The organism is Melghirimyces algeriensis, from assembly GCF_900182565.1.
Classification (GTDB): Bacteria; Bacillota; Bacilli; order Thermoactinomycetales; family DSM-45169; genus Melghirimyces; species Melghirimyces algeriensis.
Window position 1 is genome coordinate 115,344 of sequence record NZ_FXTI01000002.1, and the last position, 358,622, is coordinate 473,965.

Annotated in this window: 358 protein-coding genes, 9 tRNA genes, 1 other RNA gene, 7 pseudogenes, 1 CRISPR repeat array, 2 riboswitches and 4 other annotated features (1 of these 382 only partly in view); of the genes and pseudogenes, 80 read left to right on the forward strand and 295 right to left on the reverse strand. The window is 47.2% G+C overall.

All coding sequences use genetic code 11. The features are described from left to right. Both FN782_RS03605 and FN782_RS03610 read right to left on the reverse strand, forming a co-directional pair. Positions 1-865, reverse strand: partial view of a SepM family pheromone-processing serine protease gene (locus FN782_RS03605; RefSeq protein WP_142504420.1) — the 5' portion only. It extends 182 nt beyond the left edge of the window; the window shows 865 of its 1,047 coding nt (coding positions 1-865); the start codon lies at positions 863-865; the stop codon falls past the left edge of the window. 19 nt (positions 866-884) lie between these two features. Beyond that, positions 885-1,658, reverse strand: coding sequence for a patatin-like phospholipase family protein (locus FN782_RS03610; protein ID WP_142504421.1), 774 nt, complete (start codon positions 1,656-1,658; stop codon positions 885-887). 114 nt (positions 1,659-1,772) lie between these two features. On the opposite strand from FN782_RS03610, the gene ylbJ reads away from it, so the two are divergent. Further along, a complete protein-coding gene (ylbJ, locus tag FN782_RS03615) occupies positions 1,773-3,023 on the forward strand; it encodes a sporulation integral membrane protein YlbJ (protein WP_142504422.1) in 1,251 nt (416 codons plus the stop codon). Here ylbJ and FN782_RS03620 read toward each other — a convergent pair. The 11 genes from FN782_RS03620 to FN782_RS03670 all read right to left on the reverse strand — a co-directional run bounded on the left by FN782_RS03620 (position 3,020) and on the right by FN782_RS03670 (position 13,119). Next, on the reverse strand, positions 3,020-3,247 hold the full coding sequence (locus tag FN782_RS03620) for a hypothetical protein (protein ID WP_142504423.1): 228 nt from the start codon (positions 3,245-3,247) through the stop codon (positions 3,020-3,022). The genes ylbJ and FN782_RS03620 overlap by 4 nt on opposite strands. A gap of 92 nt (positions 3,248-3,339) precedes the next feature. Beyond that, positions 3,340-3,822 (reverse strand): pantetheine-phosphate adenylyltransferase, encoded by a 483-nt coding sequence (gene coaD / locus FN782_RS03625; protein ID WP_142504424.1) that lies wholly within the window; start codon positions 3,820-3,822, stop codon positions 3,340-3,342. 5 nt (positions 3,823-3,827) lie between these two features. Then, positions 3,828-4,397 carry a 16S rRNA (guanine(966)-N(2))-methyltransferase RsmD gene (gene rsmD, locus FN782_RS03630; protein WP_142504425.1) on the reverse strand — a complete coding sequence of 190 codons (570 nt, stop codon included), beginning with the start codon at positions 4,395-4,397 and terminating at the stop codon, positions 3,828-3,830. Between the two features lie 308 nt (positions 4,398-4,705). After that, complete coding sequence (locus tag FN782_RS03635; RefSeq protein WP_142504426.1) at positions 4,706-5,290, reverse strand: hypothetical protein; 585 nt, start codon at positions 5,288-5,290, stop codon at positions 4,706-4,708. Between the two features lie 114 nt (positions 5,291-5,404). Beyond that, positions 5,405-5,719, reverse strand: coding sequence for a hypothetical protein (locus FN782_RS03640; RefSeq protein ID WP_142504427.1), 315 nt, complete (start codon positions 5,717-5,719; stop codon positions 5,405-5,407). Positions 5,720-6,266: 547 nt separating this feature from the next. Continuing rightward, positions 6,267-8,306: an ATP-dependent DNA helicase RecG gene (gene recG, locus FN782_RS03645; RefSeq protein ID WP_142504428.1), complete on the reverse strand. Its 2,040-nt coding sequence runs from the start codon at positions 8,304-8,306 to the stop codon at positions 6,267-6,269. Positions 8,307-8,309: 3 nt separating this feature from the next. Beyond that, on the reverse strand, positions 8,310-9,197 hold the full coding sequence (gene sdaAA, locus FN782_RS03650; protein ID WP_142504429.1) for an L-serine ammonia-lyase, iron-sulfur-dependent, subunit alpha: 888 nt from the start codon (positions 9,195-9,197) through the stop codon (positions 8,310-8,312). A gap of 285 nt (positions 9,198-9,482) precedes the next feature. Next, complete coding sequence (gene sdaAB / locus FN782_RS03655; protein ID WP_142504430.1) at positions 9,483-10,139, reverse strand: L-serine ammonia-lyase, iron-sulfur-dependent subunit beta; 657 nt, start codon at positions 10,137-10,139, stop codon at positions 9,483-9,485. A 42-nt stretch (positions 10,140-10,181) separates the two neighbouring features. Further along, positions 10,182-11,039 carry a DegV family protein gene (locus tag FN782_RS03660; protein ID WP_142504431.1) on the reverse strand — a complete coding sequence of 286 codons (858 nt, stop codon included), beginning with the start codon at positions 11,037-11,039 and terminating at the stop codon, positions 10,182-10,184. A 22-nt stretch (positions 11,040-11,061) separates the two neighbouring features. Then, a complete protein-coding gene (locus tag FN782_RS03665) occupies positions 11,062-12,744 on the reverse strand; it encodes a DAK2 domain-containing protein (protein ID WP_142504432.1) in 1,683 nt (560 codons plus the stop codon). 9 nt (positions 12,745-12,753) lie between these two features. Further along, positions 12,754-13,119, reverse strand: a complete 366-nt coding sequence (locus FN782_RS03670; RefSeq protein ID WP_142504433.1) for an Asp23/Gls24 family envelope stress response protein — start codon at positions 13,117-13,119, stop codon at positions 12,754-12,756. Positions 13,120-13,461: 342 nt separating this feature from the next. On the opposite strand from FN782_RS03670, the gene rpmB reads away from it, so the two are divergent. Continuing rightward, the gene (rpmB, locus tag FN782_RS03675) at positions 13,462-13,650 is read left to right on the forward strand and encodes a 50S ribosomal protein L28 (protein ID WP_142504434.1); all 189 of its coding nucleotides are present in this window, start codon (positions 13,462-13,464) and stop codon (positions 13,648-13,650) included. 149 nt (positions 13,651-13,799) lie between these two features. Continuing rightward, positions 13,800-13,979: a hypothetical protein gene (locus FN782_RS16645; RefSeq protein ID WP_185956060.1), complete on the forward strand. Its 180-nt coding sequence runs from the start codon at positions 13,800-13,802 to the stop codon at positions 13,977-13,979. On the opposite strand, the gene spoVM is transcribed toward FN782_RS16645, so the two are convergent. From spoVM to FN782_RS03715, 8 genes are all read right to left on the reverse strand, one after another. Continuing rightward, positions 13,954-14,037 (reverse strand): stage V sporulation protein SpoVM, encoded by an 84-nt coding sequence (gene spoVM / locus FN782_RS17420; protein WP_142504750.1) that lies wholly within the window; start codon positions 14,035-14,037, stop codon positions 13,954-13,956. The genes FN782_RS16645 and spoVM overlap by 26 nt on opposite strands. A gap of 110 nt (positions 14,038-14,147) precedes the next feature. Beyond that, the gene (locus FN782_RS17110) at positions 14,148-14,852 is read right to left on the reverse strand and encodes a thiamine diphosphokinase (protein ID WP_142504435.1); all 705 of its coding nucleotides are present in this window, start codon (positions 14,850-14,852) and stop codon (positions 14,148-14,150) included. Further along, positions 14,806-15,471 (reverse strand): ribulose-phosphate 3-epimerase, encoded by a 666-nt coding sequence (rpe, locus tag FN782_RS03690; protein WP_142504436.1) that lies wholly within the window; start codon positions 15,469-15,471, stop codon positions 14,806-14,808. Before rpe ends, FN782_RS17110 begins: the two co-directional genes overlap by 47 nt. A gap of 3 nt (positions 15,472-15,474) precedes the next feature. Then, positions 15,475-16,350, reverse strand: coding sequence for a ribosome small subunit-dependent GTPase A (rsgA, locus tag FN782_RS03695; protein WP_142504437.1), 876 nt, complete (start codon positions 16,348-16,350; stop codon positions 15,475-15,477). A 92-nt stretch (positions 16,351-16,442) separates the two neighbouring features. Further along, positions 16,443-18,038 carry a Stk1 family PASTA domain-containing Ser/Thr kinase gene (gene pknB, locus FN782_RS03700; RefSeq protein ID WP_425462681.1) on the reverse strand — a complete coding sequence of 532 codons (1,596 nt, stop codon included), beginning with the start codon at positions 18,036-18,038 and terminating at the stop codon, positions 16,443-16,445. 32 nt (positions 18,039-18,070) lie between these two features. Next, positions 18,071-18,823, reverse strand: coding sequence for a Stp1/IreP family PP2C-type Ser/Thr phosphatase (locus FN782_RS03705; RefSeq protein WP_142504439.1), 753 nt, complete (start codon positions 18,821-18,823; stop codon positions 18,071-18,073). Between the two features lie 79 nt (positions 18,824-18,902). Beyond that, complete coding sequence (rlmN, locus tag FN782_RS03710; RefSeq protein WP_142504440.1) at positions 18,903-19,958, reverse strand: dual-specificity RNA methyltransferase RlmN; 1,056 nt, start codon at positions 19,956-19,958, stop codon at positions 18,903-18,905. Between the two features lie 156 nt (positions 19,959-20,114). Further along, complete coding sequence (locus FN782_RS03715) at positions 20,115-21,533, reverse strand: FMN-binding glutamate synthase family protein (protein WP_142504441.1); 1,419 nt, start codon at positions 21,531-21,533, stop codon at positions 20,115-20,117. 126 nt (positions 21,534-21,659) lie between these two features. On the opposite strand from FN782_RS03715, the gene FN782_RS03720 reads away from it, so the two are divergent. After that, positions 21,660-23,033 carry an FMN-binding glutamate synthase family protein gene (locus tag FN782_RS03720; protein WP_142504442.1) on the forward strand — a complete coding sequence of 458 codons (1,374 nt, stop codon included), beginning with the start codon at positions 21,660-21,662 and terminating at the stop codon, positions 23,031-23,033. Between the two features lie 29 nt (positions 23,034-23,062). On the opposite strand, the gene FN782_RS03725 is transcribed toward FN782_RS03720, so the two are convergent. From FN782_RS03725 to FN782_RS03785, 13 genes are all read right to left on the reverse strand, one after another. Further along, positions 23,063-24,190 carry a Ger(x)C family spore germination protein gene (locus FN782_RS03725; RefSeq protein WP_142504443.1) on the reverse strand — a complete coding sequence of 376 codons (1,128 nt, stop codon included), beginning with the start codon at positions 24,188-24,190 and terminating at the stop codon, positions 23,063-23,065. After that, on the reverse strand, positions 24,171-25,331 hold the full coding sequence (locus tag FN782_RS03730) for a GerAB/ArcD/ProY family transporter (protein WP_142504444.1): 1,161 nt from the start codon (positions 25,329-25,331) through the stop codon (positions 24,171-24,173). Before FN782_RS03730 ends, FN782_RS03725 begins: the two co-directional genes overlap by 20 nt. Before the next feature lie 3 nt (positions 25,332-25,334). After that, positions 25,335-26,894, reverse strand: coding sequence for a spore germination protein (locus FN782_RS03735; RefSeq protein WP_246064833.1), 1,560 nt, complete (start codon positions 26,892-26,894; stop codon positions 25,335-25,337). Positions 26,895-27,006: 112 nt separating this feature from the next. Next, entirely contained in the window at positions 27,007-27,774 is a 768-nt protein-coding gene (locus FN782_RS03740; RefSeq protein WP_185956012.1) for a GAF domain-containing protein, read from the reverse strand. Positions 27,775-27,873: 99 nt separating this feature from the next. Further along, positions 27,874-29,241, reverse strand: a complete 1,368-nt coding sequence (gene rsmB / locus FN782_RS03745; RefSeq protein ID WP_142504446.1) for a 16S rRNA (cytosine(967)-C(5))-methyltransferase RsmB — start codon at positions 29,239-29,241, stop codon at positions 27,874-27,876. Then, entirely contained in the window at positions 29,241-30,161 is a 921-nt protein-coding gene (gene fmt / locus FN782_RS03750; protein ID WP_246064848.1) for a methionyl-tRNA formyltransferase, read from the reverse strand. Before fmt ends, rsmB begins: the two co-directional genes overlap by 1 nt. A 31-nt stretch (positions 30,162-30,192) precedes the next feature. Then, on the reverse strand, positions 30,193-30,666 hold the full coding sequence (gene def / locus FN782_RS03755) for a peptide deformylase (protein ID WP_142504752.1): 474 nt from the start codon (positions 30,664-30,666) through the stop codon (positions 30,193-30,195). A gap of 16 nt (positions 30,667-30,682) precedes the next feature. Continuing rightward, positions 30,683-33,139, reverse strand: a complete 2,457-nt coding sequence (priA, locus tag FN782_RS03760; protein ID WP_142504448.1) for a primosomal protein N' — start codon at positions 33,137-33,139, stop codon at positions 30,683-30,685. Continuing rightward, positions 33,132-34,328 carry a bifunctional phosphopantothenoylcysteine decarboxylase/phosphopantothenate--cysteine ligase CoaBC gene (coaBC, locus tag FN782_RS03765; RefSeq protein WP_142504449.1) on the reverse strand — a complete coding sequence of 399 codons (1,197 nt, stop codon included), beginning with the start codon at positions 34,326-34,328 and terminating at the stop codon, positions 33,132-33,134. The genes priA and coaBC overlap by 8 nt, the downstream gene beginning before the upstream one ends. 44 nt (positions 34,329-34,372) lie before the next feature. Beyond that, the gene (gene rpoZ / locus FN782_RS03770; protein ID WP_142504450.1) at positions 34,373-34,588 is read right to left on the reverse strand and encodes a DNA-directed RNA polymerase subunit omega; all 216 of its coding nucleotides are present in this window, start codon (positions 34,586-34,588) and stop codon (positions 34,373-34,375) included. A 2-nt stretch (positions 34,589-34,590) separates the two neighbouring features. Next, a complete protein-coding gene (gmk, locus tag FN782_RS03775) occupies positions 34,591-35,214 on the reverse strand; it encodes a guanylate kinase (protein ID WP_142504451.1) in 624 nt (207 codons plus the stop codon). A 12-nt stretch (positions 35,215-35,226) separates the two neighbouring features. Continuing rightward, a complete protein-coding gene (gene remA, locus FN782_RS03780; RefSeq protein ID WP_142504452.1) occupies positions 35,227-35,493 on the reverse strand; it encodes an extracellular matrix/biofilm regulator RemA in 267 nt (88 codons plus the stop codon). A 64-nt stretch (positions 35,494-35,557) separates the two neighbouring features. After that, entirely contained in the window at positions 35,558-36,439 is an 882-nt protein-coding gene (locus FN782_RS03785; protein ID WP_185956013.1) for a YicC/YloC family endoribonuclease, read from the reverse strand. Between the two features lie 140 nt (positions 36,440-36,579). On the opposite strand from FN782_RS03785, the gene FN782_RS03790 reads away from it, so the two are divergent. The 4 genes and pseudogenes from FN782_RS03790 (at position 36,580) to FN782_RS03805 (ending at position 39,591) form a co-directional block, all read left to right on the forward strand. Beyond that, complete coding sequence (locus FN782_RS03790) at positions 36,580-38,244, forward strand: putative polysaccharide biosynthesis protein (RefSeq protein ID WP_185956014.1); 1,665 nt, start codon at positions 36,580-36,582, stop codon at positions 38,242-38,244. Positions 38,245-38,325: 81 nt separating this feature from the next. Then, the gene (locus FN782_RS17425) at positions 38,326-38,493 is read left to right on the forward strand and encodes a MerR family DNA-binding transcriptional regulator (RefSeq protein WP_142504455.1); all 168 of its coding nucleotides are present in this window, start codon (positions 38,326-38,328) and stop codon (positions 38,491-38,493) included. After that, positions 38,490-38,732 carry a MerR family transcriptional regulator gene (locus FN782_RS03800; RefSeq protein WP_185956015.1) on the forward strand — a complete coding sequence of 81 codons (243 nt, stop codon included), beginning with the start codon at positions 38,490-38,492 and terminating at the stop codon, positions 38,730-38,732. Before FN782_RS17425 ends, FN782_RS03800 begins: the two co-directional genes overlap by 4 nt. Beyond that, positions 38,719-39,591, forward strand: a pseudogene (locus FN782_RS03805) (DMT family transporter). The gene FN782_RS03800 and the pseudogene FN782_RS03805 overlap by 14 nt, the downstream one beginning before the upstream one ends. A 92-nt stretch (positions 39,592-39,683) precedes the next feature. On the opposite strand, the gene FN782_RS03810 reads toward FN782_RS03805, so the two are convergent. The 5 genes from FN782_RS03810 to FN782_RS03830 form a co-directional block, all read right to left on the reverse strand. Further along, positions 39,684-41,309 carry a glycerol-3-phosphate dehydrogenase/oxidase gene (locus FN782_RS03810; RefSeq protein ID WP_142504457.1) on the reverse strand — a complete coding sequence of 542 codons (1,626 nt, stop codon included), beginning with the start codon at positions 41,307-41,309 and terminating at the stop codon, positions 39,684-39,686. A 17-nt stretch (positions 41,310-41,326) separates the two neighbouring features. After that, complete coding sequence (locus FN782_RS03815; protein ID WP_142504458.1) at positions 41,327-41,908, reverse strand: glycerol-3-phosphate responsive antiterminator; 582 nt, start codon at positions 41,906-41,908, stop codon at positions 41,327-41,329. A 159-nt stretch (positions 41,909-42,067) separates the two neighbouring features. Next, entirely contained in the window at positions 42,068-43,558 is a 1,491-nt protein-coding gene (gene glpK / locus FN782_RS03820) for a glycerol kinase GlpK (RefSeq protein WP_246064849.1), read from the reverse strand. A 65-nt stretch (positions 43,559-43,623) separates the two neighbouring features. Next, complete coding sequence (locus FN782_RS03825; protein ID WP_142504460.1) at positions 43,624-44,451, reverse strand: MIP/aquaporin family protein; 828 nt, start codon at positions 44,449-44,451, stop codon at positions 43,624-43,626. A gap of 275 nt (positions 44,452-44,726) precedes the next feature. Continuing rightward, positions 44,727-46,079: a glucose-6-phosphate isomerase gene (locus FN782_RS03830; protein WP_142504461.1), complete on the reverse strand. Its 1,353-nt coding sequence runs from the start codon at positions 46,077-46,079 to the stop codon at positions 44,727-44,729. Positions 46,080-46,290: 211 nt separating this feature from the next. Here FN782_RS03830 and FN782_RS03835 point away from each other — a divergent pair, with 211 nt between their 5' ends. The 4 genes from FN782_RS03835 to cshA all read left to right on the forward strand — a co-directional run bounded on the left by FN782_RS03835 (position 46,291) and on the right by cshA (position 49,424). Then, positions 46,291-47,022 (forward strand): 5'-methylthioadenosine/adenosylhomocysteine nucleosidase, encoded by a 732-nt coding sequence (locus tag FN782_RS03835; RefSeq protein ID WP_142504462.1) that lies wholly within the window; start codon positions 46,291-46,293, stop codon positions 47,020-47,022. Between the two features lie 14 nt (positions 47,023-47,036). Further along, complete coding sequence (locus tag FN782_RS03840; protein ID WP_142504463.1) at positions 47,037-47,561, forward strand: S-ribosylhomocysteine lyase; 525 nt, start codon at positions 47,037-47,039, stop codon at positions 47,559-47,561. An 85-nt stretch (positions 47,562-47,646) separates the two neighbouring features. After that, a complete protein-coding gene (locus FN782_RS03845) occupies positions 47,647-47,907 on the forward strand; it encodes a hypothetical protein (protein WP_142504464.1) in 261 nt (86 codons plus the stop codon). Between the two features lie 119 nt (positions 47,908-48,026). Then, entirely contained in the window at positions 48,027-49,424 is a 1,398-nt protein-coding gene (gene cshA / locus FN782_RS03850; RefSeq protein WP_142504465.1) for a degradosome RNA helicase CshA, read from the forward strand. A gap of 60 nt (positions 49,425-49,484) precedes the next feature. On the opposite strand, the gene ilvA is transcribed toward cshA, so the two are convergent. From ilvA to FN782_RS03865, 3 genes are all read right to left on the reverse strand, one after another. Next, on the reverse strand, positions 49,485-50,777 hold the full coding sequence (ilvA, locus tag FN782_RS03855) for a threonine ammonia-lyase IlvA (protein WP_142504466.1): 1,293 nt from the start codon (positions 50,775-50,777) through the stop codon (positions 49,485-49,487). Positions 50,778-50,866: 89 nt separating this feature from the next. Then, positions 50,867-51,703 carry a diaminopimelate epimerase gene (gene dapF, locus FN782_RS03860; protein WP_142504753.1) on the reverse strand — a complete coding sequence of 279 codons (837 nt, stop codon included), beginning with the start codon at positions 51,701-51,703 and terminating at the stop codon, positions 50,867-50,869. A gap of 152 nt (positions 51,704-51,855) precedes the next feature. Beyond that, complete coding sequence (locus tag FN782_RS03865; protein ID WP_425462677.1) at positions 51,856-54,615, reverse strand: calcium-translocating P-type ATPase, SERCA-type; 2,760 nt, start codon at positions 54,613-54,615, stop codon at positions 51,856-51,858. 172 nt (positions 54,616-54,787) lie between these two features. Between FN782_RS03865 and FN782_RS03870 the strand changes: the two genes are divergently transcribed. Next, a complete protein-coding gene (locus FN782_RS03870; RefSeq protein WP_142504467.1) occupies positions 54,788-56,518 on the forward strand; it encodes an Rqc2 family fibronectin-binding protein in 1,731 nt (576 codons plus the stop codon). Positions 56,519-56,610: 92 nt separating this feature from the next. On the opposite strand, the gene FN782_RS03875 is transcribed toward FN782_RS03870, so the two are convergent. The 3 genes from FN782_RS03875 to FN782_RS03880 form a co-directional block, all read right to left on the reverse strand. Further along, the gene (locus FN782_RS03875) at positions 56,611-57,528 is read right to left on the reverse strand and encodes a polysaccharide deacetylase family protein (protein ID WP_185956016.1); all 918 of its coding nucleotides are present in this window, start codon (positions 57,526-57,528) and stop codon (positions 56,611-56,613) included. 572 nt (positions 57,529-58,100) lie between these two features. Continuing rightward, positions 58,101-58,235 (reverse strand): glycine zipper domain-containing protein, encoded by a 135-nt coding sequence (locus FN782_RS17245; RefSeq protein ID WP_281285909.1) that lies wholly within the window; start codon positions 58,233-58,235, stop codon positions 58,101-58,103. Positions 58,236-58,287: 52 nt separating this feature from the next. After that, on the reverse strand, positions 58,288-58,665 hold the full coding sequence (locus FN782_RS03880; protein ID WP_142504469.1) for a winged helix-turn-helix transcriptional regulator: 378 nt from the start codon (positions 58,663-58,665) through the stop codon (positions 58,288-58,290). Between the two features lie 144 nt (positions 58,666-58,809). Here FN782_RS03880 and FN782_RS03885 point away from each other — a divergent pair, with 144 nt between their 5' ends. Continuing rightward, positions 58,810-59,490: an NAD(P)H-dependent oxidoreductase gene (locus tag FN782_RS03885; RefSeq protein ID WP_142504470.1), complete on the forward strand. Its 681-nt coding sequence runs from the start codon at positions 58,810-58,812 to the stop codon at positions 59,488-59,490. 56 nt (positions 59,491-59,546) lie between these two features. On the opposite strand, the gene FN782_RS03890 is transcribed toward FN782_RS03885, so the two are convergent. From FN782_RS03890 to FN782_RS04005, 24 genes and pseudogenes are all read right to left on the reverse strand, one after another. Beyond that, complete coding sequence (locus FN782_RS03890; RefSeq protein WP_142504471.1) at positions 59,547-59,954, reverse strand: hypothetical protein; 408 nt, start codon at positions 59,952-59,954, stop codon at positions 59,547-59,549. A 147-nt stretch (positions 59,955-60,101) separates the two neighbouring features. After that, on the reverse strand, positions 60,102-60,692 hold the full coding sequence (gene pyrE / locus FN782_RS03895; RefSeq protein ID WP_142504472.1) for an orotate phosphoribosyltransferase: 591 nt from the start codon (positions 60,690-60,692) through the stop codon (positions 60,102-60,104). Further along, entirely contained in the window at positions 60,692-61,429 is a 738-nt protein-coding gene (pyrF, locus tag FN782_RS03900; protein WP_342778347.1) for an orotidine-5'-phosphate decarboxylase, read from the reverse strand. The genes pyrE and pyrF overlap by 1 nt, the downstream gene beginning before the upstream one ends. Continuing rightward, entirely contained in the window at positions 61,426-64,644 is a 3,219-nt protein-coding gene (gene carB / locus FN782_RS03905; RefSeq protein WP_142504473.1) for a carbamoyl-phosphate synthase large subunit, read from the reverse strand. The genes pyrF and carB overlap by 4 nt, the downstream gene beginning before the upstream one ends. After that, positions 64,637-65,734: a glutamine-hydrolyzing carbamoyl-phosphate synthase small subunit gene (gene carA, locus FN782_RS03910; protein WP_142504474.1), complete on the reverse strand. Its 1,098-nt coding sequence runs from the start codon at positions 65,732-65,734 to the stop codon at positions 64,637-64,639. The genes carB and carA overlap by 8 nt, the downstream gene beginning before the upstream one ends. A 40-nt stretch (positions 65,735-65,774) precedes the next feature. Then, entirely contained in the window at positions 65,775-67,058 is a 1,284-nt protein-coding gene (locus FN782_RS03915; protein ID WP_142504475.1) for a dihydroorotase, read from the reverse strand. 1 nt (position 67,059) lies between these two features. Further along, a complete protein-coding gene (locus FN782_RS03920) occupies positions 67,060-67,980 on the reverse strand; it encodes an aspartate carbamoyltransferase catalytic subunit (protein WP_142504476.1) in 921 nt (306 codons plus the stop codon). Positions 67,981-68,137: 157 nt separating this feature from the next. Then, positions 68,138-69,490, reverse strand: coding sequence for a solute carrier family 23 protein (locus FN782_RS03925; protein WP_142504756.1), 1,353 nt, complete (start codon positions 69,488-69,490; stop codon positions 68,138-68,140). Between the two features lie 148 nt (positions 69,491-69,638). Next, the gene (gene pyrR, locus FN782_RS03930; protein WP_142504477.1) at positions 69,639-70,169 is read right to left on the reverse strand and encodes a bifunctional pyr operon transcriptional regulator/uracil phosphoribosyltransferase PyrR; all 531 of its coding nucleotides are present in this window, start codon (positions 70,167-70,169) and stop codon (positions 69,639-69,641) included. Between the two features lie 188 nt (positions 70,170-70,357). Beyond that, positions 70,358-71,290 carry an RluA family pseudouridine synthase gene (locus FN782_RS03935; protein WP_142504478.1) on the reverse strand — a complete coding sequence of 311 codons (933 nt, stop codon included), beginning with the start codon at positions 71,288-71,290 and terminating at the stop codon, positions 70,358-70,360. Beyond that, positions 71,287-71,775, reverse strand: coding sequence for a signal peptidase II (lspA, locus tag FN782_RS03940; RefSeq protein ID WP_142504479.1), 489 nt, complete (start codon positions 71,773-71,775; stop codon positions 71,287-71,289). Before lspA ends, FN782_RS03935 begins: the two co-directional genes overlap by 4 nt. A gap of 121 nt (positions 71,776-71,896) precedes the next feature. Then, the gene (locus FN782_RS03945; RefSeq protein ID WP_142504480.1) at positions 71,897-72,589 is read right to left on the reverse strand and encodes a TraR/DksA C4-type zinc finger protein; all 693 of its coding nucleotides are present in this window, start codon (positions 72,587-72,589) and stop codon (positions 71,897-71,899) included. Between the two features lie 16 nt (positions 72,590-72,605). Continuing rightward, positions 72,606-72,932, reverse strand: coding sequence for a DUF5665 domain-containing protein (locus FN782_RS03950; protein ID WP_142504481.1), 327 nt, complete (start codon positions 72,930-72,932; stop codon positions 72,606-72,608). Positions 72,933-73,205: 273 nt separating this feature from the next. Continuing rightward, a complete protein-coding gene (gene ileS, locus FN782_RS03955) occupies positions 73,206-75,977 on the reverse strand; it encodes an isoleucine--tRNA ligase (RefSeq protein ID WP_142504482.1) in 2,772 nt (923 codons plus the stop codon). 51 nt (positions 75,978-76,028) lie between these two features. Continuing rightward, positions 76,029-76,255, reverse strand: a binding site (T-box leader). 503 nt (positions 76,256-76,758) lie between these two features. Further along, a pseudogene (locus tag FN782_RS17430) lies at positions 76,759-77,217 on the reverse strand (DivIVA domain-containing protein); the annotation flags it as partial. After that, positions 77,191-77,364: pseudogene (locus FN782_RS03965) on the reverse strand (DivIVA domain-containing protein); the annotation flags it as partial. The pseudogenes FN782_RS03965 and FN782_RS17430, both read right to left, overlap by 27 nt. A gap of 145 nt (positions 77,365-77,509) precedes the next feature. Next, positions 77,510-78,289: a YlmH family RNA-binding protein gene (locus tag FN782_RS03970; RefSeq protein ID WP_185956018.1), complete on the reverse strand. Its 780-nt coding sequence runs from the start codon at positions 78,287-78,289 to the stop codon at positions 77,510-77,512. Then, a complete protein-coding gene (locus tag FN782_RS03975) occupies positions 78,289-78,558 on the reverse strand; it encodes a YggT family protein (protein ID WP_142504484.1) in 270 nt (89 codons plus the stop codon). Before FN782_RS03975 ends, FN782_RS03970 begins: the two co-directional genes overlap by 1 nt. Positions 78,559-78,562: 4 nt before the next feature. Beyond that, the gene (locus FN782_RS03980) at positions 78,563-78,976 is read right to left on the reverse strand and encodes a cell division protein SepF (protein WP_342778360.1); all 414 of its coding nucleotides are present in this window, start codon (positions 78,974-78,976) and stop codon (positions 78,563-78,565) included. 60 nt (positions 78,977-79,036) lie between these two features. Next, positions 79,037-79,744 (reverse strand): YggS family pyridoxal phosphate-dependent enzyme, encoded by a 708-nt coding sequence (locus tag FN782_RS03985; protein WP_342778348.1) that lies wholly within the window; start codon positions 79,742-79,744, stop codon positions 79,037-79,039. Next, a complete protein-coding gene (pgeF, locus tag FN782_RS03990; protein ID WP_185956019.1) occupies positions 79,741-80,565 on the reverse strand; it encodes a peptidoglycan editing factor PgeF in 825 nt (274 codons plus the stop codon). The genes FN782_RS03985 and pgeF overlap by 4 nt, the downstream gene beginning before the upstream one ends. Positions 80,566-80,622: 57 nt before the next feature. After that, positions 80,623-80,928, reverse strand: coding sequence for a YlmC/YmxH family sporulation protein (locus tag FN782_RS03995; protein ID WP_142504487.1), 306 nt, complete (start codon positions 80,926-80,928; stop codon positions 80,623-80,625). Between the two features lie 159 nt (positions 80,929-81,087). Beyond that, positions 81,088-81,867: an RNA polymerase sporulation sigma factor SigG gene (sigG, locus tag FN782_RS04000; RefSeq protein ID WP_142504488.1), complete on the reverse strand. Its 780-nt coding sequence runs from the start codon at positions 81,865-81,867 to the stop codon at positions 81,088-81,090. A gap of 278 nt (positions 81,868-82,145) precedes the next feature. After that, positions 82,146-82,337, reverse strand: a complete 192-nt coding sequence (locus FN782_RS04005; protein WP_185956020.1) for a hypothetical protein — start codon at positions 82,335-82,337, stop codon at positions 82,146-82,148. A gap of 136 nt (positions 82,338-82,473) precedes the next feature. On the opposite strand from FN782_RS04005, the gene FN782_RS04010 reads away from it, so the two are divergent. Next, a complete protein-coding gene (locus tag FN782_RS04010) occupies positions 82,474-83,280 on the forward strand; it encodes a MerR family transcriptional regulator (protein ID WP_142504490.1) in 807 nt (268 codons plus the stop codon). Positions 83,281-83,297: 17 nt separating this feature from the next. On the opposite strand, the gene sigE is transcribed toward FN782_RS04010, so the two are convergent. The 27 genes from sigE to FN782_RS04145 all read right to left on the reverse strand — a co-directional run bounded on the left by sigE (position 83,298) and on the right by FN782_RS04145 (position 115,056). Then, entirely contained in the window at positions 83,298-84,020 is a 723-nt protein-coding gene (gene sigE, locus FN782_RS04015) for an RNA polymerase sporulation sigma factor SigE (protein ID WP_142504491.1), read from the reverse strand. A gap of 62 nt (positions 84,021-84,082) precedes the next feature. Beyond that, the gene (gene spoIIGA / locus FN782_RS04020; protein WP_142504492.1) at positions 84,083-84,991 is read right to left on the reverse strand and encodes a sigma-E processing peptidase SpoIIGA; all 909 of its coding nucleotides are present in this window, start codon (positions 84,989-84,991) and stop codon (positions 84,083-84,085) included. Positions 84,992-85,156: 165 nt separating this feature from the next. Next, complete coding sequence (gene ftsZ, locus FN782_RS04025; protein ID WP_142504493.1) at positions 85,157-86,260, reverse strand: cell division protein FtsZ; 1,104 nt, start codon at positions 86,258-86,260, stop codon at positions 85,157-85,159. 35 nt (positions 86,261-86,295) lie between these two features. After that, positions 86,296-87,537 (reverse strand): cell division protein FtsA, encoded by a 1,242-nt coding sequence (gene ftsA / locus FN782_RS04030; RefSeq protein WP_142504759.1) that lies wholly within the window; start codon positions 87,535-87,537, stop codon positions 86,296-86,298. Positions 87,538-87,685: 148 nt separating this feature from the next. Continuing rightward, positions 87,686-88,438, reverse strand: a complete 753-nt coding sequence (locus tag FN782_RS04035) for a cell division protein FtsQ/DivIB (RefSeq protein ID WP_185956021.1) — start codon at positions 88,436-88,438, stop codon at positions 87,686-87,688. Between the two features lie 143 nt (positions 88,439-88,581). Beyond that, a complete protein-coding gene (gene murA / locus FN782_RS04040) occupies positions 88,582-89,853 on the reverse strand; it encodes a UDP-N-acetylglucosamine 1-carboxyvinyltransferase (RefSeq protein ID WP_142504495.1) in 1,272 nt (423 codons plus the stop codon). Positions 89,854-89,867: 14 nt separating this feature from the next. Then, positions 89,868-90,776 (reverse strand): UDP-N-acetylmuramate dehydrogenase, encoded by a 909-nt coding sequence (murB, locus tag FN782_RS04045; RefSeq protein WP_142504496.1) that lies wholly within the window; start codon positions 90,774-90,776, stop codon positions 89,868-89,870. A gap of 114 nt (positions 90,777-90,890) precedes the next feature. Further along, complete coding sequence (gene murG / locus FN782_RS04050; protein ID WP_142504497.1) at positions 90,891-92,006, reverse strand: undecaprenyldiphospho-muramoylpentapeptide beta-N-acetylglucosaminyltransferase; 1,116 nt, start codon at positions 92,004-92,006, stop codon at positions 90,891-90,893. A 36-nt stretch (positions 92,007-92,042) separates the two neighbouring features. Then, a complete protein-coding gene (gene spoVE, locus FN782_RS04055) occupies positions 92,043-93,140 on the reverse strand; it encodes a stage V sporulation protein E (protein ID WP_142504498.1) in 1,098 nt (365 codons plus the stop codon). A gap of 39 nt (positions 93,141-93,179) precedes the next feature. Then, complete coding sequence (murD, locus tag FN782_RS04060; protein WP_142504499.1) at positions 93,180-94,550, reverse strand: UDP-N-acetylmuramoyl-L-alanine--D-glutamate ligase; 1,371 nt, start codon at positions 94,548-94,550, stop codon at positions 93,180-93,182. Beyond that, positions 94,547-95,548: a phospho-N-acetylmuramoyl-pentapeptide-transferase gene (mraY, locus tag FN782_RS04065; protein ID WP_142504500.1), complete on the reverse strand. Its 1,002-nt coding sequence runs from the start codon at positions 95,546-95,548 to the stop codon at positions 94,547-94,549. Before mraY ends, murD begins: the two co-directional genes overlap by 4 nt. Next, positions 95,548-96,939 carry a UDP-N-acetylmuramoyl-tripeptide--D-alanyl-D-alanine ligase gene (locus tag FN782_RS04070; RefSeq protein WP_142504501.1) on the reverse strand — a complete coding sequence of 464 codons (1,392 nt, stop codon included), beginning with the start codon at positions 96,937-96,939 and terminating at the stop codon, positions 95,548-95,550. Before FN782_RS04070 ends, mraY begins: the two co-directional genes overlap by 1 nt. A gap of 6 nt (positions 96,940-96,945) precedes the next feature. Then, positions 96,946-98,430 (reverse strand): UDP-N-acetylmuramoyl-L-alanyl-D-glutamate--2,6-diaminopimelate ligase, encoded by a 1,485-nt coding sequence (locus FN782_RS04075; protein ID WP_142504760.1) that lies wholly within the window; start codon positions 98,428-98,430, stop codon positions 96,946-96,948. Between the two features lie 189 nt (positions 98,431-98,619). Further along, positions 98,620-100,551 carry a stage V sporulation protein D gene (locus FN782_RS04080; RefSeq protein ID WP_246064834.1) on the reverse strand — a complete coding sequence of 644 codons (1,932 nt, stop codon included), beginning with the start codon at positions 100,549-100,551 and terminating at the stop codon, positions 98,620-98,622. 107 nt (positions 100,552-100,658) lie between these two features. After that, positions 100,659-102,788 carry a penicillin-binding transpeptidase domain-containing protein gene (locus tag FN782_RS04085; RefSeq protein ID WP_142504503.1) on the reverse strand — a complete coding sequence of 710 codons (2,130 nt, stop codon included), beginning with the start codon at positions 102,786-102,788 and terminating at the stop codon, positions 100,659-100,661. A 9-nt stretch (positions 102,789-102,797) separates the two neighbouring features. Beyond that, complete coding sequence (gene ftsL2 / locus FN782_RS04090) at positions 102,798-103,199, reverse strand: cell division protein FtsL (RefSeq protein ID WP_142504504.1); 402 nt, start codon at positions 103,197-103,199, stop codon at positions 102,798-102,800. Between the two features lies 1 nt (position 103,200). Beyond that, positions 103,201-104,148, reverse strand: coding sequence for a 16S rRNA (cytosine(1402)-N(4))-methyltransferase RsmH (gene rsmH / locus FN782_RS04095; RefSeq protein ID WP_142504505.1), 948 nt, complete (start codon positions 104,146-104,148; stop codon positions 103,201-103,203). Between the two features lie 27 nt (positions 104,149-104,175). Continuing rightward, the gene (gene mraZ / locus FN782_RS04100; RefSeq protein WP_142504506.1) at positions 104,176-104,613 is read right to left on the reverse strand and encodes a division/cell wall cluster transcriptional repressor MraZ; all 438 of its coding nucleotides are present in this window, start codon (positions 104,611-104,613) and stop codon (positions 104,176-104,178) included. Between the two features lie 142 nt (positions 104,614-104,755). Next, positions 104,756-106,015: an adenosylhomocysteinase gene (locus FN782_RS04105; RefSeq protein ID WP_142504507.1), complete on the reverse strand. Its 1,260-nt coding sequence runs from the start codon at positions 106,013-106,015 to the stop codon at positions 104,756-104,758. Between the two features lie 47 nt (positions 106,016-106,062). Further along, entirely contained in the window at positions 106,063-107,691 is a 1,629-nt protein-coding gene (gene bshC / locus FN782_RS04110) for a bacillithiol biosynthesis cysteine-adding enzyme BshC (RefSeq protein WP_142504508.1), read from the reverse strand. A 68-nt stretch (positions 107,692-107,759) separates the two neighbouring features. Then, entirely contained in the window at positions 107,760-109,157 is a 1,398-nt protein-coding gene (locus FN782_RS04115) for an MFS transporter (protein WP_142504509.1), read from the reverse strand. Continuing rightward, the gene (locus tag FN782_RS04120) at positions 109,118-110,146 is read right to left on the reverse strand and encodes a ketopantoate reductase family protein (protein ID WP_142504510.1); all 1,029 of its coding nucleotides are present in this window, start codon (positions 110,144-110,146) and stop codon (positions 109,118-109,120) included. The genes FN782_RS04115 and FN782_RS04120 overlap by 40 nt, the downstream gene beginning before the upstream one ends. Positions 110,147-110,215: 69 nt before the next feature. Then, positions 110,216-111,751, reverse strand: coding sequence for an acyl-CoA carboxylase subunit beta (locus FN782_RS04125; RefSeq protein WP_142504511.1), 1,536 nt, complete (start codon positions 111,749-111,751; stop codon positions 110,216-110,218). Between the two features lie 22 nt (positions 111,752-111,773). Next, on the reverse strand, positions 111,774-112,550 hold the full coding sequence (locus tag FN782_RS04130) for an enoyl-CoA hydratase (RefSeq protein WP_246064835.1): 777 nt from the start codon (positions 112,548-112,550) through the stop codon (positions 111,774-111,776). Next, a complete protein-coding gene (locus FN782_RS04135) occupies positions 112,547-113,458 on the reverse strand; it encodes a hydroxymethylglutaryl-CoA lyase (protein ID WP_142504513.1) in 912 nt (303 codons plus the stop codon). Before FN782_RS04135 ends, FN782_RS04130 begins: the two co-directional genes overlap by 4 nt. A gap of 33 nt (positions 113,459-113,491) precedes the next feature. Continuing rightward, the gene (locus FN782_RS04140) at positions 113,492-113,707 is read right to left on the reverse strand and encodes an acetyl-CoA carboxylase biotin carboxyl carrier protein subunit (protein WP_142504514.1); all 216 of its coding nucleotides are present in this window, start codon (positions 113,705-113,707) and stop codon (positions 113,492-113,494) included. 5 nt (positions 113,708-113,712) lie between these two features. Then, positions 113,713-115,056 carry an acetyl-CoA carboxylase biotin carboxylase subunit gene (locus FN782_RS04145; protein ID WP_142504761.1) on the reverse strand — a complete coding sequence of 448 codons (1,344 nt, stop codon included), beginning with the start codon at positions 115,054-115,056 and terminating at the stop codon, positions 113,713-113,715. Positions 115,057-115,333: 277 nt separating this feature from the next. Between FN782_RS04145 and FN782_RS04150 the strand changes: the two genes are divergently transcribed. Beyond that, positions 115,334-115,804: an N-acetyltransferase gene (locus tag FN782_RS04150; protein WP_142504515.1), complete on the forward strand. Its 471-nt coding sequence runs from the start codon at positions 115,334-115,336 to the stop codon at positions 115,802-115,804. Between the two features lie 58 nt (positions 115,805-115,862). On the opposite strand, the gene FN782_RS04155 is transcribed toward FN782_RS04150, so the two are convergent. Together FN782_RS04155 and FN782_RS04160 are read right to left on the reverse strand one after the other, a co-directional pair. Beyond that, positions 115,863-116,480 carry an RsfA family transcriptional regulator gene (locus FN782_RS04155; RefSeq protein ID WP_142504516.1) on the reverse strand — a complete coding sequence of 206 codons (618 nt, stop codon included), beginning with the start codon at positions 116,478-116,480 and terminating at the stop codon, positions 115,863-115,865. A gap of 164 nt (positions 116,481-116,644) precedes the next feature. Further along, positions 116,645-117,406, reverse strand: a complete 762-nt coding sequence (locus FN782_RS04160) for an enoyl-CoA hydratase/isomerase family protein (protein WP_142504517.1) — start codon at positions 117,404-117,406, stop codon at positions 116,645-116,647. A 262-nt stretch (positions 117,407-117,668) separates the two neighbouring features. Between FN782_RS04160 and FN782_RS04165 the strand changes: the two genes are divergently transcribed. The 6 genes from FN782_RS04165 to bioC all read left to right on the forward strand — a co-directional run bounded on the left by FN782_RS04165 (position 117,669) and on the right by bioC (position 122,851). Next, positions 117,669-117,896, forward strand: a complete 228-nt coding sequence (locus tag FN782_RS04165) for a DUF2626 family protein (RefSeq protein ID WP_142504518.1) — start codon at positions 117,669-117,671, stop codon at positions 117,894-117,896. Positions 117,897-118,092: 196 nt separating this feature from the next. After that, positions 118,093-119,421: an adenosylmethionine--8-amino-7-oxononanoate transaminase gene (bioA, locus tag FN782_RS04170; protein ID WP_142504762.1), complete on the forward strand. Its 1,329-nt coding sequence runs from the start codon at positions 118,093-118,095 to the stop codon at positions 119,419-119,421. Next, the gene (gene bioD / locus FN782_RS04175; protein WP_142504519.1) at positions 119,418-120,179 is read left to right on the forward strand and encodes a dethiobiotin synthase; all 762 of its coding nucleotides are present in this window, start codon (positions 119,418-119,420) and stop codon (positions 120,177-120,179) included. Before bioA ends, bioD begins: the two co-directional genes overlap by 4 nt. Then, positions 120,142-121,323 (forward strand): 8-amino-7-oxononanoate synthase, encoded by a 1,182-nt coding sequence (bioF, locus tag FN782_RS04180; RefSeq protein ID WP_142504520.1) that lies wholly within the window; start codon positions 120,142-120,144, stop codon positions 121,321-121,323. The genes bioD and bioF overlap by 38 nt, the downstream gene beginning before the upstream one ends. Beyond that, positions 121,324-122,055, forward strand: coding sequence for an alpha/beta fold hydrolase (locus FN782_RS04185; protein ID WP_142504521.1), 732 nt, complete (start codon positions 121,324-121,326; stop codon positions 122,053-122,055). Then, the gene (bioC, locus tag FN782_RS04190; protein ID WP_185956022.1) at positions 122,045-122,851 is read left to right on the forward strand and encodes a malonyl-ACP O-methyltransferase BioC; all 807 of its coding nucleotides are present in this window, start codon (positions 122,045-122,047) and stop codon (positions 122,849-122,851) included. The genes FN782_RS04185 and bioC overlap by 11 nt, the downstream gene beginning before the upstream one ends. A 456-nt stretch (positions 122,852-123,307) precedes the next feature. On the opposite strand, the gene FN782_RS04195 is transcribed toward bioC, so the two are convergent. The 8 genes from FN782_RS04195 to FN782_RS04230 form a co-directional block, all read right to left on the reverse strand. Next, the gene (locus FN782_RS04195) at positions 123,308-124,585 is read right to left on the reverse strand and encodes an MFS transporter (protein ID WP_142504523.1); all 1,278 of its coding nucleotides are present in this window, start codon (positions 124,583-124,585) and stop codon (positions 123,308-123,310) included. A gap of 306 nt (positions 124,586-124,891) precedes the next feature. Then, on the reverse strand, positions 124,892-126,061 hold the full coding sequence (locus FN782_RS04200; protein WP_142504524.1) for a class I SAM-dependent methyltransferase: 1,170 nt from the start codon (positions 126,059-126,061) through the stop codon (positions 124,892-124,894). Between the two features lie 2 nt (positions 126,062-126,063). Then, positions 126,064-126,993 carry a cysteine synthase A gene (cysK, locus tag FN782_RS04205; protein WP_142504763.1) on the reverse strand — a complete coding sequence of 310 codons (930 nt, stop codon included), beginning with the start codon at positions 126,991-126,993 and terminating at the stop codon, positions 126,064-126,066. Positions 126,994-127,007: 14 nt separating this feature from the next. After that, positions 127,008-127,331, reverse strand: a complete 324-nt coding sequence (locus FN782_RS04210) for a rhodanese-like domain-containing protein (protein ID WP_142504525.1) — start codon at positions 127,329-127,331, stop codon at positions 127,008-127,010. A gap of 75 nt (positions 127,332-127,406) precedes the next feature. Continuing rightward, entirely contained in the window at positions 127,407-127,937 is a 531-nt protein-coding gene (resA, locus tag FN782_RS04215; RefSeq protein ID WP_142504526.1) for a thiol-disulfide oxidoreductase ResA, read from the reverse strand. Positions 127,938-128,011: 74 nt separating this feature from the next. After that, complete coding sequence (locus FN782_RS04220; protein WP_142504527.1) at positions 128,012-128,725, reverse strand: cytochrome c biogenesis CcdA family protein; 714 nt, start codon at positions 128,723-128,725, stop codon at positions 128,012-128,014. A gap of 31 nt (positions 128,726-128,756) precedes the next feature. Continuing rightward, positions 128,757-129,359, reverse strand: coding sequence for a TlpA family protein disulfide reductase (locus tag FN782_RS04225; protein ID WP_142504528.1), 603 nt, complete (start codon positions 129,357-129,359; stop codon positions 128,757-128,759). A 73-nt stretch (positions 129,360-129,432) separates the two neighbouring features. Beyond that, positions 129,433-130,158, reverse strand: coding sequence for a prolipoprotein diacylglyceryl transferase (locus FN782_RS04230; RefSeq protein ID WP_142504529.1), 726 nt, complete (start codon positions 130,156-130,158; stop codon positions 129,433-129,435). A 248-nt stretch (positions 130,159-130,406) separates the two neighbouring features. Here FN782_RS04230 and FN782_RS04235 point away from each other — a divergent pair, with 248 nt between their 5' ends. Together FN782_RS04235 and FN782_RS04240 are read left to right on the forward strand one after the other, a co-directional pair. Continuing rightward, on the forward strand, positions 130,407-131,294 hold the full coding sequence (locus tag FN782_RS04235; RefSeq protein ID WP_246064836.1) for a polysaccharide deacetylase family protein: 888 nt from the start codon (positions 130,407-130,409) through the stop codon (positions 131,292-131,294). A gap of 46 nt (positions 131,295-131,340) precedes the next feature. After that, the gene (locus tag FN782_RS04240) at positions 131,341-131,919 is read left to right on the forward strand and encodes a TVP38/TMEM64 family protein (RefSeq protein ID WP_185956023.1); all 579 of its coding nucleotides are present in this window, start codon (positions 131,341-131,343) and stop codon (positions 131,917-131,919) included. 40 nt (positions 131,920-131,959) lie between these two features. Here FN782_RS04240 and copZ read toward each other — a convergent pair whose 3' ends face one another. The 14 genes from copZ to FN782_RS04310 form a co-directional block, all read right to left on the reverse strand. Continuing rightward, complete coding sequence (gene copZ / locus FN782_RS04245) at positions 131,960-132,166, reverse strand: copper chaperone CopZ (RefSeq protein ID WP_142504531.1); 207 nt, start codon at positions 132,164-132,166, stop codon at positions 131,960-131,962. Positions 132,167-132,184: 18 nt separating this feature from the next. Continuing rightward, positions 132,185-134,587, reverse strand: a complete 2,403-nt coding sequence (locus tag FN782_RS04250) for a heavy metal translocating P-type ATPase (protein WP_142504532.1) — start codon at positions 134,585-134,587, stop codon at positions 132,185-132,187. Between the two features lie 13 nt (positions 134,588-134,600). Next, the gene (locus FN782_RS04255; protein WP_246064837.1) at positions 134,601-134,864 is read right to left on the reverse strand and encodes a metal-sensitive transcriptional regulator; all 264 of its coding nucleotides are present in this window, start codon (positions 134,862-134,864) and stop codon (positions 134,601-134,603) included. A 196-nt stretch (positions 134,865-135,060) separates the two neighbouring features. After that, positions 135,061-135,666 carry a pentapeptide repeat-containing protein gene (locus FN782_RS04260; RefSeq protein ID WP_142504534.1) on the reverse strand — a complete coding sequence of 202 codons (606 nt, stop codon included), beginning with the start codon at positions 135,664-135,666 and terminating at the stop codon, positions 135,061-135,063. Between the two features lie 31 nt (positions 135,667-135,697). Then, entirely contained in the window at positions 135,698-136,195 is a 498-nt protein-coding gene (locus tag FN782_RS04265) for a GNAT family N-acetyltransferase (RefSeq protein ID WP_142504535.1), read from the reverse strand. Between the two features lie 105 nt (positions 136,196-136,300). Beyond that, the gene (locus FN782_RS04270; protein WP_142504536.1) at positions 136,301-137,218 is read right to left on the reverse strand and encodes a peptidoglycan recognition protein family protein; all 918 of its coding nucleotides are present in this window, start codon (positions 137,216-137,218) and stop codon (positions 136,301-136,303) included. Next, positions 137,215-137,457: a hypothetical protein gene (locus FN782_RS04275; protein WP_142504537.1), complete on the reverse strand. Its 243-nt coding sequence runs from the start codon at positions 137,455-137,457 to the stop codon at positions 137,215-137,217. The genes FN782_RS04270 and FN782_RS04275 overlap by 4 nt, the downstream gene beginning before the upstream one ends. A gap of 18 nt (positions 137,458-137,475) precedes the next feature. Continuing rightward, positions 137,476-139,992, reverse strand: coding sequence for a glycosyl hydrolase family 18 protein (locus FN782_RS04280; RefSeq protein WP_221930157.1), 2,517 nt, complete (start codon positions 139,990-139,992; stop codon positions 137,476-137,478). After that, positions 139,989-140,633 carry a hypothetical protein gene (locus FN782_RS04285; RefSeq protein ID WP_142504538.1) on the reverse strand — a complete coding sequence of 215 codons (645 nt, stop codon included), beginning with the start codon at positions 140,631-140,633 and terminating at the stop codon, positions 139,989-139,991. Before FN782_RS04285 ends, FN782_RS04280 begins: the two co-directional genes overlap by 4 nt. 5 nt (positions 140,634-140,638) lie before the next feature. Further along, positions 140,639-140,836 (reverse strand): hypothetical protein, encoded by a 198-nt coding sequence (locus FN782_RS04290; protein ID WP_142504539.1) that lies wholly within the window; start codon positions 140,834-140,836, stop codon positions 140,639-140,641. A 59-nt stretch (positions 140,837-140,895) separates the two neighbouring features. Then, positions 140,896-142,374, reverse strand: coding sequence for a phage tail spike protein (locus FN782_RS04295; RefSeq protein ID WP_142504540.1), 1,479 nt, complete (start codon positions 142,372-142,374; stop codon positions 140,896-140,898). Between the two features lie 6 nt (positions 142,375-142,380). Further along, positions 142,381-143,331, reverse strand: coding sequence for a hypothetical protein (locus tag FN782_RS04300; RefSeq protein WP_142504541.1), 951 nt, complete (start codon positions 143,329-143,331; stop codon positions 142,381-142,383). 89 nt (positions 143,332-143,420) lie between these two features. After that, positions 143,421-144,182 (reverse strand): distal tail protein Dit, encoded by a 762-nt coding sequence (locus FN782_RS04305; protein WP_142504542.1) that lies wholly within the window; start codon positions 144,180-144,182, stop codon positions 143,421-143,423. Further along, positions 144,182-145,897, reverse strand: coding sequence for a phage tail protein (locus FN782_RS04310; protein WP_142504543.1), 1,716 nt, complete (start codon positions 145,895-145,897; stop codon positions 144,182-144,184). The genes FN782_RS04305 and FN782_RS04310 overlap by 1 nt, the downstream gene beginning before the upstream one ends. 139 nt (positions 145,898-146,036) lie before the next feature. Here FN782_RS04310 and FN782_RS04315 point away from each other — a divergent pair, with 139 nt between their 5' ends. The 3 genes from FN782_RS04315 to FN782_RS16655 all read left to right on the forward strand — a co-directional run bounded on the left by FN782_RS04315 (position 146,037) and on the right by FN782_RS16655 (position 147,498). Beyond that, the gene (locus FN782_RS04315) at positions 146,037-146,345 is read left to right on the forward strand and encodes a hypothetical protein (RefSeq protein WP_142504544.1); all 309 of its coding nucleotides are present in this window, start codon (positions 146,037-146,039) and stop codon (positions 146,343-146,345) included. Positions 146,346-146,968: 623 nt separating this feature from the next. After that, entirely contained in the window at positions 146,969-147,280 is a 312-nt protein-coding gene (locus tag FN782_RS04325) for a hypothetical protein (protein WP_142504546.1), read from the forward strand. A 56-nt stretch (positions 147,281-147,336) separates the two neighbouring features. Continuing rightward, the gene (locus tag FN782_RS16655) at positions 147,337-147,498 is read left to right on the forward strand and encodes a hypothetical protein (protein WP_185956024.1); all 162 of its coding nucleotides are present in this window, start codon (positions 147,337-147,339) and stop codon (positions 147,496-147,498) included. A gap of 272 nt (positions 147,499-147,770) precedes the next feature. Here the strand turns inward: FN782_RS16655 and FN782_RS04330 are convergent, their stop codons facing one another. The 5 genes from FN782_RS04330 to FN782_RS04350 form a co-directional block, all read right to left on the reverse strand. Further along, on the reverse strand, positions 147,771-147,986 hold the full coding sequence (locus FN782_RS04330; RefSeq protein ID WP_425462678.1) for a hypothetical protein: 216 nt from the start codon (positions 147,984-147,986) through the stop codon (positions 147,771-147,773). A 38-nt stretch (positions 147,987-148,024) separates the two neighbouring features. Next, positions 148,025-148,372 (reverse strand): gene transfer agent family protein, encoded by a 348-nt coding sequence (locus tag FN782_RS04335; RefSeq protein ID WP_142504548.1) that lies wholly within the window; start codon positions 148,370-148,372, stop codon positions 148,025-148,027. Positions 148,373-148,470: 98 nt separating this feature from the next. Next, on the reverse strand, positions 148,471-148,911 hold the full coding sequence (locus FN782_RS04340) for a phage tail tube protein (RefSeq protein WP_142504549.1): 441 nt from the start codon (positions 148,909-148,911) through the stop codon (positions 148,471-148,473). Positions 148,912-148,948: 37 nt separating this feature from the next. Further along, complete coding sequence (gp17, locus tag FN782_RS04345; RefSeq protein ID WP_185956025.1) at positions 148,949-149,416, reverse strand: tail completion protein gp17; 468 nt, start codon at positions 149,414-149,416, stop codon at positions 148,949-148,951. 20 nt (positions 149,417-149,436) lie between these two features. After that, a complete protein-coding gene (locus FN782_RS04350) occupies positions 149,437-149,970 on the reverse strand; it encodes a sigma factor-like helix-turn-helix DNA-binding protein (protein WP_142504551.1) in 534 nt (177 codons plus the stop codon). A gap of 289 nt (positions 149,971-150,259) precedes the next feature. Here FN782_RS04350 and FN782_RS04355 point away from each other — a divergent pair, with 289 nt between their 5' ends. Then, complete coding sequence (locus FN782_RS04355) at positions 150,260-150,853, forward strand: TetR/AcrR family transcriptional regulator (RefSeq protein WP_142504552.1); 594 nt, start codon at positions 150,260-150,262, stop codon at positions 150,851-150,853. 65 nt (positions 150,854-150,918) lie between these two features. Beyond that, complete coding sequence (locus FN782_RS04360) at positions 150,919-151,494, forward strand: HD domain-containing protein (protein WP_185956026.1); 576 nt, start codon at positions 150,919-150,921, stop codon at positions 151,492-151,494. Between the two features lie 43 nt (positions 151,495-151,537). On the opposite strand, the gene FN782_RS04365 is transcribed toward FN782_RS04360, so the two are convergent. Beyond that, entirely contained in the window at positions 151,538-152,182 is a 645-nt protein-coding gene (locus FN782_RS04365) for an MBL fold metallo-hydrolase (protein WP_142504554.1), read from the reverse strand. Positions 152,183-152,336: 154 nt separating this feature from the next. Between FN782_RS04365 and FN782_RS04370 the strand changes: the two genes are divergently transcribed. After that, entirely contained in the window at positions 152,337-152,906 is a 570-nt protein-coding gene (locus FN782_RS04370) for a YhcN/YlaJ family sporulation lipoprotein (protein ID WP_142504555.1), read from the forward strand. A 40-nt stretch (positions 152,907-152,946) separates the two neighbouring features. Here FN782_RS04370 and FN782_RS04375 read toward each other — a convergent pair whose 3' ends face one another. After that, positions 152,947-153,402, reverse strand: a complete 456-nt coding sequence (locus FN782_RS04375) for a nitroreductase/quinone reductase family protein (RefSeq protein WP_142504556.1) — start codon at positions 153,400-153,402, stop codon at positions 152,947-152,949. A 132-nt stretch (positions 153,403-153,534) separates the two neighbouring features. Here FN782_RS04375 and FN782_RS04380 point away from each other — a divergent pair, with 132 nt between their 5' ends. Next, entirely contained in the window at positions 153,535-153,711 is a 177-nt protein-coding gene (locus FN782_RS04380; RefSeq protein ID WP_142504557.1) for a DUF2197 domain-containing protein, read from the forward strand. Positions 153,712-153,713: 2 nt separating this feature from the next. On the opposite strand, the gene FN782_RS04385 is transcribed toward FN782_RS04380, so the two are convergent. The 7 genes from FN782_RS04385 to FN782_RS04415 form a co-directional block, all read right to left on the reverse strand. Continuing rightward, positions 153,714-154,013 carry a hypothetical protein gene (locus tag FN782_RS04385; RefSeq protein ID WP_142504558.1) on the reverse strand — a complete coding sequence of 100 codons (300 nt, stop codon included), beginning with the start codon at positions 154,011-154,013 and terminating at the stop codon, positions 153,714-153,716. Between the two features lie 47 nt (positions 154,014-154,060). Further along, complete coding sequence (locus FN782_RS04390; protein ID WP_142504559.1) at positions 154,061-154,342, reverse strand: YlaH-like family protein; 282 nt, start codon at positions 154,340-154,342, stop codon at positions 154,061-154,063. A gap of 16 nt (positions 154,343-154,358) precedes the next feature. Next, positions 154,359-155,204, reverse strand: coding sequence for a deoxyribonuclease IV (locus FN782_RS04395; protein ID WP_142504560.1), 846 nt, complete (start codon positions 155,202-155,204; stop codon positions 154,359-154,361). A 111-nt stretch (positions 155,205-155,315) separates the two neighbouring features. Then, positions 155,316-156,044, reverse strand: coding sequence for a glycerophosphodiester phosphodiesterase (locus tag FN782_RS04400; protein WP_142504561.1), 729 nt, complete (start codon positions 156,042-156,044; stop codon positions 155,316-155,318). Beyond that, a complete protein-coding gene (locus FN782_RS04405; protein ID WP_142504562.1) occupies positions 156,041-156,754 on the reverse strand; it encodes an endonuclease III domain-containing protein in 714 nt (237 codons plus the stop codon). The genes FN782_RS04400 and FN782_RS04405 overlap by 4 nt, the downstream gene beginning before the upstream one ends. Before the next feature lie 72 nt (positions 156,755-156,826). Beyond that, the gene (locus tag FN782_RS04410; protein WP_142504563.1) at positions 156,827-158,320 is read right to left on the reverse strand and encodes a leucyl aminopeptidase; all 1,494 of its coding nucleotides are present in this window, start codon (positions 158,318-158,320) and stop codon (positions 156,827-156,829) included. Positions 158,321-158,473: 153 nt separating this feature from the next. Beyond that, a complete protein-coding gene (locus FN782_RS04415; protein WP_342778350.1) occupies positions 158,474-158,671 on the reverse strand; it encodes a hypothetical protein in 198 nt (65 codons plus the stop codon). Positions 158,672-159,173: 502 nt separating this feature from the next. Here FN782_RS04415 and FN782_RS04420 point away from each other — a divergent pair. Continuing rightward, on the forward strand, positions 159,174-159,806 hold the full coding sequence (locus FN782_RS04420; RefSeq protein WP_142504564.1) for a YktB family protein: 633 nt from the start codon (positions 159,174-159,176) through the stop codon (positions 159,804-159,806). Positions 159,807-160,210: 404 nt separating this feature from the next. Continuing rightward, positions 160,211-161,671: an aminotransferase class I/II-fold pyridoxal phosphate-dependent enzyme gene (locus FN782_RS04425; protein WP_142504565.1), complete on the forward strand. Its 1,461-nt coding sequence runs from the start codon at positions 160,211-160,213 to the stop codon at positions 161,669-161,671. A 60-nt stretch (positions 161,672-161,731) separates the two neighbouring features. On the opposite strand, the gene FN782_RS04430 is transcribed toward FN782_RS04425, so the two are convergent. Next, positions 161,732-161,953: a GapA-binding peptide SR1P gene (locus FN782_RS04430; RefSeq protein ID WP_342778351.1), complete on the reverse strand. Its 222-nt coding sequence runs from the start codon at positions 161,951-161,953 to the stop codon at positions 161,732-161,734. Positions 161,954-162,072: 119 nt separating this feature from the next. Beyond that, on the reverse strand, positions 162,073-162,513 hold the full coding sequence (locus tag FN782_RS04435) for a hypothetical protein (RefSeq protein WP_142504567.1): 441 nt from the start codon (positions 162,511-162,513) through the stop codon (positions 162,073-162,075). A 264-nt stretch (positions 162,514-162,777) separates the two neighbouring features. On the opposite strand from FN782_RS04435, the gene FN782_RS04440 reads away from it, so the two are divergent. Further along, entirely contained in the window at positions 162,778-163,206 is a 429-nt protein-coding gene (locus FN782_RS04440; protein WP_142504767.1) for a DUF1885 family protein, read from the forward strand. A gap of 132 nt (positions 163,207-163,338) precedes the next feature. After that, positions 163,339-164,559: a DNA polymerase IV gene (dinB, locus tag FN782_RS04445; protein ID WP_142504568.1), complete on the forward strand. Its 1,221-nt coding sequence runs from the start codon at positions 163,339-163,341 to the stop codon at positions 164,557-164,559. A gap of 36 nt (positions 164,560-164,595) precedes the next feature. On the opposite strand, the gene FN782_RS04450 is transcribed toward dinB, so the two are convergent. The 4 genes from FN782_RS04450 to FN782_RS04465 form a co-directional block, all read right to left on the reverse strand. Beyond that, positions 164,596-165,132, reverse strand: a complete 537-nt coding sequence (locus FN782_RS04450) for a phosphatase PAP2 family protein (RefSeq protein WP_142504569.1) — start codon at positions 165,130-165,132, stop codon at positions 164,596-164,598. Positions 165,133-165,204: 72 nt separating this feature from the next. Further along, a complete protein-coding gene (locus FN782_RS04455) occupies positions 165,205-166,296 on the reverse strand; it encodes a peptidoglycan DD-metalloendopeptidase family protein (RefSeq protein ID WP_185956027.1) in 1,092 nt (363 codons plus the stop codon). Positions 166,297-166,404: 108 nt separating this feature from the next. Continuing rightward, a tRNA-Val gene (locus FN782_RS04460) sits at positions 166,405-166,479 on the reverse strand. Between the two features lie 223 nt (positions 166,480-166,702). Then, a complete protein-coding gene (locus FN782_RS04465) occupies positions 166,703-167,035 on the reverse strand; it encodes a winged helix-turn-helix transcriptional regulator (RefSeq protein WP_142504571.1) in 333 nt (110 codons plus the stop codon). Positions 167,036-167,157: 122 nt separating this feature from the next. Between FN782_RS04465 and FN782_RS04470 the strand changes: the two genes are divergently transcribed. The 5 genes and pseudogenes from FN782_RS04470 (at position 167,158) to bla (ending at position 170,324) form a co-directional block, all read left to right on the forward strand. After that, positions 167,158-167,568, forward strand: coding sequence for a DoxX family protein (locus tag FN782_RS04470; RefSeq protein WP_142504572.1), 411 nt, complete (start codon positions 167,158-167,160; stop codon positions 167,566-167,568). A gap of 19 nt (positions 167,569-167,587) precedes the next feature. Beyond that, positions 167,588-167,980, forward strand: a pseudogene (locus tag FN782_RS04475) (VOC family protein); the annotation flags it as partial. 232 nt (positions 167,981-168,212) lie between these two features. Beyond that, entirely contained in the window at positions 168,213-168,575 is a 363-nt protein-coding gene (locus FN782_RS04480; protein ID WP_142504574.1) for a YidH family protein, read from the forward strand. A gap of 545 nt (positions 168,576-169,120) precedes the next feature. After that, positions 169,121-169,294: a hypothetical protein gene (locus tag FN782_RS04485; RefSeq protein ID WP_185956028.1), complete on the forward strand. Its 174-nt coding sequence runs from the start codon at positions 169,121-169,123 to the stop codon at positions 169,292-169,294. A 229-nt stretch (positions 169,295-169,523) separates the two neighbouring features. Further along, entirely contained in the window at positions 169,524-170,324 is an 801-nt protein-coding gene (gene bla, locus FN782_RS04490; RefSeq protein WP_246064838.1) for a subclass B1 metallo-beta-lactamase, read from the forward strand. Positions 170,325-170,574: 250 nt separating this feature from the next. Here bla and FN782_RS04495 read toward each other — a convergent pair. From FN782_RS04495 to FN782_RS04520, 7 genes are all read right to left on the reverse strand, one after another. Further along, positions 170,575-170,649: transfer RNA gene (locus FN782_RS04495), tRNA-Val, on the reverse strand. A 14-nt stretch (positions 170,650-170,663) separates the two neighbouring features. Beyond that, a tRNA-Ile gene (locus FN782_RS04500) sits at positions 170,664-170,739 on the reverse strand. A gap of 8 nt (positions 170,740-170,747) precedes the next feature. Further along, positions 170,748-170,824 (reverse strand) — tRNA-Asp (locus tag FN782_RS04505). Between the two features lie 85 nt (positions 170,825-170,909). After that, a tRNA-Asp gene (locus FN782_RS04510) sits at positions 170,910-170,986 on the reverse strand. Between the two features lie 4 nt (positions 170,987-170,990). Further along, a tRNA-Met gene (locus tag FN782_RS04515) sits at positions 170,991-171,066 on the reverse strand. A 76-nt stretch (positions 171,067-171,142) separates the two neighbouring features. After that, on the reverse strand, positions 171,143-171,310 hold the full coding sequence (locus FN782_RS16660; protein WP_185956029.1) for a hypothetical protein: 168 nt from the start codon (positions 171,308-171,310) through the stop codon (positions 171,143-171,145). A gap of 283 nt (positions 171,311-171,593) precedes the next feature. Continuing rightward, complete coding sequence (locus FN782_RS04520; protein ID WP_142504577.1) at positions 171,594-172,118, reverse strand: phosphatidylglycerophosphatase A family protein; 525 nt, start codon at positions 172,116-172,118, stop codon at positions 171,594-171,596. A 249-nt stretch (positions 172,119-172,367) separates the two neighbouring features. Here FN782_RS04520 and FN782_RS04525 point away from each other — a divergent pair, with 249 nt between their 5' ends. Then, positions 172,368-172,883: a YjcG family protein gene (locus tag FN782_RS04525; protein WP_142504578.1), complete on the forward strand. Its 516-nt coding sequence runs from the start codon at positions 172,368-172,370 to the stop codon at positions 172,881-172,883. A gap of 22 nt (positions 172,884-172,905) precedes the next feature. Then, on the forward strand, positions 172,906-173,343 hold the full coding sequence (locus FN782_RS04530) for a GNAT family N-acetyltransferase (protein ID WP_142504579.1): 438 nt from the start codon (positions 172,906-172,908) through the stop codon (positions 173,341-173,343). A gap of 18 nt (positions 173,344-173,361) precedes the next feature. Here the strand turns inward: FN782_RS04530 and FN782_RS04535 are convergent, their stop codons facing one another. The 3 genes from FN782_RS04535 to FN782_RS04545 form a co-directional block, all read right to left on the reverse strand. After that, positions 173,362-174,195, reverse strand: a complete 834-nt coding sequence (locus tag FN782_RS04535; protein ID WP_142504580.1) for a PHP domain-containing protein — start codon at positions 174,193-174,195, stop codon at positions 173,362-173,364. A gap of 666 nt (positions 174,196-174,861) precedes the next feature. After that, positions 174,862-175,074 (reverse strand): hypothetical protein, encoded by a 213-nt coding sequence (locus tag FN782_RS04540; protein WP_142504581.1) that lies wholly within the window; start codon positions 175,072-175,074, stop codon positions 174,862-174,864. Between the two features lie 40 nt (positions 175,075-175,114). Beyond that, on the reverse strand, positions 175,115-175,651 hold the full coding sequence (locus FN782_RS04545; protein WP_185956030.1) for an AAA family ATPase: 537 nt from the start codon (positions 175,649-175,651) through the stop codon (positions 175,115-175,117). A gap of 107 nt (positions 175,652-175,758) precedes the next feature. Here FN782_RS04545 and FN782_RS04550 point away from each other — a divergent pair, with 107 nt between their 5' ends. Further along, positions 175,759-177,120, forward strand: coding sequence for a sodium-dependent transporter (locus tag FN782_RS04550; RefSeq protein WP_142504583.1), 1,362 nt, complete (start codon positions 175,759-175,761; stop codon positions 177,118-177,120). Between the two features lie 27 nt (positions 177,121-177,147). Here FN782_RS04550 and FN782_RS04555 read toward each other — a convergent pair whose 3' ends face one another. From FN782_RS04555 to FN782_RS17115, 3 genes are all read right to left on the reverse strand, one after another. Further along, positions 177,148-178,590: a YecA family protein gene (locus FN782_RS04555; RefSeq protein WP_185956031.1), complete on the reverse strand. Its 1,443-nt coding sequence runs from the start codon at positions 178,588-178,590 to the stop codon at positions 177,148-177,150. A gap of 156 nt (positions 178,591-178,746) precedes the next feature. Continuing rightward, positions 178,747-179,757: a resuscitation-promoting factor gene (locus FN782_RS04560; protein ID WP_142504585.1), complete on the reverse strand. Its 1,011-nt coding sequence runs from the start codon at positions 179,755-179,757 to the stop codon at positions 178,747-178,749. Positions 179,758-180,008: 251 nt separating this feature from the next. Beyond that, positions 180,009-180,992, reverse strand: a complete 984-nt coding sequence (locus FN782_RS17115; protein ID WP_246064839.1) for a VanW family protein — start codon at positions 180,990-180,992, stop codon at positions 180,009-180,011. 360 nt (positions 180,993-181,352) lie between these two features. On the opposite strand from FN782_RS17115, the gene FN782_RS04570 reads away from it, so the two are divergent. Together FN782_RS04570 and FN782_RS04575 are read left to right on the forward strand one after the other, a co-directional pair. Next, positions 181,353-182,675 (forward strand): cytochrome ubiquinol oxidase subunit I, encoded by a 1,323-nt coding sequence (locus tag FN782_RS04570; protein ID WP_142504586.1) that lies wholly within the window; start codon positions 181,353-181,355, stop codon positions 182,673-182,675. A gap of 15 nt (positions 182,676-182,690) precedes the next feature. Further along, positions 182,691-183,707: a cytochrome d ubiquinol oxidase subunit II gene (locus FN782_RS04575; RefSeq protein WP_142504587.1), complete on the forward strand. Its 1,017-nt coding sequence runs from the start codon at positions 182,691-182,693 to the stop codon at positions 183,705-183,707. Positions 183,708-183,744: 37 nt separating this feature from the next. On the opposite strand, the gene FN782_RS04580 is transcribed toward FN782_RS04575, so the two are convergent. From FN782_RS04580 to FN782_RS04605, 7 genes are all read right to left on the reverse strand, one after another. Beyond that, complete coding sequence (locus FN782_RS04580; protein ID WP_142504588.1) at positions 183,745-184,449, reverse strand: gamma-glutamyl-gamma-aminobutyrate hydrolase family protein; 705 nt, start codon at positions 184,447-184,449, stop codon at positions 183,745-183,747. A gap of 130 nt (positions 184,450-184,579) precedes the next feature. Next, complete coding sequence (locus FN782_RS04585; RefSeq protein WP_142504589.1) at positions 184,580-184,807, reverse strand: DUF378 domain-containing protein; 228 nt, start codon at positions 184,805-184,807, stop codon at positions 184,580-184,582. 156 nt (positions 184,808-184,963) lie between these two features. After that, positions 184,964-186,067, reverse strand: coding sequence for a flavodoxin-dependent (E)-4-hydroxy-3-methylbut-2-enyl-diphosphate synthase (gene ispG / locus FN782_RS04590; protein WP_142504590.1), 1,104 nt, complete (start codon positions 186,065-186,067; stop codon positions 184,964-184,966). Positions 186,068-186,174: 107 nt separating this feature from the next. Further along, on the reverse strand, positions 186,175-186,444 hold the full coding sequence (locus tag FN782_RS04595) for a YkuS family protein (RefSeq protein WP_142504591.1): 270 nt from the start codon (positions 186,442-186,444) through the stop codon (positions 186,175-186,177). Continuing rightward, positions 186,441-186,602, reverse strand: a complete 162-nt coding sequence (locus FN782_RS16665; RefSeq protein ID WP_185956032.1) for a hypothetical protein — start codon at positions 186,600-186,602, stop codon at positions 186,441-186,443. The genes FN782_RS04595 and FN782_RS16665 overlap by 4 nt, the downstream gene beginning before the upstream one ends. Further along, positions 186,599-186,805 (reverse strand): YqzE family protein, encoded by a 207-nt coding sequence (locus tag FN782_RS04600; protein ID WP_142504592.1) that lies wholly within the window; start codon positions 186,803-186,805, stop codon positions 186,599-186,601. Before FN782_RS04600 ends, FN782_RS16665 begins: the two co-directional genes overlap by 4 nt. Positions 186,806-186,848: 43 nt before the next feature. Beyond that, the gene (locus FN782_RS04605) at positions 186,849-187,376 is read right to left on the reverse strand and encodes a shikimate kinase (RefSeq protein WP_246064841.1); all 528 of its coding nucleotides are present in this window, start codon (positions 187,374-187,376) and stop codon (positions 186,849-186,851) included. 241 nt (positions 187,377-187,617) lie between these two features. On the opposite strand from FN782_RS04605, the gene FN782_RS04610 reads away from it, so the two are divergent. Then, positions 187,618-188,640: an ABC transporter ATP-binding protein gene (locus FN782_RS04610; protein WP_142504593.1), complete on the forward strand. Its 1,023-nt coding sequence runs from the start codon at positions 187,618-187,620 to the stop codon at positions 188,638-188,640. A gap of 175 nt (positions 188,641-188,815) precedes the next feature. Here the strand turns inward: FN782_RS04610 and FN782_RS04615 are convergent, their stop codons facing one another. Genes FN782_RS04615 through FN782_RS04645 form a run of 7 tightly spaced genes read right to left on the reverse strand, consistent with a single transcriptional unit; the run spans position 188,816 to position 192,943 of the window. Further along, the gene (locus FN782_RS04615) at positions 188,816-189,208 is read right to left on the reverse strand and encodes a hypothetical protein (protein WP_142504594.1); all 393 of its coding nucleotides are present in this window, start codon (positions 189,206-189,208) and stop codon (positions 188,816-188,818) included. Then, positions 189,205-189,729 (reverse strand): hypothetical protein, encoded by a 525-nt coding sequence (locus tag FN782_RS04620; protein ID WP_185956033.1) that lies wholly within the window; start codon positions 189,727-189,729, stop codon positions 189,205-189,207. Before FN782_RS04620 ends, FN782_RS04615 begins: the two co-directional genes overlap by 4 nt. Then, positions 189,666-190,028, reverse strand: a complete 363-nt coding sequence (locus FN782_RS04625; RefSeq protein ID WP_142504596.1) for a type II secretion system protein — start codon at positions 190,026-190,028, stop codon at positions 189,666-189,668. Before FN782_RS04625 ends, FN782_RS04620 begins: the two co-directional genes overlap by 64 nt. Beyond that, entirely contained in the window at positions 190,025-190,477 is a 453-nt protein-coding gene (locus tag FN782_RS04630) for a prepilin-type N-terminal cleavage/methylation domain-containing protein (RefSeq protein WP_142504597.1), read from the reverse strand. Before FN782_RS04630 ends, FN782_RS04625 begins: the two co-directional genes overlap by 4 nt. Then, on the reverse strand, positions 190,467-190,805 hold the full coding sequence (locus FN782_RS04635; protein ID WP_142504598.1) for a competence type IV pilus major pilin ComGC: 339 nt from the start codon (positions 190,803-190,805) through the stop codon (positions 190,467-190,469). The genes FN782_RS04630 and FN782_RS04635 overlap by 11 nt, the downstream gene beginning before the upstream one ends. 16 nt (positions 190,806-190,821) lie before the next feature. Continuing rightward, positions 190,822-191,868: a type II secretion system F family protein gene (locus FN782_RS04640; RefSeq protein ID WP_185956034.1), complete on the reverse strand. Its 1,047-nt coding sequence runs from the start codon at positions 191,866-191,868 to the stop codon at positions 190,822-190,824. Further along, complete coding sequence (locus tag FN782_RS04645) at positions 191,861-192,943, reverse strand: GspE/PulE family protein (RefSeq protein ID WP_142504600.1); 1,083 nt, start codon at positions 192,941-192,943, stop codon at positions 191,861-191,863. Before FN782_RS04645 ends, FN782_RS04640 begins: the two co-directional genes overlap by 8 nt. Positions 192,944-193,101: 158 nt before the next feature. Here FN782_RS04645 and FN782_RS04650 point away from each other — a divergent pair. Together FN782_RS04650 and FN782_RS04655 are read left to right on the forward strand one after the other, a co-directional pair. Next, positions 193,102-193,176 (forward strand) — tRNA-Gln (locus tag FN782_RS04650). Positions 193,177-193,294: 118 nt separating this feature from the next. Further along, positions 193,295-194,125 carry a metallophosphoesterase gene (locus tag FN782_RS04655; protein ID WP_142504601.1) on the forward strand — a complete coding sequence of 277 codons (831 nt, stop codon included), beginning with the start codon at positions 193,295-193,297 and terminating at the stop codon, positions 194,123-194,125. Between the two features lie 28 nt (positions 194,126-194,153). Here the strand turns inward: FN782_RS04655 and FN782_RS04660 are convergent, their stop codons facing one another. The 6 genes from FN782_RS04660 to FN782_RS04685 all read right to left on the reverse strand — a co-directional run bounded on the left by FN782_RS04660 (position 194,154) and on the right by FN782_RS04685 (position 200,848). Next, positions 194,154-195,269, reverse strand: a complete 1,116-nt coding sequence (locus tag FN782_RS04660) for an MGDG synthase family glycosyltransferase (protein ID WP_142504602.1) — start codon at positions 195,267-195,269, stop codon at positions 194,154-194,156. Next, on the reverse strand, positions 195,262-195,852 hold the full coding sequence (locus FN782_RS04665) for a YkoP family protein (protein WP_142504603.1): 591 nt from the start codon (positions 195,850-195,852) through the stop codon (positions 195,262-195,264). The genes FN782_RS04660 and FN782_RS04665 overlap by 8 nt, the downstream gene beginning before the upstream one ends. 114 nt (positions 195,853-195,966) lie before the next feature. Beyond that, positions 195,967-196,632, reverse strand: a complete 666-nt coding sequence (locus FN782_RS04670; protein WP_142504604.1) for a TerC family protein — start codon at positions 196,630-196,632, stop codon at positions 195,967-195,969. A gap of 135 nt (positions 196,633-196,767) precedes the next feature. After that, positions 196,768-198,420 (reverse strand): M20/M25/M40 family metallo-hydrolase, encoded by a 1,653-nt coding sequence (locus tag FN782_RS04675; protein WP_142504605.1) that lies wholly within the window; start codon positions 198,418-198,420, stop codon positions 196,768-196,770. A 71-nt stretch (positions 198,421-198,491) separates the two neighbouring features. Further along, the gene (gene thiI / locus FN782_RS04680) at positions 198,492-199,688 is read right to left on the reverse strand and encodes a tRNA uracil 4-sulfurtransferase ThiI (RefSeq protein ID WP_142504606.1); all 1,197 of its coding nucleotides are present in this window, start codon (positions 199,686-199,688) and stop codon (positions 198,492-198,494) included. Continuing rightward, the gene (locus tag FN782_RS04685; protein ID WP_142504607.1) at positions 199,685-200,848 is read right to left on the reverse strand and encodes a cysteine desulfurase family protein; all 1,164 of its coding nucleotides are present in this window, start codon (positions 200,846-200,848) and stop codon (positions 199,685-199,687) included. The genes thiI and FN782_RS04685 overlap by 4 nt, the downstream gene beginning before the upstream one ends. A 168-nt stretch (positions 200,849-201,016) precedes the next feature. Here FN782_RS04685 and selD point away from each other — a divergent pair, with 168 nt between their 5' ends. Together selD and selA are read left to right on the forward strand one after the other, a co-directional pair. Then, positions 201,017-202,072, forward strand: a complete 1,056-nt coding sequence (selD, locus tag FN782_RS04690; RefSeq protein WP_142504608.1) for a selenide, water dikinase SelD — start codon at positions 201,017-201,019, stop codon at positions 202,070-202,072. Between the two features lie 75 nt (positions 202,073-202,147). Continuing rightward, positions 202,148-203,557, forward strand: a complete 1,410-nt coding sequence (selA, locus tag FN782_RS04695; protein WP_142504609.1) for an L-seryl-tRNA(Sec) selenium transferase — start codon at positions 202,148-202,150, stop codon at positions 203,555-203,557. A 71-nt stretch (positions 203,558-203,628) separates the two neighbouring features. Here the strand turns inward: selA and FN782_RS04700 are convergent, their stop codons facing one another. Then, positions 203,629-204,342: a TetR/AcrR family transcriptional regulator gene (locus FN782_RS04700; protein ID WP_142504610.1), complete on the reverse strand. Its 714-nt coding sequence runs from the start codon at positions 204,340-204,342 to the stop codon at positions 203,629-203,631. A 328-nt stretch (positions 204,343-204,670) separates the two neighbouring features. On the opposite strand from FN782_RS04700, the gene FN782_RS04705 reads away from it, so the two are divergent. Continuing rightward, complete coding sequence (locus FN782_RS04705; protein WP_142504611.1) at positions 204,671-204,865, forward strand: hypothetical protein; 195 nt, start codon at positions 204,671-204,673, stop codon at positions 204,863-204,865. 341 nt (positions 204,866-205,206) lie between these two features. Here FN782_RS04705 and FN782_RS04710 read toward each other — a convergent pair whose 3' ends face one another. From FN782_RS04710 to FN782_RS04720, 3 genes are all read right to left on the reverse strand, one after another. Continuing rightward, positions 205,207-206,382 carry an MFS transporter gene (locus tag FN782_RS04710; protein WP_142504612.1) on the reverse strand — a complete coding sequence of 392 codons (1,176 nt, stop codon included), beginning with the start codon at positions 206,380-206,382 and terminating at the stop codon, positions 205,207-205,209. 93 nt (positions 206,383-206,475) lie between these two features. Continuing rightward, on the reverse strand, positions 206,476-206,904 hold the full coding sequence (gene queF / locus FN782_RS04715; protein WP_142504613.1) for a preQ(1) synthase: 429 nt from the start codon (positions 206,902-206,904) through the stop codon (positions 206,476-206,478). 15 nt (positions 206,905-206,919) lie between these two features. After that, positions 206,920-207,141: a hypothetical protein gene (locus FN782_RS04720; RefSeq protein ID WP_185956035.1), complete on the reverse strand. Its 222-nt coding sequence runs from the start codon at positions 207,139-207,141 to the stop codon at positions 206,920-206,922. 80 nt (positions 207,142-207,221) lie between these two features. On the opposite strand from FN782_RS04720, the gene FN782_RS04725 reads away from it, so the two are divergent. Further along, positions 207,222-207,677, forward strand: coding sequence for an acyl-CoA thioesterase (locus FN782_RS04725; protein WP_142504615.1), 456 nt, complete (start codon positions 207,222-207,224; stop codon positions 207,675-207,677). Positions 207,678-207,743: 66 nt separating this feature from the next. Here FN782_RS04725 and pruA read toward each other — a convergent pair whose 3' ends face one another. Both pruA and FN782_RS04735 read right to left on the reverse strand, forming a co-directional pair. Next, positions 207,744-209,288, reverse strand: a complete 1,545-nt coding sequence (pruA, locus tag FN782_RS04730) for an L-glutamate gamma-semialdehyde dehydrogenase (RefSeq protein ID WP_142504616.1) — start codon at positions 209,286-209,288, stop codon at positions 207,744-207,746. A gap of 282 nt (positions 209,289-209,570) precedes the next feature. Then, positions 209,571-211,178, reverse strand: coding sequence for a hypothetical protein (locus FN782_RS04735; RefSeq protein ID WP_142504617.1), 1,608 nt, complete (start codon positions 211,176-211,178; stop codon positions 209,571-209,573). A 105-nt stretch (positions 211,179-211,283) separates the two neighbouring features. Here FN782_RS04735 and FN782_RS16670 point away from each other — a divergent pair. Together FN782_RS16670 and FN782_RS16675 are read left to right on the forward strand one after the other, a co-directional pair. Continuing rightward, positions 211,284-211,380: transfer RNA gene (locus tag FN782_RS16670), tRNA-Sec, on the forward strand. A 461-nt stretch (positions 211,381-211,841) separates the two neighbouring features. Then, on the forward strand, positions 211,842-212,000 hold the full coding sequence (locus tag FN782_RS16675; protein WP_185956036.1) for a hypothetical protein: 159 nt from the start codon (positions 211,842-211,844) through the stop codon (positions 211,998-212,000). 42 nt (positions 212,001-212,042) lie between these two features. Here FN782_RS16675 and FN782_RS04740 read toward each other — a convergent pair whose 3' ends face one another. The 4 genes from FN782_RS04740 to fadH all read right to left on the reverse strand — a co-directional run bounded on the left by FN782_RS04740 (position 212,043) and on the right by fadH (position 219,953). After that, a complete protein-coding gene (locus tag FN782_RS04740) occupies positions 212,043-213,485 on the reverse strand; it encodes a SulP family inorganic anion transporter (RefSeq protein WP_246064842.1) in 1,443 nt (480 codons plus the stop codon). Between the two features lie 183 nt (positions 213,486-213,668). Further along, complete coding sequence (locus FN782_RS04745; protein WP_185956037.1) at positions 213,669-215,192, reverse strand: class I adenylate-forming enzyme family protein; 1,524 nt, start codon at positions 215,190-215,192, stop codon at positions 213,669-213,671. 163 nt (positions 215,193-215,355) lie between these two features. After that, positions 215,356-218,802 (reverse strand): pyruvate carboxylase, encoded by a 3,447-nt coding sequence (pyc, locus tag FN782_RS04750; protein WP_142504619.1) that lies wholly within the window; start codon positions 218,800-218,802, stop codon positions 215,356-215,358. Positions 218,803-219,185: 383 nt separating this feature from the next. After that, entirely contained in the window at positions 219,186-219,953 is a 768-nt protein-coding gene (gene fadH, locus FN782_RS04755; RefSeq protein WP_142504620.1) for a 2,4-dienoyl-CoA reductase, read from the reverse strand. Between the two features lie 276 nt (positions 219,954-220,229). Here fadH and FN782_RS04760 point away from each other — a divergent pair, with 276 nt between their 5' ends. Continuing rightward, positions 220,230-220,859 (forward strand): CBS domain-containing protein, encoded by a 630-nt coding sequence (locus tag FN782_RS04760; protein WP_142504621.1) that lies wholly within the window; start codon positions 220,230-220,232, stop codon positions 220,857-220,859. Between the two features lie 354 nt (positions 220,860-221,213). Beyond that, positions 221,214-221,465, forward strand: coding sequence for a PGPGW domain-containing protein (locus FN782_RS04765; protein WP_142504622.1), 252 nt, complete (start codon positions 221,214-221,216; stop codon positions 221,463-221,465). Positions 221,466-221,507: 42 nt separating this feature from the next. Here FN782_RS04765 and FN782_RS04770 read toward each other — a convergent pair. Further along, positions 221,508-221,581, reverse strand: a tRNA-Gly gene (locus tag FN782_RS04770). Positions 221,582-221,737: 156 nt separating this feature from the next. Between FN782_RS04770 and selB the strand changes: the two genes are divergently transcribed. Continuing rightward, positions 221,738-223,651 (forward strand): selenocysteine-specific translation elongation factor, encoded by a 1,914-nt coding sequence (gene selB, locus FN782_RS04775; protein ID WP_185956038.1) that lies wholly within the window; start codon positions 221,738-221,740, stop codon positions 223,649-223,651. Positions 223,652-223,670: 19 nt separating this feature from the next. Here the strand turns inward: selB and FN782_RS04780 are convergent, their stop codons facing one another. Further along, positions 223,671-224,291, reverse strand: coding sequence for a DUF4190 domain-containing protein (locus tag FN782_RS04780; protein ID WP_142504624.1), 621 nt, complete (start codon positions 224,289-224,291; stop codon positions 223,671-223,673). A gap of 180 nt (positions 224,292-224,471) precedes the next feature. Here FN782_RS04780 and FN782_RS04785 point away from each other — a divergent pair, with 180 nt between their 5' ends. Next, a complete protein-coding gene (locus FN782_RS04785) occupies positions 224,472-225,056 on the forward strand; it encodes a YqaA family protein (RefSeq protein ID WP_342778355.1) in 585 nt (194 codons plus the stop codon). 291 nt (positions 225,057-225,347) lie between these two features. Here the strand turns inward: FN782_RS04785 and FN782_RS04790 are convergent, their stop codons facing one another. Continuing rightward, the gene (locus FN782_RS04790; RefSeq protein WP_185956039.1) at positions 225,348-226,958 is read right to left on the reverse strand and encodes a peptide ABC transporter substrate-binding protein; all 1,611 of its coding nucleotides are present in this window, start codon (positions 226,956-226,958) and stop codon (positions 225,348-225,350) included. A gap of 117 nt (positions 226,959-227,075) precedes the next feature. Between FN782_RS04790 and FN782_RS04795 the strand changes: the two genes are divergently transcribed. After that, positions 227,076-227,972: a C40 family peptidase gene (locus tag FN782_RS04795; RefSeq protein WP_142504626.1), complete on the forward strand. Its 897-nt coding sequence runs from the start codon at positions 227,076-227,078 to the stop codon at positions 227,970-227,972. Here the strand turns inward: FN782_RS04795 and dacB are convergent. From dacB to FN782_RS04815, 4 genes are all read right to left on the reverse strand, one after another. After that, a complete protein-coding gene (gene dacB, locus FN782_RS04800) occupies positions 227,957-229,291 on the reverse strand; it encodes a D-alanyl-D-alanine carboxypeptidase/D-alanyl-D-alanine endopeptidase (RefSeq protein ID WP_142504627.1) in 1,335 nt (444 codons plus the stop codon). The two genes, FN782_RS04795 and dacB, sit on opposite strands and share 16 nt — an antisense overlap. A 14-nt stretch (positions 229,292-229,305) precedes the next feature. Then, positions 229,306-229,593, reverse strand: a complete 288-nt coding sequence (locus FN782_RS17250) for a DivIVA domain-containing protein (protein WP_142504628.1) — start codon at positions 229,591-229,593, stop codon at positions 229,306-229,308. A 116-nt stretch (positions 229,594-229,709) separates the two neighbouring features. After that, positions 229,710-230,228, reverse strand: coding sequence for a YhcN/YlaJ family sporulation lipoprotein (locus tag FN782_RS04810; protein WP_142504629.1), 519 nt, complete (start codon positions 230,226-230,228; stop codon positions 229,710-229,712). A 108-nt stretch (positions 230,229-230,336) separates the two neighbouring features. Then, on the reverse strand, positions 230,337-231,020 hold the full coding sequence (locus FN782_RS04815) for a zinc metallopeptidase (protein ID WP_142504630.1): 684 nt from the start codon (positions 231,018-231,020) through the stop codon (positions 230,337-230,339). A gap of 667 nt (positions 231,021-231,687) precedes the next feature. Here FN782_RS04815 and FN782_RS04820 point away from each other — a divergent pair. Continuing rightward, the gene (locus FN782_RS04820) at positions 231,688-232,920 is read left to right on the forward strand and encodes a cation:proton antiporter (RefSeq protein ID WP_142504631.1); all 1,233 of its coding nucleotides are present in this window, start codon (positions 231,688-231,690) and stop codon (positions 232,918-232,920) included. Positions 232,921-233,274: 354 nt separating this feature from the next. Here FN782_RS04820 and FN782_RS04825 read toward each other — a convergent pair whose 3' ends face one another. From FN782_RS04825 to rodA, 3 genes are all read right to left on the reverse strand, one after another. Further along, positions 233,275-233,484: a DUF1540 domain-containing protein gene (locus tag FN782_RS04825; protein WP_142504632.1), complete on the reverse strand. Its 210-nt coding sequence runs from the start codon at positions 233,482-233,484 to the stop codon at positions 233,275-233,277. A 57-nt stretch (positions 233,485-233,541) separates the two neighbouring features. Then, positions 233,542-233,814 carry a hypothetical protein gene (locus tag FN782_RS04830; RefSeq protein WP_142504633.1) on the reverse strand — a complete coding sequence of 91 codons (273 nt, stop codon included), beginning with the start codon at positions 233,812-233,814 and terminating at the stop codon, positions 233,542-233,544. A gap of 116 nt (positions 233,815-233,930) precedes the next feature. Next, complete coding sequence (rodA, locus tag FN782_RS04835; protein ID WP_142504634.1) at positions 233,931-235,079, reverse strand: rod shape-determining protein RodA; 1,149 nt, start codon at positions 235,077-235,079, stop codon at positions 233,931-233,933. Between the two features lie 199 nt (positions 235,080-235,278). Here rodA and ftsW point away from each other — a divergent pair, with 199 nt between their 5' ends. Next, the gene (gene ftsW / locus FN782_RS04840; RefSeq protein WP_142504635.1) at positions 235,279-236,370 is read left to right on the forward strand and encodes a putative lipid II flippase FtsW; all 1,092 of its coding nucleotides are present in this window, start codon (positions 235,279-235,281) and stop codon (positions 236,368-236,370) included. Between the two features lie 120 nt (positions 236,371-236,490). Here the strand turns inward: ftsW and FN782_RS04845 are convergent, their stop codons facing one another. From FN782_RS04845 to FN782_RS04890, 10 genes are all read right to left on the reverse strand, one after another. Continuing rightward, complete coding sequence (locus FN782_RS04845) at positions 236,491-237,252, reverse strand: thiazole synthase (RefSeq protein ID WP_142504636.1); 762 nt, start codon at positions 237,250-237,252, stop codon at positions 236,491-236,493. Positions 237,253-237,255: 3 nt separating this feature from the next. Continuing rightward, on the reverse strand, positions 237,256-237,459 hold the full coding sequence (gene thiS, locus FN782_RS04850; protein ID WP_142504637.1) for a sulfur carrier protein ThiS: 204 nt from the start codon (positions 237,457-237,459) through the stop codon (positions 237,256-237,258). Between the two features lie 14 nt (positions 237,460-237,473). Beyond that, a complete protein-coding gene (gene thiO / locus FN782_RS04855) occupies positions 237,474-238,604 on the reverse strand; it encodes a glycine oxidase ThiO (RefSeq protein ID WP_142504638.1) in 1,131 nt (376 codons plus the stop codon). Beyond that, complete coding sequence (locus FN782_RS04860) at positions 238,601-239,218, reverse strand: thiamine phosphate synthase (protein WP_185956040.1); 618 nt, start codon at positions 239,216-239,218, stop codon at positions 238,601-238,603. The genes thiO and FN782_RS04860 overlap by 4 nt, the downstream gene beginning before the upstream one ends. An 86-nt stretch (positions 239,219-239,304) precedes the next feature. After that, a riboswitch (TPP riboswitch) is annotated at positions 239,305-239,407 on the reverse strand. A gap of 156 nt (positions 239,408-239,563) precedes the next feature. Next, positions 239,564-239,863: a 2Fe-2S iron-sulfur cluster-binding protein gene (locus tag FN782_RS04865; protein WP_185956041.1), complete on the reverse strand. Its 300-nt coding sequence runs from the start codon at positions 239,861-239,863 to the stop codon at positions 239,564-239,566. Positions 239,864-239,899: 36 nt separating this feature from the next. Then, entirely contained in the window at positions 239,900-240,382 is a 483-nt protein-coding gene (locus FN782_RS04870; protein ID WP_142504641.1) for a COG2426 family protein, read from the reverse strand. A gap of 101 nt (positions 240,383-240,483) precedes the next feature. Further along, positions 240,484-241,098 carry a DedA family protein gene (locus FN782_RS04875; protein ID WP_142504642.1) on the reverse strand — a complete coding sequence of 205 codons (615 nt, stop codon included), beginning with the start codon at positions 241,096-241,098 and terminating at the stop codon, positions 240,484-240,486. A gap of 185 nt (positions 241,099-241,283) precedes the next feature. Beyond that, the gene (locus FN782_RS04880; protein WP_281285911.1) at positions 241,284-242,378 is read right to left on the reverse strand and encodes an NADH-quinone oxidoreductase subunit D; all 1,095 of its coding nucleotides are present in this window, start codon (positions 242,376-242,378) and stop codon (positions 241,284-241,286) included. Positions 242,379-242,403: 25 nt separating this feature from the next. After that, positions 242,404-243,138 carry a cysteine hydrolase family protein gene (locus FN782_RS04885; RefSeq protein ID WP_142504643.1) on the reverse strand — a complete coding sequence of 245 codons (735 nt, stop codon included), beginning with the start codon at positions 243,136-243,138 and terminating at the stop codon, positions 242,404-242,406. 215 nt (positions 243,139-243,353) lie between these two features. Continuing rightward, a complete protein-coding gene (locus FN782_RS04890; protein WP_142504644.1) occupies positions 243,354-244,421 on the reverse strand; it encodes a M42 family metallopeptidase in 1,068 nt (355 codons plus the stop codon). A 152-nt stretch (positions 244,422-244,573) separates the two neighbouring features. Here FN782_RS04890 and FN782_RS04895 point away from each other — a divergent pair, with 152 nt between their 5' ends. Beyond that, the gene (locus tag FN782_RS04895) at positions 244,574-246,262 is read left to right on the forward strand and encodes a hypothetical protein (RefSeq protein ID WP_142504645.1); all 1,689 of its coding nucleotides are present in this window, start codon (positions 244,574-244,576) and stop codon (positions 246,260-246,262) included. Between the two features lie 343 nt (positions 246,263-246,605). Here the strand turns inward: FN782_RS04895 and FN782_RS04900 are convergent, their stop codons facing one another. The 6 genes from FN782_RS04900 to FN782_RS04925 all read right to left on the reverse strand — a co-directional run bounded on the left by FN782_RS04900 (position 246,606) and on the right by FN782_RS04925 (position 251,033). Next, positions 246,606-246,878 (reverse strand): hypothetical protein, encoded by a 273-nt coding sequence (locus FN782_RS04900; RefSeq protein ID WP_142504646.1) that lies wholly within the window; start codon positions 246,876-246,878, stop codon positions 246,606-246,608. 71 nt (positions 246,879-246,949) lie between these two features. Further along, positions 246,950-247,759, reverse strand: coding sequence for a GDSL-type esterase/lipase family protein (locus FN782_RS04905; RefSeq protein ID WP_142504647.1), 810 nt, complete (start codon positions 247,757-247,759; stop codon positions 246,950-246,952). A 181-nt stretch (positions 247,760-247,940) separates the two neighbouring features. Next, an RNA gene (rnpB, locus tag FN782_RS04910) (RNase P RNA component class A) lies at positions 247,941-248,362 on the reverse strand. Between the two features lie 70 nt (positions 248,363-248,432). After that, positions 248,433-249,539, reverse strand: coding sequence for a Nif3-like dinuclear metal center hexameric protein (locus FN782_RS04915; protein ID WP_142504648.1), 1,107 nt, complete (start codon positions 249,537-249,539; stop codon positions 248,433-248,435). Beyond that, positions 249,515-250,261: a tRNA (adenine(22)-N(1))-methyltransferase gene (locus tag FN782_RS04920; protein ID WP_185956042.1), complete on the reverse strand. Its 747-nt coding sequence runs from the start codon at positions 250,259-250,261 to the stop codon at positions 249,515-249,517. Before FN782_RS04920 ends, FN782_RS04915 begins: the two co-directional genes overlap by 25 nt. A 67-nt stretch (positions 250,262-250,328) precedes the next feature. Next, positions 250,329-251,033, reverse strand: a complete 705-nt coding sequence (locus FN782_RS04925) for an endonuclease/exonuclease/phosphatase family protein (RefSeq protein WP_246064853.1) — start codon at positions 251,031-251,033, stop codon at positions 250,329-250,331. Between the two features lie 347 nt (positions 251,034-251,380). On the opposite strand from FN782_RS04925, the gene FN782_RS17255 reads away from it, so the two are divergent. Next, the gene (locus tag FN782_RS17255) at positions 251,381-251,512 is read left to right on the forward strand and encodes a hypothetical protein (protein ID WP_281285912.1); all 132 of its coding nucleotides are present in this window, start codon (positions 251,381-251,383) and stop codon (positions 251,510-251,512) included. Between the two features lie 78 nt (positions 251,513-251,590). Here the strand turns inward: FN782_RS17255 and FN782_RS04930 are convergent, their stop codons facing one another. From FN782_RS04930 to tnpA, 30 genes and pseudogenes are all read right to left on the reverse strand, one after another. Beyond that, positions 251,591-253,027, reverse strand: coding sequence for a M1 family metallopeptidase (locus FN782_RS04930; RefSeq protein WP_142504651.1), 1,437 nt, complete (start codon positions 253,025-253,027; stop codon positions 251,591-251,593). 94 nt (positions 253,028-253,121) lie between these two features. Beyond that, the gene (gene hppD, locus FN782_RS04935) at positions 253,122-254,243 is read right to left on the reverse strand and encodes a 4-hydroxyphenylpyruvate dioxygenase (protein WP_142504652.1); all 1,122 of its coding nucleotides are present in this window, start codon (positions 254,241-254,243) and stop codon (positions 253,122-253,124) included. A gap of 98 nt (positions 254,244-254,341) precedes the next feature. After that, entirely contained in the window at positions 254,342-255,487 is a 1,146-nt protein-coding gene (locus tag FN782_RS04940; RefSeq protein ID WP_142504653.1) for an acyl-CoA dehydrogenase, read from the reverse strand. Positions 255,488-255,717: 230 nt separating this feature from the next. Then, positions 255,718-256,812, reverse strand: a complete 1,095-nt coding sequence (gene rpoD / locus FN782_RS04945) for an RNA polymerase sigma factor RpoD (protein WP_425462682.1) — start codon at positions 256,810-256,812, stop codon at positions 255,718-255,720. Between the two features lie 56 nt (positions 256,813-256,868). Further along, the gene (gene dnaG / locus FN782_RS04950) at positions 256,869-258,704 is read right to left on the reverse strand and encodes a DNA primase (protein ID WP_142504655.1); all 1,836 of its coding nucleotides are present in this window, start codon (positions 258,702-258,704) and stop codon (positions 256,869-256,871) included. A gap of 388 nt (positions 258,705-259,092) precedes the next feature. After that, positions 259,093-261,744, reverse strand: coding sequence for a pyruvate, phosphate dikinase (gene ppdK, locus FN782_RS04955; protein WP_142504656.1), 2,652 nt, complete (start codon positions 261,742-261,744; stop codon positions 259,093-259,095). Further along, positions 261,741-262,586, reverse strand: a complete 846-nt coding sequence (locus FN782_RS04960; RefSeq protein WP_246064843.1) for a pyruvate, water dikinase regulatory protein — start codon at positions 262,584-262,586, stop codon at positions 261,741-261,743. Before FN782_RS04960 ends, ppdK begins: the two co-directional genes overlap by 4 nt. After that, a complete protein-coding gene (gene ccpN, locus FN782_RS04965; RefSeq protein ID WP_484177357.1) occupies positions 262,586-263,215 on the reverse strand; it encodes a transcriptional regulator CcpN in 630 nt (209 codons plus the stop codon). The genes FN782_RS04960 and ccpN overlap by 1 nt, the downstream gene beginning before the upstream one ends. A 193-nt stretch (positions 263,216-263,408) precedes the next feature. Further along, a complete protein-coding gene (glyS, locus tag FN782_RS04970; RefSeq protein WP_142504658.1) occupies positions 263,409-265,499 on the reverse strand; it encodes a glycine--tRNA ligase subunit beta in 2,091 nt (696 codons plus the stop codon). Further along, the gene (glyQ, locus tag FN782_RS04975) at positions 265,492-266,379 is read right to left on the reverse strand and encodes a glycine--tRNA ligase subunit alpha (protein WP_142504659.1); all 888 of its coding nucleotides are present in this window, start codon (positions 266,377-266,379) and stop codon (positions 265,492-265,494) included. The genes glyS and glyQ overlap by 8 nt, the downstream gene beginning before the upstream one ends. Before the next feature lie 60 nt (positions 266,380-266,439). After that, positions 266,440-266,624, reverse strand: a binding site (T-box leader). 50 nt (positions 266,625-266,674) lie between these two features. Next, positions 266,675-267,427 carry a DNA repair protein RecO gene (gene recO, locus FN782_RS04980; RefSeq protein WP_142504660.1) on the reverse strand — a complete coding sequence of 251 codons (753 nt, stop codon included), beginning with the start codon at positions 267,425-267,427 and terminating at the stop codon, positions 266,675-266,677. Next, the gene (locus FN782_RS04985) at positions 267,427-267,585 is read right to left on the reverse strand and encodes a YqzL family protein (RefSeq protein ID WP_425462679.1); all 159 of its coding nucleotides are present in this window, start codon (positions 267,583-267,585) and stop codon (positions 267,427-267,429) included. Before FN782_RS04985 ends, recO begins: the two co-directional genes overlap by 1 nt. A gap of 91 nt (positions 267,586-267,676) precedes the next feature. Next, the gene (gene era, locus FN782_RS04990; RefSeq protein ID WP_142504661.1) at positions 267,677-268,576 is read right to left on the reverse strand and encodes a GTPase Era; all 900 of its coding nucleotides are present in this window, start codon (positions 268,574-268,576) and stop codon (positions 267,677-267,679) included. After that, positions 268,573-268,971 (reverse strand): cytidine deaminase, encoded by a 399-nt coding sequence (locus FN782_RS04995; RefSeq protein WP_142504662.1) that lies wholly within the window; start codon positions 268,969-268,971, stop codon positions 268,573-268,575. Before FN782_RS04995 ends, era begins: the two co-directional genes overlap by 4 nt. Further along, a complete protein-coding gene (locus FN782_RS05000) occupies positions 268,946-269,638 on the reverse strand; it encodes a DUF502 domain-containing protein (RefSeq protein ID WP_142504663.1) in 693 nt (230 codons plus the stop codon). Before FN782_RS05000 ends, FN782_RS04995 begins: the two co-directional genes overlap by 26 nt. Before the next feature lie 23 nt (positions 269,639-269,661). Next, positions 269,662-270,348 carry a diacylglycerol kinase family protein gene (locus tag FN782_RS05005; protein WP_142504664.1) on the reverse strand — a complete coding sequence of 229 codons (687 nt, stop codon included), beginning with the start codon at positions 270,346-270,348 and terminating at the stop codon, positions 269,662-269,664. A 5-nt stretch (positions 270,349-270,353) separates the two neighbouring features. Then, positions 270,354-270,827: an rRNA maturation RNase YbeY gene (gene ybeY / locus FN782_RS05010; protein ID WP_142504665.1), complete on the reverse strand. Its 474-nt coding sequence runs from the start codon at positions 270,825-270,827 to the stop codon at positions 270,354-270,356. Next, on the reverse strand, positions 270,824-272,965 hold the full coding sequence (locus FN782_RS05015; protein WP_142504666.1) for an HD family phosphohydrolase: 2,142 nt from the start codon (positions 272,963-272,965) through the stop codon (positions 270,824-270,826). Before FN782_RS05015 ends, ybeY begins: the two co-directional genes overlap by 4 nt. A 27-nt stretch (positions 272,966-272,992) precedes the next feature. Continuing rightward, positions 272,993-273,964, reverse strand: coding sequence for a PhoH family protein (locus FN782_RS05020; RefSeq protein ID WP_142504667.1), 972 nt, complete (start codon positions 273,962-273,964; stop codon positions 272,993-272,995). Continuing rightward, a complete protein-coding gene (yqfD, locus tag FN782_RS05025; protein WP_142504668.1) occupies positions 273,961-275,169 on the reverse strand; it encodes a sporulation protein YqfD in 1,209 nt (402 codons plus the stop codon). Before yqfD ends, FN782_RS05020 begins: the two co-directional genes overlap by 4 nt. Before the next feature lie 13 nt (positions 275,170-275,182). Then, positions 275,183-275,461: a sporulation protein YqfC gene (gene yqfC / locus FN782_RS05030; protein ID WP_185956043.1), complete on the reverse strand. Its 279-nt coding sequence runs from the start codon at positions 275,459-275,461 to the stop codon at positions 275,183-275,185. Positions 275,462-275,810: 349 nt separating this feature from the next. Beyond that, positions 275,811-276,017 carry an alpha/beta-type small acid-soluble spore protein gene (locus tag FN782_RS05035; RefSeq protein ID WP_142504670.1) on the reverse strand — a complete coding sequence of 69 codons (207 nt, stop codon included), beginning with the start codon at positions 276,015-276,017 and terminating at the stop codon, positions 275,811-275,813. Positions 276,018-276,142: 125 nt separating this feature from the next. Next, positions 276,143-276,589 carry a hypothetical protein gene (locus tag FN782_RS05040; protein WP_142504671.1) on the reverse strand — a complete coding sequence of 149 codons (447 nt, stop codon included), beginning with the start codon at positions 276,587-276,589 and terminating at the stop codon, positions 276,143-276,145. A 42-nt stretch (positions 276,590-276,631) separates the two neighbouring features. Then, positions 276,632-277,609 carry a flotillin-like protein FloA gene (gene floA / locus FN782_RS05045; RefSeq protein WP_142504672.1) on the reverse strand — a complete coding sequence of 326 codons (978 nt, stop codon included), beginning with the start codon at positions 277,607-277,609 and terminating at the stop codon, positions 276,632-276,634. Positions 277,610-277,644: 35 nt separating this feature from the next. Then, on the reverse strand, positions 277,645-278,982 hold the full coding sequence (locus FN782_RS05050) for an NfeD family protein (RefSeq protein ID WP_142504673.1): 1,338 nt from the start codon (positions 278,980-278,982) through the stop codon (positions 277,645-277,647). 107 nt (positions 278,983-279,089) lie between these two features. Beyond that, positions 279,090-279,530: a GatB/YqeY domain-containing protein gene (locus tag FN782_RS05055; RefSeq protein WP_142504674.1), complete on the reverse strand. Its 441-nt coding sequence runs from the start codon at positions 279,528-279,530 to the stop codon at positions 279,090-279,092. 19 nt (positions 279,531-279,549) lie between these two features. Further along, positions 279,550-279,720, reverse strand: coding sequence for a 30S ribosomal protein S21 (rpsU, locus tag FN782_RS05060; protein WP_142504675.1), 171 nt, complete (start codon positions 279,718-279,720; stop codon positions 279,550-279,552). Between the two features lie 224 nt (positions 279,721-279,944). Then, the gene (locus tag FN782_RS05065) at positions 279,945-280,289 is read right to left on the reverse strand and encodes a histidine triad nucleotide-binding protein (RefSeq protein ID WP_142504676.1); all 345 of its coding nucleotides are present in this window, start codon (positions 280,287-280,289) and stop codon (positions 279,945-279,947) included. A gap of 122 nt (positions 280,290-280,411) precedes the next feature. Next, positions 280,412-281,114 (reverse strand): annotated as a pseudogene (locus tag FN782_RS17125) (RNA-guided endonuclease TnpB family protein); the annotation flags it as partial. After that, positions 281,102-281,497: an IS200/IS605 family transposase gene (gene tnpA, locus FN782_RS05085; protein ID WP_425462680.1), complete on the reverse strand. Its 396-nt coding sequence runs from the start codon at positions 281,495-281,497 to the stop codon at positions 281,102-281,104. The pseudogene FN782_RS17125 and the gene tnpA, both read right to left, overlap by 13 nt. Positions 281,498-282,152: 655 nt before the next feature. Between tnpA and FN782_RS05090 the strand changes: the two genes are divergently transcribed. Beyond that, complete coding sequence (locus FN782_RS05090; protein WP_142504679.1) at positions 282,153-283,139, forward strand: Na/Pi symporter; 987 nt, start codon at positions 282,153-282,155, stop codon at positions 283,137-283,139. Here FN782_RS05090 and deoC read toward each other — a convergent pair. The 16 genes from deoC to gpr all read right to left on the reverse strand — a co-directional run bounded on the left by deoC (position 283,133) and on the right by gpr (position 300,684). Continuing rightward, positions 283,133-283,801 (reverse strand): deoxyribose-phosphate aldolase, encoded by a 669-nt coding sequence (gene deoC, locus FN782_RS05095; RefSeq protein WP_142504680.1) that lies wholly within the window; start codon positions 283,799-283,801, stop codon positions 283,133-283,135. The two genes, FN782_RS05090 and deoC, sit on opposite strands and share 7 nt — an antisense overlap. A 21-nt stretch (positions 283,802-283,822) precedes the next feature. Continuing rightward, positions 283,823-284,242, reverse strand: a complete 420-nt coding sequence (locus FN782_RS05100) for an NUDIX hydrolase (protein WP_142504681.1) — start codon at positions 284,240-284,242, stop codon at positions 283,823-283,825. 143 nt (positions 284,243-284,385) lie between these two features. Next, positions 284,386-284,889, reverse strand: coding sequence for a hypothetical protein (locus tag FN782_RS05105; RefSeq protein WP_142504682.1), 504 nt, complete (start codon positions 284,887-284,889; stop codon positions 284,386-284,388). A 150-nt stretch (positions 284,890-285,039) separates the two neighbouring features. Beyond that, positions 285,040-286,386, reverse strand: coding sequence for a tRNA (N(6)-L-threonylcarbamoyladenosine(37)-C(2))-methylthiotransferase MtaB (gene mtaB, locus FN782_RS05110; protein ID WP_142504683.1), 1,347 nt, complete (start codon positions 286,384-286,386; stop codon positions 285,040-285,042). Continuing rightward, positions 286,383-287,129 carry a 16S rRNA (uracil(1498)-N(3))-methyltransferase gene (locus FN782_RS05115; protein ID WP_142504684.1) on the reverse strand — a complete coding sequence of 249 codons (747 nt, stop codon included), beginning with the start codon at positions 287,127-287,129 and terminating at the stop codon, positions 286,383-286,385. The genes mtaB and FN782_RS05115 overlap by 4 nt, the downstream gene beginning before the upstream one ends. 20 nt (positions 287,130-287,149) lie before the next feature. Beyond that, positions 287,150-288,076 carry a 50S ribosomal protein L11 methyltransferase gene (gene prmA / locus FN782_RS05120; RefSeq protein ID WP_246064854.1) on the reverse strand — a complete coding sequence of 309 codons (927 nt, stop codon included), beginning with the start codon at positions 288,074-288,076 and terminating at the stop codon, positions 287,150-287,152. A gap of 81 nt (positions 288,077-288,157) precedes the next feature. Continuing rightward, positions 288,158-289,291 carry a molecular chaperone DnaJ gene (dnaJ, locus tag FN782_RS05125; protein WP_142504686.1) on the reverse strand — a complete coding sequence of 378 codons (1,134 nt, stop codon included), beginning with the start codon at positions 289,289-289,291 and terminating at the stop codon, positions 288,158-288,160. A 132-nt stretch (positions 289,292-289,423) separates the two neighbouring features. After that, positions 289,424-291,262, reverse strand: coding sequence for a molecular chaperone DnaK (dnaK, locus tag FN782_RS05130; RefSeq protein ID WP_142504687.1), 1,839 nt, complete (start codon positions 291,260-291,262; stop codon positions 289,424-289,426). A 42-nt stretch (positions 291,263-291,304) separates the two neighbouring features. Next, positions 291,305-292,021 (reverse strand): nucleotide exchange factor GrpE, encoded by a 717-nt coding sequence (gene grpE / locus FN782_RS05135; RefSeq protein WP_142504688.1) that lies wholly within the window; start codon positions 292,019-292,021, stop codon positions 291,305-291,307. Between the two features lie 5 nt (positions 292,022-292,026). After that, the gene (locus FN782_RS05140) at positions 292,027-293,583 is read right to left on the reverse strand and encodes a TCP-1/cpn60 chaperonin family protein (protein WP_142504689.1); all 1,557 of its coding nucleotides are present in this window, start codon (positions 293,581-293,583) and stop codon (positions 292,027-292,029) included. Between the two features lie 56 nt (positions 293,584-293,639). Beyond that, positions 293,640-294,665, reverse strand: a complete 1,026-nt coding sequence (hrcA, locus tag FN782_RS05145) for a heat-inducible transcriptional repressor HrcA (protein ID WP_142504690.1) — start codon at positions 294,663-294,665, stop codon at positions 293,640-293,642. Positions 294,666-294,765: 100 nt separating this feature from the next. Beyond that, the gene (gene hemW / locus FN782_RS05150; RefSeq protein WP_142504691.1) at positions 294,766-295,911 is read right to left on the reverse strand and encodes a radical SAM family heme chaperone HemW; all 1,146 of its coding nucleotides are present in this window, start codon (positions 295,909-295,911) and stop codon (positions 294,766-294,768) included. A 71-nt stretch (positions 295,912-295,982) separates the two neighbouring features. Then, a complete protein-coding gene (gene lepA / locus FN782_RS05155; RefSeq protein ID WP_142504692.1) occupies positions 295,983-297,815 on the reverse strand; it encodes a translation elongation factor 4 in 1,833 nt (610 codons plus the stop codon). Positions 297,816-297,908: 93 nt separating this feature from the next. Further along, positions 297,909-298,286 (reverse strand): DUF3679 domain-containing protein, encoded by a 378-nt coding sequence (locus FN782_RS05160; RefSeq protein WP_142504693.1) that lies wholly within the window; start codon positions 298,284-298,286, stop codon positions 297,909-297,911. A gap of 15 nt (positions 298,287-298,301) precedes the next feature. Beyond that, the gene (gene spoIIP / locus FN782_RS05165; RefSeq protein ID WP_142504694.1) at positions 298,302-299,453 is read right to left on the reverse strand and encodes a stage II sporulation protein P; all 1,152 of its coding nucleotides are present in this window, start codon (positions 299,451-299,453) and stop codon (positions 298,302-298,304) included. A 109-nt stretch (positions 299,454-299,562) separates the two neighbouring features. Beyond that, positions 299,563-300,684 carry a GPR endopeptidase gene (gene gpr, locus FN782_RS05170; RefSeq protein ID WP_142504695.1) on the reverse strand — a complete coding sequence of 374 codons (1,122 nt, stop codon included), beginning with the start codon at positions 300,682-300,684 and terminating at the stop codon, positions 299,563-299,565. A 199-nt stretch (positions 300,685-300,883) separates the two neighbouring features. Here gpr and rpsT point away from each other — a divergent pair, with 199 nt between their 5' ends. Beyond that, a complete protein-coding gene (rpsT, locus tag FN782_RS05175; RefSeq protein WP_142504696.1) occupies positions 300,884-301,150 on the forward strand; it encodes a 30S ribosomal protein S20 in 267 nt (88 codons plus the stop codon). Between the two features lie 81 nt (positions 301,151-301,231). Here rpsT and trpS read toward each other — a convergent pair whose 3' ends face one another. Continuing rightward, positions 301,232-302,209: a tryptophan--tRNA ligase gene (gene trpS, locus FN782_RS05180; protein ID WP_142504697.1), complete on the reverse strand. Its 978-nt coding sequence runs from the start codon at positions 302,207-302,209 to the stop codon at positions 301,232-301,234. A gap of 44 nt (positions 302,210-302,253) precedes the next feature. Then, positions 302,254-302,480, reverse strand: a binding site (T-box leader). 56 nt (positions 302,481-302,536) lie between these two features. Further along, entirely contained in the window at positions 302,537-302,842 is a 306-nt protein-coding gene (locus FN782_RS17130; RefSeq protein ID WP_246064856.1) for a hypothetical protein, read from the reverse strand. On the opposite strand from FN782_RS17130, the gene FN782_RS05185 reads away from it, so the two are divergent. Then, a complete protein-coding gene (locus tag FN782_RS05185) occupies positions 302,745-303,179 on the forward strand; it encodes a CcdC family protein (protein WP_246064855.1) in 435 nt (144 codons plus the stop codon). The genes FN782_RS17130 and FN782_RS05185 overlap by 98 nt on opposite strands. 29 nt (positions 303,180-303,208) lie before the next feature. Here FN782_RS05185 and FN782_RS05190 read toward each other — a convergent pair whose 3' ends face one another. The 11 genes from FN782_RS05190 to dcd all read right to left on the reverse strand — a co-directional run bounded on the left by FN782_RS05190 (position 303,209) and on the right by dcd (position 316,429). Next, positions 303,209-304,744, reverse strand: coding sequence for a class I adenylate-forming enzyme family protein (locus FN782_RS05190; RefSeq protein WP_142504699.1), 1,536 nt, complete (start codon positions 304,742-304,744; stop codon positions 303,209-303,211). A gap of 313 nt (positions 304,745-305,057) precedes the next feature. Continuing rightward, the gene (locus FN782_RS05195) at positions 305,058-305,528 is read right to left on the reverse strand and encodes a 2-thiouracil desulfurase family protein (RefSeq protein ID WP_142504700.1); all 471 of its coding nucleotides are present in this window, start codon (positions 305,526-305,528) and stop codon (positions 305,058-305,060) included. Positions 305,529-305,552: 24 nt separating this feature from the next. Continuing rightward, a complete protein-coding gene (holA, locus tag FN782_RS05200) occupies positions 305,553-306,566 on the reverse strand; it encodes a DNA polymerase III subunit delta (protein WP_142504701.1) in 1,014 nt (337 codons plus the stop codon). A gap of 15 nt (positions 306,567-306,581) precedes the next feature. Further along, on the reverse strand, positions 306,582-307,262 hold the full coding sequence (locus tag FN782_RS05205; RefSeq protein ID WP_185956044.1) for an anti-sigma factor family protein: 681 nt from the start codon (positions 307,260-307,262) through the stop codon (positions 306,582-306,584). Beyond that, positions 307,259-307,801 (reverse strand): RNA polymerase sigma factor, encoded by a 543-nt coding sequence (locus tag FN782_RS05210; RefSeq protein ID WP_142504703.1) that lies wholly within the window; start codon positions 307,799-307,801, stop codon positions 307,259-307,261. Before FN782_RS05210 ends, FN782_RS05205 begins: the two co-directional genes overlap by 4 nt. A 251-nt stretch (positions 307,802-308,052) precedes the next feature. Then, a complete protein-coding gene (locus FN782_RS05215) occupies positions 308,053-308,970 on the reverse strand; it encodes a pseudouridine-5'-phosphate glycosidase (protein ID WP_142504777.1) in 918 nt (305 codons plus the stop codon). 138 nt (positions 308,971-309,108) lie between these two features. Next, complete coding sequence (locus FN782_RS05220; RefSeq protein ID WP_142504704.1) at positions 309,109-310,200, reverse strand: carbohydrate kinase; 1,092 nt, start codon at positions 310,198-310,200, stop codon at positions 309,109-309,111. 132 nt (positions 310,201-310,332) lie between these two features. After that, on the reverse strand, positions 310,333-312,729 hold the full coding sequence (locus FN782_RS05225; RefSeq protein WP_185956046.1) for a DNA internalization-related competence protein ComEC/Rec2: 2,397 nt from the start codon (positions 312,727-312,729) through the stop codon (positions 310,333-310,335). A gap of 108 nt (positions 312,730-312,837) precedes the next feature. Beyond that, complete coding sequence (locus tag FN782_RS05230) at positions 312,838-315,165, reverse strand: transglycosylase domain-containing protein (protein WP_142504706.1); 2,328 nt, start codon at positions 315,163-315,165, stop codon at positions 312,838-312,840. Positions 315,166-315,427: 262 nt separating this feature from the next. After that, a complete protein-coding gene (locus tag FN782_RS05235) occupies positions 315,428-315,691 on the reverse strand; it encodes a hypothetical protein (protein ID WP_142504707.1) in 264 nt (87 codons plus the stop codon). Between the two features lie 180 nt (positions 315,692-315,871). Further along, positions 315,872-316,429, reverse strand: a complete 558-nt coding sequence (dcd, locus tag FN782_RS05240) for a dCTP deaminase (protein ID WP_142504708.1) — start codon at positions 316,427-316,429, stop codon at positions 315,872-315,874. A gap of 219 nt (positions 316,430-316,648) precedes the next feature. Between dcd and FN782_RS05245 the strand changes: the two genes are divergently transcribed. Then, entirely contained in the window at positions 316,649-317,047 is a 399-nt protein-coding gene (locus FN782_RS05245; protein ID WP_142504709.1) for a hypothetical protein, read from the forward strand. 333 nt (positions 317,048-317,380) lie between these two features. Here FN782_RS05245 and FN782_RS05250 read toward each other — a convergent pair whose 3' ends face one another. From FN782_RS05250 to FN782_RS05260, 3 genes are read right to left on the reverse strand one after another with little or no spacing between them, the layout of a single operon-like run. Next, entirely contained in the window at positions 317,381-318,538 is a 1,158-nt protein-coding gene (locus FN782_RS05250; RefSeq protein WP_142504710.1) for an aminotransferase class I/II-fold pyridoxal phosphate-dependent enzyme, read from the reverse strand. 5 nt (positions 318,539-318,543) lie between these two features. Beyond that, positions 318,544-319,704 (reverse strand): aminotransferase class I/II-fold pyridoxal phosphate-dependent enzyme, encoded by a 1,161-nt coding sequence (locus tag FN782_RS05255; protein ID WP_142504711.1) that lies wholly within the window; start codon positions 319,702-319,704, stop codon positions 318,544-318,546. A 39-nt stretch (positions 319,705-319,743) separates the two neighbouring features. Further along, positions 319,744-321,051: a homocysteine synthase gene (locus FN782_RS05260; protein WP_142504712.1), complete on the reverse strand. Its 1,308-nt coding sequence runs from the start codon at positions 321,049-321,051 to the stop codon at positions 319,744-319,746. Between the two features lie 75 nt (positions 321,052-321,126). Beyond that, a riboswitch (SAM riboswitch) is annotated at positions 321,127-321,238 on the reverse strand. 240 nt (positions 321,239-321,478) lie between these two features. On the opposite strand from FN782_RS05260, the gene FN782_RS05265 reads away from it, so the two are divergent. Then, positions 321,479-322,672, forward strand: a complete 1,194-nt coding sequence (locus FN782_RS05265) for an ornithine--oxo-acid transaminase (protein ID WP_142504713.1) — start codon at positions 321,479-321,481, stop codon at positions 322,670-322,672. 47 nt (positions 322,673-322,719) lie between these two features. On the opposite strand, the gene FN782_RS05270 is transcribed toward FN782_RS05265, so the two are convergent. After that, positions 322,720-323,370, reverse strand: coding sequence for a helix-hairpin-helix domain-containing protein (locus FN782_RS05270; protein WP_142504714.1), 651 nt, complete (start codon positions 323,368-323,370; stop codon positions 322,720-322,722). A gap of 112 nt (positions 323,371-323,482) precedes the next feature. On the opposite strand from FN782_RS05270, the gene comER reads away from it, so the two are divergent. Then, complete coding sequence (gene comER, locus FN782_RS05275) at positions 323,483-324,319, forward strand: late competence protein ComER (RefSeq protein WP_142504715.1); 837 nt, start codon at positions 323,483-323,485, stop codon at positions 324,317-324,319. Between the two features lie 84 nt (positions 324,320-324,403). Here the strand turns inward: comER and FN782_RS05280 are convergent, their stop codons facing one another. From FN782_RS05280 to FN782_RS05345, 14 genes are all read right to left on the reverse strand, one after another. Further along, a complete protein-coding gene (locus tag FN782_RS05280; RefSeq protein ID WP_185956047.1) occupies positions 324,404-325,264 on the reverse strand; it encodes a MurR/RpiR family transcriptional regulator in 861 nt (286 codons plus the stop codon). An 8-nt stretch (positions 325,265-325,272) separates the two neighbouring features. Continuing rightward, entirely contained in the window at positions 325,273-326,646 is a 1,374-nt protein-coding gene (locus FN782_RS05285) for an aspartate aminotransferase family protein (protein ID WP_142504717.1), read from the reverse strand. Between the two features lie 26 nt (positions 326,647-326,672). Continuing rightward, positions 326,673-327,029, reverse strand: a complete 357-nt coding sequence (locus FN782_RS05290) for a hypothetical protein (protein ID WP_142504718.1) — start codon at positions 327,027-327,029, stop codon at positions 326,673-326,675. 53 nt (positions 327,030-327,082) lie between these two features. Then, complete coding sequence (gene leuS, locus FN782_RS05295; RefSeq protein WP_246064844.1) at positions 327,083-329,548, reverse strand: leucine--tRNA ligase; 2,466 nt, start codon at positions 329,546-329,548, stop codon at positions 327,083-327,085. 56 nt (positions 329,549-329,604) lie between these two features. Further along, positions 329,605-329,831 (reverse strand) — a binding site (T-box leader). Positions 329,832-329,922: 91 nt separating this feature from the next. Then, positions 329,923-330,270 (reverse strand): ribosome silencing factor, encoded by a 348-nt coding sequence (gene rsfS / locus FN782_RS05300; protein ID WP_142504720.1) that lies wholly within the window; start codon positions 330,268-330,270, stop codon positions 329,923-329,925. Next, positions 330,261-330,851, reverse strand: a complete 591-nt coding sequence (gene yqeK / locus FN782_RS05305; protein WP_142504721.1) for a bis(5'-nucleosyl)-tetraphosphatase (symmetrical) YqeK — start codon at positions 330,849-330,851, stop codon at positions 330,261-330,263. Before yqeK ends, rsfS begins: the two co-directional genes overlap by 10 nt. Then, the gene (locus FN782_RS05310; protein ID WP_142504722.1) at positions 330,841-331,449 is read right to left on the reverse strand and encodes a nicotinate-nucleotide adenylyltransferase; all 609 of its coding nucleotides are present in this window, start codon (positions 331,447-331,449) and stop codon (positions 330,841-330,843) included. Before FN782_RS05310 ends, yqeK begins: the two co-directional genes overlap by 11 nt. 13 nt (positions 331,450-331,462) lie before the next feature. Further along, positions 331,463-332,305 (reverse strand): shikimate dehydrogenase, encoded by an 843-nt coding sequence (locus FN782_RS05315; protein ID WP_185956048.1) that lies wholly within the window; start codon positions 332,303-332,305, stop codon positions 331,463-331,465. Between the two features lie 23 nt (positions 332,306-332,328). After that, positions 332,329-333,429, reverse strand: coding sequence for a ribosome biogenesis GTPase YqeH (gene yqeH / locus FN782_RS05320; RefSeq protein WP_142504723.1), 1,101 nt, complete (start codon positions 333,427-333,429; stop codon positions 332,329-332,331). Next, positions 333,429-333,950 carry a YqeG family HAD IIIA-type phosphatase gene (locus FN782_RS05325; RefSeq protein WP_142504724.1) on the reverse strand — a complete coding sequence of 174 codons (522 nt, stop codon included), beginning with the start codon at positions 333,948-333,950 and terminating at the stop codon, positions 333,429-333,431. The genes yqeH and FN782_RS05325 overlap by 1 nt, the downstream gene beginning before the upstream one ends. 146 nt (positions 333,951-334,096) lie before the next feature. Further along, the gene (locus FN782_RS05330) at positions 334,097-334,282 is read right to left on the reverse strand and encodes a hypothetical protein (protein ID WP_142504725.1); all 186 of its coding nucleotides are present in this window, start codon (positions 334,280-334,282) and stop codon (positions 334,097-334,099) included. 184 nt (positions 334,283-334,466) lie between these two features. Next, positions 334,467-335,249, reverse strand: coding sequence for an HAD family hydrolase (locus tag FN782_RS05335; RefSeq protein ID WP_142504726.1), 783 nt, complete (start codon positions 335,247-335,249; stop codon positions 334,467-334,469). Further along, positions 335,246-336,016: a DeoR/GlpR family DNA-binding transcription regulator gene (locus FN782_RS05340; protein ID WP_142504727.1), complete on the reverse strand. Its 771-nt coding sequence runs from the start codon at positions 336,014-336,016 to the stop codon at positions 335,246-335,248. The genes FN782_RS05335 and FN782_RS05340 overlap by 4 nt, the downstream gene beginning before the upstream one ends. A 367-nt stretch (positions 336,017-336,383) precedes the next feature. Next, on the reverse strand, positions 336,384-337,181 hold the full coding sequence (locus FN782_RS05345) for a DUF4397 domain-containing protein (RefSeq protein ID WP_185956049.1): 798 nt from the start codon (positions 337,179-337,181) through the stop codon (positions 336,384-336,386). Between the two features lie 275 nt (positions 337,182-337,456). On the opposite strand from FN782_RS05345, the gene FN782_RS16680 reads away from it, so the two are divergent. Next, the gene (locus tag FN782_RS16680; protein ID WP_185956050.1) at positions 337,457-337,606 is read left to right on the forward strand and encodes a hypothetical protein; all 150 of its coding nucleotides are present in this window, start codon (positions 337,457-337,459) and stop codon (positions 337,604-337,606) included. A gap of 237 nt (positions 337,607-337,843) precedes the next feature. Here FN782_RS16680 and odhB read toward each other — a convergent pair whose 3' ends face one another. The 4 genes from odhB to FN782_RS05365 all read right to left on the reverse strand — a co-directional run bounded on the left by odhB (position 337,844) and on the right by FN782_RS05365 (position 344,252). Continuing rightward, positions 337,844-339,088, reverse strand: coding sequence for a 2-oxoglutarate dehydrogenase complex dihydrolipoyllysine-residue succinyltransferase (odhB, locus tag FN782_RS05350; protein WP_142504729.1), 1,245 nt, complete (start codon positions 339,086-339,088; stop codon positions 337,844-337,846). Further along, positions 339,081-341,978, reverse strand: coding sequence for a 2-oxoglutarate dehydrogenase E1 component (locus tag FN782_RS05355; RefSeq protein ID WP_142504730.1), 2,898 nt, complete (start codon positions 341,976-341,978; stop codon positions 339,081-339,083). Before FN782_RS05355 ends, odhB begins: the two co-directional genes overlap by 8 nt. A 658-nt stretch (positions 341,979-342,636) precedes the next feature. Next, a complete protein-coding gene (locus tag FN782_RS05360) occupies positions 342,637-343,662 on the reverse strand; it encodes an anthranilate phosphoribosyltransferase (protein ID WP_185956051.1) in 1,026 nt (341 codons plus the stop codon). Further along, positions 343,662-344,252, reverse strand: a complete 591-nt coding sequence (locus tag FN782_RS05365) for an ANTAR domain-containing response regulator (RefSeq protein WP_142504732.1) — start codon at positions 344,250-344,252, stop codon at positions 343,662-343,664. The genes FN782_RS05360 and FN782_RS05365 overlap by 1 nt, the downstream gene beginning before the upstream one ends. Positions 344,253-344,583: 331 nt before the next feature. Between FN782_RS05365 and FN782_RS05370 the strand changes: the two genes are divergently transcribed. The 5 genes and pseudogenes from FN782_RS05370 to cobA all read left to right on the forward strand — a co-directional run bounded on the left by FN782_RS05370 (position 344,584) and on the right by cobA (position 351,586). Beyond that, positions 344,584-345,807: a nitrate/nitrite transporter gene (locus tag FN782_RS05370; RefSeq protein ID WP_142504779.1), complete on the forward strand. Its 1,224-nt coding sequence runs from the start codon at positions 344,584-344,586 to the stop codon at positions 345,805-345,807. A 28-nt stretch (positions 345,808-345,835) separates the two neighbouring features. Continuing rightward, a pseudogene (locus tag FN782_RS05375) lies at positions 345,836-347,893 on the forward strand (molybdopterin oxidoreductase family protein); the annotation flags it as partial. 75 nt (positions 347,894-347,968) lie between these two features. After that, a complete protein-coding gene (gene nirB / locus FN782_RS05380; RefSeq protein ID WP_142504780.1) occupies positions 347,969-350,401 on the forward strand; it encodes a nitrite reductase large subunit NirB in 2,433 nt (810 codons plus the stop codon). A gap of 22 nt (positions 350,402-350,423) precedes the next feature. Further along, complete coding sequence (gene nirD / locus FN782_RS05385; RefSeq protein WP_142504733.1) at positions 350,424-350,756, forward strand: nitrite reductase small subunit NirD; 333 nt, start codon at positions 350,424-350,426, stop codon at positions 350,754-350,756. Positions 350,757-350,782: 26 nt separating this feature from the next. After that, a complete protein-coding gene (gene cobA / locus FN782_RS05390; protein ID WP_142504734.1) occupies positions 350,783-351,586 on the forward strand; it encodes a uroporphyrinogen-III C-methyltransferase in 804 nt (267 codons plus the stop codon). Positions 351,587-351,882: 296 nt separating this feature from the next. On the opposite strand, the gene FN782_RS16685 is transcribed toward cobA, so the two are convergent. Further along, the gene (locus FN782_RS16685; RefSeq protein WP_185956052.1) at positions 351,883-352,053 is read right to left on the reverse strand and encodes a hypothetical protein; all 171 of its coding nucleotides are present in this window, start codon (positions 352,051-352,053) and stop codon (positions 351,883-351,885) included. Positions 352,054-352,149: 96 nt separating this feature from the next. On the opposite strand from FN782_RS16685, the gene FN782_RS05395 reads away from it, so the two are divergent. Together FN782_RS05395 and FN782_RS05400 are read left to right on the forward strand one after the other, a co-directional pair. Further along, positions 352,150-352,338, forward strand: a complete 189-nt coding sequence (locus tag FN782_RS05395; protein ID WP_142504735.1) for a hypothetical protein — start codon at positions 352,150-352,152, stop codon at positions 352,336-352,338. Positions 352,339-352,343: 5 nt separating this feature from the next. Further along, positions 352,344-352,562: a hypothetical protein gene (locus FN782_RS05400; protein ID WP_142504736.1), complete on the forward strand. Its 219-nt coding sequence runs from the start codon at positions 352,344-352,346 to the stop codon at positions 352,560-352,562. Between the two features lie 77 nt (positions 352,563-352,639). Here the strand turns inward: FN782_RS05400 and FN782_RS05405 are convergent, their stop codons facing one another. The 3 genes from FN782_RS05405 to FN782_RS05415 all read right to left on the reverse strand — a co-directional run bounded on the left by FN782_RS05405 (position 352,640) and on the right by FN782_RS05415 (position 354,705). Continuing rightward, a complete protein-coding gene (locus FN782_RS05405; RefSeq protein WP_142504737.1) occupies positions 352,640-353,218 on the reverse strand; it encodes a spore coat protein in 579 nt (192 codons plus the stop codon). 134 nt (positions 353,219-353,352) lie between these two features. After that, positions 353,353-353,589: a hypothetical protein gene (locus FN782_RS05410; protein ID WP_142504738.1), complete on the reverse strand. Its 237-nt coding sequence runs from the start codon at positions 353,587-353,589 to the stop codon at positions 353,353-353,355. 195 nt (positions 353,590-353,784) lie between these two features. Then, complete coding sequence (locus tag FN782_RS05415) at positions 353,785-354,705, reverse strand: thermonuclease family protein (protein WP_142504739.1); 921 nt, start codon at positions 354,703-354,705, stop codon at positions 353,785-353,787. A gap of 285 nt (positions 354,706-354,990) precedes the next feature. On the opposite strand from FN782_RS05415, the gene FN782_RS05420 reads away from it, so the two are divergent. After that, a complete protein-coding gene (locus FN782_RS05420) occupies positions 354,991-355,839 on the forward strand; it encodes a cupin domain-containing protein (protein WP_246064845.1) in 849 nt (282 codons plus the stop codon). 287 nt (positions 355,840-356,126) lie between these two features. Then, positions 356,127-356,612: a CRISPR direct-repeat array (repeat unit 30 nt; unit sequence GTTTGTATCGTACCTATAAGGAATTGAAAC). Positions 356,613-356,895: 283 nt separating this feature from the next. Here FN782_RS05420 and FN782_RS05425 read toward each other — a convergent pair. Next, a pseudogene (locus tag FN782_RS05425) lies at positions 356,896-357,177 on the reverse strand (sigma factor-like helix-turn-helix DNA-binding protein); the annotation flags it as partial. A 194-nt stretch (positions 357,178-357,371) separates the two neighbouring features. On the opposite strand from FN782_RS05425, the gene FN782_RS05430 reads away from it, so the two are divergent. Both FN782_RS05430 and FN782_RS05435 read left to right on the forward strand, forming a co-directional pair. After that, complete coding sequence (locus FN782_RS05430; protein WP_185956053.1) at positions 357,372-357,860, forward strand: hypothetical protein; 489 nt, start codon at positions 357,372-357,374, stop codon at positions 357,858-357,860. A gap of 159 nt (positions 357,861-358,019) precedes the next feature. Next, positions 358,020-358,367, forward strand: a complete 348-nt coding sequence (locus FN782_RS05435) for a type II toxin-antitoxin system HicB family antitoxin (RefSeq protein WP_246064846.1) — start codon at positions 358,020-358,022, stop codon at positions 358,365-358,367. Positions 358,368-358,622 lie beyond the last annotated feature (255 nt).

Here is a 358,622-nt window from a genome sequence, read left to right on the forward strand (position 1 = left end):
CCGCTGCAACAATTTTATGTTGAATCCCGCCAATTTGTCCCACTTGCCCTTCGGGTGTAATCGTTCCTGTTCCCGCTACCCGATAACCGTTCGTCAAATCATGTTCCACCAACTGATTGATAATCTCCAATGTAAACATCAGACCGGCAGAGGGTCCCCCAACATCATCCGCATGAATGGTAACCTTGGGAGTTGTTTTCACCTTTCTTTCCGTCATCGGTTCAATCCCGATCCCCGGACGATCTCCATTCAATTTCCCTAATTTGATCCTTTTGGTCAAGACCTTCCCGTCCCGTTTCACTTGTAATGTCACCCGGTCCGCAATGTTCTTTTTGCCCAGGTATGTAAGCAAATCCTCAGTCGTCTTTACGTTTTTTCCATCCACTCTTATGATCAGATCTCCACTTTTCAACACATTTGTAGCCGGCATTTTCTGCAAGACCCGGAACACCCTCACTCCCAGAAGACGTTCTTTTGCGGAGTGTCCGGTCTCATGAAATGCAGCCAGAATCGCTTTTTGCTGAGAGATTTCCATAATTTTCTTCTGCCTTTTCCGGTAATCCTCCGGATCTTCACCCTCAATCAGTACATTCTTCTTGGGAACCAGCTCATAGCGGGAATCAAATTGAGAGAGCAATACTCCAAGAACATTTCCCTTTCCCATGTATATGGTGGTCATCAAAAATGCTCCCTTTTCTTCGGCTTGCGCCCCTTGTACGCGGACCATGGGACGCACCTCCATCGCAGATCCTGGTTGCATCACATAATACGGCACCGGAACAACAAACAGAATCAACAGCAATAAAATCACAACCATCCCTGTAACAATCCAGGGTCTTTGATACCATTGTTTGCTTTTGTTCATCAGGTTTATGCCTCCCTGATTACTTAATCAGACCTTTTATGCGATCCAGTTGGACAAGAGCCGCTTCCTCTCCACGACGGATACACTCCGCCACATCGGTAAAAGCGGTTGAGCTGATGTCTGTCAAGTCCGGTTGGATCAGTATATCCGCCCTCAACAACCGTTGATTTAAGATTTCCCGTTCCATCACACTTAAAGTCTGTGTGATGACATCAAAAATATTTTTGATTCGGACGGAAGTGGCTCCGGGAACCACATCCACCGCGATAATGACATCTGCATCCATTTCCTGAACAACGGAAATGGGAATTCGATCAATCACCCCACCATCCACCAATGTTCGTCCCTTCCAGTATACAGGCTCAAATATTCCCGGAATCGAAATGCTTGCCCGCACTGCAAAACTTACCGGACCGGTCCGGAACACAACGCGCTCTCTTTTGGTCAGGTCTGTCGCTACCACCGCCATCGGTAAGGAGAGGTCCTCCAAGTTTTTATCATGGGTCAACAAGCGAATCAGTTCTTTCACCTTTTTGCCTGTAATAAATCCCCGTCGGGGAATAGTTGGGTCCAACCACACATTTCGTTTCAGATGAACCGCCAGACTCTCAATCATATCCAGATCGTGCCCATGGGCGTAAATGGCACCAACCAGACTGCCGATGCTGCTTCCGGCAATACAATCGATGGGAATCCCCTCCCGCTTCAGCACCTTCAACACACCGATGTGAGCCATCCCTCTGGCTCCACCGGAACCCAATGCCAACCCCACTTTTTTTGATGATCTGGACATTCAATTTCCCCCTCTTTATACAACCTGTTTATTCATATATAAGACAGGCGGTCTATTTTGCTCGATTGTTACGTAGACATGTTATCAAAGCCAGCAGATAACGGGAGGATTTCAATGGAGCCGATCAACTCTTCCTTTCGTAGCCGTTTTCACTCCTTATCCCTGGGGATGGTCGCATTATTTCTGGTAATATCCATTATTTTATTTCCGGAACAGGCATTTCAATCTTCACTAAAGGGACTCAAAGTTTGGTGGGATGTTGTTTTTCCGGCTCTACTTCCCTTTTTTATCGCATCAGAAATCATGATGGGTTTTGGTGTTGTTCATTTTTTGGGGGTCTTGTTGGAACCGTTGATGCGCCCACTCTTCCGCGTTCCAGGAGCAGGTGCTTTCGTGATGGCGATGGGTCTGGCATCAGGATACCCGATTGGAGCAAAATTAACAGCCCGTTTGCGTGAACAGGAGCTGATCACCCGGACAGAAGGGGAGCGTCTGGTTTCTTTCACCAATACAGCGGACCCTTTATTTATGTTTGGAGCAGTTGCAGTAGGTTTTTTCCACGATGCCACATTGGGAATCATCATTGCCATCGCTCACTATATATCCAGCCTGATTGTCGCTTTTATGATGCGATTTCATGAACCTCACGGACCGGCTACCCCACCGCCGGAACCGGACCCAACCTTTGTCCTGTTTCGTGCCTTTCGTGAAATGCACCATGCCCGGTTGAAAGACGGACGCAATTTTGGACAACTGATGGGCGAAGCTATCCATTCCTCTATTCAAACACTCCTGTTGATCGGAGGCTTTCTCATTATGTTTTCCGTATTGATTGAGGTTTTAAAACAAGCCGGAATCACCGAACTGTTTTCTTCTGTAATCGGTGGGCTTCTCACTCTTGTTCAGTTTCCATCCGAATTATCGGGGTCTATCATTGCTGGTGTATTTGAAATCACCTTAGGGGCACAGGCAGCCAGCCAATTGCCAAATTCCATTCATATGGCCTACAAAATCGCTATTGTCGGAGCAGTTACCGCATGGAGCGGTTTCTCCGTACATGCACAGGTTGCAAGTATTCTAAGCAAAACCGATATCCGTTACACTCCATATTGCCTAGCACGCATACTCCATGGAATCATCGCCTGTTGGATCACTCTTCTGCTTTGGAATCCAGTCGGAGACTATATTCAATCCAACAGTACCTCCGTACCTGCATTTTTTCAGGAATATCCAGTTACCGGTTGGGACAGCATAGCAAAACAAATCTCATTTTTTGGATGGAAAATGGTAAGTATTGTTTTGATCCTGGTTCTTTTAAGTATCTTTATACGTTTCATCCACCAAATACGAACAAAACAGTTTTAAATGATTCGATCAAGAATAACCCGATGTTTTTCATCGGGTGAATTCATGACAAATTGGGGGAGGGGAGATTTCCGTCTCCGCACCTCTTTCCTCCAGCAAAGAAGCGGAATGGTCCGTTCCATCCCCTCCGACCTCAACCAGCGGACAAGAGGGAAAAGCAGGTGTCCGCTAAACGGTTGGTACCTCCGGAGATTCCGCTGAGTCGTCGGAAAAGGACGCTCCACCGGAAATCTCCCTCTTTTTTAATATTACCTTTGTCAGCAGTCTCACCCGATGTTCTCATCGGGTTCACCTTGCTTTACAGCTATCAAAAGAATCAATGAAATCCATATTTCCGTGAAAGGGCGTCCACCACCAAATCCGGGACAAGTCCTGTGATGTCCCCTCCACCGGATGCCACCTCTTTGACGATACCGGAACTCAGAAAAGAGTATTGGTTATTGGTCATCATAAACAACGTTTCCACCTGTTCATCCAGTTTACGCATCATGGACGCAAACTGAAGTTCATATTCAAAATCGGTCACAGCACGAAGCCCTCGAATAATCACATTCGCTTTTTTTTCATGTACATAATCAATCAACAGACCATTAAAACTGTCCACTTCCACATTGTCCATATCCACAGTCACTTCCTGGATCAGCCGCTTTCTTTCCTCTACAGAAAAAAGCGGTTGCTTTTGGGCATTATGTAGGACAGCGACCACTACTTGATCAAATACCCTGGCCCCTCTTTTCACAATATCCAGATGACCATTCGTAATGGGATCAAAACTCCCTGGATAAATAGCAAGTGTCATCCATTTCACCCCTCAAGCTCATGCGGATCATTGCTGTAAAGATCAATAGTAGTATCTCCGTAAGACAAACTGCGAATTCGAACCAATCCCCCATAGTCCGGATTCAATTGGGTATTTACCCCGTGCTCGGCCACAACCATGCCTCTAGGCTCCAGCAATCCGTTTTCCGAAATGAAGGTCAGTACATCCGGAAGGAGCTTCTCCTGATATGGAGGATCAAGAAATATGAGACGAAATAATTCCGTTCTTCGCTTCAATGATCGGAGCACGGAACGGGCATCCCTGCGGTAAACTTCAGACTGTTCTTCCATTCCTGCCATTTTAATATTTTGTTTGATCGTTTTCACACTGGCCTGTGAACGATCGACAAAAATTGCTTGATCCGCTCCACGGCTTAAAGCTTCCAATCCCAGAGAGCCTGTCCCTGCAAACAGATCCAACACCTTTCCTCCATCAAAATAAGGTCCGATAATCTGAAACAGTGATTCCTTCACCCGATCCGTCGTCGGTCGAACAGAAAGTCCGGAAACAGATCGCAGCCGAATCCCCTTACTTTTACCGGCAATAATTCTCATATTGACACCTGCCGTCATATAGTAAACACATTTATCCTATCACAAAAGGGCTTTTCCACCAAAAAACAATCAGCGGATGTATATTTTATCCCTCAAAGGTAAAGATAGGTATGACAGCGTCGGGAGACGCTGTCATACCACGGAGAAGACTTACGTTTCCCCATAAGCTCTTCCTCCGGTTTCTCCTCTCCCATTCAGGATCCGACCATGTTCGGATCCCATGAACCTGCGGATTGATCCGCAGGTCCTTTTTTTCCAAAATAAAACCTGCGGGCTCTCCGCAGGGAAAACAATATACCAATGATGGCTCATCTCCTTCTTTTCGTCCGATAACGCTTCCGACGACGACTGGAGCTTTTCACTGTATCTGTTTCATCAAACATATTGGGAAGTTCTTCCCAATCGTGAGACCGCGATCTCTTTGGACGGGAATCCTTCTCTCCCGGTTCCTCCCACGGGTCCATCTCCTGTCTGGAACCCCTCTTTTCTTCCCTCCTGTCGTCCCGGTTGCGTGGCGGTCTTTCCCATGGCGGTATTTCTTCTTCCGGTGCTTCTCCCCAATCCATCATCGGTCCGTCCCACCAGTCTTCTGGGTGTGGCTCACGGTTCCGTTGGATTTGTTTTTCCCGCTTTTTTCTCATCGGAGGACTTTCATCCATCGGAGGGGGTGGTCCAAAGGGAGCATCCAATCCGAAGTCGTCAAACCCTTCCGGTCTTTCACGCTCCTCTTGGTCTCGACGCTTATATTCAGGATTCTGAGGGGGGCCCGGAGGATAAGAGGGAGATTGTTGCGGCAATCGTTGTTCCAATTGTTCCATCTTATCTTTCAACCATGCCCAACGTTTCGCATTCTGCGTTTTGGAAATGAGCACCCGGCTTGAACGTTTCTTCACGCAGTTACTCCTCCTTTCATAGACTGACAGCCTGGAATGCAATACACTACACCATATGTTCCCGCCTCCTGCCCGCTCCCGGCAAATGCCCATCCGCTCGCCTAAATCCTTTTATCAGAAGACCATCCGCTTTAACATACGGGATTCCCCAACGGTGATCACACCTTCATACACCATGAGATCCAGCAGGCGACTGGAAAATTCCTTGTATTGAGATGATTGTTTCAACCGTTTGACCTCTTCAGGTGTAAACAACCGTTCTCTTAATGTGGTCAAAAAATGAATGAGATCCATGGTTCCTTTGGTTCGACGGATACGTTTCGCCTCAGCCACATATCTGACAATTCGGTCCACCGTAACAGCTCTTCTTCCCAAAATTCGGTTTACATTCTTGCAAAGCTCCCGATAGAAACGCTTTTTTTCGCTCAAACCCTGCACCTCCTTACCTCTGCCCTTATACTATGCACGGATCGATAAAAGGTCCTTATGCAAAATCGACAAAAGAAGACTATTTTTTTATTTTTCTATGTATTTACAAAATTATATTTTTTTGTTATATTAGTCTCAGGCCAACTGCCCATTTATACAGGACATCCTATTCACCTTTAAGGGTTTTTGATACTTTTATTTTATGTGAAGCAATAAATTGAAAAGAACTCCTCCCAACCCATTGCCGACTCACACCTCAAACCTTAACAGCTAAGTTGGCTGATCCTTGTCGGAGTTTGGTTGGAAAGGAGAGTGTTCGAACATGGAAAGATGGATTCTCGTTTTCTCTGCAGTCGTACGAATGTTCGAAACTCTGATGCAGCTCTCACAGCGTTATGGTCAAAAGTCCAAAAGAAAAAAACGAAAAAAGAGCCCTTACCTGTAGGCAGCAGGGCTTCTATCATCCATCCAAAACCCGGCGGTTCATCCTCCGGGTTTTCGCAGTCACAACATCAATATATGTCTTGAGTCCATTTTTAAAACTTGTTTAATCAAAATTGGACGGATCTTTTTCAAGTTGATCCAAATAGCGCCGTAAAATATGGTATTCCGGAGTATCCAAGGAAGCATTTAACACTTGAGCAGCATCGGTCCGTGCCACTTCCAATACCTTATAATCTTCCACCAAGTCAGCAACGCGAAACTCAGGTGCTCCACTCTGTTTGACACCAAAGAAATCCCCTGGACCTCTCAATTCCAAATCCTGTCTGGCAATTTCAAAACCATCCATTGTCTCACACATCACGCGCATCCGTTCCACTCCCGTCTCCGAACGGGGCTCAGCCACCAGAATACAAGTCGCCTCTCCGCCACCTCTACCCACTCGACCTCGCAATTGGTGCAACTGAGCCAACCCAAATCGATCTGCATCATAGATCACCATCACAGTTGCGTTAGGCACATTGACCCCCACTTCCACAACCGTTGTGGAGACTAACACCTGTATTTCACCGGCAGCAAAACGGCGCATCACCTCATCCTTCTCAGGAGGGGTCATACGTCCGTGAAGAAGACCAATACGGATGGGTGCCAACTGTTCAGTAATTTCCGCAAAAACAGATTGTGCATTTTGCAGATCGGACTTCTCCGACTCTTCAATCAAAGGGCAAATAATATAAGCCTGCTGGCTCTTATGACATGCTTTTTCAATGAAACCCGTCACACGCGGCCAAACATCCTTTTTTACCCAATAGGTATTTACCGGTTGCCGTCCAGCAGGCATCTCATCAATGACCGAGACATCCATATCTCCATACAATGTAATCGCAAGCGTCCTTGGAATGGGAGTAGCCGTCATATGAAGAACATCTGGCATCTCTCCCTTTTCCCGCAATGTATGGCGTTGTCGAACACCAAAGCGGTGCTGTTCATCGGTAATGACGAGTCCAAGCGTTCGATAGGCCACATCTTCCTGAATCAGGGCGTGTGTTCCTACAATGACATCCGCCAAGCCCATCTGGATTCGGGAAAGCGCATCCCGCTTTTCTTTCGCCTTCATGCCACCCGTTAACAGCTCCAGATTCATCCCGGCAGGGGAAAGGAGTTCATGAAGAGAACGGAGATGCTGTTCTGCCAGGATTTCTGTCGGCACCATCAAGGCTCCTTGGTAACCACTCAGCCAATTGGCATATAAAACAATGGCGGCCACAACGGTTTTACCAGATCCCACATCCCCCTGTAACAGCCGATTCATCCGACTGTTCTCTTCCATGTCCCCCAATATTTCCTCCACGACACGACGTTGTGCTGAAGTGAGAGGAAAAGGTAGATGATCAATAAATGTTTCCACTTTTTCCCGCTCAAACCGATGAACAGTTCCCTGTTCAGCCAACTTTTTCTGTTTCCGGTGCCATAGCAGTCGCAGTTCGTAGAGAAACAGCTCCTCATAAACCATCCGTCGACGCGCTTGCTTTCCCTCTTCCCTGTTTTTAGGAAAATGAAGAAGGTACATGGCCTTTGCCCGGTCCAACAACCGGTAGCGGGTCAGAAATTCCTGCGGCAAGACTTCATTGATTTCCCGTCCGAAAGCGGCAAACGCTTGATATATGGTCTTCCTCAACCATGAGACAGTAATGGAGGAGGTGACAGAATAGACAGGTTCCAAGCGGTTAATGAGGCTTTTCCCTTGTTTACCAAACCATGTTCGATCTGCGGTCAATTGCAACCGATGGGCATCCCACTTCCCAGCGACAAAAACCGTTTCCCCCGGTTTGATCTTTTTCTTCAGATACGCTTGATTATACCAAACCACATTTACATAAACCCCGTTTACATTCACCTTTACGATCAAACGGGACTTTTTTTTTCCATACCAACGGATACTCGGCACACCATGAACGGTTCCCTGAAACGTTACCTTTTCATCGTGAACCGCTTCACTCACATCAAGTACTTGAAAATCATTGTACCGGTATGGGAAATATCCAAGAAGATCCGCCACCGTATCAATACCCAATTGATGAAGATCTTCTGCCTTTTTCTTTCCCACTCCCGGAACCTGCGTGACTGAGGTACGATGTAGATCCATATTTTACTCGGCAGACTTTCCAAATATCCGGCGTTCCAGCGAACGGCCGGTTTGAGTCGCCGCCAATCCTCCCAATGCAGTTTCTTTTAAGCTGACGGGCATATCACGACCGATTCGAAACATCGCTTCAATAACCTCATCGGTGGGAATGACACTCTTCACTCCAGCCATCGCCATATCCGCCGCTACCATGGCAATCGCTCCACCCATCGCATTTCTCTTGACACAGGGAGCTTCAACCAATCCGGCAACCGGATCACAAACCAATCCAAGCATGTTTTTCAAAGCAATCGCAACCGCTTCAGCGGACTGAGAAGGCGTACCACCCGCCATTTCCACAACCGCTGCTGCACTCATGGCCGTCGCTGATCCAACTTCCGCCTGGCATCCTCCCGCTGCTCCGGAAATAAAGGCATTATTGGCGATACAATAACCGATTGCTCCACTGACAAACAAAGCCCTTACCATTGTCTCCCGATCAGAACCCAGTCGGTCCGCTGCGGTAAACACGCAACCGGGCAGGATACCACAGGCGCCTGCCGTCGGCGTGGCTACAATGGTTCCCATCGCAGCATTCACTTCTGAGACGGACATTGAGCGGGAAACCGCATCCAACACTTCCGCACCGGACAAGAGCACATTGGATTCTTTGATATAGTTTCGGATCTTTTGTGCATCACCGCCAGACAAGCCGCTTTGCGATTTGATTTCTTCCTGCAATCCTTTCTGAATGGCTTTTTCCATAATGTCAAGGTTTTCTTCCATCTGTTTAAAGACTTCATCACGTGACTTGTCAAATGTCTCCATCTCTTTTTGAATCATCACATCCGAAATGGATAAACCTTCTGACTCAGCCAATTCCACCAATTCTGCCACAGAACGAAAATTCATCCTATCGACTCCCTTTCTCACGATGATTTATTTTAACAGCGGGGAGCTCTTTCAATGGTTTCTCCAGACAAGCTCTTCAGCAACATGTTTATACAGTTTTCCCTAATCGAGGCGTTTTCCTGTCTATGAAAAATGCATTCATTCAAGAAAGCGCTTAACTCTTCTCAAGCTCATTTTAACATAACCACCGCCCTCACATGAGTTTACGGGTAAAAAAGCCGCCAACTTCGCAGGTAAAACCGTTGAAGTGGCGGCTTTTTGTTCATCTGTCACTTTTTTTGGAAATTACAAAGCTGTAACTCCGGTAATATCGGGAAGCTGGGTCAGCTCTTCCAAAAGTTCCGCATTCATTGACTGATCGGTCTCAATGATCATTAATGCCTCCGAGCCTTTTTCTTTCCGGGAAACTTGCATATAGCCAATGTTGATTCGCTGGTCGGCTAAAACGGATGCCACTTTGGCCACTGCACCGTACCGGTCATGGTGTGTCACCAACAAAGCCGGGGAGTTGCCGGAAAGCTTCAATTCAAATCCGTTCAACTCCACAATCTCCATTTTTCCTCCACCGATGGAGATTCCAACCACTTCGATCTCCCCAGCATCGTCTTCCAAATGGATGCGGGCTGTATTGGGATGATCCGGAACCTCCTCCGACTCAATAAATGTAACGTCCATTCCTTCATCCCGTGCAATTTCCAAAGAACGGACAATCCGTTCATCATGGGTATCAAAGTCAAGAATTCCACCGATTATGGCAATATCCGTTCCATGACCTCGATAGGTTTTGGCAAAAGATCCATAGAATGTCACGGTGACACGCTTGGGCTTGCGCCCAAACAATGAACGGGCTGCCCGTCCGATTCTGGCTGCACCGGCAGTATGCGAACTGGAAGGTCCAATCATCACTGGACCGATAATATCAAAAACAGAGCGATATTTCATAAGCTCCCCCCTTGTCACAACCGTCCGGTATAATCCCTATAGCTAAGGCTGTACCGGAACAGCCACAACAGCAATGGTTCCGGGACCTGTATGGGCTCCGATCACCGGCCCGATATGAGTAAATTGCACATCCTCAAACCCAAAGGTCTCTCTTAAACGATCTGCCCATTTCTCCGCTTCTTCCCGGTTATCCGTATACATCACAGCGGCCTTTTCAAGCCCTTCTGGCATTTTCTCTTTCAATATATTAAAAATCCGGGCTGTTGCCTTGTTCTTTCCACGAACCTTTTCAACCGCATATACCTCCCCATCATTATTGATAGAAAGAATGGGTTTAATATTTAATAATGACCCGACCACAGCAGAAGCTTTTCCAATTCGTCCGCCTTTTTGAAGGTAATCCAAGGTATCGACAAGGAAATATACCTCTTTGCTTTCCATGACCCGACGGGCGACAGCCACACATTCATCCATTGATTTCCCCTCTTGCGCCGCCTGAGCCGCTGCCACAACAATGGTTCCAATCGCATAAGAGGCGGTTTTGGAATCCAGCACGGTCACATTGATTTCGCCTTCCACCATGGACTTTGCCAAAGTCGCCGATTGATAGGTTCCGCTGAAAGCGGAAGAAAGATGAATGGACAAAATTTCTGTACTTCCATTCTCCATCGCTTCACGGTAAGCCTCAACAAAATCACTCGGAGAAGGTTGAGAGGTCGTCGGCATCTGGTCAATTTCTTTGAGCCGACTATAAAATTCAGAGGAACTAATATTCACGCCATCCAGATAAGATTCACTCGCCAGATGCACTTTCAAAGGGACAACCGAGATTCCAAGTTCCTTGACAAGATCCTTGGGAATGTCAGCCGTGCTGTCTGTAATCACCTGAACTTTAGCCATCGGTGCACCCCCGTGCGATAATTTACTCTACTGAGAAAAGAAAATAGTAAAGTGGCTGTCCGCCATCATGAACTTCTACTTCCACATCGGGATATTTCTCATCCAAAAAGCGGGTCAATGCCTCCACCTGCTCTTGAGCAACATCTTCTCCATAGATCAGAGTAACCATGTCTGCATCCGCTTCCAGCATCTCGGATAGCAACTCACAGGACGTCGGGATCAAGTCCTTCCCGCTTGTTATTATTTTTCCATCCTTAATTCCCAGAAAATCTCCCTCTGCAATCTCTTTTCCATGGTAACTGGAATCCCGGACGGCATAGGTTACTTCACCGGATTGTACAGCCTCAGCACCTTTTAGCATCCGATCCCGATTCACGTTGGATTCTTCCTCAGGATTGAAGGAAAGTAAAGCCGCCAAGCCTTGGGGAATGGTTCGCGTGGGCAACACAGTGATTGGAGTATCCACCAGTTCCACGACTTGTTCCGCCGTCAAAATAATGTTTTTATTATTGGGAAGTACAAATACATGGCTGGCACGAATTTGCTTTACCGCTTGTATCAACTCTTCGGTGCTGGGATTCATCGTCTGACCACCCTGGATTACCACATCGACTCCCAAACTCTCGAAAATGTCGGCAACTCCATCACCGGTAGCCACAGCCACAATTCCGTAGGGTTTGGGTTCCGTCGGCTCTTGCTGGGGTGACTCCTTTTCCATAATGGACGAATGTTGTTCCCGCATATTTTCGATTTTAATGCGGGTCAATTCTCCATACTGCTGACCATAGGTCAGTGTCTCACCGGGATGCTCTGCATGAATGTGCACTTTCACCAAATCATCATCAGCAACCACCAGCAGTGAATCACCGTGCTTTTCCAGCTCTTTGCGAAAGCGCTCTTCCTGAAAGGTTTTTTTGCCCGGTTGCGTGGAATCCAATTTGACAATAAACTCCGTACAGTAACCGTATTCAATATCACCTGTTTCAAAGTGAGCCTGAGCTGTCTGACTATAAGTCCTCTCTTCCAGACGTTCCAAGTCGGAAGAAGCTTGAACAGGTTCTGTGATCGAGTAGGAAATATTCTCTCCGGAGAGAGCGGCCAAAAAACCTTCGTAAATCAATACAAGACCTTGCCCGCCTGCATCCACTACATTCGCCTGAGCCAAAACAGGCAATTGTTCAGGTGTACGGCTCAGTGCAGCCCGTGCTTCCTCCAAAACCGCCTGCATCCACTCAACAAGCGTTTCGTTTTGTACAGATAAAGGAACCGCCTTTTCCGCTGCCTCCCTAGCCACAGTTAGAACCGTTCCTTCCACGGGTTTGATCACCGCTTGGTAGGCTGTCTCTACCCCTCGCTTCAATCCTTCAGCAAACTGTCGGGCAGTTAGACTCGCCTTGTCAGCCACTGCTTTTCCAAAACCGCGGAAAAGTTGGGACAGGATCACACCTGAGTTTCCCCTCGCTCCCATCAGAAGGCCCTTGGAAAGCGCTTCCGCCAGTTCCCCTACATGAGCGCTGGAAACCGCTTTTCTCTCCATTTCCTTCACTCCGGAAGCCAGAGTCAGGTTCATATTGGTACCCGTGTCGCCGTCTGGGACAGGAAAAACATTCAAGGCGTTTACCTTCTCCACAGAGCGATCCAACCGGTCCGCCCCCGCTCGAATCATACTCAAAAATGTCTGTGAATCGATCTCTTGTACCAACAGTGATCCTCCTTACTCTTCGCTTACCAAACGGACACCTTGAACAAACATATTCACACGGCTAACCTTCAACCCCACCAGCTGATCCAGAGTGTACTTCACTTTAGACTGTACATTGTGGGCCACGACGGAAATCTTTGTACCATATCCCACAATGATATGCATATCGATCTCCACTCCATGCTCCGTGTTGCGAACCTCAATGCCCTTACTCCAGTTTTCTCTGCCAAGGAGTTCAGAAATCCCGTCTTTCAGTTGACTCCGGGAAGCCATTCCCACCAAGCCATAACAATCCATGGCCGCAACACCGGCAATGGTTGCAATGGCTTCGTTGGATACTTCAATTTGTCCATACTGGGTCGAAACATCTAGAGTCATATTATTCCTCCCCAAAAGGGTATCCGTTCAGGATCCATTTTTTAAAATTTTCCTTTGTTTTCAGGCATGTTATGATCTAGTTAGTTTTAAGAGTTTCCGCTCTTTGTCTCAAGTATACTGTCAGCCTTTGACTGGAGCAAGGGGTAGATCCGGCAAGGTAGAGGTTTGTACGTCTGCCTGTCTCCCAAAAACAGATACACTCATCATACTGAAGACATCCTTTTGTTGCAAGGAAATAGCCCTTGTGCTAAAATGGTGAAGTATTTTGTTGCAGGAAGAACCTGTTCAACCTTCCTGACGGATGTGAAATGCGTTTCCCAAAAAGGGGAGGAGGTGGGCAACATGGCACGTCGTTGCTATATCACCGGAAAAGAGGGTCATGCCGGCAATAAGGTCAGCCACTCCAACCGGAAAACCCGTCGCAAATGGGGCGCCAACGTTCAGAAAGTACGGATTCTGGTCGATGGCAAACCAAAGCGTGTTTATGTAAGCACGAAAGCTCTCAAATCGGGGAAAGTAACCCGCGCCTGACGGAATGCGGTTTTTTTTCACGAAAAGCACCCTCTGAGGGGTGCTTTTTTTCAAATACAAAGTCGGCCGCTTATAGCAGCCAACCTAACCCTTTTGTCCGATATATCCTAATAAGACACAGATGACGCCACTGTTTCGGACAAACAAAAATGGAACGCTTCAGTGATCCTGTGATGGAAGCTGGAAAAGAAAAGAAGATGGATGGTTGGCAACCTTTATGCATCCATATCGGTTTAATCACTTTGCAATTTTCCACAAAACGCAACACACAGATAACCAACCAACATCAGCACAATTTCAGCTTTATTTTTGGCGTTGCCAGACGCTGAATAGGGCTTTAACGATCCCGCCGAGGAACTTTGGAAGTTTAACGGTGTAAAATCGCACCCCGATTCCTCCTTCACCCTGTTGATTCCAAAGCAACGTAGCACCCTGTCACTTATATATATTCTATAAAGATGCGATTGTGCCTAGAACTTGAATCGGAGAAGACAGGATCAGTCCATACTTTCCACCACTAACAGCTTCCCGGAAGACGCACGAATCTTTGCCGGGGAAGCTACAATTTCATTGCTGATCCCCACGGGGTCCTTCCGTAACAGTGTGGCACCGTTTAAAGGATACCGAAATCCCTCCAAATCAATCCCCTCTACACAATCACTCAGGGGCAAAAGGGAAACATAGCGAAACATTCCGGAAGTGATTTCCATCTCCCCACTTCGTCCTCCGCAGTAAAGGGTCAAGCGGTTTTTCGCATTGCGGATGACTCCCTTGACACCGGCAGACTCAATTTTCTCCAGGAGAAAAACATTGGCAAGGGCATGATCAAAACGGGAGCCTCCCAGTGCCCCCAGAATCAGGATTTCCTCCGCTTTCTCCGCCAATGCCTGTTCCACAGCATACTGTGTATCCGTCCAATCTTTTTCCGCTGGAAGTCGCCTTACTTTAATCCTGTTTTCTTCCAATCGATCCGGAAGATCTGCTCTGACCGTATCAAAATCCCCCACTGCCCAATGAAAAGGTACATGGTTTTTTCGCAAGGAAACAATTCCACCATCTACACCCACTACCCGGTCTTCCGGACGAATTTCCTTCAGTTCATCAGCGCTGAGATCTCCTCCCGCGACAATCACCCAACGATTCATTTTTCCCACTTCAGACAGCGCCCTCTTCTGCCCCGGAGCGGATGGACTGAATGGCATGCCTGCGATCCGATTGACCAAACACAGCCGATCCAGCAACAAAAACGGTCGCTCCAGCCTTTGCGGTCTCTTCCGCCGTTTTTGGATTGATTCCCCCATCCACCTGCAGTTCCACATGGCTGAGACCTCTTGCATCCAGCATGGAACGCATCTTCTGAATCTTATCCAACACACCGGGGATAAACGCCTGTCCACCAAATCCCGGATTGACTGTCATCAACAAAACGAGATCCAGATCTGACAGGATGGGCTGTAAAATCTCTGCCGGAGTGGCCGGGTTCAAAACCACACCTGCCCGGACGCCATGCTCCTTGATCAGATGAACCGTGCGATGCAGATGCGGACAGGTCTCCTGATGAACGGAAATCCAGTCTGCGCCTGCTTTTGCAAAATCGGAAATATAGCGATCCGGATCTTCAATCATCAGATGAACATCCAGTGGAAGCCGGGTTCGGGGTCGAAGCGCTTCCACAATCAAGGGACCAATCGTAATATTGGGAACAAAACGGCCATCCATGACATCGACATGAATCCAATCCGCTCCAGCTCGCTCTACCTCCTGAACCTCTTCAGCTAAACGCCCAAAGTCGGCAGAGAGAATGGAAGGTGCGATTTTCATTTCTCAATACCTCCGCTGCTCTTTGATTTCCTCCAAAAACTGCAGGTAATGACGATACCGTGTTTGATGGATCTCACCCTGCTTCAGTGCAGTCCTCACCCGGCAATGGGGTTCCCTTTGGTGTAAACATCCGCGGAACTTGCACTCCGGTGCCAGAGAGGCAATTTCCGGAAAACAATTGCCCAATTCCGTCTCTTCCATCACTCCAAAGGATAACTGGCTGAATCCCGGCGTATCCGCCACCTGACCTCCCTCCGGAAGATCCAGAATCTCCACGTGGCGGGTGGTATGACGACCCCGTCCCAGTTTTCGGCTCACTTCCCCGGTCTTTAATTCAAGCGTAGGAAGGATACCATTTAACAGAGAGGATTTGCCCACCCCGGACGGTCCGGCAAATACAGACAATCGATCCTTCAGCGCTTCCTTCAACGCTTTGATCCCCTCTCCGGTAGGAGCACTGGTGGTAAGGATGGGATAATCCGTCCCGCTGTACACCTGATAAATGGCGTCTGCTTCCGCAGGGTCTTCCAGAAGATCCTGCTTTGTCAAGCAGATGAGAATCTCCATTCCTTCCCGCTCCGCATGAACCAAAAACCGATCCAAAAGCTCCAGCTGAATCCTAGGCTCTCGAAAGGAAGCCACCACCACCGCCTGATCCACATTGGCCATCGGTGGACGAATCAACGCATTCTTCCGCGGATGGAGATCCGTCACCCACCCTTCGCCAGGTTCGGTTTCCTCATAGGTGACCCAGTCCCCGACCAAGGGAGACCACTTCTTTTTTTTAAACAGCCCGCGCGCCCGACATTGAACATCCCCCTGGGGCGTTCGGACATAATAAAAGCCACTGACTGCACGTACAATCTGCCCTTCCGGCATACCGTTCCTCCTTTAACGTGAATAAAAAGCAATGAGAACGAAGCCGCTGCCTCGTTCTCATTATGATCCAAAACATGGATCAGGATCAACTCTCAGGGAGCGATCCACACCTTTAGGGTTCCCCCAACTGGCAAATATTCTCCCGCTTTCGGCTCAGAGTCAATTCCCTTTCCTGATGGAATCCCTGATTCCTTTTTCTCATAAGAAATTTCGGGTGTGTAGTTATATTGCTCTCTTAAACGACCTCTAATTCTAGATTCCCATACATTTTTCACTTCAAACACTTGGAACATTTCCGGATTCTGATACAACACCACTGTGGTCTCTTTGGGATTCACTGTTTCATCAGGACTGGGAGACTGTTTGTACACTTTGTTGCTTCCGTACTCTTTTCCATACTCATTGACGTCTCCCTCTTTCACTTCCACCTTGAATCCCTTTTTTTCCAGCTTCTCTTTGGCTTCCTGCCCATCCTCTCCAATTAACTCCGGCACCTTGACAGAGCTGACTTGCTGCTGCGAGCTGGCTTCCCGGTTACCATCGTTGCTCAGCCAACCCATAATGGCATTAAAGGTGACCAAAGCCAAAGTAAAAATAACGGCCAATGTAAACAGACCAAACAGGACCTTTTGCCACCAGGACATATTGGTCTGGACATTTTCCAGCCAAACCACCGTCCGTTCCAGCATCGTCTTATTCTTGTCCGCCGGAACATTTTTCAGACGCTTTTCCAGGTTGGCCATCGTCTGGTCGCCCACCGCGTTGGTAGGCGTACTCTGATACGATGATGGACTCGGCTTCGCCTCGGTTTCAGGTTTCGTCTCCACCTTCTCCTTGGGATCGGTGCGCAACCGAGGTTCTTCCATGCGATCCTGCTGAAAAATGACATCCAATTCCTCTTTCATATCCCGAATAGACGGATATCGGTCATCCGGGTCCTTTTCCAATGCCCGCATGATCACATGGTGAATGCTTTGCGGTACGTTGGGGTTCAGCTTTGCAGGATCGCGCACGGGCTCCTGCAAGTGCTTCATGGCAATGGAGATGGCTGAATCACCGTCAAAGGGAATTTCTCCCGTGACCATCTCATAGAGGACCACTCCGAGGGAGTAAATGTCCGATTTCGCCCCGATCAGACCGCCTCGGGCCTGTTCCGGAGAAAAATAATGAACGGATCCCATCACTGAACCCGCTTGTGTAATCGTTGAAGATGTAGAGGCGCGGGCAATCCCGAAATCGGTCACTTTCGCCCGGCCATTATAGCTCAGAAGAATATTGTGCGGTTTCACGTCCCGATGAACAATCTGGTTCTCATGGGCATGTGCCAAGGCATCGCAGATCTGAGATGCAATGGAGACAATCTCCTCAGCTGTCAGCGGGCTGTACTGCTGAATATATTCCTTCAATGTGGGGCCTTCAATATACTCCATGACAATATAATGCGTATAATCCTCTTGCCCCACATCATAAACTCCGACCACATTGGGGTGGGACAAGCTGGCGGCAGCCTGGGCTTCCCGGCTGAAGCGACGGATGAACTCCGAATCATTGCTCAGAGATTCATTCAGTACTTTAATGGCGACATAACGGTTTAAAAGAACATCCCGCGCTTTGTAAACGACTGCCATGCCGCCTCCGCCGATTCGGCTGATAATTTCATAACGGCCACCCAATTTCCTTCCTTCCACTGACATCTCACCTCGCTCTCCCATTCAAGCTTCTATTTTTTCTCTCTTATGATTCCGTCATTTTTCACCAAAACAATGGAGATATTATCTGTCCCTCCTGCATCCAATGCTTTTTCCAGCAACTGCTCCGCTTTCTCTCTCAACGAAGCGGGAGAAGTTAAAATTTTACCAATTTGATCCACGGAAACCATGTTGTACAAACCGTCCGAGCACAGCAGAAGGAGATCTTCTTTATACCAGGGACTGACAATCACATCCGCTTCCACTTCTTCGTCGGTCCCAACTGCGCGTACAATCACATTTCGATGGGGATGAACACGGGCTTCTTCCTCGGAAATCTCTCCATGTTGTTTTAAAACATTGACCAAAGAATGATCCTCCGTCAATTGATAGAGACCGTCTTTGTGCAGCAGATAGGCTCGGCTATCCCCAATATGAGCCAACACAACTTCATTCTTTCCCAGAATCGAAGCGATCATCGTGGTCCCCATACCCTTGCATTCCGCTTTTTGTGTTGCCATATTGTAAATTTCATGATTGGCAACCTCAACGGCTTCTTGTATCATTGTTTGCCGTCTGTCTGTTTCCATTTCATGAGAGAGGGCATGAAGCTCCCGCTGCATCACCCGAATCGCTGTGCGACTGGCTGTATCCCCGGCTTGATGACCGCCCATTCCGTCGGCCACGACGGCCATCATAACCCCATGATCCGACTGAAAAAGGCCGACACTGTCTTCATTATGCTCTCGCACCCGCCCTTTATGGGTAAGCCATGCCTTTTCCATTCCGGTGACTCCTTTCCCTATGGGTGTTTCTCTTGCTCAACGCGGGAGAGGATACAGATGGGACCTCTTTTTCAACGTTTCAGGAGGTCTTTTTCTCCTCCGGCGTCATGTGCTTGGCCCGCAGTTGACCACAGGCCGCATCAATGTCACTCCCATGTTCTCTGCGGATGGTGACATGAAGGTGATAGGATTGAAGGATCCGCTGGAACCTGAATATCTGGTTTCTCGGCGTTCGGGTGTAATTCCGTTCGGGTACATGGTTGACGGGGATCAGGTTGATCAGTGAACGGCTCCCCTCCAACAGTTTCCCCAACGCGTGGGCATGTTCCGAACGGTCGTTTTTCCCCCCGATCAGCGCATATTCATAGGTAATCCTTCGTCCTGTATGTTGAATATAATAGGCACAAGCCTCAAGCAGCTCTTCCAGAGGATAACGATAACTGACCGGCATCAACCGTTTCCTCAGCTCCTGGTTCGGTGCATGCAGTGAAATCGCCAGTCCCACCTGCAAACCCTCTTCCGCAAAGCGGTAAATGGAAGGGACAATGCCACTGGTGGACACCGTAATATGACGCTGACCAATATGAAGACCCTTGGGATCATTGATCACCCGCATGAACCGAACCGTGGCATCATAATTTTCAAAGGGCTCTCCAATTCCCATAATCACAACGGAATGCACGCGTTCCTCCATTTGGTCCAAATACCGTTGGGCAGCCACCACTTGGGCGACCACTTCGCCTGCACTCAAATTCCGTTTCAACCCACCCAGTGTGGAAGCGCAAAAGGTGCAACCCACCCGGCAACCCACCTGAGTCGTCACACATACACTGTTTCCATAATTGTTGCGCATAATCACTGTCTCAATCGCATGACCGTCGTAAAGCTGAAACAAGAACTTGACGGTCCCATCCGATGATTGCTGAACAGTGATCACCTTTAAAGGATCCAGTTGAAAAGCGTCAGCTAACCGCTGCCGCAAGCTTTTCGACAGATTGCTCATTTCATCAAAGGAAAGTACCCGTTTTCCATACAGCCAATCCATGATCTGATCGGCTCGAAAGGACGACTCCCCCTCTTTTTTCATCCATTCTTTCCATTCGGAATGGGTTTTCTCATATACAAAAGGCTTCATCACAAAGAAATCCCACCAATAAATAAAGTCAAATCATTCCTCAAAAACTTTTTTCATTATATCAGTAACACACCGGAAAGAAAAGCCATCCAAGGACCTAATGTCGTTAGTTTTTGCATATTTACAGTCTATGTCCGTCTTTGCACATATAGCCGTTTATCGCTTTTTAAAACTCCGGATCGAGGGGTAATGCTGACGCTCATACGCTAAAGGAAGTTTTGTCATCCGGGCCGATTCGGGATCGATGGCAACCAGATCCTGACGGTTCACTTCACGCAACGCTTTTTTCCCCATGCAGGTTACGGCGATTTTCATCTCTTCCACAGATGATTTCAATAGATTCGATAGGTGTTTCGCCGCCAGATCGGCATCCAGTTGATCCGCAAACGCTCCATCCGCCCAAATCAATTGGGAAATGGGTTCCCAAGGCAGGACTTTGGTCACCTGAGTATGTAACGCTCCCAATAAAACCACAGTATCCAGAGCCACGGCATCCGCTCCCAAAGCCATCGCTTTGAGGTAGTCGCCTGGAGAATACAGCCCGCCGGAAGCAATCAGACTGATTCGATGACGGGCATTGTTCTCTTCCAAAAATTGAACCGCTCGCACCAATCCGCGAATCGTCGGCAAACCAAAGTCATCCTGCAAAATGGGAGCGGATTCTTTGACACCCCCCTGGGCTCCGTCAATCGTAATAAAATCCACACCTGCATCTAAAGCGGACTCAATATCTTTTTCAATGTGGGAGGGAATAAGCTTAACTCCGATCGGCACACCACCTGCCACTTCCCGCAGAAAAGATACCAACTCCGGCCATTCCTCAGGATCGTCCATTCCCGGAATACGGGAGTCGATCCTGGTGGATTCACCCGGATTCATCCCTATTTCACGCTTTATGATCCCGGACAGCTTCTCACCTGGAATTTCAAAAGGGGTTCCCGCTGTTGCTCCACTGCCTACTACAATTTCAATCATATCCGCTTGACGAATCCAATCTTCATTGAACGACCATGGAGCCCGGCAGAGCTGGTAAATCAGCTTTTCCGCTTCCTTTCGTTCCTCTTCCAACATGGGAGACTCCCCTGTGTTGGTTGCGGTTCCTTCTTTTGCCGCTCCCTTTGCCAGCGACAGTTTCATTGCTTCACTCAAAACGGGTCCCATTCCCCATCCCCCGACAATCAGAGGAATGTCCAGTCGCAAAGGGCGATTGGCCCTCGGTCCGATCACCGTTTTCGTATCAATGCGAATGGTTTCATGAGTTGGAAATACAGCCAACTGGGCAGGCAGAAACATCACTCTTTCAAAATCAGGCATTTTTTTCGGTGTCCCCATGGACCGCTGAACCGCTGTCGGCTGTTCCGATCGCAGAGCCATTTCCACAATTTTCCCCGCAGTAAACCTTCTTCCTGATGAAGCGATTTCCCACAGGTTTTTGGAATACGCCTGTGTCAAGATCAATTGCAAAGCCTGGCCAAACAATCGCTTCAAGATCGGTCGCATAAACAGAAACAAGATCCCTGAAATCCCCAATACCGCTATGAAGGTCGTTATAAAAGCCATCCAAAATCCGTTCATTGTTCAACCATCCTTTTAAAGGATTCCCAGTCTTATTATGACCTTCACAAAAGTGAATGATGAGTACCCTTTCTGCGGAACGGGGATGTTAATGGTTAAACGTTATTCACTTGAGAGGTGCAGAATATGAATGTATCCTGGTCCCTGGCCGGAGCCTTATCCGCTGTCTTTTTATTCACCTTGGTCACAGCTTTTTCTGCCAGAACACTGATTCAGATCCTGTGGAAAAAAACAATCCGGATCATTGAATCCGATCCATCACCCAAAAATGTGTGGGAACTTGTCTCCCTTGCTTTTCGCATTGATCCGGAAAAAATGGTGGAAAACAATATGCGTGCAGCTGGCGGAGTATTGGTTAAGCGTCCTTTTGGAAGTCCCAAGCGGTTACCAGACTTTGAGGGGTTCACTTTTCTTCCCCGTCAAATGGCGGAATTGCCTTTGCCACAGGATGCAGAAGTGGATACACAGACCACCATCGGTCCCCATGCCCGTCATCCACTCAAACTGGATATTCCTCTGCTGGTCTCCGGGATGGCTCTTGGAATGGCGGTAAGCCAGCGGCTAAAAATCGCTCTCGCCAGAGGAGCCACCCAAGCGGGAACCGCAACCAGCACCGGAGAAGGTCCCTTTCTCCCTGAAGAGCGAAAGGAAGCGGAAAAGTTAATTATCCAATACAGCCGGGCTCCATGGGCAAAAGACCCGGAGATCCTTCAACAGGCGGATATGGTTGAAATCCATATCGGTCAAGGGTCGTCCGGACCAGGTCCCAGTCAGGTTCCTTCCTTCCATTTAAAGGGGCGGGCCATGCAATTAATGGACCTCGCTCCCGGTGGAACAGCAGAAATCAAAAGTCGGATGCCAGGCATCCATCGAAAAAAGGATTGGCGAAAATTGGTGAACGAACTGCGTCAATTGACGGATGGAGTTCCGATTGGAATGAAACTGCTTCCCGGTCGGGTTGAACAGGATTTGGAGATCGCTCTGCATGCAGAAGTGGACTTTATTACCTTGGACGGCGCACAAGCAGGAACCAAAGGAACCGCCCCCATTCTCCAGGATGACCTGGGACTGCCCACCGTGATCGGGCTGTGTCGAGCCGTCGATTTTTTGGAGAAAAAAGGAGTGAAGGATCAGGTAAGTGTGATTGTATCCGGCGGACTGAAAACACCGGGGGATTTTTTGAAAGCATTGGCCCTGGGTGCGGATGCGGTCGCTCTCGGTTCCGCTCTTGTTTTCGCCGCCAGTCACGGTCAGGGAAGCCAGAAACCTCTTCCCTGGGAGCCACCCACTGAGCTGGTATGGTATGATGGAAACCTCTCCCATCAGTTGGATATCGATAAGGCGGCCCGGCATACGTCTCTGTTTTTCCAATCCTGCACGGATGAAATGAAGCTGGCCACCCAGGCTCTGGGAAAAAAAAGTCTGCGGGACGTAAACAAAAAAGATCTTTTGGCCATGGACTCCCTTTCCTCTTCCATCGCTGATGTTCCCCTGATCTAAAAACTCCTGCCAGTGGCAGGAGTTTCAGTTTACTTGGCTTTCAAGCCGATGCGGCGAATGTTGACATGATAGATCACCCGAATATCCGCCTTGGGAAACACCTTTTTCCAATCGATCCTTTTCCATAAATCCGGATGATGTGCACGAATGTGGTTCCCGATTGAAAAGGAATCCACCCCCGTTTTTTGTATATCTTGTATCAATTGTTGTGCACGCTTTTCCATAAAGATGCTAGCGAGACGATTGATCTTTGAATAGATCCCCGGATGATCCAACTCCACCTTTTCACATATCTTTTCTGAAACACTCCCTTCCAACGTGAGATGAATGTTGATTTTGGGAACATCTTTATGCTGTTTCACTTTGATCTCTCTTTTCATTTTTGTCGGGAAAATCACCAAATGCCCTTGATCTCCCCCACATGGGACATCCCATGTTTCCCCGACCATTTCATCCCGAATTCTAAGGAGATTCTCGCTCTCTTTACGCTTAAGAACCTTTACCAAACGGTCTCCCTTCAACAGGGCCAGTCCCACCCACTGGATTTTGTAAGGTTTAACTTCCATATAATTCAGGATCGGCTCCTTCGCTGGATTAGAAATATCCGTAAATAAATCCCCTAGGGAAACATCAGCAAAATGACCGAATCGCACCCCTGCTTCTACCATATCTACCAAATATTCCATCGGAATTTGCGTCAGTTTTGGACTTGTTTTCAGCGCATCCTTGGCCGTTCCTTTTACAACCATTGGCCATTGACGTCGTCGGATTTCCGGTTCCCTTCTCAAAAAATCCAGGAACTCTCCAATCCCTTTCCGGACAACGGATTCACTAAGAATAATCACCCGCGCATGTCCAAAGAAGAGGCGCTGATTCGATTGGTTTTCAATATCTTCCAATGCATCAGACATTGTTTTCCCTTGACCGCTAAACAGTTGAACTGCATTTTGCCCACTTTCACCGCCACCTCCCCCTCCGGAACTAACCACTTTAATGGGAATGGGCATCTGAACACTGACTTCAATCCCGTTGGGATGATCATCCACTCCCAGTGCAATCACTGAAGCCCGTTCTTCTATCTCTCTGGCATCCCAACATCCGGTAACCAACAGGGAGATCAGAAGAATGATGGACAGGCTACGCTGAAGAGGATGCATTTTGATCCCCCTTCTTGTCAGCACGAAGCCGGGTCAGGATGGACAGAATCAAAATGATCACCAGCGTCATCACAATTTCATAGATCCCCGCCAAATCATTCCATCGAAACAACTGTTCCAGATTGGCCGGTCGGTTTGCCACCAGATATCCGAAGGGGAGACTTCCCCATGCCAACCACTTCCGAAACCGTTCCTCCAGGTTGAAGGTGGTTAGCGAAATGTCCACCAATACACCAAACATATTGACCAAGGTGGTAAAGACCGCCACCACCCAGATCCCAATAATGGCGGATTCCAAGCGGGATAATATCTGGCCGGGAACTTCCACCTGCTTAATCAGGTCAAGGGTGGGCCACATCAGGTTCGCCAGTTCAAAGGGACCAAAAATGGAAATGGAAGCTGCAATCGTCACCCAGTAACCCACAATAACCGTTCCAGTGGCCAATATATGAGCCCGCATCGCTTTTTTCGGCTGTTGATAATAGGCCATGTACACAAAAAGGACACTGTACCCTGAATACGAATATGCAGAGGTAAGCATTCCCTGCAGGAATTTCTTCCAATCAGTAACCTGAAACATTGGAAGGAGATTCTCCCAGTCCCCGGCTTCCATCCATGCTGTCAAGATCAACAGCCCAGGGATAAATAAAAACGGCATCAGAAACTCATTAAATCGTGCGATCAGTTCCGGCCGTTGCCCGGCAGCAAAACATGCCGATCCAAGCATTGTTATCATGAAGACTTCCATGGGAGTCTGGGGGAAAACGGCGCTGATGGCCACTTCACTAAAGGTACGGGTGACAATGGCAATCGTTAATAACCAATACCATCCAATTCCTACTAGCAAAGGGATACTCAGCACCTTGCCCAACCATCGTTTCTTTCCAAAGCTCAACAGCTCCGAAGAAAACTGGGCCAGAGTTTTTCCGGGAAATTTTTGCATCAGGCGGGTGATCAAAACGATTTCAACCAGCACAATCAAACCGCCGATCAAAATGGTCCAAATTCCGTCAGGACCTACCTCTTTTGCGATTCCCCTTTGCATACTGATCACCCCCACTCCAATAATGGTGGAGACGATGACCGCATGGCTTTGGTATAGAGATATCGGTTGATCCTGCTCAGGATTCTGTTTATTCATTCGTTACCCATCCTCCCGCTGGTCGTCAACTGGACGAAATATGCTGGGCCTCTTATTCATAAATGGCCAGGGAATCCGAATCAGAGTATCTTTTACATCCTTGATCCGCAAGGGAGCAAAAGGTGCCATATAGGGAACACCGAACGAACGAAGCTTGATCATGTGCAACAGCAATAACAACAAGGCGATCACCAATCCGTAAAGGCCCAGAATGGAAGCGACGATCATCATGGGAAAGCGAAGCAAACGGATGGAAATCGCTGCACTGTAGTTGGGATTGGCATAGGAGCTGATGGTTGTCAGCCCCACTACAATGACCATCAGAGGAGAAACGACCCCTGCAGTTACCGCCGCCTCTCCAATGACCAGAGCTCCCACAATCCCAATCGTGGGACCGATGGGGCCCGGCAATCGAATACTCGCTTCCCGCAGAATTTCCACACTCATCTCCATCATCAGAGCTTCCACAATGGAGGGAAAGGGAACGGTCGACCGACCCGCTGCCAGTGCAATGGCCAACTTGGAAGGGATCATCTCCGGATGAAAGGAGATAAAGGCAATATATAACGCCGGTAACAACAAGGCGATAAAAAAAGCCACCAATCGAAGCAATCGCAAAAAGGTGGCGATCATATAGCGTTCATAATAATCTTCCGGGCTGGAATAAAACTGGGTAAATACCGCTGGAGCGATGAGAACGTGGGGGGTTCCATCTACAAGAATCCCCACTTTTCCTTCCAACAGATGGGCCACCACAGCATCCGGTCGCTCGGTGTTTTGCAACACCGGAAAGGGTGAAAGCGTTGCATCCCCAATCATCTCTTCAATATATCCACTCTCCAGAACGGAGTCGATGCGAATCTCCTGAATGCGTTTTTCAATCTCTTTGACCAACGTATCATCCACGATACCCTGGATAAACATCATCGTAAGGTTGGTTTTTGTCCGTTCTCCCACCTTGAAATCTTTCAGGCGCAAATCGGGATCCTTCAACCGCCGCCGGATCATTCCCGTATTTACCCGAAGCGTTTCCGTCAACCCTTCCCGCGGTCCCCGAACCACCGCCTCGGCTCGCGGGTCCTCCACTCCACGCTTTTCCCATCCTTTTGCTCCGATAATCAATCCTTCACTGTAGCCGTCTACAAACAGAATGGCATCCCCTGATAACAGGGAATCAACCGTTTCCTTTAATTGCGATGACTTTTTTTTCTCTTCTGCTGCAACCAAACTCTCATTGACCATCATCCATAAGTCCGTCTTCGTTTGAAGTTGCTCTCCCCGTGTCATCAGAGGGGCTAAGACAAACTGATCCAGGTTCCGTTTATCCACCAGGCCATCCACACACATTAATACAGCTCGCCGATCAGGTATGTACTGGATCGTAAACCATCGCGTGATCAAGTCAGAGCTATCTCCAAGCACTTTCCCTATAAACTCCACATTTCTTTCAATTTCCATGTGGACAGGCTGATCTCCCACCCGCTTGTCCAATTGTTCCTTGGATCGCTGATCCCACATTTTTTTCTTTTTTCGGCTTCTTCGGCGTTGCCAACCTGTTCTCATTTCATCACCACATGTATTAACGTTTTCATTTCATCCGGATTTTATAACGCATTTTGACAAATTATGGACGAAAAAAAGGACCGGAGGATTCTCCGATCCTTACATGGAAATGTTATGACATCACTCGCTCAGTTTCCTTCTGTTTGGACAGCTCCTTATGTAACAAAGGTGCGAGAATGCTGGCATATGCCATCAAATAAGCCTGTTCATCTTCAGAGTAAGACTTCTCCTCATCTCCGGTTACACTGAGCACACCCAGGATCTGGTCACCCACCCGAATCGGGACACAAATCAGGGAATGATATTTGGACTGGGCTTTCGGATGTTCTTTAAAGTGACTTCCCGGAGTATGAATGGCCCCCGAAGAAAAGATTTCACCCGTTCGATACGTGTGTCCTGCTGCGGAATCCGCGATGGAGAGTTGCAGTTTCCTCATGCCATCCGGACTGTGAGCAGCCGCTTCATGCACTTTCAGCATCCCTTCGTCACCCTTGACAAATATACATACTTTGGGGTTGTTTCCCTTTTTTCCGGACATCGTTGCCAGCACGGCTGAAAGAAAATAATTGTAAATTTTACGTCGGTTGTCTTCAAAACCTTCGCAAGGTTGGAAAAGCAACCTGGAGACTTCCCCTGCCAACGTATGGATGGATTGAATCACGTAGGACTTTTGTTTGCTGTCTTCTCCGACCTCTTCCATCTGTTTTTCCAGTTCTGTCAGTTTGGCATCCGACTGAAGATTGAGACCCAACAGTGAAACGCTGTCTCCATTTTTTACCCGCCACAGCAAAATAGCCGCCAGAACCACTCCAAAGCCAACCAGGGTATAGGCAAGCCACGGTTCCGCATCAATCACTTTAAAAATAAATTCAATATCCATTGATGAATCACCATCTTCAAAGATATCTTTTTTGCTTTCATCAGACGCCAAATGGGTCGTCGACCGGAAAGAACTTTCCGGCCGATCGATCCGGCACGCTCATGGCTTCGCCTTTATCAGTCTCGCGATAAAAAAACCGTCTGTTTCAAAATGATGGGGAAGAATCTGAATCCATCCTTCACCCAAGAGTGCCTTATTCCGAACGGATTCGGGAATTTGTTTCTGAATGGATACATCAAGCTGAAACTCAGGATGTCTGTTCAGAAAATCCATTACCTGTTCCTTATTTTCTCTGGGTTCCAGTGTACAGGTACTGTAAACCAGTACACCTTCCGGCTTGACCAGCTCTGCTGCGCTATCCAGCAACTGTTTTTGCAGGGCAACGAGTTCTTCGATTTCTCCGGAAGCTTTGGCCCATTTAATATCCGGTTTCCGACGAATCACTCCGAGTCCGGAACAGGGGGCATCTAACAAAACCCGATCATAAGGCTCCTCTTCAATGCCGGGAAGCTCTCTTAAATCTGCTTGACGGGGCACCACGATAGAAATCCCCAAGCGTTGACTCTGTTCTTTGATCAACTTCACCTTATGGGGATGAATATCACAGGATAGGAGGGTCCCTTCATTTCCCATCCGCTCCGCCAAATGACCGGTCTTCCCGCCAGGGGCAGCACATCCATCCAGAACGCGTTCTCCCGGCTGAGGATCTACAATGTGGGCAACCAACATGGAACTTTCATCCTGTACCGTATACCAGCCCTCTTGATACAATCTTTCCAGGGCCGGGTTTCCCCCGCCTGATAAGACCAAACCCTGGGGAGAAAGGGGAGACGATTGGGTTTGAATGTGAGGGAACGCTTCCTGGATCAGACGGACAACCGTTTCTCGATCTCCCTTGAGCGGATTCACACGAACGGCCACCCGTGGAGGACGATTGTTGGCTTCCAGAATCGCTTTGGCCACCTTTGGCTGGTAGACCTCAATCAACCGTTGAACCATCCATTCCGGGTGGGAGAAAAAAAGAGCCCATTGATCCGGAGCCTCCAAGGAACCCGTGAAGCGCCATTGTCGGGACTTTCTCTGATAGGAGCGAAGCACACCGTTGACCAGTCCGGAAATCCCTTTATGCCCTCTCTCTTTAGCCATTCGGACACTTTCATGAACGGCTGCGCGCCCTGGAATGCGGTCCAAATAATGCAGTTGATAGACTCCCATCCGCAAAAGGTGTCGCACCCAAGGTTCAAGAGAAGAGATACCGTTTTTCACCAATCTGTTTAAGATCCAATCCAATGTATTTTTTCTTTGAATGGTTCCATAGACTAACTCGGTCGTTAATCCCCGATCCCGTAGAGGAAGCCCGCTCTTCTTTAGAAAGTCGTTTAACATCAGGTTGCTGTATGCCCCTCTTTCCTCCACGGCAATCAAAACATCCAGTGCAACATCCCGTGCTGTTGTTTGCATGGCCATCAGGATTCCCCCAATACGTCACCGGGCTTCAACTTTCTTCCCCGTACAAACTGCTCCGCAGTCATTCGCTTTTTTCCAGCCGGCTGCAACTCCAGAATCTGAAGCCCCCCATCGCTGGTTGCCACAACGACTCCATCATCCTCTACCCGCACTACCGTGCCGGGTTTGGCAGGCTTACCCAAAGGAACTGGCCTTGCCTTCCATACCTTTAACGGCTTTCCGTTCCAAAGCGTATAGGCCACGGGCCAAGGAGAAAGCCCCCGGACCTGATGGAACAGCTCCCAAGAGGTTCGGTTCCAATCCAACTGTTCATCCTCCCGTTTAATATTGGGAGCATACGTGGCTTGTTCATGATCCTGAGGAATGGCCTTCACATCGCCTTGTATCAGTTTGGTCACCGTTTCTGACAACAAGTCGGCACCCAGCTTGGCCAGTTTGTCATGCAACGTGCCCACATGATCCTCTTCATCAATGGGAATGGATTTCCAGGCCAGCATATCCCCGGCATCTAACGCCTCCACCATATACATAATGGTGACTCCGGTTTCCTTTTCCCCTTGAATCAAGGCGTGATGGATGGGTGCCCCGCCCCGATATTTGGGAAGCAAAGAGGCATGGACATTGATACAGCCGAAACGGGGGGCATCCAGTATCTCACGGGGAAGAATCTGACCATAGGCGGCCGTAACAATCAGGTCCGGCTCCATTTCCAACACACGCTGGACATTCTCCGGGTCCTTCAGTCTCTGTGGCTGAAAGACAGGAAGCTCCATTTCCTGGGCAGCCACTTTCACCGGTGGAGGGGTCAGAATGCGTTTTCTTCCCTGGGGCTTGTCCGGTTGCGAAACAACGGAAACCACGTGATAGCCCTCATCAACCAATCTTCTTAAAGAGGGCACCGCAAAATCCGGGGTGCCCATAAAAACAATGCGTATCTGAGATTCCAATGATTTATTCACCCTCTCTCGGCACTTCATATACCCGATCTGCAATGTCGGTAAAGAGAACACCATTTAAGTGATCCACTTCATGTTGCAGAATCCGTGCCAGGTATCCTTCCGCTTCCATTTCAAACGTCTCTCCGTACCGATCCTGAGCTTTCATCCTGACTTTTTCCGCACGGCGAACATCGCCGAGCAACCCCGGAATACTGAGACATCCTTCCGGTGGTGGAGAAAGCTGTTCCCCTTCTTTCTGCACCAATTCAGGATTGACTGCTTCAATCAAGCCATTTCCATCATCCACCACGATCACCCGTTTGGAGATCCCCACTTGTGGTGCCGCCAGCCCCACCCCTGGAGCATCATACATCGTCTCTGCCATATCGTCTAACAACTTGTGAAGTCGATCATTAAACTTGGTAACAGACTTCGCCTTCTCTTTTAAAATAGGATCAGGAACCAATATAATTTTACGAATAGCCAAGAGGCTCAACTCCTTTTTATCCATCCCCATCAATGGGTAATGTAACTCCTTCCCTGTCCATCCCAATCCGAAGATCCGGGTCCTTGAAGCTCGTTTTTAACTGGCGCAAAGCATCGATGAGAATGGTTGGTTCATCCATGTGATGATCATATTTAATCATGATTTGGATACGATAGCGATCTTTGATTCTTGGAACAGGAGCCGGAACGGGTCCTAAAAGCTCCCCTCCCTTTGGAAGCCGGGAGGACAGCATTTTTGCCGATCGCGTACCAGCCTGCATCAGAGCCACCCGGTCCGGATGACTGAAAAGAAGGGTAAACAGACGGTAAAACGGCGGGTAGCGCTGTTGCTTTCGAAGTTTGCACTCCTGCTGGTAAAAAGCATCAGCGTTAAAGTTGGATGCCATTTCGATACTATAATGGCTGGGTGTATAGGATTGGATCACCACCCGTCCCGGCTTTTGATGTCGGCCTGCGCGGCCGCCAACCTGGGTCAATAACTGAAACGTCCGTTCCGCCGCCCGGAAATCAGGAAGGTTTAGCATAGTATCGGCGGCAATCACTCCCACCAAGGTCACCTTTGGAAAATCCAGACCCTTTGCGATCATCTGGGTACCCAGCAATACATCCGCTTTTCCTTCACCAAAAGCTGTAAGAAGGCGCTCGTGGGCACCTTTGCGGCGGGTGGTATCCACATCCATCCGAATCACCCGCAAACCCGGCATCAGTCGGGCAAGTTCCTCCTCTACCCGCTGGGTACCCGTGCCGAAATAACGAATGTATTTGCTGGAGCAGGATGGACATTGGGTCGGGACTCCGCATGCATATCCACAATAATGACAACGCAGGGTTTGGTTGACCCGATGATAGGTCAGTGCAATGTCGCAGTGGGGACATTGTATGGATTCCCCGCATTCCCGGCAGAGAACAAATGTGGAGAATCCCCTGCGATTCAGAAACAAGACAGCCTGTTCACCCTGATCCACGCAGTTTTCCAAGGCCTTTTTCAAGGGCTGACTAAAAATGGACCGATTTCCGGAGCGAAGTTCATTCCGCATATCAACCACATCTACCTGGGGAAAAGGGCGCCCCTGTACGCGTTCTGTCAATTTTGCCCACCGATAGCGACCCAATTGTGCCGAATAATAGCTTTCCAAAGCAGGAGTGGCCGTTCCCATCACCAACACGGCATCATGTTCGACGCATCGCCACCGTGCTACCTCCCGTGCATGGTATCGGGGTTGCTCTTCCTGTTTATAGGAGCTTTCATGTTCTTCATCAATAATGACCAGTCCGAGATGGGGAAAGGGAGCAAAAATCGCTGAACGGGCACCGATCGCCACCTCCACTTCTCCAGACCGGATTTTACGCCATTCATCATACCGTTCTCCATCGGAAAGCGCACTGTGCAAAACGGCCACTTTTTCACCAAAACGCCCTTTGAAACGTTTGACCATCTGAGGCGTCAACGAGATTTCCGGTACAAGGACAATCGCTTGACGACCTGTGTTCAAAACCTCAGTAATAGCTTGCAGATAGATTTCCGTTTTTCCACTCCCTGTTACGCCATGAAGAAGAATGGTTTCATGGCGATATTCCCGAAGGGGGCCCAGAATCGTTTGAAAAGCCTTTTCCTGTTCTGAGGTTAGTGGCAAAGGTACTGTTTTTTCGAAGGAATGCCCCGCAAATGGGTCCCGATATTCCTCTCTCTCCTCTCGATAAAGCAATCCCTTTTCCACCAATCGATCCACTGTGGGCTTTGAGATCCCCAACTGGCTCAATAGCTCCGGCTGAGACACTTCTTTTCCTGTTTTTGCAAAAAAGAGAAGCGCTTCCTTTTGTCGAGCAGCACTCTTGGGGAGCGTTTTTGCAGATTGACGTAATGCATCCACAGATCGATTGGGACCAATCCAGATTCGCCGCTTGCGGGTTGTCCGATCTTTTACGCGTTCTTCCATAACCAACAGCCCCTCATCCACCATTTCCCGAATGAGAGACCGATCCACCCCTTTCAGGGAAAGGGCACGGTTCAGCGTAACTTCCCTGTTTTTTTGCAGCAACCGGACCAGTTCTTCCTCTGCTTCTACAAACAGTTTTTTCATTGCAAAATCAGGGTGAAGACGAAGAATCCGTTGATACTTTCCCTTTAGAACCGCCGGCACCATCGCGTGGAGTACTGTAATCAGAGGGCACAGATAAGCTTGTGACATCCAGCGAGCCAGTTTGACCAACTCTGGTGTGAGAGGAGGAGCGATATCCATCACATCAAGAATCGGTTTCAGGCGACGGGTCGCCGGTTTTTCCGGAAACCCGACTACATATCCCATGATCTTCCTTGGACCAAACGGAACTTTTACCCGGCATCCGATCTCAATCTCAGGAGAAAGCTCTTTTGGAACCAGATAATCAAATGCTTTGTCCGTCCCTTCTGTAGCCACGTCCACGATGATTGACGCGACATGATCATTACCCATTGAACCGCTCTCCGATCAGCCCAACCAATTGTTTAGCGACCTCTCTTTTGCTCATTTTGGGAAGTTGTAACACTTCCCCATCCGCATCATAGATGGTAACAATATTGGTATCCCCTTCAAACCCGGCCCCCTGAAGCGAAACATCATTGGCCACAATCAAATCCAGACCTTTTCGGTGCAACTTGCTTTGTGCATTTTCCGAGAGTTGGTCCGTCTCAGCTGCAAAACCGACCAAGAAATGTCCATTTTTCCGTTTCCCCACTTCCACAGCAATATCCGTGGTTTTTTTCAACTCCAGGGAAAGGCGATCTCCCTTTTTTTTAATCTTTTGATCGGAGACATCAACCGGGGTGTAATCAGCCACTGCCGCTGTTTGAATAATCACATGAGCGGTATCCATTTCCTGCATCACAGCGTGAAACATCTCTTCCGCTGTGTTGACGTTTACGACTCTGACACCGGGCGGTTTCTCCCGATTCACAGGGCCACTGACCAAGACGGTTTCCGCACCCGCTTGAGACATTGCTTCCGCAATGGCATAACCCATCTTTCCTGTGGAACGGTTGCTGAGATATCGGATGGGGTCCAGAAATTCCCTGGTTGGACCAGCGGTAACCAATACCCGTTTTCCGCTGAAATCCGGGAGTGATTCCCCCAACATCTCCTCGACAGCAACCAGGATTTGTTCCGGTTCCTCCATCCGGCCTTTTCCTATATATCCACAAGCCAATTGACCGGATGCAGGCTCAATAAAACGGTAGCCCCATTCCGTCAGTTGCCGGATATTGTTTTGGACAGCCGGATGATTCAACATATTGACATTCATCGCCGGAGCGATCAATACAGGAGCCTTTGTTGCCAGCAACGTGGTACTCAGCATATCATCAGCCAGCCCATGAGCCAGTTTTCCCAAAAAATTGGCTGTGGCCGGGGCAATGACAAACAAGTCCGCATGGTCAGCCAAATCGATGTGAGATACTACGGAGGGATCTTTTTCTTCAAATGTATCCACCATAACCGGATTGCGAGACAGGGTTTGGAATGTTAACGGTGTGACAAAACGCGTGGCTGATTCAGTCATGATCACACGAACGTCCGCACCCCGCTGCGTCAATTGACTGACCAACCCTGCCACCTTAAAAACAGCAATCCCCCCTGTCACCCCTACAACAATTCGTTTTCCCTTCAAGGTTCGTCTCCTCCTTGACAAAAAATAACAACCTGGGCAGGTTGTTATTTTTTATCCCCGCCAGCTCTGGCTTCCATAGGCGGTAACAATTGTTCTTCTGCAATCTCCTCCAGAGCAATGCCCACATATTTGTTGGAGCGGGGCTCCAAAGTGGGTTCCGCTCCGTCCAGCAGTTGACGGGCCCGTTTTGCAGCCAAAATCACCAGTGTATATTTACTGTCCGCCTTCGACATCAAGGTGTCAATCGATGGATAAAGCATCGTCAAATTCCCTCCAGCCAATTGGGATTTTCTTGAAAGATCCGTTCTCTTCTCAGATGCTCCGCTTCCAAGATACAATGGATCTGTTGACATGATTTCGCCACTTTGTCATTTACCACCAAGTAATCATAATAGCGGGCATGCCCCAGCTCTTCACGGGCTGCCTTCATACGGTCTTCCACTGTATCTTTTGATTCGGTCCCCCGTCCCTGAATCCTGGCGCGAAGCTCTTCCATCGATGGGGGAAGCAAAAAGATAAATACCCCTTCCGGAAAAACCTTTTTCACTTGGTAAGCGCCTTGGACCTCGATTTCCAGCAAAACATCATGTCCTTGAGCCAAACGCTCCTCTACAAACGTTCGGGGGGTTCCATAATAGTTGTTTACATATTTTGCCCACTCCAGAAGTTCCCCTTGGTTGATCATCCGTTGAAACGCTTCCTTGGATTTAAAGAAGTAGTTCACCCCTTCCACTTCCCCTTTTCGAGGCGGACGGGTTGTGGCAGACACGGAATAAACCAGTTCTGGAACCTCTTCCTTTAAAGCGGAGCAGACGGTTCCTTTACCAGCTCCTGAAGGACCGGACAAAACAACTAAAAGACCCTTTTTGTTGGTTTGAATGCCCATAATACTCCCTTTCTAGTCCTCTACATCATCGGAAGAATCTTTCGTGGCCAAACGCGTCGCCACCGTCTCCGGCTGTACCGCAGACAAGATGACATGGTCGCTGTCAGTGATAATAACAGCACGAGTCCGTCGTCCATATGTGGCATCAATCAGTGCCCCGCGATCCCGCGCTTCCTGAACAATCCGTTTGATCGGTGCTGAATCCGGACTGACAATGGAAATAATTCGGTTCGCAGAAACGATATTTCCAAAACCGATATTGATCAATTTAATATTCAACCTGAAATCCCCCCTCAAACGAAAAAAGGTCTGTTACATCCACATTCATCTCATTATAACCTGTTTACTCTATATTTTGCACTTGTTCTCTCATTTTTTCCAGCTCACTCTTGCAATGAACAATCCGTTCAGCAATCCATGCATCATTGGCCTTGGAACCGATGGTGTTCACTTCCCGGTTGGATTCCTGAAGAAGAAAGTCAAGCCGTCTGCCTACCGGTTCCCTTTGCTTTAAGGCATCCTTCAACTGGCTGAGATGACTGAACAAGCGGGTCAATTCCTCCTGTATATCCGACTTATCGGCAAAAACAGCAGCTTCCGTCAAAAGACGCTCCGAATCCAGCTCAACGTCACCAAGCAGTTCACGCATGCGTTCCTGCAACTTTTTTTGATATTCTTTTACAACCTGTGGAGACCGCTCCTGGATTTCGATCAAGTAACGCTTTAAGATGCCAATGCGTCGGTCGAGATCCTCCGCCAATGCTTTTCCTTCCCGTTTCCGCATCTCCAGAAGGGAGGAAGCTGCCTGTCTCACGGCTTCAAAAAGTGACTCTTCCAACCGTTGAGGCTCCAAAGTAAGCTCTTCTTCCTTGATCACTTTCGGGTGATTTAAGAGTTCAGATAACGTAAGCTCACCTTTCACCCCCCATTTTTCCTTCAACATTTGGGCCGCCTCCCACAGAGCTTCAACCGCCTTGTCATCCACCGTCAATCTTCGCTGATCCGATTCTTCCCCTTCCACGGTCACTGTAACATCGATTCGTCCACGCTGGATCGATTGGCGGAGGAGCTTTTTCACTTTCTCTTCATGAGATCCCCAACCTGCCGGCAATCGAACCACCATCTCCGAATAACGGTGATTAACCGATCGAATCTCCACAATCACACGGAATCCTTCCGCTTCCGATTCACCTCGACCATATCCCGTCATGCTTCGAATATTCAATGTCTCCATCATCCTCTCATTCTAATGGATTTAAATCCACCCCTCAAGTAAAGAGAATGCCCGCTCTCTCTACTATGCGGATTTAACAGAAACTGATAGAATATAAAAGCGATATATTTAATTCAAAGGGTGTAATGCTTATGTCCGGCAAATCAAAACGTCTCATTAAAGGAACAATCATTTTGAGCATGGCGACACTGATCACGAAAGCTCTCGGACTTATATTCTGGCTTCCATTTCAGAATATTGCCGGAGACCAAGCCATGGGGGTTTACAGACAATCATTTCCCTTCTATTCCATTCTTTTGATGGTAGCGACCGCCGGCGTTCCGATTACCGTGTCCAAATTTGTGGCAGAGCGGGTTTCTGTTGGGGACCACTATGGCGCGAAACGGGTGATGCGGGCAGCTTCTGTCATTCTTTCACTAACAGGATTATGTGCATTCTGTGTTCTTTTTTTTGGTTCCGGTTTCATTTCCGAGGTGATCCTGGACAGCCCCCGAACGGAGAGCTCATTAAAAGTCCTCTCTTTCGCTTTGTTAGTTGTCCCCATCATGGGAGTTACACGCGGATATTTTCAGGGACACCAGGAAATGATCCCCACAGCATCCTCTCAAGTCGTAGAACAAATACTCCGTGTGCTGACGATGGTGATCATTACCTATTGGATGGTTGAAGAGGCGTTCAGTACGGAGATGGTATCTGCCGGTGCCACATTGGGTGCAGTCACTGGAGCCACTGCCGGTTTGCTGGTAATGGGGATCTTTATTATGAAAGATCGCCGAAAGCCATCGGTTCCATCCCACTCTCATCAGGAGGTTGTCAATCAGGAGCCTTTTTTTTCTCTGTCCAAAAAAATCCTGAAATTTGCCATTCCCATATCGATGGGAACGTTGATTCTGCCACTGATCCAATTGATGGATTCAGCGACGGTACCCCGCCTTTTACGCTGGGGACTGGAGGTTTCCACGGTTGAAGCAGAAAAACTGTTCGGGATTTACGGGCGCGGTGAGCCATTTGTCAACTTGATTGCCACCTTTTCTTCAGCGCTCACTCTGGCTCTTATTCCAGCCATTTCCGCGCATATCGCCAAGAAAGAATACGATGCGGTGGAACGCAAAGTTTCCCAGGCCTGGCTCATGACGGTGGTGATCGGCATGCCTTGCGCAGTGGGTCTGGCGATTCTCGCAGAACCGATTACCATTATGATGTATCACAATGAATCCCAGCTTGCTGTGGAAACCAGCTCGGCTGTCCTTGCCACCCTGGCCGTGTCAACCATTTTCAGCACCCTAGCGGTCACCAGTTCGGGAATCCTTCAAGGTCTGGGCTACAATCGACTGCCTGTTCGCCACCTTGGAATAGGGGCGGCCGTAAAAGTCTCCGGCAATTTTATATTTGTCCCTTTCCTCGGTATTACCGGTTCCGCCATTTCCATGGTGTTGGCCTATACGATTGTTTGTTTCTTAAATGTTCGGTCCGTGGTTCGAAACACGGGCGTAAAGGTCCCGTATCGTCGCCTGATCCTCAATCCCATCTTTTGCTCAGGCATTATGAGTGCGGGATTGTTGACATTCCTTTATGGTGCCAATCAATGGTTGGACCCTGGAATGGACCGTTTGTTAAATACCCTTTTGGCGACCGGCCTAATCTTGCCGGGAGCGATCATCTATATCATTGCCTTGTTGCTTTCCAAAACCATTGGCAGAGCCGAAATTCTTCTCCTTCCAAGAGGAGAGCAAATCTGTCACTGGCTGACCCGCCTAAAACTGATTCAGCCCGAAGAAAACTCGATTCCTTCCTGATCCTCACGCCGCCGTCCGGTGGCGTGATCTGTTTTTATGTCAAGGTAGTTTGTCATCGAGTCAACTCTGAGCTGTAACATAATGAAACATTACCTGAAAGGGGGTCCTTTCTTTTTTACCATTGGAGAAGTATCCAAAGTGACAAACCTTTCTCAATACACCCTCCGCCATTACGAAAAAACCGGAATTATTCCTCCCCCCGCACGTAACAGGAATAACCTATCTACACAAAAAGTAATATCCAGTTGATCCGGCTTCTCTCTTCACTGAAGCAAACCGGAATGTCATTAAATGATATCGCTGAGTTTCTAAAGGATGGCTGTATTCTGGAACATGCAGAAGGAAACCTGGATGAACTGAAAGAAATGCTGGAAAAGCGTATCCACCTCTTATCCAATCACTTGATGGATATGCCGATGAAAAGGGAAAAAACTGACCGAAGTGATTCAATTCATTCACTATCGGAGGACCCCAATGATGAATCATAAAATCTATTGGATGCTGTTCGGTTTCTCCTTTTTCACCGGAGCCACCTTTAGTATTCCGTCGCCTTCTTTTCGGCAGCTGATGCTGCCGCCTGGCGCTTCGGTCTGGCTGCTGTCCCCATGTTTGGAGTCCTGATCCGGACTGAACGCGTTCGATGGGAATCACTTCGAGAGAACGTCTATTTTTATCTATTATTGGGTTTTATAGGTATTTTTGTCTTTAATACTTTATTCTTTCTGGGGTTGGCATTTACCTCCCCCATCAACGGGACCTTAATCATGGGGACCAATCCTTTACTGACATTTGACTTGATGGCTCCTAAAGGATTCCATCACCAGACCCCAATGGATGGGGATGATCCTGGCTTTTGCCGGGGTTCTGCTCGTAATTACCCAAGGTTCTTGGGAGTGCGCACCCTTTCCTTCTCTATGGGAGATATCTATATTTTTCTCGGAAATCTCTGCTGGGCCTTGTATGGCGTGTTGGGAAGAAGATTTCTGAAACGCAGCTCTTCGTTGGTTACCCACCACTTACACGATGATCAGCGGGGCTTTTTGCCTAATGGTTGTATCCTTTTTTGTACCCAGCCCCGCATCCATAACCCAAATCCCTATCACTGATTAGGTGTTAACCCCATTTATGGCTGTATTCACCAGTGTTTTGGGATACCTCTACTGGAACAAAGGAATGAAAGAACTGGGCGCAGGAAAAACATCGCTTTTTTTCAACCTGGTACTCGTGGTTGCTATGTTGAGTTCCTTTAACCTGGGTGCACCCTTGACTCTTTTCCAAATGATCGGTACATTCGGTGTCATCTGTGGTATATTGACTGCTTCCGGGTTTTTAGAAAAAACGCTTTAAAATGAGAATATTAGCATTTGCTTATAATCTCGATGTTTCAATGGAAGATAACGAAAACGCAAGCCCGTGATTTCGGGCTTGCGTTTTAATCGTCAGGGATGCGTCCGTTGCATTTCCTGTTGAACGAGCTCTTGTTGTTGCTGTTTTTCTGTCTCGTTCCAGTCCAACAGTTTGGACATGATCTGGATCACTTCATCGATGTTCTCTTCCGCCCGGTGGCGATGAAAATAGAGATCGCCTGTCCGGCGGATCAGAAAGTCATTGGCGGTAACGGTCATTTCTTCCTCTACTGCATATTGCAATTGCGCATGTAACAACTGTTCGGGAGATTGTTCCGCCCGTTCCCAAACGTTTTTCACATGGGAACCGTAGAGGTGGATCAATTCATCCGCACGTTCTTCAGAAAGACCACCCTCTGTTAACTTGCCGATCCATTCCTTGCGGAAGCGGTGAAATCCGTCTCCTCCTCCCAGATCTGCACCACCGCTGATGGAGAGTTGATCCGTTTGACAGGGTGAGAAGGATCTCACTCCCGCCTTTTCCAGACGATGATTGACCAAGTCCACCACCCGCTCCGCCATTTTGCGGAATCCGGTCAATTTTCCTCCGGCAATCGTAATCAGTCCTGTATTGGATTCAAAGATCTCATCTTTTCTGGACAATTCCGAAGGGCTCTTTCCATCCTCATGAATCAGAGGGCGAAGGCCTGCCCAGCCGGACTCTACATCCTCCGGTTTCAACTGGACATCCGGAAAGACGGCGTTCACCCCATCCAGCAAATAGTCCCGATCCTCCACCGTCATCACAGGTGTATCGATGGAATCGTTGTAATTGGTATCCGTCGTTCCAATATAGGTAGTCCGACCCCTGGGAATGGCAAAAACCATTCGCCCGTCCGGTACATCAAAGTAGATCGGCTGTTCAAGGGGGAAACGTTCATAGGGAACCACCAGATGAACGCCTTTTGTCAAGTGAAGACGCTTCCCGGTTAAGGAGCCATCCATCTGACGGAGTTGATCCACCCAGGGACCCGCCGCATTCACAATTTCCCGTGCATAAATATCGTAGGATGTTCCATCGATCCTGTCGTGCACTTTGGCACCAACCACGCGGTTTCCCTCGTACAGGAACGATTCCGCTTCCGCATAGTTGACCGTTTTTGCTCCCCATTGAGCGGCAGTTTTCATCACTTCCAGGGTGAGACGGGCATCATCCGTTCGGTATTCCACATACAGTCCGGACCCTTTCAATCCCTTGCTTGTCAGTAAAGGTTCCTTTTTCAGCGTTTCCTCCCTGGAGAGCATCTTCCTTCGCTCTTCTTTCTTGACACCTGCCAGTTGATCATACAAGTACAGACCAATGGAGGAAGCCAGCTTTCCGTACGTTCCCCCTTCATAGATGGGGAGCATCATCGGCCGGGGCAATACGATATGCGGAGCCCGTTCATAAAGAAGCGCCCGCTCTCGTCCCACTTCCTTCACCAAGTTGATTTCAAACTGTTTCAGATAACGCAGTCCCCCGTGAATCAATTTGGTAGACCGGCTGCTGGTTCCTCCGGCATAATCCTGTTTTTCCACCAAACCGACGGAAAGCCCCCTGGAAGCAGCATCCCAGGCAATCCCCGCCCCGGTGATCCCGCCTCCAATCACCAACAGATCCAGCTGATCGCTTTGCATTTCTTGCAGTAATCCTTTACGGTCCTGAGCAGAAAATCGCATCTTTGAAGCCCCCCTCTCTATATGTTGATTGGAAAGTCAAGATTCCACAGTTTTTCACTGCTGACAGAAACAGCGCTGGCCCCGTTTTGGAACGCATTTTTCACATCGATCGTCCGGCGCAATAAGCCTCCGGCCACAATGGGAATCCCCAGTTTCTCTTTCAGTTCATCAAAAACCCAGGAGGAAACCACGCCAGGCATCACTTCCACTGCATCCGCCTTGGATTGTTTCAGGAGTTGTTTGCCCGTTTCCACAGACATGGTATCCGGAATAAACAGACGTTGAATCACAAACAAGCCTTCTTCCTTGGCAAAGCGCACCAGGTGGGTTCGGGTAGAGAGTACTCCATCCGGCTGTATCTCTTTTTTGATATATTTTATGGCCGCCCGATCATTGCCAAATCCCTGGGCCAAATCCACATGAAGATACACCTGTTTTCCTGTTTCACGCACAGATTTCACTGTTCGGGCCAGGGTATTGATTTCTCCGAACAAAAGAAAACTGACTTCCGGTTTGGAATCCTTTAAACGTCTCAGATCTCTTTCATTCCGCAGCGCAGCGATCACCGGATGCTTGCGGATTCCCGCTTGAAAATCCATCGGTCCCACGACTCCCCTCTAAAAAATGCAAAAAGAGTCCCCACGCGGAAAACAACTGTTGTCCGGGTGAGGGACTCTCCTTTTATCTCCGGTCCCAACGCACAAAAGTAATCGATTGTCATCTTCTATTGTATACCGAAATCGCTTTCCAGAAAAGCCTTATATCGTAACTTTTGTCTGGGTCATCGTCCGTCGAACGGCATCCTGCCATCCTTTGTACAACGCATCGCTGTCCGCTTTTTTCATCTGTGGATGATAGTCGGCATCCACCACCCGGTTCTGTTCAATCGCCTCTTTATCCTGCCAGTATCCGACAGCCAATCCTGCCAGATACGCGGCACCCAGTGCGGTCGTCTCATGCACCACCGGCCGTTTCACAGGAACACCCAACAGATCGGACTGGAACTGCATCAAAAAGTTATTCAGGGCGGCACCGCCATCTACATTTAACTGCTGAAGTTCCATTCCAGCGTCCTGTTTCATCGCTTCCAAAACATCCTTGGTTTGATACGCCAGGGATTCCAAGGCCGCCCGTGCAAAATGGTCCCGACCCGTCCCCCGTGTCAGACCAAAAATGGCTCCACGCGCTTCCATATCCCAGTAAGGAGCACCCAGGCCAACAAAAGCCGGAACCAGGTAAACCCCTTCATTTGACTCCAATCGTTTGGCGCTCTCTTCCGAATCGGATGCCTTTTCCAGTATTTGCAGCCCATCACGCAACCATTGAATGGCCGCACCAGCCACAAAGATACTTCCTTCCAAGGCATACTCCACTTTTCCATCCATTCCCCATGCAATCGTGGTCAACAGCCCATGGGAAGAATGGACCGCACGTTCCCCCGTGTTCATCAGCATAAAGCATCCGGTACCATAGGTGTTTTTCGCCATACCCGGTGAGAAGCAAGCCTGCCCGAATAAAGCAGCCTGTTGATCTCCTGCCACACCGGCAATGGGAACGCGGTGACCCAGGAATGCATTTTCTTCCGTCCATCCGTAGACGGTACTGGAAGGTTTCACTTCCGGAAGCATCTTGCGCGGGACATCCAATACCTGAAGAAGATCATCGTCCCAATCCAGTTCATGGATATTATACATCAAGGTCCGGGAAGCATTGGTATAGTCTGTCACATGAACGGTTCCCCCGGTCAGCTTCCAAATGAGCCAGGTGTCAATCGTACCGAACAGAAGATCTCCTCTCTCCGCTTTTTCCCTAGCTCCATCTACGTGATCCAATATCCATTTTACCTTTGTACCGGAAAAATAGGCGTCTACGACCAAACCCGTCTTTTTTCGGAACAGATCCTCCAATCCCTGTTGCTTTAACTCTTCACAGATTTCTGCCGTCTGGCGGCTTTGCCACACAATCGCATGATAGATCGGTTTCCCCGTATGTTTGTCCCAGACGACTGCGGTTTCCCGTTGATTGGTGATTCCGATTCCTGCTACCTGTTCCGGCTTGATTCCGCTTTCTTTGAAGACGCCCTCCAACACATTTTGGGCGGATTGCCAGATCTCTTCCGCATCATGCTCTACCCAGCCCGGTTGGGGATATAGCTGAGTAAACTCCTGTTGCGACACCCCCTTGATTTGCCCCTGATGATCAAAAAGCATGGCACGAGTGCTGGTAGTGCCCTGGTCAATCGCCAACATATATTTTTCTTCGCTCACAACGCTTCCTCCCCTTCCATTCCAATCATTTTTATGTTCATCCATTGTTATGCTTCGATGGAACGTTGTTCCTTCGCATCTTTTGCCTGAGGCTCCTTTGCCTGAAGATAGGGACGAACCATCCGGTCATAGATGAGACCTCCCAACAAACCACCAATGATCGGTCCTGCAATCGGAACCCAAAAATAACTTTCCGGAGCGGGAAGGGCAACCGATTCCCACCCAGCCATCCAAGCAAACAACTTGGGACCAAAATCCCTCGCGGGGTTGAGAGCAAAGCCGGTCAGGCTTCCAAACGAACCACCGATCATGGCAACCGTCAACCCAATAACAGCAGGTCCCAGGTTGTGTAGAGCCGGCAATTGAGGATTCCGGTCATCCACCACAGCGAGGATTACAATCAACAGCAATGCCGTGATACAGGCTTCCACCAGAAAGGCATCAATGTTGGAGAGAAAAGAAGCCGGGTAAGTGGAAAAGACACCCGCTGTTTGAACACTTTCCTCCGCTCCTCTCGCAATCCCTTCTGCCTTTTCAAAGGTGGAAAAGGCCCCGCGGTACAACCAATACACCAAAGCCGCACCGGAAAAAGCTCCCGCCACTTGCGCCACAATAAAAGGAATCACATTTTTCCAGGGAAAGTCACGAAAGACAGCCATGGTAATCGTTACAGCCGGATTAATATGAGTTCCTGAAACAGAGCCTGTGACATAGATTGCCATGGTTACAGCCAATCCCCAAACCAAGGATAGCTCCCACTGACCAAACTCCGCGCCGTTCAAAACCATTTGTGCCACGGTTCCACACCCGACAAAAATAAGGATCAACGTGCCCAGAAACTCGGAAAGACACTCTCCCCACAACGTTCTGTTCATAATCCTCCTCCTTATTCCGTTTTTCACAAAAAGATTGAGATAACTGCGAAAAAAGGTCGTACTACACCCATGGTCAGAGCCACATTGATGGCATCATGATTGGTGCAGTACGACCTCTCCAGTTCTCCGGTCGTTTGACAGCGCTTTCAAAAAATATTATAAACCAGCTGACCTTATATTGGCAAGAGATCACAACAAGTTTATAACGTTCGTTGCAAATGGGCAAGAAACAGCGGTTCAGCTTTCATGCCGAACCGCTGTAGAGCCCCACTTCTTTACTTCTCCAAACGCCTTCGAAGGTTCTTCCCTTCCTCTTCAAATCCCGGCTTGCCCAAAAGGGCAAACATATTCTTTTTGTACGCTTCCACGCCCGGCTGATCAAAGGGGTTGACTCCCATCAGATAACCACTGATCCCACATGCTTTTTCAAAGAAATAAACCATTTCTCCAAAGGTATAGGCACTGATCTCAGGAACCTTGACAACGAGATTGGGAACTCCGCCATCTGTGTGAGCGAGCAAGGTCCCCTCAAACGCTTTTTGATTCACTTCATCCATCGTACGTCCCGACAAATAATTGAGTCCATCCAGGTTATCCGCATTTTCTTGGATGGTGATTTTCTTATGCGATCGATTGACGAGAATCACCGTCTCAAAAAGGTCCCGACGGCCTTCTTGGATATATTGTCCCATGGAGTGCAAATCAGTGGTAAAGTGGACCGAAGCAGGATAGATTCCTTTTTGGTCTTTTCCTTCACTTTCACCAAAAAGTTGCTTCCACCACTCTGAAAAATATTGAAGAGAAGGCTTATAGTTCACCAAGAGCTCCACGGTCTTCCCTTTCCGATAAAGAAGATTTCGCACCGCCGCATACTGGTACGCTTCATTTTCCAGGTCCGGTTGACGGTATCTCCCGCTGGCATCCTGCGCCCCCGCCATCATTTGATCCACATCAATTCCCGCTACAGCGATCGGCAACAATCCGACAGCAGTCAATACGGAATAACGGCCACCCACATCATCCGGAATGACAAAACGCTGGTATCCTTCTGTATCAGCCAACTGCTTCAGGGCTCCCTTTTGACGGTCTGTGGTGGCATAAATCCGTTTTTTTGCACCTTCCTTTCCATACTGCTTCTCCATCCAGTCCTTGAGAACCCGGAATGCAATCGCCGGTTCCGTGGTGGTGCCGGACTTGGATATGACATTCACACTGACCCGTTTTCCTTCCAAATGCTCCAACAGATCGGTCATATATGTAGAACTGATGTGGTGACCGGCGAAATGAATCTCCGGTCCTTTGCGCTTCTGTTCAGGAAGCTGATTGTAAAACGTATGCGTCAGCATTTCCAAAGCGGCCCGTGCTCCCAGATAAGAACCTCCGATCCCAATAACCACCAATGCATCCGAATCAGAGCGAATTTGTTCCGCCGCCTGCTTGACTCTGGAAAATTCTTCTCTGTCATATTCCGACGGAAGATCGATCCAACCGAGAAATTGATTGCCTGCACCCGTCCCTTGATGAAGCAGGTTATGGGCCGTCCGTACGGCCGGTTCCATTTGGTTCAGTTCATGTTCAGCAAAAAAGGAGAGTGCTTTCGAATAGTCAAATGCCAGTTGATTCGCCATGTTTGTACCTCCATGTTATCCTTTTGTCCAATATTTTATCATGCTTTTCTTGTAAACCTTGTGCCAATCAGAAGAAGTTCTCCACCCTCTCCATCAAGAGAGATGGGCAGCCATTCGAGAACATGTTATGATAGGGAATGGGTCAAAATCAATGCCGTAATGCAATCGATTTTAACCGATCGCCGTCTTCATCGAAGGAGGAAGCATCAAAGTGAATCAACCTCAAACCATCGCCATCATTTCCGCCATGAAGGAAGAACTGGAGCCTTTGAAAGGTCTGCTCACTCTCCAGGAAGAACATCAACTCGGCGGAATGTCTCTGGCGGTAGCTGAATCTTGCGGCCAACGGGTTATTCTGGCTGTTTCAGGGATCGGAAAAGCTAATGCAGCCGCCTGCATACAACACATTATCTCGATTTACAGGCCGGATGAAGTGATCAATATTGGAGCTGCAGGAGCATTAAACCATCGTTTCCAGGTAGGGGACGTTGTACTGGTGACCGAATCCATCCAGCATGATGTGGACTGCACCGGTGTGGGAGAAGCGCCTCATACCTTGCCCCGTGTACCCCGGATCATCCCTTCAAATGAGAGCCTTCTCCAGAGTCTGGAGCAAACGGCTCTGGATATGGAGTTAACGGTTCACAGGGGTCGTGTAGCCACCGGAGATGCTTTTATCTCCAACAATGAGCGCCGCAAGCAAATCCAGGACTGTACACATGCAGACCTGGTGGAAATGGAAACCGCTTCCTTCGCCCAAATTGCTCACTTAAACAGGGTTCCTTTCGTCTCTGTTCGTTCTGTCTCCGACAATGCCGATGGAGTAGCAGAGATCTCTTTTGAAACATTCCTGAGAGAGATTTCAGAGCGGAATGCCACGCTTTTAAAGGGATATCTAACGTCCAAAGCTTCCACAGCCGTCCATGAACCGCTCAAACAGTGAAGGAGGAGTTGGCAATGACTGACCGCTACAATGTGGAATCATTTAATCTGGATCATACACAAGTGGTCGCACCTTATGTCCGGATTGCGGATGTAAAAAGGTTAAATGGTGAAACCATCACTAAATTTGATCTTCGCTTTACACAACCCAACGAACGGTTTATCCCCTCTGACGCCCTGCACTCCCTGGAACACCTGATGGCAGAACACAGCCGTAATCACAGTGCAGACGTAGTTGATCTATCACCCATGGGTTGCCGAACAGGATTCTATCTGATCATGCATGGAGAAAAAACAGCTGATGAGGTAGTCTCTTTGCTTACCCAAACGCTTCAGGACATTCTGGATGCTGACAGCGTGCCGGGATGCTCTCCGATCCATTGTGGGAATTATCGGGACCATGACCTGGATGGAGCCAAATTGTGGGCTCGCCGGATGCTGTCCACCGATGAAAAAGACCTTTTAACGGTGTTTCGGAAGGATTACGCTGAGGATGAATTGAATCGGCTGCCTGATTGGCCTCATCGGTCTGATCGGTAACCTTTATCGATCCAACCTGCCTCAACGGCAGGTTCTTTTTATGGGATCTCCCTCATACAATGGAAAAGGAAGGAGGGGTTTCCTAGTGTTGACCCTTGAAGAACAACAACAAATCAGCCGCATTCGAAAAAAATTGACGAAATTGCAGTTACAAGTGGTTGCCTTTGAAGGCCGGTTTCATCCATCCGATTTAAGAATGGCTCTGGATCAACTCTGCCGGGCAGCGGAAACCTTGACCATCATGCATCTTGAGGATCGCCAACTGTCTCATTCCATTCAATTTGTAGAGGAAAAGTTGACCATCGCCCGCAATGTATTGATGGGACAACAACTGACGAAAAAATAGTCGGCCCCAAAAAAAGGGGCTTTGTTTATGGAATACGATTCGATATGATGATAGAAGTTATTTTTAGAGGTCTGTAGACCAGATTAACCGTTTGCAACGGAAACGAAGGAGTCACTTCATTGATTACATTTCACGAATTGGACCTGAGCCACCCAGTGGTTCAATCCATCACAAACATGGGATTTGAAGAAGCAACACCGATCCAAGCAAAGGCCCTGCCTGTTGCCCTGAAAGGAAACGATTTGATTGGACAGGCCCAGACCGGAACAGGAAAAACAGCGGCATTTGGCATTCCCTTGGTGGAGAAGGCAGATCCGGACCTGGATAAAATTCAGGGGATCATCATTACGCCAACCAGGGAACTGGCGGTTCAGGTTGCGGAAGAATTAAACCGAATCGGCCAGTTTAAAGGAGTCAAAACCTTGCCGATCTATGGAGGGCAGGATATCAATCGGCAGATTCGTTCTCTGAAAAAGAGACCTCATCTGATTGCAGGTACACCCGGACGGCTTCTGGACCATTTGCGACGGAGAACCATTCGAATGGAGCAGGTAAAAATCGCCGTGTTGGATGAAGCGGATGAAATGTTAAACATGGGCTTTATAGAGGATATTGAGTCGATCCTGGATCAGGTGCCGGATACTCGGCAAACCCTCCTTTTCTCGGCTACCATGCCGGAACCCATTCGCCGTTTGGCTAATCGCTTTATGCGCGATCCTGAGTTGATCCGGATTCAGGCAAAGGAAATGACCATGCCCAATATCCAACAGCAATACCTCGAAGTTCCCCAGAAACAGAAGTTTGACACCCTTTGTCGCCTTCTGGATATCCAATCTCCGGAGCTGGCGATCGTTTTTGGACGGACCAAACGACGGGTGGACGAGCTGGCAGAAGGATTGAACAAGCGGGGATACTCTGCTGAGGGAATCCATGGAGATCTCTCTCAAGCACGAAGAAACCAGGTGATGCACCGCTTCCGGGAAGGGACTATCGATATCCTGGTTGCCACGGATGTAGCCGCACGGGGATTGGATATTAGCGGTGTAACGCATGTCTACAACTTTGACATTCCTCAGGACCCGGAAAGCTATGTCCACCGGATTGGCCGCACGGGACGAGCAGGAAAAGCAGGCCTTGCCGTCACATTTGTCACACCCAGGGAAATCGGCCATTTAAAAACAATTGAGCGGATCACGAAAAAGAAAATGACCCGACAACCGATCCCTTCCATGGCGGCAGCAATGGAAGGACAAATGCGTTTGGCTGTGGAAACACTGATGACTCTGGTACACGAGGGTGGCTATCAATCGTACCGAGTATTGGCCGAAGAGTTGTTGGAAGAAACCGATTCGGTCTCTTTATTGGCGGCAGCACTCAAAATCATCACCAAGGAGCCCAATACAACCCCGGTCCGCCTTACAGAGGAAACCTCTCCCTCCCAAAAGCCGAACCACTTCCGGAAAAAGAAATCACATCATCGAACGCATCGACGAAATCGACGGCGCAAGCGGTCCTGACTGCCTCGGAAGTGACAAAACCCCCTTCTATTGTGAAGGGGTTTTTTATATCCCAAATCCTTAAATCAACAGATGAAACAAATGCGGGTCCTTATTGATTTCAATATAGTGAATCCCTTTTTTCTTCATCCGTTCAATCAAAGGCTGATAATCCTCTTTTCGCTTCAATTCAATGCCAACCAAGGCTGGGCCATTTTCCTTGCTGTTCTTTTTTGTGTATTCAAACCGTGTAACATCGTCATCCGGACCGAGCACTTCATCGAGAAATTCCCGGAGCGCACCCGCACGTTGCGGAAAGTTAACCGTAAAATAATGTTTCAGTCCTTCATAGATCAACGACCGCTCCTTGATCTCCTGCATCCGGTCAATATCGTTGTTGCCGCCACTGACAACGCAAACCACATTTTTTCCCCGGATTTCCTCCCGATATTGGTCCAGTGCGGCAATAGCGAGCGCACCCGCCGGTTCAGCCACAATTGCATTTTCGTTGTAAAGATTCAAAATGGTGGTACACACTTTCCCCTCCGGAACAAGAGCGAATTCATCCACCACATTTTTGCAGATCTCTACATTCAACTCGCCCACTTTCCTTACTGCCGCACCATCAACAAATTTATCGATTTCATCCAACACAACGACCTGACCCTTTTCTACCGAGTGTTTCATCGATGGCGCCCCCATCGGTTCCACTCCAATCACACGAGTGGCAGGGCTTATGCTTTTGACATAGGTGCCAACCCCTGCTGCCAGACCCCCACCACCGATTCCGACAAAAAGATAGTCAGCCGTTTCATGAAGGTCATTCAGGATTTCCAGAGCCACAGTTCCTTGTCCAGCAATCGTTTGCTGATTTTCAAAAGGGTGAATAAATTGCATCCCGCTTTTTTCGCTGGTTTTCAACGCCTCTGCCAGAGAGTCATCAAAGGTATCTCCCGTCAGTACAACCTCTACAAAAGATCCTCCAAACCGCTTCACTTGGGACACTTTCTGTTTTGGTGTGGTATTGGGCATAAAAATCCGTCCGGGGATTTGCAAGTTCTGACAGGAAAATGCAACACCCTGGGCATGATTTCCTGCACTCGCACAGATCACTCCCCGTTCCAACGTTTCGGATGGGAGATGACGAATGACATTGTACGCCCCTCGAATCTTAAACGAACGAACGACCTGCAAATCCTCCCGTTTTAGATAAACATTGCAATCATATTTGGAAGAAAGCACCGGATCTCGTTGAAGAGGGGTGTGGGTAATCACATCTTTGAGCAAATGATTGGCAAAGAGGATATCCTCCACACTGACTTGGGAGGTTTCCAGTGTTTTCACTTGGAGTGACCCTTCCGATAACGTTTCCATGACTAAACCCCCGTTCAGATTTTCAGACCATTATACACCGAGTTCCCCTTACCATGGCAATGCTTTCCCGTAAAAAAAATCAAAAAATCTTAAAAAGATCTGATCCATTCACCTTCAAACACATTTTCTGCCACACCTGTCATATAAATCCGTTGATCGTTTTCCTTCCACTCAATCTCCAAGTCCCCACCTTTTAACCGGACAAAAACCCGCCGTCCGGTTTTCCCATTCAATACGGCTGCTACGACAGAGGCACAAGCGCCGGTTCCACAGGCCAAGGTTTCACCAACTCCACGTTCCCAGACCCGCATCTGCAATTCCTCTCTTGAGGTAACTGTGACAATTTCCACATTGACCCGATTGGGAAACAGGGGATGCGATTCCAGGCGGAGGCCCCAGGTTTTCAAGGGAAACCGGGCAGCGTCGTCTACGAAAATCACAGCATGAGGATTCCCCATGGAGACGGCAGTGAAATGAAATGTTTCCCCTTCTACCTCAATCGGATGCGCCACCACTTGACTCTCATTAACTTTGACCGGAATGCGCTCTCCCTTCAGAATCGGCTTCCCCATGTCGACACAGACCCGGCGAACCGTCTGACCATCCGCCTCCACCCAGACACGTTGCAGTCCTGCCTGCGTTTCTATCAAAAGTTCCTTTTTGGCATTGGAAATCCGTTCATAATAATATTTCGCTACACAGCGGACGGCATTTCCACACTGTTCTGCCTCACTTCCATCCCGGTTCAGAATCCGCATCCGAAAATCCCCCTTCTCCGAAGGAAGGATATAGACAAGACCATCCGCTCCCACACCAAAATGACGATCACATAATCGTTCAGCGAGTTCTTTGACTCCGTCCGGCAAGGCTTGAGAGGATATCACAATAAAATCGTTTCCAAGTCCCTGCATCTTCGTAAAGCGAATTCCCTGTGGCATGATACTCACCACCCCTCACCTCTTTTTCATGGGTATAAACAAGGAAACCGATGAAGCCTTTCGACACCATCGGTTCTTTGGCCGGTACGGCTGGTTTTGAGCATACCGCACCGGATCGGTTTTTTCAATGGAAACAGATATCAATCGGGGAGCGATCGACGAACCGGTCGGAACAGATCCATCACCCCTGCCAGCAATGTGGGAAAGGCAGCCGCTGCAATCACCAGCGTCCACTCTCGTGCTCCCAAGGACATGGTGTGAAAGATCGGCTGTAAGGGTGGGTAATAGATGACAATCAGAAGTAACAACGCTGATGAAGCAACTGCCAGAACCAAACTTACATTGTTTAATGGATTCCTGTGAAAAACGGACTGTTTACTGCGACAATCAAACACATAGATCAATTGAGCCAACACTAGGGTGGAAAAAGCGATCGTCTGAGCACGAACCAAATCATCCGGCGTTTCGTTATAGGAAATCCAGAATGCCATCAGGGTGAAACAACCGATCAATAACCCGCGGGTTACAATTTTCCAACCAACTCCCCTGGCAAAAATGCTTTCCCGGCTGTTTCGTGGGGGACGATCCATTGTATCCTCTTCCGCCGGATCAACCCCCAGAGCCATCGCAGGCAATCCATCGGTCACCAGGTTCACCCACAGTATCTGTATGGGAACCAGGGGCAAGGGCATCCCCGCCAACATTGCCAGAAACATCACCAGGATTTCCCCCACATTGCTGGCCAACAGATAACAGATAAATTTCCGAATATTGTCGTAGATGCTCCGACCTTCTTCAATGGCCGATACAATGGTGGCAAAGTTATCATCAGACAAAACCAGAGAGGATGCCTCCTTGGAAACATCAGTCCCCGTGATTCCCATGGCAATCCCAATATCTGATGCCTTGATCGCAGGAGCGTCATTCACACCATCTCCCGTCATGGCAACAACATGGCCCTCTTTCTGCAAGGCCTTTACAATTTTCAGTTTATGCTCAGGAGATACACGTGCGTAGACCTGAATATCCTTTGCTTTTTGTTCAAAGTCCTCGTCACTCATTTTTTGAATGTCATTTCCGTTCACCGTGAGACCCTTTTTGGTCAGGATTCCCAGCTTCCGCGCAATGGCTACGGCTGTCGTCTGATGATCCCCTGTAATCATCACGGTCCGAATTCCTGCCCGGCGACAAATGGAGATTGCTTCTTTCACTTCTTCTCTGGGAGGATCGATCATCCCCGTCAACCCGACGAATACCAGATCTTTTTCCACATGGGATTCCCGTTCCGGTTCTGCCCCCCTCCAGTCCCGGTAAGCCAACCCCAGATTTCTGAGCGCCAATGCCGCCAATTGATCATTATCCGCAAGAATCTTCTTCCGCATGGTTTCTGTAAGTGGAACAGGCTTTCCACCTTTTAATATGTGTGTACATCGGTTTAAAAGGACATCCGGCGCTCCTTTGGTCATCACGACACGTTTTCCTTTTGTGCTCTCCACCAAAACCGACATCATCTTTCTTGAAGAATCAAAGGGAAACTCTTTGATTCGTTTCCACTGTTTCCTGAAAGAATCCGAGAACATATTTCCTTTAGCTCCCAAAACCAACAGAGCCCCTTCTGTCGGATCACCATCCAATCGCCAGTTTTCCTTTTTTCGTCTCAATTTCCCCTCCCGCTGGCTTTCTTTGATCAGTTCTGCGTTATTGCACAGAACGGCAATCTCCAACAGCCGCTGTAGGCACGCATTGTTTTGCGGAGTCACTTTCCGGCCGCCATCCGTAAACTCCCCTTCAGGCACATGTCCGGACCCGGACACCTGAATCTGACGTTGGTCCACCCATACATGGGTTACGGTCATCCGATTCTGAGTTAAGGTCCCTGTTTTATCCGAACAGATGACCGAGGCACATCCCAGTGTCTCCACAGAAGGCAATTTCCGGACAATGGCGCGACGACGGATCATCCGCTGAACTCCCAGAGCGAGTGCGATGGTGACGATGGCTGGCAACCCTTCCGGAATCGCTGCCACGGCCAAGCTGACCCCGGCAAGAAACATCTTGTATGCTTCATGTCCGTGAGCAATCCCTGTCAATACCACTACTGCTGTCAGGAAAAGAGAGACAACGATCAGGACCTTTCCCAATTGCTCCAACCGATTTTGCAACGGGGTCTGTACACTTTCCGTCGATTGGATCAGATGAGCGATCTTGCCCATTTCCGTATCCATTCCTGTGGATACCACCAAACCGATCCCCGTTCCCCGAACCACCATCGTTCCGAGAAACCCTTTGTTTTTTTGGTCTCCCAAAGGAATCTCCTGACCAGCAATCCTTGCATCTGTTTTGGCAACCGGTACGGATTCCCCTGTCAATGCTGATTCTTCAATATACAAATTGTCCACCCGGATCAGACGAAGATCCGCAGGAACCCGATCTCCGCTTTCCAGTGAGACAATATCCCCAGGAACCAGGTCCGCTGCTGGAATCCGTGTCCAAGCACCGTTCCGTTTCACTTTGGCCATGGGAGCGGACATTTCCTTGAGTGCAACCAAAGACTTTTCCGCCCGAAACTCCTGAATAAATCCCAAAACCGCATTCAACACCACAATGGCGACAATCGCGATGGCATCCGTATATTCTCCCAACAGTCCGGAAACCAGAGTCGCCGCCAATAGCACCAACATCATAAAATCCTTGAACTGATTGAGCAAAAGGGCCAGCGGAGACAATGACTTCCCTTCCGCTAATCGGTTGGGACCCACTTTTCGTTTTCGTTTTTCTGCTTCTTCTTCAGTTAATCCTTTCGCCGGGTCCACCTCAAAATAGGTAACCAATTGTTCCATATCCCATTCCAAATAACGGTTGTCTTCCGACACATTCCCTCCCCCTTTGTCCAATCCCATCTCAAGACAACCATATTCAGACAGGCTGTAAAACATGCCAGAAAAGGAGCCGTATCATGATAAAATTGAGGAAATTTGGAGCAGGTTGCTCACGATTTCATCAACAGTTCCTGTCACGCATGTTATACTGGAATGTGTTTCATCTGTCACTATGCAGAAAGGGGGGAACCCCATGTCCTTGGATGGCATTTGTATACGGGCCATTGTACATGAACTGAATCAAACACTTCTTGGCAGCCGTGTAACCAAAATCTATCAACCAGGGGAACTGGACCTGGTTATGCATATGCGTTCTAAAAACGGAAATCGCCGACTGTTGCTGTCTGCCCATCCGGCCTATCCCCGCCTTTATCTGACAGAACAGCCTGCAGATAATCCTCTCACCCCACCGATGTTCTGTATGCTGCTCCGAAAACACTGTGAAGGCGGCGTGATCGAAAGCATTCAGCAAGTCGGGCTGGAGCGGATCATTTATATTGACATCAAAACCCGAAACGAATTGGGCGATGAAGTAATCCGTCGATTGATTGTGGAAATCATGGGCCGTCATAGCAATATTATGTTAATCGATCCGGCTACCGACAGGATCATGGATGCAATCCGCCGGGTCACCCCCGATATCAGTCGTCATCGGCAAGTTATGCCCGGTCTTGTTTATGAAGCACCTCCAGAACAGAACAAGAAATGTCCTTTGGAAGCAAACAGGGATACATTCCTCCGTTCTCTTCAATTCAACCAAGGAAAGCTGGATAAGCAAATCGTCAATCGTTTTCTTGGCATCGGTCCTCAAACCGCACGTGAAATCGTCAGTCGGGCGGGACTGGGTGACCGGGAGGGACTGTGGTCCGCATTTCATCATGTGATGAAGGATGCCTGTTCTCACCGCTATGAACCAAATATCGTTCACGGCAACAAAACGGTGTTTTCTGTCCTCCGTCTCACCCATCTAAAGGGGGAACGACAAACCTTCGATTCTGTCAGCCGTTGCATGGAAACCTTTTACCACGGCAAAGCAGAACGGGACCGAACCCGACAAAAAAATCACGATCTGATCCGAAACCTGAAGAATGCAATTGACAAAAATACAAACAAGATTCAAAAGTTAACCCAGGAACAGAAGGAAACGGAGCGGGGAGAAACCTATCAAGTCTATGGAGAACTTCTCACCGCCTATATGCACCAAGTGAAACGGGGGGATACAGAGCTGAAAGCGGTGAATTATTACGCTCCGGATGCCTCTGAGATCACCATTCCCCTTGATCCCCAGCTCACCCCCTCGGAAAATGCACAACGCTATTTTCGGTTGTACAACAAAGCAAAATCTGCCCGAAAGTGGAATGCAGAACAGATTGAAAAAGCCCGGCGGGAAAGAGCTTATCTGGAGTCGGTTCTCGTTCAGCTTGAAGACGCCAACCCTTCAGAAGCAGAGGAAATCCGGGAGGAGTTGCAAGAGGTCGGATGGATCAAAGCCAAATCGCAGTCCCGCCGAAAAAAACGTTACCAAAAACCGATGCCTATGTCTTACCGTTCGTCTGAAGGCATTCAAATCTTGGTGGGTCGAAATAACAAGCAGAACGACTTTCTCACGCACCGGCTGGCATCAGCCACGGACACTTGGCTTCATACCAAGGAAATTCCCGGTTCCCATGTTGTCATTCGGAGCAACAACATCAGTGAAAAAACCTTGCATGAAGCGGCAATGCTGGCCGCCTGGCACAGTAAAGCCAGGGAATCCAGCCAAGTCCCTGTGGACTATACACTGGTCAAACATGTCAAAAAACCTTCCGGTACCCCTCCGGGATTTGTGATCTACGAAGAGCAGAAAACACTCTTTGTCACCCCGGAGGAAAGCGAGATCCGTCAATTGGAAAGGAACGAAACCACATTAAAACATCATCCGTAATCTGTGTGCTCACCTGATCGAAAAACAAAAAACATCCACCCCTGATCAGGTGGATGTTTTTTGTTTTATAGTGAAAGACAGGATTTGTATTGCTACTCATTGCTGTACGCTGGTACACCCAGCAGTTCATCTACGGTGACAAAGCGGTAACCCTGGGCTTTCAGATCATCGATCAGCGTCGGCAACATCCGGACCGTGTCGGACCGGTCCCCCCCTGCGGAATGAAGCAGAACAATACTACCTGGCTGCACTTGTTTTTTCACACCGTTCAGGATATCCCTTGAATTGCGTCCGCTTTTCCAATCCCACGAATCCACATCCCAATGAATGATTCGGTATCCATGATCGGCAATTCGCTTCTCCACCCCTTTAACCGCACCATATGGAGCGCGATGCAAGCTCATATCCATTCCCGTCAACCGCTTCACTTCCCGATGGGTTTGCATCAATTCCTTTTCAATCTGTTTTCCCTTCAGTTTGGGGAGGTAGGCATGACTCCAGGAATGATTTGCAATGGTATGCCCCTCTTTCACAATCCGCAAGGTTATGTCAGGGTGACTTCGAACCATTTTTCCCAACACAAAAAATGTGGCAAGAATTCCTTTTTCACGCAAAATGTTCAGTACCTCTGGGGTATATGTTGAATCCGGTCCATCATCAAACGTCAGCGCCACCACTTTTTCTTTTTTGGCTCCCCGATAAATAATTTGGGGAGTAATCGGTTTATTTTCCTTCTTTGGCCTTGTTTTCGACGGGGTTGACTTGGAATCCGCAGTCTGTTCATTTTTGACAAGGTTGGACTCTTTGGAATCAGAACCTTTCTCTTCCTTTTGGTTCTCCTTTTGCTTCTTCTGCGTCTCTTTCTCTTTCACTTCTTTTTTGGAGACCGAATCCTTTTGATCAACTTGCTCTCCGGCGGAGCCGGCCGAAGAAAACATCCACATGCTGGAGCCAATCACTCCAATGAGCAAAATAAAAAAAAGCCCTGTACGCAACAAGGTCCCCTTCATGCTGTTGTCCACTCCCATTCTCTCTATCGCGGCCACTCAGGTATGTCAATGGACACAGAGCAGGTAAATCACATCATTCAGACCTTAGAAAACTTCGCAAGATGGTCAATGAGATATCAGTCCTAACTATGTTTTAAAAAAGACATACCTTTATGTTCCTTCTATTACTATTCGGACTGAATTTATATTTTCCTTTGTGGTTTGTGATCCTTTATTTTTTCTTAACAAAAAAGAATCCCTTAAAAACCCATTTTTGACCGGGATCATCCAAAAAGAAAGGGGCAGAAAACGTACCGATTTTCAAAAATAAAAAGATTCAGGGATACCTTCTTTTTCCAACAACATAAAACTCATTCTCTTTTTCATTCTCATTATAGAAAGCAACATGGTTTACGGCAAGTGCAAAATCAATTTTTTCTCTTCTCCAATTATAAAATGATTCATCCGGAAGATCGGTTCCAATTTTATTTAATAAAAAACGGGGGACAAAACCACCACGCCATTCCCCATTTCGGATGTATGGTAGTCTCCCCCTCAGACGCACGCCAAGCCCTTCTACGGCAATTTAAAACTCATTTTCCTATATGTGATTTTGTGGCCTCCAATCCGGAACCCAATGCCACACCGATGGCAATTCCCAGTGCCAAATTATCCAAGGCGATCCCCAGTGCCACCCCAATTCCAATGCCACTTGCCAACCCGTTCATCGGTTCGTTTCATCCTTTCAACGATTTATTTTTCACGCAAGGAAAATATTTCCTAAAACCCTTTTTCCTGGTTTCTTTCCCGTGATTCGGCGAGCTGTTTGGTGTGGGTCCGCCCCCAATCCATCATTAGCTGGACAATCGGGGACAATGTCTGACCAAATTCGGTCAGCGAATACTCCACTTTGGGTGGCACCTGTTTATACACTTCACGGTGAATGATTCCATCCCGTTCCAATTCGCGAAGTTGTAATGTCAGCATCCGCTGTGTAACACCGGGAATGAGGCGGCGAAGTTCGTTAAAACGCTTTTTTCCCTTCAGTAAATGAAAAAGAATAATACTTTTCCACTTTCCCCCGACGACATCAATCGTTACCTCAACGGGGCAAGCATATCCGTATAATTCCCAAATTGCCTTTGTACCGTGTTTCAATCGGATCGCTCCCAGGTATAAAAATGGATACTATATGACAAAAATGTGCCTACTTACATGATTGAATTGTACGGGTTACAATATGATCTGTAAAGTCTCACGGGACTTCCCCCCCCACACAATACAATGAAGGAGCGACATGAAATGAACCTGACAAAACAGGATCAAAAGCAACAGATTATTGAAGCCTATCATTATAGACATGCCTGTAAAGAGTTTGACCCGGCGAAAAAAATCCCGGATGAAGATTTTGAATTTATTTTGGAAACAGGACGTTTGTCTCCCAGCTCTTTCGGATTTGAACCATGGAAATTTGTTGTGGTTCAAAACAAAACATTGCGCGAAAAACTGCTCCCTGTCACCTGGGGAGCCCAACGATCCCTTCCAACCGCCAGTCATTTCGTCGTAATCCTGGCACGAACAGCAGAAGATATGCACTATGACTCGGCCTATCTTGAATATATCAACAAGGATATTCAAAAGTTGCCTGAAGAAATCGCGCAATGGAAATATGAAGCCGTCAAGAAATTTCAGGAGTCTGATTTTAAATTACTGGAAAGCGACCGCACCCTATTTGACTGGGCAAGCAAGCAAACCTATATCGCCCTTGGCAATATGATGACAGCAGCCGCTCAAATCGGAATCGATTCTTGTCCCATTGAAGGATTTGACAAGGAGCAGGTAGAGGAAATTCTAAGATCTGAGGGAGTGATTCAGGGAGAGTCATTTGGAGTGGCAACCATGGCCGCCTTTGGATACCGCGTCCAAGAACCCCGACCCAAAACCAGACAATCCATCGAACAGGTCGTGCAATGGGTGAAATAAGCAATATGAACCTTAAAGGTGCAAAAGAGCTGTTGACATTCTTTGTCAACAGCTCTTTATTCCGTTCGCTGTCGGTTGGAAACTGGATCTTTCCCGAAGACGATCAGGGCCATTCCTCCTGCAATCACCCCTGTTGCCAAATGAAATAATATTCCGTCAAGAGAGAATAGAAGGGATACAGAATGTTTGATATAGGCGATTAACCCATGTACATACAAAATACCCATTTCATTGGAGTGAAGGGACAAGTCGATTCCCCATTTACTTACGATCACGGCAGGAACAAGAGGAAACAGATGAATGAGCCGGATCACGGAAGGGGATTGAATCAGACGATTGAACGTAACCCATGCAAAAGCGACCGTTCCGGCCATGAGAAATGTTGTTTCCAACCAAAGGCCCAAAAACAGGATCACAAAGAGGCCGATCCCTGCCATAAACAATTTGTGAAGCCACCAAACCATAACTTCTCCCCCTGTTCCCTTCCTGCCTCTCTTTTGTCTATTTCTATGATTTAATAACATTGTACGAGAAATAATCATTATACATGTCTGAAGTTCAACGAAAAATCCCACCCTACTCCGGGTGGGACTTTAATTGCAAAGATCCTATCAGGCATTTACCGAATGACGACTGCCTGGTTTTTCAACGGGAATTCCTTCTTTACAGAGTGGACAGTCATTTGGAGCATGGGTCTCCATTGTAAATTCCAAAAGGGAGCGAAAAGGTACCTGAAACGGTGTCTGTCCCTTGCTTCGGTCCACAATCGATCCAATCCCCACCACTTTACCATTCAGTGCTTCCACCAGTTTCGCCACTTCTTGTACCGATCCGCCGGTGGTCACCACATCTTCCACCAATAAAACACGTTCACCCGGTTGGATGGTAAAGCCTCGCCTGAGTGTCATCGTTCCTTCCTTTCGTTCCGCAAAGAGGCATCGTACACCCAGAGCGCGGGCTGTTTCATGGGCGATGATCACCCCGCCGAGGGCAGGGCCCACAACCACATCCACCTTTGCATCCCGAAAAAGTGAAGCAATTGCTCTTCCTGCTTCTTCCGCTTCCGCAGGGTGTTGAAGGAGCTGGGCGCACTGCATATAACGGGCACTGTGACGACCGGAAGAAAGGATAAAATGCCCCTCTTTCAATACACCTGTCCGTTTCATCGCTTCTCGGATCTCCCAATGATCTTGCTGTTTCATTATGATTTTCGCTCACTCCTTTGGATAGACTTCACACATTGCTTCCATACGGAAACCGGCTGTGATGATTGTGTAATGGAACGACCCATCACCAAGAGATCCGCTCCTGATTGGATGGCAACTTCCGGTGTCATCACCCGTTTCTGATCCCCTGCATCCTCTCCTTTTAAACGGATACCCGGAGTAACGGTCAACAGCTTTCCGGAAACGTGTTCCTTCATCCAACCGGCTTCCTCACCCGAACAGACAACCCCGTCCATACCGGACTTCTCGGCCAATTGGGCCAGATTCAAAACGGAATCCCGTACCGTACCTGGGATGCCCAGCTCACCGTTGAGCATCTGTTCATCTGTACTGGTTAACTGAGTGACACCCAATAATGCGGGGCGTTTTCTTCCACCTGACGCTTCAGCCGCTTCTCTGGCCGCTTCCATCATCGCCCGTCCTCCGGAAGCATGCAGGGTAATCATATCCACACCCAGCTTGACAAGCGATCCAATCGCTCCGGACACCGTATTGGGAATGTCGTGCAGCTTGACATCCAGGAAAACAGGGTAGCCCCTCTCAACCAACGTAGCCACCCATGATGGACCCGTTGCATAGAAAAGTTGCATGCCCACTTTAATAAACGGTTTTTCTTCCGTCTCCCATTGGGACAAAAATTGTTCGGCCTCTGAAGCATCCGGTACATCCAGGGCCACAATGATTCGATGACAGGGGTTGGACAAATCCATCATACCGGCTGTTCCTCCCGTACACTCCCAACCGGACGGGCAATCGGTTCTGCTGTCATATAGATGGAGTCCAGTGTGTTTAAAAGTGCCTCCACGGTATCCAGCGAAGTGAGGCAAGCGATCCCGTGTTCGACCGCTTCCCTTCGAATCCGAAAGCCATCCCGCTCCGGCGTTTTTCCCCGTGTCCATGTATTGACAACCAAGTCCGCCTCTCCTTGTCGAATCAAATCGAGAATATGGGGAGAACCTTCTTTCAGTTTATTGACCCGTTTGACCGGCAATCCATCCGCTTCCAGAATATCCGCTGTGCCGCGCGTCGCGACAATCCGATATCCCAGTCCATGAAAGCGGCGGAAGAGTTGAAGGGCTTCCTCCTTATCCTTGTCACTGATGGTGGCAATCACGGTTCCAAACCGGGGCAAGGAAATTCCAGCCGCCAACAGGCCTTTGTAGACCGCACGGGCATAGTCCCGGTCCCTTCCCATCACTTCCCCTGTCGATTTCATCTCCGGACCGAGCGTTACATCTACCCGACGAAGCTTGGCAAAGGAGAAGACCGGCACTTTCACCGCTGTCTCCGGACGTTCAGGCCACAGACCCTCTGTATATCCCTGTTCTTTCAGCGATTCTCCAAGCATCACCCGCGTAGCCACACGGGCCATGGGAACTCCGGTCACCTTGCTTAAGAAAGGAACGGTACGGGAAGCACGGGGATTCACCTCCAGAACATAGATTTTATCGTGATGCAAGACAAACTGGATATTAATCAGCCCTTTACTGTTTAACGCCTTAGCAATGCTGGTCGTCATCTGGACCAGTCGATGCTTTTGTTCTAGAGTGATCGAACGGGGGGGATAGACAGCGATGGAGTCCCCGGAGTGAACCCCGGCCCGTTCCACATGTTCCATAATCCCCGGAACCAACACACGCTCTCCGTCAGAAACGGCATCCACCTCAATTTCCTTTCCGCGGAGATACCGGTCAATCAAGACGGGCTGTTCCGGATTCACTTTGACTGCCTCGTTCATATAATTGTTCAGTTCCGTTTCGCTGTACACAATCTCCATCGCCCGTCCACCCAAAACATAGGAAGGGCGAACCAACACCGGGAAGCCAAGTTTCCGGGCTGCTTCCAATGCTTCTTCTTTTGAAGTCACTGCAGTCCCCGGCGGTTGAGGGATGTCCACTTCACGCAGCAACTGTTCAAACCGTTTTCGGTCTTCCGCCCGGTCGATGGAATCCAGGTTGGTACCCAAGAGCGGAACCCCGTGATCTTTCAGATCCCGTGCCAGGTTGAGAGAGGTTTGTCCGCCAAATTGCACGACCACACCCACCGGCTGCTCCTTCTCAATGATGTTTAGGACATCTTCTGTATATAAGGGATCAAAATAAAGGCGGTCTGAGATATTGAAGTCGGTTGAAACGGTCTCCGGATTATTGTTAATGATCACCGCTTCCATGCCAGCGCTCCGAATCGCTTGGATCGCATGAACTGTTGCATAGTCAAATTCGACACCCTGACCGATCCGGATCGGCCCCGATCCAAGCACGACCACCGTGGGTTGTTTTGTCTTCACCACTTCGTCTTCTTGCTCATAGGTGGAATAGTAATAAGGAGTCGCCGCTTCAAACTCCGCAGCACATGTATCCACCATTTTGTAAACAGGCTGGATGCCATGTTTTTTTCGAATGGCCCGAATCTCTGACTCCTCTTGCCCCGTGAGACGGGCCAGCACAGCATCGGTGAAGCCTTGGCGTTTGGCTTCTTTTAAAAGCTCTTCACTCAACGTTTCACCGCTGGATATTCCCTGTTCCATCCGAACGATCCCCTCTATTTTGTGAAGGAAAAAAGGATCGATCCCTGTCAACTCATGTGCCTGATTGATGGAACCTCCCCGGCGAAACCATTCCGCCAACAGATAAAGCCGTTCATCATCTGGAAAGGTGAGACGCTTTTTCAGCTCTTCTTCGGACAAACCATCCGCTTCAGGAAGGTGAATATGATCCAACCCGATTTCCAAGGAACGGACAGCTTTTAAAAGCGACTCCTCCAATGTCCGACCGATCGCCATCACTTCACCGGTCGCTTTCATCTGGGTGCCTAATTTCCGGTTGGCTGTCGAAAACTTATCAAAAGGCCAACGGGGAATCTTGCTTACCACATAATCCAACGTCGGCTCAAAACACGTGCAGGTTTTTCCGGTCACCGGGTTGGTAATCTCGTCCAAACTGTATCCAACCGCAATCTTGGCAGCAATCCGGGCAATCGGATACCCTGTCGCTTTGGATGCCAACGCACTGGAACGACTGACCCGCGGATTTACCTCAATCACATAATACTGAAAGCTGTGTGGGTCCAACGCAAACTGAACGTTACAACCCCCCTGTATATTCAACTCTCTGATGATCTTGAGCGCCGAGCTTCGCAACATCTGATGTTCCCGGTCAGACAGGGTCTGAGTGGGAGCAAAAACGATGCTGTCCCCGGTGTGAACACCCACAGGGTCAAAATTCTCCATATTGCATACGACAATCGCATTATCTTCAGCATCCCGCATCACCTCATATTCCACTTCCTTGTAACCGGCGATGCTCTGTTCAACCAGACACTGTCCAATCGGGCTGTAGCGAATCCCGTTTTCCACGGTCTCCCTCAATTCCGCTTCCGAATGAGCAATTCCGCCTCCCGTTCCACCCAGAGTATAGGCCGGACGAACAATGACCGGATAACCTGTTTTGGAAGCAAATTGCAGCGCTTCTTCAACGGAATGGACAATTTCACTGCTCGGAATCGGTTCACCGATTTTCTGCATCAAACGGCGAAATTGATCCCGGTCTTCGGCGCAGGTAATCGCTCGAAGATCAGTGCCCAGCAGCCGTACCTCTTCCTGTTCCAGCACGCCCGACTCCGCCAATTCCACTGCCAGGTTTAATCCCGTCTGCCCTCCCAGAGTGGGTAACAATCCATCGGGTCGCTCTTTACGGATCACCTGGGTCAGAAACTCAGGAGTCATCGGTTCAATGTAAACCTTGTCTGCCACATCCGTATCCGTCATGATGGTGGCCGGATTGCTGTTGACCAATACCACCTCCAGCCCCTCTTCCTTCAGGGATTGACAGGCCTGGGTTCCGGCATAGTCAAATTCGGCGGCTTGTCCAATCACAATGGGACCGGAACCAATCACCAAAATTTTCTTTAACGTAGGATCTTTAGGCATGTACACGTCCCTCCCTGTCCTGTTTTTGTCCTTTCAGAAGTTGCATAAACTGATCAAAAAGTTCATCCGAATCATGAGGGCCTGGTGCCGCCTCAGGGTGATACTGAACCGAGAATGCCGGCAACCGGTTATGAGCCAGCCCTTCACAGGTATTGTCGTTTAAAGCCACATGCGTCAGAGTCAGTTCCGTATCTGTCAGTGAATCGGTCCGTACTGAATAACCGTGGTTTTGGGAGGTGATATACGTCCGACAGGTTTTCAGATCTTTTACGGGATGATTGCAACCGCGATGACCAAATTTCATCTTTTCTGTGTCGGCTCCAGAAGCCAAAGCAAATAACTGGTGACCCAAACAGATACCAAACAGAGGATATCGCTCCATCAGTTGTCTGACAGTTGTAATCGCCTGTGGCACATCTTTGGGATTTCCGGGACCATTGGAGAGAAGGACACCATCCGGACCCAGACGATTTATGGTTTCAGCCGGTGTATCCCAAGGCACCACGACGACATCACAACCCCGCCGATTCAGCTCCCGTTGAATTCCATACTTTGCCCCAAAGTCCATCAATACCACCCTGGGACCATACCCCGGTGAAGCATGAATGCTTCGGGTACTGACTCGATCCACCTGGTCCCGCAACAAAGACCCGCTTTTCAGTTTTTCCGCCAGCGCTTCCCATGAATCTCCTTTTGTTGACAAAATCCCTTTCATGGTTCCATGAATGCGGATCTTTCGGGTAAGCATCCGGGTATCCACACCGGAGATTCCCGGAATTCCATATTCCTTCAGCCAACGATCCAAGCTCTGTTCATTTCTCCAGTTGCTGGGGTTCTTTGCCTGTTCCCGAACGACAAAACCGTGAGCAAAGGGACGACGGGATTCAATATCATGACGGCTCATTCCGTAATTTCCGATTAAGGGATAGGTCATCAACACGATTTGTCCGCAGTAAGAAGGATCGGTCAATACTTCCTGATAGCCGGTCATACCTGTGTTAAACACGACTTCACCCAGTTTCTCCGTTTCTGCACCAAAGGCTTCTCCTTCCAGTCTCGTTCCATCATCCAACAGTAATCTGGCTCTCATCTTTTTTCCTCCCATCCATTTACGCTGTCATTTCGAAGATCTATTTCTCCCAAATCACCTTTCCATCCACCAATGTCATCACAGGCCAACCTTTCACTTTCCAGCCCGCAAACGGCGTATTTTTACCTTTGGATGCAAAGCTTTCCGGGTCAATCGTTCGTTCTTCATCTAGGTCAATCACTGCCAAGTCAGCGGAACTGCCTTCTACCGGTCCTCCCAACGGCAATTCAAAACGTTGGGCCGGAATTCGGGTCATCCGGTCAATCAACTGGGCCAGTGTCAGTTCACCTGTTAGCACCAGATGGGTATAAAGGAGGGGAAATGCTGTTTCCAGACCCACAATACCGAAGGGAGCCTCCTGTATATCCTTCGCTTTTTCTGATGCAGTGTGGGGAGCGTGATCGGTTGCAATAAAATCGATCGTACCGTCTTTCAACCCTTCGATTAATGCCTGACGGTCGTTTGCTGATCGCAAAGGTGGATTCATCTTATACATCGGATCAACACCTGGAATATCTGCATCGCACAACAGTAAGTGATGAGGGGTTACTTCCGCAGTCACCCGTTGCCCCCTCTCTTTTGCTTCACGAACCAACCGAACGGAGGCTTCCGTGCTGATATGGCATACATGGTAATGGACACCGGTATCTTCCGCCAAAAGAATATCACGACCCACATGAATGGATTCCGCTTCCGCAGGAATTCCAGGCAAACCGTATTGCTGGGCAAATGCTCCATCATGAACACAAGCTCCCGGCACTAATAAATCTTCCTCTTCACAATGTGCAACGACGGGCAGGTCCAACTCCGAAGCCTTGCGCATGGCTTGTTTCATCATATCCGCACGCTGAACGCCCACCCCGTCATCGGATACTGCAACCGCCCCGGCTTCTTTTAACCCGGCCATATCGGTCAGTTCTTCTCCGCTCGATTCCCGTGTAATCGCAGCAATCGGAAGGACCCGCACCCCGCTTCCTTCCTTCCGGTTGATCTCCAGAATTCTTCGAACGGCTTCTGGGGTATCCGTTACCGGCTTGGTATTGGGCATACAGGCCACGCTGACAAATCCGCCCCTGGCAGCTGCCCGTGTCCCCGTGGCAATGGTCTCTTTCTCTTCAAAACCGGGCTCTCGAAGGTGGATATGCATATCAATCAATCCTGGGATCACCAGCTTTCCGGAAAGATCTCTCACCTGGATTCCCTCAGCAGACAGACCTCTTCCAACCTGTTTCACTTTTCCATCAGCAATGATCAAGTCGGCGGTAAAAGACTCTCCCGTATCCAGATCCAACAACCGGCCATTTTTTAACACCATTGTTTCCATCTTAAAGACCTCCTTCAAGTGCGCGTTGTAAAGCAGCCATGCGAATCCAAACGCCATTGGCTTTCTGCTCAAAAATTTTGGATCGGGGATGTTCCACCAATTCTCCATCGATCTCCACACCCCGGTTAAATGGACCCGGATGAAGAATCACCGCATGGGAACGCATTCGTTCCAGACGTTCAAGTGTCAGACCGTAATGTTTTCGATACGCTGCTGCCGAAGAAAACAATGTTTCCTGGTGTCGTTCCAACTGTACCCGTAACATCATCACGGCATCCGCTTCCCCAATCGCTTCCTCAAAAGGAAGATAAGGGGCAATGGATTCCAATTCGGGATCGCGCATGGATGCAGGACCACTGAGCACCGGCCGTGCCCCAAACGCATTTAGCGCCAGGACATTGGATCGGGCCACCCGACTATGCAGAATATCTCCGACAATGGCCACACGCAGACCGGAAAGTTGGCCAAAGTGGTGACGCAGTGTATAACAATCCAACAGTGCCTGAGTGGGATGTCCTCCGGAACCTTCTCCCGCGTTGATCAGAGCCAGGCCTAGGGAATGACGGGCCATTTTCTCCAAGAGTCCACCTCCGGAGTGACGAACCACTGCCACATGGACTCCAAGGGAGGCCAAGGTTCGCAAGGTATCGTAAAAGGATTCCCCTTTTGCAACACTGGAGGTCATTTCATCCAGCTGTAAAATCTCCAACCCTAACTTTCGTTCCGCCACTTCAAATGAAAGACGCGTTCGTGTACTCGGCTCAAAAAACAGGTTGGCGACAAACCGGCCAGCGTATACGTTGGTTCCCATCCCATGCCCATTCTTCCAGGCATCCGCTTGCTGGAACAGTTCCTCCATCTCCCTTTTGGACAGTTGATCGATATCGATTAAATGCCCCGGTTGGGTTCCGGTCTGAATCATTGGACTTCCCCCTTGTAATGGTGTAAAAAAAGGCTTCTTCCATGTGGAAGAAGCCAACCATTCGAAATGGACAATCCCCTTTGTCCATATACCGAACTCCGATCGATTCCTTCCACGGCCTCACGGGACCGGATTTAAAGGTTCAATTTATGATTTTTCAAGCCACCTGTTTGGCTGTGATCCCCTCTTTTTCATCGGTTGCGCGTGGTAAACCCAGATTCAACAAGATCCCGACAAGGGTTGCCAAGGCCATTCCCTCCACTTCAAAGTGGATTCCAACAAATTTGAGCGTGGCACCGCCCACACCAATCACCAGTACCACCGAAGCGATAATCAGGTTTCGTTTGTTACTGAAATCAATCTGATTTTCCACTAACATCCGAAGCCCGGCCGAGGCAATCATGCCAAAGAGGAGAATGGAAACACCCCCCATCACTGCCGTTGGAATCGTGGAAATCAAGGCCGACAGCTTCCCGATAAAGGAAAAGCTGATGGCGAGGATAGCCGCTCCCCCGATGACATATACACTGAATATCCGGGTAATGGCCATGACGCCAATATTTTCTCCATAGGTTGTATTGGGTGGTCCACCCAACATTGATGCGAGTACGGTTGCCACACCATCGCCCAAAATGGACCGATGAAGACCGGGATTTTTAGCCAGATCACGGTTCATCAGGTTACTGGTCACCATGAGGTGCCCAATGTGCTCTGTCATAGAAACCAGTGCGACAGGAACAATCACAAGCGCCGCAGACCATGAAACTTCAGGGACGGTGAATTGTGGCAGAGCCAACCAGGATGCTTCCCGGACCGGAGAGAGATCCACCAGCCCGACCGAAAAAGCGACGATATATCCCCCGGTAATCCCCAAAAGAATCGGGATCAGGTTGAGAAATCCGCGAAGGAACAGACTGGAGACCACAGCGATGACCAAAGCAGACAAGGCAACCATAAAATGTTTGAGAGAGTAGACCTTTAATGTGACTTGTCCTGCTTCTTCATCCACCTTTTCCACTGTTCCGGGAAGTGCCTGAAATTCCTCCACCGACTTTGGCAGCGGACGAGTGATGTGTTCGGTACTGGCCATGTCGACCGCCGTGCCCGCCAGAGCCAGACCGATGACAATCACCACCGATCCGATCACCACCGGGGGAAGCAGATAATGGAGCCAGGCCGAGCCAAAACGAAAGATGACGAGAGCCACCACACCGTAAACGATTCCGGCCAAGAAACAGCCAAACAGTGCCGCTCCCATCCCCTGATTCTGGGACACGGTGATAATCGGAACGATAAAGGCAAAAGAGGAACCCAGATAGGCGGGAATTTTTCCACGGGTGATCATCAGGTAGGCAAGTGTTCCAATCCCACTAGACAATAATGCGACCGCCGGTTGCAATCCCGTCAAAAGCGGCACCAGAATCGTGGCACCAAACATCGCAAACAGATGCTGGACACTTAATGCGATCCATTTCCATGCTTTCGGTTTATCATAGACATCCAATTCCATTTGTTTCACGAGTCAACCTCCTCCGCATATAAAAAACCTCTCCGTCAACTGACAGAGAGGTAGAAAGCACGTACGGACCCTACCGTTACGCACAGAAATTGCGTCCTCCCTTGCCAGCCTCACGGGACTGCCTTTAAAGGGACTGATTTTATTTATGAATAACGACCTGATCTTTTCCGTCCTGTTCCATAACGGCCACATGAACAATCTCGTCCTTGGATGTGGGAACATTTTTCCCCACAAAATCCGAACGAATCGGCAACTCCCGATGCCCCCGGTCCACAAGGACAGCCAGTTGAATCTGTCGGGGACGTCCACGATCGATCAGGGCATCCATCGCCGCCCGCACGGTTCGACCCGTATATAGCACATCATCAACCAGAATCACCGTCTTCCCGTGAATCTCGACCGGAAGAACCGTACCGCGTACTTGCGGCTGCTCCGTTTTTTCCGTCAAATCGTCACGGTACAGCGTAATATCCAGTTCCCCAACCGGAACGCTCTCCCCTTCGATTCGCCGAATCCGCTCAGCCAACCGTTGCGCCAGAAAGATCCCGCGGGTGTGAATTCCCACAAGAATACAATTTTCCACGCCTTTATTCCGCTCCAAAATTTCATGAGCAATTCGGGTCAACGCTCGCCGAATGGCTGCTTCATCTAGGATCACTTTTTCGGCCACTTAGCGGCTCCTCCTTCCACATAAAAAACGCTTCCCGTCCCGGAAAGACAAAAAGCGCATACGACTCCTGAAATGAGTGCCATTCCCTTGCCAGCCTCTCCGGACTGAATTAAAGGTTCCTATTCAGTTGCTCTTATTATGAAGCATCCTTCCATGTTTGTCAATGGAAGTGAAGAGATTCATCCCATCTAACCCGTTTGCACACGAAATCGATCCACCAATCGAGTGATATCCTTTGGTAGCTCGGTTTCCAGGCGAATTCGCTCTCCTGTCCTTGGATGAAAGAAACCCAGTACCTTTGCGTGAAGGGCCTGTCCATCGATGGAGAATTTTCGGTGATTGGTACTGTAAACAGGATCTCCCACCAACGGATGTCCAATATACTTCATATGCACCCGAATCTGGTGTGTTCGTCCTGTCTCCAAGCGACATTGAACCATGGTCGCCCGTTGAAAACGTTCCATTACTTCAAAATGAGTGATCGCTGGCTTTCCGTTTTTATGTTCCACAGCCATCCGCTTTCGATTTTTTGTATCCCGTCCAATGGGAGCATCCACCGTTCCCTTGTCATGCGGAATATTTCCGTTCACCACAGCCACATAGACCCGCTCCACACTATGGGCCTTCAGTTGTGCCGCTAAGGACTGGTGTGCAACATCGTTTTTGGCCGCCATAATCAGGCCAGATGTATCTTTATCAATTCGATGGACGATTCCCGGACGAAGCACCCCACCGATGCCAGAAAGGTCATGACAATGAGCGAGCAATGCGTTCACCATTGTTCCCGAATAGATACCGGGTGCGGGATGAACCATCATCCCCCGTGATTTGTTAACCACAATCACGTCAGAATCTTCGTAGACAACGTCCAAAGGAATCGATTCCGCTTCCACGTTGGGCTCTTCCGGAGGAGGCTCTTGAACTTCCACCCGTTCTCCAACATGTAAACGGTAATTGTTTTTCACCGGGCGGCCATCCACCAATACCCGTTTTCCACGGATCCAGGACTGAACCGTCATACGGGACCAGTCCCTATTCTTTTGAACCAAAAACTTATCCACCCGTCCTCCACTGTCTTCCTCTCCAACAGCAAAGCGCAGAAGCTTCCCATCCGTGCTCACTGGGAATCCCCCGCTTCCTTGGTGGTAAGGGAGTCCTCTTTTTCACTCGGTTGACGGATGGTGAGGAATATCATGATCCCAACGCCAACGACAATCGCAGAGTCCGCTACATTAAAAATCGGATACTGAATCAGTCGAAAGTCTAAAAAGTCCACCACTTCACCAAGTCGAACCCGGTCGATCAGATTTCCAATGGAACCTCCAAGAATCAGTGCGAGCGACCAGGACATCAGCGGCTGGCTCGCTTTCAACTGAAGCAAATAATACGTGATTCCCGACACCACAACAATCGTGATCACAATAAACAACCACTGTTGATTTTGCAAAATCCCAAACGCTGCTCCGCGATTGCGATGGGATGTAATATGAAAAACGCCTTCCCACAGGGGGATGGTTTGAAAAAGGTTCATGTTGCGGACCACAAGCCACTTTGTCGCTTGGTCCAGTCCCAAAACAACCAGAGCCACAATAAAATACCTAAATATGATTGGTTCCCCCCTCTGCCGTGCCCGGCACCTGGTGAAAGACAGATCCCGACATCTTCCAAGTTTTCATTTTAGCACAGCGAAAAAGGGCAAACAACTGACGGTTTTGTTCCGGAACGATTCACTCCTCTTGGTCCTCCTCCTTCTCTTTTCTTCGTGTCGCATCGTTGTGAGTGATCTCAGACAGAATATCGGATGGACGTCCGTCCAGTCCCGCAACGGGAATATGCTCCACATCATCCACATATCCGTGTCGCTCATCGTGGTCCACCGTCAGTTCATTGTAATCCTTCCCTTCCCGGAAATAGTCAGGCGGGTTGGACGTACCGTATCGCTCGACTTCTTGCCAGGAATCTTCTGCATCGTAAAAACTGGCTTCCTTTTGATCGTGAAAATGATCCCCAAATGGGGGGTGAATGATTTTTTCCTCGACCGGCCGGCGATTGGAAAGATCTGTCTCCCGCTGGTGTTCCATACAATAAGATGTCTCAGGAACAGCTTTCAACCGTTCATAAGGAATTTCCTTTCCACACACTACACACTTTCCATACTGTCCCTCTTCCATTCGAAGCAAGGCCATCTCAATCGCTTCCAGCCGTTCCTCATCCTCTTCATTCAAAGCGAGGTCCTTCCCCCGTTCAAATAACTCTGTACCCAGATCTGCCGGATGATTGTCATATCCGGACAGTTCCCCAACAGAGTTGTTCATCCCCTCTTCCATCCCATAATGCTGGTTCTCATCCAATTTCCTGGTCAAACGTGATTTTTCCATGTCCAGCTGTTTCTTCAATTCTGCCTGTTGTTGTTCGGTCACAGCGATTCCCCTTTCCTTAATAGGTCATTCCATCCAACTCCAACTGAGCTTGGACAATCCGAACGATCTCTGCAATATAGTCTCCCACAATCGGTAGATTTAACGCTCCAAGCTTTTGCAAAAAATAAACAATCGTGGCCGTAAAGATGGTCACCCCGATGGCAATGCCCACTCCTCTTGCAATTCCCGTAAGGATGTTAATCGCAAGCAAGCGGATCGGGGAATTTAAAAGCTGTACATAGGCTGCAATTTCACCAGTTTCCAGTTTACGACCGATTTCATTCAGCCGCTCTTCAATTCGGTTCAGCCATTGACGGGTGTCTTCTTCTTTTTGTCTCTGCATCCATACCCTCCTATTCCGATCCCTTTCGTCCCCTTCTTTTTTAGATGTACCCTAACGGGCCTCTTTTCTTACGATGTTGTTCACTCGTCCATGGGGATTTTGTCCATAACAAGCTGTGCCAAAGCGACCGAGCGGTGTCTGTACCCAAAACATCAACCGTTCCATGAGAACAGAAGGATCTCGATCTGCCTTCATTTTTTTTGCAAGACACAAAGCCCTGTCGCCTTTCGGCGCAGGGCTTTGTCATAGCTTCAAACGGTGGAGTTCTTTTGGTTAGTCTGCAAAATGCTTTTCCACAATATCCGCACAGCGGTCACAAAGATCGGGGTGTTGATCGTTTTGGCCGACCGAGGGACTGATCATCCAGCATCGCTGACATTTTTTCCCTTCTGCCGGCTTGATCTTAACTCGCAAACCGTCTCCCTCAACGGTATCTCCCTCCGGCTGATCGCTGGCCTGATACAGATGAACCTGCGAGACAATAAACAGCTCTTCTAGGTCATCCACACGGCTTAGCAATTGAGCACTCTCTTCTGAAGGATATAATTCAATGAGCGCACCCAGGGAGTTTCCAATCCCTTGATTTGCACGCGCTTCCTCCAAAGCTTTTAGTACCGTGTCACGATGCATTACCAAACGGTCCCATTTGCTTTCAAGCTCCGCATTCAGGTAGTTTGCCTTTACTTGAGGGAAATCCGTCAATTGAATACTCTTTGTATCCACATCCGGAATATACTTCCATACCTCCTCGGTGGTATGGGGCAGGATGGGGTGAACCATTTTCACCAAAGCGACCAATGTCTCATACATCACAGTTTGTGAGGAACGTCGCTTTTGATCCTCTTTGGGTAGAACATAGAGTCGGTCTTTTAACACATCCAGATAGAACTGGCTGAGAAATACCGTGCAATAATGGTGGATCTGATAATAGACCGAATGGAAGTCATACGCGTCATACCCTTTTGTCACCCGCTCTACCAATCGCTGTAACTTCAAAAGCGCATAGCGATCCAATTCATTCAAATCCTCAACCGCCACCCGATCGGTCTGCGGTGAGAAATCGGCCAAGTTCCCAAGCAGGAACCGGAAGGTATTCCGGATCTTGCGGTAAACTTCAGCGATTTGCTTCAAAATCTCATCCGATACCCGGTGATCCGCTTGATAATCCACAGAGGATACCCACAGCCGCAAAATGTCCGCACCATAGGTTTTCATGACCTTCAATGGATCAATGGTGTTACCAATGGATTTGGACATTTTGCGCCCTTCCCCGTCCAAGGTAAATCCATGGCAAAGAACTTGTCGGTATGGAGCCTTCCCTTTGGTAGCCACTGCGGTTGAAAGGGAGGAATTAAACCATCCCCGGTATTGATCAGTGCCTTCCAAATACATATCCGCCGGAAAATCCGTCTCTTCCCGCTGTTCCAAAACAGCCGCATGACTGCTCCCCGAATCAAACCACACATCCATCGTATCCGTTTCCTTGCGGAAGCTTTGATGCCCACACTCGGAACAGGTGGCTCCTTCAGGCAACAGCTCATTTGTATCCTTGGCGTACCAGGCATTCGACCCTTCCTCGGCAATGATGTTGGCAGCCTTGTCAATGGATGCATCGGTAACATAGGGATGGTTGCAGGAACGACAATAGAAGATTGGAATGGGTACTCCCCATGCCCGTTGCCGGGAAATACACCAGTCTCCACGATCGGCAATCATATTGGAAATCCGCACTTCTCCCCATGATGGAATCCATTTGACATTCTTGACCTCTTCCAGCAGGGCTTCCCGGAACCCATCAATGGAAACAAACCACTGTTCCGTCGCTCGATAGATCACCGGCTTTTTGGTGCGCCAATCATGCGGATATTGGTGGGTAATGAAGGAAAGCTTTAACAGCGCTTCCCTCTCCTTCAGTTTTTCTGTCACTGCTTTGTTTGCATCATCGTAAAACATGCCTTCAAAACCGGGAGCCTCGTGTGTAAACCGGCCTTTTTCATCCACTGGACACAGAACACCCAGATCATACTTCTTGCCCAGCTCAAAATCCTCGCCACCATGACCCGGTGCGGTATGAACACAACCCGTTCCCGCGTCCAATGTCACATGATCGCCCAGAACGATCGGACTTTTTCGATCATAAAACGGATGACGGCAACACACCCCTTCCAGCTCCGAGCCTTTGATGGTGGAGACCTTCTCATAGGATGTGATTCCCGCCAGCTCCATCACATCATCCACCAAATCCTCAGCAAGAAGAAGTTGCCGATTTCCTTCTTTCACCAAAGCATACGTCACATCCGCATGGACGGCGATTGCCAAATTGGCCGGAATCGTCCACGGAGTGGTCGTCCAGATCACCACATGCGTATTTTCTTCTGGCAAAACGCCTTTTCCATCCTGAATGGGAAACATCACATAAATGGATGGTGAACGTTTGTCCTGGTATTCCACTTCCGCATCCGCCAGAGCACTTTCCGAAGAAGGCGACCAATAGACCGAGCGATACCCTCTGTAAATGTATCCTCTCTTTACCATTTCACCAAAAACCCGGAGCTGTCTGGCCTCATATTGGGGATTCAGCGTAACATAGGGATGATCCCAATCTCCCCGAACCCCCAAGCGTTTAAATTGGTCACGCTGTTTGTTGACAAAGGACCACGCATAATCGGCACACATTTTGCGGAATGTGACAAGATCTTTTTCTTTTCGGTTGACTTTCTTTTTGGTTACGATGGCATGTTCAATCGGCAAGCCATGAGTATCCCAGCCTGGGATATACGGGGCATCAAATCCTTGCATGGATTTATATCGAACAATAAAGTCTTTCAACACCCTGTTCAGAGCATGGCCAATATGGATATCGCCGTTTGAATAGATGGGGCCATCATGAAGAACAAACTTGGGTTTTCCTTTTCGCTTCTCCTGAACTTGACTGTAGATGTCCATGTCTTCCCACCATTTTTGCATTTCCGGCTCTTTGTTGGGAAGATTGCCTCGCATCGGAAATTTTGTCTGGGGCAGATTTAAGGTTTTTTTATAGTCCACTCTGTGTCTCACTCCTTGTCAAAAACCCAAATAAAAAAACTCCTCAATCCCGGTAGGGACGAGAAGTTACCCGCGGTACCACCCTAATAAGCCCTTCATGAAGAAAGGACCCACTCCATGATTCGTAACGTGAATCTGACGGTCCATCCTACTATTTGATGAGTTCAGAAAGACAGCTCCGGGGCGATCTTCAACAGGCGCATGGATTAGGCTTTCACCAATCCCTAATTCGCTGAAACCAATGCAACACTGTTTACTCTCCCGTTCTCCGCTTTTCACTGTAAGCCCTATGTATCACACAGAGCTTGTTCATCCGTTTTCAGGCCAGGTGATCTCGTCCCAACCTTTCATCCGTCTTTTTCTACAGTTTAAAGCTGAATGTTACTGCTTATATAGATCTTAGCAAATCGGGATAGGAAAAATCAAATCAAAACATAGCCTTCCGCTTCATCTTATTACGGGTTGATCTCCGTAGATCCCGTCGGAGGTCATCCCCTTCATCCATATAAGATCCTTGATCATAAGGGTGAGTGTCTTCCATGGGATTTCGGGAACCGTACCCTTGTTGCCCATAATCCGGTGCTGAACCGTATTCCTGGGTTTGACCGTAGTCTTGCGGTTGGCTGTAATCCTCAGAAGACTGTTGCAGTGAAACATTTTCATTGCCCTCATTGGAGAATTGGTCCAATTGTTTACCTGCTTCTTCCAATCCTTCCTCAAGTTCTTCCAAAGATTCCCAATCCGTGTTCTCCAACACATCCAGATGCGACTGAATCAATGTACGGAAACGAGCACGGTAAACAGTTGCTTTTTGCTTGAGATCCAGAAGTTCGGTATGGATTTCCCGCGCTTTCTGCAATGCTTCATTAATAATTCTATCCGCATTTTTCTCTGCTTCCTGTACAATCAATTCCGCTTCCTTTTTCGCATTCAAGCGTACTTCTTCAGCCACTTCCTGAGCCACACGAATCGACTTATGGATACTCTGTTCCATGGACGATAGGGAAGAAGCAGATTGTTGAGGTTGAATCGGTGCAGGCGGTCCATGGTGCACAGGATGTTCAGACTGTTGTTGATAAGGCTCAGGCTGCTGAAAACGCGGTTGCGTTTGCTGTGGTTGTGGTGCCTGAGGCTGCGGTTGCGTCTGTTGCCGGGGCGAAATTGGCGGCTGGGTGTTTTGAGCCGGTGAAACCACCTGTTCTTCCAATGCCTGCTCCAGCTCCTGTTGTAACTCTTCCACCTGTTGTTCAAGCTGTTGTTTCTCCCGAATGAGAAACTCAAAGTCTTTAATAATCTGATCGAGGAAGTCGTTGACTTCGTCTACGTCATAGCCGCGAAAGGAACGTTTAAACTCTTTATTGTGAATGTCCAGAGGACTAAGCGGCATATTGACACCTCCTCAGAGATTGGCTATGCCATATTTTCTATTCTACAATGGTAGCAGAATTCCTGCTGGTTGGCTACATCAACTTGTCCGAGTTTCAGATTTTCCATCAATTTACTTTCTATCAAAATAACACATTCTTTTTCAATTACACGTATTGAATCAAACGGATCATCATGCGTCCTTTCCTTGTTTCTCCCAAAATTTCAGCCATCTGAGCGCGACCATATCCCCGAAGAGAAATCATATCCCCTTCCCTGACTGGCTCCGAGACTTTCTCTTCTTTTTTCCAATTAAGATGACATTTGCCGTTTTTTATCAAGGTTGCCACCTTTGTCCGGGACAAGCGAAAAGCCTCCGCCACCACAGCATCGAGTCGCAAAGAGGCAACGGAGACCCTCACCGTTTCGGTCATCTGCTTCGGAGAACAAAGATCATCCCGGTGAATTTCCTTCACACGGACTGGTGTACGCCCCACCCGGTTCAGCTGGAGCTCAATATAACCGGCGATCTCTTGGGTTGCAATCAATTGACAGCCTGTATCTGTCACAAAAATATCTCCAAGCACTTCCCGTTTCACCCCCAACCCTAGCAGAGAACCGAGAATATCGGGGTGTAACAATGTTGCAGACCGATTTGTCGACTTGACTTCCAAGAAAGCTAAACCGTGATCAGGGTCTTCCATATAGGGCGGATAAATTCGAACACGCCTTCGCTCTGCCCCTGTCACCCCTCCATCTGATGAAACGTTTAAATCAGGGGATCTTCTGACCCACATCCCGACAATCGCCTGTTCTCTTGGATTCAAAAATGGGGTGAGTATTGGTTGATAACGGTTGGCCACCCGATTGACCCAATCGATTACCCGCTCCACAAATATCCGTTCATCCGGTCGGAAATGGGAGAATAGCACTTCCTCCCGTTCCATCACACAAACCCCAAAAGAACATTCAAGATAAAGAAGACACCTTCTCTGATAAAACGCAAAGCGATCAAGGCAACAATCGGGGAAATGTCAATCATTCCCAAAGGTGGTATGAAACTGCGAAAGATCGACAGATAAGGTTCCACCAATCGCCCCATAAAAAGTGCAATCGGGGATTCTCTTCCCTGTGGAAGCCAAGAAAGAAGAATGTAACCAAAAATCATAACCTGGTAAACAATAAACAGTACATTCACGATTTCAAAAATGATCATGGGGTCACCTCAATAAATCGTTGGCATCTTCGCTTATTAATTCACTGATGGATCCTTGAATATCAACATTGGAAGGACTGCAGATGATCGTTTCCGGGCTCAGCTTGTTGATGTTTCCATTTAAAGCGTAAACTGTTCCGCTGAGAAAATCAATCACCCTGCACGCCTCATCTTTGGGCAAGCGTTTCAGATTGACCACGGTCGTCCGATGGTTTCTCAGGTGATCTGCAATATTTTGAACATCTTCATAAGACCGCGGTTCCGACAGCATCAACCGGACCTGTTTTTGTGCAGCGTGCAGTGAGACGACGTTATTTCGCCCCTGAGCATCCAATGGTTGACCATCGGTCTCCTTGTACTCTTGGCTTTGCTCCTCGTCTTCTTCGCCGATTCCAAAAAAAATCATCATCCGATTCATGAAATTCAACGGAACCGCCTCCTTACAAATACTGCCGCAGACACCTGCTGAGTGGGAATATCAAGCCTTTTGGGGTTGTGTACCGACCAAGACGGACCCCAAACGAACAAATGTCGCTCCTTCTTCAACAGCTATGATATAGTCCCTGGACATCCCCATGGACAGGTGTGGAACCGACAATTTGGGGTCCCCAAGACGTTGTAACTCCTGTTGAAGAGTTTTCAGGTGACGGAAGATCGGTCTGACTTCTTCCGGATCATCTGTAACCGGGGCCATGGTCATCAATCCCTCAATTTCCAGTTGAGGAAGTTCAGCTGACTCCCTGGCAAATTCCAATAGCTCGTCCGGTTTCAGACCATGTTTTGATTTTTCCCCTGATATGTTTACTTGGATCATACATTTTGTTGCTTGGCCATTTGCCACGGAACGACGGCTTAACTCCTTCGCCAAAGAGTAGCGATCCAGAGAATGGACATAAGTAAAACGCCCCGCTACAGCTTTTGCTTTATTGCTTTGCAGGTGACCGATAAAATGCCAGACCCCCCGTCCCCCCAGCTCTTTCCACTTCGGCACCGCTTCTTGCGCTCGGCTTTCTCCGATGTGGACAAGGCCGGCATCCAGTGCACGACGGGTTGTCTCCATATCGACATATTTGGTGACAGCAACAATCTGGACCTCTTTGGGGTTCCTTCCACTGCGTTGACAAGCGGCAACAATGTTTCCTTTTATCTGCTGTAATCGTTGGCTGATCAAATCCATTTCCTTCATCCTTTCCCCATGCCGATAAAAGCGACCATTCTTCCTGTTTTACCACAATCGCGACGATGGGAATGAAAAAGATCCGGATGACAACCGGTGCACCACCCTGTGACCAGGATTTGACCCTCCTTTAACCCTTCCTTCAATAATAAGCGCTTATTCGCTTCTTTCAGATCCACCTGCCACTTGTTGTTTTTTGGCGAATCCAATACCACTTTAAAGGGATCAGGCAGAACGTGTTTCAGAGAATGGACGACATGTTCATCCACTTCGTAACAACAACTTCCGATGGATGGACCAATGGCGATGCGAATTTCCTTTTTTTCAGCTCCGCGCTTGACGAACTCCCGAATCATCCGGGGACTGATTTCTCCTACAGTCCCCCGCCAACCGGCATGAGCCACACCGATCATCTCTATATCCGCACTGTAAAACAAAAGCGGAACACAGTCGGCATAGAATGATGTCAACAACACATCCCGTTCCTGAGTAAGCAGTCCATCCGTTTCTGAAAAAGCAGACTGGGCACTCTCGCTTCCTTTTCCACGAGACATCGAGGTCACTTCCCGAATATTGACACCATGTACCTGTTCACCACAAGTCCAAGATGCAAAGGATACACCCAGCTCTTCAGCAAGTCGCCTCCGGTTTTGAATGATCCGTTCCGGCCGACTCCCTACATGCAACGCATAATTGGTACGATCCGGATCTTTTATGGATTCTCCATCCCTTATACTCATCCCTGCTATTAAATGTGGAAATTCCCTTTCCCAGGAATCTAAGAAAAAATAAGGGACAACAGCTTCCGACCGCAACTGAAACGGTTCCATTGTCTCCCCTCCCTTTACCATATTACCACAGCCTGAGAAGGAGACAAAGCCGTCCATTCATCGGTTATTTTCCTCTGGTGTAATCAATAGTGGACGTGAACCGGAAACACCTTCATTGTCATCATATCGCGTTTCCAGACGAACCAGAATCACATCCGTACCGATTCGTACAATCTGGTTCCAGGGGATTACCCACTCTTTCCCCCCTGTAAACAAACCAAACATCCGGGATTCACCAGGGATAACCAGCGCTTTCACTCGGCCCACTCGCAAGTCCACTTCCAGATCATATATCCTACCAAGCTTCCGACCGTCACTCACGTTCACTACGTCCTTTTCCTGCAACTCCGATATTTTAATCATGGGTCGCCCACCCTGCTTTTGGTGTTCTACTTTCAATTATATGAAGTGGGACAAAATTATGCCCTGATCGTCCATATAAAAAACCGCACATCGTGCGGTAAGGAGACTGCAAGCAGTTCAACCAACAGTATTAGCCAGAAACCGGCTCACGGAGTACGATTACTGGATAAATTTATTCATTTGCTTGATGGCCGCTTTTTCCAGACGGGAGACTTGTGCCTGTGAAATTCCAATCTCTTCTGCGACTTCCATCTGAGTCTTTCCTTCAAAGAAACGCATGGATAAAATCATTTTCTCTCTGCCGTTCAACCGTCCCATTGCTTCCCGAAGCGCAATTTCCTCTACCCAATGAACGTCCTTGTTTTCATCGTCGGAAAGCTGATCCATCACATAGATCGGATCTCCACCGTCTTGGTAGATCGGTTCAAACAGAGATACGGGATCTTGAATCGCATCCAATGCAAATACCACTTCTTCTTTGGATACATTCAATTCCTCAGAAATCTCCAGCACCGTAGGTTCTCTGGAATGACGATACGTAAGTGTATCCCGAACCTGTAAAGCTTTATAGGCAATGTCCCGCAAGGAACGGGAGACTCTGATCGGGTTATTGTCCCGAAGATAACGGCGAATCTCTCCAATAATCATCGGGACTGCATATGTAGAAAATTTAACGTTTTGACTCAGATCAAAGTTGTCGATCGCCTTCATCAGACCGATACAACCTACCTGGAACAGATCATCCACATTCTCGCCCCGGTTGTTAAATCGTTGTATGACACTGAGAACCAGCCGCAGATTTCCGTTGACCAGCTTTTCTCGTGCAGAGCGGTCTCTCTCCTCTTGCAGGGCGCGAAAGAGAGCACGCATTTCCTCGTTTTTTAGTACAGGCAGTTTTGAAGTGTCAACGCCGCAGATTTCCACTTTATTTCGCGCCATGAATTCCCCTCCTACGGAAGCATTCCCATTAGCGAAACTTATTTTTCTGAAGTAACACTTCAGATAACATCCCTTCCAGCAGATCATCCAATTCCTGAATGCACTTCCAATGTTAAGTATCCCCTTTGATGAAATTTTTATAATGGGTTGTCCCTGATCTCTCGTGTCCAATAGGAGGTGGAACTGGCAGCACTGCAGCAATGTGTCTCTTCCGTAAAAATAAAAAACCCGCCAATTGGCAGGCTTTTTGATCACCTCAAGATCTCCGCTTCACATTTTTAGCTACATCCCCCTCCGTCACCACCTCCGCCTCCTCCATCACAACCACTGTCGCCAGAATCAAATCCTCCGTCGAAGAAGGAAGAAGAGCTGGAAGTGCTGTGACTTCTTACACCCTTTGACTTGAAACCAAAACGGATAACAGCTGCAATCAGTATTGCCACCACCAACACTACAAAGATCCACTCCAACACAATTCCTCCCAGCTACTTTGCAAAATTAAATGGATTTCTTAACAATCAATTCGATAAATTTTTTTATACTCCTTTTTTCGACTTGACCCTAACCTTACGTGATCGTTTAGAGTTGGCAGAAGGAGGGATCAAAATGGCTTATCGCGTAAAGGAAGTGGCGGATCTGACAGGTATCAGTATTCGAACCCTTCATCATTATGACCATATCGGACTTCTGAAGCCGAGCTTTCTGACGGATGCCGGTTATCGCATGTACAACAATCAGGATCTGGAACGCTTACAACAAATCCTCTTTTTTAAAGAGTTGGATTTCCCGTTGCAAAAAATCAAAGAGATACTGGACCATCCTGCTTTCGACCCTAAACACGCCTTACAGCTACACAGAGAGGTAATCATAGCGAAAAAAGAACGGTTGGAAAGGATCATACAAACGATTGATCAAAAAATCCAAGAGATTGAGGAGGGAGCCGAAATGGAGAAAAACAAAATGTTTACAGCCTTCAACTTAAAAGAGATTGATGAGCACAAAAAGAAATATTCGGAAGAGGCAAAGCAAACCCATGGTAAAGAATTTGTTCGTCAAGTGGAGGAGGTAACTGCTTCCTATACAGATGCTCAATGGTCTTTCATCATGGGAAAATGGAAGGATCTCTATGAAAGAATGGCCCGTTATATCGGCGACAATCCGAGCCACCCCGAAGTACAACGGGCTGTAGATGAATACCGACAATTGATCACCGATTATTTCTATGACTGTACACCGGAAATTTTCCGCGGTTTGGGCGATCTCTATGTGCAAGATGAGCGTTTCACCAAAAACATCGACCAATACGGAAACGGCTTGTCCCGCTTTCTCTGTGAAGCCATCCATATCTATTGCGATCAATTGAAAGCGGCTGACGATTCCCTCAGCTGTAAAGCAAAAAATCCCCCACGGTGAAGCCGCGGGGGAACGAATTAAACCATTTTGTTAAACTCTTTTCTCAGTCGTTTAATAATGCGTTTTTCCAAACGGGAAATATAAGATTGGGAAATGCCCAAAAGATCTGCGACATCTTTCTGCGTTTTTTCTTCTTCTCCATTTAAACCAAACCTCATCTCCATGATTTTCTTTTCCCGATCAGACAGGGTGGAAAGAGCAGTACGCAAGATTTTGCGATCCACCTGTTCTTCAATATTCCGGCAAATGATATCGCTTTCTGTTCCCATTACATCCGACAGTAATAACTCATTTCCATCCCAGTCCATGTTGAGCGGCTCATCGAAAGAAATTTCCGATCGAATTTTGTTGTTTCGGCGAAGAAACATCAGAATTTCGTTTTCAATACAACGGGATGCATACGTTGCCAATTTTATTTTCTTCGCTGGATCAAATGTTTTCACTGCTTTAATCAAGCCAATGGTACCGATGGATACCAAATCCTCAATATTGATCCCTGTATTCTCAAATTTCCTGGCTATATAAACCACCAGACGCAGGTTTCGTTCAATCAGCATTCCCCTGACGGCCGCATCCCCATTGGGCAACCGATCAAGGAGATGCTGTTCTTCCTCCCTGGTTAGAGGTGGCGGAAGCGCTTCACTTCCCCCGATGTAATAAATTTCTTCTCCCTTTAGACCAATCTGCATAAGGATACGGTACCACAACAGTTGCAATGCGAGTTTCCATTTAACAATCATAAACTCAACAACCTCCCCATTCATTCTTGAACCCTCTTATAAACGGTATCAAACGATTCATTTCACCCTGCTCTCGGCATACATGATGGATGTATAATTGCTTGGTATGTACCATCACTGGACAACTGTTTGTTATCGAGGCCAACGAGGACCTTTTCTGTCTTCTCCCAGATTCCGTCCTGAAAAATTTCCACGCTGTCCGGTTTCAAAGCGAGCATCATTCCACCATTGGCGGCCACCCCACGGAAAGGAATGAAACGAATTCGGGTCATCCACTCTGAAGATAACTCCATCTCAACACATTCCAAATCTCCTTCTTGCGCCATCATCACAACCGGCTCTGGAAGAAAGGGGATCAACGATTTCAATTCCACTACAATCACTGGTGTTCGAGAAATCGGATCCCTGAGCTGATTTCCCGTATCCATCAATCCGACGCATTCCAGTTTCTTATCTCCGATTTGAATGGCCAACGGTGCCAAATATTGATTGACAGCTTGACGTTCCTGAATGGAACCAAAGGAGATCCGTGCATAAAACCAAACCAGGGGAAAAGCCAACAGAACAAAAACCCAAGAGATCGGAGATCCCCAACCATAAGATTGGGTCAGGAGTATTCCCCCGGATGCTTGGACGCTTCCAGAAAAGAAATAATGGAGAGCAAACATCCCCCCTCCGGTCACAAAGGATATAAGATAGAAAACTCCGAGGTTTCTCAAAAAAGCGAGTGGTCCGCGATAACCCATAGCCAACCACACCATCAGAACGGAAAAAAGCATTTTCCCGAAAAATGTATAAGTGAGAACCAGTGGATATAAAAGGTGAACCACAGCATAGCACGCTCCGAGAGAAGCAGCTGACAAAAGGCGCCATACCGAGATCTGTTGACGCCTGATTACGGATGTCAGCCACAAGAGCAAGAAATCGATGCAGAGGTTAAGGACGAAGACCAAATCAGCATAAACCACCATTTTTGGTTTCCTTCCTTGTTTAAGGTGTCACCAGTATATCTTAAACACATTTCAATGTCTGTCTAAACTTGCTGGTCACCAGGCACTTATTTTGTCATTTTTTGAAGATACCGATCAAAAATAAAACGCCTGCCGACCATGCTTTCAGGTCAACAGGCGTCACTCTTATTTTTTTCGGCGATGGCGCAGGAAAGTGGGAATCTCCAAACCATCCGATTTCGGTTTTACAATATCGATTTGGCTGGCATGATGATCAGGTCCAGACTCCCGGCTCACTCCAAACTGAGGTTTTCCCTTTGGTCTTTCCGCTTCCTTTTGATTGTCAAACCCTGTAGCAATCACCGTTACCAAAATTTCATCCTTTAACTCTTCGTTGATCACTGCGCCAAAGATCATATTTACTTCAGGATCGGACGCTGAAGCTACAATATCCGCTGCCTCATTCACTTCATAGAGGCTGAGATTGTTTCCTCCCCGGATATTCATTAAAACTCCCCGTGCTCCATCAATGGTCGTTTCCAGCAGAGGACTGCAAATGGCTTTTTTGGCAGCTTCTGCAGCCCTGGACTCCCCTGTGGCTGTACCAATTCCCATCAAGGCTGAACCGCGCTCGGTCATAATGGTTTTGACATCGGCAAAATCCAAATTGATCAATCCCGGAACAGCAATCAGGTCAGAAATCCCCTGAACCCCTTGACGAAGCACATTATCCGCTTCCAGAAATGCCTCCAACATCGGTGTGTTTTTGTCTACAATTTCGAGCAATCGATCATTTGGAATCACAATCAAGGTATCCACATTTTCCTTAAGTTCTGCGATCCCTTGATCGGCTTGAAGGGAACGTTTTCTCCCTTCAAATGTGAAAGGGCGAGTAACCACCCCCACAGTCAGTGCCCCCTGTTCTCGGGCCACCGCTGCAATTTCCGGTGCGGCTCCCGTACCTGTCCCACCGCCCATTCCAGCGGTGACAAATACCATATCTGCCCCTTTTAAAACATTTTCAGCATTTTCCCTGCTTTCCTCGGCTGCTTTTTTCCCCACACTCGGATTGGCTCCCGCCCCCAACCCCCTGGTCAGTTTTTCACCAATTTGAAGCTTAACCGGAGCCTTTGAGCGGTTAAGGGCCTGGGCATCCGTATTGACGGCAATAAACTCAACCCCCTGTACACCACTTTCAATCATGCGGTTGACAGCATTGCTTCCTCCCCCTCCAACACCAATTACTTTAATCTGAGCGGTTTGTTCCACTTCCATATCAAACTCCAACATCTTTTGTCCCTCCCATATCCATAAATCTCTGTCTTCTAAATAAATTCCCTCAGGAAAAACTCTCTGATTTTCCCCCAAGTTGAAGATTTACGTTTTCTATTTTCGGATCTCCGGTTCCCTTGCTCAGAAGATTCAATAAACCGATGGAGGAATCGACGACGAATGTAATACATCATACCCACACCACTGGTAAAGGAGGGATCTTCCACTCCGATATATCGGGGTGAAACCATACGGACAGCCGGTCCCAATTGAGATTGAGCCACCTCAAGTATATGCGGAAGAGACATGACACCGCCTGTCAAAACATATCCGCCAGCCGGTTCGTCGGAAAGCCCTGCTTCCTTCACTTCATCCCGAATCAGCTGAAAAATTTCCTCTACACGAGGCTCAATGATTCCGGCCAATTCTTCTTGTGATACGGTTTTTTCACGGTTACTCCCGATTGTGGGTACTTGAAAAGTGATATCCTTGTCCGCTTTGCTGACAAGAGCAACCCCATATTTGCGCTTCAGTTCTTCCGCGGTCTCCGTCTTTGTACGAAGACCATAAGCAATGTCCTGGGTGATATACTCACCTCCGACCGGAAGCACGCCGGTAGATACCAGTTGCCCCTGTTCATGAATGGCAAAAGATGTGGTTCCACCTCCAACATCCGCTAAAACCACACCCATATTTCTTTCGTCTGTTGAAAGACAGATCTCCCCTGCAGCCAACGGTAAAAGAATGATTCCCGCGACGGACAGATCCGCTTTTTCCACGCATCGGAGAACATTGTGAATGATCGTTTTTGTTCCGGTTGCAATGGTGGCTTCCACCTCAAGTCGAACCCCTACCATCCCGTAAGGGTCTTGGATATCCTGCAAACCATCAACAACAAACTGATTGGGAACCACTTCAATGACTGTACGCTCCGGCGGAAGGGCCACCACCTGAGCTGCCTGTATCACCCGGTCAATGTCCTCCTGGTCAATTTCCTTGTTCTCTCCGGAAACGGCCACGACTCCATGGCTGGACTGTAGGGAAACATGATTTCCGCAAATTCCGACAAATACTTGGGAGATTTCTATACCAACCATCCGCTCAGCATCGTAGATTGCCTCACGAATTGATTGAACGGCTTGGTCAATGTCGATGATGGCCCCTTTCTTCGTCCCCTTGGAGACCGCGGAACCGACGCCCACAATCTGGGTGTTGTCCCTTGTAACTTCGGCGACGATTACACGCACTTTGGAAGTGCCGATATCCATTCCGACAATAAACTCTCCACTACTCAAATCCTGGGCACCTCCTTGCCCGAGACTCTTCAACATGGTGGTGGAAATGGCTGTTCTGTGTAAAAAAAATCAAGAGGGGAGAAGTAAGGGAAAATCCGCTTATATTTCAGATATTCAACATCAAGGGGATTTTCCCCTTTTTCCATATTTACTTTTTCAACTCTTGTCTCTTTTTATGTTCTCCCGCCTGAACCTCAGGTACATACCAATGACTCTTCAACAAATTTAATGTTCCTGGAGGACGGTCCTTAAAACGGGCATAATGTTTCACTTTTTTGCCGATATCGCGTGCCCGGACACGGATGAGATGGTTTTGACGCGTGTAGATTTTAACAAGATTAGCATATGTAGCGTCATCTCCAGGTTGAACCTCTGAGATCTCTGAAAGAACCTCAGAGGGCAATTGAGACAAACCCTTCGCTACAAGAGCCCGTTTTCGATCCTGATCAAAGCCTCTTACCAGTGGGCGATCCACCTCTTTTTCCCAGGGATGCTGCTTTAAGACAGACCCATCTGACAACAAAGGATATATCTGATCGCCATGAGACCAGTAGCCGACCCATTTCACTTCTTTCACCCGGATGCTTACTTTTCCGGGAAACATCTTGTTTACAAAAGCACTTCGAATCTCAGGCAAAGATTGCAACGATTTTTCCGCTTGCTGAGCATCCCAGCGAAAATAGGAATCCCCCTTCATCAGATGAATGGATTTCAGAACATCCCGATCCGATACCAAACGGTTACCTTCAATCTTTATCTCTCTAATTTCGCTCAAAGGGGATTTTAAAAATAAAATGACGCAGCTTCCCACAAAAAACAGAAAAATAAAAAAGATGGCCGCAACCGATGAAGGATTTCGACCATGATTTGAAGGACGCAAAGGCGGAACCCGTCTATCCAAAGGGACCACTCCTTCTCCGTTCCCCGGATCGAGGAAGATTACGTAACTCGCATCTATATTACCATAAAATGGTGTTCATAGGACAGGATTTGTATAGCACCAAACTTTATATAAAAAAACAGCAACACATCGGTGCTGCTGTTTCACAGAGAGGCCACCTTTCCGGTGTAGCGTTGAATCTGTGCTCCCAATCGAAGGAATGTTTGATCCAATCGCTCATATCCCCTATCAATATGATTTAGGCCACTTATATGGGTCGTTCCGCGAGCTGCAAGCCCTGCAATTACCAACGCCGCTCCCGCCCGAAGATCCGTTGCCTCCACAGCGGCTCCGGTCAGGTATGGAACCCCCCGAATGTTTACTTGATTGTTTTCAGGTGTAAGATCGGCTCCCATACGAATCAGTTCATGCACATGCTTTAAGCGACCATCAAAGATCTGTTCAGAAATAACACTTTCCCCTTGTGTAAGGGATAAAAGAACCATCATCTGTGGCTGCATGTCGGTTGGAAAACCAGGATATGGCTCTGTTACCACATTACTTACCGATTTCAATTGAGGAGTACTCTGAACCCACAGAGCGTCTCCCTCATTTTTGAGTTCAACGCCAATTTGCTCCAACAGATCCAATGTACTCTTCATATGATCCGGTACCACATGGGTTAAGAGTACCTCTCCACCGGTCACAACAGCTGCAATGGTCAAGGTTCCGGCTACGATTCGGTCAGGAATAATACCATATGAGACCGGATGAAGATGTTTGACCCCACGAATGGTTATGACGCCTGTTCCTGCTCCGTGAACGTCTGCACCCATCCGGTTCAAAAAGCGTTGAAGGTCCACGATTTCAGGTTCCCTTGCGGCATTCCGGATGACTGTTACCCCTTCAGCCAGAACTGCAGCCATCATAATATTTTCTGTCGCACCCACGCTTGGCAGATCCAAATCAATCTCCGTTCCGGTTAATTTTCCAGCAGAACAGTATATGTTGCCGTCTGCTTCCCGGATTTCAGCTCCCAAAAGCCGGAGCCCCTTAAGATGGAGATCAATGGGTCTCGCCCCAATGGCACATCCGCCGGGACGGGACACCGTTACCTCTCCCGTCCTCGCCAGAAGCGGTCCCATTAAGAAGATGGAGGAGCGCATCTGTCGCATCAATGCCTCAGGAATCCGTGTGGTTTTTATTGCGGAAGTTTCCAGTTTGATGCTGTTACCTTCCCACCTCAGCTTTACGCCAAGGGCTTTTAAAATCCGATTCATGACATCAATATCGGAAAGGCGAGGCACATCCTGAATCTCATGAATGCCTCCAACTAAAAGAGTGGCAGCCAGGATGGGAAGAGCTGAGTTTTTTGCACCTTGAACACGAACAGTTCCATACAGAGGTTTTCCGCCTTTGATGACAAACTGCTCCAATGTTCCACCTCCGTCTACCCCTCGCCCACCACCTGAACTTCGGGTACCAGAGTGACACCGTATTCGTTCTTTACGGTTTGAATAATGTGATCAATCAAGGTAAGAATATCCGCTGCCGTCGCATTCCCTCGATTAATAATGAAGTTACTGTGTTGGGTGGACACCTCGGCATCACCAATGCGATACCCCTTCAACCCCGCGGCTTCGATCAGCCGTCCAGAGTGATCGCCCGACGGATTGCGAAAGACACTCCCTGCGCAGGGAAACTGCAAAGGCTGGGTCCGTCTGCGCCGGTCCTTGAATTGGGCCATAGAGGAGGCTACCTTTTTTCGATCCCCCTCTTTCAATTGGAACGTTGCTTCCGTAACCACCCCGCGCTTTTCCTTTTGCAAGATGGATGTACGATAGCTGAACCGAAGATCATCCCTTGTAAAAACAGTCCAATCTCCGTTTTCAAGAAGCACTTCCGCTGATTCCAAAACATTGGACACCTCAGAACCATGGGCACCGGCATTCATAAACACCGCACCTCCAACAGTACCAGGAATCCCTCCGGCGAATTCCAAACCGGTTAAACCGTGTTTTGCCACCATCACCGATAACTTGACAAAAGAGTATCCCCCTCCTGCTGTCACACGGTCGCCTTCCACTTCCATAAGGTCCAACCCTTTTCCCATTTTAATCACGGCTCCACGGATTCCTCCATCTCTGACCAGAAGATTGGAGCCTCTTCCAATCACCCGCCAGGGAATTCCGTATTTTCGAATCACAGCCATGGTCCGCTCAAGTTCTCCCTTGTTTGCAGGGTAAATTAAAATATCAGCGGGTCCGCCCACCTTCCATGTCGTATGAAGAGATAATGGTTCATCAATACGTACATCCTGTACATCTGATTCCTTTATTTCTTGTGCTATCTGTTTCACAGGTGGGATCTCCTTTCGCAGACGATCAGCTTGCCAGTGGTATCCGGGCACGGTATACGATAGTCTATGCCTTTCCGGAATTTGTGTGACGAAACCACGCCCGGCTGTCTTTTTTTATCCATGGTTTTGCGACAATCGTTCCAATTCATCAATAATCACCTCTGAAGCATCCGGACAGCCCAACGATCGAGCCGCTTCACTCATCTGTTGATGGCGTTCAGGATGTTCGATAATCTCACGGATGGTATCCCACAGACGCTCTCCGGTCAGCTCTTTTTCCTTGATCATCATACCGGCTCCCTGTTCCTCAAGCCAGCGGGCATTCGCCTCCTGGTGATTATTGGTAACATAAGGTGAAGGAATTAAAATGGAGGGCACTCCCAATGCAGTCAATTCCGCCAGCGTGGAAGCACCCGCCCTTCCAACGACCAATGAAGTTCCCGCAAGTACGTCCGGCATATTATAAATAAACGGTTTAATTGTCAGATTGGGAAGTTCACTTCCGTCTTTTATATTAGCAATAACCTCTTGATAATGCACCTCTCCCGTAACATAGACAAAGTGAAGATGTTCCGCTTTTTGGATCCGGGGGATCATTGAAATGACTGCTTCATTTATAGGCTTGGCTCCCCGGCTGCCACCGAATATTAAAACCAGCGGTTTTTCCTTATCCGAAATCTCTAGGGATTCTCTTCCCTTTTTTCCATCCGCATGTGTCACTTCTGTTCCGCGGGGATTACCTGTATGAATGATCTTGTTTGCCTTTGTAAGGTATTTTTCCGAGCCACTTAAACTGATCGCCACTACATCCACATAACGGGAAAGAAACCGGGTGGTAAGCCCTGGTAGCACATCCGGTTCAAGAATTAATGTTGGAACTCCTAAACGGGCAGCCGCGTAAAGCGTCGGACCGCTCACATAACCTCCCGTTCCCACCACCACATCTGGTTGAAACTGTTGAATGTATCGTTTGCAATGCCGGACTGCCCGAAGAAATTTCGCCACTGTCTGCAGATTGTCCAAAGAGAGTTTTCGTTGAAACCCTTGAATCTCCACATCAAAAAATTGTATATCGTTTTCTTTGGGAACGATCCGGGCTTCCAGACCGTTCTTCGTTCCGATATATCCGATCTTTGCGTCGGAAATCCGGTTGCGAAATGCCTTAGCAATCGAAAGTGCAGGATAGATATGACCACCTGTTCCTCCACCGGACAGCATGATTTTTTTCATGATCGATCACCCGTTCTCTTATTGTTGTGTGTATGTTCATTCTGTATATCGGGACAGATTCAACAAAATTCCCACGGCCACAAGTGTCAACGTTAGTGATGATCCTCCATAACTTAAGAACGGCAAGGTGATTCCCGTTACTGGAAAGGCTCCGGTCACCACTCCAATATTGATGACGGCCTGAATCACAATCATTCCCGTGACACCCGCTGCAACCAGACCCATAAACAGATTCGGGGACAGAATGGCCACCCGGAATCCGCGCCAAATTAAAACAGCAAAGAGAACAATCGCCGTTCCACCGCCTAAAAAGCCCAATTCTTCTGCCAGTATGGAAAAAATAAAGTCTGTGTGAGGCTCAGGCAGATACAGATGCTTCTGTCGGCTCATTCCCAACCCCAATCCCATCAATCCACCCGGCCCAATGGCAAACAGGGACTGAATTACCTGATATCCCGAACCCAGCGCATCTTGCCACGGGTCAAGAAAAGCCGTGATCCGTTTGATTCGATAGGGTGCAGCCAGGACAAGACCCGCAAAACCAACTATTCCGATCATGGACAGACCGACAAGGTATCTGATCCTTAAGCCAGCGGAGAAAATCAATACCATGGCTGTTCCCAATAAAACGGTCCCTGTTCCCAAATCCGGTTGCAACATAATCAATGCAAAGGCTGCTCCCGCTACGGAAAGTGGAATCACTAACCCTTTCACAAACGTTTGTGCTTCACGAGCATTCAGCATAAAATACCGAGCCAAGAAAAGGATAACGGCCAATTTCATAAACTCTGAAGGTTGAATGCTAAAAGCACCGATCCCCAGCCAACTGCGGGCACCTCCACGAACCATTCCCACACCCGGAATAAGCACCAAAACCAGCAGGAAAAAACAAAAAAACAGACCCGGTTTTGCCCATTGGTAAAAAAGATCCGGATTCAGTCTAGAAACAAACAACATCAAAAAAACGCCCAAAACTGCAAAAAACATCTGCCGTTTTGCATAAAAGAAGCTGTCACCAAATTTTTCAAGGGAATAGGTCGCACTGGCGCTATATACCATTACGACACCGATTGTCAACAGCATCAGAATAACGGCAATAATGACCACATCGGGTGCTTTCCGCGGTTTGGGCATGTTTCTTTCACCTCGACAAAGAGTTTGGGGCAAGCCTATTTAAAGCCTATGCACGGCCTGTTTAAACATGCTTCCCCGTTCTTCAAATGAGGTGTACATATCCCAACTCGCACAGGCAGGTGACAACAAAACCACATCACCCGGTTCCGCCATCTGACAGGCACAGTCCACCGCTTCAGCAATATCTGCTACCTGCTTTCTCAATGAAACCCCTGCCTCTTTTGCCCGATTCAAAAGGGTGTCTGCTGTCTGTCCAAAAGCAACAATCCCTTTGAGACGTTTTTGAAATACAGATGTCAACTCTCGAAAATCAATCCCACGATCCAATCCACCAGCAATGAGTACCACCGGATCTTCAAAGGATTCCAGAGCAGCCGCGGCTGCTTTAGGGTTGGTTGCCTTGGAATCGTTATAGTAACGAACTCCATCAATCGTGGCAACGTGTTCCAATCGATGCTCCACTCCGGTGAAGGTAGCCAGCTCTTCACGAACCGCTTCGACCGGGCAACCGGCAGCTAATGCGATCGTAGCTGCAGCCAGTGCATTTTCCTTATGAACCCCCGGTAAAGGAACACTGGAAATCGGCAGAATCCGAACCGATTCCTTGTGGTTCGGAAGGTGAGCCACCACCCACCCCTCGTCCACCATCACCCCGCGGTTCACAATTTCCTGTCGACTAAACCACCAGATCTCTCCCTTTAATTCCTGAGCGATGGCACGACACTCAGCAGAATCCCAATTTAAAACAGCCACATCGCCGATTTGCTGATTTGAAAACAGTTTCTTTTTCGATTCCCGATAGTCTTCCATCGAGCCATGATAATCCAGGTGAGCAGGTACCACATTAAGTATCGCCCCAATTCGGGGATGAAACTTATGCGTACCTTTTAGTTGGAAACTGCTCAGCTCACAGATAAGCCATTCTTCCTCCCGCATAGCTGGAGCCAATTCCGAAAGAGCCATTCCAATATTCCCCGCGACGCGGGACGGAAGTTGCCCTTTGGACAACATACGTCCTACCAATGACGTGGTGGTGGTTTTTCCATTGGACCCTGTAATCCCGATAATATTCGCTTCTGTCAACAGATAGGCCACTTCCACTTCTGTCACCACAGGGATCCCCAAATCTTGAGCCCGTGTAATCAATGGAATGTGGTAAGGGATTCCGGGGTTTTTCACCAAAAGATCCACCTCCGGATGAATCAGCCGTTCAGGATGCCCCCCCAACACCACCTGTATCCCTTCTCTTTCCAAAGATTCCGCTTCCGGGCATTCCTGACGAGGCTTTCGGTCGTTCACCGTGACAAAAGCACCCTCGGAATGAAGCAGACGAGCTACAGCCAAACCACTCCGTGCCAGTCCCAGTACAAGCACATTCTTTCCGGCAAACCTCTTTTGACCCGGTCTCAAGTTAAAAACACCTCCAAGTAGATCCCCAATGCGGCAAAGAGGAAGCCCACAGTCCAAAATGAAACAACAACCCGCCACTCAGACCAACCCACCAACTCAAAATGGTGATGGAGTGGACTCATGCGGAAAATTCGTTTTCCCCGCAATTTAAAGGAAAGAACTTGTATCATCACAGACAATGTCTCAATGACAAACACCGCCCCGATGACGGGGAGAAGCAATTCTGTCTTGGTAATGACAGCCAGACCAGCCAGACCGCCACCCAGCGCCAATGAACCGGTATCTCCCATAAAAACCTTGGCCGGGTGGGCATTAAACACCAAAAACGCGAGGAGCGCTCCCACGACAGAAGCGGAAAAAATGACGACCATATAATTGCTCTGAACCATGCCAATCACGGCATAGGCACCATAAGCAATCACCGCTGTCCCGGACACTAACCCGTCCAACCCATCCGTTAAATTGACTGCATTGGAAGCCGCAATCATCATGATGACCAAAAGAGGGAGATACAGCCAACTCAGTTCAAAATGCACCTCTGTTCCCGGAATGTGAATCTGGGAGATGGCCGGATTTTCTCCTCGAACAATCCGAACTTCCCACAACACCCAAAACAGAACGACACCGATAAACAATTGTCCCAAAAGTTTTTGTTTGGCTGTCAACCCTAAATTCCGCTTCATGACCACTTTGATGTAATCATCCATAAAGCCCAGGATGCCATATCCCAGCGTGGCAAAGAGAAGAAAAAATAAATCCGACAGGGAGTCAAAAAAGAACACATTACTGAGCGGGATTGCTGTCAGAACAATCACCGTGAGAAATATGGTCCCACCCATCGTCGGAGTACCCGCCTTTTTTTGATGGGCCTTTGGACCTTCTTCACGGATGGCCTGACCAAACTTCAACCGTCTCAGAATCGGAATGACGGATGGTCCCAACAATATGCCGATGCCAAAAGCCACAGCGAGAGGAACCACAAGCAATCTCATATCCATTAATTTCTGTTCGCTCCTTCTGTCAATAAATATACAACGCGTTCCAGACGTGCTCCACGGGAAGCTTTGACCAGCAACACCGCAAAGTCTCCTCCGTCTTGCATCAGCCGTTCAGATGCTTCTTCCACCGTTTTGAAATGAACCACCGGCAAACGCGGATCGGCCGTTTGTGCTCCCTCACCGATCCATCGGGCACGGTCCCCAAGAGTAAACAGGCGTGATACCCCTTTTTCCGCCGCATAGTGACCCACTTCACGGTGAAGCGCTTCCTCATTCTCTCCCAGCTCCAAAATATCTCCCAAGAGAACCCATTTCTCTTGAAAATCTTTCAACGAAGTGATGAGGTCAATGGTTGCGCGAACCGCTGAAGGGCTGGAATTATAGGCATCATTAATCACTGTCATCCCGTTGGCAGCCACCAGGTTTTCCAGACGCATATCTGATGATTGAACCTGCTTCAATCCCTTTTGAATCTCGGCTTCCGTCAATCCCAAAAGACGACCGATATGAATGGCCAAAAGTGCATTCACCGCATTATGTCGACCCATCATATCCAACTCAAACCGGGTGTCAGTCGCCGAAGAAGTAAAGGAAATGCCCCTTAATCCATCCATTTGCAAACCGAGTGCTCGATCATCATTGATCGACTCAAAGCCTACTTTCAACACTTTACGTTTTTCTTCCGTCAGTCGATTCCGGAGAAGGGGTTCATCCCCATTCATGACAAGGATACCATCCGGAGACAATCCTTCGCGAATCTCCAATTTGGCATCAGCAATCGCTTCCCGACTTCCGAGAAATTCCAGATGGGCATCTCCGATATTGGTGATCACAGCGAAATCGGGAGCAGCAATTTGGGACAGGCGTGCAATTTCACCCTTGTGATTCATCCCCATCTCCACTACAGCCACTTCCGTATCTTCAGGCATGGACAAGAGAGTGAGCGGGAGGCCAATATGATTATTCAGATTCCCTGAGGTTTGATGCACCCGATAACGGACACCTAGGACAGCCCCAATTAAGTCTTTGGTTGTTGTCTTTCCATTACTTCCTGTTACACCGACAACCTTTACACCCAATTCCTGACGATAGGCAGCCGCTAGGTCCTGTAGAGCTTTCAGGGTATCTTCCACCACAATCAAAGGAACCGGTCGATTTTTTGGGACCGGAACATCCTTTGCCCACAATGCGGCGACAGCGCCTCTTTTTACAGCGTCGCTCAAAAAGTCATGTCCATTAAACCGTGTACCCGTCAAAGGAATATACAATTGGTTTTCTTTTAATGTGCGGGAATCAGTGGATACCCCATGAACCAAAAGATGGTTATCGATCACTCCACCAACAAGCTTTCCGCCGACCCCATCCCGAATCTCTCTCAGTGTTTTCTGCATAGAAACCTACCCTTTTTCCAGAATTGCTTGACGTGCAACTTCACGGTCATCAAAGTCGTAACGGATACCATCGATTTCCTGATATGTCTCATGACCTTTTCCGGCAATCAACACAACATCTCCCGCAGAAGCCGAATGAATGGCAGAACGGATGGCTTCCGTCCGATCTACAATCGATTTCACTCGCTCTGGAGAAAAACCATTCACCCCATCCATCATATCGTCAATGATCTGCTGTGGATCTTCCGTTCGGGGATTATCACTGGTAATAATGGCTTGTTCGCTGTATGATGCAGCAATTTGAGCCATTTGGGGTCGTTTGGTTCGATCCCTGTCTCCACCGCATCCGACCACACAGGTTACCTTTCCCATCGCAAATTCGCGAATCGTGGTTAAAACATTTTCCAGACTGTCCGGTGTATGTGCATAATCAACCAATACGGTAAATGACTGTCCTTCATCCACCCGTTCAAACCTTCCCGGCACTCCCTGAACCCTGGATAAGGTTTTGCGGATTTGTTCGATGGAAATCCCTTCACCCAGAGCGACAGCTGTTGCTGCCAGCACATTGTACACGTTGAAGGTTCCCATCAGTTTCATCTGTACATCCACAGATCCATGAAATGTTTTTAATTTGAACGATGTACCGCCCGGATGAAATTGAATATGTTCTGCATATACATCAGCCGGCTGTTTGATGCTGTATGTAATCACTTGACCCGAAGTAATCTCCTTAAAGTACGAACTGGCTTCATCATCGATATTTAACACCGCCAAGGGTTGATCCTCCGACCGGTCTTGGTATGCATTCCCCAGTTGACTGAAGAGGAGGCCTTTCGCAGCACGATAATGCTCCATCGTACCGTGATAGTCCAAATGATCCTGGGTCAGATTGGTAAACACAACGGTTTTGAATTGACAACCCCGCGTCCGCCCCATATGCAACGCATGAGAGGAGGCCTCAATGACAGCATGTGAACAACCACGATCCACCATTTCACGGAAACCCCGTTGCAATTCCAGCGACTCAGGAGTTGTATTTTTTACCGGATACACCCGGTCTCCAATCTTCATATTCATTGTACCGATTAATCCTGTCATCCGACCGGAATCCTGGAGAATATCCCGGATCAAATGGGTAACAGTCGTTTTTCCATTGGTTCCTGTCACTCCGATTAACTTCAGGTGACGGGTGGGATGGCGATAAAACGTACTGGCCAAGACCGCCATCGCTCTGTGAGTATCCGGAACCCGGATCACAGGAATATCCTCTTTGAGGTGGATGTTCTCTTCCACCACAATTGCTGCGGCTCCCCTTTGTATCGCTTCTGGAATAAACCGGTGACCATCCACATGAAAGCCTTTCACAGCGATAAACAAGTCCTCCGGTTTTACTTGGCGGGAGTCCATTTCCATGCCCTTGATCTCAACATCTGTATTCCCCTTGATTTCTGCAACCATAAGAGAAGGGATCAACTCTTCCAACTTCATCACATATCTGGCGGCACGACTAGGAGACAGCCGCCTCCCCCCTTTCATCAAACATATGACCCACAAGACACAATCAGCCTCTCCATCCTGTACAATGCGCAAGGCTGATTCATGATGATTTCCGATATAAGAAAGACAAGAGAAATGCCAGGGATGTTCCTGGCATGGTTCAATTCATCCATTCCTATTTTAATCCCCTTTCTGTTTTTTGTCACCCAAATAGATCCGAATGGGTGTCCCCTTCTTGACTCGCTCTCCGGGCTTGGGTGCCTGATTGATCACCACGTTGCCCTTTCCACTCACATCGAGTGGTGTATCATAGAGGCTCATTCGAATATCATTGATCTGTTCCCCGACCAAATTGGGCACTTTCACCATCGGTGTGGTCATAGGTGTTTGTTTGGGCGAAATTTGTTTTTCTCTTTTGTCCACCTTTAAATAACGCAGACTGTCATACAGGATGTTTCGAACAATGGGAGCGGCAACGACACCTCCAAACTGTATCCCGTTGGGATTATCCACAGCCACATAGACGACCAGCCTCGGATCATCCATCGGGGCGGCCCCGATAAAGGAAACAATATGATTATTTTTGAGATAGCGTCCATTCGCTCCTACTTTTTGCGCGGTACCCGTTTTTCCCCCCACCCGGTACCCGTCAATGAACGCTTTGCGCCCTGTGCCTTTGGCAACCACACTTTCCAAAGCTTGACGGATCTGTTTGGATGTTTTTTCTGAAATGACTTGACGTTTCACTTCAGGTTTTGTTTTTTTCAACACCTTATTGCTGTCAGGGTCCTGCCAAGCCTTCTGAATATAGGGTTTCATCAACTTCCCGCCATTGATAGCCGCCGCCACTGCCGCAACCTGTTGAATGGGGGTGACAGACACGCCTTGACCAAATGAAGTGGTAGCCAATTCCACGGGCCCCACCCGCTCCGGTTTAAAAAGAATTCCTCTTGCTTCACCATTTAAATCAATTCCGGTTTTCTCTCCAAACCCAAACTCCTTGATATAGGAGAACAACTTCTCTTTCCCCAGGTTCTGTCCCAACGCAACAAATCCGGGGTTACAGGAATTTTGCACCACTTCCAGAAAGGTTTGCGAACCATGACCCCCACCTTTCCAACAACGAAGTTTGGCTCCACTCACTTTTATAAATCCAGGATCATAGAAATGATCTTTGAGATTCACTTGATTCTCTTCCAGCGCCGCCGCCAATGTAATAATTTTAAACGTAGACCCTGGCTCATATGTACGCCAGATCGGCAAGTTTCGGTTGTACACTTCCGGATCGACGTTCTGGAAGTTGTCCGGTCGGAACGTCGGACGACTGGCCATCCCCAGGATTTCCCCTGTTTTGGGGTTCATCGCAATCGCCAATACATTCTCCGGATCATATTGGGCCATGGCCTGATCCATTTCCCGTTCCATAATCGTTTGGATATTTTTATCTAAAGTAAGGACCATGTCCAGCCCATCTTTTGGAGCAAAAAATTGTTCGTGGCTCTCTGGAAGCTTCTCCCCTTTTGCATTCGCCTCAAAAGAAACCCGCCCCCGCGTTCCCCGAAGTTTTTCATCATAAATCAGTTCCAGACCCGCCAGACCCTGATTATCAATCCCGGCAAATCCCAAAATATGGGCGGCCAAGCTTCCTTCCGGATAATGCCGCTTGTTATCCTCTGCCACCACAATTCCGGGAAGACGTAACTCTTGAATGGACTTTGCCCGGTTTTCACTGATTTTTCGACCATATGGATTCATTCGTACAATCAATTCTTTTTTTGTGATTTGACGATATATTTTTTCTTCCGGGGCCAACAAGATTCGGGCCAGTTCCCTCGCTGTCTGTGCAGGGTCCTTGATTTGGGCGGGAATGGCCAGAACGGTCGGCGAACTTATATTGTAGGCAAGCACATCCCCATTTCGGTCCAAAATTCGCCCCCTTTTCCCTTCAAATGGAATATCCCGCGTCCAAAGTTCACGAGCCTTCTCATTCAACCACGTTCCCTGAATGAGCTGAACATATCCCAACCGGACTAACAGCCCTGCGAACAAAAGCAAACCGATGGAAAGAGCGATAAAGAGTCGTTTTCGAACCAGGCTTCCGGGTATAGACACATTCATACCCCTTCCCACAGACAGGATTTTCTAAGACAACCCTATTCTCCGGACACAGGGATTAGAACAATCACATAAAAACAACCTCTCCTGCAGGAAGAGGTTGTTCAGCCATGATTCGGCTTTAGCTTCAATCGGATTTTCTTCCGTTCCATCACTCGGTCTCCCGGTGAAATGGATTGTTGGGTAACGTAGCCTTCTCCATTGATTTGCGGCTGTAAATCCATTAGCCGGCAGATGGTTAAGGCTTGCCTCAAAGAAGCACCGGTCAAATCCGGCATCTCAAGTGCCGGAGGAGATTCTGTCAACAGATAGGTAGCACCGGTAATCAATGGTTCTCCCGGACGGGGATATTGTCGTAGAACACGCCTTCCGCTACCCAATACCTTGGCTTGTATCCCTGTTTCCAGGATCTCCTTTTTCACTTCATCCACCGGTTGATCCACCCATTCCTTGGCCACAGGACGGTCTTGTTGCGTTTTCGCCTGTTGAGCGGGCTCTGATTTGGACACGCCCATGTGGTGAAGGGAACTTGCAATGATCCGTCCCGCAGCAGGTGCGGCTACCGTTCCGCCATCCCCTGATTTGCCCGGCTCATCAATTGCCACATAGACGACCAACTCCGGGTCATCCGCTGGGGCAAAGCCAATGAAAGAAGCTACATATTTCCCCGTTTCATATCCTTTTCCGTCTTTTTTCGGCTTAAGAGCCGTCCCCGTCTTACCGGCGACTCTGTACCCTTCCACATCTGCCTGTTTACCTGTTCCCTCGGTCACCACACCACGGAGCAAGGTCCTTACCTGACCGGCAGTCTCTTTTGAAATGACATTCTTTCGCACCGGATAAGGTTTGTTCTTCTTTAAAACCTTTTTATTCTTAGGATCACGGATTTCCTTCATCACATAAGGCCGATACAATGTTCCACCATTCGCAACGGCAGAGACGGCCATTACTTGCTGGATCGGTGTAACCGCAATCCCCTGACCAAATGAGGTGGTTGCCAACTCTGTAGGATGAAGCGGAGAATGGCCGAAGAAAAGACCACGGGCTTCTGCAGGTAAATCAATACCGGTGGAGCGACCCGATCGCTCTGTTATTTTTCCAAATCCAAACCGGTCAATATAGCGAATCAGCCGATTGGCACCCAATTTCTCACTCAAACGGACAAAGGCCACATTACTGGATAAATAGACTCCGTCTGCGTAAGAAATCTCTCCCCAGCCACGGTCATTCCAATCGCGAATGATTTGATTGTCCACCTGAATGGAGCCGGATTGGAACCGCTCGTCCGAATGAAATACATTTTCTTCAATGGCCGCAGCCAACGTGATGATTTTAAACGTTGAACCTGGCTCATACTGGGCCTGAACTGCCCGGTTTACATCATTTTCTCCCTGCTTCCACGTCTTATCAAATCTGGCCGGATCAAAGGTAGGACGGCTGGCCATCGCCAGTATTTCACCTGTATTCGGATCAGCCACAATGGCAGTGGCCCCTTTGGCATGGTGTTCAACCATCGCTTCATCCAGGATTTTTTCAACGGAATACTGGATGTTGGCATCCAAGGTCAACAAAAGGTCCTTTCCATTCTCAGGCGGCTGATAATCCTGGGCTGATTGAGGGATTTGATCTCCTCTAGCATCTTTTTTAAAGCGGATTTTCCCCTCATGTCCCCGCAATTCGTTGTCGTATGTCTGCTCCACTCCCCCCACAGCCTTGCCCGCCACATTGACAAATCCCAGAACATGGGCTGCCAACTTCCCTTCAACAAACTGCCTTCCAGGCGTTTTAATGGAATAGATCCCATTGAGATCCAGCTTGAGCACTTCATCCCGAACTTTTCGGGAAACCTTGAAATTCCCTTTTTTCTTCAGTTCCACCTGTTTTGCTGTTTTTTTCGTCAACTTTTTGAGGAGTTTCTGTTCCGGAATATCTAATAAAGGAGCCAGCTTTTCAGCCGTTTCCCGCGGATCATCCACTTGGTCGAGATCTGCTGCGATAATATATTTCTCCACACTTTCAGCTAGAGTGAATGTTCCGCTTCGGTCCATGATACTCCCCCGAACCGGCTCGATCACTGTTTTTGCTTCCCAGGTTTTTTCTGCTCGTTCTCTGAGGTTTTTCGCATCTATCGTCTGAATCCACAACAATCGAAAGATCAGAGCTGACAAAAACAGAGTACACAACAGCCCTACCAGAAGTGATCTCCATTTGCTCGCTTTCGTCGCCGGATTCATCGAGTCACCTCAACCCCGATGATCTGTGGAAGAGAATTTCTTCTCTTTTTTATGATTTGTGGAGATGGAGCTTTTTTCAGCCATAACCATCCCTTTTTCTCTCGCAAATTGACGAATTCGATCGGCACTTCTCAATTCATTTTTCTTCTTTTGCAAATGCTTGTTTCCCTCTTCCAACTGCGCGGTCTGTCGCTCCATCTTTTGCAGTTCCATATGAAGTTCCGCCACTTCCGCATAACGGGACAATATCCCCGAAGCCAAAACCACAAAGATGACAATGCTCACCATATACAATATTTTTTCTCTGGCTGGAAGCTCTTTTCTTTGTACTCGTTTCTTTTTCTTTGGCAATATGCGCGGCTGAGGCTCCGGTTGGTATGCAATGGCAGTGTTTCCCCGGTATTCTCTCATGTTATTCTTGACCCTCCTTGCACTTTTCCGCAATGCGCAACTTAGCGGATCTCGCTCGTGGATTTCTCTCAAGCTCTTCTCCCGAAGGTTGCACAGGTTTCTTTGTTATAATGCGGATTTCCGGTTTCCTTCCACAGGTGCAGACAGGAAAATCGGATGGACAAATACAACCTTTCGCCTTTTCCATATAGATCTGTTTTGCAATCCGATCCTCCAAGGAATGGAAAGTGATCACACTCACCCGTCCCCCGGGACGGAGCCTTGCAATCGCCTCTTTTAAAGCACTTTGAAAGACATTTAGTTCATCGTTCACAGCAATCCGGATGGCTTGAAAGCTCCGACGCGCGGGATGGGGACCTTTCCTCCTGGCAGGCGCCGGAATCGCCTCCTTGATGATGGTGGCGAGCTCCACAGTCGTTTCAATGGGTTTTACGGATCGGTACTCAACAATTCTCTGCGCAATCCGGCGAGCAAACCGTTCTTCCCCATACTGATAGATGATACGGCTGATCTCCTCACGGGACCAATCGTTTACCACTTGATATGCCGTCAGCTCGGACTCTGTATCCATACGCATATCCAACGGCGCATCATGGTGATAACTGAACCCACGTTTACCTTCATCCAACTGTGGAGAAGAAACACCCAGATCAAACAGGATACCATCCACTTTGGATAACTCCAGCTGATCCAGTACCTGACCTAATCTGTAAAAATTGGATCGGATCAAATGGACTTGACAGGAAGATCCTTTTAATCTCTCCGAAGCTGCGTTCAAGGCACGATCATCCTGATCCAATCCCACCAAAACACCTGAAGAACCAAGCTGTTCCACAATCCGTGAACTGTGTCCAGCCCCTCCCAATGTACAGTCCACATAGATTCCATCGGGATGAATATTCAGGCCATCGACGGCCTCTTGTCTCATAACCGTTTCATGACGGAACAATAACCTTCCAACCTTTCTTTACAAAGCCTACAAATTTAAATCCAGATCTACCAATTTTTCTGCAATCTCGTTAAACGAATCCTCGGATTGTTCATAGTAAGATGTCCACGCTTCTTGACTCCAGATTTCCACCCGGTTGGAAACACCAATCACAATACATTCTTTCTCCAACTTCGCAAACTCCCTCAAATTACCTGGAAGATGGACACGCCCTTGTTTGTCCAACTCCACAACTGCCGCTCCTGAGAAAAAGAAACGGGTAAATGCACGAGCGTCCGCTTTGGTAAATGGGAGCGACTTCAGCTTTTGTTCCAACTGCTTCCATTCAGACATCGGATAAACAAACAGGCAGTGGTCGAGTCCACGGGTGATTACAAAAGCTCCACCCAAGTCTTCCCGAAATTTGGACGGGATGATCAGGCGACCTTTATCGTCGACACTATGACGATACTCCCCCATGAACACGCCACCGCACCCCCTTTACTCCCCCTTACTCCCCACTTCCCTCCACTTTCCACCACATTGTAAATTATACAACAGGCACACATAAAAATCCTGCACCAAGGGTGCAGGATTTTTACATATTTTTCTTTTTGAGGGATAAATCTTAAACTTTCCAGGTATTCAGGTATTCCTTCTGATCGGAAGTCATGCGATCAATCTGAATTCCCAGGGAATCCAGTTTATAGGTAGCCACCTGTTCATCGATGTGATAAGGAACATCTAAAACACGAGGACCGATTTTTTGATAATTTTCCATAACAAAGATCAAGGACATCGCCTGCAATGCAAATGTCATATCCATAATCTCTGCTGGATGCCCATCGCCAGCCACCAGATTGACCAAACGTCCATCACAGAGCAAATGAATCCGTCGACCATTATCCATTTGATACTCTGTAATGTCCCTTCTGACCAGCCGTTTTCCCACTGCCTGCTCTTCCAGTGCCAGTTTATCAATCTCCACATCAAAATGGCCGGCATTGGCGAGGATCACTTTATCTTTCATCAGTGGGAAATGCTCTCCGGAAATCACTTTTTTGTTCCCCGTCACGGTAACAATCATATCTGCAACCTTTGCCGCCTCCGCCATTGGCATGACAGTAAATCCATCCATATGGGCTTCCGTCGCTTTGATCGGGTCCACTTCTGTTACCACCACACGGGCACCCAATCCCTGAGCCCGCATCGCTACGCCCCGACCGCACCAGCCGTAACCGACAACCACCACTGTTTTTCCGGCGACAACCAAGTTCGTGGCCTTGTTGATTCCGTCCCACACAGATTGACCGGTTCCATACCGGTTATCAAAGAGAAACTTCGACAGCGCATCGTTCACAGCAATCATGGGAAACTTCAGTTCCCCACTCTTTTCCAATGCACGAAGCCGAAGAATTCCCGTTGTCGTTTCTTCACAACCGCCTTTCACCTGTTCCAAAAGATCGGGACGTTCTGCATGGAGGATGCTGACCAGATCTCCACCATCATCGATAATTAAGTCTGGACGGGTTTCCAGCGTCAACATCAAGTGCTCCTTATATTCTTCCGGAGACGGATCATATTTCGCATAAACCGTAACACCTGATTCAGCCAGAGCTGCTGACACATCATCCTTCGTGGAAAGCGGGTTGCTTCCCGTAATCGCCACATGAGCCCCTGCATCTTTCAACAGTTCAGCTAAACAGGCTGTTTTCGCTTCCAAATGAAGAGAAATCGCCACCCGTTGACCGGCAAGAGGTTGCTTCGCAATAAATTCTTCCCGAATCCGGTTTAATACCGGCATATGCTGACGGGCCCAATCCATTTTAAGGCGCCCTTCCGGTGCCAAATTTTTGTCACGAACAATACTTTCTCTGAAGGAATCCAATGTACATCACCCCATATTCAGTGTTCAATCCATGACGTAACTCAATCTCATAAGTATACAACCCGATGATGGTTCTTCTGGACAAGAGGTGTTTGAAGCAACTGGTCCACCCAACCTTTACCATAGAGATTCCACCAGGGAATCATATTGTGAACCCTTTCTTGAAGTGCACCTCCAGGACAAATTTCTGCTTCCAACAGGTCAAAGCGTTGCAGTTCAACCTCTTCTCTCTTCTCCAACGCTTTGCGTGTTTCCTGTTCCAAAAAATTCACCTGCTTCATGATGTGCCCACAGTTGGTATTCCCCAGGTCTTTCAGATCGGGACGAACACCGGAAATTTCACCGATCAACGGATGATAGATTTCCTTGATACGACTGCGAACCCGCCCAAAGACAGCATCGACATCCAGATGGTATTGCCTTTCCAGCCAGCTCCACTTCTTCGCCTCCAAACGGTGAAGCACATCATCCACGGTTAATTGAAACCGCTGCATTTCCTTTTCTCCTTTTCGTCCCACCAGTGTCACACTGTTTCGCGGAAACAAGACAGGCATCTCCATACCCGCCAGAGAAAAGGCTGACTTCAAAAGTGCCCAATAAGCGATCTCCCCCGGTCCCAATACGGTAGCCAATGTGGGAAAAAGAAATTCCTGCATCAATGGACGGGTAAGCACATTGTTGCTAAGTATACTGGGCTCTCGGTAAACACGTTCCAGCAACTCCTTGTGGGTGATTATCTCTCCATCCTTCGTGAAAAAGGTTCCGTCCTCCGTTCGATACAAAGCCTTTCGATCCGTATCTGTGCTTAAAAACAGGTTCGCCTTGTCCAAGCCAACATCCACCGTCACCGGATAGCCATCCTGTTTTAGATGGTCGGCTTGTTTAAGAATTTCCCGGTTTAGCGACTCATTCTCTTCAATCAACCATTGAAAAAACGGTGTCTCCAATCTGCGCAATGGTTGAAATGCAGAATCGATCATCAACAAACCATAGCGACCAAACAGATGATGAAGCAACCGGGCAAAATGACGTGAAAGACTCAGCCGATCGCGGGACAGTTCTTTTAACAGGTCCATCCATTCCCTTTTGTAAGGGGTATCCGGAAGATGCCGACCTACGTTTTCAATCCATTGAATCAGTTGATCCGGATCGGGAAAAACGTTGGAAACGGAAGGTTTCCCATGGACCTGAACCGGAAGTGTAATCTTTTCCACCGTTCCTTCAGTGGAAAGCAGATGAAGGTGGTTCACCTCGTCCCAATCATGATCTTCCCCGGCAATCCAAAAGACAGGGATCACAGGTCTGTTTAATCGCCGTTCTTCCCGCTCAGCCAATTGAATCAGCGTGATTGCTTTATGAATGGTGTACAAAGGTCCTGTCAGAATCCCGGCTTGTTGACCACCCACCACAACCAGACTGTCAGAATGACAAAGGCGCTCAAGATTGGAACGAACCGCAGGATGATCCAGCTCATCTGCATGATACTGCCTGAGCACATCTGCCAGCTGTTCTCTTGACACAGGATGATTCCTTTTTTCTAACCTCTCCGCCCTTCGAAAAAATTCTGAGTCATCTCCTGGATGATAGGTAAAATATGGTTCCAATCGTTTGAAACGATAAAAATAGTCTCGAAGCAGTGAATTTCCGGGCTCCATATAAATCTCTTCAACTCTCATGCCAAACCTCTTTTCTCTCTATCATCTTCCCTAGTATATCAAAGGAGATTCCTTTGGGAAATCCTTCCTCACTCCGGTTCCTGCTTTCCTTTCAACGGAATGGATAGTAACAGAGAAAGGATAAAACCGAGGACAGCCACCCCTCCAGCTGTCAACATCCCCATCTGAAACCCTTGTTTCCAAATGGGAGGAAGGCCCAAACCCCATGCATTCCAATCGGCAGCTGAAGGCTCAAAAAAGAAAAGTCCGATGATCACCAGTGCCATGGCACCACCCGTCGCCCGAAACATGGCAACCATCATCAGTCCACTTTTTATTTGACGCATGGAAACGGTTTGAAACAACAGTTCATGGACTGGCGAGGATAAGGTAAATCCCAAGCCGACACCCAGAATAACCAGCACTGTGGCAAGGGATACCAGGTCCTGAACCAACGTTAATGAAAAATACGCAGCTGCCGTAAAGAAAAACCCCAAAGCCAGCCCGGTCTGAACTTCCCATCGGGAGAAAATTCTTCGAGAGATCGGAAGCGTAAACCATGCTGCACCGGCAACAATGGAGAGAAAAATTCCTCCAGTCCCTTGAGGTTGGTCGAATACAGCCACCATCCATCCAGGAACCAATACCACAGCCACCCATGTACATCCTGCCAGCATCACCGCAAAATGGACACCGATCAAATGTGGATCAATCAATAAATGCGGCTTGAAAAAGGGGGATTCTGCCTGATGCTCCACCATCATCAAAGGGATCATCAAACCTGCAGCAAGTACAGCAAAGGGCAAAAATCGAGGATCTACCAACATCCGCCATCCCATTTCAGGATTTAATTGGGATACCGCGATCATTGCCAATAAAAGAATCGCTGCAAAGTAAAAGAGACCCGTTGTTTGATAGGAAGGTGTTCTGTAGCTGCCGCTCAACGAAAAACGATGGCTGAGAATATAAACAACAACGGCAACCGGGATATTGACCAAAAAGATCCAACGCCACCCGTAATGCCAGGTAATACTGGAAGACAGAAACGGGATGATAATAAAAAGCCCTCCGAACAAGGCATGAATGACCAATCCTAACGGTCGTCTCCGGTGATGGATCAGACGGCGCAGACCCACAGAGAGAGGAGGAACCACACCACCTGCCCCCAAAGCCTGTATCACACGACCTCCGATCAATGTCAACCAACTGTTGCTTACTCCCGCAGTCAGAGAACCCAAGGCAAAGAGACTCAGGGAAACAGCAAACCAGTTTTGCCTTCCGGACAAATTTCCCCATCTCTCCATCAGAGGAAGGGCGAGAACAAACACAGCCAGATGAAGCGCAATTACCCAGATCACTCCCCGCACCGGAAAGCCGAGATCTGAGGCGATCACTGTCAACGATGGGGATACAATGCTTATATCCAAAGCACTGAGAAAAATGGCGATTACATAGGAGTCCACCGTCCATCTTCTTTTGTCAGACATCCCGTATCGCCTCCCACTTTCAACCCCGTAAGTAGATGATGGAAACCCTGTATCCCTGATACCGGAATTCCCGTTTCTTCTGCACGATAAACCAGCTGGGTCAGTTTCGCATTGACGGGCGTAGAAATTCCATGTTGCTTCCCCTTCGCCACTACCGCGCCATTAATGAAGTCAATTTCCGTCTTTTTTCCACGTTTCAAATCCTGAAGCATGGAAGATTGGTTGGCTGCTGTCTTTTTGCAAACTGCAAGGATTTTGTTGACCAACGTTCTTGGCTCAAGAGCAGTGCCTTCAAACGCAGCCACTTGAACAACTTCATCCAAAATGCCCTCCATCCATGGCTTAAATCCATCCTGATCAAGCAGATCGCCGTTCGAAAGGTTCCAAAGAGAGGTCAATGGATTAATCACACTGTTGATGGCTAACTTTTCCCATAAAACCCTCTTTATATCCAAATCATAAGCAATGGATAACTCGCTGGACGATAAAATGGAAAGAGTCTTCTCAGTGATTGGTGAAACATTTCCTTCACTGATCTGTCCGATCCTGGATTCACCTTCCCCGGTGTGCTCCACATGGGACAGCCCCCGTCGCATCGCTCCTTCTGTAGTTACTGCATGGTACAGATGTTCTTGTGGAAAATATCCCCTCAACTGCTTTTCCTGCCCCATTCCATTTTGCCAAAGCCAGATATCCGTGGAGGAATGGCATACCCGTGGCAGCTCAGAAGCGATTTTGGCTACATCCGTTTGTTTCACGGCCAGAAAAATCACATCAAAAACAGGAAGACCGTGATCTCCCGACCATTCCACGTAAACAGAATGCAGAGATTCTCTTCCATTCCGCTTCGTCACCCGCAGTCCATTCGCTCGGATCTGATCCCTTTGTTCACGCGTCCGCGTCAACAGTATGGTTTCTGGAAACCGTTCAGCCAAGCGTCCTGCCCAAAGCAATCCGATGGAACCACCACCCCATACGGCAATCCGCATCTTTTATCTCCCTCCTGTTCATTCGTATCATAACAGATTCCCCCCACAGTATGTGAGGGGAATACCGTTTCAAACAGGATACACGGGATGTTTGCGTTGACTGAACGTAATCTCTTTGTCAGCATAGGCTTCAAACCGTCCGATCAACTCCTCTCTGAGCTGATCCGGCTCCACAATTCCGTCAATGATCAACTCTGAAGCCAATCGATAGATGTCAATATCTTCCTTGTACTCCTCCCGTTTTTTCTGTACAAACTTCGCTTTCTCCGCTCCTTCCAACTGGTTGATCTTATTGCTGTAAACCGCATTAACGGCAGCTTCCGGACCCATCACTGCAATCTGAGCGGTCGGGAGAGCCAAACAGCAATCCGGTTCAAAAGCGGGTCCAGCCATCGCATAAAGTCCAGCCCCATAAGCTTTCCGAACCACAACAGAAATTTTGGGAACCGTTGCTTCCGACATAGCGGCAATCATTTTGGCCCCATGTCGGATTAACCCCTCTTTTTCCGTTTGCGTTCCAATCATAAATCCAGGGACATCGGCCAAAAACAACAGCGGAATGTTAAATGCATCGCAAAGTGTGATGAAGCGAGCCGCCTTATCGGCAGAGTTGACAAACAGGACGCCCCCTTTTACTTTGGATTGATTGGCAATAATCCCAACCGACCTTCCATCGATCCGGGCAAACCCTGTAATCAACTCCTTCGCAAAGAGCTTTTTCAATTCATAGAAAGACCCTTCATCCACAAGAGAATCAATCAATTCCATCATGTCAAAGGGAGTATTCTGGTGATCCGGTACGATCTCAGAAATTTTCTTCGCATCGGGGTTTGGATTTGTTCCAGCGATCCGAACCGGCTTTTCCGTATAGCGAGCCGGAAAATAGCTGAGGTACTGTCTAGCGGATGATATGGCATCTTCCTCATCATCAGCAAGGACATCCCCGCATCCGCTGATAGAACAATGCATCCGGGCTCCTCCCATCTCTTCCAGAGAAACTTTTTCTCCAATCACCATTTCAGCCATTCGAGGAGATCCCAGATACATGCTGGCATTCTTATCCACCATGATCACTGTATCGCAAAATGCAGGGATATAGGCTCCACCTGCCGCAGAAGGACCAAACAGGACGCACAACTGGGGAATGACACCGGAGAGTTTCACTTGGTTGTAAAAAATCCGACCCGCCCCTCTTCGTCCGGGAAACATTTCAACCTGATCCGTAATCCTTGCTCCTGCGGAATCCACCAAGTAGATCATAGGGACACGCAGCTTTTCTGCTGTTTCCTGGATACGAATGATTTTTTCCACCGTACGGGCTCCCCAAGATCCTGCTTTCACGGTTGAATCATTCGCCATGATACAAACCGTCTGCCCATGAATTTTTCCCATCATGGTCACTACACCATCTGCTGAAAGGCCTTCTTCCAAGTGATTGGCAAACAGACCGTCTTCCAGTTGAAAGTCATCATCCAACAATAATTCCAACCGTTTTCGGACAAACAGCTTGTTCTGCTCGCTCAGCTTTTCATGATACTTGGGGGCACCCCCTTTTTGTATTTGTTGCACCTTCTTCTTCATTTCCTGAATCTTTGTCTCGTGCATCGGTTTTTCTCCCTCCCGTACCCTATTCACCCAAATAAATCGGTTTTCTTTTTTCTTTAAAAGCCTGAAGACCTTCCAGACGGTCTTTGGTGGGAATTAAAACCTCGTAAGCTTTGGTTTCGATGGCCAGACCGGTGTCCAAGTCCGTTTCAGAGCCAAAATCGATCGCATACTTTGCCTGAGCAAGAGCCAGGGGGGCATTTTTATTGATTTGTTCGGCCATTTCCATCGCAGCAGTTAACACGGTTCCCCCACTGACCACCCGATTTAATAATCCTATTCTATAGGCCTCTTCCGCTGTAATGCGTCGGGCCATAAAGATCAGCTCTTTGGCCCGCGCATTTCCAACCAGCCGAACGAGCCGTTGCGTTCCCCCTGCTCCGGGGATAATTCCCAGAGAGGTTTCTGTCAGCCCAAAAACGGCATGTTCATCCGCGATTCGCAGATCGCAGGCGAGAGCCAATTCCATGCCTCCCCCAAGAGCGACTCCATTTATTGCAGCAATCACCGGCTGGGGCAGACGGGAAAGTGCATGAAAGGTTTCCCGAATCGTATAAACATAACGGCGCACCTGTCCTTCTGTAAATCCCCTTCGCTCCTTCAAATCCGCCCCTGCACAAAATGCTTTCTCCCCGGAACCGGTAACCACAACCACCCGTGTAGCCTTTGAGTGACGCAGTTCCTCCACAACCCGTGAAAGCTCCTCCAGGGAAGGGAGACTCAGAGCATTATGCACATCCGGCCGATTTAGCGTCAGTATGGAAATTCCTTCCTTGCGTTCCCATTCAATCAAACTCACGGACTCTCCTCCTTTTTTTCGGCAGCGGCTACACTTTGCAGGACTTTGGACGGCAATTGTTTTCCCAATTGTTCTTCCGCCAGCCATCCCGCCTGGCACAACTTCTTTAAATCGATCCCTGTGGAAACCCCCATCCTCTCAAGCATATAGACCAAATCCTCTGTAGCCACATTACCCGCAGCTCCGGGAGCATAGGGACATCCTCCCAAACCGCCAAAGGCACTGTCCAAAGTGGTGATGCCCAATTCCAGGGAAACATAGGCATTGGCAAGAGCCGTTCCCCGCGTATCATGAAAGTGCCCTGCCAGCCGTTCCGCTGGAATCTCTTGTGTAAGGGCTTTCAGTTTTTCTTTGACTTGATTGGGCACGGCCACTCCAATGGTATCTCCTAGGGAAAGCTCATAGACCCCCATCTCCAGGAGACGGTTGCAGATTCTTGCCGTGTTGGACAAGGGCACTTCCCCCTCATATGGACAACCAAACACTGTGGATACGTATCCTCGCACACGCTTACCCTGATTTTGAACTTCTTGGATCACTTCCTGCAAAACGGGAAATGTTTCATCAATTCCTTTGTTTATATTTTTTTGATTGTGTGTTTCACTGGCAGACATAAAAACGGCAAACTCATCAACATTTGTTTGCAAAGCCCGTTCCAGCCCTTTTTGATTGGGAACCAGTGCACGATAGCGCACATCCGTCCGATCAGGCAGGGTTCGAATCAGCTCCGTAGCATCCGCGAGTTGGGGAACCCAACGAGGATGAACAAAGGAGGTTACCTCCAGCTCTTTCACCCCGGCATCCATCAGCAAACCGGCCAATTGTCCTTTAACAGAAGTGGAAAGAATCCTAGATTCATTTTGCAATCCGTCTCTCAGACCTACTTCCACCAAGGTGACTTCTGGCACATGGCTTCCCTTCTTTCCATACAAATCGTTCCATCACCCATTCAATTCAAACAGGATATCTCCTTCATTGACAAAACCGCCAACCTCCGCTTTTACTGCTGAAACTGTGCCAGCGGTCTCTGCCTGTACAGGTACTTCCATCTTCATCGACTCCAGCACTACCACATCCTGTCCGGATTCAACCCGGTCTCCCTCGGATACCAAAACTTGCAGTACCGTTCCCGTCATCGTCGAACAGATCACTTTCATAATGTTCACCTCTTGTTGGATTGGAGTGGTTTTGAAAGGAGCAGTGTGTTATATTGCCCCTGGATAAATTCCGGCTGATCCAGAATTTTTTTCAGCAATGGCACATTGGACTTAATCCCGGATATTGCAAAAGCATCCAATGCTTTTTTGCTCCGGATGATTGTTTCCTCGCGGGTTTCAGCATAAACCACGCATTTTGCAATCATCGGGTCGTAATAGGGAGTCACTTTGGAACCTGTTTCCACTCCGGCATCCACCCGAATTCCTTCCCCTTGCGGGGGATGAAAGACCTCCAGTGTTCCTGGTGAAGGCAAAAAACGTTCCGGATCTTCCGCATAAATCCGATATTCCATGGCATGACCCATGGAACGAACGTCACTCTGATCAAAAGAAAGCGCTTTCCCTTCTGCCACCTCCAATTGAAGAGCAACCAGATCCAAACTGGTTACCATTTCCGTAACAGGATGCTCCACTTGCAGACGGGTGTTCATCTCTAAAAAATAAAAGCGTTCATTGGCATCCACAAGAAATTCGACGGTACCTGCACCGACATAGCCAACTGCCTCCGCTGCTTTCACCGCTGCCCGATAAAGCGCTTCCCTGGTTTCCTGACGGATGGAAGGGGATGGACTTTCCTCCAGGACCTTCTGGTTTCTTCGCTGTATCGAACATTCTCTTTCAAAGAGGTGTAGCGTCTTACCCTTTCCATCAGCAATAATCTGAACTTCCACATGTCTCGGCGATTCCACAAACCGCTCCATATATAATGTGGAGTCGCCAAAATACGCTTGCGCCCGTCCTTGCGCAGAAGCAAAAGATTGTTTCAACGCTTCCTCACTCTTCACCACTTGCATTCCGATCCCGCCTCCACCGGCACTCGCCTTTAACATCACCGGCCAGCCGATCTCTTTTGCATGCTGAATGGCCTCTTCCAGGTGCTGAACTCCCTCGGTGCCGGGAATAACAGGCACCCCGGCCTCCATCATCCTCTGGCGGGCAGTCACTTTATCCCCCATTTGTGTAATCACATTCGCCGGTGGACCAACGAACGTCAAACCGGTCTTCTCCACTTTCCGGGCAAACTCCCCATTTTCGGACAGCAGTCCGTAGCCGGGGTGAACAGCATCCGCTCCCGTTTTTTTGGCCGCTTCCAGGATAGCCTCCATATTGAGGTAACTTTGAGCTACCGGAGCCGGTCCGATCCATACCGCTTCATCAGCCTCCCGAACAAAAGGAAGATCCTGATCCGCCTCAGAGTAAACAGCGACGGTCTGTATCCCTAGCTCTCGACACGTCCGAATAATCCGGCAAGCAATTTCTCCCCGGTTGGCAATTAATAACTTTTTGATGTTCATGCTCCACCTCTCATAACCTTCAAAATCATTTCCATGATTCGAATCTTTCGGATTCATATTCCCAACTTGGATCTCTCCACCCATGTTTCTTTAGAAAAATACAAATGAGATCCATGGGGGATATTCGACAAATTCTAGAAAGAGTCCTGCTCCAGTCAAGGAAATTTACCCAATGACTCCGTTTTTTGAAGGATATAGGCAAGTTTCGGAGGAATCATGTATAATAAAAGTGAACAGCGGAAAGGGAAGGGACGGAAAGGAGAGTGACATGATGAAGACTCCGAAAGTTGAGCGGTTAAAAATCAACTATAAAACCTTGGAAGAGTTTCAAAAGTTTCGTGAATATGGTTTGCAAGAACTCTCGATGCTGGAAGATCTTCAATCAAATATTATTGAAAATGACAGCAACTCCCCTTTCTATGGGATCTATCTGGACGGACAGCTCATCGCCCGCATCAGTCTGTACCGGATCGATGCAAAATATGACCGCTACTTTAAACCGGCCCAGGACTATTATGAATTGTGGAAACTTGAAGTGCTCCCCCAATACCGGGAACAGGATTATGGAACAGCTTTGGTTAACCACGCCAAAAGCTTTGGCTTGCCCATCAAGACCAACGCCCGTTGTCGATCCAATGATTTTTGGCTGAAGATGGGATTTCAGCCGGTCAATTATGATCCTGTACGTGACCGCGGGGAGAATCCCTTTGTATGGCTTCCACCAGGAGTTCAGCTACAATAGCGGAATAACCTAACGAAGAGAAACCCATTTCATTGATCAGAAACGGGTTTCTCTTTTGTCATTTATCCATCCGTTCAAGATTTTCACTCGATTCCATGCGAAATTCGGTCTGGGCATTGTCATTTTCTTCATCATCCAGGATCGCCAGCTTACGAGCCCGATCCATAATTTGAATCAACGCTTTGTAATCATCATTCACTGCCCTGTAATCTGTCTGCACATTATTAAGATACCCTTTCAATTCCTCATTTTCCTCCGTCAATTTGCGGATCTTCTCTTCCTGACGGTTAATTTCGTATTCCAGATCGGCCTGCTTTTTCTGCATCTCTGCCACTTCCGCTTTATGTTGACGTAAAAAACGAATAATGGCATCCAAAGAGGTTGTCTGGTGTTCTTTCAAATTTAATTCTTCTCTTATCCGATTTCTTGTATTCCATCTCTTTTCCTGTTTATTTTTCTGACGTTGGCTTTTCGCAATATGGATCGCTTCCTCATATCTTTTCCGCACCAGACTGTTCCATCGAAAGCCACATGCGGCCGGCGTTCGTCCCAACTTTTCAGCCACCTCTTCAAAAGCCTCCAGCTGGGTACCGCCTTCCCGAATCTGACGCAATGTCACTTCAGCCAATACCAGATCATCGTCAGGTGTCCATGCATCCTGTCTTTTGACTCCCATAAACTGAAAACCCTCCAATCCTTGGTCCACCGATTCCAAAACATATTGCAACCTGTTCTATCTGTATGCCTTTGATATAATTCGTAGTATATGTAACTAGTATTTTTTATAACCGAAAGACTGGTTTCCTATACACAACGTTTTCCGATCGATGGACGGGAAGGTTACTTCGTTTTGGAAGACCGGCTGAAAAATTCGTTTACTGCACGCCTGTGCTCCTCTGTTTCCCATAGCTGGGCGCAATGACGGGCTTCCAAGGCTTCATTGGACTCTTCTTTTTTTCGGTGATCTGCAATATCCATATAGGCTTTCAACACTTCCACAGGAGCTTGTGAAATGGATTCAGCAAAGGACTGAACGGAATCAAGAAAGTGTGCTTCAGAAAACAATTGATAAATCCATCCCCATTGAAAGAGCTGATCTGCGTCTACATGTTCCCCGCTTAAGAGAAGATACAGAGCCTTGCTCCTCGGAAGCTGTTCCAACAGTCGTGAACCACCCCCCCAGCCGGTGGTGATTCCCAACCGGGACTGGATAAAACCAAAACGCGCCCGCTCGGATGCCACCCTGAAGTCACAGGAAGCGGCCAGCTCACATCCTCCTCCCAAAGCGATTCCCCTAACTGCAGCCACTGTAGGCTTCCCAAAATGTCGGATCGATTTCAGCAATTGACCCATGCGAAACATGACAGGATAAATCTCCTGCTCCGTTCTTAATTGATGAAACTCGGCTAAATCTCCTCCGGATACAAAGGTTTGTTCATCTCCCGTAAACACCAGCACTTTAATGCTACTCTCTTCCTGCCATCGGTTAATAGTGGTTTCCATTTCCTCCATCATTTGAAAATTGACAGCATTTCGTCTTTCCGGACGGTTAAAAAAAACCCATCCCACTCCATTCTTTTCTTCTGTTAACAGTGTTTTCATCCTTGATCCTCCTTGATTACGAGCATTTCACCATAAACCGCGTTGATTTGCTCAAAGTGGATTGACCAGACACGTCCCCCTATGAATTCCTGTCTGTTTCTTGACACAAACTATACATACCTTGATCCCTTTTTCGCGGGCGGGTATAATGAGTGATGATTGCAAGGTATGACGACGAACGGAGCGGATACCACTTGTTTCATTTGTCGGTGGAATCCGTACATAAAACGTCGATTATGCAGACTAAAGGAGTGAGCAACCAATGGACCGGATGTTTCGCGTGTTGGGATTTTGGCTCCTGGTCATCGGTCTGATGTTCATGGCTGGCCATATGAACATTTTAGCACTTTTGTTCTATTTTCAAGCCGCCATCTTTTTTGTCCTCGGTTATTTAAAATATACCGAACGCACTTATATGCTTCTCTTTGGAGGGTATATGGTTTTGGCTTTCACCGGGATCGTATACTGGTCCTTCTTCCATGTCGGTTAAAGGATATGGAAACAGCTCCTCTGTCAGGAGCTTATAACTTGTCGACCCTGTCGGCAAGTTTTTTTATTGCTTTGAGAATCCCTTTCTCTCTGGACGCTTCTTTCCAACCATGGTATAGTCCAAATGTAAACCTTTATATTAATTATGTTGACAAATAAAAGGGGAGGAATTCTTCTTGTCATTTACATATGAGGAAATGTTGGAGAAAAATCGACGCTATCTGTGGAACCCCTTTACCCAAATGAAAGAGTATCTCGCGGATCATCCCCCCATCATTGAACGGGCTGACGGGGTGAAATTGTTTGATGTCGAAGGACGTTCCTACTATGATGGAAACGCCTCTGTATGGTTAAACCCTCATGGACACAACCGACGAGAATTAAATCAGGCGATTACAGAACAATTGGAAAAAGTGGCTCACTCCACCTTGCTGGGGTCTGCCAATGTGCCTGCGCTGCTCTTGGCGGAACGCTTGGTTCAAATTACCCCGGAAGGGTTGGAAAAGGTTTTCTATTCTGATAGCGGGGCTACCGCCGTGGAAGTGGCCATCAAAATGGCTTACCTCTATTGGAAACATAGGGGGCAACCCCAGCGAAATCAATTTATCAGTATGACGAATGCCTATCATGGAGATACCGTGGGAGCTGTAAGTATTGGAGGAATTGACCTCTTTCATTCTGCTTTTGATCGCATGCTCTTTCCCACAGAAAAAGTTCCTTATCCCTATTCCTATCGTTATCTAGGCAGTGAGGAGGATTGCCGTTCCGCTTGCTTGCAGGAATTGGAACAATGTCTGGCGGAAAAAGGGGAAACCATTGCCGCCGTGGTGGTGGAACCCCTGGTACAGGGGGCTGCGGGATTAATTATGATGCCACCCGGCTACCTGAAAGAAGTAGAAAAGCTTTGCCGGAAATACCAAACCCTTCTGATTGCGGATGAAGTGGCAACCGGTTTTGGACGCACCGGCAAAATGTTTGCCTGCGAACATGAGGACGTGAAACCGGATCTGTTGTGTCTGGGGAAAAAGCTGACCGGTGGATATTTACCTGTGGCAGCAACCCTGGCTACTGATGAGATCTATTCCGCATTTTATGATGACCACGAAACCGCTAAAACCTTTTTTCATGGTCACTCCTATACCGGAAATCAATTGGGGTGTGCCGTGGCATTGGCAAGTCTGGATCTCTATGAAAAAGAAAACCGTGTGGATCATGTAAGGAAAATGACTCCCCATGTAGCCGATTTACTTCAATCAACCGCCAAACTGACCCATGTGGGTGAAGTGCGCCAGTGTGGATTGATGATCGGAATCGAGCTGGTGCAAGACAAAACGAAGAAGTCCCTATACCCCTATAAAGCCGCCATTGGTGCAAAAGTTTGCAAACGAGCGCGCGAACTGGGAATGATTACCCGTCCATTGGGTCATGTGATCACCTTTTTACCCCCCTTGGTCGCCACACGCGAAGAATTGACAGAAATGGTCCATATCCTTCATCAGGCCATACAAGAAGTGACCCAATCATGATTCCGGGTAACGGTTTATTTGTAACTGCAACGGATACCGGAGTGGGCAAAACGGTGGTAACTGCCGGATTGGTGCGATCTCTTCGGAAAAAAGGCTTTCGGATCGGGGTGATGAAGCCGATGCAAAGCGGTCACCTGCGAACCGATCCCGAAGGGGATGGAATGCGCCTGAAGAACTGGACGGAAAGTCAAACCCCCATTGATCGGATCGTTCCCTATAGTTGGTCGCTTCCGGTTGCTCCTGGACTGGCCGCGTATCTTGCAGGGGAATCAGTGGATATAGATTGGCTGTTGCAAGAAATCCATATGATGGTACAAATCAATGATGGATTGTTGATTGAAGGAGCAGGTGGTTGGTTGGTACCCATAGGCAATGGTTGGACGATAGCCGACTTTGCTGCGGCGATCGGCTGGCCAACACTTGTCGTTGCCCGCCCTGGGCTGGGCACCGTCAATCATACCGCTCTGACCGTAGCGGCAATTCGCCAGCGGGGATTATCTGTAACGGGAGTGGTGATCAATGGAAGCAAACCGGAAGATCCATCCCCGGATCTTCCCTATAATGCCCAATTGATTGAAGAGGTTGCGGATGTCCCTGTATTGGGTACTATTCCCTGGCTGGGTGACACATGGTCGCCCAAAGAGTTGGAAGAGACAATATTAAGCCATCTGAACCTGACTCCGATTCTCCATCTTTGGAACAGAAAGGAGGAAATCGCTCATGATCACCTGGGAACAAGTGATCCAACATCGTCTTGATGAGGTACGTCAACAGGGTAGAGAAAGAAATTCTGTTCCCATCCGATCCGCGAGCCAACCCGTGGTGGAATGTGATGGAAAGCGGTTGTTAAACTTCGCTTCCAACAATTATTTGGGTCTGGCCGGTCATCCTGCCATTATCGAGGGGGAACGACAGGGTGCGCTACATGGAGCCGGCGCGACTGCCTCACGCCTGGTCATCGGTTACACAGAGGAAACACAATCCCTGGAAAAAGAGATGGCTCTCTATAAAGGAACGGAAAGCGCACTTTTGTTTCCAAGTGGCTATGCAGCAAACATCGGAACCCTGTCCGCACTTCTTCATCGCGGTTCCACCGTTTTCAGCGATCGTCTCAACCATGCCAGCATTGTGGATGGAATCCGCTTAAGTGGAGCCCGTTCTTACCGTTACAAGCATAACGATATGAATCATCTGGAACATCTGTTGAAGAAGTCGGCTTCCAGGGGGGAAACACAACGGTTAATTGTTACCGATGCGGTGTTCAGTATGGATGGTGATCAAGCTCCCCTGCGTGATCTGGTAACGCTGAAAAAGCAGTACGGAGCCGCCCTCATCATCGATGATGCCCATGGAGGAGGTGTGTTGGGCCCTCAGGGAAAAGGAACAGCCCACCATCACGGTGTGGCCGAAGAAGTGGATGTACACATGGGAACTTTCAGTAAAGCCTTTGGTGTCTATGGCGCTTACATCGCTGGACAGCATACGTGGATGCGGTATCTGGAAAACAAAAGTCGCAGTCTGATCTACACCACTCATTTGCCTCCCGCCCTGATCGGGGGGATTCATGCATCACTGAATGAGGTGAAACAGAGTGACTCTCTCAGAAAACATGTTCTTTCATTGAGTAACCGGTTTCGTTTGCGATTGCAACAAGCCGGTTTGGATACCGGTCATTCCAACACTCCGATTATCCCGTTGATCGTGGGGAAAGATCAGTTGGCTCTTCGCTACAGTCAACGCTTGGCTGAGCAAGGGATTTTGTCTGTCGCCATTCGTCCACCCACCGTTCCGGATGGAAAAGCACGACTTCGTTTTACTCTGATGGCCAGCCATTCCGATGCACAAGTGGAAGAAGCCTGTATAAAGATTATAGACATGGGTCGCACATTGGGGGTCATTTAGATGCACAGAGATTGGCATTTTGTGTGGTTAACCGGTTGGTCGGCTCATCCGCGGGTATGGGACCCTGTCCTCCGTCGATTTCCGGACGCCACGCATCAGCGGGTCGATTTCAACGGTTGCCACCATCCTAAATCGGTCCAAAGCAGAGCAAAAAAAGCACTGCTTTCATCGCCAAAACCGGTTCATCTTGTGGGATGGTCGTTGGGAGCCATGGTTGCCCTCGAATTGGCTTCCCAGTTTCCCAAGTGGATTCGTGCTTTGTATTTGATTGGCGGAACCGGTCAGTTTGTACGGGACACTACTTACCCCCACGGGTGGGATGCACGAATACTGAAACGGATGGAACGACGCCTGCAAACCCACCCCGATGAGGTGCTCGCCGACTTTGACCGCCAACTGTTTTCTCCAGCTGAACAGGCGACAGGATGGAGCGATCAATGGCGTCAGTTGCGCTCTGTCACGCATCTGTCACCTGCTGATCTCAGCGGAAGTCTTCGTTACCTCAGGAATTTCAATTGGTTTGCACAAGGAATCACCTTGGAAACAGATACTTACTTGCTTACCGGGGAAGCGGATGTCATTTGTCCTCCCCAAGCAGGTGAGTGGTTGGCTAAACGCATCCCAAAAGCGGATTGGACTCCACTTCCACAGGCGGGCCATCTCCCTTTTTGGACACAAACGGATTCTTTTTGTTCTTGGTTGATACAGCGAGTGATGAATGATGATCAATAAAGCACATGTATCGCAACGTTTCAGCCGGGCTGTCAACACGTATGATCAGTATGCTGATGTGCAACGAGCGATGGCAGATGAGTTGGTATCTTGGGGAACCGATAATCGATCCCACGTCAGCCGTATACTGGAAATCGGGTGTGGTACGGGATATTTGACCGGTCTATTGCTTGATGCGTTTCCAGAAGCAGACATCATGGCGGTGGATCTCTCTGCCGAAATGGTTCTAGCTGCCCGGAAGGCCCACGGGGATCGAGACGGTGTCACCTTCTGTAAAGCGGACGCAGAAACAGTGGATTGGTCACAGAAAGGCCCGTTTGATCTGATTGTTTCCAATGCAACCGTTCAGTGGTTTTCCAATCCCCAGGATACCTTGAAACGTCTTGTCCAATCCCTCTCCTTCCATGGTCGTCTCACTTTTTCCACTTTTGGTCCACAAACCTTTATGGAGCTTTATCATTTGTTTCGAGAAGTGGAAACCGAGTGGGGATGGAGCACAGAAAACCATGGCCTCCCTTTGCGAACGGAAACCGAGTGGAAAGAGATCCTTGGGCAAGCGTTCCTTTATGATGTTCAATCCAAACAAAAACAGTATCGACCGCTTTATCGTGACAGTCGCCACTTTCTGGCTTCCATTCGCCATATGGGTGCCACTCACAGCTCTTCTCGCCGTTCACCCATCGCCGCCAGTCGCTTACTCGCAGAAGTCCTGAACAGATATGATCAGCGATTTATCTCAGAAAAGGGAGTCCCTGCAACATTTTCCGCCCTGTGGTTTACAGGAACGGCTGTCTGAAAGCCGGCGGTATTAATCGTGGGATGAAAGACAGCGTTGCTCGGAACCCCCCTTTTGGGGGTGGCAAGGAGAACCAATTCTTGGTATAATCGTAACATATGAGCGGTGCTCATCCCACAGGTAGTGGGTTGTTCCTTGAAAACGTTATGATATGGGGTTCCAGCGGCGAACCCATCTCTCCCGCTGGGTAAAACCGTAAGAGTGAGTGAAAGGAACCAGGACACTGGGACGATGCAGGTACATGCGGCTTGGCCGTAGAACTGCATGGGATGGGGTGATGAGACAGCCCTGAACTTGGGAGTCGTCTGAAACCGAAATGGACTGAGGGCGCTAACTACCCAAGAATCCCACGCCTTCAGGCGTGTGGAGTCTCAAATAGCCCTGATTGCTTCCGGTTCATGATAAACACTGCTGACCACATACAGGTCAGCAGTGTTTTTTCCTGTTGGGAATTATTTACACAGCGGAATCCTTTTCGGCTATATGGGAGTCATCCATGTCGGATTTCCGTTTATGCAACCGGAAAGCAATCATCAACACAACCATCCCGAACAATGCCAGACATATACCGGAACCGGAAAAAACGAATCCCAGTCCAATCACCTTTACCAAAAACGCACCGATGGAAGGAGAGAGCAACATCGCTCCGTTTTGAATGGCATTTGCCGTTGCAGAAACACGCCCCATCATCCTTTGTGGTGTTTCCGTCTGTATGATGTAACCAAATGGAACAAACAGCGCTGATGCACTGATTCCCATCAACAAAAAAACGATAAACCAACTGTAGAGTTCAAGAGAAAGGAAACCCTGACCTCCAAGACCCATAAGCAACACTTGTGAACCGGCTGCAATTGCGCCGAAGGACATCATCATCAGTGGACCCTTTTGCCAGATCGTAAACTGCCCGAACAAAACGGCACCCAATACACTTCCAAAACCAATCGCACTGATCATCATCCCAAATACTTGTTCACTGAAATCCATTTGCTTTGTCCATAAAGGAAATAATCCGTCATACATAAAATTAATAGAAAGTGCAAACATGATCGATAGGGTTCCAATCAGAAGCATGCGATTGGTAACAACATAGGCCCACCCTTCCCGAAGCTGTTTCCAAAAGCCCCCTTTCATTTCCACAGATTCATTGGAGGAAACGTCCGATTTTAAATCAGGAAGCATCCAAAGAATGAAAGCGGACAATAAAAACAGGACCGCCTCGATCAGAAAAGTGCTTCGCGGCCCAATCATACTTACCAAAGCCCCACCCAAAGTGGGTGCCAAAATTTTAGTGGATTGAACAGAAAGCTGGCTTAGTGAAACAGCTTGCGCAAGCATTTCTGTGGGAACAATCATCCGGATTGCACTTTGTCTGGCCGGATCAAAAACCGCACCACAGGCTCCTTTTAAAAAAACCAAAGGCAGAAGGATATATAGATTCGGCGCCCAGAACAATGTCAAGACAATGATAAAACGCATTAAATCGCTCAATATCATTACCAATCGCTTTGGAGCACGATCTGTCCAAACACTGGCAAGCGGTCCAATCACCACCCAGGGCAGTCCCAGTGTGATCACAAGAGCCGCAACTGCCTCAGGCCCCAAACCCCACGCATAAACCACCAACGTATTCAATGCAATAAAGTCCAACCAATTCCCCAAATCCGAAAATAATTGTGCAATAAAAAGTTTTCCGAAATTACGTTGTCGCAAAGGTGAAAACATCGTGAGTCCCATCTGTTGTCCTCCCAATAAAAAACCAAAAAGCTATTATAGTATATAAATTATTTTCTCGGTTCAATACTTTTTTCCTTCAATCAAAGAAAAAGTTCCTAAGTTTATTTACAACTTCCTCAAAAATATTTAAAACGCAAAAAATCCCCTCAACAACAGGGGATTTTTTGCGTTTTAAATCTAAATAAAAAACAACTTATGAAGGGATCAATGGGTGATTGCGGGACAATGATTATCCTAACGCAAAACACCCGATCAGACTATTAGCAAAAGGAAGTGTTTTCATCTATTACGTATTGCTGAGTCACCCTACATATTTTTTGATAGGGAAACCTGTTTCCCCACACCAAAGCAATCCTCTTGCATCAACCCTGCTACTGGATGTTGGATTCCTTTGGATTGAATCAAAACTTGAAAGGCACTCCCCATTCCCTCCTCAAGGGCTAAATGACGGATAGCTCGGTTCCGTCTCGCTACCTGTCCAAATGGATCAGAAGGTGGTGGATTCACCAACAAGGTCCAGATGCCGGATCTTAGTAAAAAACGAGCTTGGGTGGTATAGAGGAGATTGTTCAACCCCACTTTAGATCCATGCTTCATCAAGGCCGAAAAATGAACATGACAAGTGATATCGGATGTGCCGGGGTCCGAATAGAAATCCTGGTGAAGTTGATGTTTATGATAGCATCGAAGGGTTCCATTTTTTCGGGCAGGTACGGATAACTCCTCTGTGGTTCCTCCATAATCCATCGTAATTACATAGCCGTTCTTTAACCATTGTCCAAGGGTTTCCAACCAGTTGAGTGCATCTAGCGGCACTTCAGCCGACCATCCGACAGGCAAGTTCCAATCCATTTCCAGAAAATAATCGCTCAAATCTGTGCGGGACGGGGAGAACAAACATTCAACCAGTTCTTTTTTCTGATCATCCCAGGTTACAAAAATTTCTTTTATCCCATTTTCCTGGGAAATAACACGATGAACGGGAAAGGCGTCAAAGAATTCATTGCTAACAAGAATACACGGTAGATCGTTGGGAAGGTCACGGATCTCTTCCACCCAGTAAACCGAAACAGGGCTGTCCACCAACATTTGCTTCTGAACCGCGCGGTAATACGAGCTGGTCTCCACAATAAACAATCTTCGTGGACGGAATCCCAATCGATCCAGCCCTTGAATCATATGGGTCGCCAAGATCCCGTCTCCTGCTCCTGCCTCAATTAAATACCAAGATGAACCTTCAGGAAATGACTGAACCATATGGCTGATCCCCTTGGCCAAGGTCCAACCAAATGCTTCTCCGACCGCTGGACTTGTATAAAAGTCTCCTTCCTTTCCGATTTTAGGCTTCATCCGATGATAGTAACCCCATTCTGGATGGTAAAGAGCCAATTCCATATACCGTCGGAAAGAAATGGCCTTTCGGGGGGTCTTTTGAATTTCACTGACAATCTCATGTAAAAGAAGAGGTTGATCCATCCTCACCCTCCTGATGAAGAAAACAAATCCGTACTCAAATAGCGCTCCCCTGTATCCGGAGCCATACAAACCACTTTTTTGCCTGCTCCCAAACGACGAGCAACGTGAAGCGCAGCCCAAACGGATGCCCCGGAAGAGGGTCCAACCAAAATCCCTTCATGCCGTGCCAGTTTGCGGGTCGTACTCGCTGCATCTTCGTCGGAAACATGAAGAATCTCATCATAGATGTTTTGATCCAGGATCTTGGGAATAAAGCCGGGACTGGTACCGGGAATGTTATGTGTCCCCGGTTGACCTCCGGCCAACACCGGGGACCCTTGTGGTTCCACTACGGCAATATGAAGTTTTGGATGATGGCGCCGAAGCTCGCTTCCTGTTCCTGTGATTGTTCCTCCTGTTCCGGCAGTGGCCACAAACGCATCCGGACATCCCCCCATCTGTTTGATAATTTCCGGAGCGGTAGATTGCCGATGCACTTCAGGATTGGCACGATTTTCAAACTGAAGTGGCATAAAGGATTGGGGGATTTCTTTCATTAACGCTTCCGCCTTGCGAATGGCTCCCGGCATTCGTTCTTCTCCAGGAGAAAGTACGACTTCCGCACCATATGCTTTTAAAAGATTGATGCGCTCAGCACTCATTGTATCCGGCATAACCAGGATGGTTCGATACGCACGGGCAGCCCCTGCTAATGCCAACCCGATGCCCGTATTTCCACTGGTCGGTTCAATAATGGTAGAACCCGGCTTTAAATGCCCCTCTTTCTCCGCCCACCGGATCATATTGAACGCTGTCCGGTCTTTCACACTGCCACCGGGATTAAACGATTCCAGTTTGACATAAACGGTTGCATCTTTCTCCTCCGTCAGACGGCGCAACTGAACCAGTGGGGTGCAACCAATCAAATCAGTGATCTGGTCTGCCACACGCAAAGGTCCCAGCCGGTTCACGTCTCGATCGGTCCGGTCCACTCCAACATACCTCCTTTCAAATTATAAAGCTGTTGAAAACCCGCATCGGACAATAGATGGGCCGCCATCACACTCCGGCGACCACTTCGGCAAATCAAGAGAATCTTTTGATCTTTATAGGGCTCCAACTCTCCCATACGTTGCTCGATTTGATCCAAGGCAATGTGGTGGGCGTTGGGGATGTGTCCTTCTTGATACTCTTCTTCGGTTCGAACATCCACCAAAACATATTGATTCCATTCCGTTTCACTGGATTGACTCAGTTCCTGTGCTTCCACATCGGTATATGTATTTTCCATCACTCTGCCTCCTGCATGATGTTTTCTCTATCATAACACGCCTTTTCCATGCGATAAAAACAAAGAAGCTTGTCCCTACTTGGACAAAGCTTCCAACACATATCCCTCAATCTGACCTTCATTCATCTCTCCATTCACTTTACGGACAACCTTTCCATTCTTATCGATAAAAATGGAGGAGGGAATGGGACCGATCCCGTAAAGCTTGGTCACTTTTCGATCCGGATCCAGTACAATAGGAAAGTTCAGATTCAACTGTCTGGCAAAACCGCTCACTGTCACTTTGGTTTCCGCAATATTTACACCTACGACAGCAAAACCTTTGTCTTTGTGTTTATCATATACTTTTTGAATCGCGGGCATTTCATCACGGCAAGGTTTGCACCATGTTGCCCAAAAATTGAGCAATACCGCTTTTCCCTTTAAGTCACTCAATTGCAGCGTTTCTCCGTCCAACGTTTTCAGCTTAAATTCCGGTGCCGTTTTTCCGACTTCCACATTCTCCTTTTGTTCATCCCCAAGCGTCTGGTAAATGGCCACTCCCAACAGCGCCACCAACACCAACATCAGCACTCGGCGAACCCAGTACCGCATCTTTCGGTTCATTGATATCACCCATTCACCTGCAATAATCAACAAAAACAGAAAAGATATGAACTTCCCTCTTGAGGGTATTAACATTAAAACCCTTGAAAACCGCCAAACATATCGAGCAACCATTGAGTGATGATTGTCATTTGGTCAGTATAGAGAAGGACACCAAACACCACCATCAGAGCTCCCCCCACCTTCATCAGGCGAGTGGAATATTTTATAATCCAGCGTGTTCGACCCAGGAAAAAGGCCATAACAAAAAAAGGGATGGCAAAACCGAGGGTATAGGCCGTAATATAAAATAAAGCGGCTGTTGGATTTGTTGAAGACATCATTAAAACCGCTCCCAAAATCGGTCCCGTACAGGGCGTCCATCCGGCGGCAAATCCCATGCCGATAAAGGAAGAACCGAAATACCCCCAACGTTTTCCACCAAAGCTTACCTTTTTCTCCCGCATCATAAATGTCGGTTGAAAGATTCCAAGAAGAAAAAGGCCCATCACCGCTATGAAAACGCCACTTAACATTCGAACCAGATCTTGATATTGGTTAAAAAATTTCCCCACCCAACTGGCCGTAAAACCCAAGGCAAAAAAGATGACAGAAAAACCAAGAATGAAAAAGAGTGTATGAATCATTGTCGCCCGTTTTAATTCCCACGGACGGTCTTTATCTTTCAGCTGATTGACCGATACTCCTGTGATATAGGAGATATAAGAAGGATAAAGAGGAAGACAACAAGGGGAAACAAATGAAAGAATCCCCGCTCCAAAGGCCAAGAAAATATTTACATCCGCCATCCATGATTCTCCCCTTCCAACACAAACCAGACTATGAAGTCAATTCTTCCATAATTTCTTCCAATTGCTCTTTGGACATGGAACCCATGATGCGTTTGGTAATCTCACCTTCACTGTTCACAATAAAGGTCTGTGGAATGTTAAAGATGGAGTATTTCTGGCTCACTTCCTCCGTTTGGTCTACCACCACCGGAAACGTATATCCGTTATCCTCCAGAAATGTCTTCATTCCCAACTCTTTGTCCTGTGTGTTCACCATAATAAAATTTACTTGATCCTTGTATTGATCATATGCCTCCTGAAGGTGAGGCATCTCGACTCTGCAAGGACCGCACCAGGAAGCCCAGAAGTTGATCAAGCTGGGTTTTCCATCATTTTGGGACAGCGTAACACTTTTTCCTTCCAAGGTCTCCAGTGTAAAATCCGGTGCCCGAAATCCCTCGGCGGCCTTTTCCTCTCGTACAGGTTTCTTTGTTTCTTTCTTTTGTTCCGGATCTTTCTTCTGTTCTTCACCGGATGTCTCTGATCCAGATGTCTGTTGTTCGTTTTTATCCATCGATGCCCAGATCGCCCCACCCACCGCTGCGAGAATCACTAATCCAACCAAGAGATTGCGCCAGAATGAACGTTGCATACGTGCCCTCCTCTCAATTCAAAGCAATCCTTGACCACTTTACCAAAACCTTTTATCCGATAAAAGGGAGTTGTCATTTCCTTTTCACCTGTCCAAACCCCGTCATCCAGCCCATCAAAGCCATTGCAACAAAAAGCCATTGCTCCCTAGCAAGCCCCCATATCCCTGTCACTGGATAATAATTAAAATAGGAGACGATTAACAATCCAACCCCAGAAGAAACCCCGATCCAGCGAAAGGTTCCACCCGGCCGAAGATGTGAACGCGCTTTCCACCAAGAAACAAACACAGCCGTTAAGACAAGCACTGTATACCAATGAATCGGGTGGTACGTCTCTTGATATCCCGGTGGAGAAATCCCCCAGGGAACCGTCGTCACCTCTCCCAGTCGCACAAATAGAAGGGAATAGCCCCAGCCCGTCACCAGTCCGGTAATCGCTGCTGCATCGACAGCATTCCAAAACGAACACCGCCTTTTCCATGAAAACCATCCCAGAAATCCGCAGGCGGCCGCCCAGGCCAGCCACTCTCCCTTTTCCGAACCGGATACGAACAACAGATTTCCCGGATGGTCCAAAACGGAAAGGGGATGCCATAACAATGGACTCCAACGCCAGACGATAAACCAGATCAGAGCTGCAAAGAGAAACCCTTCACTCCATTTCACCGCTTTTTGTCCGGTCTCCGGAGGCAACCATTTCTCAGCCGCTTTTCCACCCGCGAACATCCCCAACCACAGGGTGATCCAGGAAATCGGCAATAGAAACGAACCCAACGGCAAGACCTCTGTTGTTAACATTGGCCTCTCCCCTCACCGTGTCCAATCCCATTCAGTTCAATATATATACATACCTCCCTATATCATACCATCTATTGTCGGCCAACCTCTTTTCGTATAAACCATAGTTGTGTTGATTCTGTGAAAAGAAGGGCTGACTCCAGTCTTTTTCACCAATCTAGTTCAAAAATCGTATTCACGAAACCTTTACAAACCGGTAAGCTCAAAAAGAAAGAACAAAGTAACAATGATTAAAGAGGGAAGATCCTGTGAAAGCATATCTCATTTTGGGTACGATCATCAGCTTCTCTGTCATGACTGCTTCCTGTTCCTCCCCTGTACAAACACTGGAGGGCTCCACAAAAGCCAAAACACCCTCCATCTCTCAAAAAATCAAAGATTCAGGAAAAGAAATGTCCGACCCATCCATCAAACAACAAACAACTTCATCCCTGCAAACAACGTTGATTCAAAAATACCGGGGACAAACTCCCACCCAATGGGGAGAACAGGTGATGGGTGTCAAAACCCACTTAAACACCTCTGAAAAAGTTGTCGCCCTTACCTTCGATGCCTGTGGAGGGGAACATGGGAATGGCTATGATAAAAAGCTGATTCGTTTTCTGCAAAAAGAAGAAATTCCTGCCACTTTATTTATCAACAGTCGCTGGATTGATGCCAATATGCATACGTTTCGCTCCCTGGCTGACAACCCGTTATTTGAAATAGAAAATCATGGCTTTCAGCACCGTCCGTTATCGGTTAACGGGAAATCAGCTTACGGCATTCCAGGAACGGAAAATGTTAAAGAAGCGGTAAACGAAATCATGTTGAACCAACAAAAAATCAAACAGTTAACGGGAAAGGCCCCTCGATTTTTCCGGTCGGGAACCGCATACTATGATGAAGTAAGCGTTCGGATGGCGGAAGAAGCTGGATTGCAAGTCGTCAACTTTGATATTCGCGGGGATGCGGGAGCCACCTACTCAAAGGATCAGGTCAAACAGGCATTGCTTCAAGCGAAACCGGGTTCGATCATCCTCCTTCATATGAATCGACCCGCAAAAGGAACGGCTGAGGGAGTAATCGAGGCCATCCCGCTTCTTCGTAACAAAGGATTTCAATTTGTAAAGCTGAATCAAATCCCGTTAAAGTGATATCAACTACTGTTTATGATGCAAAACAATGGAAGGATGTCTCACTGTGATTCAACCGTTCATGGAAACCATTTCAGCCACAGGTCCCTGGGGACCCGTTATTGCATTTATCGCTAGTCTCTTTCTTAATCTTTTTGGAGTGGTACCCGGCGCTGTGGTAACCGGAGGTTTTGTCCTGATTTGGGGACCCATTTGGGGCGGGGGACTCGCTTGGCTGGGGGAAGTGATCGGTTCCGGATTGGCATTTCTTCTTTTACGCTCCGGCTATCGATTTCGCTCTGGACAAGAGGCACCCCATTGGCGATGGATCAGCCATATAAACACTTGGTCCCGCAAGCGGCAGATATACGCTGTCCTAGCTGCACGGCTCATTCCCTTTATTCCCGCCGGAGCAGTGAATCTTGTAGGTGCTCTGTCCACACTTCGATTCCGAGACTATTTATTTGCAACCGCCGTTGGAAAATTGCCGTCCACCGCGCTGGAAGCACTGGTTGCCTACGACCTGATTCATATCAAAGAAAATGCCTTTCGACTCGTGATCGTACTGCTGGCGCTGGCAATTGCAGGATGGTTGTGGAAAGGAAAAGAACGAAAAAAACAAATCATCCCCTCTCAGTCTTCATAGATTGCAGGAAAGGCGCCGGTTCATCGGCGCCTTTCCTGGTCTACTTCACATCATAGCCTTGAGCCTCCACGGCTTCCTTCATCCTGGACTCATCCGTTTTTGTTGCATCATATTCCACAATGACCTGATGTTCTTCCAGGCGAACCTCTGCCTTTTCCACTCCCTCCATCCTTGTAAGAACCTCTTCTACCGCGCTTTTACAATGACCACAACTCATACCTTCTACGTGAAGAATGGTTTTTGCCATATCCAATCAACCTCCAGTTTATGATTCGCTTTCCATGATGGAAACGCGCTTTAAACGCAGGGAATTGGTGACGACAGAAACGGAACTGAAAGCCATTGCCGCAGCCGCCAGCCATGGTGCCAACAAACCCGCAGCGGCAATAGGTATCCCAACGGAATTGTAGAAAAAAGCCCAGAAGAGATTCTGCTTGATGTTCCGCATGGTATACCGACTCAATCGGATTGCCGCCGGAATTGCCCGCAGATCCCCCCGCATCAGCGTCAAATCCGCAGCTTCCATCGCTACATCCGTTCCGGTTCCCATCGCCATCCCAATATCCGCCGTGGCCAAGGCCGGTGCATCATTGATTCCATCTCCCACCATCGCCACCCGGCGACCTTTTTGTTGCAGACGTTTCACTTCTTCCGCCTTATCCGTTGGCAACACACCTGAACGAACATATTGGATCTGAACTTGCTCCGCAATGGAACGGGCGGTTCGCTCATTGTCACCCGTTATCATCCAAACCTCAATGCCCAACTCCTTCAGTTGCCGTACCGCTTCTGCCGAGGTCTCCTTCACCGTGTCAGCAACGGCAATCACCCCAGCCAACTCTCCATCCACAGCCACCAGCATCGCTGTCTTCCCGCTCGCTTCCAGACGATCCATCTCGTCCTCCATATAGGAGAAATCCACCCCTCGTTCTTTTAAAAGCCGGCGGGTTCCCACCCGGCAATCCTTGCCATCCACTTTGGCAACAATTCCGAAGCCGGGAATGGCCTCAAAAGATTCCGTTGTTCCCAGTGGAATCCCTTCCTTTTTCGCCCCTTCCACAATGGATCGGGCCAGCGGATGCTCTGAAGGTTGCTCGGATGTTGCTGCCCACCGCAGAAGATCTTCCCGTTGAAACGGTCCGGCGGGAATCACATCCGTCAGTACCGGTTCCCCACTTGTCACGGTCCCTGTTTTATCCAATACGACGGTATCAATCCTTCGGGTATTTTCCAGATGATGTCCCCCTTTATAGAGGATGCCTTCCGCAGCTCCTTTTCCCGTCCCTACCATAATGGAGGTGGGTGTTGCCAGCCCCAATGCGCAGGGACAGGCAATCACGAGTACCGCTGTCAGATGAACCAAGGCAACCTCCACATTTCCAGGGGTGAGAAGGAAGTACCATATCAGCCCGGTACCAATCGCAATCGCCAATACCACAGGAACAAACACTCCGGAAATCCGATCCGCCAACCGCTGGATTGGTGCCTTTGCCCCCTGGGCCTCTTCCACCACGCGAATAATTTGTGCCAAAGCGGTTTCTTTCCCCACTTTGGTCGCACGGAAAGTGAGTAACCCGTTTTTATTGATGGTTCCCCCGATCACCTGATCGCCTTCCCCTTTATCCACAGGGATACTTTCTCCGGTCAGCATCGATTCGTCCACAGCCGATTGCCCGTGGATCACTTCCCCATCGACCGGAATCTTTTCACCAGGCCTGACCCGAATTTGATCACCGACCATCACCTCATCCACAGGAACTTCCCGCTCCTGTCCATCCTGGATCACAACGGCGGTTTTGGCCTGCATCCCCATCAATTTCCGGATCGCTTCAGAAGTCTGCCCTTTTGCCCGGCTTTCCAACCATTTCCCAAGCAAGATCAGGGTAATAATGATCGCAGAGGTTTCAAAATAGAGTCCGCCTTCTCCCCTGATGACCACATACAGACTGTAAAAATAGGCGGCAGACGTTCCTACAGCAACTAAAACATCCATATTGGCGGAACCGTTTTTCAAGCTTCGATAGGCACCCCTGTAAAACGGCCAGCCAATCCAGAACTGAACCGGTGTCGCAAGCAGCAACTGTAGCCAGGGATGCGTCAGCACTTCCGGCACCAAAGCCCGGAGCGGTCCCCACATGTGTACCATGCCCAAAAACAGTGGAATGGAAAGGATGATGGAGAAAAGAAGCCGTTGCGTTTGCTTGTCTTTCTTTTTGTTCTGCTGCTTCGACTCTTCTTTCTCCTCATTTCTCAAGGTCGCTTCATATCCAAGCGACTTTATCCTATGTTTCAGATCCGCTACATCCACCATCGCCGGATGATAAACGATCTGACCCCTTTCCATCGCCAGATTTACCGTCGCTTTCTCGACGCCTTCCATCCGGGAAAGTCCTTTTTCAATCCGATTGGAACAGGCGGCACACGTCATCCCCTGGATTTCCATCTCTACACGCTCGGTTTCCACATCATAGCCAAGATCCTTCACCTTTTGCACCAACTGATCCGGAGAAACCGTTTCCGGTTGATAGCGAACGGTTGCCTTTTCCGTGGCCAGATTGACATCCGCTTGTTCCACACCTTCCAGGCGGGTGAGCCCTTTTTCAACCCGATTGGAACAGGCGGCACAGGTCATCCCTTTCACGGAAAAGGTTACGTCTTTCCCGCTCATACCCATCCCTCCTTCATTTGATGAATGAACGGAGAACTTCAGCCATCTCTTCGATCGCCTCATCCCCTTTACCGGAATGAATCGCATCCGTCACACAGCTTTTGGCATGGTTTTCCAGAATCGTTAGTCCAATGCTGTTGGACGCTGATTTCACCGCCGCCAATTGGATCAAAATATCCATACAATACCGGTCTTCTTCCACCATCTTCTGAATCCCGCGAATCTGCCCTTCCACCCTTTTTAGCCTTCGAAGAAGCTTTTCTTTATCACAGCTCACCTCATTCACTCCTTTCTCATTTATTGCTTTGTTTATACTATACCATACCCCCGCTGGGTATAGTATAAACAAAAAATATGACATTGTGACAAAAATAAAGCCCTGCTTGAATAGCAGGGTTTGAGACTGCTGATAAAGACTTTTTAATCATGAACCTCGGTTCGTTCGCTTACGGATTTATGGATCATACCTGTTGTTAATCTACCAATGCCCCATATGTACGAGCCAATGCCACGGCCTGGGTAAGATCCAAACGAACCCCTTTTAAATGAAGGTTTTTTAGATCCACTCCTTCCACATTGGCATCCCGTAAATCCGCACCTGTTAGATTGGCATGTAACAAAATGGCTCTGGTGAGATCTGCTCCGCGAAAATCGGTCTTTTCCAGATTACAACCGTAAAAATCCGTCTCAACAAGCTTTGCATTTCGAAAATCCATCTTTTTCAGGTTATGAGAACGTAAATTGGTATAAGACCAGTCTCCGGAGGAAATAGTTAGCCCGTTCAGGTTACTCTCCTCAAACCCAGACCCGGTCATCTTACAATCGTTAAATGTTGCACTGAAGAGTTTGCTTCGCCGGAATTGGCAATTGAGAAAAGCGGAACCTTCGTGATAAGAAGAATTCAATTGTGCTCCGGTAAAATCGCACTCTGCAAACAGACATTTCGAGGTAGTGGTTTCCATCATCTGGGCATTTTGAAAGTTGCATTGTACAAACCGACAATCACGAAACTGAACATCGATCAGATCCGCATCTTCAAAACGATCGTTGATATATTCCTTCCCTACATACTGGTTCATCTTTATCCCTCATTTCATCCTCTTTTAGTCCCTATAAAAGCTTAGACATGTAGTATTCATCCGCATATTCTCCACGTATCAAGAGCGAATCTCTTTTTCTTCCTTCAATCTCAAAGCCCATTTTCCTATATAACGCCAAAGCCGCTTTATTCTGAATCACCACCGTTAACTCCAGGCGGTGGATATGCCGTTTGACCGCCCACGCTTCCAGTTGCTGAAACAATCGGACTCCGACTCCTTGCCCGCGATGTTTCTTTAAGATACCAATCACAAGATAGACCGTATGTCGATTTCGCCTTGCCTTTCCACCAATCGCTTCCAGGAAGCCGATCATTTGATGATTCTTTTCTGCCACCAATATCGTGGAATGGTCATCATGTTCCACCCACCTGATTTTTTGCTGTTGTTGCTCCAGTGTCGTCTTTCTTTCTCCTGCTTCGTACAGCATAAACTCTGACTCGGAATCGATTTGTTGTATAAGATGTAGAAAGCGTTCTGCATCTCTGGTTTGAATGTGTCGAATGTTCATTTCTTTTCTCCTTTGGGTTTTCTATATCACTTCTCAACCAATGTTCAATATCCCTTCATAAAAAAAGCCGGATGGAACCATATGGTTCCCCCGGCTGAATCCACATCATTTCTCTTGTTTTACCTGAATGGTATCCCCTTTGCGGAGAATCTTCGTCAGCAAGCGAATGGCGTTGTCCGGATTCTGAAACGCTCCAATCTGCTTTCCATCCTGCTTCACGCGAATCCATCTGGACTGGTCTGAAGATCCGTCCTCCACCCGGCCAAACATGCGAAACCAGTTATAGTCCCCCACCTCACCGGTAACCTTGATCCCGTTTTGCTTTTGCCAGGCTTTCAGCTTTTTCTCTGTAATCGGACCAAAGATGCCCACTTTCCGCCCTTCTTGATCCTTCCATGGTTTCACACCCAGGAACTCCTGTACGGCCAGGACATCCTTCCCTTTCATTTGTGGGCGGGTGTTCTTCAAGGTTCGGGTAAACCCGGCACCGTTTGGGGCCGGGCTCAATTCTTCCGGTTGAAATTGGTCAAAGGGGTTATCCGGTTTTTGAGGTGCTTTTTTCACCATTTCAATAAATTGACCCCAATGACGCAATGTGCGATGCGGACAGTTTTTTCCACTCCAATGGCGATGCGGAACCACCCGGCTGACCGGAATGTCCAGCTCATCGCACAAGCGACGTACCAACTGTGCGGTATTGGCCTCAGCTTGGGCAAAGTCACCATCCCGGTTTTCACAGATTTCCACTCCGATACTGGACATATTTCCCGAACCCCGTCCATCACCAGCATGCCATCCCACCTCATCGGTCGGGAGGTGTTGGACCACCTTTTTGTCATCCACACTGAAGTGCCAGGACGCTTGCCGGTTGTTTCCCTTCTTTAACAAACGGGCATGAGCATCTGCATCTGCCCCCTGATCCGTGTTGCCCGTATTGTGAATGGTGATATAACGGGGTTTCATTTTGATACCGGGCCGTATGTTTCGATGTTCGGCTGGAATGTATTGTTTTTTCGTCTTCATTGTTTCACCCCTGTATTTGTCAAATTTTTGGGGCCACTGTATAAGCCGACGCTGGCCAGCCCCATTACCACTCCGGAAAGCACCCCTCCTGCCGGATCGTGCGGAGAGGTATAAAAAAGTCCGGCAATGACACCAAATGTCAAGGCCAGCAAGGGTGCAAACCGTTTGGGAAATCCAACATCTTTAAACAGTTCCACCAATCCGGTAATCACTGGAATCCATATTGCATCGTCCAACACATTTCCCTCTCCTTTCCTTTATGAGGTTTTTTCACTGTGATCCACAAGCATCTGCCACAGCTGTGGGTCCTCCTGACCCACTGCCCACATGCCAATCCCTCGCACCTGAAATTCATAAGCAGCGATATCACTCTGTTTTAAAATGGTCTCCGGTGATGGAAACACCGCCAGGCTGAATCCATCCGCATCCCCCAGATAGACCCGCCCCAGCCAGACCCCCTGATCCCGCATCTTAATCCGAATGGGGTAATCGCCTTCCGTCAGGGTCATGTTGGAGGTATGCAAGTAAAACCAGTCTTTGCTGATCTGCTTGTCCATTCCATCTTCCGGCTCCAGTCTTGTATCCCACTCCTCCCCATTCTCAACGCGGAACAGCCCCCAATCCTTATGCCAGGTCACCCCCGTGCGGGGAATCCGTCCCACCGTCTGAACCGTTCCGTCCGGCAGCTGTATATCCAGCGCTTCTTGCGGAAAGTACCAGTAGGAATCGGCACCCACCAGCAAATCACAGGACATCTCTGCATCGGATCGTATGCCCCAGGCTCCTGTAACCGTGTCCGACAGGGTATGCTGAATCACGGCAACATCCCCCAGATAACAGGTGACCACATTCTCTTTCACCCTCAGCCGCAAACGGTAGTATTGATTGAGCTCCAGAGAGCCGTTAGGCCAGCGGTCAGCAAGCAAGGTGGAATCCTGGTACAGTTCATAACGCCCCCCCTGATAATTCAGGTTGAGACAAAACCAGAGATTCCCTACCGTAACCCCTGCCTTGCCTCTTGCTTGTAAACGGACTCTGGCATCTGCCACAATATTGGAAAAATGGTCATGGGATAGGCTGAATTGTCCTTTTCCCGTCACCCAGGCATACGGTCTGGGTCCGGGGTCATCCTCCCGGTTCACTTTCCAGGAACCCGCTTGAATAACATATTTGTCTGAAGGTAAATGACCTTGCCAATCCCGGAAATCATCATAAAAAATGAGAGCTGGCTCCGGAGGCCTTCGAATGGTTTCCAATGTGATTCTAAACCGATCCTGATACGGCCAGGCGGGTTGCCCATCCCGGTCCACAAACCGCCGTGGATGCAAGGTAAAAGTGGCTTCCCCCGCTTCATTGCTCTCGTAAAACGCTTCACAGACGCGAAAACCATAGAAGATCGTTCCATACTGACTTCCTTGCCCCAATAACTCCACCACATGTTCTCCCGCATCCAACGTCAGGCGGGTCACTGAGGTCCAGTGCTTTCGGCGATGGTACGGGTAATATTGGGGGACATCTCCAATAACATGGGCGTTGCCATCGATGTTTACCATTAAACGCTGCTGATCAAACCAGGGAAACTCCACATGGGCAACCAGCTCCACCGTCTTCCGTTCTGACAGGGTGAAGATCCATTTGGCATACCCCTCTGATTCTCCCTCTGTCGGCTTGCGAGGGGATACATAGGTCTCCCCCTGCACCATCGCCCCCTCCACCGTCACCGCATCGGATGCCTTTTTCTCTGTCACCAGCCCCTCAAAGGTGGTCTGCTGCTGTTTGTCATAGGCGGTGAGAAAGGGTTTCTCCTCATAGGTACCCCGGTTCAGATCGGTTTGATCTTCATCTTCTCCGGCATCCACATAATCATAGACATGTAGCAATAGTTGATGAACCTGATCCCGTTCATCAAAAAAGGAAAAAAAGGGGATATAGGGCTGGGTTTCCGCTCCGCCGCGATAGGAGTCGGTATGGGACAAATCACCCACCATCCAGCGGAGAAAGGCAGGAAACCCGCCTCCAAATCCCCGGTAGGTGTCATCCGTATTGTTGGGGTACTCGCTGATCTGCCAACGATACCCGTATGCCGGCACCCCCATAAAGACCTGATCCGCACGAAAGGCCTGAGTTGCATACGTCATCACCCGTCGCTGCCAGTCAAGGGGAGCCGTGGAGCCGGGAGCGGAACCGGCCCAGGCATAGCCGTATGTCATAATCTGTGCCGTATCGCAACAATCCACCAGCCGTTCGTAGGCACACCACCGCTCCGGGCCAATGGTTTCATAAGGTCCGGTCATCGGGGGCAAGTCCAAATGGAGAAAGCGGCTGGACGACCGACCTTTGATTTCCTCATACAACCGATTGTAAAATTGGTAAATGCCCTCCATTTGATCATTGGGCAAACGTTCCAGGTCAGCATCCAACCCATCCACCCAAGGATATTGATCCAAAAGCCGGTGCACTTCACTGATTAGCTGATCCTGCTCTCCAGCCTGGTTTTCAATGATAGGGTCAATCCGGGAGGAGAATCCATCATTTTTAATGGTCAACAGCCAACGGATCTGCGGCCATTTCTCCTTCAACCGGCGGGAGCGCTCCATCGCCTCCTGCAACACCTCATCCGAAAATGCTCCCGTCAGGGTCCCATCCGACTGAATATTAAACCAAAACAGACACACTCCAGAAAAGGCATAACCATATTGATCCACCGTATCCAACTGCTGAGGGTCTTGCAGCCATGACAAAAACTCCCGGTGTTGCGTTCGCAGGGAACTCACATCTGTTCACCCCCTATTCCCTTTAGCCAGAGATCCACTTCACAGATCAGGCGCCCGGAGCCGTGTGGCTCTTCGTCCCGATTGCGCAATTCCACTTGAAACACCCCAAAACCGGCGGGACAGGTATGAAAATGCCCCTGATACTGGCGAGTACTCAAACCATTTAACGTGACTTGACGTTTTGTTGCCTGAACGTCCAGGCGTTCATCCGCACGAAGCGGAAGGGAAAAGGTAAACGGGCGCTGACCATGCTGATGGGAAAAATGCACCCCATCCTTTCCAAGGGATTGGGTCGCCGTCAACTGAAAATCGATTCCCCCTGTCACCCGTTTGGAAAATTCCGGATCTTCACTGATCTTCGCCCGGTTGGGAACCGCGATCGTCTTATGACCGCGAATCACCCCGTTATAAACCGCCCGGCGAATCGGTTTTCCTTCTGCATCCCGGTTTCTTTTCAACAGCTCTCTGTTCGCCGTCAGATAACCCGTCGCCATTCGACCGGGTTGAAATTGCAAATCCGTTACCCAGACCGTTCCCAGACAATCAGAGATCTGCCATTGATAATCGATATGGGTTACCTTTCGCTTGGGATCGACCAGAAAGGTATGAAAATATCGGGTCCATTTCTCTTTTTTATCCATTCTCATCACCCATCAAATGACCAGGTAATTTCTGATGCATGTCCCGTCCATACGGTGGCAATGGAACCGCCTTGCAGCATCAGATCGGTCACCCGGATGGTACCGGTCAGATCGGATACGACCAATCGCACCTGAACGTTTGCTACCGTCCGACTGCTGTCCGTTCGGACATGCTTCTGCATGGACTGAAAAGAACCGATCACGCAACCACCACCTCATCTCCTGTAATGAAAAAAGGAGCGCGAGGCGCGCTCCCAAATGGTTACCCCAACGGAATAAACACCGTTTCCGGGTCCCCTTCATCATAATGGATCACCAATTCTACACCCACTTTTCCGTTGGGTCCCTTGGACAGATCCTCCGTGGAAACCTGCATGCTGACGGTATAACTGTCCCGATGGGCCGGTTCCACGGTCTGGGTCAATGTTTTCTCCACACCGAGCTGTCCATGGCACAAAAAGGACGCCCCGCCGGAATAGCCCTGTTGGGAATCAATCTCCCATCCATTGTTCACCCAGTAGGCAAATCCATCATCGGCACGCGAATTCAGGAGATAGTTAAACACCATTAATTCCAGCATTTCCGTCCGTTCCACAGAATCTTCCGATTCCAGATAACCGGTACCCGTTGTATTTCCCAGCAGATCGCTCAGTGTGGGAGCCGTGGACTCCAGTTCCAACTCCGTATTCCACGGTTCCAAGACATCATACTGCCAACGGGCGATATGCGTTTTCACATCAATCCCCAATTCCTCATCAAACACCCGAACGCGATCCCCGATCCGAAATGCTTCATGTTCCAGTCCGGACAGCATGGACAAATCAATGGCCCGCACCCGGTAAGAAAGGCGAGGTCTGCTCAGCTTTTGCAAAACCTCTTCAGCTTTCGCCTTCAAATGATAGGGATTGGTAAACCGTTCATCCTTGAAAGAACGTGTCCGGATCTGTTCGGTATATTGGAAGTTGTCCAGATACGGACGTCCTCCGTTGGCCTCTTGAATGGTGACATTTCCTTTTCCATAAGGGTACAGTCGCGTAATCAGATCGGCAGTATCATAATCGGCTTCGATTTCATTCATATTCTTTTGATACATAATGGCGATGCCCGGATCACGCAATCCGCCATCCCGGACAAAATCCACAGTATAGGTGGCGGAATGAAACCGGATCAATCCGCCCCAGATATCCGCCATCTCCCGCAATGCGGTCAAACGGTTGGTTAACCCTTCTTCCAATGTCAGATTGCGCATGGTATCGATGTCACAACGGCCCACGCGCCAGGGCGTTCCCTCCAGGATATCCTGCATCACCTGAAGCGGCCGGACATCCGACCACTTCGATTTTTGCATGGGGTCCGCATACTGCAAGTCATACCAGATCGCTTCCGCATAAACGTCCGTCATTTTCTCCCCGGCATCCCCCCGGCTGTGATGAACCCGGCGAATGACATAGAAACGGGGACCCCATTGGATCAGGTTTTCATTTTCCAAAAAGGGGCGTTTTGAATCATGAAAAGGAAGGGAAAAGTCAATCGTATCCTCCCCGTTTAACTCTTCTGTCACCACAAATTCCGTCAAATTCTCCAATACCGCCAACCGGTTGCGCTGTTGATCCAAAATGAGAATCGGCCATTGCGCCCGTTGATGATAGGGTGGGTCCACAATGGACGAATCACCAAACTGATTGTATCGGCATTCTCCCAGCAGATTATAGCGAACGTGTCCCAATTGATTCAGCTTCATCCACGATCACGCCTTTCTTAAAAAGGGAGACGCATAGACACTCCGCATAAACGGCTGGACACCCTCCGGGAACACCGCAGGAAACCCGTCACTGTACAGACGGTCGGTCGTCCGAAGCCCGCCATAATGAACCAATGACAAGTTATCCTGCACCTCGCTGGCATAAACCATCGCACTTTCGGCATCCAACCCATCCCATTGCGAAGCGGCATCATTAAACCGGGCCAACCAATAGAGCCCCGGTTCCAATGTCAGATTCAATTCTACAAACTTCCATTCATGCGGTTCGTCTCCCTCTGTTCCGTGATAGGCGATTTCCGGGCTTTCTGCCAACAGTTCCCCTGGATACGCCCCTCCCGTATCCTGATACAGGGCGACCCGTACCAAAATATCAGCGGTTGTATATTTCCCCAGGCGAACCCCCGCCTCGGTAATCACGGTGCGTTGCCGAATCATCAACGGAAACAGATCCAGCGTATTTTCATTCACCAGCACATTGCTGGCGGAGACCAGCGAGGGGGTTCCTTCGCGCAGATGGGTGAGCAGACCCGCCTGTTGCAGCGGCAGATGGATGCCCTGGCTGGCTTCCAACACCAGGGATCGGGCATCGATACAGGTAAAATCGGCGGTAAACTCGTCATTGGCATGTTGGGGTTCATCAAACAGGATCACCCCATGGGCCGGAGAGATGGTATAGGCGGCAGGGTCCAGTTTCAGACCATTCCGATAGATCACGGGAGCCGGATCTTCCAGCCAATTGCGGATGCTTCCTTCATAGATCCGGTAACGCATCCCGGCATCCTCCTGATCGTTGACCGGTTTCAGGGGATGACCCGTTACCGAGCGGGTCTGCATATTTAATACTTCTTCCATTTTATTAACAGAATGTTGCAATCCGGACAGGTGAGCCGACAAAATATCTTCACTTTCCAAGTCGCGATACGGGGTTTTGGGCATTTGATCGCCTCCTTCAGTTGTTCAATATGGTTTGTCACTCCGGTTGCCATCCGACAAGAAATGATAACGCAGGGATGAAGTTTGAACATTTAATACCAGCAACTGCGGCACTGGATGTGCAGACGGTTCACCGTAGCGGTGCCCACAGGGGTGACGGTCAACACATTTTCCTCCCCAGGACGGGTGAGGGGAAACACCAGGGATTCCAATCCATTCAGCGCACTTTCCCTGGAACCATCCTCACGGCGGAGATAAGCGGTCTTATATTCGGAATCGAGCACCAATTGTTCGGTACTGGCCAGCGATCCGGTATAGGTGAGGGACTGATCGTTCAGCTTGACCACAAACCCGCTCTCCGCTCCACTCGCCTCCCCGCCCAGTTCAATCAGCGGTCGGGAAGGCGCGGTTCCCTTTCGCTGGAACCGGATTTCCTCTCCCGCACTGGTAAAGGCATCATCCTCCACCGCATAGGCCAGGGGGTCGGGGGCCAAAAAAGTGAGGGTGGCCCGTCCGGTCAGGGCCACCTCTTCCAGCTCCGCCAATTCCACCCAGCGGACGGTCATCATTTTGTCCGGTTCATCATCGATCACCAACGTCCCCTTCTCTTCTCCGTTGCGCAACCATGCCCCAATCTGTCGCACCCGCTGCCGGATCTCGTGAAGACTCTCTCCTATCAACAGAATATCGATGGAAATCTGAAGCTCTTCCACCTCCACCCCCATATCCGCGACACCCGCTCTTCCCGGACGCTTCACCGTTTGCGCCTGCAAGCGGGGAGACAGCGGACGGGTAATATTCAGCACTTTGATCCCATATTGATCACTGTGAACACCTGCAAAAGTAAATCCCATTATTTTCTCCCTCCATAGGACCGAGCTTGCCGTTGATGCAACCGCCAAAGCTCCTGACTGATCAGACGGATATCCTGGTCATTGCGCACATGCATCTGATCGATCCGAATCGTCGGTCCCGTCTCCGCTGAAGCTCCAGCCGCAGCCAATCCACCCTGGGGTTGCCCCATCATGGCCAACGTCCCCATCGATAAACGGGCCACATTCTTTAATGCTGGAATCCCTTCCTCAATGCCGGCAGCAAACATCTCCATAAAGTTGGGCCCCCAACGATCCGCTGTCCTTCCTGGCCCTTTCTTGGTCGGTGAAGAGAAGCCCAAAAAGTTTTTGATATCGGAGACAATCCCTTTGACGGTATCAATTACACCGGAAATTTTGGAACGGATTCCGGCAATAAATTCATTGATCAGATTGGCGCCCCAGTCAGCCGCTTGGGAGGCAATGTTTCGCAACGTGTCCCCAATCTCGGTCACCTTGCCAAACACCAGATCGACCAACCCGCCCAAAAGCTGACCGGTAATGGTAAGCACCCCATGCCATGCCTTGCTGATCAGACTGCCCGCCAGTCCAACCAGACTGGACAGAATGCTCAAAATCCCCTCAATCAGGGCTCCCACGGTACCCACGATCAGGTTGCCGAAACTTGCCAGCAAATCCAGCGCGGACTGCCATAACTTGTCCCATTGACCGGTAAACAGATAGGCAAACATATTGACAATGGACATAATCGCTTTGATCGCCGAGTCCACGACCGTCTTAATGATCTCCCAGGCGGTTATAAAAATCGTCTTAATAATCTCCCATGCCGCCACCAACACGGCTTTGATCATCTCCATCACCGTCGTCACCAACGTTAAAATCATTGGCCAGGCAAACTGGAACAAAGCCACAATCTCCTGGATAATCGGTCCGATAAACGCCATAATGGCTGTCCAAATATTCATAAACGCCTCTTTCAACACCGGCCAAATCATCGTCCACCAGTCAGTCACTTTTTTCCATTGGGAGACAAAAAAGTTGGTGATCGTCTCAATGATCGGTTGCAAAAACGCCCACAGCGCGGACAACCCATCCTGAATCGCCCCCCACAACGCCATCGCCCCGGTCTTAATCCCTTCCCACACCGCATTCACCATATTGCGAAACCATTCAAAATTCTGATAGGCGTAGATCACTCCCGCTACCAATGCGGCGATTGCTAACACAATAAGTCCTACTACAGCTATTACCTTTAAAGCGATCACAGCAAAACCTCCAAATGCACCTGCGATTGCCCCCCATGACACCACTAATTGAGAAATGACTCCAAGCAAACCAAACAATGCACCGAAAATCAAAGCTCCTACCAATATAATCTGCTTGGCGGGTTCTGGCAGTGCGTTAAATGCCTCGATCACGCTGGTTACCATATTAATTACTCCGGCAAACACAGGGGCGACCGACCCTCCCAGCGTTTCCAAGGCGCTCTTGAGCCCCTCCACCGCTGTTTTCACGGAATCATGATCCTTAACCGTCGTCCATAGTCCAAGCACCAACGCCCCATAAATCGCCAAACTGACACCTTTGACTTCACTTTGGCCAGCCGCCTTATTCGCCTCACGCATTTGCCTATTAATTCCGTCCTGGATTTCATCCAGTTTTGCCAACCGCTTGTCCAGCCCTTTTAAGGCATTTTCTATGGGGCTTAAATCAATCTGTACAGCGGTTTCCGCCATCCAATCACCCCTTTTTCGCAATGTTTTTGTTAAAATATCAGCTGTACACTTGAACAATTGCCAAGATACTATTTATTCTTAGTGAGAGTGGAGAAAATAAAAAAGCTTCCTCATTTTTCAAAAAAAGGAGAGGATCATGGTGTCTGATTTACGATGGGAATATGCCAAGGAACGCATGCCCAACCGTGCGAAATGGGATATGATCACCATTTTTTGCAGTATCATAGGCGGTATATTATTTATATCCATCGTGGGCCTCCCCCTGTCCATACCTTTTATAATTGTCGGCCTCTATGCCGCTTTCCGTTCCTTTCGCTACCCTATTGTCAAAATGACCTGCCCGGTTTGCCGGAGCAAAGTGCGTATTGAAAAAGAGGTCGAGCAGTTTCACTGTCTTTGCTACACGCATTTAAAAAAGGAAAATGGGGAGTTGAAAAAGGTTGAATAAACTTTTGCCAGCCCCGTTTCCCATTGGATGACCCAGGAAGGAAGGGGAGAGGTGACTCTCCTTCCTATTCCCAAAATGTTTCATTTATCTCTATGTGTGAGTAGATATACAAAGCTCTTTTTAATGAAAAGAGGGATTTGTAACATGAGCAGTTTGCAACAACACTATGCGAAAGAACGGATGCCCAACCGCGGAAAATGGCAAAGCATCACCCTTTTTTGCAGCATCATAGGGCTTATATTATTTGTAACAATCATCGGCATTCCCCTTGCCATCCCTTCATTATTGTGGAGATGTATGCCGCTTTCCGTTCCTTTCGCTACCCTATTGTCAACATGACCTGTCCCGTTTGCCGAACCAAACTCAGCATTGAAAAAGAGGTCGAGCAGTTTCACTGTCTTTGCTACACGCATTTAAAAAAGGAAAACGGAGAGTTGAAGGAGGTTGAATAAACTTTTGCCAGCCCCGTTTCCCTTGGATAACCCAAAGGGGAGCTGGCTCTCCCTTCTTTTGTCAAAAAGAATTTTCTTGGGCAGACAATTGCCAAGATACGATTTATTCTTAATGAGAGTGGAACAGCAAAAAATGGTTTTCCATTCTTCACAGAAAAGGAGACGATTATAGTGTTTGACGACCGACGATGGATACATGCCAAGGAACGAATGCCCAACCGTGCTATTTGGGAAATGCTTACTATTTTTGGCAATGGAATCGGTATAATCCTTTGTTTCACCATAATTGGTATCCCACTTGGTCTGCCACTGATTCTGTTTGGCCTCTTTGCTGCTTATCGCTCTTTTCGCTACCCTGTTGTCAAAGTGACCTGCCCCGTTTGTTATTCTAGACTCCAAGTAGAAAAAGAGGTTGAGCAGTTTCATTGCATGTGCTACACGCATTTAAAAAAGGAAGAAGGGGAGTGGAAAAAGGTTGAATAAACTTTTGCCAACCCCGTTTCCCATTGAATAACCCAAAAAGGGAGAGCTTAATCGATATGAACATCTTTGTTGCCAGAAAAATCAAAGAAGCAAACAAAAGAAAGCTGAGGGAACGTTTGCCCAACAGGGGGGAGCTGGAGTATTCCGCTCTTAAATATTCCTTGATTGGTGCTCTTCTCTGTTTAACGTTTATCGGTATACCGATTGGTTTCCGATAACCTGTTATGGAGCTTATTGTTTATATAAGGCTCTTCGTTGTCCGGTCATCAAAGTCACCTGCCCTGCATGCCGCAGTAAAATAGCGGTTGAACCGGAGGTTCAGGAATTTGAATGTCCCTGTATCACCCGGATTGTGAAAGAAGGAAACGAGTGGGTGGTGAAAGAGGGAGACGCATTTGTGGAAGCTGGCACCCGGCTTGATTGATCTCCCTTTCAGAAAACCCACCCGTATCGGGAAAATGCCTTCTCTCCTTCTTTAGAAGAAAACCCTCTACCGTTTCCATTTCTGCATCATTTGCGCAAACTGCTCTGCTTTTTCCGCTTTGCTCATGGTTTGTTTCCGACCCAGAAGTTTGTTCACGCTCACTTTTTTCTTCAAGTGGATATTCATCAGGTTGGCGGCATGCCAAGCCAGTTTTTCCATTTCCAGCTCCTGTCGCCTTTGATGCCCTTCCGCCATTTCATTTAATTCACGGGGAGTTAACACCCAGAATTCCGCCGGTTTCAGATGGAGCGGTCCGAAGGCTAGGCGTTTCGTTTCTTCCCAACTCCATTCGGACCGCCCATCTGTTTTTTTTGCTGTGCAGGGGGAAAGGCCAAGGTCATCGCTTCGGTCACCTTCTCACTTACTGTTTGAATATTTTCCATCTCTACCAGCTCACCGGCACCCTCAAGAGTTAACTCCCTGTCTTCGTGAATGAGACCAGCCCAGAGCAAGGCCCGCAGTTCCTTGATCCCGATGCTCTGGTCATTTAATTGGGTGACGGGGCGATCCAAGGCATCCTCCAGCTCCGTCAATGCATTCATATCGTATTTCAGACGACGGGGGCGATCCAATTCAATCTGGACATATCCACGCTGTTTGTTGGCCACTTGATATTCCTCCTCCATATTATCGATCCATGAAAAAATGATGAGGCTTCAGGTTTATAATAAGGGGAGCCCTGTTGCATCAGGGCTCCCACACACTTTTACGATGCTGCCGGGTCAGCCGCCGTAATGGTTTGAATCTCACCCGTCCCCCGGAAGGTGGCCGACAAGGTAACAATATCATCGACGGCGTTGTTTACTTCCCAGGAGGTAATAAAGGCATTCCCTTCATATCCTTTATTTCCTGATCCGTCTTTGGGGAAAAGGCGGACCAATACCGTATCCGCATCCACCAGTGTTTGATAGAGGGATTCCTGTCCGGCATCCGTCATCAGATAAATCCCTTCCGCTTCCAGTTCCCATTCTTTCAACCCCGGAACATATTCCATCCATCCGTTGCTTTCAAAGCTGCTCGCTTCCAGTTCCTCCTGGCTGATGGTCAATGTGGAGTCTTTGATCGCCGCCACTTTTTCCAAGGTGGTGCCTTGATCTTTGGACAGATAAATGCTTCCTTCAAATCCTGGAATTGCTTGTGTTGCCATTTAACATCTCTCCTTTATGGATAAATTTTTAACGGTTTTACGATGAAACCGTCAAGCGAACCGTCCAGGACATCTGGTGATTTTCCTGGGTATGGGTGATCGAGCTGGTAAGATGCCGGCATATCCCCTCTCCATACCCGGCAATGGGCACGGTACAGTTGGACAAGAGACGCTCCACCGCTTCCAGGATAGCATTCAGCTCGTCCAATCCTTCCCCGGCACTGACCGCACGCAGGGAAACCGTCACCGACTCTCCCTGCTCCGGCATGGAATGAACGGGAAGCGTTTCTCCCGCTTCCAAACCCAGATAGGGAGGCTCTGCCGCAGAGGGAATCCGGGCATAAATCCCCGTCACCATCCCATTCAACTCAGCATCCTGACTCAATACATCCAACAAGGCCTGCTCCGCAGTTAGGAGTTTGTGACTCGCCTCCATCACCCCCTGTCCATCTTTTATACGAACAATTGTTCGTGCATCTATAGGTGGTTTTCGTATGGCAAACACCCTAACGACTTTCCTGATCCTTATTTCGCCCTCATCTTCTCTGCAAACGGGTGATGTTGATGTTGTTCCCGCAAGAGTTGCTGGATTTTTTGTTCCGCCCGTCGGACATAGGATTGCACGGACGATTTGGAGCAGTTTAGGAGCTGGGCGGTATCCTGAAAGCTGAGTCCCTCTCCCCTGACGGCCACAAAGGCCTCATATTCCGACTTGGAAAGGCGGGTGAGCAGTTGATAGACCCAGGCGTATTTCTCCTGGTATGCGGCCCGTTCCCGCTGGCTTTCCATCCACTCCATCCGTCGGATTTCAGATTCAAACATCTGACTCCACAACACTTCCCTTTGAATTCTGGACCGATTCTCCATTCCACGGGATGGCTCCGGTTGACGCCCCTGTTCCAACCATTGAATCACCCACAACAGATCCCGTTCCATACCTTTCAATAAACGAAGCTGCTCCTTTAACTGTTCCGGCTCTCCACGCTTCGCTTGAATCCGTTTTTGTCCCTGGCGAACCCGCTCCAAAGATCGGCAGTATTCTGCAATCAAGTCATTCATGTTCCATTCCTCCTATACGAATATACGTTCGATTTTTAAGGTAAAAAAATAACGGATCAACCTCATCAAGATGTTCTGCAAAATAAACGAACATATGTTTGTATTATTGTACACCAAATCCATCCTAAATACAAAAAAATATTTTATTCTTTATAAATATCTATGGTATCGGTTGGAGAACAGCAGCAAGGATAAAGCAAAACTAGGAGCAAAGATATCGTTTATCAAACTCTTAACCTATGCTATAATCCATTACAGACTGATCGGTCTGTTATGAGAGGTGGATGGGATGTCCAAGAAGCAAACCCGACAAACCATTATTGAAAAATCCGTTCCATTGTTTAATCAGCAAGGGTTCTCCGGCGTTTCCATGTCTGACATCATGTCGGAAACCGGACTGCAAAAAGGGGGAATCTACAACCACTTTGACAGTAAGGAAACATTGGCTCTGGAAGCATTCGACCATGCCGTCAACATGGCAGAACATTGGTTTGAAGATGTGGTCAAAGGACAACATACGGCGGAAGCGAAACTGTTCGCCTTCATCCAATCATTTCGGGAATATGTAAGAAATCCACCCGTACCAGGGGGCTGTCCCTTGGTAAATACAGCGGTGGACAGTGACGACCAACACCCAACCCTGCGGGAAAAAGCCCGCCAGGCGATGGATCGTTCACGCCAATGGCTGATTGCAATCATCCGGGATGGGATCGAGGAAGGAACCATTCGCTCAGATACAGACCCCGATGTCCTGGCGACGTTGATTACTGCCAGCTTTGAAGGAGCCCTGGTGATGAGCCGATTGTACGATGATCCCATCCACATGGATTGGATGGTGGATCACTTATGCAAACATCTACAGACCCATTTCACCACCCCATAAATGGGTCCTTTTTTTCACCCCGCAACAGACCGATCGGTCTGAATTCATATGAAGGAGATGGGACCATGAACCCTGTATTCCCCATTCCAGACAGCGAATTGGCTCAGAAAGCGACCCACTATGCCAAGGAATTGTCCTCACCTGCGCTGTTTAACCACCTCATTCGAACCTATGCGTTTGGATATGCTGTGGGTCAAAAAGCAAATCTCACATTGGACTCCGAGTTATTTTACCTTGGCGCCGTTCTTCATGACCTTGGTCTGACGGAACCCTTTAAAGATGGAGAACGCCCGTTTGAAGTGGAGGGAGGTGCTGTTGCCCATACGTTTTTAACCAAACAGGGATATCCCATGGAAAAAGCGGATGCAGTAAAAGAAGCGATTGAGTTACATGCGTCAGTGAAAGCGGAAGAGAAACAACCCGAAATCGCCCTCGTTCACATCGGGGTGATGGTGGATGCAGGTCTTCGAATGGACAGTCTGACCGAACATGAAGTGCGGCAGATTATTGAAGAATACCCGCGTCTGGGGATTCAACAAGCCATGATTGAGGCATTTACGTATCAAATAAAACAAAAAAATGACACCAGACTGTTGCAAATCATTCAAGCAGTGGAACAGCATTCCCATTTCAATGATTGATATAAAAACAAAAGGAGCGGGAGAGATTCCTCCCGCTCCTTCGTTATGAACCCAATATACCGGTGATAAAAGGGTTGCTTTCCTGTTCCTGTCCAATGGTGGTCACAGGGCCATGACCGGAGTAGACCGTGGTTTCTTCAGGAAGCTCCATCAAATGATCGTGAATGGACCTTAACAGGGTCTGATGATCCCCGCCGGGAAGATCCGTCCGTCCGATCCCTCCTGCAAACAGTACATCTCCGCTAAACAATAAGGTATTCCATCGATAGGAAACACTTCCCGGAGAGTGACCGGGCGTATGGGTGACGTCAAAGGTTTCCCCCAACAAATGTAAGGTTTCTCCTCCCTGCAACACCTTTTCCGCTGGACGGCAACTAACGGTTTCCATTCCCGGAAACAGGGTGGACCCGTTTTTCTCCGGGGAATCCAACCAATCTTCCTCCAACTGGTGAATATAAACCGGTGCCCCAAATGCCTTCCGCACTTCTTCCAAACCCCCGATATGATCAAAATGGGCGTGCGTTAAAAGAATCGCTTCCACATCCAGCTTCAACTCCTGAATCCGCTCCATCAATTTATTTGGAGAACTTCCGGGATCAATCACCACTCCTTGACCGCCTGCTTCCTTATACAGAAGATAGGCATTGGTCATCACGGGTCCGAGTACAAAACGTTCCACCTGGATCATATCGTCGTTTCCTCCTTCTTGCTCAACGTCTGTTCATCCATTGTACCAAAGATTCAGAGAGAACCAGCATAACCTTCCAACCCTTTTTATACATGGTTTTCCTGTTCATTGGTTACATTACGATTAACCATTGATTTGGAAAGGAAGATCGGCCATGATCCGGATTTTTTCCCTGTTAATTGCCATCACCCTTTTGGTTGGATGTCAACCGGCCAACCAATCACCGGCCAACGAGTCCGCACCCCCTCCGGGAGTTTCCAAAATGGAGCGGGTAAAACAAACCGCCCCCAAACCCCGTCACACGGACAACAACCAGGCGATCGCCCGGCGCATGACGGAGATTGCGACGCAAATGCCCCAGGTAGAAAGTGCTACCTCCATCGTCTTGGGGCGGTACACGCTGGTGGGAATCAACCTCGATCCCACCTTGGACAGGGGTCGTGCCGGAACCATAAAGTATTCCGTTGCCCAAGCGTTGCATGAGGACCCTCAGGGAGCCAATGCTCTGGTAACAGCTGATCCTGATTTGGTACAGCGTATACGTGAACTGGCTGATCATATCAACAAGGGGAGACCGATTTCCGGATTGGCGGATGAATTGGCAGATATTGCCGGGCGAATCTCACCGCAACCATCCAAACAAACCCCTAAAAATGAAGAACCCCCTTCTCCAACCGATCAGGAAAGAATGAATCAAACCCGCAATCCAAAGCCGGCCAGATAAACAAAAGACCGACGGTAGATCACCGTCGGCCTCCCTTGTTTCATCCTTTTTGCAATGCTTCTGTCACTTGGCGGTCCAGTTTATCTGCCGCCTCTTTATCATAGGTTTTCACATAGCCTGGTTCATCCACAATCTTGGCACCGTAAAACATCACATCATAAACGGCATCCACATCGATTTCAATGCCGGTTAACTTAATCTGGGGCCCTTCCAAACGGTCATGTTTCACCTGGGCTTTTCCCGCGATGGAATAGGTGGTATCGGGTCCAATCACTGTGACCGTTACTTCAGGCTTCGCTTTTACATTGGCAATCATACGGGAACGGTGTCCCACCGCCACCCGCAGTGTATTGGCATCTGGTGCATAAACCCAAGAGACCGCATTGACAACCGGTGCCCCCGTTTCTGCATCCACCGTGGCCAACAGAACAAATTGTTCTCCTTTCAACCGATCCAAAAGAGAATCCGGCAGTTGTCTGGAAATTTCTTCAGCCATGGTTTCTCCTCCTCATCAGAACGTTCATTTGAAAAAGCTGTGTCGTACTCCCCATCCAGTATAGTATACTATGGGTTAATGGATTAGGGATCGTTGACTTCCCGAAACAAAAGAAAGGAACGAAGATTCTGTATGAAAGCCAAATGCGCACTTTGCGATCAATCCTTTGTTCCGGACCCACTTCAAGAGAAAAAACTAAAAAAACATCCACACCGAATGTTTCTGTGTCCGGAGTGCCACGAACGGATTAAAGAGCAAACCCTAGCACGGAAAGCAATTGCCAGGGAAATGGAAAATGACAAGCCCTGACATCAGCCTTGAGGTGGATCGCATGGAAACGATCGGTGATACTTGGGTTCCGCTTCAATCTGCAACAGAAGGTTTTCCACCTGTTCCCGATCAAACTGAAGTTGTTGCTCTTCACCCTTTTGACGATAGATCAGCCGATAGTGATCATTCTCCCGTTGAACCTGAATCTCCTCTACTCCATGATCTTCTGTCAATATCCGCCCAAAAAACCCGGTTGTCTCCTCCGCCGATCGATCTTGAGGCCGTGCCTCCCATACCACCTTGATCTGCAACCAGTTGAACAGAGCATCCCTCAGATTCACGGTTCCTCTGTCTCCTTTCCCCTTTGCAGGAAACCTTTGTGGTCGGCTCACTCCGAGTCGGCCTTTTTTTGTGCACCTGCTCCCATTCGTATGCGAGCCAAGGCAATCATAATCAGCGTAATCACCAGAATTTCAACAATGGGAAACTGCAAGTAAAACATCACCCACAAAAGAACACATCCCAAAGCCAACACCAGATAGACAACCAACGACTTTAGTATGGGAAGTCTCCGGGCAAACGCCACCTTGTACACAACAGCCGTCAATGCCACAATGACAAGATAGGATACAAAAGGATGGGAAATAAGCCACGCTTTGATTTCTTCCATGCCGACCCCCTCCTTCCTAGACGGTAGACTCTTCCTGCTTCAATTGACGAAGATAACGGATTTCTTCTGCATACTCCTCTTCCTGTTCCACAGGCGTTTCCAAAACAATCGGCAGTCCCTCAAACATCTCACAACGAAGAAATTTTGCCAATGCGCTGGCGCCAATCTCTCCCTTTCCGATCTTTTCATGCCGATCCTTGCGGGAGTTGTAGGGAACCTTGCTGTCATTGAAATGGATGGCGACGAGAGATTGGATATATCCAGTCTCCTCCATCACCTGGACCAATTGGTCAAACGTATCCTCCATCCACGCCCCTGCCGCAAAACCATGACACGTATCAAAACAGAATCCGATTTTCTCCGGGTAATCGGTCGCCTCTCGAATTGTAACCAGATCCTCTATGGTGAGTCCCAGCTCACTTCCTTGACCGGCTGTATTTTCCAGAAGCAGTTTGCAGTCTCCATCATAGTCAGATAAAATTTCATTCAAGGTTTCAATCATCCGCCGGGTGCCTGCCTCTACGCCTTCCCCTACATGCTTTCCACAGTGTACGACCGCACCCACCGCACCATAGGTATCCGCAATATGCAGATCTTCTTTGATGGAGCGAACTGTCACCTCGTGAAGATCCGATTTGGGGGTGGAAAGATTTGTGATATAAGGTGTATGGGTCACAAGAGTGATCCCATTCTCCCTTAAAAACTGAACTCCCTTTTCCGCATCAGGAACATTTATTTTTTTGGGTCGCAACGCCCTAGGGTTTTTGGTGAAAATCTGAAACGCATCCGCTCCAAGTTCTTTTGCACGCCGACAGGCTTTGGAAAACCCCTTGGCCACACTGATATGGCATCCCAGTTGCATCAATATCCCTCCTGTAACCAAAGAAGCGCCTTCAGCAGGCGCCTCCTGAACCTCCTATATCATACCACTTTGCAGACATCAACAGCAACAAATGGAACTCTGGATGCTCACTTACTTCTGTTGTATATCACGAAGCAACTCTACCTGATCCGTAATGATCGCGTCCACACCCAGGTTACTCAAGCGACGCATTTCTTTCTCCCGATTGACGGTGAAAGGACGCAGGGGAATGCCCATGTTATGGCAGGCGTTCACCATCTCCTCTGACACGGTCGGCCAATAGGGATGAATCGAGTCAGCTCCTGCATGACGCGCATACGTCCACGGTTCATACAAATTGGCCATAAATAAAATGGCCACATCCATTTCCGGGTGCATCTCTTTGACTCTTCTCAGACTGTGGTGGTTAAACGATGAGATCATCACCTTATCCGTTCTTCCAAATTGCTCTGTCCACTCCAAAACTCTCTCTTCCAAACCGGGCTCCGGATATTTATTGCTTTTCAACTCAATATTTAGCAACAAATTTTTATCGGCGGCCAATTCCAGAACTTCTTTCAAGTGCGGAATCGGTTCCCCTTGAAACTCCTCTCCAAACCAACTGCCTGCATCCAGCCGACGAAGTTCCTTCCATGTAAAATCCTTGACCCAACCCTTTCCGTCTGTCGTCCGCTTCAATGTATAGTCATGGATGACGACAACTTCCCGGTCTTTTGTCAGATGTACATCCAACTCCAGTCCGTCGGCGCCCGCTTCAGCCGCCCGTTGAAAGGCAGCCATGGTATTCTCCGGAGCCACAGCGGAATAACCTCGGTGAGCGAATACTTGTACACGTTTCATTTCGTTTCCCCTTCTGTAAAATAAGAATCATTCCAGTTGCCATCTTTGTAGTATACACAACAATGGTTCATGGGGCATCCCCCGCACCGGGGATTCTTTTTTCGACAGTGTTCTTTTCCCAATTCCACCAGTAACGCATGAAACAGACGTAAATCCTTGATACATTGGAACTGGGACAAAACACTCTCCCGCACTTCGGTGTAGTTCATTTCTATACCTCGGTAGCGAGAAAGGAACCGACGGGTGTATGTATCCCCTATAAACGCAGGCTTTTTAAACACATAGAGAAGCAACATATCTGCTGTCTCCGGACCAATCCCTTTCATTGAAAGCAACGCGTTCCGCAAGTCGGAGGCAGGGATCTCTTCCGATACCTTTTCCACCCCGCCCTGCCGATGTAACCAGCAAGACAAACGATAAATGGCAGCCGCTTTTGCCCGATATAAACCAGCCGGACGGACCGCTTCGACCAACACCCCTTCGGATTCCTTGCAAATCGCCTCCGGATGGTTCAATCCCTGACTCCTCAAGTTTTGGATGGCCCGATAAGCGTTCGTCCATGCGGTATTCTGCACAAGAACGCTTCCCAGCAACTTTTCAAAAGAGGAATCCACTCCCCACCAACCTGCATTCGTCAGATGAGGTTTCCAGTTTCGTAAAGCATCCCAGATTGCTTTCCAGTCCGGAGTTTCTCTCTTTATATCTTCCATCCGTCATCTTCTCCTCTCCATGAAAGAGGAAAGACGTCCGCACCCTCTGGCACCAGACGCCTCGAAGCAATTTTATTTTCCGGCAAAACGCGTTGCCAACTGGGCCAATGTTCGGGTTCCCACTCCAGTAGCCCCTTTTGGATGAATCCCCGATTCTGCTTTCCAGTCAGCAGTACCGGCGATATCCAGATGAACCCATGGGGTGTCCTCTACAAAATGTCGAAGGAACATTCCCCCTTGAATGGTTCCGGCCGCTCGGCCACCTTCATTTTTAAGATCTGCAATATCGCTTTTCAGAAACTCTTTATATTCTTCATCCATCGGTAGCTCCCAAACCTTTTCTCCAACGACTCGCGCAGCCTCCTTGACCTTGCGTCCCCACTCTTCATTGTTTGTCATCAACCCTGTCGTTGTATACCCCAAAGCAACGATCACTGCTCCGGTCAATGTAGCTACATTGACCAGGGACGTGGCTCCCTGACGGCGCGCGTAAGCCAAGCCATCGGCCAGAATTAATCGCCCTTCCGCATCGGTATGGTTGATTTCAATCGTTTTTCCACTGAAAGAGGAGATCACATCCCCTGGACGATAACCGCCCCCGCTCACCATATTTTCACATGCAGGAATGACACCCATTACATTGCAATGCGGTTTTAATGCTCCAATCGCCTGCATAGCACCAAATACGGCAGCAGCCCCAGCCATATCTCCATGCATTCTTTCCATTCCTTGGCTCGGCTTCACCTGAACGCCACCGGAATCGAATGTAACGCCTTTTCCGACCAATCCGAGAACCTCCTGGGATTCCGGAGCTCCCTGGTAGCGGAGAATGATCATTCGGGGTGGTTCGCTACTCGCTTTTGAAACTTCCAATAATGCGTCCATCTTTAATTCTACCAATTTGTCATGATCCAGGATTTCCGCTTCCAGACCATAACGATCCGCCATATCCAAAGCTCGCTCAGCCAGAACGGAAGGAGTCAGCTTATTTGCAGGCTCATTGGTTAAATCTCTCGCTGTATTGGTAGCTTGTGCAAAAACCCTTCCGCGCTCAATGCCGGCTTCCACTGCTGAATCGCTCACTCCTTGTGCGGAGAGCCAGACGGTTTTCAGTTCCTCCGGTTCTTCGTTTTTATATCCGCGATAACGATAAACGCCCAACTCCATTCCTTCCACCACGGCCTGCACCAGGTCAGCGGCATTCCATCGCTCATTGATTTTTTGGGAACATCCAACAGCAAGCTGTCTGATCCCTGCTGCACGGGCTTTCCGTGCAGCCACTGCCATTCCGTTCCGCATCTTGTCAAGGGTAAGCTCTTCTTTTTTCCCCAACCCCAAAACCAATACTCGCTTGGCAGGGATCTTCCCCCAATTGTGAATGAACGTCGTCTCATTCAGCTTTCCTGTGACTTCCCCTTCCGTCACCAACCGGGAAATCCGATGCTCCAATGCTTCATCTACCTGTTGAATACAACCTTTTAGCGCTTCTCCCCCCTGAGTATGAACAACCACCAGACAGTCCGTCGCCAGGGAGGTCAGCGATTCTTTAGCTACTTTCCACTCCATTCCATAATCCCTCCGCACTTTATTCTTGCGGGGAATAATGCACAAACAAAACAGTGCATCTCCCGAAGATTGAGACACACTGTTTCAATTCGACACACAACAGATATTCTCCTTTTTGAACCTAAATTTATTCAGTTAGTCTTTTATTCTGATTTACAGCGCTTCCAACATCATCATCTCTTGACGCAACTTCTGCAAACGCATCTTACTCTGATTTACCCGGTGAACATCATTTGCAACCATCGCCTCATACAACAGGGCCAGCTCATAATCCAACTCCATACGCAGTACAGGAATCCTTTTTTCCGGCTCCCGACAACGAAAAGCCTTAATCACATCTTCCATGACCATGCTGCACCCCACTTTTGTTTTGCTTATCAAGCATATCTGTTCCACCACCCGGGTTGACGGTTCTTCCAACGACCAATTTTTACCATAAACTGCACTCTGGCTACAGGATGCCCTCCATGTTCAAAAATTAAACCCAATCAGCCAAAAGAATGAAACCAAATATGATTACTTCCTAATTTACGCATCTGTTCGGAGTCTGTCACGGTGTTCTCCCAATCTTCACCTATACAAAACAGAGCCCCTCGAAAGGCGGACCATCTTTTGATATCATATTCCTGTACTTGGTGGGAACAATGTAAAAAACATCAAACCTCCGTTTTCCGGAGACTGCTGACAAAGATAATAAGAGGGGGTAAAGCGGACTCCTTCCACTTCTTTTAGTTGGAGGAAAGAGATCCGCAAACGGAAATCACCCCTTCACCATTTTGTCATGAATCTCTCCGTTTCTTTTTTCGCTGAACTGTTCTAAAACATAAATATACGATCCGGAGTGTGAAAAAACATGTCTATGCCTGCGTTTCATGCAAAAGATTTCGAGGTGTTCACGATTGAGGGACTTGAACCCCGTATGGAAGCCCTGAAAGAGCAAATCCGTCCCAAATTGGAAGCAGCAGGAGAAGCCCTTTCCCCCCATCTTTCCAAATTGACTGGAGAAGAAATGTATGTTCACGTAGCGAAGCACGCCAGACGAACCGTTCATCCACCCGATGAAACATGGGTGGCTTGGTCATCGCATAAACGGGGCTACAAATCTCACCCCCATTTTCAAATTGGACTGCGACAAAACAGTCTGTTCGCCATGTTCGCCCTGATTTATGAATACCCCCATAAACCCCGTTTTGCTATGAATCTGATGGAACAATTGGATACCACTGTCCTGAATCTCCCTTCTGACTTTGTCATCTCGCAAGATCATACCCGACCGGAAGTCCAATCGATTGAACAACTGGGGAAAGAAGGAGTCCAAAACGTGCTGAAACGTCTTCGGGAAGTCAAAAAAGCGGAATTTCTGTGCGGTCGGGTATATGATTGGAATGACCCCACGCTTCATGATGGAAACGTGTTGGCTAAAGAGATAGAGAAAACCTTCAGTGCTTTGGAACCCCTGTACCGATTATCGATTTTGACCCGATAAAAATACCTTTCGGGTCGGTGGAAAAAGATACAAAATAACGATCGAATCTTCGATCCCCACTTTGCCAACCGCCTCAAACCCTCCCCACGGAAGGGTTTTCTTATTTGTTTGCCCTACGGATAAAGGGAATTCCGTCCTTTTTATTTTCAGGGTGTCAAGAAAAACAATTTTTGATATCATGGTTAGCTGAGCGGTGACCATTCCGCCAGGGAGGACTGAAGCGGACTCGCCTTCTCTACTGAGATACCATCAAAGTGAAGAAGGAACGGAGCAGATTGGTGAAAAATCTCTCATGCGTATACCATTTGTGTGAAGCAAAACGCTTGAGTACAATATTCCCACCCCCTCCCCTCTTTGCTGTAATACAAGCATCATGAAATTCCAATCAGAAAGGTAGAGCCGCCTTGGCCAAACAAGAACGAACCCCTCTTTTTACCCTGCTAAAAAATCATGCAGCGACAAACCCTGTTCAATTTCACATTCCCGGCCATAAAAAAGGGCGGGGGATGGACCCGGAATTCCGTCAGTTTATCGGCGATCAAGCTTTGTCCATCGACTTGATCAACATTCAGCCGCTGGATGATTTGCACCATCCTCACGGAGCCATCCAGGAAGCTCAAGAACTGGCAGCAGAGGCCTTTGGAGCTGACCACACCTTTTTTTCCGTACAGGGAACCAGCGGGGCCATCATGACGATGGTGATGTCTGTATGTCAACCAGGGGATAAAATCATTGTCCCCCGTAATGTTCATAAATCGGTTCTTTCAGCCATTATATTGGCGGGGGGGCATCCTGTATTTATCCATCCCATCATGGATGAAGAGCTGGGAATCGCGCATGGTGTCACCTGTCAGGAGGTGGAAAACGCCTTGGCGCAACATCCCGATGCCAAGGCAGTCCTGCTCATTAATCCCACCTATTATGGGATTGCATGCCATCTGAAAGAGATTGTGGAGACTGTTCACCGACGCGGACTCCCGGTTTTGGTCGATGAAGCACATGGAGCACACACGCACTTTCACAACCGTTTGCCTTTGTCGGCGATGCAAGCTGGAGCGGATATGGCCGCCACCAGTCTGCACAAACTGGGGGGATCATTGACCCAGTCTTCCATCCTCAATGTTCGGGAAGGAAAGGTCAATCCCCGGAGAGTTCAAACAATCATCAGCATGCTGACCACCACGTCCACTTCCTATCTTCTTTTGGCTTCACTGGATGCCAGCAGAAGATTCTTGGCCACCTGTGGGCAGGAAAAAATGGAACAGGCTCTCTCACTGGCTGACTACGGCAGAAAACAGATCAACAACATTCCGGGGATTCGCTGTGTGGGCAACGAAATAGTGGGCCGAGAAGCCACTTATGCCATGGATGAAACCAAATTGATCATTCATCTGAACCATCTTGGCATCACAGGATATGATGCGGAGATTTGGCTCAGGGAACAATGGAACATTGAAGTCGAGCTTTCCGACCTGTACAATATCCTGTGTTTGGTAACTCCGGGAGATACGATGGAGACAATCGATACATTGATTCGGGCGCTGAACGATTTATCCGACCGGTTTTACACGGATCAAAAGCGAAACAACCAACAGGTTCGATTACCTGAAATTCCCGTTTTGTCTGTCTCACCCCGCGATGCATTCTATTCCCAAACACTGACCATCCCTTTTCGGGAATCAGCCGGTTATGTGATTGCCGAATTTATTATGATCTATCCTCCAGGAATTCCAGTCTTGCTGCCCGGAGAACGCATCACAGAAGAAAATATCAGCTACATTCTTCAGCATCTAAACGCCGGTTTACCGGTTCAAGGACCGGAAGATCCCAAGATGCAGATGATACGTGTTATGAAACATCCGTGAACCAAACATCCCCCGCAAAGGCTCCTTCAAAAGGTCCTGACGGGGGATGTTGCAAAGTGATCAGTTTTGGAGTTTCAACATCATGTCGGAATCTTGATCTGAATTGTGATGACATCCTGGACAAACGCCATAAAGGGTTCCACTTTTATCTCCATCGAGGTAAGTAATCACCTCATCACAGTTTTGACAAATAACAGCTTCCAATTCACCAACCCCCTTAAAGAGCGGAATCATTCGTGAAAGCGCTTTGATTAATGTGTTACATTGATTATAATATGACATACAAATTTCGTCAATGGGTTCATTAAAGGTTGTCTGTATCAATAATATGTGACACACAAAAACAATAAAAAGAACCGAAATATGTTCGGTTCTTCCCTTATCTCATCTTATAGTATGTGTCATGAATTGCATTCTTCCACCTTGGATTCAAACAGGGAGGTGATCTCACAAAACAGAGTGATATCCTCCTCATCAATATGGCAGGCCGGCGAAGCCATCACCACCAGTTCTCCAATCAGATGGTGCCCCTGATAATAGGGAACATACACTTCAACGTGATCCCCCGTCTGCTCCCGCACAACGCCTCCTCTTGCTGCTGCCAAACTCAAGAGACTTTCTCCAAAGGGGACAACTTGCATCAGAGCGCAAACACCTGCACTGCAACTCTCTTTAAACTGATATTCTGACGTTACATACACCCCAACATAACGGTAAGCGGGAATTTGATCAAACAGGATCTTCACCACAAACCGATATAATTCTTCCACAGAACCATCCAGTTGATCCGATACAACTCCGATTTCCGCTCGGATCTCATCCAGTAGATCTGTTTTCCGCATCCATCTATCCCCCACTGTTGGAGTAGGATATATTGTAACACAGGCCATACACAGAGACAATACATTTTCAAAGTTTTAAGTAAATTATTATTTTACAAATCGCAATGGTAGCACATCTAGCACTCTTTAGTGCGATCCTTTCTATTTAAAGTAAATAACTTTATTGTAAATGAAAAAATAAATAAAAAACATCTGATTCCTATCCATTTTTTCATAAACATGCTAACATCAAAATATATATTGCAAGCAGAGGTGAACGCAAATATGGGGAAAAGCGCTTATATCCAATTGGTGGAACATTCCGTTCAAAAAACGCTCAGCCTGGAAGATGTAAAAAAAGAACTTCATCGCTATATTCAGATGGCAGAAGGAACCGGAAAGCAACTGGGGTGGGAATATGCCAAAGCTGCGTTCCCTTACACCATGGAAACGAAAACAACGCATGGTTCACCTTGGATTTTATTGAAGGGAAAAAAGACGGAAGGATACAAATATTTATGCATTGGTGTAAACACGGGCAGTATAACGAAAGAAAATTCCTTCCCCCATATCCAGGTAACCATTCCTGATGGAGCCACTCATGGAGACCACGCAAAAGCCAATGAATTCTGCCGCCACCTTGCGAAAGCTTTTCAGGCGAAACTTTACCTTTTTAACAGACGAATCATGTACTTCTATCCTCGAAAAATCTGAATGGTCACCTGCTCCCCGATGACCTTTTTTGATTCCTCCATTTTCCGGTTTTCATCTGCTCCTTCGGAGGATATCCTGTTTAATAGAACGTTTGTTCCTTATCCGGGATATTCTACTGGAGGAGGTGTACCCATGAAGGATTCAGGGCGAACCATCCTGTTAGCAGATATGAATGCTTTTTATGCCAGTGTGGAACAGGCATTCAACCCATCCTTGCGTAATCAACCTGTTATCATCTGCGGAGATCCCCAACAGCGTCGCGGAATCGTACTGGCCGCTTCCTATGAGGCCAAAAATCTTGGCGTAAAAACGGGAATGACTGTTTCCAAAGCAAAGGAACTCTGTCCCGAAGCCCGATGCCTTCCTCCCCGAATGAACACATATGTCCAGGTCTCCATCCGGATCATTGAAATATTGAAGCAATTTTCCCCTTTAGTGGAACCATTCTCTATCGATGAAGCCTTTGTAGAACTGACAGGGTGTGAATCACTTCTCGGTTCGGAAAAAAGGGCTGCCCAAAGAATCCAGCGACAAATCCACATGGAGACGGGGATTCACTCTTCCATTGGAGTCGGTCCCAATAAACTGCTGGCCAAGATGGCTGCCGGTATGAAAAAGCCTCAAGGAATAACCATACTTTCACATGAAGATGTTCCTGAAAAACTGTGGCCGTTGCCGGTCGGCAAACTGTTTGGAATCGGAAACCGAATGGAACACCACCTTTACCGAATGGGGATTCGAACCATCGGTGACCTTGCCCGAACCGATCCTCGCCTTCTTCGCCATCGGTTTGGAGTGATCGGGCAAGTTCTTTACGAATCCGCCCATGGCACTGACAGCAGTCCGGTGGACCCTTATTCCCTTGATGGAAACAAGTCCATCGGGCATCAGTTCACCCTCCCGCGAGACTATACAGAAATAAAGGATATCCGGTTGGTTCTTCGGGAGTTGACGGAAGAAGTGGCAAGTCGAGCCCGCAAAGCCGGATATATTGGACGGACCGTCTCCCTTACGATCAAGGGGGCTGATTTCCACTCGATCCATCGATCGCTCACAATCCCCCATGCGTCCAACCTTGGACACCCTTTGTTTCAAGCAACAATGGAGTTGTTGCATCGCCATTGGACCGGTCAGGCGATTCGTCTGATCGGTGTAACACTCAGTAACCTTCAACCGGACCAAGGTGTTCAACTGAACCTTTTCAAGGATCTCAACCGGGAGCATCGCCTGGCGGATACAATGGACAAAATCAGAGAGAAATTCGGTCCCGAAAGTATATGTCTGGCTGAATCGTTGCTGGAGTCCAGTCTCTATTCCGACCGGGCTGGAAAAATCGGAGGGCATCATCGATAAAAACCCGGAAGCCATGGCTTCCGGGTTTTGAAGTGGTCAAAAAAATAAATAATGGCATCCAATAGAAAATACCGTTCCCAACCAAGCACCTACAGCTACATCCGTAGGGTAATGTAAACCCAAATAAATGCGTGATAATCCAACCAACAAAGCAGGAGGAAGGAGGATGCAAGACAGCCAGGGCTCGTGAAGAATCCACACAACCACAATGGAAAACGCAGCGGTTGTATGACCGGAGGGAAAAGAATAGTCCTGTAGAGAGTCAGGAAAGGTTCGAAGCTCAGAAAGCTGGAGATAGGGGCGCAGGCGGTGCCAATAATGCTTGCCCAACCGTACCGCTGCATGGCTGAAGATCAGTGACATCAACCCCTCCACTGCCCAGTATCGAGCAGGGGAAGGAACAAAAAGCATCCAGAGACCCAGAAACGTCAGCGTGATTCCTGCCCCTCCCAGATGGGTAATCCGCAACATCAACCAGTCCATCCATCGACACTTCCATTGCTGATTGACATAGTAAACCCAGCGATGATCCACTTTCTGCAACTGAACCGCCAAACGCCTAATCATCTCCATCCCCTCTGATTCTCCACAGAATGATCTCTATATAATATAACGTACAATTTTCAATGAAACATAAATAAACCATTAATCTTCAATGGATATTTCATCCAACACTTTACGCAAAATGTCTCTTCGCTCATCCTCAGTATATTTTCCCCAAAACCAATGATCCCGTATCAAAATGTCAAAATGAAGATGGAGCCCTTCCAAGGTTCCTTCCGCACCACTGCGAGTCCCGGAATTTCCGACATATCCAAGCAGTTGCCCCTTTTTCACTCGATCACCAAGTTGGATGTGATCCGACACTTGACTGAGATGGGCATAACGGGTTAATATCCCCTTTTCATGCTGAACCCAAACCGAGCGCCCTCGCAACTTGTCCAGTATGTAGGCAGGAGTCTGCCCTTCATGACGGGCAGCAACACGTAAAAGTTGATTCCGTTCTTTCACAGACAATTCACGATAGTTGTGATCTGCCCTCACAACTACACCATCCGCCGAGGCTACAACAGGGGTTTTTGTATCCACCTGAATCGTGCTGGTACCTGAGTAGTAATCCAGACCTTCGTGCACTCCATTGCGATAATCCCTTGGTGCTCCAGGCAGATGGGAATCCTGAATGCTGACTGTGGCACCGGAAATGGGGCGATCCAGAAAAGAAAGAACACGGACCAACTCATCCACTTCTATCTTTTGATAGGAAGCAGCTGCAACGGATTGCGATGAAGTCTCGATGGACCCGCGTTTTTTGGCAATCATCGCCTGCCCATTCCGGATCTCCACCCGCTTGCCCAAGCCTTCTTCCAGCACTTTCAAGGGGATATACAGATCCTCTCCGCGGAATAAAGGCTTTCCATCCACAGGAAGATAAATCCCATTTCGACTGACGACCGGAGCTCCTCGAAGCATACGAAGAGTAAGGGAACCATCAGACAGGGTGAGTACTCCCTCTTCAGGTTTGTAACGGGAATGAAGCCCCAGTTTTTTCTCCACTTCATCCACAGCCAAATACTTCTTTTCATTTTTTTCAAAAATATCCAATACGATTGAGGATGATTGACTGTCCGCCGATTTTTCCGTTGAATGGTGATTTCCATTAAAAGAGTCAACGGGAAGAAAGAACAGTAACAACACAGACAGAACAGCCACTGCAATCAGCAAGGCTGGTTTCCCCATAAGCAACCCCTCCATTTGCTCTTCCTTTTATTGTACCATGTACAATAAAAGGAAGAAGGAGAAATAAAAGGAAAAAGCACGGAAAATACCGTGCTTTTGAACAAAATCTGGTGGGCAGTACTGGGATCGAACCAGTGACCTCTACCGTGTCAAGGTAGCGCTCTCCCCCTGAGCTAACTGCCCTCTAAACAATATGTGGATAACGAATTATACAATAAAAAATAAAGAAGATCAATCATATTTTTTCATATAAAAGAGTATTTCCGTTTTGCTCTCGGAATCTTTCGTGTACTTATGGATCTTCAACACTCGGACGGATCGGTTTAGATTGTGCAACCCTCTATGGGGACTGTCCAACGAAAACGCATAAAACAACAGCCGGTTGTTTCACAGAAACAACCGGCTCCTATTCAGACGTGGATATGGCTTCAGTCTCAATCCAGGTTTGAGACCACTTTTCCAATTCTTTCATAATCGGTTCTAAAGCCAAACCCTTTTCTGTCAATGAATATTCAATCCGCACAGGAGTTTCCGGAAAAATATCCCGTTTGACAATGCCTTGTTTTTCCAAATCCTTCAATCGTTCGGAAAGAAGCCTTCCACTGATTCCAATCGCGGATTCAATGGTGCAAAACCGCTGTTTCCCGGAAAGTAACTGATAAATGATTAACCCTGTCCATCGCTTACTCAAAATACTCATCGCCTCTTCAAATCGAGGACAGAGCTGAGATTTTTTCATATCGGCTCCCCCCCTCTATCCGTATTGTACCACAAATGTGACAGAGAGTAATACTTGACGTAAATAAGTTACTTTATTATACTAACTTACATAAAGTAACTTAATAAAAGGAGAGAAGGAAAATGGCGAAAAAACATCACATTGGTGCATTGATTTTAAGGTTATTTTTAGGGGTAACATTCTTCATTCATGGATTGGCCAAAGTTCAAGGCGGACTCAGTAATACGGTCGGATTCTTTGAAAGCATAGGAATTCCGGGATTCATGGCCTACATTGTAACATTCATCGAACTGATCGGTGGGATTGCTATGATTGTTGGACTAGGAACGCGTATCATTTCCATTTTGTTTGCCCTCATCATGATTGGAGCGATTGGGACAGTGAAATTCCAGGCCGGTTTTATGGGAACGGGGCAAGCAAGTGGGTATGAATTCGATTTGGCTTTACTCGTCATTTCGATTCACCTTATGATTGTCAATCGGTCCATGTTTGCACTGGATCATGTCCTATTTCGTTCCAAGCAAGACGATTAACCGAGGAAGGCGATAGAATGAAGAACCCTGGAGGAAGCTACCCACCGGCACCATAATGGGACATATTCATCTCTGTGTATCTGACCTGACCCAAGCAGAAACATTCTACCGTCATGGACTTGGATTTGATGTTGTCAGCCGATATGGTACCCAGGCACTCTTTCTGTCCACAGGTGGTTATCATCACCATATTGGATTAAACACATGGGCAGGAATGGGAGCCCCCTCACCCTCGGAAAATAGCGTTGGATTGAAAACATTTGTATTAAACTACCCAAATAAAGAAGCAAGAAAAAACGCCATTCAACGGTTAAAACAAATAGGAACTCCCTGGATTCAAGAAAGTGGAATCATTCAAACCAAGGACCCTTCCGGTAACGTCATTCGATTAAGCACCTATCATGCTGTCTGATCATACAAGCGTTGTCCGGTAGCGCTATACCCGGCAACTCGTTTTTTATCTTGGTATTTTGCGGTGAGCAATATTGGAATGAAACCAGTGACTCTACCGTTGTCCATTTGCAACCTCTCACTGAGGTGAAATATATGAGTGGTATCATTATCAACCGTATCCACACCCCCCTACAATGCGATTTCCTCATTAATTTTTCCTTGTGCGTTATAATGATGAAGAGGTGAGTCGCATGAAAAACGAAAAAACAGTTGATTCAAGGTATATTCAACAACATTTAGCAAATGAGAGAACTTATCTCGCCTGGATCAGAACAGCCTTAACCATTATGGGAATCGGTTACTTATCAGCTAAACTCCATTTTCTTAGCTCCCTTTATCCAATAGATATCGGCGATAAAATAGCTCAGATTATTGGGGTAGTATCCATCGCGATCGGATTATCAACGATCGGATATGCCACGTTAAGTTATATAAAAAAAAGAACCGCCATTAATAACCAAACATTTCAATCCCCTTCATACGGACTAATGATCTTAAGCGGAGCTGTTTTTGTATTAAGCATATTATTTTTGGCTTACTTATTGTATGTGTAAACATTTAGTTTAATATCCATAAGGATCACTAGGAATCAAAAAGAACCGGGAAGGATGAACTGCCCGGTTCTTTTTACATTTCTTCCTCTTGGGACTTCCCCATTTCCAAAATATTATTGCTTCTCCTTCGAGGTGGTTCCCAAAATACTTATTCATATTCTAACAGATGGAATCGTGGGCAAGCGGGATTATGAACCTCATGGTGAATGGCTCTCCACGAAAGTGGTAGAGCTTCTCGGTTCATCGAGCCCAGGCGGGTACTCTCCGCGAGCTTCACTTCCCGTAGTTCCTACGGTACATGGTGAAAATGGTTTTGTGGGTCCTTCCACATGACAGGAATCGTTTTACGTGGTGACTGTTCCTTCCTCACCACAACCCCATACGATTCGGTTTTCAAGGTACAAAGCGTTTAACGAGTTTTCCCTCGTACTTCAAGTATACCAAACGGTCACCTGTGGTGCACTCGCTTTCATCTCCCCCATTGAAATGGGGAGGATTCCCGCTCGCATTTCCTAAAACCCGCCCCTTGGGCATGGATCTATTTTGTGATATTCGTTTTATTGGGAACATTTATTGTCCTGAATCTGTTTGTTGGTGTCATTGTGAACAAAGTGGAGGAAGTCGAACATACACAGCACAATAAGGATATAAAAAAAGAGATTCAAGATCTTCGCAAGGAAATCCAAGAACTGAAACAAACACTGAAACGAAAGGAGTGATCCCTTCGTCCCTGTTGTTCGTAACATTCATGTGGACACAAAACAGATCAGGTTTTCAAATCATCCATGTGAAAAGTCAAATCCTCATCCACTCTCTATTCGCGCCGGGACTCAAATCCCGGTCTTTTTTTGCATATTGAAAATGAATTGGAATTAGGTTCGTAATACGCAATGGTTAATGGTAAAATATTCAGCGGAAGTCTATACTAGGCAGAAAGGCGAGATCTGTTTGAAAATTAATAAAGTGATGTTTAGTCTGTTACTAACATTATCCGTTGTGATAACATCGTTTCATTCTCAGACAATTGCTCAATCTAAACAATCATCTCCCACTCAGATTACCAATTCAGATCAGTCGATCGTATTAACGAAATTGAATGACAATGTATGGGTACACACATCATACAACGAATGGAATGGCACAACCTATGGTCACAATGGGTTAATCGTTTCTACTTCCAAAGGAGTCGTCCTGATTGATACAGCATGGGATTCAGCGGGAAACTACCAAAAAACTGAAGCGTTATTAAAGATGATCAAAACACATTTCAAGCAAAACGTTGTTTTGGCGCTGATTACTCATGCGCATGATGATAGCATTGGAGGTATTCAGGCGTTACTGAATCAGGGAATCGATGTACGTAGTACACTTTTGACAGCAAAACTGGCTAAAAAATATGGATATCCTTCACCCAAACCGACACTCGATGCAAAACCAGTGATGAAAGTGGGCGACACAGTCGTTGAAGCCTATTACCCTGGAGAAGGTCATTCACAAGATAACATTACTGTTTGGCTTCCCCAATATAAAATATTATTCGGCGGATGCTTCATCAAATCATCGGATGCAACAGATCTTGGAAATCTCTCTGATGCAAATGTAGAACAATGGGATGACTCCGTTAAAAAGGTAATCAATAAATATCCACAGGTCAAAACAGTTGTACCTGGACATGGGAACTGGGGAGATCAGAGCTTACTTTTCCACACACTGGATCTGATCAAACAACATACCCAAAACAAAAGCTGACTGAAACGATCTTAACTAACGTCCTGCCACAGTAGAAAAAAGTGAGTGGATGAATCACGGAGATTCACCGGAATAAGAAATATCTCCCCAGAATAATAAAGGCCCCATAAAGAGGGGTCTTTATCGCTTTTTGTTGCTTTTATCCCCTTGATGGCCAAGTGGTTGATAAAACCAATGTAGTCAAAAGGGGATTTGTGATGATTGACCAAATGTGCAAAATAAAAAACCCTTGATCCTTCAAGGGTTTTGGTGGTGGGCAGTACTGGGATCGAACCAGTGACCTCTACCGTGTCAAGGTAGCGCTCTCCCCCTGAGCTAACTGCCCAAAAAATGTGCAACTGGTGGGCCCAACAGGACTCGAACCTGTGACCGATCGGTTATGAGCCGACTGCTCTACCAACTGAGCTATAGGCCCGAATCACATGGCGGAGCTGACGGGACTCGAACCCGCGACCTCCGGCGTGACAGGCCGGCGTGAACTCCAACTTCACCACAGCTCCATATTTGGTTTGCGGAGGCAGGATTCAAAACCTGCGACCTTTGGGTTGATGAACACCCTACGAATGGGCTCAACTGCGAAAAACATGGCGGAGCTGACGGGACTCGAACCCGCGACCTCCGGCGTGACAGGCCGGCGTGAACTCCAACTTCACCACAGCTCCATATTGGTTGCGGGGGCAGGATTCGAACCTGCGACCTTCGGGTTATGAGCCCGACGAGCTACCGACTGCTCCACCCCGCGTCAGCGACAATTAATAATATACAACATTTTAGCGATGGATGCAAGCATTTTTTTAAAAACCTGTGAATCACCCCACTTAAAAAAGGCAACGAACGCCATACCGTCCCTTTTTGGACTGGAAGACTTCCACTTCTACCGGTCTTTCAAATTCATGAATCCACCAGTCCTCCTCCATTCGTGTAGCAAGGCAACTTGCTTGAAAACGTGAGTCGTATAGTTTGGCCCAATACACCCAAGTAAACATGACAAGCTTTCTCCTTTCAACACCTGTTTCTTTATATTTTTCCGATCCCCGACAGATTCATGCTTGGGGCACCCGTACATTTTATCCTGCGGCCGATACTTCCTTTTGCAATGCCACATAAGATAAAACACAATCGGATCCGATTGGTGACCCAATCATCTGATGGACCATTGGACAGATGTTCCCTCCTCTCATTCGGGCTGGCGACAGCCCATTTTTTTGCTTGTAACAAGCAAAGGCTTCATCCAGTGAGGATGAAGCCTGAACCTCCATAAAACAACATTTATCCTGTGGGTTGATCCTGAATTGATTCCTCTTCATCCCGAATTCGGTGAGCCAAACGACTGGCAGCAGATGCTGCAATACTTGCCACAAGGTCATCCAAAAATGTATGGATAGGGCCCTTCTTTTTGGTGTCGAGATCCTCAATCAAGCCCACTTTATGTTTATCCAAATAGCCAAACGTGGTAACTGCAATGCTGCCATAACCGAGTACGGAACCCAGAGCAAGTGTTTCATCACAACCAAACAGGCCTTCATCTTCCTCTACCAAGGATTGCAAGGGTTCAGACAAAGACTTTTTTTCAGCCAGCATATCCAGCTCCACTCCGACTAAAATGGCATGCTGGAGCTCACGCTTTTCCAAAACAGCCAACACACTCTCAATACAGCTTTCCATCGTCAAATTTTCATTATAAGGAGACTGCATGCGATGTACAATTTCTGCGATTTTCTCCACCGTGACACCGCGTTCCTCCAACCGATCAAGTGTAGCCTTTTTTACTTCAGCGCTGTGAACACGCTTCATTACAGGTCCTCCTCCCACTTCACGAAAGCATTTTTATATTAACATAATTTGAAATTGAAAGGATACCACTTCTATTCTACATCTTTATTCGAAGGCTGGTAGCGGGTATAATATAAGGTGAGAACTTTTCGATTTATTGACGTCCAGTGAACTAAATCCTGTTTCATTTTCATGGTCTCACCGGTTTTCCCCAATCAAAGCAACATACCAATACTAAACCGGTCAAATACATTCCAAGGAGGGAAAGAGATGAAGTACGGTGTGGCAACTTTTCCAGAAAAAAAGATACAAGACTTTGCCAACTCCTTTCGAAAGCGATATGACCCCCATTATGCGATGATTCCTCCGCATATCACCTTGAAAGAAGCGTTTGAAGCGGACGAAAACCTGCTGTCCCAAGTGGTTAAACACTTGGACAACGTTGCACGGGAAACCGCTCCTTTCAAAGTACACCTGCCGAAAATCAGCACGTTTCATCCAACCACCAATGTCATCTATATTGCTGCAGATAAAACCGAACATTTTAAAACGCTCCATGAAAAAATCAACTCAGGAATTCTTTATCAGGAGAGTCCCTACAATTTTATACCTCATATTACAATCGGTCAAAAAATGTCTGATGATGAATTACATGATGTCTATGGAAGCCTGAGAATGTTGAAATTGGAAGGAGAAACGCTGATTGACCGATTTCATCTGATGTATCAACTTGAAAACGGTTCCTGGACCATTTATCAGTCCTTCCTGTTTCAAGGATCTAAATAAACTCGGTGGAAGAGGCACACTTATGAGCATTCAAATCGCACCCATCATGGAGAAAAAAGAGTTGGATCAAGCATTTTCCATTCGCCATAAGGTTTTCGTTGAAGAACAGAATGTTCCTTCATCGTTGGAGACGGATGAATGGGATGCAACAGCTACTCACTTTCTGGCTAAAGAAAATGGTCAGGCCGTAGGCACCGCTCGACTGCGTTGGGTATCCGCAAAGGTGGGAAAAGTAGAGCGTGTTGCCGTTCTTTCATCCCATCGTGGAACAGGGTTAGGGCGTGCATTGATGGATGCCATTGAATCGTATGCTATTCAACATGAAGCCTCGATGCTTAAACTTCACGCTCAGACTTCTGCTCTTTCCTTCTACCGAAAACTGGGTTATGATCCCCATGGGGAACCCTTTATGGATGCAGGAATCGAACATATTGAAATGAAAAAACCGATCCAGTGCTGAGGATCGGTTTTTTTAAAACTATTCACCTGCCTTTTCGGCCAATTTTTCCACTGTTTCCAGATCTGTAAAGCATGTTCCAAGTGGAGCATGATACATCGAACCGTGTCGTTCCCCGTGAAAATCGGACCCACCCGTTGTCAGGATTCCAAATCTGCGGGCAATTTGAGTATAATGTAACTTCATTCTTTCATCATGGTCCGGATGATTCACCTCAATCCCACCCAGTCCTGCTTTGGCGAGATCATTCACCAATTTATCATCCTGGTACAACCCCGGATGAGCTAAAACCGGAATGCCTCCCGCTTGACGAATGAAGACAATCGCCTCCTCCGGTCGGATGCGGGGTGTAGTGACATATGCCGCACCATCTTTCCCAAGATATTTGTCAAACGCTTCATTCATGGACTGAACCACCCCTTTTTCCACCAAAACCTCAGCGATGTGGGGGCGGCCTGCGTTGCCTGTCTGATCTTTCTTCTTGGACAATACTTCTTCCATCGTAATGCGAACTCCAAGGTCTTCCAATTTTTTCAGAAGGAGAACATTGCGACGCTGCCTGGCCTCCCGTTGCTCTCTGAGTCGCGCATGAAACGCTTGATCCGTGTAATCCACATAATAGCCTAAAACATGAATATCTTGGCCATCAGCCACCGTACTGATCTCTACACCCGGTATCACCATAATTCCTGATTCTTTTCCATATTTTAATGCCTCTTCCACCCCATCCACTGTATCATGGTCTGTGATCGCAATACCATGCAACGCTTTCTCCCTTGCCATCTTGACCACGTCTTTCGGTGAAAACATTCCATCGGAGGCCGTTGTGTGAACATGGAGATCTAAGTGGTTCATTCATTTTCACTCCTTGTTTGAAGCAAAGATAGAAAGTTGGATTTCATTCCAGCATACCATATTTGTTTACTCCGTCGATTCATACGTTCTCCAATGGTAACATAGGATGTAACTACCATTTATTCAAGCCTTTGATCAGGCAGTTTGAACCAAACAGATGAGGAGGTTTTCCCTTGGGGCTGAAAATGAAACAAATCGCGGGATCAGTATATTCCCGTGATAAGATTGAACCGTTTTTACGCTCACGGGGATTTATCTGCCGTCATGGTATATCGTCCGGATATGATCTTCGGATTCGCGATCATATCTCAGGAGAGGAGTTTCTACTTCGAATTCCTGTTCACTGTTTCCATGGAGAAGAAAAAAGCAATACGCAGCTAAGGTTGGGCAAGCCAGTTATAAAACCGCTAAAAGGCAACCGCCCCTTAAACGAATCCTTCATTCCCAAACACATCGAAGAAGCGACAGATCAGCAAATTGCTGAGATTTTTTCATATCTTAACTCAAACACATTGACATCAACATATCCAAGATGAAAAAGAAGCAATTTCTTTTTGTAACTTTTTATATTTTTCGAAAAAATATTCCCTATCATGGGTAATTGTTTTATATTCCATTCCAACAACTCACGGGCCCCAAAAAGGGGCCCGCCACACTCAACAAGTTTCAGGTGCGTTTTTTAATTTCTTCTTCCATTCGTCGACCAAGCTTCTTCGCCTCTTCCGGCGATTGATCACGATTTTCGGATACATTCAGCTCGGAGGCCACTTCGTTCATCATCTCATTGATCTTTCGATCATCAGCAGTACCATTTTTCAGCCTGCGATTGTTCAGGCTTTCCGGATTTGCCTCAGCGTTCTCCCGATCAAAAAAGCCCATAAAAAACGCTCCCTCCTTATAGTTGAGTGCATGTCTAGTATCACTCCTGAAACGACTTTTTATGATCCCTAATAATGGAGATCCGACAAGTTTCCAATTGTTCCCCGTTCAATATGTAAACATAATCAAACCCTTCTTTCTGAACGGTTTGTTTTGTCTGTTGCAATAAAGCATGATAACGCCGAATGACGTGAGAAGCCACCCTCCTGTTTCTTTTCTGGTTTTGCTCCAAACAGCGTTCCAATGGAATATCCAGCAAAATCAACCCACTCCGAAATTGGTAGGCAGTCGCAAGTTTTCGAAATGAACACCGCATCCGTCTGGAAAGAGCAGTGGAATCAATAACCGTCAGCTTTCCAAGTCTCATCCGCATTCGGGCAATATGCCGAACCAACGAAAATGTTTCCTTATGGACAGACATATCTTCCATATCATCGCAAACCATGGCCCGACATTGATCCGAAGAAACAATTTGCGTTGAAAGGAAATTCCGACTGGCAAAGGTGGATTTACCGCAACCCGGAGCAGCACACATCAAGATTAAGGTGTTTTCAGGAAAAATCAACTCACTTGCCAAATTTACACCTCCACACACCAGCATTATCCATATAATTTCTTGTTTTTTCATCTCTCATACTGTGATACACTAAGACGAAAAAATTCTAGGTGTAGGAGGAAAAGGATTTGGCATCAAACAATGGTTCACGGGAACAATGGTCCGGGAAATTCGGGTTTATTCTCGCTTCCATCGGCTCTGCCGTGGGATTGGGAAGTATCTGGCGCTTTCCCTATGTCACCGGCGAAAATGGCGGTGGTGCTTTTGTCATGATTTATGTCATATGTGTTTTACTGCTTGGACTTCCTGTCCTTCTCTCGGAAATTGTTTTGGGACGCAGTACCCAGCGTAACCCTGTCGGAGCTTTACGAAAGCAAGCCCCCAATACCCCCTGGTTTATGGGAGGGTTTATTGGAATTATCGCTTCCATTATTATTCTTTCTTTTTACAGTACTGTTGGTGGATGGACGCTTTACTATACATGGGAAGCTATTGCGAATGGGTTTCACCAGCTCTCCATCAATGGAATCGAAGCAAAGTTTGGTTCCTTTATTTCTAACCCAGCCACTACAGTGATTTGGCAAGCACTATTTATGTTATTAACAATGGGAGTTTGTATCTTTGGACTGCAAAACGGAATTGAACGGACCAATAAGTTTTTAATGCCTCTTTTGGGTTTGATGTTAATTATTCTGGTCATTCGTGCCGTGACCCTTCCCGGATCAGGTGAAGGAATTCGTTTTATTTTGTATCCCGATTGGTCCAGCGTGTCGATTACAACCATTTTTGAAGCGCTTGGAATGGCTTTCTTTTCTTTATCTGTTGGCGCCGGAACCATGATCACCTATGGAAGCTTCCTTTCCAAAAAAGAAAGCGTTCCAAGTGCGATCGGCAATATTGTTCTCTTTTCAACATTAGTCTCATTGGCAGCAGGTCTTGCAATCTTTCCGGCAGTATTTTCATTGGGTTATGAGCCCAACGCAGGTCCCGCTCTGGTCTTTATCACGCTTCCATCTGTCTTTGCACAGATGCCGATCGGGAGTTTATCTGCTGTTTTGTTTTTCTTTTTACTGAGTATGGCAGCCCTTACGTCTTCCATTTCTCTGTTGGAAGTACCTCTTCGCTATCTGGAAGACGAGCATCAACTGAATCGAAAAACCGGGACAATCCTAACCGGTGGGCTGATATTTCTCTTAGGAATACCCTCTACTCTCTCATTTAACATTTTATCCGATACCAAAGGATTATTTGGGCTAACTATTTTTGATTCTCTGGACTTTCTTGCTTCCAATGTGCTTCTTCCCTTGGGAGGACTGATTGTCATTCTCTTTGCCGGTTGGAAATGGGGAATGAATCAGGTTCTCAGAGAAGCGCGGGGGGAAGATGGAAAAGGATTACCCGCTCAACCCTTTTGGGTGTTTATCGTTCGTTGGGTAACTCCACTACTGATCTTGACCGTTTTTGCATTCCAAATATTGTCCAGCCTTTAAAAAGATCCCCCCTCATTGGGGGGATTATTATAACTCCTCTGAAACAGACAGACACGGATACACAGCTTCCACAGCAACCAGATACACAGTCTGGGATTGAATGGATATTTTCCCCTTTAACCAAAAACGATGGTCCAACCACGTTGTTGGCAATCCCCGCACACTTGCCTGAAGCGGAATCCATTGATCTTTTACCTTCAACCTGGTCTTTACAGAAGAAACGGACAGTTTAAATACTCCGGAATCTGTTGAAATGGAATGATCCTGTAAACCACAATTCTCACAAAGCCACTGTTTCACCTCGTAGGATAATGGAAGCATCTGAATACATTCCAGATAGACCGGGGTAAAAGTGGAGTAAAAGTCACAGATGCCTTCATCACGAATCCATTGAAACAAACCTTTTAATGTATTCAGAAAAATCCTTGACTGAACAATCCCCCCTTTACCGTTGTCCACATACCAAACTCCAAACAAATGACTCAAAACACTCCGATTAAACAGCGACCATGTAAATCGTTTTCCAAAATGACTGGAGATATATTCTTTCAAAAGATTTAGGGATCTCACATACAACTCCTGGGTTTTACTTTGAAAGTTCTTTACAAAGGTTGCCTGGAAAAGATCAAAATGTTGTTCCACCTCATCGGGAAGAAACGCTTCGGCGTTCGGCAGAGTCGGAAGGTGTATCCATTCATTCTGAAGATCTGAAATTTCGCTCTGGCTTTCTTGGTCGACCGTTTTCGGACACTCTCTTCTTTCCATCTCCTGGGCCCTCTCTATTGACCATCCCAATACATGCAAACCATTTTGTTGCCAGTATTCCCGGTTTAATTCCCATTCTTTCTGCTGCTTTTTCAGATACATTTGCAGCTTCCCCCTCACCTTTTCCCCAAAAAATGTATAGGGACCAAACAACTCATAACGATCCATCAAACTGGAGAGGCGTGCAAATAACAACATACCTGTTTGAACAGATTCTTTCATCTGAACCGTAAATTCCGTACCTTTCACCATCGAACGAAGTAAAACGTGTTCTTTATCAAGATCTGCCACCTCATAGCAACACAGATAAATTTCTGAAAGTTTTTTGGCAATTTGTTGCTCTTCCGATGATCGCCTCACCATTTGCTTTCTCCAACATTCAACTGGACGTTGGCCTCGATAGCACGGGGCATCAAACAGCAACCAAAAACGGTAAGCATGAGAGAAACGGGACGGGATTGGCTCCTGAAGAGAAAGTTGAAGCGACTCCTTAAACTGAAAAGACCATTTCCCATCCAAAGCATTCGAGCAAACCTGTTCAAACCACTCATTTAACTCCATAAGCAAACGGTACTTGGTTTTTCGCAATCTTTCCACCCGGATTTGTTCAGCTGACTGAATCGCCACTACCCGTTCACAGCATTTTTTGTATTTGTTCCCGCTCCCACATGGACAAGGATCATTTCGACCAACTGTTGCAGGCATATCACAACACATCCTGTACATCGCTCTTTATTGTAGTATATAAGAATTACCCACTCGTTTACAAAAATATTTGGAAAAGAATGATGGGATTTCCACTTGAGATTTTTATCCATTAAAAAACCACTCGCAACGTTCTGCGAGCGGGTAACATTCATCCTATTCTAAAATGTAAACTGTCACACTTCGACGACCCCATTGAATCGCTTCTTCTCTGGTTTCAAAAAAGAGGTCAATAATGTTCCCATTGACTGCTCCACCTGTATCCTGTGCCACACCACGACCGTAACCGGGTATGTACAGCTTCGTCCCCAACGGAATCACACTGGGATCAACTGCAATGGTTCCGCGAGAAGGCATATTGCCGGACGCCGTTGGGTTACCTGTGTGAGTGTAGCCAGTCGCTTGCATACTCAGCGTTCGTTTGTACTTCAACCCTGCAATCCGTGAACCGGAAGAAAGCTGAGTATCCTCTTTTTTCTCTGCTGATGCTTCCACCGCTTCCTTCGATCCAACTTTAACAATCTGCGGAACCGGTTTTACTTCATCAATTTTCTTTTTATCCGTTACCATGGACTTTCCATTGATGAACAAAGCCGTTACTTCATAAATCACTTTTCCTTTTTCGCCTTTTTGAACAACTTTCTTTTCCCCTTTAGGGATTTTTGGATCTTCCTTCTCCTTCACAGGATAGTCAATCTCTTTTACTTTCTTGTTGACGCGTTTTTCAATTTCATCGATTACGATTGTCATTTCATTTGTAATCTTCTGATCCAATGTCGCATTTAATTGATGATTTTCTCTTACTTTAACATCCTGTTCCTTTAGAAAATCCCCAACGGTACTTTGCAAGGTTTTATATTCTTTCGGATCTTGATCCCCTATTTTCAAGGAAACCTTGCATTTACAAGTTAAATTGATTTTCCCATCTTTTTGAATGGTTTGATTCCACGGAATACTCGGCTTGTATTTTTTCTTCAGCTCCGCGGCCTGATAACCCTCTTCAGTCAACACTTCTGACAGTGTTCCATTCAGGACATCGGTTTGAATGTCTTTCTCTTTATCACTGAATGTAATGGTAACTTCTTTGTTCATCATGGCATAACCAACCACACCGGACAACAGCAGGAGGGCGGCAACCCCCAACGAGATCATCAGGGTTTTTTTCATCCAATACCTCCTTTTTTCTCCAATGGTAAAAAAGACGGTTCCTATTATAGCAAAGACCCCGTAAATGTCTATAAAAAATTGAACAATCACAGAAGGGGTAATAAGTACCAGTTTACTTACACTTTCAGCATATGGTTACATCACATCCCCCCTCACAATGATTTTTCGTCCCGGAATGCATCCCATCGATATTTGAAGAAAACCAAAGGGGAGCGGGGTCTACCCGCTCTTTCACCCATTCCAACAATCATTCATCTAAAAGACGGAACTTCTTCTGACTCCGGTACGAATTTGGGCGGTTCCTTGGTTTCTTTTGGACGGTGAGCAGTCTCCTGGGAGCCCCATATCGTCACGGCTAATATTCCATTTTTTGCTGATGCTGTAATTAATACTGGTCGATTTAATTGATTCTGGAATTGGAAGTCCGGACCTCCCCAGGAGACAGTCGCATCCTGTCCCACCGGAACATATGTCACCCGTTTGCTGTGGCTGACACGTTGTAATACACGTAACCCCGCTCGTTCCACACTGTTATAAAGGGTAGAGGATGTTTGACAGATTCCTCCACCCACGCCTTCCGTATACTCTCCCCGAACAATGATTTTTGCGGGGCGATAGCCTCGACGCATCGTACGTTTTCCTACTGTTTGGTTAAACGAAAAGACGTCTCCGACATTGACTACATGGTGATCAATCGCTTTGACGGAAAGCTCAATGTTATGGGTCCGGTTTTTGTTGCCCGGATTATAAACCGTTTGATAAAAACCTAAACGCTTCTCTTTGATATGTTCCAACATTTCTGCTGTAATGCGAGGTTTCCAAATCTGTACAGGTATATCCAAAGGGCGATTCATATAGGAGTGAATTTCATCCAACCAATGATCGATAATGGCCCGTTCCACCTTTTGTCCTTCTTTGTGAGGCACAATTCGCCGATTTTCAAAATAAGCAGAACGTGGGCGGCGGTTGATCTCTTTCTCCACATCAGCAAACCACCGATAAAATGCATCCCGATCCAGAGTCGTGGGGTCAATGCCGTCAAACCCTATTTTCTGGAGATTCAGTTCCCATCTTTCTTCTTCATGTTGAAGAATCAGTCGGGACTCTGCGTTTTGGACCGGTTGTTTCGTTTGGGTAGCTGAACCCTCTGGATCAGAATACCAAGTATGAAAAGATGCAGGTGTACAACCCAGAATTAGTATAGAAACAGTAAGAATGCAAACTAAAGCCTTCAACCGCTCACCCCCTCCCTGTTTATTCTGTACAATCAACGGAAAGGGGAACGCTGGGAACTTTAGGTGATTTTAAACCATAATAAGGAAAACATCCGCTCATACATCCGGTTCAAGGATAGCTGATTCTATTTCAAACTGCCATACGTCTTCTTTACGATTTTTTCTTATCCGACTCCTTCTGAAGTTGACAGCTTTGTGAAAAATACGTGTACGTTCTTTTACTGGATTGTGTTGATTTTTGGAACATTGCATCCACTTATTTTAACTTCAAATAAACCCGTGTATGATAAGGGAACCACAGAAGATTCAACAAAGGACCTCCCATTTATAAATATCCATAAGGCGAGGGGAGAAAAAATCATGGATTCTGCAACATTGAGCCGTATTCTTACGGCAGAAACCCTTGGCTTTCATATCATTTGGGCCACAATCGGAGTCGGGGTTCCCGTTTTAATCTCCCTGGCGGAAGCTTGGGGGATCTATAAAAAGGACCCGCACTATATCCTGATGGCCCGCCGTTGGACACGTGGCTTTGTGATCACTGTTGCTGTCGGCGTGGTTACTGGAACCTCCATCGGTTTGATGCTTAGCCTGTTATGGCCACGGTTTATGCAATTAGTGGGAAATGTGATCAGTCTTCCACTTTTCCTGGAAACATTTGCATTTTTCTTTGAAGCCATTTTTCTCGGAATCTATTTATATTCCTGGGATCGGTTCAAAAAGCCCGTTTACCATTGGTTAACATCCATACCCATTGTTATTGGATCTACTTTTTCTGCCATATTTATTACCACGGTCAACGCATTTATGAACACCCCGGCCGGTTTCACCATTAAAAATGGGGAACTGACGAACATCCAACCCCTCACCGCAATGTTCAACCCGGCAACCCCCACCAAAGTGGCTCATGTTCTTTCATCCTCATATGTCACCTGTGCCTTTCTTTTGGCTGGAATCGCCGCCTATTGTCTGCTCAGGGGACGAAACCACAGTTATTATAAAAAAGCTCTTAAAATGACGATGATCGCCGGCTTCATCCTAGCTCTGGCCACAGCCGTCGCAGGGGATTTATCCGGAAAGTTTCTGGCCAAACATGTTCCGGAAAAACTGGCCGCGGCCGAATGGCATTTTGAGACACAAACAAAAGCGCCCTTGATTCTGGGTGGCTATCTGGATGAGAACAACGAAATCAAAGGGGCCATTCAAATTCCCTGGGCGTTGAGCATTCTCGGTAAGGGGACCCCCAATGGAGAAATTATCGGGTTAAATGAATTTCCGGTTGATGAACGGCCTCCGTTGTATCTTCACTATCTGTTTGATGGGATGGTCCTGATAGGTAGCTATCTGATCATCATTTCCCTTGTTTTTCTCATTGTTTGGTGGCGAAAGAAAAATCTTTGGAACCCCTGGATGCTTCGGGGAATTGTCTTGGCTGCCCCCCTTTCATTTATAGCGATTGAACTGGGATGGATCTACGCGGAAGTTGGTCGCCAACCCTGGATTATTCGTGGATTAATGTACACAAATGAAGCAGCTACCACTGCAGACAATGTAGGCACACTGTTGGTTGTTTTCTCTCTGTTATACCTTGCGCTCACTCTCATCTCCATATTCGTCCTGATTCGCCTGTTTCGCAAGAAGAGTGTAGAGAAAGAACTGGAGGAGCGAAGGATCATCCTTTAGAGGGGAGGAATCCCTTTGCAACTGGAAATCATCGGTATCACAGTCCTCTGGACGTTTTTATACGGTTATGTCATTGTCGCCTCCATTGATTTTGGTGCTGGCTTCTTCTCATACTACAGTATGCTGACCCAAAAGGATCATATCATCAGCCGAGTGATCAGCCGTTATCTGTCTCCAGTCTGGGAAGTAACCAATGTTTTTCTCGTCTTTTTCTTCGTGGGAATTGTGGGCTTTTTTCCAGATACAGCATATTACTATGGGACGGCACTCCTGATCCCCGGTGGAATCGCACTGCTTCTCTTATCGATCCGGGGTTCCTTTTACGCATTTGCCAACTATGGCGCGCGTCAAAGCCGAATTTATCACTTTTTGTATGGGATGACAGGACTTTTTATCCCAGCTTCCCTGTCAACCGTTTTAACCATCTCTGAAGGCGGATTTATCCGACAAACAGGAGATGGAAACATCATTTTTCTTCCAGAAACGTTGCTTACCAGTCCTTATTCCTGGTCTGTGGTTTTTCTTGCTCTTGTCAGTGTTTTGTTTATCAGCGCCGCCTTTATGACCTATTATGCTTACAAGGCAGCGGATCGCCCAGCGTTTGAAATCCTTCGACGGTATGCTCTCTTTTGGAGTGGCCCCACCATTTTGGCCAGCATATGGGTTTTCATGGCTTTATATCAACATAACCCCACGCATTTTTATAACATGCTGGATATTGCTTGGGTTTTTCTTTTTTCCCTTGTATGCTGTCTGGGAGCCATTTACCTACTTTGGTGGCGAAAAGCTCTCGGCTGCTCTTTCATTTTGGTTATGTTGCAATATGCCTTCGCATTCTTCGGTTATGGATACTCCCATTTGCCATATCTGCTTTACCCCTATATCACGGTTCAATCAGGACTTACCAATTCAACCATGGGCTGGGCTCTGGTTATTGCCTTTATCGCCGGTCTGTTTTTATTGATCCCTTCTTTATTCTTGTTGTTACGTCTGTTTTTGTTTAGCGCCCGTTATGTTCGTGGAGAAAAGTAATAGAAGATCCGCATAGCTTCATCGTGCGGGTCTTTCTTTACGCTTTGCAGGCATCTATAAATGTTTGAAACAAATGTCGTGCGAAAGCACTTTTTTTATAAAGGTTCTCAGGATGCCACTGTACACCCATCACAAATGGTTCCCCAATCTTCTCAAAAGCCTCTGTCACCCCATCAGGTGCTGTGGCAGACACGATAAATCCGTTTGGAATCCGACGAACCGCTTGATGATGAAAACTGTTGACTCTTATCCGGTCCACACCTGCAACCTTTCGGAGGGTTGTATCTTTTGCAATCTGAATGGTATGGGAGGCATGATCCCGTGTCGCTTTTTGGTAATGTTGAATCACTCCTTCCCGTTGGGTATACAGATCTTGATACATATCCCCTCCCAAGGCAATATTTAAAATTTGAAATCCCCTGCACAGAGCGAGAACCGGTTTGTTTGCCTCGATCATCATTTGTGAAAGAGCCATTTCCATCCGATCCCGTTCCGGCTCCACTTCCCCCAGACCAAGCAGTGGCTCCTCGCCAAAGAGTCCAGGGTCAATATCCCCTCCACCGGTCAACAGCAACCCATTCATCCGTTTCGCCATTTGATGAAGACAATGTTTATCGGTTGTATAGGGAAGGAGAAAAGGAAGCCCTCCCGCGAGGAAAATGGCATCACTGTTGTCACGATGCAGGGTTAAACGGTTCTCTTCCCGCCTCATGGACATTGTAATCCCGATGACCGGCCGCATCACATCAATCTCCCCTCCCATCATTCTTCAGGCTACATATATATTTTATTATTATGATTTTTCATTATATAATGTGTGATTAAAAAGCGCCGGATATCTCTTGGAGACCTCGGCGCTTTTTTACATTTTTTTATTGGGCATTCTCTGCAGGGACTCTGTCACCAAACAGAAACCGGATGGAATATATGCCAGCCAGCCCAACCAGGGAGTAAATAAACCGGCTGAACCCAGAAGATTCGCGGATCGCATCCCCGCCAAACAGAGCGGACACTAAATCCCATTGAAAAAGGCCCACCAACAACCAGTTCAGAGCTCCCACAATAACCAAGATCAAAGCGAGTCGCGAAAAAGCACTCATGTGATATACCCCCCTCCTTATTTTTTAGTCACTACTAGTATGCAAACAATCAGGGGGTTTTTATCCATCTTTTTCACCAGAACCGATACGCTCATATTGTGTAAGTGAAAAAAACAGCCGACCTTGAACAGACGGCTGTTACATCATGTCCAATATTTACATTTTCGTTTTTTCTTTCTCCATCTCCTGTTTTTGATAATGTTCTTCAGCCAATTTATCGATCTCTTTTTTCAGTTCTTCCACCATTTGATCTTCCGGCACTTTGCGGATGGTTTTCCCATGACGGAACAGCAAACCTTCCCCTCTGCCGCCAGCGATTCCAATGTCCGCTTCTTTCGCTTCACCGGGACCATTTACCGCACAACCCAAAACAGAAACTTTAATCGGCGCCTTGATCTTGGAGATATACTCTTCCACTTCATTTGCAATCTTAATCAGGTCAATTTCAATCCGACCACAAGTGGGACAGGAAACCAAAGTAGCGGCATTGGCAGCCAAGCCAAAGCTCTTCAAAAGTTCCCTGGCCACCTTCACTTCCTCAACTGGATCAGCACTAAGACTAATCCGCATGGTGGAACCAATACCCTGGGAAAGAATGGCTCCCATTCCAGCAGAACTTTTAACCGTTCCCGAAAACAGCGTTCCAGATTCTGTAATTCCCAGATGGAGAGGATATTTGATTTTTTCCGCTGCTTTGGTATAGGCTTCAATGGCCAAAGGAACATCCGAAGCTTTCAAAGATACAACAATATCGTGAAAATCGAGATCCTCCAGAATTCCAATATGATACAGCGCACTTTCCACCATACCTTCTGCTGTCGGATATCCGTATTTATCCAGGATTCTTTTCTCAAGCGAACCGGCATTTACACCAATGCGAATCGGTATTCCTCGCTCTTTCGCCGCCTTTACCACTTGTTCCACTTTTTCCCGTCTGCCGATGTTCCCCGGATTGATTCGGATCTTATCAATTCCACCTTCAATCGCCTTTAAAGCCAGACGATAATCAAAGTGAATATCTGCCACCAGTGGGACATTGATCTGTTTTTTAATTTCGGAAATCGCTTCAGCGGCTTTCATATCCGGACAAGCGACCCGGACAATTTGACATCCGGCCTCCTCCAAGCGATTGATTTCATCTACCGTCGCTTTTATGTCATGCGTTTTGGTCGTAGTCATACTTTGAATAACAACTTGATCATTTCCACCGATTTGTACACTACCGACTTTTACCGACCGTGTCTGAGTGCGATGATACATCTGACTCGCCCCTTTAATTCATAAACTTCACACTCTGCTTATTATATATCAATTCGAAAACGCAAAAAAGGAGCCAAGTTGATTTGGCTCCGACACTTATGCAAAACTTATTGTTGATTTTTCTGGTCCTTCCCCCGTTGAACCATCTGATATACTTCTTCCGGTGTCATTCCTTCCGCATTGATCACCTGGATTTCTCCAAATGTATCCTGCATACCCATCATATCTTTGTCACCACCGGAAATGATACAACAATCACAGTTTTGAAGCTGTGTACGGTCCAGATTTTCCACTTGACACCCCTGGCTTTCAAGATACTGACTTACATTTGTCAATCCCTCTTCAACAGCCACTCGCGTTTGGTTCAAAATCCTCACCTTCTTTGTTTTTGATCATCTTCTTTTACATAAGCAATTAAGGCCACTTGACCACCCAGCATCCGCTTTAGATCCCGTTCCGTTTTTGCAATTTCCTCCATGACATCCTGGCGGTTTTGAAGGTTAACCAACTTATAGGATTTGCTTTCCTTTATCATTCCAAATCTCCCCTTGAGAAACGGGATTTTTGTTTGGAAGCAAACATTTTCATCCCAAGAGGAACCATACCAAACCATCGATATGCCCAAGGGAGACGCTTTTGACGACGGTTCATCCGTTTTTCCTTGCGTTGTTCCTTGGGAGTGTCCATATGTTTAACCACTTCCTGCACCAGAAATTTCAAATAATCCTGTGTCGACATGGACTTCACCTCCCCGCTTCCAGTTTAACCAAGGGAGAGTCGTTTAAACCCCCAATTCATCCGTTATCTCCTTCCAATTCCTTAAAATCCGATCCGACACTTCATCCGGAGTTAAACCAGAGGTATCCAGATGGAAATCGGCAAAATCGTAAGCCCCTTGACGTTTCTTTTTTAATTGAGTCACACGCTCCCGAACATCTCCTGACAAAAGAGGACGGGAGGTATTTGCCTTCAGCCGTTTGATCAATTCGTCCACAGAAGCATCCAGCGCAACCACCCAGCCGGAATCGGTAATCTGTTTCACATTGTCTTGATCCAGGACAATTCCACCTCCGGTGGTGATCACCGCAGGACGTTCTGCCAGTGCTTCAATCAGAACGTGTTTTTCCCACAATCGAAAACAAGCTTCCCCATTCTCTTCAAACAGTTCTGATATACTCTTATTGACTTTGCGTTCCACTTCCAGGTCGGTATCAATCCACGTTCGACCGATTCTTTTCGCCAGTACTTGACCGACTGAACTCTTCCCTGTTCCCATAAATCCAATGATTATCAGATGTTTCCCACTCAAGCTGTATCGCTCCTGTCAAAGGTTTTCGCTATTATAACACGCGTATCAACCGTTTGTGAGCAAGTGGAAGAACTCTGAGTATAAGGGCAAGGCTCTCGCATGGTATCCATGACCGTTTGTGTAAATCGTGCAATCCTACGATGACAAACGTCCCCAAAGATGCCTCAAATGGGTTTGAGCCAACTTGTCATCATTGCAGTACACGCCCCTTCGAAACATGCTATAGGAAGGAGGATTAACATTGAGTTATATAACAATTGATCAAGTAAGCAAATGTTACAGTGAAAACACGGTCCTTGACCACATTAGCCTATTGGTGAAAAATGGAGAATTGGTCACTTTGCTGGGGCAGAGCGGGTGTGGAAAAAGCACCTTGCTCCGGGCCATCGCCGGGTTGACAGAGGTGGATGAGGGGTCCATTTTTATCGATGGAAAAGAGGTCACAAATCTTGCACCTAGGCATCGTCAAGTCGGCATGGTCTTTCAATCCTACGCCCTTTTTCCCAATATGACCGTCTTCAATAACATCGCCTTTGGTTTAAGGATGAAAAAAATGAACAGCCGCTCCATCAAACAGGAAGTGCAAAACATGATCGACCTCACTCATCTGAACGGCAAAGAAGATGCCTATCCGCATCAGCTTTCCGGAGGTCAACAGCAACGGGTGGCCCTTGCCCGTTCTCTGGTGATGAAACCAAAGGTGCTTCTTCTCGATGAGCCCCTGAGTGCTCTCGATGCCCAGATTCGTAAGAGTCTGCAACAGGAATTGAAACGGGTCCAGAAAGAGTTAGAAATCACTACAATTTTTGTAACCCATGATCAAGATGAAGCGATGACGCTGTCCGACCGGATTTTTATCATGAATGAAGGGCAGATCATCCAATCCGGTACACCCACGGAAATCTATACCCATCCCGCTTCCTCCTTTATTGCCCGTTTTATTGGAAACTACAATGTATTCAGTTGCAAGGATTTTCAACAGATGACAGGGAATACGGAATTTGACGGTTTTGAAGTGGCCATCCGACCGGAAGTGATTCAGTTATCGAACGTTGATGAGTCATCGATGAAGAATAAAGAGCACTACTGGGTTTTACAGGGAAGAATCAAGGACCGGTCAATGATTGGAAACGTGCTCCGATATGAAATTGAAACAGCCAAAACAAACGTGTGCGTGGATTATTTACACCATAACGTACCCTCTTTTGTAAACGGCGATCAGGTGTTGATCCACCTGCCGAAAAAGGACTGTATTTCCATATAAATGAAAAAAGGCACTTCATTACTTTCCGAGGAAAGAAAAAGATTGCCGTCTTTGAACAGAGACAACCAAAAGAAACGAAATTTGCAGTAACACAAGGAGGGACGATTGGCTGTCCCTCCTTCGTCTAAATCAGCAACCCTTCCCTAGGTATGTCAGGGATGTGTTATCACTCCAGTTACGAACTCCATCGGACGATGGTACAGTCAGGAAGGTTTACCTCAGCGGTAATCGTCTGTTTAACACCGTCTCCCCTAGCGATGGAACGAATCTCAAGGGTATCATTTTCTATCTTTTGAACCGCGGTATGGGTTTGAATTCCATTCATCGGGGTGGAGAGAGGGCGCCTCCATGAAGGGTCTGTACATACTTTCTGCTGCATACGTGCGATTCCACTTTCCGCCGCATACTGAGCCTGAGCCAGTTTCCAATCCAACCGTTCACCGTGAAGCGAGCGGCTAAATATGGAGAGAGCAGCTGTGATCAGGAGAAAGGCAAGCACCGTTACACCCAATACAAAAGGCAAGGCGATTCCCCGTTCATCCCGGAGCCCTGTCCCCTGGTGACTCATTCGTCCAACCTCCCCCGAATAAAAAACTCCCTTTCAACATCCCCATGCCAATTCTGCATCCCCAAATCGATGGATACACCTCCTCTATGGGGATGAAAGCTGATAAAATACACATTGTGCAGCAAAACCGTTGTTCCCCGAAAAGCGGAATGACCTGGCTTTTTGACACTTCGAATCACCCGACGCCGATCATGCCGATACCGGAGGGTTTCCCCGGTAGGAAAATCAAACAACAGCCACCCTTCCGGAGAAAGCCGAAAATGGTTTCCCCGCTGAACATCCTTTTGGATATCCGTTGCAAATGCTTCTGCTTCCGAACGAAGCTCCTGTTCCGCAATCAACTGTTTCAATGCTTGCTCCAAATCCAGACTGACTGCAAGAACCACTGGAATGATCAGGAGAAGCAATGACAATACAACAGCCAACTCCACATAAGTGAAACCCTGATCGTCCCTGGTCACTTCCAATAAACCAACCCTTTTAGACTTCTCTTTTGCTTTCGCTTTTGGGCGTCGTTCCATAAAACCTCCACATAGGTACCCGCAAGATGCGAATGGACTCTTTTTTTCTTCCAACGAATTTTATAGACGGTTCCATCTTGTTCACTCTTTTTCATCCCTTGGGAAGGCACTGGCACGGAGGACGATTGAATCCGTTCCATCTCCGATTTCAGCAACACAGTAGCTTCCATTCTTTGCATGTTGACTCGGTACTGTATTTTCATTTCACTGAGGATAGGTAGGCCCACAGAGACCAGTATGCCAAATACCATTAGAGCGGTTACTGTCTCGGCCAAGGTAAAACCACCTTCTCCCTTCATGGAACCACCTCCACCCGTGGTCTCCCGGAAGCCACCTGTACAACCACCCGACCCACCTTCTCTTCCCCATCAATCAAATAGAAGGTGCCACCCCTCGCCTGTCCCGATCTCCGAAAAACAATCCGTCCGGAAGGATAATTGCTCTGAAGACGCATTCCGGACGGGACCATTTCCTTTTGCAGACAGCGATTACCGATCCACACGGAATAATGCTGTCCATCCCTGCTTACAGACAGGGAAATTTCCGTCTCCAGAGCCTGAGCTTTTCGTTGCGCCATTCGAAGGTCCTCAGCCAGAAGGCTAAGGAATTGCTTTCGCTCCAACCGGTCCCCCCATTGTACAAACGCTGGCAACGCTAACGCGGCCAACAGACCAATCAAGGTGAGTGTAATGGTTAGCTCAACCAGGCTCCATCCCCCTTGATCTTGTGGCCTTTTGTCAATCCCCATGAACCGAACACTTTACTCGCTTTTCCACCGGAGCGTTTTTCTGAAATCGATATGTCCCCTTTGCCGGACAAGTGGGAACCGTTCTAAGATATCCTCGACGCTTCATTTTTTTTACACTGCTGGGATAATTGCCGAACTCCAAATAGTAATTATCTGCCTGAGAGCCGATCAATTTTCGATTCGCTTTACATGCTTTTTCCTGTGCTGCCTCCCCTGCATTCTTCAAATTGGGCAAAGCAATTGCAATAATCACTCCTATGACAAAAAGGACGACTAGCATTTCAATTAACGTAAACCCTCGTTCATCCTGAAACAACCGTTTTTTCATCCCTCTCCTCCTTTCTTTAAACCGCGCGAACCAAATGCAACATCGGTAAAAACAACGCAAGCACCGTAGCAACCATCAGAATGCCGATGAAAAAGATCAACACAGGTTCCAGACTCTGCGTCAGTCGATCCAGCCGATCCTTGATCAACATTTCCGTTCCCTGAGCCAAACTCAAAAAGGATTTTTCCAGACTTCCCGATTCTTCTCCCAAGGCTACTAAACGATGGAGAGATGGAAGAAACAACGCTCCTTCCTGTTCCAGAGAACGATACAAACTCTCTCCTGCCAACAGCCGCTCCCGTACACGAAAAAGCCCTTTTTGAAGCGGATTCCACGGTGTGAGTGATTCCATGATCTCCATCGCTTTCAACAGAGGAACACCTGACTGCAAGAGGGAACCCAACTGAATCGCCAAGTAATGAGTAAATCGCAAAGCAAAATAGGAACGAATCAATGGCAAAGCGTAAACTGGAGCTGTCCACCGCCCCCGTATTTTTGAAGGAAGGCGACGGCTGACAAGATAAAGCAGGAAACCAATAGCACATACCCCTCCCACACTATAAAGAACAACCCGTAGAGAGCCATGGATGGAAATAAAAATCCGTGTATACAACGGCAAGGTAAGTCCCATCGTCTCATACATCTCTGAAAAGCGGGGTACCACAGTGGTCATCAAAAACAAAAGGGAAAGAATCACCAACAGAAACACAATCAGTGGATAGGTCAGTGACCGGGTAAGTTCCCGAATAAACCGTCCCTTTTCCCGATAATAGGCGTGACACTGTTTCAGACCAAATCCATAATCTCCATACTCTTCTGCCGCCTGGATAAAGGAGATGAAAAGGGAGGGAAACCCTTCCTGTTTCAATGCAACAGAGAGACTCATCCCTTGATCGAGACACCGCAAGACCCTTTCGGCTTCTTCTGGCCGGATCACCCTTTGCTCCGACAGAAGACGAATGCTGGGAACCAAAGGAAATCCCGCATCCAACAAATGGGACAGATGACGACTGAACTCCGACAAGCGGTCTGCATTCCACTTTCTTCTTTTCCACTCATTCATGTACATCCACCACCCGGTGATATTCGGACAGGGTGGTCTCCCCATTCGTCACCATTTCCAAGATGGACTCCGCAAGCGAACGCACCCCTTTGTTTCGAAATTTCTGACGAATACGGGAGAGCGGGGCGCGATTCACAATGAATGGATGAAAGTCCTCCTTGATCGTCAGCACTTCAAACACTCCTGTCCGACCTTTCAAACCTTTATACCAACACTTCTCACAGCCGTTTCCTTCACATTGCTTGCAGATCAGGCGAACCAACCTTTGAGCCACCACTCCGGTCAGTGCAGAAGCAATCCGGTAAGGCTCAATGCCCATATCCAACAGACGTGTAATGGAAGAACACGCATCCGCCGTGTGCAAAGTGGACAACACCAAATGTCCTGTAAGCGCTGCACGAATGGCCGCATCAGCTGTCTCTACATCTCTGATTTCCCCGACCATAATAATATCGGGGTCCTGGCGGAGTACTGCCCGAAGTCCTCTTGCAAAGGTCAATCCCGCTTTATTGTTCACCTGAATTTGATTGACTCCAGAAAGCGGATATTCGACAGGATCTTCCAAGGTCACAAGACTTAACTCTTGGCGGTTCAACTCCTGGAGAATTGCATAAAGACTGGTTGTTTTGCCTGATCCCGTCGGTCCCGTGATCAGTATAAGCCCACGGGATCGTCCAATCATTTCCTGCAAACGCTGCTTTTCTGTTGCCCCCATCCCCAATTCCGCCACAGACATCCGTTCCGGTCTGTTTCGCAACAGTCGCAATACCAATTTCTCCCCATGCACGGAAGGAACACTGGAAACCCTCACTTCCACCCGTTCTCCTTGGTATGTCACCGTCAAAGCTCCATCTTGTGGAAGTCGTTTTTCCCCAATGTCCAAATGCCCCATTACTTTCACTCTTGAAATAAGCGGTTGTATATTTTCTTTGGAGAGGGAATCGACAAATAGGAGAAAGCCGTCTACCCGTTGACGAATCTGAAGACTGTCCATCTGTGGTTCGATATGGATGTCACTGGCACGGGCTTCAATGGCTTCTTCCATCAAACGTGACACGTAGCCTGCTGTATCCATTGCACACCTGCCTTTATTGGAAAAAATATGATATAAAACAAATATTCGACAATTTATCCTATCTACCTTCTGATATCTGCAATTTTTTTCTTCAAGGTTTCCTGAGGGATGTATATTTTCTTCTCTTCTCCTCCATATTAAAAATGTCAAGTTGATCGTGGGGAGTAGCCAAGTGGTAAGGCAACGGACTTTGACTCCGTGATGCGCAGGTTCGAATCCTGCCTCTCCAGCCACAGAAAACCTTGGGACAGAGCCCCAAGGTTTTTTCATGTATTTGCCTCTCGACTTTTTCGGCAAAATCCTTTAACATGTCCACATATATGGTTCTTTTTATAGAAGGTGGTGAGAATATTGACATTAGGTTGGGCTTTTTTGATATTGATCAGTGTATTTTTCACCATCTGGGGGATTGCTCGTTGGAATACCTTCCGACCACTGGTAAAACGAGTGGATATCCAGGTCTCTCACCCCTTGGAATCCCAGGGACTGCGGATTCTGCATTTATCTGATCTTCATATGGAAAAACTGTCGATTTCTCCAGAAGCACTTCTTCAACAAGTGAAAAGTGAACGGATTGATTTAATCGCACTGACTGGAGATTATCTGGATACTGTCCCGATGATTGACCGTTTTCTGCAATACTTGGACACATTAAAAACACTCAACCCCCGGTATGGAATGTATGCCGTCTTTGGAAACCATGATTATGTAATTGTCGACCACCTTCCCCATCTGCAAAAAGAGATGGAAAAGCGCGGTTGTATTGTGCTAAAAAATGAACATGTCCGGATTCCTGTCGAAAACCAGCACTTGAACATCATAGGAATTGATGATCATTACACTGGTCGCAGCAATCCGGATAAAGCGTTTAACGGCATAAAGGATGGAATCAACCTGGTTCTTACTCATGACCCGGAAATTGTACTGGAAATGAACCACCACTTCGACTATCTCTTGTCTGGTCATTTCCATGGTGGACAAATTCACTGGCCGAAACCCTATCATTTGAAAAAAATGGGCAAGCTTCCTGAACAGAACATGATCAGTGGACTTCACTATCATCAGAACCGGGCTTTTTATATCAGTGACGGATTAGGTCAAACCGCCTTTAATATACGACTTCGTTGCCGCCCTGAAATCACTTTCCACAGTATTGGTGGAGGACCTTCCGTTAAAATGTAAAAAACCGACCCGATTCAAGGGTCGGTTTTTAATGTACATAATCGGCAATAATCTCAGCCGCATCCAGAGAGGATTGGGGACGTCCCAAATTCAACGCTCGTTGGCGCATATCCTGCCATCCCGAAGGAGTCTCCATCAGCGGACGAATCTCTCGTGGAATGGCCTGGGGCAGATCTTGACGGAGAGCCACCCCCTGTTGAATCAGAAATTGGCTGTTTCGTTCTTCCTGACCGGGGATCGGTTGCGATATCAAGATGGGAAGTCCTGTAGCCAGAGCTTCTGAACTGGTTAACCCCCCCGGCTTTGTAACAATCAGGTCAGAAGCTGCCATCCAGTCCCGTATACCGTTCACATAACCCATGAGATGAACCTGTTTTTCATGTTGATAAGACGATTGCAACTGAGTCAGCAACTCCTTGTTCTTTCCGGTCACTACGATTAAATGGGCCTCCGGCATGTCCTCAAGGAACTGGGCAATCACTTGCTCCATCGGCCCTAGACCGACACCTCCTCGCATCAGAAGAACCGAAAAAGCGTGAACATCAATTCCCACCTTACGTCGAAAAGCTTGACGATCAGAAAAAGGCTCGGAAAAGATCGGATCAATTGGGATCCCTGTCTGGTAGATTTGATGTTCGGAAACTCCAAACCGTTTTTTTAACGTTTCTGCAACCTGTTGATGTGCAACGAAATAAAAATCCACGGCAGGGTGAACCCAAAAGCCATTCACGTCAAAATCCGTAATCGCAGCACCAAGGTAAAATGGCTGTTCCACCTGGTCTTTCAATTCTGCCATTGCTCCCAAGCAAAATGCATGGGTATTTACCACCACACGGGGACGATATTGATTTAACATCTCCCGCATTTTTCGTAATAATATCCGGGATAATGAAGAGCGAAAAGCTTCACTAAATTCATGTTCCTTGCTGTAAGCTGCCCCCCACAGTCCGGGGGCATATTGCAGGGTATTCAAATAGACTTTGCGGATAAAGGATTCCAAAGAACGACTGAAGTGAGACAAGCCACAAGAAACCTCTACCTCCAGATCAGGTTCCATCCAGTTTAGTCCCTTCCGGATCGCTTGGGCTGCCTGATAATGTCCACGCCCGCCAATCTCCTCTGTTAATATAAGCACCTTATCCATAATCACAACCCCGCATCTTATAGCGCTGATTTAACTGCTCCTTAGAGATAAATACCCGTTTTGGAATCCATTTATCCTTCTGTTGTTGAAGTCGTCTCCATCCCTGAGGATGACAACAAAGTAAGATACATTGCAAAAAGAGCGATTTCATCCATGCTCGAAACGCACTTGGGAGCTCTTGCACATCAAAACCCAATCGTTTGGAACCATGATACAAAAACGTTGTACCTAATAAAACATGAACGCTTTTTCCATGAGGATGATGTTCCAAATACTCGGTGAGGGCCGGAAAGGATTTTCGGATTTCACGAATAATCAATAATTCATCTCTGATCCCGGAATGGTGCTCTGTGTTTTCTCTCAAAAGCTGGGCAATGCGGAGGTTATGAAGATGAAGCTTTGCATACCAGTCCCCTTTTTTCAACCAAACTCCATCCCTGGTTTTCAGCGGCTCCCCACGATATGGTTTGATCACAATACGGAACAGATTTTGATTCGACTGATCCACATATTGCAGGCGTGTTATTCCATAATAAATTTTGTCCACCCAGCGCCAAGCTGTAAGAAAGGTTCCCGTTACCACCACCAACCCTCCTTTCCGGAAAGCCGATGTTAGTATTCTTCAGATAAGAAAAAAACATACTTGAACCCCCTTGTCCGAATCGGTCGGGGGTTCAAGTATGTTAGAAGATAAAACCTAAGGAGAGGATGTTTTTGAGCGACGACTTCTTCCGATAATCATTACAAATACAATCAATACGACAGGAATCAACCATGTTAGTATTTCCATCTGGCGAATGATACGTGCATGAATGATTGGATCTTCCACGATCAACTGTCCAGCGGTATAGGCTAAAATACCGGCTCCTACATATACCAACCAAGGAAAACGGTTCATGATGGAAGCGACGAGTTTACTTCCCCACATCAGAATGGGGATACTCAAAGCCAGTCCAAACAAAACCAACCAAAAGTTACCATGAGCTGCTCCGGCCACTGCCAACACATTATCCAGACTCATGACGACATCAGCGACAATAATCGTTTTAATCGCTGAGCGAAGTCCTTCTCCCGTATGAATATCCGCTTCTCCATCATCATCCGTCAACAGCTGAATCGCGATCCACAGGAGCAATATCCCTCCGATGCCTTTCAAAAGGGGTACTTCCAACAACCAGACTGCAATCAACGTTAAGGATACCCGGAGAAAAACCGCAGCCGCTGTTCCCCACACAATCGCCTTTTTCCGCTGATTCTGGGGCAGTTTTCGCGCAGCCATCCCGATAACCACAGCATTATCTCCGCTGAGAACCAAATCCAAAATGATAATGTTGAAAAAGCCAATCCAAAACTGAGCATCCATCGCTACAAAATCAATCCTTCCCTTTGTTCATACATTGTCATACCCTGAACATGGGTTTTCTCGCTCACAATTCTCTAAACCCTGGATCGGAAAGTAGAAAAACAGACAAACCTGTACAGTAACTGGTATGTGACCCTATCCCAACAGATTTAGTATGACCTGATAGTTTAAATTGGGGACAATCTCCATGGAATAGGGAACCTCCACCCGCTCCCACTGTTTATGGGCATCTTTCCCATAAGGACCGATATTAACTACTGGGACGTCCAGTGACTGTATAGCTTCTCGATCCATTCGATATTTCATCCCCCATGCGGGCATATTTTTTTCAAAGGAGTCCAGTCCTTCTTTATCATCGCTGATGGCCACAAAACTCATGTCGGAAATATAAGGAAAAAAATTTCGCACTTGAATGGGTTGTTCACATTGAGGTTGAATCGTGCTTACCGCCTGGTTTACTGCATGAATCAAACGGCGATCCCGTTGATCCGTTTCATCCAACACAATGCGGGGAATATAGATGGATGCATACAGCAGGATGACTGCTGGGGTTTTTTCATCGTCCCAGCTCCACAGTTCTTCCACCATCCGACGACAGTAATCCCTGAGGTCCAATTCCTCCTCATTTAGCAGACTCATCGCAAACACACGCATGCTTTCCTCAAACTCCACCCCATACATTTCCAAACATTGATTGTAGAATTCTTCATACGTATAAACCCTGGGTGTTCCCATTTGGGGTTGATAGGGTTCATCGGTGCGAAGACAATAGGTTCGGTAACGATGGTGATATTGCTCCCAAGCAGCGTCCACAGCCTCTCGTGCAACCTTTTTCAATTTTTCCATCACATCCTTGGGTGACCAGCTGTGAACGAAAAAATTATAGTATGCAAACGCGGAGAAAGGGGTTTGAACATCATATTGAGATTTTAAATCGGTCTGTTTCAAAGAGATCGGTGGCAACGTCGTTTCTCCGTAAAGCTCATCACAAAAATCCGGATTATAATCCAAACGCCGGGTCAGTTCTGCTGCCACCAGATTGGGATCAAATCCCTCAAAGGTTTGTCCAGCATGGGTTTCCTTACCAGCAATAAAGAAAGCGGGCAACAACTTTCCCACTGTTCCCAAATAAACATACCGATTGGGGTCTCCTTCAAAGCGCGGAGATGTGTAGTCTGTGTTAATCGCGGCGATATAGTCCAGGTTTTCCTCTTGGGCTAGATAAAGCATATCTGAAAGCGCCGAACGAATTCCGTGAGAGTTATCTTCTTCATCACATTCCGACAGAAAAAGGATATTCCCTTTCAATTCTTCCGGATGCTCTGCAAAATATCGCGTCAATACCATATTGGAAGCCACTCCGGATTTCATATCCACAGACCCACGGCCACAGGCCCATTCTCCATCTTCCAAATCCGTTTTTACCTGCTCCGGGATTTTTCCACTTTTCCACCGATCCATCAGTTCCTCCGGAGCGAAAGCAAGTCGCTTCCATTTCCCGTAGTCATCCACCCCCACGGTATCCATATGGCCCATTAAGATCACGGTTTCACCATGTATGGAGTCATATCCTCCCTTAACCAGAGCCATTACATTATACCGCTCCCGTTCATCCCCCTGAGTTTTTACCAAACGGAGATGACCGGGATTCTCCTTAAAATAAGCCAATTCTTTAAAGTAATCATGGATCAGGTAAGCCATATCCCGTTCTCCGATCGTACCATTGATACTCGGATGGTGTATCAGCTCTTTCGTCAAGGTGAACACTTGATCTTTCCAATCCCTCATCCCGCTCCCTCCTTTCCATTCATAATTGAAACAGCCACTCTCCTATCTGTTATACAAACATGAGGGGCGTTTTAGAATAGGGAAAACTCATCCTCTTCCCGATCTGATTTCAACACCATGCACTTGGTTCCTTCCACAGCATCGGATACCAGCTGCTCCACATTCAGCGGAGATTCCAACTCCCTTGATCGTTTCACTGTGGGACGTGTAACGGGGGATTTGGGTTGAAACACGGTACAGCAGTCTTCATACGGAAGGATGGATGTCTCATAAGTACCAATGGTTCGGGAGATTTGCATAATCTCCTGTTTGTCCATTCCAACCAGTGGCCGGAGGATTGGCATTCGGGTAACGTCATTAATAGCATTCATACTTTCCAGGGTCTGGCTGGCAACCTGACCCAAACTCTCTCCGGTCACCAAAGCCAGCGCTTTGTTTTTGCGAGCCAACTCTTCGGAGATTCGCACCATAAACCGGCGCATAATCGTAATCATATAGGAGGATGGACACTTTTCTTTGATTTCAGTTTGAATATCTGTAAAAGGGACGACATAAAGACGTATTTTCCCACCATATCTCGCCAAAATTCGCCCCAGATCTTCCACTTTCTGTTGAGCCCTTTCACTGGTAAACGGATAACTGTGAAAATAAACCGCATGAAGTGCCGCCCCTCGTTTCATACTCAGATAGCCTGCCACCGGGCTGTCAATTCCTCCTGACAGCATTAACATCACCCGACCACTGCTGCCCACTGGCAGCCCTCCTGGACCGGGAATATCCGATCCATAAAGATATGTGGCTTCTTTCCGTACCTCCACACGCAAGGCGAACTCCGGATTATGGACATCCACCCGCAATTCCGGGATTCGTTTTAAAATATAACTTCCCACAAGATGGTTAAGCTCCTGGGATCGATGCGGGAAATCCTTCCTCGTCCGCTTGGCAATCACTTTAAACGTCTTTGCACGCGGGACAGCTTCCTTTGCCAAATCCAAAGCCGCTTCCTGAATGCGATCAAGATCTGAATCCACCTGCTTGGCAGGAGAAATTCCCACCACTCCAAAAACCTCTGATAACGCCTGTACCACCGGTTCCATCGGCTGACCATTCAGTTCTACAAACATACGACCAAACGTTTTCTTTACTTTAGCTCCCGAAAAAGGTTTCAATTTCTCCCGGATATTTTGGAGCAAGCGGTTTTCAAAATCTGAGCGGTTTTTACCCTTTAAAGCCAATTCACCATAACGGACCAAAATCAAATCGTTCATTTTGACGCACCTTTCATCATTCGTTGTAATGGGGGAATCACTTTGGTTAGGGCCTTCATGCATTGATGAACATCCTCATCGGTAGTTTGCGCTCCCATACTGATTCGGATGGAACCAATTGCTGTCTGGTCATCCAATCCCATCGCTTTTAACACCCGGCTCGGTTGCTCTCCTTTGGAGGAACAGGCCGATTTACTGGAGACATAGACACCCTGTTCCTCAAGGGAATGAACAATCACTTCTGACTTTAAACCCGGAAAAGAGAGAGAAAGAATATGAGGAGACCCTCCTTCTGTCGAAGTATCCCCGTTGATTTGAACATTTGCCAGCTTCGCTGCCAATTCCCTGATCATCTCCTGCTTCCAATGGGAAAGGCGAACTGCGGTTTCCCTCCGCTTCTGTTCAGCCAGCACTGCAGCCTTGGCCAATCCCGCAATCCCCGGTACATTTTGCGTACCGGAACGGTACCCTTCTTCTTGTCCCCCTCCGACCAATTGTGGGGAAAGCTTCACTCCCTCTCGAACATAAAGGCAACCGACTCCCTTGGGACCATGAAACTTGTGACCTGATAGGCTCATAAGGTCAACTCCCCAATCCTGGGGCCGAACGGGCAACTTGCCAAAGGATTGAATCGCATCTACATGAAAGAAGACCTTTGGATGTTTTTTCACAATCCGACCGATCTCCGGAATCGGCTGAACCGTTCCCACCTCATTGTTCACATGCATTACGGAAACGAGTACCGTATCGTTTCTGATCGCTGCTTCCACATCCTTCGGTTGGACACGTCCCTTTTCATCCACGGGCAGATATGTGACCTCCCAGCCCATCTGCTCCAATTGACGGCAAACCTCAAACACAGCAGCATGTTCCACCTGGGTGGTAATGAAATGCCGCCCACGTCTTTGATATTGAAGAGCCACTCCTTTGAGGGCCAAATTATTGGCTTCCGTTCCACCTGAGGTGAAAACCAAACTCCTTGGAGAAACGCCCAAGGTATGAGCAATGGCTTTCCTTGCTTGTGTCAAAAGACGTTCCGCTTTTCCTCCCAAATCATGAAGGGAAGACGGATTTCCAAACACATTGACCATTACATCCGTCATCACCTGAACCACTTCCGGATCAGGCTGCGTGGTTGCACTGTTGTCCATATAAATCATCACGGTTCATCCTTTTTCCAGTCTCACAGAATCTGAAAACCATCATAACACAGGAACTCACCCGGTAAAAGAAGCTTCAACAGTCCCGTACTGAAAGCTTTCCTCTTTCTTTCATATTCCCTTACAGGGTATGATAAAATCGGAACATAAAATCCGGGAGGTGAAGCCATGAAAGAGCGGGACGAAATCCGACTCACCCAGCTTTCCTCCAAAGCTGGATGAGGGTGCAAAATCGGTCCTTCGGACCTGGCGCAGGTACTGCGTCATTTACCACAAGATGAGAATCACCCGGATCTATTGGTGGGCTTGTCTGATCCTGACGATGCGGGGGTGATTCAACTCGACGACCATACAGCTCTTGTCCAAACCGTTGACTTTTTCACCCCGGTTGTGGATGATCCTTATGCCTTTGGCCAGATCGCCGCAGCCAACAGCTTGAGCGATATTTATGCCATGGGGGCACACCCTCTCACCGCTCTCAACCTGGTTGGCTTCTCCATCTCCAGACTGAATGCCTCCCTGTTGGCCGACATCCTCCGGGGTGCATCGGACAAAGTAAAAGAGGCCGACGCTATCATTATTGGCGGTCACTCCATCGATGATCCAGAGCCCAAGTTTGGACTGGCTGTTACCGGAAAAGCACATCCGGACAAACTCTGGCGCAAGGGAGGAGGTCGTCCCGGCGATCGACTCATTTTAACGAAACCGATTGGCATCGGTATATATACCACTGGTATCAAGCGGGATCAAGTCACCAAGGAAGAGATTCACCGGGTTACCCAAGTGATGTCCACATTGAATAAAGCGGCCGCCGAAAGTCTATCAGAGATGGATGTGCATGCCTGTACCGATGTTACAGGTTTTGGACTGTTAGGACATGCCTTTGAAATGTGTCTTGGTAAACCCATCGGGCTTGAAATCGATGCCCATGCGGTCCCCATCCTTCCACGGACGGAAGAATTGGTTGCTCAAGGCATTGTTCCCGGCGGTACACAAGCAAATATCCGCTATCTAAAGGATCACCTGATTATAAAGGATGGGGTTAGCAGCTTCATGCAGACGATCCTTTGTGATGCTGTTACCTCTGGTGGCCTGCTCTTCGCCATTCCCAAAGAGCAGGCTGAAAAAGCACTGGATCTTCTTCATCAGAACCAGGTAAACGATGCCCGGATCATCGGACAAGTGACAGAAAGGCACCCTGGAACGATCCAAGTAAATGTGTAAGTAAATCGTCGGTCCCCTGTGCTTGGACAGGGGATCGATAACATCCAGAATCCCTTGAAGGAAAGGTTGAGCTTTATGCCGACGGTGGAACAACAAGAAGCGCTGCGTCGTTTGCCGGCAGTTCATCAGCTTCTGGACCGAAAAGAACTATCTCCCTATCTAAAACGTCTTCCCAGGGAGTGGGTGGCCCAGACAGTAAGGGATACACTCACCATGAAAAGGAGGGAAATACTGGATAACCTATCATTCCGGGAGGAAATAACGGAGAGTGCATTGATTGCCCAGGCAATAAAAACCCTTCATCATTTGACAGAACCCCAACTCCGTCCTATTCTCAACGCAACAGGGATCGTCCTACATACAAATCTGGGGCGGGCCATTCTGAGTGAGGATGCCGTTAAAGCCGTTCATCAGGTGGCGCGTTCCGCCAGCAACTTGGAATTTCAACTGCATGAGGGGATTCGAGGGTCCCGCTATGACCATGTGGAAGCACTTCTCTGCCGTCTTACCGGAGCCGAGGCGGCAATGGTAGTCAATAACAACGCCGCGGCGGTCTTTCATATTCTTCAAACACTGACCAAAGGAAAAGACGTGATTCTCTCACGGGGACAACTTGTAGAAATCGGTGGTTCCTTTCGGATTTCAGAAATTATGCAGGAAAGCGGCGCCCGTTTAGTCGAAGTGGGAACCACCAACAAAACCCGTATCCAGGATTATGAACAAGCAGTAACCTCAGAAACAGGAATGGTATTAAAAGTACATACCAGCAACTTCCGAATCATTGGCTTCACTCAAGAAGTCCCGCGGGAGGCATTGACCGCATTGGCTCGCAATCATGGCATCCCCTTCTATGAGGACTTGGGAAGCGGGGTTCTCTACGATTTGAAGAAACATGGAATTGGAAAGGAACCTACGGTACAGGAATGCATCCAAGCGGGGGTGGACCTTCTCAGCTTCAGTGGGGATAAATTGCTGGGCGGACCTCAGGCAGGAATCATTGTGGGTAAAAAAGAATGGTTGGATCGGTTGAAGAAAAATCAACTCACCCGCTCCCTCCGCGTTGATAAATTCACTCTGGCCGCACTGGAAGCCACCTTGCGCCACTACCTTAACCCAAAGGAAGCAGCACAGAAAATTCCCACCCTGCGTCAAATTTTGCGGAAAAAAACAGAATTGCAGGAGGCCGCAAGGCAGTTAGCCCATACCATTCAAGAAACAACAAAAGAAAAGCTTCAAATTGAAATGGTTTCTTCCCATTCAGAGGTGGGAGGAGGGTCCATGCCTGAGGTGGAACTCCCCACGGTCTGTGTAGCCATACGCTCCCATTCGATTCCTGTATCCCAGTTGGTCCAACGTCTGCGATCTGCCCCTAAACCCGTGGTCGGCCGTACTTCTCAAAATTGGTTATTGCTGGACCCCCGGACACTGGAAGAAAATGATTTCCCCACCATTACGGAAAGTTTTCGGTATGCTCTTCAAACATGACCCAAAAAATGGCTTTGTGAACCGAGAGAATTGCAGGAGGAAAGGGAACATCAACCCTCCTGCACCTGTTGTCAATCCCGTGAAGAAGCTCCTTTTTCCTTGGGACCCGCAATTCCATGAAGAATGACATCCGCCATCCAGACCAACTCCTGCTCTTCTTCCTCTTGAACCAAAAAGCCTGGAAAAGCTTTATTTTTTGCCAAAAGATAACCAATCCCGATGGAAAGGATACTTCGAGCAATTACATGTGTAGGAAGATCATCGCGAACGCGTCCTTCCCGCTTCCAACGTTCAATCCGGTCTGATGCCACTTCATAAAATGCCTTGGCCACATGATTATGCAGAGCTTCCCGCAATTCCGGCTGAAACAGGCTTTCCACAAGAATGATCTTTACCTTTTTCCAATTTCCTTCAACTAAGTTGACACGATTGGCATAAAATTCATGAAACAACTCATCCAATGGTTTGTCTTGATCCAGAATTTTCACCACAGGCTGCAAGAGATACGGTGTGGCCACCTTGGAAATGGCCGGAATCACCAAATGTAAAAGCAACCCTTTCTTGGACCGGTAATGTTTGAAAATCGTCGCTTCCGCCACACCGGCCCGATGAGCAATTGCACTCGTGGATGCTCCTTCAAACCCCCGTTCTGAGAAAATATGCATCGCTGCTTCCAGAATGCGCTTTTGCTTGTCCGTTTCCCGATCTTGCCTGTCCAAATTTAAACCATAATCCTGGGCAATCCACTCGATCCATTCTTCCCACGACTTTTCTGATTCTTTCATACTCCACTTTCCTCCTCCACGAACTGATAAAGATATCTTTTTTACTGACTTTCCGCAATGTTTCCCTTGATTCCTCGATTACACCGCTTGTCCTCCGGTTTGTGATCTCTTTTCTCCTGTATAAAATCCGGCATTTTTCTCTACGGTCAAATCAGGACAGATAGACGACCTCGGCAAATGGCTCTCTTCAGTCCTTTTTCATCTCATAATTGAGTAAGTGATTACTTACTATCATCTTATCCTACAATCTATTGTCTGTAAACGGAATGAATCGTTTGACAGAATGGAAGAAAGCTAAGGGAACGAACTCACAGATGGAGGTTTCCCCATGGATAACAACAACCGGAGGATTACAATTGCGATCCCTGCGGATCTGGATCATACGCTGGAACAGATGGTGCAAAAGTACAATCAAAAGAAAACAGATCCTGATCAGTTTATCACCAAAACGGAATTGATTCAGGAAGCAGTGGAAACGCTAGCAGAAGAGTATATTGCAAAATATGTAGATACACAGGACTAATGAAAGATGGCGTTGCAAGAGCCTCCCCTTAGGGTGTAGCAAAAGCAACCCGTCGCAGGGCAATCGAATGTATTAGCGGTGCCTATCCCACTCGCAGTGGGTTCGTTATGGTAGGGGATTCCAGCGACGAACGCGTCTCTCGCGCCGGGTAAAACCATAGGAGTGAGTAAAAGGAACCAACGTACTGGTAACAGGTACGCCACCCATGCGGGTACATGCGACCTAGCCGCAGAACGGCATGGGACGGGCTGATTTGGGAGTCTTCCGAATCAGAAATGGACTGAGGGCACTAACTACCCAAGAATCCCATGCCTTTAGGCGTGTGGAGTCTCAAACCCGGATCATGATCTCACCGGCTCTGTTTTGAACTTCTCCAATTTCTTCACCCACATTAAAATGGTTGCGCCGGCAAGTGTGGATAGGCCATACATCAGATAGGTGGCAGAAATCCCGATCCAATCCAACATATATCCACCTACCAGGGTAAAAAATGAATTTCCCAATCCCGTACCCACAGCAGCGTATAAAGAAATAGCTGTTGTCCGGACTTCTTTTGGAGCAAGATCGCGAACATATTGAAGAGCCGCAGGAATAAACAATCCAACAGAGAATCCTTGACTGACTGTGGTAACGTAAACCCAGAAAAGGGACGGCTCCAATGCATAGAAAAGCCACCGGATTCCGGATACCAGTGTAGCAAACAATGTTACAGTCAACATCCCCCATTTACGAATCCAGGGCCCGGCAAAACGCATAAAGGGAGCTTCACTCCCGGCAGCAAAAAGAAAGCCTAATCCTACTCCCGCCACTGTCCCTCCCAAATGCTGAAACAGAAGACCAAAATACGTGTTATTGGCTTGGACAGGACCAAAAATCAGAAAGGTGGCTAGCAGGAACAGACTAAAACGTGGCATTTTAATCAGGCGAGATAGACCGGATCGGAGATCCAGATCAAAAGAAACCTCTTCTTTCGGCAATTTTAATCCTATGATTGCACATGCCCACAGGGAAGCGGCAAAACCGAAAAAGATCACATGCATCCCCAGATTTTCTGCTAATTCTCCCATGATCCAGGTTGCACTGGCAAATCCAATCGCTCCCCAAAGTCTCAAGTTCCCGTAATGACCCCCAGCACGATGTACAAAATTCATGGCAATACTATCTGATGTGGGAATAATCGCGCTTTGAAAGGCAGCTAAACAAGCTGCCAATACCAACATCCCCGCATAAGTATCCAGAACCAGATACCCCAATCCCAACATTCCGGTCATCATCACGGCCAAAATCAGCATACGATTGGGTTTTCCGGTATAGTCACAGATCATTCCCCAAAGAGGTTGGGTAAACACCATAACAATGGGGCCAATGGACAGGAGCGTACCGATTTGTCCCCCTGTCAGACCCACTTCATTTTTAAAGTACACACTCAACAAAGGAAACAAACCGCCAATCCCAAAGAAGACCAAATAAAAAAAGAAACTGAATTGAATCCGTGCCCATTGGTTCGCTTTTATCATCACTGCTCTTCCTCTCTATGTTCAATCCACCCATTCCCAAACGAACAAGAAGCAGCTTGAAGAATAAAACAACCGGGCGTGTTCCCGGTTATCTCAACCCCTGTTATTTTTCTCCGGATATTCTGCCACCACGCGGGTTCCCAGTCCTCCCCTGGGATTCCACAAAGCTTCCACCTTCATATATTTCGGCTTCGCCAGAGCAACCAGTTCATCCAAGATTCTGCGGGTGGCATGCTCCTGATAGATTCCTACATTCCGATAGGATGTCAAATAATATTTTAACGATTTCATCTCTATCAAATGCTGATCCGGCACAAATGTGATCTGGATCTCTGCAAAATCAGGTAGCCCCGACCAAGGACAAACAGAAGTGAATTCTGCTGTAGGAATCTCCACCTCCACATCTTTTCCCGGATACTCATAGGGGATAGTTTCTAGAATATCAGTCATAATGGCTGACTCATCCTGGATATCAAAACGGATCTTCTGGTACTTGCTGTGATCAACTGTTGCTTTACCCATAGGTTTTCTCCTCCTTTAATTTATCAAATGGTCAATCGACCATTGCTTGTGAATGATCCATACCAACCCATATACAACTGAAGTATCGATCACTGCTACCATCATTTTCACCAGATATTGTCCTGTCATCAACTCCATCAGGTTCGGCACGGCTCCATAAAAGGCCATGGTGGCGCGGGGATTTCGAACTCTCCATATGTCTCTTTCAAAAGTCCATATCATTGTATCAGAAACCATTATTTCTGCCCACCATAACCATGTGGTAGCATAAAAGAATATCCACCCAAACTACAAAAAGAAACAGGAGTGATTGAAAGGTGAGCAGAGCCACCTATATTCAGCCCAACCTGGAAGAGTGGACGGACAAATTTCATTTTTTTACGAACATTAGGATTCGCTATTGTGAGACGGATATGTCTGGCCATTTGAACAATACCCATCACATTGTCTATTTTGAACAGGGGAGGTTGGAGTATCTGGAGCAGTTGCAATTTCACCACCTACCATTGACAGCAGTTACCGCAGATATTTGTTGCCACTATCACAGTGAAGCATTCTTGCGGGAAGAATTGAAGCTGGGTGTACGAACCGCTCGCTTGGGAAACAGCTCTCTCGACTTGGAATATTGCCTTCAAACTGCCGCGGATCAGCGACTCGTCGCCACCGGTCGGGGAACTTTGGTATTCATCGATCAAAATACCAAAAAAAGCACCCCCATCCCTGATGAATTGAGGAAACAGATCGAAATGGTTGAAGGAATTGGCACCGCTTAACAAGCAAAAAACACCCTCCCTTCGATCCAAGGAGAGGGTGTTTTTAAAAATACGAATGTCAGGGGATCATAGCCATTCGGAAACGGTTTTTGGCTCCATGAAGTTGAGGAGGTAATCCGGTCCACCCGCTTTGGCATCCGTACCAGACATATTGAATCCACCGAAGGGTTGCAGCCCCACAATTGAACCGGTGCAACCACGGTTGAGATACAAGTTTCCTACATGGAAGTCACGGCGAGCCCGATCCAGATGTTCACGGTTGCGACTGATGAGAGCGCCTGTCAAACCGTAATCTGTATTGTTAGCGATCTCCAACAGTTCTTCAAAGTCCTTCGCCTTGGAGAAAGCGACTACTGGTCCAAAGATTTCTTCCTTCATAATGCGGGCATTGGGATCTACATCGGCAAAGATGGTCGGTTGAATAAAGTAACCTTTGCTGTCATCCGCTTCGCCACCGGCAACCAGCTTCCCTTCCTGTTTGCCGATCTCAATGTATTCGCGAATCTTGTTAAACTGAATGTCATCGATCACTGGTCCCATAAAGGTACCGTGTTCTGCCGGATCACCTACAGCAAGTTCCTTGGTCATTTCAACGACCCGTTCCAACACTTGGTTGTAGACATCCTGATGAATCACTGCTCTGGAGCAAGCCGAGCACTTCTGACCAGAGAATCCAAAAGCGGAAGTGACAATGGATTTTGCTGCTAACTCAAGATCGGCATCCTTATCGACAATAATCGTGTCTTTCCCGCCCATTTCGGCGACAACCCGTTTCAGCCACTTTTGACCTTTTTGTACTTTGGCCGCACGTTCAAAGATGCGAGTGCCTGTAGCACGGGAACCGGTAAAGTTAATAAAACGGATTTTGGGATGATCCACAATATAATCGCCGATCTCTTTCGGATCTCCAGGAATAAACTGAAGAACACCATCCGGCAAACCTGCTTCCCGCATCAATTCTACAAATTTGGCCGAGATTACCGGAGCTTTTTCCGATGGTTTCAACAGAACCGTATTCCCGGTGACAAGAGCCGCCACTGCTGTACCACACATAATCGCGAAGGGGAAGTTCCACGGCGGGATAATGAATCCGACACCCATCGGCTGATAGAAATACTCGTTATGTTCATCCTCTCTGGAAATAACCGGTTTCCCTTTATCCAGCTCCAGCATCTGGCGACCATAGTACTCAAGGAAATCAATGGCTTCCGCAGTATCCGCATCCGCTTCCAACCAGTTTTTACCGGATTCATAAAGCATAGCAGCGGAAAACTCGAAGCGACGGCGACGGATAATGGCTGCCGCTTTAAACAGGATTTTTGCACGGGATTCAGCCGGCCATTTCCGCCAGGTTTCAAAGTGCTTCCAGGCGCTATTAATCGCTTTTTCCGCCAGCTCTTTATCAGCCATGGAGACTTTTCCAACCACCTGCTTTTTGTCGGCGGGGTTATAGGAAACCAATTTCCTGGACGTATACACCTCTTCTCCATCAATCAGGAGTGGGTATTCCTTACCCAAATCTTCTTTAACCTTCTCCAGGGCAGCTTTCATTGCCTTCTGGTTTTCCTCTTTGGAAAAATCCTTCCACTTATTGTGATCATAGGGGATCATCTACATCAAGCCTCCTCAAATTGCAAAAATCAATCCATTGCCAGACTTGTCTCATTTTATCACCAACCCGGCAATGGAATGCATTACGCGAAAAAGACCCCCAAGGCAGAAACCACCTTGAGGAATGCGCTTTCGCAAATGGCTCTCCAGAAGAATAACACTGTTCATGCAAAACAGCAACCCCAATTCAGTTGTTTCGCTTCAACCCAACCGGTTACTTTTTCGAGAAGCGGGAAAGCTTCGTCACTCATTCAACATTACAAAACCAAGACTTAAAATAATTCATCTCTTCTTTTTCCGATAAAGAGTGACTCCAAGAATAATGAGAAATACAGCTGTTCCACCGCTGTAAACGGGTGTCAAGGATGAATAGTTTTTTTTAGAATTGACCAATTTACCACTTTGCCTGATTCCTTCAGCTACACGAACCCCTTCATCATAACGGCGATACTGATTGCTCTTCCCAGGAATGGTAAAGGTTTCGCTCTTCCCTTTCATAACGTTCAATGTCTTGGTTTCCTGGATCGCTAACGGTAACCCATCCACATTTCCATAGAAGACGGTTTTCAATAGATACTCTCCTTTGGGCAATGGAACGCTGACGTGCGGTTTTCCTTCATGAAGATACAATACTTCTCCATCTTTGCGAGCCACAGCCAACAGCCAGTGACCCCTCACCTTATGCCCACTTACATGCATTTGAATGTTGGTTATGTTGGGTTGCGATTTCTTTGACTGCTGATTCACCTTTTGAGAGATGGAAGGAATATGGAATACATAGGGCTGTTTCACATGAACATTTTTTCCATCCACTGTTCCCTGAAAATCGACGATTACTCGATATTGATCCGCCTGCCTCATCGGGAGTTCCACCACCCCCTTGTGAGATGCAAGAACACCCCGCCGGATCACTTCCTTCTTTTTGCCTCCGGAAAGCTTTTTTGTTTCCGGATAAGCAAAATGATACCGCCAAATTCCCCGAATGTTTTTCCCTTTATCTAAAGCAGCTTTGATTTGAACGCCGCGCACTTCCATTCCGGAAGTCTCCGTCCATTCCTGATCCAGTTTCCGTCCAATCAAAACCGTATGATCTGCCTGAATGTTTAAAGCTGGAGCAGATTTTGCGGGAAAACTCGGTTCTTTCCCTCCATGATGACAATTTTCAGGAACTGAAACCTTACCTAAAGCTTTGAAATGAGGTCCACCTTTTCTTCCCATCACATCACCGGATTTCTTCTTTTTTTTCTTGCCGTTTACCACTACTTTCACCTCAAACGGACCTTCCGGTCGTTTCAGCACAGCAGAATGTACAAGTCCGGTCATTTCATCAGAAGTATAGCGGTCAAAAAGCTTATAATCTCCAGCCTTTCTCACTTCATACTGCCAACGTCCGGAAGCATTTTTTATTCGCTTCAGTTTTCCATGGATTTGCACCTGATCCTCCGTACAGCTCATCCATATATCCACCCAAGGTGGCGTAATCGTATGAGTTCGAGACAAGTCAACACGCTTTTCATTAATGCTTCCGCGGAAGGTGGCCGTAACCGCCACCTTTTCTCCTCCTTTCAATCGATCAGCCATTTTGCCTGTAAACACAGCCCGTCCCTGAGCTCCTCGGTCCTGAAGAGAGAGCACTTTCCCGCCTCCATCAACCTGAAAGGTCCACCGACCTTCTAGACGGTCTTTTTTTGTCACTCCCTCAAGATGTGCTTTTACGTGTATCCCGGTATTGTTCTCTTCTTCCAATTGTACAACGATTGTATAGGGTTCATGGTCTTGATCGGAAGCTTCCACTGAACCTGAATAGAGAAACAAAAATAAGATACTAAAAAAAACGGTCACGCGTATCACCACAATTCTCACTCCACAAACCCACATTTTGGTACTCAATGAAACAACAACCCTTATTATACAATAATTTACATCTATTGTAAGCAAACTGCATAGGGTTTCGAAAAAAACATAAGTTATGATATCATATTTCCATAGCAAATTGGGAGCGAATGGGGAACTGGTGTCCCCCCCGGTCTTCAAAACCGTGTGGGAGGCGCGCTGCGTCTCCGGTGGGTTCGATTCCCACGCGTTCCCGCCATGTTTAATCTCCGTTGGGTTTGTTCGATGGGTTCAAATACTTACAGTTTATTCGCCTTCCTATGGAGTCTCAGCGTGCACGGTCGATTCCTGGGGAGGTTTTTTGTTATGCGGGAATTTTGTCCTCTGTTTCATCGTTTTGTGGGTGGAAAACAACTGGACTTTCCCGGTCCGAAAGTATGCAATTCATGGTCGGTTTTCGGATAAACAGTTCGGGAAATCGCAAGTCAGATGTTACTCTCGCAAGGGCTTACGATATGTCTGTTTCAGATCTCGAAGAGCACCTTTGAGTTTCGGCACTCACTTATAATGACATTGTTTTGTTATTTTTCTTATGGGATCTTTCTGGTATGATAGGTATAAGAAAGTTGCTCATTTTTGTTAGCAAGATTAAGTGCTTCAATCGATGAAGCCTTAAAAGCCAAGAATAAGTAAGCGCTTTCAAAATGGAGGGTGACCCATATGTTTGACAGCCATTACCGCCGACGTGCTTTGGAAATTTGGAGTCAACCGGATCAGGAACGCAATCCGAAACATTCCCCCAACCCCGGTATTTCATTTCATCGCTTCGTTGTCCGCAGTGTACATCGGTTGTGTAGTTGGGTGTTGCCTTCTCGATAATGATAAAAAAGGAGAAGGGATGCCAATTGGCATCCCTTCCCTTTATGACAGTGGGATTCCATTTCGTTTACACAGCTGTGTACTCTCCTCGTTTAAACCGATCAGAATCACCCGCTTGTCAGCTGATTGGTATTTTTCCAGCACATGGGAGATTGCATTCAGACCGGATTGATCCCAAACATGGGAAGCACTCATATCCACTTCAATGCATTCTCCATCATCCCACACCTGAAATGCCTTTATAAAATGTGTGGTGGAACCGAAGAAAAGGGGTCCATAAACCCGATACCGAATAACGCCCCCCGATGATTCGCGAGATACCTGGATCTTGGCCGTTTTCCATCCATAACGAAGCGCTGAAGCCATCACACCTGCCAGTACGCCTTTCGCCAAATCATGCGTAGCCACTACAATTCCCACCGTTAAAACCATAATCAAGGCATCCCCTCGCGGAACCCGGTGCAATTCCCGCAAGGACTGCCAGTCAAACGTCCCGATGGAAACCATGATCATCACTCCCACCAAAGCAGCCATCGGAATTTGCTTGACAATATCACCAAGAACAAGGATGAGAAACAGCAAGGCAACACCAGAAACCAATGTGGAAAGACGTCCTTTACCACCTGACTTGACATTGATCACCGATTGTCCGATCATGGCACATCCCGCCATTCCTCCAAACATGCCCGCTGTGATATTGGCAATTCCCTGCCCTTTCATCTCCCGGTTTTTATCACTGGTGGTTTCCGTCATATCATCCACAATTGTAGCCGTCAACAATGACTCCAAAATACCCACCAACGCCAATGTGAAGGAATAGGGAAAAACAATCATCAATGTTTCCCATGTCAGAGGGATTTGTGGAAGATGAAACACGGGAAGGGAACGAGTAATTTCCCCCATATCTCCAACGGTTTTCATCTCCAATCCAACCGTCACAGAAAGCACAGTCATCACAATAATTGCGGCCAACGCAGAGGGTATTGCTTTGGACAGCCGGGGAAGAAGATAAATAATAGCCAGTGTCCCTGCAACCATCGCATACATCAACCACGATTCCCCGACGAAATGGGGAAGCTGGGCCATAAAGATCAGAATGGCCAATGCATTGACAAAACCGATCACAACCGAATGCGGAATAAAAGTCATAAACCGATCCAACCGCAGCATAGCCATAACAATTTGCAACATCCCTGTCAAAATGGTAGCGGCCAACAAATACTGCAAGCCATGCTCTTTGACAAGGGTTACCATCAATAAAGCCATCGCTCCGGTCGCTGCCGAAATCATACCCGGCCGCCCTCCGGTAAAAGAAATTACCACTGCGATGCAAAATGAGGCATAAAGCCCCACCATTGGATCAACACCTGCAATGATGGAAAAAGCAATCGCTTCCGGAATGAGTGCCAAAGCTACTGTCAAACCTGCAAGAATCTCTTTTCGCGGTTGTGAGAACCAACTGTTTAACATGGATTTCTGCTTCATCGATCTCCTCTTTTCGTTTGGTTTCGCCATCGACGGTTGATGGCGGGCTCCGTAGACATAGACTAAAATTATAGCACATCCCAGGCGTTTTGTACGCCTTAAAATGAAAGAAAAGCAAAGATATAAAAAAGAAAAAGGCCTCCTGATGGAAGCCTTGAGAATCATATCTGTCTGTTCATTTTCTTACCCTTTGGTTACATTCTCCTTTCCGCTTTCCAACCGTTCCACCAATTGCGGTTTCATCACTTTTCCGGTACTGTTCTTGGGGAGATCATCCATTAAGACCACCTCGAATAACTTGTGTTTTGCCAGCTTGGAATGAGTATACCGAAGGATCTCCTGTTCCGTTAAATCCACCCCATCTTCCGCTACGACACAAGCACAGGGAGTCTCACCCCACAAAGGATCTTTTTTTCCAACAACAGCGACTTCCCAGACCCCTTCCATTTTCTGAATGACGGATTCCACTTCAGCTGGATACACTTTATCCCCGCTTAGATGAATGACATCCTTGTAACGATCCACCACATATAGCAAACCATCCTCATCCACCCACCCGGCATCCCCTGTATGGTACCATCCATTCTTGAGCACCTTGTGGGTTTCCTCCTCATTTTTCCAATAACCAACGAATACCTGCGGTCCTCGAATGATCACTTCTCCCACCTTTCCTGTCGGCAACTCCTCCCCGCTATCCGGATCAACCACCTTAAACTCCGCATACAATGCATTGCCCACGGTTGAATATTTTGTTTTTCCCATCGGATTCCGCTGGGTAACAGTCCCTGTGCACTCTGTCGCTCCATACATCACCCTTACAGGATAACCCAAAGCTTCATACTGTTTCATTAATTCCGCTTCTACAGCCGTCCCCCCGATACTAATTTCTCGGAGTGTTTCCACTTGCCGCTCACTCTCCATCAAAGCGGGCAACATCAGTTTCAGCATCGCTGGAACAGCACCCATTTGATGAACCCGTTCCTTTTCTGCCAAATCCCAGATATGACTGGGATGAAAGTGAGATATTAACACCAGCGTAAAACCCATCAAAATGGAACTGCTCATGCACGTAACCCCACTAATGTGAAATAGAGGGACGGCCAAAAGATACCGATCATCGGAATGAACACTCGAAACAAATGTATTCATCCCTGAGAAAAATACATTGGAATGGGTGGAGATGACCCCTTTGGGTCTTCCCGTGGTGCCAGATGTATATGTAAGACAGTAAGGGTCCTCCGGTTCAACCTTTACATTGGGTTCCTCTGTGGTATACGTATCCATAATCAAACGATAATCGGGATGCAGTTCATCTTGAAAGCTGACTTGAATGATCTGTTGCAAACAGGTATCTTCTAACTTTTTTACCTTATCAGAAAATTTATCGTCATAAAAAAGCATTTTCGGTTCACACTTGCCGATGATCCATTCCAATTCCGCTGACTGTAACCGATAGTTTAGGGGAACCGCGATCGCACCGATTTTTACTGTCGCCATAAAGATCGTCACAAACGGATGGTCATTTAAACAGAGAATCGCTACCCGGTCCCCCTTTTGAATCCCTCGTTCCATTAAAAAATGAGCGATCTGATTTACCCTTTCATTCAGTTCACGAAACGTATACCGTTCCTGCACCGTAACCACTGCTTCCGCGTCGGGATTCATCATCGCTTGATTTTTTAACGCCAATCCAATTGTAACAGACATATAGATAGATACCCCTTTCATATTAGGTTTTTATCCTTTGCAATTATATCAAATTATTTATATTAATAAAACTACTTGTTACCTTTTTACATTTAGATCGAAACATATACAAAAACCCCGTTCCAACAAGTGTTGGAACGGGGTTTGATCGATTTTGGCAGAGTCATCGTTTTGATTCCAGTTCAATCAAAAGATCTCCTGTCTCAATGGGATCTCCGGCTTTGACAAGAACCGTTTTTACTTTTCCCTGAAATGGAGCCTGTACGGTCGTTTCCATCTTCATCGCTTCTGTCACGATAAGATGTTCCCCTTTCTTCACCTCGTCACCCGGTTCCACCATCACCTTGAGTACATTGCCGGGCATGGAAGCTCCAATCTGTCCGGGGATGGAGGAATCGGCTTTGCGCCGGCTTTCCGCTGTAACCTCAGCAGAGAGATCCTGAACGACAACCTCCCTGGGTTGACCGTTCAGTTCAAAATAAACGGTCCGTTTCCCGTCAGATCCCAATGCCCCAACCGACATTAATTTTACGATCAGGGTTTTTCCCTTTTCAATCTCAACGGCCACTTCTTCTCCCAGTCGAAGACCATAGAAGAAGGTAGGAGTATCCACCACGGATATGCGCCCGTATTGTTGGGTAATCTTCTCCTTATCCAAAAAGACTTTCGGATACATGATATAGGACATGACATCCTCGTCAGAAACCGGGCGACCCACCTTTTCCTCCAATTCCTTTGCCACCTCATCAAAATCAACTGGCGGAAGCAATTCCCCAGGACGACAGGTGAAGGGCTCTCGACCTTTTAGGATAACCCGTTGCAACTTCTCAGGAAAACCGCCTGGAGGCTGACCCAGATAACCCTGGAAGAACTGAATGACGGATTCCGGGAAATCCAGCTGTTCCCCCCGCTCATAGATATCGGCTTCGGTCAGGTTGTTTCGTACCATGAAAAGAGCCATATCCCCAACCACTTTGGAAGAAGGCGTCACCTTTACAATGTCTCCAAACATCCGGTTCACGGTTTGATACGCCTCTTTCACTTGATCCCAACCGGCTTCAAGCCCCACACCCTTCGCCTGTTGATGGAGGTTGGTATATTGACCTCCCGGCATTTCATGAAGGTAAACATCTGCAGTGGAGGACTTGATATCACTTTCAAACCCTTGATAATAACGGCGTGTGTCTTCCCAGTAATCTGCGATTTTCTGCAAAGCGTTCAGATCGAGCCCGGTTTCCCGTTCCATCCCCTCCAAACTGGCCACCAATCCGTTTAAGCTCGGTTGGGAAGTCAGCCCTGACATCGAGCTGATGGCAGCATCAACGATATCGACGCCCGCTTCATATGCTTTCACCAATGTTGCCATCTGGTTGCCGCTGGTATCGTGTGTGTGAAGATGGATAGGCAAACCGACTTCCTGCTTGAGGGCACGAACCAACTCATAAGCGGCATACGGCTTTAACAGTCCTGCCATATCCTTGATCGCCAGGATGTGGGCGCCCATTTTCTCCAATTCCTTGGCCAATTCGATATAGTATTTGAGTGTATATTTATCCTGTTTTGGACTCAGAATGTCCCCGGTGTAGCAAATCGTCGCTTCTGCCACTTTGCCTGACTCACGGACGGCATCAATTGCCACCGCCATATTCGGGGTCCAGTTCAGGCTGTCAAAGATCCGAAAGACATCGATCCCCGCTTCGGAAGACATCCGAACAAATTTTTTAATGACATTATCCGGATAATTGGTATACCCAACTGCATTGGCCCCGCGCAGAAGCATTTGAAATAGAATGTTGGGAATCCGTTCACGCAATTGATGCAGCCGTTCCCAGGGGTCCTCACTCAAAAAGCGCATGCTGGTATCAAATGTAGCCCCACCCCACATTTCCAGGGAAAAGAGATCGGATGCCAATTTGCCGGTTGCTTCGGAAATCTGCAACAGGTCATGGGTGCGTACCCGTGTGGCAAACAATGACTGATGTGCATCCCGAAATGTTGTGTCTGTCACAAGAAGCCTCTTCTGCTCTTGAATCCATTTAGCGAGTTCATCCGGACCCAGCTTGTCCAATATCTGTTTGGTGCCATCAGGATAAGGTTGTTTCACGGAGGTGACAGGAATCCGTGGAGTGGAAAAAGACGGTTTTTTCCCCTTCGGCAACCCTGGGTGACCGTTGACCACCGTCTGGGCAATATAATTGAGCAGTTTCGTCCCGCGATCCCGTTTCTTGGGATATTCAAACAGACTGGGTCGGTGATCGATGAAAGAGGTATCATACTTCCCGCTCAAAAAATCCGGGTGCTGAACCACATTTTCCAGGAAGGGAATATTCGTTTTTACACCCCGGATGCGAAACTCCCGCAATGTACGAAGCATCTTTTGCGCCGCCTGACCAAAGTTGACCGCCCAGGAAGATACCTTCACCAAGAGAGAATCATAATGAGGTGTGATGTACGCTCCCCGATAGGCATTGCCCACATCCAGTCGAATGCCGAATCCACCGCCGGAACGATAGGCCAGCATACGTCCGGTATCCGGGAAGAAATTCTGGGCGGGGTCCTCAGTGGTTACCCTGCATTGAATCGCATAACCATTCGTTACAATTTCCTCTTGGGGGGGAACACCCACTTCAGGGTCTGAAAGTGAGTAGCCTTCGGCAATACGGATCTGGGCCTGGACAATATCAATTCCGGTAATCATCTCTGTAATGGTATGCTCTACCTGAACGCGAGGATTTACCTCAATGAAGTAAAATTGATTGTCTGGTGTCACCAGAAATTCCACTGTTCCCGCATTGACATAGCCAGATGTCTTCATCAATTGCAATGCCGATTCACAAATCCTGTGCCGCAATTCGTCAGACAAGGAAACGCTGGGCGCAACCTCCACCACTTTCTGGTGACGACGCTGAATGGAGCAATCCCGTTCAAAAAGATGAACCACTTCTCCCTGGTTATCGGCCAAAATTTGCACTTCAATATGCTTTGGGTTTTCCAGGAATTTCTCGATATAAACCTCTGGATTCCCAAAAGCTGATTTCGCTTCGGAACGGGCTCGATTTAATGCTTCCTCTAATTCCTCCTGACTGCGGACAATGCGCATTCCCCGTCCGCCACCGCCGGAAGCGGCTTTGATGATGATGGGATATCCGTGCTCTTTTCCAAACAGGATCGCCTCCTGCAATGATTGGATCGGCTCAGGAGTGCCGGGGATGACTGGAATCCCTGCCTTGATCGCCATTGCCCGTGCATCCACCTTATCACCAAAGGTTTGAATATGTTCCGCAGACGGGCCAATAAAGACAATATCCTCTTCCTGGCATCGCCGCGCCATTTCCGCATTTTCCGACAAAAAGCCGTAACCGGGATGGATGGCGTCCACATCGTGTCGCTTGGCAAGCTCAATGATACCTTCAATATCCAAATAAGCTTCTATCGGACCTTTTCCCTCACCAATTAAGTAGGCTTCATCCGCCTTAAATCGATGTAATGCGGTATTGTCCTGTTCTGAATAGACTGCAACGGTCCGGATTCCCAGCTCGGTGCAAGCCCGAAAAATTCGAATCGCAATTTCTCCTCGGTTGGCAACCAATACTTTATTAAATCCACCCATAATTTTCTGATAATCTCCCTTCTAATCCTGTATCAACGATTCTCTCTATCATCCTTTGCAAGTAGACGTTTCCCATCCCCATGAGCATACTGAAATTAAAATTGCCGTTCCATTTTTCCATCCGTTCAGAAGAAATATCCCCAAAAGCGAATGTCCATGTCTACCTGATTGTACATTAACGTACAAAAGAAAAAAGATTTCGTCAAGAACGAAATCATGGGAACCGGATCGGATTTCTTTGTTTAACTTCGCCTAAATCCCTCAGCCGGGCAATCGGCAGGAAATCGTCCTCACCTTCTATTATAAACCGGATCGGCCCAATCCAACCCCAAAAACTCACACACACTGCTCCCAGTCTCTCTTTAAAATGGAATCATCAAATTTTACAAAAATCGCATTCCATTCATCCACTGTCCCCCATCCATCGTGATACAGTCTCCATTAATATACTCTGCTTCAGGAGACAGAAGAAAAGCAGCGGTTCCGGCGATCTCTTCCCACTTTCCAAACCGACGCAGAGGAACACTCTTCAAGACCATTTTGTGCATTTCTTCATTCAGAATCAGTTTATCCACCCCACCTGTATTTTCCACCGGTCCTGGCGCAATGCAATTGACACGAATTCCATATCGACTTCCCCATTCCACAGCCAGAGACTTACTCATCGCCAATACGCCAGCTTTGGCAGACGCAGAATGGACCACTCCACCGGCTCCGGTCCAGGCATAGGCAGCAACGATATTCACAATGGACCCTTTCTTTCCGTTCTGAATCCACTCTTTCCCCACAGCTTGAGTACAGTACCACGTTCCATTTAATACAATATCAATGACAGAATTCCATCCATTGTGGGAAAGATTCTCCGCCTGAACCACAAAATTTCCGGCTGCATTATTCACCAAGGCATCAATCTCTCCAAAGGCCTTCTTCGCCTTCTCTACTGTCTCCGCCACTTGCTCCGGTTTTCGGACATCCATCTGAACCGGGAGGACTCCTCCTTCATATTCACTCAGATCTGCCTTGGTCTGCTCCAGCTTCTCCGGGTCCCGACCTGTGACAACCACATTGGCTCCATCCCGGCAAAAGCGCGTGGCCATCGCTTTCCCCATGCCACTTGTTCCCCCGGTGATCAATATTGTTTTCCCCTTCATGCTTTTCCACTCTCCTTGTATGGTTAGGCAATACATCAATTTCCAAAAAAATTTCTCTTTTCCATATTCCCCACCACGTTTTTTACAGTTCTGAAAGGTGAGTGAATACTAATTCAATGCTAACCAAAGTCCCCTCTTCCGTCAACCGATGATTTTGAAAAATAGAAATACATTATATATTGGAATGGATTACTGATGCCAAAAAAAGAGGAAAATCTCCATCCAAAGCGAATAGTATGATGGATAGATCCCAGCCCTGGAAGGAGTCGATGAGATTTGTTCATTAAAAATTGCCTGACACCAACAGAAGAAATCATTACAGTCACTCCGGAAACTGCGGTCAAGGAACTGATTCATACATTGGAAGCAAACAACCTAGAATCTATTCCTGTAGTCAATGAAAAAGGATACTTTCTAGGGATTACTGGGTACAATTATGTGATGAAAGCAAGTATCAAACAGGGTAAAGAGATCAAGGATTTAACGGTGAAGGATACCCTTCATCTCATCTCTCCCCTAACCATTAACAATGATTTTGAAGAGACACTTCCTCTTATTGTTCGTTATCCCTTTGTTCCCGTCGTCCATGAAGATGGGTTTACTTTTTTGGGAATTGTTAAAATCAGTGATATAGAGTCTGCTTTAGCTGATACATACGGGCACGAACTCCCCGGCATCCGTTTCCTTCTCGCAGTTGTCCTCGATGCTCCTCATGAACTGGAAAGCATTGTGGATACAGTCCGCGACCTTGACGTCAACATCATCAGTGTTGTCACCTTTGATGCCGGCAACGCCGCCGCTCGCCGTATCCTTCTGAAAGTGAGCCCCACTCCCCACATTGAAATCATCCGTAACCGTTTGGAGGAAAAAGGATTCCGCGTACTTAGTTTAAAAGAGAAAAAGTAGCATACGCTTACAACAAAGGGGTGCCGGGATCGATCCCAGCACCCCTTTGTTGTCATATTTTTCTATGTTTGAACCAAGGCTTTTGTCAGGGTATAATACGGATAAAGACGTTCAATGACGGGAGGTCCTTTACAGAATACAGGACTCCAAGCCGTAGGCTCTCACATAAAATGTCATACAATGGTAACTTCTGATTTACGAATTGTCTGCCAAAACAAAATAAACATTTGCAGGATTGCTTTCGACGGATGGCCTTTTTTTCCGGATATGATCGGACGAGCCTTTCCTCTACTCCGACATTTCCCAGACGTTAGAAAGCTCCCCTAATCCACCGGAGAAAGAGGTAAAGTTCCTATGAACAAAAAGATGTTTAAACAAATGGTGGGCCTTGTGCTGGGGTGGTTTTTCATCCTATTGGGTATTATCGGTATGCTTCTCCCTTTTCTCCACGGGATTCTCTTTTTTCTCGCGGGAATGTTGATTTTATCTAAAACGTCACCCTGGGCAAAAAATCTTCTTGTGAAGATGGAAAACCGCTTTCCGGTTATAACCAAACAACTGGATAAGCTGAGAAAACACCCCAAACTGAAACGCATCCTTCCTTAATAACATTAAAAAAACGTTGCACTTTCATGCAACGTTTTTTTATGGAGCGGATGACGGGAATCGAACCCGCGTTACCAGCTTGGGAAGCTGGTGTTCTACCATTGAACTACATCCGCATATTCAGAAGCAATAAATATTTTATCGCAATTATGTGATCTTGACAAGTCCGTTTTTTGCGATTCATGACCGCTCATCTTGTTGGATGGATCAGAAAACAGATAGAATAGGACTGATTACAAAATGCCCGTATGGACGGAAAGGTGAAATCGGTGATGGTGAAAAAACAGATTGTGCTTGGAACGGCAGGCCACATCGACCACGGAAAAACCATGTTAACCCAGGCACTGACGGGCGTGAATACAGACCGTTTAAAAGAGGAAAAGGAACGAAACATTTCAATTGAACCCGGATATGCATCCCTGATCCTTCCTTCCGGGTGCAACGTTTCCATTGTGGATGTTCCCGGCCATGAACGCTTCATCAGACAAATGGTCTCCGGAGTGGCCGGTATTGATTTTGTCCTGTTGATTGTCGCTGCTGATGACGGGGTAATGCCCCAAACGCGGGAACATCTATCCATATTGCAATTTTTAGGAATAGAAAACGGGATGATTGTTCTCAGCAAGATCGATCGGGCCGACCCAGAGCTGTTGCCGATTATTGAAGATGAGCTAAAGCAAACCGTAAAGGGTACCTTTTTGGAAAACACCCCTGTGTTAAAGACATCCTCCATAACAGGGGAAGGCATCACCGAAGTCATTCAGATGCTGGACCAACAACTTCGCTATGTAAAAGAACGGGAAAACAAAGCCCCCTTTCGTCTCCCTATTGACCGAGCCTTTACAGTAAAAGGGGCCGGAACGGTAGTGACAGGAACCGTTCAGTCCGGCTCTGTGACTGCTGGAGACGAATTGGAGATCCTACCGGGAGGACACCGGGCAAAGATCAGGCAAGCTCAAGTTCATGGAAAAGCGGTATCTTCTGTTTATGCCGGCCAACGGGCAGCGCTTAACCTGACAGGTGTGAAGCATCAGGACCTTTTCAGAGGACAAACCATCATCCAGCCAGGGACCTGGAGTTCTGTCAACCGAATAGATATTCGAGCTGTCTCCCTGCCCGATTTAGGCTTTTCCATCCGACATCGAAGCAGACTCAAGCTTCTGATAGGGACAGCTGAAGTTTTCGCAGATTTGATTCTTTATGATCGAAAAGAGTGGAATCCTGGAGAAGAAATCTATGCCACGCTTATTTTGCTTAGGCCGGTAATCGCCCTGCGGGGAGATCGTTTTATCCTGCGCCGTCCAACGCCCGCTACAACGATTGGAGGCGGGGAAGTGGTTGATTCCCAGGCCCCTCGCAGGAAAATCCATCCGATGGCTGCAAAAGATATACAGATTTCCTTTTCTGCCAAACTGCCGGATCGCATTCTAAATGCGCTAAACCAGACCTCTTGCCTGAATGTGACAACACTTGCCCGTCAACTTGGCGAAAATAGCGAGCAGATTTACCAATCATTGAAACCCCTTGAAAAAGAAGGGGAGATCATTTCCATCGGATCTGCCTATATATCCTTTGATATCTTGTCAAAGATTGAGAAAGATATAACGGACTGGCTGATCAGCTTTCATCGCAATCATCCCATGCATGAAGGAATTCCCAAAGCGGAATGGATCGCCCGTTTTCTTTCCACTTTCAGCACCCAAGAAATCAACCAACTATTACAGTTATGGGAACGACGAAATCTTCTCCGGCAAAACGGTGACACAATTGCCTTGGCTTCATTCACCCCTGCGATCCCCAATCAATGGAAGCAACCAACGGAAAAATTGCTCAACCGCCTCCGCAGGGAAGATTTGACTCCGACGGAGTGGTCCCGACTTCTCTTGGAAACAGGGATTCCTGAATCCATCGGTGCAGATATCCTCGGCTATCTTATACGCAGAGAGACCCTTTATCCTCTTACCGATGATCTTTTTCTCCACAGAGAATCCTTTGTTGCGGCCGTTACAAAAGTAAAGGATTGGATCGAGCATAAAGGTGCTCTTACCATGCAACACGCGAAAAATCTTTTTGGACTGTCCCGAAAGTATCTCGTTCCTCTCTTGGAACGGATGGATCAAGAAGAAATTACAAAACGGCAAGGTAACCAACGCATATTGATAAAAGAAAAAAAGGCTCCTGAATGAAGGAGCCCTTTTACATTTGCTAAAAACCGGCAATCGGAGCGATAAAGGCTGTCAAAATGACGGAAACCACACCCAATCCAACAGCCCACCAACCGAGCACACTCCCCCGACGGCCACTTATAATACCCAGTACAATGCCGGCTGAGCCTAACAGAAATGGTACGAAGAAAAACGATAACACCGACAATATGATGCTGATCGTTCCAAGGCCATTCCCTTGATTCTGAGTTTCCTCCAAATCTTCGCCACGTTCTCCTTCACGGTTTACTGTATCTGGAGCGGGAGCCATTTCAGTGGCTGCTTCCACATCATCCGGTTGACCAGGAATATCCTCAGCTTGTCGCAAGCGGTCATCACGGTGTTTTCTTTGGAGCTCTTCACCGCCATCCGGCTCATTCAATCCTGCACCTGGAACATTGACTGCACCCACCAAACCAGGGTCTTCCGATGCCAACTCCCGATCAAATTCCACTTCATCCGCAGCAAAACGAGGTGTCTCCTCATCTCCACCAAACGTTACCTCGTCCGCTGCAAATTCCTCGGAAGCCAAGTCTTGGCCAAATTCCACTTCATCCGCAGAACGACCGATTCGGGTTACTTTTTCCGGCTGATGATTTCGGCGCTTCCTCTTTTTACTCATATCCATCCCCCCTTCATCGGGCTTACATATAGTATGTACGTAAGGCGGACAGGTATTTTGGCAGTTTATAGGGGGAGCATACGTCCTCCGGTCTAATTCGCACCATGATGCTTGTTTGGAAAAATCATGGCGTGCTAAGATAAAAAAGGTTATTTATTCGTGGGAGGAGTCGGGGTTTTCATGATCTCAGAGTGGATCGATGTGATGGTGGAATGGTTTATGGAGTACGGAGTTTGGGGACTGATTGTCGTCTCCTTTACAGAATCCTCTTTTTTCCCTATAATCCCAGAGGCTCTGTTGATTCCCCTGGGTGTCGCCCAGCCGGAAATGGCTTGGTGGTATGCATTGATCACCACTGTTTCTTCAGTGGCTGGGGCACTTTTGGGATGGTGGATCGGTCGAAAATTGGGCCGTCCCATCATGCTTCGTTTTTTTAAAGAGGAAACCGTTAAAAAAGTGGAAGGATATTTTGAACAATATGGTGGGTTTTCCCTTGCCATCGCAGGATTTACGCCTATTCCCTACAAGGTCTTTACAATTGCTTCAGGAATGTGCCGAATTCGAATCCGTGAAGTCATCTTATGGTCCTTTTTGGGCAGAGGAGCCCGCTTTTTTCTTGAAGGCGCCATCATCGCATTTTTAGGCAAACAAGCCGGAGAATTTATCGATCAATACTTGGGATTAATTACCGCTTCAGTGGCAGGGGCCATTCTTGTTATCGTACTGATCTGGCAATTGATAAAAAGAAAAAAAGTTCAACACTAAAATAAAACACCCGACCCATTCGGGTGTAAGGTTAATGACAAAGTGGGGGAGAGGGGATTTCCGTCTCCGCATCTCTTTCCTCCAGCAAAGAAGTGGAATCAGTCCGCTTCACCCCCTTCGGTCCCAACCAGCGGACAAAAGGGAAAAGCAGCTTGTCCGCTAAACGGTTGGGACCTCCAGGGGTTCCGCTGGGTTGTCGGAAAAGGATGCTCCACCGGATATCCCCTTCTTATTTATCTTTGTCAGCAGTCTCACACCCGATCCATTCGGGTGTTTTGTTTATCAGAGCCCCTATTGCCGAATTTGCACAAAACGGTAATCATTCGGACCGACAATATGTCGGATGACATTTTTCACTTCCGGGTGTTGCAGGATGATATTATTGTAATAATAAAGAGGGAACAGAGGCATTTCTTCCAAAAGGCGTTCTTCTGCCTGGTGAAGCAGTTTTATCCGTTTGTTCTCATCGGTCTCCAGGCGTGCCTGTTTTAAGAGCTTATCATATTCCGAATCGCTCCATCCGGTTCGGTTCATGGAATGACCTGTCTGAAAACTCTCCAAATAATTGTAGGGGTCATTATAGTCTGGCAAAAAACTGGACCAGGATACCATGTAATTTCCGCTCTTTTGATCTGCAAAGTATACCTTTGTTTCTTTCGCCTGCAACTTTACTTTTGCACCCAGATGCTTTCGCCACATTTCCTGGATGGCTTCCGCCACTTTTTTGTTTTTTTCATCCTTGCTAAACAGGATTGTTATGGGAGGCAGCTTTTCCCATTCCTCTTCCTCCATGCCTTCTTTCAATAACTGTTTCGCCCGATCATATTGACGATCACGGATATAGTTCTTTCCGCTCTTGCGAAAATCACCGATCGGAGAAGTTGTCCCCGGTGCAACATACGCATAAGCCGGCTCTTGTTTCCCTTGCACCACTTCTTTGACAATCATTTGACGATCCACAGCCAAGGCGAATGCCTGCCGTATTTTTTTATTGGTAAATGGCTTTTCTTTCACATTAAACCGATAAAACCCCAGACCAGAACCCTTTGTTACCTTGGCTTCTCCCCGTTGAATCAATTGTCCCTGAAGTTGAGGAGGGGCTTCACCCAAGTGCAGTTCTTTCTGTTTAAACATCTGATAGGCCGTCGTATCATCAGTAATCATGGACCACTTAATCCCTGCCAATTTCACTTCATCCGCTTTTCGATACTGTTTATTCTTTTTCGCCTCAATAAAAGCATCATGCTTCCATTTTGTGATTTTAAAAGGTCCATTACTTACAATACCAGCTGCTTCAGCAAAGGGATTCTCAGCCGCTTCCACGCCCTTTTTGTAAACCGGAGCAAACGGAGTATAAGCGATCAATTGTTGAAAGAAAGAAGTCGGCTGTTCCAATTGCACCACCAATGTCCGGTCCCCCTGCGCCTTTACCCCCACTTGATCTGCATCTGCATCCCCTGCGTTATACTTTTCCGCATTTTTAATGAAAAACATCAGGAAAGAGGCACTCGATGCGGTATCTGGATTCATCACCCGTTTCCAGGCATATTCAAAGTCATGAGCGGTTACGGGCTCACCGTTGGACCACTTGGCGTCTTTTCTTAATGTAATTGTATAGGTAAGTCCGTCTTTTGACTGATCGATTTTTTCCGCTACCGCCAATTGTGGCCGACTGTTTTCGTCCAGTCGGGTTAGCCCCTCAAAAAGGTTGTTTACCACCTCCATGGAATCACCATCAAACGCTTTGGCAGGGTCAATCGATGTCGGTTCCCCGCTGATATTCAACTTCAACACCTGATTGTTGTTCTCTGAGCCTGCATCGGAATCTCCCCCACCACATCCAGCAATAAATAAACTGAAGATGAGAAAAAAAACCACCATACCCATCCGGTAAACCCTCATCCCTATCATCCTCCCAGGCCTATATTACAAAATATTTCTTAATTTTTTCTCTATTCTTGCGTGTCATTCCTTCCTTTTATGTAATAAAATCTTAGGTGAATGGAGGGATGATAAGTAATGAATTTCCGTTATGCCAGAGAGCCATTTGTCAACCTTTGGCTTGACCCTGAACAGGTTCGGGAGATTGATCAGCCGTCCTTGGTTCACCCCATCAATGCGAAAGAGTGGCTTTCCATGACTCCATCCGAACGGAGAGGATTGGTGGGAAGATTGGAATCCCAAATTTTGTATGGAGAGCCGGTTCAGGTTCTTGAGGAGAAAAACGGTTGGTGTCACGTTTGTGTTCCCGACCAATTGAGTCCAAAGCATTCCCTGGGATATCCCGGCTGGGTTCCTTCCTGTCAGCTCACTTTTGATATCCAATATCATCACAATTGGAAACAAAACACTCTCGTCCAGGTCATAGCCAACCGTTCCATTCTAACCATGGATTCTGGAAGAAAGCTGACGATAAGCTTTATGACCAAGCTTCCGATCATGGATGACTGTGAACAAGAAGTGGTTGTCTTGTCCCCGGATGGACAGACCGGGCGACTGCCAAAAAGCGATATCACATTTGTCCGGAGGCAAAAAGCTTCTCCTGAATATCGCATCCGGATGGCAAAGAAATTTTTGGGACTCTCTTATCTTTGGGGTGGAACTTCTTCTTTCGGTTTTGATTGTTCCGGAATGATGTACCGCATCTTTGAAGCAGGAGAAATTCAAATTCCACGGGATGCATCTGTCCAGGCTCAATATGGAAAGCCAGTCGAAAGAGAGAAGCTGACTCCTGGGGATCTGGTATTTTTCGCCTATGATGAGGGGAAGGGATCGATTCACCATGTAGGTATGTACATCGGGGAACACTCTTTTATCCACTCTCCCCAAACTGGCCAACCGGTTCGAATCAATTTGCTCTCTGATGAACCCTATCACAGCGAATTTTGCAAAGGCACACGCTATGATGATGAGTAGACTGTTGATGCAACCAGCTTTATAAATTGGTCTTGCAGTTGTTCGCCGTTTTTCTCATTCAACAAGCCATTGATCAATAGAGAAAACGCATAAGCCGGTTCTCCATTGAACAAAAAATAACCGGACAAACTTTTTACCCCAGTCAATGAACCGGTCTTTGCTACCACTTTCACTTTTTCCGGCAGTTCCATTTTTCGATCTTTCAATGTTCCGCTGTGACCATAGCAAGCCAGGCTGTTGATCCAGACCGAAAACCAGGGATGTTCCTGACAGGCCCAGATCAAAGCTTCCAGAAGAGCGTTCGGAGTGGATAAATTATACATTGACAAACCCGATCCATCCACAAAAGCATCCGGAGGCCGAACGCTCTCTTCCTCCCATCCCTGTCTCAACCGTTGAATCCCTTCATGCAGAGACAGGTTATTCTGATCATTCAGACTTAATGAACGAAGCAGAATTTCCGCCACCAGGTTATCACTGTCCTGATTTACCCAAGGCAAGATGCTTTTTAAAGGAGCAGACTTCCAAAGCATGATTTGATCCACTTGATCTGGAAATGACCCCGGTATTACCTGAATATTTTCAGAGACGTTTATTCCGCATTCTCTCATCACATTTAAAAAAACCTCTGCAAAGAAATTGGGACCAGAAGCCACTGCAACCTGAACCATTGGATCTCCGCGAAAAACCTCCCCCTCCAAACGATATTGCCCAGAGCCTGATCGTTGAAAGATATTTGGTTCAGCATCCTTGTCGTCACTCCAATGCAGATTTACTTTTGCCCATGCTTGACACAGTCGCGGAGAAATACGCTGTATTTGAGGCTGATCCAATGAAGGGTTTAAATGGAAAGTAATCCGGTTTCGTTCCATGATCAACGCATGAACCGGAGCACAATACCCTTGAGACAAATCATCCCACATCCAACCGGTTCCCCAGGGAGCATCCTGATGCCGTTTGTCATCCAATATTACCGGCCCTTGAAGTTTATTCACTCCCTGCTTTTTGAAGGATTGAGCCACCTGAAATGCCGCAGCTTCATCAAATGACGGATCTCCTCCGCCCTGAATGTACAACGTTCCCCCTTGAATCCCAAATTTGGTGATCCAGCGATATTCTGGTCCCAATTTATTCAAAGCCATCAAGGTTGTCCAGATTTTATTGTTGGAAGCCGGGACAAAACGTTTATGCCCATCCAGTTCCCATCGACGATCACTTTGTAAACAAACGAGAGCGCATCCCACACGTGCGCCCTCTTCTCCGGAATGATTGGACCAATGTTTAAGCATTGGCTTGAACAAATCATCCAGCTCTCCCATCCACTATACCTCCTTCAGCGGTCGGGATATGATTTGATTTGCATTCTCTGCTCCAAATGCTCCAGTCGTCTCATAATTTCTTGCAGGATTTGATCCTGATTCTCTTCAGGGTGAACCCGTTTCAATCGTTTGGAATGTTGATTGGGACTGTTTAGTTGTTGTTTCAACTCTTTATTTTCCTCCAAAACTTCCTCATAACTTTGGATGATCTGGTCTAGAAACTCATTGACTTCGTCCACATCATATCCCCTCATGGATTTCTTAAATTCTTTTTTAAAAATATCCTCAGGTGTCACACGCATCGTTTATTCTCCCCTCCCTCTGTTTTTAATGTTATCATAGCGGTAAGTTTTAGAAGAATTCAAGAAAAAATAAACAAAAAAAAGGCCTCTACCTTGAGGCCGGTACATAAACTGCGTTATCTTGCCGCAGGAAATGTGCGCTCTACCAAGTCAGTAAACTGTTGCATCAAGCCGGAAACAGGCCTACCATTGCGAAGATCCCGTGCATAATCTCCCATCTGGTCCACAAAATCAGGATTGGCAGAAACAAAAACCCGATTGATACTTGGGTCTACCTTTCGAACGCGTTTGGATATCCGATCTTTAATTTTGCTGGTCATGCCCCCATTATAATCATTTTCCAACATGACCCCGACATAAGCGGTGCGATCAGTCACCATTACAGTGGCTGAGTCTACGGCATCCAAACGGGCCACAGAATCGGCAACATTATCGGCAACCCGCATAGCTTGACCCACTCGGTTGCGGTTCATATCACGATCTGCCTGATCATTGTAACGAACCCGTTGCGGATTATCTGGTCGCTCCACACCTTGGCGGGTTTCCTCTGGTCTTTGTGGTGCCGCACAACCAAAGGAAGTAAGGATCAATCCAAGTGATGTCAGGAGCAACATTCCTTTCAATGATTTGCGCATTATTCATTCTCTCCTTTATGTTGAAGAGTCAAGCATAGTATGAAGCGGGGATAAAAAAAGTATGCATACAAAAAAGCCATCGATTAATCGATGGCTTTTTTTACCTCCTTATTCATCACTGCTGAGAAACAGCAATACAAAGCGGAACAACTCAAGCAGTGCATAGAGCGTGCTGGCTACATAGGTGAGAGCCGCTGCATTCAAAACTTTGCCGACACCACGCTCTTCCTCATTGCGAATAAATCCTTCGTTCACCATAATCGCTCTCGCCCGGCTACTGGCGTTAAACTCAACCGGCAATGTCACCACCTGAAAAGCAACTGCCACTGCATACAAGAGAATTCCCAAGCCGAACAGGTCGGAAGCTCCCAACAACAGCCCTCCGATCAACAGAAAGGGGGCAATTCCGGAAGCGAAGTTGGAGACCGGAAACATTCGATGACGAAGCACCAAAGCGCCATAAGCTTCCTTGTGTTGGATAGCATGCCCGCATTCGTGAGATGCTACAGAAATGGCAGAGATGGAATCAGAGTGATAGACAGGCTCAGAAAGCCGAACCGTCCGGGTAATGGGGTCATAATGGTCTGTCAACTGCCCTCGAACCGGTTCCACACCGACATCGTGCAGTCCATGATCATCCAGAATCCTTCGGGCCACTTCATAACCCGTCATTCCGGAGGATGCCCGAACCTTGGACCACTTTTTGAAACTTCCCTTGACCCGGAACTGAGCCCAAATAACCAAGCCAAAAGCCGCGAAAACGAGCAGAAGCATAAATAGATTGATATTCATTTCCGCATATCTCCTTCTGTTCCATAGTAAAGTAACCTGTCATTTAAAGGCTCTTTTCTATTCAAAATGTGTCCCCTTGGAATCTTCTGGGGGTCACCCAAATTTTTTTTAACTGATACTTTATAGCATGAAAGAATAATATCCGTTGCCGAACCCAGATCCGGGACCGGTGAGCCAATTTGTTTCTAAGCTTTTGCAAATACATTCGGGGTTTGACATCCTCATGCTCCAACCGTCCGGACCATTTTGGACTGACATAAGCAACCTCTGGTTCAGAAGGGAACAAAACAATTACAACGGCGAAAAACATCCATTGGAAATTCCTGTAACACAAACTCCAACACCTCGTCCGGAATAATGATTTGTTCCCTCAACATTATTATATCACATCGACAATTGGACTTTCCTTTTAAATATGTCAATTGGACTACATAAAGCTTAACGCAATGCCACCTACTAGAATAATCACCAAAAGGAGGATGATCCAGATGCCGATATTAGATTTACCCACAGGCAATCCCTCCCGAATGATGTGTTTTTTTGTAGGATATAACAGGTATGGACAAATGTAAACATCCAGTGAACAACTTGGGACTATATCGTGAACATGGGGTAAATCTCTGCTAAAATGGTTATAGACAATTCGTTCGTTTGAAGGAGGCAGGAGATGGACCTTTTAGAACAATTCGTAGACCTTGAAAAAATGGAGCATTGGCAGTTTCTTTGGGAACTCGTGTTAATTCTCGCTTCCGTCAAGTTGGCGGGTCACTTCAGTAAAAAAATTGGGCAGCCTTCCGTTTTTGGAGAGCTCCTGGTGGGGATTATTCTCGGTCCCACCCTTCTGGGCTGGCTTCATATTGACCCCGAACATCCAGGTTTGATCAAGGAATTGGCAGAAGTTGGTGTTATATTGCTCATGTTCCTGGCCGGTCTGGAAACGGATGTGGATGAATTTAAAAAGACCGCTTTCGGTTCTTCTCTCGTTGCAGTGGGCGGAGTGGTTTTTCCGCTGGTCTTCGGCTTTGCTGTGGGTCTTATGTTTGGATATGAATACCACACGGCGATCTTTATCGGAACCCTGTTGGTCGCTACCAGCGTCAGTATATCCGTGCAGACCTTGCGGGAACTGGGAAAGCTTCAGAGCAAGGAAGGTATAACCATTTTGGGTGCGGCCGTACTGGATGATATCCTCGGCCTGATCATTCTATCGGTCGTTACCGGATTTGCCGCCGGTGGAGAAAGTGAAGGAAGTGTGATGGCGATCGTCATCCTTCTGGTGAAAATCGTTCTCTTCTTCGTCCTGACTCTATTGATCGGACGATATATCCTTCCTCGACTGTTTCAATGGGCAGCCAACCTGATGACTACCGAAGTCTTATTGACATTCGGGATCATTGCAGCTCTCGGTTTTGCTTATTTCGCCGAGATGTTCGGATTGGCCGGAATTGTTGGCTCATACTTCGCCGGATTAATGCTTAGCTTGACCAAATACCGGACAGAGCTATTTGAACGGATAGAAATTGTTTCCTTTTCTTTCTTCGTTCCCATATTCTTTGTCAGCATCGGTGTTACCGCCGAAGTGAGCGGTCTTACCAGTCATCTCCTGGTGCTGATGGTTGTACTCTCCCTTGTAGCCGTTCTCACCAAACTGATCGGTGGCGGATTAGGTGCCAAGCTGGCTGGCTTTAACTTACGAAGCTCCACGGGAATTGGTGCCGGAATGATTGCGCGGGGCGAAGTGGGACTGATTATCGCCTCCATTGGACTTACTCGAAACCTAATTGATCAAGAATTGTTTACGGTAACGGTTATCATTGTACTGGTCACCACTTTGGTCACTCCTCCCATCCTTAAAGCCGTTTTTTCCGATAAAAAACAAGTGGCCAAAAAGAACTCCTAAAACCGAAGTACACCCCTTAAAGTAGACACAAAATCACTTTAAGGGGTGTTTTTATGTGTTTTAACATCAATTACTTTTCGTGTATAGGGATATGATACTGAATATCATCAGGGTAATAATCACCACCAGACCTGTAATTGAAGTGAGAACATATACATTTTTCTAACTATAAGAACGAAGAGTCTTAAAGTGAAACTCCGTGTGAATCCATCTCCATTTATAGTAATAAAACTTCCCAAAGCGGGTATGATCGTTTTCTTTAACGACACTCACGGAATAAAAGCGGGTTGGCGCCTGTAAAAATACAGACGCCAACCCGTTGCTTTTCAATACTGATGCATGGTGATTTTTGTGTTACTGTTTCGGTTTAAACGTATGGCAACAGGTTTCCGCTGAATGATCCGCGGTATCTTGATGAACGGTATCGACGGGCTCTCCACCGATTGTCTCGTCATACTCTCTTTCCGCATGTTCATCAATATCCACCATAATGGCATCTGCACCGCAATTGTTGCCTGTTTCCCAATACGTACAGTTGGACACACTACATTTCACTTCAGGCATTGTTTCACCTCCTACCCTTCATTATGGGCAGGAGGTCGCAGATTCATCACTGGAGATTTAATCCGGGGTATTATCCGCATCCCTTAACTCTTGAAGGATTTGATTGATCGATTCAAAAGTAATCCCTTTTTCATTGCGCGCAGACACTGTGAGATAAACATCCGCACTAAATGTTGGAATATGCTCCTTTACTTCCACTTCCGTATCGCCGTAAGTTTTGCGAAAAACGGCCTGGTCACCCACTTTTGTCCAACCCAGGCGAGTCAGCTCTTCCTCATACAGATCGTAATCATCTTCTTTAATGTTAAGTAAAACACTTGTTACCTTCACTGTTTAACCTCCTTTAACCATTCCCGGAATTACAGGGTGACACTAATCAACTTGTGATTGATAGCAACATCGTATCAAAAAACACCCTGAACTTGCACCTTTCATTTTGTGAAATCTCAATCCATAAACAGAAAATCTTTTTCTTTATGCATCCCGACATTAAGGACCAGCCCCACTGCCATCATCTGAGTAATGAGCGAACTTCCGCCATAACTGATAAAGGGAAGCGGCAATCCGGTAATCGGAAGCATACCGACGGTCATTCCAATGTTTTGGAACACCTGAAAAACCAACATCCCCACCACTCCTGCCACAATACAGGAACCAAAAGCGTCTCCAGAATGAACTCCTACTTGGACCATGCGATAGACCAGAAATATAAAGGAACAAAGTAGAATGCTTACTCCGATAAAACCAAATTCCTCTGCAAAAACAGCAAATATAAAATCATTGTGGGGCTCAGGAACCCATTTTCCTTGTGTTTGTGTACCGTTTTGAAATCCTTTTCCGTTCAACTGCCCCGACCCTACGGCAATCATGGACTGGGTTAATTGATAACCCGCTCCACCGGGATCGGAAGCCGGATGGACAAAGGTTTCGATCCGTTGAACCTGATGATCTTCAAGAATCACATGCAACAGAGGGTGATCCGTAAAAAAAAGAATCATCATCCCTCCGACCAAAACGACGACCGCTATTACTCCAGCCAACAATATCCGCCAATCCAACCCCGCCACAAGCAGGATACTGCTCATAATCCCTATCAGAACGAGTGCTGTTCCAAGATCCGGTTGTTGGATAATCAACAGGAAGGGGAGAAAAAACAAGCCCAAAAACCGGAAGAGATCCTTCCCCTTTTGAATCGGTAAACTTCTAACCTCTTGGGAAACTTTTGCCAAGGTCACAATCAGAATCAACTTCATCAATTCGGAAGGTTGAAATTGCAACCCTCCGATATAAAGCCATTGTTGAGCCCCTTTTTTCTCTATCCCTACACCTGGAATCATAACCAACAACAGAAGAAAAATACCAAAACCATAAAGGAGATAGACAAACCTTCCCTGATCCAAAATACGGAAATCAAACAGGAGTGTAGCCAGCAAACATAGAATACCTAAAATATACCAATAGATTTGCTTTTCCACGAAGGTAGGGTCCGTTGTGTGTGTTGCTCCCGAAATGGCAATGATACTGATCGTCGCCAGTACTAGGATCAGAAACAGCAAAAGATAATCCAGCTGACGCAACTTCTTGACAAGTCTCATTGTCATCAACACCTGATTCTGCCGTTATCATCACGCTGGAGAACATGCTACTGTCAACATTTCGCTTAAACCCTCAGCAACTGCTCACAGGAATATGGTACCAAAAAGTGTTTGTGGTGGCGAGGGATAATCACCCTAAAATCGGGTTGTTTTTCGCGCAATCATCCCCAAAATCAAATATTTGACAAGGGAGGCCATTATGCTACGCCGTAAACCTGACTTTTGGATGATGTTTACCATTTTTCTTTTAACGGGCTTCGGTCTGGTTATGGTTTTCAGTGCCAGCTACTATGACGGGCTTATTAAGTATGGGGACAGCTATTATTATTTTAAGCGTCAATTGCTCTGGGCACTGGGAGGTCTGGTTTTTCTTTTTGTTTTTTCCAACATCCCCTATACGCTTTATCGCAAGCATGTAGGGGTGATCCTGCTCATCAGTCTGGTGGGACTGGTGCTCGTATTTATTCCCGGTATTGGACAAACATTGAATAATGCCACTCGATGGATCTCAGTCGGGATTAATTTTCAGCCTTCTGAACTGGCCAAAATCGGAGCGATTATTTACACAGCAGCCATCATGGAAAAGAAACAGGATGTGCTTCACAGCTTTAAGCGGGGGTTACTCCCTCCCCTTATTGTGATCAGTTTAATGTGCGCACTGATTCTTCTGGAACCCCATTTCAGCAGTACCGTCATTCTTCTCATATCATGCATGACCGTTATTTTTTGTGCAGGAGCTAGAATAAAGCATCTTTTCCTCCTGGTTTCTGCCGGCATCCCACTTTTAATCTGGATTATGATATTTGAACCCTATCGATTAGAACGTCTTCTGATCTTTACAGATCCATGGAAAGATCAAACCGGAAGCGGATTTCAAACCATTCAGTCCCTTTTTGCTATTGGTCCGGGGGGTTTGACGGGAAAGGGATTGGGAAACAGCATTCAAAAACTGGCTTACTTACCCATGCCACAAACGGATTTTATTTTTGCCATTATCGCAGAAGAATTGGGTTTTTACGGAGGGGCGTTTTTAATCGTTCTGTTCATTATATTTACCATTCGGGGCCTTCGTATTGCTTTGAGAGCTCCAGATCAGTTTGGGGTTCTATTAGGAATTGGCATTGTGATGATGTTTTCCATTCAGGCATTGTTCAACTTGGGAGTCGTTACTGCCGTTCTCCCGGTAACAGGTGTCCCACTTCCCTTTATCAGTTATGGAGGGTCTTCACTCGTCATTTGTATGATGGCCTCCGGAATTCTGCTCAATATTTCCCGGCATCACCCTCAATAACGAACGATGCCGAAATACCAAAAGGGTCCTGCTTTGGACCCTTTGAACGATCACACAGATGCAGTTCACACGCTCACTGACTATTAATGCTCATTGAGCGTAAAACCCTTCCTTCCAGATTCAGTTCACCAAGCCCTCCTTCGGACTGCTGGCAGAAGCGGTTTCCTTTTTGGAGATACGACCGGCCTCATAACCGAGACGACCGGCTTTCACAGCGAGCATCATCGCTTGGGCCATTCGGACAGGATCTTCAGCGCCGGAGACAGCAGTATTGAGAAGAATGCCATCTGCTCCCAATTCCATGGCCTGGGCAGCATCAGCCGGTGATCCGATTCCGGCATCCACAATCACAGGGACAGACGTTTGTTGAATCAAAATCTTCAGGTAAAGTGGATTTAAAATCCCCTGGCCCGATCCGATGGGAGATGCTCCAGGCATTACTGCATGAGCTCCCGCCTCTTCCAATCGTTTGGCCAAAACCGGATCATCACTCGTATACGGCAAAACAATAAACCCTTCCTCAACAAGTTGACGAGTAGCTTTCAATGTCTCCACCGGATCAGGAAGGAGTGTATCTTCATTTCCGATGACCTCCACCTTTACCATGTCACTCAGTTTTGACGCCTTGGCGAGACGAGCCAGACGAACCGCTTCTTCTGCTGTCTTTGCCCCAGCTGTATTCGGCAGGAAGCGAAAATCTCCCCCCTTCAATTGCTCCAAAAAGCTCGGTTCAGGAGAATCCAAGTCTACCCGTCGCAAAGCAAAAGTCAGAATTTCCGTCTCGGATGCCTTTACAGCCTCAGATTGGATGGTTGTAGAGGAAAACTTTCCTGTTCCCAACATTAAACGGGATTGAAATGTATAAGGTCCTATTTTCAGCATTTTTTAGCCCCCTCCCACAAATTGAACAATCTCCAAGCAGTCTCCATCCTTCAGAAGTACATCCCCGTGTTTGTCCAAATCAAGGATTTCCCGGTTTTTTTCCACCACCACCGTTCGATTCGCCAATTCAAGATAATGGAGCAACTCTTTTACCGATTGGATATCATTCGGTAAATCAACCACCTTGCCATTTAACTGCATCCGCATATTTCCACCTCCTTTCATTGTCTGCAAGCAACATTGCAAATCCGCTCCGGTGAAAAAGGTGCTAAGAGCGGTACAGATTTCCCTGTGACAAGTTCTGCCATTTTCTGTCCCGTGACAGCACTTAATAAAATCCCATTGCGAAAATGTCCACCTGCAACAAATAAACGATTAAATCCGGGCACAGAACCCAAATAGGGAAGTCCATCCAACGTTTTCGGGCGGATTCCCGACCAAGAATGCAGATATTCCGCTTGTTTCAGGTTTGGCACCAACCGGCAAGCTTCTTGAATCAGGTTTTGAATGGCACCTGCTGACACTCCCGGAGAAGTATCTCGCTCAATTTCTGTCGCACCGACAATAATTTGTCCGTCAGCCTTTGGAACCAGGTAGCACCGTTTTCCAAACAATGTCCGCTGCATCAACCTTCTCTGAGGAACAAGGGACAAGGATTCCCCTTTCACTGGCACAATGGGAAGGTTTACCCCCAATTGGTCAGCCAGGGAACCCATCCAAGCGCCTGCGGTTAAAATTACCGTTTCCGGTTCAAACACTCCTGCCGAAGTGTTTAGTTTGACGATTGATCCTTTATGACACTCTATTCCCTGTACATTCACCCCCTCCAAAAATTCGGCTCCCATCAGACGCGCAGCTGTTGCATAAGCCTGTACCAAGCGCGGAGCGGAAACCTGACCATCTTCCGGTATATACAGGGCTCCTTCCAATGACTTTGCGAGAAACGGTTCATTGATTTCTATCTCTTCTCTTTCCCACCATTCCACGGCTTCCCCTTGCTTCCGTTGCCATTTTGCACGTTTTTTCAGCTCTTCTGCTTCCACAGAATCAACCGCCAGCCGTAAGAGTCCCGATCCATCCCATTCGATATCCAGTCCCGTCTTTTCTTTCAGCTCCTGAGACAAAACGGGAAACATCTTTCGACTTTTTAAGCACAGTTCCACCATGGGACCGGGAAATTCACTTTCGACCTGCGCCCCCAACATACCCGCTGCTGCTGAAGAAGCCTCTTTTCCGACACGTCCTTTTTCAAGCAGGGTCACTTGCACCTTTTTTTTCGAAAGGTAGTAGGCAATCGATAAACCAATGACACCTCCACCGACAATCAGTACATCCGGTTTATTTGATATCATTGAACCGTCTCCTCTCTCCAAGAGGAAAGCTTCTCTCTCATCCTCTTGGCCGCATCTCGTGGATCGGATGTATCAGCAATAGCTGAGATAACTGCCACACCAGCACATCCTGTTTTAGACAAGAGGGACATCTGGTCCCTTGAAACCCCACCAATTGCAACAACAGGAATCTTGACCCCGTTGACCACCTTTTGCAGTGCGTTCAAACCCAGTGGGGTTAATCCAGGTTTGGATTTACTTTTAAAGATATGTCCGAAAAACAAATAATCCGCACCTTCTTTTTCTTTACCGATCGCTGATTGCAGAGAATGAACAGAACATCCAATCCTGATCCCCCTGCTTTTCAGCTGCAACGGTACCGAATCTCCTTCCGGCACATGTATTCCACCGCATCCCAGTACCTCCGCAACTTCCCGGTCGCTGTTGATTACCAATTGGCTGGGTTCCACCCCTGCCGCTTCAATTAACTCCTTTCCCCACTGAACCAGCATTTTTGAGGACAGGTCCTTTTTACGCAGATGAATCCAATCAACAAAAGGTTGAATCATTTGACATTGCCGAACCAAATCGGAGAGTGACTGATCCGGTCTACTGATAAAGTGAAGCTCCCCCATAAAATCCACCCCGCCTCCCATAAAAAAACGGTATCCCAGCAGGGATACCGTGCGCTCGTTGACCGATGAAAAACATCATCTGCAACGTCGGTCGGTCCCCACTTTCTTACGCTGGTATCATCCAGTTCAAGTTCAAAGGGTTGAGGTCGTAACCTCTCTCAGCACAAAAGTGCACCCCTAGTGGTACCGTCAAAGCATTAAGTTTTCGTTTAGTGTAGCAATCTTTTGGAATCAACGTCAACAGAACATGTGAACGGCTATCATTAAAGAATATAACTGCTCACTTCATCTGTATAAAAGCTCACAAATGCCAGTATTTCGCCAGAGGACCCCGTTGAAATGTCTTCAGTAAAGCTTTGGCTGGGGAACTTCCACTTGGACATCCCCATAAACAGCGAGTTGGCAGGCAAGTCGAAACCCTTTTTCTATCTGTTCATCTCCCAACCGAAGCGCCTCCCGATCCCCCATTTCGCTCAGGTTCTCTCTTCCTTCCAAGATGCGAACCCGACAGGTTCCACATCGACCTGATGTGCAGTTGAATGGGATCATAATGGATCGAGTCGTTGCTTCATAAAGAAGGTTCTCTCCTTCATCACATTGAAACGATTTCTCCTGTGTTCCAATCTTTATGTCCACTTGTGGCACTTCTAACCCTCCCATGAATTTCCTAAAACCTCTTACTCACCAACCAAAAAACACAGCGATATAATGACTCAAAGTAGCAAAAAGAAGTCCAGAACAAACGGTTCCCATGGCGATTGAACCAGCCGAAATCCAAAACGGGACACGAAAAAAAGCAGCGGCAAAACAAGCACTGTAAGCTCCGGTCCCTGGAAACGGGATCGCCACAAACAGAAAAAGACCGACTGCAGCCCCATACTTTCGAATCGAGTCCCCATTTTTTACTGCTCGCTCCTGTACTTTTTCAAAATACTTCCGGTACCGAGGAGAAATTCGATACAACTGTTTCATCAGAGGTTCAAAAAAATACAGTAGAGGAATGATGGGAAGCAAGTTTCCAATAATGGCCAAATAAAGCCCCTGGTAATATGGAAGACCAATCAAGGTAGCAAAAGGAATGGCTCCGCGCAATTCGATAAAGGGCAGGCCGGCCAGAAAAAAAACTTGTAGTTGCTTGGGAAACCAGGCCAACCAATCCATCATGAAGCTTTTCTTCTCCTCTCTTACACCACGGCATTAAGTATATACTCCTAACAAAATATGTGGAAAGGGCGTCAGATGTATAGACCCCTGTCAGCCGGGTCTTATTTTTTAACTGAGTTATAACGGTTGTGCTGTTGATAGAGATAGCGGATGGTCCCCCCAAAAATAAGCGCAACCAGCACCCAAAACATAAAAAAGCCATAATGGTGCATACGCTCAAATACCTTGTTCCAGTGAGCCCCCAAAAGGTAGCCGATCCCCACAAAAGTGGTGCACCATACTAGGGACCCAAAGTAGGCATACAACGCAAAGCGTTGAAAAGAAAGGTAAGAGATCCCTGCTATATATGCTGTTACGTGACGTACACCGGGGATGAAATATCCAAAGAACAGAACCCAGTTTCCATATTTACGAAACAGAAGCTGGGTAAGTCTCAATCGTTTACGGGTAATAAAAAATTTGTTTCCATAACGCTTCAAAAATGGGTACCCGAAACGTTTGCCTAAATAATAGCTAATCGTAATTCCACAAGCGGAACCACTTAAAGCACTGAAGAATGTATACATTAGATTTAACTCTCCCACAGAAGCCAGATAACCGATAAATGTCATCATCACTTCATCTGGAAGAGGAAGACCTACGATTCCCAGTACCAGAAAGAAAAAGATGCCAAAGTATCCATATTGTAAGAGTAAATCAAGAGCCGTCTGTTCCATGGTTCAACCCCGTTTTTTTATCGCTAGACCCTTTATAGAATACCATATCTCTTTTCATTAAAAAACCAAAGGGAGGAGAACCCCTCCACAATAATCATTATATGGGACAACAGGCGATTTTTAAAACCAAAGATGAAAAATCAACGCAAAAAAACGGCCTCCTGGCCGCTCATGCTGAAGGATTTTTACGCATCCACATCACCCAATACAATATCAACCGCTCCCAGGATGGCTATTAAATTGGCTACATTCTCTCCTTTCAATAACCGAGGAAGAATTTGCAAATTACTGAACGAAGGTCGCTTCCAGTGAATACGCCATGGTTTATCTTTTCCTCTGCTAACCAAGTGCACTCCCAGCTCCCCTCGCGGGTTTTCTACCGCTGAATATACCTCCCCTTCCGGAGGACGGAGCACCCGTGACACTTTCGCCATGATCGGGCCATCCGGTATTCCATTTATGGCTTGTTCCACAATTCGTAAAGATTGCAGAATTTCTTCCATTCGAAGAAAGAAGCGATCCCGGCAATCCCCTTCAGTAGCAATGGGAATATCGAAATCAAAACGCCTGTAAAGGGAGTAAGGACGATCTTTCCGAAGATCCCGTTTGACACCGGTACATCGAAGGGTAGGACCGGACAATCCGTATTGCACAGCAGTGCGGGCATCATATTTTCCCACTCCCTTCACCCGTGCCTGGAAAATCTCGTTTCCCCCTACCAAATCCATATATTCATCATACTGGGAACGTAAATAGGGGATTAATTCCGATACTTTTTGAAGCCACTTTTCTGTTGCATCCCACTTGACCCCTCCCACCCGCATATAATTGTAAGTCAACCGAGCTCCACACAGTTCATTAAATAAATCAACAATCTTTTCCCGGTCCTTAAAGGCATAAAGAAACGGACTCATCGCACCGATATCCAAAAGGTAGGTTCCAAACCATACCAAATGGCTGGCCACACGGTTTAACTCCGTCACAATCACTCGAAGGTACTCTGCCCGTTCGGGGACTTCAAGCTTCATCAGCCTTTCAACGGCCAAAACCAGAGCATGGTTATTGTTCATGGCGTTCAGATAATCCATGCGATCCGTATAAGGAATTAACTGCGTATAGGTGAGGTCTTCTGCCAATTTCTCCGTTCCCCGATGAAGGTAACCGATCACAGGGTTGGCTTCCTGAATGATTTCTCCATCAATATGAAGAACCAGTCGGAATACGCCGTGGGTGCTGGGATGCTGGGGGCCCACGTTTAACAGCATCTCTTCCGTTCTCAAGCTTTCACCCCTCTAACTTTATGTTTTATTTTTCTGTGATCGTTTTGACAACCTCAATACCATTTAGTTTCATGTGATACAGAAACACCAGATCCATCAGATCCCCATCATGGGCAGGTATTTCCAATTTTTTGGCCACTTCCACCGGAGTATCATATGTTCGGGTATGTTCCGCCGATACCACCACACGTACATCCGCATTCAACTCGTTCGCCAGAAGACGGATCCCCATTGCGTTCTGATAAATACATAAATCCGTACAATCCCCGGTAATCACAAAAGTGGAAGGACCTTCTTGAAACCGATTCTCCAGAAACTCAAAAAATCGCACTCCTTTTTCGTTTCGGCTGAACAGAGCATTGGTTGCATTCTTTCGAAACACTTGAACACCGGACATATTGCGAAAAGGTTTTAAGGCTTCTACCGTTTCCGCCTCCGATGTACCCTTGACGCAATGAGGCGGAAACGAACTGAATTCCACGGCATCAGAAGAATGGTCATCCTGGAGAAATACCAGGTTTTCGCCAGACAAACCTTTATCCACCAGAGCTTGAGCCAACTGACGAACAGGTTGGATCATTTCTGCCACCCGCTTGGATGAGAGAGGACCTTCTTGACAAAATCCTTTAAGAATATCGACAAAAACCAAATACAATCGATCTGTCCCTTCCGCCTGTTTCACCAATTCGGAAACGCTTTCACAAGGAAGTGCCGCGATTTGTTCTTCCATATAATTCAGAAAATCATTTCTGTTTTCCATTTGTTTCTCTCCCTCTTACTTTCTCTGCCATTTTTTATCTTACCATGAACGAAAGACTTTCTCAAAGTCGCTTACAAATCCACCCTCCTGAACGATCGACTTTCTGCTGTCGAGCCTTTTACTGGAACATCCTAAAATCCTCCATAAAAAAGCGCTGTTCAATCTTCACACGATGAACACCGAACAACGCTTGCCTTTGTGATATGATCGCACGATTATTCTCCATGGAAGCGAAATGACTCAACGGTGGAGCGATCCAACTTTCTAAGCACCTCTACCAACAGTCGAATGGCCAACTCTACATCTCTTTTGCTGATCATGGAAACATGACTGTGGATATACCGGGCGGCTACACCCACCACCAGGGAAGGAACCCCACGGCGATAAAGGTGAAATTTCCCAGCATCTGTTCCTCCTCCAGTCATCGTTTCCACCTGATAAGGGATCTGTTGCTCTTCCGCTGTCTCAACCACTAGGTTGCGGAACCGTGTATTGGGAATCATGGTGGCATCCAGGAAAGTGATCAAGGGACCTCCTCCAAGATGAGGCTTATCATCCCGGTTGCCGGTCGGTCCATCCTGTGCAATCCCTACATCCAATGCAAACGCTATATCTGGATTTACCGCATAAGGAGTGGTGGAAGCTCCCCGTAAACCTACCTCCTCTTGAACGGTGGCTCCAGCCATCACCGTGTTGGGATGATCTACATTCTTCAGTTGTTTTAAGACTTCCAAAGCAGCATAACAACCAAAACGGTTATCCAACGCTTTTGCCAGTATGGTATCATGATCCGGAAGTATTTCAAAGGGACAGACCGGTATCACCGGGTCACCGACCTTTATCCCCCATTTCTTTACCTGCTCTGCACTTTTAGCCCCTACATCAATATACATTTCCTTCATCGGATAAACTTTGTTCCGTTCTTCTGCGGTCAGTAAATGGGGAGGCTTGGAACCGATTATTCCCGTAAATTTTCTTTTTTCCGTCATAATGGTTACCCTTTGGGATAATAGAACCTGGCTCCACCAACCTCCCAAAGGAGTAAAATATAAATAACCGTTTTTATGAATCTGTGTAATCATAAACCCCACTTCATCCATATGGCCTGCCAACAAAATACGAGGATGATCGGAAGATCCCTTCTTTTCGGCAAAAATACTGCCTACGTCATCGGTTAGCACAGGTGTCCCTTCCTGCTCCAGTTCCCTTCGCATAATCTTGCGGATTTCACCCTCATAACCGGGAACACCACCCGCTTCCGTCAGCTCTTGCAACAATTCCATGAAAGGTTCACGCTCCTTTAGACTTTCTTTTTATTATGCTGATCCACTCCTTTTTTTATTTGTTTCCCCGGCACATATTTCTCTTCTTTCCACTCCAAACTATCTGAAGTATGAAATGATGAATCATGATCCTTGAAAAAGGGGGACAAAAGGTGAATCACCAGAGGAAAAAAGGAATGACCCATAAATTGTGGCAGTACGTCCTGGCTCCATATCTTCTTGTTTCCCTTTGCCTCTTATCCGTTCAATCCCTTATGGGAATCATGAACGTTTCATCGCATGTTGTATACGCAAAAAACGACTCCCCCCATGTGCTGGGGGACTATGCAGGTGAAATACGGGAAGCTCGCCCACGAAAAGACGGGATTCGACATGTGGATACACCGAGAATGATCCGGAAACTAAAGAAGCTCGGTATCAATACATACACCTACTTGGTCTGGCATGCTCCCACTGACTGGGATGATCTCCGCCGGGAATTTCTTCCCGCGGCTAAACATGCCGGAATCAATGTCTTGGTCTATCTTGTCCCTCCCTCAGAGTCGCGTGTCAATCAGTCTGAACCTTTTGGCACTGACTATGTTGCGTGGTTTCGTGCGATTGGACGTTTATCCCAATCCTATCCAAATCTCAAGGGTGTCGTGATGGATGACTTTAATCACAACTTGTCATTTTTTTCTCCGGATTATGTAAGAAAAATGCGCAGAGCCGGAAGAGCATTTAATCCAAACCTCAAGTTTTATCCACAAATTTATTACTCCGCGATACAACCTGATTTATTGCAACGCTACCGCTCGTTATTTGATGGTCTGGTCATGACCTTTCGCGATGGAAGATATCGAAATACGCAGCGACTTGACCAAATGGAAAAACAAATTCAAAATGCTTCATCCCTTCTGAAAAAGAATGGGTTGCCTTTGATCTTGATGATCCATGCAAGCAAACTGTCCGCTACACCTTCCAACCCTTCCGTTTCCTACATCCAAAAAAGTATGGGAATCGGTTTAAAACATCTGAGAAAAGGAACCATCCAGGGGCTGATCACCTATGCTCTTCAAAAAGAATGGTTTTCTGAACGAAAGGACCGAAGGGCCTATAACGGATTCGGCTATGGTTGTCTGTTTGTTCCACGCACTCCGTTCCATGCAAAAGGAAAAAGAGGAGAAATCAGACAACAAATTCATTTGAACCCGTCCAGGAAGTATTCTCTTCAATTCCAACACATGAGTGTATATCCCCGTAACCTAAAAAGCGGTCAATATATCAAGCAAGTACTGATTGATGATCACATTGTATGGGAAGAAGATGTTCAGAGGTCTCAACCGGAAAAATGGAAAAAAGAACAACTCAATTTAACCCCCTATTTAACAGGTAAAAAGAAAGCCGTTCTGACACTCCGTCTGTTGCAAAAAAACAAGGGGTCTACAAATTCTTGGCTTTTCATCGGATTTGATCACTTGGAAACAACGGGATTTCAACTGGAGAACACGGATTTTGAAAAGGAATCGGGGTGGGACTATCAGTCTAATCACCCAGCAATCCTTGGACAAACTCTGATATTTGATCCAAACCGTCGCCTGCGGATTTATCTGATTGCAATGACGATGTTTACGGTGTACCATCTTTACGATGAAGTGATAAAATACGATCATCCTTCCCTGAATAAGGAGGCAGAAAAGCTGTTTCAGGCAGTGACAGATCAACAGCATCAACATGCCTCCCGTTCTCTTCAATGCCTGATGAGCCAGCTGGAACAAAAATCATTCAAAAGAAGTGATTCCATACGAAAAATACAGGATTATACCCAAAAACTGGAACGTCTCTTCATGGTTAATCCATAAAAAAACTCCCATCATGGGAGTTAATTCATACACGAGGTGAAGGTGTTACTAGAACATCTTTTTCCATTTAAATACTTCTTGTCTCCCTCTCCAAAACAAAATTATGACAATACATCAGCCAGAGCACCTAAAAAAACACCGGACAGGTAGGCAAAAATCCACCACATAGAAAGTTCCCTCCGTTGTATACCAAAATTATTCTTTATTATTCCGAGAGGAAAGCCACCTTATACTTTTGCAACAAAAGTCCCGGAAGAATAAACTCCGGTAGATTTGATGTCTGATCCAAATGGACTTCAACTATTCGGGAACATTCCAGTAAACCCGCCAGTCCGCTATATGATTATAGCCGGCCTTCAATAAAATTGTCGTAGCCGTCCGCAATGGCCAATTTATTCTCCAGGAAGTGAATGACATTCATATAGTAGTGAGCTGCCTGATCTTCCATTCCTTGATCGATCATATCTTGATAGGTTTGGTAACTATCGCGGAGCAATTGAAAGCTTTGCTGAAACTCCTGTTCAGACAGCAATGGTGGACGTCCATCACCTTCTTCAGACCAAAACATCTTATACCGTTCCAAATAGGCTTGGTAGGTGGGAAAATTGTATGGCATCCCTTTCATCCTTTAAACGTTGTATTAACCCTTAGCTTGCCGAGTGCAGAGGAGAATTATTCTTACGTCCTTTATTTAACACTGGCAGAAACCGTGCGTTTGGCACGGATTTCATCCAGAATGCCACCTGCCATTAAACGATAGCCTTGATCATTGGGATGAATTTGATCATAAAGCCATTGTTCCTCTTCTCTCTGCAATCGATCCGTCACATTAACTACATAAGTAAAGGGATTACGATCAGCAACCCGCTTCATGTCTGAGTTCCACCGTTTTAACATCTGATTGGAAATTCTGTAATAACTCTTTTCCGGTGAGATCGGATTGTAAAGCGATGTAATCAAGATGGGCGCATCCCGATTCAATGAGCGAATGGCCGTTATAATGCTGGATAGATTTTTCTCATACTTGGCCTGTATTTCATCGAAACTGAACAGAATATGAAGCGGTTTTTCTTCCTCCAGTGCTACCTTTAGTAAATCATTACCACCAATCGTCAGGGAAATCAAATCTGCATTGCGAATATCCGTTTGTATATGTGAATCTTGAATGGATTGGAGCAGTTTTGCAGAGGTTTGACCCACTACCCCCCGATTAACAAGATCCAGGTCAATTCCTTCTTTTTTAAGAGCCTTTGCCACCAAGGAGCTGTATCCATGAGGGCCTGTTTTTTGGGACCCAAACCCACGAGCCACTGAATCCCCAAGAACCAGATAATTTAGTGGATCTTTTCTTTGCGCCTGATCCTTGAGATGCGAAAGAATGTTCATCTGGGAAACCGTATCGGATTCCACAGGCTTTTTAACAAACATGAAACGTATATCGGAGGAATATAATAGGAGAAGGGAAAGACTCACAGCAATGAAGATCCATTTTTTCATTGTTTGCTCACCCTCTTCATCGACTCAAGTGTATATTAGTTATTTACAGAATAACATTTAAATATTACATATAAATCACATGTCAATGACAGGATCTATCCTTTATTTTACAGTTTGATGATACAGAAAAACGGTACCCGAAAATCGGTACCGTTTTTGTTGCTTAAGCTGATTCAGCTAGAAGGAAAGCAAACCATAAGCCGAGTTCTGTCCTCCAAGTGGTGAAACGGTGTTTGTCGCTACACCTCCCACAAAATGGAGTGGTAATCATCTGTCTAGGCGATGCATTGCTGCACCGCTCAAGCGACCAACCCGGAATCACTGCGGGCAACAGCTGCGCATGAAAACGCCGATCCCTTTATGGTCTTGCTCCAGGTGGGGTTTACCTAGCCAGCATGTCTCCATGCTGCTGGTGCGCTCTTACCGCACCGTTGCAACCTTGCCTGTGGAACAATCATGTTCCCATCGGCGGTCTGACATTTCTGTGGCACTATCCTTAGGGTCGCCCCCACCGGCCGTTAGCCGGCACCCTGCCCTGTGGAGCTCGGACTTTCCTCCCGTGAGATCCGTCGGGATCTCACCGGCGATTACCTAGTTTACTTTCCATACAAACGACGTTTCTAATTATACCATATATAAAAACATCATGCAATAAAAACTTTCCAACCAACCCTTATATAAATTGAAATGGATCAGTATTTACCTGTGTCACCTGGATCGGCACATCCTGAGAAAAAAATTGACTCAGTTTTTCTCCCATTCTTTCCAGGACCAAATGTTCCACATGATGTCCTGGGTCCAAGAGATTTAGTCCTTCTGCCAAGGCATCCAAAGCTGTATGGTGATCCAGATCACCCGTTATATAAACATCCGCTCCCAGTCGTTTTACTTCCGGATAATAACGACCTCCTGACCCACCAAGAACTGCCACTTTGGAAACCCTTTCTTCCCCCTTCCCCACCATTCGAAGTCCTGAAATCCGATAAGCTTCCTTTAGTTTTAAAGCTAACTCTTTTAAAGTTACTGGTTCGGGAAGCATTCCAATCCTTCCAATTCCATCTATTTTCCCAGGCAAGTCAAGCGGATAGATATCATAAGCAGGCTCTTCATATGGGTGGGATTGAAGCATCGCTTCCACCACTTCATCCTGTATATCCTCTGTGATCACTGTTTCCAGCCGAACTTCCTTTACGCGTTCCAGCTGGCCTTTCTTTCCGATATAAGGATTTGTTCCCTCTCGCGGAAGAAATGTTCCCGTTCCATTCAGATTAAACGTGCAATGGCTGTAATTCCCAATCCAACCAGCACCTGCTCTGGCCATAGCATGAAGAACGTTTTCGTGATGATCTTCAGGAATAAACACAATCAATTTTTTCAAACGATATGTTTGTGTCGGAATTAAAGGTTTGGTCTCCTGTAGATTCAATTTTTCACAAAGGACATCATTGACTCCATCCTTGGCAGCATCCAGATTGGTATGAGCAATGTACACATTGATATCATGTTTCAAGAGTTTCTTATAAATTCGACCTGCAGGTTTGTCCGTACGTAAGTCCTTCAACGGTTGAAAGATTACTGCATGGTGAGCGATAATCCAATTCGCTCCCCTTTGAATCGCTTCCTCCACAATCTCTTCTGTGATATCAAGGGCGAGTAGAATGCCCTTTACTTCGCTTTCAGGGTGTCCTACTTGCAAGCCGATTCGATCATTTTTCATTGCCAGAGATTGTGGAGCCCAAGATTCCATCACATGAATCAGATCTTTTCCTTTAATAACCATTCTCTGACATCCTCCCACTTTTCACGTTGAAGTTGCAACTCTTTTCTCCGCAATTCTCCCTGAGGAGATCGAGCGGATTGAAGTCCCTGTAGAATTCGGTCTACACTTGATATTTCTTCCATCACTTTCTTCGGTAATAAGGGATGATGCTTTTGACACAACAGAGGACCCAGTTTTTCCATCATCTCTTTTTCAAATGGAGAGGCTTTATAGGGTTGATCCGGATTTCCAGGCCGTGCTGAAATGATTTCGTACAGAATTTCCCCGTCATTTACCAACTCTTCCTGATCAATTTCCCATCCTTGATGATATAGCCAACGGCGAACCTGTTCTCCATGGTTGTTCGGTTGCAATATAAGCTGTTTTACATGTGACAGCTTATCATTCCCCTGAGATAATATGGAAGTGATCGTAGCGCCCCCCATACCGGCCAGAACGATCACCTCTGCTTCACCAGGATTTAAAACGTCCAGTCCGTCTCCCAGACGAACATCAATCTGATATTCAAGCCCCGCTTCTCGCACATTTTTTTGTGCGTTTTGAAAGGGTCCTCTATTCACCTCGCCGGCAATCCCTTTTTTTAACCAACCACGCTCTGCAAGATATATCAACAATTGCGCATGATCTGCTCCAATATCTGCTACGACTCGTTCGGCATTGATACAGCTGGCGACAGCCGATAACCGATCGGAGATCTTTGAGCTTTTCATCTCTCTTTCCATGCTCATCCCCCTTATCTATTCCATTATAACGAAATAAAGGATGAATATCAGTTTGTGCAGTACATTTTCATATCAAAGCCAAACGACAGGTGACCGGAAGATGGTCGGACGGGCAACCTGGTGTGTTTAACACATGTGCATCCTGGACATGAAAGTGCCTGGTGCAAAAGATATAGTCAATTCTTTTTCGGGGAGAAGGACAGGGGTAAGTGGGAGCATCAACATCCGATTGTTTCAGAACATCCTTCAAAACTGGAAAGAGTCGTGTGACAGATGAACGACCAGGCGTTACATTCCAATCCCCCATCGCCACCATTGGAACATCGACATCACACTGTTTCAGCAACTGTTCAGTCTGTCGTTTTCGAATCCACGGTGTAAAGCCCAGATGGGTCACCACCACACGTAATCTTTGATCCATACCATGGGGGATGACATCCGTTACCAAAAGAGCCCTAGACTCTTCTCCCCGAATATTTACCTGAATATTTTTGGTTGAGCATATGATTCCCTTCACAAGAAGACCATTTCCGTATCCCCGAAAAGCATTTGTATCGGTTGATTTTTGAATGGATGGTCCAAAAGCCTGCTTCATTCCCAGTCGCTTTGCCAAAAAGGATAATTGATCTTCAAAATGGCTTCGACGGTGAAATCGAACATCCACTTCATTTAGACCCACCAAATCAGGCCGCTCTCTTTCAATGACATGGGCAATCCGAACCAGGTCGACGCGGAGATCACAGCCCAATCCGTGCCGTATGTTATAAACCATCACCTTCAACCCTGTTCACCTCCTGTTTTTTCCATCCCTCCCTTCTTTCCATATGACACCAACTTCTCTCTCTTGCATTTACTAGGCAGATTAATCACTGTCAGAAACCGACATTCCAAATGGAAAGGTGAGGAGTTCATGGGAGTTGTCAACCAGATTTTTATGCCAAACCAACCTTGGAGATTGCATGAATGCAAGGATTACGACATGGTTGGGTCCTCCCCGATGAGGACTTTTGAGGGCAGAGAAAACCATTCAATCAATCCTAACCTGATCGATTAACATAAAAAGAACCGGCCTTCATGCCGGTGAGACTGCTGACAAAGGTAATAAGAGGAGGATTTCCGGTGGAGCATCCTTTTCCGACAACCCAGCGGAACCCCTGGAGGTCCCAACCGTTCAGCGGACAACCTGCTTTTCCTTTTTGTCCGCTGGTTGAGGCCGGAGGGGGTAAAGCGGACTCCTTCCATTTCTTTTAGCTGGAGGAAAGAGGTACGGAAACGGAAATCTCCCCTTCACCACTTTGCCATGAACCTCACTGGACTTCATGCCGGTCTTTATTTCTTATGATCCGTCTGAAAATATAACCAGCGATGAAAGAAGGGTTTCAGATCCGTTCCGGCTACTTCACTCGCCACATGGATAAAATCCTGAGTTGTGGCAATCCGAAAACGGAATCGATCATAATAAGTGCTTAAAATCTCAAGCACTTTCTCTTTCCCCAGATGCTCCATCAGTTTCCACATCATCGCTGCCGGACGGGTATAAACCATCCAGCCATAAACAGGATCGGAATATTGATAGAGGGACTCCACAGAGGTGATCCCCTTTTCTTTATGAATCTGATCCGTTCTTTCAGCCACTTTTGCAAGCAATTTCTGTTCATCTTCTCCCATCTGTTCATGCATGTACAGAAACTCTGAAAATGTGGTTAATCCCTCATCCAACCAGGGTTCTTTTACCTGATTATTGCCAACGACGCCATACCACCATTGATGTGCCAACTCATGGGCCACCACGTTCACAGCTGGACGTTCTCCTTTTCGAGTGGGTATCTTGTCCAGAGAGGTAACAAGACCGGGATATTCCATACCCGCAATACCGTATCCTGTTTCTCCCAACACAACATCCACTTCTTTATAGGGATAGTCACCAAAATGCTTACTGAAAAATTTCATCGCTGTAATCGCGTGATGATGAAGCTCCTGAGCCACATCTTCCATTCCTTTGAGATACCAAAGATTCACTTCGACATCTCCAGCCTTTCCCCTCACCGGCTCATAATCTTTAGTGATCACTGCCGCAAAATCCCGTACTTTACTTTGCTGAAGCGTCACTTTTGAGGAGAAGGAGTCAGAGGAATCATTTGCACTGGTTATCAAACGGTATCCCTTTGGAATATCAAATGTAATTTTAAAATCTGAAATACGGGAATAGAAAGGGTCACCCGTGGAAGTGTAAGGGTCTGTATGCCACCCTTCCTGATCTTTAACCGCCAACATCGGGTACCATTGGGCTAGGAATGCGGTATCCCCAAACCGATTTAACCTCATTCCACCTTGAGGCAATTTCAGCTCATAATCCATCTCTACCTGCACTGTTTTACCGGTCTGAATGTAGGCGGGCAAGCTCACCTTTAACAATGTCTCTTTCGTATGATAGCGGGCGGTTGATCCATCCACTTTGACATTTCTCACATGTAAATATCCAGGCTTCTTCGGCTTGGAGGCAGATCCCCATTTCCAATTGGAAAATGCATTGGGATACAAATGAAAATAAAGCTCCTGCAACTTCTGTTCACCGACCGGGATCTTAACATGATAATGACCCGTTATCTTGGATGTTGCATCGTCATATTTTGCATCAATTATATAGGTCGGACGTTTTTCAGACCCTGTGGACATCCCATTTTCCATTGCAAAAACATTTGCTTGTGTCATCGTCCAGCTCATCATAAACACGATCAGCCAACCAAACAAAAAACGACGCTTCATCCGTCATTCCCCATTTCCTGATGAAATCCACTCCTTTACAGGATTTCCATCAAAATAGGTTTTATGACGGATTTACGCCGTTAATTTCATATGGTTACAAATTTCCCCGTCGTTCCTGTTCCCGCTCAATCGCTTCAAAGAGTGCCTTAAAGTTTCCTTCTCCGAAACCACGGGCCCCTTTTCGTTGAATGATTTCAAAAAACAGGGTTGGACGATCCACAATCGGACGGGTAAAAACTTGCAGCAGGTATCCCTCGTCATCCCGATCCACCAGAATACCATTTTTGCGAAGATCATCCAAAGCCTCGTCGATGTCCCCCACCCGGCGGTGCAGGTCTTCATAATACGTATCCGGTGTAAGGAGAAATTCCACCCCTTTTTTCTTCAAATCTTGAACAGTTTGAATGATATCTTTTGTATAAAGGGCGATATGTTGCACACCAGGACCGTGGTAATACTCCAAATATTCCGCAATCTGGGACTTCCGTTTTCCTTCCGCCGGCTCGTTGATCGGAAATTTAATGCGCCCCGTTCCGTTCTGCATCACTTTGGACATTAGAGCTGAATATTCTGTACTGATATCTTCATCCCGAAAATGGCGAAGTTCCTTAAAGCCCATTACCCGTTCGTAATAGGAAACCCACTCCTCCATTTTTTCTACATTTCCAACAATATGATCCACCCCAAGAAGACCAGCGCTCTCTGAAGGAATCAAAGAATTCGCCTCGGTGAAGCCGGGAGCAAATACTCCATGATAATTTTTTCGCTCCACCAATGTGTGAATGGTATCACCGTACGTTCCTATAATCGCCTTTTTCATTTCCCCGTGTTGATCCGTTTCCTTCCAAGGCTCTTTTATCGAAATTCCTCCGCGGGCAACAGCCTCCCGATAGGCAGACTCCACATCATTTACCTGAAGGGCAATATCTTTTACTCCGTCACCATGCAACTTGACAAACTCTGCAATAGGGTGATCCGGGTGATAGGCTCCGCTGATTACAAAACGTACATTTCCTTGTTCCAACACATAGGAAACCGTCTCACGACTCTTGGTTTCCAGTCCTTTATACGCTACCGGTTGAAATCCAAATGTTTTGCAAAAATAATGCGCAGCCTGTTTTGCATTACTGGTGTAAAACTCCAGATAGTCTACATCCAGTAACGGAAGAAAATCCTCAACGACCGCTTCATTTGATGTTGCTTTGGTCTCCGCCATCAGAATACCTCCTCTTGCGAAAGTTCTGTACCTTCAGACTACACAGTCAACAGCAAGTTCGCAAGCATACGAAGAGGCGCGTTAACGCTTTATCCTGATTAAGAACAACCGATTTCCCGTGCGATGACCATGCGTTGAATTTCCGATGTGCCTTCACCGATTTCTGTCAGTTTGGCATCTCGAAAGAAACGTTCCACTTTGTAATCATGTATATAACCGTACCCACCATGAATTTGCACTGCTTGATCGCATACTTTCATAGCCATTTCCGAGGCGTATAATTTCGCCATAGAAGCCTCTTTAGTAAATTTCCGTCCTTGGTCTTTTAACCAGGCTGCCTTAAAGACCATATTTCTCGCCAATTCAATGTTCATGGCCATATCCGCCAATTTGTGCTGAATAACCTGAAATTTGGATATCGCTTGACCAAACTGCACTCGTTCTTTGGCATACTGAAGAGCGGCTTCATAAGCTCCCTGGGCAATTCCAACCGCCATCGCCCCAATCCCGATCCGCCCTCCGTCCAGTGTGATTAGAAATTGCTTAAACCCCTCTCCTATCTTTCCTAAGACATGATCCGACGGAATACGAACATTTTCCAGTATCAATTCGGTTGTGTTGGAACTGTGAAGACCCATTTTTACATAATTGTCCACAATCTGGAAACCCTGTGCATCCGTTGGCACAATGAAAGCAGTGATCTCCGGGAAACCATCCACTTTCTTTCCCGTCACTGCAGTAAGGGCCAGATAGTCTGCATAACCTGCGTTGGTAATAAAACATTTGGATCCATTAAGGAGCCACCCATCCCCTTCACGAATCGCATTTGTCCGTGTTCCCCCCGCGTCGGAGCCCGCATTGGGCTCTGTCAAACCAAAAGCACCCAATGTCTCTCCCTGACACAGCGGAACAAGATATTTTTCCTTCTGCTCCTCGGTTCCAAACAGATAAAAGGGTGCACATCCCAGGGAAACATGAGCGGAATAGGTTATACCAACTGATCCACAAACCCGTGATAACTCTTCCACCACAATGGCAAAACTGATGGTGTCAGCTCCGCCTCCACCGTATTTCTCTGGGAAAGGAAGCCCCATCAGATTTAGATCTGCCATTTTGTCAAAAACCTCTTTTGGAAAGGTTTTTGTTCGATCACGCTCATCCGCCCCCGGTGCCACCTCACCCTCTGCAAAATCTCTCATCAATTTGCGAATCATGCTTTGTTCTTCCGTCAACTCAAAATTCATGGAATCTCCACTCCCATTCCTCTTGATGACAACGCTTTCATTCATTATTATAGGATTAAAGATATATCCCTTTCAATAATTTTTGAAATATATCTGTTTTTTCCGACCTGATCCGCCTTTGAAGGTTTGCATTGGGTTCGGAAAAGGGATAAAATTAAACCAGTAATCATGGCAAAAAACAAAAGCACCCTTTTATGGAGTGCTTTTCCAACAACATCTTCTCAACTTTTTTATTCAAGGAAGTCTTTTAATCTCTTGCTTCGGCTGGGATGACGCAGTTTACGAAGCGCTTTTGCTTCAATCTGTCGAATCCGTTCACGGGTAACTCCGAAGACTTTCCCCACTTCTTCGAGTGTGCGTGTCCGCCCGTCATCCAAGCCGAATCGTAGTCGCAGTACATTTTGCTCTCGATCCGACAGTGTATCAAGTACATCTTTCAGTTGCTCTTTTAAGAGTTCATAAGCTGCTGCATCGGCAGGAGCCTGGGCATCATCATCCGGTATGAAATCACCGAGATGGGAATCATCTTCCTCTCCAATGGGGGTTTCCAACGACACTGGTTCCTGGGCAATCTTCATGATTTCCCGAACTTTTTCCGGGCTGAGATCCATCTCCTCGGCAATTTCCTCCGGCGTAGGTTCTCGCCCCAACTCCTGAAGAAGTTGTCTTGAAACCCGGATTAATTTATTAATGGTTTCCACCATGTGAACCGGAATTCGGATGGTTCGGGCTTGATCAGCAATGGCACGGGTAATGGCTTGACGAATCCACCAAGTGGCATAGGTACTAAACTTATATCCTTTTCGATAGTCAAATTTTTCCACTGCCTTGATTAATCCCATGTTGCCCTCCTGGATCAAATCAAGAAAGAGCATACCGCGACCTACATATCGTTTGGCTATACTAACCACCAAACGGAGGTTCGCTTCAGCCAAGCGGCGTTTGGCGATCTCGTCACCTTGTTCAATCTGCTTAGCGTACTCTACCTCTTCTTCAGCGGACAACAAGGGCACACGCCCGATTTCTTTCAGATACATCCGTACCGGATCATTGATCTTCACACCTGGCGGAACACTCAAATCATCTTCCAAAAGCTCATCTGTACTGGGTTCATTTTCTTGAGAAAAAACAATGTTGTCATCATCTTCATTGATCACTTCGATTCCCTGTTCACCCAAGGCTTCAAAAAAATCATCCACTTGTTGAGTGTCTTGGTCAAAAGCGGACATTTTTTCCATAATCTCTTTATATGTGAGGACCCCGCGCTTTTTCCCGAGATCAGTTAATTGCTCTTTCACTTGTTCTAACGTTAATTCTTGTTCCATATCGACATTCTGTTCATTTGCCAACTTGAGATTCCCTCCTTCCCGGCTCCATTGCATTAAGCCTCTTTTTGAACCATTTTCCTCAAACGCATCAGTTCAACCCCCAAACGGGTGGCCTTGGCAATGTCACCAGCACGCTCAGCCTGCTTCTGTTGTTCTTTTTTCCATTCAATTTCTTTATAAAGAGGATAATTGCGTATATGTCGGATATAATCCGCAATCTCTTCTTCTGTCACTTCCAAAGGTGCATCAAGGATTGCTAAACCACTCGCTTCCGCTAAAAGTTGATCATCCTGAAGAAAATGGATAAAACGCCCTGGATCAGCCGGATGACCTTCAGCGTAATAAGCGTATAGATATGCGGCCAATGCTCCGTATACTTCTACATTAAATTCAGCACCAATGGTTTCCTGAACACGATCAGCGACAGCACGGTTATGCATCATAGCCACCAACAGACGCTTTTCCGCTTCTTCATGAGCGAGGAAGCGCCGTTTGCGACCGACCATGTGTTTGCTGTTGTGATATCCATTATTCCACTTCTCCAGCCCTTTATCCCTGTCGCCTCTATTCTTCTTCGATGCGATACGGCGATGTTCCTGTTTCAGGGCATCAAGAGACACCTCAAACTCCTTCGCCAAAAAACGCAAATAATGATCCCGTTCAATCGCTCGCGGAAGATCCGCTATCACCTCAATAGCCTGGGTGAGATATCGCATCCGTCCCTCTTCATCTTTCAGATCAAAATCTTCCTTTAACATCTTCAACTTAAAAGCAACATAGGGAAGCGCCTGTGCAATCACTTCCCCGGTGAAAGCTTTCGCCCCCCGTTTTCGAATGTAGTCATCAGGGTCCAGTCCCGGCGGCATCTGTGCCACTTTTACGACACATCCCTGATTGCGGAGGACTTCCGAAGCCCGATCTGATGCATTCTGCCCAGCCGAATCTGAATCATAACAGATAATGACATTCTCGGCATTTCTGCGAATCACCCGTGCCTGAGATTCTGTCAAGGAGGTTCCAAGATTGGCCAAACCGTTTTGGACTCCCGCTTGCCAGGCAGAAATGAGATCCATATACCCTTCGAAGAGTACCGCTTGCCCTTCCTTTCGTATGGCTTTTCTAGCTCGGTGCAGATTATACAGAAACTTACCTTTGTGAAACAACAGCGTTTCCGGGCTGTTTAAATATTTGGGTTGACCTTCGCCCATCAGCCTTCCTCCAAAGCCGATCACCCTTCCCTGGGTGTCGTGTATGGGAAACATCACCCGTCCACGAAATCTGTCAAAGCGGGAAACGGAACCTCCAGATTGCTCCCGTTGAGCCAACAAGCCCGCCTTTACTGCCAACTCTTCATCAATATCTCTCCGCTTAAGGAAAGAGCGAAGAAACGAATAGGAGTCGGGAGCATACCCCAACTGGAATTCCTCCATCGCTTCCCCGGTAATCCCCCGTCTTTCCAAATATCGCCTCGCTTCCACTCCATGTTCCGTTTTCATCAGAAGGTGATGAAAAAGATTGGCTGCTAGCGTCATCACTTTTCGATGTTGCTCCCGCTTTTTCTCTTCCGGATCATAGTCTGTATCTCCAGACGTTCCAGGAAGTTCAATTCCTGCCTGTTCAGCCAAACTGCGAACGGCTTCCACAAAGGTAAATTGTTCGGTTTCCATCAAAAATTTAATGACATCGCCGCCAGCTCCGCACCCAAAACAGTAGTATATTTGTTTTTCCGGCGATACGGAAAAGGATGGGGTTTTCTCCGAATGAAACGGACACAAGCCAAAAAAGTTTCGTCCACTTTTTTTAAGTTGAACGGATTGTCCCACCACATCCACAATATCAAAATGCCTCCGGACCCGGTCGATGACTTCTTCAGGGATCCGCCCCCCCATGAAATCACCGCCTTCCACCAAATATCATTCAGTTTTCCGCTCCAACATGACCTATTCGCCATAATTCAGCAAAGCCCTTCAATTGTCGGGAATGTAAAATATGGCAAATATGTACGGACAGGAAACCCGAAACCTGCTGTGTATCTTACAATTCTACAATATTACAGGTATTCCTTCCATAACTCAACCCCTTCATACTTTTGCAACATTTGTCGAAGATCAATCTGAACAAGATCTTCATCTTCTGGATGTTCTCTACTTCTACCTGTATTATACGCGGGAAAATAAAAAAAATCCTTCCTATACCTTGACATTGTTAAAAATGTTGTTCTCACCTGATACAAACAGAAAAACACCTGTTAGACCAGGTGTTTTTCCACCACATGATTCAGACGGTGGATTCCGATTCAGCCAATGCCGCTTGAGCAGCTGCCAAGCGAGCCAACGGGACACGGAAAGGAGAGCAACTGACATAATCTAAGCCAACCTGATGACAGAAAAAAATGGATTTCCTTTCCCCGCCATGCTCTCCACAAATCCCTGTTTTCAAATCCGGTTTCACCTTTCGTCCTTCGGTGACACCCAGGGAGATCAGTCTACCCACTCCTTCCTGGTCCAAACAGATAAAAGGGTTATCCGGAAGGATTTTTTGTTCAATATACTGATGCAAAAATTTTCCTTCTGCATCATCTCGGCTATACCCAAAGGTAGTCTGAGTCAGGTCGTTCGTTCCAAATGAGAAAAAATCCGCCTCTTCAGCAATTTGGGAAGCTGTCAATGCTGCTCTGGGAACTTCAATCATTGTGCCAACCGTATAGGTAATCTGTTGATTGGTTCGGCTCTCTACTTCTTCAGCCACCTCAGCCACCAACGTACGCATGATATTCAGCTCGTTGACATGTCCAACCAATGGAATCATAATCTCAGGCTTTACACGTACTCCTTCCTGAACAACCTCAGAGGCAGCTGTCAAAAGAGCTTCCACTTGCATTCTGTAAATCTCCGGGTAAATCAGCCCCAGACGGCAACCACGATGTCCCAGCATCGGGTTAAACTCTTGAAGAGATCGTATTTTACGGAGAAGATCCTCTTTTTCTTTCAATTGGACCGGGTCTGCACCTTCCATTTGCATCCGAACCAGTTCTGTCAGGATCTCTTCCTGGTTGGGAAGAAATTCATGAAGCGGAGGGTCCAACAAGCGAATGGTAACCGGCAATCCATCCATTGCTTTAAAAATCCCTTTAAAATCTTCCTTTTGCAGAGGAAGGAGTTGATCCAGGGTCTTCTGACGTTCTTCCGCAGTTTCAGCAAGGATCATTTCCCGAACAAGGGGGATTCGGTCTGTTTCCATAAACATATGTTCCGTGCGACAAAGGCCCACTCCTTCCGCTCCAAACTGGCGAGCTTTTACCGCATCCTGAGGATTGTCTGCATTGGTCCGGATTTTCAAGCGGCGTACTTCATCCGCCCACTTTAGCAGCTGTTGAAACTCCTCCGACAGTTCCGGATCGATCAAAGAAACACTTCCTTGGAATACTTTACCTGTACCACCATCAATCGAGAGTGTATCCCCCTCATGAATGGTTGTTCCGTTGATAAGCATCTTCCGGTTATTCAAATCGATTTTTACTTCTTCACAACCGCAAATGCAGGGCTTACCCATGCCACGAGCTACCACAGCTGCATGACTGGTCATTCCTCCCCGGCTGGTAAGGATTCCTTCTGAAGAGATAATTCCATGAATATCATCCGGGGTTGTTTCAGAGCGAATTAAAAGTACCTTTTCCCCTTCCTGAGACCAGCGCTCAGCCGTATCAGCATCAAACACGGCCTTTCCGGACGCAGCACCGGGAGAGGCAGGAAGACCTTTGGTCAAAACAGTCACATCCGCATCAGGGTCCATCCGACGGTGCAAGATCTGATCCAATTGCTCCGGGTCCACTCGGTTTAACGCCGTTCGTTTGTCAATCATCCCTTCATTGACCAAATCAGTGGCAATTTTCACTGCTGCGTGAGCCGTTCGTTTCCCGTTTCGGGTTTGTAAGATATAGAGCTTTCCTCGTTCCACCGTAAACTCGATATCCTGCATATCGCCATAGTGGACTTCCAACCGGTTACTGATCTCAAAGAACTCTTTATAAATGTGTGGCATACGTTCCGAAAGTGCGGAAATGGGTTCCGGTGTCCGAATCCCCGCGACCACATCTTCTCCCTGAGCATTGATTAAAAACTCACCATACAGAGACTTTTCTCCTGTCGAGGGGTTCCGGGTAAAAGCAACACCCGTCCCGGAGTCACTTCCCATATTGCCAAAAACCATCATCTGCACATTGACCGCTGTACCCAGATCATCACTGATGTGGTGGATCTTGCGGTAGATTCGCGCTCTTTGGTTATTCCAGGAGTCAAAAACGGCAATAATCGCTTGGTAAAGCTGTTCAGCCGGTTCCTGAGGAAAAATCTTTTTCTCTTCCCGAATGATTTCCTTAAACGTTTCAATCACGATTTTCCAATCTTCATGGGACAACTCTGTATCTTCGGATACCCCGCATTCCTCTTTTACCTCTTCAATTACCCGTTCAAAACGGTAAGAAGGAATCCCAAGGACAACATCCCCGAACATCTGGATAAAACGGCGATAGCAGTCATACGCGAAACGGGCATTGTTTGTCAACTTTTCCAAACCCAAAACGGTTTGGTCATTCAATCCCAAATTGAGAACCGTATCCATCATTCCTGGCATAGAAGTAACCGCACCTGAACGAACAGAAACCAACAGAGGATCATCCGGATCACCCAATGTTTTACCAGAACGCCTCTCCAATTCTTTGAGAGCATTCCTGATTTCCTTCTTCCGTTCCTCTGTCAAAACCCGCCCTGATTGATAATACTCCAGGCAAGCCGCTGTCGTGATGGTAAAACCCGGCGGGACGGGAAGACCGGCTTGGGTCATTTCTGCCAGATTGGCTCCTTTTCCTCCCATTAAATGCTTTTGATCCATACTTCCTTTATGAAATGGGATGATTAGCGTTTGACTCATGAGCGGCTGCCTCCCTTTCGTAGCATATCCAATACAACACTGGCCGTTTCCTCAACCGCTTTGTTGGATACATCGATAATCGGACAACCGATTCGTTTCATCACCTTTTCCGCATATTCCAGTTCCTGGAGAATGCGTTCCATATTGGCATAATTTGCTCTAGCGGTCAATCCCAATGATCGAAGCCGCTCTCTTCGGATTTCATTTAATTGATCGGGGTCAATGCTTAAACCGATACACCGTTCAGCAGGAATCATATACAACTCCTCCGGTGCTTCCACTTCAGGCACCAGAGGAACGTTCGCTACCTTAAACCGTTTATGAGCCAGATACATAGACAGAGGCGTCTTGGATGTTCGAGAGACGCCAATCAAGACGACATCTGCCCGCAACAGTCCCCTGGGGTCCTTCCCATCATCATACTTTACAGCAAACTCAATCGCTTCTACTTTACGGAAGTAGTCGTCGTCCAATTTTCGGACAAGCCCTGGTTCCCGCTTCGGCTCTTTTCCATAAAGAGTGGATAAACCTTTTAACATTGGGCCCATGATATCAACAACAGGAACACCATGGGTCTTTGCCTCTTTCAACAGATAGTTTTGAAGATCACTAACAACCATAGTGAAAGCAATCATTCCATTGGATTCCGCTGCTGCTTTCACTGTCTCCTGAATCGTCCTCTTGTCAACCACATAGGGAATCCGACGAATATTTACATCGCCACCATTAAATTGACTGGACGCTGCCCTCACAACAAATTCAGCCGTTTCTCCGACGGAGTCTGACACGAGATAAATCACTGGTCGGTTTGTTTCACTGGAAATGATTCTTCCCTCCCTCACTAGACAGACGCACCTTCACCCAGCTCTACAAATGCTTTGGTGATCGTTGTTTTGGTGATTCGACCCACGACTTCCAACCCATCCGTCTCTTCTTTCACCACCGGCAAAGCATCCACTTGATTTCCGATCAGCTTGGAAGCTGCACTCAAGAGAGATTCTTCCGGATGACAAGTAATAATATTGGGCATTCGGGTCATGACCACTCCAACAGGAATGGATTGTAGATCCTGGTTCCCCATCGAGCTTTTCAAAAGATCCTTTCGGGATACCACTCCAACGAGAATCCCATTCTCTTTAAGAACAAAAAGAGTCCCCACATCCTCCAGAAACATAGTACAGATCGCATCATAGACAGAGGTATCTTCTCGGCAGACAACCGGAATCGATTTGCGATCCCGGACAGACAACTTTCGAATATGTTCGCCTAATAACTGATTTCCCGTCTTTCCTGAATAGAAATATCCCACCCTCGGACGAGCGTCCAAAAAACCGGACATAGTCAAAATGGCGAGATCCGGACGTAAGGTGGCACGGGTTAAGTTTAACTTCTCCGCAATCTGCTCCCCGGTAATCGGTCCCTCATCTTTTACAATTCGCAAGATCATTTCCTGGCGTTCCGTCAGCTCGATTGGTTTACACCTCCCCTGGCATTCAAAACAACCCAGGTTATTATGTCATACTTTAATCCAAAAACCTGATATAGTATATACTATATTGAGTGTTTACTTTCTGCAACCATCTCCTGTGTTTTTTCCTCCCCTTCACATTTGGATATCGCTCATTCAAATTAGAAAAGGGACGGATCAACACCGTCCCCTTCTCTCAAGAAGCAAATACAATTTTATTAAATGCTGCAAAGCCGCTTGTCAATCGGTCAATTTCGCGTAGGAGTGCCAGGCGGTTCTGACGGGTGACCTCGTCATCCGCCATCACGAGTACTTCATCAAAAAAGTCATGAATCACTGTCGCCAATTTTGAAATCGCCTCAAACATTTCCCGTGCATCCTGATTGTTTCTTGCCGATTCAAAGCGTTCAGAGGCCGTCTTAATCGCTGCAAAGAGTTTACGCTCTGACCACTTCTCCAACAGGTCCCCGTCGATTTTTGCATCGGGGTCCCCTTTTGCAGCCAGATTGGCTGCTCGGCTAAATCCTTCCACAATAGTTTTAAATGACTCTTTTTCGACTTCCTCCGTTAAAACCTTGGCTTTGTCCAACACCATACGCGGACGGGAAATATCCGATTCAAGCACCGCATCAATCAGATCATATCGAATATTTTCTTCTTGCAACAACGCTTTCATCCGTAGGGTGAAGAACGAAATCAGCTCTTTTTTTACTTCTTCTTTCTCCCGTTTCAGCCAGCCGTCCATCTCTAGTCGATTCAGACAAAGATCGATGATCTCTGTAAGGGTTATTTCATTCCATCCTTGACCCACCATGATCTGAACAACACCGGAGGCCCTTCTGCGTAGACCATACGGGTCCTGTGATCCTGTCGGCTGAATCCCGATGGCAAAAGCAGATACCACTGCATCCATTTTATCCGCCAAACTGATAAGACTGCCAATCATCCCCTCCGGCAGTTGATCACTGGAAAACCTTGGATAATGGTGTTCCATGATCCCTCTGGCCACCTCTGGATTTTCTCCAGCCTTTATCGCATACTCTTCACCCATGACCCCGCTTAATTCCGGAAACTCATCCACCATCAATGTAGACAAATCAAATTTACAAATCTCAGCTGCTCGAAAGAGGTTGGTTCGCTCTTCTTTTTTCAAATCAAGCCACTCTGCCAACTCCTTGACCAGATGGCGAATTCGTCGTACCTGATCCCCTATTGTGCCGAGATCTTCAAAATAGACCACCTGATCCAATTTGCTGACAGCTTTTTCAATGGAGAGCTTTTGATCTTCTTCATAAAAGAAGCGAGCATCTGCAAGTCGGGCGGATAGTACTTTTTCGTTCCCTTTTGCCACGATATCAAGGGATCGATGATCACCGTTTCTGACAGTTACAAAATAGGGAAGCAAATGGCCGTTCTGATCCTCAACGGGGAAATACCGCTGATGTTCACGCATGGTCGTAATCAATACCGCCGCTGGCAATTCCAGAAAGCTTTCCTCAAAACGCCCAAACAAAGCAGTGGGGTACTCCACCAAATGGGTCACCTCATTCAGCAACCCTTCATCGATTGGAATGTTCCACCCATGTTCCTCTTCCATCCGCTTCAACTGATTCCGGATTTCGTCACGCCGTTCTTTCACATCTACCAATACCCATTCATTTCGCAGGGCGTCCACATAATCGGAAGGAGTATCCAACGTGATTTCCTCACCGAGAAAACGGTGGCCTCTTGTCCGATTGGAAGCCGTCACTCCCGCCCACTGAACGGAAACGGATTCCTGTCCAAACAAACAGACCAACCATCGAACAGGACGGATAAAACGCGTCCGACGATCTCCCCATCGCATGGTTTTTGGAAAGTGAATATTGCCCAAGACTTCAGAAAGCTCTTCCTTCAGTAAATCCACCGTTGGCAGACCCCGTTGAAATTTGCGGGCAAACACATAGGTTTCTCCCTTATGTTCATCCAGTTGGAGCTCTTCTGCGGATACTCCCTGTTTTCGTGCAAATCCCAAAGCCGCTTTCGTCCAATTCCCCTCTTCATCGACCGCAATACGTTTCGCCGGACCACGCACCTCTTCTTCTACATCCGCCTGCCGGTCAGCCACTTTCTCAATGATGACTGCAAGTCGCCGGGGAGTGGCATATGTACGGATCGACCCGTAGGTAATCCGGTGACCGTCAAACCAATGGTTGAGCTTTTCTTCCAACTGCTTCATCCCGCCTTCAACAAAACGGGCGGGCATTTCCTCACAACCGATTTCCAGCAGTAAATCCCGTTCAGCCATGTCGAACTCCTCCCTGATTCAGCATCGGAAAACCAAGACGCTCCCTTTCTTCCACATACTGCCTGGCTGTTCGACGGGCAAGACTCCTTACACGGGCGAGATACCCCGTCCGCTCCGAAACACTGATTGCTCCCCGCGCATCAAGAAGATTAAATGTATGAGAACATTTCAGCACATAATCATAAGCGGAGAACACCAGATTTTCATCAAGTGCATGTCCTGCTTCCTTCTCATAATCATCAAACCATTGAAACAGTTTATCGGTATCCGAAACTTCGAAGGAGTATTTGGAGTGTTCATATTCCGGTTGCTTGAAGATATCTCCGTATGTGACGCCATCCACCCAGGTAAGCTCATAAATATTTTCCTTGTCTTGAATATAGGAAGCCAATCGTTCCAAACCATACGTTAGCTCCACAGAAACCGGATTTGCTTCCTGCCCCCCGATCTGTTGGAAGTAGGTAAATTGAGTGACTTCCATTCCATCCAGCCAGACTTCCCAGCCAAGACCCGCAGCACCCATGGCCGGATTTTCCCAGTTATCTTCCACAAAACGAATATCATGCTGTAATGGATCAATCCCCAATTCTTTCAGACTGTCCAAGTACAATTCCTGAATATTGTCTGGCGAAGGCTTCATAATCACCTGAAACTGGTGATGCTGATAGACCCTGTTGGGATTTTCTCCATAACGACCATCAGCCGGTCGCCGGGAAGGTTCCACATATGCCACATTCCAAGGTTCCGGTCCCAAACACCTGAGAAAGGTCATCGGATTCATTGTTCCCGCCCCTTTTTCCACATCATAAGGCTGGGCCAGAACACACCCCTTACTACTCCAATACGATTGCAAATTCAAGATGATGTCTTGGATATACATACTTTCCACCCCCATACCTGAACATATAAAAACCCTCCACCCCACATGAAGCTACAGCTTCATAGGGACGGGAGGTTTCCCGCGGTTCCACCCTATTTGATCGACAAGACCAAGCAGTCGATCCACCTTTATTGTAACACAGACGCTCCAGAGTGCCATTCACCGGATTTGTGGTCGGACTTCCACCGCCACCGACTCGCTGATCACAAACCATCCCGGCGACTCTCTTCCTTCATCGCGTTATTCATTATTCAGATAAAGCATTTATACCAAAACCACAATCCTTTTGTCAATTTTACAGGTTTCCGTCTATGGTTTTGATATGCTCGAGAAAATCACGGGATTTAAAGCGAACATCCACATACTCATCGATAAAGGAACGGACTACTTTTTCAAGCTGCTGCTTGGTCTCCTCTTTCACCTGTATATTCCCCAAACGTTCTGGAGTAATTCTTTGTAACGTTTTCAGAATTCGGGCGGATTGAGAAGAAAGCGGGAAGGCATGGGGATCTTGATCTGCGCAGTTTAAACAGAGAAATCCTCCACGCCTCACGCTGAATTTCACCGGAAGTTCCGACTTCGCACAACTCATGCATGCATCTAATCCGGGACGATATCCGGCTGTCTCCAACACATGGAGTTCAAATATGCGGGCAAGAATATCTGGGTCCACCCGGTTGACCAACATCTGAAAGGTACTGAGCAACAAGTCATAAAGCATTGGAGCTCGTTCTCTCTCATCCGTCAGTTTATCCAAAAACTCCGTGAAATAGGACGCATAGGATGTCAGAATCAAATCCGTGCGAAGAGGATAGTGGGATTCCAGAATATCAGCCTGGGAAATCGTCGCCATTCCCGTCCCCGAAAAGCATAAAAAATGAGCCGAGACAAATGGTTGTGTAACGGACCCCAACCGACTTTTTGTTTTTTTGGCTCCCCGAGCTACAGCCGTCAATTTCCCTTCTTCTCTGGTGAATAATGTGACCACTTTATTACTTTCCCCATAGTCCCGCGTTCGAAGGACAACCCCTTCCCATTTTTTAAGCATTATTCATTCTCCTCAGATCGATGGCTCCCCTCGTGATTTGTTCCGTTTTTTTCATCCTTATCCGTAAAAATCATTTCGGTTTCCTTAAATAAAAGGTAAGCATCAATGCTGCCGGTCACCGCAAAGCAATTCCAGGAAAAGTTGCGCAACCGTCTCATCCTCTCTGCAAGCAATAGATTATAGCTTCTACAGTTAGGATGGCTCTACACTCCCAGAGTATAACTAAAGGAGGGTGAGAAAAGTTTCCACCTATTCATCTTCCTGGCGATAACCTAGCTGACGCAGCATATATTCCTCGTTTCTCCAATCCCTTTTCACCTTCACCCAAAGGTCCAGATAAACCGGACTCCCCAACAGACGCTGAATCTCTTTTCGGGCACGCTTTCCCACTTCTTTCAACATCGATCCTTGCTTGCCGATCAGAATCCCCTTTTGTGAAGAGCGTTCCGTTAAGATCGTCGCCCGGACAAAGATACGATTCTCTTCTTCCGGTGTCATCTCCTCCACCACAACCGCCACAGAATGCGGAACTTCTTCACGTGTAAGGTGAAGCACCTTCTCCCGAATCAGCTCTCCAACGATAAAGCGTTCTGGATGATCCGTCACATATTCAGAGGGGTAGTAGGCAGGTCCTTCCGGCAACTCCTCTACAATCAACTGCAATAGAGTCGATGTGTTGTTGCCATGAAGAGCAGAAATGGGAACCACTTCTTTGAAAGAAAATTCTTTTCGGTAAGTATCGATCAATGGAAGCAAGGCATCCGGATGGACTCGATCAATTTTATTGACCACCAGAAAGACTGGTGTCCGAACCTCTTTCAATCGCTTAATAATGTACCGATCCCCGGCTCCGATTCCTTCATCGGCATCGACTAGGAAAAGAACGAGATCCACTTCTTCCAGTGCTTCACGGGCAGTCTTTACCATCCAATCCCCCAGACGGGACTTGGGCTTATGAATCCCAGGTGTGTCGAGAAAGATCACCTGTTCTGTATCCGTTGTGTAAACACCCCGGATTTTATTGCGCGTGGTTTGGGGTTTATCGGACATGATCGCCACTTTTTGACCCAGCACATAATTTAAAAGTGTTGATTTTCCCACATTGGGACGGCCGATCAAGGCAACAAACCCGGACTTAAATGCTGTCATACATCAAGATCCTCCTTGTCAAACGCACCAGGTAACAATGTTCCTACAGTCGTTTCTCTTACCTTTCCATCCATATTGGCCAGATAAACCTTTGTTTCAGGCAAACAAAATTCAATCATTACCTGCCGACAAGCACCGCAAGGGGAAACCGGTTCGCTTGTATCGGCAACAATCGCAATGGCACAAAATACTTTATCCCCTTCTGAAACCCCTTTGAAAAAGGCCGTCCGTTCCGCACAGTTGGTTAAACCGTAAGAAGCATTCTCTACATTGCACCCGCTGTATATTTTTCCGTCTTTTGTCAAAATCGCCGCTCCAACCGGAAAACGGGAGTAAGGAACATAAGCCTGTTGCCTTGCCTTTTTCGCTTCAGTGAGAAGTTGTTCTTTCTTCATAATCCCTTCCCTTTCCTAAAAGATAGGCTCTCTGGGATGCGGGTACCACCATTCCCCCGGATATAATGTACTTCAACCCTTCTTCCACCGACATATCCAAAAATATCACGTCCTTTTCCGGTACAAGAACCAGCCATCCGGAAGTAGGATTGGGTGTGGTTGGCAAGAAAATATTGAGCACCGGCTCACGAATTTTCTCCTGTATCTCTCCATTCCCTCCACCTGTATAAAATCCCAGCGTATAAACATTTTTTCGTGGATATTCAACCATCACAACCTTTTTAAAACTGGTTTTATCCTGGGCAAATGTATTCGTAATCTGTTTCACTGTGGAGTAAACGCTACGGGCGAGCGGAATCCGTGAAAAAAACAACTCCGTATATCGGAATATCTTTCTTCCAAAGAAACTTCGCGTCATCATTCCGATCATGATCAGCAATGCAAATGTCAAAAGCACGCCCACTCCAGGAACATGCGTTTGAAAAACGATTCCGCCCACTGTCAAGGGAAGTTCAATGATCCCTAACCAATCCAAAAGTTTTGCTGTTGCAATACCCAGTGTTGGATCAATCAGTTTAAACAGAAACCGGATGATATAGATCGTAGCTAACGTCGGCAAGAGTGTGAATATCCCCAAAATCAGATAGGTACGGATACGTTTCAGCATTCCATGGAGGCTCTCCTTTCGCACTACATAAACAAAAAGCCGGCTATTGCAACCACAATACCCAAAAGAATTCCAATAATAACAGGCCGTTTTCTTTTTTGAACCTGAAAACGGGAACCCACCAACAGAACGGACAATAATAGGACCAGGAGAATCATCAGAAGGTTGGTGGAGATCAACACCACAGATATGGCAATCAGACTGGCAAGAGAAGTGATCATGCTGGGCTCCCATTCGGGGTGACCAAGCCGGTTAAAAAGCCCTTTCAGGGAAAGGGTAAGAAAAAAATGAAAAACAATTAGCGCAGCCATACTGATATTTGGGTAAGGAGCTTCTTTCAACGGTTGGAGCGAAAGAAAACCGATATAGGGATAAAAAATACTAACTCCTACCACTACAGCCATACCTGCACTGAGAAGCACTGCGCCTGCCGCCACATCCTTGGCCACCTTGGCCAGAGGATGAAATTCCTCTGTCATCATATCAATGACAACTTCCACTGCGGTATTAAACAATTCCGCAACCAAAACCAGCAGAATGCAAACAAACAGGAGAAGTACTTCCAGCTTTGTGAGTGGCAAATACAGACTGAGCAGCAATACACCTAAAGCCGCTAAGAAATGAATGCGCATGTTCCTCTGAGTCACCAGCGTATATTTCAAACCTTCCAGGGCGTAGCGAAAGCTTGCCAACACCTTGGAAAACCACATGCTGTTCACCCCTGTCTTTTTAAGCCGACACGGGATAATATTTCTTCTTGACGCGAAACCATTTTCCGTTCTTCTTCTTCATTTTGATGGTCATAACCCAAAAGATGCAAAAATCCGTGAACAGCCAAAAAGCCGATTTCCCGTTCAAAAGAATGTTGATAACGAATTGCTTGTTCCCGTGCTGTAGGGACAGAAATTACGATATCTCCCAGCGGAATGTTTTCCCCCTCTGGAACCAGCCACTCTTCTCCCGGCTCCCATTGTGGAAATGACAATACATCCGTCGGACGATCCACCTGTCTGTATTCCCGATTCAAGCGGTGAATTTCCTCATTATCCACAAAAGTGACTGAAACCTCCGATTGCGGAAGCTTTTCTGCTTCCGCAACCTCCTTCAAGCATTTTTCCACCCATACTTTGGCACTGGATTCTTCCGGTTCCAACTGTAACTGGGTTTCTATTTCCACTGACAGACTCATGCCGGCTTCACACCTTTCCCTTGGTTACCGTCGGGATATTCAATCCGGGAATGAAAGATGCCTTGCAGTGTTTCACACATGGAACGGGCGATTAGATCCAATTCTTTCAGTGTCAGGTCGCATTCATTAAACTGTCCATCTTCCAGACGATCCTGAATAATTTTTCTCACCATATTTTCCACCCGTTCTGGACTGGGACGCGCCAATGAGCGAACGGCTGCTTCCACACAATCCGCAATACCAACGATGGCCGCTTCTTTAAATTGTGCCTTTGGACCCGGATAACGATAGTCTGCTTCCAATACTTGATTTCCATCGCTCTGTTCCTTAGCCTTATGATAAAAATATTTCAAAAGTGTGGTTCCATGATGCTGTGCAGCAATGTCACAGATCAGTGTGGGCATTTTATAGCTTTGTAGCATTTCGTAGCCATCTTTGGCGTGAGAAATAATAATGCTCTTGCTCAAGTTCGGCGAAATTTTATCATGTGGGTTTTCCATCTGAATCTGGTTTTCAATAAAGAATTGTGGGCGTTTTGTTTTCCCCACATCATGGTAGTAAGCACCCACCCGACAGAGAAGACCGTCAGCACCAATAGATTCAGCGGCGGCTTCAGCCAAATTGCCCACAATCACGGAATGGTGATAGGTTCCCGGTGTCTCAATTAATAGCTTTCGCAGGAGGGGATGGTTCGGGTTGGATAACTCAAGGAGCCGAAGAGGGGACAGCATGTCAAAGACTGTTTCAAAGTGCTGTAGAAAACCAATCGTTAAAACGGCGGAAAAAATCCCGCCCGCAGCCCCAAATGCGATGGACTGGAGCCAAACCATCCAATTCCCGTCTACGGGGACCAGCGCATATAAAGCCGAAATCGTCAAAACACTGACACCACTGGAAATCAAACTGGCGCGAAAGATGGCCAATCGATTGCGAACACCTGCGAGAGCAAAAGCTGCTGCCGCTCCACTGGCTACCGTTACCAGACCATACCGGAAATCAAAAAGCACTTGATTGTCTGCCCCATTAAAAAGGATTGCGGCAAAAATGCCAAACAGGGCACTGCACCATAAAGCGAGTGACAAGTTCAGGAGCAATGTGATCAACATAGTCCCCAGTGCAGCCGGTGCCAAATAACCAACCGTACTCCATTCCAAATTTTGCCCGAAGCTGACCACCTTCATGCCCAAAAGTGTTAAAAGAAACGCTGAAAAAAGCATGGATGTTTTTACATTATCCTTGTACACATTGGGTTGAAAGCGATGTACAAAAATCGCCAGCAAACCTAAAATCACACAGATCAAGAGCCCTAGCCCAATATAAGGGAGAGGGTTGGGATGCTTTCTCAGAAATCCCAGATCCTTAAGCTTTTGATATTGATCTTGCGTGATCACTTCCCCTGAAGTGACAATCGCTTCCCCCTTTTTAATGGGGATGGGCTCCACATTTTCCTTTGCCGCTTCCCTTAATTTCTCCGTTTGCTCCTTATTATAAAACTCATTGGGAACAACCATCTGCCGTGTCAGTTCCCGGACCACAAAACGCGCCTGGCTTCCCAGGGAAGATGTAACCAGGGCTTTATCTACAAGGTCCCGCTTTTGCTCCACTTCTTCTTTTCGTACCCCATCGGAGAGGATTTCTTGCAATACTTCCCTGCTGAGAACTCTTACCTCCATCCATTCACCTGATTTTACACTGGGCAATTTCTTATAAAACTCTTTTGACAGGCCATAGGGAAGAATTTCTTTCAGTTTTTTGGTCTTTTCCTTTGCATCCAAGGAATCATTTGACTGAATCCCTTTAATGTCAGAATACAGTTTATCCAATCGCTTGATTTGTCGATCTGTCAACTGTTCATTGATACGGTATTGTTTTCCAACCGATTCAGCCGCCTTCTCACGCGCCTTTTCCGTTTGCGCCTGATCCACAGTTGTTACAGGGGAGACAATTGTTTCTTTTGCCTCCGTTCCTGGAGATAGGTCTTCATACTGTTGAGGGAGAACATGTCCCATCAGCAAGAAATAACAACAAATACCCAGCCCCACATACAGGAAAAGCCGGACCCGCGGACTCGTCTTCCAGCGATCCGGCAATCGGAACCTGTTTTGTCGGTGAAGCTTGGGTTGAGTCACTTCCTTCATTGGTACCGACTCCTTATCGGCAGGGAGTTACTCATCCGCTTCAGCATAAGCGTCAATCACTTTTTGCACCAAATTGTGACGAACCACGTCTGCCTGTGTCAGATATACAAATTGAATATCGTCCACGGGCTTCAGGATCTGCTCCGCCTCCTTCAAGCCCGATTTTTTTCCTCTGGGAAGATCCACTTGGGTAACATCTCCGGTAACAACCATTTTGGAACCGAAACCCAAACGTGTTAAAAACATTTTCATTTGCTCATTGGTTGTATTTTGTGCTTCATCAAGAATGACAAAGGAATCTTCCAATGTACGCCCCCTCATATAAGCCAAGGGTGCCACTTCAATCGACCCGCGTTCCATCAATTTGTTTACTTGTTCCACTCCAAGCATGGTATACAGACTGTCATAGAGCGGACGCAAGTAAGGGTCCACCTTCTCCTGCAGATCTCCAGGCAGAAAGCCGAGGCTTTCTCCCGCTTCCACCGCAGGACGGGTTAGCACAATCCGTTTCACCTGGTTTGACTTTAACGCGGTGACAGCTAAAACCACGGCCAGAAACGTTTTCCCTGTACCGGCCGGGCCAATCCCAAACACAATATCTGACTTTTGAATCGCTGACATATAATGACGTTGCCCTAAAGTTTTCACCCGAATGGGTTTTCCCTTATAAGTGATTCCAATCTGTTCATCATAGAGCTCCAAGAGCTCATCAGCCAGCCCTTCACGGGCCAGCCGTTCTGCATAGACAATATCGCGGGCTGTCAACTGTATTCCCCGACGAACGAGTGTCAATAACACACGAAATAAATGGCTCAGCACTTCCAGCTCATCAACAGACCCGGAAATAGCCACTTCTCCTCCGCGCGAGATAATTTTCGCAGGCGTCTGATCTTGAATCATTCGCAAAAAACTATCCTGCGGTCCAAATAGACTCAGGGCTTCATTTGCATCTTGTAATTGAATCCTTATTGTTCTCACATGTTCTTGCAAATGGCTCATTCTCCTTGCAAAACCGGTTGTTTAACAGAGATCTCTTCCACTACATCAAAGTGTATCTTCATAACAACTTTACCATTGTCCACGCGAGGGTGCAAAACTTTTTCATCCAAAATGCGTCCATCTTTTCCCAACTGAAATAACAAATCTTCTTTTGCACGTTCTTTACCTAAAGCAATCGCCTGTTTGACGGACAGTTTTCGGGAAACCCACCGGGTCTCCAACCGTTCTTCTTCCACCCATCCGAATGGTAACGGATAATCTTTGATCCTCGGAGTATTGGTTTTCCGAATCGTTTCATATTTATCGTATGACTCCGGAAATAAAAATGGAATACGAATCACTTGTGTAGCGATGTAGGGATACCAAGCCTTTTCTCGGTTTCCTGTATACACTTTCCGTTTCCTTTGCAAAGGAACCGTTACATTGGATTCATACCAGACTTCGCCTAACACCTTCCCTTTGGCTCCAACCCACTCTCCTTCATCCGTATCCTGATCTCCATATCGCCCGGACACTAAAAGCTGCCCTTTTTTCACCACATCATTTACTTCTACCAGTGAACGGCCCCGTTTTACATTCAGATCATATACCACTGCCTCTTTTTTCGCCACAAGGTTGTAGGAGCCTCCACTTTCCTGTTTTTCCTGCTCATTTACACGCTTTTTTTCGACAACCGTTAAAACGGCTCTTGTTCCTTCCAATCGAAAGCCCACCCATGCAACTTGTGGCATTCGAACTTGCAAGCGGTACTGGACTTCATCTTCTTCAGGGATTCGATATTTCAACTGTCCCACATACACGCCTTCATTTTTGAGCAGTTGAAGAATCTCTTTGTCGGGAATCGTCTCATTTCCTTCGATCTTTACCGACCAGACAACAGAAGTCAAAAGAAACAGGAGAGCAAAAAACAGCAATAGTCCATAAAGAAAAAACTGACGCTTTTTCACACGCATAAAGAAAAAGGGCAGACCTTTTTTATGCAAAATACGTGACTTTGTCCGAGTCTGTTTCAATATCGGTTTCAGTTGAACATATTCAGAGGCAGGGATGGTCAGATGCATCCGATCCTCGGAAATCCATACCACCTGACTGATTCCCATTTTTCTCCGTGTTGCTTCATTGATAAAAGAGACTAACCCCGAACCCGTTAATTCAATCCGTAACCATCCTTTTATATTTTGTGGCCACTGGTTTTTTTGTAGCAACCGCCTTCTCCCCTTAACCCAAAAACTTCACTCCGGAAACCTCCCCGTCCACTCTGACTTCATCTGAGTGGATGGTATGGATCACCAGCTTTTTACCCGTGATTTCAAGTAATCCCTTGGCCGTTTTCAGTCGCAGTTCCGCTTCAGTAAACCGCTCTACCCCATGATGATTCTCGATATGTACCCGATATGGTCCTATCATTTGAATACGAGGCAAATTGGCGACAACATCTTGAGGAATATCCAACCAATCTGAAGCAATTCTCCTCATCTTGTTGCTCAAATTCCCCATGGAAAAGCCCTCCATCTTCTTTATAACCTTTATGTTTCTTCTTTCATGAATATGAGGACAAAGGAACAGGGATCAAAGAATTTTATGACCCATAAGAGCGTCTCATGATAAAAGAAAAAAGATGTGGTGTATGTGTTAACCACATCTCAAGGTCATGACAAAGTGGTAGAGGGGGGCGTTTCCGTCTCTGCGCCCTTTCTCCAGAAAAGAGGAAAAGAGTCCGCTCCATCCCCAGCGGACAAAATTTCCGCTGAACATTTGGGACCGTCAAGGGTTCCACTGAGTCAACGGAAAAAGAGATTCCCCTCTTTTTATAAAATGAAACCACACCTTTCCAGGCATTGCACCATTATTGGTTGGGTTGACCGGATTGCGTTTGTTGTGCCTGACGCACCAGGCGTTTGGTAATCTCTCCTCCGACGGAGCCATTGGCTCGTGCTGTAGTGGATTCACCCAACTTCACACCAAATTCAGATGCAATCTCCTCTTTATACTGTTGAATGGCTGCACTCGCTCCTGGAACCAACAGCTTATTATAACTACGGGAACGGGCCATACTTTTCACCTCCCTATGCTCATAGTTTAATCATTAACCATGCATTCATAAGGCGTACATCTTTCCATGGAAATCAATGAAAACAAAAAAGCCAGTGGATAAACCACTGACTTTTATCTTGTACATTATCTGCGTTGAGCTCTTTTAAAGCGGGAACGTCTGGAGACTGGCTCATCCAAGAGTTCTTTTAAAATGAAAGCCCGTTTCCATTCTTCTCGCTCCATGGGTTTCCCCAAAATCTCAGGCGGCTTACGGGTTTTTTTTCTCCGTACAGGAGCAACCAATGGCTCTCCGTTTTCCGAGGCCATTGCACGGAAAGGACCACCAATGGGAGCAACTTCAGGAGCTGAACGTGTCATCGATGGATTCATTTCTTCCCGCGCCTTGCGGGGTTCACCCACTTCCTGTTCCATTTGTTCTTCTTCATCCCAAGGATTTACCCAGGGTTTTGACTCTCCATCACGATCCATGGATTCCTTCTTTGCCTTACGTGTTAAACCAGTAAAGAGAAAATATAGGATCGGGATAATAAACACTCCGAAGGATTCAATCAGATCCATCAGCCATTCCACCCGAACACCCCCTCTATTCGGGAATCACTCCAAAAGCGCCGATCAATCATCCTCTTCATCGTTTTTGGAAATGGATTTCCGCATATCTGTATCCGCCATCACATTCTGCATGTTGTAATAGTCCATGACACCCAGCTTTCCAGCACGCAGAGCTTCTGCCATGGCTTGGGGAACCATCGCTTCCGCTTCAACCACTTTGGCACGCATTTCTTCCACACGGGCACGCATTTCTTGTTCTTTGGCAACAGCCATGGCGCGTCGTTCTTCAGCCTTGGCTTGGGCAATATTTTTATCCGCTTCCGCCTGATCGGTTTGCAATTCAGCTCCAATGTTTTTGCCTACATCCACATCTGCGATATCAATGGACAAAATTTCAAATGCCGTTCCTGCATCCAATCCCTTCTCCAATACGGTATTGGAGATCAAATCGGGATTTTCCAGCACTTCCTTGTGGGTATTTGCGGAACCATTGGTGGTGACGATCCCTTCACCCACGCGAGCAATAATCGTTTCTTCCCCAGCGCCTCCAACCAAACGGTCGATGTTGGCACGAACCGTTACGCGGGCTTTTACTTTGACCTCAATCCCGTCTTTGGCAACAGCAGATACCTGTGGAGTTTCAATCACTTTCGGGTTGACACTCATCTGCACAGCTTGTAAGACATCCCGGCCAGCCAAGTCAATCGCAGCCGCCCGTTCAAACATTAAATCAATATCGGCACGCTGTGCTGCAATCAGTGCATCCACGACCCGGTTCACATTTCCACCGGCTAGATAATGGGTTTCCAGTTGTTCAATGGCAACTTTCAGCCCCGCTTTTCTCGCCTTGATCAACGGATTAATGATGCGAGACGGAACAATTCGCCGCAAACGCATCCCGATCAATGTTGTCAAACCTACATATACGCCTGAAGCTACAGCGGAAACCCATAACATAATCGGTACAAAAGTGAACAGAATGGACAACGCAACAATCGCAACCACCGCGATAAACAAAATGGTTAACAGACTCGCTTCCATATAAATCCTCCTTTGATAGAGTGACAATAAGATTTTCAATGATCTTCAGAAGAAATCCTCTGTTTTTTAACCACTACCCGGACTCCCTGAACATTGATCACCTCCACAGGGGTTTTGGCTGGAATATACTCTCCTTCGCTCACGACATCTTGCCGAACACCATCAATCAAGGCGCTTCCGGACGGACGAAGGGGGGTCAGTGTCTCACCGGTCTTTCCCACAAGCTCGTCACGACTGATTTGGGAAACATATCCTTCTTGTTTCTCCTGCATTCGATTTAAAATAAAGCGATTCCAAATTCCCTTGGCTCCGAAATAACGCATGGCAATTCCCATACCTAAGCCAGTAGCACCAATCGCAATAAAAAAGGAGACGAGGCTGAACGTCCGATCATAAGCCGCAGTAATCACTGCCGCCACAAGAGACAAGAGACCCAAAATGCCAAAAATACCAAATCCAGGAACAAAGAGTTCAATCACCATCAAAATTATACCGGCAGCAAACAGTACAAAACTTTCCGCACCGGCGAACCCCGCCAGATAGTGACCGAAGAAATAAAGCCCAAAGGCTCCCAATCCAATCACTCCTGGAACGCCAAACCCCGGTGTAAATACTTCAATTGCAATACCCGCCAGTCCTATCATGAATAAAATGGGAATCACATAAGGACTGGTGACAAAACGGGCCAATTGTTCGCTGAGGGTCAATTCCACCCGAACAAGATCAGAAGCTGAAGCATCCAGAAAGTTCAGTACGTCTTTATCACCCTCTACCGTTTGATCTGCCATATTATGTTTCACAGCTTGACCTGCAGACAAACTCATCAATTCACCCTTTTTTTTCAACCCTTGAATCACAAGGTTCCGATCCACCATGCCGGCGGCAATATCGGCATTTCGCCCGTGAGCTTCTGCAGCAGCTCTCATACTGGAAGCCCAAAAGGCAACCGTTTTGGGATCAGCAGTCTTTCCATTAAGCGTTCGAGGCTCTGCTGCCCCCATGGCACTGTCAGGTGTCATTAGAATATGATCCGCATTGAGAGCGATGTAGGAGCCGGCTGAAATCGCTTTCCCTTTTATGTATACAGTAACTGGAAGTTCTGAGTTGCGAATGAGCTTTCCGATCTCCAATGCCGCCTCGACATCTCCGCCGAGGGTATCCATCTCCAATACCACCGCTTTAGCCCCAGCCTGTTCTGCTTCCGTAAATGCGCGATCCAGAAATTTAGACAATCCCCGCTCAACTTCCTGTTTCAGTGGAACCCAGTATATCAACTCCCCCTGAGCGCTCTTTGTCTCCGCATTCGTGGACCCGATAATAACCAGAACGAGCATCACGGACAGAATCACGCAGGAGAGCCTCAGCGACTTCATTTTTCATCCCCCCTTAACCGATACGTGAAAAAACCTCTGAGTTTTACATCATCTCTAGTTTAAACGATAAAGCGCAAAAAAAACACAGCGTACCACGACGCTGTAAATTAAAGTTCTTCCTGAACCAATTGATTGACCAATTTCCCGTCTACGCGACCTTTCACTTTGGGCATCACTGACTTCATCACTTTACCCATATCTGCCTTGGATGAAGCACCGATCTCACGGATCGTTTCCCGGACAATCTTACGCAATTCCTCCTCGGAAAGAGGTTCCGGTAGATACTGTTTAAGCACCTCAATATTCATCTGTGCTTTTTCAACGAGATCTTCTCTTCCGGCCTGCTCAAAATCCTGAAGCGATTCCTTCTGTTGTTTCAGTTCTTTGGATATCACTCCAAGCGCCTCTTCCTCCGTCAAAGTGCGCTTAAGATCAATTTCCTTATTTTTAAGCGAAGATCGCACCATTCGAATCACGGATAAGGTCGTTTTATCTTTTTTCTTCATGGCGGTCTTCATATCTTCATTTAACCGCTCAATCAGGGTCACTTGGACCTCCACCTCACTGTCATTTCCTTTTTCGCGCAGCATCGGATTTCTTTTTGCGCCTTACACTGGGTTTTTCATAGTGCTTACGCTTCTTCAATTCACGCATCGTCCCATCTTTGGCGATAGACTTTTTGAAGCGACGCAAAGCTTTGTCCAGTGTTTCATTTTTACGAACATGAACTTCCGCCATCATGATCCCTCCCTCCACGGGCCTTAAGCGCCCGGGTTGAACCGCCGGGATAAAGCAGATCCTGAAAAAAGCGGATGCAAGCGAGCGGTTTCCCTGAGAGGGACAAACTCGTGTCCTGCATCTGTCGTTTCCCTTGCGGCAGCAAGCAATCTTCTATACCCGATACGACGGGATTTAAAACACATTCATTATACTATATGCTTAGACATAGTGTCAAAGACGGATTATCCCGGAGGCCAGGTCAGTGATCTGCCTCCCAACAGGTGAAAATGAATATGGTAGACCGTTTGGCCCCCCTCATCCCCACAATTGTTCACAATACGAAAACCTTTGTCAGCCAAACCATATTCTTTGGCAAGCTGGTTGATTGCCGCAAAAATCTTGCCCATCAAAGGACCGTCCTCTTCACCAATCTCCCGAATGGATGAAATATGTTTTTTAGGTATCACCAGCAAGTGAACAGGAGCTTGAGCATGCAGATCCTTAAAAGCCAACACCGATTCATCCTCATATACTTTCTCCGAGGGAAGGCTTCCGTCCACAATTTTGCAGAATATACAATCTTCCATATCTATCACCTTCCTTTAACATTTGTATTATATCAGAAAGCTTTTGATCTTTGACCACTTTCCATACCTAAAGGCAGGGGATTCTTGGGTAATCTCCCGCAACCGGGAGAAATGGACCAAGCTTAAACCGTGAGGCACACGGCGATGACTCTTAAACCTTCTTGCAGAATGTTTTTGGCGGCGTTGATGTCCCGATCATGATGAACACCACATGCTGGGCATGTCCAATATCTCAGGTTCAGATTTTTTACGTCTTGGTTTCTATTTCCCGCAACAGGAAACAGAGTTGGCTGGAAGGAAACGTTCTACCGACTTTGACAAGGCTTCTTCCAAACCATGTAGCCTTATACTCCAACATGGTGGCAAACTCAGACCATGACGCATCGGTGATGGATGTTGCCAACCTGTGGTTCTTTACCATGTTCCTGACTTGCAAGTCTTCCAACAGATCCCTTGGTTTTCGTGAATCAGTTTGGTGGACAGCTTATGTAGAAAGACACGCCTTGCGTTGACGATCTTTTCATGAATCTTTGCCACCTTGACTCTGGCTTTGTGCCAATTGGAACCGCTTCTTTGACGGCGGGACAGGATTCTTTGCCAGTGAGCCAATTTCTTTTCGTACTTTCGGAAGTACTTCGGTGCGTTTACCTTCGTTCCATCCGAGAGGATCGCAAAGCCTTTCAAACCCAGATCCACCCCCACCGCTTTCCCACGGTTGACGGGAACATAGGGACAAGCATTCATTTCACAAAGGAGAGAAACAACGTATTTCCCCGATGGATTTCGACGGATGGCAGACCTTGTGCATGGGTTCACCTCCCTGTTTGAGTCTCAATGTATTGCTTGACCTCTTCAAGGTTGACCGTTCCAACGGTTGCAACAAAATAGGAGTTTGTCCAAAGGGATGGGATTCGTGATTTCAAATGCGGAAATTCCTGTCTAAGGACTCGCGATGTGTACCCTTTGAGATGCTTGACTGCCCTGTGTATGCCAAATTGAGGGTCACATTGTATGAGTAAATGCACATGATCGGGCATGATTTCCATACTGGAAATCGTAACTTCCAGCTCTCTTGCTTTTTCTACGAACAGCTCTTTCAGCCGATCACTTACAGGCGAAACCAGCACTTTTCGTCGATACTTGGGACAAAAAACAACATGATACTTGCAGTCGTACACGACATTTCGCTTACTTTGAACGGTTCCCAAATTCATCACCTATTGCCAATTTTACAACGAATATTATATAGATTCAATATATCTAATAGAAAAAGATGGTCAGGCTTGCGAGAGGGGGAAACCAACCCCCTCCTCGCCTGACGCTCGCTCTCATCCCCATAGCTGAAGCTAGGGGTTTTCTCGCTCGCAAAGATATAAAAACAAATCACACGATTGAAGATGAACCACCGATCGATCTGCGATCATACAATAAAATAAAGAATGTTTTTCAATAAAGGGGGACTATCCGTGATAAAGGGCAAGCAGTACAGTGAAGAACCATCTCCGCCTTCTTATCAAGCAGTTTTTGGATCACCCATCCCCGTCCATATTTGTAAAAAACAAAAGAAGTCATCCGCTCTTTGGATCAATCCTCAAAAAAAGATCAAGAGAGGTGACATGAAACCTTCCCAATTGAAACCCCACAACAATATATGATTTACTGGGATACTTGGGAAAAAATCCTACTTCTTGAGTCAGGGAGCCATTGTTGTCTCTGATTGATCCCATTGATTCCTCTTATCTGTTTTGACAAAAAGCCTCTTTCCATTGCGGGGAGGCTTTTTGTCTGTTTAAATCCTTGCAACAAGGCATGCCTGTCCTGTTCAAACCATATATATGAAACCAGGGCGACGGAGGTGGTTTCATGAAAGAAATCGTAATTCCTTTCACCACAGGATTAGCTATTTTTTTGTTTGGGATGCAACTCTTGCGAATTGGTTTGGAAGAGTTAGCGGCAGACCGGATGCAACGCATCTTGCTTCGCTTCACAAAAACCCCCACACGAGGGTTTTGGACGGGTATGGTAACTACCTTTTTTCTGCAAAGTAGCAGTGCGGTTACAGTATTAACGATCGGATTTGTCAATGCCGGTCTTTTGACCTTTACTCAATCTGTGGGGATCATCTTGGGAACAAATATCGGGACCACCATTACCACAGAAATTTTGGCGTTAAAAATACAAGATTTCGCCGTTCCTTTGATATGTTTAGGAGCAACACTATATATTCTTCCGTGGAAAAAAGGAGCCGCTTTAGGCCTTGCCATCGGGGGATTCGGTTGTATCTTTCTGGGAATGGAAGCGATGCAATGGATTGCAGATCCACTCAAAGATCGGGGGTGGATTGCTGCGATCATGGATAGCGGTTATCACCCTGTCTGGTCTGGACTTCTTTCCGGCACCCTCTTGACTGCTCTGATCCAGAGCAGCAGTGCCACGGTTGCCATCACCATGGGTTTTTTTGCAACAGGTATGATTCCTTCGCCTTTTGCTGTTGCTGTCGTACTCGGCAGTAATGTTGGTACGTGTATCACAGGCTTCCTCGCTTCGATCGGAACAGAACGGACAGCCAAACAGGTAGCCTTGGCCAATCTGATGCTGAACCTGGGAGGTCTGATTCTCTTTCTGCCATGGATTAAACCCATCGCTGAAATGTCTCATTTGCTTTCCTCTCATCCTGCCGTTCAAATCGCTCACATTCAAACGATATACAACATCGTTTGTTCGCTTCTCATGCTTCCTTTTGCCAACCTATTTGCGCGTGTGGTATCCCAGCTTCTTCCTGAACATCCCCATCTCTCGTGGTCAGGAAAGCGTCGCTGTTCACATCCTTTGCTCAAGTGGCATCAATAAGCGTCCGTTCCGTGTCCACCTGTGACAATGGCCACTCCAGAGCTGGCTCCAAGTCTGGTGGCTCCTGCTTGAATCATTTGTTCTGCCGTCTTCCGGTCACGGATTCCACCTGACGCCTTGACACCCATTTGGGGTCCTACTGTCTCACGCATCAACTGGACTGCTTCTTTCGTAGCTCCACCATTTCCAAACCCCGTTGACGTTTTCACAAAGTCAGCACCTGCACCCTTCGCTGCTTCACAAGCGGTGCGGATCTCTTTCTCGTTTAATAAACCCGTCTCCAAAATCACCTTGACCAAAACACCGTCGGCTGCGTTTACTACCGTCTCAATATCTTTTTTTACTAGGTCGATGTCGTTGGATTTCAGAGCTCCGATATTCAGCACCATATCGATTTCCTGAGCCCCGTTCTTGATCGCATCCTGGGTTTCAAACGCTTTGGTTTCACTCGTTGTAGCACCCAGAGGAAATCCTACTACCGTACACACTTTCACCTCTGTTCCCTTCAGCAGCTGGGCCGCATGTTTTACCCAACAAGGATTGACACAAACCGAAGCAAATTTGTATTCTTTGGCCTCTTCACACAATCGGTCGATCTGGTCTTTTGTCGTTTCCGGTTTTAACTGGGTATGGTCAATAAACGTTGCCAATTCGTTTGACATTCTTTCTTCCCCTTCCACACTTTATATTTCAAGGCACTGATAGGCCTTTAACATCACACTGTGGTTATTGTCATAGCCTTCATGCTCTTGTTTATTCCAAGCCTCTTCCGGAGACAACCATGCCACTCTTGAAATCTCTGACAATTGTGGTGTTGCCTGTCCCTGTTTCGCTTCAACCAGAAAATAATAAACTTCCTTTGTGACATCTCCGTAATCAGGATGAAAATATTGATAGGTAATCCTTTCAAGTGGTTGTTTTATTATCCCCTGAATCCCTGTCTCTTCTTCAATCTCCCGAAGAGCTGTTTCCTCCAGGGTTTCACCCTGTTCTTGTTTCCCCTTGGGGAGGGTCCAACGGGAATAACGATCCTCAATCAAGAGAATGGAATAGCTTCCCTTTTCCCGCCGATATACTACTCCGCCAGCGGAGACTTCTTTCACGCCCACACCCCCTCCTTCCTGAGTTGTACATCTTGCGCATTGATTTTAGCACAACTGAATGCAAAACTGAAAAAACACAGGTTGCACTATAAGACATCAACCACTCAACACCTCCAATCCGGTTACCTCGTGTTGAACTGTATTCAAGCATCCTTCATCTCATGAAGTACAGCTTCCACAGCACATTGAGGCGAACAACACTCCCCTTCGCTCTTTTCTTCATCTACATAAATCCCTTCAATCCCCAAATCCTTCCGCGCAGGATCATTCGGGTTAAAGTGATGGTTACAAACAACACAGATTTTAAGCTGTGGTGTTTTTTGCAAAAGCTGGACAAGCTCTTTTGCCTTCGTCTCATTTAAACGGAAAAGTTGAAGAGCAAAATGGAGAAAGTGTTGTTCTGTATCAAAAAAACGAATATCTTCCCGAACATAATTCTGCTCGTTCCAAAATGCCCACTTTCCGTTGGCAAGGTGCGTGATATGGTATCCATCTCCTAGGTGCAAGGAGGAAACCTTTAGTGCCTCATAAGTACGAAAACGCAGTTCATTGGCCAGGTTTTCCAACAGTTGTCCATCCACCTCGTCCAATACATCACTCCAATCAATCTTGTCCAAAGCATCTTCCCACTCTTCAAACTTCTCCATTTTAATCCTCCTTTTTCTTATAGTAAAATTTACACAATGGAAACATTTCGTGATGTATTTTAAGTATAGAGGAAATCATCTCATGATACAGCGCATATTGAAAGAAAAGAAAACACCGTCCCTCGCAGGAGACGGTTAAAAGGTCATTCGTTACCCCGCTTGGCAGGAACGGGGAGTTTCATCTATCGTTCGAACAAACGTTCCTCTCACATATTCGGAACCCGGTTCGTCCAAACGAACGCGGCATACTTTGCCTACCAACTGTTCATTCCCCGGAAAAACCACCTGGAGATAATTGTCTGAATAGCCAACATAAAGCCCACTTTCTGGGTCCTCTTTCCAACGGCGTTCTGGAATGACTTCCAGTACCTCACCCACAAACTTAGAGGAATAGGTGAAACTCAAGCGATTGGACAGTTCAATCAACTGCTCCACCCGTTCTTGTTTCACTTCAGCGGGCACTTGGTCTTTCATTCGGGCAGCAGGGGTACCTGTACGGGTGGAGTAAGGGAATACATGGAGTTCAGAGAAGCCAAGTTCTTCAATTAGGCGATAACCGTTTTTAAACTGCTCATCCGTTTCCCCTGGAAATCCAACAATTACATCTGTCGTAATCGCAACACCAGGCATTGCTTGGTGGATATGTTCGATTTTCCGACGATACTCATCCACCGTATATCTGCGCCGCATCCGTTTTAAAACAGCATCATCCCCAGCTTGCAAGGGGATATGAAGATGACGGCACATCTTGTCGGAACGGTTGAGCACTTCCACGACTCGATCGTCAATTTGGCTTGCTTCAATAGAACTGATGCGAATCCGCTGGAGCCCTTCCACCTGATCCAGATCCCACAAGAGATCAGCCAGTTTGTAGTCCTCAAAATCCTCTCCATAACCACCCGTATGAATTCCGGTCAGTACAATTTCCTTGTAGCCTGAATCCACCAGCTGTCGCGCTTGTTTGAGAACACTCTCCGGTTTGCGGCTGCGAAGAAGGCCCCGTGCCCAAGGAATGATGCAAAATGTACAGAAGTTGTTGCAGCCTTCCTGAATTTTCAAGGATGCGCGGGTTCGTTCAGAAAATGTAGGAACATCCAGTTCCTCAAATTCGCGCGTTTTCATAATGTTTTTTACCGCATTGACAGGCTGACGCGTTTGACGATGTTCCTCAATATATTGAAGGAGCCGATCTCTCCCCTGGGTTCCCACCACCACGTCAACTCCGGGAATATTCATAATTTCACCAGGAGATGTCTGAGCATAGCAACCGGTAACCGCTACCACCGCATCCGGATTTCTGCGAATGGCCCGGCGGATCATTTGCCGGCTTTTTCGATCCCCGGTATTGGTTACCGTACAGGTGTTAATGACATAAACATCCGCTTTCGCATCAAAATCAACTTTCTCATAACCTTGACGTTGAAACAGTTTCCAGATCGCCTCTGTTTCATATGCGTTTACTTTACATCCCAATGTATGGAATGCCACCGTACTCACAGTGGCTCACCTCCCATCTCACCAAAAGAAAATAGAATACAAGATAGCAAAGCCAATGGTGCCGTTTCCGCACGAAGAATCCGGGGACCCAATTGAACCGGCACAGCACCTTGGGCAACGGCTTCTTCCACTTCTGACTCCGTAAAGCCACCCTCAGGCCCCACAACCACCAACAGACGCTGGCTCCGGGTCTTTTGCAAAACTTCCACCAAAGAAGAGCCTTCTCTTTCATAGGCAAAGAGAACCTGGTCATATGACGGAAACTTCTCCAATAAACCCTTCCAGGTAAGCACATTTCCCACTTGGGGAACATAACCCCTGTGAGATTGTTCTGCCGCTTCCTTTACAATCCTTTGCCATCGAACCCGCTTTTTGGCGCTTTTTTTCCCATCCAGTCGTACCACAGATCGACTGGACATAAAGGGTAAAAAAGAATCTGCTCCCAGCTCGGTTGCCTTTTGCAAAACCCATTCCAATTTATCCCCTTTGGGAAGCGATGAAGCAACCGTCACCCGTACCCGTGGCTCTCCCTTTGAAGGAAACGTACTTAGAATCCGGCAAAGGATTTCCTTGTCCGTGATGGAAACCAGCTCCGTGTAATAATCCTTTCCCTGACCGTCGCAGCAAAGGATATGATCGCCTACAGTCATCCGCAGGACATTTTTTATATGGTGAACATCATCTCCCCGAACCGTAATCCGACCCGGTTCGATCGCGTTTGGATCAATAAAATATCTTTGCATCATTCACTCCCACTATCCTATCATGATCTTGCAGCGATCGCTACCCAGTCCTGTTCGTGAATCGTTTCCACAATCTCTAATCCAGCTCCTTGAATCGCTGCTACAACTTCTTCTTTTTTGGCCGAAATGATCCCGGATCCTATAAACATACTCCCTTTTTTTATTACCTTTGGCAGATCTGGGACAAATTTCACAATGATCTCTGCCAATATGTTGGAGACCACCAAATCAACTTTCTCATTTACTCCCTGAAGCAAGTCCCCCTGCCGAACGCGAATTTGATCTTGCAAATGATTCAGTCGGACATTCTGTTTTGTTTTTTCCACAGCCAATTCATCCAAGTCAAGAGCCAATACATCGCTCGCTCCCAATTTGGCGGAAGCGATACTCAAAATTCCGCTTCCACACCCAATATCCATGACCCGTTGGCCGATTCTGAGGTGTTTTTCAATCAATTTCAGACTCAGTCTTGTGGTAGGATGAGAACCCGTTCCAAAAGCCATTCCTGGGTCCAGTTCAATGACAACCTCTTCTTCTGAAGAGGGTTGATAAGCCTCCCATTGTGGCTTGACCGTCAAGCGGGTGGATATACGAATCGGTTTATAATACGCTTTCCATGCTTGATCCCAGGATTCCTGGGAAATGCGATCAACCATCACCTGAGCCGGACCTGGGTCCAAGCCAAATCGATCAAGATCTTTCACTTGTTTTTCCAGCTTTCCCACCAACGCATCGCGAAAGACTTCTTCCGGAAAATATCCAGAGATCCAGATCCCTTCATCCGGGTAATCCTCCCTGGATAGCTCGATCAGCTCACCGAAGGGTGTATCCCAGACTCTTGTCAGCACAGAGGAATCCATTACCGCTGTTCCTTCTGCTCCCGCTTCTAAAAACAGATGAGAAACGGCTTCTTCTGCCTCTTTTGAAGTGTGTATACGAACTTCCACCCATTCCAAGACTCAGCACACCCTTTCGAAAAAAAAACGGGCATCGTTTGCCCGCAATCCTTAACCTGATATATTCACTACTCAGTCCCCGCTGAAAGCTCTTTTCATTTTATCAAAAAAACTGCTGTTCTGTTCGGAAATATAGTCTCCACTAAGCCGGCCGAACTCGCGAAGGGCTTTTTTCTGTTCTTCCGTTAATTGAGTCGGGGTGACCACTTTGACTCTGATCAATTGATCCCCTTTTCCACGACCATACAGACGAGGAACGCCTTTACCTCTCAAGCGAAACTCGGAACCCGTCTGGGTACCGGATGGAATCTTGAGTTTCGCACGCCCTTCCAAGGTAGGAACAACCACTTCATCCCCCAAAGCCGCTTGCACAAAGGTAATGGGCAATTCACAAGTAATATCATCACCTTGTCGTTTAAAGAACTCATGAGGACGCACATTGATCGTAATATAAAGATCTCCGGCAGGACCCCCGTTGATTCCGGGCTCTCCGGCACCAGACACTCGTAATTGTTTCCCTTCATCAATACCGGAAGGAATATTGATATGGATTTTCTTTCTCTTTTTCACTTGTCCCGTGCCCGCACACTTGGGACACTGTTCCCGGATAATCTTTCCCCGACCGCTACATTTCTGACATACCCGTTTATTTACAATGCGACCAAATGGCGTATTCTGAACCGTTTCAGACTGACCGGTTCCTTGACAGACATCACAGCTTTCCGGATGCGTTCCTGGTTTGGCTCCTGTACCGCGACAGTCCCCGCAGGTCTCCGTTCTCGGAATGGAAATATCCATCTCGCGGCCAAAGATAGCATCTTTAAAGTCCACTGTCAGACGGTATTCCAAATCAGCACCTTGTCGCGGAGCATTGGGGTTGCGTCGACCGCCTCCACCAAAAAACATATCAAAAATATCGCCAAAACCAAAATCCCCGGCACCTCCGCCAAAGCCACCAAAGCCTCCGGCTCCAGCTCCGGCTGCTCCGGGATCAGCTGTCCCAAAGCGATCATAGTTCGCTTTCTTTTGAGGGTCCCGAAGTACTTCATAAGCTTCATTGATTTCTTTAAATTTTTGCTCCGAATCCGGTGATTTGTTTACATCGGGATGATATTTTCGAGCCATCTTTCGATAAGCTTTGCGGATTTCTTCACTTGACGCATCCCGGCTGACGCCAAGTATTTCATAATAATCTTTCTGACTCACCGGATCACCTCCCTTTTCTTAAAGTTCATTCTGCCTGAGACAAGAAAACTCTTCCTCTTCGGCAATAAAGATGGGAAAAGTCAAAGCCAGGTAACCATTCCCCGACTTTGACTTTACATCGGGGCTTCCCCCTTATTTTTTCCCCTTTTCCTCATCTTCGTCCACTACTTCATAGTCGGCGTCAACAACATTATCGTCTTTTTTTTCACCCTCATCCCCCTGTTCTTGGGCTTGTTGGGCTTGTTGGTAGAGCTTGACGGAAAGCTCTTGAACCACCTTTTCCAATTCTTCAGTGGCCTTCTTAATTTCTTCGACATCGCCCCCATCAAGTACCTTCTTCAACTTGTCTTTTGCTTCATTCGCTTTGTCAAGTTCGGAAGAATCCACCTTGTCTCCAAGGTCTTTCAGTGTCTTTTCGGTGGTGAAAATCAGCTGATCCGCATGGTTCTTAATTTCCACCTGTTCTTTCCGTTTCTTATCCTCTTCCGCGTATTCTTCAGCCTCTTTTACCATCTGTTCAATCTCACTTTCAGACAGACCACTGGAAGATTTAATGGTAATATCTTGGCTCTTGCCGGTCGCTTTATCTTTGGCTGAAACATTAACAATTCCGTTGCGGTCAATCTTGAACGTAACCTCAATTTGCGGAACGCCTCGGGGAGCCGGGGGGATGTCGGTCAACTGGAAGCGACCCAAGGTTTTATTGTGTTCGGCCATTTCCCGCTCCCCTTGAAGAACGTGAATATCCACTGCCGTTTGGTTATCTGCCGCGGTTGAGAAAATCTGGGATTTTTCTGTTGGAATCGCCGTGTTTCGTTCAATCAACTTGGTAAATACGCCACCCAAGGTCTCAATTCCAAGAGAAAGCGGTGTAACATCAACCAAAACGACGTCTTTTACATCATCTGAGAGAACACCACCCTGAATCGCTGCACCCATGGCAACCACTTCATCCGGATTTACGCCTTTACTCGGCTCTTTTCCGGTCAGTTTCTTAATCGCTTCCTGAACGGCCGGGATTCGGGTGGAGCCCCCAACCAAAATCACTCGATCAATATTGGAAGGTTCCAGTCCGGCATCTTTCAATGCTTGTCGGGTTGGTCGCATGGTCCGTTCAACCAACTCAGCAGACAGTTCTTCAAATTTCGCGCGGGTCAGGGTTACTTCCAAGTGTTTCGGCCCGGAAGCATCCGCTGTCAAAAACGGCAGGGAAATGGTTGTCGTCAAGACACCGGATAAGTCCTTCTTCGCCTTTTCCGCTGCATCTTTCAAACGTTGAAGAGCCATTCGGTCGTTGGAAAGGTCGATTCCATTTTCTTTCTTGAATTCATTGATCAGATAATCAATAATCACTTGGTCAAAATCATCACCACCCAGTTGGTTATCTCCACTGGTGGCCTTTACTTCGAACAGACCGTCGCCAATCTCCAGAATGGACACATCAAAGGTACCACCACCCAAGTCAAACACCAGGATGGTTTGTTCCACGTCTTTTTTGTCAATTCCGTAAGAAAGTGCAGCAGCGGTCGGTTCGTTGATGATCCGAAGCACTTCCAAGCCTGCAATTTTCCCGGCATCCTTTGTCGCTTGACGCTGGCTGTCATTAAAGTATGCAGGGACAGTAATCACCGCTTGAGTTACTTCTTCACCCAAATAAGCTTCCGCATCCGCTTTAAGTTTTTGCAGGATCATCGCGGAAATTTGCTGGGGTGTATATTCTTTATCCTCAATCTTTACTTTGTGGTCACTTCCCATATAACGTTTCACAGAAATCACTGTTTTGTCCGGGTTGGTGATGGATTGCCGTTTAGCAGATTCCCCTACCAGACGCTCCCCGGATTTAGAAAACCCTACAACAGAAGGCGTGGTTCGTCCTCCTTCAGCGTTGGGAATAACCGTCGGTTCACTGCCTTCCATAAAGGCAACACAAGAGTTGGTGGTTCCAAGATCGATTCCAATTACTTTACCCATAGATCGAGTACCTCCTTATCAGGTTCAATGTTTCCATTTTAGTTAAGAGCTAACTTTCACCATGGAAGGTCGGATGACGCGGTCCTTAAACCGATACCCTTTTTGAAGGACTTCCACGACCATCCCTGGTTCCACACCTTCGCTATCCACTTCCATGACAGCACTGTGTTCATGAGGATTAAACTCAAGCCCTTCAGCCTCAATAATGGAGAGCCCCTGCTCTTCAAGCGAATGAAGAAGCTGGCGGTAGACCATCTCTACACCTTGATGAAAGGACTTGGCATCCTCACTGCTGATCTCCGTCTCCAACGCACGCTCCAGATTATCCAGAACAGGTAAAATGGACTCCACCAAAGGAACAGCTGCGTATTTTACCGCTTCTTCACGATCTTTGCGAGCCCGACGCCGGAAATTTTCCAGATCGGCCTTGATACGAAGTGTCAGCTCCGCATTCTCCTCGTACTCTCTCTTCCATTTGGCTGCCTCTTCCTTCGCGGTTTCCAGTTCCTGTTGCACCGCCCGCTCCTGCTCATCGGATAACGCCTTCTCTTTGGGCTCCGTCGGAATCTCATGTTGCTGAGTATCAGACGTTTGTATCTCACTTTCACTGAGCGTTTCTTCTTCTCTCTTTTCAGCTTCCACTTCCCGTGTCTGCTCCGTATTTTTCTTTCTTCGCTCACGAGCTTCCTTGGCTTTTCTCAGCTCCCTCGCTGTTATAGGCCGGTGTTTTTCCTCATCTTGCGTAAAGTCCTTGGACATTTATCTCACCTCAAACTTTCCGCTTCCGTGTTCCTCATCTTTACCACGGTATGAATTCGCAGAATGGCCGTGCTTACCTCCCCAGCCGTCTGAAGGGCATGATATTTAACTGGCAAGGGGTCAATCACTCCCATGTCCACCATATCGCAGACCACACCACGATCACAATCGATCCCAAGGGAATATGTAGAGCGTTTCCACTGAAGTGCCTTGACTTCTTCCACCTTTTCAAGAGGGTTGAAGCCGGCATTGGCAACCATCTGAGCAATGGGTCGACACAAGGCCTGAGCAACAGCGGAAACCCCAAATGATTCCATACCCTGAACGGTGTTCCCATACTTTTCCACTTCCCTGGCCAATGCCAGTTCAGCTGCACCCCCACCAGGCAGGAAACCTCCGCGAACCGCCGCCTGCACAGCAGCTGCTGCATCCTTGGCGATCCGTTCTTGTTCATCAGCCACTTCTTTTGTGGTCGCACTGATTACAATTGTAGCAACGGATTGATCCTTCTTACCCTTGATCTTCAACCATCCGAGTAATGGATCATCCTCCACCTCTTCACAAAAACCGATCAAAGGCTCCAATTCCGCCAATGATCTCTTTAACCCGGCACGTCGCAACACGCATGCTCCGGTATAATCTGCCAATTGATCAATATCCGCACGCTTCACATTCTCTGCCACAAGAATCCCGGCATCGGTTAATGCATCAATGGCATCGGTATCCACATTTCCTTCCACAACCACCAAGCCGACCTCTAATTCAATCAATTTCCGAACCATCTGCTCAAATGTCTGTTTCAACTCTTCGTGCTTGGCAAATCCGGCTTCTGTTGCCAAAGCATCTTCATTCACCAATTCCGGGTGCAAATCACCGGCCATTACCGCAACACGGACATGCTCTTTGACATCAGATAGCCTCATATTAACGCGCCCTCTGGAAAGCAACAACCCATGAAAGATACTTCCCCTGGCACGTGGATGTGCCATCACTGCATCCGAGAGACGAAAATCTCTTTCCAGAAGTTTTTCCCGCCCAATCGAGGTAGCAGCTTCCATCACCAATTCGGTGATATCTTCCCGCTCCCGTCCTGCCGTGTAGGCAATCCGATGCAACCATTCATCATTCAAATGACGAATCATCTGGGCCATGTTCTGCATTTTATCCAGAGCAAAACGGACCCCGCGACGAATCCCGACGATCACTTTCGCTACGGGAACACCACGGTTTACCTGTTTGACCCCTTCTTCCACAAGAGCTGCCGCAAGCAGAGTGGCTGTCGTGGTTCCGTCACCTACCTCTTCCTGCTGGGCATTGGCAATCCCAACAATCATCTGGGCAACAGGATGATGGATTTCCATTCGATTGAGAATGGTCACTCCGTCATTGGTTACAATGACGCCTCCATCATCCTTTACCAACATGGTGTCCAGTCCCTTGGGACCCAGTGTGCCTTGTACCGCTTCAGCCACCTTGCGAACAGCTTCAGCATTGGCCGTCATTGTCTCCGGGTACGAGGATTGATCCTGCTTTGAGACACTCGACTCCCCCCGACATTCCATGGATCCGTCTCACCTTTCCTATAACAGTGAATCGAAAATTATATTTTCAATGAACCTCATTTATATAGTCTGCCCAGATGTTGGGAGAGATCCCGTGTCAGTAAATCAAGCAAACTGACCACCTTACAATAATCCATCCGGGTTGGACCCAATACGCCAATCGTTCCAAGAGAACGTCCATCGATCTCGAAAGATGCCGACACAATGCTGCAATTGTTGACTGCCTCCAAGTGATTTTCGTGACCAATTCGGATTTGAACTCCCGTGTGCTTGTTGGAAAAGAGACGCGAAACCGTCTCAGTCTCCTCAAAGAGTTCCATCAGAGCCTTAATCTTCTCCACATCCCTAAATTCGGGCTGGCTCAAAATATTAGTCGTCCCACTGGTAAAGACTCTGCCTTCCAGTTCAGAGGCCAACATCTGATCGACCATGGACAACAAATACTCATAATTCTCCACATGTCGGCTGAATTCTTCCAACAGTTCTTTGTGTACGGTCTGCTTCAGATGATGCAATGGAATGCCGGTCAACTTCGTATTCAAAAGGTTGACCATCTGTTCAATGGAAGAAAGGGAAACCCCGTCAGGAACCGTGATCCATCGCTGATCCACATGACCTGTGTCCGTTACAAGAATCGCCACAGCCATCCGGTCATTTAGTGGAACCACCTGAAGATGTTTCAACTTGTTGTCATACAATTCAGGTCCCAACATAATGGAAGTATAATTTGTAATCCGCGATAAAATGGATACCGTTTGCTGTATCGTTTGTTCCAACGCATCCATGTGTGAAGAAAACAGTCGGTGAATCATCAAAAGATCGGGATGTTCAATGCGATCGGGAATCATCAGATGATCCACATAATAGCGGTAGCCGGACTGGCTCGGTATACGGCCGGCAGATGTGTGCGGCTGTTCCAGAAAACCCATCTCTTCCAGATCGGCCATCTCATTACGGATTGTGGCTGCACTAAATCCAATATCTTCCCGCTTGGATACCGTACGGGAACCTACAGGTTCAGCATTGACAATATATTCCTCCACTACCGCACGGAGAATTTTCTTTTGCCGCTTGGTTAACATCTGCCTCACCCCCTGTTAGCACTCAAATTCCACGAGTGCTAAGTCTACTTTATTTAAAGTATCAAACCCCATTCTCGTTGTCAACGCTATGACAATGCCTTTAAACGACTTCTTTTAAAAAGGAAGCAAAAACTTCATTTCCAAACAAAAGACCTTGTTCTGTTAAGAGATATCGATCCCCTTTCAAACAGATCAATTGACGTTTCTGCAGATGGTCCAACACCGGACCAAATACGGCTTCTGGGGATTTTCCATACAGACGTTCAAAACGTGTGCGACTTACACCATCCATCAACCGAAGGCCTAGGATAAAATGGTTTTCCATCGCCTCCCCTTCTTCCACTCGATGCATTTGTGCTACTGGACGACGAAAATGTGCCAGACGAATATATTCACTGACACCACGAACATTTTCATGTCGAATCCCGTTCGTGTAACCGTGAGCCCCTGCTCCCAAACCGTAATAGGGTTGATTCAACCAGTAAGTGGTATTGTGACGACTCTCCTTCATAGGGCGAGAAAAATTACTCACTTCATATTGTTTATATCCTGCTTCCATCAATCTCCGTCGGGTTAAAAGATACATTTCCAATTCGTCATCCTCAGTAGGAAGAGGCAGCTTTCCCTCAAGAAGCTTACGATGAAACAATGTTCCTTCCTCCACCTTCAAACTGTAAACGGAAAAATGATCGGGATACAGAGCAATCCCTCGTGCAAGGGCTTCCTCCATATCAGGCACCGTTTGTTCCGGCAGGCCAAACATCAGATCGAGAGAAACATTGTCAATACCAGCCATCCGGGATTGTTCCACACTTCGTTCAATATCTTCCACTGTATGTGTACGACCAATTTTTTTTAACAGATCAAAACGGAACGTCTGCGCTCCGAAACTGAGACGGTTGACACCTCCCTCCTTCATAATGGCCAGTTTCTCCGGATCTGTGGTGCCCGGATTCGCTTCCACCGTGAACTCTATATCCTCTGACCGATTGGGAAAATATCGTTGGATCGCCTGCATGAACCGTTCCATCTGAACCGGCGTGAGAACGGTTGGTGTCCCGCCTCCGATGAAAATCGTCTCAATCGTTGTCGGCGGGGTTTCCTCCACTGTCCGGGCCATCTCCTGTTCAAGAGCCTCCAAATACTGATCCACAGGCTGTCCGTCTACCACATAGGCGGTAAAATCACAGTAATGACACTTATGAGCACAAAAAGGAATGTGTATATAGACTGCACGGGGTTTCAACGGAACACCTCCTCTTCAAAAAAACCGCAAGCGGCCGCTATTCCCTCGCCACTCGCGGTTTCTCCCTCCCATCATTTTTTGGAATCGGCATCGTCCATCTGAAGAACCGCCATAAATGCTTCTTGGGGCACTTCCACATTTCCGACCGCCTTCATCCGTTTTTTCCCTTCTTTCTGTTTCTCCAAAAGTTTTCGTTTCCGGGAGATATCCCCGCCGTAACATTTGGCCAATACATTTTTCCGCTGAGCCCGAATCGTTTCTCTTGCCACCACCTTATTGCCAATCGCAGCCTGAACCGGGACCTCAAACATTTGTCGCGGAATCAGTTTTTTCAACTTCTCCACCAGCTGTCGACCGCGATAATAGGCTCTCTCCTTGTGTACGATAAAAGAGAGGGCATCGACAGGCTCTCCATTCAACAGGATATCCATCTTCACCAAATCAGATGTTTTATATCCTGAAAGTTCATAGTCAAAGGATGCATACCCTTTTGTTCCCGACTTCAACTGGTCAAAGAAATCATAGACAATCTCGGCCAGGGGCAATTCGTAGACAATATTTACCCGATTGGCATCCAGATACTGCATATCCACATACTCGCCCCGTTTGGACTGACAGAGTTCCATCACAGCACCGACAAAGTCATTGGGTACCATCATGGTGGCTCGAACAAAAGGCTCTTCCACATGATCGATTTGTTGTTGCGGAGGCATCAGCGTAGGATTTTCAATTTCCAGAAGCTCTCCATCCGTCTTGTATACTTTGTAGACCACGCTGGGAGCCGTCGTAATCAATGGAATATTGTATTCCCGTTCGATCCGCTCCTGGATGACTTCCATGTGTAGCAGACCTAAAAAGCCACACCGAAATCCAAAGCCCAAGGCTCCGGACGTTTCAGGTTCATAGCGAAGCGATGCATCATTTAGTTCCAGCTTTTCCAACGCTTCTCGAAGATCATCATAATCTCCGGAATCCACCGGATACATTCCACAAAATACCATCGGGTTGATTTTTCGGTAACCGGGAAGCGGCTCCGACGCCGGATGATTTGCATCTGTGATTGTATCCCCAACCCGGGTAACTTTCACGTCTTTGATGGAAGCCACCATAAATCCGACTTCCCCTACAGCCAATTCGTCTTTGGAAACGGGTTTCGGAGTAAACACCCCGACATCTGTCACTTCAAATTCCTTACCCGTGGCCATCATCCTTACCTTCATCCCTTTCCGGATGGAGCCGTCAACCACCCGGATATAGGTAATCACTCCACGATAGGAATCATAGATGGAGTCGTAAATCAAAGCTTTCAGCGGAGAATCGGGGTCACCTGAAGGAGGTGGCACTTTCTCCACAATTTGCTCCAAGATCTCTTCCGTTCCAATTCCCTCTTTTGCAGAGGCATGCACCGCTTCCGAAGCATCCAGCCCAATCAGATCCTCGATCTCCTCTTTGACTCGTTCCGGTTCAGCACTGGGTAAGTCTACCTTATTAATCACGGGCAGGATCTCAAGATCGTTCTCCAAGGCCAAATAAACATTGGCCATTGTCTGTGCCTCCACACCCTGGGCGGCGTCCACAACCAGCAATGCCCCCTCACAGGCAGCCAGACTGCGGGAGACTTCATAAGCAAAATCCACATGCCCCGGAGTATCAATCAGGTTGATAATATATTCTTTTCCATCTTTCGCTTTATAAGGGAGACGGACCGATTGCAATTTAATTGTAATCCCCCGTTCCCTCTCCAGATCCATGGTATCCAGATACTGATCTTGCTTTTCCCGGTTGCTCAACGCTCCGGTATATTCCAGAATCCGGTCAGCCAAAGTGGATTTTCCATGATCAATATGAGCAATGATTGAAAAGTTTCGGATCAATTCCTGCTGCTGTTTTGAAGAATCACTCATTCGGTTCCCTCCTGAAAACAAAACACGCAACAAACCATATCTTATATATTATAGCAGTCTGCATCATATGGTACAACGGAGGAGATCGATCTACTAAAAGGATTCTTCAATCAATGCGACCAATTGATCCAATGCCTTTCTCGTTGCTTTTTTCAATCCTTCACCCGTCTCATTTCCAGCCTGAGCCAACCAACTCTCGTCGGAATCAGATGCTGAAACGTTTGACTTCTCTCTTTCCTCCCGTTCCGAGTCTTCCGCTTCTTGATCCGGCAACGCTTGGTCTGTTTCATAGACATACCCCAACACAGAAATCTTCATCTGACCCTCTTCATCCGGGGTGATGTGAACGGCTCGAGGAGCGCCTTGACTGCCTTGTGTTTGATGAATGTTTTGTTCCGCTGTATCAATTCCCAGAAATATTCCAAACATCAAAACCATCATCAGCGCTAGCACCTGGATCATGAGTCGCATCTTTGTCACCCCTTTTCACTCTTCTTGTTCAGCCTTTCCATCCACCGGCACCGCCTGAAAATGGATCTCTGATAAGGCTTGGGCCAAAGCTTCCGATGTCCGGAATGCTTCTTCAAATGTGTTGTCCACTCCACCAATCTCCACCAAGATACTGTTTGGGGAAAGCGACTGATTATATTCACCATTTCCCATCGCCCGGCTTTTTCGGAAAACACCCTTGGATAGGCCGGGATACAACTCATCCAGTTTTTTGTGGAGCTTTCGGACTAATCGTTCATTTTTTTCCCAGTGCGGATGAGCTGTTCCCACTACAAACGCGATTCGGGCATATTTTTTTCCCTCAATACTTGTGGTCGTCTTCTCCCGCCGTTGGGAATCGCGATGAACATCAATAAAATATTGAAGATCATCATTCTGTTTCATCGCGCTCACCACTTTTTCCCTGGAGGCCTGATACATCTGATTCCAGTCGGCATCAAATCCCCCGGTGTACACTTGTGCACCGATTCCCCGCTCTTCCAGCTCCTTGCCCAAGCGTTTTCCCACACGGGTAATGTTCATTTCATTATCGTAGGCCCGATTGGGGCTTTCCGTCTTCTTTAATTCCGGCAGGAAAGACTCTGTAAAGTGAGTATGGTAGATAAAAACCTTGTCCTTTCCTGTTGAGGAAGACGTCGATTCTTGATTTTCAGAAGTTGGTTTTTGTTCTTTTTGACGATCAGACATTTTTTTCTGGAGATCGAGTGGAGGTGGGGATTCAATGGGAACGGATGTATAATCCACTCCTTCCCCCGCTACAACAATTTCCGTATCAAAAAGAGCGTAGCCCGGCAGTTCACTTCCCAGCAATGTTCGGGGATCCTCTGGATCAATACTTGTCGCCAACTCAAAGAACACGCGGGAAAAACCCGGTTTCTCCGCTGCTGTCTCCGTTGTTGCCAGGTAAGGAATCTCCCCACCCATCAGATAAAGAAGGGTCTCGGTTGAAAAATGGGAGGTAAAGCGCCCCAACTCAGAGGAATGGGTGCTCCTTTTTGCCTGGATCATAGCCAATAATCCGGTTAGTACAAAAATGACCGCCATACCCAGTATCAAAAATACAAAAAGTTGCCTCATACGGGGTGTTGATACGTTCAATGCGGCAAATCCTTGATATCGGTGCCTCATCCCTTTCCCTCCCCCAGCTTGTCTCTACTGGCGAATATATGAGAGGAAAAGGTAGGGTAGAACCCTATCTTTTAATAGATGTCAGTTAAATTGATAGATTGGCAGACCATCAATTGACATGAGCCGATACATTTTCAGGTGTAACCGCTTCATGAAGTGCACAATTTAACCCATCAGCAATCAACTTGCCCATATCTCCGATAAATGTATCCACTTCTTTGGGCGTAACAATCAGGTTTTGTCCCAAGGGGTCCAACACCTCTTCAATCAACCTCCGTTTTTCATCGGAATCCAAGGTCCCTACAATCCCCATCATTTTTTCACCCATTTGAGGCGAAATATCCTGAGATTGAAGTTCTTTTACATCCGGCCGATTCAATGGATCCAGCGGATTCGTAGGGCGGACCTGATTCATTTCCCTGTGGAGATGAGAGAGAACAAATTCTACCGTATCATAAGAAATCGTCGCTGCATCAACCACTGTCGGAATCCCGATTGCAATTACGGGAATTCCCAACGTTTGTTGATTGAGGGCCTTTCGTTTATTCCCGACACCAGATCCGGGGTTGATTCCTGTATCCGTCACCTGAATGGTTGTGTAGACCCGATTTAGTGCCCTGGAAGCCAATGAATCAATAGCAATCACTGCATCCGGACGTGTTTTTTCAACCACTCCAAAAATAATTTCACTTGTCTCCATTCCCGTGGTCCCCAGTACACCCGGTGAAATCGCTGCAACTGGGCGATATCCATCAGCGACTTGTTCAGGCAGCAATTCAAAGAGATGGCGTGTCACCATGGTATGTTCCACTACAAAGGGTCCCAGAGCATCAGCGGTTACATTCTGGTTACCCAGACCAACGATCAAAATCCTGGCGTTGGGTTCCACATCGATCTTGTTCAGAAAGCTCTTAAATTCATTGGAAAAATGGGCAGATACATTGCGCTGAAGTTGGGAGTCCTTACTTCTCAGCCCTGGAACTTCCAATGTTAAATATAGGCCCGGAGTTTTACCCAATGCCTGTCCTCCCTGGTCATCTTCAATCCGAATCCAGCTGGTTGTCATACCGTCTTGCTCCGACTCCTCCATATGGACACCCGGTACCTCTCCTTTGCCATCCTGGGTTTGAACAGCCATATCATGGGCTTCACGTGCCAGATCTGTTCGAACAGGAAAGGATCCCAGATTCAAATCTTTTTGATTTCCCTGTGATTGCTCATCCACACCCATTCAATCCATTCCTTTCCATTTCATTGATTTGGTATCATTTTCCCCATATGAAGCCGAAGTTTATTCCTCCCTTTCAAATCTTCCATTCCTCCTCCATATCCTGTTTGCAAACGCCTTGCTTTTTGCACCCCTGCGTGATAGAATTTAGCGTGTTGCACGCTTTTCGGGCGACTTGACAACCAATTAGGAGGTGAATCGGATGCCCAACATCAAAAGCGCAATCAAACGTACAAAAACCAGCGAAAAACGGCGTCAACAGCGAATGGCACAAAAATCCGCCATGCGCACCTCCATCAAGAAATTTTTGACTGCCGTAGATAAGCAGGATAAAGAAAATGCAAGTGTACTGTTGCGGGAAGCCAAACGGAAATTGGACAAGGGCGTAACCAAAGGTCTTCTTCACAAGAACACCGCTGCCCGGCAAAAATCCCGCTTAGAGCAAAAATACAATACACTGAACGGCTAAATTTCCTCCTTAAAAAAACGACCCTTTTCGGGTCGCTTTTATTTTGTTCATGTTTATACTTATGCCAGATCAACGGGAGAGTCAGGCCAATCCCATGGCCTGTTGCATGTTCAGAAGCGTTTGATACGATACTTCCCGTGCCCGTTGACCACCTTCAGACAGGATCCGTTCCACTTCACCGCTTTCCATAACCTTTTCATAACGCTCCTGCAACGGCTTTAACACCTGGATCACTGCTTCAGCAGTATCCAGTTTCAAATGGCCATAACCTTTTCCTTGGTAACGATTGACCAGTGACTCAATGGATTCCCCACTCATTTCACTGTAAATGGCCAACAAATTGCTGACACCCGGTTTGTTTTCAGGATCATAATAGATTTCATTTTCCGAATCGGTCACTGCCCGCTTAAATTTCTTTACAATTTTATCCGGTTCATCCAGTAATTCGATACGGTTATATTCACTGTCCGCACTTTTGCTCATCTTTTTCTCCGGATGATCCAACCCCATAATCCGTGCACCGGTTTTCCCGATTTTCGGTTCCGGAACCTTAAACACGTCCCCGTATTGACCATTGAATCGTTGGGCCAGATCTCTGGATAATTCCAGATGTTGCTTTTGATCCTCACCAACCGGTACAATGTCTGTCTGATACAAGAGAATATCAGCCGCTTGTAAAACCGGATAGCTGAACAGCCCAGCTGTAGCGGAATCTGAACCCTTTCCTTTATCCTTATATTGAGTCATCCGGCTCAGCTCGCCCATCCGTGTAACACACTGCAACAACCACGCTGCTTCAGAGTGAGCCGGATTATGTGATTGAACAAACAACGTACTTTTATTGGGGTCCAAACCCACTGCCAAATATAATCCTGCTACCTTTCTCGTTTTTTGACGAAGCTCTTCCGGATCTCGCGGGATGGTTAAAGCATGCAGATTCACAATACAAAAAAAGCATTCTGCCTCCTCCTGAAGAGGAATAAACTGTTTTAAAGCTCCAATATAGTTGCCGAGATGAATGTTTCCCGTCGGCTGTATTCCAGAAAATACGCGTTTCAAGCTTCAAACACTCCTCTATATAAAAATAAAACCCCCGTCCACATATGCGGGACGAGGGTTTTCTCGCGGTGCCACCCGTATTCGCCTGAGATCAGACGCTCTTTACAAACGGATAACGGTCGATTTTCGACCGGTCTTCCTCTTTCCTTTGAAGGATGTCGAAGAAGACAGCTCCGAAGCCCATTCACATGGCGGCTCGATCGACTTCCACCCACCGTCGACTCTCTGCACGAACCCGCCCCATGCTACTCTTCTTCTTCATAGCTTCTTACTGTTCTATTTTGCCCATATCATACAATATGTCGGAGTAAAACGCAATTTAGATATTTATATTTTTCTTTTCCGGCAGAAGGAGTTATTATTTTGTTTAAGAGCATCGTAACCAGTTTTCGTCGCAGAACCTTTTGCTGCAGTCAATCCATTTGATCGATATTGGATCAAATCCTTTCCCCAATTAAAGGAGCAATGAACAATGGGAAACACTTTACCGTTCAACTTGCATTGGATGGCAACGATAGGCACTTTCTTTATGGCTATGATAGTGATATTCATTCGGCTGAGATCCGTCAGAAAACCCACAAATACCAAAAAGATTATTATGCCACCCATTGGTATGAGCACTGGATTTTTCATGTTTATCTTTCCTGTTTTTAGGATACCTCTCTCTTGGGGAATTACAGCCTTTATAACAGGAACGTTACTCTTTTCTTGGCCTTTGATCAAAACGTCCCAATTTGAAGTGATAGACGGTAAGATCTATTTGAAACGCTCCAAAGCATTTATCTGGATCTTGCTCCTTTTGCTGTTCATCCGTATGTTCGCTCACGAATATGTGGAGCAATTGATTTCCTTGGAACAGACAGCCAGTTTATTCTTTGTTCTGGCCTTTGGTATGCTCCTACCCTGGCGGACTGCGATGTATATACGATACAAACAGTTAAAAAAACAGGGGACAGTGGCAACCGAATAAAAGGTTGCCGCTGTGATATAAAGGATCTCTTATCCGGTTCCATTCTCTGAAACAGTTTCGGACTGTTTGGCTTGTTCACGCAGGATATACTTTAGAACATTTCCGAGCGTATTCTTGGGAAGATGGTCAATCATTATAACATCTTTTAGTTTGTGTGCGGCCAAACGGCGACGGGCATGTTTGATGACATCCTCTTCTGTTAGGTTGGACCCCTCTTTCTTCACCACATACGCCCGAGGAGCTTCTCCACGTTCTTCGTCAGGCACCCCTATTACAGCCACCTCTTGAACGTCTTCCAATTCTAAAAGAACAGCCTCCACCTGTGTGGGGAAAATTTTTTCATCTCCACAATGAACTACATCCACATACCGATCCACAATGTATAAAAAACCATTCTCATCCATTCTTCCGGCATCACCGGTGTAAAACCACCCATCTTTCAACGCTCGTGCCGTTTCTTCGGGATCATTCCAATATTTCGGTGAAACCTGAGGACCTTTGCAGAGAACTTCCCCAACCTCACCGGTCGGAGTCTCCTGACCGGTTTCAGGATCGATCAACTTGATTTCACCGAGCACATTTTTTCCGACAGAGCTACTGCTGTCTTTTCCCATATCCGGTGTCCAAAACGTAATCGCTCCGGAGAATTCACTCGCTGAGTAAACCTGTACCACGGGAAACCCAAGCGAATCATATTGGTTTATCAATTGTTGGGATACACCAGCGCCACCACAATATATTTCCCGGAACGAACCGTGATCCCAATCCCCTTCCATCAGCGGCTCTAGCATATAGTCCAACATAGGGGGCAAGGTGATCGTTTGCGTGATTCGCTCTTTCTCAACCAATTCCCAAATATGAACCGGGTGAAACTTCGGCATAAACACAGTGGTGGCACCTGCTAACGGAGCCAATGAGATAAAAGACACCCCGCTGATATGAAAGAGGGGCGTAGTGGCCAGGAATCGGTCTCCTTTTCGAATACCGAGAGTGATACTTGCTGCCATTGCAGATGAGAAAAGATTGTAGTGAGTCGTAATCACCCCTTTTGGGGCCCCCGTCGTACCCGAAGTATATGTAAGAATAACGGGATCGGACGAATCCACCTCTACTTCGGGTTCAGCATCTGGCCGTTCCAAAAGAGCTTCTTCAAAAGGAGGATTGATTTTTTGTTCCACCCCTGCTCGAACCATACGTTCAAGAAATTCCAATGGCTCCAATTCTTCAGCTGCAGCTGCAAAGTCATCTTCATAAAAAAGGATTTTCGGTTTACTATGCTCCATGATGGAACGAAGCTCCACAGAATTAAAACGCCAATTAAGAGGAACCGAAATCGCACCTAACTTTGCCGCTGCAAAAAAGATAATGGCAAAAGGAATATTTGTGGAACATAAAATAGCAATTCGATCTCCCTTCTGGACACCCAATTCCAGCATAAAGTGAACCAGTTGATTCACTCGTCGATTGAATTCACGATATGTATAACGTGACTCCAAACTGATCACAGCTTCTAGGTGCGGTGAATAACCCGCCCGGTTCCGCAATATTTCTCCAACTGTAAACATGTACAGCACTCCTGTTCAATGACTGGAATGAAAAATAATGATTATGGCTTAGATAATAAAACAAATTTTTATCAAGAAAGAAACCAATTTAGTTAAAAAAATGGAGCTTTCATCCTTCAGTTGATACAAATATTCAATTCTAAAAAAAGAATATTGAAAATTAGAAAGGAAATCAAGGTTGCGAATGATATTTCTTGTGTTGATATAAAAGACTTCCGCTCCAAATAAAGAAAGACGGAAGTAGACATTCCCCCAAACAATGAAGTATACCTGATGGATACTCCTTGTCAGCGATTTTCAAAAAAGGGTTCAATCATCTTGAATCGCTCTCTTCCTGTTTTTTTTCTTTTTCTTCTGAGACAACCCGGATCCCATGACGACGCAAAAGCGCCGTGGTTACCCCGTGACCGGACTTTTTGGATCGACTAAAGGTCCCATCATAAATCAAGCAACTACCACAGGAAGGGCTGCGCTCTTTCAAAATCGCTTCTTTTGCACCTACTTTTCGTGCCATTTCCAAGGTTTCATAAGCACCCTTCAGAAACTGTTCGGTTACATCATTTCCCTGATGATCGATTACCTTGGCTTTGCCATCCAAGACATCATCTCCGTCTCCGCCGACAATTTCTGCAGGATTCCGAGGGGTTGAAAGCCCGCCCATCTGCTCAGGACAGACCGGAACCGCCTTCCCTTCCCCAACAAGCTGTTGAATGCTTTCAATCCGATTATGTTTTTGATCATAACGACATTTGACCCCAAAAAGACAAGCACTGACGATTTTCAATGCATAACTTCCTTTCGTTGCCTTTTATCTCACCGATAAAATCAATCGCTCCACTGCCAAGGATTTGTCAATCCGACCGGATTTAATCGCCTGATCTGCCTCAATCGCCTGATACAGCAGGTGGCGCAACGTTTTTTCCGGGTGAGATTTTCCCTGTTGAAGAGCCAGCTTCACCGGGTAAGGATGAACCTTTAAAGCGGAAGCCATTTCACGCTCAGACATCCCCTGGACGGCGAGCACTTTCACCTGAAGCATCATCCGAAACTGACGAATGATCAAAGCTAGAATTCGTAAGGGCTCCTCCCGGTTCTCCAAAAGGTCATAATAGACAGCCATTGCCTCCCCCGTCTTGCGCCGTGCCACACGGTCCACCAGCTTAAAAACATCTTGTTCCAGTGTACGGGGAACCAGCTCAGATACTGTATCCGGTGTAATTCTCCCTGAAGAACCCACATATGTGACCAGCTTGGATATTTCCATGTCAAGAAGACGAAGGTTTGGCCCCGTTTGTCGGATAAGGCTTTCCACTGTCTGTGAGTCCGCTTGGACACCGGTCCGCTTCACCCGATTGGTTACCCAACGTTTTAACGCCGAGGAATCCAACGGTGGGAACACCGCCTCACGAACATGTTTTTTCAGTTCCTTAACCACTTTCTTTCGACCATCCAGCTTCTCTGCAGGAACGGTAAGTATCAATACATTTTCTTCTAGAGGATTCTTGGCATATTGGAGCAATTCTTCCGGACGATGCTCCTGTTTCTCTTTTCCCCTAGTGGTAAGAAACCATGCATTTTTCCCCACAACCAAACGCTGCTCACCAAAAAAAGAAGGAGTTTCCGCCTCCCGAACTAGGTCCTGAACAGGCGTTTCGTCCAAATCCAGCACAATACAGTTCCAATCTCGGTTGTTTTCAGAAACCAATACCTGTTTCTCTATTTCCTGCAATATCTCTTCCATCAAAAACGTCTCGGTACCATAGAACAAATAAACGGGTGCAATCCGACCCGACCGGATTTCTTGAGATAACTTGGAATCCATCACACACCCTCCGTTTTATGAAGTGGGTTCTTTATGCTCTTTGCGAGATGGAATATGGATCTTTCGCTCTGTATTGGTATTTTTAAAGCGGATGGAAAGCGTGTCATGATCTTTCCAGTGAAGTCGAACCTCTGACTTCGTTTCCCATGGCGGGGATTGAAACTGTATGTGACCTTTCTGATCCCGAATGATGACACATTGATCCCGTACTTGCGCAATATAGCGACCATCCGGAGAAGGGATTCCTTTCTCTGAAAATATCCCATTTGGAAGATTCGATTTCTCCATTTGGAAAGAAGATAACGTTTGGGACGGTGGAGCCGGTGAACCCGCAGAATGATTCAATGGGGGATTTGACGTTTTTTCACTTCCCACGGCAAACCAGACAATGACCAGACATACGGCAATCACTCCCGTCCACGACCATCCCCGAAACCACCCGATCCTTATACCAGATGATGAAGCTGTGGATTCCGTCGAAGCTTCAATTTCCTGCAAAACCTGATCTGTCAATGATATGGTCGGTTCCATCCGGGGCAACTCCGACAACATGCGGGACAGGGATCGGAGATGCTCCGCAGCATTTCTACAGGAGGAACAGCTGGACAAATGCCGTTCTAACACCTCTTTTTCCGGGGGGGATAAATCCCCGTCCAGCTCTCGATGAATCCATACCTCCCACTTTGCACAACTCACGGAAGCACACCGCCTTCCTGATAATCCGCCAACCAAGATTGTAGCTTTTTTCGAGCCCGAAACAGATGGGATTTCACCGTATTCAGTGGAATTTCCATGGTCTCCGCAATCTCTTCATAAGTAAAATCATGTAAATAACGCAAAATAACAGCAGTCCGTTGGGGTTCCGGCAAACGGTGAATCGCTTCTTGGACATCAAAGGATATTCCCGTTCGCTCCACAGAATTTCCCAATCTACATCGGTCCGCATCCACTTCTTCCTTCAGGGGGACTGTCCTTTTCCGCTTCCTTAAATAATCGATCGCAGTGCGGACAGCGATTCGCTGCGCCCAAGTTTCCACCCGTGCTTCATATCGGAAGCCCGGCAAGTTTCGATAAATCCGAAGAAGTGCCTCCTGAGCAACATCCATGGCATCATGCTGATTGCCCATCATATAACAAGCGGTTCGATATACCGGACCTTCCAACTCTCTTAAAAGATGGACCAAGGCTTCCCGATCTCCCTTTTGGGCGAGCTGAACCCATTCCCCTTGGACCAATTCAACCCCTCCTGTATATATTGACGGATTGGACCTTGTGAAAGTTGCACCCTTTTTCCGGAATATCCGTCATCCGAACGTTCTCAGTTATTGTATCATAGAGATGAAAACCGGGGCAGGCTGACCATTTATATGTCCGACTGAATCTTACAAAGAGCATGGAATGTGATATTGCGCTGATCGCCAGAGCAGTGAAGTCCAAAAACATAAATAAGGCAACCGGTCCGAACCGGTCACCCTGATGATCAACACTATTTTTTTAACTGAATTAATTCCATGGCAAGGTCAGCACCCACCTCGGCATTATGCTGAACCAGAGCGATATTTGCTTCCAAGCTCTTCCCTTTTGTCAACCCTTTCACTTCTTCCAACAGGAAAGGCGTTACCTCCTTTCCTGTAATCCCTCTTTGCTTGGCTTTTGCCAATGCCTGTTCAATCATATGATCCATTTCCTTTGAATCAAGTGCCTGCTCTTCTGGAATGGGATTTGCAACGACCGCTCCCCCGGAAAGGCCCATCTTCCATTTCGTATGAAGGAGGCGTGCAATGGCTTCCGTTGTATCCAAAGCATAATCTACTGGATACCCTGATTGACGGGAATAGAATGCCGGGAACTCTTCCGTTCCCACACCAATTACAGGAACTCCATTCGTTTCCAAGTACTCCAGCGTTAATCCAATATCGAGAATGGACTTCGCACCGGCACAAACCACAGCCACATCGGTTTGGGCCAATTCATTCAGATCAGCTGAGATATCCATTGTATTCTCCCCGTCACGGTGAACACCTCCGATTCCTCCAGTCACAAAAACATCAATTCCCGCCCATTCTGCAACAATCATCGTAGCGGCGACAGTGGTCGCCCCATGTTTCTTTGTCGCCACCACGTATGGAAGATCCCTTCGGCTCACTTTCAAAATATCGTGACGGTTCGCCAGAACATCGATTTCATGATCTGTCAGTCCAACCTTGACTTTCCCGTCCAAAATAGCTATTGTGGCGGGAACGGCACCACGTTCTCGTATGATGGTTTCCACTCGCCGAGCGGTTTCCACATTTTTGGGGTAAGGCATCCCGTGTGAGATGATGGTAGACTCCAATGCAACAATCGGTTTTCCTGCTTCCTTTGCCTGTTGAACTTCCTCTGAGCAAACCAGCATTTCATTGATTTTCATATCTCCACTCCTTTGAGGTTTTAACAAAGTAATCGTTTTCTGCAAATACTCACCTTCTATTTGAAAGGGTTCATTCTATCTTTGTTGAAAAAGAAAGCTTCTCCCCCTGTTGCCATCCTCTCTCCTCCAAACTTATTCCCAAATTTTTGGACTCAATTCAGTAGAGACACTCGCTTCTGTTTTTAATGTCAACATGGCAAACGTCAACCCTTTTTGACAAGCTTCACGGAGAGAAAAGTGTTGGTGAAGACTTCCCACCACTCCAGCGGCAAACGCATCACCTGCCCCAGTTACATCCACTACATCTCCGGAAGGCAACGATTCCAACCATCCACACTCTCCATCGGCTTCCATAAAATAAACACCACTCGATCCCCTGGTTACCACTACCCGATGAACTCCCCGCTTCATCAGAATGTGGCAAGCATATTCGCATTCCTGTTGCGTCCGGGTTTTCACCCCCGTCACTTCACTCAATTCATCAGCATTTCCAATCCAAAGAGCAACCCCGGAAGCATCTTCAGGCAATCGATTGGCTTTGGGGACGGATACAGGAACCATACACAAAAATATTTCATCTGCCCGGCATCGACGAATCACATCCTCAATCACAGATGCAGAGAGGTTGGTATCCACCACTACTGAATTTCCAGCTCGGATTCGGGACCAGAACCGTTCCAGTAATGAATGATCAAGCCGTTGAAGGACATCCATTTCCGCCAAAGCGAAAGCCATTTCTCCATCCGGTTGAAGAACAGCCGTATAGTTCCCGGTATTCACACCGGAAACCTTCTCCAACAGGCTGACATCGATTCCTGCTTCCTGACAATGCTTCACAATCTCTTCTCCTTCCCGGTCGTCTCCGACAACCGTTAAAAGGGAAACTTGCATCCCTGTCTTGGCAAGATTTTCAGCAATATTCCGAGCCACCCCTCCATAAGAACGAGAGATGTGAACCGGATTGGATGTCTTCGCTTGCAGTTCTCCGGAAAGCCAAGCCTTGCGATCCAGATTGGCTCCTCCGATGCATACCACTCCTCTCTGCTTCGGAAGTATATATGCCCGTCCCAATATCTTTCCTTTTCGAGTCAGGGAAGAGATGTAACCCGCCACAGCGGAACGAGACAAACACAGTTGTTTGGACAATTCCTGCTGACTGATATAGGGGTTTTCCCGGATCAATTCCAAGATTTTTACCTCTTTTTCCGATAGCTTTTCTTTCATATCCCAACCTCCTCTCTTATTTAAACATTTGTCTTTATTTTAAACAAATGTTTTTAACCATGCAAGCAAAACATGGATCACCCCTCTGACGAAAGTCGTTTTGACAAATTTTCTAAAATCAACTTCTACTCTTTATCTCTCGGATTTCACAACCGACTCCACCTTCCAAGTGTGGGGAGAGATCGTTACCGTAATGGCTCCATCTTGATCCGTTCTCCATATATCAACTCCTCGTTTTTTGAAACGATTCAACACTTCAGGGGAAGGATGCCCAAAGCGGTTATTCCTTCCAACAGAGATCACAGCCATCCGGGGGTGGATGGATTGCAGCCATTTCTCCCCGGAAGACGTCCGACTCCCGTGATGAGCCACTTTCAAAAGGTCAATTTGTGGAAGATTCCACTGTCTCATGATCTCCTGTTCACCCGCTTGTTCCACATCGCCGGTCATCAAGACCTTTTTTCCGTATACCGTCATTAAAAACACAAGAGAAGAATCATTGCCATGGTTCTCCTCCCCGCTCTTTTCTGAAGGGTAGAGAAACTGCCACTTGATCCCTGGCTCCAATTCCCACTCTTTCCCGGTTTCCGGAATGAGTACCGGAATATTTTGCTGTCTGAAGCAATCCATCAGTTCCGTCTCCATCGATCCTTGGAGAGACGCGTGATTTCGTATGACGTGTTTCACGGAAAACTGATTGACTACCGCTTTCAATCCTCCAATATGATCCGCATCTCCATGAGTCATAATCAACCAATCAATGCTTTGAATCCCCCGGTATTTTAAGTAGGGAATCAAAACCCTTTTCCCGACATCATAAGCTTCCCGCTTTCGTTGCCAAGGCTCCTTCTCCCAAGGAAGTACGCCACCACCGTCTACCAGAATCACGTTTCCTTCCGGTGTTTCAATCACCGCTGCATCCCCTTGACCCACATCCAAAAAAGTGATCTGCAATTCATCTTTCGACCCCTCGATCAGTGGGATTCCAATGACAGCAATAAAAAGGAAACCAGCCATCCAACCATGTCGAGTCCGCCGGATCTTTCCACCCATCCAAGCCCATAAACAATAGCAAAGCGTACCTGCATAAGCAATCAGCCACCACCACGGCGGAGGGGGCCAGAAAAGTCGTGGCGCTTTCCACATCGCTAAAAAAGAAAGAACAGAACGAATACCGGACCACAATTCGGTAACAAACAGCGCCAGCCCGCTTCCCAATCCCTCATGGATTCCTCCCACTATTAGGGATAGATAACCAATTGGAATGCCAATCGCCGTAACCACGGGAACGACCAAAAGATTTCCTCCCCATGAAAAAAGCGAAAACTCATGGAAATGTGTAATCAGTAGAGGAAACGAGGCAGCCTGAGCAATCATGATTACGGCAATCAGTTGGTTTACTCTCGGCCAACACGTTGGAATCCTTTGACTGACCCACTCTGTTGCCATTAACAGGGCGAACGTTACCGAAAAAGAAAGTTGAAACCCCGCCTCCAACAATTGGTATGGGTTCCACCACAAGATGAATAAAGCGGCCAATCCAAGAAACGAAAGGTTGTCTTTCCATTTCCCACAGGCAATCGATATAACCCCCAGCACAGCCATGACTGTCGCTCGGATCACCGGTGTCTCCGCTCCCGTTAACACTGCATAGAAAGGAAGCGTTACTATAGAAAAAAATGCCGCTTTTTCTCTGGTCAAGCCGAGCAATGTTGCACCTATATAAAGACCTCCCGCAAAAACACCCACATGAAGCCCTGAAATCGCCAACAGATGAACCAGACCGAGAGAAGCGAAGTCCTCTTCCCACTCTGCAGGAACGGCCTTTCGATTCCCAAGAAGCATCCCTTTCATCAAGCCGGCTACATTTTCTGGATAAAGACGATCCAGACGTTTCTCCAAAAACAAACGAAAAGAATCGATTTTTCCATAAACAGAGAACGGGCGAGACAATATGTTGACATCCTGCCAATCCCCTTCCCCTAAACGATGGATATAGCGTCGATGGAGATAAGCGCGGTAGTTAAAGCCACCTGGATTTCGGGCGGAATCAGGTTGGATCAATTGGACTGGAACCGCGAGCAGGGTTCCTCTCTTCAACGTTTGCGCTTCCTTTTTTTCCATGGAGCGATTCAGACGAAGTTGCAAAAGAATCCTCTCTTCTCCTTGAATCTGCTGTTCCCTCAGTGTGACGCGACGAGTGCGAATGGTCAGACGGACTTGATCCCCATCCACATCGGTTGGAGAGACAACAGTTCCTTCCACCATCGCCCTGGAAGAATTACCGGATACCGGAAGTATGGTATGATTTGAAGCTTCCACTGTACAAAATTGGGCTGCACCAAAACAACACCCCACCAAGAATAATGTCCATCCCCCTCCCCGCATCCGCCAATAGCCATATATCCCTCCGACCACCAACACTCCTCCGCCTGCCAACCCCCAAACCCTTCCGCTACCACCCCACTGAACGGCCAAGCCAATCCCTATCGCCCAGCCGACCGATAATATCAAAAAAGGCTGCTTCATCATGCTCCTGCCTTTCCAGATTTGTTCCATTTCCAATTTTCGACAAAAATAGCATCAATCCCTTTTTTTTACAAAAAGAAACCCCTCGCATCATGCGAGGGATCACTCTTAGCTCTCTTCTCCAGGATTGATGTCCACATCTCCATCTGTTGGGGGGTTATCCCCAGTCGGTGGTGATGTATCACCGTCTTCAGGTGGGGGATCACCACCGCTATCCGGAGGGGTCGATCCACTGTCATCATTGTTACCGGATTGATCATTGTTCGGCTGATTTCCAGTATTTGGCTCCTCTGAAGGGTTGTTATTGGATGGAGGTGGGTTTGACCCTGAAGAGTCTGAAGGTGCATTATTCTCTTTTTCTTTTTCCTTTTTCACCTTATGTTTTTCAAAGCCTTTATAAGACATTTTGGGTTGCTTGGGAAAACTCCCCTGAAGCAACTTTGGATCTGACTTTTGCACGGCTCTAAACAGATTGATCCATGTATGTTTGGCTAAGTTGGAATTGGGAATTCTTTTGGGATAATCGTAACCGGTCCAGACTCCCAATGCCACTTTCGGGGTATACCCGATAAACCAAAGATCCTCGGTATTGTTGGATGTCCCCGTTTTCCCGGCTAAAGATATTCCTGGAAAGCTTCTCCCGACCGTACTTCTGGCGGTTCCATATGAATCCCGAACCACACTCTCAAGCATATCCGTCGTCCAATAGGCGGCCTGTGGCGAGAAAATCCGCTTCGGCTTTTTTTCTGCCTCCCAAACCACTTCGCCCTTGGAGTTCTCAATTTTACTGATGATATGCGGTTCGTTAAATTTCCCCTCGTTTGCAAGCATGGCATAACCGGCAGTCATGCGTTGCACATCAAAACCATAGGTAAATCCACCGATAGCACTTGCTTCTCCATCATGTTCATGGATGGGGAAATTCATTTTGCGAAGGTAGTTAAAGCCGTTTTCCAGCCCTACCTTTCTCAACAATTTAATCGCCGGAATGTTGATCGATTTCTTCAGTGCTTCGCGGGCTGTCATCGGTCCATCATATCTGCGGGTATAGTTTCGATAGACGTTGCCACCCGGTCCCGTCAGTTTCTCATCGATAATAATGGATTCCGGGGAGATAATCCCTCGATCCAACGCAGGTCCAAAATCAAGCAATGGTTTAATCGTGGACCCTGGTGAACGTTGCACATCCAAGGCGTGGTTTTTCTGGTTCTTGTTATAATCCCGGCCACCCACAAAAGCCAGTGTGCCACCGGTCTCTACATCCAGCAAAACCGCACCCAAATCCTGTCCCTTTCCAAAACTGCTGTTTTTCGCAGCTTTATTCAACGCTTTATATAAATCCTCATCCAACGTAGTGGTAATCTTATACCCACCCGTCAGCACTTTTTGCTGATATTTATCCAAGGTATCCCGATACTTCCCATCCTTGCTCAGCTTCTTGGGATCTTTGCCGTCCGCCTTCATCAAGACCTTGGCAGCTTCCTCCTCCACGGCCATTGTGATAAACGGATAATTTTTAAAGGCAATTGACGTATCATCCTTGGTTTTCAAAGCACCCTTTACATCGTAGGAAGCAGCATTCTCATACTCTTTCTTGGAGATTTTTTTATTCTCCACCATATTCATCAGTACGTCCTGCATCCGTTCTTTACCCAGCTTGAGGTTCTGCTCGTTTACTTCTTCATCATTCTTTCTATTGTAAAATGGGTTATATGCGTTGGGGCGCTGAACCATCCCCACAATATAGGCAGCCTGTGGAAGATTTAAATCTTTTGCATCTACATTAAACAGCCCTTTGGCTGCCGCCTGAACGCCCAACATATTCCGTCCACTCGCATTTTTACCGAAATAAACCGTATTCAGGTAGGCATTCAGAATATCGTCCTTGGAAAAGAGTCGCTCCATCCGCAAAGCCAGGAAGAGCTCCTTTGATTTACGTTCCAAGCTTTTTTCCCTGTAATCGAGAAAGAGGTTTTTGACCAATTGCTGGGTCAATGTACTTCCACCGCTACTTCCACTGCCGGTCACATTCAGGTAGACCGCACGTGAAAAGCCTTTGGGAGAGATCCCCTTATGTGTGTAAAAGGTTCGATCCTCCGTGGAGAGCAAGGCATCAATCAGATGCGGACTTACCTGATCCACCGTTACTGCCTTTCGGTCACTATCTCCCCGTAACTTCCCGATGGTAGAACCATCCCGAAAATAAGCCACACTGGTTTGCGTCCAGGTGCTGATTTTCTCTTTCATCTCGGCTTTTTTGCGGACTGGCTCTTCATTGACCAAGGAAGCCACATACCCTGTGGCAGCTCCTACTGTTGCCATACTTCCGACAACAATTATAGTAAATATTGTCAAGAATGTGAAAAGAGCTCCTTTTAAAAACCGTCGCATTCTTCCTGACGACTGCTTTTTAGAAGACTCACCATGCTTCGCCACCACTCAACCCTCCTCATCTCCTGAGAACTTATTGTATCATAAATCAAAAAACGGAGAGAAAGTGTATACAAAAAATCAGGCTGTCAATTTTGGAAATCCGGATTCCTGAATTAACAAATCAACCCCCTGATTTCGCGCTCCAGTGTGATTCTATCATATTGGATCATGGAATAGGAATCCAGCTTCTGTACTATTCATATCAAAGCCATCTCCAAAAAACGCCCGCTGATACAGCGAGCGCAAAATCAGTGGACCCATTCTCTCAAACCACCTTGGCTTTTCGGGTAAATGTTCCGTTTTTCCAAGTGGGCATATTGACTGCAACCACTTCATCGGCATAGATGAGTCCCAATTGGTCGGTAATATACACACGTTTATTCTGGTATCTGTATGTTTCCTTAATTTTCACATCATTTATCTTGCCAAAAGCTCCAATGAGTGAGAGTTCATCTCCAACCCGCAGATTGTCCATCACTTTTCCTGAATCCACACCACCAAAAACGAATCTTCCTCTATACTTTGCCATGGTCATTCCTCCTGATAAGGCTTAATATTCGGAAAATTTATTTTACTGTTCCGATGCTTCTATTTTAGATGCTTTCATCTCTATAAAACCATTCTATATTTGAATAATTTTTGAACAATTTCATCACAGAAAACCAAAACACCCATGGTTGCGAATGGGTGTTTTGGTTTCTATCCCCATTCAAATCCGTGGCAGCGTAATACCCCGCTGATTTTGATATTTTCCCTGTTTGGCTTTATACGAAACTTCACAGGGTTCATCGCCTTCAAAGAACAATACCTGACACAAACCTTCATTGGCATAAATTTTCGCAGGAAGTGGTGTGGTATTGGAGATTTCCAGTGTGACATGGCCTTCCCACCCTGGTTCAAAGGGAGTCACATTGGTAATGATTCCACAACGGGCGTAGGTTGATTTCCCGACACAGATCGTCAGTACATTTTCCGGGATGCGAAAATATTCCACAGAGGTGGCCAAGGCAAAGGAATTTGGCGGGATAATGCAGACATCACCTTTGAAGTCGAGAAACGAATCTGCATCGATCTCTTTGGGATCGATCACCGGCATCAGGGCATTGTGAAAGATCTTAAACTCATCTCCCACGCGAAGATCGTATCCATAACTAGACAGACCAAAGCTGATCGCTTCCCCTTTTCCTACATTACTGCTGACAAACGGTTCAATCATTCCGTGTTCTTCTGCCATTTTTCGAATCCATTTATCGGATTTAATGCTCATCAGCTAGAAAACCCCTTTTCCCTTTATATTCCCACCTATTTTACAATATTCCGTTACACACAAAAACCGCCAGATTCCGGTTATGCTGATTTCCAAGTGAACCCCGTTACTTTTTCAAGTATGTCATATTTTCGACATAAACTTCTAATAGACCAAAAAGTGAGAATCACATTCGAATAAATATTTAGAAGCAAAATAAGGAAAAAAGGAGAATGTGTTATGAAAAAACGAAGATTTTTACTGATCCTAGCATTGGTGACTCTGTTTTCCGTTTTATCTGTCCCGCAAGCCTTCGCAGGTGGGTATGACCTCATGACTTCCTATCACGGGGATGGAGAATTTTATGTTACATTTGAGGAAAAGGTGCAACAAGCAGAAGGAACGTGGACAATCAAAGTGGGAGAAGAATACTACAGTGCTCCGATTGTTTCTCATACTTCCAAAAAGGTAAAAGGAAACCAATACCACTATCAATTTGAAAACTGGAATTTGAAGCCTGGTCAATACCATGTTTTTGCCGGTTTCCACGGTACAGTCGACGGATTGGAAGATGTTTACGCTAGTGACGAATTCACCATTGAGGTAACAAAGGATCACCAAGTAAAAATAAAAAACTAATAGCTAACAAACCAAACAGCTTCCAGCAAAAATGGAAGCTGTGAGACTAATAAAAGGGGGATATCCGGTGGAGCATCCTTTTCCGACGACCCAGCGGAACCCCTGGAGGTCCCAACCAGCGGACAACCTGCTTTTCCTTTTTGTCCGCTGGTTGGGATCGGAGGGGATGAAGCGGACTCATCCACTTCCTTGCTGGAGGAAAGAAATGCGAAAACGGAAATCTCCCCTTCACCACTTCTGTATGAACCTCACACTAATGGTAGCTGTTTGGTTTGAACATTTGCTGATTCTTTCACCTGGATTTATGGGATTAAAAACCGTCCGACAGAAGTCTTATCCGGTACAAACCTTATGGACACCTCGAATTGCTTGGATCAGATCTTCCAGCAAATCGTCCGGATCTTCCAACCCGACCGATAAACGCAATAGACCATCCGTCACCCCTCTTTGCACCCGTTCCCGTGCAGGCATCGCCGCATGAGACATCCGAGCCGGATAGGACAGAATACTCTCCACCGCTCCCAGGCTGACAGCTACAATGGGAATCCGGACGCGGGAAAGAATGTTTCGCACTTGCTCCGCACTTCCCACATCAAAGGAGAGAACCGCACCATGGCCATCAGCTTGGGAGGCTTGCAACCAATGACCAGGATGATCCTTTAGTCCAGTATAAAATACGTGATGGACTTCAGGAATCCGACACAGCTCACGGGCAATCCGGGTCGCGGTAGCGGTAGATGTTTCCATCCGGACCTTCAGGGTTTTCAATCCCCGTAACGTTAACCAAGAATCCTGTACACCCAGAATCGACCCTAGAGCATTTTGCAATCCTGCAAGGGATTTTGCCATCTTCTCGTCTTTCACCACAACCAGTCCTGCGATCACATCACTATGGCCGGCAATAAATTTGGTGGCACTGTGAATCACGATATCGGCTCCCATTTGTAGGGGGCGCTGAAAGCACGGTGTCATAAAGGTATTGTCCACAATGGTGATCAGTCCCTTTTGCTTCGCCAATCCTGCGGCCTTCCGTAAATCCGTCACTTTCAAAGTCGGATTGGAGGGTGTTTCCAGATAAACAGCTTTGGTTTCCGGACGAATGGCTGCTTCCACTTGGTTCAAATCTGTTGTATCCACAAAAGTGGCCCTGATTCCCATTCGGGGTAGAACATCGGTCAGTACCCGGAACGTGCCACCGTACAGATCCCGTGAAACCACCAAATGATCCCCTTGAGAAAAGAGAAAAAACACAGTGGAGATCGCTGCCATCCCTGAAGCAAAAGCAAACCCCCGCCATCCCCCTTCCAATTCGGCAATCGTTTGTTCCAGCGCTTGGCGCGTCGGGTTTCCAGAGCGCCCGTAATCATAGTTTCCGGGGTGATCAATATCCGCTTGATGATAAGTGGACGCTTGATAGAGCGGAACACTGGAAGCACCCGTATGAGGGTCCAATTCATTTCCATTATGCAAAAGCCGGGTTCCAAAGTTCATCCATTTCACCCCCTACGTGTGATATTACTCAGGGAACGATCCAATGCCTGAGCCAAATCATGGATCAGATCCTCCGGATGTTCAATCCCGACAGACATTCGCAACAACCGATCACAAACGCCCACCCGCTTGCGGATCTCCTCTGGAATCTCGGCATGGGTTTGGGTCGCAGGATGGGTGAGCAGACTCTCCACTCCACCCAGACTTTCAGCATAGGAGATCAACTGAAGTGAGGAAAGGAACGGATTTACCATTTCCGCCTTTTTTACCCGGAAGGAAAGCATCCCGCCATACCCGGAAGCCTGAACATCCTGTATCTTTCGGCTTTGAGGTAACAGTGATGGATAAAAGACCTCTTCCACGCCGGGGTGCTGTTTTAAGTACTGAACAATCCGACCGGCGTTTTCTTGATGTTTTTCCATGCGAAGAGCCAATGTTTTCATGCCACGAATCAAAAGCCACGAGTCTTGAGGTCCCAAAACCGCACCGATGCCATTATGAAGACTCGCTACCTTTTCCGCCAAGTCCCGTTCTCCGGTAACAATCAACCCAGCCAGAACATCATTGTGCCCACCCAGATATTTGGTGGCGCTGTGAATCACTACATCAGCTCCCAGAAGTAGCGGTTGTTGAAAATAGGGCGTCATAAAGGTATTATCCACGAGAGAAATCCAGCCATTTTTTCTGGCGATATGACAAATCTTCGAAAGGTCCGTCACTTGCATTAAGGGGTTGGTCGGAGTTTCGATAAAGATCCCCTTGGTCCGGGATGTTGCTGCACGTTCCACCGCTTTTGGATCTTGAAAATCCACATAGCTGAAGGATAACCCATAACGTGACAATACTTCCTCAAACAATCGATAGGTTCCACCGTATAAGTCCAGGGATACAATCAGATGATCCCCCTGAGAAAAAAGACCCATCGCGGTTTGGATGGCAGCCATTCCGGAACTGCAAGCAAACCCTGCCACTCCTCTTTCCAAGCGGGCAATCGCTTCTTCCAGAACGGAACGGGTAGGATTTTTGGTACGAGCGTAGTCAAATCCTGTACTCTCCCCCGCTCCAGGATGCTGGTAAACCGTTGAATGATAGACTGGAAAACTGACTGCACCGGTTTCAGGGTCCCTGTTTTTTCCGATCTGTACCCATTCCGTTTGTTTGTGCATGCTTTCCCTCCATTGTGTCACGACGAAGGTTTTCGTGGATCAGTTGACGGAACTGTAAACCACGCTCTTTTTTAGCGCCTGATCCAGATCCTCAATCAAATCATCCACGGATTCAATTCCGACTGACAAGCGAATCAACTCTGGATGCACTCCAGCAGACCGCTTCTCCTCCTCTGTCAACTGCTGGTGGGTGGTACTGGCAGGATGGATAACCAGTGACTTTGCATCTCCCACATTCGCTAAGTGAGAGAAGAGATTGACATGATCAATGAATCGCCGTCCTGCTTCCAGTCCACCCTTAATGCCAAAGGTAAAGATCGCTCCCTGACCTTTTGGCAGATATTTCTTCACCCGCTCATCGTCTGATTGTCCGGATAATCCAGGATGATTCACCCATGTAACCTGTTCATGTCCCTTTAACCATTGAGCCAGTTTCAATGCATTTTCACTGTGTCGTTCCATTCTTAGATGCAAGGTCTCCAAGCCTTGAAGCAAAAGAAACACATTGAAGGGAGAAATTGCAGCACCGAGATCCCGCAGAAGTTGCACACGAGCTTTTGTAATATAGGCCAATTCTCCAAGAGCTTCTGTATAGGAAATGCCGTGATAACTGGGGTCCGGCTCCACCAATCCGGGAAATTTCCCATTGGTCCAGTCAAACTTTCCGGAATCAATGATGATCCCTCCAATGGACGTTCCATGTCCACCAATAAATTTGGTGGCTGAGTGAACGACAATATCCGCCCCAAATTGGATGGGTTTCAACAGCACCGGAGTGGCAAGGGTGTTATCCACAATCAAAGGAATCCCTGCTTCATGAGCCACTTCAGCCACTGACTCAATGTCCAGAATATCCATCCCCGGATTCCCCAGACTCTCTCCATAAATCGCTTTTGTTTGCTCGGTGACAGCATTGCGGAAATTTTCTGGATCGGAAGGGTCCACAAATGTTACTTGAATCCCCAGTTTGGGAAGTGTATGGCGAAACAGATTATAGGTTCCTCCGTATAAATTGCTGGATGCCACAATTTCATCTCCAGCACCAGCGATATTCAGGATGGCATAAGTGCTCGCCGCTTGCCCGGAACTTACCGCCAACGCTCCCACTCCACCTTCCAAAGCCGCCATCCGTTTTTCAAACACCTCTTGCGTTGGATTCATAATCCGCGTATAAATATTGCCAGGTTCCGCCAGGGAGAAAAGATTGGCTGCATGTTGCGTGTCATTAAACGTATAGGATGTGGTTTGATAGATTGGTACTGCCCGCGCATTGGTTGCCGGATCAGGCTCCTGCCCTGCGTGTACCGCCAAGGTTTCCGTACGGAAATGACTCTGCTCTTTACTCATATCAACGCCTCCCTTGAAATGAAAAACCTCTTCCCGATAAGAGAAGAGGTTTGTATGTCACAAAACAAGACCCTTCCCTTATCTCTCAAAAGCCTGACGGCTTTTGCAAGAATTGGCACCTTCCGGATATCATGACCGGGGTTGCCGGGCTTCATCGGGCTCGTCCCTCCGCCTCTCTTGATAAGAGTGTCTTTCAGAAAACAATATACAGTTTTTCCAGTCTGAAAACTTGTGATTATTATACCGGGCACATTTTCATTCGTCAACCACTATTTTTTCCGCTCGTTTCAAGAATAATTATGTAAGCGGATTCAATCTTATACGTTTTGCCCAGAAAGCTTCTTTTCACAGAAGGTTGGTGTTAAACTAATGGAGACAAGCGCCACCCATTATTAGTGGCTTGAATTACAGAACAAGGAGGCAACCTATGTCACGAAATCAAGAATTCATCAACCAGACAGAACGATACGGTGCCCGTAACTATCATCCTCTCCCAATCGTGATTTCTAAAGCGGAAGGCGTTTGGGTAGAAGATGCCGACGGGAAACGTTATATGGATATGCTCAGCGCTTATTCGGCATTAAACCATGGCCATCGGCATCCCAAACTGATTCAGGCACTGAAAGATCAAGCAGACAAAGTAACCCTGACCTCCAGGGCTTTCCACAACGACCAGCTCGGTATTTTCTATGAAAAACTGGCTCAGCTTACAGGAAAAGAACGGATTCTTCCAATGAATACGGGGGCAGAAGCAGTGGAAACCGCCGTTAAAGCCGTTCGGCGCTGGGCTTACGACGTAAAGAAGGTGCCGGATAACCAAGCGGAAATCATTGTTTGTGAAGAGAACTTTCATGGCCGTACGATGACGGCTGTTTCCCTTTCATCAAACGATGAATACAAACGCGGATTTGGTCCAATGCTCCCAGGAATCAAAATTATTCCTTACGGGGATGTTGAAGCGCTGAAGAAAGCGATTACTTCCAACACTGCTGCCCTCCTGGTGGAACCCATTCAGGGAGAGGCCGGCGTAATCGTTCCTCCGGAAGGCTTTTTGAAGGAAGCCTTTGCGATCTGTCAGGAGAACAATGTTCTCTTTGTCGCCGACGAAATTCAAACCGGTTTTGGACGAACCGGGCAACGTTTTGCCTGTGATTGGGAAGGCGTTCAACCGGATATGTACATTATGGGGAAAGCTTTGGGCGGCGGTGTCATGCCAATCTCCGCCGTCGCTGCGGATGAAGAGATCTTGGGTGTATTTGAGCCGGGTTCCCATGGCTCCACATTTGGCGGAAACCCGCTGGCCTGCGCTGTCTCTATCGCTGCATTGGACGTTCTGCAAGAGGAAAACTTGGTGGAACGCTCCCGAACGTTGGGACAATACTTTAAGAATGAATTGGAAAAGATCCAAAACCCGGTCATTAAAGAGGTTCGGGGGAAAGGCCTGTTCCTTGGAATGGAACTTCATGAACCGGCTCGTTCTTACTGTGAGCGTCTGTCTGATGCCGGTCTTCTCTGCAAAGAGACACATGAAAATACCATCCGTTTTGCCCCACCTCTCACCATCACCCAGGAAGAATTGGACTGGGCACTCAACCGCATCCGCTCCATCATGGAAACGTGATCAACAAACCCCAAAGGAACCCGCAAAGGGTTCCTTTTTTGATCATATTACTGTACAGCTATTTGGTCCCGCAATTGGTCCAGTGTTTTCTCTCCAATCCCTGGCACTTCCGTCAATTGTTCAACGGATGTGAACGGACCGTTCTCTTCCCGGTAGGAAATGATCGCTTCCGCCTTAGACGGGCCAATACCGTTTAATTCCTGCAATTCCTCTGCAGAAGCCGCGTTCAATTTTATCGTTCCATTGGACGCTCTGGCCGAGGAAGTTTGACTTCCCTCGATATTCATAGAGGAAGGGATATCTTCTCCCTTGGCTGGTACATAGAGCGCCATCCCGTCGGAAAGCGGAGCTGCCAGATTGACGCGATCCAAGTCCGCCTGTTTTTCCGCTCCTCCTGCCTTTTGTACGGCTTCTTGCACCCTGGCTCCTGGAGAAAATCGATAGACACCAGGATGCTTCACGCTTCCCTTTATATCCACCATCCATTCATCCGCTTTCTTCTCTTTCTCCTTTTTCTTCGGCGTTGCTTCTTTCGGGCGGGAGGAATACTCCTTCACTTGAACGGAAGCAGGTTTCTCTTCCTCTCCTGTCCAGACCATGATCGTTCCTCCGATCAGGAGAAGCACCACAATCCCCAAAGAAACCGCCAGCTTTTTCTCTCGCGGAGTCCATTCTCCTTGATCCCACAACGGTTTCATCCCCTTTCTCCCTGTCCCATCATATTATCCTCCCTACAGGCGTAGAAATAGAGAGAAGCTCCCGCTCAGCGGGAACGACTCCGACAGATTCTCGCTTCAGGGAGGGAAGAATATGACATATGGTTTCATTGGAATTGGCAACATGGGTCGGACACTGATTGAAGCATTCATCGAGGCTGGAACGTGTAAACCTTCAGAATTGATCATTCACAACCGTACAAAAAACAAAGCAGAACAGTTGGCCAAAACGTATCCCGGCCTCCGTGTAGCCTCTGATAACCGTGAAACGGTCCGGGAATCATCCGTCTTTTTTCTCTGCGTAAAACCCGGTGAATTCCGAAATGTGCTGCAAGAAATCCGTGATGTTACACAAAGCGATCAAATCGCTGTTTCCATCACCAGTCCGGTAATGATCAGTGACTTGGAAGCATGGCTGTCTTGTCGGATCGCCAAGATCATCCCCAGCATCGCCAACAGGGTCTGTGCCGGCAATTCCCTATTTGTTCCCGGCACTCGCCTAACAAAGGAAGACGAAACCTATCTATGGGATTTGTTTCGTACCATCAGTCAACCTATATTGGTCGATGAACAGCACACCCGCGTGGCCTCCGATTTGGCCAGTTGCTCTCCCGCTTTTCTAGCCTGTCTGATGGAAAAATTGGCCGATGCAGCAGTGGAAGAAACCCAGCTCCCAAGGGAAACTGCTCTCTCCTTGGTTACCCAGATGGCTCACGGACTGGGGCAGCTCCTTACGAAAGGCAACTTTACGTTAAAGAGTTTGCAAGAGCATGTAGCTGTTCCTGGCGGGATCACCCGGGAAGGACTCAACCTCCTGAACCGGAATACCGGTCCTGTTTTCAACGAGTTGATCCGTCTGACCCATGCAAAATATGAAAATGACATCCAAAAAGTGCAAAATTCCTTGTTTCCGAAGGTGAAAAATAATTGAATAAAAAATCCTTTTTTGGATAAATATAGTATATCATAATCCCCCAAAAGGTGGGAGCATGCTCCTCACCTTTTGGGGGATGATTCAGCTTTTTTTCCTATAATAGATTCCTTCCCGTTCCCACAGTCGTTCCATTTCTGAAAGTCTCTGGGTTGCCAGGTTCTTCATATTTCGTCCCACTGAAGTCAGAATTCCGTTTATCAAGCTCAAAGGAGCGGTAAAGGAATCCACATAGGAAGGCAAACGACTGGAAGCGAACAGTGAAAGATCCGCTTCCTGTGCCAATGGCGATCCGACGGAATCGGTCAGGCACAAGGTCTGTACTCCCTGGGAACGAGCAAATTGAATAGCTTGGATGGTCCGATGTGTATATCTTGGGAAACCAATTCCTATCACTAAATCTTGCTTTTTCAAAGAAGACAAGTGTTCCAGCATGGTGTCAGAGTTGTGGATCAACTCCGTGTTCTGCAAAATCAATTGAAGATAGAAGGTCATAAAATATCCTAACGCATGGGAACTTCGAAACGCGACAACCCGGATCTTCTCCGCTTCCGATATTTTTCGTACTGCCTCCGCAAATACTTCCCCATCCAGTCGGTGCATGGTTTGTTGCAAGTTGCTTATATCATCATTCAGCACTTCAACAGCCACTCTGGACTCTTCCGGATACAAATGATCGGCTAGATCCAGACGTTCCACTGTAGTGATTCGTTCCCGGATTTGATCCTGTAGATTGCGTTGCATCTCCGTGTAACCGGAGTAACCGAGAGCCACAGCAAAACGGACTACAGTTGCTTCTGCCACACGGGCCTTTTCTGCCATTTTGGCAGCTGTCAAAAAAGGAGCGATATCCGGATGATTCTCGATAAAACGGGCAATTTTGTGCTGGGCCTGGCTCATGGAACTGGACCGCTCCCGAATTCGACGGTAAACATCCTCCTTCATTGCCTCTATCATCCTTTCTTCAATTGTTTCACCCCTGCTTCAAAACGCGTTAAGGTCTCTGCGATCGCTTCAGGCCCATGAACAGAGGAAAGAGAAAATCGATTCAATGGCTTGATATAAATTCCCTTTTCCAATAAAAAATTGTCCAATTTACGGCGTAATGTACGCTCGGAATCAAGGACATCCTGAGCCTCCCGAACCGGTTTATTGCTGAAGACAAGGTTAAAAATGGTTCCCACTCCAACAGCCTGCCCGCAAAAACCATTTCGCTTCAGTATCATTTCCATTTCTTTCTGCAACCTCATTGTCGCATCTTCCACCGATTGATAGGCGCCTTTTTCCTCCAATGCTTGAATGGTTTTTAAACCGGCAGTAAGAATCATGGGATGACCATTATAAGTGCCACTGTGAAAAAGGGTGGAACCTCCCTCCTGATTCCTCTCCCCACTAAGAATATCCCCAGAACGGAGTGGGGACGCCAGCTCCATCATCTCTCTGCGCCCACCAACGGCTCCGACAGGAAAGCCACCTCCCAGCACTTTACCAAGCGCCGTCAGATCCGGAGTCACTCCATACCGTCCCTGTGCTCCAGAAAGACCCACCCGAAACCCCGTCTTCACTTCATCAAAGATCAGAGGAATTCCGTAGTGATGCGTGTACTCCCTTAAATTTTTCAAAAAATCGAGGTCTGGAGGGATAAATCCTGCTTGAACCGGTTCCAGGATGACCGCTCCGATTGAACAAACCTCTTGATTCAAAATCTGTTCCGTTGTCGCCCAATCATTAAAGGGAAGAACCACGGTCTGCTTCCGGATCTCTTCCGACACTCCCATAGAATCTGCGCAAACGTATGGAGGCATTCCCTGTTTCCGTTCCCTGATGCGGACATTGAGCAATACTTGATCATAGCCCCCATGGTAATGACCTTCAAATTTGGCCACCTTCTTCTTTCCGCTCCACGCTCTGGCCAGACGCAGAGCAAACATTGTAGCCTCCAGTCCGGAGTTGGTAAAGCGAACACTTTCTACACCGGGAACCAGTTCCACCAATCTTTTGGCCATCTCCAGCTCCAGTTCATGAGGGGTACCTAAAACAGGAGTTCCCATTTGCTCAAACTGTTTTTGAACCGCTTCCAGAATTTGTGGATTCCCATGTCCCAACATTAAAGCTCCATAACACAGGTTATAATCAATATAATCATTTCCATCAACATCATACAGATAGGCTCCGGAAGCAGATTCCATAAAGATCGGATAGGGGTCAAAATATTTAATATTGGCTGTAACACCTCCAGGCATCCATTGTTTGGCCTCTTCGTACCGCTTAGCTGAACCCCGTGTTTTGTTCTGCAATGGATGAACCGGTCGAGCGGGTGTGGACATCTTGCTCACCTCTTAAATGAAATAAATCATTCATACATAGGGAACAATGAATGATTTATTTCATTATATCTTGACACATTATTCAATTTCAATGGGAAACAGCCCACCAAAATCGGACGACTGATTCTTGATGCAAACCAAAATGAATGAAATCCTTCATTCCAACCCGCTTTCAGTATAAAAAAAGCACTCCAGATCAAGGAGTGCTGAGGTTCATAACAAAGTGGTGAAGGGGAGATATCCGTTTCCGCATCTCTTTCCTCCAGCAAGGAAGTGGAAGGAGTCCGCTTCACCCCCTCCGGTTCCAACCAGCGGACAAAATATCCGCTAAACGGTTGGAACCTCCAGGGGTTCCGCTGGGTCGTCGGAAAAGGATGCTTCACCGGATATCCCCCTCTTATTTTCCTTTGTCAGCAGTCTCTGCTTTTTTTCATATTCATTTAGCAACGATATTCACCAATTTTCCAGGAACAACAATCACTTTTCGAACGGTTTTTCCTTCAAGCAACTGTTTCACTTTCTCTTCAGCCATGACCTGTCTCTCTACTTCTTCTCGATCAGCCTGAGCAGAAACAGTCGATTTATGACGTACTTTGCCGTTGATCTGTACAACTATTTCCCATTCATTTTGTACCAGAGCCGTCTCATCATATTGGGGCCAGGGTTGCTCATGTACGCTCGTCTGATACCCCATCTGTTGCCACAGTTCTTCTGTAAGATGAGGAACAAAGGGAGCGAGCAGGATCACCGTTTTTTCAATGGCCTCAACCAATGTTCCCCGATCCGCATCCTGGGGATAGGCGTTTATTCCATTCACCAGTTGCATAATGGCGCTGACTGCGGTATTAAACTGCAGACGATCTTCAATATCCTCAGTCACTTTTTTGATCGTACGATGAAGAAGCCGATACAATTCTTTGGATGCCTTCTCTTCAGGCTTTGGGTCCGGACGGTTCTGAAAGAGTTCCTGGTTAAGCTGTACCATCCGCCAGATACGGTTTAGGAAGCGATGACTTCCTTCCACCCCGGAATCGTTCCAATCCAGTTCTCCTTCTGGAGGAGCGGCGAAGAGGATAAACAAACGGGCGGTGTCAGCTCCGTAACGATCAATAATATCCATCGGGGAAACCACATTGCCTTTGGATTTGGACATCTTGGAACCATTCTTCAGTACCATGCCCAGGGGAAAATACTGTTCAAACGGTTCAGTGGCCTTTAACATGCCCGCATCATGCAGAACCTTGGTGAAAAAGCGCGCATATAGAAGATGTAACACCGCGTGTTCAATTCCCCCAATATAATGGTTCACCGGCATCCACTCGTCGGCTTTTTCCGCATCAAAAGGCTTTTCTGTATTGTGCGGATCGGTATAACGCAAAAAATACCATGAGGAGTCGACAAATGTATCCATTGTATCCGTTTCCCGGCGCGCCTCACCGCCACAGGAAGGACAGGTGCAGGTTACAAAACTCTCTGATGTCGTAAGAGGATTGCTTTTTCCGTCAAAAACCACATCCTCTGGCAATGTAACCGGCAATTCTTCCGCAGGTACCGGGACAATACCACAGGAATCACAATATACGATCGGAATGGGGCAGCCCCAGTACCGTTGACGAGAAATGAGCCAATCCCGAAGGCGATAGGTTACCGTTTTCTTTCCGTTCCCCTCTTCAACCAAACGATCAGCAACCGCTCCTATGGCCGTACGGTTGTCCATTCCATCAAATGGCCCCGAATTGACCAACACCCCTTCTCCTGTATAGACTGCTTCCATATCACTGGAAGGAGATTCCTCATCATGAGGCTGAATGACGATCTGAATCGGCAGATCATAGGTTTTGGCAAACTGAAAATCACGCTCATCATGAGCTGGAACTCCCATCACAGCTCCAGTACCGTAATCCATCAAAACATAATTTGCCACCCAGATCGGGATCTCTTCTCCGGTCAGGGGATGTTTTGCCTTTGCACCCGTGTCCATTCCAAGCTTTTCAACATCAGCGCCAGTACGGGAAAGTTCGGATTGATTCCTCACCTTCTCAATGAACGAACGGACTTTTTCTTCGTGGGGCTTGCCGTGGATTAATTGTTCCACCTTGGGATGTTCTGGAGCCAGCACGATATAGGTGACCCCGTAAAGTGTATCTGGACGGGTCGTAAAAACCGTCACCTCTTCATCTCCCAACTCAGGGATCGAAAATGCCACTTCCGCTCCTTCACTGCGACCGATCCAGTTTCGTTGCATGGTTTTCACCTGTTCCGGCCACTTTGGCAAATCGTCCAGATCTTCCAGTAAGCGATCTGCATAGTCGGTAATGCGCAGAAACCACTGTTCCAGGTCTTTTTTCACCACAACGGAGTCGCAACGCCAACATTTACCATCTTCTACCTGTTCATTTGCCAAGACAGTCTGGCAATCGGGGCACCAGTTGACGCTCCCTTTTTTTCGATAGGCCAAGCCCCGTTCATAACAGAGCAGAAATAACCACTGGGTCGCCCGGTAGTATTCCGGTGTACAGGTTCCCACATATCGGTTCCAGTCATAGGACAAACCGAGTCGGACCTGTTCTTCCTTGATCTTTTGCATATTGGAAAGCGTCCACTCCCGTGGATTCACCCCTCGCTGGATCGCTGCATTTTCCGCCGGCATCCCAAAAGCATCCGCACCGATCGGGTGCAACACCTTGTAACCTCTCATCCGCTTAAAACGGGCCACCAGATCCCCCATGGAATAGTTGCGAACGTGACCCATATGTAAGCCTTCACCTGATGGATAGGGAAACATCTCCAAGGCATAAAATTTCGGTCGATCATTTTCATTTTCCGGTGTCTTGTACGCATTGCGATCATTCCAGATCTTTTGCCACTTCGGTTCAATTTCTTGAGGCGTGTACGGTTTCATCAGCACTTCCTCCAACTTCTCAAATAAATAATAAACCTCCCGCCCCCAGCTCATTGGCTAGGGACGAGAGGTTGGTTCACTGTCTCCCGCGGTACCACCCTAATTGGCATTTCATAAAATGCCCTCTCAAGATCCGATATCGGGGATCAACCGTCGAAGAGTACTGTTCGTTCCCCTTTGAGGCAATGGGACGAGTTCATCCTTGATCCCTGTCGACTTTCACCAACCGCCGACTCTCTGAAAAGGAACTTCATGGATTACTGCTCCCCATTATTGCCTAGATATTCAGGTGGTATGTCCTGAAATAATTTAATTCATATTATATGCAACCAAACAGTTATATGTCAACGTTTTTCTTTTATTTTTTGTTTCGCCTACTGAACTCCGACTTGAGTGGCATCTCCCCACAACCGTTCCAAGTTATAAAAATCCCGTTCATCCTTGTGGAAGACATGGACAACAACATCGCCAAGATCCAACAGCACCCAACGAGCATCAGACAGTCCCTCAATGGAACGCAGGAAGATCCCCTCTTTTTCCATCTTTTCCTTGATACCTTCCACGATTGCCTGAACCTGTGTTTGCGAGTTGCCATGACAAACCACAAAATAGTCGGCAAAGGCGGACAATCCTCGAATATCCAAAATGTTGACACGTTGGGCCTTTTTCTCCTCAGCGGCGACAGCTGCCATTTTTGCGATTTCCACCAGGTTCAAAGAGATTCCTCCTTCAATCTTGATTGGTGAACGTGATCCACCATTTCATTCCGGGCAGCCAGGGTTAAGGGATACACCTTGTGCCCTTTTTGAATCAGAAACACCAGCGTATTATCCAATGATTTTAATACGGCTTGATCCAAGCTTTTACGGGCCAGTTCGCGAACCTCGTCCACTCCCGGAAACCGACGCCCAGGCTCAATGTAATCTGCAAGGAAAATCACCCGTTCCAGCAGAGACATATGGGGACGGCCTGAGGTATGATAACGAATCGCATTCAAAACATCGGGGTCATTTACCCCTAACTCTTCTCGAACCACCTCTGCGCCAACAAAAGCATGCCACAACTCCGCGTGATGTTCCAACAGGTCTTTGGGTAATTGATACGTATGAATGATGTGCTTCATCCGCTCTTTCGGCCAAAACTTGCAATAATCATGCAGTAGCGCTGCCAGTTCCGCTTGGTCGCAATCCGCCTGATAGCGGTCTGCCAGCTCTTTCGCTGTTTCCATCACCCGCAAGGTATGTTCCCAACGGGTTGTCGGCAACTCTCTCCGGACTCTCTCAGCCAATTCTTTACGGTTCATACAAACGATGCTCCTTCATGTACTGACGAACTGACTCCGGAACGATATATCTTACGGAGTTCCCTTTAGCTCTCTGTTCCCGTACCCATGTGGAAGACAGATTCATCTGAATCCCGTTATGGATCAAGGTTAGTCTGTTTTTAATATGTTCGGGAATCTGATCGATATCCAATATAAATCCAGGACGGACCAGCCCGATGAAATTCACGATATCCGCTATTTCTTTTATTTTATACCAACGGGGAAGATCCCGTACCATGTCTGTACCCACAATCAAGTGAAACTGGACATCTGGATGATCTTGTGCCAGTTTCCTGACAGTATCCACTGTATAAGATGGTCCTTCCCGCTTCAACTCGATCGCAGATGCCCGAAAAAAAGGATGATCCAGTACAGCTTTTTCAACCATCGTCATGCGATCCTCGGCAGACGCAACGGCCCCCTTTTTATGCGGAGGACATGCAGCCGGAACAAACCAGACCTCATCCAAATTTGCCTTTTGGCGGGCTTGTTCCGCCATCATCAGGTGACCGATGTGAACCGGATCAAATGTTCCTCCATAGATCCCAACATTTTTTTTCTTGTGTTCGTCCTTCAATATCCTATCTCCTTCACAAGGAGTTCTCCAACGTTTGACGCATGATTTTTATCGGTGCCTCTTTCCCTGTCCAGTGCTGGTAAGCGAGTGCTCCTTGATGAACTAACATCCCCAGGCCTCCATGAATTTTCGCTCCACGCTTTTGCGCTTCTTTCAGCAAACGGGTCTTTCGGGGATGATAAACCAAATCACTTACCAACAGATCCTCATGAAGAAAAATGGGATGAACCGGACACGCCTCAACATCAGGATGCATACCCACAGAAGTCGTTTGAACCAATAAGGTCGCTTCTCGAATCGCTTCCTCCATCCGATCTGTGCTCACCCATGTCGCCGGAATCCAATGACTGAGATGGGAAGCCAATTGCTTGGCGCGACCTTCTGTTCGGTTTATCACGGTAATGTGCTGAACTCCTGCTTGGGCAAGAGCATAGCCTACCGCTCTAGCTGCTCCTCCAGCTCCAAGAATCACCACGCGTTGTTGAATGAGGTGAATCCCGGTTTCGGAAACAAGCGACTGAAGATAGCCTTGACCATCGGTATTGGTGCCCAATAAGTATTCACCTTTATTGATCACCGTATTAACCGCTCCAATTGCGCGAGCACTTTCGTCCAACTGGTCCAAATGTTCCATGATCGTCACTTTGTGAGGAATGGTTACATTCCATCCTCGAAAGCCCAATGCCCGCAATCCTTTTACAGCCTGTCCTAAATGGTCAGGCTTTACATCAAAAGCCAAGTAAATAAAAGGAAGCTCTTCTTTTTGATAGGCTGCATTTAACATTTCCGGCGATTTGGAATGGCCGACAGGATGTCCCAGCAATCCAGTCTTTTCAATGTTCGCATGAAGATGCAACCCTATTTTCCCCCTCTTTTCTTTTATAGAATGGAGGGACGCACTTCCACATGAATCCCTTCCGGCACCCACAAATCGATTTTGGAGATTTCCTTCCCTGTGGCTACCCAGCCTAAACCGGAGATAACCAAATCTTGTTTTTCTTTTTTATTTAAATGGAAACGATGACGTTTCATCGGCGGAAAGTCGGCATCATTTTTCGGTGGGGAAAGAAGCTTCCCCCGGTGTTTCTTCCAGATTTCATCCGCATTTTCCAGCTTGGTGCGGTGAATGTACAGTGAGTGAGCCATATAACAGACAAAGGGTTGTCGCACTCCCTCAATATAGTCGATTCGGGCCAATCCCCCAAAGTAGAGAGTCTGACCCTCCTGCAACTGATAAACTTTTGGCTTCATTTCCCTTTTGGGCGTAATCTCATTTAATTCGGCAGGGTCCACCCATTCACTCATTCGGTCATTACGTATAATCCCCGGCATATCCACAATCTGCTTTCCATCATCCAAAGGGATCTGAATGGTGTCCAACGTCGTCCCTGGATAGGGAGAGGTGGTAATCACTTCCTCCCCGCTTCCAAACTCACGCAACAAACGGTTGATCAGAGTCGATTTTCCTACATTGGCTGTACCAACTACATAAACGTCCCTTCCCTGACGAAGCTGTTCAATCGTCTCTGCCACTTCATGGAAATGGTATCCCTTGGCTGCACTGGTGAGCACCACATCCGCCGGTTGAACCCCCAGCTCTTTGGCCGTTCGATAGACCCATTCTTTCAATCGCTGAACCTTGACGGACTTAGGGAAAAGATCCAATTTATTTCCCAGAATCAATATGGGATTCCCGCCGATATGGCGATGAATTCCCGGAATCCAGCTTCCAGCGAAATCAAAAAGATCCACGACCTGAACCACTAATGCTTCCCGATTTCCAATCTCCTGAAGCATTGAAAGGTACATATCAGGTTGATGATCCACTTTGGCCACTTCATTATAATGACGGATGCGGAAGCAGCGACGGCAGACCACGTTTTCCCGTTCCCATGCCGACGGAGAGACATACCCTGGACGGGTTGGATCGCTCACCTGTAACTCTGTACCGCAACCTTCACACCACGCTTTTCGTTCCATCACTTTTGATCCTCCCAAGCTAATAACCCTCGTTGTTTCATCCAACGAAAAACACGCTGTTCCATTCGTCGGTTGATTTTTGTAAAGAAACCTTCCGCTTCAGAAACCGGAACCACAAGAATGGTGTGCAAGCCAAGGCGGTTTCCTCCAAGGACATCTGTAAGCAATTGATCCCCGATCATGACCGTTTCGCTCGCTGTCACCTCCAATCTGCGCATCGCCTTTTTGAATGCGAGGGTCATGGGCTTTTTGGCCCGATGGATATACGGAACTTGAAGCGGAATTGCAAAACGGGAAACCCGTGTGCGATTGTTATTGGAAACAATCATGACTTTGAATCCCATTTTCTGCAACCGGTCCAACCAACTGATTAACTCCGGCGTCGCTTTCGGTCGCGTCGCTTCCACCAGTGTATTATCCAAATCGGCGATAATCGCCTTGATACCCCGTCTTTGAAGGTCATTTAAATCAATAGCATAGATCGATTGTACAAATTCATCCGGAACCATCCGCTGTAACACTTCTCCACCCCATCACGATACGGTTGTTTATCGGCAATAACTATACCATATCCGCAAAGCCCGGCGCAAAGGGAATCCGTAAAGCCGTCCCTTTTTTCATCCACCTTCATGGTATCCAAAAAAAAGCCGGGTGAACCTCCCGGCTGTTACGCTCCTTTTTGTTCATTATTCCAATCTCTGGGATAAACATTCTTCTGTTCTCCCTTGAGCTTTTGTTTTAGATAATCATCGTGGTATTCGTAAATTCCCAAATGATTCAAGGGTTTGACAATCTGGGAATGAATACGGTTTCTGTTGTTCCCCACCAGCCATTTGATCATGTTATGAAACATTTGATCGACCCCTTTCAATTGGAAAAATACGAATCTATTGCCTTTATCTAGCAGAAAATACACTCTTCAAGCCACAAGATTAAACGAAATCACCCTTGGAACACTTCAGTCATGTGACCTTTCAGTATGTATATTCCCGCATTTCAAAATGAATAAACATTCTATTCCATGTTTTTTCATTTGATCAAGAATTTAATACTCCTTTTACCGCTTCAGCTACGGATGAAATCGTATCATTGGCTGCATTTTGAACGGCTTCGTCAGCATGCACCATCGCATAACTGTACGTTGGGAAGCGTTGAAACATGGAGATATCGTTAAAGGCATCTCCGAAACACATCACCTTGTCCGGTTGAATCCCTAAATGTTGTGTCAAGACAAAAAGTCCGTTTCCCTTGGAAACCCCTGATGGAACAACATCCAAACAATCTTTGTCCGAGATAAACGTTTGGATGTGTTCAGAAAAATACCGATCCAAAGCCTTTTTTAGCCTTATGCAATGATCCATTTCTCCCAAAAAACTGAACTTGGAAGGAGGCTTCTTTTTGAGATGCTCCCGGATATTGGTCATGACCAGAATCGGGACAAACATACGCTCTTGAACCACTTCAAAGTAGGGATGCTTGTCGGGCGTCCACAAAACATCTTCAAAACAAACTATTGTAAACAAACCGCTCTCTTGGGTTTGATCAAAAAGATCCAAAGCGACTTCTGTTGAAAAAGTGGACTGGTGCAACTGTTCTCCATTTTTTGTCTGGACAAAAGAGCCGTTTTGACTCACCCCATGTACGGCAAGGTCCAACTCTTCGGACACCTTATCCAACTCCAACTGCATTCGCCCTGAGGCAAGACAAATTTCCATTCCCTGAGTTGCAGCCTGCTTCAAGGCTTCCCTATTTTCTTTGCTTACACGATTCTCCTGATCCAACAACGTTCCATCCAAATCACAAACAACCATCTCAATCATCTAGACCTGTGCCCCTTTCTGACAACTTCCACCTGATGCTGTATCAATGCTTTTAACAAATCCCCTTCAGGCCTCAGATCTGTCACCAGATAATCCACGTCTTCCCATCCACAAACCCGATAAAAATAGCATTTTCCAAATTTGGTGGCATCCGCTAATACGATCACTTCTTCTGCACATCGAAGGGTCTCCCGAATTACCGCCCCGTCTTCCGGACAGGGGTAAAAAAGCCCCTCATCGTTGATTCCGCTTGCCCCAAGAAACACTTTATTCACACGATAATTTCTCAACTGGTCAACGGTTCCGGCGCCAAACACATAACGATGCCTGGAATGGAGACGACCACCCAATAAATGGACAGAGACGGATTTTCGCTCCGCCAGGATACAAGCAATATCAATGGAATTTGTTACAACCGTTATATCTTCGGCATCCAAAAAATTGGCAGCAGCCTGTACCGTGGTGGATGCATCCATAATGATATGCTCTCCTTGCCGAATCATCGAAGCAGCCGTTCGACCGATTTCACCCTTGCTCTGCGGCTCGTCCTGAAGGCGTTCCTTATAACTTTTCACTTCTCTTTCTAATCCGGGGAGAATCGCCCCTCCCCGTGTCCGAAGGATGACTCCCTTCTCATCCAGCTTCACCAAATCTCTTCGGGCTGTATCCCTGGAAACGCCGAACTGTTTACACAACTCCTGAACACTGATGCGACCGTACTGTTTCAAATGTTCAAGAATGGCTACCAATCTTTCTTCCTGGTACATATCCAGCCCTCCAATTTAAGTCTTAATAAGTGCTTTTATAAGCTTATATAATTGATTTTAAGTATTAATAAGTATTTATGTCAATAAAAAAGACCCGAATACCGGATCTTGAGGTTCATGACAAAGTGGGGGAGAGGGGATTTCCGTCTCCGGATCTCTTTCCTCCAGCAACGAAGTGGAAGGAGTCCGCTTCACCCCCTCCGGTCCCAACCAGCGAACAAAAGGGAAAAGCAAGTTGTCCGCTAAACGGTTGGGATCTTCAGGGGTTCCGCTGAGTTGTCGGAAAAGGATGCTCCACCGGATCTCCCTCTCTTATTGATCTTTGTCAGCAGTCTCAAGACCCGAATACGGGCCTTTAGTCGAAATATTAATCCTGTAACACCACAGCTTGTAACGGTGGTTCTCCTTCAGACAACCCCAGGACATATATGGAATAGGCGGAGTCCGGCCGCAGTGAAACGTTCGGAATCTCCAGCAAAACCCGTTCTGAACCGGCCGCCCGCAACTCCAGATCCTGAATGGCCGGAGGGGATACGTAGTATTCCGATACATTCGGGTAGGTCAGATTAAACAAAAGAACATCGCCTCCATCCGTTGCCAGGTCTAATGGAGGGGCATCCACGGAAAGGTGAACCAGACGGATTTTAGACATCCCTTCCCGCACTCTTGGCTCATCCTCGATCACCTGGAGATTTAAGTCATCCAAACGATTGATTGCTGCAATGGTATATTTCCTGCCTGGTTGAAGTGTCACTTCTTCAGAGTATAGAGGTTGACCTCTTTGACCTCTGGGATACACACCGATTTGGTAACTTCCGGCGGGAAGTGAAAGGGTTTCTGATACCTGCCCAAATGCAAGGTTTTGTCCAATGGTTTGACCGTTGGCCACTACATCGACTGCAGGAGCATCCGGTGATGCATGAATCACCCGAATGGTCCCCCTTTGCTCCTCGTCTTGACGTTGCGGATTATGGAAACCTTCTCTGGCAACCGTTCCTCGGCCTCGCATCTGACGAGTCATTCCAGCCACCTTTTTTGTATACTTGTAATGTTTCCGATAGTAATGCATGAATAGATCCGGGTCTCTGTATTTGTAATATTCCGCCAATAATCCGTACATATGTGCCTTTTCCAGCACCCGCTTCCATTCTCTTTTAAAGTCCATTTCAAATCCTCCCGACCCCATAATCATTCGTTAAATCTTATGCGATCAGAAGAATTTTCAGTCCATCCCCATCGGCAAATGATTGATGCCATATTTTGTCGCCTTCTGCTTTTAGAACTCTGGATCGTTCTGATCACAGCCTTTCGATCATATTCTGTTCACAGGGATGTAAATCGCTGTAGGAAACCGGTAACCTTTCCGATTCTTCCATCAGAAACAGGGAGAGGAGAACGGAAAGCTTATGGGGCTGTCTCCAAAAACAGGAGGTGGCTTCCATGTCCATCGTTTGGGCATTGGTGAATCTCCTTTTTGACTTTCATATTCTAAAGGAATTCACCGAAGCAGCCGGAGACCTGTCCCCCTATTTTCTTTATTTCGCAATGAGACAAAATACCGGTACTTCCTGCGGCAGATCGAAAGATTGATCTGATACATTCCGAAAGTTTGCCGTTTAAGGCAGGAAAAGACTGCTGATCCCGTACAGGTCAGCAGTCTTTTCTACCTTAGGTTAATACAAAGTCAAACCGTTCTCCCAAGCAGTATTCTTGACTTCTTTCGCAAGCTGTCATCCAAACAGCGAAACCGTTCCATTGTTTTTTTGACAAAAAATCCCCGTTTCCAGTTACAACCGAAAACGGGGATTTTGACTGGTTTTCATTTGTTTAGCCCTCAAGAAGCAGTAACTCCGGATCTTCCAACAGTTTTTTGATCGTGACGAGGAAGCTGACCGCTTCTTTTCCGTCGACGATTCGATGGTCATAAGAAAGTGCGATATACATCATCGGACGGTGTTCAAGCTGATCTCCATTTACGGTAACCGGTCGTTTCTGGATGGTGTGCATACCCAAAATTCCAACCTGTGGTGCGTTCAAAATCGGGGTAGACATCAACGATCCAAACACACCCCCGTTGGTAATGGTAAATGTGCCACCCTGAAGATCGGCCAGAGCCAGTTTGTTATCCCTGGCTTTCTTAGCGAGGTTGTAAATATCCCGCTCAATCTCAGCAAAAGAAGAGCGATCCGCATCCCGGACAACCGGTACGACCAGTCCGTCATCCGTCGCCACAGCAACCCCAATATCATAATATTTCTTGTATAGGATGTCCTGACCATCAATTTCCGCATTTAACACAGGGTACTTTTTCAAAGCGGCAACAACGGCTTTGGTAAAGAAAGACATAAAGCCAAGATTTACATCGTGCTCTTCTTTAAATGCTTCTTTACGCCGTTTACGCACTTCCATGATCGCAGACATATCCACTTCATTGAACGTGGTCAGCATCGCTGCATTGTGCTGTGCCTGAACCAAATGATTGGCAATCGTTTGCCGACGGCGGGACATACGCACCCGTTCCACCGGTTTGCCGGCGTCACTTTCCGCCGCTGGAGACGGCTGAACCGCCGGTTGTTTTTTCTGAGGTGCTTTCTGTGCCGCGGGAGGTTCTTCGGTGTGTGCTTTGACATCCTCCGCAGTAATCCGGCCCATGGGATCTGTCGGACGGACACGTTGAAGGTCAATTCCTTTTTCCCGGGCCAACTTGCGAGCAGCGGGGGAAGCTGTTACATCATCCGCATGGGTTTCCTCTTCCTTGGAAACTGCCGGTTGTTTCTGTTCTTCCTTTTTCTCCTCTTGGATCTCATTCTTATCTTGAGCAGGTGCTCCTTTTCCTTCTCCTTCACCAATATGAGCGATCACTTCGCCCACTTCCACAACGTCACCGGCATGTTTTTTGATATTGGAAAGAACGCCGCTTTGTTCTGCGTGAATTTCCACATTTACTTTATCGGTTTCCAATTCAAGGAGAACATCTCCTTCATTGACGCTGTCTCCCTCACTAACCATCCAGTCGGAAATCGTTCCTTCTGTAATGGATTCCGCTAGCTCCGGTACTTTTACTTCATGCATTTCGTTTACCTCCCGCGATCGTCTCAGTTTTGAGTGTTTCCGGATTTAGGGCATCGGTCAAAATACGTTCCTGTTCGATATCATGAACATCAGGCTGTCCTTCAGCAGTGCTGGATCGATCCGGACGACCGATATAACGGATATCCAGTCGGCCCTCTACAGCCTCCCGAAGTCTGGGCTCCATATAGAACCAGGAACCCATGTTTTTGGGCTCTTCCTGTACCCACACAATTTCCTGCACGTTTTTCAGCTTTTTAAGGTGTGACAAAATCTCCTCTTTCGGGAAGGGATACAATTGTTCCACTCTCAAGATGTGCAACCAATCCGGTTTTTTCTCCATCGTTTCTATTTTTGTTTCCAGATCAATCGCAACCTTGCCGCTCGCCAAGACCAAACGCCTTACCTTTTTCGGCTTATGCCCCAGAAGAGGTTCCTCCAATACGGGCTGGAATCGATTCTTTTCCAATTCAGAAACATTGGATACCGATCGTTTATTCCGAATCAAGCTCTTCGGAGTCATCAAAATAAGCGGACGAGCCTCTTCTTTCCCAATCAAGGCGGCTTGACGGCGTAAGATGTGGAAGTACTGGGCTGCGCTGGTCAAGTTGCCGATTACAAAGTTGTTTTCGGCTGCCAATTGCAGAAATCGTTCCAAACGGGCGCTGGAATGCTCAGGACCTTGCCCCTCATACCCGTGAGGCAATAGCATGACGAGACTGGAACGCTGGGCCCATTTCGCACGTCCGGCCGCCAAAAACTGGTCAATAATCACCTGTGCCGCATTGGCAAAATCCCCAAATTGCGCTTCCCACAGCACCAAGGAATCCGGTTCAAACACGTTGTACCCATATTCAAAGCCCAGTACAGATGCTTCGGACAAGGGGCTGTTATGAATGGCAAAGGAAGCTTTGGCTTGTGGAATGCCATGGAGAGGACAATATGTTTCCCCTGTCTCCTGATCGTGAAGGACAATATGACGATGTGCGAAGGTTCCCCGTTCTGAATCCTGTCCTGTCATCCGGATACCGGTTCCATCTTTCAGGATCGTCGCGAAAGCAAGGGTTTCAGCCAATGCCCAATCCACTTTACCTTCTTCTTTCAGGCCACCCCCACGCCGTTTCAGAACCTTTTCCAGCTTGGGATAGACTTTAAATCCTTCCGGCCACTTTAATAGATCTTCATTAATCTCCTGCAAAGTCTTTAACGGAACACCCGTCTTTACTTCCGGCAGTGGCCCCGGAATGCTTTCCACAGGTAGCAAATCGTCTTTACCGCTGTTTGATCGAGTTTCCTTTACCTTGCGGTATCCCTTTTGCAAGCGATCCTGAACGGCTTGCTCCAACTTCTTGATCGATTCATCCGAGACCAGACCTTCTGCCTTCAATTTCTCAGCGTATTGGATGCGAACCGGAGAATGTTTGCGAACCTTATTGTACATCTTCGGTTGTGTGGCCATTGGATCGTCCATTTCATTGTGACCAAAACGACGATAACCGATCAGGTCAATCAGAAAATCTTTATTAAACCGGGCACGATATTGAAATGCCAGCTGAACGGCTGCCAGACAGGCTTCCGGATCATCAGCATTCACATGGACCACAGGCACTTCATACCCCTTGGCCAAGTCACTGGAATAGGTAGTCGAACGCGAATCCAGCGACTCCGTTGTAAACCCTAATTGATTGTTGGCAATGATATGGATTGTTCCTCCGGTGTTATACCCTCTAAGCCGGCTCATATTCAGCGTTTCTGCAACGATGCCTTCACCTGGGAATGCCGCATCTCCGTGAATAATCACACTGAGCGCCTTTGATACGTCATGTTCCGGATAACCCGCTTTTGTTCGATCCTCTTGAGCGGCTCGGGTATAACCGGCCACAACCGGATTCACAAACTCCAGGTGGCTTGGGTTATTGGCCAAGGTGAGTCGGGTACGTACCGTATCGTTTCCATCCACTTGGCGATTGGCACCCATATGATACTTTACATCGCCTGACCAACCATAGTTGAGTCCCATGGACCCTTCAGACGGAACCAATTCTTTATTGGGAGCATGGTGAAACTCGGCAAAAATCATTTCGTAGGGTTTACCCAGCACATGGGCCAACACATTGAGACGACCGCGATGGGCCATACCAATCATTACATCGCTCAAACCATGGTGAACACTGTGATGGATAATTTCATCCAACATCGGTACCAGCATATCCACGCCTTCAATGGAAAAACGCTTTTGCCCCACAAAAGTTTTGTGGAGAAACTTCTCAAATCCATCCACTTCGGTCAAGCGATTTAAAACGGCAATACGCTTTTCCTTGGAAAAGGACGGGAGAAATTCTTTGGATTCCACCATGTGAAACAACCATCGCCGCTCTTCCCGGTTGTGCACATGGGTAAACTCAAACGCAAGTGACTGGGTATAAATTTGTCTCAGACGCTTATATACATCCAGCCCGGTTTGGATGTCTTCCGATTCCTCCGCCCACATGACATGGGCCGGAATCGCTTTCAGATCTTCATCCGACAACCCGTATTCAGCCGGATCAAGGAGCGGATTCGGATCGCTTCCATGAACCCCAAGGGGATCAATTTTTGCATCCAAATGTCCATATGTCCGGATTTTGTGGGAAAGCTTTTCAGCGGCAACCACCTTTTTCAGATCCGGCACAGATACCGACTTATCTTGAAAGTGAGCAGGGTCTTTCGGTGTCATGTTTTCTTGATAAACAGATACCGGCGGAGGTCCCCATTCACTAAACAGCTTTTGCAACTCAGGGTCCACAGCCTCCGGATCTTGGCTATACCGATCATATTGATCCAAAAGATAAGCCAAGTTGTGGCTGTGAATACCTTGCCATGGCGTTCCCTTTCCGGGTTTCCCTGTAGACATTCAATGTACCTCCAACTGCTTTTTTATTAGGTTTCCACAGATAACAGCCCTATTCACATAAACCGCACAAATAATTACACAAACGTCCAAAAGGCAAGGACCCACTCTCTCTCACACCATGTGGATCCTCGCCTCTATTATATCTCGAAGAGTCAACTCGGTAAAATTTATGGCGATGCCGGTGAAGAGCTTTCAAAATGGAAACTTCCCTTTTCCAATTTGAATTCTGCCATAAATTTATTACGAAATAGAGGAAATATAGGATTGATCATGAGAATCTCAATGCTCTTTTTTCCGTTTTCCCTCCCCCGACTGCATCACAGAATGATTCAAAAAAATAAAAGCAAAAACACATCAAAAGCATCTTGACACAAGTTCTGCTGTTTGTCGACCCCTGTTTTCGGCCATTTCCCTTCCTCATCTATTCTCAGGAATATCCATCCCCTCTTTCCACAAGCTCATGATAAAATGCTGGGGATGTTTTCTATTTGATACGAAAATAAAATCTTGCCCTTGATTGTAGTCGTACAAAAAACCATTTTTAATAAGTATTTTTCCATTCAATATCAAATTATATTCCAATATTCAGAATCAAAAAATATACACAGATCCATTGAGATATGGAACCTTGCAAAAACCGGGAACAGTTTATGCCTTTTCAATCGGTTTTTTGAAGAATGATTTGCCTCCACTTCTCAAACTGCTGCAAAGCCAAACCCTGATCCAGGATTGTGGCGGCCCGTTCCACTCCTTCTTCCAAAGATGAAACATAGTCTATGATCCATAGGCGCAAAGCGCTGTTCAAAAGGACCATGTTTCGATAAGGAGAAGGGCGCCCCCGTAAAACCTCCCAAACGGTTTGTGCCTGTAAATCTGTCGTCCATTGAACCTCCGGCATTTCACTGTACAACCCCAGGACCTTGGGATCAATCATAAGGGATTCACTTTTTCCCTTGCGTAACAGATGGGTTCGGGTCGTCCGATTCACATACACATCCTCAGAACCTTCCATTCCCTGGATAACCACTCCCTGTTGAATTCCCAATCGGGTAAGCAGGGAGATCATTTTTTTAAAGGCTGTCATATGAAAAACACCGACAGCCATATAGGAAGCATTGGAAAAGCGGAGCAGTTTTTCCACAGTGTTCAATACGGTACGAACCCCAATCTCTTCCCGGATTGGGCGGAGAGTATGCAAAGGCGGACACCATTTTTCCGTTGGTACAAACAGAAAGCCGGTATGGTCAGCTCCACGTTGCAAAATTTCCGGTGCGACTTGGTTGATGGATACCCCCAAGGCTTCCAGGATATTGATCAGTGTAACTCCCCGTTTGGGCGGAAGCGTAGCACTACCGTGAAGTGTGACGGGAAGACCGCAAGCAGTCAACACAAAAGCAACGGGAAGCGTGGCCATAAAGCTCTTTCGCCTTCCATCGTACGGGCCGGCACAATCCAAACCGGAATCGATTGAATACTGCAAACTGCGATCTTGACAGGCGTGGACAAAGGCGAGAATTTCCTCTGCTGTTTCCATCTTGATTCTCTCCGCCATAAAAAAAGCTCCCGTTTGAGCAGGTGTGGATTGGCCGTCAAGAATCCATTCCGCTCCCTGTAACGCTTGGTCATAAGAAAGATCTTTTGCCCCCTTTTTTCCTCGTCCCACTTCTTTCAGCAAGTTGAACATCATAGGGAACCTCCTCCTTTCCTAGTTCCCCCTAGCAATGGGTAGGCTTTCACAATGGCAGAAGCAATATCCGCGATTTTTCTCCGCTCGTTCATCGCTTGTTGACGTAGCATCTGATAGGCTTTCGTTTCTGAAACCTGCTTCCATTCCTGAAGGATGCCTTTGGCTTGTTCAATCCACTTTCGCTCTTCCAACTTTTGAATCAGTTGATTTCGCTCTTCTCGCCATTGCTTTTTTTGGCGGCAATTTTGGATACCGAACCAAATCGCCCACTTGATTTGTTCTTTATTCATTCCACTGTAGACAATGCTGTCCAATTCTGCTTCCCACTCCGATAAATGGGGGATTTGTTCACTTTCATCACACCACCAGATGAATGGAATGTCTTGCCATATGTGGATCTTATGATATAATTTCGGTAATCGAAATACAGGTATATCCAGCACCATCGCATCAGCGATGTGAGAGACATGCTGTAAATCGCTGGGTGTGATTGAATGGACCATATATCCGGCTTCTGAAAGCTGTTGATAAGAAACACCTTTGTTTTTGGTCTGTTGATCAGAAATCAACAAGAGAGACGGGTTCATTGAATCACACCTCTATACAATGAAATTCTTGGTATTTTTATCATACAATGGCGGCTTTTATATGTAAAGAAATATAACATGAAATTAATAAAAAATGATCTTTCGCTTCTATGTCATTTTTATTGACATGTATAGTTAACTTATATTACAATAAAGTTGGTCACAATGATGTGACCCAAAAACTCCGACACAACGAGCGTGTCGGTAAATGGTACTGACAATTTTGATATGTAAACATTGTGTATGGATAGAAGGCAACGGAGCCGATCCCGTTTTATTGGATTGGCTCTGTTTTCATTTCACATTGATTTATTCAGGAGGTGGAGTGATGATGCAATCGCGGGGATTTTTGAAAAGTGGGCACTGGCCAAGTTTGCTGGGTTCGTTCCTGTATTTTGATACAAGTTTTATGGTTTGGATCTTGTTAGGGGCCACATCGGTTTTCGTTTCAGATGAACTGGGCTTAAACGCTTCGGAAAAAGGATTGATGGTAGCGATCCCCATTCTTGGAGGGTCAATATTCCGAATCTTCACTGGAGTTTTAACAGACAGGATCGGCGCAAAGAAAACCGCTCTCCTCGGAATGTCACTATCCATGGTACCGCTTGGTCTTCTTTGGATCGCGGGTACAACACTGACCGAGGTATATGCCTACGGCTTTTTATTGGGAATCGCCGGGGCCAGTTTTGCAGCTGCTCTTCCACTTGCCAGCCGGTGGTACCCTCCGCAGTACCAGGGTTTGGCTATGGGGATTGCCGGGGCCGGAAACAGCGGCACAATCTTTGCAACCCTGTTTGCTCCACGGTTGTCAGAAGCGTTTGGTTGGCATACCGTATTCGGGTTGGCGATGATCCCGATGGGGCTTGTCCTTCTGGTATTTGCCCTGATCGCCAAAGAGCCCCCTAACCGGCCCAAACCAAAAAAATGGAGCCAATATATGAAGGTACTGAAAGTGGCGGATGCTTGGTATCTCTGCTTTTTCTATGGGATAACGTTTGGCGGTTTTGTAGGGATGGCCAGTTTTCTATCCGTTTTCTTCCACGATCAGTACGGATTGAACCGGGTAACCGCCGGCGATTTCGTTACCTTGTGTGTCTTGGCGGGAAGTATGGTGCGACCTGTTGGGGGCTGGATCTCCGATCGTATCGGAGGTGCCCGGATGCTACAAACGTTGTTTATCGCGATTGCAGTCTTGTTTATCACGATTTCTCTGTTACTGCCGTTCCCGCTGGAAACCATCATTCTATTTTTGGTCATGGTGGCCTTAGGACTCGGAAACGGAGCTGTATTTCAATTGGTCCCCCGTCGCTTTCAACAGGAGATCGGGGTAATGACCGGGATCGTGGGAGCAGCCGGGGGAATCGGAGGTTTTTTTCTTCCTTCTGTTCTGGGATTCCTAAAGGAGTTGACGGGCACCTTCGCCATCGGTTTTCTCACCATTTCCATGATTTCTGTGGTCGCTGGTGCAACGATCCGCTTGATTGGAGCCCGCTGGAGCCGACTCTCCGTCCCTGAAAAATGGACATCGTCGCCGGCAATGGCACGAAATCGGTAAGAGGGAGGAAATAGGATTGGAAGAGTTATTGCCGGAACCAAAACATCCTCAAAATGAAACAGAAAAGAGCCAGTGTCCCTACTGTAGCATGCAATGTACCATGCAGGTTGACAAGAGAGATGATCAGCTCTCTGTAACCCCCAACCAACAAGATCCCATTGTTCAGGGTCGCTGGTGCATCAAAGGAATGCATGCGCATGTACATGCACTGGACGAAGATCGATTAAAACACCCTCTTCTTCGGAAAAACGGACGATTGGAGCCTGTCTCCTGGGAAGAGGCACTGGAATGGTTTCGCCAGCAAGTCGAAAAAACTCAGGCAATCTATGGGAAAGATGCTGTTTCAGTATTTGGGGGCGGGTCGCTTACCAATGAGGAAGCATACCTTTTGGGCAAATTTGCCCGCGTCGCCCTGGAGACCCGCTACATCGATTACAACGGCAGATACTGCATGTCTTCAGCGGCCACCGCAGCAAACCAAGCTTTCGGCGTCGACCGGGGGATGACGAATCCGTTGGAAGATATTGCAAAGACGGGATGTCTCATTTTGGCTGGAACCAATATCGCAGAATGTCAACCTACCATGATGCCGTATATTTTGGAGGCCAAGGCGAATGGAGCCACCGTAATCGTAATCGACCCACGAAAAACAAAGACAGCCCGTCATGCGGACATCCATCTGCCGGTTCGCCCAGGTACGGATACCGCATTGGTCAACGGCATGTTAAAAACCCTCTTGGATGAAGGATATTCAGATCCATCATTTATCCGGAAACATACGCGCGGGTTTGACAAACTGGCTGCCCATCTTGAGAGCGTTTCTCTGTCGGAGGTAGCCATGATTACCGGAGTCTCCAAAGAAAAGATCCAGCGTGCAGCTCAGGCTTTCGGTCAGGCGGCTACGGGAATGGTTTTTACGGCCAGAGGGGTAGAACAACACACGACCGGGGTGCGCAATGTTCGCAATTTTATCAATCTCGTCCTGCTGACCGGAAAGGTCGGACGGCCTGGCTGCGGGTACGGCGCCGTAACCGGGCAGGGAAATGGGCAAGGTGGACGGGAGCACGGTCAGAAGGCAGATCAACTGCCGGGATATCGCCTCATACAAAACCCGGAACACCGACGTGCTGTCGCCAATGTTTGGGGGGTGGACGAAAAACGCCTGCCAGGCGCAGGTGTTTCCGCCACTGAAATGTTCCGCCTGGCGTTGGAAAAGAAGATACGCGGCATGGTGGTTCTCTCTTCCAACCCCGTTGTCTCCAATCCCGACAGCCGCCAAACAGAGAAAGCACTGGACCAGCTGGACTTTTTGGTAGTCATCGATCTTTTTCTTTCAGAAACTGCCAAAAAAGCGGATCTGGTTCTTCCCGGTGCCTCCTATATGGAAGGTGAGGGAACAATGACCAACTTGGAGGGACGGGTTCTTCTTCGCCGAGCAGTCCGGAAAGCTCCTGGTGAAGCAAAGCCGGACTGGATGATCCTGACCGAAATGGCTAAAGCGTTGGGAAAAGAAACGTTTTTTCCCTATTTCAAGGCTGAAACAATTTTTGAAGAACTCCGTCGAGCTACCCAAGGTGGGATTGCGGACTATTCCGGGATGGATTACAGACGCATTGAAAAAGAAAACGGCGTATTTTGGCCCTGTCCAAAAGAAGATGCTCCTGGAGTGGAACGGTTATTTGAAGACGGACGATTTTTCCACCCGGATGGTCGGGCCCGATTCCTGGCAGTACCTCACCATGCACCGCCGGAACCAACGGATGAGCAATATCCATTGACGTTAACCACAGGGCGCCTGATGCACCATTATCTGACGGGTGTCCAGACGCGACGGACACCAGCGTTAAACGAACAGGCACCGGAGCCCCTTTTATACATTCATCCCGATACAGCGAAAGAATGGTTACTGGAAGATGGAAAGAAAGCCTGCATCCGGTCTCGCCGAGGCGAAATCCATCTCAAGGTAAGGGCGGACCCGGCGATTCGAAGGGATACTGTGTTCGTTCCAATGCATTGGGGCGGGGAAAAAGGGGTTAATCGGCTAACCTTGCCGGAACTGGACCCTGAAAGTCGGATGCCTTCTTTTAAAGCTTGTGCCGTACGGGTAGAGCCCTGCAAAGTCAACTACCAAAACGACAGACCGCTGAAAGGGGAAAAAGAGATGAACGAAAAGAAAAAATTGGTGCTCATCGGAAATGGAATGGCCGGTGTTCAGGTGATTGAACATGTATTAAAACTGACAAAAGAAGACTATGAAATCACGATTTTCGGAAAAGAACCTCATCCCAATTACAACCGAATTCTGCTGTCCAAGGTTTTGGCTGGAGACACGGAAATGAGTGACATCATTCTAAACGACTGGGACTGGTATGAACAGAATGGAATTCGCCTGCATAGCGGTTGTGAAGTTATCCGGATCGATACACAGAACAGGGTGGTTTATGCTGAAGGAGGCGTATCCGCCCCGTATGACCAGCTGGTGCTGGCAACGGGTTCCCTGCCGTTGATGCTGCCATTGCCCGGAGTGGACAAAGAGGGAGTCATCGCTTTTCGGAATATAAAAGATTGCCAAATCATGATGAAGGCATCCCAAAAATACCGCAAGGCTGCGGTGATCGGCGGGGGGTTGCTCGGCCTGGAGGCAGCAAGGGGCTTGCTCAATTTGGGAATGGAAGTGGATGTCGTCCATATCTTCAATGACCTGATGGAGCGCCAACTGGATTCCACAGCCTCTCGCATGCTGAAAGAAACATTGGAACAACAGGGGATGCGCTTTCTCATGGAAAAACAGACCGAAAGCATTCTCGGTGAAAAGAGGGCGACAGGCCTTCGTTTCAAGGATGGAACCGATTTGAAGGCTGATCTGGTGGTCATGGCGGTTGGAATCCAACCGAATGTCGCACTGGCAAAACAGGCCGGATTGGAAGTCAATCGGGGAATCGTGGTCAATGACTATATGGAAACCAGTATCCCCAATATTTACGCTCTTGGAGAATGCGCCGAACACCGGGGAATGGTTTACGGGCTGGTCGCCCCCCATCGGGAACAAAGCGCAGTTCTGGCCAAACGGTTGTGCGGAATGGAGACATCACCCTATAAAGGATCGGTACTGGCAACACAGTTGAAAGTTTCCGGGGTAGATGTCTTTTCCGCCGGAGCGTTTAACGATGACACAGATACCCGCCTCCTCCGCATTCAGGATGATTGGAAAGGAACGTACAAAAAAATCGTTCTTCGGGATAATCGCATTGTCGGAGGGGTTCTCTTCGGTGATACATCCGACTCCACCCAGCTGTTCCGCTGGATTCGAGAGGAACAGGAGATGACGGAAGAGATTCATGCAACCCTCGCAGGAGGTACCGTTGAAGGAAATATTTCTCCTGTGGAGAGGCTGACAAATGATGATCAGGTCTGTGACTGCAACGGGGTTTCCAAGGGAACGATCCTCTCTGCAATTCGGGAGCAGGAACTTACCACCTTTGAAGAGGTGAAGCGTTGCACCAAGGCTGCTGCTTCCTGTGGAGGATGCAAACCTTTGGTTGAAGGCCTACTCCAGCAGGAATTAGGAGACACCTATGATTCAGCCGCTTCCAGTAAAACCCCGATATGTAACTGTACCGATCTTAGCCGGGATGAAGTGGTGGAAGCGATCCGGAAAAAAAAGCTGACCCTCGTACGGGAAGTAATGAATGTATTGGAATGGAAGCAGCCCGAAGGCTGTCCCAAATGCCGTCCAGCCATCAATTACTACCTAGGGATGGTCTGGCCGGAGGAACATGAAGATGAGCGGGAATCCCGCATTATTAATGAGCAACGCCACGCCAACATTCAAAATGATGGGACATATTCCGTCGTTCCAAGAATGTACGGCGGCGTGACTTCACCGAAAGAGTTGCGTCGGATTGCGGATGTAGCGGAAAAATACAAGGTTCGAATGGTAAAGGTGACCGGTGGACAGCGTCTCGATCTGCTAGGCGTTCAAAAAGAGGACCTGCCCAAGATCTGGCAGGAGTTGGGGATGCCTTCGGGCCATGCCTACGCCAAGGCGGTCCGAACCGTGAAGACATGTGTCGGGGAAGACTTCTGTCGGTTTGGCACCCAGGACTCCATCGAAATGGGGATCAAACTGGAAAAAGCTTTTGAAGGGCTGGACACCCCTCACAAAGTAAAGATGGCTGTCTCTGCCTGTCCCCGAAACTGTGCTGAATCCGGGATCAAAGATTTTGGTGTCGTTGGAGTGGACGGTGGCTGGGAAATTTATATCGGCGGAAATGGTGGGGTAAACTTGCGGGGTGCGGACTTCCTCTGCAAGGTGAAGACCCAAGCAGAGGTACTGGAGATTGCCGGTGCTTACCTGCAATTTTACCGGAAGACAGCTGAATACTGGGAGCGCACATCGCAGTGGGTGGAACGGATCGGCCTGGAGGTGATCCAAAAAAATGTGGTCGAAAACGTACAAAACCGCAAAAAACTGTTTGAACAAGTGAAAAGGGCCCTTCAGAACCGAACGGATCCGTGGAAAGCAGATGCAAACAACAAACAGACACGTCAAACGTTCTATGAGGAAGCCCATGTACCGGTAAACGTAAAGTAGAAATCGGAAAGGAGAATCAAAAATGAAACGGATTTCAATCGGACATATTGAAGAGTTCCCACTTAAAGCGGGACGTCGGGTACATGCAGGGGAATGTGAAATCGCTGTTTTTCGCCTATCCGACGGAAGTTTTCGCGCTGTGGAAAATGTGTGTCCACACCTAGGGGGACCCTTGGCGGAAGGAATGGTAAGTGGTGATTTTGTCTATTGTCCGCTTCATGAATGGAAAATCCATCTTCAGGACGGCAAAGTACAAGACCCGGACTCCGGATGTGTCAAAACATATCCCGTGGTAATGGAAAGAAACCGTGTATGGGTCATCCTGGAAAAAGCTGATCTCATGTCAGTCAAATAAATCATGTGAGTGAAAGGTGGGATCACATGGCTCAGTATAAGAGGATCGTCTATTTTGTGGGAGCAGGACCCGGAGACCCCAAGCTCATTACCGTACGTGGAAAGGAAGTGATCCAACAGGCAGATGTCATTTTATTTGACCGATTGGTCAACCGGGAACTGCTTCAGTATGCAGGCCCCCATACGCGTTTTATCGATTGTGGAAAAAAGCCAGGGTATTCTTCCTATTCGCAAACCAAGATCCACCAGCTCTTGGTTCATCACGCCAAAAGCGGTCAATCTGTGGTGCGTTTAAAAGGAGGAGACCCCGGTATTTTCGGCCGGGCGGGAGAAGAAGCAGCCTATTGTGCCCAAAATGGGATTCCTTTTGAATTTGTACCGGGAGTCACTTCTGGTACAGCTGCTCCCTTGTACGCCGGAATCCCGCTGACCCATCGGGGAACCAGTTCTTCCGTGGCTTTTGTTACAGGTCACAGCTGTAAAGGAGAATATGGCGGAAGAGATTGGATAGGCCTTCTAAAACAAGTGGAAACGGTTGTTGTTTATATGGGAATGAGTCATCTACCCATCATCCGAAAGCAGATGATCTTACAGGGATGTCCGATTACGACTCCAGCAGCAGTCATCCACCGGGGAACATGGGAAGGATATCAGAAAACCTTGACAGGAACATTGGAGAATATCGTAGATAAAGTTAGACAGGAAAATATCCAATCTCCTGCCGTCATCGTTTTCGGAGAAGTGGTTCATCTGCAAAAGCAACTGGCCTGGTTCCCATTGGAACAACACGATTCAGCGAAGGAAGAAATCCTTGCCCAGACAAAAGTATGAAGTGGATTATTGGATGGCAAAAGCGCGAACCCATATCTTCCCATTACGCAGTGGCACCCATCTCCACCATCGTTGATCGACACCAGGATGGTGGAGGTTTTCTGTATGTGTTGAATCTTCTGTTTGGAACAAACTATTCATTTGACGTTAAAGTCCCGGTTCATATCAATTTTTTAAAAAGAAATTGGTTGCATTTTATAATACTCCCATTTTCACCTTCTCTTATAACTTCCGATAATATAAGTGTATCGGAAGTTAGGAACCAAACGTTGACGTTCCCTTTTCAGCTTTGCCGCTCATTTGGTCCCTGATGCAACAAAAACTCCACCCCCATGATAGGAGTGATCCATCTGGAAATCAGATCGATTCTTTTGCAGTTCATGCCATGTAGGTCGCGTAATATCCGCCTTCCCAATCCAGTTGATAAACCGCCCCCACCGTGTCACCCGGTTCATATACCAATCCATCACCACCACCCGTCAACCATTCGCCAAGCGTATTTTTTTGTTCTCATAGTACGTTAAAATAAAAGAGTCCTTTCAATTTTGAGGTGATTTCCCCCATTGAATAGCAAAGCTGTAAACTTAACGGATGCCTTGTCTGATTTAACGCATGCCATGAAGAGAACACAGAAAAAACAATCCCTTGGCCCCGTCTTTATGCGAAAACAGCGTCAAACAGCGAAGGAATCCCAAAATACTCCACCTTCAGCAGAAGAGAAAGCATCGGTTCATGAAGAAACCTGGATATGATTCAGATGGAACGAGATACAGCGGAATTGTCTGAAATCTCCATGCGGATCAAGGAACAGGCTCCTCAAGGTTGCATTGAAAAAAATCTGTTGATCCAGCTCAACCAAAAGTTAGGGACGATTGAAGCCAATTACGGGCATATTGCCGCTATTGCTGTGACACTCGCTGCCATCCTCAGCGGTTTAAAGGATTGTATTGAACTTATTCAATCAATCGGGAAATAATCATGTATCGTCCTCTTTAAAAGCAAACACCCTGTCAGTGGCATACACACCATTGACAGGGTGTTTGGTTCAGTCAGTTACATCACTGGTGTAGTCGTCATCGGTTTTTGCTCAGGAACGGGCTGGTAGATCCCGCCAATGTTCATCTGTGATGTCTTGGCCCCAGACTCCAGGGGATAATATCCTTTCTGGACCATCCATTGCCAAACATCATAAGCATGACGGCAACTCATTCGGAAAGCGTCCTCCAGAAAACTTCTCAGATCCGGATGGGCCATCTCCATCGCGGCCCACGCATACTCCCTGCCAGCACGTTTCAGTGTCAACAGATAAGCGGTGGCGATTTCCCGGTCATTCAAGGTTTGGGCATTTGTTCGCGGGGTAACCGGTTGACCTGTAGCGGGGGGCTGAGTGAACGATTGAAGCACCGGGTTTAAATCCGGTACAGGAAGCTCCTTCGTAGGACCTTGTGCATTTTTCAGATATTCCACCTTAATGTTGTAATCACGAACATGAAGGGGAAAATGACGTTCGATGATGGATTTAAGCTCAGGATCTTGGACATGGAGGAGAAAATTCCCCATGTTTGTAATGGAATTTACACAACCTAGCGTCAGTTCATGAAGGTCATAAAGCTCATGACCAGCCAGTACCATTTGATCATCCTCCTTCTTTAACCTTTGAATCACCAATAGTTTGACAACCTTCCCCCTCATCTATGCATATGTGTTTTATGTATCGTCAGCCTAATACCCAATATTCATCAAAATCGCCTTTTAGCGGTAGATCATCAAACCATTCCGATCCAACGGAGGGCATATCGATAAAAAGCCTGCGCTTCTTCCCACGAATCAACATACCAGCAACCGCAGGAATCATCCGGCTCCACTAACCTTTTCTTTTCCTCAGCTGATTTTTTCTGACGCTCTCGCTTCTCTTTTCTGTAATCACTTTCTTCTTCCTTGGCTACAGCCGGGTCCGGCTTAGGATTGAATCCCAACACTTCCATCATCACCGCAATAATCATCAGTATGAAAACGAATCCTAAACCACCTAGCGAAATCTTTTTTCTTATTCCCTCACTTTGCCCTTACTTTATATCCGCTCGAAAATCTACTTGATATCTGTCCTTTTAACAACCATTGCAATAATTTTTTAAAATAAAAAGCCGGACGGGGAAATCACCCCACCCGGCTTTCGTCACTCTTCCTACCGACCACTTCTAATCATCGTCGTAATCACCTTCCAGCGGAAGGTTCGCACACGCGATCCCGTCTCGATCAAGATCCAACCCATGGCGATCCCGACCGCGGGCATATTTATAAAAGGCCTGAGCTTCCTCCCACGAATCAAAGTGCCAACAATCGCGGTCATCATCTTTATCTCGGCTTCGCGCTTTCCGTTTTTGCCGGAAACTTAAATAATCGTCTGGATCAATTTTATCAGCCAGTTCCCGTTTGATTTTCATCTCTTTTTTTCTTTGTTCCGCTAACCTTTTCTTCTTCTCGGCCAATTTCTTCTGACGTTCACGCTCTCGCTTCGCTTTCTGCAACCGTTTTTTCTTTTCCTTCGCTTTCGCCTGTTTATAAACGTCAGGGTGATAGGTTCCATCCTGTACATACCCTTTATATTTCCAGATATTGAGACGTTCTTTTTTTGCGTCCGCTTCTTCCTCTTTCATCTCTTCAATTTGATAGGATTCCCATTCTCCCTTTGGAACATCGACACGCGCCAGTCCCCGCTCCAGCAAATCCTCCTGTATATATTCAAATTCACGTACATAAGCCCACAGCCGCCCTTGATCATCTTTTTTGATTTTGTCAAAAGACAAACTTACAGGTTGACCAAGATACTCCTTTTTCAAGAAACGAAGCACTTTCTTTCCATAAGGCTGGTCTTTCGACGGTGTGTCAATCAGGGCCAACCGCACAATGCGCTTTTTCTTGTTATCCTTGATCTTCACCTCCAGTGTTTCTCCATCAATCACTTTGGTGACCGTTGCCTGTTCAACCTCCTCATCAATCGCCGGGTCTGGATGGGGGTCTTTCGGCTCAGGATTAAGTCCCAACACTTCCATAATAACGGCAATAATCGTTAGTATTCCAAGGAATCCTAAACATCCCAATGAAATCTTTTTTTTCAAACCGATTCCCTCTCTTTACCCTTACTTCAGATCCATTCCAATCTACTTGATATCTTTCCTTTTAACAATGATTGTAACAATTTTTTATATTCTTTTCTATTATTAAGACACTTTACTTGCAGATAGGGCAGACTTCAATAAAACGTTCCCTCTCATTGCGTAACATTCCAATGGGTACTTTTTCCAGCATCTTATCATATGTATATATCAGCCCTATTTGCTCCTTTTCTAGAGATTGGGAGTATTTATTGATAACCCATGAAAGGAATGAGCAGATTGTACTTCATGCAGTATCCATATCCTTATTGCGCCCCAATGTATTATGCAAATATACAAGTACTTGAATCCATACTTGCTGGAATAAAAAGAAAAGCGACGGCCACTGATTTTTATCACCGGTTGGCCAAGTCTGCACCAAATCAAAAACATAAACATTATATCCTTCAAGCGTCAGAAGAGGAAAAAGCCCAATTGAACCAATTTGCTGGACTGTATGTCACACTTACCGGAAGACAGCCTAAGTATGAAATCGATAATGTAACCTTTGACACCTATCAAGAGGGATTACAAAAGGCTTATAAACGAGCGGTGAGTGATTACGAAGCAAATCGAAATCATTATTTACTTGCTCAACAGTCCCCCTTTCAGGATGTATTTTTAAGAGCTTGTTATCATGAGGCCAATCATGTGAACCAATTTCACACGTTATCTTTGAGTCAAGAAGGTAAGATTGAACTAAAAGATTATGGAAACAATCCATTTGTTGTAAATATTGATCAGGCAACCAAACAAAACAATACATTTCGTACCGCCTTATGGACAGGGGATCATTTGCAAGTTACCTTGATGAGCATCGATGTTGGAGAGGACATCGGTTTAGAGATTCATCCTGACGTGGATCAATTCCTCCGTATTGAAGAGGGGCAAGGATTGGTTCAAATGGGAGACCGGAAAGATCAATGGGATTTTCAAGCCAACGTTTATGATGATTATGCCATCCTGATCCCTGCCGGTAAATGGCACAATTTAACCAATACCGGAGATCAACCACTGAAGCTTTACTCCATCTATGCGCCACCTGAACATCCTTTCGGTACGGTTCACAAGACGAAAGCAGACGCCATGAAAAAATGATTGAGTTCCAATATGGATCTTTTAAGGATTGGCGTTAAGCCGTCGTTAAAGTTTTGGTTGTGTTACCATTTAGGCAGTGGATGAAAGCTGTAATGGGAAAGACACCCATTATTTTTAACATTGTCGTCGACCCCCGGTAATGTAAAAACCCCTGGGGATCGACGACATATGCTTTATGGCCGTTTTTAGCGACACAATGCGGTTTAACCATACGCAACCGATGATTCACCAGAACAGTCGATGTGAAGTCCCTACTTGAAAAGTCAATCATCGTGGGGGTAAAATGGGTTTGTATCGTACCTATAAGGAATTGAAACTATCTGTAGGTATCCCCAGATCGTTTGTGTGCTCTGGTTTGTATCGTACCTATAAGGAATTGAAACAGGCAGCGCGGCAACTCAACAACAGTAGGTGATACGGAGTTTGTATCGTACCTATAAGGAATTGAAACTCCAGACCAATATTGATATAGCCCATGGAAGTTGGCCGTTTGTATCGTACCTATAAGGAATTGAAACATTTCAGTGTCTAATACTTTCAGACGAGCCGTAAGCGCTTGTTTGTATCGTACCTATAAGGAATTGAAACCTGACAAGTCAACTATAGACTCTTGGATCTTGTTCAGTTTGTATCGTACCTATAAGGAATTGAAACATGAACATCTATGTGAAAGAAGGAGTCGGCCCCGGTTTGTATCGTACCTATAAGGAATTGAAACTCTGTTCCATGCATCTATTTCCACCGTTTGTATCGTACCTATGAGGGTTTGAAACTAAGTTCACTGGAAAAGACCACAAGATGCGGGAAGAGAGTTTGTATCCACTTAAAGGGAATTAAAATCTCTCCCTAGTTATCGCCCGCAGTGGGGCGTAGCGGTGTTTGTATCATACCCATGAGAAAATAAGATACCTTCCTCTCATTGCCACCATTTTTAAACCGGGCGGGATCTGATCCCGCCCGGTTTTTGCCATATACCTCCGTTGTTAAGCCGCATCGATAAACGAAACCAACCCTTTTTCCTTTCCTCTTTTGGATACGATCCGGCAAACCCCTGACCTACTTCGCCTTCTCCCGATAAAACTCATGAAACAATTTAATCAGCGCACGCTTTTCAATCCGGGAAACATAAGAACGGGAAATTCCCAACTCCCGCGCAATCTCCCGTTGCGTCCGCTCCTCCCCGCCGGATAAACCAAACCGCTTACGAATCACTTCCTGTTCCCTTTGATCCAGAATGTGAAGATGTCCATATATTTTTTTCTTTTCAATCATTAACTGAACCGTTTCCACAATCTCATCCCGGTCTGTTCCCAATACATCGATTAAGGTGATCTCATTAACACCATTCATTTATCTGTATATTGATTTTGGACAAACATTAAATTACCTGAATTGTTACCGAAAAATTTTTAGATAACACAGGAAAAAATGGACAAAAAATAAAAATCTAAGACGAACAACTGAAATAGGATTAAATTGATTTTATAACAAATCAAGGAGATGAGATATGAAAGAACACGGATGGGAATGGGTTGGGGCTACGGTATATCTGGATGCTATACGGTATTATCTGTTTGTTCGTTCATCGAAAACAGATCGGAGATCGAAATTTCGGACGTCGCGGATTGCTCGGATTGATCGGACTCCCTTTAAAAGCCATTCAAACATACCAGGCGTTTGTCGGAATTGCTGTGAAAGCTGTAGGCGCGTTTCTTCTATCGGGAGATTCAATAGAGGGAATCGTATACAGCTTTGCATGGTTATCAGTCATTCATGTCCTTGTAACGGGCATGATCATGGCAACTGTTTCCCTGGTCGCATACTCCAAACAAGGGGTCAACTATTGGTATCTACTCCCGCTGTTTTCCCTCATTTATCAGCCATTTCTCGCGTTGGTCCGTTTCTGGGGAACCTTGATCGGGCTGTGGATTATCCTGAAGGATAGTGGTTCTCAAGTCCGTCTGGCCCGATACGATGAAGATCATACAGGTCCTGCACAAGAGTATATCGGTACATTTTAAAATGCACGGTTGGGAGCTGAAAGACATCTAAGGTGATCATCACCCATTTATCAATAAGCAAAAGGTCACAGTACCACGCTACAAAAATCTTCCTCCAAAATAATTGGGAGCAAATTCGGTTCTTCCACTTCTCTCCCCTGAGGAAAAAGGAGTGTTACCATGACAAAAAGAAAAGACCGCTATGTTTTTCCAGCCATCTTTGAATACACTGACTCTGGCATTGGTGTAACATTTCCCGATCTTCCCGGTTGTGTCTCCGTTGGAGAAAATGATGCGGATGCATATCGTATGGCGAAGGAAGCTCTATCCCTCCACTTGTACGGTATGGAGGAAGACGGTGATGAAATTCCCAAACCCACCCCTGTTCATAAAGTAGAAAAAGAAGATCCCAACGAAGCTGTTGTCTTCATTGATGTATGGATGCCACCCTTTCGGGATGAAATGGAGAAAAAACCATCAAAAAACCGTAACCGTTCCTCGATGGCTGAACAAAATGGCGGAAATTAACGGCTTAAACTTCGCTCCACTATTCTTTGAAACAACATTCCGGAATGATCCGAAAAAGGCGAATAGGACTAATCCTACTCGATTTTTTCTTTTCCATTGAGTGGTTTGTCTATCCTATTCTTCTACTACATGGTAAAATATTCATAGGCAAGGGAGAACAGAAAAGCCTCACCGCCAGGGCCGAGTTTACGGCAAAGGGGGTGAGGCTATGGAATGGCTGCAAGGAATTGCGGCGATCATCGTCGCAATTGTTGC

Bases quoted from the DNA above. Each gene is read 5' to 3' on its own strand.
- FN782_RS03610 (WP_142504421.1), bottom strand. From the start codon at position 1,658: ATGTCCAGATCATCAAAAAAAGTGGGGTTGGCATTGGGTTCCGGTGGA.
- ylbJ (WP_142504422.1), top strand. From the start codon at position 1,773: ATGGAGCCGATCAACTCTTCCTTTCGTAGCCGTTTTCACTCCTTATCC.
- coaD (WP_142504424.1), bottom strand. From the start codon at position 3,822: ATGACACTTGCTATTTATCCAGGGAGTTTTGATCCCATTACGAATGGT.
- rsmD (WP_142504425.1), bottom strand. From the start codon at position 4,397: ATGAGAATTATTGCCGGTAAAAGTAAGGGGATTCGGCTGCGATCTGTT.
- recG (WP_142504428.1), bottom strand. From the start codon at position 8,306: ATGGATCTACATCGTACCTCAGTCACGCAGGTTCCGGGAGTGGGAAAG.
- sdaAA (WP_142504429.1), bottom strand. From the start codon at position 9,197: ATGAATTTTCGTTCTGTGGCAGAATTGGTGGAATTGGCTGAGTCAGAA.
- sdaAB (WP_142504430.1), bottom strand. From the start codon at position 10,139: ATGAAATATCGCTCTGTTTTTGATATTATCGGTCCAGTGATGATTGGA.
- FN782_RS03660 (WP_142504431.1), bottom strand. From the start codon at position 11,039: ATGGCTAAAGTTCAGGTGATTACAGACAGCACGGCTGACATTCCCAAG.
- FN782_RS03670 (WP_142504433.1), bottom strand. From the start codon at position 13,119: ATGACTCTAGATGTTTCGACCCAGTATGGACAAATTGAAGTATCCAAC.
- rpmB (WP_142504434.1), top strand. From the start codon at position 13,462: ATGGCACGTCGTTGCTATATCACCGGAAAAGAGGGTCATGCCGGCAAT.
- FN782_RS16645 (WP_185956060.1), top strand. From the start codon at position 13,800: ATGGAACGCTTCAGTGATCCTGTGATGGAAGCTGGAAAAGAAAAGAAG.
- FN782_RS17110 (WP_142504435.1), bottom strand. From the start codon at position 14,852: ATGCCATTCAGTCCATCCGCTCCGGGGCAGAAGAGGGCGCTGTCTGAA.
- rpe (WP_142504436.1), bottom strand. From the start codon at position 15,471: ATGAAAATCGCACCTTCCATTCTCTCTGCCGACTTTGGGCGTTTAGCT.
- rsgA (WP_142504437.1), bottom strand. From the start codon at position 16,350: ATGCCGGAAGGGCAGATTGTACGTGCAGTCAGTGGCTTTTATTATGTC.
- FN782_RS03705 (WP_142504439.1), bottom strand. From the start codon at position 18,823: ATGGAAAAGGCATGGCTTACCCATAAAGGGCGGGTGCGAGAGCATAAT.
- rlmN (WP_142504440.1), bottom strand. From the start codon at position 19,958: ATGAAGCCTTTTGTATATGAGAAAACCCATTCCGAATGGAAAGAATGG.
- FN782_RS03715 (WP_142504441.1), bottom strand. From the start codon at position 21,533: ATGAACGGATTTTGGATGGCTTTTATAACGACCTTCATAGCGGTATTG.
- FN782_RS03720 (WP_142504442.1), top strand. From the start codon at position 21,660: ATGAATGTATCCTGGTCCCTGGCCGGAGCCTTATCCGCTGTCTTTTTA.
- FN782_RS03725 (WP_142504443.1), bottom strand. From the start codon at position 24,190: ATGCATCCTCTTCAGCGTAGCCTGTCCATCATTCTTCTGATCTCCCTG.
- FN782_RS03730 (WP_142504444.1), bottom strand. From the start codon at position 25,331: ATGAATAAACAGAATCCTGAGCAGGATCAACCGATATCTCTATACCAA.
- FN782_RS03735 (WP_246064833.1), bottom strand. From the start codon at position 26,894: ATGAGAACAGGTTGGCAACGCCGAAGAAGCCGAAAAAAGAAAAAAATG.
- FN782_RS03740 (WP_185956012.1), bottom strand. From the start codon at position 27,774: ATGGATATTGAATTTATTTTTAAAGTGATTGATGCGGAACCGTGGCTT.
- rsmB (WP_142504446.1), bottom strand. From the start codon at position 29,241: ATGGCCATGCAAACAACAGCACGGGATGTTGCACTGGATGTTTTGATT.
- fmt (WP_246064848.1), bottom strand. From the start codon at position 30,161: ATGGGCACCCCGGATTTTGCGGTGCCCTCTTTAAGAAGATTGGTTGAT.
- priA (WP_142504448.1), bottom strand. From the start codon at position 33,139: ATGGGTAATGATCATGTCGCGTCAATCATCGTGGACGTGGCTACAGAA.
- rpoZ (WP_142504450.1), bottom strand. From the start codon at position 34,588: ATGCTTTATCCATCGATTGACACCTTGATGTCGAAGGCGGACAGTAAA.
- gmk (WP_142504451.1), bottom strand. From the start codon at position 35,214: ATGGGCATTCAAACCAACAAAAAGGGTCTTTTAGTTGTTTTGTCCGGT.
- FN782_RS03790 (WP_185956014.1), top strand. From the start codon at position 36,580: ATGTCCGGCAAATCAAAACGTCTCATTAAAGGAACAATCATTTTGAGC.
- FN782_RS17425 (WP_142504455.1), top strand. From the start codon at position 38,326: ATGAAACATTACCTGAAAGGGGGTCCTTTCTTTTTTACCATTGGAGAA.
- FN782_RS03810 (WP_142504457.1), bottom strand. From the start codon at position 41,309: ATGCGATTTTCTGCTCAGGACCGTAAAGGATTACTGCAAGAAATGCAA.
- FN782_RS03815 (WP_142504458.1), bottom strand. From the start codon at position 41,908: ATGGATTTTCAAGCGGGAATCCGCAAGCATCCGGTGATCGCTGCGCTG.
- glpK (WP_246064849.1), bottom strand. From the start codon at position 43,558: ATGTTGGCGATTGACCAGGGCACTACCAGCACTCGTGCCATGCTTTTT.
- FN782_RS03825 (WP_142504460.1), bottom strand. From the start codon at position 44,451: ATGAACAGAACGTTGTGGGGAGAGTGTCTTTCCGAGTTTCTGGGCACG.
- FN782_RS03830 (WP_142504461.1), bottom strand. From the start codon at position 46,079: ATGGCGAATCAACTGGCATTTGACTATTCGAAAGCACTCTCCTTTTTT.
- FN782_RS03840 (WP_142504463.1), top strand. From the start codon at position 47,037: ATGACTGACCGCTACAATGTGGAATCATTTAATCTGGATCATACACAA.
- ilvA (WP_142504466.1), bottom strand. From the start codon at position 50,777: ATGGAAACGTTATCGGAAGGGTCACTCCAAGTGAAAACACTGGAAACC.
- FN782_RS03865 (WP_425462677.1), bottom strand. From the start codon at position 54,615: ATGGGATTGGACAAAGGGGGAGGGAATGTGTCGGAAGACAACCGTTAT.
- FN782_RS03870 (WP_142504467.1), top strand. From the start codon at position 54,788: ATGTCCTTGGATGGCATTTGTATACGGGCCATTGTACATGAACTGAAT.
- FN782_RS03875 (WP_185956016.1), bottom strand. From the start codon at position 57,528: ATGAAGGGGACCTTGTTGCGTACAGGGCTTTTTTTTATTTTGCTCATT.
- FN782_RS17245 (WP_281285909.1), bottom strand. From the start codon at position 58,235: ATGAACGGGTTGGCAAGTGGCATTGGAATTGGGGTGGCACTGGGGATC.
- FN782_RS03885 (WP_142504470.1), top strand. From the start codon at position 58,810: ATGAACCTGACAAAACAGGATCAAAAGCAACAGATTATTGAAGCCTAT.
- FN782_RS03890 (WP_142504471.1), bottom strand. From the start codon at position 59,954: ATGGTTTGGTGGCTTCACAAATTGTTTATGGCAGGGATCGGCCTCTTT.
- pyrE (WP_142504472.1), bottom strand. From the start codon at position 60,692: ATGAAACAGCAAGATCATTGGGAGATCCGAGAAGCGATGAAACGGACA.
- pyrF (WP_342778347.1), bottom strand. From the start codon at position 61,429: ATGATGGATTTGTCCAACCCCTGTCATCGAATCATTGTGGCCCTGGAT.
- carB (WP_142504473.1), bottom strand. From the start codon at position 64,644: ATGCCTAAAGATCCTACGTTAAAGAAAATTTTGGTGATTGGTTCCGGT.
- carA (WP_142504474.1), bottom strand. From the start codon at position 65,734: ATGAGAGCCAGATTACTGTTGGATGATGGAACGAGACTGGAAGGAGAA.
- FN782_RS03915 (WP_142504475.1), bottom strand. From the start codon at position 67,058: ATGGAAACAATGGTGTTAAAAAATGGCCGGTTGTTGGATCTGGATACG.
- FN782_RS03920 (WP_142504476.1), bottom strand. From the start codon at position 67,980: ATGATTCAGACCGGAACCCAACCGGGGCATTTAATCGATATCGATCAA.
- FN782_RS03925 (WP_142504756.1), bottom strand. From the start codon at position 69,490: ATGGAATTGGATGTCTATGATAAACCGAAAGCATGGAAATGGATCGCA.
- FN782_RS03950 (WP_142504481.1), bottom strand. From the start codon at position 72,932: ATGCAGAGACAAAAAGAAGAAGACACCCGTCAATGGCTGAACCGAATT.
- FN782_RS03970 (WP_185956018.1), bottom strand. From the start codon at position 78,289: ATGGAACGGGAGGAAGTGCTATTCTCCCATTTCCGACCGGATGAACGG.
- FN782_RS03975 (WP_142504484.1), bottom strand. From the start codon at position 78,558: ATGATCATTTTTGAAATCGTGAATGTACTGTTTATTGTTTACCAGGTT.
- FN782_RS03980 (WP_342778360.1), bottom strand. From the start codon at position 78,976: ATGAATCGGATGATGATTTTTTTTGGAATCGGCGAAGAAGACGAGGAG.
- FN782_RS03985 (WP_342778348.1), bottom strand. From the start codon at position 79,744: ATGAAGGAAATGGATTTGATCAGCCAACGATTACAGCAGATAAAAGGA.
- pgeF (WP_185956019.1), bottom strand. From the start codon at position 80,565: ATGGAACCGTTTCAGTTGCGGTCGGAAGCTGTTGTCCCTTATTTTTTC.
- FN782_RS03995 (WP_142504487.1), bottom strand. From the start codon at position 80,928: ATGATTAAAATATCGGAGTTGCAGGAAAAGGACGTAGTGAACGTGAGT.
- sigG (WP_142504488.1), bottom strand. From the start codon at position 81,867: ATGGCGCGAAATAAAGTGGAAATCTGCGGCGTTGACACTTCAAAACTG.
- FN782_RS04010 (WP_142504490.1), top strand. From the start codon at position 82,474: ATGGCTTATCGCGTAAAGGAAGTGGCGGATCTGACAGGTATCAGTATT.
- sigE (WP_142504491.1), bottom strand. From the start codon at position 84,020: ATGATTGTTAAATGGAAACTCGCATTGCAACTGTTGTGGTACCGTATC.
- spoIIGA (WP_142504492.1), bottom strand. From the start codon at position 84,991: ATGGTGGTTTATGCTGATTTGGTCTTCGTCCTTAACCTCTGCATCGAT.
- ftsZ (WP_142504493.1), bottom strand. From the start codon at position 86,260: ATGTTGGAGTTTGATATGGAAGTGGAACAAACCGCTCAGATTAAAGTA.
- murG (WP_142504497.1), bottom strand. From the start codon at position 92,006: ATGAAAAAAATCATGCTGTCCGGTGGAGGAACAGGTGGTCATATCTAT.
- spoVE (WP_142504498.1), bottom strand. From the start codon at position 93,140: ATGCCCAAACCGCGGAAAGCACCCGATGTGGTCATTATTGCCGTTATT.
- mraY (WP_142504500.1), bottom strand. From the start codon at position 95,548: ATGGATATGAGATTGCTTGTGGTTCCTCTCGCTGTGGCTTTTGGCATC.
- FN782_RS04070 (WP_142504501.1), bottom strand. From the start codon at position 96,939: ATGCAGAAAACACTGAGAGAGATTCGGGATGGGGTCGGCGGAAAGCTT.
- FN782_RS04075 (WP_142504760.1), bottom strand. From the start codon at position 98,430: ATGAAGTTGGAAGAGTTGATCCCTTCTCTTATGGTTGCAGAAATCAAG.
- FN782_RS04085 (WP_142504503.1), bottom strand. From the start codon at position 102,788: ATGAATCCGGCGACGAAAGCGAGCAAATGGAGATCACTTCTGGTAGGG.
- ftsL2 (WP_142504504.1), bottom strand. From the start codon at position 103,199: ATGAGAGAATACCGGGGAAACACTGCCATTGCATACCAACCGGAGCCT.
- bshC (WP_142504508.1), bottom strand. From the start codon at position 107,691: ATGAGAGTTGAAGAGATTTATATGGAGCCCGGAAATTCACTGCTTCGA.
- FN782_RS04115 (WP_142504509.1), bottom strand. From the start codon at position 109,157: ATGTCTGACAAAAGAAGATGGACGGTGGACTCCTATGTAATCGCCATT.
- FN782_RS04120 (WP_142504510.1), bottom strand. From the start codon at position 110,146: ATGCGGATTGCCGTATGGGGTGGTGGTTCCATCGGATTGCTTTGGGCA.
- FN782_RS04125 (WP_142504511.1), bottom strand. From the start codon at position 111,751: ATGCACGAGACAAAGATTCAGGAAATGAAGAAGAAGGTGCAACAAATA.
- FN782_RS04140 (WP_142504514.1), bottom strand. From the start codon at position 113,707: ATGAAAGTGATCTGTTCGACGATGACGGGAACGGTACTGCAAGTTTTG.
- FN782_RS04150 (WP_142504515.1), top strand. From the start codon at position 115,334: ATGAAGACTCCGAAAGTTGAGCGGTTAAAAATCAACTATAAAACCTTG.
- FN782_RS04155 (WP_142504516.1), bottom strand. From the start codon at position 116,480: ATGGGAGTCAAAAGACAGGATGCATGGACACCTGACGATGATCTGGTA.
- FN782_RS04160 (WP_142504517.1), bottom strand. From the start codon at position 117,406: ATGAAAACACTGTTAACAGAAGAAAAGAATGGAGTGGGATGGGTTTTT.
- FN782_RS04165 (WP_142504518.1), top strand. From the start codon at position 117,669: ATGGACCGGATGTTTCGCGTGTTGGGATTTTGGCTCCTGGTCATCGGT.
- bioA (WP_142504762.1), top strand. From the start codon at position 118,093: ATGTTGGAGAAAAATCGACGCTATCTGTGGAACCCCTTTACCCAAATG.
- bioD (WP_142504519.1), top strand. From the start codon at position 119,418: ATGATTCCGGGTAACGGTTTATTTGTAACTGCAACGGATACCGGAGTG.
- bioF (WP_142504520.1), top strand. From the start codon at position 120,142: ATGATCACCTGGGAACAAGTGATCCAACATCGTCTTGATGAGGTACGT.
- FN782_RS04185 (WP_142504521.1), top strand. From the start codon at position 121,324: ATGCACAGAGATTGGCATTTTGTGTGGTTAACCGGTTGGTCGGCTCAT.
- bioC (WP_185956022.1), top strand. From the start codon at position 122,045: ATGATCAATAAAGCACATGTATCGCAACGTTTCAGCCGGGCTGTCAAC.
- FN782_RS04195 (WP_142504523.1), bottom strand. From the start codon at position 124,585: ATGGGACTCACGATGTTTTCACCTTTGCGACAACGTAATTTCGGAAAA.
- FN782_RS04200 (WP_142504524.1), bottom strand. From the start codon at position 126,061: ATGGATCAACCTCTTCTTTTACATGAGATTGTCAGTGAAATTCAAAAG.
- FN782_RS04210 (WP_142504525.1), bottom strand. From the start codon at position 127,331: ATGGAAAATACATATACCGATGTGGAAGCACAGGAACTGAGTCAATCC.
- resA (WP_142504526.1), bottom strand. From the start codon at position 127,937: ATGAACCGAAAGATGCGGTACTGGGTTCGCCGAGTGCTGATGTTGGTG.
- FN782_RS04220 (WP_142504527.1), bottom strand. From the start codon at position 128,725: ATGGCGGATGTAAATATTTTCTTGGCCTTTGGAGCGGGGATTCTTTCA.
- FN782_RS04225 (WP_142504528.1), bottom strand. From the start codon at position 129,359: ATGCAACGTTCATTCTGGCGCAATCTCTTGGTTGGATTAGTGATTCTC.
- FN782_RS04230 (WP_142504529.1), bottom strand. From the start codon at position 130,158: ATGTTAACAACAGAGGTCTTGCCGTTGGGTTCGTTTCTATTGCCGATT.
- copZ (WP_142504531.1), bottom strand. From the start codon at position 132,166: ATGGCAAAAACCATTCTTCACGTAGAAGGTATGAGTTGTGGTCATTGT.
- FN782_RS04250 (WP_142504532.1), bottom strand. From the start codon at position 134,587: ATGAGCGGGAAAGACGTAACCTTTTCCGTGAAAGGGATGACCTGTGCC.
- FN782_RS04260 (WP_142504534.1), bottom strand. From the start codon at position 135,666: ATGAACCAGTATGTAGGGAAGGAATATATCAACGATCGTTTTGAAGAT.
- FN782_RS04265 (WP_142504535.1), bottom strand. From the start codon at position 136,195: ATGAACATTCGACACATTCAAACCAGAGATGCAGAACGCTTTCTACAT.
- FN782_RS04270 (WP_142504536.1), bottom strand. From the start codon at position 137,218: ATGAAGACGAAAAAACAATACATTCCAGCCGAACATCGAAACATACGG.
- FN782_RS04285 (WP_142504538.1), bottom strand. From the start codon at position 140,633: ATGGATAAAAAAGAGAAATGGACCCGATATTTTCATACCTTTCTGGTC.
- FN782_RS04295 (WP_142504540.1), bottom strand. From the start codon at position 142,374: ATGAAGCTGAATCAATTGGGACACGTTCGCTATAATCTGCTGGGAGAA.
- FN782_RS04300 (WP_142504541.1), bottom strand. From the start codon at position 143,331: ATGCCCAAAACCCCGTATCGCGACTTGGAAAGTGAAGATATTTTGTCG.
- FN782_RS04305 (WP_142504542.1), bottom strand. From the start codon at position 144,182: ATGGGATTTACTTTTGCAGGTGTTCACAGTGATCAATATGGGATCAAA.
- FN782_RS04310 (WP_142504543.1), bottom strand. From the start codon at position 145,897: ATGGCGGAAACCGCTGTACAGATTGATTTAAGCCCCATAGAAAATGCC.
- FN782_RS16655 (WP_185956024.1), top strand. From the start codon at position 147,337: ATGAACATCTTTGTTGCCAGAAAAATCAAAGAAGCAAACAAAAGAAAG.
- FN782_RS04340 (WP_142504549.1), bottom strand. From the start codon at position 148,911: ATGGCAACACAAGCAATTCCAGGATTTGAAGGAAGCATTTATCTGTCC.
- FN782_RS04350 (WP_142504551.1), bottom strand. From the start codon at position 149,970: ATGAATGACTTGATTGCAGAATACTGCCGATCTTTGGAGCGGGTTCGC.
- FN782_RS04355 (WP_142504552.1), top strand. From the start codon at position 150,260: ATGTCCAAGAAGCAAACCCGACAAACCATTATTGAAAAATCCGTTCCA.
- FN782_RS04360 (WP_185956026.1), top strand. From the start codon at position 150,919: ATGAACCCTGTATTCCCCATTCCAGACAGCGAATTGGCTCAGAAAGCG.
- FN782_RS04365 (WP_142504554.1), bottom strand. From the start codon at position 152,182: ATGATCCAGGTGGAACGTTTTGTACTCGGACCCGTGATGACCAATGCC.
- FN782_RS04370 (WP_142504555.1), top strand. From the start codon at position 152,337: ATGATCCGGATTTTTTCCCTGTTAATTGCCATCACCCTTTTGGTTGGA.
- FN782_RS04375 (WP_142504556.1), bottom strand. From the start codon at position 153,402: ATGGCTGAAGAAATTTCCAGACAACTGCCGGATTCTCTTTTGGATCGG.
- FN782_RS04380 (WP_142504557.1), top strand. From the start codon at position 153,535: ATGAAAGCCAAATGCGCACTTTGCGATCAATCCTTTGTTCCGGACCCA.
- FN782_RS04390 (WP_142504559.1), bottom strand. From the start codon at position 154,342: ATGGAAGAAATCAAAGCGTGGCTTATTTCCCATCCTTTTGTATCCTAT.
- FN782_RS04395 (WP_142504560.1), bottom strand. From the start codon at position 155,204: ATGCAACTGGGATGCCATATCAGTGTGGCCAAGGGGTTTTCCAAAGCC.
- FN782_RS04400 (WP_142504561.1), bottom strand. From the start codon at position 156,044: ATGAAACGTGTACAAGTATTCGCTCACCGAGGTTATTCCGCTGTGGCT.
- FN782_RS04405 (WP_142504562.1), bottom strand. From the start codon at position 156,754: ATGGAAGATATAAAGAGAGAAACTCCGGACTGGAAAGCAATCTGGGAT.
- FN782_RS04410 (WP_142504563.1), bottom strand. From the start codon at position 158,320: ATGGAGTGGAAAGTAGCTAAAGAATCGCTGACCTCCCTGGCGACGGAC.
- FN782_RS04415 (WP_342778350.1), bottom strand. From the start codon at position 158,671: ATGGTCATGGAAGATGTGATTAAGGCTTTTCGTTGTCGGGAGCCGGAA.
- FN782_RS04420 (WP_142504564.1), top strand. From the start codon at position 159,174: ATGTCTATGCCTGCGTTTCATGCAAAAGATTTCGAGGTGTTCACGATT.
- FN782_RS04430 (WP_342778351.1), bottom strand. From the start codon at position 161,953: ATGTCATATTATAATCAATGTAACACATTAATCAAAGCGCTTTCACGA.
- FN782_RS04435 (WP_142504567.1), bottom strand. From the start codon at position 162,513: ATGCGGAAAACAGATCTACTGGATGAGATCCGAGCGGAAATCGGAGTT.
- FN782_RS04440 (WP_142504767.1), top strand. From the start codon at position 162,778: ATGGGGAAAAGCGCTTATATCCAATTGGTGGAACATTCCGTTCAAAAA.
- dinB (WP_142504568.1), top strand. From the start codon at position 163,339: ATGAAGGATTCAGGGCGAACCATCCTGTTAGCAGATATGAATGCTTTT.
- FN782_RS04450 (WP_142504569.1), bottom strand. From the start codon at position 165,132: ATGGAGATGATTAGGCGTTTGGCGGTTCAGTTGCAGAAAGTGGATCAT.
- FN782_RS04455 (WP_185956027.1), bottom strand. From the start codon at position 166,296: ATGGGGAAACCAGCCTTGCTGATTGCAGTGGCTGTTCTGTCTGTGTTG.
- FN782_RS04465 (WP_142504571.1), bottom strand. From the start codon at position 167,035: ATGAAAAAATCTCAGCTCTGTCCTCGATTTGAAGAGGCGATGAGTATT.
- FN782_RS04470 (WP_142504572.1), top strand. From the start codon at position 167,158: ATGGCGAAAAAACATCACATTGGTGCATTGATTTTAAGGTTATTTTTA.
- FN782_RS04480 (WP_142504574.1), top strand. From the start codon at position 168,213: ATGAAAAACGAAAAAACAGTTGATTCAAGGTATATTCAACAACATTTA.
- FN782_RS16660 (WP_185956029.1), bottom strand. From the start codon at position 171,310: ATGTTTACTTGGGTGTATTGGGCCAAACTATACGACTCACGTTTTCAA.
- FN782_RS04520 (WP_142504577.1), bottom strand. From the start codon at position 172,118: ATGAAGCGTGTTCACAGCGCTGAAGTAAAAAAGGCTACACTTGATCGG.
- FN782_RS04525 (WP_142504578.1), top strand. From the start codon at position 172,368: ATGAAGTACGGTGTGGCAACTTTTCCAGAAAAAAAGATACAAGACTTT.
- FN782_RS04530 (WP_142504579.1), top strand. From the start codon at position 172,906: ATGAGCATTCAAATCGCACCCATCATGGAGAAAAAAGAGTTGGATCAA.
- FN782_RS04535 (WP_142504580.1), bottom strand. From the start codon at position 174,195: ATGAACCACTTAGATCTCCATGTTCACACAACGGCCTCCGATGGAATG.
- FN782_RS04540 (WP_142504581.1), bottom strand. From the start codon at position 175,074: ATGGGCTTTTTTGATCGGGAGAACGCTGAGGCAAATCCGGAAAGCCTG.
- FN782_RS04555 (WP_185956031.1), bottom strand. From the start codon at position 178,590: ATGCCTGCAACAGTTGGTCGAAATGATCCTTGTCCATGTGGGAGCGGG.
- FN782_RS04560 (WP_142504585.1), bottom strand. From the start codon at position 179,757: ATGAAAAAAACCCTGATGATCTCGTTGGGGGTTGCCGCCCTCCTGCTG.
- FN782_RS04570 (WP_142504586.1), top strand. From the start codon at position 181,353: ATGGATTCTGCAACATTGAGCCGTATTCTTACGGCAGAAACCCTTGGC.
- FN782_RS04580 (WP_142504588.1), bottom strand. From the start codon at position 184,449: ATGCGGCCGGTCATCGGGATTACAATGTCCATGAGGCGGGAAGAGAAC.
- FN782_RS04585 (WP_142504589.1), bottom strand. From the start codon at position 184,807: ATGAGTGCTTTTTCGCGACTCGCTTTGATCTTGGTTATTGTGGGAGCT.
- ispG (WP_142504590.1), bottom strand. From the start codon at position 186,067: ATGTATCATCGCACTCAGACACGGTCGGTAAAAGTCGGTAGTGTACAA.
- FN782_RS16665 (WP_185956032.1), bottom strand. From the start codon at position 186,602: ATGATAAAGGAAAGCAAATCCTATAAGTTGGTTAACCTTCAAAACCGC.
- FN782_RS04600 (WP_142504592.1), bottom strand. From the start codon at position 186,805: ATGTCGACACAGGATTATTTGAAATTTCTGGTGCAGGAAGTGGTTAAA.
- FN782_RS04615 (WP_142504594.1), bottom strand. From the start codon at position 189,208: ATGAGTCACCAGGGGACAGGGCTCCGGGATGAACGGGGAATCGCCTTG.
- FN782_RS04620 (WP_185956033.1), bottom strand. From the start codon at position 189,729: ATGGAACGACGCCCAAAAGCGAAAGCAAAAGAGAAGTCTAAAAGGGTT.
- FN782_RS04625 (WP_142504596.1), bottom strand. From the start codon at position 190,028: ATGAAGGGAGAAGGTGGTTTTACCTTGGCCGAGACAGTAACCGCTCTA.
- FN782_RS04630 (WP_142504597.1), bottom strand. From the start codon at position 190,477: ATGGGGATTGACAAAAGGCCACAAGATCAAGGGGGATGGAGCCTGGTT.
- FN782_RS04635 (WP_142504598.1), bottom strand. From the start codon at position 190,805: ATGAAAAAACGGTTGTTTCAGGATGAACGAGGGTTTACGTTAATTGAA.
- FN782_RS04640 (WP_185956034.1), bottom strand. From the start codon at position 191,868: ATGAATGAGTGGAAAAGAAGAAAGTGGAATGCAGACCGCTTGTCGGAG.
- FN782_RS04645 (WP_142504600.1), bottom strand. From the start codon at position 192,943: ATGGATACAGCAGGCTACGTGTCACGTTTGATGGAAGAAGCCATTGAA.
- FN782_RS04660 (WP_142504602.1), bottom strand. From the start codon at position 195,269: ATGGATAAGGTGCTTATATTAACAGAGGAGATTGGCGGGCGTGGACAT.
- FN782_RS04670 (WP_142504604.1), bottom strand. From the start codon at position 196,632: ATGGATGCTCAGTTTTGGATTGGCTTTTTCAACATTATCATTTTGGAT.
- FN782_RS04675 (WP_142504605.1), bottom strand. From the start codon at position 198,420: ATGAGGGATTGGAAAGATCAAGTGTTCACCTTGACGAAAGAGCTGATA.
- thiI (WP_142504606.1), bottom strand. From the start codon at position 199,688: ATGAACGATTTGATTTTGGTCCGTTATGGTGAATTGGCTTTAAAGGGT.
- FN782_RS04685 (WP_142504607.1), bottom strand. From the start codon at position 200,848: ATGATTTATATGGACAACAGTGCAACCACGCAGCCTGATCCGGAAGTG.
- selA (WP_142504609.1), top strand. From the start codon at position 202,148: ATGCCGACGGTGGAACAACAAGAAGCGCTGCGTCGTTTGCCGGCAGTT.
- FN782_RS04700 (WP_142504610.1), bottom strand. From the start codon at position 204,342: ATGAAAGAATCAGAAAAGTCGTGGGAAGAATGGATCGAGTGGATTGCC.
- FN782_RS04705 (WP_142504611.1), top strand. From the start codon at position 204,671: ATGGATAACAACAACCGGAGGATTACAATTGCGATCCCTGCGGATCTG.
- FN782_RS04710 (WP_142504612.1), bottom strand. From the start codon at position 206,382: ATGATAAAAGCGAACCAATGGGCACGGATTCAATTCAGTTTCTTTTTT.
- queF (WP_142504613.1), bottom strand. From the start codon at position 206,904: ATGGGTAAAGCAACAGTTGATCACAGCAAGTACCAGAAGATCCGTTTT.
- FN782_RS04720 (WP_185956035.1), bottom strand. From the start codon at position 207,141: ATGGTTTCTGATACAATGATATGGACTTTTGAAAGAGACATATGGAGA.
- pruA (WP_142504616.1), bottom strand. From the start codon at position 209,288: ATGATCCCCTATGATCACAATAAGTGGAAGGATTTTTCCAAAGAGGAA.
- FN782_RS16675 (WP_185956036.1), top strand. From the start codon at position 211,842: ATGTTTGACAGCCATTACCGCCGACGTGCTTTGGAAATTTGGAGTCAA.
- FN782_RS04740 (WP_246064842.1), bottom strand. From the start codon at position 213,485: ATGAAGCAGAAATCCATGTTAAACAGTTGGTTCTCACAACCGCGAAAA.
- FN782_RS04745 (WP_185956037.1), bottom strand. From the start codon at position 215,192: ATGTCTGTTACAATTGGATTGGCGTTAAAAAATCAAGCGATGATGAAT.
- pyc (WP_142504619.1), bottom strand. From the start codon at position 218,802: ATGGGTGGATTTAATAAAGTATTGGTTGCCAACCGAGGAGAAATTGCG.
- fadH (WP_142504620.1), bottom strand. From the start codon at position 219,953: ATGAAGGGGAAAACAATATTGATCACCGGGGGAACAAGTGGCATGGGG.
- FN782_RS04765 (WP_142504622.1), top strand. From the start codon at position 221,214: ATGAACAAAAAGATGTTTAAACAAATGGTGGGCCTTGTGCTGGGGTGG.
- selB (WP_185956038.1), top strand. From the start codon at position 221,738: ATGGTGAAAAAACAGATTGTGCTTGGAACGGCAGGCCACATCGACCAC.
- FN782_RS04780 (WP_142504624.1), bottom strand. From the start codon at position 224,291: ATGAGTAAAAAGAGGAAGCGCCGAAATCATCAGCCGGAAAAAGTAACC.
- FN782_RS04785 (WP_342778355.1), top strand. From the start codon at position 224,472: ATGATCTCAGAGTGGATCGATGTGATGGTGGAATGGTTTATGGAGTAC.
- FN782_RS04790 (WP_185956039.1), bottom strand. From the start codon at position 226,958: ATGAGGGTTTACCGGATGGGTATGGTGGTTTTTTTTCTCATCTTCAGT.
- FN782_RS04795 (WP_142504626.1), top strand. From the start codon at position 227,076: ATGAATTTCCGTTATGCCAGAGAGCCATTTGTCAACCTTTGGCTTGAC.
- dacB (WP_142504627.1), bottom strand. From the start codon at position 229,291: ATGGGAGAGCTGGATGATTTGTTCAAGCCAATGCTTAAACATTGGTCC.
- FN782_RS17250 (WP_142504628.1), bottom strand. From the start codon at position 229,593: ATGCGTGTGACACCTGAGGATATTTTTAAAAAAGAATTTAAGAAATCC.
- FN782_RS04810 (WP_142504629.1), bottom strand. From the start codon at position 230,228: ATGCGCAAATCATTGAAAGGAATGTTGCTCCTGACATCACTTGGATTG.
- FN782_RS04815 (WP_142504630.1), bottom strand. From the start codon at position 231,020: ATGAATATCAATCTATTTATGCTTCTGCTCGTTTTCGCGGCTTTTGGC.
- FN782_RS04820 (WP_142504631.1), top strand. From the start codon at position 231,688: ATGGACCTTTTAGAACAATTCGTAGACCTTGAAAAAATGGAGCATTGG.
- FN782_RS04825 (WP_142504632.1), bottom strand. From the start codon at position 233,484: ATGCCTGAAGTGAAATGTAGTGTGTCCAACTGTACGTATTGGGAAACA.
- rodA (WP_142504634.1), bottom strand. From the start codon at position 235,079: ATGAGACTTGTCAAGAAGTTGCGTCAGCTGGATTATCTTTTGCTGTTT.
- ftsW (WP_142504635.1), top strand. From the start codon at position 235,279: ATGCTACGCCGTAAACCTGACTTTTGGATGATGTTTACCATTTTTCTT.
- FN782_RS04845 (WP_142504636.1), bottom strand. From the start codon at position 237,252: ATGCTGAAAATAGGACCTTATACATTTCAATCCCGTTTAATGTTGGGA.
- thiS (WP_142504637.1), bottom strand. From the start codon at position 237,459: ATGCGGATGCAGTTAAATGGCAAGGTGGTTGATTTACCGAATGATATC.
- thiO (WP_142504638.1), bottom strand. From the start codon at position 238,604: ATGATATCAAATAAACCGGATGTACTGATTGTCGGTGGAGGTGTCATT.
- FN782_RS04860 (WP_185956040.1), bottom strand. From the start codon at position 239,218: ATGGGGGAGCTTCACTTTATCAGTAGACCGGATCAGTCACTCTCCGAT.
- FN782_RS04870 (WP_142504641.1), bottom strand. From the start codon at position 240,382: ATGATGGATTGGTTGGCCTGGTTTCCCAAGCAACTACAAGTTTTTTTT.
- FN782_RS04875 (WP_142504642.1), bottom strand. From the start codon at position 241,098: ATGGAACAGACGGCTCTTGATTTACTCTTACAATATGGATACTTTGGC.
- FN782_RS04885 (WP_142504643.1), bottom strand. From the start codon at position 243,138: ATGGAAAACAGAAATGATTTTCTGAATTATATGGAAGAACAAATCGCG.
- FN782_RS04890 (WP_142504644.1), bottom strand. From the start codon at position 244,421: ATGGAATTGTTGCAAGAGCTGACGGAAGCGGGTGGTGTTCCCGGTTAT.
- FN782_RS04900 (WP_142504646.1), bottom strand. From the start codon at position 246,878: ATGCCATACAATTTTCCCACCTACCAAGCCTATTTGGAACGGTATAAG.
- FN782_RS04905 (WP_142504647.1), bottom strand. From the start codon at position 247,759: ATGAAAAAATGGATCTTCATTGCTGTGAGTCTTTCCCTTCTCCTATTA.
- FN782_RS04915 (WP_142504648.1), bottom strand. From the start codon at position 249,539: ATGGTTATTAAAGGAAAAGATCTGATTCATGTGATGGAATCTTGGGCT.
- FN782_RS04920 (WP_185956042.1), bottom strand. From the start codon at position 250,261: ATGGAAAGAGAGATGAAAAGCTCAAAGATCTCCGATCGGTTATCGGCT.
- FN782_RS04925 (WP_246064853.1), bottom strand. From the start codon at position 251,033: ATGGTTTATAACATACGGCACGGATTGGGCTGTGATCTCCGCGTCGAC.
- FN782_RS04930 (WP_142504651.1), bottom strand. From the start codon at position 253,027: ATGAAGCGTCGTTTTTTGTTTGGTTGGCTGATCGTGTTTATGATGAGC.
- hppD (WP_142504652.1), bottom strand. From the start codon at position 254,243: ATGGCGGAGACCAAAGCAACATCAAATGAAGCGGTCGTTGAGGATTTT.
- FN782_RS04940 (WP_142504653.1), bottom strand. From the start codon at position 255,487: ATGAATTTTGAGTTGACGGAAGAACAAAGCATGATTCGCAAATTGATG.
- rpoD (WP_425462682.1), bottom strand. From the start codon at position 256,812: ATGGAACAAGAATTAACGTTAGAACAAGTGAAAGAGCAATTAACTGAT.
- dnaG (WP_142504655.1), bottom strand. From the start codon at position 258,704: ATGGGGGGGCGGATCCCTGAAGAAGTCATCGACCGGGTCCGGAGGCAT.
- ppdK (WP_142504656.1), bottom strand. From the start codon at position 261,744: ATGAGTCAAACGCTAATCATCCCATTTCATAAAGGAAGTATGGATCAA.
- glyS (WP_142504658.1), bottom strand. From the start codon at position 265,499: ATGGCTGAACGGGATTTACTGCTGGAAATCGGTTGTGAGGAAATGCCC.
- glyQ (WP_142504659.1), bottom strand. From the start codon at position 266,379: ATGTATATCCAAGACATCATCTTGAATTTGCAATCGTATTGGAGTAGT.
- recO (WP_142504660.1), bottom strand. From the start codon at position 267,427: ATGCTTAAAAAATGGGAAGGGGTTGTCCTTCGAACGCGGGACTATGGG.
- FN782_RS04985 (WP_425462679.1), bottom strand. From the start codon at position 267,585: ATGAGACGGTTGCGCAACTTTTCCTGGAATTGCTTTGCGGTGACCGGC.
- era (WP_142504661.1), bottom strand. From the start codon at position 268,576: ATGACAGCATTTAAGTCCGGGTTTGTTGCCTTGATCGGCCGTCCCAAT.
- FN782_RS04995 (WP_142504662.1), bottom strand. From the start codon at position 268,971: ATGAAGAAAGAACAACTTCTCACTGAAGCGAAAAAGGCAAGGCAACAG.
- FN782_RS05000 (WP_142504663.1), bottom strand. From the start codon at position 269,638: ATGCTGAAACGTATCCGTACCTATCTGATTTTGGGGATATTCACACTC.
- FN782_RS05005 (WP_142504664.1), bottom strand. From the start codon at position 270,348: ATGTGGTTTTCCAAGGTGTTGGCAAGCTTTCGCTACGCCCTGGAAGGT.
- ybeY (WP_142504665.1), bottom strand. From the start codon at position 270,827: ATGAGTCTGTCAGTGGAAATAGAAACCCAGTTACAGTTGGAACCGGAA.
- FN782_RS05015 (WP_142504666.1), bottom strand. From the start codon at position 272,965: ATGAAGGAAGTGACTCAACCCAAGCTTCACCGACAAAACAGGTTCCGA.
- FN782_RS05020 (WP_142504667.1), bottom strand. From the start codon at position 273,964: ATGAGCCATTTGCAAGAACATGTGAGAACAATAAGGATTCAATTACAA.
- yqfC (WP_185956043.1), bottom strand. From the start codon at position 275,461: ATGGGGAATTTGAGCAACAAGATGAGGAGAATTGCTTCAGATTGGTTG.
- FN782_RS05035 (WP_142504670.1), bottom strand. From the start codon at position 276,017: ATGGCCCGTTCCCGTAGTTATAATAAGCTGTTGGTTCCAGGAGCGAGT.
- floA (WP_142504672.1), bottom strand. From the start codon at position 277,609: ATGGAAGCGAGTCTGTTAACCATTTTGTTTATCGCGGTGGTTGCGATT.
- FN782_RS05050 (WP_142504673.1), bottom strand. From the start codon at position 278,982: ATGAAGTCGCTGAGGCTCTCCTGCGTGATTCTGTCCGTGATGCTCGTT.
- rpsU (WP_142504675.1), bottom strand. From the start codon at position 279,720: ATGGCGGAAGTTCATGTTCGTAAAAATGAAACACTGGACAAAGCTTTG.
- FN782_RS05065 (WP_142504676.1), bottom strand. From the start codon at position 280,289: ATGGAAGATTGTATATTCTGCAAAATTGTGGACGGAAGCCTTCCCTCG.
- FN782_RS05090 (WP_142504679.1), top strand. From the start codon at position 282,153: ATGAAAGAAATCGTAATTCCTTTCACCACAGGATTAGCTATTTTTTTG.
- deoC (WP_142504680.1), bottom strand. From the start codon at position 283,801: ATGTCAAACGAATTGGCAACGTTTATTGACCATACCCAGTTAAAACCG.
- FN782_RS05105 (WP_142504682.1), bottom strand. From the start codon at position 284,889: ATGGAGAAGTTTGAAGAGTGGGAAGATGCTTTGGACAAGATTGATTGG.
- FN782_RS05115 (WP_142504684.1), bottom strand. From the start codon at position 287,129: ATGCAAAGATATTTTATTGATCCAAACGCGATCGAACCGGGTCGGATT.
- dnaK (WP_142504687.1), bottom strand. From the start codon at position 291,262: ATGGGTAAAGTAATTGGAATCGATCTTGGAACCACCAACTCTTGTGTT.
- grpE (WP_142504688.1), bottom strand. From the start codon at position 292,021: ATGTCCAAGGACTTTACGCAAGATGAGGAAAAACACCGGCCTATAACA.
- FN782_RS05140 (WP_142504689.1), bottom strand. From the start codon at position 293,583: ATGGAATGTCGGGGGGAGTCGAGTGTCTCAAAGCAGGATCAATCCTCG.
- hrcA (WP_142504690.1), bottom strand. From the start codon at position 294,665: ATGTTAACCAAGCGGCAAAAGAAAATTCTCCGTGCGGTAGTGGAGGAA.
- lepA (WP_142504692.1), bottom strand. From the start codon at position 297,815: ATGAGTGATTCTTCAAAACAGCAGCAGGAATTGATCCGAAACTTTTCA.
- FN782_RS05160 (WP_142504693.1), bottom strand. From the start codon at position 298,286: ATGCGACTCATGATCCAGGTGCTAGCGCTGATGATGGTTTTGATGTTT.
- spoIIP (WP_142504694.1), bottom strand. From the start codon at position 299,453: ATGAGGCACCGATATCAAGGATTTGCCGCATTGAACGTATCAACACCC.
- gpr (WP_142504695.1), bottom strand. From the start codon at position 300,684: ATGGGTGTGGATGAGCAATCACAGGGAAATCAAAAAGATTTGAATCTG.
- rpsT (WP_142504696.1), top strand. From the start codon at position 300,884: ATGCCCAACATCAAAAGCGCAATCAAACGTACAAAAACCAGCGAAAAA.
- FN782_RS05185 (WP_246064855.1), top strand. From the start codon at position 302,745: ATGATAGTGATATTCATTCGGCTGAGATCCGTCAGAAAACCCACAAAT.
- FN782_RS17130 (WP_246064856.1), bottom strand. From the start codon at position 302,842: ATGAAAAATCCAGTGCTCATACCAATGGGTGGCATAATAATCTTTTTG.
- FN782_RS05190 (WP_142504699.1), bottom strand. From the start codon at position 304,744: ATGTTTACAGTTGGAGAAATATTGCGGAACCGGGCGGGTTATTCACCG.
- holA (WP_142504701.1), bottom strand. From the start codon at position 306,566: ATGGATTCCAAGTTATCTCAAGAAATCCGGTCGGGTCGGATTGCACCC.
- FN782_RS05220 (WP_142504704.1), bottom strand. From the start codon at position 310,200: ATGAAAGAAAAGCTATCGGAAAAAGAGGTAAAAATCTTGGAATTGATC.
- FN782_RS05225 (WP_185956046.1), bottom strand. From the start codon at position 312,729: ATGAAGCAGCCTTTTTTGATATTATCGGTCGGCTGGGCGATAGGGATT.
- FN782_RS05235 (WP_142504707.1), bottom strand. From the start codon at position 315,691: ATGGCAAAGTATAGAGGAAGATTCGTTTTTGGTGGTGTGGATTCAGGA.
- dcd (WP_142504708.1), bottom strand. From the start codon at position 316,429: ATGAGCATTAAATCCGATAAATGGATTCGAAAAATGGCAGAAGAACAC.
- FN782_RS05245 (WP_142504709.1), top strand. From the start codon at position 316,649: ATGAAAAAACGAAGATTTTTACTGATCCTAGCATTGGTGACTCTGTTT.
- FN782_RS05250 (WP_142504710.1), bottom strand. From the start codon at position 318,538: ATGAACTTTGGAACCCGGCTTTTGCATAATGGAAATGAATTGGACCCT.
- FN782_RS05255 (WP_142504711.1), bottom strand. From the start codon at position 319,704: ATGCACAAACAAACGGAATGGGTACAGATCGGAAAAAACAGGGACCCT.
- FN782_RS05260 (WP_142504712.1), bottom strand. From the start codon at position 321,051: ATGAGTAAAGAGCAGAGTCATTTCCGTACGGAAACCTTGGCGGTACAC.
- FN782_RS05265 (WP_142504713.1), top strand. From the start codon at position 321,479: ATGTCACGAAATCAAGAATTCATCAACCAGACAGAACGATACGGTGCC.
- FN782_RS05270 (WP_142504714.1), bottom strand. From the start codon at position 323,370: ATGAAACCGTTGTGGGATCAAGGAGAATGGACTCCGCGAGAGAAAAAG.
- comER (WP_142504715.1), top strand. From the start codon at position 323,483: ATGACATATGGTTTCATTGGAATTGGCAACATGGGTCGGACACTGATT.
- FN782_RS05280 (WP_185956047.1), bottom strand. From the start codon at position 325,264: ATGAAGGAGGATGTTTACCGTCGAATTCGGGAGCGGTCCAGTTCCATG.
- FN782_RS05285 (WP_142504717.1), bottom strand. From the start codon at position 326,646: ATGTCCACACCCGCTCGACCGGTTCATCCATTGCAGAACAAAACACGG.
- leuS (WP_246064844.1), bottom strand. From the start codon at position 329,548: ATGAAACCGTACACGCCTCAAGAAATTGAACCGAAGTGGCAAAAGATC.
- yqeK (WP_142504721.1), bottom strand. From the start codon at position 330,851: ATGAACCGTAAAGAATTGGCTGAGAGAGTCCGGAGAGAGTTGCCGACA.
- yqeH (WP_142504723.1), bottom strand. From the start codon at position 333,429: ATGGAACGAAAAGCGTGGTGTGAAGGTTGCGGTACAGAGTTACAGGTG.
- FN782_RS05330 (WP_142504725.1), bottom strand. From the start codon at position 334,282: ATGTTTCATAACATGATCAAATGGCTGGTGGGGAACAACAGAAACCGT.
- FN782_RS05335 (WP_142504726.1), bottom strand. From the start codon at position 335,249: ATGATTGAGATGGTTGTTTGTGATTTGGATGGAACGTTGTTGGATCAG.
- FN782_RS05340 (WP_142504727.1), bottom strand. From the start codon at position 336,016: ATGTACCAGGAAGAAAGATTGGTAGCCATTCTTGAACATTTGAAACAG.
- FN782_RS05345 (WP_185956049.1), bottom strand. From the start codon at position 337,181: ATGGACTTTAAAAGAGAATGGAAGCGGGTGCTGGAAAAGGCACATATG.
- FN782_RS16680 (WP_185956050.1), top strand. From the start codon at position 337,457: ATGTCCATCGTTTGGGCATTGGTGAATCTCCTTTTTGACTTTCATATT.
- odhB (WP_142504729.1), bottom strand. From the start codon at position 339,088: ATGCATGAAGTAAAAGTACCGGAGCTAGCGGAATCCATTACAGAAGGA.
- FN782_RS05355 (WP_142504730.1), bottom strand. From the start codon at position 341,978: ATGTCTACAGGGAAACCCGGAAAGGGAACGCCATGGCAAGGTATTCAC.
- FN782_RS05360 (WP_185956051.1), bottom strand. From the start codon at position 343,662: ATGTTCAACTTGCTGAAAGAAGTGGGACGAGGAAAAAAGGGGGCAAAA.
- FN782_RS05365 (WP_142504732.1), bottom strand. From the start codon at position 344,252: ATGAACCCGTCTCTCTTGTTGATTTCTGATCAACAGACCAAAAACAAA.
- FN782_RS05370 (WP_142504779.1), top strand. From the start codon at position 344,584: ATGCAATCGCGGGGATTTTTGAAAAGTGGGCACTGGCCAAGTTTGCTG.
- nirB (WP_142504780.1), top strand. From the start codon at position 347,969: ATGAACGAAAAGAAAAAATTGGTGCTCATCGGAAATGGAATGGCCGGT.
- nirD (WP_142504733.1), top strand. From the start codon at position 350,424: ATGAAACGGATTTCAATCGGACATATTGAAGAGTTCCCACTTAAAGCG.
- cobA (WP_142504734.1), top strand. From the start codon at position 350,783: ATGGCTCAGTATAAGAGGATCGTCTATTTTGTGGGAGCAGGACCCGGA.
- FN782_RS16685 (WP_185956052.1), bottom strand. From the start codon at position 352,053: ATGGATTGGTATATGAACCGGGTGACACGGTGGGGGCGGTTTATCAAC.
- FN782_RS05400 (WP_142504736.1), top strand. From the start codon at position 352,344: ATGGAACGAGATACAGCGGAATTGTCTGAAATCTCCATGCGGATCAAG.
- FN782_RS05405 (WP_142504737.1), bottom strand. From the start codon at position 353,218: ATGGTACTGGCTGGTCATGAGCTTTATGACCTTCATGAACTGACGCTA.
- FN782_RS05410 (WP_142504738.1), bottom strand. From the start codon at position 353,589: ATGATTATTGCGGTGATGATGGAAGTGTTGGGATTCAATCCTAAGCCG.
- FN782_RS05420 (WP_246064845.1), top strand. From the start codon at position 354,991: ATGCAGTATCCATATCCTTATTGCGCCCCAATGTATTATGCAAATATA.
- FN782_RS05435 (WP_246064846.1), top strand. From the start codon at position 358,020: ATGACAAAAAGAAAAGACCGCTATGTTTTTCCAGCCATCTTTGAATAC.